Here is a 461373-nt window from a genome sequence, read left to right on the forward strand (position 1 = left end):
CTGTTCAGTTTTCAAGGTTCATTTATTGTCGTTGTGTTGTTCAGCGACCTACTTAATATAACATGCTGCCCAACTTTCGTCAACAACTTTTTTGTCTTAATCCGTTCGCCGCGTTACTTGGAAACGCAACGTTGATAACTATACACCGCATTCCAAAACCGCGCAACCCCTTATTTTATAGTCGGAATGTTTCATTAGCACGACCGGGAGTTCTGAACCGGGTATATAATGAAGAACTCCGTTATGTTATAATTCAGACAACAAATCGAGGGGGAGCGATGTCATGAACCGTCGGTTAATCCAGATCTGCAGAGTGCTGCTGGGGGTCATCTTCCTTGGTGCAGGGATTAACGGGTATGTAGTCTTTTTTGGCTTTGAGCCGTTTATCGCGACAAGTCCTGAAGCCATGGCTCTGTTTATGTTTGACTACTTGCTGTTTGTTGAGAAAACCCTTGAAATCATCTGCGGGATTCTTCTTCTCACCAATCAGTTCGTGCCGATGGCGCTGGCTGCTTTAAGTCCGATTGTGGCGAACATCTTCCTGCTTCACCTGTTCGTGGACCCGTCTATGCTGGCGCTTGCCGCAGTGATTGTTCTATTGCATGGTTTGCTCCTCTACCATTATAAGAGCCATTTTGCCGGGCTGTTTGTCCGGAAGCCTCATGCTCCGGATCCGGCTGTCCCGCCTTCGGCAGCTCCGCTCGGGGATTAACCTCAATTAAAAAAAGCAAGCGGGACCTTTCCCGCTTGCCTTCGGACGATCCGATTTGGAGCGTCTTTTTTTAGGCTCTGCTCTCCAGTTGCAGATCGGGCACCTCATCCTCTTCACTTCCGAACCCGGAACGGATCACTTCAAAATTGCGGTTCTGTGTCGCCATGACAACCGGATGTTCTTTGAAGTAACCCGCTATCAGTTCCGTCATCGGTACACGGACTTCCCGGGTGATTTTAGAAGGGCCGAACATGTGATACCCGCCTCCGCCGACCGCACGGTATTGGTTGAGGACGATCTCCAGTGTTTCATCAGGTTTAATGAGATGACCATCATGGATTAGAACCGTAATGCGGTCACCGGGTGGCCGTGTCAGATCGATCGTGTACTCGATTCCTGCGTACATGTCATAGTTATAATGCTGCGCTTTCGGCTGAATGTAAGCAGGGTTGATGCCGATCTCGCCAGCTGGGTCAAGCTCAAAATAGGCAGCGGACAGTTCAAGTGCTTCCTTGAGGTCGCTGCCGGTTACCCGGCAGACGGCAAGCGTGTTCGGATACAGGTAGTTGATGACAATATCCCGTAATGTGACGCTTGGCGGAAAACCTGTCGCTTCCCTGCTAAACAGGGATGTCGCTGAAATGGCGCATCCGCTGTGATGCATCTGGACCCGATTGATGAAATCTACATAGGCGTGTCCGCTGATCCTTGCGTCAAGTGCGTCGGTGATGGACATCTCACCGACAATTCCGCCGATCGGCGTGTCGAGCCACGCTTCCATTTCACCCTTCAGGCCACTAAACTGCTCCGCCAGTACCAGGTCCGCTTCTTTTCCTTTCACCTCTTCCAGTCTGGCATTGCAGCCGGTAATACGCCAGCTGCCCTCCTGCTTTTCCAGCTCAAGCGTCACTTTACCGACAGCCTCTCCCCTGTAGCCCGGCTGGATCACCGGAATTCCATTTTTGACGGTCGCAATTCTTTTGTGCTGGTGGCCGGTCAATAGTGCGTCAATCCCCTGCACTTCTGTGAGAAGCGCGTATCCTTCATTCTCCCCTGTCAGCATCTCTGTCGGCTCGCCGGTCTCCAGGTCACATTCAAGGCCCCCGTGGTAGCTGACAACGACAACGTCTGCGATTTCCCGGAGCATCGGAACATACTCTTTCGCACTGGCGACCGCTGAACGGAATGTGAGGCCTGCGCAGTGGTCAGGATGTTCCCAGTGCGGTATGTAGCAGGTCACCAGGCCGAGCACGGCAATGCGGACACCATCCTTCTCGAAGATCTCATAAGCCTTACCGGTAACCGGCTCCCCGGTCTCATCCAAAATATTGGCAGCGAGCACCGGAAATTTGGCGGCCCTGACTGATTCCATCATATAGAACAGGCCATGGTTGAACTCATGGTTGCCGGGTACACCGGCATCAAACTCCATCATGTTCAGCGCATCCATAATCGGCGCCGCCGTTCCACGCTCCCTTTTCATATAGGAGGTCAGCGGCGAGCCCTGAATGAAATCACCGTTGTCGATGACGAGGACCGGCCCATCCGCTTTCCGCTTTTCCTCCCGGATAACCGTTGCTGCTTTGAACAGGCCCAACTCCATGTTCTGATCTCTTTCTCTTCCGTCTCCCGGAAATAGATATCCGTGCACATCACTTGTTTCCAGTATGGTCAGTGTCAGCTTGTCCATCGCGTCCGCCTCCGTTCACTTCTGATGTCTGAGGTTACCTGGTATGTACCGGATGCAACGGGAGCTCCGCTTCACCTTCAGCTGTTCCATTGCCGTACCAGACCTGCGCCACCGGAAGAAATGGCCTTACACCGGCCAACTGAAGCTCTTTATGAAAAACGTCAGGCCGGAGTGTATGCCAAGGTACGGTCACGCCCGCCTCAATTACTTCAGCAATGGCAAGCAGGTCCATCTGGCCGGCATACCCGCTCGTTCCCAGCTCCCTGAAGCTGAACTGGTGTTTCTCCAATTGGGCCAGCATGTCCGCATATCGGGGGTCATAACTCCCTAGCGGTTCCCCGTTGCTGTGACAATAGATTCCCCCGCCAAATCCTTCAGCGAACCGGATGTTCGGATAGCTGTTCTGGAGAACAAAGCGGCCGGGATGTTCGGAAAGTTCCTGAAGAGAGATCGTTTTTTCGAACGTTTCTTCTCCGATCAACGTTTCTCTCAAAACTGCCGGCTGAAGCTCCGGATGGAATGTTTTCAGGACCCTGGCATAGGCCTCTTCGAATACTATCTCCCTGCCGCTCCGTTCAACTGTTTCTGCTACATCTTTCATTCGCTCGATGTTGCGGATATACGGATTGATGAAGACAATGTTCTCCGTATCATCACAAAGAATGGTTTCCAGCGATTCGATCAGCTCTTCTTCAGTGGCAGGTATTGCAGAAAGATTTTCTTTCCGATCGGAGCTGAAGCTGGTCCCCTCAAGCAGCAGAACATCCGGCTGCCATTGTTCTGCTTCTTTTACCCAGCTGATCACCTTATCGGGATGGTTACCCGTCAGGCGGAGATCACCCGAATGGATCAGCTTCAGGTCGTCCGTCTCGATGAAGAGTACGGAAGAGCCTGGTGTATCATGATCGGATGGCTTAAAGGTTACACGGATGTCCCCGACCGTGACAGTCTCATTGTCACCGACCGGGTTGAGCGAAACCCTTGCAGGCTGCTCTCCCCCGGTCTCAATAAGGATGTTGTAGAGGCGGTAAGCCTCCCGGGACAGATATACTTTCGTCCCTTCCGGCAGGTGCGGCAGTCCGCCCATGTGATCCAAATGAAGATGAGAGATGAAAATCGCAGTCTGTGGTATTTTTTCATGGACCGGACCGGCCGCATCGGAGAGCAATCCTCCCTTATCGTACAGGTCCGGGATGGCAGGAAGACTTCCATCAATGATCAACTGTTTTGTCAGCGTTATTCCTCCCGGCTGTTTTACCGGATCCCCGCTATAGGACAAGCCAAAGTCACAAATGACTCTGGCCTCTCCGGTGAGGATCTCCACGATATTGCCGCCGATGGTGTCCAGACCACCCCAGAAGCGGTAGCGTGTCATCGAGTATCCCCCCTTATCAGTTTCCGATGATGCTTTCTGTCTGCTGATCCAGTCCGGTCAGTGCTTCCTGCACATCTGTGCCGTTGACAAGGACGTCGTCCAGCGTCTCGATGAATGCGTTCCGGTATTCGCCGTGGCCTTTGAACATGGCAGAGTTTGCTGCGTACTCAAGCTCTTTGTTCGCCGCTTCGGCCGTTGGGTTTTCCTTAAGGAAATCCTGGTATTCCGGTACATCCTGCGCAGCACGGGTGATCGGCACATATCCGGTTTCCATCGCCCAGAAAGCTGTGTTTTCAGGCTGGAGGAGGAAATGGATGAACGTCACGGCCGCTTCCTTTTCCTCTTCTGAAGCGGGGGCATAGACGCCAAGGTCGTTGCCCGCAAGGAGTGTCAGCTGTTCACCATTGAATGTCGGGATTTCTGCAGTTCCCCAGTCAAGTCCGTTTTCATCTGCGGATGGCTGTACGTGTGCCACACCGGCGCTGGAACCGATATACAGTGCGGACTCACCGCGGCTGAACGGGCCGGAGAAGTAGCCGTCTTCACCTGCTGTACGAGCATGTCTATTACCGATCGCATCCATAAGGAACTGCAGTGCCTCGACACTTTCAGGAGAATCGATTTCGACTTCATGTGTGTCCTGGTCAATGAAAGCCGAGCCGTTCTGGCGGGCCATCGTTTCGAATTCCATTTCAAAGCTGTTCTCCAGCCCCATGGCGACACGATCGTCACCGGCTTCAGTCATTTTCTCGCCAAGCTCGATGACTTCATCCCAGCTTGTCGGAAGATCCATTTCATATTCATCGAGGATTTCCTGGTTGTAGAACATGATCCGGGTCGACTTGGAGAATGGCATGGAATATATCTTGTCGTCGTATTTCACACCGTCCAGGAAACCTTCATAGATGTCATCAAGCTCGTCCTGGGAAAACGCGGTGTCACTGACGATCAGATCATCGAGCGGCTGAAGCAAATTGTTTTCGGCAAGATCCGGCACCTGGCCCGGTGTCAGCTGGGACATTGTCGGAAGGTCTTTGGATACGCCCGCAGCCATAATGGACTGCTGGAGCGAGCTATAGTCGCCCTGATTCATTTCCTTTACGACTATCTCATCCTGGGATTCATTGAACTTCTCCGTCAGTTCGGTGATCGCTTCCTGATGCGGGCCGTTCATTGCGTGCCAAAATGTCACTTCGACGGTTTCTCCATTTTCTTTAGTAGCCGCATCGGCCTCCTCGCTGCTGCTGGCTTCACCGCCGCACGCCGCCAATAGCAAACTGGCAGTAAGGAAAAGCCCTGCCCCAAGTGTGAATTTATGATTCTTCAACATCCTTCTCTCCCCCTAATAATTTCTTATACGGACATTAGCTGATAGATGGCTGCCCAACGCTTTGCTTTTGGGCGCAGACGTCAACCTTTGTATTGGCGTCGGCTCTTAGCCTTCCCCGCTGAAAGCGTCCGCCCGGAACGGAAATCAAACACTCTACTTCATTCATCCCTTCAACCCGCTCCGCGAGATGCCCATGATGATGTTTTTTTGCAGGAACAGATACAGGATGATCATCGGCAGGACGACAAGTGTAGAGGCGGCCATTAACAGTTCATACTTCGTCCCCGCCTCAGTCGTGAATGCCTGCAGTCCGACCGGCAACGTGCGGAGCATCCGGTCATTCGTGACGATCAGCGGCCACATGAACGAGTTCCAACTGCCGATCACCTTCAGGATTGTGATCGCCACGATGGCAGACTTGGACAGCGGCACCATGACCGACCAGAGAAAGCGGAAATCGCTGCAACCGTCCACCTTGGCGGCATAGTACAGCTCATCCGGCACTGACACGAAATTCTGATGCAGGATAAAGACAGAAAACACACTTGCAAGATACGGAATGATCAGCGCCGCATACGTATTGATCAAGCCAAAGTTTGAGAGCGTCACGAAGTTCGGAATGATCAGAAGCTCCCCGGGCACCATCATCGTCGCGATCAGGACGGTGAACAGCAGGCTTCGCCCGTAAAACTTCATTTTTGCGAATGCGAATGCCGCCAGGATCGTCGTAAACAGTTCACCGATCGTTGAAACCACGGTCACGAGCACACTGTTCAGGAAGTACCGCCCGAAGGGAGCGGCCTCGAGAGCAGTTCCGTAGTTGACAAACTGAGGGACCTCCGGCATCCAGACCGGCGGCATGGCGACTGCCTCAGCGGGAGTTTTCAGCGATGTGACAACCATCCAATAAAACGGAATCAGCATCGTGATGGCACCGATCGACAGGGCAGTGTAGATGAGTCCCTTTTTCAGAACATCCGCCATTCCCGCATCTGCCAGAAGCCAGCTTGCGCGCTTGGCCGGCGGCAGTCCGGCGGGGGTCTCCAGCACTTGTTTCAAGCCATTTCGCCTCCTTTCTCAGTAATGGACAAACTTCCTGTTGTAAGCGAACTGGATCAGCGTGACGGCAAAGATGATGACGAACAGAACGACGCCTGCCGCGGCAGCGATGCCGTACTGGTATTCCGTATAGAACTTTTCGTACAGGTAATACACGATCGTCAGTGTCGACTTTGCCGGTCCCGGCTTTGCCTGGAACAAGGCATACACTTCATCAAACACCTTGAAGCTATTGATGACGCCGAGTACGGAAACAAGGAATACAGTGGGTCCGAGGAGCGGCAGGGTAATGTTCCAGAATCGCCGGATGCCGGATGCCCCGTCGACCTTGGCCGCCTTGTAGTACGTCTCATTGATATTATTCAGACCGACAAGGAACAGAATGATGTTGAAGCCGAGCCCCTTCCAGACCGCCATGATGACCAGCGCCAGCATCGAGTAGTCCGGGTCGGTAATCCAGAGGACCGGCTCGATTCCGAACAGGCCGAGAAAGTAGTTCATCAGTCCGTAATTCCGGTGGTACAGCCAATTCCAGACAAGCGAGATCGCGACCGTACTCGTGACAAACGGCAGGAAGTAAACGGTCCGGAAAAAGCCGGAGAGAAACTTAATCTGATTCAGCAGCAGGGCGATACCCAGTGAAAGGGCAATCGAGATGGGGACGACTCCAAGAACAAAAACGAAGGTGTTCTTGATCGCAAGATAGAAATCAGAATCCTGCAGGATCGTCGCGAAGTTGCCGAGCCCATAAGCATGGACAACATCATCGTAGAAGTTGTAATCCGTATAAAAGCTCATCGCAAACGACTTGACGATTGGATAAAGGTTGAACGTGAAGATGATGAGCATCATCGGCAGGATGTAGAGCCAGGCCTTCATCGTGCTTTTCAGAGTCGGGTTCTGTATCATGCACCCGCACTCCCGACTGAACTTCCCGATTCACTCCATCGGACGGATCGGCCAAATTGATCAAAGTAAAGAAGATCCCCGTCATCGGCCGTCAGATTGATCGTCTGTCCCTCTTCCACAGCTGCCGGCAAGCCGGTCACCAACATTTCCGCGCCGTCAAGACGGACCTTGGCAGACACGCCCCTTCCGATCCGCTCAATATGGGTGACTTCACCCCGGAACAGGGCGTCTTGCGTATGATCGGTGGCAATGATGCATTCGGGACGGATGCCGACCGTTTCGATCTGGCCCGCATACGGCTGTGGGATATTCATCATCCTCCTGATCCTTCCGTTCGGATCGAATGCCAGTGTATTGATCGCCGGCTTGCCGAGGAAGCTGGCGACAAACAGATTGTCGGGGCGCTCATACAGATCACGCGGCGTACTCATCTGCTGAATTGCGCCATCCTCCAGCACCATCACCTGGTCCGAGAGGCTGAGCGCCTCTTCCTGGTCGTGAGTGACGAACACCGTCGTAATGTTCGTCTCCTGCTGGATACGGCGAATCTCCTCGCGCATCTCCAGCCGCAGCCTCGCATCCAGATTCGAGAGCGGTTCGTCCATGAGCAGGATGGACGGTTCCTTCGCAAGCGCGCGGGCGATGGCGACTCGCTGTTGCTGGCCGCCTGACAACTGTTTCGGCTTTTTGTCGATGTGGTCCTCAATCTGGACAAGATTGGCGAGCTCGAGTGCCCGTTCCCGACGCTTGTTTTTCGGAACCTTTGCCATCTTGAGCGGGAACATGATGTTGTCCAGAACCGACAGATGCGGGTAAAGGGCATAATTCTGGAAGACCATCCCGACCTTCCGCTTGACCGCATCCAATTTGGTGACTTCGCGGTCACCGAAGAAAATCCGCCCTTCTGTCGGGAACATCAGCCCTGAGATGAGCATCAGCGTTGTAGATTTCCCGCATCCGCTCGGTCCCAGCACCGAAACGAGGGAATGCGCCGGAAAAGTGAAATCAATCTGCTCTAGCACTTTTTTGTCTCCATACGTCATGGTGACGTCTTCAAACCTGACCTGCAACGTGTTCACCTCTATGTATCTTCTGTCCGGAACAAAAGCCACTCCGGCATTTTCTTTCTGGTGCCCGTCCATTATAGGGGTCCGTCTTTTGCTTCCATATGAAGGAGTTGTAAAAGAATTGCTAAAGGTGATTTTTTGGCTTTACGAAAGATTTACAGGGATCATACGGACAAATGAAAAACGACTGCAGACATCGTTGTCTGCAGTCGTGATCGCTTATAGATTTAGGCTTTGGATGCCGGCGTGCCCGCGGCCTGCCGAATGACTTCTTCTACCCTGTCCGGATTCTCGGCAGTCAGCATATGGGTACAGTTTTCAAACGCGATCACCTTAGAATCTGGAATCTGTCCATTCAGATAGGCGGCGGTTTCTTTTGAATACAGCGTGCTCTTGTCGCCGTAGACAATCTGTGCCGGCACTGTGATGCCGGCAAGCATGTCCCGATAGTCGGCCGTCACCATGGCGTGCCACATGGCAGCCAGCACATGAGGAGAATTGGAGGCGGACAGCTTCAGCATTTCTTCAAGCTCTGTTTCGCTCAGGTACGGTACTGTCCGCTTCATGAAGGTTCTCGAGAAGCCTTCGAATTCTTCATACATCTGCGTCAGGTCACGATCGGCATCCGGACGAGTATATTCTCCGTGCCACAGGCCGAGATTCCATCCTTCTTCATTGACGAGTTTCGGGGTCATATCGAAGATCGTGAAGGAGCGGAGCCGATCAGTGCCATGGTTGCGGATGTACTCAAAACCGGTAGATGCACCCATCGAGTGGCCGGCCAGCGTCACCCCGCTCAGACCGAGGTGTTGCATTAATTCTTCAAGATCCTGGGCAAAGCGGCGGAGCGTCAGCCCCTGATCGGTACGGTCAGATTGTCCATGCCCCCTTAGGTCATAAGCCACCACCCTGAAATCGTTGCTCAAGGATTCGATCGGCTCAGCGAAGGTCGTGTGGTCGCCCGACCATCCGTGAACGAGCACAATGGGCTGTCCCTTGCCCTTGTCCACATAAAACAGATTCATTCCGTCAATTGTTTCAAAAAACGCCATTTCCCTTCCCCCTTCTTGCCGGAGTTCCGACTGATTGTTCTGAATCCAGTATACCAATAGGGAACAGGTTTCATATAAATAGGCACCCCGCGGGGTGCCGTTCATTATCGTGCAGAATCCGTTCCCAGATTCATCTTTTTGAAGAATTCCTTGCGGTAAACAGGATAAAACGATGTCCAGTAAACCTGTGTCAGCTTAAGAGTCAGCATGCCGACAAACGGCAACAAAAGCATCAGGAACAGATAGGGATTCTCTGTAATTCCGAGGAATAGACCCATAAATGCACCCACAAAGATAAATAACAGACTTACGTACCAGCTGGCCAGGAAACCCAAGAGGAATACAGCCGGGAAGTACACCATGGGAAAGGCCTTAATCTTATCACGTAGGGCTTTCTGTTCGTTAAGTATGCGCCAATTGCGCTTTGCTTCACCGGCGATCTCCTTGAGAATCGTCCAGTTTTTCTTGAAAAGGAAGTTCACTTCCGGTGCCACCGCTTTCTAGTGATCAGATTCAAGCTGATCGCCAGGAGGGTTTTATTTCTCGGCGAATCAGTATTTGTATAGTACTTTATCATATGGGAAGGAACATTTTTCATACCGAGGACGATTCATACCCGGCACCGCGTTCCTATAGATTCATATTCTCATGAATTCTTTCTGAAGAAGCGGAGTACACTTTCATGAATCCTATCTTGATCGTTGTCCAATGTGGCTACGTGATAGCTTTCTTTCAGCTGGAGAATCTCCTTCTCACTTGATGAAACGCCGTCATGGATGATGCCGGAATTGCCCGGAGGGACTACATGGTCTTCATCAGAGACCAGGGTCAGTGCCGGGCACTTCACTTTTTCAAGATCTGCCCGCACTTCATCCATCAGAGCGAGAATCTCCTTCACCGACCTGACCGGTGTTTTCTCGTAGGCCAGTTCGATGACGCCCGCCTTCTTGATGTCCGAGCCGATTGCGTCAAGGAAACGGACGTCTTCCGGCTCGCCGACTTCTTTAAGTGCCGGCATGTCAATGGCGGCGTTGATGAGCGCGATCGCTCTGATGTCCGGGTGATGCTGCGCCATATAAAGCGTCAGCGTGCCGCCCATGGACAACCCTGCCATGTAAATGGTGTCGCACCGCTCTTTCAGCCAACGATAGCCTTCTTCTACCGACTCAATCCAGTCGTGGCGGCTCGTGCGTTCCATGTCCTCATAGTGGGTACCGTGCCCTTTCAGGCGCGGCAGGCACACCGTGTAGCCCGCTTCCGCCAATGCTTCGGCAAGCGGACGCATACTTTGTGTGGAACCTGTGAAGCCGTGCGAAATCAGGACCCCTTCCTCCCCGCCTTCCGCAAAATAAGGTTCAGCGCCTTTCAATACCGGATACTGATCTGCCATCCCGATCCCTCCAAGTCTGAGTATGATTATTTCCCACTTCGACATGGACTGCAGTGATTCCTTTTCAGAGTTCGGATTGTGGAAGATGGGCAGCTTTTGTTATATTGGGATGGCTTGACAGAATGGAGGTGACTACAATGAACCATGAAGCAACAGACGGCGATTCCGAGTTCCACACAGACTCCCGATACGCGATTGTTGCAGGATGGCTGATCCTGCCGGCATTGTACCTCTTGTTTAACCTTTTTACCGTCTCATCCGTTATCCTGTCTTTTAATCCTCTTGATATGCGGGGACAGGATTTGATTGTCTACATAATATATTTATTACTTACTGTCTATTATTTCTACATCGCCTATAATTGGATCAAGAGAAAAAAACGACTGCCGCTGCTAATAATCATCGCCTATATCATCAATATCCTGATCAATATAAGTGCCTGGCTCGCTGGTATGGGCGGTCTATTGGGAATTGGCATTAGCGTGCTCTGGATTGTCTACTTCGTAAGGAGCAGGCGGGTCAAAGCGACGTTTATCAGGTAACGCAAAACCAAACGGCCACTATATAGTGGCCGTTTCAGACTGTAGATAAAGTAAGTGGATTACTCATTTGTCTGCAGTTTTTTCTTCTTCCCGAAAGTCCTTCGGATTTCCGTTGCGGCCCTTGCTTACCAAAACTGCGTTTTTGTCACAGACCCGTGCTTCGTGACGGCGCCACATTACGTAGGGTGGCGGCTGTGCGCATCGCGTAGCGGAAGATCTCCTGCGAGCAAAAGCGCCAGAGTTGCGGACCATTGCGCGACATCCACGGGGCTTCGACTAACGCTTTTCCCGCAGGTGTCTCAGGCCCTTCGCCCGAATCGATTTGCCATTTTAAACACGATGGAAGATACGGTCAAATCACCATAGTATACATAAGATTATTATTCAACACTATCCAGCTACTCAACGGTACTGTAATGAACCAAATCATGTGGGTAATATCGCCGCCCTGCCAGTTCACGGTCATCCAGCTCCAGAATCTTCACAATTGCCGCGCTCTCAAAGCACCAATAACCATTATAAATTTCATCTTTATGAAGGTGTCGATCATGCCACGCAGCTTCATCGTGGCCCTCATACCAGTATTTCCGAAGATAAACCTTCAGGCCCCAGATGCTCTGTTGCTTATTCTCCGCAAACAATACGCGTTTAAGATGCCGATACGGTTCTTTGAATAGAAAACTCCGGTTCACGGGCTTCTGCTCAGTGCCAGTACGGCCATTAATGAGAAATTCCATTAGTGCATCTTCCTGTTGATAGACCGAGGCCAATTTGGAGATCCTGCCAACCAACCCTTCATCCGATTCCAGCAGGATGGCAAGGCACAGCAGCAGGACACAATTCTGATAATGATCGTAGCTAAAGCGTTCATCTCCCGCTTTTTCAATCCAGTCCATGACTTCGGGCAGAAATGCTTTGATTTCATCCAGCGGATAACCCGCTGAATAGAGAGCGACCAGCTTTGTCCGATAAAGACGGGCGACCACACCATAGCCGTATTGGACACCTTCATCATCTTCCCCTCGTTCCCCGATCACCTGATCAATTGCACCTTTAAACTTCTCTATACTCTCCTCTTCTCGGGAGATAAATCGCTGATAGTACGCCCTGTCCCTTAGAAAATCCCGGACAATTCCATCTTTTGAAAGACTGGCGGCACCCTCTGCAAGGGCCTTCTCTTCTTTCAAGAGCTGTTCATCAAAAAAGTCCGTATAGGTTTGCCAACTCTCTTGTGCTATAAATTGCTGATTTCTTAATTTCCGGATGTTGTCTTTCTCGATACAGAAAACCGAAGGGACGTTTTCTGTGTCCATCAAAATCAGTCTGTCTTCGATTTCGCTCAGAACAATGCATGAAACAGGTAAAGAACGGTATTTTCTGAATCTGACCGTGTCGTTGCCGATGTCGGGTTTGTACATCTCGTCTATGTCGAACCGGAAATGATCGATGCCGCCGAGCGGTCCCCCACCAAAGAAGGAAGCAATTTCCCGAAAGTCTTGGGGAAGAATCACTTCAAGGAATTTCTCTGCTTTCCTGAGCTTTCGCTTGCTGACCCCTTCATCAGGATATAATCGTTTATATCGTTCTTTTAGAACTCTGAGTCGCTTCTCCATGAAAATCGCTCCTTCAGCTTCACTGGCTTCATACTGTCAATAGTTTACCATCCCAATCTATTTTCACCGGAGAAGACTACTATATTTTTGATTGTTTATATAGAATAAAGCGCCCGCCGGTCGGCGGGCGCTTCATCATTATACGGTCACGATTTCTTTCTGGGTGTTTTTCAGGTCATCAAACAGTTTCTCGATCGTCCCCGCTCCGACATTTTTATACTTTGCTAGAATAACCAGTTCCTGTGGCAGCTGGCCTGCCCGGCGGATGCCCGATTCCTCAAGCTGGCGGATGAATCCCGGCGTAAGTGAAGGGAAATTTTCCTTGTTCAGTTCGGCTTCGGCAAGAGCCTCTGTCACGATGATGGAGTCGCCTTTATAAAACAGGAACAGCTCGCCCGGCCGCTCGATGCGGATTCTGCGGCGGGCTTTTTCCTCTTTGATGAATTCCGAGAGCTCCTCGAAGAACTGCTCGTCATTTTTCTGTGTATACCGGGTAACCGATAGATGAAGGCCGGCGAGATCAGCCGGCAGTTCACTCATAATCCGTGCTTCTTCCGCGCCGTGGAGCTTGACGAGGAAGCGCACGGATTTTTCGAATCGCTGCGGCAGGAGGAAGGCATCGCGCAAGAAGTAAGGAATGTCGAGTGTCCTCTCACCGCATCGAATCTGACGAACGGTTGTGTAACCCGGAGATTCATCCAATGGCTTAATCGGGGATAAAACAGCAGTTGGTGTTTTGTCTGGCGTGACTTCCTCTGCGTCATCATTCAACGTTTTTCTTAGCAACTCTTCCAGACGGCCCAGGCGGGATTCCAGCTCCGGCAGTTCGAAGGTCTGTTCCTTCGGTGGAGCGGGGTCCCGGTATTCGGGAAATGTAAAATCCGGATTCCCGTAAACTTCCACGTACCATTTCATGACGATATACAGCTGTTCCCAGGCAGCGAGTGACTCGGTCACCCGGAATGCCCTTGGCTGATGGGCCGCACGGTTGCCCGCCTTCCGGATTTCGTGTAGTGCATCCCGGACCTCATCAGTCAGCAGTTCCTGACGGCTGACTTCATCGAGACGTTCTTTCAGGGATATGTGCTGCGCATCCGCAATCCCCTCTTCCTTCAGGACCAGCTGTAAAACCGAGTCAATCAGTACACGTGCATGCGTCAGCATCGTACGCGGACTTGTATAGACGGATTGTTCCAGCTCACCCGCAACCATTGCGAGATGCCGGTGTTCGAGAAATGCATAATAATTTTCACCGTTTTCGTTCACATTTCTGACTCCTTCTCTATGTACATCAACTTAGTTTATCATTTATTAATCTTAGTCTACAAAGCGTGTCTAATTGTGTCATAATAATACCAAAGAGTGGTCGTTCAGGACGGTGATTGATATGAAAGAAAAGAAGTGGAACCGGCTCGATGAGATGGAGAAACGGCTTGGGGCGATCGGCGACCGAAAGCCGGCAGATGTGGTCCATGCCATCGTCCGGGATCTGTTCGGATTTGATTATGATTATGTACCCGTTTTGCGTGGCAAAAAGAACGGGCTCACCAATCGGGAAATGCTGTCGGCAGAGCTGGAGAAACTGCCTTCGCTCACTGTTGAACATCTATGCCCGCTTCTCCTCCACATGTTCGGCACCAACCTGGAAGGCATCGTTTCCATTGAACAATCCCCCATTTCCATCCGTTCCAAGGAGAATTGGGTCAAGCGCCACCAGGGGGACCTCGTCATGATCACTGGCGGGTACGAAGACCTGGATGTTTTGGTGACACCGACAGAGGAGTTCATGACTGTAAATGGCAATGAATATCTTCCCGATGAACTTTTGGAGCGCCTCATCAAAATCGGCTATGAGAACCGGAATGGCCATGCTTTCTTTGCAGACCCGGAAGGCCAACCCGTGCCGGACGACTTTAAAACACGGACAATCCGGACCATTACCAAATACTTTGACGAGCACCCCTACAAGTAAACTGTCATCAAAAAAGCCCGGATCCGATAATGGATCCGGGCTTTTTCCTATCAATCTGAGTCATTCCGCAAAACCCGCAAGGAACTTCACGCGGTCGCCCATTGGCGGCGGGTTGTCGTCGGTCAGAACAATTTCGAGGAGGGCCGGTCCGTCTCCGGTCATCAGTTCCCCGATTGTATTCCTGTCCAGGTCCTCCATTGACTCCACGCGTGCGGACGGAATGCCAAGCCCTTCAGCCATCTTCGCGAAATCCATCGGCTGCGTGGAGAAGGTTTCGTGGACCCGCTTGAACTGCAGGCTATGACCGTGATAAACCAGTCCAAGACGGGCATTGTTCATGACGATGAACAGAACTGGGACACCATATTCCTTCGCAGTCAGAATCTCCATACCGTGCATGTGGAAGCACCCATCACCGGTGACAATCACCGTCGGACGTTCGGGTTCCGCCATTTTAGCAGCGATTCCGACGGATAAACCGCTCCCCATCGCGCCAAAGTGGACGTTGATATCAAACGCATCCGGCTCAAGAACACTCAAGTCATGAATGATATAAGCTTCCGTCTCTGTGATATCCACAGCGTACCTAGTCTGTTCAGGAAGCAGCTGCTGGAGTTTCAGCATGACATTCTTGGTGGTGAATTCCTCACCCGGCAACAGCCGCTCCGGATTGTAGGGCACGTTGACCGACTTCTCTCCGGCACCGAGAATCTTGAGTTCCTTCAGGACAGCCGGCAGCGTATCGGACAGATCCCCGAGAACGGGAAGATCCACCGGATACTTTCTTCCGAACACAGTCTCGTCACGGTCAAACTGAATCACAAAGCGGTCTCGTGCAAGCCCGGCATTATAGTTGCTCGTAGCCGTTTCACCGAGGCTTGATCCGATCACCAGAAGTGTGTCGAAGTCACCTTCCTGGACAAGACGGCCCGTAGACTCGTGGCCCGCAAACCCGTAAACTCCTGCAAAGTTGGGATGTGTGTCTTTAAACAGCCCCTTTGCCACAGGTGTCGAGACGACCGGCCAGCCCAGCCTTTCCGAGAGGCGCATCACTTCCGGCACCAGTCCCCTGACACCCTGCCCGCAAAAAATCAGACCGGAGTTTCTGCTCTTGATTTCCCTTGCGGCTTGTCCGGCCGCAGAAAAATCCGCATTTACACTTACAGGACGGATTGCAGCCGGGATTCCGGCCGGATCAATTTCCGCCTGTTGCACGTCAAGCGGCATCGCAATATGTACAGGACCCGGTACACCGCTCAAGGCAATTTCCAGAGCCTTCGCCACTTCCGTCACCAGGTCTTCACCCCGCTCCACCAGCTTGGAATACTTTGTAACCGGGGCAAACACCGGGGCAGCATCCAGCTCCTGTGAAGAGTTCATCCCGACCGTGCCAGACGGAACCGCACCGGTCAGGAACAGGACCGGGAGCTGTTCCCTCATGGCGTTTGCGGCGGGGGTGATCAGGTTCATCGCACCCGGTCCGCTTGAGCCGATGGCGACTGCCGGGCCTCCGGTATATTTCGCGAACCCGGCTGCCATATACCCCGCTGCACCTTCATGTTTGGTAATGATTGGCCGAATGTCCGTGTAATCGTTTATCCCATCAAACAGCACATTTACACTTCCTGCCGGTATGCCGAAGATACGGTCGATTCCTACGTTTTTTAGAAGTTCGAGAACTGCAATGCCCGCTTTCATTGGACCTTCCCCCTCAATGATTGGTCATAAAATCCTTTTCAAACTTCTTTGCCGGTATTGGCGGACTGAAATAATACCCCTGCATGAGCATGCATTCACGTGAAGAAAGATAATCAGCCTGTTCCTCCGTCTCGACGCCTTCCGCGATGACTTCAAGGCCCATGTTTTTCGCCATTGTGATAATTGTATCGGTCAGCGCGCGGTCATCCTCATCCAGCAGAATATCCCGAATGAACGTCCGGTCAATCTTAAGCGTTGACAGCGGGAATCTTTGAAGATAGCTGAGTGACGAATAGCCCGTTCCGAAATCATCGATGTCCAGGTGAACACCAAGTTCTTTCAGTTTGTTCATCGTGGAGATGGCCAGGTCCGTATTTCGCATAATCTGGTTCTCTGTCAGTTCAAGATGAAGCAGTTCCGGACGGATCCCTGTTTCGGCCAGCACCTGCTTGACGATACGGTGAAGATTGCCCTGTTCAAATTGGGCGGCTGACAAATTGACGGCCATATTCAGATCGGTAAATCCTTGATCATGCCACTTTTTCAGTTGGGAAACTGCCTCCCGAAGCACCCATTCCCCGATTGGTACGATCAGGCCGGTCTGTTCGGCCAGTGGGATGAAAACATCGGGTGGGACCAGGCCTTCATCGGGGTGATTCCAGCGAATCAGTGCCTCTGCGCCGAAAAGGCGATTGTTACAGAAATCCATCTGCGGCTGATAATATAGCGTGAATTCATCCCGCTCGAGTGCCCGGTATAATGCGTTTTCGTACTTGACGCTCTCGATCGTCCGCTTGCCGAACTTCTCGTCATAGAAATGATAGCTGCCGCCTGCCACTTCCTTGGAGTGGTACATCGCCGTGTCGGCGTTCTTGATGAGTTGCTCGGCATTATCGCCGTCTTCCGGAAACATGCTGATGCCGATCGAGTTTTTGATGAACAATTCGTTGTCGTCAATGATGATCGGCTTTGCGAATGCCTTATTGATTTTACCGACGGCACGGATCACTTCACTCCGGCTTTTTATATCGAGCAAGATGATCATGAACTCGTCGCCGCCCTGCCTTGAAACGATTCCATTCACGGGGATCGCTGCACTCAACCGCTTCGCCACTTCCTTCAGCAACAGATCGCCGAAGCTGTGCCCGAGTGTATCATTGACCAGCTTGAAGCGGTCAAGGTCAAGAAACAGCACGGCCACCTTTTCATTGTCCCTTGAGGCATTCATCAGAGCCTCGTCCAGCCTCTCTTTCATCTGAAGCCGGTTCGGCAGATCGGTCAGGCTGTCATAATAAGCGTAATACTTGATTTCTTCCTCCAGATACCGCCGTTCGGTGATGTCCTTGAAGATCACCACCTGGCCGAAGACCTGGTCGTCTTCCTGGATAAACGAAATGTCATATTCGACAGGAAATACGGTGCCGTCCTTCCTGTGGAAAACATCGACTTCGTCATTCTGATGCGGAAGTTCACCGTCACGCCTGCCCTTTCCATGGAAAATTTTATCATAAGTTTCACCTTCTAGCTCTTCCGGACGGGAATAGCCGAGCATTTTCAGTGCCGCCGGATTGCTAAAAGTGATTTTGCCGTCCAGGCCAATACCGAAAATCCCTTCGCCTGCTGATTTCAGGATCAGTTCCTTTTCCCTGGAGAGCGACTCCAGTTCGGTGATGACGCGTTGCAGTTCCTCATTTTTAACTGTGACTTCTCTTGTCCGCCGGTTGATGATCATCTCCTGCTTTTCAATAAAGAGGAGATTCGATAGGGTGGAAGCCGTCATGTCCACGACCGACTGGGCGAGGTCGATGGTCGCCTGCGAATACTCGATGACTTTTGATGATCGGTTTGGCACGGCGATGAATCCAAGGATTTCATTCATTGCGATCATCGGCAAAACTACCATCCCCGTGATCCCGAAGGTGCGGCAGATTTCCTGATTGGGACGCTCGTCCTTCGTGACATCGGGTATGTAGACCGGAATTCTCGTCCGGATTGCATCCTGATACATTTTGTCTTCAAGCAGGTCATCCAGCTGTGCCTGGTGCATTTCCAGCCACTGTTCCTCACTCATGTCACTGTTTTTTGACAGATGGGCCGGTTTTATTTTCTTTCCTGCAACCGGGTCCAACAAATGCACTGCAGGATCGTCGTTCTTGAGCAGTTCGCCGACATACTGGAAACAGGTCTGGATGGCCTGATCCATCGTTTCCGCACGTGACAGTTCGCTGTTCGCATCGAGCAGCATTTGCTTGTCGCGGATCAGATTCTCTTTGCGGATCAGGTCATTGGCATTGCGGATGGCCACAGCTGCCATATTGACAAATGCCTCCACGGTTTCCCGCTGCTCGTCCGTAATGTTCATCGGCTGTCCGTAGTTGAACAGAAAGACGAGCCCGTACTGATCATCCCCATAGGAGATCGGCATTGCAAGAAGGGAGCGGATCAGAAACGAGTCGACCGCCCAGTTGCTCGGCCGGTCATCCGAGCGGGTATCGGGAATGTAAACTGCCCGATTTGTTCTCGTGACTTCCCGGACGAGCGCGTCATCCTCCGGGCTGATGATATGCATATCAAGTGTCATGCCGTTCAGGACATCGGGTTTGCCGGTGAATCCCCTGAACGTGCCATCGTCCTGCGGCAGATAGATGCCTACAGAGTCACATTGAAAGACTTCCTGGGAAATCGCGTCTGTTACTGCCTGCAGCATCTCTTTCAGGTCCAGTTTGGTGTTGATCATTCTTGTCAGATTGGCCAGCTGCCGGTATCGGGATTGAGCGTTCACTGCCCCACCTCCTCAAGGAATCATTTTCCTATCAATATACTACCCTATTCACATCCAGGTTCCCAACATCAGAAAGCGGCTTTCTCCCGCACCCGTGAAAGATGCAGGCTCAAAGCCGCCGGACGGGCACTTGGCCCGGATCATTATTCTTCTTCCTCGTCATGGAATGCTTCTTCGAGGCGGTGCCGAAATTCTTCTGCTGCACTGTAGCCCTGCATACGGAGGTACCAGTTATTCGCAGCTGCTTCGATCAGGCCGGCAACATCGCGTCCCGGCTGTAGCTGGATCTGAATGTGGGGGATTTTGACGCCCATGTACTCTTTATACTTCACATCAACTTCAAGCTCGTTGTTCAACGCATCTTTCTGCCATTCGATCAGTTCGATATCGAGCGCAATCCGCGTCTCTTCCTGGAAGGACGTCCTGCCGTACATCCGGACGACATTCAGCAGGCCGACACTCCGCAGAGCGAGAAACTCCTTGTTGCTGCCATCATGCGTCCCGAGTAGCGTTTGCGGACTGAGCTTCCTCAGAACGACAATGTCATCGCTCACGAGCCGGTGTCCCCGTCCGATCAGTGTATGGGCCGTTTCGCTTTTTCCCACGCCGGACTTTCCGCGAAGGAGCACGCCGATACCCGATACATTCACACAGACTCCATGTATGGCTATTTCTTCTGCCAGCTGATTCAGCAGGAAACGGTTTAGTTTCTGTACAAAATCAGTCATCGAGTCGGACGTCCTCAGCACCGGAATATGCGCCTCTCCGCAGTGCAGCAATAGCCCCTCCGGCTCCTCTTGATTGGATGTGATGACGATGCATGGCGGATCATAAGTCACCATATTTCCGATCCGGTGCCGGGCCTCATCCGCATCCAATGTTCTCAAGTAACTGATTTCATTGCGGCCTAATATCTGAACATGCCCTTTTGCTATAAAACTGAAATGATTCAAAAACTCAAGGCCCGGGCGCCGTACCTGCGGCTTGGCAATAACTCTGCCGAGCTCTTCCTTACCGCCCAGTACCTCTAGCGAAAAAGCTTCCGCTGCCTGTTTGACTGTTACATGCTTGTTTTCCATCATACTCTCTGAATCCCGACTTCCTGTAATATGATTCGTTCGTCTGTTTGCTGCCTTATTCATTATACAATGTTAAAAACCGATTGTAAGCGTAAACTATCCTTCCAGGAGCGATCCGGTATCGACCGTCCACTTTTCGAACGTATGGGCATCAATCGCATGGACATGGCCTCCAGGATCCGGAAAGACAGGGATGTATACAAGCTCGTATACCGGCACGCCCCCGGCCGCCTCGTTTCTAGTCCGTACCGGACGCATGCTGATATCGGAAACGAACAGTGCCTTCGCCGCCCTCATGCTGAACGGGCGCTCTCTTAAAAGAGAACCAAAGTCTCTTCCGGCGGCCTCGCTTCTGTCAAACCGGACCACTTTTCCGTTTTTCCGGTCTACCTCGATCTCCACACCTTCATCCTCGACCTGAATACCGTACTGGTGCCGGTCAAAAATAAATGTAAATGTCGGTTTTTCATCCTCACAGGAATTGCCGGCTTCCTTTCTCAGGAAGAACCGCTGTTCGGCACCAGGAAATTGTTTGAACAGTGCCTTGATCGCCACATCGAGCGCAAACCTGTATGCAACATCCGACCGGCTTTCCGCCTCAAGGGTTCCCATGCCCAGCGGCTCATGGTCGGGAGGGCGGATGCCCAGGTCCTCCGCAAGCGAGATGACCGTACCGTCCATCTTGACCTCATCCGGTGAACCGGTCAGGAAATCATAAATAAGATGAAATTGGTCATCGCCATCCACGTAGATCTCCGAGTCGTATTTGCTGATCTTCAGCTCGGCTGTGAGGTTGGCCATGTACAGGTCGAGCGCAGCCTCCGAACTGATCGTTTTTTGCTCATCGATCAGCACAAGCGGCCCGAGGTAGCTGACCAGTTCGTACAAAACTCCGTCTTTCTGAAAAGCAAGGCTCACTCCCGAGTTCGGGAGCTCCAGTCCGTCTTCATCCACCCTGACAAAATCTATCGTATACACATTTTCCAGGTCGACAACCGAGGAGAACTGAAGAGCTTCAGCCTCCATGCCGAATACATCGGCAATAAACTGCCCGGCACGGTCACGGATTGCAGGAGGAGAGAGGACAACTACCGGTGTTCTGTCCTCTGCATGGATATTCTGGAAATAACGGATTCCTCCCCTGCTGTCCAGGTGAACTTCGCCTACCGGTTCCCCTCCGCTTCTCTTGCAAAGCATCCAGTTACCGGGCGAGCAATCCGTCTCCCTGGGTTCAATATCATTTATACTCAGCCCGTCCAGGTACGGGAGGAACTTTGCAAACCAATTCATGACACTGTCCATCGACCGACCCTCCAAATTAAACAGTACTTCTATATGGTATTACCCAAATTCGGCGGCCAATGAGCAATCTTAATAAAGAAACGCCCCGGACATGCGCAAAGTTGCATGCCGGGGCGGTGTTCCGCTTTAAATTTTTTGGTCAGTGCCATCAGCTCATTCTATCGCGAATAAGCTGCTGCCTCCGTTCATCTGCAATGTCGGAAAAATAGCGGGTATACGCAGATTCCCCCGAATAGGTGAGACACAGATACTCCTGTGCCCGGGTCATCGCAATATAAAGGAGTGATGCTTCCCGCTCCTCATCTTTTTCCAGCGGGAACGGCAACATATCCAGATGCACGATAAAAACGGCACGAAAATCCAGACCCTTGCTGCTGTCAATTGTACTGATCGTGACAGTTTCGGCATTGCGGTCATAATTCCGTTTGGACTCCGGCGTTTCAGTTAGCCAGTAATAAGGGAGCCCTTCCTTTTTAAGCGCTTTTTTCAGTGCATCCACGTAATCATAGGCTCCCCATTTCCGGACCCGGTAGAGGATCAGCATACCGGAAAGAGGGACACTGCGCTGTTCATGAAGTAGCCGGATCTGCTTGGCCACATAGGCGGCCTCTTCGAAGAAATCCTTTCTTCGCACGATGCCCGGTTCATACCCTTTCCGCTTTGTGCTCTGCGGAGCGATGATCTCCCCTTCGAAATCCTTCGTGACCACCTTTTGCTTTAGTGTGGAGTGGACGCGGTAAAAGTCCCACGCAAACGAGACAATCTGCGCGGTGTTTCTGTAGTTGATATTGAGAACTTTTGAACGACCACGGAAATCAAGCCCCGTATCTTGTACATACGAGCGCTTGCGCTTGTAGATCGACTGCGCCCGATCTTCCACAAGCAGCAGTGACTTTGTCTCAGGATTCAGCAGGCTGCTGACCAACTGGAACCACTCCGGTTCAAAGTCCTGGCCCTCATCAATGAGGATGGCGTCATAGCCTGGAAGGACTGCCTCGCCTGCCTTCAGCTTAGTGATATAAAACGGAATCTGCTTTTCACTTATTTTCAGGTCATTGCGGAGCCAAGCATGGAAGTTACGGACAATGATATTGCCGGTGCCGGTTGGATTTTTGCGATCCTGTCCGAAAGCATGGTCAAAATCAAACAGGGTGTCCGGCTCATTCATCATCCTCCGGACCAGCGACTCGATGGAACGGGAAAGAGAGATATTGTAGCAGAGGATGAGAATCTTCCAGTCCGGATGCTCTTTTGCCAGAAGTTTGGCGCGGCTTGCCAGAATAAGTGTCTTGCCGCTGCCTGCCACACCCCGTATAAGACGGTTTTTATCACCCAATTGTTTGGCGAGATTTTCCTGATGGAGGTCCATCGCTTTCAGATCCCGAAGTGAAAGCAGCAGCTGATCTTTATAAGGGACCTGCTCGCGGAATTCCGCACTGATACGCACTTCCGGGAACAGGTGATAGCGGATCGCGTCAATTTCCTTCCGATTGAGCGGCTCACGCAAAGGAAAAGTCATCGATGACAATGAATAGATCCTTTCGGTGAACTGCTCCTCGGAGAACCCTTCATGATCCGGGTCGATCGTATCTCTCGTGAACGTACGTTTCGGGTCCAGAATGGTATAGAGATGATCCTGCACCATGTCTTTTTCGTGCAGCCTCGTAAAAACTGTACCGTAACCGCAGGGGAACTTTAGTTTAAATTGGTACTTTCCCTCAAGATGGACGAGGGACTGATCCTTTTCCAGAACGTTTTTTATATGGAACATGTATTCTTTTGCCTGCAACGCCGGGTTTTTAACGGTCGCATGCGTTCCTGCGGAAGTCAGCAACGTCCACTCGTCCTTATTTAATTGATAGAGCGTGTTGCGTGTATAATCTTTGACTTCCAGAACGACCATTCCAAAATCCGGCCCAATCAGTACAAAGTCCGGACGGCGGCCGTGGATTTCCGGTTCATAGTAAACAATCACGTCATCCGGAAGAACTTGTTTCATCGTGCGGAAAAGCAAACGCTCGCCGGCTGTTGCCGATGACCGTATCGTTTCCGGGATCATATAGGCCAAATGGATCTCCCCAATTTCTAATAATTTGAATTAATTGTACGGGGTCCGACAGGTTTTGGCAATATCCGGTACCAATATGAAAAGCACCATCCCAGATTTCAGGATGGTGCTTCTCCATTCTATATAGAAACTAGTTATCATTCGCCGACGTCTTCCCCGGCTGCCGCACGGAACACCCTGACTTTTCTGGCCAGACGGCGTTCATAGGATGAAAGTGACTGTCGTTTGATTGCCGCAAAATCCAGTTCGCTGATCACGCGGTATTTTCGGTTCAGCTCTTCGGCATTTCCCCAGGCAGTCTTTTCGGCAACCAGACTCCGCTCTTCTTCAAGAATGACTTTTGCCATATATTCAGGATTGCGCTCCAGAATCTTGGGAGGCGCTGTCTTCTTCATCTGATAAACTTCCCGTGAAAGCGATAGCCCGGCAAGCAGCGCCCTGCGGTCCAGTGCATGTCCCAGCTCGTGCATCGTGATGGCGGCCACATATGTTTCCATCGAAACCGGGCGGATCTGCTCTGCGACCGCCTCAGGAATCCGGTCAGGGTCAAACGTGATGTAATCATGGATAAAGTGATAGGTCATGTTGATGCCGTTTCTCTCTAAACGGACTTCACGTTTCACCCCGACACGGATCATCGTCTCACGGATGATCTTCTCTATTTGGTGTCGTTTCACTTTCTCATTTCCCCATTTTTTATTCTTTATGTTTAGTCTAACGTTATTTTACTATAAATCCCTGCATCTCGCATCTACATGTTATTGGCAATTGAATTAATAGTGTCCTTTAACTTATGACTTGTGAAAAATAGTGTTGTTTCAAGATGTCCGAAGTCATTTAAAACGATTAAACCCCCAGCATATGCACGCTTATAGTATATGACGGATAGATTAAAAATATTACAAACGTTACGGTTCTTCTTCTTCAGTTTAGAAGTTCCAGAAGTGGAAATACAGAGGGTGAGGCTGCGATAGCTTCTTTCCAATAATAAAATTTGAGGAGGAATGCAACATGGCAGACAACAACAAGAACAACAAGATGTCGAGAGAGGAAGCAGGCCGCATGGGCGGGGAAGCCACTTCCCGCAATCACGACCAAGACTTCTATGAAGAAATCGGTCGCAAGGGCGGGGAAGCCACTGCTGACAATCACGACAGTGAGTTCTACTCTGAAATCGGTCAAAGTGGCGGAGAAACGACTGCGGAAAACCATGACAGTGAGTTTTACTCCGAAATCGGCAAAAAAGGCGGAGAAGCCACTTCCGAAAACCATGACCGCAGCTTCTATGAAGAGATTGGCGAAAAAGGCGGCAATGCCCGCAACAACAATAACAACAATAATAACAATTAATGAACGTTCCTGCAAAAGCACGGTGAGGACTCCCCTCCCCGTGCTTTTTTGTTGCATCCGAAATAAATAAAAACCGGAGAACAGCATAACTCTGCTCTCCGGTTTGGCGGCCGATGGAATAAATGATACAAATGGATAATGACGGCATTAATACTTGCGTTTGTCGACCACCTCGTGTGCTTCATCACAGATCTCGATCTTGCTTGGGCTGTTTGCCTTGGCCAGCAAGATTGCTTCGGCAATCGCCTCATCCTTATAAATAAAAAGCTCTTCCAAATCCTGATTTCCTATGGTAATCATCCAGCGAGAAGCTTCCTTGTCCGGTGCAACACGATAGCACTGCATGAACGGTTTCCACTCCTTGTATAATGGTCCCGGCTAAGCCGGATTTAAAGCTTGTTATTATTTTGTATCCTATTCACCAATTTGTCAAACTTTTTTTAGGGCTTTTGGGCTTGGCAAAATTGTATGTAAATCCGGATTGCCATGTGAAATTATTCCCAAAGCTTCATTGCAGTGACTCATCCCCCGAAAGGTGTTGAACAGGTCGATTTTCCGTGTTTTATCCGATGGTGCAGAGTTAGGCAAAGGTTCAGGAAGCTTTCTGCCATCACCCTATCAGTTTTCCCACTCCCTGTCTGGTCATTCACCCGGGGATGTCGCCATTCGCAAAATCCGTCACTCTCACGCGCGTCACATAAATAGAAAAGCGCCCGGGACCTTTTCGCCCCGAACGCTCTCTCTTCAATCGATATTGATATAGATCTTGCCGTCCGCTGTTTTGCGGGCTTCGTTTCCGAAGTCGTCCTTGACTTTCACTTCCAGCTGCGCGCCGTTCGCTTTCGTGTCAGCAGGTGCGGTCCAGTAGCCGATATAGTGGCCCGGTGAAACTTCCGTCATCGGAAGCTCTGTCGCATTGGCAGAAGGAAGATTCGTCAATGGCATATGGATGACGAAGCTTGCCTTCAGTCCCGGCTCACTGTCAAACTCGAACTTGAAAGATTGCCCTGTTTTGAGGTTGACGTCTCCGGCAGGAACCAGGTTCTCAATGACCGGTGCGCCATATTTCGCCTGGATCGTGACGCGCTTTGTCACTTTGTTGCCTGCCGCGTCCTGTGCAACCACGCGGATTACATTCTCACCATTATCGAGAAGTATGCGCTTGGAGTACTTTCCATCGCGGACATCCGCTTTCTGGCCGTTGACTTTCACCCAATCAAGATTGGCGTCGGATACAGAACCTTGGACTGTGACAGTCTCGCGGTTCGTCTTTTCACCATCTGCCGGGCTATCGATCGTGAGCTCAGGCTTTGCCGTATCAAGCGTCACGTTGACCGGAGCGGAGACGCCTGTATTCTTACCGTTCAGAACAGACGTAGCCGTGAAGGTGTTATCGCCTTCAGCAAGTGTCACATCGAAGGAGAACTTGCCGTCGTCACCGACTGTTGCTGTGCCGACTTCCTCACCATTATTGTCGAGGCGGATATCGGTGGAAGCCGAAGCCGTTCCCTCGATTGTGATGTCCGCTTTGTTCGTCAGCAGGCCATCCGACGGACTCGTGATCACAGGAGTTGCGACTTCATAATCCACTTTTGCACGGATCATGTAGTTGCCCTCTGCAGCCGGAGCCGGAGACCAGGCGCCGCCGACAAACTGGTAGCTGCGTTTTGCATTCTGGCCGTTTTCATCCGTTGCAAGCCCTGGTGTGTTCGGGTTCGGATTGGTCTGGATGTAGACCATGTAGAAGTCTTTTCCGACATTGATGCCATGCTCTTTCAGGTCCACAACCGTCCAATCGCCGTTGCGGAGAGCTGTGGCATCGAATGGTCCGGCAAGTTTCTTGCCGGGCTTTCCGTCAGCCCCGGAAGCATCCCAGACTTCAACTGCAAAGGCTGTTCCGCCCGGTACCGGCCAGGAAGTATCCCAGAACCGGAATACACCAGCGGAGACGATGCCCTGCTCTTTGCCCTCAGGAAGGGACATTTTCACTGCCCAGCCGTTGCCCGCATCATAGAATGCGCGAGCATTCTCGGCTGTGCCGTCGTCGTAGCCGATTTCACCGCCCGGTACCGTGTAGAACGGCTCGAGTGTGATGTCTTGGACGGCCGGGTCACTGCCGATCGTGACATTCACTTCTGTGCCGTGGTATCCGGATGCAACAATCTTAAGCGTATAGTCGCCCTCGTAGGCCTCGATTTCGTAGCGTCCTTCTGCATCGGTTGTGACCGGTGCGATATTCGCATCTTCAACGAGGATAACGGTCGCGCCTTCGACAGGCGAACCATCCGAAGAATCCGTGATGGTACCGCTGACCGTGTTCATCGGAACTTCTTCAAGGACGAAGTTGGCTGTTGCTGTTTCATCTGCACCGACAGATACGCTCTGGTTTTCGGAACGATATCCGTATGCTTCAGCAACCAGCGTATAGTCGCCTGCTGCGGTACGCATCGAATACCTTCCGTCTGCAGGATTCGTATAAACCGAAGATCCGGTTTCAAGCACACTCACCTGTGCATTAAGAGGGAGAAGCGTCGGTGCCGGCTTCTGGCCGTCTTCTACAGGTTTCACTTCATTTTTCGGCATGACCGGCTTGATTGTCGTCGGATCGATTGGATCGCCTTTCTTCAGCGCTTCGTTTTCCTTCTTGATCAGGCCGAGCTGATTGCCGTTATTCTTCCCTTTGACTTTACCTTTATTGCCTTTTGCCGCAGATCCCGAAGTGGATTCGGAAGTGTCCGAAAGGGCGACATCGTCGAGGTACCATCCGTCACGTGTCACACTGCCGTCCGAATAGGCGTTGAAGCCCACATAGACTCGCTGTCCGGCATACTCGGAAAGGTCCACTTCAACATCCGTCCAGCCGTCGGACTGGCCCTGGACCATGTGGAGCTGTGTCCAGTTTTCATAGTCCGTGGAGATAACCACGTGGCCATAATCCCATGCACGTCCTGTGGATGTGGACTGTTCAAAGTTATGCCAGTGCTTGAACTGCAGGTAGCTGTTGCCTTCAGGAAGATCGACAGGAGGCATGACAAGTGTCGCGTTCATGCGGTTGGCATATTGGCCAGCAAGGTTGGTTGCGTAGACGTTCTCTCCGGAAGCCGCATTTCCCGGTCCGGAAGTCGGAACGCCCTGCTCCCAGCTGTTTTCTTCACCGAACGATACCCAGCCGGTCGCGTCCGTTTCGAAATCTGTAGAGTAGCCGGTCGTGATGCCCGGCTTGACTTCCACAGTATACTCGTCGGACGTCACTTCGTTGTTACCGAAGTCATTAATGGTGAACGAGTAGACGAACTGCTCGCCGCCGATATGTTCACCCGGTACTGTGATGGCATAGGTGCCATCTGTGAAACTGCCCGCTGTGCGGACAAGTTCCTCGGAATGGGCATTGCCTTCTGCATCCGTGTAATTGATGACTGCCGAGCTGACCGAAATGTTATCGGTGATGTCGACAGAGAGCGTCAGATCCATTCCGGCATAGGTTTCTGCAGGTGCCGTGTGGCTGAATTCCGGCGCTTCTTCATCATCGCCTTCCTTCATGACCTGTCCTTCGATTGTGCCGATGCCGGACATGAGCGACGATACGGCTGCCATCGCGTCCACGAGGCCATAGCCGTAGCCGTGGTTCGGAACGGTAGGATATTGGCTGTCAGTCAGAGGAACCGCCGTATCGGTGAGGATCTGCTCCATTTCATCGACCGTGATATCCGCATCCACCTGGCGGAGCATCGCGGCAACTGCGGAAACTGCAGGTCCGGCCATTGAAGTGCCGTTCCAGCCGCCTTCATAGCCGCTTCCCGGGACCGCCGAGCGGATGTTCACGCCAGGAGCAGAAATGTCCGGCTTGATCTCGCCATATGGGGACGGACCGCGCAACGAGAAGCCCGCGACTTTGTTGTTGATGTCGGTCGCGCCTGTTGCGAACGATTCACGATAGTTGGCAGGGGCTGCAACCGATCCCGGCCCGCCGGGGTTGAAGAGTGTCGTATTCCCCGCGGAGAACTCAGGGAAGATCTGAGCCGCGCGCCAGTTCTGGACGACTTCCAGGTACCACTCATCAAGGCCCGGTCCTCCGCCCCATGAGTTGTTGACGACATCCGGTGCCATGTCAACGCGGGCATTGCCTTCGGAGTCGGTTGGCGCAAGAATCCACTGTGCCGCATCAAGAAGATCACTGTCCGTACCGCCTGCCGATGTGAACGCCTTAACGGCGATCCACTTCGCGCCTGGCGCGACTCCGACCTGGTTGTTGCCGTTTGGCTCAGCACCGACCATCGTGCCTGTCACGTGCGTGCCGTGGCCCTGGTCATCATAAGGAGTCGTATTGCCGACAGTCGCATCGAACCAGTTATAGTCGTGGTTCGTTTCGCCGGTCGCCGCATTGTAACCGCGGTATTGTTGTTTCAGTGCCGGGTGGTCCCACTGGACGCCGGTGTCGATGCTGGCGACTACCGTACCGGTGCCGTCAATACCGAGGTTCCATGCTTCAGGTGCCTTGACCCTCTCGACATTCCACTCGACGTTTGCAATTTTAGACTTCGGAGTTTCCGCTTCCGGCGTCTTTGTCACAAACAGCTGGCGATTTTCATCCGGAAGAATCTTCTCCACTTCAGAGAAACCGGCCAGTTTTTCCGCCACTTCTTTGGTGGCTGTTACCGCCATCCCGTTGACGATGTGGTATGGGCGGATATTTTTTGCTTCACCGCTCTTCTCTAGCGCAGTCAAGTACTTTTTGACGTCCGCTTGAGATGACTGCGCAGTCGCTTTCAGTTCGGACACGACGGCTGAACGTGTCGCCAACTTGGTCTGATGCGAAGACAGATCGGCTTTCTCGGCTGCTTTCCTGGCAGCGGACGCCGCCTTCACCGTATCGGCTTTGTCCTTGAACTTGATGAGGAACGTGACTTTCTCATCGTCTTTGAATTCTGTGAGCAGCCGGTCGCTGAGTTTAGCCTGCGCTTCCTTGGCCGTATCGACCGCCGACACACTCGTCCGCTTTTCTGCGGAGACGAGGCCCGGAGTGATGAGTGACGATACCATCAGCACCGTGGCGGCCATGCTCAATAGCTTTGTGGTTTTCTTCTTCGATCCCGGCATTGCGTTTCCTCCCCTTCGAATGGTGTAGCCCGGTCCTGTTCAGGCCGCCCATTCCCCGGGAAGAAAAAAGACGGCCCATACCCCACTCCTCCTTTCCGTTCGCGAGTGTCCGATCCTGTTGCCGTCTTGCTTCTTTGTTGTTAGCACTACTATACAACGAAAAATCTGATATTTTTGAATAGTCGGTAGTATAAAAATGGAAATGCTTCTATGGAACCGTTAGGGCCTGGGAGGAAAGTCTTGTTGGCACGAAAGAGTTCTAAGCAGGGAATGTAAGACTTTTCATAAGGGATGCGGGAATGTGAGTGGGACTTTTGGATATGCACGGATGCATATTCTTCATTATTTTGGAAAATGAACCTTTTGAAGGGTTGATGCGATTTGGACGAAAACTAGAGCATTCATCAAATGAGGGATGGAGGTACAAAGTTGTATTGAGCTCTTCATTTTTGGAACTTATTTCATATGCAAGAAAATTAAAGAATCATCATTCTGTTTTCTTATGTACAATTAAACGACTTTTGTCACGCAATCCATGCATGTGGCTTTTCGCGGATTGCTGTCATCTTTCTGTAATATTTATCAGGCGGCCGGTTTGCGTATGGAAAAGAGAGGCCCGCTTGTTTGCAGGAGAATACAGGAAATTCGCGCATAAAAATAGAGGGCCGCCACAGCTTTCGTTCGAATTCAACCAGTTCGGTCACGAAAAGTGGAGACCCTCCAAATTTGCTTATCAGCACTCGAATATGAAATTACATCGGATCACGTTTTTATCTCAGCTGTTGCAACAGATTGGCCATCTCGATCGCAGCTGTTGCGGATTCGGCTCCTTTGTTCCCTGCTTTTGTGCCGGCACGTTCAATGGCCTGCTCGATCGTGTCGGTTGTAATCACGCCGAACATGACCGGAACACCTGTATCGGCGGCAGCTTTTGCGACGCCTTTGGCAGCTTCGGCACAAACATAGTCAAAGTGTGCGGTAGCGCCACGGATGACCGCGCCCAGCGTGATGACGGCATCATACTTGCCGGAAGCCGCCAGTTTTTGTGCGGCAATCGGGATTTCAAAGGCTCCCGGCACTTTTGCCACGTCAATGTCTTCCTCGGCCACACCATGCCGGCGGAGGGTATCCAGAGCGCCTTCAACCAGCCGATCCGTGATAAATTCATTGAACCGCCCTGCGACAATTGCGATTTTCAGTTCAGAGCCTACAAGATTGCCTTCTAATACGTTGACCATTTCCTTTTCCTCCTCAGACATGGAGCAGATGCCCCAGCTTTTCCATTTTTGTATTCAGGTAGCGTTGGTTTTCCTTCACGGGCTCCATCTCAATCGGCAGCCGCTCCGTGATGCGGATTCCGTATTTGGCGAGCCCGTCTACTTTTCTTGGGTTGTTCGTCATCAGGCGGACTTCTCCGATACCCAGGTCTTTGAGCATCTGAGCGGCTATTGCATAATCCCTCAGGTCATCCGGGAAACCGAGCCGCTCGTTGGCTTCAACGGTGTCCAGCCCTTCTTCCTGCAGGCGGTATGCCTTCAGCTTATTGATAAGGCCGATTCCCCGGCCTTCCTGTCTCATATAGAGCAGGACCCCTTCCCCCTCTTCTTCAATCTGACGGAGGGCGGCATGGAGCTGGGGACCGCAGTCACATCTCCGGGAACCGAACACATCTCCTGTCATGCATTCCGAGTGAATGCGGACGGGTACAGCGCTGCCGGCCCGGATTTCACCTTTGATCAAAGCCAGGTGTTCCTGTCCCGTTAGCCGCTCGGTATAGCCGATCATCCGGAATTCCCCGAAATCTGTCGGCATCCGGATTTCCGCTTCTCGGGAAACCAGGCGGTCATGTTTTTTTCGGTACTCGATCAGCTGCTCGATCGTAATCAGTTTGAGTCCAAATTCCTCTGCCATTACCGTAAGCTCGGGAAGCCTCGCCATGGTGCCGTCGTCGTTCATAATTTCACAGATGACGCCGGCCGGCTCATGTCCGGCGAGCCTGGCCAGGTCAACGGCCGCTTCCGTATGTCCGGGCCGCTGAATGACCCCGCCTGCTTTGGCGATGAGCGGGAACACATGACCGGGGCGCCGGAAATCTCCGGGTACGGCATCCTGATCCATTGCGCGACGGATCGTCTCTGACCGCTCCCCGGCGCTGATGCCTGTGGTCGTCGTGCTATGATCGATGCTGACTGTGAAAGCTGTGCCATATGAATCGGTGTTTTCTGCAACCATCAGGGGAAGCTGCAGGGCTGCCGCCTTTTCTTCCGTAATCGGCATGCAGATAAGACCGCGGCCGTGCTTCGCCATGAAGTTCACCGTTTCCGCATCTGCCAGTTCCGCAATGGCGAGAAGGTCCCCTTCGTTTTCCCGGTCCTCATCATCCGTTACGATCACGGGCCGGCCTGCTTTCAGATCTTCCAATGCCTCTTCAATCGATGAAAACATCTCTTCCTCCCCTTTCATCAGGCAAAGCCGTTTTCCTTGAGCGTGTTGAGTGACAGGCTATCTGCACGTCCCGCAGACGGCTGCAGCATCCGCTCCGCATACTTTGCGAGGATGTCGCATTCCAGGTTCACCAGGTCCCCGGGCATTTTCGTTCCAAGAATCGTCGAGGCCCGTGTATGCGGAACAAGTGAAACCGTAATCGAATCTTTTCCAGCGTCAAATACAGTCAGAGAGGTCCCGTCCAGCGCTACGGATCCTTTCCGGACGAGGTAGACCGAGTATTCGCTCGGGACAGATAGTTCGATGTAAATGGCGTTTCCTACCGACCGCTTTGACCGGATCTTCGCCGTGCAGTCGATATGGCCTGATACAATATGTCCGCCAAGACGCCCGTCGGCACGTAGTGCGCGTTCCAGGTTCACGGGGGTACCGTTCTTTACGGACGCAAGTGACGTCGCCTTCAGTGTTTCCGGCATCAGGTCTACCTTGAAGGCATCCGGGGTGAACTCGGTTACGGTCACACATACGCCGTTGACTGCGATGCTGTCGCCGAGCCGGACATCTTCCAGAACGACAGACGCACTAATCTCAAGTGTTGCGGCATCCCGCCCGGGTGTTACCGACCGGACCGTCCCGATTTCTTCAATGATTCCGGTGAACATGGGATCATCCTTTCCTTGGTGATGCGGCAACCAATAGTCTGAACGAACTGCAGAACTGTCCTGTCAAAGTGATAAGTGGAACGGGCAGGAGTTGCAGCTTGCCGATCAGATCATCCGTCGCATCAGCACAGCTATATTTAAGATGGATTTGGACCGGTATCAGCGTGTCCGTAATGACTCGAATGGGGTGTTTTCCTCCGCGGGGCAAACGGGAGGGCAGGAGAGGGAATTTGTGAAGAATGGTTCCAATTCCGGCCGGAATAGCCTTGTGGCGATTCTTGGGCAGGAATGAAGCATTACTGGCTTGATTGCTTGTGATGCAGCGGCTGTGCCCGGGATGGGCTGTCATCCTGCCATCGGCTGTAACGGCAGAATGAAACAATGTAAAAGGCAGTTCAAAGTCGCGGAAGCTGATGATTGGACGGGTAATCGATCTGGTCCGTCTGCATTCAACTTTTATGTCTGCAATACGATTAATCCGTCTGCTATCGAGGGTCCCTCCGTCTGATGCGTCGTCGGTCCCTGACGGCGGCGGAGTCTGCAGTGTCTGGCCGGATGCCAGTTCCTCGTCAGTCAAGAGCAGTGCTCCTTTCTCTTTTCGAATCTGTCAGCCATTGTGCCGCATGCACATAAAAGCCCCGCATCATTCGATACGGGGCATGAAAACATAGATAAATAAACGTTGAACACAGGTGTGTTCAAACGCGGCTCCTTCTCCCATCCAGACTTTAACTGTCGGTCCCGGAGTTTCACCAGGTCCACCGTACGAATACGGGTCACGGACTGAGGGCATGTGCCCATCACCGCCGGCCGGGAATTTCACCCTGCCCCGAAGGATTGCCTATTCAAGTATGAAATGATTGTTTCACAATTTCATCATAAGCACAAGAGGAAAAACATGTTTCGGTATGAATGAACTATATGGGAAGTCACCAATTATAAAAGTCCGGAAGGCAAATGGCCTTCCGGACTGATGTGCATTCATCCCATAATATGATAGCCGCCATCGACATAGATGACTTCGCCTGTCACACCTGTTCCCATATTGGACAGCAGGGCAACGGTCATATCTCCGACTTCCCGCTGATCGACATTGCGCTTGAGCGGTGCGGTCTCCTCGATCTGATGCATAATCGTGTTAAACGACGGTACCCCTTTTGCAGCGAGCGTACGGATGGCACCTGCTGAAATTGCGTTGACGCGGATACCGTCTTTTCCGAGATCATTGGAAAGGTACCGGACCGACGCTTCAAGTGCGGCCTTCGCGACGCCCATGACGTTGTAGCCGTTCAGTACGCGCTCTGCACCGAGGTAGGTCATCGTCACGATCGCCCCGCCTTCGGACATGTACGCTTTCGCTTCCCGGGCAACTGCTACCAGGGAATATGCGCTCGTGTCCTGTGCGAATGCATAGCCGTCACGGGACGTCTCGACGAAGTCCCCTTTCAGGTCTTCCGCTTTTGCAAAGGCCACCGAGTGGACGATGCCATGGATCGTACCCACTTCTTCGCCGATTGCAGCAAAAGCTTCCTTGATGCTTTCGTCATCATTCACGTCACACTGGACGATCATGCGTGCGCTATGGCCTTCCTTTTCGAGTGCCCGCTCGAGCTTTGTACGGGACCGCTCCTGGCGGTTTGTAAAGATCAGGTTCGCCCCTGTCTCATACAGTTGCTTGGCGACACCCCAGGCTAGGCTCCGCTCATTCGCCACACCCATGATTACGATATTTTTACCCTCAAGTTTCAGCAGATCTCCCATTCTGAATACCTCCCGGACCTTAATACCAGTCATTAGCATCTGGTGCTAAAGAGAGTATAGCACAGGTAATGCTATTGAGGTGCGGAAGAATTAAAAAAAGCACCGGAGGCCCGGTGCTTTGATCATCATGATTTGCTTTTCTTATATTCTGCTGCTGCCTCGATAAAGCCTGAAATGATTTTCTTGGAAGGTTCGTGGCCACTCAGCGCGAAGTTTTCCGGGTGCCACTGTGTGGCAAGGACAAAGCGCTTGTCAGTCATTTCGATTGCTTCCACCAGTCCGTCGGGTGATTGAGCCGCTATCTCAACGCCTTCCCCGACTGTTTTGATGCCCTGGTTGTGGGAAGAGTTCACCCGTGTGCGTCCCCCCGGGAATAACGGCGGCAGGATTTCACCGCCTGTGATTTCCACATGGTGGACCGGGTGTTCCCGGCCATGCTCCTGCTTGTGTTTGAGCGGTTCATCGAGCTGCTTCTCAATGCATTGGTAAAGCGTACCGCCTGTCATGACATTGAGCATCTGGGCGCCGCGGCAAGTGCCGAAAAACGGCATATCCCTGGCCAGAACATTTTTGATGACACACGAATCAAATTCGTCCATCTCGAAATTCAGCTGGCCTGTTTCCGGCATCGTCTCCTCCCCGTAAAGATTGGGGTCGATATCCCACCCGCCTGTCATGATCACGCCATCTACCATATCCAGCACGTCGTCCAGATTATCTGAAGGGACGATTGGAAGCATGATCGGGATGCCGCCTTCCTGAATAACTACCTCAGGATATACAGGCTGCAGTTTATAGTCATACAGATTCTCCTGCTGCTGTGCGGTAATACCGATAATCGGTTTCATATCAGTCAACTCAACTTTCTATTTGATATTTATATCTTCGTCATTCCCTTAATGCGATATCTTTGAAACTAGAAAAATTACCCTGATTCCTCGGAATATTCTCACGTCCGTTGACGCTCATTGTCGCTTCATGTATATTGAGGGGTAGTTCCGGCCATGCTGGACAAAGACATTTGCGCTTTGGAGGGATTGGCATGTACCAGGGCAAGGTGAAATGGTTCAGCAATGAAAAAGGCTACGGCTTTATCGAACTTGATAATGGCGAGGATGTCTTCGTTCACCATACCGGGATTACCGGAGAGGGGTTCAGGACACTCGACGAAGGAGAAACCGTTTCGTTTGAAGTGGTGGAAGGCAACCGTGGTCCCCAGGCGGCAAATGTCGTAAGATTAGACGGACAATGATAAGAACAAATCCCGCTTTGCATAGACGCAGAGCGGGATTTTCATTGGCTGAGCTTATTCAGTTCTGAACCGAGGAACCGGAGCTGCTCACCAACCGTGCATTGCTTGATGCAGAATCGGTGTGCGGTCGCCTTTCCCTTTTCCGTCCTGAGCTGTTTTTTTAAAAAGCAGCCCTCGCAGTAACGGTCCAGCAGTTCATCGATGTCCTGGATCAGGTCCATTTTATTCAACAGCGCTCACTCCAGTTTACTGATTCCCACATTGTACCGGCTTCCCGCTCCCTTTTCAAGCGGGCGGTCCGACCTAGAAAGAGAAGGTGATTGAATGCTTGAAGTCTATATTGACGGTGCGGCTGCGGGCAACCCGGGCCCGGCAGGCATCGGCGTGTTCATCCGCGGTGAAGGTCATGAGGTCAGAGTGTCAGAGCCGGTGGGTGAACTCGACAATCATACAGCTGAATTCCGCGCGCTTGTCAGAGGGGTTGAAGAGGCTTCAAAACTGACAACCGGTATGGTATCGATCCGTTCGGACTCCAAAGCGGTCGTCAGTGCTGTCGAAAAACGTTATGCGAAAAACCCTTTACATATGGATATGCTTGATAAAGCCCTGCGTATTGCAGATGGATTCGATTTTTTCTTTATTAAGTGGATTCCGGACAGCCAGAACCGGGCCGCGGATGTGCTTGCACGAGCTGCCCTTCGGAGTGACAAGCGGGATTAGTATGGCCTGACATTCCCGGTCGGATGCGTCCGGCCAAGAATAAAAAACGGAAGCGAAATGATCGCTTCCGTTTTTTCTGTCAATCCATGACTTTCATAAATGTAACGGTCCCTGCAGGATCATAGAGCACCCAGGCGCGGTCACCGACGACGGCACCGACATTTACGAAAGTCCGTCCTTTCGTGACACTATAGGGAACCCCGAAGCCGATTTCTTCTACCTGATTTTCGATGGATAGACCCGAATCATGACTGTGACCATAGAAAATCAAATCGGGACCGGTTTCCGGCAACACCGGCATCCATGGATCTCCGCCCCACTCCCACTGGTGACCATGAATCACCTGAGCCGATTTACCGATAGCGATCCTCTCTTCCATCATGCGGATCCTCTGCAGGAGCGGCTCGTCGGAATCGGTAATCTGGGCGATCCGCTCCTCCTGATTGCCCCGTACGGTTGGAAAGGACAACATGTCAAGCAGCTCATCCGAATACAGCATGACGTCGTCCAGCTTCGTGAATCGCTCGAAAGGCGCCCGTTTCTTGCTGATGATGCATTCAAACAGATCACCGGTGCCGATCAGCTCGGCATCCGGTGCATGTTTTTGGATATCATTCAACACATCTTTAAGATCTTCCACAGATGAATGGATGTCTCCCAATAGCGCGTATCTCATTCTCTCCCCCCAGCAGCAGTGGTATCGGCATAGGTCCGGATATAAAATCCTTCGGTCTCGGACCATTCACAATATAAAATCTGTTTTGCATCGTGATAGCCCTGTTCTGCAAGTTGGTCATAAAGCCATTGTTTACTTTTGCCGACCAGCTCCAGCATGTCTTCTTTAACGAATCCATTATCGATCAGCAGGACGGTCGGGTCTTCTTCCGGCTTTTCAATATTGAGGTCCTCCGCAGTAACTGGTTTGTACTTGGAATACGTATTGATGGAGACGGAACCACCCGGCTCGATCACCAGATCTTTAACCTCTTTCAATGAAAAAATACCGTTTTGCCGCAGCATAATGCGCAGCTGCTCCATCTCCATCATATTGCGTTTCATCCTCTTGGCGTTCAGCTTTCCGTCTTTGATGATATAGTCCGGCGTACCCATGAGGACAACCCGTGCCCTGTCGGACTTCTCAGCGATCTTCTCAATGGCAAAAACGATCAGTCCAAATAAAATTAAAGCGAAGATAAGCATCCAAATAGAAACTTTATCGTCATAGATGGATTCTTCCAGAATCCCACCGAAGATGAGGAGATAAACGATATCAAACGGTGTCATCTCTGCTAGTTCCTTTCGCCCAAGAAGGCGGACGATAACGAGCAGGAACACAATTCCGATGACCAGTTTCCCGGCGATCAGCAAATAATCCAAGGCAATCCCTCCGTGACAATGATTCTTTCTTTATCACGGTAGATACCCTGTCACTGCCTTTTTAAATCTGGTACTGTCTGGCAGAGTGCCTGATCAGTCGCTTTCTTTCTCTACCGGATTGTCCGGATCGCTCACCCAGTCGCTGTAGCTTCCGACATAGAGTCGGAGGTCCTCCTGACCGATGTGGTCCAGCATGGCAAAGAGCGGAGCCGCTGTCACACCGCTTCCGCAGTAAACCGTTACCTTTTCATCCTTGTCTGCGGTTTTCCTGAGTAACTGCTCCACTGCTTCTCCAGTGTCGAAATAGCCTTCCTTTTTCAGGCGCGTCCAATCAAAATTACGGGCACCTGGGATATGTCCGGCGACCGGGTCCAGCGGTTCATGTTTTCCAAGAAAACGCTCGGCGGCACGGGCATCGATCAGGACACCCTCTTCACGGCCTTCCGAAACACCCTTCACGTCTTCCCGCGACGCCAGCAGATGTGCCTGCCAGTCGGGTTCAACATCCGATACTTGTGGCCGGCACGGTTCCGCATCGACCGGGTAGCCGGCTGTCCGCAAGCCGTCAAACCCTTCTTTCAGAATGAAAGTATGCCTGAATCCGCCGTACCGGAGAAGAAAATAGGCACGTGCGGCAAACGGCTCGCCTCCCCCATCATAAATCAGGATTCTGTCATCGAGGGAAAGGCCGCTCCGCCGGAACAGTTCCGTGAGCTGCGCGCGTGAAGGCATCGGGTGACGTCCGCGGTCAGAATCCATATCCGACATGTCTTTCTCAAGGTCCCAGTAAACCGCACCTGCAATATGACCTTCTTCAAACGCTTTCCTGCCCGCTTCAGGGTCACCGAGCGAAAACCTGGCATCAATCAGCTTGTAGTAGCCTTCCGACAAATCGTCTGCCGATTTGAATACGTCCGTCACCTGGATCCCTCCAATTCACAGATGGCTTCATAAACCTCTTTCCATTCCTGCAGATTCACTGTCTTTTCAAGCACTTCCCTCTCGGAAGCGATGCGGGCAAGCGCGCCATGCAACAGATGCTGGCGAAGACCTTCCGCCTCCAGTTCGGTCCATTGCGTAAAGTCTTCAATCATCCGCTTCTTTTCATTCTCCACATAGACCTCTGCATCCTTCCTTGCAGCCGCTTCAAGTGCATCCCTGAGCTTGTCGCGTCCGCCCCCCTCAAAGAAGTCTTTATCGTTTTTGTACAGACGGTTGACCGATGCATGCTTTTCGGGGTCCGGATAAACCGCCGGGAATGCGAGGCTTGCCTTGTCCTCGGGCTCATATGGCGTCAGTGAGAACATGGCATCCATGTCGCGGAGTTTCCTCTGTTCCTCGGTGAAACGCATGCCGAGTCTTCTGATCGTAAAGTTCATGAGCCGGAAGTCTGTGACCTTCATCTCTTGGACAATATCGAACCCTACCGCATCAAGCGCTTCATGCAGTGCGATGGCAAGGGCTTCCCTGGACGGCTTCGCCGAGAAGGTCGCCGGATTATAGGCTTCTCCGAAGAATTCATTGAACCGGAAGAATACACGCTGGAGCACGTAGTACAATAGCTCATCCAGTTCGGCCTTGGAGTCGTTCAGGATGACCTGTGCAGCTGACTGCGCATAACGCTTCCGCAGCTCCTGCTCGAAACGGCGAAGTTCTTCCATCCGTTCCGCTTTTCTGGACCGGTTCCGCTCGGTCCGCTCAATCAGTTCGCCCAGCCGCTCTGCGGTTTTGCGGCTTTCCTCATTAAGCGCCTGGACCGCCAGCCCGCTCAGTTCATCGCCGAGGAAATGGTGGAACGCTTCCTCAAATTCTGGCATGCCGGAGCCCAAGTCTGCCTGATCCTGCTTTTCTTTCAATGCAAGGAGGCTCGAAATACCGTAAAGCCGCGGGTTGCGGATACCGAATCGCTGCAGTTCACCGCCGACATACTGCTTCACCATGTCAGCTTCCTCTTCGTTTGCCGCAAGGTCGATCGCATTGACGAGGAAGAACATCTTGTCCATCTCAAATGCATCCTTTACCCGGCCCAGCTGGATGAGGAATTCCCTGTCCGCTGCCGCGAATGCATGGTTATAGTAGGTGACGAACAAAATCGCGTCCGCATTGCGGATATATTCAAATGCGACATCTGTATGCCGTGCGTTGATCGAGTCTGCGCCGGGCGTGTCAACGAGTGTGATGCCGCGCCGGGTCAGTTCACAGTCATAATAGAAATCAATTGATTCGACAAAGCAGCTCCGGCTTTCATCTGCAACATACTTGCGGAACTCGTCTTCTTCCACGTTGACCGTCTGTCCGAGCAGCATGCCGCGCTCCGGATAGCCGTCGCGGAATGCCCGGAGAAATGAACGATGCAACTGCTTTCCATCTTCAATGTCTTCCTTGCCGATTGCTTCGTCGGCCTGACGGAACGCTTCGTCAAGCGAGCGGACGGTCATGCCAAGCTGGGCAAACGCCCGGGTGACGTCTTCGGTCATGGCTTCCGCGGACTTCAGATGAATGTCGGCGGTACCACTTTCATGTCTGGCATCCGCAGGCCGGATCCGGTTGATCGCTGCAGTAGTCGGATTCGGGGATACCGGAAGCACGGATTCACCGATCAGGGCGTTCGAGAATGATGACTTCCCGGCACTGAATGCACCGAACAAGGCAATCGTGAAGTCCTGCTTGCCGAGCCGGTCCGCTTTTCGAATCAGGTAATCCGCAGTTTCCTGGAAGCCCGGAATCGGACGGACCTTTTCAGCGATCATGGAGGCCTGTCGGATGGCCTCTTCGGTGTTCACATGACCAACCTCTTCACGCACCGCTTCTTCTTCTGTCCCTGCCTGTTCCTCTTCCTTATCAGGCGCCATTGAGGGATCGAATTCAATTACAGACTCCATCATCGTCCGCTCATTGGCCTCCCAGTTTGCGGCGAGCTCGCCGGCTTCCTTGATCAGTACAGAGGCCGGTGCCTCAAGCGATTTGCGGAAGTCTGCAATTTCGTTGTCGGCCTCTTCGATCGCACGGATCGCATCCGCTTTCCTGCTGAGCACGGACGACTGTTGAAGCTCGGAATCGGTCCGTTCGTTGGCTGCATCGGCGATCCGGGCCGACTGTTCACTTTTCCAATTGTCCGTTTCACGGATAAACCAGCGGATGGTGGACTGGCGCACCGCCTCCGTAAAGTTAAGTACCGTATCTCCCGTGACGAGCGCACCTTGTGGCACCTGGCTTTCAATGACCGAAAGCGGCAGATCGAAATCCATGCCGTCGATCCGGAGCGCTTCTTCGTCCGTCAGGAGACCCGCTTCCCTTAGTGCAGTCTTCATCAGGCCGCGGAGGTGCACGGACACCTGCGTATCCACTGTTTTCCGGTACGTCGCAAGAACGGCTTCCGCCCGCCGCTGCCGTTCCTCCTCCGTCTTTTTCCCGCTGAACAGGAAGCCGACCTTGAACGATTTGGACTGCGCTTCCAGGTAGTCCTTCATGAGATCGCGGACTTCAAACGGCATGAGACCCGCATTTTCAAGGAGGTCCTTCCGCTTTGACTCGAAGTCATCCTGCCAGCGCTCGGGCGACAGCAGTTCGATCCGTCTCGAAGCATCGGCCGCTTCTTCCTTGATCTCCTCACGGCGCGCCCATTCTTCATCGGACAGGACTTCCGCATAGGTGGACTTCCGCTCTTCCCGCTCATCCTCGAGGAACCGGACATGTTCATCTGCGAGCTTCCGGAGAGTTCCTTCAGCCGCTGCCTGCAGCGACTCCTCACGGTTATGGATGGACGTCGCGACCAAAGATTTCACCTTTTCAAAGTCATTATTCGGAAGGTCCGGCTCGCGGAGGGAGGTGAAGAAAATGCCTTTCGGGTGGACACCCCAGGAAGCGAACGATTCCCGAACGGAATTTCTGAAGTCTTCGAAGCTCAGCTCAGCCTCCCGGTGCTTGTCGATCTGGTTGACGATCAGGTAAACATTTTCGTTATAGGTCATGAGGTTCTTCGTGAACGTGAAGTTGAGCCCCGACTGGACATGGTTATAGTCCATGACGTAGAACACGAGGTCCGCCACGTGCAGGGACGACTCCGTCGACAGACGGTGGGCATCGTCGGTCGAATCGACGCCCGGGGTGTCCATGACCGTCACGCCTTCCGGAAGTGCGGAATCTTTGTGACCGACCTCAATCTCGGAGACGGCCTGGCCGTCTTTCGAGAACTCCTTCACATATTGGACGTCCACATCGTCCGAGAACCGGATCGGCGCACCGTCCGTCCGGTGGATGATGGCAAAATCATTGTCTGCTTTATGTACGTTTACGATATTGGCACTTGTCGGAATCGGCCCGGTCGCGAGGATGTCAACACCGGTCAGTGCGTTGATCATGCTCGATTTCCCCGCGGAGAAATGGCCCGCGAACCCGACAATATAATCATTTCTCATCAGTTTCCTTGCAAAACGCTCCGCCTTTTCGGCGCGCTCCCGGTCCCCGTTCTTGCGGAACAGAACCGCCAGCTGTGCAGCCTGCCGGATCAGTTGTTCATGATGCTGTTCAAATTGCGCCATTGGCTACAAATCTCCTCTATGTCTGTTTTCTTGTGCTATCATATCATTTTTTCGCAGGAGCGTGGCAGGGCGGTTTGAATTGGGATAGAGGGGGCGCGGAATACGGAGTTGCGGGCGCGAATTTACGGTTTGCCGGCGCAAAACAGGAAGTTGTGGGCGCGAATCACGGTGCCGGCGCGAAAACGGATGCTGCGGACGCGAATTCCGGAGGTACCGGCGCAAAACAGGGAGTTGTGGGCGCGAATCATGGTGCCGGCGCGAAAACGTGTGCTGCGGCCGCCAATTCTGGAGTTGCCGGCGCGAAACAGGGAGTTGTGGGCGCAAATCACGGTGCCGACGCGAAATGCAGCATTGCAGGTGCGAACTGACCACACAACGCACTCCATCCACTCCAACAACACAAAAAAGCCTTCCGCATCATGCGGAAGGCAGGCTGTCTGGCTGGACGGGAAGCACTTTCAGGATCTCCTCTTCAGCCTTCAGTTCATGTTCATCAAGCAGCAATTGGATGTCACCTTGGTCCTCGGATGTCCGGATCAGTCGGCCGATGCCCTGGCGAAGACGCAGAAGCATATATGGCATGTCGATGTCACGGTGCGCATCTTCCGCGAAGCGTCGCTTTGCTTCGAAGAGCGGGTCGTCAGGCGGGTATGGAAGGTCATGGATGATGACACGTGTGAGCGCCTCACCCGGAATATCGAGCCCTTCCCAAAGATGCCAGGAACAGAGCATCTGTGCCTTGCCCTGCTGGAAGTCCCTGACCATCGCGGACAGCGCACGATCTCCTTCAAACAGGAAGCGCGGATCTTGGCCCGCTGCTTTCCGGAAAGCATCCATGGAAGCCTTCGACCGGAAGAGGATGAGCGACTGCTGTCCGTCTTCAGTGAGCCGGAGTACTTCGGCCGCTTTGTCTGCAGCACGCTTCACCCTGATCTTCATCACTTCTTCGTAGTCAAACGGCGACTCGACGGAGAAGGACTTGAAATCACGAATTCCGAGGGAACCGGCGAGGAACGAGAAGTCTCCGTCCACAGACATTGTGGCGGATGAGAAGATGACCGGCATCTTCTTCGAGAAAAGCAGTTCCTCCAGCATATCGGTCACAAGACGCGGCATGATGACAAGCGTCTCATCGCCGTTCTCATCTTCCAGCCAGTCCACCGCTTCACCGTTTTCGGCAAAGAGTTTCATTGAGTGGATATATTGCTCAAGGTATTCCTCAGCAATCTTCAAGTCGTATTCCGGAATCACATAAAGGTCAGCATCGAAAACAAGTTCTTCAAGAATATCGACGGCGAGCTTCACAACAGCGGATGAATGGTCACCGATTGCCTTTGAGCGGACGATGGCACGGCGATCGCCCTCCCCTTCGGCGGACTCATGAAGCAGGCGGAACAGTTCCGCGTGATGGTCGATCAGCGCCTCCATGAGTACAAGCGTCTTTTCGCGGACTCCGTCGACCATGATGCGGGACAGCACCGTGTCGATCGTGCGCTCCTGTACGCGGTACGTAAATGCCTTCTGCGCAGCATACTCCAGCAGGTGGCCTTCGTCGAATACCACGACCGAGGATTCCGGCAGGAGCGGAAGCTGTCCCTGCCGGCTGCGCGATTCTTTTGTCCAGAGATGTTCCATATAAAAGTCCTGCGAGCAGATGATCAGATCGGTCGACGACCTGTAGTGGTTCCGGTGCAGCGTCTGGCCGCAGCGGTTCCGCAGTTCACATGATCCGCACTGATAAATCGGATGGTAGTTGACCGAATTCCAATCCTCGTCGGACAGATCCGGATAATCGGATCGGGCACCGTAAGGGTCCAGTCGCATCATTGAACCGTGGCCGCGTACAAAGTCCGGCAGGCCGGCGTCGATCACGTCAGCGACATCAGTCACGCCTTTTGATTCATCAAGCCGCTTCAGGCACAGATACTGTTCGCGCGACTTGGCAAGCCGGACGTCAACAGTCAGGCCGAGCGCCCGCTCGAGCTTGCCGATATCCCCGGTTTCCTTGACCAGCTGGTCGATGAGTGTCTCGTCGGCACATGCGATGATCGCGGGCTTCCCGGTATACCGTGCATATGCGACCGCCGGCAGAAGGTAAGCGATCGTCTTGCCGGTGCCGACCCCCGCTTCCGCGAACAAAACCGATTTGTCTTTGAGTGCCTGGCCGATCTGAAACGCCATGAACACCTGCTCATCGCGGAGGTCAAACCCCTTCTCGGTCAGCTCATCGTACAGCACATCGCCGATCCAGTCGTCGAGTGACTCAAAAAACGACCGCTCCCGGTCCAATGCAAACGGAATCGCCTGTTTCAATCGAAAGCCCCCTGTAAACGTAATGAAAGCATTTTTCCAATCTGGCGGAAAAATGCACGATTTTATTAGTATAGCACGCCATGAAAAAAGTGGGAAGCATTTAAGTCTATGCTTCCCACCAGTTGTCCGTTTCATTCAAGACGGATGGTCACATCACCTTCGATGTAATTCGGATAGGCGAAGAACTCGACGGTGATCGGATTCACGTAATCTCCGTTTGTGAATCTCAGGTCATTATAACTGTAATGATCAATTTGCCAGTAACCGCCCGAAGAAAGGTCGATTCTTTTTCCGTTCGCATCAGTCGCATTGCCGAGATACCCATAGCCGAAATCAGGCCCTGTTTTCAGCTTTGTTTCAATTACAGTCGCAGACAGCTCTGTCACTTCAAGTTTTCCATCAGACGGTGTCTCCAGAACTTCACCGGTGAGTGTATCCACGACGAGCCGTTCTGTTTTGTCGATGGCCTGCATGCGGTTCATCCGTAAACTCATCAGGTCCGGCTGTTCGAAATAGTTGCTCTGAAGGAAATAGACATCCGTTCCGTCCTCATCCTGAGTCGCAGTCATCCCGTTGATAATCCGGCTCCACACTTCCCCGTTGCCGTCTTCGATCCGGAGATCCTCGTATTGCAGGATGTCCATCTGATTGTCCGGATCTTCCTTGATTCTGATGGCAACTTTCAGCGGATGGACTGTGATGGATTCGATGGTGAGTTTTTGACCGTCAACGGACACGGTCCGGTTCAGCTCATATACCTTTCCTTCGGCAATCGGATTTTGAACGGTGAATGGGAGACTGAATAGATGCTCCTCTGCATCACGGATGGTGAGCTTCAATTCGAAATCACGAATATCCGTCTGCAATGGTTCAGCAAAGTTGTAATGAATCAACTGCTCATTGCTCATGCTTCCGTCTTCGGACGGGTAATTAAAACTGATGCCTTGAGGTTCGAGCAGCTCGCTTCCCGAAAAAAGATCAATCTTCTCAATGTCCGGATCTCTCATCCCAGTCGTGGAATCCACTGTGTAAGAAATGACCATCCCAGACTGATCGACGATGACGCCATTCAGTGTGACCGTGACCGTTCCGTCCGAGTCGGTCGAATGGACTTCTTCATAATACTCGTTGTCCATAATGGCCTTCAGGCCTTTGTCGTCTTGAATCAAATCCACGATCAGTGACATCCCCGGGAGACTGGAGACCGCATGTGCAAATGCAGGCGAAACCCGTATGGTCATGACGAACGCCAGCAACAGGACTGCAACCGCCGCTGCCGGCCAGATCAATCGGCGGGCCGGTCTCTTCCGGTTGCGTTCCTGCTCCGCTTGCCGCACACCGGCCCGGATTGCCGTCGACAGTGCTTCTTCGGGAATTGGAATGTTATCTAGCCGTTCCTTCATGCTCTCCAGCCGTTGCTCTTCACGCTCAGTCATTTGCACGCCCTCCTTTCCCGTTCATAAAATCCCGCAGAGCCCGCAAGGACTTATGAAGCCGTGACTTAACGGTACCCTCCGGAACCTGTTCGATCTCCGCAATTTCTTTGATTTTCATATCTTCGAAATATTTCAGATGGATCAGGCGGCGTGACGGGCCCGGCAGCGCAAGAAGTGCTTCCTCAAGCACGAGTAAATCATCGCCCGCTTTCGAGATGCTTTCCGGCATCCGGTCGGTCACCGGCTCTCGCCTCGCCTTTTTCAACTCATCCTGACAGTAATTGATCATGATCCGCGTCAGCCATGTTCTTGCATAAGCCGGTTCCTTTAGCCTGCGGATGTTTTTGAACGCCCTTGCCGTCACTTCCTGCACTGCCTCAACCGCGGCATGCTCACTCTTTAGGAAGGCATACGCCGTGCGGTAAAGCGGCGCCTTATGCAGCTCCATCAGCCTGACGAACGCCTCGGCATCTCCCCTTATTGCACGCTCGGCCAGCTCTCGTTCTTCCATGCCCTTCCCCCGCTTCCGGTGTCTCTGTACTTATTAGACAGCCGGAACGGAGAAAAGTTCAAGGGGATTTGATGAAATTTGATTTTATTTTTGAGGAAAGTGTGGTGCGGCGAGATTTGCTTCTAGTGGGCTAGTTGCAAAATCTGATTTTGATAAGCATTTGGATGGCGAATTTGAAAAATGGGGATTTGCGCGGCACAGAATCTTTCGGGTGTAATGGATTGACTGGAGGTGCTGCGATGAGGAGATTTCCGTTGGAACTTTACGGAATCAGGAGGATGTTAAGAAGGATGGACGAGCGTTCGGCAGATTACCTTGAGATAGGAGAGCAAGAACGTGCAATGACGTTCGGATGGCTGGGAGAACGCAGGGTTGATCAGTTTGTGGCACGGTCGGGTATTCATCCGGAGCGGATCATCACCAATTTGACATTACACCAGCCGACTGTGGGTGCTGTACAGCTGGACACAATTATCGTGACCAACTCTAGAGTATTGCTTTTGGAAGTGAAAAACATCCACGGAACGCTGGAGCTGGAAAGTGCTCCTGCACGGTTAAAAAGGACGGCTGCGGACGGCGTGATTCAGTATTTTGGATGCCCATATACTCAACTCACTAACGCGACTGCTGTATTATCCCGGCGTCTCGATTCTCACCGTATTTCATTACCGGTGGAAGGGGCACTGATCCTTGCCGCAAAAAACTCTGAACCCAAATTCCCAAAAGGCCACCAAGCTTATTTCCCTAGTGAACTGCCAGGTCTGATTCACCGGGCGAACAATGAATCCAAGCTCGTTAACAACGAGGATGCCATTGCGATTGCTGCGTATCTTCGCCGTCTGCACTCTCCTTTTAATCCATTTCCGCTGGCGTCATCACGGGAATTGACTGGGTTGTACCATGGCTCGCTCTGCAGCCTCTGCGACGGACACTTGCGCATCGGTTCAACCAGAAAAACAGATTGCCGGAAATGTGGCGCTTCCCAATGGATGCCGTACACTGAAAATCTGATTGACTACTTCCTGATTTGGGGCGACACACTCACCAGCCGACAATGTGAGGCTTATCTAGGTGTAAAGGGCACGAAAGCAAAATCACTTCTCCGTTCCGGCCCCTTTATTCGGCACTTGTCTTCTCATAGAACGTATTACACTCTTGATTATTCTGCTGTCCGATTAAATTCGAATGGAAAGTTAATGTTGTGATCAATTGGAAATGCCTGTCCGCGTCTGCAACTTGTGATTTCGCGACCACAACTCGCGTTTTTGCGTCGGCACCGTGGTTTGCGACGGCAACTCCTGTTTTCGCGACGACAATTTGTGATTTCGCGTCCGCAACTCGCGTTTTCGCGTCGGCACCGTGATTCGCGACGGCAACTCCTGTTTTCGCGACAGCAACCTCTGATTTTGCGTCCGCAACTCGCGTTTTTGCGTCGGCACCGTGGTTTGCGACGGCAACTCCTGTTTTCGCGACGACAACTTGTGATTTCGCGTCCGCAACTTGCGTTTTTGCGCCGGCACCATGATTCGCGACCGTATTTCCTGTTTTCGCGTCGACAACTTGTGATTTCGCGTCCGCACCGTAGTTCGTGACGGCAACTCTTGTTTTCGCGACGGCAACTCCTGTTTTCACGACGACAACCTCTGAATTCGCGACCGCACCACTCATTTTCGCCCCGGCACCAAAACAAAAAAACCGGGCATCAGCCCGGTTTCCCCACTCCGATCAGTCTCTTTTCTTTTGTCCCCAGAATTGGTAATAGTCAGTGCGGATGAATCCGTTGAAGAGCTTGCGTTTCTTCGTCGCCTGGCGTCCGAAGAGTTCTTCGAAGTTTTCCATCGACGAAAGCATGTAGACGGACCAGGTCGGATACTGTTTCATCACCTTGCCGAGTCCGCGGATGACTTGTTCGACTTCCTCGACTTCGCCGATCCGCTCGCCGTATGGCGGGTTGGAGGCCATGACTCCGTTTTCTTTGTCGGTGGTGAAGTCGGCGGCCTGCATCTGCTTGAAGCGAATCATGTCCGCAAAGCCGGCTTCCGCGGAGTTGGCTTCAGCGATTTTAATCATCCGGTGATCGATGTCGGTGCCGGAGATGTCCAGTTCGATGTCGTAGTCGGCTACCGTGTCCGCATGGGCGCGGACGTCTTCCCAAACGGAAGTGTTCATCCATGGCCATTGTTCGCTAACGAACTCACGGTTATAGCCGGGAGCAAGGTTCTGGCCGATCATGGCCGCTTCAATCGCAAGTGTGCCGGATCCGCAGAACGGATCGTGGAACGGGCGGTCCGGGCTCCAGCGGGTCAGCTGGACAAGTGCCGCGGCGAGTGTTTCCTTCAGCGGCGCATCACCTTGTCCCACACGGTAGCCCCGTTTGTGGAGTCCCGCTCCGCTCGTGTCGATCGTGAGCGTCGCTACGTCTTTCAGCACGGACACTTCGATTTTGAACAGCGCGCCGGTTTCCGGCAAAATGCCCCGCCGGCCATATGCCCCGTTCAGCCGTTCGACAATGGCTTTCTTGGTGATGGCCTGGCAGTCGCGGACGCTGCCGAGCTGGGATTTGACGGATTTTCCGCTAACCGGGAACTCCGCGTCTGCAGGAAGGTAGTCTTCCCACGGGATCGACTTGACGCCTTCGAACAGGTCGTCGAATGTGATCGCCTTGAACTCGCCTGCGACAATCTTGACCCGGTCTGCGACGCGGAGCCACAGGTTTGCACGCGCAATGGCGGTCTCGTCCCCTTCAAAGTAGATCTTCCCGTTTTCGACGGTCGGCTCGTAGCCGAGTGCACGCACTTCATCGGCAACAGGCTTTTCAAGACCCATCGCGGCGGTTGCCACCAATTTGAATGTCGTCATCGTACCACTCCTCACCGCCGGGACGGTACCCGGCGAGTCTGCTGTATGTATCGTACAAAAGAAACGCTCTCCTGTCATGGGAGAGCGTTTCGTTAAATGCAAATATACCGTCGCCATTCGATAAGCCATGTTTTGTTCCTTCGTACTCAGACGGCTTGCGCCTCGTACTCCGGCGGTAATCATCTATCTACAGTCAGCTGCCTGTCCCTTCCTCCGTTCATTTCCTTCGGAAGGACGCCCCTACCAAAATTTGGGTTTCTCGCTCGAGGGGTTTACCCGTTCCACCCGCACCGTTTCCGATGCGGCTACGTCACTGTGGCACTTTTCAGGAGATCTCTGCCATATCCCGAAGGACTTAGGCATTATCCCCGCCGTCAGACCCGGATGGATCTGCCCCGGCTTATGACTTCGCCGGGCACGAACACTACGGTCATCTCAGAACCGTGCGAGCATGGACTTTCCTCTACAACCCGAAGTTGCAGCGATCACCTGAATGGCGACTTTGGCAACGATCATCATAACATATACGCGCCCCGGAATCAACCCGGGGAAGACTACCATCTTCCCCCATTCCGGAGCGCGCTTAAAAAATCAGTCGTTCAGTTTATTTCCGAATACATGGCGTTCGAGGTTCGACAAACGCTTCAGGATGTCGAAGTTCGTCGTACCCGTCTGCTGAGGAGCCGGTGCGGATGAACGGCTTTTCAGTTCTTCGATTTCCTCGGCCAGCCGCCTGTTATCTTCGGTCAGTGCGGCAATCTTCTTGTTGAATGCTTCATAGTCTTGGATGATTTCATCGAGAAAGTGATCGACTTCGTCCGGTTTGTATCCCCGGACTCCAGTTTTGAACTCATGTTCGAGGATTTCCTTGGCAGTCAGTTTAGTCTCCATGACTCTCGTCCTTCCGTCTTTGCTAGCTTCCTTAAATTATAGCATATTTTGCCCGCGGTTGTTTAACCTTGTCGGAAAGAATAAGCCTGTCTGTCGTAACCTGCGCTTGCCCGGGAAATAGTCCGGGTACTTCGGAAATTTATTTCCCCGTTATTTCCCCTGTTTTCTGCGGACCCGGGCGAGGCGGGCTGCAAAGCGCTCCTGCCACCGCTCTTTGCGGGTGGGTTTCATCGTTTTCATGTTTTTCAGGAGCCCTGCGGCCCGGAGGCAGTTCATCTCCGCTTCGGGCAATTTTCCTAGGCGGTGTTCTTGGAGCTTTGCCAGCTCCTCGAGTGCCTGGAGGGTCTTCTGCTCATCCAGGCCGCCTTTGTATGCCTGAAGAAAAGCGGACTCCGCATCTTCGTAGCGGCGCTCTTTTTTTAGGAGGAACCCGAGATAGTAATACGCTTCATCGGTTTCGTCGAAAAAGACGCTGGTCACTTCTTCGAGCACCTCGCGGCTTTTCTCGTATGCTTTCAGATCACCGAACCATTTGCCGATGTTCGTGTGCGGAAGCGGGGTATCTTCTTCGTTCTCTTTCATGAGCAGGCCCGTCAGCCTTGTAAACAGCGTGACAAGCGACAGCAAATCCCACTCATTATGACGAAGGACGCGGAGGAGCAGGTCCGGGTTCCCGCTCCGTACCGAGTCAGTATAGATGATCGGCGCAAGGAACCCCGGGATATCGTCTTCCCTGTGGAAGCCGAGCACTTCCTCCTCGACTGACTTCAGAGAGAAACTGTCCAGGCCGCCCTTCCAGATTCGGCGGGTGCCCTGGAGCAGATCAATATGGACGGGATCGGGAAGTTTCGGCAGGTGTTCGCGGTTCATTGTCCACCGTGTTTGGAGTTGCGGCCAGTCAAAGCTCTTGCCGTTGTAGGTGACGAGTGTCCGGCCCGGCTTCCAGAGTCCCGTTTCAAAGAGAAACGCCATCTCGTGTGCGGGGTCGGCCATCACATATTGGTCCAGGGTAAAGTCCTCCCCGTCCGTCGACAGCAGGCCCGCCATGAAAATGAGGGAACCGGTGCCCTTCAGGCCGGTCGTCTCCGTATCGAAAAACAGCAGTTTCTTCTCGTCCCCTTCGGCAAACGGATGGATTCCGTCCGAGCCGGACCATACCGACGCTGCTTCCCCAAGCATGCCGAGCGCAAGGCCGCCGTGCACAGTGTCCGGCGGGTAGTCCGTCCGCTTCAGGAATACCGTGCCGAACTGATTGTCAATGCGCGTAAGCCCGGCCGCTTCCCAGCGCTCTGTATATTCAGGAGCGGGCGGCTTCTTGTAGGCTGTTTCTTTCTTTTTTTCGGCAGGGGCCTTCTTCAGCATCTTCTTCATCTGCATCAGACGATTTTCATAGGACATGGCGGCTCACCCCGCAAGCTTTCTGAGAAGCTCGGCGACACGGCGCTTGATGTTGCCTCCTGATTCCTGTGCTCCGATGCACACCGGGCAGCCGGACTCGCACGGGCACGATTCCACATGGCCGGCTGTCTGATCGAGCAGGTCCGGCCACATGCCGTGAACCCGCTTGCTGAGCCCGATGCCTCCCGGGTAGCTGTCATAGATAAAGAACGTCGGCCGCTTGGTGTGGACCGCCTTTACCTGCGGGACGACATGGATATCGGAGCGGTCACAGCTGACAAACAGCGGGATAAACGAATGCATCGCATACGCCGCTCCGGTCATCGTGTCGGTCAGGTCGGATTCCGACCAGTCCGCAGGCCGCTCAAACGACAGCCAGGCCGAAGATGTGTGCATTTCCTCTGCGGGAAGCGTGATCGGGCCGGAACCGATATTGTCATGGGTATCGAAACGGATCTTCTTGAAGATGGTCGGCATGGCAAGTACGGCAATGTCTCCGAATGACTCGGCATGGTCTCCCTGCTCCTCGAATTCATCTTCCGCGATCACTTTAAGCTCGACGGCCAGGTTTGCATCCGTGAAGTAGTCCACATCGACTTCACGGACATACGCCTTCTTTTCCTCCCAATCGAGTTCCTCGACCTGATACTGGGTCCCCTGATGGATGTAGATCGCTTCCTCATGGAGGAGCGTCATCGCGCTGTAGCGGTCCATCTCTCCAATGACGGTCGTGTCGCGCGGGACTGACTTGTCGATGATGATGACGTTCTCCTGGGAAGCGGACCGCAGGCTGATCTCGCTCGCCGGGAAGCGCTCGCTCATCCAGTGCCACTTGTCGCCGGCCTGAACAAGGATGCCTTCATCCGCCAGGAAGGCGAGCAGTTCCTGCACATCGAACTCGCCGTACTGCTCGTCAAGCGTGAACGGCAGCTCGAACGACGCACACTTCAGGTGGTCCATGAGGATCAGAATGTTGTCGGGGTGGATGCGCGCCTCTTCCGGCGACTGACCGAACAGGTACTCCGGATGGTCAATCACGTATTGGTCGAGAGGGAGCGACTGGGCGACGTAAACGATCAGCGCCTCATCCTGACGCCGCCCGGCACGGCCAGCCTGCTGCCAGGCACTTGCGATGTTCCCGGGATAGCCGGTCATGATGCACGCCTGCAGCTGCCCGATATCCACGCCGAGCTCAAGCGCATTCGTCGAGACGACGGTCTTGATGTCCCCGTTCCGGAGGCCTTTCTCGATCTCTCGCCGCTCCGACGGCAGGTATCCGCCCCGGTAACCCCGGATTGTCGTGTCGGACAGCTTCTTTTTTGTCATCTCCTTCATGTACGTGACGAGCATCTCGACACGCACCCGGCTCTTGGCGAATACAATGGTCTGGATGTTCTCCCGGTAAAGACGTCGGGCAAGGTCGCGAACCTCAAGCACCGCGGATCTCCGTATACCGAATGTCGGGTGCACCACAGGGGGGTTATAAAAGATGAAATGCTTTTTGCCTGCCGGCGCACCATTGTCCGCAATCAGCGCCATCTCCCGGTTTGCGAGCGACTCTGCGAGTTCTTTCGGATTGGCGATCGTGGCGGATGTGCAGATGATGACCGGGTCGCTGCCGTAATAACGTGCAATCCTGATCAGCCTGCGTAGCACATGGGCGACATGGCTGCCGAATACCCCTTTATACGTATGAAGTTCGTCAATAACGATATACTTCAGATTTTCAAATAGCGAGACCCACTTTGTATGGTGCGGCAAAATGCCGGAGTGTAGCATATCCGGGTTCGTCATGATGATATGGCCGGATTTCCTGACTTTCTGCCGGATTCCCGGGCTCGTATCCCCGTCATACGTATGGCTCAGGATTTCTTCGCCGCTCTCTTCGATCAGCCGGTGAAGATCCGCCATCTGGTCCTGTGCGAGGGCTTTGGTCGGGAACAGATAAAGCGCACGTGACGACCGGTCTTCCAGCACAGACTGCAGAACTGGCAGATGATAGCAGAGAGACTTCCCCGAGGCGGTCGGAGTCACAGCAGTGAACGACCTGCCCGAAAAGGCCAGATCGAACGCTTCCCGCTGATGGGTATAGAGCCGGCTGATCCCGCGTGACTCGAGCGCTTTCCGGATTGACGGGTGGAGCCGCTCCGGAAATGTTGCGTAGCGCGCCTCCTTCCCGTCAATGACGCGATGGTGCCGGATCGACTCGCGCATTTCCGGGTCGGACAGCCATTCACTGACCAGTTCACCGATGGTCTTCTGTTTATTCAGCACCATCCGCATCCTCCTCCATTGCGGCCAGCATTGTCTTCAGAAGATACTCTGCCGACTGGACCGAATCATAAAACCGCTTCTTGCCGGTTTTCGGATAAAACGACTGGACCACAAACTGCGTCATCATGTCAGCTGCGTTCTCGATCTGGGGCTCGCGCACATGCTTGGGCCGCTCCTTCCGAACCCAGTCAGAAGACAATCTCTTCCATTCAGAAATCAACTGATGGACACGGTCCGCATATGGCTTAACTTCCCCGAAAAAGTCAGGCTCCCGCTCCTCTTCTCTCATGCGGGTATGGCGGGGACGGCATTTTCCGCATTCGTCCAGCAACTCTAATGTCATTTCATAAAGTTTCATATATAGAGTCTTCCTTTTTAGTTGGTTTTCTTCATCCTACCAAATATGATGATAAGTGACCACCTGAAGGGGAACAGACATTCCTTGGATGCCATCTGTAAAAAACATCCACTTGCAAATCCGAAACCCCGTGATGCCATAAGACGTCCTATGGGTGTGGTATGATAGGTTGAATGCGAGGTGAACAAGATGGCAATTCGCTATCCCGGCGGAAGAAAGTATACTCCGGCCGAAAAGCCCGCGGTCAAGTCTGCGAAAAAGGACTACTCGTTCAGCAATAGGGGTAAGACATTGGAGGACGAATTGGACGAGTCCAATGCCTATTATCTCGCAAACGGCATCGCGGTCATCCACAAGAAACCCGTACCCGTGCAGATCGTGAAGGTCGACTATCCGTCCAGAAGTGCCGCGGTTATCCGCGAAGCCTACTTCAAGACGCCATCGACAACCGACTACAACGGGATCTACCACGGCCATCATATTGATTTTGACGCGAAGGAGACCGGGGTCAGCTCCTCCTTTCCGCTGAAAAACATTCACGAGCACCAGATCGAGCATATGCGCAGCGTGACGGATCAGGGAGGCATTGCGTTCCTGATCGTCAAGTTCACTAAAACTGAACGTTATTTTATCGTGCCATTCGATCTGGTCGACCGTGCATGGAAGCGGATGATGGACGGAGGCCGGAAATCGATTCCGGTCGCCGAACTGGAGGAAGAGGCCGTCGAGTTCAACGCCGGATTCCGGCCAAGGCTCGACTATCTGGGCGCCATCGCGAAATTAGGCATTTCTTGATGCAATAGTAGAAAGAGAGGAAAACCTATGAGTGACCAGATTCAATCGCGCTCCGAAAGGCGTAAACAGCAGGAACAGGCCCGCAAGTCGGACCGGAATAACTCCAAAAAGCCGGGAGGCAAAAAGAAACAGCCGCTCTGGAAAAAGATTCTGAAAGTCGCCGTCATCCTCGCGATTGTCGGCTTTGTTTTCGGCGTCGGACTGTTCACCTTTTATGCGGCGACTGCGCCGGAACTGGACGAGGAATCGCTGAAGGACCCGCTTTCCTCAGAACTGTACGTGGCCGGCTCGGAGGAACCGCTGCTCACACTGGGTCCCGAAAACCGGGAATATGTAGAATATGAACAGATTCCGCAGATCATGGAAGACGCCATCCTCGCAACCGAGGACGTACGCTTCTACAAGCACCACGGGATGGACCTGTGGCGGCTCGGGGGCGCGGTGCTTGCCAACTTCCGCCAAGGCTTTGGCGCACAGGGCGCCAGCACAATCTCCCAGCAGGTCGTGAAAAACTCGTTCCTCCAGAACGAGAAAACGCTGAAGCGGAAAGCCCAGGAAGCATGGCTAGCGTTTCAGCTTGAACGGAAATACGAAAAAGAAGAAATCTTCGAGATGTACTTCAATAAAGTCCTCATGACCGATAACATCTATGGATTCGGTACCGCAGCCGATCAATTCTACGGCAAGGAGCCGGAAGAACTCGAGCTGCACGAGGCAGCCCTCCTTGCAGGGATGCCGCAAAGCCCGAACCGCTATAACCCGTACCGCCACCCTGAGCGAGCCGAAAAGCGCCGTAACATCGTCCTCGGACTGATGGTTCAGCACGGCAAGATCAACCAGGAACAGGCCGATGCGGCAAAAGAAGTGCCGGTTACCGAAGGTCTTATTCCTCCCGAGGATCAGAAACAACATGGCAGCAACAAATATGCGGCATTTGTCGATATGGTCAGGGAAGAACTCGAAGAGCATGACCTTTCCATCGCAGACGGGCTGAAGATTTATACCACATTGGATCCGGCTGCACAGGAAACAGTCGAATCCACCATCACCCATGACAAAATCCCGGGTGAAGCATCCTCCAGCGCTGCTGTCATTGATACAAAATCCGGCGCAGTTAAGGCCGTTGCCGGGCGCCCCGATTACAAAACCGGTGACAAAAACCTGGCGTTGGTCACCAACCGTTCCGTCGGATCGACCATCAAGCCGATCATGGACTATGGCCCTGCCGTCGAATACCTCGACTGGTCAACCGGCCATACAGTCAACGATGAGCGCAGGACCTATAAGGGAAGCGACCAGATCATCAGAAACGCCGACGGTCAATACCGCGGTAAAATGACGATGAGAAAAGCACTTTATATGTCCCAGAACGTACCGGCTGTTTCGACGTTCGAGGAAGTGGGTGCAGGAAAAGCAGCCGAGTTTGCAAACAAAGTCGGGATCAATGTGGAAAATCCTAATTCATCCTCTGCTTTGGGCGGCGGGATCGGTGCTTCCCCGATGCAGATGGCCAGCGCCTATGCCGCATTCGGCAATGGCGGGATGTATACGGAGCCATACACCATCAATAAGGTTGTCCTCAGGGACGGAAAAACGGAACGGGACCTCCGTCCGAAACCGGTAAGTGCCATGAAGGATTCCACCGCATACATGATTACGGATGTTCTCAGAGATGTGGTGAAGAACCCTCAGGGAACAGCCTATCAAAATGTGAGTTCCCATGGCCTGGACGTTGCCGGCAAGACCGGAACGACCAACTATGACACAAAAACATTTGAGGAACGATTCAGCGGTGAAAGCATGGCAGTTCCGGACAGCTGGTTTGTCGGATATACGCCTGAATACTCCATTGCGGTCTGGACCGGACACGAGGATTACTACACGCCCCTTAAAACTTGGGATGAGCGAAGGTTCCCTCAAAGAGCCTTCTCAGAAATCCTCGGCAGTCTGGCGCAGCGCGGCGAACACACGACGTTCAAGAAGCCGAATTCCGTCGTGGAAGCGACAATAGAGGTCGGTACGGATCCGCTCCGGCTCGCCAGTGACTGGACCCCTTCCGACCGGAAGAGTACCGAACTGTTTGTCCGGGGAACTGTGCCTGAACGCGTGTCCCAGACATACGAACCCGAGGAAGAGGAAACAGAAACGCTTCCGGCACCGACCGGCTTGAGCGCAGACTATGACGAATCGCAAAATCTCGTCCGTCTCAGCTGGAACCATGAAGGCGGAGAAGACGTCGAGTTCGCCGTCACATACAGTATCGACGGCGGCGGTGCACAGAACCTGACGACCACGACCGAAATGACTGCCGCGGCAACCGGCGTCGAACCGGGCAGGACGTATACGTTCTCTGTTGTGGCGAGATCCGGCGACGCTTCCAGTGCTCCTGCCTCGGTCTCCGTCCAAATCGGAGGCGCTCCTGAGGAAGAGCAGCCGGAAGAACCTGAAGAAAACGAACAGGAACCGGACGAAAATGAGCAGCAACCGGACGAAAACGAGCAAGAACCGGATGAAAATGAACAGGGTGACGGCGGCAATGCAGGAAACCCTGGCAACCAGAACCCAGGCCAAGGCCAGGGCGGCGGATCCGGCAACCAAGACAATCCGGACGACGGTCAGGGCGGTCAGGGCAACCAGGGCGGGGGCCAGCAACAGACCCCTGGCGGCCAGGACGGCCAGACTAATCCCGGCAACGGATCCGGCGATCAAGACGGTGACGGAACCGGAGAAGAAGACCAGAATCCTTGATGAACAGACGGCCATGCGAGAAATCGCATGGCCGTTTTTTTTGTGCATTGTCCTGGACGCGCTTGCTTTTCGTAATCAAACTTCTTGGGTTCGTACGTGAACCTGAGGCGCCCCATTTTTCGTACGACTTCTTGGATTCGTACGCAAACCCGGGATGCACCCCACTTTTCGTACGCACCTTCTTTATTTCATACACAAACTCTCACAGCTCTCATGTAATCTAAAAAACCGGAATTGCCTTTTTAGCGGCAATTCCGGTTTTTGGTGCTTATTCCTCTTCTTCATCTTTGTTGTTCAGTTTCATGCGCTTGCGCCCTTCCCGGCACATGTTGAGGATCGGGCAGATGCCGCATTCGGGTGCCTTCGCTTTGCAGAAGTAGCGTCCGAAGAAGATCAGCTGGTGGTGGGTCTGTGACCACTCGTCCTCCGGTGTCCAGCGCATCAGTTTCTGTTCCACCTCAAGCGGGCTGTCTTTCCAGCGGTTGAGGCCCAGACGCTTGGATACCCGTTCCACATGCGTGTCAACGGCAAATGCAGGAACGCCATAAGCAACGGAAACGACGACGTTTGCAGTCTTTCGGCCGACGCCGGGCAATGTCGTTAGCGTATCCCGGTCATCCGGGACGATTCCGCCATGCTTCTCGAGCAGGATTTCGCTCAGCGCCCGGATGTTCTTTGCTTTGTTTCTGAACAGGCCGATCGAACGGATATCGTTTTGGAGTTCCTCAAGCGGTACGCCCAGGTAATCTTCCGGGCGCTTATATTTTTGGAAGAGATCTTTTGTCACCCGGTTGACCAGTGCGTCAGTACACTGGGCCGACAGCAGCGTCGCAACCAGCAGCTCAAACGGATTGTCGTGGACGAGCTCACAGTGTGCGTCCGGGTACATGTCGGCAATTTCTTCTCGGCATACATTCCATTGGGCTTTCGTCAGCATGTCCTGGTCCTTTCTGAAACGGCCGGCTCCCGATTATTTCTGCGGAAGCCGGCCGTCGGGTATTGGTCTGCCGGTCAGTCCCGCTCTTCCAGCCAGTTGTAGAACGGGACTTTCCGATTGGATTCGTTGCCTGATGCGTGCCTCTGCGGCTGGGAATGGCCGCGGAAATTCCGGGCCTCCCCTTCCGCCTGATCGACGGTCCGGATATTTTTCTTTTTCCACTCGAACAGGATCCGGTCGATATAGCGGAGGCTCACCTTCCGTGCAATCACCGCTTCGCGAAGCGCCGCTTTGATCAGATCAGAGGAATGGCCGTCCTGGTCGAACCACATCGAGATCGTCTCGCATTCCATCGGGGAAAGAAGCCGTCCGAACTCCTGCTCGAACAGGGCGAAAATCTCCCCTTCTTCCGCCTGACGGTTTTCTTCCTCCTTGCCGGAGCAACCGAGCACCTGCGCATCGACCAGACGTGTCCAAAGCGGCTGAAGGCTATAGTTTTCATTCAGCACGCCCTTTTCGTCCATCGTCCGCTCGATTGTCAGGAAACCTGACTGCATCAGGCGCTGGAGGCCGTGGCCGATCTCCTCATCGGACAGGGACATTCTTGATGAAAGATCTGACGGTCCGGGAAGACCCTGTCCGTTTTCAGCAAACGACATCAGTTGCAGGACAAGCAGGGCATCGAGGTCACGGATGCCAAGCTGCTTATAAGAGCTAAAAAAGAGCTGGGAAATGGAGACATTCCCCTGCTCAATCCAGATGCGGAGCCGATCCTGACTGCTCACCGAATCAACCTCCTTCATCTTTATCATGGGTAGAGCCTGTTCAGCAGACGCGGGAACGGAATGGCTTCGCGCACATGTTCCGCTCCGGAGATCCAAGCGACAGTGCGCTCAAGGCCGAGACCGAAACCGGAGTGCGGCACGGAGCCCTGCTTGCGGAGTTCCAGGTACCATGCATAGGCTTCAGGATCGAGCTGATGCTCTTCGATCCGCTGCTTCAGAAGACCATAGTCATGGATCCGTTCGGAACCGCCGATGATCTCACCGTACCCTTCAGGCGCAATCAGGTCCGCACAGAGTACGACGTTGTCGCGGTCAGGATGCGGCTGCATGTAGAACGGCTTGATCGCCGTCGGGTAGTTGACGATGAATACCGGCTTGTCATAGTGTTCGGCGATGGCCGTCTCGTGCGGTGCGCCGAAGTCATCTCCCCATTGGATATCATCGAAGCCTTTTTCATGGAGGAATTCAATCGCTTCATCGTATGTGATGCGCGGGAATGGCGCCTGAACCTTCTCGAGTTTCGACGTGTCGCGGCCGAGGACACCAAGTTCCAGCTTGCAGTTTTTCAGTACGGACTGGACGAGGTGGGAAACATACTGCTCCTGGACCTCAAGGCTTTCGTCGTGTTCCGTAAATGCCATTTCCGGTTCCATCATCCAGAACTCGATCAGGTGGCGGCGGGTCTTGGACTTTTCCGCACGGAAAGTCGGACCGAACGAGAATACCTTGCCCAGTGCCATCGCTGCGGCTTCAAGATGAAGCTGGCCGGACTGGGACAGAAAGGCATCCTCCTCAAAGTATTTCGTGTGGAACAGTTCAGATGTGCCTTCCGGTGCGGAACCGGTCAGAATCGGCGGATCGATCTTAACGAAACCGCGGTCGTTGAAGAATTCATACGTTGCGCGGATGATTTCGTTACGGACCTTCATGATGGCATGCTGCTTCTTGGAACGGAGCCAGAAGTGACGGTTGTCCATCAGGAATTCGGTGCCGTGCTCTTTCGGCGTAATCGGGTAGTCTTCCGCCTCGCCGATCACTTCGATGCCGGAAACCTGGAGCTCGTAGCCGAATGCGGACCGCTCGTCCTCGACAACGGTGCCGGTCACGTACATCGACGTTTCCTGGTTCATCGATTTCGCCGCTGTAAACACTTCTTCAGGGACATCCGCCTTGACGACGACGCCCTGCACGAAGCCGGAACCGTCTCGCAGCTGAAGGAAGGCAATCTTCCCGCTTGAGCGTTTGTTCGCGAGCCAGCAGCCGATGCGGACTGTTTCTCCGGCATGCTGCGGCATTTCTTTGATCATGATTTTATCCATAAAGTAAACCTCCGTATGTTCGTTCAGTCTTGCCAGCGCGCCTCCACAAATTCACGGATCCTCCGGACGGCTTCCTTGAACTGAGATAGTTCGGTTGCGTAGCTGAGGCGGATTGTGTCCGGTGCCCCGAAGCCGCTGCCCGGAATCACTGCGACCTTGGCTTCTTCGAGGAGAGCACGGGCAAAGGCATCCGTGTCTTCGAAGCCGGTCTTGCGGACCGCCTCTGACACGTCAGGAAGCAGGTAAAATGCACCCTGCGGCTTCAATACCTTGAAGCCCGGGATATCGGAAAGGAGCGGATAAACGGCATCCAGACGGTTCCCGAAATCCTTGCGCATTGTCTCGACCGCATCCCATGGCCCTTCGTATGCCTCAATTGCGGCATATTGCGATGTCGTGACCGGGTTTGAAGTGGAATGGCTTGCGAGGTCCGTCATCGCCTTGATGACCGCCTCTTCGCCGCACGCGTAGCCGATCCTCCATCCCGTCATCGAGTGGGACTTCGAAACCCCATTGATGACGATCGTGCGGTCTTTCGCATCATCCGAAAACGTAGCAATGGATACATGCTTGGCATCACCGTAGACCAGTTTTTCATAAATCTCATCGGAGATGATCCAGATGTCCGCTTCCCTGCAGACTTCAAGGATGTCCCGCAGCTCGTCCTCCGTGTAAATCATCCCCGACGGGTTGCTCGGTGAGTTCAGGATAAACGCTTTCGTCTTGTCCGATACCGCTTCTTTCAATTGCTGTGCCGTAATCTTGAATCCGGAATCGACAGATCCTTCCACGTGTACGGGCACCCCTCCGGCAAGTTTCACCTGTTCGGGATAGCTGACCCAGTAAGGAATCGGGATGATGACTTCGTCGCCCGGGTCCAGGATGACCTGGAACAGCGTATAGAGAACGTGCTTCGCCCCGATTCCGACGAGCACCTCAGATGGCTTGTATGTAAGTCCGTGGTCCCTCGACATTTTCCGGATGATGGCATCCTTTAGCTCCGGAAGGCCGCCTGCCGGCGTATATTTCGTCTTGCCTTCCTTCATCGAGGCGTAGGCGGCTTCGATGATGTGGTCCGGAGTATTGTAATCCGGCTCTCCGGCACCGAGTCCGATGACATCGATGCCCTCTTTTTTCATCTGCTTCGCCTTTGCCGTGATCGCGAGCGTCGAAGATGGTGTAAGCGTTTCTGTCCGTTTTGCGAGTCTGCGGTCCATGCCGGGAACCCCTTCCTATAAGTTCAATATTTTCTTGCGCATGCTGCCATCCACAAAATTCATCTGAACATAGTTCAGCTTATCATCCGGCCCGGTAAAAGCCACTTCCCAGAACGGGCCGGATCCGTCTGTCCCGAGGTGGACGTGGAGAACATCCGAAACATTCATTTCCTCACGTACCGCCGTGAGGGCCTCCTTCGGACTGATGCCGTCCGAGAGAAACACGCCACGGATCTCACCTTTTTTCCCATCAGGAACAAATACTGCCTTGGCGCGACCCTCCTCGTCCTTGCCGAGCACCGTTATGGACGGTTCCGCCCCGTTCACCGGGTAGGCCCTGGTGATCTCGGCAAGATGGCCTTCTTCGGCCGCACGCGCCTCGGCCCTCTCTTCCGCTTTGCCGATGGGCTTCTGGGCCTGATAAAAGACGATGACCCCGATGAGCGTGAAGAGAGACAGCGTGAAGATGACGGTAAACCTGATCCAGTTTTTCATGACGCGGTCACGTCCTGTAGATCGTGAAAACAGCCGTCTCCTGATCATCCGGGTCGAGTGCAAGGCCGAACATCAGGTCGTCTTCCTTCAATGTCCGGTTGAGCGCATCGACGATTTTATAGAGGTCCGGCTGATACTTGACCTTGACCGTGTTCACAATTTCAATTCTGCTTTCCATATTAGACCTGCCTTCTGTCTTCATACTTCGTCATTATACCAACTTTCCAATTCAATCACCATATCACCGAGTCCGACTTTCTTGACCGGAACCGGGGGCAATGCCCGGATAAACTCGCCGCCGTATGATTTCTTTTCGATCCTGCGGTCCAGCACAATGTAGGCGCCCCGGTCGGATGTTGAGCGGATCAGCCGGCCGAACCCCTGACGGAACTTGATGATGGCCTCCGGAAGGGAAAGTTCCTGGAACGGGTTTTTTCCCGAGGCGGCGACTTTTGCAGCTCGGGCCTTGAACAGCGGGTTCTCCGGAGAACTGAACGGCAGCCGGACCACAATGACCGCTGCGAGTGCATCACCCGGCGCATCCACGCCTTCCCAGAAGCTGTCCGTGCCGAACAGGACAGAATGGCTGAACCGCTGGAAGGACTTTAGAAGGCGCATCCGGCTTCCCGGCGTGATTCCCTGTGCGATCAGCATGTATTCCGCGAGCAGCTCGCTGTCCACGATCAGCTCATATGTCTTCCTCAGCATGTCATGGGAGGTAAAGAGCACAAAGCATCTTCCTCCCGTCGCGATCACTGCCTGGACGACGGCATCCGCAACGGATTCGATATACTCCTGCTGCGGCACGTTCAGGATATCCGGCATATCACTCACGATGAACATTTTTGCCCCCCGGTAAAATTCCGGCGGAGCCGTAAACTTTCGGATTTCAACCGCCCCGGGAAGGCCGATCTGATCAGCGATAAACCGCTCCCGTCCCGGAAGAGAAAGGGTCCCCGATGTCCAGATCACGCCGAACTGCCCGTCCGGGTTCACCGCTTTTCGGATCATGCCGGAAACGTCGGCCGGCTGCCGGACGATTTTCAGACTGCCCGGGATGCTCCTCATATCCGCCTCGATCCAGGCAGCCGCGTCATCCAGTCCGGACGGGCCGAACAGTTCCATCCATCCGGCCGCCTGCAGTCGGATTTCGCGGATCCAGTGCTGCCACTCCGACAGGAATCTGGCTTCTTCAGGCTCGATGCGCCCGGCTGAAACAAGCGGTGAAGTAAGTTCCGTCACCTTGTCCAGATACGCATACAACTGCTCGCCTGCCTCCCTGCAGAGCGGGATGAGCTGTTCAAGATCAGCAAGTGCGTAGGTCCGTTTTTGTTCATGCGGGCGGTCTTCGCCCAAAGTCTGAATCAGCATCTGAATACCCTCAAATGCGTGATCGAATGCGTCCATTGCCCGATCATACATCTCCCCCGCCCGGACGGCTTCCCGTTCGCCGGGAATGCCTGTTTTGCGGGCCAGCGAAACAAACCGGTCCTGAAGGAGCCCTTCACCGGACCTGCCCATCTGGCCGAGTGTGTACTTGAAGTCCGTGTAGGAAAAGAGAGTTTCTGCATGAGACCGCGCCGCCGTGATGAACTGATGGGCTTCATCAATGACCATTCCCGACAGATGCGGAAACGGCGAATGGTTGCGGTCCTGAGCCGACAGGAGCATGGCATGATTGGTGATGATCAGATCCGCGTTTCGCGCGCAATTCAGGGAACGGAGATAAAAGTCAAGCTTCTCCAGTTCCCCGTCACGGACGGCCGCCCGGTACTTACGGATCTTGTCAAGGAACAGCCCGCCCCCTCCTGATACGTTGAGTTCCTCCAAGTCTCCGGTCTCGGTTCCTGACAGCCAGACCACCACCTGCAAAATGGCAAGAGTCTCGTCATAGGATTCATCTGTCGCCGCCAGGATGCCAGCAAACCGCTCGAGATCAATATAGTGTCCTACCCCTTTCAGAAGCGCTGAAAGCAGCGGCACACCAAGTGCCCGTTCCACTTTCTCCATGTCCCGGCCGATAATCTGTTCGGTCAGATGGTTGGTATAGGTGCTGATGACAGCCGGTTTTCCTTCCCGGAGGGCGTGCACCGCTGCCGGAAGGAGATAGGCGAATGTCTTGCCGATACCGGTCGCAGCTTCTGCCGCGAACTCGGACTTTGACTCGAGGGTACGGTACACCGCATCCATCATCGCGGATTGGGCCGGACGCTCCTCGTACGGCTCAAAAGCATTCCGGAACAGCGATTCCTTTTCATGCGGGTCTTCGGGATACACAATATCGGCGTTAATACGGTTTTTTTGTGGAACCGGCTCTTTCATCGCGATGCCTTTCCAGATCCTGTAACCGCCTTCCCCTGTGGCCTGACTGCGCTTTTTCTTGAGTGCGCCGTAGAACAGTGAACTCAGGTCTGACTTGAGCCGGAATGACCGTTTATGAAGGATGGAAAGCGTCGGCTCCGGCAGCCGGATGGTCTCTTTCTGGAGACGGATCAGGAGCTCCGCAGTCGCCTTGGCATCCTCAATCGCGCGATGGGCATTTTCCAGGCTGATGCCGAATTCCGCGGAAATATCCTGCAGCTTGAAACTTGCCGCAGAAGGACGGATGATTTTTGCAAGTTCAACGGTATCAACTGTTTCCCCGCTCCATTTCGGCAGCCCCGCCCGCCGGAATTCATGTTGCAGAAATGGCAGGTCGAACGAAACATTGTGCGCGACAAACACACATCCCTCCAGCCATTCCCTGATTTCGGCCGCCCGGTCCTCGAACAGCGGGGCACCTGCCACGTCTTGGTCACGGATTCCGGTCAGGCTGCTGATGAAGGCAGGAATCTTCCGTCCGGGATTCAGGAAGGTGGAGTACGTTTTTGTCACAGCCCCGTTTTCCACGAGGGCCATCCCGATTTCGATCATCCTGTCTCCGCTTTTCGGTGAATGACCGGTCGTTTCGAGATCCACGACCGCATATCGTTTTCCATCCATCATTATCATCTCGCTGTCCGTCGGTGTCTTACGGAAATTGTACCACATCCGGGGCTTTGAATCGTCTGACCGGCTGCCTAAAGTGTGAACTGCCCCAAGCCAAACAAAAGAACTCCCGAAGCACAGGAATCGGGAGTCCCATTTCAATAGACTGTCGCTTCCGGCTCATGGCCGACGATGGCGTCAATCCTGTTGTTTTCGCCCATCAGGACGATGTTCGGTGTATGCTGTTCGGCTTCTTTCCCATCGACATGGACGTAGCTCAGAATGATGACAATGTCTCCGGGCTGGACCAGGCGTGCGGCTGCCCCGTTGACGCAGATGACCCCGCTGCCGCGGCTGCCCTCGATGATATAGGTTTCAAAACGTGCCCCGTTGTTGTTGTTTACGACCTGGACTTTCTCGTTCGGAAGCATGCGGGCCGCATCCAGAATGTCACGGTCGATCGTGATGCTGCCCACATAGTTCAGGTTGGCCTCCGTGACAGAGGCACGGTGGATTTTTCCGTTCAGCATCATTCTCATCATGATGTCTTCCCCTCCATTGTGACCAGGACATTGTCGATCAGGCGCGCTCCGGAAAAGCGGACCGCTGCGGCGATAATCGCTTCCCGCGATTCCGGATTCAGCGGGCGGAGCGACGGATATTCGAGGATTTCCGCATAATCGGTCTCCGCTGCCGGGATGCGCCCGAGAGTGTTGCGGACCATGCCGAGCACGAGTTCCGGATCGCCGGACTCCCGCAGCACCCTTGCGCCATCTTTCAGTGCTGCATAAATGGCAGGGGCCTCCTGCCGTTCTTCATGCGAGAGCCGGACATTGCGCGAGCTTTTCGCGAGGCCATCCTCTTCCCGGACAGTAGGCACACGGCGGATCTCAAGCTGGAAGTTGTAATTCCTGACAAACGTTTCGATAATGGCCAGCTGCTGTGCGTCCTTCTGGCCAAAGTAGGCCCGTTCAGGCCGGGTTATGTGGAACAGCTTCGTGAGGACTTTCAGGACGCCGTCAAAGTGGCCCGGACGGCTCGCGCCGCACAGTACGTCCGCCTGCCTGCCGGGCAGAATCCGGATGTCGCTGTCTTCCGGATACATCTCCTCCGGCGACGGATGGAACAGGATGTCGACACCCGCCTTTTCCGCAAGTGCCGCATCCCGCTCCAGATCCCTCGGATAGCTGTCGAAATCTTCCCCGGGACCGAATTGTGCTGGATTCACAAAGATGCTCATGACCACGACGTCATTTTCTTTTCTGGCTTCACCCGCAAGCGCCAGATGCCCGTCATGAAGATAGCCCATTGTCGGGACGAAACCGACGCTTTTCCCTTCCGAAGCCAGGCGGCGTGCCGCTGCGGCCATGTCCGCCACTTTCTCAATGTGTCTCAACGGGATCGCCTCCATACAGTTTGCCTGCCTCTTCCTCTTTCATCGTAAAGCGGTGGGCATCGGAAGGGAAGGAGCCTTTCCTTACTGCTTCCGCGTAGGCTGCGATGCCGTCCCGTATCGGCGTACCGGCGTCGGCGAACTGTCGGACGAACTTCGGCACATGGTGGCTGCCGTATCCGATCAGGTCATGAAAGACGAGCACTTGGCCGTCTGTTTCCGCGCCGGCTCCGATTCCGATTACCGGAATGGACAGTTCTTTGGTAATCCGGCCGGCAAGCTGGTGAGGAATGCATTCGAGGACGAGCATGCAGGCACCGGCGTCCTGCACTTCCTTCGCCTCCCGGATCAGCCGGAGCGCATCTTCAGCGGTCTTTCCCTGCACCTTGTAGCCGCCTGTCACGCCTGCCGACTGCGGCAGGAGACCGAGATGCGCAACGACCGGAATTCCGGCTGTCACCAGTCTCCGGATGGCATCCGTCACAATGCCCGCCCCTTCCAGCTTCAAAGCGTCCGCTCCGGTTTCCCGGAACACGCGGACCCCGGCTTCAACTGTCCGGTCGAGGCTCCCGTGATAAGTGCCGAATGGCATGTCTACTACTGTGAACGCCTGCCCTGCCCCGCGCCTGACCGCCTTGCCGTGATGGATCATGTCCTCCAGTGTCACCGGCACGGTCGACTCATAGCCGAGCACGACCATCCCGAGTGAATCTCCGACCAGTAATACATCGATTCCGCTTTCGGCAGCCATTTTCGCGGTCGGATAGTCGTACGCGGTCATCATGGCGATCTTCTCGCCATGCTGTTTTTTCTTCATCAGGTCTGCAGTAGTTGTCATTGTTCTTCTCCTTTCCTGGAGAAAACCAAAAGCCCTTCCACCAAAAAAATGGCAGAAGGGCTGAATAAGCATTCCGGTCTTCTCCGTCCCTGTCTTTTCGGATCAAGGCGGACCAAGTCTATTTGCGGCCGGTCCCGTTTCGGGATGGCTTCGCTTTTCCGGTCAATCAGCTCGTTTCAGGTGCAGTTCAGTTATGATACCGCCCTTCTCCGCCTCCAATATAGCAGAAAGCGGTTTTAGGGCGCAAGAGGCTATTCTGCCGGCTCGATGTCTGCAGAATAAATGCCGCGGATGCGGCCGTCTTCCGTACGGATCTCCAGCACACCGTCTTCTGTGATGCCGATGGCCGTTCCGGTCACGGTCTCCCGCATCATGACCGCGTTCACTTTCCTGCCGATCGTATCGGAGTTTTCCTCCCACAGTCCCTTGATGGGTGCGAATCCCTCTTCAAGATACAGCCTGGAGTAGAAGCCGATGTTCCGCAGTACCGCGGCTGCCAATGCAGCACGGTCAACCGGCTGTCCTGATTCGATCCGGATCGAGGTCGCGATATCCGCCAGCTCTTCCGGGAAGTCTTCCGGCTCCTGGTTTACATTGATGCCGGTACCGATGATGATCGCCTGGACACGGTCGGGTTCGGCCTGAAGTTCGGTCAGGATTCCCGTCACCTTTCTTCCGCCGATCAGCAAATCATTCGGCCACTTGATGCGCACTTCCACATCCGCCGTCTCGCGGATGGCCCGGCAGATGGAAACAGCGGCAATCAGGGTGAACTGCGGTGCCCGGTGCGGCGGAATGTCAGGCTTGAGGATGACACTCATCCAGATTCCCTTGCCGGCAGTGGATGACCACGGCCTGGCAAGCCGTCCGCGTCCCTCCGTCTGCTCCTCCGCGACGATCACCGTACCGTCAGGAGCGCCGTTTTGCGCTTCCCTGTGGGCGATCGGCATCGTGGAGCCGACTGTTTCAAAGTAGATGATTTCGCTGACGAACGAATCATCCTTCAGGTGCTTGCGCAGCAGCGCGGGTGTCAGCCGGTCCGGTGAAGCCTCGAGCACATACCCCTTTTTCCGGATGGATCGGACAGTGTAGCCCTCCTCCTCCAGTTCGCGCACCCACTTCCAGACCGCCGTACGGGAAACACCCGCCTCATCGGCCAGCATTTGTCCGGAGACCGGCTCTCCGCCTGCCTCCATGAGCCGCCTGAGCAGGCTTTCTTTATCCTTCACTTTCAATTCCATCTAAAAACCATCCTTTGATGTCTTCCCGGGTGTTCTTCAAATACCCGGTGACGACCTCTTCCTCGATGTTTGACAGCCACTTTTTCACCCATGGTCCGCCCTTCTTCCCTGACCACGCGATCAGGTCATTCCCGGTGATGGCGAGTTCCCTCAGGGAAGTGATCGGAAGCTCTCTTATTAGAGAACTGATCATCTGGGGTTCGTCCGGCATTCCGGACTTCCCTGTCAGGTGGGCGATCCGAGACCCTGCGATAAGCGCCGGCTCCGGCAGCCGGTATGCATCCATCGGACTGTATGAGCGTTCCGAGCGGATTTCGCAGGACGTGAGGATGTCTCTTACAGAACGCTTCTCTGCGTTCGACAGTTTAAATGGATTCCCGTCCTGCAATCCGGCCATATGATAGAGAAGCGCCCAGCCCTCTACCGGTTGGGAGGGCTTGCCGAATTTCTCCCAGATGCCGAGGTTCGTTCCGGAAAATGCCCGGTCCATTAGCGGAAGGTGCCCGGCGAGTCCTGTCTCCGCCATCACTTGTGCTGCCAGGCCCGCCCTTCCGCTTGTCCAGATCTTGTCCATTTCCATCTTGATTCGCTCCACTGACACATGACGGATGCTTACGGCATGCCTGCTGATTGCCATCTTTGTCTCCGGTTCGATTTGAAAGCCCGTTTTTGCTGCAAAACGTACAGCCCGGAGCATCCTGAGTGCATCTTCCCCGAATCGTTCGTCCGGATTGCCCACCGCACGGATGATTCCCAGCCGGATGTCCTCCTCGCCGCCGAACGGGTCATAGAGGGAGCCGTCACCCCGGATCGCGATCGCATTCATCGTAAAATCGCGGCGGCGTAGGTCCTCTCTAAGAGAAGTCACATATTCAACATGGTCAGGACGACGGTGGTCGGTATAAGTGCCTTCTGTCCGGTAGGTCGTCACCTCGACCGTCGGTGCCGGGTCAAGGACCATCACCGTGCCGTGGGCGATGCCGACATCAGCCGTTTTCGGGAAGATCGCCTTGACCTCTTCCGGCAATGCCGCCGTCGCGACATCCACGTCATGTGCCGGCAGCCCCATCAGCCGATCGCGGACGGCGCCGCCGACAATCACCGCCTCATGGCCGGCATCCCTGAGCCGGTCAACGACTTCAAAGGCTGCCTCCCAGTGCTTGTCCGTCAAGATTCCATCCTGTCCAGCAGCTCGTAGTAGGCCGACTCGTATTCATGGACGATCCGCTCCGAGCTGAATCGTTCCCGAACCGAACGGATGGCGTCACGGGAAAACTCGGAAGCGAGATCTGGATCCTTCAGGATGCGGATTGCAGCCTCGGCGTACCCCTCGATATCGCCGAGCGGGCGGATAAAGCCGTTTTTCCCGTCTTCGATCACTTCGGGAATACCGCCGATGTCCGAGCCGACGCATGGTACGCCGCAGGCCATCGCCTCGATCAGGACAAGGCCGAATGCCTCTTTCTCGGAAACCAGCATGTTCAGGTCGCTGATCGAGAACAGGTCAGGCAGATCGTCGCGCTTCCCGAGGAAAAGCACTTCCGTCCCGAGCCCTTCTTCCGAGACAAGTGCATGGATCGGATCGACCTCCGGGCCGTCTCCGACCAGGAGCAGCTTTGACGGCACTTCCCTGTTGATGATGGCAAAACTCCTCACGACATCTTCGATGCGCTTGACCTTCCTGAAGTTCGATACATGGATGACAATCTTGTCCGACTCGGCAATGCCGAGTCCCGTCTTCATATGCTGTGAATTGACGGGGCGATAGCTGCGGTCGTCGATGAAGTTGTAGATGGTCCGGATCTCATTCGCCGGCCGGATCAGTTCATACGTCTCTTCTTTGAGAGAATGGGAGACGGCGGTCGTCATATCGGATTTGTTGATTCCATATTTGACTGTCCCGGAAAGTGTCCGGTCATGGCCGAGGATCGTCACATCCGTCCCGTGCAGTGTCGTGATGATCGGGATGGGCACGCCGGCCATGTCACGACCGAGCGCCGAACAGATGGCATGCGGGACGGCATAGTGGGCATGCAGGATGTCCAGTTCCTCCTCGACGATAACTTCCGATATTTTATTGGCCAGGGCGATATCATACGGCGTGAACTTGAAGACGGCATATTGTCCGACTTCCACTTCATGTACCGTGATGTTCGGCTGGTCCATGTAAAGGCGGAACGGACGGCCCGACGTGATGAAATGAACGTCGTGGCCCCGCTCCGCCAGCAGGATACCGAGCTCGGTTGCTACGACCCCTGAACCGCCCAGGGACGGATAGCAGGTAATGCCGATCTTTAGTTTTCTCATGACTTGCCACCGCCTTCCGGATTCTTGTTGAGCCGCCAGTCAAGATGATCCTCCGACAGGCCGCGGAGAAGCACTTCCGCCGTGCCCATGTTCGTCGCAAGCGGCACCTTGTACACATCCGACAGTCGGAGGAGTGCCGAAACATCCGGCTCATGGGGCTGTGCGGTGAGCGGATCGCGGAAGAAGATGATGAGATCGAGGCGGTTCTCCGCCACCATCGCCCCGATCTGCTGGTCACCCCCAAGCGGGCCGGACTTGAACCTGTGAACATTCAGCCCTGTCGCCTCAGCGACGAGTTTGCCCGTCGTGCCGGTCGCAAACAAAGCGTGTTCCTTGAATATGGGCAGGTAGGCGATGACGAACTGGATCAGGTCATCTTTCTTCCTGTCGTGTGCGATCAGTGCGATATTCATTCGAACCCCTCCTGTTACCCGATGATCTTATCCAGACCGTCTATGAGACAATCCCTGTTCATAACATCCTTCACGGCAAGGACCATGCCCGACCTGTAGGATTGCCTGCTGAATGAATCATGCCGGAGCGTGAGCAGCTGCCCTTCGCCGCCGAACAGGACTTCCTGATGGGAAAGCAGGCCCGGCAGCCGGACGCTGTGAACGGGGATTCCGGAGACATCCGTGCCCCGGCCGTCCTCTTCCCCTGCGCTGCCGTCAAACCCGGCTGCTTCCGCCATCATCCTGGCGGTCAATGCTGAAGTTCCGGAAGGATAATCTTTCTTGCCGTCATGGTGAAGCTCGATGATTTCCGCATCCGGCATGTACTTCACAGCCATCGCGGCGAACTTCATGAGGAGTGCGGCTCCTACCGAGAAGTTGGGAGCCAGGATGCATCCGATTCCTTTTTCGCCGGATAGCTCCGCAAGCTTCCCGATCTGCTCCTCTGTCAGTCCGCTCGTCCCGACCACCGGGCGGATCCCGTTCAGGATGGCATCCCTTGTATTCGGATACACCGACTCATGGTTGGTCAGTTCGACCAGAACATCCGGCTTCGCCTCTTCGGCGAGTGTCAGCATGTCCGTATAGATCGGGACGGACCCGGCCAGCGTGTCAGCCCTTTCCGCCATCTTCCTGTCGAGAACACCGACCAGCAAAAAATCCCGGCCGGTGATCATCGTCTCGACCGCGAGTGCGCCCATGCGCCCGCGGGGACCTGCAACTGCCACACGGATCATTATGATTCCTCCCCGATTTTGGTCCACCGTCCGCTGTCACGGCGGTTGAACTTCTCCATCACCCCGGCAAGTGCCCGGTCAAGATCGATCCCATTCGCATTTGCGAAGCAGAGAAGGACGAAAAACAGGTCGCCCGTCTCTTCCTCGAGGGATTTCTCCGCCTCCCCGGGTTTTTTCTTTTTCGTGCCATATACATGCTGAACTTCCCTCGAGAGCTCCCCAAGCTCTTCCGTCAGCCTGGCGAGCATTTCCATCGGCGGGAAATACCCCTCCTTAAACTGGGATATGTAACGGTCCACTTCTTGTTGCATGTCCTTCATCGTACGAGATTCATTCATTCAGCGATCACTCCTTCGTCAATCGTATATAATCCCCTGCTCTATTGTCAAAACTAATTGAATAAAGGATACTTGACTTGGGGTGGAGACTTGTTTGGAGGGGTGATGCACTTGTTCCGCGGGATTAAAATTAAAAACCTGATCATGATTCTTTTTGGCTCGGCCATCTTCAGCTTCGGCCTTGTCCATTTTAATATCCAGCATGAACTGGCGGAAGGCGGCTTTACCGGCCTGACGCTGATCCTGCTGTTCGTCTTTAACTTGGACCCCGCAGTCATGAACCTGGTGCTGAATGTGCCGATGTTCTTTATCGGGTGGAAGCTGCTCGGCCGGAAAACGTTTATCTATACGGTCGTCGGGACAGTTGCGGTGTCGGTCTTCCTCCGCCTCTTTACAACATACCAGTATAACATCAACATGGAGGATGACCTTCTGCTCGTCTCCCTGTTTGCCGGGGTCTTCATCGGCATCGGACTCGGAATCATCTTCCGTTTTGGGGGAACCACCGGCGGGGTCGACATTATCGCCCGGCTCGCGAACAAATACTACGGGTGGAGCATGGGCAGAACGATGTTCATCTTCGACGCCGGAGTCATCCTTCTGTCCTGGGCAACCTATCTGACGATGCCGAAAATGATGTATACGCTAGTCGCGGTCTATGTAGGTGCCAGGGTCATCGATTTTGTGCAGGAAGGCGCATACTCCGGACGCGGTGCCTGGATCATCTCCGAATGGCAGGACGAAATCGCGGACAAGATCACGGTGGAGATGGACCGGGGTGTGACCGTCATGAAGGGACGGGGCCACTACACGAAGCAGGAGCGAGAAGTGCTGTACTGCGTGGTCGGCAAAAACGAAATCGTCAGACTCAAGAACATCATCAATAGCGTGGATCCTTCCGCATTTGTGTCCGTCACCGACGTGCATGACGTCATGGGCGAAGGCTTTACACTGGATGAAGAAAAAAAGCCACTGGACTGATGTCCGCCAGGCCCATTGCATCCGATAGCAATCAGACAAACAACACCCCGGCATTCCATGATGGAATGCCGGGGTGCTTTGCATGCAGTTATTCGCGGTTTTGGAAAATCAGCACGAGTCGCAGAAGTTCGAGTACGGCAACGGCAGCGGCTGCCACATAGGTGAGTGCAGCTGCAGTGAGCACCTTTTTGGCATGGGGCTCTTCTTCATTCCGTATGATCCCCAGTTCCACGACCTGATTCATCGCACGGCTCGAGGCGTTGAACTCAACAGGCAGCGTCACGAGCTGGAACAGGACGCCGACCGCCATGAGTACAATCCCGATGCCTAGCAGATTGTTCATGCTGGAGAAGAACAGTCCTGCCATGATGAAGATCCAAGACGCGTTCGATGTGATATTCGCGACTGGAGCAAGCCGGTGACGGAAGCGGAGGAATGCATAATCCTGCGCATCCTGGATGGCATGGCCGACTTCGTGAGCAGCGACAGCAGTACCCGCGACGGACGCGTTGTGGTAGTTGTCCGAAGAAAGCGCGACTGTCTTGGTCAGCGGGTTGTAGTGATCGGACAGGACGCCCTGCGTTTCAACGACTTTGACATTGTCGAGTCCGTTGCGGTCAAGGATCATCCGTGCCACTTCCGCACCGGTCATCCCGGAGGTGGAACGGACGCGTGCATACTTGTTATACGTGCTTTTGACTTTGAACTGCGAATAGAGGGGCAGTGCAATGATGATGATCAGATAGATCAGGAACATTCGTCTTCCTCCCTTTTGTCTCTCTCTTTATTTTACTTGCTGGGGTGCCTTTGCCGCAACAGATACGTTCCGGCGGTACCATGCATAAACGGCAAGAGCAATGCAGGCGATCGACAGCCAGAACGTGAAGTAGCCGATGATGCGGATATGCTCCATGATCCTGCCGTAGATCGGCATCTGTCCGAACACATAATCGATGACATCATTGTGCAGTGTCCAGATCGCAGCAACGGCAATATGCCAGATTCCGAACGCATACTTTGGCAGGTAAAGGACCGCCTGGACCGCCATCAGGAAATGTGAAGCGACGAGCATCCAGCCTGCTGCGCCGATCGTTCCGACTTCCACCAGTGTCCAAATGTTCATGACAACTGCCCAAAGGCCGTATTTGACAAGCGTGATGAGGGCGAGCGCCTCTATCAGCTTCCAGTGCCTGCCCCAGATCCAGCCGGCGACCGCCAGCGTGAAAAACAGGCTCGCCGTCGGGCTGTCCGGCACGAACAGGAGGAAGATCGGTTCGGTGATTCTGAGCTGGGACTCGTACCAGATATATCCGTAGATCGTACCTCCGAGATTGATGAAAAACAGAAGAGTAAGGAAGCGACGGTCTTCAAGGGCCGCGCGGATGTATGGAATCACCGATTGCATGGGAAACCTCCGGGTAAGAAAAAAGAGCCAGTCCCCTGGCTCTTTCTTTCGGAATTATTGTTGGGTAACGGTCGAGAGGAACTCAGCAAGCTGCTGAAGCTCTTCATCGCTGCCTTCGAATGCGTCAGCCGGCATAACTTGCTGGCCGTCTTTGACAACACCGTTGACGGCGATGTCCGCAATTTCTTCAGGCGTATGGCCTGTACCCGTGAGCGGAACCCCTGCTGGAGTCCCTTCGAAGTTCTCGCCGTGGCAGGTGACACACGATTGGCCCATATAAATCTCGTAGCCGGGATCGGAGGTGTCAAACTCTGCTTCTTCAACGATTTCACCTTGTGCTTCTGCTGCTTCCCAGTCGTGGTTGACGACCGATTCCCATGTGAGGTAAATCATTGCAAACAGTGTGAGAAGCATGAAAGCTGTAGGCAGCGGGCGCTTGAACGGACGGCGCTCTTTGGACGTATCCATGAATGGTACGAGCAGGAGCGCGCCAATTGCGAGGCCCGGGATTACGATGGCACCGATAATGTTATACGGGCCGGAAGCAAACTCATATTTCAGGAGCTGGTACATCTGAAGGAAGTACCAGTCAGGCAGCGGGATATACCCGGTGTCTGTCGGGTCGGCCTGCCGCTCGAGCGGCGACGGGTGCGCGACCGTAAGAATGAGGAATCCGACAAGGAAGACGGCGCCGATGATCCATTCTTTCAGAAGGAAGTTCGGCCAGAAGGCCTCCGTCTTGCCTGGATACTCTGAATAGTCTTTAGGGATCCGGTTCTTCTCGTAAGAACGGATACGGGAATCCCCGACAAATTTCATCCCTTTACCGCGATGCATAGTGTCCCCTCCTCTATAAGGATCTTAGTATCCGCCAATCTTACAACGGACCGGAAATACCTTGTCTCCGGATCATGATGAAGTGCGCTGCGAGCAGTCCGAGCAGGGCAGCCGGCAGGAAGAAGACATGAATCGCGAAGAAGCGTGTCAGTGTCTGCGCACCAAGGATCGTAGCGTCTCCGGCAAGGAGGATCTTGATCCATTCCCCGATGAACGGTACGGAAGCGGCAATCTCGATGCCGACCTTTGTAGCGAACAGGGCCTTCATATCCCAAGGGAGCAGGTAGCCTGTAAAGCCGAGGCCGAGCATGACGATGAAGATCATGACACCGACCATCCAGTTCAGCTCACGCGGCTTCTTGTAGGAGCCTGTGAAGAATACCCGCAGAGTGTGGAGGAACATCATGACGATGACAATAGAGGCTCCCCAGTGGTGCATACCGCGCACAATTTCCCCGAATGCCACTTCGTTCTGAAGATAGTAAACGGATCTCCATGCATTTTCAATGTCCGGTGTGTAGTACATGGTGAGGAACATCCCGGACAGGATCTGGATGACCGTGACGAAGAATGTCAGGCCTCCGAAACAATAAATGAATGCAGAAAAGTGATGCGCAGGGTTTACGTGCTCAGGTACTTCATGGTCGGCGATATCGCGCCAGATCGGCGTGATGTCCAACCGCTCGTCCACCCAATCGTAGATCTTGTTCAGCACGGTTGTCTTACCCCCTAACTAGATTAAATCAACTCATTCGGTTTTGTGGCCCCAAGATAGAGCAGGTCATCTTCGACTTTTACCTCAAATTGGTCAAGCGGCCCGGTTGGTGGTGTACCCGGAACGTTCTGGCCGTTCTTTTCGTAGCGGCCAGCGTGGCATGGGCAGAAGAACTGATTCGGGTGTGCCGAATCCCCAGCCCAGTTGACGGTGCAGCCAAGGTGCTTACATACAGGCGAAAGGGCTACGACTTTGTCGCCTTCCTTGTACACCCATGCGGTACCTGTCACTTCGGACTCATACCAGCCGTCAACCTGATCGTACGTGAAGTCTACACGGACAGGCTCTTCTGTCAGCTCGCTCACCTTTTGGCTTGTTGGGATGTAATCTCCCGCAAGGCCGGCTTCGAGGACAGGGTCCACTGCGAAACGGATCATTGGCATGAGCATTCCGGAAGCCATGAATCCGCCGACGCCCATCAATGTGTAGTTCAGGAATTGGCGCCGTGAAACTCGAGTATTGCTCATCATGTTCCCCCCTCTTACTAAAGGTTCAGTCCATCGGACAAACTTTTACTGAATAGCTTAGCTAGGACATATCTATGATATCCCAATCAAAATCGAAATTCAACAAAGCATTTGGCGGTACATGGAGATTGTGAACTTTTTTTGTCGACTTTATTCGGTTGTCCACCTTGCGGTAAGAACAGGGATGATCTGGCGCACCTGATCTTCGAGGACCGACTGTTTCAATTTCTTGTCCATGCTCTCCAGCGGAATCGACGGAATCCAGATTGCATCCCCGATGATGCCATCCCTGGACCAGGCCGGATCGGTCGTCAGGTAGAATACATGCTTAAACGGCATGTCCGAGATCGAGGCGGCCCATTCGGAAGCGAGCCGGCTCCTGTCATTGCCGTCTGTATAGCTGAATGGCGGAAACAGGACGATGCGCCCCTTGAACTGCCGCTCGATGAATGCGGACAGATTCATGAGAAACTCAGCGGAAGAGGCACTTTGCTTCATCCCGCCGCCACTGCCGATATGGACGAGGGGTATCAGGGCGGTATCGATATACTCCTGCTGCTGCATATAAAGATCCAGGTCATTCGCTGTCCAGTTCATAGAAAAAACCTCCTAAAAGCTTCCATTCAAACAATCCTGCCTTCTCACTTTACCACAAGCAAAAGAAAAAGACTTCATCCCGGAAGATGAAGTCACTTGGAGCCGATCTCCTTGATCGATTGGAGCGTCTTGGAGAGGGCGAAGAATTTTTCTTTGTCATTCTGGTCGAGGGCTTCGTCAATCTGGCGGAGAAGCTGCTCCTCGCGGAAGGCGAGGACGCTTTCCTCGAGAAGCTGTTCTGCTTCACGGCGGTCCTTGTCACTGATCTTGATGTATTCCGGTACGTACGGATTGTCCTCCAGCACGGCCGCATACTCAGGGCATGCATGCCGGTTAGGGAAGTTAAGCTGAAGGTACATATTCTCTTCCGGGTGGAGCCTCAAGTCATGGAACGACTTCTCGGCATCCGCAGTCATCAGATTCCCTTTGTAAAAGCGGAATGGGATGCCGTCCGAGTCGGTTGTGGACATGACCATCGCCCTCGGGCAGTAGTGCGCCTCATCGACAAAACGCACATGATTCAGCAGCTGATCGTGGCTCAGGAGATAATTCAGGATCCAAACGCACTCCCGCCGTTTCAAATGGTAGGTTTTCAGAAACCACCTGACAAACTCCTTTTTCTCGGCTACCGGGACTGACGCAGTCACACCATCCCCTCCTTTCCCTTTACATTTCCGTCTCCAGGAACGAAGACCATCTCGGATCGTCCGGCATGAGGACGACGAGTTGCTTTATCAATTCGATGGCCTCTTCCCGTTTTCCTTCATCCAGCAGGAAAAGGGAGAATTTCTCAAGGAACTTCGGGTCTTCCCTGAAATCATTATATGCAAGACGGTAAAATTCATATGCCTCTTTGTATTGTTCTTCACGCTCATGGGCGGCTGCCGCAAACGGATAAAGTGCCGGCCAGTCGCGCCCCTCCTCCCGGAGCTCTCCCATCATCGAGATGATGTCTCCATTCCTCTCCTGATGATCGTACAGCGACATGAGCGCATGGAGGGCATCCATATATTCCGGGTCGAGCGCGATCGCCTCATTGAAATGGGTCTCGGCTTCATCCGGACGGCCCGTTTTGAGTGCAAGCTTCCCTGCAGACAAATAAAGTTCCTTGTCGTACTTGTCCCGCGAAAGCCCTTCCTGGAGCGTTGCATAGGCAGCCTCGTCTTCACCTTCCATCGTCTGTGCCTGGGCAAGAAGGGCATACGCGGAAAAGTAATCGGGGTCCATCGCTTTAAGCTCCACGAGCGTCTTGATGGCCTCTCCGTAATGCTTGCTCTGGTAAGCAGCATATGCGTAGCCAAACAGCATATCCGGCGTTCTAGCCTCTTCGAGCGACTCCGCATAGTATGGCAGGGCTTCTTCAAATGCCGCCCCGGCTGCATAGGCTTCCGCAATCCGGTCGGAAAGCCGCACACCGGCTATTTCCCCGGCTGCCTGGACCTCCTTGTAGAGCCTGGCCGCCTCCGCGTAGCGTCCGCCGTCAAGCAGAAGCTCTGCCTTCGCGAATTTCACCGCGGGCTCATCGGGAAGGATGTTTTCTGCTTCCTCGACCTTCCTCAGTGCGGCTTCTGCCATGCCCGCCATCTGGTAGTAGTCTGCGAGAACGAGAAGCGCCTGCGGATACTCTTCGTCCTGCGGCCCGACAGATGTCAGCAATAGGAGGGCATCATCTTCCTCCCCGAGTTCGATGAGCACTTGTGCCCGGTCGATCTTCAGCTGTGCCTCTTCCGGCATCAGCGTAATCATGCCTTCATAGAGCGTATCCGCCTCCTGAAGAAACCCGTACTCGGCCAGAAATCCGGCAGCCATATAGCGCGTCTCCATGTCGGGAGAAGCCCCGATCTCAAGAATGAGCAATTCCGCTTTCTTGAATTCACCATCCAGAATATATTGTTGCAGCTGTTCAATTGTCTCCATCAGTATTCACCCGTCCCCGCATTTTTCATACTTCAATGCTACTGGATGCAGGGCTTCCTTCACAAGAAAAAAGCCCCTCCGCGGGAGCTTATTCTCCACGGAGGGAATCCAGGTGCACGAAGAATTCCGGGTAGGAAATCGCGATGCATCCGGGGCCCTGAAGTTCCACCGGGCCGTCTGCGACAAGCGCAGCGACCGCAGCCATCATGCCGATGCGGTGGTCCCCTCTTGAGTCGAGGACTGCACCGGTCAGTTTCGTCGGGCCATTGATGATCAGGCCGTCGTCCGTCGGGGTAATGTCCGCCCCGAGCTTGCCCAGTTCTTCCGCAACGGCTGCGATGCGGTCCGTCTCCTTGACCCTGAGCTCGGCTGCATCACGGATCACAGTCGTCCCTTCCGCCTGTGTTGCCAGAAGGGCAATGACCGGAATCTCGTCAATCAGGCGCGGAATCAGGTCACCGCCGATCTCTGTGCCTTTCAGCGAAGTAGAACGGACGGTGACGGTCCCCCGCAGTTCGGAATCCTCCGAGTCGGATACATCCACTGCGAAGTCAGCCCCCATCGCCTCCAGGACGTCGATCATTCCGGTGCGCGTCGGATTCAGGCCGACGTTTTTGAGCACCACTTCGCTGTCCGGAACCATTGCCGATGCCGCGAGGAAGAAGGCGGCAGACGAGATGTCTCCGGGAACGTCCACATGGACCGGGACGAGTTCCTGGCCGCCCTGCAGCGTGATGACGCCATCCTCTGTCCGGACCTGCATCCCGAAGTTGCGCATCATCCGCTCCGTATGGTCCCTCGATACTTCTTTCTCACGGATGACCGAGGTGCCATCCGCCCGCATCGCGCCAAACAGGATGGCCGATTTAACCTGCGCGCTGGCGACAGGCATCTCATAGTCGATTGGACTGAGCGGGCCGCCCAGGATAGAGATCGGTGTGTACTGTGCCCCGTCGCGGCCACGGATATCGGCCCCCATCCGGCGGAGCGGGTCTGTCACCCGCTTCATCGGCCGGCGGGCGATGGATTCATCCCCCGCAAGGACCGAGTGAACGCGCGAGCCCGCAAGGATGCCGAGCATCAGTCGTGTGGTTGTGCCGGAGTTCCCGGTGTAGAGAATGTCAGCCGGCTCCTGCCATCCGTCAATTCCGGGACTGTCGATTACCAGATCCGTCCCGTCGCGGCTGATTTCTGCCCCGAGCAGACGGAAGCATTCGATCGTGCGCAGACAATCCTCGCCCGGCAGGAAACCGGAGACTGTCGTGCGCCCCTTTGCCATTCCTCCGAACATGACCGCCCGGTGAGAAATAGACTTGTCCCCCGGCACGGAAATTGTTCCGCGAAGCGGTGCCTGCGGGTAATTCAGTGTCATCTTATCCATCTGTTCCGGCCCCCTGCCCTGTTAAGTAATGTAGATATCGTAATTTGTCCGGTCGCTCAGCAGTATGCGGCCCTTTTCTCTGTCTTCCGTCGTCTGGAAGCTGACGACCATGATCCCGAACACGTCTGTGCGCGATTCGACGATTCGCACGTTCGTGATCGAGATGCCGGCTTCTGCCAGATAGCCGGCGATTTCGGAAATCGCACCCGGACTGTCCGGGATGTTGACATTGAGGTCGAACGTTGTATACAGCGCACCCTGTGACTTGGCCGGGAGAGTATCCCGGTACTTCTTCGCCCCGCCATAAAAGTCATGGATCGATTCTGCATCACCCGATTCAATCATTTCTCTGACCATGTTCATCTCCTCGATCCACTGATCGATCTGCGTAATCAGTTCGTCACGATTCTGAAGCGTGATGTCACGCCACATGATCGGATCGGACGACGCGATCCGAGTGATGTCACGGAAGCCGCCCGCGGCCAGTTCCCGGGTGAACGGCATGTCTTCCGTCTCCTGCTCAAGCCGTCGCACGAGGGAGGCAGCGACTACATGCGGAAAATGGCTGACGACGGCTGTCATGGCGTCATGCTCTTCGGCGGAGACGACCGCCGTTTTCGCCTTTGTCACCGCCAGGAAAGTTTCCAGCTTCCTGACTGCCGGAGCGTCCGCCCGGTCGGCAGGTGTCAGCAGATAATAAGCATTCTCGAAAAGGTGCTCACGGGCCGCGCGGACACCGCTCTTGTGCGAGCCGGCCATCGGGTGTCCGCCGATAAAGACCGCCCCGCCCCCCGAGAGCTGCCGGGCCTCTTCCATGATCCAGGTTTTCGTGCTTCCCGTATCGGACAGGATGGCGCCTTTCTTCAGATTCCAGCCGGCAGCGGCCTCATTCAGCATCCGCACCGTCTCATTGACGGGCGTGGCAAAAAATATGTAATCACAGTCTTCAGCGGCTTCCGCCGCCGATCCGGCCGAATGGTGGATCACGCCGAGCGTCTGTGCTTCACGGAGCGTCATCGGATCGGCATCAAAACCTGTGACCGTGACGTTACCGTGGCGCTGGATCGCCAGTGCGAGTGATCCGCCAATCAGGCCGAGACCGATGATTGCAGCTTTTAACTCAGACAAAACCCAACACTCCCATCAAACACTGCTTACGCTTCGGGCACTCCCTGTGCAAGCACTTCTTCAAGTGCGGCAAGCAGGCCCTCATTATCTTCACGGGTCCCCACGGTAATCCGCAGATAGCCCGGTGTACCGAGCTTGTCGCCGCTCCGAACGATATATCCGCGCTTCAGCAGCTCATCCGCTGCAGCATCCGCGCTGCCCTTCACTTCCATCAGCACGAAGTTCGCTTCCGAGCGCGGGCACGTCAGCCCGTGAACCTCGGCAAAACGGGCGTACTGCTCCTTGCCCGCCTCGTTCTGCCGGCGGGTGCTTGCGATAAACGCCTGGTCATCGAGTGCCAGAGCAGCCGCCTGCTGGCCCATGACGTTCGTGTTGAACGGCGGACGTACAGGATCGAGCTTTGCGACCACCTCTTCACGTCCGATTGCGTAGCCGACACGGAATGCCGCAAGTCCGTATGCCTTCGAGAAAGTACGCAGCACGAGCACGTTCGGGAATTCTTCGATGAGGTTAAGCGGATCACCGTATGCCGGGTCCGTCACGAATTCATGGTAAGCATTGTCCACGATGACGAGCACATGTTCAGGAACGTTCCGGATGAAGGCCTGAAGCTGTTCATACGGAATGATGCCTCCGGTCGGGTTGTTCGGCGTGCACAGCCACACAATCGAAGTATTCTCGTCGATGGCCTCCAGCATACCGTCCAGGTCATGGCTGAAATCTTCCCGCAAGGGGACTTCCCTGATCTCCGCACCCTGAATACGGGCGTTGTGCCGATACTGCGGGAATGACGGCCACGGCATGACCGTATTGTCATTTTCGGACAGCAGCGCGCGGGAGAGGATGACGATCAGTTCGTCCGATCCTCCGCCAAACAGAAGCTGCCGCGGACTGACACCAAGCCGGGAGGATAACGCCTCCCGCAATTCTGTTGCATAGCCGTCCGGATACAATGCTGTATCCATTCCAGCTTCTGCGATGAATTTCTTTACTTCACCCGAACAGCCGAATGGGTTTTCGTTTGAAGCAAGCTTGACGATGCGGTCAAGGCCGAACTCTCTCTTGACCTCCCCGATCGTCTTTCCGGGCTCATATGCCCGCATGCCTTCCAGCCGGGGATTCCATCTCATCTTGCTTCCTCCTTCCCGGCAGCCGCCTGCGCCAGATCCGGCCGCAGTCGGACAGCTTCGTTCCTGTAGATATGCTTGATGTCCTTTTGAGTCTTCATCGTATTCGCATGCATGAGCAGACGGATGCAGAGCGGCAACGCTCCGGGAACATCCATCTCGTGCGTGCACATGACCGGCACATACTCCCAGCCATCCATCGTCCTTACCGCCTTTGCGGGAAATCCTGAAGAAATATCCGTCGTCGTCGAGATGATCACCGAGACGATGTCTTCCGGTTCCAGCCCGTTCTGTTCCGCCATTTCCCGTGCCAGGGCGGCCGTCTCCTGCTTGATCTGCTGATCGTCATCTGCCGTGATGCATGTTGCACCGCGGATGCCCCTCACCATCATTCCGGTTCCACCCCCGTGCGTATTCTGAGCTCCCTGTCGGCCTTCCTGCAGTCCTCTTCCGTGACAAGCCGGACGTCCGGCGCTCCGGCTTCAGGAAGAAGGACGAAATGAAGGTCACCGAAGGAAGCTTTTTTATCTTTTTTCATATAGCCAAGCAATCCATCAAAAGGATGATTCGCAATCTCCTTCAGCGGATAACCGTTCCTTTCGGCGAATGCCTGGAGGGCATCGGTCAGTTCCCTGCCGGCTCCGGCTTTCTGCTCACTCAGAATGAGTGCATAAACCATTCCGATCATGACGGCCTCACCATGCGTGAGTCCTCCGTAGCCGGCGGCCGCCTCGACCGCGTGGCCATAGGTGTGGCCAAAGTTGAGGTACTTGCGGACGGATCCTTCCCGCTCGTCCCGGCCGACGATTTCCGCCTTGACACGGATGCCGCGGACAATGTGACCGATCAGTTCCTCTTCACTCATCCTGCCGAGCTCAAGTGTACGGAGCATGTCCGGAGCGTCTTCCCTGGATGAAATCAGTACATGCTTGACGGCTTCCGCCATGCCTGAGCGGACCTCCACTTCGGGCAGCGTCCGGAGAAACTCCGTATCGTACAGGACCGCGATCGGCTGATGAAATGCACCCGTCATGTTTTTGCCGCCGGGAAGATTGATCGCGGTCTTGCCTCCGACAGAGCTGTCATGTGCAAGAATCGTCGTCGGGCACTGGATAAAGCGGATTCCGCGCATATAAGCGGCCGCTGCATAACCCGCAAGATCGCCGCATGCACCGCCGCCGAAGGCGATCAGCACTGATTTTCTCGTGCACCCTGCTTCCAGAAGAAATTGCTGCGAGCGCCCGAACCATTCAAGCGTCTTGCAGGACTCTCCCGAAGGCACATCCAGCCAGGCAGCATCCCTGCCTGTCTCTCCGAGCGCTGCCCGGAGACGCTCCCCATGAAGAGCGGCGACCTTTTCATCCGCAATGACAGCAACCCGGTCGGCATCTGCCAGCAGGCTTTCAAGCCCCTGTAGGGCGCCAGGCCCCACGACCACGTCGTAGCTGCGTTCCTGCGTCTCTACCCGTACCGTCTCCATGATCAGAACTCCCGTGAATAAGCGAGGAATTCCCCGATGTTCTTTTTGAGTCCTTCAATCGTGTCGCTATGGAACGTTTCGGAAATGGCTTTTGCCACTTCCCATGCGACAACATGCTCGGCAACAACAGACGCCGCCGGTACCGCGCAGCTGTCTGAGCGCTCGATGCTTGCCTTGAACGGTTCTTTCGTATCGATGTCCACGCTCTCGAGCGGCTTGTAGAGGGTCGGGATTGGTTTCATGACACCGCGTACCACAATCGGCATTCCCGTTGTCATTCCGCCTTCGAAACCGCCGAGGTTGTTGGTGCGGCGGCGATAGCCGGATTCTTCCGTCCATTCGATCTCGTCGTGCACCTCACTGCCCGGCAGCCGCGCCATTTCAAATCCAAGACCGAACTCGACGCCTTTGAACGCATTGATCGAGACCATGGCGCCTGCAATCTTCGAATCCAGCTTGCGGTCGTATTGCACATAACTTCCGACCCCCGGAGGACAGCCGTCTACAATGACTTCCACGACGCCGCCGATCGAGTTGCCGGCTGCCTTCGCGTCATCAATCGCCTGTTTCATCTTTTCCGATGCTTCCGGATCGATGCAATAGACATCATCGGCCGAGGCAATCTCACGGATCTCGTTGACCGTCTTCCCGTTGCGGAGGGTCATGTCGGCCTTCACTCCGCCAATCTCAGCCACATGAGCCGTTACTTCAATACCCAGTGCTTTCAGGAAGCTCTTGGCAACTGACCCGACCGCGACACGCATAGTCGTCTCCCTCGCGGAAGAGCGTTCAAGGACGTTACGGAGATCACGGTGGCCATACTTCATGCCGCCGACAAGGTCAGCGTGTCCGGGACGCGGGCGCGTCACACGGCGCTTGATCTCATCCGGATCGGCACCATCCGGCAGGGGCTCGATGCCCATGATCTTCGTCCAGTGTTTCCAGTCATCATTCGTCACGGTCAGCGCGACCGGTGCACCAATCGTCTTTCCATGGCGGACACCTGCTGTGATCTCCACTGTGTCTTTTTCGATCTGCATCCGCCGGCCCCGGCCGTATCCGCCCTGCCTTCTGGAAAGGTCCCTGTTTACGGAATCCGCCGTCAGTTCAAGGTTGGACGGCAGTCCTTCTATAATTGCGGTCAGCTGCGGACCATGGGATTCACCCGCTGTCAAGTATCTCATTCTGCTACCCCCAGGCTCAAAATACATTTAATTTTCTTACCACTATAACACAACCCATCCGACGAATCATTCCGATTTTTGCAGAAAACATAAGGGTTCAGACCCTTTCCGCAAATGAAAACGCTGTCTTTTATAAAAGCGGCAAAGGAAGCTTTCAAGCCTGCATTCTATTGCCAAAAAGAGGTGGCAATGACGAGAGATGGCCTGATTGACTTCCGCTCTGATTTGATCCCCATGCGGCAGCGGTAAGATTGTTCCGGAAAATAAAAAAACCCGGCAAGCGCCGGGCATTTGGGTCAGTTCACCCAATTATTGATTTGCTTTTCGTAGGAAACGAGTTCTTCCTGTTTGAAGAACAGGTTGATTTCGCGCTCTGCGCTTTCAGGAGAGTCGGAACCGTGGATGATGTTTTTGCCGACAGTGACTGCATAGTCGCCGCGGACCGTACCCGGTGCAGATTCTTTCGGGTTGGTAGCACCCATCATGAGGCGTGCCGTCGAAATGACGTTTTCGCCTTCCCAGACCATTGCGAAAACAGGGCCGGATGTGATGAATTCAACAAGCTCGCCGAAGAACGGGCGTTCTTTGTGCTCGCCGTAATGCTGCTCTGCGAGTTCCTGAGGAATCTGCATCAGCTTTGCGCCTGCTAGCTGGAAGCCTTTCTTTTCAAAGCGGCTGACGATTTCGCCGATCAGGTTGCGCTGGACGCCATCAGGCTTGACCATGAGAAATGTTTTTTCCATTTGCTTGTACACTCCTTGTGAGTTGAGGGTGTGCGGCGATGCCGCCTTCAAAATGGTACCACTGCAACGGGCGCTCTTTCAACAAAAGATGCGCCCGTGCGGTCAGAATTTCCGTTTTCCTATAAACTTTGCGATCCGGATCAGCGATTCCCGGTCCGGGACATCCGGCAGGGACTCCGCTTCCCGGAGCGCTTTCTCCAGGTACCGGTCGCTGATGCGCACCGATTCCCGGATGGCTTCAGAATCCCTCATGCTGTCAAGCAGCCTGCCCACGCCTTCCGGACCGAGCCGGCCTTCCAGTGCATCGAGCAGCTTAGGCCGGAGAATCGGATCGCGGAGCCCGATAATTGCCGGGAGGGTGATATTGCCGGAAAGAAGATCGCCTCCGGCCGGTTTGCCGAGCTGCTTTTCCGTTCCTGTAAAGTCGAGCAGGTCGTCTGTGATCTGGAAAGACATGCCGACATAATAGCCGAAGCGTTTCAGCTTCCTCACTGTTTGCGGGTCCGCACCCGACACGAGGCCGCCCAGCTCACAGCTGGATGCAATCAGCAGGGCGGTCTTCCGCTTGATCCTGCGGAGGTAATCCCTCAGATTCTGCTCCGTTGCGAACTTGTCCTCGATCTGGATGATCTCGCCGACGCAGATATCAATCATTGTCCGCGAGAGGACCCGGTGGATTTCCGGATTTTCCAGCTCTCCAATGATTTCGAGCGATCGTCCGAGAAGGAAATCACCGACATACATTGCTGCATGGTTTCCGTATATCGACTTAACCGTCCGCTCGCCGCGCCGCAGGTCGGCGTCATCGATGACATCATCATGGACAAGGGAAGCCATATGAATCAGCTCAAGCGGCACGGCAGCCTTTGCCGTGACAGCCGGGTTGTAATCGCCGAACTTGGATGCGAGCAGCGTGAAGACCGGACGGATCCGCTTGCCTCCCGAAGCAATCAGCGCCAGGCAGGCTCCTTCCAGCATCGGAGATCCCGAGTGGACCGACCGGTTCAGCTCCCGCTCTATATATTCGAGGTCCGGGCGGAACTCTGAGTAGATGGACTTGAGTTTCAACTTCTCCAAGAGAAAAACCTTCCCCGCTTTTTGTTCTCGTTATCTCCGTTTGTATCCGATGTGCCCCGCAGCCGCCCCGCCGCTGAACGGCTTGTAGCGGATGTTTTCAAATCCGGTATCCGCAAAGATTCCGGCAAGCATGCGCGCGTCCGGGAAAGTGTCTGCAGATTCCTGAAGCCACTGGTACTCTTTATAGCTCTTGGCAAACAGCCGGCCGAAAAGCGGCATGATGTGGTTAAAGTAGAGTTTAAAAGCCTGACGGTATCCGGGCAATGTCGGCTGGGAAGTTTCCAGACAGGCGATCATACCGCCCGGCTTAAGGACCCGGTGCATCTCGGAAAGCGCCTTTCCCAGATCAGGAACATTGCGCAGGCCGAATCCGACCGTGACATAGTCAAAACTGTTGTCCGGGAATGGCAGATCCATTGCATTCCCCTCGACAAGCCGGATGTTCGGCCGGTCTGCGGTCTTCTCTTTTGCGACGCTCAGCATATTGGCGGAAAAGTCGAGGCCTGTCACCTTGCCCGAAGGTCCCGCTGCATCGGCAAGCGCGATTGTCCAGTCCCCTGTGCCACAGCATACATCAAGAGCGGATGCTCCTTGTTCGACATTCATCTTTTTCATCATATCTTTACGCCAGGCCTTATGCATCTGGAAACTGATGACCGAGTTCATCGTATCGTAGTTATCCGATATCTTTTCAAACACGTCATGGACCCGTCGCTCTTTTGGTGTCTCCAAACTGCTCAATCCTTTTTTCCCGTCTGAATGGAAGCCGGTTCGGTGATCCCGTAGATTCCGGCAATTGCCGAAACCAAATCTCCTTTACGGTTTCCAAACGTTGCGGTTTCTTCAATCAGCCGGCCGGCGTGAAACCGGCGGCAGCGGTCCAGAATCCGTGCCGCAGCCGCCGGTTTGCCGTTGACGCCTCCCGAACGCAGGAAGGCATCCAGAAACGGCGTGCGCCCGCCTTCATGGAGAATTCCGGCCTCAGCATTGAGCCGCAAGGCGGTCAGCCCGTGGCGGGCTGCCGCCTCATAGGACCCGTACCCCCGTTCCATGAGGAATGCGGAAACCGTCCCGGCTTCAATTGTTTCGACGTACGACAAAAGGTGTTCCGGCGAATCTCCTTCACGGTGTTCATAAAGCCGGATTTTCCTTTCACTCATCTCGGTGACCGACGTGGAGAGGCTGCGTATCAGCCGGATATCTTCCATTTCCGCAAGGATGCGGTAGTGGACGCCACTGTAGTAGTCCCCGGCCAGGACGGTCAGCTGGCCCTGCCGGCTTTCCGATGCTTCACGGCCGATCGAATCGTGGGCAGAGAAGGCGGCATATAGCGCTCCTGCCGCGACAGCCGACAGCCGGTCCTCCTCCACCCACCGTTCGCCAAACAGTTTCGGCATCAGAAGGGAAGCCAGGACCGGTACCGGGACAACAGGCCGGCCCGTATGCTTAAGAAGCGTACGGTTCGCCAGCACGCGGCTGATTTCATCGTTCAATTGTTCAACTTCTGTATGTAAACTTGTTGGATTCATCTTCCGCCGCTCCATTCCACACGGATCTGACGGTTTACCGGCCGCCGTCCGGACAGCCGGAGCAGCCCGTCATTTCCGTGATTCGCCCTTCACCACGCCATGCGCGGTATGCACTTCCGCATCGCCCCGCACTTTAATGGCAGATACATGCTCGGTGAACTGAGCGACCAGTATTTCGCCGCTGTCCAGTTTCTCCGAATGACCGAATTTAGTGTCCGCCCCGCGGGTAAGGCCGATGACCTGGACACCGTCTTCCTGGGCTTTGATGACGACATAATCGTTTTGTGCCATGTTCAGTCTCCCATCTATAATCTTTCATATCATATCACAGTAAGGAACTGGCCCGCAAAATGCCGGCGGTCAGGACATCTTGATGAGCGAAATGACCTCCGCCCTCTTGCTGTCATCCTGGTCAAAAACCCCGCGTGCAGCTGCGGTGACCGTCTTGGAACCCGGTTTCCGGATGCCCCGCATCGTCATGCACATATGCTCTGCTTCGACAACAATGTAGACCCCAAGCGGATCGAGCATCTCGGTCAGTGCATCTGCCACTTCCGCAGTAATCCGCTCCTGAAGCTGCGGCCTGCGGGAGACGGCCTCGACTGCCCGGGCCAGCTTGCTCAGGCCTGCCACTTCACCATTGCGCGGGATATAAGCCACGTGGGCCTTTCCGTAGAACGGAAGCAGGTGATGCTCACACATTGATTGGAAATGAATATCTTTAACGAGGACCAGCTCATCGTGGTCTTCATGAAATACGGTCTTAAAATACTCCCGGGGATCTTGGCCGATGCCCCAGAACACTTCTTCATACATTTTGGCTACCCGTTTCGGCGTATCCAGCAGACCTTCACGATCCGGGTCATCCCCGACCGCCTCAAGAATCAGCCGGACCGCTTCTTCAATTTTCCCATGGTCCACTTTTCCCATTATCGTCCCTCCATATACGGAAAACACTTGCCGTAAAAGGCGCTGCAGCACGCCCGGCTTCTTTTCCGAATCACTCCTAAATGTTAGCACAACCGGGGGCCGGGTACAATTCACCGGTTCCTCCCGAAATCTGGGGCTTCATTCCCTCTTTTTGGACACTATTCAGGATATATAAAAGGACGGTCCCTCTTCCGGAACCGGAAGTGTGGGACCGTCCTATGTAGTCAGGATATCACTTTACCGCATCTTTGAGAGCCTTTCCTGGTTTGAACGCAGGAACCTTGCTCGCAGCGATTTCGATTTCCTCACCCGATTGCGGGTTGCGGCCTTTGCGGGCTGCGCGCTCGCGTACTTCAAAGTTGCCGAAACCGATCAGCTGGACCTTCTCGCCCTTGGCAAGTGCGTCGGAAATTGTGCTGAATACGGATTCAACAGCGTTAACCGCGTCTTTGCGGGAGAGACCAGTCGCTTCCGCTACGGAGTTCACCAAATCTGTCTTGTTCATACCATTCACCTCCTCTCAAAGAGAAAGTTTGCTTAAGCATGTTCAAACTGTATCATAACCAAACCCGCACCGCAACAGGTTTCACGGGCTTTCCGGGCGTTTTGGGGCCCTGATTTCCATGCTTCCCCCGATTGAAGGATGCTAAACTGCCGGATTGTCATTTTTCGTTCAAAAAGTGCGAAAATGCAGTCTGGTTTTCAGCAAAAAACATAGGCCTGCCGGCAGTTTGCTCAAAGGTTCGGTTCTCTGCAGCTGATCATCTTCTATTATCTCAGGGCGCTGGTACACGATGAACCGGCTGAAGCCCGTTTTCCGGTTACGGTTTCCAATACAAAAAAGGCACCTCCACAGGTGCCGGGGATGAGTTCATAGGATGAACGTAACCATGCCTTTGTTTCCGTCGTTGACCATCTGCTCCATGGTTTCGCGGATCCGGTTTCTGGCGCGTTCCGGTACCGCCGTTGTCTTGAAGCGGATGCTTTCTTTCATCACTTCATGCAGCGGTGTGCCGAACAGCTGGGTGGACCATAGGGCCTCCCGGTCGTTCAGATAAGCCTCTTTCAGATCCTTGAGCAGCTGGAGACTGTGGAATTCTGATCCGATGAGCGGCGAGAACTCGGCTTCCATGTCGATCCTCATAATATGGAGTGACGGAGCCTTGGCCTTCATCCGGACGCCGAAAAAGTTGTTTTGCTTGATGAGTTCCGGAGGCGTCGGTTCAAAGTCGTGTATTACCGGGAGGGTGACCCCGTATCCCGTTTTCTTGGCGGATTCGATTGCTTCTTCATACTGGCCGAACGCTTCTTTCGACTTGACCGCGTCGCGGATGAACAGCAGCCAGTCCTTCTTCGTCCGGATCGGTTCTCCCATCATCTCGTCGCATACTTCGTGGAAAACGCCATCTTCAGTTTCGACGAGGATGTTCGCCTTGCCCTGTCCGGCATCGACACTGACCACTTCCGCACGGCGGACAAAATCCTCTTCCTGAATGGAAGCGGCAAGCCGCTGGACATCACGGATCTTGGAAACCGCGGACAGCCCATCGTCGAGCCTGCTTCTGATGGATGTGTTCAGATAATGATCGTCTGCCAAGACATCCATCCACTCGGGTTTCTGCAGCTCGATCTCGGAAATCGGGAACTCGAATAGCGCTTCCTGCAAGATCAGCTGGATCTCGTTGGCATTCAGCTGATCCGCGCTGATGGCGATGACCGGCACTCCGTACTTATCCGTCAGTTCGTCGCGGAGTGCGACGGTTTCTGAGTGGGCAGGCATGCGGCTATTCAGGACGATGACAAACGGCTTTCCGATTTCTTTCAGCTTGCCCACGATCTCTTCCTCAGCCTTTAGTGCGGCAGCCCTCGGAATGTTATTCACCGTGCCGTCCGTCGTCATGACGATACCGATTGTCGAGTGATCCCGGATGACTTTGTCGGTGCCGATGCGCGCGGCTTCCTCGAACGGCACAGGTTCATTGTGCCAAGGCGTATGGACGTATTTCGGACCGTCATCATCCATATGGCCCTTCACGCCGTCAATCACATACCCGACACAGTCCGCAAGGCGGATCTGGAATGTCAGGTCACCATCGCCGACCGAGATGCCTGTCCCCCGTGCCGGGACAAACTTCGGCTCTGCCGTCATGATGACCGGGCCAGGCGAACTTTGCGGCAGCTCATCCTGCGCCCGGTTCCTGTCCGCTTCCTCGACCATGTTTGGAATGACGACTTCTTCCATGACCCGTTTTACGAACGTCGACTTCCCGACCCGTACCGGGCCGACAACGCCGATATAGATATCCCCGTCGGTGCGTTTTGCCAATTCTTCATACAATGCTTCGCTCAAACCTTTCGCCCTCCTTTTCTGCGCAATTCATTGTATGCACGCAAAAAGCGCTTCATGCAAAAGCACGAAGCGCATTATTTTTCTGTCATGAAGATCACTTGGCCTTCTTCATCGACCGTGTAAGGCAAGCTGTATGCAGGGAGGACCGGGTTCTCATCGTAAAGGATATGCCGGATATCCTCTCCAGGTTCAACATCGGCTTTTCCCGCATTAACTGCATCGTGAAGGTCTGCTGTGTAGTCAATATAGAAATCACCGTCCGAAGACAGGATAATCGGAAGCTCCCGTTCGCTGTACGGACTTTTCACTGTCGGCGCTTCCCGCAGGCCCATCGCGGAGAAGTTCGGCATGAATACGTCGGCTGTCAGCATCTCTTCGATCGGTACATGGCCGTTGATGCCCTTGCGGAGATTCAGCTCCCGGATTCTCTCGGGTCCGTGCAGATCGACGAGCTTTACTGTCGGGTTTTCTTCTGCGTTCATGATGACATACTGATAGATTCCTCCGGTTTCATAGGCATTGGATGGAATCTTCTCAAGATGGGCCGGTACGATTTTGGAGAAATCGATCGGATACTTGATGAACGCGTCCACTTCCTGATCCCGTGTCTTGATCGGCAACAGGCCTCCGCTGTTTTCGCGGTACTGCTCGACCGCAGACTGGACGGCCCTCAGCTGCTCCTCATACGGTATCGTGGTTTCGGCGCGTTCGTTGTCGGGATACATGCATCCCGACAACAGGAAAATGGCGGCGAAAAGCATGATGATCCAACGTTTTTTCATGCCGGTCATCCTCCCGTCGGTCCGCTGAAGACGATATAGACCATCGAGAAGAAACCAAAGAGGAGCAGCAGCCATGCTGTGAGGCTGAACAGGAATTTCAATAGTTTATTCTTAAGCTTATTGCGGCTGATCGTGATGAGGAGCATGCAGACGAACATTGCCCCCATTGCATAGAATGACAGCCACATTTTATCCAGGGATGACAAAACGGGTCCACCTTTCAGGCCCGGTCAGATTCAGGACCAACCGGCCAGATCTTCTGTTTCATGTTTTTTCATGCGGCCCATGAGAAGGTCCACCATATCACGCGGCTTTTCCCCTTCGAACAGGACGGCATAGAGCGCTTCGGTTATGGGCATCGGTACGCCGCATTCCACGGATAGCTGATGGGCAGCTTGTGTCGTCCTGACACCTTCGACGACCATCCCCATGCTGTCGAGCACCTCTTCCAGACTCTTGCCCTGGCCCAGCATATTGCCTGCGCGCCAATTGCGGGAATGCACGCTCGTGCACGTCACAATCAGGTCACCGAGGCCGGAAAGGCCGGAAAAAGTGAGGGGGTTGGCCCCCATCGCGACACCGAGGCGGGTGATTTCTGCCAAGCCCCGGGTGATCAGGGCAGCCTTGGCGTTGTCACCGAAACCCAGCCCGTCCGTAACGCCCGCAGCAAGCGCAATGACATTTTTTAGAGCACCGCCAATTTCGACACCAACCACGTCATCATTTGTATAAACGCGGAAGTCCTGATTCATGAACAGGTCCTGAATCTGCCTTGCGTGCTCCATGTCCTTTGCGGCGGCCGTCACGGTGGTCGGCTGGTTACGGATCACCTCTTCGGCATGGCTCGGCCCGGACAAAACGACAATGCCTTTGCAGACCGCCGGGTCCAGTTCCTCTTCCATCACTTCGCTGATGCGCATGTGCGTATCGGGTTCAATTCCCTTCGAAACATGGGCGAACAGGACAGGCCTGTCCAGAACCCCGTTCAGTGTCCTGCAAACTTCCCGGATCCCCTTGGTCGGGACGGCCATGACAATGACGGATGCCCCGTTTGCCGCTTTGGCGAGGTCGTGGTCAGCCTTGAGTGATTCCGGCAGAACGGCCCCCGGGAGGTATTGTTCATTTGTATGCTGTTCCGTTATTTCTGACGCCTGCTCTTCCCGGCGGGACCAGAGCGTGCAGTCGTGCCCGTTGGATGCAAGGACGGCGGCCAGGGCGGTGCCCCAGCTGCCGGCACCCAACACGGATACTTGATTCATTGCTTTCAAATCCTTTCCGTCATCAGCTGCGTTTTCTTGTGATGAGGCGGATCGGCGTTCCTTCGAACCCGAAGGCCTCTCTGAGCTTGTTCTGAAGGAACCGCTCGTAGGAGAAATGCATGATTTCCGGATCATTGACAAAAACGACGAATGTCGGCGGCTTCACCTGAACCTGTGTCATATAGTAGATCCGGAGCTTGCGTCCCTTATCGGACGGGGCAGGATTCCTTGTCACGGCATCTTCGATCACTTCGTTCAGGATGCTGGACTGGATGCGCAGCGCGTGGTTTTCACTAACCATGTTGACGGTTTCAAGGATGGCCAGAACGCGCTGTTTTGTCTTTGCGGATACGAAGACAATGGGTGCATAGTCCAGGAACTGGAAATTCTTCCGGATCTCTTCGGTCATCCGGTTCATCGTCTTCTCGTCCTTTTCGACCGCATCCCACTTGTTTACAACAATAATGACACCGCGGCCGGCATCATGTGCATAGCCGGCGATGCGCTTGTCCTGTTCACGGATGCCCTCTTCGCCGTTCAGTACGACGAGGACGACATCGGATCGCTCGATGGCACGGAGTGCACGGAGGACGCTATACTTCTCGGTCGATTCGTATACTTTTCCCTTTTTGCGCATGCCTGCCGTATCGATGACTTTGTACTTCTGGTCATCGTGGACAAAATCGGAGTCGATTGCGTCCCTCGTCGTACCGGCGATATCGCTGACAATGACCCGCTCTTCTCCGAGGAAAACGTTTGTCAGGGAGGATTTGCCGACGTTCGGACGTCCGATCAATGAGAATCGGATGACGTCATCTTCAATCCTCTCCTCCTCGGTTTCAGGGAAGCTGCGGACCACTTCATCCAGCAGGTCGCCCAGGCCAAGCCCATGAGAACCGGAGATCGGGAATGGTTCGCCGAAACCGAGTGAATAAAAGTCATAGATCATGTTCTGCATGTCGGGATTATCAATTTTGTTGACGCCGAGAACGACCGGTTTCTTTGTGCGGTAAAGGATTTTCGCTACCTGCTCGTCCGCTGCTGTCACCCCTTCACGGCCGTTCACCAGAAAGATGATCACGTCGGCTTCGTCCATCGCGATTTCAGCCTGTTGCCGGATCTGCTCCAGGAACGGCTCGTCCCCGATGTCGATGCCTCCTGTGTCAATCAAGTTAAATTCATGGTTCAGCCACTCTGCGGGGCTGTATATCCGGTCTCGCGTCACGCCCGGGACGTCTTCGACAATCGAGATCCGTTCGCCGACAATGCGGTTAAAGATCGTTGACTTGCCGACGTTCGGCCGCCCCACGATCGCTACAATCGGTTTGGTCATCTGTTCCACCCTTCCGGTTTCTTCTTGTGTCATTATACAACAAAACATTTCAGTAAACAGATGTTAGCATTTAGTTTCACAAAACGTTGATATTACGGCATTTCTGAACATTTGAATATCCGGTCTGTTTTTTAAATAAACTTATTTATCTCCTATTATTATGGGGCTTCCGGGGGGCATTTACATAAGCTGCGAATGGTTTCAGCTGTCCTATGTTGCATTTAAAACAGAGTATACCCAAAAGTGCTCTTTAAGCAGGTGTCACTCATCACTTTTGCCTTCATACAACCTAAAAAGGAGTTGGTCCTCATCGTCAAGTGGATTGATGTTTCTGTTTTAAAACATCAATTGAAGCTTTTTGACGGGAACAGGCTGATCAAGATCTACCCTATAGGGGTCGGAAGAATACTGACACCCACACCGGACGGGACCTATACGATCATTAACAAACAGCGTAATCCCGGAGGGCCGTTTGGTGTGTTTTGGATGGGATTATCAAAGCGTCATTATGGTATACACGGCACAAATAACCCATCCTCCATCGGTAAGCATGCCTCACATGGATGTATTCGGATGCATAACCGTGATGTACTGGAATTGTCGGCCCAAGTTCCAATTGGAACCAAGGTCACCATTCATAGATAACGAGTTCATGTATAGGCAGTCTGGACCCGGATCTGCAAAAAAAACGGTAATGGCATGTAAATCGCCATCACCGTGTGTATTAGCTAATTAGATTTAAGTCAGTCCTGGAAGCCTTTCAGCTTGTCGCCGATCACATCGCTGATCGAGAAGCCTTTGGATTCTTCCGGCATCTCGTATTCGTCAGGCTGGGCTTCGCGGCGGTCTTCGCGAGGGAGCGTCTCCTTGATGCTGAGGGAGAGGCGCTTGTCCTGCTTGTTGACGTCGAGCACCTTCACCTGGACGGTCTGGCCTTCTTCAATCACTTCATGAGGCGTGCCGATGTGGTGGCGGGCCATCTGTGAAATGTGGACAAGTCCTTCCACACCCGGGAATACTTCGACAAATGCACCGTAGGAAACGATGCGTTTGACAACACCGTCAAGAATAGAGCCCTTAGGCGCTTTTTCCTCGATGTCTTCCCATGGTCCCGGGAGCGTTTCCTTGATGGATAGAGAAATGCGTTCGTTGTCGCGGTCCACAGAAAGGACTTTGACATTCACTTTGTCGCCTTCGGACAGGACATCACTCACCTGCTCGACGTGACCATGCGCAACCTGGGAGATATGAACAAGTCCGTCCACGCCGCCGATGTCGACGAATGCGCCGAACGAAGCAATGCGCTGGACAGTACCTTCGATGACATTGCCTTCCTGGATGTTGTTCAGGACTTCACCTTTCTGGGCGTCCTTCTCCTCTTCGATCACGGCACGGTGGGAAAGGATCAGGCGGTTTTTCTCCTTGTCCATCTCCACGATCTTGAACGTCATTTCACGGCCCTTGTAGTCGTCGAACGACTCGACATAGTGGTCTTCCACAAGGGAAGCCGGGACGAAGCCGCGGACGCCGAGGTCCACAACGAGGCCGCCTTTGACGACGTCCTTCACTTCGGCAGTGATCGTTTCATTGCTGTCAAACTTCTCCTTCAGGCTATCCCAAGCAGCTTCTGCATCGACTTTACGCTTCGACAGAACGAAATTCTCATTATCGTTTTCTACTTTGAGGATGATGAGTTCCAGGGTATCGCCAACCTGGACTGCATCGGACGCCTTTTCTATATGGAGGCTCGACAGTTCGCTGATCGGGATGACACCGTCAAACGGTGCTCCGGGGATGGTAACCGTCACCGATTTATCTTCGATCTTTTCAACTTTCCCCGTTACGCGATCTCCTGTTTTGAAGTCGCGGATTTCTTGCTCTTCCATGTGTTGTTCCATGTTTTTCATCTCTTCACTCATGCCTAAGTCCTCCTCCATAAAGGTTCCTTACCCCATTTTATTAGAAAACGCCTGTAAAAACAAAATATTATGCTTATTTGCCCGATTTTTCTTTTTCTATCAGCAGGCGTATTTCTTCCATAATTGCTTCCGTCACTTCTTCGGCTCCCGCTTTCCGCTCCCTGAACGGCGCCATATCAAGCGGGCTGCCGTAGCGGACCTTCACTTTCCGGAATGGACGATAGGGCCCGATGATTGCGCACGGAACGACGACTGCGTCGCCGCCCTTCAATGCGAAAAAGCCGGCTCCGGACATGCCCTTGCCGAGGGTCCCATCTTTGCTCCGCGTTCCTTCCGGAAACATCCCCACGACCTGCCCGTCTTTCAGCAGGCTGAGCGCCGTGCGGATGGCGTTCCGGTCACTGAGCCCGCGTTTGACCGGGAAGACGTGAAGGTTCGGAAGCAGGTTTTTCAGGATCGGAGCTTCAAACAGCTCCGCCTTTGCCATGAAATTAATCGGGCGGGGTGCAGTGATGCCGACAACCGGGGGATCCAGATCTGCAATATGGTTCGCACAGACGAGGACGCCTCCGGACTCGGGAAAATGTTCGGTCCCCTTCACGTCCAGCCGGTACAACGGCTTGAGCACACCGTATACGACCGACTTTGCGAAATGATAGAAGTCCATCAGTCCACCTTCTCCCTGACAAGCTCCATGATCGCCTCCGCCGCCTCACTGATTGACATCGAAGTCGTATCAAGCAGGACTGCGTCTTCAGCCTGCGTGAGAGGGGAAACTTCGCGCTCACTGTCTTTCTTGTCCCGGAGCGCAATTTCATGTGCCAACTGCTCAAGAGAGGACTCAAATCCGCGGCTCAGGTTTTCTGCATGACGCCGGTGTGCGCGCTCCTCGACGCTGGCCGTCATGAAGATCTTCAGTTCTGCATCCGGCAGCACAGCCGTTCCGATGTCACGCCCGTCCATCACGACACCGCCCTCTTCAGCCATCTTACGCTGTGCATCTACCATATAGGTGCGCACGCCGGGATGTGCAGAAACGGCTGAAACGCCATTTGTCACGGCAGCTGTGCGGATTTCGTCCGTCACGTCACGGCCATCGAGCCAGACGGTCTGGCCATTCTCGCCGGCCCTGAGGACAATCTCGGTACCCGGCAGGAGCGCTTCCACATCGGCGGCCTTGTCCAAATCTATGCCCGCTCCAATCGCTTTATACGTCAGCGCCCGGTACATTGCGCCCGTATCAATATATGTATAACCTAATTTCCCGGCCACTAACTTCGCAATCGTACTTTTTCCCGCGGCGGCGGGTCCGTCGATCGCAATGCGGATTTCGTTCGTCATCTCGTTCAACTCTCCTCAAGTCAATTCGACCCCATTGTACCATACAAAAAAATGAAAAGCCCCCGATGGCGGGGACTTTTCACCGGTTCAGTCCAGGATTTCGCTCTTTAGCACTTCTCCCGTCTCAGTGTCGACCATGAGCCTGTAAGTGTCCGTTCTGCCGCCTGTCTTCTTGGTGACAATCAGAAGGTGACAGAGCCGCTGGACAAGTTCACGGTTGGCGGTATATCCGAGCTCCTCTGACTGGACCTTAGTCCCGTCCGCGAAGAATTCTTCCGGATCAAATGGATTGATCGGCTGGGCCTTCAGATTCTCTTTCTGGATGTACTCCATTGCATTGACACCGAGCACTTCACCGTCATCCTTCGCGAGCTTCACCTGGACGCCGTCGGCAAACACCTTACCGCCGGTATCGGGATCCACCCGTACAAAGCTCAGGTGCCAGAAGTGACTGTTTTCCCTGGCTTCTTCGTAGACAAGGTCCTCATATCCGGCCTGCCGGAGGAAATCTTCCGCGCGCTTGCGGATGTCTGCCTCAGGCAGAACGTCTTCGCCCACCGGCCGCTCAATCAGAAGAGACAGCAGGTGACCGCCGCGTTCGGTAAAGTCAGCATAGCCGATCCGCGCGCCGTCCTGGAAGCGGATATGATAGAACGGGTACGGCGCATCCGGTTCGCTCTGGCTTACATGAATGGTTGCGCCGTCATAATCCGGGAAGAGCTCCTTGAACCGGCCGAGCGCACCGTCACGACCGATCGGCTTATCCTCCAGATGCTTAAGATCTTTTTTCTTCTGCTCATCATGCTCACTTGTGGTCAGCGGGAAGTCACTCTCGGAGTAGGTCTTGACTGCCTGTCCGAGATTGGCCCAGCGCTTGTCCGGCTCTTCGCTTTCAAGCTGTGCAAACCAAGTGTCCGGACCGGTACCGCCGGCGAACATCCCCTGCGTTGCGGATGACCATTCGTTGGAGAATTCATTAAGGTTCGCCGCAGCATTGCCTAGCGCCTTTTCCCACTTGTCCTGTGGAATTGCGCCGGTTTTGGCCAGTTCTGCATAATCTCCGAGCCTTGTGAGGTAATTCATCCATTCCGTAGTAAACTCACGGTCGAGCGGCAGACCGGAAATGTTATTCCGGATCTCCGAGGACAATCTCCAGATGTTGTCAAACGGCTCTACTGCCGCAGTTTGGTCTTGGTAAAGCAGAACTTTCCTGACTTCCTGCTCCAATTGGTTCATCTGCTCGGTCGCCTCAGTCAGTTGGTCAGTGTACTGACCATTCAGCACCAAAGTGAGCCTTTCATTTTTGGCGGAGGCTGACCAGGAGAAGATGGCCAGCGCGGCAACAGTATACGCGAGTACAAATATCAGTTTTTTCATGGAATCCCTCACATGCAGAAGATATGCTGCCCGATTTTTTTGATATGTGGCCTTGACCAGATCCATTTGCTTGTTGCCGTGACCGGGTTAAAATAGTAGATGGCATTTTCTGAGGGGTCCCAGCCGTTAATGGCATCGATGACGGCCTCTTTGGCCCGCTCGTTAGGGGTAAGCCAGATTTGTCCGTCTGCAACCGCCGTAAAGGCAAGGGGCTGGAAGATGACACCGCTCACAGTGTTCGGGAAGTCGGCATGCTCCACACGGTTCAGAATAACCGCCGCAACGGCGACCTGCCCTTCATACGGCTCGCCGCGTGCTTCCCCATACACCGCATTGGCCATCAGCTGGATATCCTCATCGCTGTAGCCGGCAGGGAGGTTGGCGGTCTGGTTGGCGGTCTGGTTGGCGGTCTGGCCGCCAGCTGCACCGTTGCCCCCGCCTTTTACCTGGGCTTCAAGCGGTGTGCCACCATAATGGGTGAATGTCTTGCCTGCTGCGATATTGTCCATGACAAAGTCTTTGTGATACTTTGATACGGATACCAGCTTTTCTTTTGTCGCTGCTCCTGCCACTCCGTCAATCGGAAGGCCGTAATCCTGCTGGAAGTTCCGGAGTGCCCAGTAGGTCCCGTAACCGAACTTTCCGTCAATCTTCCCGTCATAGAATCCCGTCCATTGAAGGCGTGCCTGCAGTTCGATGACATCATCGCCGAATGCGCCGCGTCCAATGTTCTGCGCGGTGAACGCGTCCTTGCCGGCCGGTACGGATAAGGCCAGGACCAGAACCAGCACAGCCAGGACGGGCCTGCGATTTCGGCGCGCCGATTTCATTTGCACATGAATCCCTCCTGTAGTTTCCATCGCCCGACCCGGTAAATTCCGGGAGGGTCTTTTGCATAGCGTGTACAAAAACAGGGGGATTATAAACAGGGAAAGCGTCAAATGAGAAAAGTTTGCTGTTGGAAGATGACTTTCTGCTTTATCTGAAGCTTTGACCATTTTATTATTCCCGGAGAACAAACAAAAAACCCGGCTCGGGCCGGGTCATCGCGCTGTGCGCTGCTTTCTGATATATTGGTCGATACTCAGTGTGTGCGCCCGCTTGACACGCTTAAGGGCGAACCACCACAGAAAGAGCATGAACGGGATCAACAGGTACATTCTGATGCTTCCTGACATGACAAGCGCATTATAGACAAAATGGAGCCCGAATGCGGTGAATAAAGCCAGGAACAGCATCGGCTTTGTCCCGGACTCTTCGACGAACCTTGCACGGCCCAGATAATAGCCCATGACAACACCGAACAGCGCATGGCTGGAGACGGGCAGCAACGCACGGATCAGCGCCTCGTCCATCCCGAAAGTCAGAAGGAAGAGAATGTTTTCGACGGTGGCGAATCCGAGTGAAACGGAAGCGCCAAACAATATGCCGTCATAAGGATCCTCGAAGTCCACATGTCCGTAGACGACGACAAGCAGGACGAGCCACTTGAAAAACTCCTCCAACCCGCTTGTGAAGAGCACATCACTGACAAACACGGAGCCGAATACCCCTTCCTCCTCAAATACATATTGGATGAAGAGGATTGGAAATGTCAGCATCATTCCATAAACATAGGTCTGAAGAAGGCTCCGAGAAGGTTCTTTATGAATCTGCTTGCGCAGGTAAAAGTAACTGAAAAGTGCGAGGCCCGGGGCGATCGCCACCGTAAGCAACATAAACATGGGCGTCTCCCCCTCCTTGCGAACTACATCCATCATCCTATTTTAACATGTCAGAATCTACCGGGAGGTACCAAAATGACAAAAACCTTGCTTCTTCTCCATACGGGCGGCACCATATCGATGACCACAGACGAACGGGGAGCCGTCAGACCCGGCATGAGCAACCCGCTCCTCGGTGAAATCAGCAAGCTTGGAATGGCAGACGGGATCATCGAGGCCGAGGCCTTTAACCTTCCCTCCCCGCACATCACCCCCGCTCATATGCTTGAGCTGAAGAAGCTGATCGTCCGTTCTCTCAGTGAACAGCACGCGGACGGGGTCGTCATCACCCACGGTACGGACACTCTGGAAGAGACGGCCTATTTCCTGGACCTGACACTTGATCTGGAGATTCCCGTCGTTCTGACCGGAGCGATGAGAAGCGCCGATGAGATCGGATCCGATGGTGTCCACAACGTTCTGTCTGCCATCCGGGTCGCCTCTGATGAGGGATCGCGGGGCAAGGGGGTCCTCGTCGTTTTGAATGACGAAATCCATACGGCTCAGAATGTGACGAAGACCCATACCTCAAACGTCTCAACTTTCCAGAGCCCCCAGTACGGACCGATCGGCCTGGTGACGAATGGCCATGTCCACTATCATCATGCTCCACTCCTCCGCACCCGATTTGATGTGGATGAGCTTGGCGGACGGGTGGCACTCCTGAAAGTGTATGCCGGAATGGATTCGGAATTCCTCTTTCATGCGGCAGACGCCGGCTACGAAGGGATTGTCCTCGAAGGACTCGGTCAGGGAAATGTTCCTCCCTCCCTCATGCCGGGGCTGCGGAGGCTGCTCGAAGATGAGATTCCCGTGGTGCTCGTTTCCCGCTGCTTCAACGGCATCGCCCAGCCAGTGTATGGATACGAAGGAGGCGGAAGGATGCTTCAAGAGGAAGGTGTCATTTTCGCCCATGGACTCAGCGGCCAAAAAGCCAGGATCCAGTTGCTCCTCGCCTTATCAGCCGGTATCGGGCCGAAACAGATTTCAGGATCTTTCAAGGGACATTGATTCATCTGCCGACAGGCAGATGGGTATATAGTTTACATAATATTTTTATTAACTTCTAAAATGGCATAAGAAAAGCCGGACCCGTCCGGGGAAATCTCCCCTGCAGTTCCGGCTTTTCTTATTTAACATATTCTATGGCTTTTTTTGCGATGAGGCCGCCGTGAAAGCGTCCGTTTTCTATAAAGATCTCATTGGCATTGTTGCCTGCCGCAATGACACCGGCAATGAACAGACCGGGTACCGACGTTTCCATCGTTTCCGGATCATACTTAGGACGACCGGTTTCCTCGTCGATTCCGATTCCCATCTTCCGCAGGAATGTATGGTCCGGGTGATAGCCTGTCATGGCGAACACGAAATCGTTGGGTATAGAACAGATCTGTGACTCCCTGTCCTCAAGCTCCACAGTTTCTTCCGTAATGCGGACAGGCACAGTACCGAACCGCATATCGACCGAACCGTCCCGTACAAGCGCATCAAATTCAGGCAGCACCCACGGCTTGACGCTCGGTGAATATTCCGTCCCGCGATAAGAAACCGTGACCCGGGCGCCTGCTTTGTTCAGTTCGATGGCGGCATCTACCGCGGAGTTTTTCCCGCCGATCACCAGCACATCCGTGTCGAAAAATGGATGTGCTTCCTTAAAATAATGAAAGACCTTCGGCAGGTTTTCCCCGGGAATTCCCAGATGATTCGGATTGTCATAGTATCCGGTCGCAACGACTGCGACGGGTGCCCGGTAATGCCCCTTGTCTGTTTTGATGTTAAATCCGCCATCCGCTTTTTCGACACTCTCGACCCGTTCAAACCGGTTGACCCGAAGCTGCTTTCTCCGCACGACCTCCCGGTAATAGACTAGCGCTTCGTTCCGTTTCGGTTTCAGACGCTCCGTGATAAACGGAATTTCGCCGACAGACAGTTTCTCGCTTGAACTGAAAAACGTCTGGTGGGTCGGATAATTGTAGATGGCATTAACGATGTTGCCCTTTTCGATGATAAGAGGACTGATGCCTTTATCCTGCAATGCGATGGCTGCAGCAATACCGCATGGTCCTCCCCCGATAATGATTGCTTCTTCCTGATTCATGATTTACAACTCTCCATTACTGTGCTTCTTGATCGCCCGCAGCCTGATTATATGGCTTTCAGCCGGGGCGCCGAGCCTGAGCGGCACGAGAGAGGTCCCGTAGCCGTTGCTCACGAGTTCCACCTTTCCATTATCCGACCGGAAGCGTCCCTTTTCAAGCATACCGAACCGGCCCAGCCGGATCTGGCCCCCGTGGGTATGCCCGGCCATCCGAAGTTCAGGATCTCTGGAGCCGAGCATGTCAAAGACATTCGGCGAGTGAGAGACGAAGATGACTGCATCCCCCCGCCTTACATTCCGGAAAGCCTTTTCAACATCGACGTTGAAAGAAGACAAATCATCCGTACCGACCAGCATCCAGCGGACGGGACCTGACAGGAGTTCAGCCGACTCATTGTCAAGGACAGAACCGCCCACATCGGCAATGGCTGAACGGATCAGCCCCTCTCCGACTTCACGGTCATTGTTCCCCCATACGTAGTAAAGCGGGCCGAGCCCGGAAAGACGCCTGATGTTCCTGCGGATCCTGTCTTCTGGGACACCTCCTTCCGCCAGGTCCCCGCCGATAATGACAGCATCAAACGGACCGCCTGCCTTCCGGATGAGTTTCCTGGATATACGACGGCGGTGTATATCCGAAATAAAGAAAATATCGGGGCCTTCCCCGTCATGCTCGGTATAAATGACGGCCTCATGCTTCCTGAGCAGGGCCAGTTTGGCGCTTGCATACATTGCGGCAAGAACAGTGCCTGCCGTGGCCGCCAATACGGTGGCTGCAGTTTTCATTCCCATTGCATCAACTCCCGTTTCTGGAGGCTTTCGGACCCTTTATTCATAAGACGCCTGCCCTGGACTAAAGTATGCACCAAAGCGGAATGCGCATCACGAAAAACAGGGATCCGGTAAGAATCCCCATGAGAAATAAAAAAGCAAACGGCAGCAGCTCGGTCGCTCACCGCAGGCCACTGCCGAATGCTATGAAATTCGTCTCTTCAGTCTTCCTCATGGATATGCAGAACACGGAATCCGATTTTCTCGAGTTGCTTCAGGAACAGTCCCATGTTATCGCTTTGCTCGATTTTGAGGACAATCCGCCTGATTAGCTTATCAGTCTCATCAAACGTGATCATGGAAATGACCGACTCGTGGTACTTGTGCAGCAGTTCACCGAGACGGGCGATTTGTCCTTCAGTCTCCACCGAGGTGAATGTGATGCGAACCCCTTTCCGGCTCATGCCGAATGCGCTTTTCACCTGGTTGACGATGTCCGGGCGCGTAACGATTCCGAGGAACTTCGGACCTTCGGTGACAGCGATAATCGGAAAATCGCTGATCTCGACAAAAGATTTCTCGAAGACGTCATCGAGCGTGAGCGTGATGTCCTTGCGGATGATGATGTCATTAAGCGACGTTTCAGAAAGGTAGGACTGCCGGTCCTTGCCGGAGTGGAAATAGGCTTCATAGGTCAGGTATTGGTTGATAATGCCTTTATACTCATCGCCGTCCAATACCGGCAGCGCATCAATATCTTCTCGCCGGAGCAGCTCAAGCACATTCTCGAGCGACTCGCCGATCTGAACCGTCACACATTTCTCTTTTGGAATCATGACGCTTCGTACAAACATCGTCCCACCCCATCCTATCGGTATCTGTTTTCTTGATATCTTTATTCGGCAGGGGGAGCTGTAATTCCTTTAATGCATCCCGGTTGTTAAGGGATGATGAGTGTCTGACCTACGGATATTTCATTGGAGGAAAGGCCGTTGGCACGCTTGATTTTCTCCACCCCGTCACCGGAACCGTAAAAATTCACTGAAATGCGGTAAAGTGTTTCTCCCGGCTGGACGGTGTGTGAACCGCGCTTGGCGTTCTCCTTCTCCTTCTCCTGGCGCTGTTGCTCTTCGCGCTTTTTTTGCTCGGCGATCCGGGCCTGTTCTTCTTTGCGCTTCTGCTCCTCGATCCGCTGCTGCTCTTTCAGGCGCTTTTGTTCTTCCAGTTTTTTCTGTTCCTCGAGTTTCTTCTGTTCTTCGAGCTTTTTCTGCTCCTCGAGTTTTTTCTGTTCTTCGAGGCGCTTTTGCTCCTCCTGCTGCTTTTTAGCCTGCTCTTCCGCTTCCTGCTCCTCTGCATCGGAAACGGCACCGCCCTCTGCCGGCGGCTCGGCATCTTCGCCGGCGATGGATGTGTCAATCTCAAGGTTCTGCTCGAGTTCAGCAGCATTGCTGCTTTCCATCGGATCATAGAATTTATAGACATAGATAAATAGCGAAATCGGAATCAGCATGAACAGAATGAGCAACGTGTTGATCAGTGTGCTTCCTTTAGGTCTGTTCTTTTTCCCGACTGCCTTACCGGCCTTCTTCTTTTTCTTGGCTGACGGTTCCTTGCGGCCGAACAGTTCAGCTCTTGTCATCGGCTTGTCCGCAGCATCCGTATCGTCAGTCACCGCGATTTCCTTGCGGTGCTGCTCGAACTTCTGTCGGAAGTCATCATTCGTCATAGCCGTCACCCTCCAATAAAAGGTACGTAAATATATTATGACGAATGCTGTCGCAAAAGTAAACGTTATTCACCACATTAAAATCCGAACAAACGATCGATTCGTTCCCTCCAATCGAGGAGGCCGGGGGTATTTCCGGCAGTTGTCCTGCCGGTTAAAATCCGTTCGGGAACCAGACCGCATTCCGAACAGCATTGATCGGGGCGGGACGCCGGTGAATAGCCGAAAAGGCCAAGTGCTTTTGAACGAATGCACCCGCCGCCTTCTGCAAAACGGACCATAGAGAAAATTTCTTTGCGTTTTGCTTCCGCCAGCCGCTCCATCTGAGTCGCGGCGCTTTCTGTTCCGAGTCTTCCGAGCCAATAGCGCACGACCCGGAGCGCGGTCTCTGAAAGTCCCGCACGCTCCCCCGCTTCCTCGATGGTCAGGCCTTCCTCCACACAAGCGCCGATAAAACGCACCGTTTCCGGTTCCGGCAGATCGTCCACGGCGATAAATGCCGCTGTGTCGGCATCGCTTTCCGCATAAAGGAGGGTGGCCAATGACTGCCCCCCGTCTCTTCCGGCTCTGCCGATTTCCTGTATATACTGGGCTGCGGAGGCAGGGAGATGGTCATGGATAATCCATCGGATGTCGGGTTTGTTGATGCCCATGCCGAATGCATTGGTCGCGCAGATCCATTCCAGTTCCCCGTTCAAGAACTGTTGCTGGACTAGGATCCGGTCCTCATTCTCCATGCCGGCATGGAAGGCGGCCGCACGAATCCGACGGCTGCTCAAAAGATCCGCAAGTTCTTCTGCCCGCTTCCTCGACTGTACATAAATGATGCCCGGGCCCTTCCAGCGGGAGAGGTTGTCGAGAATCCATTCCGTTTTTTCCTCCCGGCCGTGAAGGCGCAAAAGTTCCATTGCAATATTAGGCCGGTCCGGCGGATGGATAAACAGCTCAGGCTGCTCCATGAGCAGATAGTCCGCGATATCACGGATGGCCTTTTCCGAGGCGGTCGCCGTCAGGGCGAGGACAGGCGGCCTTTCCGCCAGGGTTCCGAGCCATTCCCTCATCCTGAGATAGTCCGGTCGGAAGTCAAATCCCCATTGAGAAATGCAGTGTGCTTCGTCTGCCACGATATATGCAAGGCGAAGCCGTTTAATCCGGTCGGATATATGGGGCTGGACCAGCATCTCCGGGGAGGTGAACAGATATCGGTACCTTCCAAGATTGGCCAGCACGTCAGCCCTCTCTTTTGGGGCCAGGTACGAGTTCAATGCCGCGACCCGCTTTTCACCCTTCATCTTCAGCTGGGCGACCTGGTCCTCCATAAGTGAGAGAAGCGGTGACACGATCAGCACGGTCCCTCCGAGTGCGTAGACGGGAAGCTGGTAACACAGTGATTTGCCTGCCCCGGTCGGCAACACGGCAATCGTGTCGCGTCCCCGGATCACCGAGCGGATGACCTCTTCCTGGCCTTCGCGGAATTCATCAAATCCTGTGACCCGTTTCAGCAGGCTGTCCAGGTTTTCCCGGATTGTCATGTCCATCTGACCCATCCTCCTTTCCGAGCCGCGCCAGGATCAGACGCAACTGAAAATAGCTGAGTCCGGGAAACGACTTTTTCAACACACTCAACTTACGCGTACCCAACCGTGCCGCCTCACTTCTGACGTCTTCAATATCCTCCTGCGCTGCAAACTTCCTGAGAGGGAACGCGGGATCATTAATCGCAATCTCGACAAAATGATCTTCGATTGTGCTCATTTTCAGGTTTCTCCGCTCCGCGATCTCTTCCATGCCCATCCCGGCCCGGTACAGCTCGTCCGTTTTCTTGGCAGAACCGGTGAGCGGGCTTTCCGCCCGCACTCCCTGAGACAGGGCGACGAGCAGCGGAGTCTGCTGTTCTGAAATCACGTCAAGCCAAATATGCAGTGTTTCCACATATTCCACTTTCAGGTCCATCTCAGACAGGCCGGACAGTTCGGAAAGCTGATGCCAGGTCATGCCGGACATGCCCTTTCCCGAAAGACGGGCCAAGAAACGGGAAAGCCGGGCATCCTCCATGCCGGTAGATTCCAATCCGTTTCGGATCTCCACGGCGATCTCTTTGGGGTTCATTCCTCTTACAACAGTCGCAAACAGATTTCTCACAACCCGCTGAACGGACGGATCGGCGGACACTGGCATAAACGTACGGTCTCCGGCAGACAGATGGGACACTGTCTGGACGGTGAGGGCAAGCCTCGCAAAAAACAGTTGCTCCATGCCCCGGTATACCCATCCATTCAGACGAACCGGCTCAAGCGCAGCAGCCCTCATTTTTCCTGCCTCGCTCAGAAAAACGGTCCCATCCTCTTTTTCAGTGATGAGACCGGATGCCAGGAGCCGCCGATAGGCCAAATCAAAATCTTTGGCATGCAAAGAAGGCAGCATCCCGAAAAACGGATGCAGCCCGTAATATTCCGTATCCTGCAGCGTCTGGCCCGACCGCTTCCCCTTCATCAGATGGAAGGCGGCGTGCTTATAACGCTCGCCGTCCAGACGGCTGATGATGTTCAATAAAATGTCATCAAAGCTCATGGCACGCCTCCGCGGGATAAAGTGTTATCATTAGTATTGATGCAACACCGGTCCTGTGAAATACAGGACACGGGATTCACTAGTTTAAAGGAGAGACCCACTATGCCGAAGTACACGATCGTCGACCAGGATACGTGCATCGCATGCGGGGCCTGCGGCGCAGCCGCCCCTGATATATATGACTATGATGATATGGGCCTGTCATTTGTTATCCTAGATGATAACACGGGCACTGCCGAAGTTCCAGAACTGCTCATCGAGGATATGGAAGATGCTCTCGACGGCTGCCCGACAGACTCCATCAAAATTGCGGATGCACCGTTTGACGGAGATCCCCTGAAGTACGAAGACTGAACGCAAAAAGCCCTGCGCCTTACTGGCGCCGGGCTTTTTGTATCCGGTAAGATCGCCCCGGATCATCAAAAAGAACCGCTCCGGTGTTACCCGGAACGGTCCTGAATAAGTAAAGGCAGATGTTGGGCGCTTCCGGTAATTATCCCTGGAAGACGGCCCGCTGTTTTTCGATCCAGCGATGCATGCTGCGGAACAGGAGCAGGATAATGGCTGCGAGGATAATCCCCTTCAGCAGGTTAAACGGCAGGATCCCCATCACGATCATCTGGTACAGTTCTTCACCCGACATGACCGGGAAGTTCATGAACTTCACATAGAGCGGGAGGAACAGCACATAGTTCAGCAGACTCATGCCGACCGCCATCGAAATGGTACCGAGGATGAGGCCGGTCGTCATTCCCTTGGCATTGGACAGGCGGTGATACACCCACCATACCGGCAGAATGAACAGGACACCTGTAGCGAAATTGGCCATGTGGCCGACCGGTACACCGGTCGGGCTGCCCGAGAACAGCCAGTCCAGAACGTTTTTCAGCAGTTCAACGAGGATACCGGCAACCGGTCCCATTGTGATCGCCGCGATGATGGCCGGCACTTCACTGAAGTCGACTTGCAGGAATGCAGGGAACGGCGGCAGCGGGAAATTGAACAGCATGAGCACAAACGAGATACTGCTCAGCATGGCGATTGCGATCATCGACCGCAGGCGCAGATTTTTCTTCATGACACTTTCTCTCCTTCTGTTGATCCTCTTCAACGAAGGAAGGACGACGGCCCCGATCACCTGCCCCAAATCAAAACCCCTGAACGGAAATCCGTCCAGGGGAGAAAGGCAAGTTTAATACAGGCGTCACCTGTCCGCAAATATACAGACAGAAACGGCCGTGCCTTCACCTTCTCCCATCCAGACTTTACTGTCGGCTTTGGAATCTCACCAAATCCTGCCTTGCGGCTCGCGGGCTTAGGGGCATAACACCCCATCACCGCCGGTCGGGAATTTCACCCAGCCCCGAAGATGAATCAATATGTGGTTATTTTTTATTACAACCCTATCATACAAAAAAATAAATGATTTGTAAACTGGTCTGGCCGAAAATATTTCAGAAAATTAGCTGCCGGTGTCCAAACTCATTCCGTTTGGTCCTGCAGGAAGCGGAATCGCCTCATCAAGATCATACCCTCCAGGCGGATTATCAGCATTCTCAAAGCGGACACGGAGATTATACTCAGCCGCAGTCAGGGCCATCCCATCAATCATCCTGGCAGCATCCTGTTGTTCCATTTCACCGAAATCAAATGTTTCTCCAAACCGGACCGTCAAGACATCGCCATCGCCCGGCAGCTCCACCGTAAAGTCGGCATCCTCCGGAACGACCGGTTCATACAGATCGTTCGTCCGGTCCTTCATCAGCCGGATTGCCTCAGCTGCATCGGCAGGCTCCAGATGCCGGTCCGGTGCAAGGATCGTAGAGCCGTCACTTTTCTCATAGGAGAAGTACACAGCCCCCTCCCTTTCAAGCGGCATTTCCTGGAGCGGACCGACCTGGTCGAACTCTGCAGGAGCACCGCTCTCATCCAATACCTGCAAAGACGGACTATCCCGGAATGTTTCCTGCAATGAGTCCGTGAACGCTCCGATTGCCGCACTTGCAATATCGTAGGAATGGTTGCCGTTCAGAATAAGAATTACCTCTCCTTCTTCCTCGCCGACAGTTCCGTCATATGGATGATAATCGTCAAAACCGAGGGCTTCCTCATCAATCTGTGGAGCATAGCGGTTATACAGATCGACCTGACCCGGTGTTTCCCCTGCAAAATCCGCCTCGATCCTATCACCAGGAATCAGGAACGTGACGGGTATCACATTTGCAGCCTCTACAAGGCCGATCCGGAACGGAACGAGGCCCTCCAGTTTCCCGGGGTAAACCGCACCGATAGCAGGTCCGCTCATGGAAACTTCCATGCTATGGAGATCTGCCCCTTCGCTGGTGCTCCCCTTATCCGACAGCGCACTGCTTTCTTCAACTGAACCAGTTTCCGCCTGTCGGTCCGCTTCCGTTGCCTTCTGTACCGCATCGTCTGCATGCTCGCTGGCCGTGTCATTGGCACCGCTCATTTCACTGCCTCCATCCATCATGGAAGGAATGAGGATACCGGCCGCCAGAAGCGCTGCTGCGGCTACTCCAGCCGGAATCCACTTCCGAATCCGGGAAGGCCTCTTATCCCGCAGGCGCGGATCGTCCTTCAGCCTGGACAGGATCTCATCGCGGCTTCTCCTATCTTCGGGTTTCGGCACGGACTTCAGCCAGCGGCCGATTTCTTCATCATTCCATTTGTCTCTGCTCATCGTCCGCCACCTCCCAGTCCGTCCGACTTCTCCAAAAGTTCTCTTGCTTTTTTAACTGCGCGGTGCTGGGTCGTCTTGACTTTCGCTTCTGTCCAACCGAGAACTTCAGCTGTTTCTGCGATGGACAGTTCCTGCAGGTACCTCATGATCAGCACGATCCGCTGGTCTTCCGTGCAGGCGTCCAACACTCCGAAAAGCCGGCCCATCTCGTCTCCGTGGACAGCCGCTTCCTCGGGTGTCGGACCCCGGTCGGCGGGCTGCTCAGTCTCCCAGTCAAACGACTCGTCCGTCCGCTTTCTGCGGACGGCTGCCCGCCGGAAATGGTCAAAAGCCACATTCCTGGCTATGGAAAACAGCCAGGTCCTCTCGCTGCTTTTCCCCTGAAAGTTGCCAAATGATTTCAGAACACGCACATACACTTCATGCAGCAAATCCTCGGAGAGCGTCCGGTCCTTCGTCAAATAGATCAGGAACCGGTAGACATCCTGGTGGTATTCCTCATAGATCCGATGAAACACGGATTCATCCATCAGCTGCCCTCCGTTCACTGGTATTGGTCGCCCGAATGGCGAAAAAGTTTCAATGCTCTTCAAAAGGGATGCTGAATGTCATCGTTGTCCCCTCACCAAGGCTGCTCTCTGCACGAATCCATCCGCCGTGGGACTCGACGATATTTTTCGCAATGGCCAGACCGAGGCCTGTGCCGCCCTTCCCTCTTGTTCTCGCCTTGTCGGCCTTGTAAAAGCGTTCAAATACGAATGTCAGGTCTTCATCTGCAATGCCCGAACCGGTATCGGCAACAGCCACTTCAAGAAGTCCGTCCGAAGCGGAGGACCTGACCTCGACACTTCCGCCGGAAGGGGTATGCCGGATGGCGTTGTCGATCAGGTTGGTCATGACCTGTTCAATCCTGTCCTCATCCAGTTCGACAATTGCCTCTCCCGCACCTTCCGTGTCCACACCGAGGGTGATGTCGGCATCCTTCGCCTTCTGGACGAACTTGGAAGCGATCCGTTCCACCATCGGCCGCACGGCGACAGGGTTTTTGTAAAGCCTCATATAACCGGACTCAAGCCGGGTCAGATCAAGTGTATCATTGACAAGGCGGCCCATCCGCATCGCTTCATCCCGGATGATTTTCATCATTTCTTCGCGATCTTCTTCTTTCTCGACAATTCCGTCGCTCAATGCTTCCGAGTAGCCGATCAGCATGGAGATCGGGGTCCTCAGCTCGTGGGAGATGTTGGCGAGGAAGTCGGTCCTGACCTTGTCAAGCCTGTGCTGTTCCGTCATATCCCGGAAAACCGCAACCGCTCCGCGGATGTTGCTGCCGCTGTAGAGCGGACTGATTGTGATATCAAAATATTGACCATCAAGAGACAGTTCATCCTCAACTTCCTCCGAGTACATGGCGGCATGATCAAGCATCCCCGTAATTTCATCCGGGAGATCCCCTTCCTGATCTTTCCTCACATCCCGCCATTTCTTCAGCAAACGGTCTGCCGGCGGATTGGTCAGCAGGATTGACTGGTCACGGTTAAACGAGATCACCGCATCCGTCATGGAAGTAAGAATGTTCTGGAGCTGTTCCTTTTCCTGGCCGATCACTTCCAGATTGTGCTTGACCTGGCGCCCCATTTTGTTGAAGGCTACTGCAAGGTCACCGATTTCATCGTGCTGGGGTGTGGGAACTTCCGTGTCGTACCGGCCTTCTGCAAGGCTGTTCGCCGCTTCCTTCAGCTTCCGCAGAGGAGACGTGATTCTGGAAGACAGGAAAAATGCAAAAAAGGTTGTCAGCACAAATGCGATGAATGCGGACAACAGGACAATATAGGTTGTCTGCCGGATGGTATCGTGGACGGCCTGCATGCTCTGGTAGACGAATACCGCTCCATTGAGCTCATTCCCTTCGTGAAGCGGGGCGGCCAGGATGGAATATGTCTCCATGCGGTCCTCATCTTCGGCAGATGGCAGGTTCATCTCTTTGACTACCGGGGAGTCCTCACGAAACACACGTGAAAGCTCTTTGTCCTTAAGAAGGATTTCACGGATTTCTCCGCCGTTGTCTTCCTCATGAAAGGCACCGATCACCTTTCCGGAAGAGTTTGCGATGACTGCACTTGTATCTCTGCCCAGAAGATCATCGATCACATAGATTGAGGCTGTCGGATCCTCGTGCTGATCAACGATCTTGGAGATCGTGACAGCCTGTTGCCGAAGCGTATTCTCCGCCTGGTTTCCATAAAAGTTCCCGAGGAATTCAAGGAGCAGGACACTCACGATGAACAGGACAAATGAAACGAGAAGCAATATGGTTGCCCATAGCTTCCCGACGACGCTGTTCCATATCCTATTCATTGCCTGCCTCAAACTTGTAGCCGACGCCCCAAACCGTGACGATCATTTTGGCGGCACGCGGGGAGACTTTCGTCAGCTTTTCGCGCAGCCGCTTTACATGAGTATCAACCGTCCGAAGGTCACCAAAGAATTCATAGTGCCAGACTTCCTTCAGCAGCTGTTCCCGGTCGAATACCTTGTCCGGAGTCTTCGCAAGGAAGTAAAGCAATTCATATTCCTTCGGCGTAAGGTTCACTTCCTTGCCTTCCGCCGTTACACGGTGGGCATCGTTGTCGATCATAAGATGAGGGAAGACGACCAGATCCTTCGGTGCCTGAGGATCGACAGAAGCGTAATTCGCCGATCGCCTCAGAACAGCCTTGACGCGTAGTACAACCTCACGCGGGCTGAACGGCTTGACGATATAGTCATCTGCACCGGCCTCGAATCCCTGGACACGGTTCGCTTCCTCACCTTTCGCCGTCAGCATGATGACCGGCGTCATTTTCTCTTCCCGGAGCGCGGTGCACACTTCCACGCCGTCTTTCCCCGGCATCATGATGTCGAGCAGGATGCAGTCATAGTCACGGCCAAGCGCCATCTCCAGCGCTTCGTCGCCGTCGACCGCCTCTTCAACTTCATAGCCCTCGCGTTCAAGGTACATTTTCAGCAGTCGCCGGATGCGTTCTTCATCATCGACGACAAGGATGGAAACCTGTTCAGTCACAAACCATTTCCCCTTTCACCAACACTGCTCTTCACTTCCTATTGTACCGTCCGGAGCAGGAAAATGAAAACGAATCGTCTGTTTACGGACGGTTTGGCTGATGACGGCGCAGACCTTTCCGGGTCACCGATCAGAGAGCGCAGAAAAAGGACCCTCCGGGGAAATCCGGAGGGTCCTTTCTGTCTTAGGCATAGGAGTGAAGACCGGCGATGACGAGGTTGACGGCCACCAGGTTGAACATGATGATGGCAAATCCGACAACGGCAAGCCAGGCCGATTTGCGCCCTTCCCAGCCGCGCGAGAGGCGGAGGTGGAGGTACGCGGCATAGAACAGCCAGGTGATGAGTGCCCAAACTTCTTTCGGGTCCCATCCCCAGAAACGCGACCAGGCTTCATGTGCCCAGATCATTGCGAAAATGAGTGCTCCCAGAGTGAAGACCGGGAAGCCGATCAGAACGGACCGGTATCCGATTTCATCCATGAGCTGAGAATTCGCCTTGACCGCAAGCGGCTTTACAAGTTCCGCTATGCGCCGTCGGGTGATCAGCCGGATCAGGAAGTATAGAATCGTTCCGGCAATGACCGACCATGTGAATGTCGTCAGCGTCTTCGCATTGATAATAGGCGGCATTTCCGCCAGCGGCTCCATCGCGCCTTCTGTCTTGGCACTGTATTCGTTCATACCGAATAGTGGAGGCATATGGTAAACCACTTCAGCCTGCATATCGTTCTTATCCACATAGTCGAATGCAGCTTCATACCCTGCTGCCCGGAAACCGACTGTGATGACGATAAAACCAAGAACGACTACAAGCGTATACATGATGAATTCCAGCCATTTGCGTTCTTTGGAGTTTTTCGTCAGGTCGATATTTTTCAGCAGGTAGATCAGGCCGACAACGGCCGAGATCGCAAGAATGGCTTCGCCAAGTGCCGCCGTGATGACGTGGATCGTCAGCCAGTGACTCTGAAGCGCAGGGATCAGCGGCTGGATGTCCCGCGGGAACATCGCCGCATACCCGAGGATGACAATGGCGATCGGAAGTGCAAAGAGGCCGACAAGCGGCGACTTATAAAGAAAGTAGAACAGGATCGCCGCTCCTACGAGCAACATCCCGAAAGCCGTGGTGAATTCGAACATGTTGCTGACCGGCGCGTGGCCCGAAGCCATCCACCGGGTGATGAAGTAGCCGAGGTGTGCAAGGAAACCGATGATGGTCACCGTGATGCCGAGCTTGCCCCAGCGTTTATTGGAGGCGGAAGCCTCGTTCTTCGACCCTTTCACCGCGCCGCCGAACAGAATGGTCCCGGCGAGATAGGCGATGAATGCGGTGAAGAGGAGATTTCCACTAAGGTCTACTAGGTTCATGATTTGGAATCTCCTTCCGGTATATCCGATTGTTCTTCTTTATCGCGCTGGTCGGTATATGCAGGCAGTCCGGCATATTCGGTTACCGCATCCAGTTCGCGTTGCAGGGCCACCCAGTTCTTGCTTGTGTGGCCGGCAACCAGGATCTGCCCGTTTTCCGACTTCCTGATCCAGAACCGGCGGTGATTAAAGTAGGATCCCTGCACGACTCCGATCATGAAGATCACACCACCGAGCACGATGACCGGAATTGTCTTGTCCTTTCGGATCGTCAAGCCGGACACATCACGTGTCTCGGCCGCCTGGAAGGCAAGCTTGTGGGTATTTTCCCCGAGGGGCTCGAGCGTCTGGCGGATCGCCACGAAGCTTGTCTCGCCCTCCGGTGTTTCAGGTGTCGTCATTTTGAAAAGGAAGGCCGGGTTGTTTGGAATAGGAGTCGCCGTCTGGGGCTCTCCGTTCTCAAATCCGTCAAAATCCGGGTAGTAATCGAGCAGTTCCACCTTGGCGCCGTTCCCGAGATCGTATTCCTTCTCTGGATTGGCCAGGTTGACGGTCATCTCCCCAAGAGATTCACCTGTTTCCTTGTTTTCAAGAGCAAACGTCATTGCACTGAGTTCGTCCAGCTTAAAGTCCATCTGGAAGATGTGGAAGCCCTCATGCTTGAGCGGTTTGTTGACGACGATGGAATACTCCTTGACGAGCTCTGCGTTTGTCGAACCGGGCAGTGCCCCTTCCGGTGTCTCATAAAGCGCAACATCCGTCTGGTAGTTTGAGGCTACCGAACCGACACGTTCGATGGCCTCGCTGAACACTTCGTCCGTATTTTCCTGGGTATAAACGTCAAATGTAAATCCTTTGTTTTCCAGGTAGAGGCCGGGTGCCCCTTTGACCGCAAGGGTCTCCCCTTCACGCAGCCACATCGATTCGTCGACATAGAAGCCGGGAAGTGCACGAAGCATGACTCCGAACAGGAAGATGATGAGGCCCAGGTGGTTCACATAAGGGCCCCAGCGCGCCCAGCGCCCCTTTTCGGCCAGCAGGGCACCGTTCTTTTCCCGGATGTTGTACCGCTGTTCTTTAAGCTTTTCAGCGGCTTTTTTCATGACGGCATCCGGATCATCCACTTGCCCTTCGCCGTATAGGCGCTGTCGCTTCAAAAAACTCGGGTGGCGGTCGATGCGCTGGTTTTTGAGGGACTTGTAGAGCGGGATACCGCGGTCAAGGCTCACGACGACGAGAGAGATGCCAAGCATACCGACCAGCGTCATGAACCACCAGGATCCATACAGGTCACTCAGGCCGAGTGCGTTGTAGATCTGGCCAAAAATACCGTAATTGTCTTCGTAATACCGGGCGGTCTGCGCCTCGTTGGCACCGCCTCCCGGAATATAAAACACCTGAGGCAGAATGGTCCCGATCGCGGAAGCGACCAGGATGGCGATGATGATGCCGACTCCGACCCGAACACTTGAAAAGAAGTTCCAGATCTTGTCGACCACCGTCCGCTTGTGCGTCTTTGAGCGGATGGCGGCGCCGTCATAGCGCATGTCCGCCAGTTTCTTTGATTTTTCTTCGGTTGAAAGCGGCCGTCCGCAGTTCTGGCAAATATCCGTCCCTTCCGGGTTGAGATGGCCGCATTCACATTTGATCGAACTCATGGTTGTCAGGACTCCTTAACTGGGCATGATGCTTTCCATGTAGGTTTTGATCTCTTGCTCGCTCATCTCCGTCTCGATGATTTTCTTCACTTTTCCGTCGGGTCCGACTAGGAATGTTGTCGGCAGGGGCCTTACATTGTAGGCATCCCGCACGCTGTTCGTCTTGTCGATGACGATCGGGAACGTCAGGCCATAGGTATTGGCAAAGGACTGCACTTTCAGGTCCGATTCGGAGATGTTCACCGCGAGGATGTTGACGCCCTGGTCTTCAAACTCGTTAAAGTACTTCTCCATATGCGGCATTTCTTTCTTGCACGGGCCGCACCAGGTGCCCCAGAAGTTCAGGAACACCCCTTCTCCCCGGTAATCTGACAGCCGGTGAGTATTCCCCTCAAGGTCGACCAGCTCAAAGTCAGGAGCGGTGTCGCCAACCTTGACGATATCTTCATCTTTCGTGACGTTGACCACGATCGTATACACAATGGCGATTGCCAGAACGGCCAGAATGGCGGTCCGGATGATTTGTTGCCGCTTTCTCTTTTGTTCCCGTTCCTGCTGCTTGTTCATCCGAATGTCACCTCGTTTTCAATCACTACAAACTACAGGATTGGTAAGATCCTTTTCCATTATAACAAAGGCGGAACATGTCGAAATCCATACATATGAAGGGTTTGTGAACGTTCCTGATCAGCGGATCTTCCCGGTTTCTGCGAGAACGCGAAGCTGCTTCACTTCATGCGCAGTCAGTTCTCTGCGGTCGCCGGCGTTCAGGCCGTGCAGGTCAAGAAAGCCGAATGACTCACGTTTCAGCTTCTGTACAGGGCATCCGATCGCCTCGAACATGCGCTTCACTTGCCGGTTCTTCCCTTCATGGATGGTCAGCTGGACAATTCCTTTGTCTGTTTTTTTGTCCATACTGAGAATCTTTGCTTTCGCCGGTGCGGTCTTGCCGTCTTCGAGAACGATGCCGCGCTCAAGCTTTTTCAGCTGTTCCTTTGTCGGAATGCCTTTGGTCCGTGCGACATACGTTTTCTCGATTTCGAATTTCGGGTGTGTCATCAGATAGGCGAAATCTCCATCGTTGGTGAGGAGCAGAATCCCTGTCGTGTCATAGTCCAGCCGTCCGACCGGATACAGCCGCTCCTCCACTTCCGGAAACAGGTCGACGACCGTTTTCCGGCCCTTGTCATCGGATGCCGCCGACAAAACGCCCCGGGGCTTATAAAGCAGATAATACACCTTTTCCTCCCGCTCGAGGCGGACACCGTTCACTTCTATTTTGTCTGATGCGCCCACTTTTGTTCCAAGCTCTGTTACGGTTTTTCCGTTCACCGTCACCCGGCCATCAGCGATCAGCTGCTCAGCCTTGCGACGGGATGCAATTCCCGCCGCCGCTATTACTTTCTGAAGTCTTTCCATCAGGTCACCCCATCACATTTACTGCACAAAATTATGTCACAACCATAATGAAATGAAAAGAAGACCGCATCGGCAGCGATGCGGTCACCTCTTTGTAATCTTCAGTTTTGCGGTGGCGATCGGGACACCGTCCAGCCGAACCTGCCAGATGCCGTTTCCTGCGCCGCGCGGTATGATGGCGGCATGGGAAACGTCCTTCATCTCTTTTTCCGATAATAGCACGGCAAGCGGCTCCTCAAGTTCTCCCCGGATTCCTGGGAGGATCTGATACGTCCCTTCTTCCGCGACAATCACTTTTTTATAAGTCCTGAATGCTTCTCCGGAAAGATTGAGGTGGGTGTTCCAGTCGTCCCCGTCATTCAGGGTGACCACGATCACTCGCTTGCCGTCTTTCTCGAACAGCGTGGCGAGCGTCCGGCCTGCGGTTTTGGTGAAGCCGGTCTTTCCGGCCACCGCATCCCCTTCCGCCCTGACCAGCCGATGTTTGTTTTGCCAGCCGCCATCCTCGTATTTGTAGAGGACCGTGGACGAAATCTCTTTTAGACTGTCATTGTCCATTGCATGTTTAAGCATAAGTGCAGTCTCATAGGCAGTCGACAGATGGCGGTCATCATGAAGCCCTGACGGATTTGTGAACACTGTGTTTTCAAGACCTGCCAGCCTGGCCTTTTCGTTCATCATGTCGACAAATCCATCAACAGACCCTCCTGCGTCTTCGGCCAGTGCCGTCGCCGCATCGTTGCCCGAGCGGAGCATCAGCCCGTACAGCAGCTTCTCTGCCGGAACCTGTTCCCCGGCACGGAGGTAGATGGATGAACCTTCCTGGTTCGAAGCGTTTTTGGAAATCGTGACAGTGCCGTCCGTTCCGGCGGCATCGATGTAGGTGAGCGCCGTCCAGATTTTTGTCAGGCTGGCAATCGGCAGCCGGGCATCTTCATTGGCTCCTTCCAGGAGCCTGCCCGTTTCCGCATCAATGACCGCATAGGCCTGTGCTGCAGATGCGGCAGCCGGATAAGAACAGACAATCAGGATGATGCCTGCCAGCAGCGCGGATATCCTCTTTCTCAAGATCCACCGCCTTCCGTCAGATTATTCTTCAGTTCCTTCTTCATCGAACGCTTCTGTGAAATTGGACATGAACAGGTCCAATTCTTCATCTTCTGCTTCACTACCCGAATCATTGAGCGGAGGAAGATCCTTCAGGCTTGCCAGTCCGAAATGGTCGAGAAACGTGTCAGTCGTTCCATACAGGATTGCGCGCCCTGTTCCTTCGGCTCGTCCTGCCTCCTTCACCAGTCCGCGTGACACGAGCGTCTGGATGGGCCTCTCCGACTTTACGCCCCTGATCTCCTCCACTTCGACGCGGGTGATCGGCTGGCGGTATGCGATAATCGCAAGCACCTCAAGCGACGCCTGCGTCAGCGCCTGTGTTGTCGGGTTTTCAAGAAGGCGCCGGATCGCATCCGCATGCTGCTGCTTTGTCGCCAGCCGGAACGTTCCGGCCAGTTCCACAACCTGGAGGCCTCTGCCTTCCGGCCTGCAGGCTTCGGCAACCTGTGCAAGCGCGCGCTCGACGGCCTCTTTATCAGTGCCCGTCAGCTCGGCCAGCTGTTTTGCCGTCAGCCCATCATCGCCCGCTACGAACAGCAGGCTCTCGACCTGTCCGGCAAGCTGATTTCCATTCTCCAAAACTACATAACTTCCTTCCTGAGGACGACTGTCAGGTCGTCAAAATTCCTTTCCTGCTCGACGGTGATCCGCTGCTGTTTCATCAGCTCCAGCAGCGACAGGAAAGTCACCACCAGCTCCGTCCGTTCTCCTGTTTCAAACAGATCGGAGAACATGGCCCGGCCGCCTGCCTTCCCGAGGCGGCCAACCACTTTCTCCATGGTTTCCGCAATGGATATTTCCTGGCGGGTTACTCTTGTCCTGAGGGGTGCCCTGAGTTTTTTCCGCTCCATCATTCTGCGGAAAGCCGCAATCATGTCATGGACATTCAGGCCCTCGTCCGGGAGGACTGCCGCAGTGCCGGAAACTGCGGGCTCCGCCGGCGATCTCGTAAAGCTACGTCCCCGTTCTTCCCCGAATTCCTTCAGAGTGGCTGCGGCTTCCTTATATCTCCGATATTCAATAAGCCGCTCCACGAGCTCGTCCCGCGGGTCGGGGCCGTCTTCCGGAAAGTCGTCAATGTCCGGGACCTCCTCCTCATGGACCGGCAGGAGCATTTTGCTTTTGATTGCCAGAAGTGTTGCTGCCATGACTAGGTACTCGCTCATTTCGTTCAGTTCCAGTACCTTCATCGTGTGGATGTGATCGATGTACTGGCGGGTGAGCTCAGCCATGGGGATGTCGTAGATATCGATTTCCATCCGGTTGATTAAGTGCAATAATAGGTCGAGGGGGCCTTCAAACGCCTCCAACTTCACCAAATAGGACATGAATTCACCTGCAGTCGATTCTTTGCGGAAGGGAGGACGATTGATGATTCCGCTCCGTCATCCGCTTTTCATCAAGTTTATTGCGTACTTTAATGAGAATCAAGATTATTTTGAGTGCCACGAAGTTCTTGAGGATTACTGGAACCTGGTTGCGCCGAGGGACCGCACGCATCCGCTTGTCGGGTATATCCAGGCGGCTGTCGCACTATATCATTGGAGGCGGGGAAATTTCCGTGGTGCCGCCAAGCTCCTCGCAAAAGGAGAAGTGCTGCTCCGCAAGGCCCATGAAGAAGACTCTCCGTTCTCGGAGGGTGTGGACCTGCCTGCTTTTCTCCGCGATCTCCGGAAAGCCGTGAATGCCGTGGACGGGGGCCGGCCTTTCGCGCCGTTCCCGATCAGGGTGGCCGACCCCGTAATCAGGAATGCCGTCTATGACCTGGTGGAGAGCGGAGCTGTCCCCAACCTTACCGGGGCCCGTCTCATTCATAAACATATGCTCCGGGACCGGAGCCATATTCTGTTGGAACACGAAAAAAGGAGGAGCAGTCGTCATTGACGGTCTGCTCCTCCTTCGATGATTTCCTGACACTTTTCCAGAAACGGGCGTGTGGCTTCTGTCGGGACAATGGTCTTCCCCGGCATGATCGCAGTCAGCTTCGAGACCATCTCTTTTCCGACACCCTCTCCCCGGTGGGATGGGTTGACGGACAGATGGCAGACGGTGACGCGGTCCCCTTCAAGTTCCACGCCGACCAGGCCAATGTAATCCTCTCCTATTTTCCAGAGATAGAGCTGGCTCTGGTCATCAGTCTCGTATCGGGAGATCGTTTCCTTCAGTTTCTTGACATCTTTTTCGCCGGGCATGAAGGATAGGAGGCCCATCGCGATCTTTTCGAGTGATTTTTTATAGCGCAGTAACATGGTCGGCTCCCTCTCTTCCGTATTCTCCGTCCGCCGTCAGCTTGTCGGAGGCCCGAAATTCGGGGCTATGAAAATCCAGTACACGGCCCCCCAGGCCAGCGCCATGAGGAGGATGACGATAAAAAGGAGGATGTTCCTCTTCCTCAACGAACCTCTTCCTTTCCGATACCGGCGGCCTCCAGCTCAAGACGGATCAGGTCATCATACGTCTCGCGCCGGATGGCTGCCCGGTGATCCCCATCCTCAACGAACACAACGGCCGGTCTTGGCATCCGGTTGTAGTTGCTTGCCATGGCATAGCCGTAGGCGCCCGTGCAGAAAACTGCGATCAGGTCTCCCGGCTCCACGTCCGGAAGATAGGCCTGCTCAATCAGCTTGTCGCCGGATTCGCAGCATTTGCCGGCAATCGTGTAGGCCGAAGTGTGCGGCTCGTCCATACGGAGAGCCGCGGCGGACGTATAGGCCGCACCGTAGAGTGCGGGACGGATATTGTCGCTCATTCCGCCATCGACGGACAGGTAGGTACGGGTTTCGGGAACTTCCTTTTCGGAACCTGCAGTGTAAAGGGTCGTGCCTGCTTCCCCGACGAGGGAGCGACCCGGTTCGATCCAGAGCTCCGGCACCGGATAGTCAGCCTCTGAAGCGGCTTCCTTGACCGTCCGGATCATGGCCCGGACGTACTCTTCCGGTTCGAGAGGATGGTCCTCCTCCGTATAGCGGATGCCGAAGCCGCCGCCCAGGTTCAGAACGGGGCATGTGTACCCGTGCTCGTCCCGCCATTCGGAAACTTTCCGCATCAGCGAGCCGGCTGCCAGATTGAATGCCGCCGTATCGAAGATCTGGGAGCCGATGTGGCAGTGCAGCCCGAGAATCCGGATGCGGCTTATGCCGGACAGCTGGCGGAACGCATCGTCAGCCTGTCCGTTGTTCAGGTCAAAGCCAAACTTGGAATCTTCCTGGCCGGTGGTGATGAAGTCATGTGTGTGTGCTTCAATCCCCGGTGTGACGCGGATCAGGACATCCACCGGCAACGAAAGCTCTTCGGAAATCCGTTCGATCATGCCGATTTCATGGAAGTTGTCCACCACGATGCAGCCGACGCCTTCCCGGAATGCCATCCGGATTTCCTCTTCGCTCTTGTTGTTCCCGTGAAAATGGATCCGCTCCGCAGGGTATCCGGAGCGGATCGCAGTATATAGTTCCCCTCCCGAGACAACGTCGAGCGAGAGGCCTTCATCACGGACAATGCGAAACATCGCGATGCTCGAAAACGCCTTGCTTGCATAGGCGACCTGGCCGCTGACTTCTTCTTCTTCAAATGCTTTCAGAAACGAACGGGCACGGTCCCGGACTAGCGCAATATCATAGACAATCAGCGGGGTACCGTAGATACGGGCAAGCTCTTCCGCATCCACCCCGCCGATTTCCAGATGTCCGTTGCTGTTGATCTTCTGTGTTCCGTATAGATGCATCATGCCTCATCCTTCCGGCTTAGTCTATTAAAACTTTACCATGAAGGGGGCGAACGTGCAATCGGCCGTCAGCTGCGTTGCCTGCGAGGAGAATCCGTGATATAAGGTCTCAGCGAACTCCCGATCATCGGATACCGGACAATCACCCGGGCCAATGCCTTCGGGAAAAACGGCGCAACCGGCCAGAGATACGGAACGCCCATCGGCTTGATGGAGCAGAGATACCAGAACAGGATGACTCCGCCGGCAAAGAAGCCGGGAGGTCCTGCCAGAGCCGTCAGGATGAGCAGCACCGTCCTGAAAATCTTCGCGGAGATGCTTAGCTCATAGGAAGGGATTGCAAATGTCACCACAGCCGTCAGTGCAACATACAGGATGACTTCAGCGGTGAACAGTCCGACGTCGACCGCCATCTGCCCGAGTATGACAGCCGCAATCAGGCCGAGTGCCGTGGACAGAGGCGTCGGGGTATGGATTGCGGCGAGACGCATGAATTCAACTCCGATGTCTGCCGCGATAATCTGGAACAGCAGCGGAATTTCTCCGCTCTCCTTCGGCCCGACAAATTCCAGGGCTTTCGGCACAAACTCCGGATGCTTGACGAGCAGATACCAGAACGGAAGAAGAAACACGGCCATCAGAATCCCGGAAAAACGGATGGCACGGACACCGGTTCCGATAAGCGGTGCCTGGCGGAACTCCTCTGCGTGCTGAAGGTGATGGAAAATCGTCACCGGGATGAGAAGGACCGACGGAGACGTATCAACGACGATCGCGATATGGCCCTCCAGCAGATGGGCTGCCGCGATATCCGGCCTTTCGGTGAATCTCACAAACGGTACCGGGTGGAATTTCTGCTTGAACAGCAGCTCTTCCAGCTGCTTGTCCGACATCGTCAGACCGTCATGATCGATTTCCGACAGCCGCTTCTTCAGCATATCGAGGTGTTGCTCGCTCGCGACGCCTTTAAGATAACCGATCGCAATATCCGTCCTGCCGCGCTCCGTCACCCGCTGAATTTCAAAACGCAGCTGCGGGTCCCGGAGACGCCTTCTGATCAGCGCGGTATTCAGGACAATATTTTCCGTAAAACCGTCCCTGGAGCCCCGGATGACTTTTTCATTGTCCGGTTCTTCCGGCTGCCTGCCCGGGTATTCCCTGACGTCGGCCTGGAAAACGGATCCGTCCTCCATCACGAAAATCAGCTGACCGCTAAGGATAGAATCAATCATGGCATTTTTATCCTTGCACGGTTCCACTGAATGGAACGGGAAATAGGTCAGGAAATTCTCCCGGGTGATTTTCTCCTCAAGCTCATCCCAGATATCTGTCATCTGCAACGAAGTCAAGAGCTTCACCGTGACGTCTGAGCTGATCAACCCGTTCATGTAGACGATCGTGGCCGGCTCCTGGCGGATATGAATGTCCAACATGACGAAATCATAGGACTCTCCCTTGCCAAATAACCCGCCGAGCTCTTCTTTTGCCTGCTCTCTGCTGTCATATAGCCGTTCGATCGTCAACCTTCTCCCTTCGTCTCCACCGGCTCCTTCACAAGGTCAGGCCTCATGTATGCCTTCATCTTGGCAAGGATCTTTTTCTCAAGACGCGACACCTGGACCTGGGAGATGCCCAGCCGCTCAGCGATGTCGCTCTGAGTACAGTCCATGTAAAACCTCATCACGATGATGGTCCTGTCCCGCGGATCGAGCCTCGAAATAATGTCCTTCAGAGGAATATGCTCGAATCCTTTTTCGGAGCGTTCGTCCCGGACCTGGTCCATCAGCGTGACCGAGTCACCTTCTCCCTCATACAGCTGCTCCTGGAGGGATGCCGGGTCCTTCATCGCATCCATTGCGACAATGACGTCGGAAACCGGAACATCCAGGATTGCCGCAATCTCGGAAATGGTCGGTGAACGCTCGTGATCCTTCAGGAAGTCATCGGTCGCATGGCGGATCTTGAAGTTGAGCTCCCTGATCGAGCGGCTCACTTTCACCATTCCGTCGTCCCGGAGAAAACGCTGAATCTCCCCGATAATCATCGGAACTGCATAGGTTGAAAACTTCACCTCAAAACTCAGATCGAACTTGTCGACTGCCTTGAGCAGGCCGATGCAGCCGATCTGGTACAGGTCATCCAGTTCCACGCCCCTTGAGGAAAAGCGCTGTACGATGGACCAGACGAGCCTGGTATTCCCCTCGACCATGATCCGGCGGGCTTCGGCGTTTCCCTCCTGGGCATCCCGGATCAATTCCCTCATCTTCTCCTGTGTCAAAAGCGGCGGTTTACGCTGTTCTACATATTCCTGCATCCGTCATCCCACCGATGAGCAGGTTTCCTGCACAGGAGAGAATTTCTTCTTAAAGGTGACGGTCGTCCCGCCGCCCTCGCGGGAATCTACCGATAGGCTGTCCGTGAAGCTCTCCATGATTGTGAACCCCATTCCGGAACGCTCCCGTTCGGGCTTTGACGTGTACATCGGCTGCATCGCCTCTTCCACGTTATCAATACCACCGCCCTTGTCACTGATCGTGACCGTGACCTCCCGGCCGTCCAGCGCGGCATGGACACTGACAACACCCGAGCGATCCTCTTCATATCCATGGATGATTGCATTCGTGACCGCTTCGGAGATGACCGTCTTGTATTCCGATATTTCCTCCAATGTCGGGTCAAGTGCCGCCACGAAGAATGTGAGCGTCATACGGGCAAGTGCTTCATTTTCACTGATTGCGGCAAACGATAGCGTCATTTCATTTTCCATGCAGAATCCCTCCCAGCCGTTTTATCGCGTCCTCTTCCGTGCCTTCCATCAAATGGCTGCCCAGGCCGGACAGCTCGAACATTTTCTTCATTGTCGAGGACGGATTCAGAATGACCGTCCCGCCTTCAACTGCACCGAGATCCCTCATTCTTCCCAAAATCAGCCCGATGCCCGCACTGTCCATGAACTGCAGACTTCCGAGATCCCAGATGACCGCATTTGCCTTGCCTCCAAAAATAAGCCGGCTTACTTCCCGTTTGATGCTGTCTGCCGTATGGTGATCCAATTCTCCTGCTGGGCGGACAATCGCGATTCCGCCGGGTGTCAATTTAATATGATTCATATGGATGCCCCCTTTCGGCTCGTAATTCAACGGCCGCTTTCCGGATTCCTTTTACTCGACGAAAGTAGTGGAAATCCGGCAATTTTCGGCCATGACGGCCTTCGCCGTCCAAGCCTGCCCGCAAACAGGCCTGAATATACGTGGAAAATTACAGTTATCGTGAAGAAAAGGCGGGTGGTCATGCAGATCCTTGGATATCTGCTGCGGGCCCTTGTCTTTAATCCGTTTTGGGGCTAGTTGGAGCGAATGTTATCTGGAGTAAGGGGGGGATTTGGAGTAACGGGTTGCCACTTGGAGTATGGTGGTCCAATTTGGAGTAACGGACTGCTGCTTGGAGTATGGCGGTCCGATTTGGAGTAACGGACTGCTACTTGGGGTATGGCGGAAGCTGGTGCGAGGTGAAATCCGGAAAACCGGTGGGGGAAATTCAACTGAGTGTCTTAAATTCACACGCGAACTTCTTCCATTCATTCGCAAAGCTCAAAGAAGCTCCATTTCCCAAAAACAATCTGCGAAATAACAAATCGGACCCAGAATCATTTTCTCTGGGTCCGATCATCTTGCCTATATTTACTGGATGTCGCCGTGGATGAGTACCGGTGCGCCCGCTTTTTCGGGACCGATGATGATATGTTCCCGCAGCATGCCGATTGCCGTTTCGGTGCCTTTGCCGTTTGTATGGATCTCGGCAAGCGGTTCACCTTTCCTCACTTGGTCGCCGACTTTCTTTTTCAGGACGATGCCGACTCCAAGGTCGATCTGTTCATCTTTTGTCGCGCGTCCCGCTCCGAGATGCATGGCTGCAAGCCCGATGTCATCCGCACCGATGGACTGGACATAGCCATCAGACTGTGCCCTGAACTCAATGATATCCGAGGCTGACGGAAGCCTGGCCGGTTCGTCGACGATTTCCGGATTTCCGCCCTGGGCCTCAACAAACTTGCGGAACAGGGCAAGTGCCGAGCCGTCATCAATTACTTTTTTGATCATGCCTTCCGCTTCTTCTATGCTTCCGGCTTTTCCTCCAGCGACGACCATGCGGCTGCCCAGCTCGATGCAGAGCCGGGTGAGGTCTTCGGGACCTTCGCCTCTCAGTGTTTCGATGGCCTCTTTCACCTCGAGCGCGTTGCCGATTGCAAAGCCCAGCGGCTGGCTCATGTCAGATATCACCGCCATCGTCTTGCGGCCGACGGCATTTCCGATTCCGACCATCGCTTCTGCGAGCCGGCGGGCATCTTCTTCGGTCTTCATGAAGGCGCCCTCGCCGGTCTTGACATCGAGAACGATGGCATCCGCCCCTGCTGCGATCTTTTTGCTCATGATCGAACTCGCGATCAGCGGGATGCTGTCGACGGTAGCCGTTACATCACGCAGCGCGTAAAGTTTCTTGTCCGCAGGTGTAAGGTTTCCGCTCTGTCCGATGACTGCGAGCTTCAGGCTGTTCACCTGATCGGCGAACTGCTTTTCCGTGAGTTCGATATGGAACCCGTCGATGGATTCCAATTTGTCCAGCGTCCCGCCCGTGTGGCCAAGGCCGCGTCCGCTCATCTTGGCGACCGGCACACCGCACGCCGCAACGATGGGTCCGAGGATGAGCGTGGTCGTATCCCCGACTCCTCCCGTTGAATGCTTGTCCACGAGTGTACCCTCGATGCCGGACAAGTCGATCCGGTCACCCGAGTCCACCATGGCTTCTGTCAGCAGCGCCTGCTCTTCTTCGTCCATTCCTTCGAAGTAGATGGCCATCAGGAGCGCGCTTGCCTGGTAGTCCGGCACTGAGTCGTCCGTGATTCCGTTGATAAAGAACCGGATCTCCTCTTCCGTCAGCCTGCCGCCATCCCGTTTTTTCGTGATGATGTCAACCATTCTCATGTCTGTCAACCCGCTTTCATTTTAAAAATGGAAGATAGCTTTCGCCGAATTCCGGCATGCTGACGCCGAAATTATCCGCGACGGTCGCGCCGACTGAAGCGAAGGTCTTCCGGAGCGGCAGTTCGCCGCTTTCTGCAAACCTCGGGGATGCCATGATGATCGGGACATACTCACGGGTGTGGTCGGTGCCCGGAGCCGTCGGGTCGTTCCCGTGGTCAGCCGTGATGATCAGCAGATCGTCTTCCCGGAGGGCATTCAAGATCTCCGGCAGACGTGCGTCAAACTCCTCGAGGGCGTTTCCGTAGCCTTGCGGGTCGCGGCGGTGACCGAAGAGTGCATCAAAATCGACAAGGTTTGTGAATGAAAGGCCTTTGAAATTGCGGCTCATCACTTCAAGCAACTTATCGACGCCATCCATATTGGAGGAGGTGCGGACTGCGTCCGTCACCCCTTCTCCATTATAGATATCGGAAATCTTCCCGACTGCGATCACGTCATAACCGCCGTCTTTCAGCTCATTCATGACCGTGCGTCCAAACGGCTTGAGTGCATAGTCATGCCGGTTTTTCGTCCGGGTGAAGTTGCCCGGTTCACCAATGAACGGGCGGGCAATGACCCGGCCGACCAAGTATTCCGGTTCAAGCGTGATCTCTCTTGCAATCTCGCAGATCTCATACTGTTCTTCGATCGGAATGACCCCTTCGTGTGCTGCGATCTGCAATACCGGATCGGCCGATGTATAGACGATCAGGTCGCCGGACTCCATGTGGAGAGGTCCGAGCTCATCGATGATGACGGTTCCGCTGGCAGGCTTATTGCCGATTACCCTGCGTCCCGTCCGCTCCTCGAGTTCGCGGATCAATTCTTCGGGAAAGCCCTCCGGGTACACTTTGAACGGTTTGTCGATGTTCAGGCCCATGATCTCCCAGTGACCCGTCATCGTATCCTTGCCGACCGATGCCTCCTGCATACGTCCGTAATATCCGGCCGGCTTGTCCGCTGTCTCAAGTCCTTTTAGCGGACGGATATTGGCCAGGCCGAGGCTCGCCATGTTCGGCATGTTGAGCCCGCCTGTTGCCTCGGCGATATGGCCGAGCGTATCTGCCCCTTCATCGCCGAAATCCGCGGCATCCGGTGCTTCGCCGATGCCGACCGAATCGAGGACGATTAGATGAATTCGATTAAATGGTTGCGCTGTCATTGTCGCATAACCTCCTTGGCACTACGTATACCCCAAACAAGAATACTGTATCACAAATCAGAGGTCTGACGTCACATTTTACCCATGTCATGCACGGGGATGGAACTTGCTGTAGACATCCTTCAGACGTGTCTTGCTGACATGGGTATATATCTGTGTCGTCGAGATGTCGGCATGACCAAGCATTTCCTGGATCGCGCGTAGATCTGCACCATTTTCGACCAGATGCGTTGCAAATGAATGCCGCAGTATATGCGGAGTGAGTTCCTTTGTGATTCCGGCCTTTTTCGCATGCTGGTTCAACAGCTTCCAGACTCCCTGGCGCGTCAGCCGGCCGCCCCTCGCATTGACGAACAGGGCATCCTGCGCCCGGTCCCCCTTCAGCATCGACGGCCTCGCCTGTTCGATATATGCCGTGACTGCATCGATCGCGTTCCTGCCAAGCGGGACGATCCGTTCCTTGCCGCCCTTGCCGAACACCCGGGCAAACCCCATGGACAGATGAACGTCACCTATGTTCATTCCGATGCACTCACTGACCCGCATGCCGGTGCCATAGAGCATCTCCAGCATGGCTCTGTCCCTTACGCCCGCGGGTTTTGAACGGTCCGGAGCCCCGATGAGCGAATCCACTTCGCCGACGGACAGCACCCTCGGCAGTTTCATTTCGAGCTTAGGAAGGTCCAGCTGGATGGTAGGATCGGTCGTGGTGACCCGTTCCCTCACCAGAAACTGATGGAAAGAACGGATGGAGGAGATATGCCGGGAAATGGTCCTTGGCGATTTTCCGCCTTCTTCCAGTACCTGCAGATAACTCAGAATATGGGGGCGGGTGACGCTGTCCAGGCTGCCCGGCTGCACCTCCTTTTCCAGATGCCGGATATACCCCAGCAGGTCCCTCTTGTAGGACCCGATGGTGTTTTCCGCCAGCTGACGCTCGACTCTCAGAAAATGAAGGTAGTCGTTCAGTGCATCTTCTGCCTCTTTCATGCTCTCTCCCCTTCCAGACTTATCCATATGAAAAAAGGACAGCTTTCGCCATCCTGTCCGTTTCTATTATTCCGATTCTTTTTCTTCATTACCCTCACTGCAGCGGCTGCAGATTCCGTGGAACGTGAGCCTGTGATCCTTGATGCGGAAGTTCCAGCGGTCCTCGACGATCTGTTCGACGTCACCGAGCAGGTCTTCCTGGATCTCATCCACCGCACCGCATTCGATGCACACAAGATGATGGTGGAAATGGGCGGCACCTTCCTGCCGCAAGTCAAAACGGGATACGCCGTCTCCAAAGTTGATTTTGTCGACGACTTTCAGTTCAGTCAGCAGCTCCAGTGTCCGGTAGACTGTTGCAAGCCCGATTTCGGGCGATTTATCCTTGACGAGCAGATAGACATCCTCTGCGCTGAGGTGGTCTTCCTCATGCTCCAGCAGTACAGAGACCGTGGCTTCGCGCTGGGGCGTCAGTTTGTATTTCGCATTGTGGAGCTGCTTTTTTATGCGTTCAATCCTGCTTTCCATGAGACGCCCCCCTCAAACTGTACTTATTATAGCAACCAGGCCGGATGGTTACAAGAGTTCCAACATATTAACGACAATCATTACAATATGATAATCATTTTCAATTATCAAGGAAAATGAACAGGCCGATCTCCACAGCAAGTATAGCGGCCGACAAAGCGGCGACCCTGATTGCCGCCTCTTTCCGGTGCCTGCTAAAATATTTCTCAAGCATGAATGGAGGCGAGAGGTTCATGCTGAACAAAATGAACAGCAGTGTAAGTAGGAGCTGTGCCGGAAACCACCAGGCGGCATAAAAAGTGAGTGCACCTTCCTGGCTGATCAGATAGGTCGAGGCAAAACCGAAGAAGACCGCCCTCAGGCCTGCGACGAACATGACCGCATGCCGAAGTGCAGTGTGTGATGCCAGAAACAGGGCGATCACATGAAATGCCATAAAAGTGAGTATGGCCCGGTATGGTTTTGCCGGAACCGCCAGATCGAGGCGCGGGTCAAGGAAGACGGTGACCGTCTCGGCCATACCCGCTTCCGCAAAGCGGAACAGGACGGCCCCGCCCGTAAACCCGATGATGAGTAATGTGAGCAGGTAAAGAAAAGGGAGCGATCGCTGCATGGGCTGCACCTCCGGAGGATTTGTACAACCTATGCCTGTCCGCTCCCCGTCATGTCATTTCCTTCTTGCCGATCGCTCCGCCCATAGAATGGAGAAAGCAGTTTTGGCGTCACGGATTTTCCCTTCATCCAGCAGCGCGACTGCTTCGTCCAGAGGGATTTCCAGCAGCTCGACAAATTCGTCATCATCGCCCGCTGCCGGATTATCGACCTTCCTGAGCCCGGTTGCGGCAAACAGATGAATCGTTTCATCTGCAAATCCCGGTGATGTCGCAAATGTTGTCACCGGCTCCAATCGGTCGCAAGAGTAGCCTGTTTCCTCTTCCAGTTCCCTGCGGGCCGTCACTTCAGGGATTTCCCCGGGCTCGAGCTTCCCGGCCGGTACTTCCAGAAGTGTCATGCCGAGCGCCTTCCGGTATTGCTCAACCATGACCAGCTTGCCGTCATCGGTAATCGGGATCAGTGCCACCGCGCCCGGGTGCCGGACAAGCTCCCTTTTCGCCGGCTTTCCGTCGGGCAGGATTACATCGTCGATTTCAAGGCGGATGATTTTGCCGTCATAGATTGTTTCCGTATGTACTGTCCGTTCCTCAAACTTATCCATTGGACCATCCCTTTCTGTTGGTCGTCCTTGCACATTCATTATACTATGGATTCGGGAGGGGATACGATGAAGACAAGGAAACTCGGAAATGCCGGTCCCGACATTTCTGAAATCGGGCTCGGCTGCATGTCGCTTCCGGATGATGCCCGCCAGGCGGAGCGCATCGTGGACGCGGCAATGGATGCCGGGATCAACTACTTCGACACCGCCGATCTGTATGGGAAAGGCAGAAACGAGGAACTGCTCGGCAAGGCGCTCAGAGGCCGGAGGGCGGACATGATCCTGGCCACCAAGGTCGGCAACCGATGGACAGAAGGCAAAGACGGATGGGAATGGGACCCGTCCCCCGGGCATATCCGCAAATCAGTCCATGACAGCCTGAAGCGACTCGGCACCGATTATATTGATGTCTACCAGCTCCACGGCGGGACGGCCGATGATGACCTGGAGGCCGTGATCGGTGTATTCGAGGATCTGAAACGGGAAGGGCTGATCCGGCAGTACGGCATTTCATCCATCCGTCCGAATGTGTTCCTGCCATTTCTCAAAAACAGCTCAGCGGTTTCGAATATGATGCAGTATAGCCTTCTTGACCGCCGGCCGGAAGAGTGGCTCGGGGATATTCGAAGTACAGGTGCATCTGTCGTCGCACGCGGGCCGATTGCAAAAGGGCTCCTGACAGCAGAAGCGGAAAAGCGTGCGGAAGCAATGGACGGATATCTCTCGTACTCTTCCATAGAGCTCCGAAAACTGATCAACGAGTTCGGCAGGCGTCCGGGTCCACTCTACTCGGCGGCCCTCGCCTTCGTCCTGGAAAACAGGACGGTCGCATCCGCCATCACAGGGGCAAGCAGCGAAGAGCAGCTGAAAGAGACGCTCAGCGCATATGAACACATGCCCGACAGCGAAACCATCCGGGCCTATGCCGCCCTGACAGCAGAAGAGCACTATGAAAAGCACCGGGACTAATATTCCAGTGCTTTTGACTGTTGAGCTGCCCCAAAGTTAGTCTAAAGTGAAAACAGCAAACGGCACGGACTCTGGTCGCTTACCGCAGGCCGGCGCCTAGCCCCGCGTGAAGCGGGTCTCGACAGCCCGGCTTTTCCTGCAGGTGTCACCCGACGTCCGTGCCGTTTGCCATACAGTGTGGAGAAGTCGAGTTCTCGGACGGCTCCGTTTTGTTCGTTTAGCGGATAAAGCACGCGTATTGGTCCTTAAAACTTCACTAGACAGTGGGCCGTCGGGCGGCTCCGATGACTGCCATAAAGCCATTCCCTCAGATTCAGGAACAAACGTGCATCGTAACTGGGACAGCCACTGACTGAGTAGCGTATTCATCACGTTTTGTGTCTGTTGACTCGATTTTTTGCGCTGCACACAGACGCCAGTCTTAAATTACCTGCCGCGCAACGCTGCGCTTTTGCACGCAGATGCCAATCTGCGTGTTGGCATCGGCTAAGGCAACGCCCGCGAACTAGCGGACGCCGTCACGAAGAACGGCGTCTGTGCCCAAAAGCGTAAGCGTTGAGCGACAAAGCTCTTTCTGCGACCAAAACGCAGTTTTGGTAAGCAAGGGCCCGTAGCAGAAATCCGGAGGGTTTTCGGGAAAACAAAAAACTGCAGACAAAGGAGCTATACACTCACTTTGTCTACAGTTTGATGCACCGGGATTAATATCCCGGTGCTTTCCTGTTGGCCAATCGGCCTTTAATACTTGGAACCCTTCTCGCCGTATTTCTCGAGAAGTTCTCCAAATGACATGTTCTTTTCCCTCTCACGGCGTTCCTTTGCTTTCTGTGCGAGGCGTTTTTCCTCTTCTTCCTTTTCGGTTTGGAGAAGTGCCTGCCTGGCTTGTTTCAGCTTATCCAGTGTATCTCCGCCGAGTCCATCGGCGAGTGTCGGGCGGCTGTCCTGTTTGGGGACGGCCGGTTTCCGTTGCTGCGGTTTCTTTTTGGCCACAGACCCTCACCTTCCTTCAATCATTCAGGGACGGCGCACGACTGTCGCGACACCCTGGCCGCCGCCGATGCAGAGTGTGGCAAGACCCGTCTTGGCGTCACGCCGCTTCATCTCGTGCAGCAATGTCACAAGGATCCTTGCACCGCTTGCGCCGATCGGGTGGCCGAGCGCAATCGCGCCGCCGTTCACATTCAGTTTGTCATGGTCAAATTTGAGCTCACGGTCAACGGCGATCGACTGGGCTGCAAATGCTTCGTTCGCTTCGACAAGGTCCATATCATCGAGTTCAAGCCCTGCTTTGTCCAGTGCATTTTTTACTGCCTGGACCGGTCCGATGCCCATCACGGCCGGATCCACGCCGGCATTGCCGTTGGCGGCAATGACCGCAAGCGGTTCGACGCCGAGTTCGTCGGCCTTTTCCCTGGACATCACGACGAACGCCGCTGCCCCGTCATTGATGCCGGAAGCATTCCCCGCAGTCACACTTCCCTCTTTTTTGAATGCCGGGCGGAGTTTCGCCAATTTCTCCGCCGTGGAGCCCGCTTTCACGTGTTCATCCGTATCAAAGACAATCGGATCACCCTTGCGCTGCGGGATTTCGACCGGCACGATTTCGTCCTTGAAGCGGCCTGCCTCGATGGCAGCGGTTGCCCGCTCCTGCGAACGTGCCGCGAACTCATCCTGTTCCTCACGGCTGATGCCGTAGCGGTCACAGAGGTTTTCCGCTGTGATCCCCATGTGATAATCGTTGAATGCACACCAGAGACCGTCCGAAATCATACTGTCGACCATTTTCTGATCGCCCATCTTGAATCCATTGCGAGCACCTTTTAGGAGATACGGCGCCTGGCTCATATTTTCCATGCCGCCCGCCACGATGATATCGGCATCTCCTGCTTTGATCGCCTGCGCGGCCAGATGGACAGCTTTCAGACCGGAACCGCACACTTTATTGATCGTCAATGAAGGTATTGTCTCAGGAAGTCCTGCTTTGATGGATGCCTGGCGTGCCGGGTTTTGGCCGAGCCCCGCCTGTAGGACATTCCCCATGATCACTTCGTCGACGTGCTTCCCGTCTACGTTTGCCCGGGAAAGCGCCTCCCGGATTGCAATGCCTCCAAGCTCAGTTGCCGGAATATCTTTCAGTGACCCCAGGAATGTGCCGATCGCGGTACGCACAGCACTTACAATTACCACTTCTTTTGTCATTTCCCCATGTCCCCTTTCCATTCATCTGGCTTTGCCTTGCCCCGCCCCGTCCGCATCCTTACAATGAAAACAAGGAGGGGGTTTGTCATGTTAAGTCTACCAAAGAAAGTCGCAATTATCGAGGTAGGGCCGAGGGATGGCCTGCAGAATGAAAAGAACCATGTTCCGACAGAAGTGAAGCTCCGGTTCATCCGCGCCCTGCAGGACGCGGGGGTCAGTGAAATGGAACTCACTTCTTTCGTATCGCCGAAATGGGTGCCGCAGATGGGGGATGCGGCGGACATCATGGCCGGTTCAAAGCGGACAGGCAGAGCATTCGTACTCGCGCCAAATGAGCGGGGAATCGCTGATGCGAGGGCCGCGGGTGCAGATCACATCGCCGTGTTTGTCGGCGTGACAGATGCATTCAATAAGAAAAACATCAACAAATCGACCGAGGAAAGCATGGAACAGCTGGCTCCGCAGATCAGGAAAATGAAAGAGGACGGACTCTTCGTACGTGCCTGCATCTCGACCGCATTCCACTGCCCGTTTGAAGGTCCCGTAGACCCGGAACGCACGGTCAGCCTATGCAGACGGTTCGCCGAACTGGGTGCGGATGAACTGAGTGTGGCTGATACGATCGGGATGGCCACACCCGAAGAGAGTTACCGCCTGTTCAGCAGACTTAAAGAAGAACTGCCGGACATCTTGCTGACTGCACACTTCCATGATACGCGCAAAATGGCAATCGCCAATATCTTTGCAGCACTTCAGGCAGGTGTTGAACGTTTCGACACTTCTGCAGGCGGACTCGGCGGCTGCCCGTTCGCACCGGGCGCCACCGGAAACGTTGCCACCGAAGACGTGGTCAATATGCTCGAACGAATGGACATCGAAACCGGCATCTCGGTTGAAGGCATCTGCCGCGCGGTCGACGAAGTGGCGCCCCACGTTTCTCGCCCGATTACCACGGGGATGTATACACTATATAAGAACGGACAACGTATAGGTAATAGCTGATCACACTGGAAGGAGGCCATGGATTGGGCAATCGCACGAAGCGCTGGCTGACGGCCACCGGCATCGTGACGGGAATTTCGGCGGCTGTCGGATCGGCCATCGGCCTCCTTGCCACGAACCGGCTGATGTACATGAAAAAGAAAGAGGACGATGTGATTCTGCAGCGGGAGATTTCCGCGAAGCGCTTTGATGAAGGCTGGTACAACGCCGTCAGCAAAAATGAGCGCTGGGTTGACTCGCCTAACGGGTACCGGCTCAAGGCCGTGCTGCTGGAGCCGCTGGAAACCAGTCATTATGTCGTCATTTCCCATGGCGTCACGGAAAACAAAATCAATTCGGTCAAATACGCACGGATGTTTGAGCGTCTCGGCTTCAACTCCGTCATCTATGACCATCGACGCCACGGGGATTCGGAGGGCCGGACGACCAGTTTCGGACATTATGAAAAGACCGATCTGGGTGCGGTAATCGATGAGCTCAGGGATTATGCCGGGGAAAATGCCATCATCGGCGTGCACGGAGAATCCATGGGGGCCGCGACATCACTCCTGTATGCCGGCAGTGTCGGGGACGAAGCCGACTTCTACATAGCCGACTGCCCGTTCTCGGACTTCACCGAACAGGTCCTCCATATTCTGAGACGATCCACACCGCTCCGGACAGGCTTCGCCATCCGGCTCGCCAACGTGTTTCTGAAGGTGAGGGACGGCTATACCCTCGATCTTGTTTCCCCGAGACAGTCAGTCGTCCATATCAAAAGGCCGGTGCTCTTCATCCACAGCCTGGAAGATGACTTTATCCTGCCGAAGATGACGAAGGAACTTTATGAGCTGAAACCGGAGCCGAAATCCATCCGGCTGTTTGATAAGGGGAGCCATGCCCAGTCCTATAATGAAAACGCCGAGGAATACGAACAGACGGTCAGGACGTTCCTCGAAGAACACGGATTGCTTCCCGGTGGTGCCGACAGCCGGCCGGGAATTGCATGATCAGGTCCGCCCTGCATTCTTTTGCAGGGCTTTTGCCATTCAAGCGAAAACAAAAATAAAACGCCCTTCCGCGGGGAAGGACGCTGTCTTATTTGTCGTTCATTTTGTTCATCTGTGCCAGCATCTGATTGATTTTCTTCTGGGAAGGTTTCATCCCCATCTGCATCATCAGCATACGCAGCATCTGTTCGTTGATCGGCGGGTTCTCTTTCAGGTAATTCATCATATATCTGCGTGCGATGAAAAAGCCGAGAGCCACCCCGGCGAGCAACGCGACGATGAGCAGAATGATCCACCAAACGGTCGCCATTGTGGTTCCTCCTTCGTGCATCAGTTTCACGGAATGTGCACCAAGGAGAAGTATACAACATTCCGGAGTCAGATACTACTATTTCCGCATAATTGGCGGCTGGTGCCGACCCCGTTCTCCCAGAATCTCACCGGCTTCAGCCAGCCGCATTCTCCACTTCCCCCGCGGACCGCAAAGTACCCCCCGCTGATGCCGGACAGACCGGCAAACAGGTCAAGATCAAGCATCCTCGTGCCTTCGCACCGGGCAGTGAGGCTGTATTCGCCGAACCCGATCCGGATCGTGCCCTTTACAGGATGGTGGAGGCGGAGCAGGCCCCCCTCCCGGCCCACCTCCGGAAAACGCCTGTCCATCCTGTGCTTCAGCTGGAACATGACCCGATCGGGATCGATTTCATGACACAGAAACCGCACTTCCGGGCTTTTTTCCCCCTCTATTGCAAGCAGTTCCTCCAGCATCCGCTCACGTCCCAGAATAAACGGCTGGTGGTCGTTTTTCACTTCGTAAATGATGTATTCGCGCATGACTGCCACCCCTTTTTCAACATCATATCCCGCAATGCGAAAAAAAGATGTCAGAGTGCGGAGAAGAACCCCTCTAGTTTTGTCGAATTATCCGGAGCCGGAAGTGTCACCGCATGGTTGCTTATAAAAAAGGAAGGCCTCCCAACGGGGGCCTTCCTTTGTGATCAGAGTTGTTTAAATCGTGTTGCCACATTTTCCGGAGTGAAGCCGTATTCTTTTACGACCGTCCCGCCCGGCGCACTTGCACCGAATGTATCAATGGCCAGCACATCACCTTCGAAGCCGGTGTACCTGTGCCATCCGAGTGAAGCACCCATCTCGATTGCGAGGCGCTTTGTTACGGACTTGGGAAGGATCTCTTCCTTGTACGCGGCATCCTGTTCCTCGAAGCGGTCCCATGACGGCATGGATACGACACGGACACGAATGCCTTCCTCAAGAAGCTGCTTTTGTGCTTCGACCGCAAGACTGACCTCCGAACCGGTTGCCAGAAGAATTCCGTCCGGGCTTTCTCCATCCGCCTCGGAGACGATGTAGGCTCCCTTTTCAACGCCTTCCATCGCCCGTTCTGCGGAATGTTCGAGAATCGGAAGGTTTTGCCTGGAGAGTACGAGAACCGTCGGCTTGTTTTCGGAGGAAACTGCCAGCTTCCAGGCAGCGGCCGTCTCGTTACTGTCCGCGGGGCGGATGACCGAGAGACCCGGCATCGCGCGGAGGGAAGCCAGATGTTCGACCGGCTCATGGGTCGGACCGTCTTCACCTACAGCGATGCTGTCGTGTGTGAACACATAAGTGACCGGTACACCCATCAGTGCCGACAGCCGGACTGCGGGACGCACATAATCACTGAAGACGAAGAACGTGCCGCCGAATACCCGGAGCCCTCCATGGAGCGCCATGCCGTTAAGCGCGGCACCCATCGCGAATTCACGGACACCGAACCAGATGTTGCGGCCGCCGTAGTTGTCCGGAAGGAAGTCGCCCGAACCCTTGATCGTCGTCTTGTTCGAACCTGCAAGGTCGGCACTTCCGCCGAACAGGGATGGAACGGCTTCCGCCAGTGCATTAATCATGTCGCCGGACGCGCTGCGTGTCGCAACGGACTTTCCGGTTTCATAGGACGGAAGGCTTTCTGCAAAGCCTTCCGGAAGTTTGCCTTCAAGCACAGCCTTCAGCTGAGCCGCCTCTTCCGGATAAGCTTTCTCATAAGCTGCAAACCGGTCGTTCCATTGGTTTTCGGCCTGCTCGCCGTTTTCTTCCGCAGCCTTGCGGAAAGTTTCATACACTTCTTCCGGCACGTGGAAGTCTTCCTCGAAGGTCCAGTTGTAATACTCTTTGACGAGTTTCATCTCATCTTCGCCCAGCGGAGCACCGTGAACGTCAGATTTGCCGGATTTGTTCGGCGAACCGTAGCCGATGATCGTCTTCACTTCGATGATCGTCGGTCCTCCCGTGTTCCCTTTCGCCTCTTCGATGGCACGGGATACGGTGTCGATATCGTTACCGTCATCAACACGGAGATAGTTCCATCCGTAGGATTCGAAGCGTTTCCGGACGTCTTCCGAGAAGCTCATGTCGAGTTCGCCGTCCAGCGAGATGTCATTGCTGTCATAAAGGACAATCAGCTTATCCAGCTTCAGATGGCCGGCAAGGGAGATGGCCTCTGAGGCGACCCCTTCCATGAGGTCCCCGTCGCCGCACAGCGCATACGTGTAATGGTCGACAACCTCATGGCCGTCCTTGTTGTAGGTTGCAGCAAGATGGCGTTCTGCCATCGCCATGCCCACTGCCATGCCGATCCCTTGGCCGAGCGGTCCCGTGGTCGCTTCCACGCCATCCGTATGGCCGTATTCCGGGTGGCCCGGTGTCTTGGAACCCCATTGGCGGAAGTTCTTGATCTCGTCCATAGGCAGATCGTAGCCGCCGAGGTGGAGAAGGGAATAAAGGAGCATCGACCCGTGCCCTGCGGAGAGGACAAAGCGGTCCCTGTTGAACCACTGGGGATTCGACGGATTGTGCTTCATGTGTTTTGTCCAGAGGGTGTAAGCCATTGGAGCGGCGCCCATCGGCAGACCGGGGTGACCGGAGTTGGCTTTCTCGATCGCATCGATGGACAGAGTACGGATCGTGGTGACTGCTAGTGCATCGGCATGATTCGCCATCTTTCGACATCCTTTCACGAACAAATAGTTGAACCCTTTTAAGTTTAGACGAGCCCGTCATTCTTTACAACCGGATTCAGGTCCCTGCAGGACTCAGTTCGGGAATTTGTTTGATTTGATCCGTTTCACCTTGTCCGGAGTGATGTCCTTGCCCTCCGGGTCGATGACCGTGACATTTTCGATCGTCTTCTTCATATTGGAACGGAAAACTTCCAAGTATTCTTTGCGGAGCGAGGTTTGTTCTTTCGCTTCTTCCATTGTCAGTCCTATGGTTTTCTTCTTTTTCGCCAATTCATTGATGCGGGCGAGCTTATCGGGTGAAAGCATGAAATCTCCCCTTTCCATTTCTCCTAAAGATAAGAAAAAAAAGAGACGGGCGCAACTCATTCGCTCGTCTCCGGTGATTCTGCATATTCCCTGTAACGGCGGTGCACCGTCGCTTTGCTGACATCATGGCCGAGTCCTCTCAAAGTCGAGGCGATCTCCTCGAAAGTCAGCCCTTTCTGCCTGAGGCTGACAATTTCGGTGATCGGGACGTCGATCCGCTCCCGTCCTTCGGGATTGCCCCGTTTTTTGAGATTCCGTTCCGGCCGATAACCCTGTTCAACTGCACGGCGCATGCCCCGGCGGATTTTAGCGTTGTGCATCTTTCTCTGATATTCCTCGACAATCGCAAGAATGTCCAGAAGCATCGTGTCCATCTCGTTCAGGGCTGCGGGCCCCTTGTCCGTATATGTATAGGTGGATGCACCCGCCTTCTGCAGGAGATGGAGGACAGCCACACGGGCATTGCCCCTCCCGAGACGGGTCTCGTCCTGGACGAGGACAATGTCTGCTGCGCCTTCACGTACATGATCGATCAGGTCCAGCAATCCGTCCCGGTCCATGTCGTAGCCGCTGTGCCGGTCCGAGAAGACACCAGACACCGAAAGGCCCAATTCACGGGCTAATGCGCGCAATTCTTCCTCCTGCCGTTCAAGCGACATGACCTGGGTCTCTTTTTCCGTGCTTACCCGGCAGTAGACGGCACATGTCCGGCCCGGCTTCACTCTTCCTCACCGGCCAGCTGGATATCATCCGAGTAGCTCACTTTTGCGGGGATGAGCAGCGTCTCCCCGGCCAGGATTGTCGCGTCCTGCTTGCCGTTCAGCTTAATGACTTCCTCTATCCATATCTCCGCGGGCAATGCAGTGCCGGCTTCCTGATGGAGTGCGAACAGCGTATCGCCATGGTTCACGCGGATTTCGGCCGTCTGCACCGGCTCATTTTCCTCCTGGCCGGGCAGCATTGCCACTGAAACTACTGCTATCAGGAATAGAAATACTATGTAAGAATAATTTCGGATCATGTTCATGACCGGTCCCTCCTCAAACAAATTCGAATGTCTGTTCGTATATTACTTCAATCGTAATGCGAACAAACGTTTTTGTCAAGGCGTTTTCTCGAACCTATGTTTGCATTTCATTGAGACGGCTGATATACTTGTATCAATCAGAAACGTGAAAAGAAGAGGTGAATCCGTTTGAAGAAAATGTCGAAGAGGCAGGAAGCGATCCTGACCTTCATCAAGGAAGAGGTCAGGTCGAAAGGCTACCCGCCATCCGTCCGTGAGATCGGTGAGGCAGTGGGGCTCGCTTCCAGCTCGACGGTCCACGGCCACCTGGCACGGCTGGAGAACAAAGGCCTCATCCGCCGCGACCCTACCAAGCCCCGCGCCATCGAGATCCTGGAAGCCGGCGACACCATCCCTAAAGCAAGTGTCGTCCAGGTGCCGGTTGTGGGCAAGGTTACGGCCGGACAGCCGATCACTGCCGTCGAGAATATCGAAGAGTATTTCCCTCTTCCGGATCAGTACGGCAGTTCGGATGATCAGCTCTTCATGCTGGAAATCATGGGTGAATCCATGATTGAAGCCGGTATCCTGAACGGTGACTATGTCGTCGTCCGACAGCAGAGCACCGCCAACAACGGTGAAATCGTTGTCGCGATGACCGAGGAGGACGAGGCGACCGTCAAGCGCTTCTTCAGAGAGGACGGGCACTTCCGCCTCCAGCCCGAAAACGCTTCGATGGACCCAATTATTGTCGACCAGGTGTCCATCCTTGGAAAAGTCGTCGGTGTCTACCGCCACATCCAGTGATTAACGGCCCAATAGACAGCCGGCAGCGAATATTTGCTGCCGGCTGTTTTTCGAACCGGAAATAGGCATTTCTTTTTAAACCCGCGGATTGTTCAGATATAGTGGGGTTATGAGCGGGAAAGGAGAGATGGCTACTATGGACGTACTTGTAATCGGAGCAAACGGCAAGATCGGCAAGCAGCTGGTGAAACTTCTGAGCGAAAGCGGGAAGCATGCACCGACCGCCATGATCCGTGATGACAAGCAGAAGCCTGACTTCGAAGAAATGGGAGCCAAAACAGCAGTAGTCGACCTGGAAGACCGGACTGAAGCACTGGCTTCGGCAATGGACGGAATGGATGCAGTCGTGTTCACGGCAGGCAGCGGGGGCCATACAGGTCCGGACAAAACTCTTCTCATCGACCTCGATGGTGCCGCGAAGGCGGTCGAGGCCGCACGGCAAACGGGCGTCCGGCGATTCCTGATGGTTAGCGCGATCGGAGCGGATGACCGGGAACGCTGGTCGGATCAGATTAGACCTTATTATGCAGCAAAGCACCATGCCGACAACATTCTGCGTGGAAGCGGGCTGAATTATACAATTGTCCGGCCTGGCCTGCTTCTGGATGAACCGGGAACAGGGCACATCTCAGCCGCCGAACACCTGGAGCCGGGCGGCGTGCCGCGGGAAGATGTGGCACGTGTGCTGTTCGAGGCACTGGAGACTGAAACTACCCGCAACCGATCCTTTGATGTCGTATCCGGAGATACCGCTGTCAGTGAAGCACTTCAACAGCTGTAAATTTAAAAAAGGGAGCGCAGCATCGTTTGCTGCGCTCCCTTTGCTATTCATCAGTACATTTTCATGTACTGCTCCCTTTCCCATGGGTGGACAGTCGTACGGAACATATTCCATTCCGCTTCCTTCGTGTCCACGAAGTTCTTATAGATGTGTCCTCCGAGTGCATGCTGGATCACCTTGTCTCCGGCCAGGGCATCGAGCGCTTCCTTCAGGCTTGCCGGCAGATCCTCGATGCCCATGCTCCGGCGTTCACGGAGATTCATCTCATAAATGTTCTGATCGACGGATTCCGGCGGTTCCATGCCGTTGCGGATGCCTTCAAGGCCCGCACCGAGCAGGACGGCCATCGCCATGTACGGGTTGGCAGCCGGATCGACAGAACGCACCTCGATGCGCGTGCTCAGTCCCCGGGATGTCGGGATACGGATCAGCGGGCTGCGGTTCGTCCCGGACCAGGCAACATAGACCGGTGCCTCATAGCCCGGCACCAGGCGCTTATACGAGTTGACTGTCGGGTTGGCGATGGCTGTGAAGCCGTGTGCGTGCTGAAGCAGGCCGGCCATAAAGTGGTAGGCGATACGGCTAAGGCCCTCTTCCCCGTCCGGATCCTCGAATACGTTTTCGCTTCCCTTGAAGAGCGACATATTGACGTGCATGCCCGATCCGGCCACTCCGAACAACGGCTTCGGCATAAAGGTGGCGTGGAGGCCATGTTTACGGGCGATCGTCTTGACGACAAGCTTGAATGTCTGGATATTGTCACACGCCCGGATGGCATCGGCATATTTGAAATCAATCTCATGCTGGCCCGGCGCGTTCTCATGGTGGGAAGCCTCAATCTCGAAGCCGAGTGCTTCAAGTTCAAGTACGATATCCCTTCGGCAGTTTTCACCGAGGTCGGTCGGAGCGAGGTCAAAATAGCCGCCGTAGTCGTTCAGCTCGAGACTCGGCTCACCGTCCATATCTAGCTTGAAAAGGAAGAATTCCGGCTCCGGCCCGATATTGAACTTCGTAAATCCGAGCTCTTCCATTTCTTTGAGAACACGCTTCAGATTGCTCCGGGGATCGCCCTCGAAAGGTGTCCCGTCCGCACGGTGGACGTCGCAGATCAGGCGGGCAACCTTGCCGGAGCCCGTATCCCACTGGAACACCGTCCAGGTGTCTAGGTCCGGCACCAGGAACATATCTGACTCCTCGATCCGGACAAAGCCTTCAATCGATGAACCGTCAAACATCATTTTGTTGTCCAGCGCCTTGTCTATCTGGGATACCGGGATTTCAACGTTCTTCACAGTCCCGAGAATATCCGTAAACTGCAGGCGGATAAAATTCACATTCTGCTTTTGTATGTCGTTCTTAATGTCTTCCTTCGTAATTTTGGCCACGTTACCATCCTTTCAGTTTTTAAGAAGGCCTTCCTCCATCAGCGCGCCAAGGGCGCCAAGAATCGCGATCTGTACATGTTCGTATGTAAGACCGCCCTGGATATAAGCGGTATAGGGCGGACGGATCGGTCCGTCTGCCGTGAGTTCAATGCTTGAACCCTGCACGAATGTGCCTGCCGCCATGATGACATCATCCTCATATCCCGGCATATAGGACGGCTCAGGTGCAAAGTGTGCATTGACCGGCGAATTCGCCTGGATTTCCCTGCAGAACCGGATCATCTGTGCTGCATCATTGAACGAAACCGACTGGATCAGATCCGTGCGTTCTGCGGAATAGTGCGGTGATGTCCTCATACCGGCCGCCTCGAGCATCGCCGAGGTGAAAATGGCTCCCTTGACGGCCTGGGCCGTCACATGGGGCGCCAGGAAGAAACCTTGATACATATCGGGCAGCGTTCCAAGAGAAGCACCCGCCTCTGCTCCTATACCCGGAGATGTCATCCGGTAAGCACATTTTTCGATTAGTTCTGCTCGTCCGGCCAGATATCCGCCGGTTTTGGCCAGCCCCCCTCCAGGGTTTTTGATTAGGGACCCGGCCATCAGGTCGACTCCCACCTCGGTCGGTTCGATGGTCTCGACGAATTCACCATAGCAGTTATCCGTGAAGATCACGACATGAGGCGCGAATTCCCTGACCCTTTGAACCATTTCGGCAATCTGTCCGACGGTAAAGCTCGGTCGGAGCGAGTACCCCTTCGAGCGCTGAATTGCAATCATCTTCGTTTTTTCTGTCACCGCTCTGCGCACAGCTTCGAAATCGACCGTGCCGTCTTCTTTTAAATCGATATGGCGGTAGGAGATCCCGAAATCACTCAGTGCTCCTGTATCTTTGCCCTCAAGACCCGAAACGATTGAGGCGAGTGTATCGTACGGTTCACCAGTGATGTAAAGCAGTTCGTCACCAGGGCGAAGCACGCCGAAAAGCGCGATGGAAATGGCATGGGTGCCGGAAATGATTTGATTGCGGACCAATGCTGATTCCGAGCCGAATGCCGTAGCATACACCCGCTCAAGGACATCCCTGCCTTCATCGTCGTATCCATATCCTGTCGACGGATTCATATGATGGTCGGACACCCGGTTTTCCCTGAAGGCGGTGAGCACTTTTGCCTGATTGGCGAGCGCCACCTCATCCATGTGTTTCAGAAAAGGGGCAACCTTCTCTTCCGCCTCTTTTTTCCAATTCCCGATCTCTTCTGTGAAATTCATGATGTCAGCCATCAAACTCTTTCCTCTCTGTTGCATAGTCACCATACCAGTATACAGGATTGAATGCATCCCGCACCCGCTACGAGGGAACCCGGAAGTGACCGGTTAATGACGGACGGGCTGCCCGGAAGCATGGCACATCTGCTTCCCGGCAGCCCGTCTGTTTTCATACCGTTTCTTCTGCCTTTTCTTCCTTTGGGGCGAGGCTGACCGGCCTTGCAGGGACAAACGTGGAAATCGCATGCTTGTAAATCAGCTGCTGCTTTCCTTCGGTTTCGAGCAGCACAGTGAAGTTATCGTACGACTTCACCTGTCCCTTAAGCTGAAAACCATTGGTCAGGAACACGGTTACGTAAACCCCATTTTTACGGATCTGGTTCAGGAATGTATCCTGAATGTTTGCCGACTTCATTGCACCTATTCCTCCGCTCTCTCTTTATATTGCCCAACGCTTGCGCTTTTGGGCACAGTCGCCGTTCGTCACGGCGCCGCTGACCGCGGTAGTTGGCATGGGCCCTGTTTTATGTATTCCGTCCCGATGGCCCAAAATCCTTCATCAATTCAAGTATTTTTTGTGTATTCTGACGGGTTCCTTCCAGAGCATCCAGCCAGTGCACGTCCAGCTTGTTACGGAAATAGGTGAATTGCCGCTTGGCATAGCGCCTCGTGTTCCGTTTTGTCAGCTCCAGCGCCTGCTCCAAATCCGTCTCGCCTTTCAGATAGTCCCCAATCTCCCGATAGCCGATCGCCTTCATGGACTGGCTCTCCCCGAAACCGGCTTCCGCCAGGCGGCGGACTTCCCCGATCCATCCGGCTTCCACCATCAGGTCCACCCTGCGGTTGATCCGTTCGTACAGAATATTCCGGTCCAGCGCAAGGCCGATCAGCAAATGGTCGTAGAGAGGTGCGTCAGCTTCCGTCCCCTCGGCTTCCTTTTTCGTCTTGCCGGTCAGGGATGCGATTTCAAGTGCACGCATCACCCTTCTTGTATTGTTCGGGTGGATCTCCCGGGCAGACACAGGATCCCGTTCCATAAGAAGCTGATGGAGACGCTCCGGCCCCTCTTTGCTGAGAACCAGCTCGAGATTTCGCCTGAGCCCGGGATCGTGCTTTTGTTCAGTGAAGCGGAAATCGTATAGAACCGACTGCACATAGAGGCCTGTGCCTCCGGTGATGATCGGCAGGCGCCCCCTGGAACGGATCTCCGAGATTTTCTCCCTGACAAGCCGCTGATAGTCGGCCACTGAAAATTCATCACCGGGGCCAAGGATATCAAACAAATGGTGCGGAATGCCCTTCATTTCCTCCGGCGTGATTTTTGCGGTTCCTATATCCAGCCCCCGGTATACCTGGAACGCATCACCATTGATGACTTCCCCGCCTGTTGCTTCGGCAAGACTGACACTCAGGTCAGTCTTGCCTGATGCTGTCGGACCTACGATCGCTGCCACTTCAGGAAATTTTTCGCCGGTCATGCTTCAAGCCACCCCGTGATGTACTCGGTGATCCGGTTTTTTTTCGGGGAATGGAGAATTTCGTGCCGGCCTTCCTCCACCAGATAGACGGTGACATTGCGGACACCGTTTTCAGCATACTGCCGGGCGACGTTCCAGATGCCGGCGCCGTTTTTGCCAACCGGATCCGAACCTCCCGAAATCAGGAGAATCGGCAGATCGTCAGGCGTCCTGCGTATTTCACGGTCGTTGTGGATCAGATCGAGACCTTCAAAGAGATCGGAGAAAAATCCGGTTGTCGAGACGAATCCCGATTCCTCATCATCCAAGTACGCCCTGACCGCTTCCTGATCTTCATTCAGCCAGTCAAACGGCGTCTCCGCATCCGGGAAATGAAGATTGTAACGGCCGAAAGTCAGGGAGTTCAGCAACTGATTCGGCTCCTTTTTCAAACCTGCTGCAATATATCCTTCAGCAATCATCCGTCCCGCCCTGATGGCAGGACCCGGGTGGTCCCCGGATCCCATGAAGATTGCCCGGTCCAGCAGATGTCCATAGCGCTGGGTGTAGCGTCTCGCCACAAATGAGCCCATGCTGTGCCCAAATATCGTGAATGCAGAGGAGGGATGGCTGTCACGAAGGAGCGAAGTCACTTCGTGGACGTCCTGAACCACCCTTTCGAACCCGTCCTCTTCCGCAAAATAGCCCCTGATTCCGTTTAGCCTGACTGTACTCCCATGGCCTCTGTGATCATGTCCGCTTACGATATAACCGGCTTTCCTGAGTGCACCGGCAAACTGTGCGTAGCGTCCGATGTGCTCCGCCATCCCGTGGAGCAAGTGAATATGACCTTTCGGCGTCCCCTCCGGCTCTGCCAGAAAGGCACTAACCATGTGGCCGTCGGTCATGTGGATGGTCATTCTGTCCAATCGGTCATCCTCCTTGCAGACCTGCCGTCTGACTGATGGCTTGGTCGAGATCTTGAAGCATCCGCGCCTTCTCCCCCTGATTCAGGAAAAGCAGCTCTGCCATGTATTCAGTCACTTTCTTTCCTTCTGCCCTCACCCTGTCTGCATCGAAAAACATCCAGCCGGTTCTCCGGACCAGAAAATCGGCCGGGGTGGCTGCCATTTCTCCGTGGATGGCATAAAGAATCCTGCCTCTGACAGCGGCACTAAGTCCGGCGCCACCCCCCGCAGCGTGAGCAAAACGGAACACGACATCGGCATTCGTTCCATAAAAAGCAGCAATTTCGCGTCCTTCTTCCCGGGTCAGGCCGTAAAGTTCGGCTTCATTTGCCTTACCTTCGATATACAGCTCCAGTTCAGCGGGATCACCGAAGTCTCCGCCCGACAGACGGAGCGCTTTAGTGATGCAGGGACCAAAAGTGCGGTCCTTTGAACGGCGGACGATCCGGTCGACGGCTTCTTGGGCCATTTTCCTGTATCCCGTGAGCTTTCCGCCGGCCATCGTGAGAAGACCCGATTCCGACTCCCAGATTTCATCTCTCCGTGAAATCTCCGAAGGGTCTTTTCCTTCTTCATGGATCAGCGGCCGGACGCCTGCCCATGTGGACTCGACATCCCGCCTGGTCAGGCCGATCTCCGGGAACATGCCATTGGCCGCCTCCAGGAGGTAATCCACATCGTCTTCCGTTGCCGCAACACCTTCGGGGTCCCCATCGTAGAATGTATCGGTCGTCCCGACATAAGCCTTCCCGTCCCTTGGTATTGCGAAGATCATCCGGCCGTCAGGACTGTCAAAATAGACAGCCTGCCTTAGAGGGAAACGAGACTGGCTGATCACAATATGGACTCCTTTAGAGAGCTTGAGATGCTTATCGTTATCGATGGCATCCAGGCCCCTGACCTCATCCACCCATGGCCCGGCTGCATTGATGACGTGGTCCGCATCTGCACGGAATCGGCTGCCGTCCAGCCGGTCCCGGATTTGGGCACCGGCGACTCTGCCTTCCGCATCATAGATCAATTCCTCCGCCCTGCAGTGATTCAGGCAAAGCGCGCCTTTTTCCGCCGCCTTTTTGAGAACCTCGAGGGTCAGTCGGGCATCATCTGTGCGGTATTCCACATAATGGCCGCCTCCGAGAAGGCCGTCCTGCTTCAGCAGCGGTTCCAGCCGGAGGGTTTCCTCCGGTGACAGCATCGCCCGGCGCTCGGCTTTACCGACGCCGGCCAGCCTGTCATACACCGCGAGCCCGGCGGAGGTCATGAACGGTCCAAACGTGCCGCCCTTGTGGAACGGCAGCAGCATCCGCTCCGGCTCTGTTACGTGGGGTGCGTTCTCGTAAACGACTTTCCGTTCGCGCCCGGTTTCCGAGACAATCTTCAGCTCCATCTGCTTCAGATACCGGAGCCCGCCGTGGATGAGTTTTGTCGACCGGCTGGAAGTGCCTTCCGCGAAATCCTGCATGTCAACAAGCAGGACGGACATTCCCCTGGTGACGGCATCAAGTGCGATGCCCGCCCCGGTGATCCCCCCTCCGATGACGAGAAGATCGAAACGGAACGTTGAGGCATGCTGCTTCATCTTCGGCCTGAGCAATGTCGAAAACATGGTCGCCACTCCCTTCACATTCTAAACGAACGCGTTGCTTCCACCGCTTTTTGCCACCCGGCGTACAGGCGGTCCCGACCTGCAGGGTCCATCTTCGGAGAGTACATTTTCCTGGATCTCCACATCGAGGCGATCTCGTCACAGTCCTTGTAAAATCCGGTCGACAGCCCCGCCAGATAGGCGGCGCCCAGTGCGGTCGTCTCACTCAGCTCCGACAGTTCCACATCCGACTGGAGAATATCGCTCTGGAACTGCATGAGGAACCCGTTTTCCACTGCACCGCCGTCAGCCCGCAGATGCTTGACCGGAATACCGGCATCTTTCTCCATGGCGTCCAGCACGTCCTTTGTCTGATATGCAAGAGACTCGAGTGTGGCACGGATAAAATGCTCTTTTTCCGTCCCTCTGGTCAGGCCGAAGATGGCGCCGCGCGCATCCGAATCCCAATAAGGCGTTCCGAGTCCGACAAACGCAGGGACGACATAGACGCCGTCCGCAGAATCGACACGGGCGGCATACTGTTCGCTGTCCCGGGCTTTCCGGAGCATGCGAAGGCCGTCACGCAGCCACTGGATGGCGGAACCCGCGACGAACACACTGCCTTCAAGTGCATAGACCGGCCCCTCGCCGATGTCCCAGGCAACGGTTGTCAAAAGGCCGTGCCGGGATTCGGTCGGCTGTTTGCCGGTATTGATGAGCATAAAACACCCGGTGCCGTAAGTATTTTTCGCCATCCCTTTTTCAAAGCACGCCTGCCCGAACAGGGCGGCCTGCTGGTCCCCCGCCGCCCCGCCGAGCGGTACCTTACCTCCAAAAAAGACCGCAGGGTCCGTGTGGGCATATACTTCGGACGAGGGCCTCACTTCAGGCAGCATCTTCATCGGAATGCCGAGGATGCCGCACAGTTCCTCATCCCACTCCATGTCATGGATATTGAACAGAAGGGTTCTGGAGGCATTCGTCACATCGGTCACATGGACGGCACCGCCGGAAAGTTTGTAGATCAGAAAGCTGTCGATTGTGCCGAACAGCAGGTCCCCTGACTCCGCCTTGTCCCTGGCTCCCTCAACTTTGTCCAGGATCCACTTCACCTTTGTGCCGGAAAAGTAAGGGTCGAGCACCAATCCTGTCTTTTTCCTAAACAGATCCTCGTGCCCGGATGCCTTCAGTTCATTGATGATCGGCTGGGTCTGGCGTGACTGCCAGACGATCGCATGGTGGACCGGACGCCCTGTTTTCCGGTCCCAGACGACGGTTGTTTCACGCTGGTTTGTGATGCCGATCGCACCGATCTGTTCATGGCCGATTCCGCTTTCGGTCATCACTGCGGCGATGCAGGAAAGGACCGATCCCCAGATTTCATTGGCGTCATGCTCCACCCATCCGGGTTGCGGAAAATACTGCCTGAACTCCTGTTGCGCGGAATGGACCACACGTCCTTCCCGGTCAAACAAAATGGCACGTGAACTGGTTGTCCCCTGGTCGATCGACAGGATATAGGTTTCCAACTGGCTCTCCCCTTTCGTGTTACATCACACGCTTGAACATCTTCTCGATTTCATATGTGGAAAAGTGGATGATGACCGGCCGGCCGTGCGGGCAGGTGTACGGGCTCTCGGCCTGCCCAAGATCATGAAGCAGCCGCTCCATGTCTGCCCGCGTCAGGTAATGGTTCGCCTTGATTGACCGCTTGCAGCTCATGAGAATGGCCGTCTCCTCAAGCAGCTTGCCGATATCTGTCCTTCTTTCGGTCAGCGCCTGCTCGACGATCGCATCGATGATTTCTTCTTCCGAACCTGCCGGGAACCATGCGGGATGCTCGCGCACGATAAAGGTCCGGCTGCCGAATTCCTCCATTTCCACGCCGACGGATGCCAGAGTTCCGCGCAGTTCCCGGATCCTTTCCATATCGTCGGCAGGATAGTGGAAAGTCAATGGAATCATGAGTGCCTGCCGTTCGTTGCCGTCCGCACGCTTAACCTTCTCACGGAAATATTCGTACTTGATCCGTTCCTGGGCAGCATGCTGGTCAACCAGATAAAAACCATCGGTGCTCTGGGCGACGATGTAGGTCCCGTGGATCTGTCCGACAACTTCCAGTTCCCCGAACGGCACTTTTCTGGTGTGCCCTTCCTCCAACTGTTGCTCCTGCACTTCAGGACCGTCAACGAGTTCCGGAGTGTCCGTTTCTTCCTTCCCGACAGGAGGATCTGAAATGATCTGGGCAGTCGGCTGACGGCGGGTTTCTGAATGCTGAACTTGGCCCTCCGTTGCGGGAAATGGCAAGCTGTTCCCGTTGGCCGCTCCCGAATCCGATGTTTCATGATTCTCCACGCGGACTTCCGGACTGTGAGAAGCCGGCTGATAGACGGTTTTCCCGTTTTCCGGCATGACACGGTTTTCCCTTTCCCGCTGATGCCATAGTGAGGTCTGCTCCGTTTTTGGCCGTGCTTCCTTCGGGGGTTTTGCGGCCGGCGCACCGATCGCACCGGACACCGCCCTGCGGACCGCGTCCCGGATCAGCGCGCAGAGCTCCGGTTCCTTGCTCAGACGGATCTGCTGCTTTGCAGGATGCACGTTCACATCCGTCAGATAAGGATCACCCTTGATGTCGATGACGGCTATCGGAAAGCGCCCGATCGGCAGATAGGTGTGATAGGCGTCAATCACGGCCCTGGTAATGGCGTAACTTTTGACCCAGCGGCCGTTCACAAGGACCGTCATGTAGTTTTTCGATGCACGGGTGACCTCCGGCAGTGCACAATAGCCGGACACCTCATAATCTGCCGACTCTCCTTCGAATGCGAGCATCTTCCGGCCGGTCCCCGGTCCGTAGATGTCTGATATGACCTTGAGGAGATTTCCGCTTCCGGATGTACGGAGATGCTCCTGGCCATTGTGGACCAGCCGGAATGCGATATCCGGATGGCTGAGTGCGGCCCTGTTCATGTAATCAATGGAATGGCCAAGCTCGGTCTGGATCGTCTTCATGTACTTTAGCCGGGCCGGTGTGTTGAAGAACAATTGTGAAACCGTGATGTCGGTTCCCCTCCGGTAGGCGGCCGGCTCCTGTTCGACAAGGCGTGTGCCCTCGATGCGGATTCTGCACCCGCCGGATTCACCGTCAGACGTCTGCATATCCACCTTAGAAACGGCGGCGATACTGGCCAGCGCCTCCCCCCGGAAGCCGAGCGTCCGTATCCTGAACAGATCATGCTCGTTGCCGATCTTGCTAGTGGCATGCCTTGAAAAACAAAGAAGGGCATCTTCAGTATCCATGCCTTTGCCGTTGTCTGTCACCCGAATCGAAGACAGCCCCGCTTCCTCCAGCCTTACCTCGATGGAAGTCCCTCCGGCATCTATGGCATTCTCCACCAGCTCCTTGACGACGGACGCAGGACGCTCCACCACCTCGCCTGCTGCGATTTTATTGGACAGCGGTTCATCCATCAGAACGATTTGTCCCATCCGATCACCTTCCGTTCCGTTTCAGTCGTTCCTGGAAGCCGTGCAGCCACTGGAAAGCATCCATCGGTGTCATCCGGAGAAGATCCAGCTGTTCGATTTCTCCGGCCAGGCCGGCTTGCGCGTCCTCCTGCTTGACGGAGGTCGTCTCTTCCCCGGCTTCATCAAACAGAGACAGCTGGCCCTCCGCTTCCGTGCGGGACTCTGCGGCAGGCCTGTCAGCCTCGAATTCACCCAGCAGTTCGTCTGCCCGGCGGATGACGCTTTCCGGAAGTCCGGCAAGCTCAGCCACCTGGATGCCGTAGCTCTTATCCGCCGCCCCGTCCTTCACTTTGTGAAGGAAAATGACGCGGCCGTTCTGTTCGGCTGCGGCCACATGGACGTTTTTCAGCCTGCCCAGCGTATCGGATAGCCCGGTCAGTTCATGATAGTGCGTGGAGAACAGCGTATTGGCCCCAATATGATCATGGATGTGCTCCATCATCGCCTGTGCAAGCGCCATTCCATCATAAGTAGACGTTCCTCTCCCGATTTCATCAAAGAGCAGGAGGCTGTCCGGGGTCGCGTTTGCGAGCGCCAGCCGGGATTCCATCATCTCGACCATGAATGTGCTTTGTCCGCCGGCCAGATCGTCTGCCGCGCCGATGCGCGTGAAAATCTGATCGGTCACCGGAAGTTCAGCCCGATCGGCAGGTACAAAGCAGCCGATCTGCGCCATGATGACGGTCAATGCGACTTGCCGCATGTATGTACTCTTCCCTGACATGTTCGGGCCCGTAATAAGCAACATGTTCGAGCCTTCATCCAGGATGCAATCGTTCGGGACATAAGTGCCATCATCCAGCATTTTCTCGACTACCGGGTGCCGGCCTCCAATAATTTTCATCTCGCGTCCTTCGCTGAAGTCGGGCTTCACGAACCGGTATCTCTCCGATACTTCAGCAAACGCGGTCAGGACATCGAGCGTGCTGAGCCGGTCGGCCAGGGCCTGGATGCCAGGGATATGGCGTTTGACCTCATCCCGTACCGCCTGGAACAGTTCCGCCTCGAGAACGAGGGCTTCCTCATCTGCATTCAGGATGATCGCTTCCTTCTCCTTCAGTTCCGGTGTAATGTAGCGCTCAGCATTGGCCAGGGTCTGCTTCCGTTCGTAGCGATCCTGATCCACGAGGTGGACGTTGGACTTGGTTACCTCGATATAGTAACCGAATACCCTGTTGTAACCGATTTTAAGCGATTTGATGCCGGTCCTGCTCCGTTCTTCCGCTTCCAGGGCAGCGATCCAATCTTTGCCGTTCTTGGAGGCATCCCGCAATTCGTCCAGGCGGGCATGATACCCTTCCCGGATCACACCGCCCTCTTTATTGCTGATCGGCGGGTCATCGGTGATCGAACGCTCAAGGATTGCAAGGACTTCCGTGGACGGATCAATTGTGCCGGCCATCCGCTTTAGCTTTTCTCCCCCGGAAGCCTCGAGTGATCCGCGGATCGGGCCTGCCTGTGATAGTGAACGTCTAAGCTGTGCCAGTTCGCGGCCGGTTGCATTGCCGAGCGCGATCTTACCTGCAAGACGTTCGATGTCATAGACGCCTTTCAGAAGTTCCCGGACCTCGCCACGGACAAAAAAGTCTGCAATCAGTTCTTCCACTACATCGGTACGCTCCAGGATGGCGTCTTTTCCGGCGAGCGGCTCATGGATCCACTGTTTGAGTTTCCTGCCGCCCATGGCCGTGACCGTTTCATCCAGCAGCCAGAACAGCGAGCCTTTCTCGCCGCCGCCGCGGATCGACTGGACCAACTCCAGGTTTCTTCTTGAGTTTGGATCGATCGAAAGGACGGATTTCTGCTCCCTGTAGACAATCGGCTGGAGGTGGGATAGGGAGCGCTTCTGCGTGCGCTCCAGATAACGGAGCAGGCGGGCGGCGGAAGGACGGATCTGAGCGGGGCAGGCACCGGTCAGTGCCCCCTCCCAGTCCCGGTCGGCTTCCCCGTTCTCGATGGACAGAAGGATTGAACGGGCCTGTGCCTGCTCGTGAAGATCCAGATACAGCTCGTCCGGTACGACGATTTCCCGGATCTGGAGTGCTTCCGCTTCTGATATGAGCGATTTCGGATCCCGCCCCGCGAAGGTCGCCGTTCCCTCGCCGGTGGACAGGTCGATGCGCACAAGCGCATATTCCCCTTCCCCTGTCCTGCCTGCAGAACCGATATAGACGTTTGACTTTTCTCCGATTGTCCGGCCCTCCGTCAATGTCCCCGGTGTGATCAGCTGGATGACTTCACGCCTGACGATGCCCTTTGCAAGTGCCGGGTCCTCCGTCTGCTCGCAGATCGCCACCTTGTATCCCTTCCGGACGAGCGTCTCGATATATCCGGCGGATGAATGGTACGGCACACCGCACATCGGAATCTTTCCGGTCTGGCCGCCATCCCTGGATGTCAGGGTGATTTCAAGAATCTGCGATGCATTCAGCGCATCCTCGAAAAACATTTCATAAAAATCACCAAGCCTGAAAAACAGGAAGGCGTCCTTATAATCCTCTTTAATCTCAAGGTACTGTCTCATCATTGGTGTCAAAGTTTTCACTGCCATCGTTGTACAACTCCCGTAAACCTCAGTATTCTTCAATTATATCAGAGACCCGGCACAACAGAAAAAGCCGGGGAAGCTCCCCGGCCTCTCAATAAGAACTGGAATCCTTGTCTGAATCGTCCTTCTCGTGGTCAAAGTCTTTTTTAAAGTCTTTGCCTTCCCGATGCCCCCCCGATGAAGAAGAAGAAGAGCTCTCATCTTCAAAACGCCATTCTTCCTCAAAATCGTGCGGATGGACCTGAACGCACACCTTCGTCTCCCCGACTACCTCTGCAAGGAGTTCGCGCTCGACCGAAACATGGAATTTTTCTCCGCATTTGCTGATGATCGCTTCGGTGCAGTTCGGCTGCTGGATGACCTTGATGTACACGTCTTCCTGGCCGCCGGTCGCACCATCACGATAGTGGAGGCGCACACGGTCCTTATAGCTGATTGTTTCCGTGTAAACCGACGTCTTCGAATGGTCATGATGTGAATACCAGACGTTGATGTCGAACTTGCCGGACACCTCACAATACTTACCATACTTCTTGGACTGATGGGTGTGGTTGATGATCCAGCAGCCCAGGATGCCCGACGGCTTATTTGGCGGCCGGAGCACCTCCGTCGACTCCGATTTCTTCCTTCCTTTGGCGACTACCGCTTTCGTGACGATCTGCCGTAAGTTTTTCAGGGTCAACCCTCCTTCTTCGGTTCACTTCCATCCTATGCATCATTCGCCCAGGAAGTGAAAAAAGCCCAAAGGAATTTCTTCCTTCGGACTTTCTTTTATTTCTTGCCGCCGGGAGCATTGCGGACCATGGAGCCGGTTTCACCGCGCAGCACGTCGCCTCCGGTTGATTCAATGATTTGGTTGGTCACATTGTTTGCAATCGTGTTGGACACGAGCTGGAGCAGCTGATTCACTTCGATCTGGGATTGCTTGAACTCTTGCACGATCGGCACTTCGTCGATTTCTTTCTCGATCTGTTCGATCTTGTTTTCAACAAGTCCGAGTGCCCGTTCCTTTCCATACTGCTGGAAGTTGACCGCCTGTTTCTGGAGGCTCTTCAGGCTGGCGATCTTTTCCCGGATCTTCTGGTTGTCGTTGATCTGCGCTTCGGCACGCTTGAAGAAATCCACTTCCTCCGTTTGTGCGATCATTTCGGCAAGCTCTTTCGCCTTGTCGATGATCTCGTGTTTCGTGTATGTCTTTTCCATCATATCCACCTTTTCTGCCGTCCGCTGTTTGCCGGGGCGGCAATCGGACAAATTTAACCGGCCGGAACCGGATGTTTTCCCCATTATACGAGACGGGGGTACGGCCAGACAAGCCGGGGGTCCGAATGTCGGCACATTGACACATCTTGAGCGCCGGTCCGGCACCCCAGTGCCTATCCAAAAACCGAACGGCCTCCCGCTACGGGAGGCCGACAGTTCATCGTTTTCTTTTTTCCACGAGCAGTTTCATCGCCGTCCGTTCCTCTCCGGCAATCAGGATGTCGGTGAAGGCCGGCGAGCAGGTCAGGTCATTGCCGCTCGGTGCGACAAATCCCCTTGCAATGGCGACGGCCTTGACGGCCTGGTTGAGCGCTCCGGCCCCGACAGCCTGCATTTCCGCATAACCTTTCTCCCGAATCACCGCGACGAGTGCTCCTGCAACAGAATTCGGATTGGAGCGTGAGGATACTTTCAATGAGTCCATGCCTATCCCTCCTGTTTTTCCGCTTTCATGGAACCGGACTCTTCCATGCCATATTGTATGCGTAGCGCGTATAGCGCATGAACAGTCAAGCGGGACGGTCATTTTATCCCTTTAACGGGTGGTCATCATTGATGAGTATGCGTTCGCAGCGGGTCGCCTTTCCGGAGGCCGGATCGGCCTCGACGAAAAAGCCGCCCAGCTGCGTGCGCCCTTTTTTCGGAACTTCGAATCGTGCCGGCAGGTTTGTGCGGAAACGGTATAGCACTTCTTCTTTCCTCATGCCGAGGATCCCGTCGTATGGCCCGGTCATTCCCGCATCCGTCAGATAGGCCGTCCCGCCCGGCAGAATCCGCTCATCCGCCGTCTGGACATGGGTATGGGTTCCGACCATGGCCGTCACACGGCCGTCCAGATGCCAGCCCATCGCGATTTTTTCGCTTGTCGCTTCGGCATGGAAGTCAACGAACACAAGCGGAGACTCGGCCTTGGCCTGTGCGATCAGCTGATCCGCCGCTTCAAAAGGATCGTCATGGGGAGGCATGAATGCGCGCCCGTGGAGGTTGATGACCGTCAGAAGGCCCGCTTCCTTTGATAGGGTCGTCATGCCGCGGCCGGGCGCTTCCGGCGAAAAGTTCGCCGGCCGGATCAGCGCATCCGCCCCGTCGATAAAATCGAAAATCTCTTTTTTGTCCCATGTGTGGTTCCCCATCGTGATGACGTCAACGCCCCCGAAGATCAGATCGTCATAATCCTGGCGCCTCAGCCCCTTGCCTGATGCCGCGTTTTCCCCATTGGCGATCACTACATCGGGTGCATACTTTCTCCGCAGTCCCGGCAGCGTGCGCCGTACCATTTCCATGCCGGGCTCCCCGACAATATCTCCGATGAACAGAATTTTCAATTGGTCCTCTCCTCGTCCTGTTTCAGCAATGAAAAAGGCTTCCCGGACTTTCCCGGGAAGCCTGTGCATGCTGTTATTTTGCGTATTCGACCGCCCGGGTTTCCCGGATGACGGTTACTTTGATATGGCCCGGATAATCGAGCTCACTTTCAATCCGTTTCCGGATATCCCTGGCGAGCCGGTGTGCCGTGATGTCGTCCACCTGATCCGGACGTACGATGATGCGGACTTCCCGTCCTGCCTGGATGGCATAGGATTTCTCGACACCATCGTAGTCTTCCGCGATTTCCTCGAGCTTTTCAAGACGGCGGATGTAGTTCTCCAGCGTCTCGCTCCGCGCACCCGGGCGGGCTGCCGACAGGGCGTCAGCCGCCGCCACAAGAATGGCGATGACCGATGTCGGCTCCGTGTCTCCGTGGTGGGACGCGATGCTGTTGATGACAACCGGATGCTCCTTGTACTTGGTGGCGAGCTCGACGCCGATCTCGACGTGGCTTCCTTCCACCTCGTGGTCAATCGCCTTCCCGATGTCATGCAGCAATCCCGCGCGCCGTGCAATCGCGATGTCGGAGTCCTTGAACCCGAGCTCGGCTGCGAGAAGCCCGGACAGGTAGGCCACTTCCTTCGAGTGCTTCAGGACGTTTTGGCCATAGCTTGTCCGATACTTGAGGCGGCCGATGATCTTGATGAGATCCGGGTGGAGATTGTGGATCCCGAGATCGAAAGTCGTCTGCTCGCCCGCCTCGCGGATCTGCTCGTCGACTTCCTTGCGGGATTTCTCCACCATCTCTTCGATCCGGGCCGGGTGGATCCGGCCGTCCTGCACAAGCTTTTCGAGGGCCAGCCGCGCAATTTCACGGCGGATCGGATCGAAGCCGGACAGAATCACCGCTTCCGGTGTATCGTCGATGATGAGATCAATTCCGGTCAGAGTCTCCAGGGTGCGGATGTTCCTTCCCTCTCGACCGATGATCCGGCCCTTCATCTCATCGTTCGGCAGATTGACCACCGATACGGTCGTTTCCGCCACATGGTCGGCAGCAAACCGCTGCAGGGCCAATGACAGGATTTCGCGGGCTTTCTTGTCTGAATCTTCCTTCGCCCGCAGTTCGGCCTCCCTGGTCATGACGGCGATATCCGTCGAAAGCTCTGTTTCGACTTCCGACAGAATCAGCTGCCGCGCCTCTTCCCGGGTAAGGGCCGATATGCGTTCTAGCTCAGTCTGCTGATCGCTCATGAGCTGTTCCGCCTTGCTCTCCATCTGTGCGATATGCTGTTGTCTTTCGGCCAAAGCGTCTTCCTTGCGCTCCAGACCCGCTTCACGTTTGTTCAGCGCATCCTCCTTGCGGTCAAGATTCTCTTCCTTCTGCAACAGCCGGTTTTCCTGCCGCTGGAGTTCCGCGCGGCGTTCCCGGATGTCCGATTCGGCTTCTGTCCGTAGTTTGTGAGTTTCATCTTTCGCTTCAAGTAGCGCTTCTTTTTTCAGTGCCTCCGCTTCGCGCCTGCCATCTTCCACGATGGATTCGGCAGACTGCTTCGCACCGGTCACTTTGGAATCGTTCACTTGTTTTAAGGCAAAATAGCCAACAACTGCACCGACGATGAGTCCGAGCAAAGCGGAGATGATCACTTCAACCATTGAGGTCACCTCCCCCTGCTTTCATTCGTCTGTTAAACCATTCCGGCTCAATGCCGGTCATTCATGCTGTTCATGCCGGTCTTGCACAAAATCTGTCATGATGGTCATTGGATAAATCTATCCATCTTCAATTGTACCGGCGGCAAAAAGCGCTGTCAAGGTGGGAAGAAAGCCGATTTCCTGCATTTTCCGCCCTGTCCCATTTCGGAAGAGCGCAATAAAAAAAGCCGGCAACCGCACCGCAAATCTTGGGGAAGATGAGGGCTCTGTTGCCGGCCGGGGCCGGTCCGAAAACCGGGCATATTTTTACTTATCTTCGTCGACGAGAAGGTCGAAGATTTCATCCTCGGACTCTTCTTCCTCCTCGACGGCAACCTGAGGACCGTTCAGGCCATAGGCATCACGGATCTTCCCGGCGATTTCCTGGCGGATATCCGGGTTTTCCTTCAGGAACTGTTTCGAATTCTCGCGGCCCTGCCCAAGGCGTTCTCCGTTGTACGAGTACCAGGAACCGCTTTTCTGGACGACATCCGTTTCTGCACCGAGGTCAATGATCTCGCCTTCTTTGGAGATCCCTTCACCGTACATGATATCGACTTCCGCCGTGCGGAACGGAGGCGCCACCTTGTTCTTGACGACCTTGATCCTTGTGCGGTTACCTACGAAGTCATTGCCCTGCTTGATGGATTCCGCGCGGCGTACTTCAAGACGCACCGAGCTGTAGAACTTCAGTGCACGGCCGCCCGGCGTGGTTTCGGGGTTACCGAACATCACGCCGACTTTCTCGCGGATCTGGTTGATGAAGATCGCGATGGTCTTCGATTTATTGATGGCGCCGGAAAGCTTCCGGAGCGCCTGCGACATGAGGCGGGCCTGGAGGCCGACATGGGAATCGCCCATTTCGCCTTCAATCTCCGCTTTCGGCACGAGTGCCGCGACGGAGTCAATGACGATGATGTCGATCGCGCCGCTGCGTACAAGCGCTTCAGCGATTTCGAGAGCCTGCTCTCCCGTGTCCGGCTGGGATAGGAGCAGCTCATCGATATTGACGCCCAGCTTCTGTGCATAGACCGGGTCCAGAGCGTGCTCAGCATCGATGAAGGCTGCCGAACCGCCTGCCGCCTGCGCTTCCGCGATGGCGTGTAGCGCAACCGTCGTCTTGCCTGAGCTCTCAGGGCCGTAGATTTCAATCACCCGGCCGCGCGGGTATCCGCCTACGCCGAGCGCAGTGTCAAGGGTGAGTGAACCGCTTGAAGACGTCGAGATCACACGGTCCGTCTGTTCGCCCAATTTCATGACGGAACCCTTCCCGAATTGTTTTTCAATCTGTTTCAGTGCCATATCCAATGCAGCTTTGCGATCGCTCAAACTTGTTCCTCCTCATGGGTGTATACTGGTTTTCTTTCTGTCTCTACTATACTCGGTCATTGAGAAAAACACAAGAAAAAAGCGAACATCCATTCGATTTTTATGCAGGCAATATTTGAAACTTGAACAGCCTGGCGCCGCGTTTTTGGATATCGGCATAGGAAAAGGCGCCGAAATTGAAATTTGCGGCGCCCTGAATGTTCATTTTTTCACGTCGGCCGTCTCACCGATCATCCCGACCAGCATATGCATGGCTGATTTCACCGCGCGGATCCGGTTTGTGTTCCGCATGCCCGAGAGCAGGAGTTCACGGGTCCTGACTTCCTTGCCGGATGCAATGGCGACCCATACGGTGCCGCCTGGCTGGCCGTCATGAGGATCCGGTCCTGCCGCCCCGGTCAGCCCGACTCCGTAATCGGTGCCGAACTTTTCCCGGACAGCCCTTGCCATCGCGGAAGCCGCCTCTTCGCTGACGACACCCTTTTCTTCCAGAAGAGAAGCCGGGATTCCGAGCTGCTCCTTTTTTGCCTCTGCGGTATAGGTCACGACACCCCCGGCCAGCGCGGCGCTGATACCGGGCTGTTCTGCGAGCTCCGCCATAAACAGTCCGGCCGTCAGGCTTTCCGCGGCGGAAATCGTCAGGCCGTTTCCGATCAGGAGAGCGGCGGCCTTCGAAACCAGTGTCTCGTCATCATAACCGTACAGGTACTTGCCGGCAATCTTTCGGATCTGGGCTTCCGCACCGTCCAACAGCCCTGCCGCCTCCTCCACCGTGTCCGCCTTCGCGGTTGCGCGGATCGTCACTTCACCATCGGAAGCGAGAGGGGCGAGAGTCGGATTCGTCTGATTATCCAGCAGATCTGACATCCGGTGCTCCAGCTCGGCTTCCCCGATTCCATAGAAGCGGAAAACCCGCGAGGCAATCGGCCCTGTGAAGCCTGCAAGCCTCGCAAGAAGCGGTTTCGCCTGCTCGGTGAACATCGGTTCCATTTCCTTCGGCGGCCCCGGCATCAGGAGATAGTGGCGGCTGCCCGCGGAAAACAGCATGCCCGGCGCCATGCCATGATGATTCTGCAGGACTGTTGCCCCTTCAAGGATCAGGGCCTGCTTTTTATTGTTGTCGGTCATCTCGCGCCCCATGCGGTCGAACCAGGCACGGATCGAGATGAGCGCATCATCATCATAGACAAGCCGGGTGCCGGCATGGCGGGCGATTGTTTCCTTCGTCAGGTCATCCTTTGTCGGGCCCAGCCCGCCTGTGAAGATGAGCAGGTCAGACCGCGACTCGGCGATCCGGATCGCCTCCTCGAGCCTTCCGGCATTGTCCCCGACCACGGTATGGAAGTGGACGCTGATGCCCAGTTCGGCAAGCCCTGCCGAAATGTAACGGGCATTCGTGTTATTGATCTGCCCAAGAAGCAATTCGGATCCCACAGCAATGATTTCGGCTTTCACGGTGACTCCCCCTTACATAGAATCCAGCAGTACACGGCGGTTTTTATAGAAGTAATCCACGCCTGACCAGACTGTGAAGATGAGCGCAATGTACAGCATGATCGTTCCGAACGGGATGCCCGCCGCTTCAAAGAAGATATTGTGGAGCAGCAGGAAGATGGTCGCGAGAAGCTGTGTCGTCGTCTTGATCTTTCCCAGCATATTCGCCGCCACGACTTCCCCGCCGCCTGCCAGGATCAGACGCAGGCCGGTCACTGCAAATTCGCGGCTGATGATGATGATCACGACCCAGGAAGGCGCAAAGCCCATCTCCACGAGAATGATCAGAGCCGAGGATACAAGCAGCTTATCCGCCAGAGGGTCAAGGAACTTGCCCATGTTCGTAACAAGATTATATTTGCGGGCCAGGTGGCCGTCGAACCAGTCGGTCAGCGCCGCGATGATAAAGATGATGCCGCCGATCAGATGCTCAACCGGCAGTTCCACGCCTCCTGCATGGATGGTGCCCATGCCGAAGTCAACCAGCATGAACAGGATGAACACCGGGATCAGCAGGACTCGTGCCACGGTGATTTTATTAGGTAAATTCATGAATGACGCACCTTTCAAAAAAAATAAGTCATCCCTGGAGATGACTATTGTTCAGTGCCGAGCTGGATGATGATGTTCTGGGTCACCCGTTCCGTCCCGGGGATTTCGTAAGTGAGCGGATTGCCGTTCACGCTGATCTCCACGCCCGGTACATAACCGATGCGGAAACGGAGCCACTGTACATCCTCTGCCTCGATGGTCTCTGTCTGTCCGTTCTCGAGGCTCTTGCTCAAGTACTCTTTCCCGGTGTTGTCGGTCACGGAGATCCAGGAACGTCCCTTTCCGGTCAGTGTGACGGTCACCTTGTCGGTGCCCGACAGGTTGTAGAAGGTGTTCTCGCCTTCTGACCTGTCGACTGCAAGTTCCGTTTCCGGCTCTTCGGGCTCTTCCGCCTCTTCAGTGGACTCTTCTTGAGCGGCTTCGTCCTCATCAGAATCCGCATCTTCAGCAGGAGCCGCATCTTCGGCGTCTTCAGGGCCGACCTGTTCCACCTGCACGGTGCTCTCTGTTTCGTTGATTTCCTCGGCCGGTTCCGTATCCGCGGCCTGGTTGGCCTTCAGGAACCAGACGATGCCGATGGCCACCACGATGAACAGCGCAAGGATGATCTTTGGCATTGCTTCTGCCGCCTTGCCCGCGCGCCTCATGGACGTCCGTCTCATCGTCGGGGCTGACATCCCCGTCGTTTCTCCCGTGATGAGAGGTTCAGGAGCTTCCGCCTTGTACATGGCCAGCATCTCATCGGCATCCAGACCGACCGCTTCAGCGTATTGCTTGATAAACGCCCGGACATAGAATGTGCCGGGCATGATGCTGAACTTGCCTTCTTCAATGGCAGCAAGATAACGTTTCTGTATTTTAGTGATTTCCTGCAAATCTTCAAGCGAGTAACCTTTCTCCATCCTCGCCTGTTTTAGCCGAGCGCCCAATTCGGACAACCAAAACACCTGCCTATCAAATATTGAATCCGAAATCCATCCCGCTCCGGCTCGACATTCTGTCGTTTTCTTCCAGTTTCTCGTAAGTGATTTCTTCATCTTCATCACGTCGGATTTCGATGATGTAATCGAAATCGTCCATCGTGTACTCAGAAAGACGCACGAACATGTCAGGATGTTCCACGACTTTGATTGCAGGAAGGCGCATGATTTCACGGACAAGCTGCATATGCCGCTCGTCGCTCGCCTTCCTCGTCACGATCCCGTCCAGGATAAAGACATTATCCGGCGAAAACTCGTCACCCGCAAGCTGGCTCCGGACCGTCTGGCGGAGCATCGTAGAAGAGAGGAAAATCCACTTCTTGTTCGCGCTCACACTTGCCGCCACGACAGATTCTGTCTTGCCCACCCGCGGCATGCCGCGGATTCCGATCAGCTTGTGGCCTTCCTGCTTGAAAATCTCGGCCATGAAATCGACGAGTATTCCGAGCTCGTCCCGGATAAAGCGGAATGTCTTTTTGTCATCGGCATCACGCTGGATGTACCGGCCGTGCCGGACCGCCAGGACGTCACGGAGTTTGGGATGCCTCAGTTTCCTGACATTGATCATATCCATCGTCGAGGCGATCAGTTCAAACCGCTCGATGGCATCATCGTTCTCAGTCCGGAGCAGCATGCCCCTCCTGCCCTGATCCACACCGTTGATTGTCACGATGTTGACACGCAACAGTCCGAGAAGGGAGGAGATTTCTCCCAAAAGCCCCGGCCGGTTCACTTCAATCTCATATTCCATGTACCACTCACTCAATTTGGGTCGCCTCCATCGGCGCCGGATGCGCAATGTATTTCTATCATATCGGATTTGTCATTTGAAGAAAAGGGATAGACGAGGGGATTTCTGACATATAAAAGTCTTTGATCTGTCTGCAGCCTGCAGGCATAGCAATGAAATCCTGACTTATGAAAAATCATGACTTAATCCCCCTGTCTCCCTCTCACTTAATAGCGGGCTGCTGATTGGACCCATTAAAAACGGACCGGGGCTTGCGAGCACCGGTCCGCTGTCTGTTCAAATATACCATCCGCCGTTGACCCTGATGATTTCTCCGGTGATGTAGCGGGACTGTTCGCCCAGCAGGAAATCCACCGTCCCGGCCACGTCTTCAGGAGTACCCGGGCGCATGAGCGGAATCTCGCCGAATGCCATCCGGCGCTCTTCCTCATCCAGGTGGCTGTTCATGGAGGTCTCGATCCAGCCGGGCGAGACGGCATTCACCAGGACATTCGAGGCGGCCGCTTCCTTGGCGTAGGCTTTGACGAACGCATGGACCGCTCCCTTGACTGCGGAATAAGCCACTTCCCCGGCTGCTCCGGTGTCGCCCCAAATCGAGCCGATCATCACCACATGGGAAACGGGATGGCGCCGAAGTTTTTCGGAAACCAGGCCGATATACCGCATTGGGTTGGCAGCATGGACACGCCAGAGTGCGTCCATGTCATCCATATCTGTGTCCGAGAGCAGTTTGGTCACTCCCTGACCGGTGCAGGAGACGACCGCCTGAAGGTCCCCGGTTGCGGCAGCAAGGCGCTCCCCTCCGTCAGGAGAGGAAAAATCCGCCTGAACCGCCACATACCTCTGGTCGGGATACATTTCCGCTAAGCGTCTTTCAAGCACTAAAGCTGACTCCCGGGAGGTATTGTAGTGAAGGTACAGTGACCAGCCCGAAGCGGCAAGGCGCTCAGCGACCGCGGTGCCGATTTCACCGGAGGCGCCGAGCACCGCTGCCGTCCTGAGCGGGATCACTCTCCCTTCGCCGGAGGCTTTACCGTGAATACGGTGCGCGCCTGCTCGTCTGTGAGCGGCACGAGGACTTCCTGGAGATCCTTCACTTCCAGCGCCTCCAGTGCGGTGACGGTGTCAAACAGATTCATCCCATTGAATGCATAGCGGGTAAACTGGTTCGCAATGTATTCGACCGAGTTGAGTGCGCGCATGAAGAAGCCGATCCGTCTTCTGCGCTGACGGTCCAGGTCTTCCTGGCCAAACGGGAATTTCTCGGAAGCCCACTGCAGGGTGTCCTGGATCTTCCTTGTAAGCTCCTCCGGTTTGGCGCTGTCAGACCCGATGACAGAGAACGCAAAGCCTTCTTCAGCCGTAAAGTCAGTTGAGAACGATTCGTCGATCAGTCCTTCTTCATACGCTTCCGTATAGAACTTGGAGGTCTTTCCGAACAGGAGGTCGATCATGATCTGATAAGCCAGCTCATGCTTCAGGCCTTCCACTCCTTCTTCCGCCAGAGCCGGAAGTTTGATGCCGACATGGACTTTCGGCTTGGAGACATCCATCTCCAGGCTGCCTTCCTTCACTGCCGATTCCATCTTTTCCTGAGGGAATTGCCGGACAATCCTCTCAGGCTTGTCGAATGTTTTGGCTTCCTGGTTTTTCCGGATGAATGCCATCATCTCTTCAGGATCGACCGCTCCAACAGCAAATACGAGCATGTTGGACGGGTGATAAAATGTGTGATAGCACTCATACAGGTGATCTGCAGTGATTTTCGAAATCGACTCGACCGTTCCGGCGATGTCGATCTTGACCGGATGTTCCTTATACAGATTCTCGATCGTTCCGAAGTAAGAGCGCCAGTCCGGAAGGTCATCGTACATCGTGATCTCCTGGCCGATAATCCCCTTTTCCTTTTCGACCGTCTCCTCCGTGAAATAGGGCGCCTGGACAAAATCGAGGAGCAGTTCAGTATTCGGATAAAGTTTGTCTGTTGCGGAAAAAAGATAAGCGGTGCGTGTAAAGGACGTAAAGGCGTTTGCAGAAGCCCCGTTCATCCCGAACTTCTGGAATACATCCCCGTCTTCCTTTTCGAACATCTTGTGCTCCAGAAAGTGTGCGATGCCGTCAGGGACCCGGACGATTTCGTCCTTGCCCAGCGGAACGAAGGTATTGTCAATGGAACCATACCTGGTCGTGAACGAGACATAGGTCTTAGAAAAGCCGGATTTCGGCAGGATAAACACCTGCAGCCCATTCGGCAGGGTCTCATGGTAAAGCGTTTCGTTGACGCGGCTGTACTCAAGCTTTTGCATCAGCCGATTCCTCCTTTCCGGAAAGCAGGTAGACAAGCTGACGATCGATCTTTCCGGCCATGTCCCGAATATCATCGGCTGTCACAGGCTCCCACTTCGCGATCCATCCTTCAGGCGTAAAACCGCCGGGCAGATCTTTGTACTGGTCGAAAATCTCGATCTGTCCCCTTGAGGAATCAAGCGCTTCGCGAAGCTGGTTGGCGAGCATGGCCTTTGTCTGGCTCAGCTCGTTGTCGGTGATTTCGCCCGCCCTCATCACTTCAAGCTGTTCGTCGATCAGTTTCGTCGCCTTTTCTGCTAGTTCCGCATCGATTCCGGCTGAAACGGTGATCAGTCCGTAACGGGACAGATAGGAGCTTGCGGCATAGTAAGCCATGCTTTCCTTTTCCCTGACGTTCATGAACAGCTTGGAATGCGGGAAGCCTCCGAAAATACCGTTTGCCAGCTGCATCTTCGGAAAGTCTTCCGTGCCGAACTTTACAGGTGTGCTGAACCCGATGTGAAGCTTGCCCTGCTTCATGTTCTGCTTTTCCGATACACGGCCTTCCTTGCCGGTTCCGCGGGCAGCTTTCTCGGGAAGCACGGCCGGTACACGCCCCTCGAAATGGAAAGCTTCTTTGAGGGATGCGGTGATGGCCTTCTCGTCAACCGCTCCGACGACATAGATCTCAATCTCGTCTTCACCGATCATCCGGCGATACGCCTCCATGACTTTTTCTGGAGTCAGCGCTTCCAGATGAGATTCTTCGCCGGTGGCCCTGATGGACTCCGGTCCTTCCGGCCGCATCAGGGTCAGCAGCCGTTGCTGTGCATATCGCGTTTTATCATCATACAGGGAGCGGACGCGTTCAAGAACCGTCTGCTTTTCCCGCTCGAACACCTGAGGCTTGAAGACGCCATCCTGAAGGTTCGGCCGGAGCACGGCATCGGCCAGAAGGCGGATCGTCCAGTCTGTGATGTCTTCGTCACGGATCAGCCGGTCATCCACGCATTCGGCGTTCACCGACAGATAGTGATAGCCGCCGCGTTTGCCGACATCTGTATAGTAAAGTGTTCCGTACATAGTCTCGAGCGCCTGCCGGAGTGCCGCCCGGCTCGGATAGGTCTCTGTGCTGTCTTCCAGGATATTGGCCAGGACTGCCCGCTCAGAGGCCCCTTCCGGTGTGAGGGGCTGTTTGAAACGGATGGAGAACGTCAAAGTCTTGAACTGTTCGGTCCTGCGTACATACAGGCGGACGCCTTGTGTCAATCGAGTTTCCGTAAACATGGGACACCTCGTTTTCATTCAAATTTGTATCAAGTATTCACCAATTCCACTATACCCAACCCGGCGGAGGCATGGCAAACTTTGGAGAGTTTTTAGACCGGACAAGTTGAAAAAAGCGGGCCCTTTTAAAGGACCCGCTGCTGCCGGAGTTACCGGCTGCCTTTGATATATGGTTTTCCGTTCGCCTTCGGCCCGGTTGCCTTGCCGATGAAGCCGGCAAGAGCGAGAATCGTGACAACGTACGGGAGCGCGTGAAGATAGCCTGTCGGAATTTCTTTAATGAGCGGAATGCTAGGTCCGACAACTGCCAGCGCCTGGGCAAATCCGAAGAAGATGGCTGCCCCCATGGCCCCGATCGGATGCCATTTCCCGAAAATCATCGCGGCTAGGGCCATGAAGCCCTGGCCGTTGATGGTCGCGTGTCCGAAGTCACGGGTCATGGTCTGGGAATAGATCGCCCCGCCGATTCCGGCAAGTGCGCCCGAGATGATGACGGCGATGTAGCGGATCTTGTTGACGTTGACGCCCATCGTGTCCGCCGCCATCGGATGTTCGCCGACCGCACGCAGACGAAGGCCAAACGGCGTCTTGTAAATCACATACCAGGTAATGATTGCCGCAACGATCGCGAGGATGCTCGAACCGTAGATGCCTTTAAATAACAGGGGCCCGATCACCGGGATGTCCGACAGCAACGGCACGTCAAAGTTAGGGATCGCTTTCTTGATGAAATCGGTTTGCCCTTTGTCAAAAATCATCTTCGTCAAAAACAGGGCGATGGCAAGTCCGAGCATGTTGATGGCGACACCCGAGACAACCTGGTCGGCCCGGAAAGAAATCGACGCAACCGCGTGCAGGATGGCAAACACGCCGGAGACGATCATTGCGGCGAGCAGGGCGATCCATGGCGTCCATGCACCGAACGTATCAAAAAAGAACAGATTGAACAGGATCCCGATGAATGCGCCCATGACCATAAGCCCTTCCAGCGCGATATTGACGACACCCGACCGCTCGGAGAAGACTCCGCCGAGCGCAGTGAAGATCAGCGGCGCAGCGTAGGCGATGGACACCGGCACCATAAAGTAAAGGATATCGAGGAAGCCCATGTCACTTCGCCTCCTTTTTCTTGGAGATCTTGGTCAGGAAGAGGCGGATGGCATAACCGCACGCCACGAAGAAAATGACGAGCGCGATGACGATCTGGACAACCTCTTCCGGAATTTGGGCAGCGTTCGGCATGTTGAGTGCGCCGTATTTCAGCGAGCCGAACAGGACAGCACCGAAGATGACGCCGAGCGGAGTGTTCGCTCCGAGGAGCGCAACCGCGATTCCGTCAAAACCGATGCCGGTGAAGCCGCCGCGCGTATACATGTTGCCAAAAGTACCGAGGCCTTCCATCGCGCCTGCAAGCCCGGCGAATGCCCCGGAGATGACCATCGACAAAATGATGTTCTTGCCGATTTTCATGCCCGCATACTCGGAAGCGTTCTCGTTGAAGCCGACCGCCTTCAGTTCGAAACCGGTTGTCGTCTTTTCCAGGATGAACCACATGACAACCACCATGAGGAGCGCCACGAGAATTCCATAGTGCAACCTTGAATAATCCGTCAGGGAAGAAAGAAACTCAGAACGAAGGGAAGCTGATTCCAGGATCCTGTCAGTCTTGTCCCCGCCTCCCGACCATGTTTTGATCAGGGCATTGACAACGTGGAGCGCGATATAGTTCATCATGATCGTCACAATGACTTCATGGATTTTCATCTTCGCCTTCAAGAGTCCCGGCAGGAAGGCCCAAAGCGCCCCTGCTGCTGCCCCCGCCAGAATGGCGAGCGGAAGATGGATCACTTTCGGGAGGTCGAAGGCCGCTCCGACATAGACAGAAGCAAACCAGCCGACGATCAGCTGCCCCTCAACCCCGATGTTGAACAGGCCGGTACGGAAAGCGAAGGCTACCGCAAGCCCTGCCAGGATATATGGCGTAATCTGGCGGATGGTTTCCCCGATGGCATAAGTATCACCGAAAATCCCCTGCCAGAGTGCGATATACCCCGCGACCGGATCATAGCCGCTCGCCAGCATGACGATCGCTCCGACCAGCAGGCCGAGGAAGACCGCAATGGCCGGCACGAGAAGATTGATCATTCTATTCGACATGTTTGTTGTCACCTTCTTCCGCCTGCGGGACAGCCGCTTCTCTCGAATGGCCGGCCATAAGCAGGCCGAGTTCCTGTTCGTCCGTCTCCGACGGCAGCACCGTGTCGATGATCGAACCGTCATAGATGACGGCGATGCGGTCGGAGACGTTCATGACTTCATCCAGTTCAAACGAGACGAGGAGGACCGCCTTGCCGCTGTCCCTCTGCTCGATCAGCCGGCGATGGATGAATTCGATGGCCCCGACATCGAGGCCGCGGGTCGGCAGTGCCGCGATCAACAGGTCCGGATCCCGCTCGACTTCCCGACCGATGATTGCTTTTTGCTGGTTACCGCCGGAAAGCGCGCGTGCGGGTTCGTGGGGACCCTGCGTACGGACATCATACTGGGCGATGATTTCTTCCGCCTTTTTGTCGATCGCCGTGTAATTGATGATCCCTCCCTTTGAATAGGGAGGCCGGTAGTAGGTCTGTAAGCCGATGTTGTGCCCGATCGGGAAGTCCAGTACCAGGCCGTGCTTATGCCGGTCCTGGGGAATATGGCCGATGCCGCTGTTCGTGATTTCCCGCGGCCTGCGGTTCGTAATGTCCTTTCCGTTGATCAGAATTTTTCCTGATTTCGACTTGCGCAGGCCGGTGATTGCCTCGATGAGTTCCGACTGCCCGTTGCCGTCGATCCCAGCGATGCCCACGATCTCGCCTTTTCTGATGTTCAAGTTCAGATTTTTGACCTTCGGAACCCCCCGGGAATCTTCGACGGTGAGCCCCTCGATCCGGAGCACTTCTTCTTTCGGATCTGCCGGTCCCTTTTCGGTTTTAAATGTGACCTGACGTCCGACCATCATCGACGCCAGCTGCTCGGGGTCCGTCTCTGAAGTCTCGACCGTACCGATCCCCTTGCCTTTGCGGATGACCGTGACCCGGTCGGAGACATCCATGATTTCCTGGAGTTTATGGGTGATCAGGATAATGGACTTACCCTCGGCGATGAGCTTTTTCATGATGCCGATGAGTTCGCTGATCTCCTGGGGGGTCAGTGAAGCCGTCGGCTCATCAAAGATCAGAATTTCCGCACCCCGGTAGAGGGTCTTCAGGATTTCGGCGCGTTGCTGCATCCCGACAGAGATATCCTCGATTTTGGCATTCGGGTCGACATTAAGACCATATTGTTTGGACAGCTCGGCCACTTTCTTGGCTGCGCTGGAAATATTCACACTGCCGTTTTTTGTCGGCTCATTGCCGAGGATGATATTTTCAGTGACTGTGAAATTCTCGACCAGCATGAAGTGCTGGTGCACCATGCCGATTCCGAGTTCGTTCGCGACGTTCGGATCGGTGATGTCCACTTTCTTGCCGCGAACCCGAATCTCTCCCCCCTCCGGCTGATAAAGGCCGAACAGGACGTTCATGAGGGTGGATTTCCCGGCACCATTCTCACCGAGCAGGGCATGAATTTCCCCTTTCCGGAGTTGCAGGGTGATGTTATCGTTAGCCACGAAATTGCCGAACTCCTTGCGGATGTTAAGCATTTCGATCACGTATTCCAATGGATTCACTCCTTTGTCCTTAAAACCTGCCGAGCACCTGTAACTGATACAGGAAAGACTTCCTGTCAGGAAATCTTTCATCTACCATTTACAAAAATGGCCCATACATAAGTAAACATGAAGACCGGAAAGCCCGGCCCCCATGCTTAACAAATTCATCCTTACTTCGGTTCTTTGCCTTCCGGGTATTCCTTGACTTCGATTTCGCCGGAAGCAATTTTTTCCTGATACTCTTCGATTTGTGCCATGACATCTTCAGGGATATTGCCGCGGGAATCCGCGAGTGCAACGCCGTCATCGGAGATGCCGTATGTGATCACTTCGCCGCCAGGGAATTCGCCGTTTTTCGCTTTTTCGGAGATGTCCTTGACCGCTACGTCAACACGCTTCAGCATCGAAGTGAGCGTGACGTTCGTGTCGCCTACCGCACCTTCGTCGTACTGGTCGGAGTCAACGCCGATGACCCATACGTTTGCATCCGGGTCATTTGACTTGCGCTCTTTTGCTTCAGAGAAGACACCGTTGCCCGTGCCGCCCGCAGCGTGGAAGATCACGTCAACGCCGCTGGAGTACATGCGGTTGGCCGTCGTCTTGCCGAGCTCGGCTTTGTCGAATGCGCCTGTGTACTGAATGTCGATTTCGATCGATGGATCAACTGCTTCTACGCCCTGTACGAAACCGGACTCGAAGCGATGGATGACTTCGTTTTCCATGCCGCCGACAAAGCCGACTTTCTTGCTTTCTGTCGAGAGTGCCGCTGCGACACCCGCGAGGAAGGAACCTTCATGCTCTTTAAAAAGGAGGCTGACCGTGTTTGGCTGCTCGACAACCGCGTCGATGATCGCGAACTCAGTGTCTGTCTGCTGGGAAGCGATCTCATCAAGCGCATCCTGCATCATGAAGCCGACACCGAAAACAAGATTGAAATCGCGGCGGGCCAGTGCGTTCAGGTTCGGAATATAATCCTCTTCACCGGCAGACTGGAGATAGTCGAAGCCGCCGTCGCCTTTTTCAAGGCCATTGTCTTCACCGAATTCCTGAATTCCCGTCCAGGCAGCCTGGTTGAACGACTTGTCGTCAACGCCGCCGACATCAGTGACCATCGCTACGGAAAACTCGGAAGCGGACTCGCCGCCGCCGGAGTTGTTGCCTTCGTTCTGTGCTTCTTCACCGTTGTCGGAGCCGCATGCGCCGAGAAGCGTGCCTGCAGCCAAGAGAACCGACAGCGCAAGACCAAACTTGCGTTTTGCCATTTGTGGTACCCCCTAAATGTTGTTGTAAATGTACTTTTTGATAGCAGGAAGGCTGTCTGTTTTACATCCGTTTCCGCAAAACGTGGAAGTTGAATTTATCGCCCTTGAAATAATTGCGGGAGTAGAGAATGACCTCTTCCCCCTCCGCGTAATGCGACTGCCGCAGCATAAGCAGCGCGGTCTCCGGTTCGCATTCGAGGATCGGAGATGCCTCCTCGTCGTACCCGACCGGTTCAATCTGGGCCACCGCCTGTGTAATCCTCAGGTTCCCTGTACGCTCGATCGCCTCGAAGATGGACTCGTCTTCCTGTTTCAGGAATTCCTTGCCGACGTAGCGGGACGGGAAGACATCGATGCAGTAAACAACCGGCTCGCCATCCGCCGTCCGGACACGCTTGATCGACATGATCCGTTCATCCGGTCCGCACCCGAAACGCTCCATGTCTTCTTCCGACGCAAGTTCCTCGGAAGAGCTGATGAAGTTCGTCCCCGGGGTCATACCCACCTGCCGGATCATGTCCGATACGCTGGCCAGCTCTTCGATGCCAGCCGTAAACAGCGGCCTCGGATTGACGAAAGTCCCGACACCGTGCCTTCGGACAATGTAGTGCTCTTCCTCCAGCAGGCGGAGCGCCTCGCGAAGAGTCGCCCTGGACACGCCCATGATCTTGGCGAGCTCAAACTCGGAAGGGAGTTTTTCTTTTTCTTTGAAAACACCCGATGCGATGTCGCGCTTGAGCTGTTCGATAACCTGAAGATACAAGTGCCGGTGGTCCGCCTTTACCGTCATGACATCACCACCAAATTAAAGAGATCAGACATCTGATGTAAAACCTTCCTCCTAATCAGACATACTATATCATTTTTGCTACCCTAGTGGAATACCTTTCTTTCTAAATATGAAGACAAATTCATACTAATTCCCCATGCCTGTATACATCACTTCGTAATTAAGCGTTTACTTTTACAATAAATAGATATAACATTTCACAACCATTTCAATTGAGGTCCTCCTAATAAAAATAAGGTCCCTCTTTTTATATGGAAGACCATGATGTCCGCTCTTCCTGAACGTTTGCTTTGTCCATGCAGCAATAAAAAAACTGCAGACAATTGAGCATGGTTGCTCGCTTTGTCTGCAGTCTGAACCCGTCACTTTTGTGTGGCGGCCTTGTCCATAGTACAAAAACTCCGGATCACATTTCATCAGGGTGGTCCTGGATGAGGACCTGACGGGGTTTGCTGCCTTCGTGCGGTCCGACGACCCCGCGCATTTCCATCTGGTCGACGATGCGCGCGGCCCGGGAGTACCCGATTCGGAACCTGCGCTGGAGCATTGAAACCGATGCCTGCTGCATGCTTCTGACGAGATCGACCGCTTCATCATACAGCTCATCCGTCTCCTCTTCAGGTGCAGTTTCCTCCACCTCTGTCGGGATCATCGACTCTTCATACTGTGCCTTCTGCTGGCTGATGACGAAATCCACGACTTCCTCGACTTCCTGATCGGACAGGAATGCGCCCTGGATCCGTGTCGGCTTGGAAGCCCCCGCCGGGAGATAAAGCATATCCCCGCGGCCGAGCAGCTTTTCCGCTCCGCCGGAATCCAGGATCGTCCGTGAATCCACAGCCGACGAAACGGCGAACGCAATCCGGGACGGGATGTTCGCTTTGATAATGCCCGTGATGACATCAACGCTTGGGCGCTGTGTCGCGATGATCAAATGAATGCCGGCTGCACGGGCCATCTGGGCGATCCGGGTGATCGAGTCCTCGACATCGCTTGAAGCGACCATCATGAGGTCGGCAAGCTCATCGACAATGACAACAATGTACGGAAGACGCGGATGCTTTTCTTCGTTTTCATCGTTCCACTCATCGATATGGTTGTTGTATCCTTCGATATTCCTCGTACCGGTGTGCGAGAAGAGGTCATACCGCCTCTCCATCTCGGCCACCACTTTTTTGAGTGCCTGCGATGCCTTACGGGGGTCCGTGACGACTGGCGCAAGCAAATGAGGTACACCGTTGTAAACATTAAGCTCAACCATCTTCGGGTCAATCATCATCATCTTGACTTCATGCGGCTTGGCCCTCATGAGGATGCTGATGATGATTCCGTTGATGCACACACTCTTCCCGCTGCCGGTGGCACCGGCAACAAGCATATGGGGCATTTTGTTGAGCTCGGACATGACCGCCTCGCCGGAAATGTCTCTTCCCAGTGCGACCATGAGTTTGGAGTCCGGCCGGTTGTTGTTCCGTGATTCCAGCACCTCGCGAAGCGAAACCATCGCCACTTCGGTGTTCGGGACCTCAATGCCGACTGCCGATTTTCCCGGAATTGGCGCTTCGATTCGGATATCGCGCGCGGCAAGCGCAAGTGCGATATCGTCCGCAAGGCTGACAATCCGGCTGACCTTCACGCCCGTGGCCGGCATCACTTCATACTTGGTTACGGCCGGGCCGAGATGGACTTCCGTGACGCTCGCCTTCACGCCAAAACTGTGGAATGTCTTTTCCAGTTTCTCGGCATTGTGCTGGATCATATTGTACTCGCCGCTCTGGTCATTTTTAGGCGGCGGATTCAAAAGGGAAACAGGCGGCAGGACGAAATCCTCGTTTACCGGCTGGGCATCGCCGATGTCCCGGATCTCTGCATCCGTGTCCTGTTCTTTAACCTCTTTGTCGGATGCGGGCTTTTCTGCGCCGGGCTCTTCCTTGACCCGTTCGGTAAAGGAAGAAATGATCGGCTGCACGCGGACCGGTTCCGGCTCTGCCGCACTGCCGGACGCGTCAGCCGGGGAAGCCGGTTCCTGTGCCGCAACACCGGCGGAAGCCGCTTCTTCGTCCGCGGCCGCCCGGCGGGATTTTCGCGGCTCTCTCGGTTGCTTCACTTTCTCGGCCTTTTCCTGCTTCGGCCTGGCAGGCTTGCGTTCCCTTGCAAACCATTCCTGTACCGACTCCGCCGCTTCCGGAATTTTCTCCGCCAGATACGGGACGAGCGCCTTGCCCGTCAGCAAAATCAGGCCCATTGAAAGCATGATGATTCCCGCAATGGTGGCTCCGGCGGAATCAAAGAGCACATGGAACATCGAAAACAGGAATCCACCGACAATCCCGCCTCCGAGCGAGACGGACGGATCGGTTATGCCGCCGTCAGTGACCAGGATGAGCCATGTTTCCTTCAGGGCTGAAGTAGTCTGCAGACGGCCGCTCTCATACCGCTCCGTGAAGAGCAGGACATGACTGAAAAGTGTCAGGCTTCCGAGTATAAGAAGCAGTCCCCCGACGATGCGGTTCCGCAGATTCGGAATCTCCCGCTTTACCATCAGGAGAAGCGCGAATATCAGGAAAAGGAACGGCAATGCTGCATGCCAGTTCCCGAACAGGAACCGGGCAGCGCTGCCCAGCGCCCTCCCGACAAATCCGAGATCAAAAAATGTGATGATGGCAAGCCCTGTCATGACAAGGCCAGACAGTTCGTACCCGAGCGGATAGAGTCCGGATTTCTTCTTTTTTGCGGATGTCCTGCGCTTTTTCTTCTTGTTGCGTTTGGTTGCCATCTGGTTCACCCCCATCGATAAAACGGGATTTCCCGCCAGTGACGGCGAAGAAATCCCGTTTTGTTCTATCTCTGTTGCCCCGCCTCAGTATTCCATGATGATCGGAATGATCATCGGACGGCGCTTCGTCTTCTGGTAGAGGTATGAATTGAGTGTATCGCGGATTTCCTGCTTGATGCTCGTCCATTCGAACGATTCTTTGTTGGAATACTTGCCGATGATTTTTTTCACGAGTTCACTTGCCTCGCCGATCAGTTCGCGCGAATCCCGGACATAGACAAAGCCGCGGGAAAGGATTTCAGGGCCTGCAGCAATCGTCTTTTTCTTGCGGTTGAGCGTAATGACGACGATAAAGATGCCGTCCTCTGAAAGAAGTTTACGGTCGCGCAGGACAATATTGCCGATATCCCCGACGCCGCTTCCGTCAATCAGCACATTGCCTGCGGTAACCCGCCCGGTCATGCGCATTTTGCCGTTCTTATACTCGACGATATCCCCTTTGTCTGCAATGAAAATGCGGGACTTCGGCAGGCCGGTCTGCTGGGCCAGCTTGGAATGGGCGATCAGCATCCGGTACTCGCCCTGGATCGGGATGAAGAATTTCGGCTTCATCAGATTCAGCATCAGCTTCAGGTCTTCCTGGCTGCCGTGCCCTGATACATGAACCTTGCGGCTTGCTGTCAGAACATCGGCGCCCGCCTTGGCCAGCTCGTTCATCGTGTTGTACATTCCGACTTCCATGCCAGGAGACGGGGTGAACGTGATGAGGACCGTATCGGTCTCTTTAATCCGGATGTCCTTATGCTGCCGCTTTACGATCCGCTCAAGCGCATGGAGCGGCTCGCCCTGATTGCCTGTTACGATGATCGCCACTTCGGAGTCATCGTACTTGCCGATTTCCTTGACCGGGATGACGAGGCCGTCCGCGACGTCAAGGTAGCCGAGCTTCATACCGACTTCGAAGTAAGTCTCGAGCGACTTGCCGATGACTGCGACTTTGCGGCCCGATTCGGCAGCCCGGTCGAAGACTTGCTGCATGCGGATGAAATTGGAGGCATACAGGGCGATGAGAATGCGGCCCTGCGCCTTGTGGAATGTCTTGGACAGCTGGTCTGCGACGACGGACTCCGGCGTCGTATGCCCTGGCCGTTCCGCTTCTGATGAATCGGACATCAGGATGAAGACGCCTTCGTCCCCGATTGACGCCATCTTTGAAATATCCGGCCTGTACTTGCCCTTTGCCGACTGGTCGAACTTGAACTCTCCCGTGTGCACAATGGCGCCTTCGCTCGTGTGGAACACGATCCCAAGGGAATCCGGAATGCTGTGCGTTGTATGGAAGAAGGTCACGTATGTCCGGCCGAAATTCATCCGGCTCCTGCTCGACACCTCGAAGAACTTGATGTTCTTGGGTGCCTGCTTGTCCTTCAGATGTTCTTTTGCCAGGGCGATGGTGAGTTTCGAGCCGTAGACAGGCGCCTGGACTTTGCTGAGCAGGTAGGCGATCGATCCGATCGCATCTTCATGGCCATGGGTCAGGAAGATCCCTTTCAGCCGGTCTTTGTTTTCTTCAATGTAGGTCATATCCGGAATGACAATATCGATGCCGAGCATTTCCCCTTCAGGGAACATGAGCCCGCTGTCAACGATGAACAACTCATCATCGATCTCGACCACATACATCGCCTTGCCGATCTCCCCCACTCCTCCAAGGGGGATGACCCTGATGTTTTCATTTTTTGTCTTGGTCAATGGTTCTCCTCCTAAATCATACCCGTTCCATATCCGCTAACCTCCATTATACGGTAGCCGTACAATCTAGACAAATTAAAAAAGGGCTGAAATTGCATTCGCGTTTCTTTAATAAAGAGATCCGGGCCATTGCAGGAAATTAAAAAGGCGGACGCAGGGACCGCAGTCCCCGGCGTCCGCCGGCTCTTTGTTTTATGAAGCGATCAGGTGCGACGTTCCCGGCATTCATGCCTGGAGGAGCAGAATTCCTCAATTATGCTCCGGTTGCCGCCCGAAAGTCACCCATCGCCTTCCCGATGATTTCAGCACCTTCTTCATCAATGGACGTGATCGGCAGCCTCACAGATCCCGTATCCATGCCGGCCAGTTTCAGTGCATACTTAACCGGAGACGGGCTCGGCCGGCTGAAAAGTGCTTCTGTCAGCAGGCTGACGGCTGCATGCAGACGGGCCGCTTCTTCGGCATTGCCGGTTCTGAATGCCCGGATCATCCGCTGCATCTCGGGACCAGCCACATGCGAGGCGACCGACACCACACCGCACCCGCCGATCGCAAGCACCGGAAGGGTCAGACCGTCATCACCGCTGTACAGGCGGAACCCGCGTTCTGTCCCGGCAATGATGCGGGTCATGGCACCGAGGTCGCCGCCTGCTTCCTTCACCGCCCTGATGTTCGGAACTCGGGACAGCGCGATGACCGTTTCCGGCTCCAGCCGGGAAGCGGTCCTGCCCGGCACGTTATAAAGCATGACAGGAAGCTTTGTGCTGGCCGCCGCTTCCTTAAAATGCGCAAGCATCCCCCGCTGGTCGGGACGGTTATAATACGGGGCCACCAGCATGATACCGTCCGCACCGGCTGCCTCCGCCCGTTTCGTCATGCCGACTGTTGCGGCGGTGCTGTTGCTGCCTGTTCCTGCAATAACAGGAATCCTTTTTCCTGCTGCCATGACGGCCAGCCGGATGACTCTTTCTTTTTCATCATCGGTCAGTGTCGGGGCTTCCCCTGTCGTCCCGCAGACGACAATGGAATCCGAACCGTTCTGTATCAAATAATTGACGAGGGCAATCAGGCGGCCCTCGTCAACTTTTCCGTCTTTATCGAACGGCGTGACCATCGCCGTCGCTATGCTGCCGAGTTCCATCGGCTTCTTCCCCTTTCAGCAACCCGTCCGCAATGAGCGCTTCCGCGATCTGGATCGAGTTGAGGGCAGCTCCCTTCAGGAGATTATCCGCGACAACCCAGAAATGGAATGCGCCTGCGGTGTCGAGGTCCCTCCGGAGACGTCCGACGAATACGTCGTCCTGTCCTTCCGCGAAGAGCGGCATCGGATAGCTCTGGCTTTCCGGATCATCCATTACAGTGATGCCTTCTGCATTCTGAAGGGAATTCCGGATACCTGCCGTATCGGCGGACGGATCGTCCGTTTCGAAGTAGACCGATTCGGAGTGGCCGGTCACGACCGGAAGACGGACACATGTTGCAGCGACGGAAAGCTCCGGCATGCCCATGATTTTCTTCGTCTCATTGATCATTTTCCACTCTTCAAAGGTATAGCCGTCCTCACTGAAGACATCGATCTGCGGCACCGCATTAAAAGCGATCGGGTAATGTTTCTTGTCACCCTTGACCGGCAGAAGCTCCGCCTCCGCTCCGGCCCTGTTCTCCATGTCCGTACTCTGCTTTTCAAGCTCGCTGATCGCTGCGGCACCCGCCCCGGAAACCGCCTGATAAGTCGATACGATCACTTTCTTCAGACCGTACTTCCGGCGGACGGGTTCCAGAGCCGCCACCATCTGGATCGTCGAGCAGTTCGGGTTGGCAATGAGGCCCCGGTGCTCCTTCAGTGCCTCGCGGTTGACTTCAGGAACAACAAGCGGAGTATCCGGATCCATACGGAACGCGCTCGTATTGTCGATGACGACCGCTCCCCGGCGGACCGCTTCGGGCGCCAGTTGTTTGGATACGCCCCCTCCGGCGCTGAAGAAGGCGATGTCCACACCGTCAAAGCGCTCAGGCACCGCTTCTTCCACAGTAAATTCTTTTCCGCCAAACTCCACTTTGCTTCCTGCAGAACGTGCAGAGGCGAGGAAAAGAATTTCATCGGCAGGGAATTTCCTCTCTTCCAGCTTTTTCGCAATCCCTTGACCGACCGCGCCTGTAGCTCCGACAATTGCAACACGATATCCCATGGTTAAACACTCCTCAGTTTCATGATCGAATGTTCAGTATTATAGCATGTTTTCATGTGTTTTGGAGGAATATTCGTATTTAAGTATTTTCATGCCTGATGAGGAGCGGCTGAAGCTGCTCTCCTTTTAGCGCAGCCTCGACCGTATCGACCATCTTTGTAAAATCACTGATCAGGGAATTCGGTTTATTGACGGGATCATCCTGCCCGAATGGGATAAAGTAAATGTTTTTCGTGTTGAGCAGTTTCATGATATTGGTTCCGTTCAGTCCCAGTGCATCATTGGTCGATATGCCGATGACAACCGGCGTGCCGTTCCTGAGCGTCGCCTTGGCAGCCATCAGCACGGGTGAATCCGTGATGGCATTGGCGAACCGGGAGATGGAGTTCCCGGTCATCGGAGCAATCACCATACAGTCAACCGGTGTTTTCGGTCCGAACGGCTCTGCCCCTGCGATGGTCGAGATGATGTCGGCTCCGGCTGCTTCCCGGATTTTGGCCATCCATTCCTCGCCTGTCCCGAAACGGGTCGCGGCGGTCAGCACAGAGTTGGTGATGACCGGCACAACCGTCGCCCCCCTGTCGGTGAACGCCTTGATTTTCGGAACCACATCCGCATAAGTGCAGTGTGATGCGGTGATGCCGAAACCGATTCTTTTGCCGTCGAGCATCCTGACTCTCCTTCCGCTAGCTGTCCATTCTGCACAACGCCTCCGAGAGGACCCGGGCGGCCTCGTCCGGAAAAAGCCTTCCCGGCAGCGCAGGCAGTAACCTATAGTATTCATGGGCGGCTCCGGGCTTTAGGCACCCGGGCACGGAAGCCAGGTCATAAATGCGTGACGGGTTGAATGGTCCCGAAGGGTCAAGCCACTGCGATGGAATGGTGTTAACCAAAATCCTGCCGTTTTCACCGGAGCCGGTCCCTTCAATGTCCAGGATGCCGAAACCCTCAGTAAGAGCTTCTGCCGTTTGTGACGGTGATCGGGCAAGTACGGTAACATCCGCACCCATAGCACGCAGAAGCCGGGCCGTTGTTTTCCCGACCCGTCCGTATCCGGCGACTATCCATTGCCTGCCGGCAACCGTCCCTCCTCCCGAACGGTAGAATGTTGCGAGAAACCCCTCTGCCGTCAGGCTCGCATTTTGCCAGATGAACCGTTCTTCCTGCAAGTACAGCCGGGGCGCTCTTCCTGCAAGTTCTGAAGCCTTTTCCCAGGCCTCATCGAGTTTGCCGGCAAACAGCCGGTCAGTCTTATCGAGAACGCCGATAGCCGGGCTGCCTTCCGGCGGATGGATCGGCAGCACCACCCGCACGGGCTTTTCGTTAAGCATGAGTGCGTCCGTTTTGTTATCCCACCGGTCCCGTGCATCATGGAGAACCGTGTATCCCTTTTTCCGGAGATGGTCTGCGGCTTTTGAAAACCGGGCATCGGAACCGATAATCAGCCAGTCAGGACGGGTCATTCAAAAAGCCCTTCATGGATCGGGCGGGTCCGCCTGAACAAAATGCGGTCATCCCCGATCAGGACGATTTCCTCCCAAGGGATGTATTCCGCTTCTCCGGCCGATTTCCGGCCGCCCTGCAGCCAGCCGGCCCGGCGTTTCAGTTCGAAACCGAATATCCGTCCGCTTTTCGGATCGAACAGCATCTCCGTGTCGGCAAGGAGCCCGTAGCGGACGCCATCCTCCATCTGGATCAGTTCTTTTTCTGCCATTGTCGACAGCAGCATCTTCCACTCCCCCTTCTTCTAAACTATATGCGCCGCCCGGGCGGAAGTTCCGTACAGGAAATGCACGGAACGTGCAAAAAAACCGGAAGGCAAAAGCCTTCCGGTTTTAGTTCGGGATGATGATCGACTCTGCCGGCCGGCCGCTAAAGATCCTTTCCGCAATGCGGCGGATCTGCCGGCCGTCCACACGGCGGAATTCATCCATCACTTTGTCGATATCTTTATGTTCTCCGGTAAAAAGTTCGTTTTTGGCATTCCTGCTCATTCTCGATTCAGGTGACTCAAGTCCGAGGAGGAGGCTCCCCTTCATCTGGCTGACTGCTCCCTCGATCTCGCTGTCGGATACACCATCCCGGAGAAGGCCGGATACTTCATTACGGATGACTGCCCGTGTCTCCTCCAGACGGGACGGCGAGGTGCCGGCATAGATGGTGACCGATCCCGTATCTGTATGGGACGAATGATACGAGTAGACCGAATAGGCGAGTCCCTTTTCTTCGCGGATCCGCTGGAAGAGTCTTGAGCTCATGCTCCCTCCGAAGAGGGCATTCAGGATGATCATTCCGTAGATGTCGGAATCATTCACATCCAGCCCCGGATAGCCGAAGCACAAATGAGCCTGTTCCGTGTCTTTCCGCTTTCGGATTGCTCCCGGAGTAAATTCCGGCCGCTTCATGGAAAGGGGTGATTCAGCTCCTCCACTGAACGTCCCGAAGCATTGTTCCAGCCGCCCGATCAGCGCATCATCCACACAGCCCGCCACTGAGATGACAACCCGTTCCGGCCGGTACTCCCGCTTCATGAATTCGAGCGTTTCTTCCCTTGTAAAAGCGCTCACCGTTTCAGGAGTGCCGAGGATCGGACGCCCCATCGCATGACCCGGATACATGGCCGCCTGCAGCTGTTCATGAACGTCATCATCCGGGGTGTCGGCGACCATGGCGATTTCTTCAAGAATGACGGACTTTTCCTTGCGCATCTCCTGCTCGTCAAAGACCGAGTTGAAGAACATGTCCGCCAGTATATCGATTGCCACAGGTGCGTCTTCGGCAAGCACATTAACGTAGAAGCAGGTCTCTTCCATTGCGGTGTACGCATTGATCTCCCCGCCTGTCCGGTCAATTGCTTCCGCTATGTCTTTTGCTGTCCGCCTGTCTGTCCCCTTGAAGAGCATGTGCTCAATAAAGTGGGCCATGCCGGCTTCCCCTGCCGATTCATTTCTTGCACCTGCCTTAACCCAAATGCCGATCGCCACCGAACGGACATGCTGCATCGGTTCTGTGACAATCCGCACGCCGTTCGGACATCGTCTGGTCTGGATCATCTTCTCCCCCCTTTAGTTATGTTTATGTTTCCGGCACTGCCATAAGAGCCGGCCGGTAAAAAGAGGGCCGGCCGAACCGGCCGCCCTCTGGTGATGGTTATTCCGTTTTTTCGGTTTCTTCCGAAGCGTCTTTCTCTTCTTTCAGGACCGCCTTGCGGGACAGGTTCACCCGATTATGGTTGTCGATCTCGACGACCTTGACCCGTACCACGTCACCGATTGACAGGACATCTTCGACTTTGTTTGTCCGTTGCTCCTGGATTTCAGAGATGTGAAGCAGACCGTCCTTGCCCGGGAAGATTTCGAGGAATGCCCCGAATTTCTCGATCCGCTTGACCTTGCCGTCATAGTATTCACCGACCTGTGCCTCGCGGACGATGTTTTCAATCATCGATTTGGCCTTCTCGTTCATTTCCTGATCGATTGAGGAAATGTAGATGGTGCCGTCCTGTTCGGTGTCGATCTTGACACCGGTCTCATCGATGATCTTGTTGATCTGCTTGCCGCCAGGCCCGATTACGTCACGGATCTTCTCAGGCTTGATCTGAATCACGATAATCTTCGGAGCGTGGTCGGACAGCTGCTTGCGCGGCTCGGAAATTGCGGACATCATGTTTTCCATAATGTGCATCCGGCCCGCCTTCGCCTGTTCCAGCGCTTCCTCGAGGATTTCGCGGGACAGTCCTTCGACCTTGATGTCCATCTGCAGGGCGGTGATGCCTTTTTCGGTTCCCGCCACCTTGAAGTCCATGTCTCCGAGGGCGTCTTCCATCCCCTGGATGTCCGACAGAACGGTATAGTTATCACCTTTTTTGACGAGGCCCATGGCAATACCGGCAACCGGTGCCTTGATCGGGACGCCGGCATCCATCATCGCCATCGTGGATGCGCAGATCGATGCCTGGGAAGAGGAACCGTTGGATTCCAGCACTTCAGAAACGACCCGGATCGTGTACGGGAATTCATCCTCGGAAGGAACGATCGGTGCGAGGGCACGCTCACCGAGTGCGCCATGCCCGATTTCCCTGCGGCCCGGGGAGCGGATCGGGCCAGTCTCCCCTACGCTGAACTGAGGGAAGTTGTAGTGGTGCATGAATCGCTTGGATTCTTCCAGGCCGAGTCCATCGATAATCTGGACGTCCCCAAGTGCACCGAGTGTACAGATGCTGAGCACCTGCGTCTGTCCCCGGGTGAACAGCGCCGAACCGTGAGTCCGGCTGAGGATGCCGGCCTCGGAGGACAGCGGGCGGATTTCATCCGGCTTCCTTCCGTCAGGGCGGATCTTTTCATCGGTGATCAGGCGGCGGACTTCGTCTTTGACGAGTTTATCGAGAATGGCACGGACCTGCCCGAGGTCCGTTTCTTCTTCTCCTTCCGCATACGCTTCGATCACGGAAGCCTTCACTGCAGCGATGGCTTCTTCCCTGGCGTGCTTCTCTTTTGTCTGGATAGCTTCAAGCAGAGAGGCTTCCGCTTTTTCGCGTACTTCCTCTGTAAGCTCCCGGTCCAGTTCGAAGAGGGTGATCTCCCTGTTCTCCTTGCCGGCTTCTCGGGCAATCTCTTCCTGGAAGGCCACAAGGCGCTTGATTTCTTCATGGCCGAACATAATCGCTTCCAGCATGACGGACTCCTCAACCTCGTCTGCGCCGGCCTCCACCATGTTGATGGCGTCTTTTGTTCCGGCTACAATCAGGTCGATGTCGCTTTTCGCTTCCTGATCGACGGTAGGGTTGATGATGAATTTGCCGTCAATGCGGCCGACCTTTACACCCGCAATCGGGCCGCCGAACGGTATGTCCGAAACCATCAGGGCGAGCGAAGAACCGAACATCGCGGCCATCTCGGACGAGCAGTCCTGATCGACCGACATGACCATAGAGATGACCTGCACTTCGTTCCGGAAACCGTCCGGGAACAGCGGTCGGATCGGACGGTCGATGAGTCGGCTGGTCAGGACCGCCTTTTCGGAAGGACGGCCTTCCCGTTTGATAAAGCCGCCGGGAATTTTGCCGACAGCATAGAGGCGTTCCTCATAGTTGACGGTGAGCGGGAAGAAGTCCAGTGGCTTCGGCTCCTTGGATGCCGTTGCGGTGGACAGTACCGCCGTATCTCCATAGCGGATCAGCACGCCTCCGTTCGCCTGCTTCGCAAATTTACCCGTCTCGACGATGAGCGTCCGGCCGGCCCAATCAAATTCGTACGTTTTGTGATTCTCGTTCATCATGGGGCTCCTCTCTTCTGTGCATAACGCTATACCGGGTGCCTGTCCGTCTGCATGCGCAGCCTATGGGAGCGGTGGCAGGCCGTGACAGCCGTCAAACGTATGTACTCACTCCCCATAGTGTACCAAAATTCGCATAGTGATGCGAAAGGATTTGCGGGGGAACGGGTTTATTGTGAATGGATTTCATGGCATTAAAAAAAACGGGCCGCAGCCCGCTTTTGTATGTGCGATCTTATCGGCGAAGGCCAAGCTTCGCGATGAGGTCACGATAACGCTGAACATCGTTTTCACGAAGGTACTTGAGCAGATTCCGGCGACGGCCGACCATTTTGTAAAGGCCGCGGCGGGAGTGGTGGTCTTTCTTGTGTGTGCGCAAGTGTTCGTTCAGGTTGTTGATCTCTTCCGTGAGGATAGCGATCTGGATATCAGGAGATCCCGTATCCGATTCGTGTGTTTGGAACTCTTGGATGAGTTCGTTTTTACGCTCTTTTGTAAGTGCCATCCTGTTCACCTCCAAATCTATTAGTTGAAAATCCCCGATTCCCGAGCAAACGTTGGTGAGTCGATTGCCAAGCAATGGTTAGTGCAACTGCACATGAGTATCATAACACAGCCCGCGGGCCGATTCAACTGTCAGGATGCGCAGAAAGTATCCGAAACGCTTCTTCCTTGTCGCGTGTGATCTGGGCTTTGAGCTCATCAATCCCCGCGAACTTCCGCTCTTCCCGGATCCGCCTGATCCAGCGCACCCGCACATCTTTTCCGTACAGGTTCCCATCAAAGTCAAGCAGGTGCACCTCGACCGAAAGGAAGGTATCGGACGGGTCTTTGAATGTCGGACGGTAGCCGGCATTGAGAACACCGTCATGAAGCGTTCCGTCAGCTTCAAATGTGGCGGCATACACGCCCGGTGCGGGAAGGCAGGAGCCCGGCACCGGATCTACATTTGCAGTAGGAAATCCGATCAGCCGTCCCCTCTTGTCGCCTTCGATCACCGTACCGTCGGTCATGAGCGGGCGGCCGAGGAGGTGCGCGGCGCCGGATACGTCCCCCTCGCTGAGCATCGACCGGATGCGGGTCGAACTGATCTTGTCGTCCTCTTCTGTTACCTTTCCGATTACGGATACACCGTAGCCCCCTCCCGAAAGTCTTTCGAGATCATCGGGCTTCCCTTTGCCGAACCGTCCGAAGGAAAAATCGTAACCGCAGGTGATGTGGCGGACGCCCAGCTTCCGGATATAGCACTCGATGAACTGTTCGGGAGTCACCGATGCGAATTCCTTGGTGAAATGGATGACGAACACCGTGTCCGCCCCCATCTCTTCAAGCAACTGCATCTTCTGTTTGTAAGGCGTGATGTAAGTGACTTCTTTCCGGCTGCCGAGCACGGCAGAAGGGTGCGGGTCAAACGTCATGACAGCGGGAAGAAGCCCCTTCTCACGGGCCACATCCATGGCATGGCCGATCACTTCCTGATGCCCCCGGTGGATGCCGTCAAAAAATCCGGCTGCCATCGAGTATTCCCAGCCGCCCGTTTCCGGAATTTCGGGATATTCAATGTGTTGGATCTTCAATATGTTCACCTCTTGTCTTCAACCATGCCAAACATTTTCTCCGGCTTCATCAGCCCGGTTTTTTCAGGATGGCGGCGGTATACGGCCACCGCCCGGATGCTATCCATAAAGACGATCCGCTGATGCTCGGCAAGCAGCGGGTGTGCCGGCAGTACTTGGCCGTTCAAGATTTTCTGCAGATGAGCTTCATCTGCATTTACGCAAGGGAATTCGGAGAGCGCCCGTTCAACAGGAAGCAGGGATGCTTCCAGGATACCGCGTTCCCGCTGTTGTTCCACTTCCGCCAGCGTCAGGCAGTCTTTTGCCGTGAAGGGACCGGATGCTGTACGGACAAGGGAGGCCATATGGGCCGGAAAGCCCAGTTTCTCGCCAATCTGTACCGCAAGTGTGCGGATATAGGTTCCCTTGCCGCAGTCAACCCGAATGCGGAAGTCGACCTCGGTTCCTTCAAACAGTTTCCCGCTGGATAGAAGCTCGATCTCCCGGATCATGACTTTTCGGAACGGCCGCTCCACAGACTGTCCCTGTCGCGCATACTCATAAAGCCGCTTGCCGTTCACCTTTACAGCCGAATACATCGGGGGAACCTGGGTGATTTCCCCGGTGAGTGATTGGAGAACGTCCCGAATCTCCGTATCGGAAAAACACTTTTGGGCCAGGTCCTGCTCCACGGTTGCGCCCGAGGCATCCTCTGTCTCGGTCGAGCGGCCGATGCTGACAACGGCTTCGTATGTCTTGCCCATATCCGTAATGTATTCGGCCGCCTTCGTCGCACGGCCGAGGCAGATCGGAAGTACGCCCTCGACATCGGGGTCGAGCGTGCCCGTATGGCCGATGCGCTTCATCCCGAGAATCTTCCTGAGCCGGAAAACACAGTCGTGTGATGTCATGCCCTTTTCTTTCCAGAGCGGCAGGATTCCCTCAAGCATGGCGTTCTCCTCCTTTCCTATGTACGGAAAACAAGCCTGCTGCCGGAACGGCTGCAGGCTTATTCTCAGTCTTCCGGATTCGACTCGTTCACCTCGCGGAGAAGCGACTCGATCCGGTTGCCGTAGTCGACGGATTCATCGAATTCGAAAAGCAGCTCCGGCGTCTTTCGCAGGCGGATCCGATTTCCGATTTCAGAACGGATGAATCCTTTGGCCTTTGTCAGGCCTTTTAGCGTATCTTCCTTCTGGCGGTCATCGCCAAGTACGGAGATAAACACTGTCGCCTGCTGAAGGTCGCCGGTCACCTCGACATCGGTAACGGTGACGAACCCGATTCTCGGGTCCTTCAGCTTCCGGCCGATGATGTCGCCCATTTCTTTTTTCATCTGTTCCGCCACGCGGTTTGCCCTCATTGTCATATAGAACACCTCGGCTTCCGCTATAAATGATACTTCTTGCTGCTTGTCATCTCCCAGCCGGAATGGGACATCAGAAAGTTCAGCACCCGGTCAACTTCACGCTCGGCCACCATACCGGAAGATGCGGCGGCAGCCAGGGTGAAGCCGGCCCTCTGCCAAAGGTCCTGATGGTCCGTTTCGGCGATGGAGACATTGTACTTCTGGCGGGCCCTCGTGAGCATGCGCTGCAGAATCGCCCTTTTTTCTTTCAGCGAATGTGTATCGTACAGGAAGAATTCACATTCGGCGGCAACAATCACTTCCGCTCGACTTCTTCCATTACATACGCTTCAATGACATCGCCTTCTTTGATGTCGTTATAGTTTTTGATTGTCAGGCCGCATTCATACCCGCGGGCGACTTCTTTGACGTCATCTTTGAATCGCTTGAGTGTATCGAGCTCGCCTTCGAAGATGACAACGCCGTCCCGGATCACACGGACACCCGAATCGCGGGTGACTTTGCCGTCGGTTACATAGCCGCCGGCAATCGTACCCACTTTGGAAACCTTGAACGTTTCGCGCACTTCGACCTGGCCGATAATCTTCTCCTCGAACTCCGGATCCAGCATTCCCTTCATCGCGGATTCGATCTCCTCGATCACCTTGTAGATGATCCGGTGGAGACGGACATCGACGCCTTCTTCCTCGGCAGCGCGTTTCGCGTTTACATCCGGACGGACGTTGTATCCGATGACAATGGCATTGGATGCAGCTGCCAGCGTGATATCCGATTCGGTGATGGCACCTACGCCGGTGTGGATGATCTTGACGTTGACACCTTCGACCTCGATCTTCATGAGAGATGATGCAAGCGCCTCGACCGTACCCTGGACGTCCGCCTTGACGATCAGGTTGATGTCTTTCATCTCGCCCTGTTTCATGTGCTCGAACAGATTGTCAAGAGTGACGCGGTTCTTTTCGCCGCGCTGCTCCTGAAGGTCGTCCATCGCACGTGATTCACCGACCTGGCGTGCCGACTTCTCGTCATCAAATACGACGAAGCGGTCACCTGCAAACGGCACATCACTCAGACCCGTGATTTCGACAGGAGCCGACGGAAGGGCTTCCTTGACACGGCGGCCGATGTCATTGACCATCGCCCGGACACGTCCGAATGTGGAGCCGACAACGATCGGATCTCCGACTTTGAGTGTCCCTTCCTGTACAAGGAGGGTAGCCACGGCGCCGCGGCCCTTGTCAAGCTGTGCCTCAATGACGGTTCCGCGGGCATTCTGGTCAGGATTGGCCTTGAGCTCTTCCACTTCGGAAACGAGCACGATCATCTCAAGCAAAGTGTCGATGCCTTCCCCTTTTAGTGCGGACACCGGTACAAAGATCGTGTCTCCGCCCCAGTCTTCAGGCACGAGGCCGTGCTCGGTCAGTTCCTGCATGACACGGTCGGGGTTGGCTGTCGGCTTGTCGACCTTATTGACTGCCACGATAATCGGCACTTCTGCCGCCTTTGCATGGTTGATCGCTTCGACAGTCTGCGGCATGACGCCGTCATCCGCCGCGACGACGAGTATCGTAAGGTCCGTGATTTTCGCACCGCGTGCACGCATGGTTGTAAATGCCGCGTGACCAGGTGTATCCAGGAAAGTGATTTTCTTGCCGTTTGCTTCGACCTGATAGGCACCGATGTGCTGGGTGATGCCCCCAGCCTCTCCTTCGGTGACTTTCGTGTTCCGGATGGAGTCAAGAAGGGTGGTCTTCCCGTGGTCAACGTGACCCATGATGGTAACGACCGGCGGGCGCTCTTCCTTGAGCTCTTCCGCACCTTCCTCTTCCTCGAAGTAGGTTTCAAGGTCGGTCCGGTCGATGCGGATTTCTTCTTCGACTTCCACACCGTAATCTGCACAGATCAGTTCAATCGCGTCTTTATCAAGCTCCTGATTGATCGTCGCCATGACGCCGAGCATGAAGAGTTTCTTGATGATCTCGGATGGTTCCCGGCCGAGTTTTTTAGCGAGTTCCGCTACGCTCAGCGACTCGTAGAAGGTAATTTTCTCCGGCAGCGGCTTTGGTGTGCGCGGTGCCTGCTGCTGGCTGTAATTTTTCTTCTTCCCCTGGTGGGTGCCGCGGATCTTGCGGCCGCCGCCCCGGCGGTTTCCTCCGCCCTGGCCTCCAGGACGGTTATTGCCGCCCTGGCCGCCCTGACGATTGCCGCCGCCTTGGCCTGCCGGACGATTGCTGCCGCCCTGGCCGCCCTGGCGATTGCCGCCGCCCTGGCCTGCCGGACGATTGCCGCCGCCCTGGCCGCCCTGGCGATTGCCTCCGCCTTGGCCTGCCGGACGATTGCTGCCGCCCTGGCCGCCCTGGCGATTGCCGCCGCCTTGGCCCGCCGGACGATTGCTGCCGCCCTGGCCGCCCTGGCGGTTGCCGCCGCCTTGGCCGCCCTGGCGATTGCCGCCCTGACCTGCCGGACGGTTGCCGCCGCCTTGGCCGCCCTGGCGGTTGCCGTTTTGGCCGGACGGACGATTGCCGCCCTGGTTGTTCGGGCGGCTGCCGCCCTGGCCGAACTTGCTGTCAAGTTTTGCCGTTACGTCACTTTCAAGCACCGACATATGGTTTTTGACTTCTACCTTCATTTTGTCCAGCTCGTCAATGACCTCACGGCTCGACTTATTTACCTTTTTCGCATATTCATGAACTCTCATTTTCGTCATTCAGTCAGTCCTCCTCTGGTTCCTCAAGCAGGCCGGACAGCTTTTTTGCAAAGCCGCTGTCCATGATCGCCAGTGTGACGCGCGCCTCCTTTCCGATTGCATGGCCCAGTTCATATCTCGTCCCGAACTCATGCACTGGAATTCCGTAATGGGCACCCTTGTCAGTGATTTTGCCGCGGGTGTTGTCCGAAGCATCTGAAGACAGAATGACCAGCTTCGCCTTTCCCGAACGGATCGCTTCGATGGCGAGGTCTTCGCCGGTTGCGATTTTGCGCGCGCGCGCCGCCAGCCCCAAAAGGCTGTATATCTTCTGTTCGTTCATAGCAGTTTTTCTCTCAGGATGAGGCGCAGTACCTCATCATAGATTTCTTCAGGAACTTTGACGCCCAGCTGGCTGTCCAGCGATTTCCGCTTTTTAGCCTGTTCAACGGCCTTTTCCGATTTGGAGATGTATGTCCCGCGACCTGACTTCTTGCCTGTCGGATCGACGGAAACCTCGCCTTCCTTTGTCCGGACGACGCGGATCATCTCTTTCTTCGGGAACATTTCGCCGGTTGCCGAGCATCTCCGGAGAGGGATTTTCTTGCCGTTCCCCATTGCTCCCATCCTTTCAAGAGTCAGTCTTCTTTCGATTCACCTTCGTCATCGGCCTGCACGTCATCGTAAAGGTCGATGTTTTCAGGATCAGTCTCATCGCCGGTGCCCTGTACATCATAAAGGTCATCGGCGTCTTCGGCCCATTCGCCGTCTTCCCACTCCGGCTCATCAGTCACCGTGCGGGGATAGATGCCGAGTTCCGTAGCATCCGCTTCGCTCTTGATGTCGATCTTCCAGCCGGTCAGCTTTGCCGCAAGACGTGCGTTCTGTCCGCGCTTGCCGATGGCTAGGGAAAGCTGATAATCCGGGACGACGACCGTAGTCGACTTGTCCTCTTCATTGACCAGCACATCAAGCACTTTGGCCGGGCTAAGTGCATTCGCCACAAAGATTTCCGGATTCTCGGACCATTCCACGATATCGATCTTTTCTCCGGACAACTCATCCACGATGGTCTGGACGCGGTTGCCGCGCGCTCCGACGCAGGAGCCGACCGGATCGACATCGTCATCATGGGCATACACCGAGATTTTGGAGCGGTCGCCGGCTTCACGTGCAATCGACTTGATCTCAACGATCCCGTCATAGATTTCCGGCACTTCCATCTCGAACAGGCGGCGAAGCAGGCCGGGATGTGTCCGCGAAACGAACACCTGCGGGCCGCGGGCAGCACGTTCCACTTTTGTGATGTATACCTTGATGCGGTCATGCGGACGATACGTTTCGGAAGGAATCTGCTCGTTCTGCGGAAGGACCGCTTCGACCTTGCCCAGACTCACATAGATGTTCCGCGGATCAAGCCGTTCAACGACGCCGTTTACGATGTCGTCCTGGCGGTCCACATACTCATCGTAGATCATGCCGCGCTCTGCCTCGCGAACACGCTGAGTAACAACCTGTTTCGCCGTCTGCGCTGCGATGCGTCCAAAGTTGCGCGGGGTCACTTCCTCTTCGAGCACATCGCCGATCTCGTACAGCGGATTGACCTTGCGCGCCTCCTCAAGCGAGACTTGCAGGCGGTCATCCTCAACCTCCTCGACGACATCCTTGCGGGAAAAGACTTTCATCGTGCCCGCATCCATGTTCAGGTCTACGCGGACGTTCTGCGCCTGGTTGAAATTGCGGCGGTATGCGGTAACGAGGGCGGTTTCAATCGCCTCGACAAGCACATCCCTCGAAATGCCCTTCTGTTTCTCAAGGGCGTTGAGCGCTTCCAGAAGATCGCTGCTCATCTGTATTTCACTCCTATCCGGACATTATGCCGAAAAATCGATGGCCAAACGTGCAAACGCAATTTTGTCCTTCGGTATCAGCACTTTCACTTTGCGTGTTTTCACTTTCATTTCAATTTCCGCACCCTCTTCACCGTAGGAGAGGAGGTAGCCTTCAAACTCTTTTCTCCCGTCGATCTGCTCATACGTCCGGATGTGGACATATTGGCCGACCGCCCGTTCCATGTCCTGCTCTTTTTTGAGCGGACGCTCGGCTCCCGGCGAGGAAACTTCGAGGAAGTAGTTTTGCGGAATCGGGTCCGCCTCATCAAGCCTGATGCTCAGCTGTTCACTGACAGCCGCACACTGCTCGATATCAATGCCTCCTCCGGGTGTGTCGATGAACACCCTCAGGAACCAGTCGCGTCCCTCTTTAACAAATTCGATGTCGACGAGTTCCAGATCCTGCTCTTCGAGGATCGGCGCGACCAACGTTTCAACTTCTTGTGTGATTTTGCTCATAAGGACCTCCTTGTTTACAGGGAATTTCCCCCGACAAACAGAAAAGAGCGGGGGACCCCACTCTTCTGTGCGCGACTATCCGAACTTGTTGAATCCATTTTACCATAGCCGCACGGCTGTTGCAACAAATCAGAAAAGCGAGAGCTGGTTCGCTTCAGGCATGCCCTCAAGGCAGCCGAGCTCATCCAGGTAGTCGATAATGCCCCTCGAGACACGTCCGCGCTGCTGGAGATCTTCCTTGGAGAGAAACTCTCCATTTTCTCTTGCCTCCGCAATTGCGCGGGCCACGTTGTTCCCGAGTCCGGGGACTGCGTTAAATGGGGGGATAAGCGAATCTCCATCAATGACGAACTCAGTCGCCTTCGATTTGTAGAGATCCACCTTTCCAAACTTATACCCGCGCTCGCACATTTCAAGCGCGAGTTCAAGCACGGTCAGGAGACTCTTTTCTTTCGGCGACGCATCCAGGCCCTTGGTCTCAATTTCGTCGATGCGGGCCCTGATCGTCGCAGGTCCCTTATTCATCGCGATCAGATCGAAGTCGGACGCACGCACTGTGAAGTATGCGGCATAGTAGAGCAGCGGTTTGTGGACCTTGAACCATGCGATCCGAACGGCCATGAGGACATAGGCTGCAGCGTGTGCCTTCGGGAACATGTACTTGATCTTTTTGCAGGAATCAATGTACCAGTCCGGCACGCCATTTTTCTTCATCTCCGCTTCAAATTCTGGAGTGAGTCCCCGGCCTTTCCGGACCGACTCCATGATCTTGAATGCGAGCGACGGCTCAAGCCCCTTGTGCATCAGATAGACCATGATATCGTCCCGGCAGCCGATGACTTCGGACAGAACGCAGATTTTGTTGTGGATCAGTTCCTGCGCATTGCCGAGCCAGACGTCTGTGCCGTGGGAAAGGCCGGAAATCTGCACGAGTTCCGAGAACGTGGACGGCCTTGTGTCCTCCAGCATTTGCCGGACGAAGCGGGTGCCGAATTCCGGAATGCCGAGTGTGCCCGTTTTGCAGCGGATCTGCTCCTCGGTAACACCCAGTGATTCGGGCGAGCTGAAGATCTTCATGACCTCCGGATCATCGACCGGAATCTCTTTCGGGTCCAGGCCGGACAGATCCTGAAGCATCCGGATGACGGTCGGATCATCGTGGCCGAGGATATCCAGCTTCAGCAGGTTGTCATGGATGGAATGGAAGTCAAAATGGGTCGTTTTCCATGAAGCATCCTGGTCGTCCGCCGGGAATTGGACCGGGCTGAAGTCATAGATATCCATCGTGTCCGGCACGACAATGATCCCTCCGGGGTGCTGTCCGGTATTCCGCTTGACGCCGCTGCAGCCCTGGACGAGCCGGTCAATTTCCGCATTCCTCATTGTCAGTTCGTTGTCGTTCATGTATCCGCGCACATAACCGTAGGCCGTTTTTTCGGCGACCGTGCCGATGGTTCCCGCGCGGTACACATAGTCTTCACCAAACAGCTCTTTTGTATAATTGTGTGCCCGGGGCTGGTATTCGCCGCTGAAGTTAAGGTCGATATCCGGGACCTTGTCCCCTTTGAAGCCAAGGAACGTTTCGAACGGAATATCGTGCCCGTCTTTGGTCAGTGCGACACCGCAGCTTTCGCAGTCCTTTCTCGGCAGGTCGAACCCGGAGCCGATTGAGCCGTCTGTGATGAATTCCGATTTTTTGCAGGACGGACATACGTAATGCGGCGGCAGCGGGTTAACTTCTGTGATTTCCATCATGGTCGCGACAAGCGACGAGCCGACCGATCCCCGGGACCCAACCAGGTAGCCGTCATCAAGCGACTTTTTCACGAGCTTGTGCGAGATCAGGTAGATGACCCCAAAGCCGTGTCCGATGATGGATGTCAGCTCCTTCTCGATCCTCTCGGTGACAATTTCCGGCAGCTCCTCGCCATAGATCGAACGGGCCATTGTGTATGTCAGGTTCCGGACTTCATCATCCGCACCTTCGATTTCCGGCGTATACAGTTCGTCCCTGATGACTTGCACATCGCCGATCTGGTCTGCGATCTTCTGCGGATTGTCGATCACGATCTGTTCTGCCTTTTCCTCGCCGAGAAATTCAAATTCCTTCAGCATTTCATCCGTCGTGCGGAAATGGACATCCGGAAGATTGTGACGGTTAAGCGGGTTGGCGCCGCCCTGCGAACCGACGAGGATTTTCCGGTAAGCCGCCTGATGCTCGTCGATATAGTGAACATTGCCCGTTGCGACCACCGGTATACCGGTCTTCTTGCCGAGCTTCATCATTTTTCTGATGATGTCCTCAAGATTCCATTCATCCCTGACCAGCTCCAGTTCGATCAGATGCTGATAGACAGGTTTCGGGTGAACTTCCAGATAATCATAAAACTTGGCAATCTGCTCGACTTCATCGAGCGGCTTCTGCATGAGACCTTCAAACACTTCCCCCTTGTCGCAGCCGGAACCGATCAGCAACCCTTCCCGGTGCCGCTGGAGTACCGATCTCGGGATACGCGGCACCCGGTAGAACGTCTCGGTGTGGGAATGGGAAACGAGCTTGAACAGGTTCTTCAGACCGACCGCATCTTTGACGAGGATCGTGCAGTGGGACGGCCGGGCACGCTTGTACGAATCTCCGCCACCAATATGGAGGTTGAATTCATCATGGCGCTTGATGCTGTAATCCTGGTCGGCTTCCTTCAGGAGGTGGATCAGCAGATGTCCGGTTGCTTCACAGTCATAGATCGCCCGGTGGTGCTGGGTGAGTTCGATTCCGAACTTTTTGCAGAGCGTGTTCAGCCTGTGGTTTTTCAGCTCGGGATGAAGGAGCCTGGCGAGTTCCAGTGTATCGATGACCGGGTGCTCGCGCTCTTCCACACCTGCAAGCTTGTAGGCCTCATAGAGGAAACCCATGTCGAATGTGGCGTTATGGGCGACAAGAATGCCGTCTCCCGCAAAGTCACGGAATCGGCGGGCCACCTCTTCAATGGCCGGCGCACCGCTTACCATGTCATCGGTGATGCCGGTAAGCTCAATTGTCGTAGCGGACAGCGGATGGCCGGGGTCGGAAAAGCTTTCGAAGGTATCGATGATTTCTCCGCCCTTCACCTTTACCGCTGCAAGCTCGATAATCTTATCGTAGACCGCGGACAGGCCGGTCGTTTCCACGTCGAAGACGATGAATTCAGCCTGTTCCAAATCCCTGCCGACCTCGTCGTAGGCTATCGGGATGCCATCATCGACGAGGTTGGCCTCGAGCCCGAAGATCACCTTGATGCCATGCTTTTTCCCTGCCGTGTAGGCATCCGGGAAAGCCTGCACATTGGAATGGTCGGTGATTGCAATCGCGGGGTGCCCCCATTTTGCGGCCTGGGCGACAAGCTCTCCTGCAGGCACCATTGCATCCATCTGGCTCATATTGGAATGGGCATGCAGCTCGATCCGCTTTCGCCCTTCCGGAGCTTCGTCTTTCCTGACCCTGGGGGCGATTTCCATAATGTCATTCGCCATCATGACGAGATCGCGTATAAAGGTATCATTCTGGATCGACCCTCTGGCGCGGACCCAGGCCCCTTTCTTCAGGGCGGTCATCATTTCAGCGTCTTCCTTATCACGGGAGAACATCTTCACGAGTATGGAGTCCGTATAATCGGTCACTTTAACTGTCAAGAGAGAACGCCCGCTGCGAAGCTCGCGGACTTCCACATCGAAGACGACACCTTCGATCGTGATTTTCCGTTCTTCATCCTGAATCAGGCGTATGCCCGTAATCGGCTCATCCGGCTTGATCGGAAGGCCAATCGAAAACGGTCCCTCCGGCCCCGTGGATTCCTTTTTCTCCTTCTCCCGCTTTTTCATGTCTTCCAGCGCGCGGTTGGCGAGCGCCTCCTCTTCCAGCCGGCGTTGCTCGAAAAAGGCACGGCGCGCTTCTTCTTCGCCGTTGTCTTCTTCTCCGAGAACAAAATCCACCGACAGCCCGCTAAATCCGAACGAAGCATAGGATTCTGAGATCAGTGTGCCGTACTTGCCTTTCATTGTTTGAAGCTCGAGCTCATTGCCGCATTTCAGGATGAGCGTCTGGCCATTCCATGCCGGGAGCTGGGACGCAAGCCGCTCCCGTACGGGCGGGGACATGTCCGCAATTTCGCCGACCGCAAGCTCGTAGTAATCGCAGACACTCTGCTCATCAAATGCCGGATTCTCTGTCCGAATATCCAGCAAAATACGTGCGATCGGGGAAAATGTGGCATCAATCCGCTTTCTGAACTCCCTGAAGATCGCAGCCGGAAGAATCGATGACACCGTCACCCGGAAACGCCAGACGCGTGATTTCGTATGCACGTCCAGCCGCTCGAGGGTTGCCCCTTCAAAGTGCCGGGCCACCGCATCCTCGGTCATGCCGATATGCTGGAGCAAAATATTGAAGCGCATTCTCGGGTCTTGTTCCACAGGATGTTCCTCCTTCCCTCCCAGAACCGAAAAAAGAAGGGAAAAGCCCGAGGGCTATTTCCCGTTCTTCCGGTTCCGTCTTGTTTATCAGCCGAAGAACGAACGGAGTTTGTCCGTGAGCTCTTCCTTTTTCCATTCAGCTGTTTCACCGGTCGCGCGGAATTTCACTTCCACGATCCCCTCGTCGGCCTTCTTGCCGACCGTCAGGCGGACTGGAAGCCCGATCAGATCCGCATCCGCAAATTTGACACCCGGGCGCTCCGCACGGTCATCAAACAGCACATTGTAACGGTACGAGGACAGAAGGCCGTACATCTCCTCAGCGAGTTCACGCTGGGAATCGTCCTTCATATTCACCGGAATCAGATGGATATCCGCCGGTGCAAGATCCTTCGGCCACTTGAGGCCGTCATCGTCGTTGAACTGCTCCGCCATTGCGGACAGAAGGCGTGATACGCCGATTCCGTAGCAGCCCATGACGTACGGCTGCTGGCGGCCATTGTTGTCAAGGAAGGTCCCTTCCATCGGTTCTGAATAGGTCGTCCCCAGCTTGAAGATGTGACCGACCTCAATCCCCCTTGCAAAGCGGATGGTGCCGGTTCCGTCCGGAGACGGGTCACCTTCCATGATAAATCTCAGGTCTTCGTAGGAATCCACCGAGAAATCACGCTCCGGATTTACGTTCCGGTAGTGGCGGCCGTCATCATTTGCACCCGTCACGGCATTGCGCATATAGCGGACGGCGTGGTCTGCGATGACTTTCAGGCCTGTCGGCAGCTTGACCGGACCAAGGGAACCGATCTCTGTCCCGGTCGCTTCCTTGACCTGTTCCGGCGTGGCCATCTCGACAATCGACGCGTCAAGTGCATGCTTCACCTTGATGTCATTGATTTCGTGATCGCCTCGGGAAAGGACAACGACCGGTTCATCGTCGACGATGAACACGAGTGTCTTGATGCAGTCTTCCGGGCGGACTTCCAGGAAAGCCGCCACATCATCGATTGTCTTCACGTCAGGCGTGTCGACCTTCTCGATCTCGAGTTCTTCGCCTTCGGGTTGCGGATAGTCGACATTCACTTCCGCCATTTCGATGTTCGCTGCAAAGTCGGAAGAATCACTGTAGGCGATCGTATCTTCTCCGACCTCGGACAGCACCATGAACTCATGGGTATCCTTTCCGCCGATTGCGCCGGAATCGGCGATGACCGCGCGGAAATTCAGGCCGAGCCGCGTGAAGATGTTCGTATAGGCCTGTTTCATGTCCTCGTAGGTTTCATCGAGGCTTTCCTTGGAGTCATGGAAGGAATAGGCATCCTTCATAATGAACTCCCGTCCTCGGAGAAGCCCGAAGCGCGGGCGCTTTTCGTCACGGAACTTTGTCTGGATCTGATAGAGGGTGAGCGGCAGTTTCTTGTAGGATTTGATCTCATCGCGAAGGAGCGATGTAATCACTTCTTCATGCGTCGGGCCAAGTGCGAACTCACGGCCATGGCGGTCATTGAGCCTCATCAGCTCGGGGCCGTAGGTGTACCAGCGGCCCGTTTCCTGCCATAGTTCCGCCTGCTGGAGAGAAGGCATCAGCACTTCGGAGCCGCCGATGGCATCCATCTCCTCGCGGACGATCGATTCGATCTTCGTGAGCATTTTCTTGGCCAGCGGCAGGTAGGAGTAGACCCCACTCGTGTTCTGCCTGATATATCCTGCGCGGAGCAGGAGCTGATGGGACTTGAGATCCGCATCAGACGGCGTTTCGCGCAATGTAGGAATGAACGTTTTGCTTTGTCTCATCGGTATAGCACCCCGGATATTCAATATTATGGATCAGAAGAAAAATCTCTGGATATCGTTCCAGGTGACGACGATCATCAGAACCATGAGCAGCATGATGCCCACAAAATGGACCATGCCTTCTTTCTGCTTGTCGATCGGCCGGCCCCTGAGCGCCTCGAAACCGAAGAACAGGAGCCTCCCCCCGTCCAGTGCCGGAAGCGGCAGCAGGTTCATGATGCCGAGGTTGATTGACAGCACGGCAGCCCAGTTCATCAGATTGAAGATTCCCGCCTGTGCAACTGCACCCGTCGCCTGATAAATGCCGACAGGACCCGAAAGCGCCTCGATCGTGAACTGGCCGGTCACCAGCATGCCGAGCAGCTGGAAGATCCGCTTAAACCAGAACCAGGTCTGTTCAGCCCCGTATGCGACCGTTCCGAGTACATTCTTTTCGTACTGCGGTTCATACAGGACACCAATCTGGCCGATCGTCTGGCCTTCGACATCGATGGAGGCAGGCGTGACATTGACCTCTGTCACAGAACCGTCCCGCTCCACTCCGATTGTCAGCTGTTCGCCCGGGCTATCCTGGATGATGGCCGAGAAGGCATTCCAGGTGCTGACTTCACGCCCATTGACGGAGACGATCCTGTCCCCTTTCTCGATTCCGGCGGAGATGGCCGGGCCATCATCTGTCACATCAGCAATGACCGGGTCATCCTTTGGAATCCCCTGGACCAGTCCGAGTATGACAAAGATGAAAAACGCAAGGATGAAGTTAAAGAGCGGACCTGCGATGATGGTTGCCGAACGGGCTCCGAGCGACTTCGACTCAAATTGCCGGTCATAAGGCGCAATCAGTGTTTCGGTGCCTTTTTCGGAGATGATCGCCTTGCGGGATACCGGGTACCGGACTCTCCGCTCTTCTTCATCGTAACCGTCTATATAGAGTTCCTTCTCGAGATCTGCTTTTTCGACTTCCAGATAGAGCATGTCCGGCGTCCTGTCATTCTGATTCAGGATGATGCGCTCGGCACGCCCATCCTGATCCAGGAGGAGTCCGATCCGGTGGCCGGGCTGAAGCTCGACCTTGTCGAAATCTTCTCCTGCCATCCGGACATAGCCTCCGAGCGGCAGGAGCCGGATTGTGTAGAGCGTCTCTCCTTTGCTGATGCCGAGAAGTTTCGGCCCGAACCCGATGGCAAACTCCCTGACCATGATGCCGGACCGTTTGGCAAGAAGGAAGTGGCCCAGCTCATGAAAGAAGACGAGCGAACCGAAAACGACAATAAATGCAAGGATTGTCTGCATGTGCACCCACCTTCACCCGGCTTTTCGCCGGAATTCATATCGACCTATTTTACCATATCGAGGACGGCTTTTCTCGTCTCCGCATCCACGGCAAGCACGGTCTCAAGGTCCGGCTCCGCGATGAGGTCATGCCGTCCGAGTGCCCTTTCGACCAGCGGCTCAATCTCGGTGAAGGTGATGCGGCCTTCCATGAATAGGGCAACCGCCACTTCGTTTGCCGCATTCATGACAGTCGTCGCCGTTCCGCCGGCCTTGCCGCATTCAAAAGCGATGCGGAGCGCCGGAAAGCGGTCAAGGTCGACTTCCTCAAAATGCAGCAGGCCGATTTTCGCCAGATCGAGCCTCTCGGTCCCCTTTCTGGGGAGCCTGTCCGGGTAAGTGAGCGCGTACTGGATCGGCACCCGCATATCCGGAGAGCCAAGCTGCGCAATCACGCTCGTATCCTCAAACTCGACCATGGAGTGGATGATGCTCTCCCTGTGGAGAAGGACATCGATCTTGTCGTAGGGCATGCCGAATAGATGATGCGCTTCGATGACTTCGAGTCCTTTGTTCATCATCGTGGCGGAATCGATTGTCAGCTTGCTGCCCATCGACCAATTGGGATGGGCGAGTGCTTCCTCTACGGTCACACCTTCCAGCTCATCGCGGGACTTGTCCCGGAAGCTGCCGCCGGAGGCTGTCAGAATCAGGCGGTCCACCCGTTTCGGGTCCTCGCCGTTCAGCGCCTGGAACAGGGCGGAGTGTTCGCTGTCAACCGGGAGAAGGCGGACGCCGTGCTTGTCCGCTTCCGCCGTCACAATCGAACCGGCAGCCACCAGTGTCTCCTTGTTCGCAATGGCAATGTCCCGGCCGCTCCGGATTGCTTCAAGCGTCGGCTCAAGCCCGACACTGCCGATCACCGCACCGACCACGATGTCCGCGTCGGTGCCGGCAGCCGCTTCAAGCAGGCCTTCCCTTCCGTAGCCGAACCGGATACCGGGATATTCCGCCCTCAGTGCCGCGGCATCCTTTTCATCCGAAACCGAGACAAACAGCGGTTTTACCCGGCTCAGGATCTCCCGGAGCTTAGAAAGGTTTTTCCCGGCTGCGAGTGCCGTGATTTCAAAGCGCCCCGAATCCGACAGGACAATGTCGACAGTCTGTGTCCCGATGGAACCGGTGGCGCCCAATAAACTGATTTTCTTAACCATGATATGCTACTTCCTTTCCGTTCATCCAACAAAGTGAAGGAGGCTCAGCACCGGGAGGACAAAGAGCAGGCTGTCGAACCGGTCGAGAATCCCGCCGTGGCCCGGCAGAAGATTCCCCGAATCCTTCACACCGTAGTGCCGTTTGAGCGCCGATTCCACGAGGTCGCCGATCTGCCCCGTCACCGAGGCGACAATTGTCACCACAATAAGGAACAGATAGGAATCGGTGACCGGCATGAACATCTGGAAAAGACACGCTGCGATCACCGCAGCCGCGATGCCGCCGAGAAAGCCCTCGACTGTTTTGTTAGGCGAGATTTCAGGCCAAAGTTTCCGTTTGCCGAAGCTGCGGCCTGTGAAATAAGCACCCGTGTCTGTCAGCCAGACGACGATGAGTGCATAGATGATGTATTCAATCCCCGCGTCACGCGTGACGATCAGGTAGTAGAAGCCGATTCCCAGATAAAGCATTGCAAGAACTGTAAAAGCCGCATGCTCGAATGTGAACCGGTTTTTCACGACAACGGTATACACAAGCAGAAGAAGAACGGTCATATAGACGACTTCGATCTTCGTATAACCGGTATATTCCGTAATCGTCGCTGCCCATTCAGGCTTCAGCAAAAAGCTGAACAGGGCAAGAACAGCCAGCAATCCGGGTATGGAGAAGATGGATATCTTCTTCATCCGGAGCAATTCATACATCCCGATTGCCGCCAGCAGGAAGACCGCCAGCGTGAACGGCAGCCCCCCGATAATGACGAGCGGGATGAAGAGTAGGGCGGCCACCACGCCCGTGATGATTCGGGTCTTCAATCCGTGTCCTCCTTGTCAACTCCGCCGTAACGGCGGTTCCTTGCCTGGTAGACTGCAATTGCTTCCTGCAGCCGGTTTTCGTCGAAATCCGGCCAGAGCGTATCGGTAAACCAGAACTCTGTATAGGCGAGTTGCCAGAGCATAAAGTTGCTGAGCCGGACTTCCCCGCTTGTGCGGATCAGAAGGTCCGGTTCAGGCAGTTCGGCCGTCATCAGCGCGCCGGTGATCATCGATTCATCGATTTCATCTGCACCTATACGGTTTTCGGCCACCGCCTTTGCAATCGAGCGGACAGCTTCAGTGATTTCGGCACGGCTTCCGTAATTCATCGCGAAATTCAGTATCAGGCCGTCGTTGTCTGCCGTCGCTTCCATAGCGCGTGTGATAGCACGTCCGGTATGCGGAGGAAGATGCTCATGATCGCCGATCATCCGCACACGGACATTGCGCTCCACGAGTTCCGGCAGGTAGGTCCCGAGAAATTCTTCCGGAAGCCTCATCAAAAATTCCACTTCAGGTTTCGGGCGTTTCCAGTTTTCCGTGGAGAAGGCATAGAGGGTGAGCACTTTTATGCCCAGACGATCCGCTTCCCTGGTGATCTTGCGGACGGTCTTCATCCCTTCGTGATGTCCCGCAATTCTCGGAAGCGACCTCTTTTTTGCCCACCGGCCGTTTCCGTCCATAATGATGGCGACATGACGCGGAATCACGGTCTCGTCCAGAACCGGACGGTCCTCATTTTCCGCCTTTGCTTCGCCGCCCTTTTTGCGGATCAATTTATCCAACATAATCAGATTTCCTCCACTCAACAGCAATTCGGAATCCATGCTTTTACTATCATAGCAGTTTTTCCACAAGTAAAAAAGGCGTCCTTTTAGTTTAGGACGCCCTGCAAAGCTTTTGGTTCTTCGTTATACTTCCATGATTTCGTCTTCTTTTTCTTTGGCAATGACATCGATCTGGCGGATATGGTCATCCGTCATCTTCTGGATGTCATCGCTGTAGCCGCGCTGATCGTCTTCAGTAATCTCGCCGTTTTTCTCCAGCTTTTTAAGGGAATCATTGGCATCGCGGCGGATGTTGCGGATGGAGATCTTGCCCTCTTCCGCTTCTTTTTTGACGACCTTGACCAGCTCTTTGCGCCGCTCCTCGGTCAGTGCCGGGACGGCGATCCGGATTACGTTGCCATCGTTTGCCGGCGTGATTCCAAGGTCCGACTTAAGAATCGCCTTTTCAATATCGCCGATGACCGATTTGTCGTACGGCTGGATGACGAGAAGACGTGCTTCCGGAACGGAAATTCCGGCCAATTGGTTCACCGGTGTCGGCGCACCGTAGTAGTCGACCGAGATCCGGTCGAGAAGCGATGCGTTCGCGCGGCCCGCACGGATCGAAGCCAGCTCGCGGCGGAGCGACTGGAGTGACTTGGCCATGCGGTCTTTTGTTTCTTCAATCAGATTGTTCACCATTATGCATTCCTCCTGACAATCGTACCGATTTCTTCACCGAGGACGGCTTTTTTGATGTTCCCCTGTTCCATGATCGAGAATACAATGAGCGGAATGTCGTTGTCCATGCAGAGCGAGGATGCCGTCGAGTCCATGACCTGAAGACCTTCCTTGATGACATCCAGATAAGTAAGCGTCTCATACTTCACCGCTTCGGCATTGGTCTTCGGATCATCGTTGTAGACACCATCCACATTGTTCTTCGCCATGAGGATGACGTCCGCCTCAATTTCCGCTGCACGGAGAGCGGCAGTCGTGTCGGTCGAGAAGTACGGGTTGCCCGTGCCGGCAGCGAAGATGACGACCCGTTTTTTCTCGAGATGGCGGATCGCCCGTCTTCTTATGTACGGTTCAGCAACCTGCCGCATTTCGATGGATGTGGCCACACGCGTCTCGATGCCCAGTTTTTCGAGGGCATCCTGCATGGCAAGAGAATTCATGACAGTGGCGAGCATCCCCATGTAGTCGGCTGTAGCCCGGTCCATACCCATTTCGCTTCCGACTTTGCCTCGCCAGATGTTCCCCCCGCCGACGACTACGGCGACTTCCACGCCAAGATCGACAACATCCTTCACCTGTTCGGCGACAGATTTGATGATTGCCGGCGAGAGCCCGAAGCCCTGCTCCCCGGCCAGTGCCTCCCCGCTTAACTTCAGGACGACTCTTTTATATTTCGGTACGCTCATGAGGTCTCCTCCATCATCTCTGTTTTTTATCGAAAAAGAGGGAACACCTGGTTCGTGTTCCCCTCCCAAATATGGTATTGGATCAGTTGCCTTTGACCTGGTTCATGACTTCATCGGCAAAGTTGTCTTCACGCTTTTCGATACCTTCGCCAACAGCGTAGCGGACGAACGACTTCAGCTCGCCGCCGGTAGACTTCACGAAGTCACGGACTTTCTGGTCGGAGTCCTTGACGAACGCCTGGTCGAGGACGACGACGTCTTCGAAGAACTTGCCGAGGCGGCCTTCAACCATCTTCGCAACGATGTTTTCCGGCTTGCCTTCGTTGAGTGCCTGTTCCGTGAGGACTTTGCGCTCGCGCTCGACTTCTTCTTCAGGAACTTCGTCGCGGGAGACGTATTTCGGGTTGATTGCTGCGATGTGCATCGCTACGTCTTTTGCAGCTTCTTCGTTTGTTGTGCCTTCGATGAGAAGGAGAACGCCGATGCGGCCGCCCATGTGGAGGTACGCGCCGAATGCATCGTTATCCGTCTTCTCAAGGATTTCGAAACGGCGGAGTGTGATTTTCTCACCGATCTTCGCCACAGCGTTGGAGATGTGGTCCTGTACCTGCAGGCCGTTTTCCATTTCGGAAGCAAGTGCTTCTTCAAGGGATGCCGGCTCTGTTTTAAGAAGATGTGTGCCGATTTCAGAAACCAGCTGCTTGAAAGCGTCGTTTTTGGCAACGAAGTCCGTTTCAGCATTGATTTCAAAGATCACAGCTTTGTTGCCTTCTGTCTCAATGGAAACCGTACCTTCAGCTGCGATGCGGTCTGCTTTCTTCGCTGCGCTCGCGAGGCCTTTCTCGCGAAGGAAGTCTACTGCTGCATCCATGTCGCCGTCAGTTTGAGTGAGGGCCTTTTTGCAGTCCATCATGCCTGCGCCTGTTTTTTCGCGGAGTTCTTTTACCATTTGTGCTGTTACTGCTGCCATTTGTCATTCCTCCCGGTCGATTCAAATTGTTAGAAAAAGCGATAAGGACTGGGGAGCCGCTTATCGCCTGAACATACGGTCTTACTCTGCTGCGACTTCTTCGCCCTGAGCTTCGACTTCCGTTTCTTCTTCGCCTTGTTTCGATTCGACGAGAGCATCCGCCATCTTGCTTGTCAGAAGGCGTACCGCGCGGATCGCGTCATCGTTTGCAGGGATGACGTAGTCGATTTCGTCCGGATCGCAGTTTGTGTCCACGATGCCGACGATCGGGATGTTCAGCTTTTGTGCTTCCGCAACGGCAATGCGCTCTTTGCGCGGGTCGACAACATACATGACATCCGGCAGACCGTTCATGTCACGGATACCGCCGAGGAACTTGACGAGGCGTTCGTGTTCTTTCTTGAGCTGGATAACTTCTTTCTTAGGAAGGACATCGAAAGTGCCTTCTTCTTCCATGCGCTCGATTGCTTTCATGCGGTCAACGCGCTTCTGGATCGTACCGAAGTTCGTCAGAAGGCCGCCGAGCCAGCGTTGGTTGATGTAGTATTGGCCTGCACGTTCCGCTTCTTCACGGATTGCGTCCTGAGCCTGTTTTTTCGTTCCGACGAAGAGCACTTTGCCGCCTTCGGCACCGGTCTGGCGCATGAAGTCGTATGCTTCCTCGAGTTTCTTGACCGTCTTTTGAAGGTCGATGATGTAGATGCCGTTACGCTCCACGAAGATGTATTTCTTCATCTTCGGGTTCCAGCGGCGTGTTTGGTGACCGAAGTGGACACCTGCTTCAAGAAGCTGTTTCATTGTGATTACTGCCATTTTTGTTACCTCCGATTGGTTTTTTGGTCCTCCGCATCCATCAACCGGCGGGCAGCCTTATCGGCACCGGCCCTTCCGTCAGGATACGTGTGTAATCGCACCATTGGTCACTATACCACGTGTTTACCCGTATTGCAACACAAAACTCCCTGATGGCTACGACTGCGGGAAGAGGACCGGAATTGACTTTTCCTTCCTATTAAACAGCCCTGATATCTCTGCTATTGCCCCCGGTGCTTTGTCATAAGGAACCGTTCCAACTTATTAATAATAAAAAGCCGGGAGTCATGCTCCCGGCTCTTCAGGTCCGCCATTTCAAAATTGCCAGGCAGGATTATTTGGATTTGAGTTCGTTGAGCTGTACGAGGAATTTGTCGTTCAGGACTTTGATGTATGTGCCCTTCATGCCAAGGGAACGGGATTCGATGACACCTGCACTCTCCAGTTTGCGGAGTGCATTGACGATCACCGAACGGGTGATGCCCACGCGGTCTGCAATCTTGGAAGCCACGAGGAGGCCTTCTGTGCCATCTAGTTCGTCGAAGATATGCTCGATCGCTTCGAGTTCGCTGTAGGAAAGGGAATTGATCGCCATCTGGACGACCGCTTTTGAGCGGGCCTCTGTTTCGATCTCTTCAGCCTTTTCGCGGAGGATCTCCATACCGACAACCGTCGCGCCATACTCGGCAAGGACGAGATCTTCATCGGTGAATTCATCTTTCACACGTCCGAGGATCAGAGTGCCGAGTCGCTCTCCGCCTCCGATGATCGGAACGATCGTCGTGAGTCCTTCTTCAAAGAGGTCCTTGTTCTCGACAGGGAACACCGTGTGCTCATCATTGATGCCGAGGTTCGGGGAAGTTTCTGTCACGTTGAAGAGGTTCTTTGTATAATCTTCAGGGAAACGCCGCTCCTCCAGCATGTTCTGAATCCGCTCGTTCTGGATTTCCTGGTGAACAGCAGTACCGAGCAGCTTGCCTTTCCGGCTGACGATAAAGACGTTGGCGCCGATCACCTTGGAAAGGGTTTCGGACATTTCCTTGAAGTTTACCGGCTTTCCGGCAGACGCCTGGAGCATGGAGTTGATCTCCCGCGTATTTTGCAATAGTGACATAACACAATTCCTCCTACTGGGTATATGGATTCAAGAATATTCTAAAGGTTCGTACTCGTTTTTGGAAACGATAAGGTGGACCTACAGAATAAATTGTGACAAATCTTTGTTCGTTGCGATCTTCTTGAGCTTTTCGTCGACATATTCCGGTGTGATCTTGATTGAGGCAGGAGAAATATCGGATGCTTCAAAGCTCAGGTCCTCGAGCAGCTTTTCAAGAACCGTGTGCAGCCTGCGGGCACCGATATTTTCCGTTTCCGCGTTGACTTCCGCGGCAATTTCCGCGATGCGCCCGATGGCTTCGTCCGTAAAGTCGATTTCGACGCCTTCCGTCGAAAGCAGCAGCCGGTACTGGTGGATCAGGGAGTTGTCGGGTTCTTTGAGGATTCGGACAAAGTCTTCCTTCGTCAGCTTATCCAGTTCCACCCGGATCGGAAAACGGCCCTGCAGTTCAGGTATGATGTCAGACGGCTTGGAAACGTGAAAGGCCCCCGCCGCGATGAATAGCATGAAGTCTGTCCGGACAGGGCCGTATTTCGTGGTGACGGTCGTCCCCTCGACAATCGGCAGGATATCCCGCTGGACACCTTCCCGTGAGACATCTGCGGAGGATGCATTCCCCTGCTTTGATGCGATTTTATCAATCTCATCAATGAAGATGATCCCTTGCTGCTCTGCCCGTTCAATCGCCACTTGTGCGATTTCCTCTCGGTCGACGAGTTTTTCGGCTTCCTCCATGGCAAGCACCCTGCGCGCATCCTTGACATGCATCTCCCGCTTCTTCTTCTTTTTCGGCATCAGGTTAGAAAGTGCGTCTTGCATATTCATGCCCATCTGCTCCATACCCGAACCCTGCATTCCGTCAAACAATGACGGTAAATTCTCGGTCACTTCGACCATGACCTTCCTGTCTTCAAGACGCCCCGCCTTCAGCTCGGCCCGGATTTCGGAACGCTTCATTCGAACCGAAGCATCCTCTTCCTCTTCGTCAGAGCGGTCCTGCATCTGGCCGAGAAGCATCTCCCACGGGTTTTGCCCGGATTTCTCCTTTTTCATGGAAGGGACAAGCAGCTTTACAAGACGTTCTTCAGCCAATTCACTGGCGCGGTCCGCCACCTCTTCCATCCGTTCGCTGCGGACAAGGCGGAACGATGCTTCCACCAGATCCCGGACCATCGACTCCACGTCCCGGCCTACATAGCCGACTTCAGTGAATTTGGTCGCCTCCACTTTAAGGAACGGGGCTCCGGCGAGCTTGGCGATCCTGCGGGCGATCTCCGTCTTCCCGACTCCGGTCGGCCCGATCATGAGGATGTTTTTCGGAATGATCTCGTTGCGCTCCTCTTCCGGAAGGCGGCTGCGCCGATAACGGTTTCGCATTGCCACCGCAACGGCCCGTTTCGCTTCTTTCTGGCCGACGATGTAGCGGTCCAGCTGCTCGGTCAGAAGGCGCGGTGTCATCTGCTCCATCTTCATTCCCCGATCACCTCCAGGATGATTTGGTGGTTTGTGAACACGCAGATGTCGGCGGCGGTCTCCAGTGCCGCCCGAGCGATCTGCTCGGCATCCATGCCTTCGCCCGCATGCATTTTAAGGGCACGCCCCGCAGCCAGCGCGTAGTTGCCTCCGGATCCGATCGCGAGGATGCCGTCATCCGGTTCGATCACTTCTCCCGAACCGGAAACGAGCAGCATCGTATCTTTGTCCATCACGATCAGCATCGCCTCCAGCTTCTGGAGCATCTTGTCTCCCCGCCATTCCTTTGCAAGTTCCACGGCCGCCCGTGTAAGGTTTCCGTCATATTCGGCAAGCTTGCCTTCAAACAACTCGAACAGTGTGAAGGCATCCGCGACAGAGCCCGCAAAACCTGCGACGACTTTTCCGCCGAACAGCCGGCGGACCTTTTTCGCAGTATACTTCATGACGACCTGGTTCCCGAGAGTCACCTGTCCGTCTCCTGCCATTGCGGCCTTCCCGTTGTGCCGGACCGCGAATATCGTGGTTGCATGAATGTCCATTGCCTCTCCCCCTTAAGCTCTAGGATGTGCGTTCATGTACGTCTTTCTCAGATGTTCTTTCGTCACATGTGTATAAACCTGCGTCGATGACAGGCTGGCATGGCCGAGAAGCTCCTGGACGGAACGCATATCCGCACCGTTATTGAGCAGGTGCGTGGCGAACGTATGGCGGAGCATATGCGGATGGATCGAAATGTGGAGGGCAGCCTTCTTGACCATTTCCTCCAAAATATGCCGGACTCCCCGGTCGGTCAGCGGAGTCCCCCTCATATTGACGAAGAGCCGGTCATGTTTGTTCCCTTTCATGATGGCCGGACGGGCCCCGTTAAGATACCTGCCGATCGCATCAGCTGCAAAATGTCCGAACGGGATGTAGCGCTCACGGCGGCCCTTCCCCATGACCCGGACGATGTCGAGGTCCAGATCGGCATCCTGTACAGTAAGTCCCGTGAGTTCAGACACCCGCATGCCGGTTGCATAGAGCAGCTCCAGCAGAGCGGTGTCCCGGATCTCCTTCGGGGAGCTGCCCGCATTCGCTTCGAAAAGCTGCTCCATCTCTTCTTCATAGAAGAACTGGGGCAGCTTTTCTTCTTTCTTCGGATGATACAGTGAGCGGAATGCCTGGTCATCGATGCCGAACCGGGTGTTGGCGAATTTGAAGAAGGAACGGAGAGAAGAAATTTTTCTGGAGATCGTCGCCCGCTCAAGCTCCCGCTCGTACAGCCGGGTTACATAGAGACGTGCCTCCGGATACCGGATGTCTTCTTCCTCGCCGATCCCTTCGGACCCCAGGAACGCAAAAAACTCTTGAAGGTCTTTACGGTACCCTTCAACGGTCAAAGGAGAGAAGTTTCGCTCCAGGCGGATGTAGGACTGGAACTCCTCTGCCGCCTGTTTCAGCCTGGCATTCATCCCGTCACCTCCGGAAATATACAAAAGCCTCTAAAGTATAAGGCATTTAGAGGCTTTTGTTCAATCATTGTGCAATTGTATTCTTGAAATTTCGAATTGTATCCAGCGCACGCCCGGCTTGCTTCTCCACGCGCTCCGCTTTTTTCCTGACTTTCTCCCCAAGCGAAGGGAAAAGCCCGAAGTTGACATTCATCGGCTGGAAGTTGCCCGGGTCGGCTTCGCTGATATAGCGCGCCATACTCCCGAGTGCCGTTTCCGCCGGGAAGGTGACAGGTTCTTCGCCCAGTGCGAGGCGTGCTGCATTGACACCTGCAATAAGCCCGCTCCCTGCCGATTCCACGTAGCCCTCGACTCCGGTCATCTGTCCTGCGAAGAACAGGTCTTTGCGCGCCTTCAACTGATAAGTGCGTTCAAGCACACGCGGGGAGTTGATGAACATGTTCCGGTGGATGACGCCGTAGCGCACGATCTCCGCATTCTCGAGCCCGGGAATCAGGCGGAGCACTTCCTTCTGAGGTCCCCATTTCATGTGATTCTGGAAACCGACGATGTTGTATAGGGTCGCAGCTGCGTTATCCTGGCGGAGCTGGACGACAGCATAAGGGGTCTTGCCGGTTCTCGGATCCTCAAGACCGACTGGCTTCATCGGACCGAACCGCAAGGTGTCACGGCCGCGCCGGGCCATTTCCTCGACCGGCATGCAGCCTTCAAAATACTTTTCTTCTTCGAAATCCCTGAGGGCGACCGTCTCGGCCGAGATGAGCGCCTCGTAGAAGCGGTTGTACTCTTCTTCGTTCATCGGACAGTTCAGATAAGCGGCCTCCCCTTTGTCATAGCGGGACTTGAGGTAGGCCTTATCCATGTCGATGGAATCCTTTTCGATGATCGGCGCCGCCGCATCGTAGAAATACAGGTCGTATTCGCCCGTCAGGCTGCTGATCTGTTCAGCAAGGGAGGAAGAAGTGAGCGGACCGGTCGCGATGACCGTGATGCCCTCCGGAATCTCTGTCACTTCACCGTTTACCACTTCCACAAGGGGGTGGTTTTTGACCGTTTCCGTGACGCGCCCGGCAAAGTCGTGGCGGTCGACTGCCAGTGCACCGCCTGCCGGCACCGCGCTGGAGTCGGCGGCCTGCATGATGACGGAATCAAGAATCCGCATCTCCTCCTTGAGTACGCCTACCGCATTGGTGAGATTGTTGGCACGGAGGGAGTTGGTGCAGACAAGCTCGGCAAACTGGCCGGTGTGGTGCGCCGGCGTCTGCCGTACCGGGCGCATTTCGTGCAGGCGGACCCTTACGCCGCGGCTGGCGATCTGCCAGGCGGCCTCGCTGCCCGCAAGGCCCGCTCCGATAACGTTGACGACTGGTGTCATGTTGGATCGTGTCTCCTTTTACTGTTGCGGTTGTTCTTTATAATCGCATTCCGAGCATTGGATCTGCTTGCCCTTTTTAAGCTTTTTCTCTACCAGGAGGCTGCTGCATTTTGGGCATGGCCGGGAAACCGGCTTGTCCCAAGAAATGAAATCACACTCCGGATACTGGTCGCAGCTGTAGAAGATCCGCTTTGTCTTGCTCTTGCGTTCGACGACCTCGCCCTTCTTGCATTTCGGGCAGGTCACGCCGATTTTCTTAAGGATCGGCTTGGTATTCCGGCAGTCAGGGAAGTTCGAGCAGGCCATGAACTTGCCGTAGCGGCCCATCTTGATGACCATCGGTGAGCCGCACTTTTCGCAGTCCTCTCCTGCAGGTTCATCCTTGATGACCACCTTCTCCATTTCCTCTTCCGCGACCTTCAGCCGTTTCTCGAAATCTTTGTAGAATGAGTCGATGACATTGACCCATTCGTTTTTCCCGTCCTCGATGCTGTCGAGGTCTTTCTCCATCTCCGCCGTGAACTCGACATCGATGATTTCCGGGAAAAACTCGCTGACAAGGGAGTGGACAATCTCGCCGAGCTCCGTCGGGACGAAACGCTTGGCGTCAAGAGATACATAGCCCCGCTTCTGGATCGTATCGAGCGTCGGGGCATAGGTCGATGGCCGGCCGATGCCCAGCTCTTCCATCGTCTTGACGAGCCGCGCTTCGGAGTAGCGCGGAGGCGGCTGGGTGAAGTGCTGCTTCGGATCAATCTTGAGACTCTTGACAATATCGCCTTTCTCAAGCGGAGGAAGCATCTTCTGCTTGACATCTTCCTTGTCATCCTCGCCTTCGACATAGACTTTCATGAAGCCCTGGAACTTGACCTGGGAACCGGTCGCCCGGAACACGACATCTCCCTGGCGAAGGTCGGCCGTCACAGTATCCAGTACGGCCGGTGCCATCCGGCTCGCAATGAACCGCTCCCAGATGAGCCGGTAAAGCTTCAGCTGGTCATTCGAAAGAACGGACTTCATGGAGGCAGGTGTTCTGAGGACAGAAGTCGGGCGGATCGCTTCGTGCGCATCCTGGGAATTTTTTTGCTTGGAAGCCCGTTCGCCCGGGGCCAGGTACTCCTGACCGTAGTCGGCCAGGATGAAATCGCCAGCTTCTTTCTTCGCGGTGTCGGAGATCCGCGTCGAGTCGGTACGCATGTAAGTGATGAGACCGACGCTGCCTTCCTTGCCGACGTTGATTCCTTCATAAAGCTGCTGGGCGAGCATCATCGTCTTGCGCGCCCGGAAGTTCAGCTTACGCGCAGCCTCCTGCTGAAGGGAGGACGTCGTGAACGGGGGTGCCGGATTGCGCTTCCGCTCTTTCTTTTCCAGTTCGGCGACTTCAAAGTCACTGCCGTCCAGCTTGGCGAGAATCGCATCGACGGACTGCCGGTCGGGCAGTTTGATTTTCTTTTTGCCGTCACCGTGAAAAGCAGCCGTGAACTCCTTCTTCCCTTTGCCGAACAGCCCGGTGATCGACCAGTACTCTTCCGGCTTGAAGTTCCGGATCTCGTTTTCCCGGTCGATGATCAGACGGAGGGCAACGGATTGAACCCGTCCGGCCGAAAGCCCCTTCTTGACTTTCTTCCAGAGGATCGGGCTGATGTTATAGCCGACCAGCCGGTCGAGGATGCGGCGTGCCTGCTGGGCATCCACACGGTCACGGTTGATCGCCCGGGGATGCTTGAACGCTTCCTTGACGGCATCCTTCGTGATTTCGTTGAACACGACGCGGCATTCGGAATCCTCGTCGATTCCGAGGGAGTGCGCAAGGTGCCAGGCGATCGCTTCCCCCTCGCGGTCGGGGTCAGACGCCAGAAAGATTTTCTTTGCTTTCTTGGCCGCACTCTTCAGTTCCTGCAGTACAGGTCCTTTTCCGCGGATTGTGATGTACTTTGGTTCATAGTTGTTTTCGACATCGATGCCGGTCTGGCTTCTCGGGAGGTCCCGGACATGGCCGACTGATGCTTTTACTTTGTATTTCTTCCCTAAATATTTCTCAATCGTCTTTGCCTTCGCAGGCGACTCGACGATGACCAAATAATCTGGTGCCATTGATGTGCCTCCATTCGAGGTGAACGTTACCTAAAGAAAGTCCTGATGGAAAATGTAAACTATCTTCTATATAATTGCAACCATTTTCGGCTCCGTCCATTTCTCCGGCCGGTAAGCCATCCGCGTATTTATACCGGTTCGCGGGGCAGGCCTCCAAGGATGGTATAGCCGTCCAGTGCTGGAGCTGCGCCTTCCAGGATCAGTCGGTTGGGACCGGCGGAAAGCGGTGAATCGATCGGCCCCGGAACAGCATGAACATCCTTTCCGTGCTCCAGCGCATGGTCGATCGTGCTCATCGTTCCGCTGGGCCGGGCCGCTTCCGTGACGATCACGATGCCGGAAAGTCCGCTTATAATCCGGTTGCGCATCGGGAACTGCCATTTCCGCGGGCCGGCATAAGGCGGGTATTCGGTGATGAGCAGATGACCGGCCTGCATCACTTCATAGAGTCCTATGTTTTGCTTCGGGTATCGGTGGGAAAGCCCGGTTCCGAGAACCCCGATCGTTTTCCCGCCGTGGCGGATGGCCGTCTCATGCGCCATCGCGTCGGCACCCATCGCGAGACCGCTCACGATGGCATAGCCGCTCGCAACAAGCGGCGGAATGATTTTCTCCATGGCAAGACGTGAATAGGCGGTCGCTTTCCTCGATCCGATGATGGCCGCCTTTCTCCGAATGGTGAGCAGGGATGTGTCACCCGCTGCATACAGAACAGCGGGCGGGTCAATGAGCTGGTTGAGTGATTGGGGGTAGAGTTCGTGGTTATACAGGATGGGGGTGATGGAGCTGGCGGCATACACTTGCGTGTATGGGGGGTCCGCGCTGCGGCTGAGCTTCTTCCTGAGAAGCGCCGCCTTGTCCTTGTCAAGATCCAGCAGAAATGAAAGCTCGGCGGTTCCCATACCCGAGAGTGCCTCGAGCCGGGGGTCTGCCGCAAGCAGCCTTTCAAAACGGTTCAGCGGAGCGGGAAAGACATAATGCAGAGCCAGCAGACGGTCTTCGAACCGATCGATGTTCACTACCTCCTGTCCCGGGATTTTCCGGAAATAGTAAAAGTGCGGCGCTTATCGCGCCGCACTTTCATTTTAGTGGGTTTTGCACTGTTCGTACAGACCTTTTTCCTTCAGGACACTGATCATTGTTTCGCCGATGACGGATGGCGTCTCGGCAACTTTGATGCCTGCCGCTTCCATCGCCTTGATCTTTTCGGCTGCAGTTCCTTTGCCGCCGGAAATGATGGCGCCTGCGTGGCCCATGCGCTTTCCTGGAGGTGCAGTCTGGCCGCCGATAAATCCTGTGACCGGCTTCGTCATGTTTGCCTTGACCCATTCGGCCGCTTCTTCTTCAGCTGTTCCGCCGATTTCGCCGATCATGACGACAGCGAGTGTTTCAGGGTCTTCATTGAATTCCTTGAGGACATCGATGAAGTTCGTGCCATTGACCGGGTCTCCGCCGATTCCCACCGCAGTTGTCTGGCCGACACCTGCTTCGGAAAGCTGATGAACCGCTTCGTATGTCAGAGTTCCCGAACGGGAAACAACGCCTACGTGGCCCTTTTTGTGGATATAACCCGGCATGATGCCGATCTTGCATTCGTCCGCCGTGATAACGCCCGGGCAGTTAGGGCCGACGAGACGGGTCTTTTTGCCTTCCATGTAGCGGACGACTTTGACCATATCCAACACCGGAATGTGTTCTGTGATGCAGATTGCCATATCCAGTTCCGCGTCTGTAGCTTCAAGGATTGCATCCGCTGCAAATGGAGCCGGAACGTAGATGACGGAAACATTCGCACCCGTCTCCTTGACAGCCTCTTCGACCGTGTTGAAGACCGGAACGCCTTCAACTTCGGTGCCGCCTTTGCCCGGCGTTACACCTGCAACAATCTTCGTGCCGTATTCGATCATTTGTTTCGTATGGAAAAGGGCAGTGGAGCCCGTGATTCCCTGTACAACTACTTTTGTATCCTTATTGACATAAATGCCCATCGTTTTCCCGCCTTTCTTAGCCTACGAGTTCGACAATTTTTTGTGCACCGTCAGCCATGGAGTCAGCCGAAGTGATGTTCAGACCGGATTCGTTCAGAAGCTTCTTGCCAGCGTCAACGTTCGTTCCTTCGAGGCGGACGACGAGCGGCACTTCAAGGCCGAGCTGCTTCGTTGCCTGGATGACGCCTTCCGCGATGATGTCGCACTTCATGATGCCGCCGAAGATGTTGACGAAGATCCCTTTGACGTTCGAGTCGGAAAGGATGATCTTGAACGCTTCAGTTACTTTTTCCGCAGTCGCGCCGCCCCCAACGTCCAGGAAGTTCGCCGGTTTGCCGCCGTAGAAGTTGATCGTGTCCATCGTGGACATCGCAAGGCCCGCACCGTTTACCATGCAGCCGATGTTGCCGTCGAGGGAAACGTAGCTGAGGTCGAACTTGGATGCTTCGATCTCTTTCGGATCTTCTTCGTCAAAGTCACGGAGCTCAACGATATCCGCGTGACGGTAGAGCGCGTTCGAGTCGAAGTTGAACTTCGCATCAAGTGCCACGACCTGGTCGTCGCCTGTTACGACGAGCGGGTTGATTTCAAGGATGGAAGCATCTTTGCTGATGAATGCTTCGTAGATTCCGAGGAAGAGCTTCGCAGCCTTGTTGACGAGCTTCGCCGGAATGTTCATGTTGAACGCCATGCGGCGCGCCTGGAATCCTGTCAGGCCGACGACCGGGTCGATGACTTCCTTGAAGATCTTTTCAGGTGTTTCTTCCGCCACTTCTTCGATGTCCATGCCGCCTTCTTCGGAGCCCATGAGGACAACGCGGTCAGTCGCACGGTCAACGACGAGGCTGATGTAGTATTCTTTGAGGATGTCGGAGCCTTCTTCGATGTAAAGGCGCTTGACTTCTTTCCCTTCAGGGCCTGTCTGGTGGGTTACCAGGACCTTGCCGAGGAGTTCTTTCGCATATTCGCGTACTTCATCGACCGTCTTTGCAATCTTGACGCCGCCGGCCTTGCCGCGTCCACCCGCGTGGATCTGCGCTTTTACGACATATACGTTGGTGTCGAGTTCCTTGGCCGCCTTGACAGCCTCTTCAGGGGAAAACGCAACGATTCCGTTTGGTACCGCGACTCCGTAGTCGCGAAGAATCTGCTTCCCTTGGTACTCATGGATATTCATCTTACATCCTCCAATCGAACTGCTTGAATAGTTTCTTGCCATCCCCCATTGTAATCAACCCGTCACAGGTTGTCCATAATTGTCTTTTCCTGAGCCGGCTTTTCGCTGGTTCCGACAAGAAAACCGGCCACCGGTGCGAAGGTCTTCCGGTGTTCAGGGCAGGGGCCGTGGGCTTTTAGCGCTTCCAGGTGTGCAGGAGTGCCGTACCCGGCATGGCGGTCGAATCCGAAGGCGGGATATTGTTTGTGCAGATTGTCCATATAGGCATCCCGCTCCGTCTTGGCCAGCACCGATGCCGCCGCCACACACAGACTGAGCGCATCCGCCTTCACGACCGGATGGCACGGGACTTCTGCCTGCAGCGCCATGGCATCGGCAATGACTGCCTCAGGCCTTACGGTAAGCCCCTCCACCGCTCTCTCCATCGACTCGCGGGTAGCCCTGTATATGTTCAGCCGGTCGATTTCCGCCGCCGGCTGAATATGGACCGACCAGGCGACGGCATACCTCCTGATTGCGGCTGCCAGGCGTTCCCGCGCTTCCCGGGTCATCGCCTTCGAATCGTCGAGCCCTGCCAGTTCCGGGCAGGACGGCGGAAGGATGACAGCCGCCGTCACCACCGGGCCGGCAAGCGGCCCCCTCCCCGCTTCGTCGACACCCGCTACGGGCGAATCCTTGGCGCTCCGGAATGTATCATCAAACCGCTCTTTTTCCAGATGCCGCTCGATTTCGAGCCGTTTTTTCTCCTGTCTTCGGTCATGGACAGCAAGCAGTTTGCGGACGCCGGCACGGCTGTCGTTCCTAAGCTCACGGAAAAAAGGATCTCCCGCTTCTGCTGTTTCAAGCCACGCCCTCACTTCACTGATTGTCATTTTTGCCAATGATCATCAGGCCTTTCCCGTCATATGTAATTTCCCGGACCATCCGGAGCCGGGAATGAAAAGAGGCACGCCCGCTGCGGGGGCGTGCCTGTTCACCGGTCTTCAGAAAAATCGAATGTGAGCTTGCCGAGCTGCTGATCGCGAACGTCGCGGACAATCAGTTCGGAAACGCTGTCATAGTCGATGGTACCGCCTTTTTCGTATACCTTGCGGAGCTCGCCGATACGCTCGTAAACCCCCGGTATATCGTCGTCGAGCGACCGGAAGCCATAGCGTTCCTCCAGGCGGTCCGGATAGTGGGCCTCAAGGAATTTGAGCGCATAGACGGCCAACTCCTGCTGGTCCGTGATGGCATCCTTGATCGCCCCGGTCAGCGCCAGTTTGTAACCTGCTTCCGGGTCCTCGAACTTCGGCCATAGAATGCCCGGCGTATCGAGGAGCTCCAGCTCCTTGCCGACCTTGATCCACTGCTGGGCCTTTGTGACACCCGGCGTGTTCCCCGTCTTGGCGATATTCTTTTTGGCAAGCCGGTTGATAAGGGTCGACTTCCCGACGTTCGGGATGCCGACGATCATCGCACGGATGGCCCTCGGACGGATGCCCTTCGCCTTCATGCGATCCCATTTCTCCTTGAGGATCTGCTGGGCCGCCTTCGTCACCTGCTGCAGGCCTTTTCCGTCGAGCGAGTTGATCGCCACCGCTTCGGAGCCGCTTTCCCTGAATCTTTCCAGCCAGCGGGCGGTTTCGGCCTCATCGGCCATGTCTTTCTTATTGAGGATGACAAGCCGGGGCTTCCGGCTGATGATGTCATCGATCATCGGGTTTCTGGAAGACTGCGGAAGCCTGGCATCGACCAGCTCGAAGACGATGTCGACCATCTTCAGCTGTTCGGTGACTTCCCGCCTGGCCTTTGCCATATGTCCCGGGAACCATTGGATTGTCATGAATCACACCTCCGTCACTTGACGAATCCCATATCTTCCATCGGCCAGAAGATCAGGCTCGTGCTGCCGATGATTTCATCGAACGGGATGACGCCGATGTGGCGGGAATCCTTGCTGAACCGCCGGTTATCCCCCATGACGAAAACATGGCCTTCCGGAACGGTTTCCCGCTGGATTTTGTCTTCGAGCGTAAAGTCCTCGGTCAGGGTTCCGTCCGTGACCGCCTCCTTGTACTCATCCAGGTACGGTTCATCATAAGCTTCCCCGTTGATGAACAGCTGATCATCCCGGTACTCGATATGATCGCCCGGAAGCCCGATGACCCGCTTGATGTAGTCTTTCTGTTCCGGTGCATGGAAGACGACGATATCGAACCGTTCCGGCTCGCCGATCGTGTAGCCGATTTTGTTGACGATCATCTTGTCGCCATCCTCGAGCGTCGGCATCATGGACTCCCCGTCTACGACAATGGGCGTAAAGAGGAAATACCGGATGATGGCAGCCAGCCCGAACGCGATGAGAAGGACTTTCGTCCATTCCCACAGCTCATTTTTCTTTGTCTCTTCTGTCATCCCGTTGGCCTCCCTGTTCAATCTGATTCCATTATAGAGTTTATGGAAGACTGAGGCAAAAAGAAAAGGAGCCGGACAGGCCGGCCCCTTTCGATGTCGATTATCGGATTTCTTTGATGCGGGCAGCTTTTCCGCGAAGGTTGCGGAGGTAGTACAGTTTCGCACGGCGTACTTTACCGCGGCGAATCACTTCAAGTTTCGCGATTTTTGGCGTGTGCACAGGGAATGTACGCTCAACTCCTACACCGTAGGAAATCTTGCGGACTGTAAATGTCTCGCTGATGCCGCCGCCGCGACGCTTGATGACAACCCCTTCGTAAACCTGGATCCGCTCACGCGTACCCTCGACGACTTTCACGTGTACACGTACCGTGTCGCCCGGGCGGAATGCCGGAAGGTCTGTACGAAGTTGTTCCTTCGTGATTTCTGCAATGATGTTTTGCATGTTTTCCTCTCCTTACTACAGATGCTCATGCACGGATTGCCTTTGCAGCGGAACACCGTAATCGAGTGCTTCACGCAGAAGCACGGGACTTATCATACCACAGGAGCGGTCTCCGGGCAAGCCCGGGACTTACTCTTTTTCTTGCCAGCCGAGCCTGCGGAGCACTTCCTTCTGACGGCCGGTAAGTTCAGTTTCCCCGAGGAGGTCGGGCCTCCGTTCAAATGTGCGCTTGAGCGACTGCTCCTCGCGCCAGCGCTCGATTTCCGCATGGTTTCCGGACATTAGGACATCGGGCACTTTCATCCCCCTGAAGTCCGCCGGGCGGGTGTAATGGGGATGTTCCAGGAACCCCGTAGAGAACGAATCGAGTGCAGGGGATTCCTCATTTCCGAGCACGCCCGGCAGGAGCCGGACGACACTGTCGATGACCGTCATCGCCGCAAGTTCCCCTCCGGTGAGGACAAAGTCGCCGATGGAGATCTCGTCGGTGATGAGGTGTTCGCGGATGCGTTCGTCATAGCCCTCATAGTGCCCGCACAGGAAGATGAGATCGTCTTCCTTCGCCAGCTCCTCGGCCTTTTTCTGGGTGAACCGTTCTCCCTGCGGGCACATAAGGATGATTCTTGGTGAGCGGCCGTCCGAGAGGTTTTCCACGGCGCGGAAAAGCGGCTCCGGCTTCAGGACCATGCCCGCACCGCCGCCGTATGGATAATCGTCGACCTTATGGTGCTTGTCCGTGGCGAATTCGCGGAAATCCCGAACCGCGAGGCTTACGGCACCACTTTCCTGCGCCCGTTTCAGGATGGATGCATTGAAAACACCGCCGAACATTTCGGGGAAGATGGACAGGACCGAGATCTTCATCAGGACAACAGCCCTTCAATCGGATCAATGACAATCCGTCCGTTTTCGGGATCGATTTCCAGGACGACATCCTCGATGTACGGAATGTAGTGCATTTTGCCTTCCGGCGGCTTGACCGCCCAGACGTCATTCGCGCCCGTCTCCAGAACCTCGGTCACCTTGCCGATTTCACGGCCTTCCTGGTCGACAACCGTGCAGCCGATGATTTCATGGTAGTAGAATTCGCCTTCTTCCAGTTCCCCGAGGTCTTCATCCGACACTTTCAGGATGCCGTCACGATACTTCTCCACATCATTGATGTTCGGATGGCCCTCGAATGTAAGGAGATCGAAGTTCTTATGGACCCGGTGGGAGGCCACGGTCAGCATGACCGGCTCCTTCGCACCCGGCATGAAGAGTGCAAGGCGCGCCCCTTTCGCATAGCGCTCCTCAGGGAAATCCGTACGCGACATCACACGCACTTCCCCGCGGATGCCGTGCGTGTTGACGATTTTTCCGACGTTATACCAGTTCATCCGTCGTCCTCCTTCATCGGTTTTTCGGGGTATGAAAAAGGAAGGAACCTGAATCGTCCCTTCCTTAATCCATGATGTCGACGCGCACCCGTTTCCGGCCTGCGCCTTCAGCTGAATTTACGACAGTCCGGATCGCGGATGCCACCCGGCCCTGTTTGCCGATCACTTTCCCCATGTCTTCCGGGTGGACGGACAGCGAGCAGACGAGCCTGCCCTGCCGTTCTTCCACGCCGATCCGGACCTCATCCGGATGATCAACGAGCGGTTTGACGATCGTTTCAATCAGCTTTTTCATCATGTCGCCTCCGTCAAATTATTTTGCGGTCTTGGCGTTATGGAATTTCTCCATGATGCCCTGCGTAGCGAGCAGGTTGCGTACCGTATCAGAAGGCTTCGCGCCGTTCTGAAGCCATTTGATTGCAAGCTCTTCGTCGATCTTGAGCTCAGCCGGCGTCGTGAGCGGGTTGTATGTGCCGATCGTTTCGATCTGGCGGCCGTCACGAGGGGAACGGGAATCTGCTACTACGATACGATAGAAAGGCGTCTTTTTTGCGCCCATACGCTTAAGTCGAATTTTAACTGCCATGGTTAGCACCTCCGAATAGTTTCACACAAGATAGTATATTACCAAGTCATTATTGCTTTGTAAAGTGTTTTTTCTTAACACCTTAAATCCAGCTGATTTCCGCTACAGGCCCTCCCTTACCGCGGGCGTCGCCTTAGCCGGCGCCAGTACGGAGACTGGCGTCTGTGCGCAGCGCGAAGCGTTGCGCGACATCCTCGGGGACTTCGGCTAACGCTTTTCCCGCAGGTGTCTCGGGCCTTTCGCTTCAATCAGACAGACGGGCATTTTCACATCAAAATTAAGCAACTTACTTAAACAGCGAGTCGAGGCCCGGCATTTTCATTTTGCGTTTGCCTTTGCCCTGCTGCATGTTCGACATCTGTTTCATCATCTTTTTCATCTCGTCGAATTGCTTGAGCAGGCGGTTCACTTCCTGGATGCTCGTGCCGGAGCCGCGCGCAATGCGCTTTTTGCGGCTGGAGTTGATGATTTCGGGTTTGGACTTTTCCTCGGTCGTCATGGATTTGATGACGGCCTCTACCCGCCCCATCTGTTTTTCGTCCACCTTCACGTTGTCGATGCCCTTGATCTTGCCTGCGCCCGGAAGCATTTTGAGGATCTCATCAAGAGGCCCCATCTGCTTCACCTGCTCCAGCTGCTCAAGGAAGTCGTCGAACGTGAACGACTGGTCCCGGAACTTCTGTTCCAGTTCCTTCGCTTTTTGCTCGTCGACATTGGACTGCGCCTTTTCAATCAGCGACATGACATCGCCCATCCCGAGGATCCGGGAAGCCATGCGCTCCGGATGGAACGGCTCGAGTGCGTCGAGTTTTTCTCCCATCCCGGCAAACTTGATCGGCTTTCCGGTGACGGAACGGATCGAAAGCGCCGCGCCGCCCCGGGTGTCGCCGTCCAGCTTTGTCAGGACGACGCCGGTGACCCCGACCTGCTGATCGAAGGTCTCCGCCACATTCGCGGCAACCTGGCCGGTCATCGCATCGACGACGAGGTAGACCTCATCCGGTTTCACCTCATCGTGGATATCCCGGAGTTCCTGCATGAGGTCCTCGTCGATCTGGAGCCGGCCGGCCGTGTCGATGAAGACGACATCGTGGTGGTCTTCCTTCGCCTTGGCGATGGCCTGTTTGGCGATATCAACCGGGTTTGCCTCCGTTCCGAGCTGGAAGACCGGCATGCCGAGCTGCTTGCCGATCGTCTCCAGCTGCTGGATCGCGGCTGGCCGGTAAACGTCGGCAGCGGCCAGGAGCGGTTTCCGGTTGTATTTCTTCCGGATGAGGTTTGCGAGCTTGCCGGTTGTCGTGGTTTTCCCGGCACCCTGCAGTCCGACCATCATAATGACGGTCGGCGGTTTTTTCGCAAATGTGATCGTCTCGGCTTCGCCGCCCATGAGGGCCGCCAGTTCGTCACGGACGATCTTGACGACCTGCTGTCCCGGCGTCAGGCTTTCCATGACGTCCGATCCGACGGCGCGTTCGCTCACTTTCTTGACGAATTCCTTGACGACCTTCAGGTTGACGTCGGCCTCGATCAGCGCGAATCGGACTTCGCGCATCATCTCTTTGACGTCGGCCTCGGTCACTTTCCCCTTGCCCTTGATTTTCTGAAGCGTTTGCTGCAGGCGCTCGCCCAATCCTTCAAATGCCATCGATTGCCCGCCTCCTATCAGTCGAATTCTTTCAGTTCATGCAGACGCCGGATCAGGTCCCCGGCATCCGTCCCGCCGCGTTCCACATCGGCCACAAGTGCATCAACGGCTTCGCGCCGTTGGAGGAACTTGCCGAAAAGCTGGAGCTTCTGCTCGTACTCTTCGAGCATGGCTTCTGTGCGGCGGATATTGTCATAGACCGCCTGGCGGGAGACGTCATACTGTTCCGCAATCTCCCCCAGGGACAGGTCGTTCAGGTAATACAGGTCCATATAGCTCCGTTGCTTCTCGGTCAGGAGTGCCTGATAGAAGTCAAACAGGAAGTTCATCCGGGTCGTTTTTTCAAGCAGCATCAAAGCCCCTCCTTCCCGTCTCCGTCAAGAGCATTCTATACAGGGCTGATCGTCCTGTCAAGTAAATCCCCTTGTCTTTCACTCTTCCCCCGGAGTCTCCCCTCCGAGTGTCTCGGCTTCCTGCTCGAGGCCCTCGGCGAAGAGACCGTAAACATACCGTTCTGCGTCAAACGGCTGGAGATCTTCCACGCCTTCCCCGAGACCGACAAACTTGACCGGAATGCCAAGCTTGTTGCGAATGGCGAGGACTATTCCGCCTTTCGCGGTGCCGTCCAGCTTAGTCAGGACGATGCCAGTGACTTTCGTGGCTTCCTTAAATGTCTCGGCCTGGATGAGGGCGTTCTGTCCGGTCGTCGCATCGAGCGCCAGCAAGGTTTCATGCGGTGCGCCCGGCAGCTCCCGGCCGATTACCCTGTGCACCTTCTCGAGCTCGTTCATCAGGTTGACTTTATTTTGGAGGCGCCCGGCCGTATCGCAGATCAGCACATCCACTTTCCGGTTCTTCGCTGCCCTCACCGCATCATACATGACTGCCGCAGGATCCGAATTCTCCGCCTGGCGGATTACTTCAGCCCCGACCCGGTCTCCCCATACCTGGAGCTGGTCAATCGCTCCGGCACGGAACGTATCCCCGGCAGCGAGCATGACCGTCTTGCCTTCCCCGATGAACCGGTTGGCCAGTTTGCCGATCGTCGTCGTCTTGCCGACGCCATTCACGCCCACGAGAAGGATGACAGTCGGTCCCTCTTCCTGCATATTGAGGCCGCCTTCGCCCTCTTCTCCTTTGCGGTAGATATCGACCAGCTTCTCGGAAATGGCGGTCTGGATTCCTTCCGTATCCTTGACGTTCCGTCGCTGCACTTCGAAACGGAGGTCATCCATCAGCTGCATGACCGTCTCGAATCCGACATCCGCCTGAAGCAGGAGATCCTCCAGCTCCTCGAAAAAGTCCTCATCCACCTTCCGGTAACGGGCGATGAGGTCATTCACCTTAGAAGTAAACGATGTTCTCGTCTTTTCCAGCCCGTCCTTATATTTTTCCGTCGTTTCATCCGGCTTGCCGGTCATTTTCTCTTTCAGCTTCTTGAAAAAACTCATAATCCCGCTCCTTCCGTGCCGGCCCCGACAGACGGGACAGGCTCCTCGTATTCCACTTCGCTGCCTTCCGTCAGCCTCACGGAGACCGGTTTCGAGATGCCGGACTCCTGCATGGTGATGCCGTAAAGCACGTCGGCGCCTTCCATCGTCCCCTTCCGGTGGGTGATGACGATGAACTGCGTCTCGCTGCTGAATTTCTTCAGGTAATCGCTGTAGCGGAGCACATTGGCCTCGTCAAGCGCTGCTTCGACTTCATCAAGCACACAGAACGGCACCGGCCGGACTTTCAGGATGGCAAAAAGCAGTGCGATCGCGGTCAATGCCCGCTCACCGCCCGAAAGCAGGCTCAGGTTCTGCAGTTTCTTGCCCGGCGGACATGCCACGATATCAATGCCGGTCCGGAGCATGTCGTCCGGATCGGTGAGGACCAGCTCTGTCCTGCCCCCGCCAAACAGCTCCTTGAAGACGATGCCGAACTGACGGCTGACCGCATGGAACGTGCTGCTGAACCGTTCGGTTACTTCGGTGTCCATCTCGTCGATGGCGCTCTCAAGCGTCTCTTTGGCCTCGAGCAGATCATTGCGCTGATCCGTAAGGAACGCATGGCGCTCCGATACAGTTTCAAATTCTTCAATTGATGCGGTGTTGACCGGTCCCAGCTCCTCGATAGACTGCTTCAGGAGCCGCACTTTCCTACGGGCTTCCTCCGGGCCGAGATTTTCAGGGAACCGGATCCCTTCAACCGGGAGTTCATCGATCCCGTAGTCATCCTCAAGGGAGCTGCGGAGTGATTCAAGCTCATAGGTGATCCGGCCGGCGATGAGCTCGGATTCCCGGACGGATGCGGAATGTGTTGCTCTCGTTTCGGCTGCACGCCGGAATCTGCCTTCCGCGGACGCGATGGATTGCTGAAGCGATTCCCGCTGATCAAGAGCGGCTGACAGGTCTTTTTCAAGGGCGGCCTTTTTCTCTTTCCATTCACGCAGTTCATTCTCGGCTTCTTCGGGGCTTGAGCCGGCATCCCCTCCGGCTGTCCACTCCATCTCTTCCCGGAGACGCTCTGCCCTGGCAAGGCGCCCGGAAAGCTCTTCCTCGACGGAAGCGGCGGCCGATTCTGCCTGCGCCAGCTGCTCGGCAAGAACTGCGGCTTCCTGCCTCAGCTCACCGAGCCGGTTGTTCATCCGGTCGCGCTCGGTTCGCCCCTCTTCATAAAGGCCCGTCATCTCTTCGATCTCCTTGGATGCCCGGCCAAGTTCTTCCTTGAGGGAAGTCTGCCGTGATTCGGCTTCCAGGATGCGATCCCGGATTCCCGAGGCAAGGACCGTCGTGCCGGATTCCTCGTCGCCGAACAGGGAAAGACGGTCGGCCAGGCGCCTCTCGGCCGCCTTCAGCTCCGCGACCCGGCCGACTGATGCGACTTCCTTCTCCGTCAGTGCTTCACGTTCTTCCCTCACCCGTTCATGGTTCCCCGATTCTTCCGCGAGCTGCTGTTTCAGCAGGGCAATGGCCTTTTCAGCATTGCCGATCGACTTTTCGAGCCGGCCGGCATCTTCGGTGACCTGTTCGAGCTCCGCTTTTCTCATGAAAATCGGATTGCCCCGATCTGTTCCGCCGCCGGTCATGGAACCTCCGGCATTGACAACGTCGCCGTCAAGCGTCACGACACGGTAGCGGTGACCGGTCATTCCTGCAATTTCATTGGCACCTTTCAGGGTTCGGGAGATGAGTACGTTTCCTAGCAGGTTCTGCACGATCGGCATGTACTTTTGCTCCGCCGTCACGACCGTATCCCCCGTTCCTACAAAATCCCCATGCGAAGAAGCGCGGGAAAGGGAGGAAGCATCCACCCGACGCGGCTTCATGACAGAAAGCGGAAGGAATGTCGCCCGGCCCTTCCGGCTGTTTTTCAGGTAGCCGATCGCCCGGCGGGCATCGGCTTCCGTGACGGTGACAATATTCTGTGCAGCTGCGCCGAGGGCCGTTTCTGCGGCACCAGCAAATTCTTTTTTTACGTCGACAAGCGAGGCGACTGCCCCTTCAATGCCGTCCAGGCGATTGCTTTCGGCCGCGCGGAGCACTTCCCGGACACCGGTATGGAATCCGGCGAATTCCGCTTCCATCGAAAGAAGGGCCTCCCGCCGCCCCTTCAGCTTTTCAAGGAGGCTGTATGCCTTGTACAGCTGCTCCTGTTTCCCGTTTAGCTCGGCGGCAGTCTGCTCCCTGGACGATGCCAGATCCGTTTCATCGGACCTTACGGCTGACAGCCGCTCTTTCAGGGCGGTGAGTTCCCGTTCCGCCTCGGCAAGCGCTGCGGAGGCCTCCTCCCATTCTGCACGGGCCTCTCCCGCACGCGTCCGGTTCCGCTCGGCGGATACGGCCTGATACTCGAGCTGCTGCCCGAGATGCTTGAGTTCATTTTTCACGGCTGCTTCTTCGTTGAGCAGCTCGATATAGGCGGATTTCAGCTCGTCGATCTTGCGGGCCGTCTCATCCAGCGGGCGGTCCATGACTTCCTGCAGTCGCCGGATTTCGGATCGGATCTCCCGGAGGGCCTTTTTCCGGATGTTTGCTTCCTGCCCGGCTTGCTCTTTCCGCTGTCTGAGTCTTTCTGCCGCTTCTACTGTTTCTGCCAGGTCTTCCCGCAGTCTTTCCAGCTGCCGCTCTGCATGGGTCTTCCTCTCGGCAAGCACCTGTTTTCGGCCTTCCCATTTCTCAACGTTCGCCGCCGCTTCTGCGAGCGCGGTGTGCAGGCCGTCAATCCTTGCAGCAAGCGTTTCCGCTTCACTGCGGTGACGGCCGAGTTCTGATTCGTGGCGTGCGGCTTCTTCGGCAGTGGCCTGCTCGAGCCCTGTTGCCTCTTCCAGGCGCTTTCGGATTTCCGCCAGCTGCTTTTCATTTTCCCGGATGTCATGTGAAAGCAGAGCAGTGCCGATTTCACTCAGCTCTCCGGACATCGCGAGGTAATCCTTCGCGGCGGATGCCTGTATCCGGAGCGGTTCGAGGCGCCCGTCCAGTTCATGGAGAATGTCGAGGACCCGGTTCAGGTTATCTTCCGTTTCGAAGAGCTTATGTTCAGCCTTGCGGCGGCGCTGCTTATACTTGAGCACGCCCGCCGCTTCCTCGAAGATCGCACGGCGGTCTTCCGGCTTGCTGTTCAGAATTTCATCGACCCGGCCCTGCGAAATAACGGAAAACGCTTCTTTGCCGAGTCCCGAATCCATGAACAGATCGACGATATCCCGGAGCCGGCAGTCCTGCCGGTTGATCTGGTATTCGCTGTCCCCCGAGCGGAACACGCGGCGCGTGACGCTGATTTCACTAAAGTCGAGCGGCACGCGGCCATCCGAGTTGTCAAGAATCAGCGTGACCTCGGCAAAATTCAGCGCCTTCCTCGAGTCACTCCCGGAGAAGATGACGTCTTCCATCTTGCCTCCCCGGAGGGTTTTTGCCGACTGTTCGCCGAGGACCCAGCGGATAGCATCGGTGATGTTGCTTTTTCCGCTTCCATTCGGGCCGACAACCGCGGTCACCCCCGGCACAAAGTCCAGGCCGATTCGTTCACCGAACGACTTGAACCCGATAATTTCGAGTCGCTTCAGATACAAATCATTCCGCCTGCCCTTCAGTTTTGCGCAGTTCGCTGATGGCGTGGCGGGCCGCCAGCTGCTCCGCCTCTTTCTTCGACTTGCCCTCTCCGCGGCCCAGTTCATCGCCGCCGATCGTAACGGCCGATACGAACACGCGATCATGCGCAGGTCCCTTTTCGTCCACAATCCGGTAGTTGAGCTGGCCGCTGGATGACTGCTGCACCATTTCCTGAAGCTGGCTCTTGTAATCCATCACATGGGAAAAAGCACCGACCTTCACTTTCGGGAAGACGATCCGTTCAAGGAACCCGACGACTTTGTCGAATCCGTTGTCCAGATAAAGGGCGCCGATGAATGCTTCAAACACATCGGCCAGAAGGGAGGGACGTGTGCGGCCGCCGGTCTGCTCTTCGCCTTTTCCGAGCAGCACGTAGCGGCCGAAATCCAGCTCGTCCGCAAACTGTACGAGGGACGGTTCGCAGACGATCGCGGCACGCAGCTTGGTCAGTTCGCCTTCGCTCATGGATGGATAAGTTTCAAACAAAAAACGGGAGACGGCAAGTTCCAGGACGGCATCACCCAGAAATTCAAGGCGCTCGTTGTCGTCATGGATCCTCCTCCTGTGCTCGTTCACATACGAGGAGTGTGTGAATGCACGGTACAGGAGGGTCGGGTCACTGAATGTGAAGCCGATGTTCTCCTCAAAATCGGCAAATCGCTTATGGACAGATTCCGGATAGGAACCTTTTTTGATGTGGCGCTCTTTTTTGTTCATAGTCATCAGATCTGCCTTTCCGTTGTGGATATATGCTAAGTTTACCCCTTTCGGCAGGGTAACGCAAAACGGCAAAAGAGGCTGGCGCCCGTCCGTCTCCGGACTGCTCGCCTGCCTCTTCAAAACCGATTACGCGGTCTTTTCTTCAATATAAGAAACTGCGTCTCCGACAGTTCCGATCTTCTCCGCATCTTCGTCGGAGATTTCAAGGTCGAATTCGTCCTCAAGCTCCATGACGAGCTCCACGACGTCAAGAGAGTCCGCACCAAGATCCTCACGGAAGGATGCCTCAGTTTTTACTTCGCTCTCATCAACGCCGAGACGGTCGACGATCACCTTTGTCACACGTTCCAGAACAGTTGCCAATACGTTCACCTCCTCTCACGGGAGAGTCTGTTTATCGGCCCGCTTCGGGCGGATGCCTTCCACTTTTCCGGCCACCCAACCAGTATGACAGGCTGACCGTTCAGGGACAAGGGGTTACATGACCATTCCGCCGTCAACATGAAGTGTCTGGCCGGTGATGTATGCAGAATCCTCCGAAGCAAGGAAGACGACGGCACGGGCCACGTGTTCCGGATCTCCGAGCCTGCCGAGCGGAATCTGGCCCAGCATGGCTGCCTTCACGTCTTCGGGAAGCTTGTCCGTCATATCCGTCGTGATGAATCCGGGTGCTACCGAGTTGACCCGGATTCCGCGTGCAGCCAGTTCCTTGGCCGCCGTCTTCGTCAGTCCGATGACGCCCGCCTTTGCAGCAACGTAGTTGGCCTGGCCGGGATTTCCCGCGACGCCGACGACGGATGCCAGATTGATAATCGTGCCTGACCGTTTCTTCATCATCGGCCGCGCGACGGCCTTTGTGCAGAGAAAGACCCCTTTCAGGTTGGTCGACAGCACGTCGTCCCATTCTTCCTCTTTCATGCGCATGAGGAGGTTATCCTTCGTGATGCCCGCATTGTTGACAAGAATGTCGACGGCGCCGAAGCGCTCCATAGTCCCGTCCACAAGCTGCTTGACGTCTTCCTGGTTGCTGACCGATGCGCGGATGGCAAATGCCTCTCCGCCGGCTTCCTCGATCATCCTGACCGTCTCCGCAGCCTTTTCTTCGCTGCCTGCGAAGTTTACGGCTACCTTTGCGCCTTCTTGTGCAAGGGCGATGGCAATGGCTCGGCCGATGCCGCGGGAAGCCCCCGTCACAATAGCGGATTTACCGGTAAGTTTGCCCATTTCACGACCACCCTTTCGCCGTCTCGACGGCCTTGTTCAATGTTTCTGTATCTTCAACCCTGAGAACAGTGGCGGAACGGTCGATTTTCCGGATGAGTCCGGACAGTACGCCTCCCGGTCCGCACTCGATAAAGAGTGTCACACCGAGATCCATCATGTTCCGGACGGATTCTTCCCAGCGCACAGGTGAATACAGCTGTTCCACAAGAAGCTGCTTTGTCTGTTCGGGATCCTGCACGGGTTCCGCGGTGACATTTGCAATAACAGGAATTTCCGCCTCGGCAAACCCGACGGAATCGAGCTGCTGCTGGAGTTTCTGTGCCGCCGGCTTCATGAGCGAAGAGTGGAACGGCCCGCTCACGTCAAGCGGGATTGCCCGTTTGGCGCCTGCCGCCTTTGCCGCCTCGCAGGCAAGCTCGACACCGCGGCTGCTGCCCGAGATGACAATCTGGCCCGGACAATTCAGATTGGCCGGCTGTACAGGGTGCCCCTCTTTGGTCACGTCGTCGGTGACGCGTTTCAGTTCTTCTGCACCGAGTCCAAGGATGGCTGCCATCGAGCCTTCTCCTGCCGGGACGGCATCGTTCATGTACAGGCCTCTGCGGTGAACCGTTTCCGCAGCATCACCAAATGTCAGGACACCGGCCGAAACAAGCGCTGTGTATTCACCGAGGCTGTGCCCGGCAGCATAGTCCGGACGGATGCCCGCTTCCTTCAGCGCCGCGTCGATCGCCGCGCCTGCCGTCAGCAGCGCAGGCTGCGCATGATAGGTGAGTGTCAGTTCTTCCTGAGGACCTTCCTGCATCAGTCCGCTCAGACCGATGCCCAGGCGGCTGTCCGCTTCATCAGCGAAACTTCTGTAACCGGCGCCGCTGCCGATAAATTCCGAGGCCATGCCGACTTTCTGCGAGCCCTGGCCAGGGAAGACAAATGCGATCTTACTCATGTTTCCCCATCCTTCCGATCGTCTCTCCGATGTGTTCCGTCACGCCTTGGCCGGCCATGGTCCTGGCCTGGCGGATGGCGTTCATGACGGCGTTGGCATTTGAGGAGCCGTGTGCCTTGATCAGCGGTGCATTCAGGCCGAACAGGCCGGCACCGCCGTACTCTGTATAATCCATTTTCGTTTTCAGGTCCTTCAGCCCGTCCTTGGCGAGGAGACCGGCAATCTTCCCTTTTGCATTCGACATGAAGGCGTCTTTGATCATGGACATGAGACCCTGAGCGGTTCCTTCGATCGTCTTCAGCACCATGTTGCCGGTGAAGCCGTCGGTCACGACAACGTCGGCGACTCCTGTCAGCAGATCCCTCGCCTCCACATTTCCGATGAAGTTGACCGGAGATGCGGCAATGAGGGCGTGGGCCTCCTTGGTCAGTTCATTTCCCTTATTTTCTTCGGTGCCGATATTGAGAAGACCGACCCGGGGATTTTGGATCCCGCGTACCTGCTCGGCATAGATACTGCCCATAATCGCGTACTGCACAAGGTGCTGCGGCTTGGCGTCCGCATTTGCCCCCATGTCAAGCATGACAAAACCGTTTCCGTCAAGGGTCGGAAGGGTCGGTGCAAGTGCCGGCCGGTCGACCCCGGCCAGACGGCCGACAACGAAGAGACCGGCAGCCATGAGTGCGCCTGTATTTCCGGCGCTGACGCCCGCATCGGCCTCCCCGTCGCGCACTGCCTGTGCCATGCGAACCATGGATGAGTCCTTTTTCCGCCGGACGGCACGGACCGGTTCGTCTTCCCCTTCGATTTTCTCGGTGCAATGGATGACCTCGAGGCGCTCATGCGCCCCGATCATCTGACCGATTTTGCCGGAATCCCCGTAAAGCCTGATCCGGATGTCCGGGAAAACCTCAAGTGCCTGTCGCACTCCTTCAACCGCCGCACCGGGGGCGTGGTCGCCCCCCATTCCGTCTACTGCTATGATCATGATTGTCCCTCTTTTCCGCTCTCGTGGGTCCGGTACATTTCAAATGTTCCGGTGAAAACAGGCTCGTCGCCCACCGTCGAGATGACTTCCACGATCGACCTGCGGGGCCGTCCGTCCGGCCGGACCGCCGCTTTGGCGACGACACGCTCTCCCGCCCTCACCGGTTTGATGAAGCTCAGCGATGATGCCGCGGTAAGCGCAAGCTCGTCGTCGATGACCGCCACCGCAAGGGAGTTGGCCTGCGCGAACAGATGGTGCCCCCTCGCAATGCCGTTTCGCTGGAAGACGTGGTCCTTCGTGACGTCGAACACGGACACCGCCCGCTTGTCCAGCTCAATATCGATGATGTCGCCGATCACTTCGTCGATCGGCAGCGACTTTACGTCATCAAGCGAGCGGACGGCCACATCTTTCAGGCGTTCCCGCAGTTCAGGTATCCCCTTCTCCATCCGGTCAAGCCGGATGGTCTGGACACTGACTCCGAAGTATTCGGCAAGATCGCCGTCAGTAAGCAGCGGATTCTCCTCCAGCAGTGAAGAGAGGCGTGCCTGACGCTCTCGTTTCTGCAGTTTCATGTTTTCACCACCGGATTTAGCACTTGGTACTAATATGAGTATATAAAACAGGCGGGGCAGATTGCAACCATGCTTGAAAACTTTGCTTTTTGCAGTGTGGCTAATGCTCTTAAATCCTGTAGTCATAGTAGTGTATAACCCCATTGAACTACAGTTCACTCTAAAAAACACACCGGATTTCCACTCCAGTCCCTCGCTTACCGCGGTCGTTGCCTTAGCCGATGCCAATACGCAGATTGGCATCTGCGTGCAAAAGCGCAGCGTTGAGGAGCAGGCAATAAGAGACTGGCGTCAGTGCGCAGCGCGAAGTGTTGCGCGACATCCTCGGGATCTTCGGCTAACGCTTTCCCCACAGGTGTCTCGGACCTTCCGCTCCAATCCTCCATGGGGCTTATTGCATTAAACGGTTTAGGGCTAAACAAATTAAGAGACTAAACAATACCAGTTGAAACCGAATAGAACCATCTCCCTATTCATCCCCTTGGCGCCGTTCATCGTTGCGAACAAAGGCGGATATGTCAATGTCTCAATGAACTATGGCAACGTCTTATTGCATTATGTTAACGTCTCATAGACCTATAGCAACGTTTGCAGTGCAACTAGATCGTCTCGCATTCTATCCTCCGTCAATTGTATTTTTGAAACAAAAAATCCGGCAAACGGATTCGAGTCAATCGATCCGTTCGTCGGACAGGACCCCGGACTGTTCAATCATTGTCCGGAGAGGTTCATATTCAGGATCATTCCAGAAGGACTCGGACGCGATGAGCTGTTCGGCATCCAGTCTGGCTGTATTAAGCGCACGATAGTCATGGACGGGGTCTGCCACTTTGAAGTCCGGCATGCCGCTCTGCTTTTTCCCGAAAAAGTCTCCCGGGCCGCGAAGCTCGAGATCCTTTTCAGCAAGGCGGAAGCCGTCGTTCGTCTCGGTCATCGACTGCATCCGTTCCTTGCCGATTTCCGTTTTCGGGTCTGCAAGGAGCACGCAATAAGACTTGTGCGCGCCGCGTCCGACACGTCCGCGCAGCTGGTGCAGCTGTGCAAGACCGAAACGCTCGGCATCCGAGATGACCATGAACGATGCATTCGGAACGTTCACGCCGACTTCGACGACCGTCGTCGATACGAGCACGTGAAGCCCGCATTCTGAGAATTCCCGCATGACCGCTTCCTTATCGTCGGGATGCAGGCGTCCGTGCATGAGCCCGACGTTGAACCTGCCGCCGAAATACTGCCGGATCTGTTCGTACATGTCAACCGCATTCTGGACGTCGAGCTTGTCGGACTCTTCGATGAGCGGGCAGATGACGTATGCCTGGCGGCCCTGCCCGAGTTCCCTTCCCATCCGCTTGAGGACGGCCGGGAGCGCATCACGCTTTGTCCAGTAGGTTTCGATCGGCTGGCGTCCCGCCGGCATCTCGTCAAGGATGGAAACATCCATCTCACCAAATGCCGTGATGGCGAGCGTCCGGGGAATCGGCGTCGCCGTCATGAACAGCACATCCGGGTCCTCCCCTTTCTCCTTCAGGATCCGGCGCTGCTCCACTCCGAAACGGTGCTGCTCGTCCGTGATGACCAGCCCGAGTTTCCTGAATACCACGTCAGGCTGGATCAGGGCATGCGTACCGATGACCAGATCGATCTCGCCCTCCGCAAGTTTTTCCAGGATGATCCGGCGTGCCTTCGCCTTCGTGGAACCCGAGAGCAGGGCGATGCGGACACCGAAGGGCTCCAGCCAATCCGCCAATGTCTGGGCATGCTGCTCGGCGAGGATTTCCGTCGGAGCCATGAGCGCCCCCTGCGCGCCGGCTGTGATGGCCGCATAAAGGCCGATCGCCGCCACGGCGGTCTTCCCTGATCCCACGTCACCCTGAAGGAGCCGGTTCATGCGCACCGGCTCCTTCAGCTCTGCACAAAGCTCATTGACAACCCTTTTTTGAGCGCCCGTGAGCTCGAATGGCAGTGAGGCGATGAAAACTCTCAGCTTCTCCAGATCATAATGGAGTTCCGTCCCCTTGCCCGTTTCTTTTCTGACCTTTTTGATCGCCTGCATCTTCAGCTGATAGCCGAGGAACTCCTCGTAGACAAACCGGCGGCGGGCATGCTTTACATGTTCCGCATCACGCGGAAAATGCATGCCTTCAAGCGCTTCCGCGATTCCTGGCAGCTTGTATTTCTCCAGGAGTTCGGCAGGCATCGGATCCGGCAGGTCGCCCGCAACCGCATCAAGGGCCGCACGGATGTACCGGCGGATGGTCTTCTGATGCATGCCGCCCTTCAAGCTGTAGACCGGCTCAAAATCCTCCCCGGCCTGCTTCGGGCCTTCCTTGAATGAGCTGACATTAATGACCTGTCGTCCGCGGTCCCACTTTCCGGTGACCGTGATCGTCATCCCCGGTGTCAGCCGATGCTTAAGATAATGCTGGTTAAAGAATACGACCTTTACGAGATGGCGTCCCGCAAGCATACGGATCTGCAGCCTTGACCTGTTTTTTCCCGAAAAGAAAACGGAAGGCTCGCTTTCGACCCTTCCTTCAATGGTGACCCGTTCTTCGTGGGGCGTTTCCGCCAGATCCTTCAGACGGTTGTCCTCGTGGCGGTAAGGAAACATCATGACAAGGTCACCGACTGTCCGGACACCCAGATTCTCAAGGGATGCGGCCGCTTCTTTTCCGACGCCTTTAAGAGCGGTGACCGGTTCAGTCAGCCACACTTTCTGCCGCCTTCTTTCCGAAGATCTCCGCCTCGAGCCGCTTGCCCGTCGGTGTCGCAGCCAAGCCGCCTTTTGCTGTCTCGCGCAAAGCTGACGGCATTGACCGTCCGATCCGGTGCATGGCTTCGATTACTTCGTCGGTCGGGATCACACTTGTAACGCCGGCAAGCGCCATATCCGCTCCGACCAGCGCCTTGGCGGCCCCCATAGCATTACGCTTGACGCACGGCACTTCAACCAGTCCCGCCACCGGGTCGCAGACCAGTCCGAGCATATTCTTCATGACGATGGAAAACGCCTCGGCACTTTGCTGCGGCGTTCCGCCGGCCATTTCTACAATCGCCGCGGCAGCCATCGATGCGGCCGACCCGGTTTCCGCCTGACAGCCGCCCGCGGCCCCGGAAATGGATGCGTTGTTCGCCACGACAAATCCGAATGCACCCGATGTGAACAGGAAGTTGATCATCTGCTCGCGCGTCGGGTTCAGCTTGTCCTTTACGGCAAACAGTGTGCCCGGCACGATACCCGCAGCCCCGGCTGTTGGTGTCGCGCAGATCATGCCCATTGCTGCGTTGACTTCATTGGTCGCGACTGCTTTGCTGACGGCATCCAGAAGAAGATCTCCGGAAAGCGATTTGCCGCTCTTGATGTAGTTCTGGATCAGGACTGCGTCGCCCCCGGTCAGCCCGGACGTCGAACTGACGCCTTTTAGCCCTTTTTCGACCGCCTCTTCCATCACTTCAAGGTTGCGCTCCATCTGTTTGATCACATCTTCGCGCGAACGCTTGGTGATTTGCATCTCCTGCTCGATCATAATTTCAGAAATCGGCCGCCCGGATTCCTCCGCCAGCCCGATCAGTTCTTTAACTGTTGAAAATAGAATATCCAATGGGAATGCCCCCTTATCAGTCTGCAAGTATGGAAACTTGAGTCACATTGTCCAGGTCAGTGATGAGACGGATCATGGAGTCGGTGATAATCTGGTCGACTTCGATGACCATCAGTGCCATCTCGCCTTTTTCTTTCCGCCCGCACTCCATATGTGCGATGTTGATGCCGTCAGCCGCAAGTGCATTTGCAACACTGGCGATGACGCCGGGACGGTCGTGATGGACGATCAGCAGCGCCGGATAGTGGCCGGTCAGCCTCAGCGTGAAACCGTTCAGTTCCGTCACTTCCATCTTTCCGCCGCCGATCGAAATACCCGTCAATTCCATTTCTCCGTCAGCGTCACCGATCCGGATTTTTGCCGTATTCGGATGCTCCGGCTCTTCGGACTCCGTAATGAATTCGAATTTCAGCCCGACCTGTTCCGCTTCATCGAAGGCTGTGCGGATCCGTTCGTCATCCGTATCATAGTCCAGCAGCCCGCCGACGATCGCGACATCGGTGCCGTGGCCCTTGTAAGTTTCCGCAAATGATCCGTACAGGCGGATTTCCGCCCAGTCAGGCTGGCGCCCGAACAGTGTCCTGGCCACACGGCCGATCCGTGCCGCTCCCGCTGTATGCGAAGATGAGGGCCCGACCATGACCGGACCGATAATATCAAAAACCGATCTGAATTTCATAAGCTGCAGTCCTCCTTAGGGCCGTTTTCCCTATTTTACATGATTTCACGACTTTTCTCAAAAACACACGTTCGTGCAAGCGCTTACCACTGCCTCTATAAAACAGCGCACCGGTTTGTCCGGTGCGCCAGTGATTATTCCGAAGAAATAATATACGGGTAGAGCGGCTGCTTTCCTTCGTGGATTTCCACTTCCACATCCGGATACTGTTCCTCAATGTATGCGCCGAGTTCATCCGCTCCCTGACGCGTCGCACCCTCACCGTAGAGGATGGTTACGATTTCTGATTCCTCGTCGACAATCTCCGGGATCAGGGATTCGGTGACGCTTTTGAGCGAAGGGTCGGAGTTGACGATTTTGCCGTCCGCCATTCCCATAAAGGAGCCTTTGCTGATTTTGACGCCGTCGATGGTTGTATCACGTACGGCTGTCGTCACCTGTCCGGTTCGGACATGCGAGAACGCTTCCGTCATGGAAGCCGCGTTGTCGGAAACCGGTGCCTCCGGATTAAAGGCAAGGATGGCCGCCAGCCCCTGGGGTACATTTTTAGTCGGGACAACCGCAGCCTCAATGCCGGATACTTCCGCGGCCTGTTCGGCAGCCATGACGATATTTTTGTTGTTCGGAAGGATCAGTGCACGTTCCGCGCCGACTTCCCTGATCGCCTTGACAATGTCTTCCGTCGAAGGGTTCATCGTCTGGCCGCCCTCAATCACATACGAGGCACCGATGCTGCGGAAAAGCTCGGCGATTCCCGGGCCCATCGAAACCGTGATGATGGCATACGGATGTTTGGCAGTCGACTTTGCCGTGCGTGCAGGCTCGTCCTTCTCCAGGATGGCCGTGTGCTGCTCGCGCATGTTTTCGATTTTGATCTTGATCAGGCTGCCGTACTTCTTGCCGTAGGAAAGTACTTCCCCCGGCTCTTCCGAGTGGATATGTACTTTTGCGATCTCGTCGTCGGAAATGACCAGAAGCGAATCTCCGTAGGCGCTGAGATCATCCCGGAACTTCGATTCATCAAACGGATTACCGGCAGTTTTGTCTTCTTCGAAGCGCACCATGAATTCCGTGCAGTAGCCGAATTCGATTTCGGATGTATCCATGAAGCCCTGGATACTTTTGTGGTGCTCTGCGCTGACGAGATCATCCATGGACGCCTGCACCGTCATTTCGGGCAGTGCCTCTCCCCTGAGCGCGGAAAGGAACCCTTCATAGACGAAAACAAGCCCTTGGCCGCCGCTGTCAACGACACCGACTTCCTTGAGGACCGGCAACAGGTCGGGCGTTCTTTTAAGCGAAGCTTTCGCCTCGTCAGTGAGCGCCTCCATCACCTTGATGATGTCCGATTCAGTTTCAGCGGCCTCAACCGCTTTTTTTGCGGCATCTTTCGCGACAGTGAGGATCGTGCCCTCGACCGGCTTCATGACTGCCTTGTAGGCGGTGTCCACGCCCGCCTGGAATGCGCCTGCGAACTCCTTCGCATCCAGCGCCTCTTTATCCTCGATCGCCTTGCCGAAACCGCGGAAAAGCTGGGAAAGGATCACACCTGAATTCCCGCGCGCGCCCATGAGCAGACCCTTGGAAAGAGCCTGCGCAGTCCTGCCGATATGGTCGTTTGCTGCCTGTTCCGTCTCTTTCGCGCCGGATGTCATGGACAGATTCATGTTCGTCCCCGTATCGCCGTCCGGCACGGGAAAAACGTTGAGCGAATCGACGTAGTCCGCATTATTGGAAAGGTGATGGGAGCCCATCATCACCATTTCCGCAAATCGATGTCCATCTAATTCTTTCATAAACGTTCGCTTCCTCCTTTTACAGGTTCGTCACTCGGACTCCCTGGACAAAAATATTGACGGAGCTGACCGTCATTCCCAATAGTTTGCTCAATGTATATTTCACTTTGGATTGGACCTGGTATGCGACCTCGGAAATCTTCACGCCATAGCCGACGATGACATACATGTCGATATGGAGATCTTCTCCGATAGAACGGACGATCACACCTCTGGTGAAGTTTTCCTTTCGGAGGATGTCGGTCAGGCCGTCCCGGATCTGATGGCGGGATGCCATCCCGACGATTCCGTAGCACTCGACCGCTGCGCCGCCGGCCACCTGTGCGATCACATCATTCGAGATTTCAATTGTACCGAATTCATTTTTGAGTCCGATCGACATGGTAACGCCCCCTGTGAAGTGCATTTTGGCTAACGTCATTGTACACTACTGACCTGGAATAGAAAAGACACACCGAAGGCTCCTGCGATGCCTGTAAAGTGTTTTTTCTTGATGGATGCCGTAAACCTATTGCATCGCCGGCTCATTTATGCTAAATTATTTTAGTATGTGAGATGGCGAACAGACGGGATTCCGTCTTCATCTTCACCGAAGAGGAGGGAAAAACATGCCTAAGAAATGTGTAATCACAGGCCGCAAAGCAAGCGCCGGCAACAACCGCTCCCACGCGATGAACGCAAACCGCCGCACTTGGGGTGCCAACCTTCAAAAAGTGCGCATCATGGTGGACGGCAAGCCGAAGCGCGTATGGGTTTCCGCACGCGCCCTGAAATCCGGTAAAGTCCAGCGCGTCTGACCTGTTAAATATCGCAAAAAGAAATGCCGAGCTGACCTGAGTCAGCTCGGCATTTTGCTTTTTCTCCGTTTCTTCTTCTTTACGTTCGCAACCGGCTTCTGTTCCTCACGCTGGAAAAGCTGCAGGCACTTGCGCGCAAAGCTGCTCACCATTTTGGGCAGCTGGAATGTGTACACTCTCATCTCGTCCGCTCCTTTCAGGCATCGGTGCTTCTTACAACCAAACATATGCCTGTCTCGAATGAGATAGTACATTCCGCGCCGGCGGTTTCATTGCTCGTGAAGAGAGTCGTCCCCGGCCGGATCTCCGCATTTTCCGCTTCATACCTGAATCCCTTGAGCGTCATCCCGGTCACCGGTCCGCCAAATGAAAAGAAAGAAATATACCGGTATGCCCCGTCATCCTGCAGCACATGGCTGCCCGGACGGAGAAAGCAAAGTTCATTATTCGGATCGAGGATCCTGAATCTGATCTCCGGATGATTTTCCTGCAGCCGGTAAACGGCGTGCATGGCCGACTGCGCATGGTCGAGCCGTCCGCCCGTCACCCCTGTGAGCGTGACGGTCCCGGGTTCCAGACGGACCGCACCGGCCAGCGCCAGTTCCGTATCTGTCTCATCCTTCTCCTCGCCGACGCAGATGACCCGATCCGAAGATGAGGAAATTTCCCGGAACTCTTCTTCCATGACGGAGTCGAAGTCGCCGATGGACAGGGCGGGCCGTATGCCGAGTCGCACAAGGCGGAGCGCACCGCGGTCAGCCCCTATAAAAATGGTGCCCGCTCCCGCATCCGTTCTGATCCCTGCAACACCCGGACCTCCCGCCACGACCACAACCTCACGGATCATTGGAGTGCCGATACCCCCGCTTCGCGGATCGCGGCAATTGCTGCCGCCCGGTCGTCCTTATTATATATCGCAGAACCGGCCACGAATACATTTGCTCCCGCCTTGGCGCATTCCGCGATCGTGTCAGCGGTGATGCCGCCGTCCACTTCAATCTCGGTGGAAAGGCCCCGTTCACGGATCATTGCGCATACTTTGGAAATCTTCGGTACCACTTCCCGGATAAACGACTGGCCGCCGAACCCGGGGTTGACTGTCATGAGCAGCACCATATCCAGGTCATCGATTACATACTCGAGAACCTCATGGGGAGTATGGGGGTTCAGGACAACCCCCGCCTTTACTCCGTGCGAACGGATCAGCTGGACGGTCCGGTGGAGGTGGGTGCATGCCTCCGCATGCACGGTGATAATGTCCGCCCCCGCCTCCGCAAAATCGGCGATATAGCGGTCCGGATCCGAAATCATCAGGTGTACGTCAAGCGGAAGGTCCGTTACGGGACGCAGCGCCCTGACAATATTCGGTCCCAGGGTGATGTTCGGCACAAAGTGCCCGTCCATCACATCTACGTGAATGTAGTCGGCTCCCGCCTGTTCGACTTCCCTGACTTCCTCACCGAGTTTCGAAAAATCGGCGGAAAGGATGGATGGTGCAATTTTGATCATGATGGATACCTCGGCTTTCGGTCTATGATTTCCTGCAGGAACTGTACGTAATGGTCATACCTGAATTGTTCGGCTTCCCCGGACTCGACCGCGGCCTTCACCGCGCACTTCGGCTCCTTCAGGTGCAGACAGCCCCTGAACTTGCAGTTCTCGGAAAGCTCCGCGAATTCGGCGAAGCAGCCGGAAAGTTCCTCTTTCTCAACGTGGTCAAAGTCGAGCGAGCTGAAGCCTGGAGTATCGGCGACCAGGCCCCCGGCGAACTCGATGAGTTCCACGTGCCGGGTCGTATGCCTGCCGCGTCCGAGCGAGTCGGATATTTCGTCTGTTTTCAGTTCGAGTTCCGGCATGAGCGTATTAAGCAGGGTCGACTTTCCGACACCCGACTGTCCGGTCAGCACAGTCGTCTTCCCCCTGATGACCGGACCGAGTATTTCGGCGATCGATCCGTCTCCCATACCGGTTTTCATCACTGTATAGCCGATTTCCCGGTAGTATTCCGTGTACCGCCGGATTTCGGCTACACTGCTCTCGTCCAGCAAATCGGTCTTGGTCAGGATAATGATTGGCTCGACTCCATAAGATTCGATGACGGCGAGAAACCGGTCCAGCAGCTTCGGCGAAAAGTTCGGCTCCCTGACCGAGAAAACGAGGAGCGCCTGGTCGACGTTGGCGATCGGCGGCCGGACCAGTTCGTTCTTGCGCTCATGGACGTTCACAATGACCGCGTCATTTTCACCGTCTTTTTCGTAGTCGACAAAGTCTCCGACGAGCGGGGTGACTCCGCGTACCCTGAATACCCCCCGGCCTTTGCTGCGCACCGTCTCGCCATCGTCATACAAATAGTAGAACCCGCTCAGTGCCTTGCGGATGTGGCCCTGTTTCAAACTTTCACCTTCCCTTTTCCGGAATGTCCCTGCTGTTGAGGACAGCGGTGTCTATTCATATTGAATGGTATCTTCATCGATTGTCTCGCCGTCGCGGACGATCTTGTAGGCTCCGGTCTGTCCCTCGCTGATTTCCAGACGGATGCGCCTTGTCTCGTCAGCGGATATTGCAAAAGATTCTGCCGGCTGATCCATTGTCCTGGTGTTGTCCCGGATATAGATTTCCACTGCCTGTTCAACGCCCTCTTCAGCCGGCTCGTACGGAATGGTGATCGCCTGAATGTATGTTTTCACCGGCTTCGCCTCAGGACCTTTTGACAGGACAACTTCTATCGTGCTGCCTTTTTCAAGCTCCGTTCCGGCCTCAGGATCCTGGGAGATCACCCTGCCGGCCTCGACGCTGCCGGATGGCTGTTCCGCTACGATCCTGATATTGAATCCGGAGCGCTTGGCATAATCGTTCAGCTGCTGCTCATCAAATCCGGACAGGTTTTCGGTCCCGATCATCTCGACGCCCTTGCTGACCGTGAGCACCAGGTCAGTCTGTGATGGGGCGATCTCCTCGCCTGCTTCCGGATCCTGGCTGATGATCGTGCCCGGTGCCTCTTCCGAGAACACTTCATTTACTTCTACATTCCTGAAACCGTAATCTTCGATGACATCTGAGACGGACTCATGGTCCCGGCCCGTGAAATCGGTCAGCTCAACTTTCTCCGGACCCATGCTCACCACCAGATCGACGGTTTCCCCTTCGTCACGGACACGCCCGGCCTGAGGACTCGTGCGGATGACCGCCCCTTCCTCGATGTCCGGTGAATGTTCTTCCTTCGATTCACCGGCAAGGAAGCCGGCCTGTTCAAGCTCTTCTGATGCTTCCTCGACACTCATGCCGGAAACATCCGGCACCTCGGCCTGCCGGGTTCCGATCACGCCGGTCATGTATAGGACAACGCCGGTGATCAGGGCGAGCAAAACGATTCCGCCCAATACGAAAGGCCACTTTTGCCGTTTCTTCTTTGGCTTCGGTACATTCGAAGTCTCCGGTGAAGGCGGCGTGACCGGCTTGGGACCGATTGTACTTTCTGATGCGGGTTCATCCGTGATGATCGGGATGGCCTTGGTCGCTTCCTCGTCAATCGGCGGCGGCTCAAAAGGCGCCTCGCCGGACCGTTCGGGCGACAACACGGTATGAAGGTCCCGATGCATTGCATCAGCGGAAGAATACCGGACCGCCGGATCTTTGGCAGTCGCTTTCAGAATGACATTTTCAAGACTCTGCGGAATATCAGGCCTGAGGGCGCGGACCGAAGGGGTCTGTTCCTGCAGATGCTTCAGAGCAATGGATACAGCCGATTCTCCCGAAAACGGCAGTTTTCCGGTCAGCATCTCAAACAGTACGATCCCCAGTGAGTAGATATCGGTCCGCTTCGTCGCGATCCCGCCGCGCGCCTGCTCGGGTGACAGATAGTGGACCGTCCCCATCACCGAATTGGTGCGTGTGAGTGCGGTTGCCGATAAGGCCATCGCAATTCCGAAATCGGTCAGTTTCACCTGTCCGTCGAGGTCCATCAGAATGTTCTGCGGCTTGACGTCCCTGTGGATGATTCCATGTATGTGGGCCGCGGTAATGCCCGAGCATAATTGCTTCATAATTTCCACGGCTTCCGCCGGGTCTAGCGGCGCATGGTCCTTGATGTATTCCTTGAGTGTCTGCCCCTCCACGTACTCCATGACCAGGTACTGAAGATCTCCATCTTCGCCGACGTCATAGATGTTGACGATGTTCGGGTGGACGAGCGAAGTGGCCGACAGCGCTTCCCGCTGGAATCTTTTCCTCAGCTCGTCTTCATCCGAGAAATCTTGTCTGAGGACCTTGATTGCGACCGGCCGGTCCAGAATGATGTCCTGTGCGAGGTAGACGGTGGACATTCCGCCTCCGCCCAGCAGGCCCAGAATTTCATAGCGTCCGCTGATCCGTTGTCCGATCATTCGGCATCAGCCTCCCGGACACCGTTATCTATCAAAATGACGGAGATGTTGTCTTCGCCGCCCCGTTCGTTGGCCAGATCGACAAGGGCATCCGCACGCTCTGTTGCGGTACCTGCCCCGGCGACCGCCTCTGCGATCTCATTTTCCCCAAGCTTGTTGCTCAGGCCGTCGGAACAGAGCAGGAGCGCGCTCCCTTCCGGCAGCCGGATAGGAATAATGTCGGGTTCCACCCTGTCATCCGTGCCCAGTGCCCTCATGATGAAGTTCCGTTTCGGGTGGATGCGGGCTTCCTCTTCGGTGATTTCTCCGGAATCGACAAGCAGGGTTACGAGGGAATGATCCTTCGTCACCTGCTCGAAGCCTTCAGGTCCCAGCCTGTACGTCCTGCTGTCCCCGATATGGCATAAGGTCGCTTCTTTCTCTGCAATCACTGCCGCTTCGAGCGTCGTGCCCATCCCCCGGCATTCTTCATTGGAACGCGCATGTTCGAAAAGGTCCCGGTTCAGCCTCTCTATTACTCCGGCAAGCCATTCCGCCCGGCCATCATCCGAATTAAGAGAGGATATGTCGGCTTTGCCGAACTCTTCGCCGAAACCCTCGACGGCCATCCGGCTCGCCGTATCTCCGCTTTTATGGCCGCCCATTCCGTCTGCGACCACAGCCAGCAGGAACCGGCCGCCTTCTCTTGTGAAGAGGCCGGTCCGGTCTTCATTGATGCGCCTTTTCATCCCGACATGTGTCCGGACTGCAACTTCCACTTTGACTCCCCCGTTTCCATTTGCGGACGGCGTGAAACCGTCCGCCGGCTTATTCCGGTTTCCTGAAGGCAGCGACAAAAAATCCGTCACCGCCGAAATCCTGCGGCAGAACCTGAAGCATGCCATCCTCGTAACGGAGATCTTTCGGCATGGAATCCCGGAGGTCCACACGCTCAAGATCCGGATGGGCTTTCAGGAATGCCTCAGCCGTCGTGCGGTTTTCTTCTCTGTCGACCGTACACGTGCTATAGACAAGCAGGCCGCCGGGCTTCAGGAGATGATAGGCCTCTTCCAGCAGGCTTTTCTGGATGTCCGGCAATTTGCCGATCTCATCTTCCGACTTGGAATACTTGATGTCCGGCTTCCTGCGGATGACGCCGAGCCCGCTGCACGGTGCATCGACGAGGATCCGGTCGAAGGATGCCGGTTCCAGGCTTCCCGCAAGTTCACGGCTGTCCGCAGAACCTGTGCGTATATTTTCCAGTCCCAGACGTGACGCGTTCTCGTCAATGAGCTTCACTTTGTGCGGATGAAGGTCGAATGCCCGCACCTCGCCGGTGTTTTCCATCCGTTCTGCCATATGGGTCGTTTTGCCGCCGGGCGCTGCACACATGTCGAGTACCGACATGCCCGGTCCCGGATCCAGTGCCAAGACGGGAAGCATCGAGCTTTCATCCTGGATGGTGACAAAGCCTTCCCGGAAAGCACGGCTCCTTGCTGCATTGCCTCCGCGGATACGGACCGCATCCTGCACGACCGGACTCGGTTCGGCCATGAAGTTTTCTTCTTGAAGCATGTTCAGTACATCCTCACGAGTGGCCTTCGTCCTATTCACCCGCACTGTCTGGATAGGAGGTTCGTTGTTCGCAAGCGCCATATCGCGGGCCGTCTCTTTACCGTATTGCTCTGCCCAGCGGCGGATCATCCATTCGGGATGGCTCGTTTCGACTGCTGTCTTCTCTTCCCACGTCATGCCGCTCCCGATTTCCCTGGGTCCTTTCCTGAGGAAAGTGCGGAGAATGCCATTTACCAGCGAGGCAATTCCTTTGTGGCCCCTCCGCTTGGCAATCTCCACCGCTTCATTCACCGCAGCATGCGGCGGAATTTTCGTGAGATACACGATTTGGTAAACCGACAGCCTCAGCAGTTCCCTGACCCAGTCCTCCAGTTTCCCGCGGATCAGCGGCTCCAGATGGTAATCGAGCGTCATCCGGTGCTGCAGCGTGCCGTAGGTCAGTTCGGTAAGAAGTGACCGGTCCTTGTCATCGAGGCCATACGTTTCAATGGTGCGATTCAGCAGCAGATTGCTGTACGCCTGGTCACGTTCAACCGAAAGCAGGATGCTCAGTGCGGCATCCCTGACATTGCCGTCCCATCTCTTCAGTTGTTTGCGGCTCATTCGAAACGGTCTCCCGCCTTGATGTGTGATCCGGCCCCGTTCAGGTAGCCCTGGACCTCCATCCGTTTTTTGCCGGAAGGCTGGAGTTCGAGGATCCGGACGGCCGTTCCGTCACCGGCCTGCACGGTAATGGCACCATCATCCGTCGAAATGATTTCGCCGGGAGATGCACCGGTTTTTCCCGGCGCCTTTTCTGAACGCCAGATTTTCACGGTCTTCCCGTCGAGTTCGGTGTAGGCGACCGGCCACGGACTGAGGCCGCGGATCTGGTTATGGACCCCACTGCCAGGCATTGTCCAGTCGATTCGCTCCTGCTCCCGTTTGATGTTTCCTGCAAACGTGGCTTTTTCATGGTCCTGCGGGGTGCGTTCATTCGTTCCGCTGATGACGGAAGGCAGTGTTTCTTTCAGCAGATGCGTGCCTGCTTCCGAAAGACGGTCGAACAGCTCACCGGTATTGTCGTTTTCGCCAATCGGCACACGCACCTGGGAGATGATGTCGCCCGCGTCCAGCTTTTCAGCCATGTACATGATGGTGACACCCGTCTCTTCCCTGCCATCGATCACCGCCTGGTGGATCGGTGCACCGCCCCTGTACTCGGGCAGAAGGGAGGCATGGACATTCAGGCAGCCCAGCGGAGGCGCATCAAGGAGTTCCTTCGGCAGAATCTGGCCAAAAGCGGCCGTAATGATGAGGTCCGGCTCCAACGAAAGGATCTCATCCAGTTCTGCCGACCCTTTCAGTTTGCCCGGCTGGATGACCGGAAGCCCCAGGCGGAGCGCTTCCTCCTTGACCGGAGGCGGCGTAAGGACGCGCTTGCGTCCGACCGGACGGTCCGGCTGGGTAACGGCAGCCAGGAGATCGTAGCCCTCCTCATGAAGCATGCGGAGGACCGGCACTGAAAAGTCAGGAGTCCCCATGAACACGATTCGCGTCATTCCTCTTCCTCCTCTGCCGTTGCTTCCAGTTCTTCCTCCGGAACGACCCGGATGATTTTCGAGTCGAACAGGATTCCATCCAGATGGTCGATCTCATGGAGAATCGCCCTCGCCTCGTAATCTTCCGCCTCCAGCTCATACCATGAGCCGTCGCGGTCCTGGGCATGCACCTTTACATGATAGGGCCGCTCCACTTCGCCGTAGAGGCCCGGAAAGCTCAGGCAGCCTTCCACTTCGGTTTCTTTTCCGCCGGTTGCCACCACTTCCGGATTAATAAGCCAGATCGGATCCTGGCCCTCGCCTAGATCAACGATGGCCGCGCGGATGGATTCTCCGACCTGCGGTGCAGCAATTCCGATGCCGTCCGCATCGATCATCGTCTCGTACATATCGTCCAAAAGTGCCTGCAGCCCGTCACCGAAATCGGTGACCGGCTTGCAGGATTCCGTCAGTATCGGGGACGGATGTTGCACAATTTCAAGGATTGCCATTGATGATTCCCCATTTCCGTTGCCGCGGTCAGCTGATGGTGGAAGGGTTCATATCGATCGACATGAGGGTGCCTTCCTTCATCCAACTGCTTCTGTAGATCTTCACGAGATCCGTCAAAACCGCGGCCAGTTTCGGTTCTTTTTTGTATTTTATCAGACATTGATAGCGATATCTATTGTTCACACGGGCCACCTCAGCGGCAGTCGGGCCGATAATGACGGTGTCCGGTCCAAGCTTGCCGGACAGGTAGCGCACCGCCTTGCCGGAGGTTTCCGACACCTTCATCAGGTCCTCGTGGGAAAACTGGATCAGTGTAACAAAGTAGAAGGGCGGGTAGGAATACCGCTTGCGGTTGCCCATTTCGATCGCATAGAACGGCTCGTATGCCTGGTCCTTTGCAAGCTCGACTGCATAATGTTCCGGAGCGTATGTCTGGACGATGACCTCCCCTTCCTTCTCATGGCGACCAGCGCGGCCGCTTACCTGGGTAAGGAGCTGGAACGTCTTCTCGGCCGCCCTGAAGTCGGACAGGCGAAGCGTCGTGTCTGCAGACAGTACACCGACAAGCGTGATGTTCGGAAAGTCTAGGCCTTTCGCAATCATCTGGGTTCCGAGAAGGATATCCGCTCCGCCGTCGCCAAATTGCCGGAGAAGCCGCTCGTGGGCACCTTTCTGGCGCGTCGTGTCCACATCCATCCGCAGCACGCGCGCTTCCGGAAACAGCCGGTGGAGTTCCTCCTGCACTTTCTGTGTGCCTGTCCCAAAAAAACGGATATGTTCACTTCCGCATTCGGGACAGGTAAGCGGAACCGGTTCCTCATGCCCGCAATAATGACATTGCAGCCGCTCGGTGGCTCTATGGTAGGTCAGCGAAATATCGCAGTTCGGACACTGGACGGACGTTCCGCAGTCGCGGCAAAGCACAAATGAGGAATAGCCCCTACGGTTCAGGAACAGCACAATCTGCTCGCCCTTTTCAAGCCTGTCCCGGATCGCTTCCGCCAGTGCGACCGAGAACATCGAGCGGTTTCCGTTTTTCAGTTCCTCGCGCATGTCGACGACATGAACTTCCGGAAGCGGCTGTTTTTTCGCCCTCTCGGCAAGGGTCAAAAGCGTGTAGACGCCTTTGTGTGCCCGTGCATAGGATTCGAGGGATGGTGTTGCGCTGCCCAGGATGACCGGGCATCCATGCTCCAGAGAGCGCCGGATCGCCACATCCCTTGCATGGTAGCGGGGACTGTCTTCCTGTTTGTAACTGGATTCATGCTCCTCGTCCAGGATGATGACACCCAGATTCCTGAACGGCGCGAAAACGGCGGAACGCGCACCGACGACGACCTTCACTTCACCGCGCTGCACCTTCCGCCATTCATCATATTTTTCACCTGCAGAAAGCCCGCTGTGCATGACGGCGACCAGCGGGCCGAAGCGCCTTTTGAAACGGGAAGTAATCTGCGGTGTGAGCGAAATCTCCGGTACAAGGACGATTGCTTCTTTGCCGAGATCGAGTACATGACGGATGACCTGCATATACACTTCTGTTTTTCCGCTTCCCGTCACACCGTGCAGAAGAAACGTTTCGTCGCGCCCTGCATCGACCGCCTCGCCGATTTTCCCGACGGCTTCTGCCTGCTCTTCCGTAAGCGGTCCTGGCGGCCCTCCGCTTTCCGGCATCAGTCCGGACTCCGGCTTCCGGTATACTTCTTCCTCCGTTTCGCGGGCAGCCCCCTTTTCTACAAGTGCCTTGACAGTCGCCCGTGTCGTGCCGGCGGCCTCCATCACATCTCTTGTGGGTACGGACATGCCAATATGTGTTTCCATCCATTCAATCAGTTCTGCTTGCCGGCTCGCCGACTTCGGAAGCGATTCCCTGATTTCCTTCAGCCGGTCTGCTTCCCCGATATGAAGGACCTTCTCTTTTTTGATGTTCGTGCGTTGCCTGACTTCAGTTTCAATCGATATCGCCCCGTCCGCAGCAAGACGCTTAAGCACGGGCAGAAGCCGTTCGCCGAATTCCTTGACTGCCACGACCCGGCGGTTCCGTGCAATTTCAGCCACTTGTCCGTCCAGCTTTTCCGGCTCCAGGACATGGACGATTTTTTCGTACTTAGCCCGGAGCGCGGATGGGAGCATCGCCTGAAGTGCATCTATTTCAAAGCAGAGTGTAGTCTGCTTCATCCAGTCCGCAAGTTCAAGCATCTCCGCGGCAAGTACCGGCTCGGGATCCAGCAGCTCGTCGACCGGCTTCAGCCGGGAATCCGGCACATCACTTTCTTCTTTCAGCCCGATGACGAAGCCAAGCACTTTGCGGTTGCCGAACGGGACTCTCACACGCGCGCCGGGTTCGATGACTGTTGCCATCCCTTTCGGTACGGCGTAGTCGAATGGCCGGTCAACGGGATGCGCCGAGACATCCGTGATGACTTCAGCGATCATCCCGCTCACCCCCGAAGATCCGGAGAAGGAGCTTCAGCGCGAGTGCCTTTTTCTCCGTAGCGGGGAACGAGACTTCCGAGCCGTCCCGGCCGAACAGCGTGACGACATTCGTGTCGCTTCCGAACACTCCCGTCGGGGCGGTCACATCGTTTGCGATGATGTAATCGAGGTTTTTGCGCTCGAGCTTGCCCCGTGCATACTCCGCAACACGGTCCGTCTCGGCCGCAAAGCCGATCAGGCACTGGCCGTCTTTTCGTTCGCCGAGTGTTTTCAGAATGTCCGTTGTCCTCTCGAGTTCGATGGCGGAGTCACCCTCCTGCTTTTTCATTTTTCCGCTATGGACAGATTTCGGACGGTAATCAGCAACGGCTGCCGCCTTGATGACGACATCGGCCGTCGCATACTCCGCAAGAACCGCTTCAAGCATATCTGCAGCACTTTCCACCCGGACTGCCCGGACGCCATCCGGAACCTTCAGCTCTACCGGGCCCGAGACGAGCACCGTCTCCGCCCCTAACCTGGAAGCGGCTTCGGCCATCGCATATCCCATCTTTCCGCTTGAGAAATTCGACAGATATCGGACAGGGTCGATCCGTTCTCTTGTCGGACCGGCGGTGACCACCACTTTCTTGCCCGCCAGGAGCCCTTGTCCGGAATCACTCTCTTTCGCGAAATGCTGTTCCACCAGCTCAGTGATCCGCTCCGGCTCCTCCAGTCTTCCTTTCCCGACATATCCGCAGGCGAGGAATCCTTCCGACGGTTCGATAAACCGGTAACCGTCCGAATGGAGGCGTTCGATGTTCCGCATGACCGCGGGATGGGCGTACATATGAACATTCATCGCGGGTGCGATCCACACATCGGCTGTTGCCGCAAGCAGTGTCGTCGTCACCATGTCATCCGAAATGCCGTTTGCAAGCTTGCCGATCACGTTTGCAGTTGCCGGGGCGACGATGATGAGATCTGCCCAGTCAGCAAGATCGATATGGGCGATCCCCGAGGAATCCTTCTCGTCGAATGTATCGGTGTACACATCATTGCGGGACATGACCTGGAAGGTGAGCGGCGAAACGAATTCCGTGGCGGATTCCGTCATGATCACTTTGACCTCGGCCCCTGCCTGTGACAGTTTGCTGACAAGTGCCACGGCTTTGTATACAGCGATTCCCCCTGTGACACAGAGAAGGATATGTTTGTTTTTCAGCATCCTTTTTTCTCCCTTTCGAATGAAAACTCCCAGGGAAAAAGATTCTCCGGGAGTTTTCATTGTGCATATCTTACATTTCGTCTTCGTACTGGATGTTGGCGTCTGAAGCCTGCTTCTCAAGTACGCCTTCCGCAACTTCCTCAAGAGCCATGCCGACGAATTTCTCGGCATCATACTTTCCGAGGAGCATATTGTCCTTGGCCTGAATTTCGCGTGCCCGCTTGGCTGCGAGGCTCACCAGGGTGTATTTGGAGTCGATCTGCTTCTTAAGCGAGTCGATGGATGGATAAAGCATCATTGCGGATCATTCCCTTCCAGCATGAGTTTGTATCGTTCTTCAACACGGGTGCGGCGGCAGTGCTCCGCCGTGATGATGGCATTGATGCGGTCGCATGCCCTGCCTACCTCATCGTTCTCGACGACATAGTCATAGAGATGCATCATTTCCAGCTCTTCCTTCGCCTTGCTGATACGGTTGCGGATGACTTCATCCGTTTCCGTTCCGCGGCCGATCAGGCGCTGTTCCAGCTCTGACAGATTGGGTGGCGCCAGGAAAATGAATACACCATCCGGCATCTTTTCCCTGACCTTCGCCGCGCCGACGACCTCGATTTCGAGGAATACATCGCGTCCTGCGTCCAGCGTTTCATTCACGTAATCCAGCGGAGTGCCGTAATAGTTCCCGACATACTCCGCATACTCAAGCAGCCGTCCTTCCCGGATCAGCTGTTCAAATTCCTCGCGTTTCTTGAAAAAGTAGTCTTTCCCGTCCACTTCCCCTTCCCGCGGGCTGCGGGTGGTCATGGAGATGGAATATTCGTAGTTCGTGTCCGGCTGTGAAAACAGCTCTTTGCGCACCGTGCCTTTTCCGACGCCGGATGGCCCCGAAAGGACGATGAGCAGGCCGCGTCCTTTTTTCATAAACGTTGATCCCTCTGCAGTCAGTTTTTCCGCCTACCGGCTTACCCGTAAAGGACGGAACCGTTTTTGGATGATGACGCAATTATACCATATCACTCCGCATGAATGCTAAAATGGAAACAAACGCAATGAAAGAGGCATTCAAATGGCTTTTGACGGATTATTCATGATGGCAATGACACAGGAACTCCGGCAGCTCACCGGCGGAAGGATCTCCAAGATCCAGCAGCCGAACGCACAGGAGCTGCTTTTTACGATACGTGCCGGCAGAACCAACCACCGGCTTCTCATTTCAATCCACCCGTCCTACTCGCGCATCCAACTCACTGATGAGCCGGTGGACACACCGGCACAGCCGCCGACGTTCTGCATGTTTCTCCGCAAGCATCTGGAGGGCGGCATCGTCACCGGCATCCGCCAGGCGGGTGCCGACCGGATTATCACACTGACCGTCAGGGGCAGGGACGAGATTGGTGATGACACCGTGAGGGAACTCCATGTTGAAGTGATGGGCAGGCACTCCAACCTGATCCTGACCGATCCGGAACGGAATCTCATCCTCGACAGCCTGAAGCACCTGCCGCCTTCGGTGAACAGCTACCGGACAGTCCTCCCGGGACAGCCCTACATTCCCGCTCCGCCCCAAGACAAACTTAATCCGGTTGAAGCAATTGAAAGTGAGGTCTTGGAAATTCTTCGTGAGGCGGACACTGCGGGAGCGATTTTCCGGCGGATTGGCGGATTCTCTCCGCTTCATGCCGAAGAGCTGCTGTTCCGGATCAACGGAATGGAACCTGAAGACATGCTCGCTGCCTACCGCTCTTATATAGAAGATTTCAGGTCAGGAGGCGCGCAGCCGACACTGTGCGAGGCGGGCGGCAAGGTCTACTTCTCCGCCAACCCCCTCCTCCATCTCGGCGGTGAAACCAGGGATTTCCCTTCCCTCTCCGCACTGCTCGACAAAGTGTTCCATACAAAAGCGGAGCGGGACCGGGTCAAGCAGCAGGCCGGGGACCTTGAGCGCTGGCTGACGAACGAGGTCCAGAAGCTGAAAAATAAGATGATAAAGCTCCGTGATGAACAGGAACAGGCAGGCAAGCTCGACCGCCACCAGCTGTTCGGGGAACTGGTCACCGCCAACCTGTATCAGATCAAAAAAGGCGACAGCTCCCTTGAAGCAATCAACTACTATGACGAAGACGGCGGGACTGTCACCATTCCGCTTGATCCTAGACTGACGCCGTCAGAAAACGCGCAGCGGTATTACTCCAAGTACAACAAGGCGAAGCACGCGCTCGTAAAAACCGCCGAACAGTTGGATAAGGCCGAAGAAGATATCGGGTACTTTGAATCCCTGCTCCAGCAGGTGACCCAGGGCTCCGCTGCGGACATCGAGGAAATCCGGGATGAGCTTGCCGAACAGGGATTCATGAAGGCACGGCGCCTCAAGAAAAAGAAAAAGGACACCCGTCCCGCCCCCGATGCATTCGTTTCGAGTGCCGGCGTGCCGATTTCGGTCGGCAAGAATAACAAGCAGAACGACTACCTCACCTTCAAGCTTGCCAAGCGCAGCGAGGTCTGGCTCCACACCAAGGATATCCCGGGTTCCCATGTAGTCATTCATTCAGATTCGCCGGATGACGAAACAATCAGGGAGGCGGCCTCCCTTGCAGCCTATTTCAGCAAGGCCCGTGAGTCGGCATCTGTTCCGGTCGACTATACGGAAGTGCGCCATGTAAAGAAGCCGAACGGCTCCAAACCCGGATTTGTCATTTACTTCGAACAGAAGACCATCTTCGCCGATCCGGACGAAGATTTGGTCAAGAAGCTCCGGAAATGATCTGACCCGGCCTCAAGATCACCCACAAAATTACAACCGATATAGGACAAGGGCTCTGCCGCCGGATGCGGGAGCCCTTGTTTTTATTATTCTCCCTTCCCCGGATGATTGTCCATGATTGGGACTTTCTGCATACATACGATGAGATAGCATGCCGGATTCTGCCGGTCCATGCAAATAATAAAAGCAGAAAGGAAGTTCACAATACGATGGGCAAATGCGTCAATCCTTCAGATCCGAACAGCATTCCAAAGTTCATGGATCCATTGCCGAAACCCTCTGTCGCGATGCCGGTTCATCACGACGATTATCCCGACGGCTCCTATCACGAGCTGGAAATGAAAGAGGGGCTGCACCGCTATCACCAGAATTTCCCCGAGACAAAAATCTGGGGATATGACGGGCTCATTCCGGGCCCGACGATCGAGGCAAGAAAAGACAAAACCACCTATGTAAAATACTTGAATAACCTTCCGGAAGAACATTTCCTTCCGCTCGACCGTACCCTTCACTCCAGCATCGACACGGCCGATGTCCGGACAGTCGTTCACCTGCACGGAGCGAAAGTGGACTGGGAAAGTGACGGCCACCCCGAAGCATGGTACACGAAAAATTATGAAATGACCGGTCCGACGTTCAAGCGGCAGGTGCATGCCTATACCAACCATCAGCCCGGTGCCACGCTCTGGTATCATGACCACGCGATGTCTCTCACGCGCCTGAACGTCTACTCCGGTCTTGCGGGTTTCTATCTGCTCCGTGATGCGCTGGAAGAGCGACTGAGGCTTCCTTCAGGCAAGTATGAAATCCCGATGATGATCCAGGACCGTTCGTTCAATGAGGACGGATCGCTCTTCTATCCGGACACACCGCCGTTCCCTGTAACGGTCCACCCTTCAATCACACCGGGTGTGCTTGGAGATACCATTGCGGTCAACGGAAAGCTCTGGCCTTACCTGAACGTTGAGCCGAGAAAATACAGGTTCCGGATTCTGAATGCTTCCAACCGCCGCGGCTACTCCCTGAGTTTATCGAACGGGGGCACCTTCCATCAGATCGGAACCGACGGGGGCCTTCTAGAGGCGCCAGCAGAACTGACGTCCTTTGATCTGCTGCCTGCAGAGAGGACAGATATCATCATCGACTTCTCGACGATGCAGGGACAGACCATCACTCTTCTGAATAATGATCCGGAGTTTCCGCTCAATGAGCATACGAGCGTCGTCATGCAGTTCTCCGTCTGCCTGCCGCTTGACGGTGAAGACGACAGCCAGATTCCGGAAACCCTCTATCCGGATATGGGACTGCACACCGAACATGCGCATATCGTCCGAAACCTGCCGCTTACAGCGACGACAGACGAATACGGCCGCCCGATGCTCATGCTGAATGGTCATATGTATCATGATCCGGCCTCGGAAAAGCCGTCGATTGACAGCATCGAAATCTGGAACTTCATCAATACGACACCGATCCAGCACCCGATCCACCTCCACCTGATCCAGTTTAAAATCCTTGAGCGGCGCCCGTTCGACGTGGATGTCTTCACAGAGACGGGAGAAATCGTATTCACCGGTCCTGCGGAGCCCCCTCGGGAATATGAGCGCGGCTGGAAAGATGTTGTAAAGGCTGATGTTGGTAAGGTTACATCGATTGCCATGCACTGGAAGGACTTCACGGGCAACTATATCTGGCACTGCCACTTCCTGGAGCATGAAGACCATGACATGATGCGTCCGATTACAATCATCGAAGACGCCCATCCGGTCCAGCTGCCGCACGCCGATGACGCCCATACGGATGACCCTGCTCCGGCTGATCCGCCAACTGACACTGTCACTCCCGAGGGACCCCCGGTCACGGATGAGACAGCCGAGGAGACAGTAGACGAAGTGACTGAGGGCACCGATGACACCACCGCCAATACGGATGCCGAAGGCAACGAGGATTCGAATGCCGGTACGGCTGCTGGAGGCAACGATGACTCTGCTGAAGGTACCGCTGCCGAAGGCGCAGATGACTCCGGTGTCAACACCACTGTTGAAGGTGACGATGTTTCCGATGCCGGTACGGCTGTTGGAGGCACCGACTGGAAATCCACTATGGCAATTCAGGGTGACGAAGCAATAGAAACTCAAAATTCCCCTGACCGTGCAAAGAACGGAACGGGCACAACTTACAAACTCAAGCCATGTAACTGCCCGAAGTGCCGTTACGCCAGGAAGAGAAAGAAAAGCAACTAACAGAATGATCTTATTTTGAAGCCGAAGCGGAGTGCAGCGATGCCTTCCTTCGGCTCCTTTTTACGCAAAAAAAGACCGGTCCTTGTGCAGGACCGGTCAGCTGTTTTTATAGTTCACCTTTTCTTAATTTCCCGTGCCATTCGATCAGGCCCGGCAGCGATGATTCCGCAATGGCACCCGAGTCTGCAGCCGCCTTTGCGAGCGTATCAAAGTCGGTGAGGCTGCGGTTTGGAAGCCCGGCCTCTCCGAAATTCTTTTCCGCCTTTTCGAGGCCATATGTAAAGATCGAAACTACCCCCAGGACATCTGCGCCCGCTTCCTTTGCTGCTTCGGCTGCGGTCAGGCTGCTGCCGCCCGTGGAGATCAGGTCCTCAATGATCACAGTACGGCTCCCTTCCTTCAGATCCCCTTCGATCTGATTGCCGCGGCCATGTCCTTTAGGCTTGGACCGGATATAGATCATCGGCTTGTCCATCAGGTCGCTCACCCAGGCGGCATGAGGGATGCCAGCGGTGGCTGTACCTGCGATCACTTCCGCTTCCGGATACTCTGCCCGGATCAGGTCTGCCAGTCCCTGTGCGATTCGTTTCCGAACGTCTGGATGAGACATGGTCAGGCGGTTATCGCAATAGATCGGCGACTTGATGCCGGATGCCCATGTAAACGGCTCTTCCGGGCTGAAGCGAACGGCTCCGATTGAAAGGAGCGCTTCCGCAATTTCTCGTTTCAGTGACATGTCAATCTTCCTCCCATTGCCGTTTCACGGTTTCATATGCAGCGGCCGGGTCGGCTGCCTGGGTAATGGCACGCCCGACAACGATATGCGTCGAGCCCGCCCGCGCAGCATCAGCCGGTGTGGCGATCCGTTTCTGGTCGTGCGTGTCGCCTTCCGCCAGGCGAATGCCCGGGGTCACTTTCAGAAACTCTTCTCCGCAGGCATCCCGGATGGCCGAGGCTTCATGTACCGAACAGACGACACCGTCCAGTCCGGCCTCATCGGCAAGCCGGGCATAGCGGACCACGGAATCCATCAGCGAACCGGTAATTCCCTGTTCAAGATTCATCTGTTCTTCCCCCGTGGAAGTCAGTTGGGTCACCGCAATCAGTACCGGGCGTTTCCGGCCGGAAGGCGTTCCGGCTTCCAGGCCGTCAAGTGCCCGCTCCATCATCTCTCTTCCTCCGGCTGCGTGGACATTCACCATGTCTGCGCCGACACGGGCGAGCCCTTCCATCGCCCGTCCGACGGTGTTCGGGATATCATGCAGCTTGAGATCGAGGAATACCTGATGCCCCCTGTCCTTCACCCTGCCCACGATATCCGGGCCGTTCTGGAGATACAGTTCCATGCCGACTTTCACCCACAGGCCGGACGGCATCTTGTCCAAGAATCCCAGTGCGTCATCCGGTGCCGGAAAGTCCAGCGCAATGATCGGCGAACGGTTCATAATCTGTGGCTCCTTCCGATGAGTTCCGTGATGTTTCCGATACCCAATTCGTCGAGGCGGCCCGGTAGTGCGTCGATCAGGTTCGGGCAGGCAAAATGGTCGACGAAATTCGCTGTCCCGACTGCGACCGCACTGGCACCGGCCGACATGAAGTTGATCACATCATCCACATCGGACACGCCGCCCATCCCGATTACCGGAATCGAGACACTCCGGGTGACTTCGTAGACCATGCGCAGCGCGACCGGTTTCACGGCCGGGCCTGAAAGGCCTCCCGTCCCATTCGCGATAACCGGCCGGCCTGTCCGCGGATCGAACCTCATGCCGACAAGCGTGTTGATGAGTGTCAGCCCGTCCGCGCCCCCCGCTTCAACTGCACGGGCAATCTCGGTGACATCGGTTACGTTCGGGGAGAGCTTGACATAAACGGGTACTGACGAGACCGCCTTTACAGCCCTGGTGAGTTCCCCGGCAATCTCGGGATCCGTGCCGAATGTGATGCCGCCGCATTTGACGTTCGGACATGAGATGTTCAGTTCAAGCGCATGGACATTGGGAGCTTTGGAGATTCGCTCGGCAACCGCGACATAATCTTCCGTCTCCGAGCCGGCGACGTTCGCGATGATCGGGACATCGTACTGCTCCAGCCAAGGAAGTTCCTCCGAGACCACTTTTTCGAGCCCCGGATTCTGGAGGCCGATTGCATTCAGCATTCCCGCGGGCGTTTCCGCGACGCGGGGTGTCGGGTTTCCGAACCTCGGTTCAAGGGTGGTCGCTTTCACCATGATGGCTCCAAGCTTTGACAAGTCATACAGCTGTGCATATTCCTTGCCGAATCCGAAACAGCCGCTTGCCGGCATGATCGGGTTTTTCAGTGTAAGTCCGGGCAGTTCCACCTGTAGCCGGTTCATATCGTCACCACCCCCGCCTTAAATACCGGACCGTCCGAACAGACCTTCACATAACCGCGGTCGTTTGAATCCGTGCGGCAGACACATGCAAAGCATGCGCCGATCCCGCAGCCCATCCGTTCCTCAAAACTCAGATAGCCTTCCGTCCCCGACATCCCGTCTGCAACAGCTTTCAGCATTGGGAGCGGTCCGCAGCTGTAATACACGCTGAATTCATGGCTGAGCGAGGCCATGACATCGGTGACGAATCCCTTCGTCCCATGCGAGCCGTCAACCGTCGCGATATGGGTTTCGCCGAGACGGCTGAATTCCTCTTCGTAAAACACCACATCTTCCGACTGGAAGCCGAGTACGTGGACCGGCTCGACCCCTGCTTCCTTCAGTCGCTTTGACAGACCGTACAGAGGCGGCACACCGATCCCCCCGCCGACAAGCAGCGCCTTCGTCCCGGGAACAGCCGCCTCGACGGGAAACCCGTTCCCGAGCGGACCGAGAACATCGGCCGTCCCGTGGCGCTCCTTTTCCGAAATCAGTCGGGTTCCATGGCCCTCAGCACGGTAAATGAGCGTTATCCTGCCATCGCCGCAGTCGGCAATGCTGATGGGCCGCCGGAGAAGCGGGTCCACCGTTTCCCCGGCCCTCAGATGGACAAACCTGCCGGGTTCCCTGACCTCATCGGCCAGTTCCCCTTCCAGGACGAGTTCATAAATGTTCCGGGCAATCTCTCTCTGTCCCGTCACCTTCATTCGTTCATTTCGGATCATGCATGGACCTCCCGTGCTTTCACCGCTTCACGCGGGAGCATCGCCTCCGCAGAGAAGGTCATCGATTCAATGACTCGGAGCACAGCCTTCGCCGTATCCATCGATGTCATGCACGGAATGCCGTTTTCGACGGATTCGCGTCGGATGCGGAATCCGTCACGTTCAGGCTGCTTACCTTTGGTGAGCGTGTTGATGATGAATTGGGCTTCGCCGGTCTGGATGACGTCGATCAGCGTCTTGCCTTCCCCGCCGATCTTACCGACCGTCCTGACAGGCAGACCCGCTTCGCGGAATGTATCTGCTGTGCCTTCCGTCGCGAGCAACTGATAGCCGATATCCGCGAACCGGGCAGCGATGCCTACAGCTTCTTCCTTGTCCTTGTCGGAGACCGTGAAGAGGACCGTTCCATGGTCGCGGATTTCCATTCCGGAAGCGATAAATCCTTTATAGAGCGCTTTTTCGAATGTATCGTCCTTGCCCATGACCTCTCCCGTCGATTTCATCTCAGGTCCGAGTGTGATATCCACGCGTGCCAGCTTGGCGAAGCTGAACACCGGTACTTTCACGTAAACGCCGCTGACTTGCTCCAGCAGTCCTGTCTGGTAGCCCTGGGCGGTGATCGATTCCCCGAGAATCGCCTTCGTCGCGATATTCGCCATCGGGATACCGGTAATTTTGCTGAGGAACGGTACCGTCCGGCTGGAGCGCGGGTTAACCTCGATCACATACACCTCTCCGTCAGCGATGACGTACTGGATGTTCATGAGGCCGACGATGTTGAGGCCGCGGGCAAGCCGCTCCGTGTAATCCGCCAGTGTGGCGACCTGCTTTTCAGTGAGGCTCTGAGGTGGATAGACCGCAATCGAGTCTCCGGAGTGGACGCCCGCACGCTCGACGTGCTCCATGATGCCCGGGATCAGGACATTTTTGCCGTCACAGATGGCATCGACTTCGATCTCCTTGCCCGTCAGATATCGGTCGATCAAGACCGGATGCTCCGGGCTCGCCTCGACGGCATGCTCCATGTAGTGCGTCAGTTCCTGCTCGTTGTAGACGATTTCCATCGCGCGTCCCCCGAGGACATACGACGGGCGGACAAGTACGGGGTAGCCGATGCCGCGGGCGATTTCCACCGCTTCAGGCGTAGAAACCGCCGTCTTGCCGAGCGGCTGCGGGATGCCGAGTCCGCGTAGTGTCTCTTCGAACTTGTCGCGGCTTTCCGCGCGGTCGAGGTCTTCCAGAGTCGTGCCGAGAATCTTCACTCCGCGGGCCTCGAGGGCATCCGCCAGGTTGATCGCCGTCTGGCCGCCGAACTGGACGATGACGCCTTTAGGCTGCTCGAGGTCGATGATCGCCATGACGTCCTCGATCGTGAGCGGCTCGAAGTAGAGCTTGTCGGAAATGGAGAAATCGGTCGATACCGTCTCCGGGTTGTTGTTGACAATGATAGCCTCATAGCCTGCTTCCTGGATGGCCCAGACCGAGTGTACCGTCGCATAGTCAAACTCGACGCCCTGGCCGATCCGGATCGGACCTGAACCGAGCACGAGTACGCTTTCCTTGCCTGATTTGAGCGACTCATTTTCCTCTTCATAGGTGCCGTAGAAATAAGGCGTCTCGGATTCGAACTCTCCGGCACATGTATCGACCATCTTGTAGACCGGCACGAGTCCCTGTTCAGTACGCCACTCGTACACGTCCCGCTCCTTCGTCCCCCAGAGTTCGGCGATGGTGCGGTCGGCGAAGCCCATGCGTTTCGCTTTGCGGGCGACTGTGCGGTCAAACGGGTTTTCCCTGAGGATGTTTTCGTAGGCAACGATCTTCTCCAGCTTATTCAGGAAGAAGAAGTCGATCTTGCTCCATTCGTGGATCTCTTCTACCGTAACACCGCGGCGCAGCGCCTCGCCGATGAAGAACAGGCGCTCATCGCCCGCACGGCGGATGCGCTTTTCGATCCATTCCATCGATAGGTCCTCACCATGTTTCAGGTTCAGGTGGTAAAGGCCCGTCTCAAGGGAACGGACGGCTTTCAGGATCGCTTCCTCGAACGTGCGGCCGATAGACATGACTTCCCCTGTCGCCTTCATCTGCGTTCCGAGGTTGCGCTTTGCACTTTCAAACTTATCGAACGGCCAGCGCGGGATTTTCGCGACGATGTAGTCGATCGTCGGTTCGAAGCAGGCATAGGTCTGGCCGGTCACCGGGTTCATCATCTCATCGAGTGTCAGGCCGACCGCGATTTTCGATGCGAGCTTTGCAATCGGATAGCCCGTAGCCTTCGAGGCAAGGGCGGACGAACGGCTGACACGCGGGTTGACTTCGATTGCATAGAAGTTGAAGCTGTCCGGATCAAGCGCCAGCTGGACGTTGCAGCCCCCCTCAATCCCAAGCGCTCGGATGATGTTGAGAGACACGTTCCGGAGCATCTGTACTTCGCGGTCGGAAAGCGTCTGGACCGGTGCCACGACGATCGAATCGCCAGTATGGATGCCGACCGGGTCGAAGTTTTCCATGCTGCAGACGACGATCGCATTGTCCGCCGAGTCACGCATGACCTCGAATTCGATTTCTTTAAAGCCGGCGATTGACTTTTCAAGAAGGCACTGTGTCACCGGGCTGTACTTCAGACCGCTCGCGACAATCTCCTCGAGTTCCTTGTCGTCATGGCAGATGCCGCCGCCAGTACCGCCAAGCGTAAATGCCGGGCGCACGATGACCGGATAGCCGACCACCGAGACGAACGCCTTTGCTTCCTCCAGGTTATGGATGATCTCGCTTTCCGGCACCGGCACATCCAGTTCGTTCATGAGGGACCTGAACAGCTCGCGGTCCTCGGCCTTGTTGATGGCGTCCAGCTTCGTGCCGAGCACTTCGATGCCGAGCTCATCAAGAATTCCCGACTTATCGAGATCAATCGCCATATTAAGTCCTGTCTGGCCGCCGAGAGTCGGAAGAATGGCATCCGGACGCTCCTTGCGGATGATCCGGGAGACAAACTCAAGGGAAATCGGTTCGATATATACCTTGTCCGCGATCTCCGTGTCGGTCATGATCGTTGCAGGGTTGGAGTTGATGAGGATGACGCGGTACCCTTCCTCTTTCAGCGAGAGGCAGGCCTGTGTTCCTGCATAATCAAACTCTGCGGCCTGGCCGATGACAATCGGGCCGGAACCGATGACGAGGATCGTTTCGATATCTGTGCGTTTAGGCATTGGCGATGATCTCCTTTCCGTTGTGGCGCTCCATGGTGTCGATAAACCGGTCAAACAGGTGATTCGAATCCTCCGGTCCCGGAGAAGCTTCAGGATCGAACTGGACGGAGAATGCCGCATGTGTCTCATGCGCCAGCCCCTCGACCGTGCCATCATTTAGGGCGACATGGGTGACGGTCAGCCCCGTACCTTCGAGCGAATCCAGGTCCACTGCATACTGGTGGTTCTGGGAAGTGATTTCCGTGCGGCCCGTTTGCAGGTCCTTCACGGGATGGTTGCCGCCATGGTGGCCGAAGCCCATCTTGAATGTTTTTGCCCCGCAGCTGATGGCCAGCAGCTCGTGGCCGAGATTGATGCCGAAGATCGGAACTTTTCCGAGCACTTCCCTGATAAAGGCAGGCGCTTCTGCGACATCCTCGGGGTTGCCCGGCCCGTTCGAGAGCAGGATGCCGTCCGGATGCCAGGCGAGCACATCTTCGGCGGAAGTGTCATATGGAACGACGAGGACATCGCAGCCGCGGTTATTCAGCTCGCGCAGGATGCCGTGCTTCATGCCGTAGTCCACGACAGCCACCCGCTTGCCGCGGCCCGGACTCGGGTAGGGACGCTTGGTTGATACAGCTTCGACGAGGCCCGGTGCCATTTCTGATGCCGCAAGCACCTGAAGCGCCGTGTCCAGGTTGACGTCCTTTCCGGCTTCGGTGAGCATTCCTTTCATCGTGCCTTTGCTCCGGATGATTCGGGTAAGTTTACGGGTGTCGATTTCAGAGATGCCGGGAATGCTGCGTTTTTCCATGAAGGAGGAAAGCGTTTCGTCACAGCGGAAATTCGACGGCTGATCCTCAATTGCCCGGACTGCGAGAGCACCGAGATTAAGATCTACCGACTCTGAATCATCCCGGTTCACCCCGTAGTTGCCGATGAGCGGATAGGTCATGACGAGAATCACACCTGTGTTGGACGGGTTCGTCAGTGCTTCCTGGTAACCGCTCATGCTGGTCGTGAAGACGACCTCGCCGACCATGCCGCGGTCTGCACCGAACGCCTCTCCCTCAAATACCGTACCGTCTTCAAGAATCAGATATCGCTTTTTTGTCATTGTTGTCCCTCCTGCCAAACGATGTCGCCGCCGAAGATCGTCATGACCGGCCAGCCTTTGCATGAGCGGCCTCCGAACGGGGTGTTCTTTCCTTTTGATGCGAATGTTTCAGGTTCAATTGTTTTTTCCGTTTCCAAGTCGATCAGGACCAAATCTGCAGGCAGCCCTTCCCCGATGCGGCCGTATCCGAGGCCGAACACATCCGCCGGCTTCTCGGTCAGCCAGTCCGTCAGCTGCTTGAGCGTCCACCTGCCCGTCTCGACGAAGTTCGTGTAGAGCAGCGGGAAAGCCGTCTCAAGTCCCGTGATGCCGAATGGAGCCTTTTCCATTCCGCCCGCTTTTTCTTCCGCGGTATGCGGGGCGTGGTCCGTGGCGATCACATCGATCGTGCCGTCGAGCAGTCCCTCATGGAGCGCCTCCAGATCTTCCTGTGCACGAAGCGGCGGGTTCATCTTCCAGTTCGCGTCATTTCCCGGAATGTCTTCTTCCGTCAGGAGCAGGTGGTGGGGCGTGACTTCCGCCGTCACCCGGATGCCTGCCGCCTTCGCATCCCGGATCGTCCTCACTGATTCCTTTGTGCTCACGTGGCAGACATGGTAGTGCGCACCGGCAGCCTCCGCCAGAAGTACATCCCTTGAGATATGGACGGATTCGGCTATCGACGGGATACCCGGGATGCCTAGCTCCCTGCTTCGCTTGCCGTCATGCATGGCACCGCCGTAGATGAGCGTGTTGTCCTCGCAGTGTGCCACGACCGGCATGCCGATTTCAGCCGCATCCCGCATCGCCTCGTACATCATGCCCGCCGACTGGACGCCGACACCGTCATCTGTGAAGGCGAATGCGCCGTTCCTCTTCAGCTCCGCCATGTCCGTCCGTTCCTTGCCCGCTTCGCGGATGGTGATCGACGCATAAGGCAGCACCCGGACCCGTGCGTTTTCTTCGATAAGCGCGTTGACTTTTCCAATGTTTTCTGCCGAGTCCGGGACTGGCCTTGTGTTCGGCATGGCACAGATTGTCGTGAAGCCGCCGCGGGCTGCCGCTTCAGTGCCCGTGCGGATCGTCTCTTTGTGCTCGCCCCCCGGTTCACGCAGATGGACATGCACATCGATCAGCCCCGGTGCAGCAAATCGGCCGCCTCCGTCCACGATTTCATGGCCCTCCTGAGGCAGGTTCTGCCCAACCTTTTTGAACAGGCCGTCCTCCATCAGGATTTCCGCGTTCACGAGTGTCCCGTTATCATCCAGCATCCGGATGTTTCTGATCAATGTGCCCATCTCAATCTCTCCCCTTCAATATCGTTTCAAGTACTGCCATCCTCACATAGACCCCGTTCTCCACCTGCCGGAAAATTCTTGCCCGGCTGTGTTCGACGAGTTCGCCTGCAATCTCCACGCCCCTGTTGACGGGTGCCGGGTGCAGGATAATGGCGCCCTTTTTCATCCGTGCCGCCCGCTCAGCAGTCAGTCCGTACCGTTCGTGGTAGCTTCCTGCCGAAAAAGATCCTTCGCCGCTGTGCCGCTCGTGCTGGACACGGAGCAGCATCACCGCGTCGCTGTCGGGCAGAACTTCTTCCCAGTCTTCCGCCGAGTCAAAATCGCCCTGCCATTCGGGCGGACAGAGGATCCGGACGTCCGCTCCGAACATTTCAAGCGCATCCCGGCCGGATTTGGCCACCCTGCTGTGCGAAACATCTCCGGCGATGGTTACTTTCAGGTTCTCCAGTGTGCCGAATTCCTCACGGAGTGTGAACAAGTCGAGCAGCGTCTGTGTCGGGTGCTGGCCCGATCCGTCTCCCGCATTGATCATGGCCATGGATGTCCGGCCTTCCAGTTCCTTGTAGAAGCGGTCCTCAGGATGCCGGATGACAAGCGCATCCAGGCCGATCGCTTCTAGTGTCCGGACCGTGTCGTAGAGGGTCTCTCCCTTCAGCGTGCTCGAGAACCCGGCTTCAAACGGAATCACTTCCAGTCCGAGCCTGCGCTCTGCCATTTCGAAGCTTGTCTTGGTGCGTGTGCTCGGTTCGAAGAACAGATTGCTGATATAGTGCGTCCGGCCGAGTTGCGGCACGGCCCCTTCCCTCAGTTCAGAAGCCCTGTCGAGAATGCGGATGATTCCATCCGGCCCGAGGCGTTTCATCGATAACAGGTGGTCCATGATGACAGTCCTCCTTATGTAAAAAGAGCCTTTCCGGTTTTCGGAAAGGCTCTTTGCGCTTTTGCGGGTACACGTATCCCGTCTGCAGCAAAAGGTCCTTTCCGTATCTCCCGGATACAGTTAAAAGGCGGTTATTCGATTTCGCCCGCTTCGTTGCCCTCCGGCTTGCCCGGCAGGAGCAGGTTGAGCAGGACCCCGAGGATGGCGGCGAGTGCCATGCCCTCAATTTTGAACGTTTCGCTGATTTCGATCGCTGCTCCGCCGATCCCCGTCACGAGGATGACCGAAGCGATGACCAGGTTGCGCTGCTTGTCGAAGTCAATGCCGTGCTCAACCAGCATGCGGAGCCCGGAGGAGGCAATGATACCGAACAGCAGAATCGAGATGCCGCCAAGCACCGCCTGCGGGATGGTGGCGATGAGTGCCATCAGCTTCCCGAGGAACGAGAACAGGATGGCCAGTACCGCTGCGCCGAAAATGACATGGATGCTGAACACCTTTGTCAGTGCGAGGACGCCGATGTTTTCTCCGTAGGTCGTCTTTGGCGGACCGCCGACCAGACCGCTGAATAACGTTCCGAGTCCATCACCGAGAAGCGAGCGGTGAAGGCCCGGGTCCCTGATAAAGTTTCTGTCTGTGATCCGTCCCAGCACCAGCTGATGTCCGATATGCTCGGAAATCGTCACGATCGCGATCGGTACCATGACGGCAAGCAGTGTGCCCGTCACCTGAAATTCATAATGCACACCCGGCACGATAAAGTCCGGAAGCGCAAACCAGTCTGCCTTTCTGACAGGTGAAAAATCGATGATCCCGATGACGGCTGAGTACAGGTAGCCGGTGACGATCCCGATCAGGACCGGCATGAGGCTCACGAGGCCTTTAAAGAAGATGATACAGATCACGGCAGCTGCCAGCGTCACAATCGCCGCCGAGAAATGGAGGAAGCTGTATGTACTTTCCCCGTCTACCTGGATCGTGCTTGCCATGCCGACTGCGGTCGGCGCGAGCGCCAGGCCGATGACCATGATGACCGGTCCGACGACGACCGGCGGCAGGATTCGCATGATCCAGCGGTGCCCGGTCTTCCAGATCAGGAGCGAGACAAGGGCATAGACCAGCGAGACAAACAAGCTGCCGATCATGGCGCTGCCGATGCCTCCCGCCTGGGTCGCCACCTGAATCGGGATGATGAATGCGAATGAAGAGCCAAGATACGCCGGAACCTTGAATCCGGTCACCAGGATAAAGACGATTGTTGCAATTCCGCTTGTCAGGAGCGCGATTGCCGGGCTTAGCCCGACCAGCTGAGGGACAAGAATTGTCGCTCCGAACATCGCAAACATATGCTGCAGGCTGAGTGTCAGCAGCTTGCCGTTAGATGGCCTATCCTGGATGTCGAGTACTGCGTTTGCCATGCTTCATGTCCCCATTCTCCAATGTATTGCCGTTAGCGTTTTTCGAGTGTCACGCTGTCTGTCCCGTCCGTCTCCTTCAGTAGGACGGTGACCCGCTCATCTTTGGAAGTCGGAATGTTTTTCCCAACATAGTCCGGCCGGATCGGCAGTTCCCTGTGGCCCCGATCGACCAGTACTGCAAGCTGGATACTTGCAGGACGGCCAGTGTCCATCAGGGCATCCATTGCAGCGCGCACCGTCCTCCCCGTGTACAGCACATCGTCAATCAGGATCACTTTTCTGCCTGTCAGGTCCTGTTCGATGTCGATCTGCTGTACAAGCGGTGCATCCATCTGTTCTTTCTTGCCGATGTCATCCCGGTAAAGCGTAATATCGAGTTCCCCCATGTCAATCGCCGCTCCCTCGATCGCCTCGATCTTGTCTGCAAGCCTTTTGGCAAGGTCGACTCCCCGGGTTTTGATGCCGACCAGGATGCAATTGTCGATTCCCTTGTTCCGCTCGATAATTTCGTGGGCGATCCTGGTGACGGCCCGTCCGATCGCCTTGTCATCCAGAAGATTCACCGTTTCTCCCATCAGGCTTCCTCCTTTTTTTCTCCAAATTAAATACCCTCCAGCCGGCAGGCAGGAGGGCAGATGTGCAGAATTTACCCGTGGAGCCATGCACTCGGCATGGGTCCACGGATTCCCGTACAACCTTCCCGGCCTCTCTGGACCGACTTAAAGGTTCGCTATTTGATTCGTCTGACTCACTATACACCTGCGATTGGAGGGTGTCAATCCCGTCCGCGCAATTTTCCGAGAAGTTCGCTGAAGTCAGCCGGAAGCGGTGCCTCGAATTCCATATACTCCCCCGTCGACGGATGGGTGAACCCAAGTACGCCGGCATGCAGGACCTGTCCGCCGAAGGGCAGCGTTTTTTTTGGACCATATTTCGGATCGCCGGCGAGCGGATGGCCGATGTAGCGCATATGGACCCGGATCTGGTGGGTCCGTCCGGTTTCGAGCCGGCACTCCACAAGCGTAAAGTCCCCAAATCGATCCGTGACAGTGAAATGGGTCACCGCATCCCGTCCGCCGTCGATGACGGTCATCCGCTGGCGGTCTTTCGGATCCCGCCCGATCGGTGCATCAACGGTGCCTTCGTCATGCTCGATGTTGCCGTGCACGAGTGCGGTATATTTCCGCGTGACGGTTTTTTTGGAAAGCTGTTCGGCAAGCGAAGCATGGGCCAGGTCGTTTTTGGCGACTGCGAGCAGGCCGGTTGTGTCTTTATCGATCCGGTGCACGATTCCCGGCCGCATGACGCCATTGATGCCCGACAGGTCAGTGCAGTGGTGCATCAGCCCGTTTACGAGCGTTCCGGTCGCGTGTCCGGCCGCAGGATGGACGACCATTCCGCGCGGTTTGTTGACGACGAGCACATCGGCATCTTCATAAACGATATCAAGTCCGAGATCCTCAGGAACGATTTCAAGCGGCTCCGGTTCCGGCTCTGACACCTCGACCCGGTCGCCCTCCTTCAGCTGATAGTTCGGCTTCACGGTTTTGCCGTTCACAAGGATGAGGCCGTCTTTGACCCACGATTGGACTTTGGAGCGCGTCCATTCGGGGTCGAATGCGGACAGAGCCTTATCGATCCGGCTGCCGCTGTGTTCCGATGTAATTTCTAGAATCTGCTTTTCCATTAGGACTCCTTTTTCTTTCGCTTTTCTCTCAGTTCCTCAAGAAACATGTGCACAATGAGCAGGATGACCCCGATGGTCAGTGCGGCATCGGCCACGTTGAAGATCGGGAAGTCGTAGTCGATGACGGGAATCAGGATATCGACAAAGTCGACGACTTCGCCCATCCGCAATCGGTCGATGAAGTTCCCGAGCGCGCCGCCGAGAAGCATCATGAGGCTCACCCGGAATCCTGCTCCGCCTTCTTTTCCGTGCTTGTGGAAATAATACAGGATTCCCGCGACGACCACCACGGTCACGATGTAGAACAGCCACATCTGGCCCTGCAGCATGCCCCATGCCGCGCCCCGGTTGCGGTGCGACAAAATGGCAAGATATGGATCCAGGACTGAGATGCGCTCCCCGACTTCCATATGTTTCACGACGAGCCACTTGGTCCACTGGTCGATGACGACAAGGGCCGCCGCGATGGCGTAGTAAAATAACACGTCTTTTCCTCCATCCGATTAAATCCTGTTTATTTTACCATACGTTGCCGGAACCGTGCGCCCGGGATGCGGGGTACCGCAAAAATCTCCGACCCGGCGGAATTGCGAAGCATGAATAAAAAACTGCAGACAAGAAAGACGGATCTGTCTTGTCTGCAGTCTTATTCTCTATGATCAGCAGGGCTTGCTTATGCTTCGTAATGGTTGGTAACGACATCGGCGCAGCGTGCGCAGAGTTCCGGATGTTCCGGATTTTCTCCGACGGTGCCCGGAACCGACCAGCAGCGTGCACATTTCTCACCTTCTGCCTTCTCCACAACGACACGGACACGGGAGCCCGTTGCGTCAGCAGGGGAATGTTCCAGATTGCCGCCGATGCGGAAGCCGGAAACGATGAAGAACTGAGCGAAGTCGATGTCTTCCGAAGACAGAAGTACTTTCAGATCCTCCGGTACATAGACAGTCACTGCAGCTTCGAGCGATTTGCCGATGACTTTCCCGTTGCGGGCTTCTTCCAGTGCCTTCAGAACGTCGTCACGGACTTCCATCAGCTCGGAGAAGCGGGCCATGAGTGCGAAGTCTTCATCTGTTTCTTCACGGGCTTCCGGCATATCGGTGAGCTGGACGCTTTCCGCTTCCTCATGTACGAGATAACCCCACATTTCGTCAGCCGTATGCGGGATGATCGGCGACATGAGCTTGAGGAGTGCAGTGAGCGTGTCATACATGACCGTCTGCATCGCACAGCGGTGCGGATGATCGGCGGCCTCGATGTAGACCACATCTTTCGCAATATCCAGATAGAACGAGCTGAGGTCAATGGTGACAAAGTTGTTGACGGACGTGTAGACCGTCATGAAATCGTATCGGTCGTACGCTTCGCGTACCGTACGGATCAGGCGCTGGAGCTTGAGGTCCATGTACTTGTCGACCGGACGCAGGTTTTCCGGAGCAACACGGTCTTTTGCCGGATCAAAGTCCGACAGGTTACCGTGTAGGAAGCGGAGTGTATTCCGGATCTTCCGGTACACTTCGGACACCTGCTTGAAGATGGCATCGGACACGTGGACATCCGCCGTATAGTCTGCGGACGATACCCAAAGCCGGAGAATGTCAGCGCCCATCTGGTCCATGACTTTCGCCGGGACAATGACGTTGCCGAGTGACTTGCTCATCTTGCGTCCCTCGCCGTCAAGCGTGAAGCCATGGCTGAGGATACCCTTATATGGCGCGTGGCCGTTGATTGCTACGGATGTCGTCAGCGACGAGTTGAACCAGCCGCGGTATTGGTCCGACCCTTCAAGGTACAGGTCGGCCGGATAGACGAGGTCGTCGCGTTCAACGAGAACACCCTGGTGAGTCGAGCCCGAGTCGAACCAGACATCCATGATGTCCGTCTCTTTCGTAAACTTGCCATTCGGGCTGCCCGGATGTGTGAAGCCTTCAGGCAGCAGATCTTCTGCTTCGCGTTCGAACCAGACATTCGAGCCGTGCTCCCTGAACAGTTTTTGTACGTGTTCAATCGTCTCGTCGGTGATGACGGGTTCCCCGTTTTCCGCATAGAAGACAGGAATCGGCACGCCCCATGCACGCTGGCGGGAGATGCACCAGTCGCCGCGGTCACGGACCATGTTATAAAGGCGGGTTTCCCCCCATGCCGGCGTGAACGATGTGTCACGGATTGCCTGCAGCAGTTCATCCCTGAATTTATCGATCGATGCGAACCACTGGGAAGTGGCACGGAAGATGACCGGCTTTTTCGAACGCCAGTCGTGCGGGTAGGAGTGCGTGATGAATTCAAGGTGCACGAGAGCGCCCTTTTCATTCAGTGCTTCCGTGATTGGTTTGTTGGCCTGGTCATAGAAGAGGCCTTCAAAGCCCGGTGCTTCGTCGGTCATGTAGCCGCGGTCATCCACCGGGCACAATACGTCAAGGCCGTTCGCCTTTCCGACGCGGAAGTCGTCTTCCCCGTGGCCCGGTGCAGTGTGGACACACCCGGTACCGGCGTCGATCGTGACGTGGTCTCCGAGAAGGATCAGGGAATCCCTTCCGTATAGCGGATGTCCGGCAGTGAGATGCTCAAGTTCGCGGCCCTTCAGTTCGCGCAGTGTCTCGACCTGTTCCCAGCCGACCTTGGAGGAGACGTCCTCCAGGAGATCTTTTGCCAGGATATACTTTTTGCCGTCCGCTTCGACGACGGCATAGTCGAAGTCAGGATGGACGGAGATTCCAAGGTTGGCAGGGATCGTCCAAGGAGTTGTTGTCCAGATCAGGAAATTCACATCTGTATCAAGAACTCCCTTGCCGTCCTTGACCGGGAATGCCACATAGATTGATGGGGACTTTTTGTCCTTGTACTCGATCTCTGCTTCGGCAAGTGCGGACTCGCTTGATGGCGACCAGTAAACCGGTTTCTTGCCCTTATAGATATAGCCCTTCTTCGCCATGTCTCCGAACACACCGATCTGGCGCGCCTCGAACTCAGGCTTCAGGGTGATATACGGATTATTCCAATTCCCGCGGACACCGATCCGCTTGAACTGTGTGCGCTGGCGGTCGATCTGCTCAAGCGCGTATTCCTTGCAGAGCTCACGGAACTCGGCCACCGTCATTTCTTTGCGGTTGACGCCCTTGTTGACGAGTGCCTGCTCGATTGGCAGGCCGTGGGTATCCCAGCCCGGCACGTATGGCGCGTGATAGCCGGTCATCGAACGGTGTCGGACGATGATGTCTTTCAGCACCTTATTGAGTGCGTGGCCCATATGAAGGTCTCCGTTTGCGTACGGCGGTCCGTCATGAAGGACGAAAAACGGACGGCCCTCTGTCCGTTCCTGAACTTTTTCATAGATGTCCATTTCTTCCCATCGTTCCTGCATCTTCGGTTCGTTTTTCGGCAGGTTCCCGCGCATCGGGAAATCTGTTTTCGGCATGAGCAGCGTGCTCTTGTAATCCATCCTGATTCCTCCTCGTATTAAAACCTGCGCAAGCAGGCATCCATCCAAATAAAAAAGCCCCGTCCCCCAAAAGGGACGGAGCTTCTGCCCGCGATACCACCCTAATTGCGGCACGCAAGTGCACCGCCTCTCGGACACCGTAACGGGGTGTGACGGGACCGCGTACTGCATTTCCGCGGTCCGGCTCCGGAGTGATGTTCGCTGGCGGCTTCCGCACCGGGCTCCCACCATCCCCGGCTCGCTTTGGCATCCGCTGCCCCTACTGTCTCCGTCTTCGCCATTTTTTTGGATCGTTCTTTTTACTTGTCGTCATTATAATGAATCAGACCGCTGCGGTCAAGGCAGCTTACTCTTCCTCGGCCTCGATCTTTTCAAGCCCGGCCGTGTCGACTTCGTAGTCCATCAGCAGGTCCCAGTCATCGGTGTTGATCATCTCCAGCTGTGCCTCCGCAAGCATCCGGAACCGGTTCCGGAATACCTTGGACTGCTTTTTCAGCTCTTCGATCTCTCCTGCGATCCTGCGTGCCTTGGTCAGGGCATCGTTGACAATCCGGTCGGCGTTCTTTTCGGCTTCTTTGACGATGAGCTTGGCTTCCTTCTGGGAATTCCGGCGCACTTCTTCTGCCGCCTCCTGGGCGATCAGGATCGAGGACTGCAGCGTGTTTTCAATCGTCGTGAAGTGCGTGACCCGTTCGTTCGTCATTTCCAGCTGTTCTTCCAGCTGTTTGTTTTTCTGGAGAACGGCTTCGTAGTCTTTCATGATCTGTTCGAGGAATTCGTTGACCTCGTCTTCATCGTAGCCCCTGAATGAGCGTCCGAATTCCTTGTTATGTATATCAAGCGGTGTCAATGCCATCGTGTTGCATCTCCCCTTTTTCAAACTCCGTTGTGACCTATTATACATGGACCCGGCATCCGTGGCACGGCAAATCCGAAATTTCCGGCGGGAATTCGGGCGTTCTGCCGATATCTGCGAAGGATTATTTCAGGATGCCGATAATCAGGCGGATCCGTTCTTTTTTTGTCCGGCCTCCGATCTCTTCAATCCGGATACGGCCGTGGCCTCGGACTGAAAGAAGATCCGAGTCGGACAGTTCAAATGAAACTGACTCGCGGACGGCATGGTTGACTTTCACCCGGCCGGATTGGATAAGTGAAGCCGCTTTCTGCCTGGACAGATTCAGCGTCCCTGCAATGACGGTGTCCAGCCTCAAAGAAGAGACGGTGATCGACTCTTCCTCATATCGCTCGGTCAGCGGCAGAAATGATTCTGCCGTGTCCACTTCCGATACGCGCACCTTCGCCTTGCCGACCGCCTGGAGATTGGCGGAGAGGTAATCTGCGAGAGAGCTGTCTGCCGCAAACTGTATGACACCGTCACCGGTCCGGATATCTCCGAACCGTGCCCGGTCGATGCCGAGCCCGGTGAGGGAGCCAAGTACATCCCGGTGACCGATTTCAATGAACTTGGACGGATAGCGGATCTCCATCACTGATACCTCATAATCCTCCGGATGTGCCTCAAAATAGGATGGGGCAATCATCATCCGCTGCCTCTCCGCCTCCGGAAGCCCGCCGGATTCCGTGATCACCAGGTCATCCGACCCGGCCACAGCCCGGACAATATGCCTCTGCCTCGGATCGAGAAAACCGGTCAGCTTCGGCGCATACCGGTCTTCAACCTCTGTCCCCCAGCCGCTTGCCTGCTCGATAAACGGCTGTTCATCCTTCCTGAAGTGCTGAAAGATCTCATTCACTGTCCTGCACCAACTTTCCTATAAATAGCCATGTCCCGGCCACATGGTCAGCATGCCCAATGATTCCCTGCCGTCAGCCATTTAAAAAAGCCTCCTTGAATCCCTCCGCATGGCGGGCGGGGATCCGGGGAGGCTCCCGGGTATCACTGTATCTGAGGAACGGGACAGAAACCGGGAAGCCGGTCACGCAATCCACTGGAAAACAGTGAATAGCCCCCGAACAATCAGGTTTAATGCAATCAGAGCAACAATCGGCGAAATGTCGATCATGCCGATCGGCGGAATGATCTTCCGGAAAATATCCAGATAAGGTTCGCAGATTTTGGCGAGGAGCCGGCCGATGGATGTTTCCCTCGTGCTCGGCACCCATGACATGAGTACGTAAATGACCAGCAGGATTGAATAGATCTGCGCTGCGTTGGCCAGTAAATTAAACAGTGCCCACATAAGACTTTATCTCATCCCATCATTCAAATTCGTCGTACAGATAATCGGAAATTTCTCCGGACAGCTCCACATTTTCCGGAATGCACAGGAAAATGTCATGTCCGATGCGGGTGATGTCTCCTCCGAGCGCATAGACGGTTCCGCTCAGGAAATCAATGATCCTTGTGCCCGAGCCATGATCAATGCGCTGCAGATTGACGACAACTGTACGCTTGTTTTTCAGGTGCTCTGCGATGTCCTGTGCCTCCGCATATACACGGGGCTCTGAAAGAATCATTTTCGAAGATTTCTTGATGCTCTGCAGGCTCACCACATTCGGGCCTTCCTGCGGGCGTGCCGGTGCCGGCTTGCGGCGCTCTTTCTGCCGCCAATCCTGATCTGCCTGGCCAGGCTGTTCCGGTCGCGGCGGCTGTGCGGGAGCCGGTTGTCTTTTTTCCTGCATTTCCTCTTCCTCCTCAAGATAGAAGAAGTTCTTGAACTTGTCCTTGAAGCTCATGAGCGTTCCCCGCTTTCATAGCCGACAATTGCGGTGCCGATCCGGACGAATGTCGCCCCTTCCTCGACCGCTATGCCGAAATCGTTTGACATACCCATCGACAGTTCGGTGCAGGGTGCATGCGGAAGGCCGAGCGATGAGATTTCATCGCGCACTTTCCGGAGTCCGCGGAACGTGCTGCGGATGATTTCATCGTCTTCCGTATTCGGTGCCATCGTCATCAGTCCGACTACCCGGATTTTATCATAGGCACCAAGCATACGGATGAATTCCTCCACTTCACCCGGGCTGATTCCGGATTTGGAAACTTCACCCGACACATTCACCTGGACAAAGCAGTCAACCGGGCGCTCTGCCCGTTTCTGAATTTCCTTTGCCAGGCTTTTGCGGTCCAGCGAATGGAGAAAGTCGATCCGGCCGATGACGTCCCTGACCTTCCGGCTCTGAAGTGAACCGATGAAATGCCAGTTGGCGTCGTCACCGATAGCGGACTGCTTCAAATCGAGTCCCTCATTCCGGTTCTCGCCCAAATGACGGATTCCCGAATCGATCACTTCCCGGGCACGATCCGGCCCGACCGACTTCGTCACAGCAACAATGGTGACTTCTTCCGGGTTTCTCGCTGAACGCCTGCACGCATCCCTGATTTGTTGTTGTATATTGTTCAAACGTTCTGCTACAGTCGACAATTCAATTCCCACTTTTCTATACGTTGCTTTATTCATTGTAACAAGGCGGGGGTGCTTTTTCAATGACTTCCCAATTCCTATTCTTTGGCCGCATCATCGACCAGGACAACGTCCTTGCCGATGACCATCACCCGACGGAGCGGAATTTTCACAGGTGCTTCCGCGTTCCCGAAAAAGCGCATCTTCTCCATTCCGCCCACATGAAAATACTCGATTGTCCCATCTTCCGTGGCGACGGTCGCATCGACGGCATAGCCGAGCTGACGGCCTCTTCCGGCCTCAATGAACTCTTTTTTCTGCAGATCTGAAAATTTCAAGACGGACCCCTCCCGTACATCTTATGCGCATCGCCCCGGGAAAAGAGCCCTCTTTCGCTCCTCTCCGGGGTCCGCTGCCCATTTCCCGGGAAAAGGTGCGTCCCGCAGGTCCAAAAAAATCGTCAATTCAAATTAAATGATAAGTAAAAACGAAAAAAAGACCCGGTTCCGTCCATACTGAACAAAACCGGGATTTTTTTAACTACCGTTTTTTCTTCTCCTTGTCCTTTTCCTGGTCGAGTGTTTCCCGAATGATCCCGATGGCATGCTTCTCAAGCCGTGAAATCTGCGCCTGGGAGATACCGAGTTCCCGTGCGATCTCTGTCTGAGTCTCGCCATAGTAGAAGCGCTTGGACAATATTTTCTGCTGGCGGGCGTCCATCTTCTGGACCGTCTCCTTGACCGAGACATAGGTCAGCCAGCGCTCTTCATTTACAAGTGTATCCTGCAGCTGGTCCATCATCGTCACCGGATCCCCGCCGTCGTGGTGGATCGGCTCATGTAGAGACAGCGGATCCTGAATGGCATCCAGCGCGAAAAGTATATCCTCAGACGGAATGTCTGTCATCTTCGCGAGGTCATCAAGAGTCGGCTCCCTCAGCTGTTCGTGTACAAATTGCTCCTTCGCCTTCATCGCTTTGTAGGCGATGTCTCGGAGGGAACGCGACACCCGTACCGGATGATGGTCCCGGAGATGTCTTCGGATCTCCCCGATGATCATCGGCACCGCATAAGTGGAAAAACGGACATTATGCTTAAGGTCAAAGTTATCAATGGATTTCAGCAGGCCGATGCAGCCTACCTGGAACAGATCATCTGCCTGCTCCCCCCTGTAGGCGAACCGCTGAACGATGCTCAGAACGAGCCGGAGATTACAGATGACCAGTTCATCTTTTGCTGACTCGTCACCCGCCTGCATCCGTTTGAATGTTTCACGCATGTCTTCATGGGACAGGAGAGGGAGCTTCGATGTGTCGATTCCGCAAATCTCCACTTTCATGTTGGACATCTCATCATCCTCCGGACATTTGACTTTTCTCTGTTTCCTACAGTCTGTCCGGAGGCCGGTGTCCTATTCCCGCAGAACCCGCGCCAATTTCATCCATCAGCTTACCGGATGGTTCAGCAGCCCCCTCAAATCGCTGATGATTTTCTTTTCAAGCCTTGAAATATAGGATTGGGAAATCCCCAGGTGGTCCGCCACTTCCTTCTGGGTCATCTCTTCTTTGCCCCCAAGCGCGAATCGGCATTCCATGATATAGCGCTCCCGGTCGTTTAGCCGGGAAATCGCGTCAACGACATGCTGCCGCTCGATTTTCCGCTCGACGTCATCTGTGATGATGTCCTCATCAGTACCTAGAATATCGGACAGGAGCAGCTCATTGCCGTCCGCATCAGAATTCAGCGGCTCGTCAAACGATACTTCCGACTTCATGCGGCTCGTTTTCCTGAGATGCATGAGGATTTCATTCTCGATGCAGCGGGATGCATAAGTTGCGAGCTTGATCTTTTTCTCCGTGTCGAAGGTTTCGATCGCCTTGATCAGACCGATGGCGCCAATGCTGATCAGGTCCTCGATATGTGTGTTCGTATTCTCAAAACGGCGGGCAATGTATACGACGAGCCTCAGGTTCTTTTCAATCAGCCGGTCCCGTGCCTCCCGATCGCCTTCCATGAATCTCCGGAGTGTCTCTTCTTCCTCTTCTTTAGTGAGCGGGACCGGAAGTGATTCGTGGCCCCCGATATAGTATGTCCCGTCTTTCTTGATGGTCTGAAGAAGCACCGCAATCCATTTTTTAAGACCTGTCAGCATCTGTCGATCCCCTTTCCTTGAGATGAATGAGGGAGGAGCGGTGGAGGATGGCGTCTGCGCCGAGCGGATATTCAGCATCGTTCTCGGTAAGGACAACGTATCCGCCGATCCGTGCATCTTCCTTGCCATCTACGGTCCAGTTGCCGGCCCTGAACCCGACAGCCCAGGCGCTCCCGCCGACCGTCCTGAGCCGGATCGGTCGGATCTGGCCCCTGACCTCCGCCGGAAAAGCGGTCAGATCCGGTATGCCATCCTTCGGCAGGTTTTCAAGGGCGTTGCGGATTTCTTTTGGCAGCTGTTCTTTTACTGACCTGTAGGCAATAAAATGAACCGGAGCACCGGACAGGGGTTCCGAGCAGGCATTGCCGGAATCCGCGAATGCCGAAATCGGAATTCTGCTGCCGAACCATTCAAGTTCGGTTTCCACCCGGTAGTCTGCCGCTGCCGAATCTTCTTCCGCTCCCCGCCATCTGACGGCAAGCATATGGAGACCGCCGGAGGCAAACAGACAGGATGTGAAGATGGCCGCAGTGCCGCCCATGCCGAACTCCGACGGATTCACTACAGTCAGAAGGCCCCCGGCGAACAGGGCTGCCGTCAGCGTCGCACCTGCTCCTTTCAGAGCCGCATTTCGGTGCAGTCCGAAGGCAATCACGATCATGGCCAGAAAAGCTGCAGCCGACGGGACGGCAGCACCTCCGAACAACACCACCGGAAGCGCCCCCGCAACTGCGGCAGCCATAAGCCTCCACTTGCCGGCTGGCCGCCGGCAAACCTTGTCCGCGAAAGAAAGAATGAGATAATTGAATGCCGAATTCACCGCAATCGCCACTTCTCCGTACATGGCTCCCCCTCCCTTGTCCATACCGTATCACGGCCTGTCTGCAGGCTCTGTCGGAATTCGGTGCCGGAAGCCCTGAAAATTTGGACAGGACCCGACAGAATAAGGGGGCGGCCTCAGCGGCGGAGTGCAAGGGTCCGGGAATCATGAAAAAGCCCTTTCCGCATTTCTGCGGAAAGGGCTTTTGAAATCTGTCGGATTCCGTATTATCTTCTCCTGCGGTTGCGCAGGAATGTCGGAACATCCAGTGCATCATCCTGATGCTGGTTCTGGCGCTGCGGCGCTTCCTGCTGGAAGTGACCGCCCTGGTCGTCACGGTCACGATCACGATAGTCATTACGGGACGGAGCCGGCTGCTGAGGACGTTCAGGCCGTGCCTGCTGCTGGACGCGTCCGGCACTGAAGCCGCCTGGACGTGTGTTGCGCTGATTCAGCTGCTCCTCCGTAAAGCCGGTAGCGATGACCGTCACGACGATTTCGTCTTTCAGGTTATCATTGATGACGGAACCAAAGATCATATTGACTTCTTCGTCGGAAGCACTGGCCACGATGTCGGCCGCTTCCTGGACTTCAAACAGGCTGAGATTCGATCCGCCTGTGATATTCATCAGGACGCCCTTGGCACCGTCGATCGACGTTTCGAGAAGCGGACTGGAGATTGCCTTTTTGGCAGCCTCCGATGCCCGGTTCTCGCCTGAAGATACACCGATACCCATCAGTGCGGAACCTTTGTTCTGCATGATCGTCTTCACGTCCGCGAAGTCGAGGTTGATGAGTCCCGGAACCGCAATCAGGTCAGAAATGCCCGAGACACCTTGGCGGAGAACATTGTCCGCCTCGCGGAATGCTTCAAGCATCGGCGTGTTTTTATCAACGATTTCGAGAAGGCGGTCGTTCGGAATGACGATCAGGGTATCGACCGATTCCTTCATGGCCGCAATGCCGCCAATCGCCTGGGTCGCACGTTTGCGGCCCTCGAAAGTGAACGGGCGAGTCACGACACCGACCGTCAGGGCGCCGAGGTCTTTGGCGATCTGAGCGATGACAGGCGCCGCACCCGTACCGGTGCCGCCCCCCATCCCTGCTGTGACAAACACCATGTCTGCGCCGCGGAGCGCTTCCTCGATCTGTTCCTTGCTTTCTTCTGCAGCTTTTTTCCCGACTTCAGGGTTTGCACCTGCGCCAAGTCCCCGTGTCAGCTTTTCGCCGATCTGGAGCGTCACTTCGGCCTGTGAAAGCTTAAGTGCCTGGGCATCCGTGTTGACAGCGATGAATTCTACGCCCTGTACGCCGTGTTCAATCATCCGGTTTACTGCATTATTGCCGCCGCCGCCTACGCCGATGACTTTGATGACGGCAAGCGCATCAATATTAGTATCAAATTCCAGCATGGTTTCTCCTCCTATGGATGTACGGGTGACTTCCGGTCAATCAAAGAATTTATCAAATATTTTTTTCATCCGGTTGACGACTTTCTCCTGGCCGTCCTTGCCGCGCGCTTCTTTCTTCTTCGCCGGAGCCGGTGCTGCCGCCTCCATCGCTTCGCCAAACGGGGACTCCCCGCGCTGGCCGAAGAATTCGTCTTCCATGCGGGCATAACGGATGAGGCCGACCGCTGATGAGTACTTCGGTTCACGGACACCGATAAACTCCGGCACATAGGTCCGGACACGGGTCTGGAGAACTTCCCTTGCAAGCTGAGGAAGTCCCTCTAGCTTGGCCGTGCCGCCGGTCAGGACGATCCCGCCCGGCAGGTCCCGGACATCCATCCGGTACAGCTCGTCCAGGACCATCTCGAACAATTCCTCGAGACGGACGCCGATGATTTCGGAAATATATTTCTGGCTGTATTGGTCTTTTGTTTCCATGCCTGCAACCGGCACTTCGAACAGTTCATCCTCGGAAGCATCATCGTAGTAGGCGTGCCCGTACTGGTGCTTGATCTGCTCCGCCTGTTCGGTCGTCGTTTTCAGGACGATTGACAGGTCTTTTGTCACGTGGTCGCCGCCCACAGGAATGACGCCCGCCGAAATGAGGCGGCCGTCACCGAATACGGCAACCGTCGTTGAACCGCCGCCAATATCGATGTAGGCGGTCCCGTGGTTTTTCTCGTCCTCAGACAGGGCGAAGTACCCGGCAGCCAGCGGCTGCAGATAGATCTCCCGGATCTGGAGGCCGGCCCGCTCGACACAGCGTAGGATGTTGTGCAGAAGTGTGCGCGACGTTGTCACGAGCGTCGCGTCCATCTCCAGTCGCACGCCGATCATTCCGCGCGGGTCCTTGATTTCATCGAGGTCATCGACGATGAACTGCTGCGGGATGATGTTGATGAGCTCCCGCTCCGCCGGAATCATCACTTCCGCGGATCTCATGACCCGGTCAAGGTCATCGTCCGTAATTTCGCGGTTTTCGCTGTTCACCGCCACGACGCCCTTCACCTGCTGAAGCATGACCTGATTGGCGGGGATTCCCAGCACAACCTCCCGAATCGACATTCCGATCATCCGTTCGGCCTGTTCAACTGCCTTCCGGATGGACTGGACAGTCGCATCTATATCTACAATGGCACCCTTCCGGATGCCTTCCGATTTTACATTTCCGACTCCGATTACGTGCAGCGAACGATCCGTCATTTCCCCGATCAGCACTTTAACGGAGGAGGAACCGATGTCGAGTGAAACATACATATCGGCCTGACTCACGGATGGCACCTCCTTCTGATCCTCTTAACAATCATTCTATTTCATTCTCAAGACAATGTTAAGTATATTCGTGAATTATGTTGAAAATCCTTTAATTCCCGCTACTACTATACTTTAAACGCAAATGATAGGTTCAAGCAACTTATTGGCAGCGGTGAGGGGGGCCTGTCCGCCTTAGCGGATTCCGGCAGTTTATGGAATCACGATTTCCTGTTCTTCCGGCTCCCCTTCCGCCTCTTCTTCTTCGCCTGCATGACTGCTTTCCCCGTTACCGTATATTTTTTCGTAGCTGGTGAAGTACACCCCTGCTTCCAGATCGATGACGCCTTTCCCCTCTTCCCTCAGTTGCGCGACGATAGACGGATAATACTCCATCTTTTCGGCAAATCCGGAAATGATCCCTCGGACTTCGTACCCATCTGTCATGAACGCCGTAATGGAACCATCACCGGTATGCTTCAGTTCAGAGATAAGAGAAGTGATGGAAGACGGGAGCTTCCCGAGTTCTGCGACCATCTTCTTCATCTGTTCATCTTCATCGAAACCCGCAAGAATCGGGGCGGGCGGAGGCATATCGGATACTTCGCCGAAAACAGATCCGTCAGCCAGTACGGGATGAAAACCCGATTTCCCCTGGATAAGTGCTGCGGTTTCGAACTCGTCCACCCGGATGACGACGTCACGGAAGTCTGTTCTGATCACTTCTGCGCCTTCGACTCCTCCCAGGCCTGTTATCAACTGCTCTGCTTTATCTGCATTAAATCCCCAAAGCGCGTCGCCCGTCTGGATGCCGGATGCCCGTATATATTCCTCTTCGCTTTGAAGGGCTGCGCCTTCTACACGAATTTCCCTCACTTTGCTGAGCGGCGACTGGAAATAGAGCAGGACTGCCAGCAGCAGGAGAAAAAGGACGAGGAGGAAGAGGAAGTTCCGGTTTGTCCTTCGCCTCCTCTTCTCCTTGAGAGATGGGATGCGGTCTTCAATATCGATCACTTTATCCAAACGGAAGGCCTCCTTTCAGCCCTTTCCCCCACCGGATCCGAATCTCAGGATGAGGGCTGCCGCAATCCAGGCGGCAAGCAAAGATGATCCGCCGTAACTGATGAACGGCAGGGTGACGCCCGTTACAGGCAAGAGGCCCGTCACGACCCCGATATTGAGGAAAGACTGGAAACCGAGCATGGCTGCCATCCCCGACACCATCTGAAGCGAGAACGGATCCCGCTGGCGTGCAGCCAGTCCGAATGCCGAAGCAGTCAGCAAAAAGAAGAGAAGGATCACGGCAGCAGAACCAATGTACCCGATTTCCTCGGCAATGATGGCAAAGATGAAATCATTCTGCGGTTCAGGCAGATAGAGATACTTTTGTCTGCTTTGCCCATAACCGTAGCCGAGAAGACCGGCGGGCCCCACCGCAAGAAGGGACTGAATCCCCTGGAAACCGCTGCCCAGAGGATCGCTCCAAGGATCAAGGAAAGCTTTGATCCGGTCCAGCCGGTAAGGGGCTGCAGCAATCAGCGCCGTAATGCCGGCCGCCCCTGCCGCTCCAAGCCCGAAAAAGAACTTGAGCGGATATCCTGCGATAAGAAGGACGCAGAACGCCGAGACGGTCATGATCATCATCGAACCGAAGTCGGGCTGAAGCATGATCAGCCCTGCCGGCAGCAGGATCACTGCCAGATGCGAAAGCCTGAACACCTTGCGGCCCCGCTGTTCTCCCAGCATGGAAGCAAGCTTGCCGATTACGGCGATTTTCGTAAATTCTGCCGGCTGTAGGCTGATCGGCCCCAGGGCAATCCAGCTCTGGGAACCGTTGCGCACCGCTCCGATCCCCGGAATCAGCACGCCTACCAGGAGAATAATAGACAAGATGTAGACGGCACTCCAGAATCTTTTGTTCCCTACCTCTTTAAAACGGAGGATAAATGCAGCCGCTGCCAGTGCAACGGCAAGATAGACCGACTGCTTCAGGGCAAACGGGAGGGAACCTCCATAATGAATCTCCCCCCAGTAGGATCCCGCAGAATGGACAAACATGATTCCCAGAAGACTGAGCGCTGCAGCAGCGGAGGAAAACAGGATCAGGAGCTTCTTTTCCAGTGCATGCATCCTTCCTTGTTATGAATCGGCCGGCCTGCCCGGCTTAAAGCTTCCGGACAGCCTCGATGAAGCGGTCGCCCCGGACCTCAAAGCTTTCGTACTGGTCCCAGCTTGCGCAGGCGGGCGACAGCAAGATGGTATCCCCTTCCTCAGAGACGCGGGCTGCGATTTCAGTTGCCTGTTCGATGTCAGACGCATCATGGATGCCTTCAACCCCGCAAGATTCGGCAAAATCACGGAACCGGCTTGCCGTTTCCCCGAAGACGACAATCTCCCGGACACGGTCCATGAAGGGGCGCAGCTCCTCAAATGAATGCCCGCGGTCCAATCCTCCTGCAAGAAGGACTACAGGGCCGGCAAATGCTTCTAGCGCACTTTTTGTGGCGAGGGTATTGGTGGCTTTCGAGTCATTGTAGAATCTCCGTTTTTTCCATTCCCGGATAAACTGTGTCCTGTGCCGGACCCCAGAGAAGGAGGAGAGGACGTCCTTTACCGCTTCCAGCGGGCAGCCGTATGTAAGGGCTGCAGCGGTCGCCGATAGGATGTTTTCCAGATTGTGGCGCCCCGGCAGCAGAATGGCGGTACGATCCAGCAATTTCTCGCCGTACCAGTACACAGATTCCCCGTCTGCACTGATGCCGTCATCCGAACGGCCGGCCAGCGTGAACGGAATTTTCCTTGCACATGATCTCGAGGCATAATCCGCCACCACTTTCTGGTCGGCATTGTAGATTAGTACATCTTCCGGAAGCTGGTTGCGGGTGATATTGAATTTCGCTTCGCCGTATTCGCCGAACGTCCCATGGTAGTCGATGTGCGCCTCATAGAGATTCGTCCAGATTGCGATTTTCGGACGAAACTGCTCTGTGCCCATCAGCTGAAACGAAGACAGCTCGATGACAACGGCCTGATCGGCCTTCGCTTCTGCCGCAACCAGGCATGAAGGCGTGCCGATATTTCCGGCGATGAGCGGATTCTTGCCGCCGATATTCAGCATGTGGTAAAGGAGTGTTGTGGTTGTCGTCTTTCCGTTGGATCCCGTGACACCGAGCATTGGGGCTTCGCTGATCAGATACGCCAGCTCCACTTCGGTCCAGACCGGAATACCTGCCTCCACTGCCCGTGAGACGACCGGATGGTCATATCGGATGCCCGGATTTTTGACCACATAGTGGAATCCCCTGTCCAGCAGATCCTCCGGATGGCCGCCTAGAATCACCTCGACGCCCAATTCACGCAGGGATGCCGCTTCCGGGTCCTCTTTACGGGCATCATTTACCGTCACGTCCGCACCGAGCCGGCTCATGAGCCGTGCAGCAGCCGAACCGCTTTTGGCAAGCCCAAGTACAAGCACCCTGCTGCCCTCAAATTGGTGTATCGGTTTCATTTCAGATCACCTCCGGCAAAACCGCGATTAGTGCAGCGGCAAGCGCTGCCGTCCAGAAAACGATGACGACTTTCCATTCGGACCATCCCGACAGTTCGAAATGGTGATGGATCGGGCTCATCTTAAAAATTCGTTTACCCGTCGTCTTGAATGAAATCACTTGCAGGATGACGGATAACGTCTCGATGACAAAGACGATTCCCACCAGAAGCAGAAGCAGTTCCTGCTTCATCAGGACAGACAGCATCGCCAATATACCGCCAAGTGCCAGTGAGCCGGTATCCCCCATGAAAATTTTTGCCGGATTCGCATTAAAGAGCAGGAACCCGAGAAGTGCCCCAGTCACGGAGAATGCAACAAGCGACAGATCTTCCTGACCGTAAACGAGCCCCAGGACTCCAAACGCCGCAAAAGCGATCGAAGAAGTTCCTGCTACAAGTCCATCCAGCCCATCGGTCAGGTTGACTGCATTCGAAAACCCGACCAGCCAGAATATGAGGAACAGGACATAAAACGGTCCAAGGTCAATCTCCAGGGAAGTGAAGGGCAGTCCCACTGTCGTCTCAAACGGCCCCAATCGGAGCAGCAAGTAAGAAACGACGGCGATGACGATCTGGCCGATCAGCTTCTGCAGGGATGTCAGCCCGAGATTGCGCTTCAGGACGACCTTGATGAAATCATCCAGGAATCCGATCAGCCCGAACCCCGCAAGAACGAGCAGCAGGACAACCGTCTGTGTGGTCAGCAGCCCGTTCATCCAACCGAGCGCAAGTGCTGTCACGATGATGGAGAGTATAAAGATAATGCCCCCCATCGTCGGTGTTCCTGCTTTTTTCTGGTGTGCCTGCGGGCCTTCCTCGCGGATGCTCTGGCCGAACTTGAGCCGCCTGAGCATCGGGATAAGCGGAAGCGCGAGAAGCGCAGATATGATAAAGGCGATCGCGATGATCGTGATGGTCGTGGCGAGTGTCATGTATTCTCGTTCTCCTTTAAAAACGGCGGTGCCTGTTCCGGCACCTTTCATCGTTAATCTTTTTGGTCAGACCCGGCGTAAAGGTGGAGCGTCCCCGATTCCTCCATGAGTGTTCCCGGCTTCGGCAGCTGCCGGACAACGGTTCCCCCTTCTGATCCGTGCCATTCCAGTTTCACAGTGTACAGCATCTGCCTGATTTCGTCATATGTTTTTCCGGTCAGGTCAGGTACCCGGATCTGTATGGGATCGCCCCAGCGGTATTCCCGCTCCAGCTGGCCTTTTCTCGGTGCGATGCCGCGTACTGCCGCGACATCACCGATGATTCTGCCGACAATCGGCGCCGAGATCGTACCGCCGAACTGTACTTCGTTTTTCGGGCTGTCCACCGCAACATAGACGAGGACATCCGGATCGTCCGCCGGAGCGAAGCCGATAAAGGATACGATGTAGTCACCTTCCTTGTATCGGCCGTCCTCCACCTTTTGGGCGGTACCTGTTTTCCCTGCCACACGCAGGCCGTCGACGAATGCGTTCCGTCCGGACCCCTGGGCAACGACCGACTCCAGCGATTCCCGCACTGTCTTGGACGTTTCTTCGCTGATTACCCGGCGTTTTTCCTCCGGCCCGTATTCTTTGATCGGCTCGCCCGTTTCAGGGTCCAGCACACGGCTGACAACGTACGGCTTCATAATCCGTCCGCCGTTTACGGCAGCCGCAACCGCCTGCACTTGCTGGATCGGCGTAACGGAAATCCCCTGTCCGAAAGAGGTTGTCGCATGTTCCACAGGTCCGAACGCTTCTTTTGAAAACAGGATTCCGGACGCCTCCCCGGCAATTCCGGAACCGGTTGTAGCACCGAAGCCGAAATCCCGGATGTACTGCATGAGCTTATCCTTCCCGACCCGCTGGCCCAGTTCAATGAATCCCGGGTTGCACGAGTTCTCTACGACTTCAAGGAAGGACTGGGAGCCGTGCCCCTCGCGCTTCCAGCATCGGAGGCGGGCCCCTTCCACCATGGAGTACCCCGGGTCATGAAAGTGATCTTTCTCAAGATTCACTTTCCCCTCTTCAAGCGCTGCAGCCAGGGTGATGATCTTGAATGTCGACCCCGGCTCGAACGTCATCCACACAGGCAAATTCCTGTTAAAGACGGACGGTTCGACCGATGCATAGTCAGACGGATCAAAGTTCGGTGAAGAAGCGAGCGCGAGAATCTCCCCGGTGTCCGGATCCATGACGATCGATAAGGCCTGTGCTGCATCGTACTTAAGCATGGCCTGCTCAAGCTCCCGCTCCACGATTTCCTGGATGCGGACATCGATCGTCAGTTCCAGGTCAGCACCTCCGTCACCTTCCACCCAGCCGTCTCCGACATGAGGAAGCGGATTGCCTTTTGCATCGGTAAACAGCCTGACCTTTTCTCCCTTACCCGAAAGCATCTTGTCATACGCAAATTCAATGCCGGCCAGCCCCTGGTTGTCATAGCCGGTGAAACCGACAAGGCGGGACAGCATGTCGCCGTATGGATAGTCCCGTACATAATCGACGCCGGTGTATAGGCCGGGGATCCCCATCTTCCCGATCCGGACCGCTGTCTCATACGGGATGTTCTTGCCTTCCGGCGCGAGTTTAATAATAGACGCTCTTTTCGACATTTGCTCTTCCAATTTTTTCGTGTCCGCATCGATCAGCGGGGCAAGCTCCCGGGCCGCGCCGGCGATATCCTGATTCTGGGAGGGCATGAAATAAAGAGTGGGAGCAATCCGGTTTCCGATGATGCGGTTGCCGTTCCGATCAAGGATTTCTCCCCTCTTCCCGGCGAAAGGAAGCTCCCGGTCCCAGTTTTCCATCGCCTTCTCGGTCAATTCGGCATTGCGGACAATCTGTACATGAAACAGTTTTGCGAGCAGAGCAGCAAACAGTATGGCGAGGACGAGAAAGGCCAGACGGAGCCGTTTTCTCATCCGGGCTTCGATGAAGCGTCGCACATTTTCCCCACCTTACGTTTTTCTTACAACGTATGACAGGCCTGCGGGTGCTATTCAGCCGCTTAGTCCAGCGGTAGCTGTTCTTCCTCCGGCACTTCTTCCTGCCCGTTTGTAAAGACACCCTCTTCCGGTGTCTCCAGCTGGATGACCACCGGAGCCGAAGGATCTCCCGGTGATCCCGCTGAGACACTCTGCGACACGGCATACCCTTCACCGCTCAGCTCAATCGTCATTCCGGTCATGGATGCATATGCCAGTATGGTGCGCTTTGGCCACCCGGTAAAGTCAGGAATGACCGGCTCGCCTTCTGTCCGGAGCAGAACGACGCTATCCGGAAGTACCGGAGTTTCCTTTTCAGGGAACTGCCCGGTGACTTCCCCGCCGGTGCCTGTGGCAACGGCTCGGATATCGTTTTTCCCGAGCTCGGCGGATGCCGCCTCTGCAGTTTGCCCGGCAAATTCAGGGAGCCGGTAAGCCGCGTCTGCCGCCTCCTCCACATCCGGACGGATATTCAGGTGTTTAAGGCTATTTTCCATGACCGGCTTAAAAATCTTCGATACCGGGATGGCACCGTATTCTCCCGCAGGGATTTTCGGCCGGTGCACGTTCACATAGACGATCAGCTGAGGGTCATCTGCCGGTGCCATGCCGAGGAATCCATAGAGGAGGTTGTTTGGCCCCCTGAGGTATCCTCCCTTGCCGTCCGGGATTTGGGCAGTGGCTGTTTTGCCTGCGACCGAATAGTCGTTAAGCTTAAAAATCTTTGCTGTTCCTTTCTCGGAAGTAACGGTCGACTCCATCAGCTCCAGCACCGTTTCCGCAGTTTCTTCTGAAATCGGGCTCGATTTTTCTTCCGGCTGGCCTTCACTCAGAATCTTGCCCGTGTTCGGGTCTTTGATCTCCCGGATCATATATGGCTTCATCATTTTTCCGCCATTCGCGATTGCTGTTGCGGCCTGCACCATCTGGATTGGCGTGACGGTCGACCCTTGCCCATATGACGTCGTCAGCCGCTCGACAGGCCCGACGTCGTTCAGGCTGCCGGCAGCTTCTCCCGGAAGGTCGATGCCGGTTTTCTGCCCGAAGCCGAAATTCCGGAAATGGCTCATCATCGCTTCTCCGCCCATCCGCTCCAGGAGATTGGCCATCGAGACGTTGGAGGATCGCTGGAAGCCTTCCCTGAAGGAGATCCAGCCCCATCCCTCTCTTTTGTGGTCATATATCGTCGTGTCGTAGATCGAGTAGCTGCCTGACTTGAAATAGTCGTCCGGCTTCCACACGCCTTCTTCGATTGCGGCTGCAAGAGTAAAGACTTTCATCGTAGACCCAGGCTCGATTGTGTACTGGACAGCCTCGTTCAGCCAGTTGGACGACAGCCCTTCCCTCGTCTCCGGGTCAAATGTCGGCCGCTGGCTCATTGCCAGAATCTCTCCCGATTTCGGATCGGCGACAATTACCGACATCCGCTCCGGTGAATACTCTTGCTCCACCTGTTTCATGGAATCCTCGACAAAGTTCTGGATCGTCTTGTCAAGCGTCAGCTTGATGTCTGCACCGTGCTCCGGAGGGGTCACCTGCTTTTCGGCACCGGGCAGCAGATAGCCCCACGTGTCACTCTCATAGGCCATTTTCCCGTTCTTGCCTGAAAGCAGTTTATCATAGGTTTTTTCAAGCCCCATCTGTCCGACCGTTTCCACAGCCCCGTCTTTCTGCTCCGTTTTCTGTGCAAAGCCGATCAGGTGGGAGGCGAACGGTCCGTTCGGATAAAAGCGTTTCTTGTCCTTCACGAACCGGATGCCCGGCAACTCAAGCGCTTCAATCTTCTTCATCTTGTCATGGCTGAGATCGCGGCCCGCCGGACCGAATTCCACCTGGTAGACATCCGGATTATCCTGGCGGTTCAGCCGGTCCAGAATCTCTTCCTCGCTCATGTCGATATGTTCGGCAAGCGCCCGGGCCGTCTTTTCCCGGTCCACAACATGGAGCCACTCATCATCTTTGACGTCCTTGCTCGCCTCTTCGGAAAGAACAGCGATCAGCTTATAGCTCACGGTATCCTCTGCGATCGGATTTCCCGACCGGTCTACGATTTTGCCCCGGTCGGCGCTCAGCACCTGCTCCCTTTCGTATTTCGACTGGGCCATAGCCCGGAGCGGCTGACCTTCGGCCTCCCCGGTCACCTGAATATACAAGAATCTTGAGAATAAAAGGAAAAAGAGCCCTCCGTAGACGCAAAACATCAGGAAGGCTCCCCATTGGAAACGAAACTTCTTTTTCATTGCCCAGGCACGACCTTCACGTTTTTCTCATTGAGCGACAGGCCGAGCTCGCGGGCTTTGCCCCAGATGCGCTCGTAGGTCGATTTTTCGCTCACTTGTATGGACAAATCATGATTTTGCTTGGCCGTTTCCGTAATATCGGATTGGATCAGCTGGATCTCCTTGTTCACCGCGTTGAGGGACGACTGCGCCTGGAGAAGGATAACCGCGAACATGGCCACAGCGGCAATAAATGCCACGAACAGCGTTTTTTCGCCTTTTGTGAACCACTTATTTCTGCGTTTCGGTTGTTTCTCCGGCTCCTGTGCAGGTGCCGGTACACGGGTGATCTCGGGTTCCTGTATGTACGCGTGGTCAAACTTGCGTGCTTCAAGTGCCATCGAAACTAGTCCCCCTTGAATTGTTTTTTTCTCGTCTTGTTTGTGTTGACGAGTTTTTATATTTGTTTTTCTGCGATTCTGAGTTTGGCCGAGTGGGAACGATTGTTGTTCTCCAGCTCCTCTTCTGAAGGCAGGATCGGTTTGCGTGTGATCAGCTTCAGCTCGGGTTCCATGCCTTCGGGAATCACTGGCAGGTTCGGCGGCAGATCCGGAAGTGAAGAGGCCTCTTTGAACATCGTCTTGACAAGCCGGTCCTCCAGTGAGTGGAATGTGATGACACTGATCCGGCCGCCTTTGTTCAGAAGGCCGATCGCATCCTGCAGCGAATCTTCCGCCGCCCCCAGTTCGTCGTTTACCGCGATCCGGATGGCCTGGAAAATCCGCTTGGCGGGATGTCCGCCCTTCCTTCTTGCTGCTGCCGGGATACCCGCTTTGATCAGTTCTACAAGTTCGAAGGTTGTCCGGATCGGATGTTCCTTCCTCGCTTCTTCGATCTTCCTGGCGACCTGCTTGGAGAATTTCTCCTCGCCATAACGGTAGAAGATGCGGACCAGGTCTCCATATGCCCATTCATTGACAACTTCATAGGCGCTCAGCGGAGCGCTCTGGTCCATTCTCATGTCCAGAGGGGCATCGTAGCGGTAGCTGAATCCCCGCTCCGGAGTATCGAATTGGGGCGAAGAAACGCCCAGGTCATAAAGCACACCGTCCACGCCTGTGATGCTCAATTTTCCGAGCTCTTCCTTCAGATAGCGGAAGTTCGATCTGACGAATGTAATCTTGTCCAGGTGATCGGCAAGGCGCTCACTGGCATGGCGGATGGCGGTTTCATCCTGATCGAAACAGATGAGCCGTCCTCCTTCGCCAAGTTGCTGCACAAGATATTCACTATGGCCGCCGCCGCCGAGTGTGCAGTCGACATAGAGGCCATCCGGCCGGATATTCAGTCCGTCGACTGTCTCTTTCAGCAGCACGGTCACATGATCGAACAAGTCCGTCCCCTTCTTTCCATCGGTAGGTAGGTTTAAATGTCAAAGTCAATGAGGTTTTCGGCAATTTCGTTGAAGGAGTCTTCCGATTCCTCGAAATAGCCTTCCCAGGCTTCCTTTGCCCAGATTTCGATCCGGCTGGAAACCCCGAGTACGACACAATCCTTCTCGACGCCGGCATAACTCAAAAGGTTCGCAGGTAAATTGACGCGTCCCTGCTTATCGAGTTCCACCTCGGTTGCCCCCGAGAAGAAAAAGCGGGTGAAGGCGCGGGCATCTTTCTTGGTGACCGGCAAGGCTTTCAGCTTTTCTTCAAGCCGTTTCCACTCGTCCATGGTATAGGCGAAAAGGCATTTATCCAATCCGCGTGTGACGACGAAACCGCCGTCCAGATCATCGCGGAACTTCGCCGGAATGATCAGCCGGCCTTTTGCATCAACCGTATGCTGATATTCGCCCATGAACATGTGACTTCACCCCACATCGTAAACTTAATGTACCACATCCCCCCACTTTCCTCCACCCGTTTTTGCAAATCTCTTATATTACAATTTGGTAACGGAAAATGTGGATTCCCTGCCCCTTATTTTTGTACCTCTTCCGCCGCCGGCTCCTACAGAGACACGGAACCGGCCCAACATTTGCCGGCATCCCCGGTTCTTCAATTTATAACGTTACGACTCCTGATTACGCCCCCCATTACCGGCAGTCTTTCCGATTAACCCGCGCCCATATACCGGACAAATAAAAACACCGCCTTCATGGGAAGGCGGTGCAAGCTGGTATTTATGATAGTCAGAGGCGGACGAGGTGATGGTCTCCCGGCTGTCCGCCCATATGTGCCGCAAGGTCGGAGATGAAGGACGGGCCATATTCGTTCATAAACTGGAATGGAGAGAACTTCCGCTCCTGGAATCCTCCCTCCGGCAGCAGTTCGGCCTCAAGGCGGCTGTACCGGCGGATGGCCGTCTCATGTTCAAGAAGGACTGATTCACGGATCTTCTCCTTCAGGTAATTGAACTGGCGCTCATGGAAACCGATGTTCTTTTCAATCAGTTCCTGGACATTCCGGCCCCTGGATTTCAGAGTTGAGGAAAGTTCCCGGTAGCCGGCATTCAACTGTTCTTCCATTCGCATGATCTGGTCTGACGCATTGCGGTCGCTCACCCGGTCGATGAACGCCTGTTTTTCTGCTTCCGCTCTGCCTGTCAGCACGTCCGCGGCACTCAGACCGGTCTCTTCAAGGAGTCTCGCAGTCAGGCGGCTGATGAATGTCAGGGACTGCCGGGGAACGACGACCGGCATCCGGATTCCCATTTCACTGAATGCAGGCCGCAACAGCGACCAGTAAGCAATTTCCCCGGGGCCTCCGACAAAAGTCAGAACAGGAATGACCAAGTCCTGCATGACAGGCCTCGTCACGACATTGTTACTGAGACGTTCAGGACTCGTACGGGCAATCTCTGCCAGCTGATCCTCCGAAAATGAGAAACCTCCCTGGCTGTTTACGTATTGCCCGCCCTCCCTGCTAAGCAGGAACCGCTCTCCGGAATCCACATAAAACAGATGGGCATCCTGGTCTTCCGCACCAAGCGGGCGGTCAAAACCGTCACGCTCGAAGCGTCTTTCCGTTTCCGCCACTCCCGAAGCAATGCCGGATGAACGGCGGACCATATTCTCGAAATGCGGCGATTCAAGCTGCCTGAGCGCAGGATCTGCCGCGTCCAGCAGCAGAAGTCCCTCTTCGCTGAACAGATGGGACATAAGCGAAGCAAAGAAAGAGGTAAAGTCCGGGTTGCCTTCCAGACAGCCGATCACCTTTCCCAGCAGGGTTTCGGTGTGTACGGTCTCTCCGTAATCACGGAAAACACCGCGGATATAAGCTTCCATTTGGGCGGGGTCGAATGCAGTCTCGGATGCCATCGTCTTGACTCCGAACGGCACCTGAAACTGCCTTTTCACCGGGCGGTCGTCCGAAATCGCATAGACATGATTGATTTCCAGGAGATCATGGTCCTCTCCCGCAATCCAGAAAACAGGGACTACAGGCGTTCCCAGGCGTTCACGGAGCCGGCGTGCTTCCGCGACAACGGACAGGGCCTTGTTTACTGAGTAAAGCGGACCGGTCAGAAGCCCGGCCTGCTGTCCCCCGACGACTGCAGGAGCCCCTTCCTCAAGTTCGCGCAAATGGGCTTCTGCTTTCTCGGATAACGCGGCCTTCCCCATGAAGCTCCGGATCACCCGGCTGAGCCCTGTACGGTCAAAGGAACGGTTTTCCAGTTCCTTCAGCCTGGCCGAATAGCCGGCAGCATCAGGAGCATAGTCAAAATATGTATGGATAAAATCCGGATCGTTCTGATAAGCGTTCATGACTTTCCCCGCCGGCCGGATGTCCAGTTGTTCAAATTCCATGTCGAAAACCCCATTTGTATTCATTAATCGAATCCGATTATAGCATTCCCTTCCTGCCTAATGAAAAATTCCGCTCAGCCTCCCGTATAATCGGCAATCATGACTCCGGCACCGATGACGAATGCGGCCAGGTAGGCTGCAGTGAGGATCAGAAACAGCAGACGCCAAATCTTCCGAAGCAGCGGTGCGATTTCAAAATCGCGCTCGCTCCTGCGTTCCCGGTAAGTCATATAAAGCGCAAACACAATCACTGCGATGGCCAGGTAGAAACCCATGCTCAAATCGGTGAATGCCGCCAGGACGGCCGGCACGGCCGGCAGAAGCAGAACGGTCGTGAAATCCGCCGCCCTGGTGAATCCCTTTGAAGGATCCTTATATAAGCGGGTGAATACGGTGAACAGAACGATAAAAGCGACAGCAGGGAAGGCGATCAGAAAACCAGCCGCCGCAAAGAAGAAGTCAGCCATGCCGGTTTCCCCTCCTTTCCATTGAACAGATGAGGTCATACAGTGACGCCAATGCCGGAAGGGAGGCGCTGCGTTCCCCGGCAAGCGCGATGACACCGCCCATGATTTCTTCAGCTTCGGTTTTTCTGCCTGCAAGGAGGTCGGCCAGCATCGATGATGTGTTATCCGCTGTATTCCGGCAGAGCGACAATACCTCATCCAGCGTCACCTCATCCGCCGTCTCGGGAAATGCAGCAGCAATTTCAGCGTGCAGTCGCCCGAGAAGCATCCGGAGGTCAGGATCTTCCGCAAGGACCCCGTTCCTTACACCGGCAACTGCCGTCACCGGGTTAATCAGGCAGTTCTTCAATGCCTTATTGAGGAGAAGGCACTCCGGCCCCTTTTCCGCACGGACAACGGGGAAAGAAGGGGAATCGGCTTTCAGCAGGGGAAGGAAGGGGCGGAAATCACCCGAAGCAGGCGAAATCAGGAGTGGCCCGGTTCCTGTGTGTTCGACCGACCGGGGACCAGTTTTTCTGGCTCCGTGCTCGACCGTCCCGTACGCAACCGGCCGGTCCCTGAATCGGGATGCCAGAGACAGATGCGCGACACCATTCTGGATAAACAAAAGCGGTGCGGCCTCCGGTTTCCCGCCAAGCGCCGCGAGAAAGTTCTCCAGGTCATAGGACTTCATGGCAAGAATGGACAGGCTTCCTTCTTCGGCCGCCTCGGCCCTGGGCGTAGCCCCGACCCTGAAGATTTTCTCCTCCCGACCCGCCGAAAGAAGAATCCCTTCGTTAAGGATCGCAGACGCCTGCTCTGCAGTCCTCGTGATCATACAGACATCAAATCCGGCCTCGGCCAGGCGGGCACCAACCAGCATCCCGACCGAACCGGCCCCGGCAACATTGATCCTCATTGCCAATCTCCTTCCCCCAATCAAAAGGCCCGCCGGTAGGGCAGGCCTTGTTGCAGTACTATTATACCGGATTGACCGGGTGCTTGCGAAGAGGGGGTGCGACTTCTTTCGTGGCATAGATGCCGAATCTGGCTGCCAGTTCCGAGCGGAGATGATCCGGAGAAACGATATCATCAATAATCATCTCGGATGCCAGCTTATAGATATCAATCTGTTCCCTGTACTCCTCACGCTTTTCCTGGATGAATTCGATGCGCTCTTTCGGATCCTCGATCGCCTGGATCTTGTTCGAATACACGGCGTTGACCGCTGCCTCCGGACCCATGACCGCAATCTGTGCCGACGGAAGCGCGATACAGGCATCCGGCTCAAAAGCAGGTCCGGCCATCGCGTACAGCCCGGCGCCATACGCCTTACGGACAATGACGGAAATCTTGGGAACCGTCGCAGAACTCATCGCGGAGATGAGCTTGGCACCGTGCCGGATGATGCCCGCCCGCTCAACTTTCGTTCCGATCATGAAGCCCGGTACGTCAGCCAGGAACAGAAGCGGAATCGAGAATGCGTCACACAGCGAAATGAACTTCGCGCCTTTGTCGGCCGAGTCGACAAAGAGCACACCGCCCTTTACTTTCGGCTGGTTGGCAATGATGCCGACCGGCCGGCCTTCGATGCGCGCGAGCCCGGTGATCAGCTCGGGGGCGAACAATTTCTTGATCTCGAAGAAGCTGTCTTCATCGATCAGTCTGTCGATCGCTTCATACATATCGAACGGAGCGTTCTGATTTTTGGGGATGATCTCCCCAAGCGGCCGGCCATCGGATGCCGGAACAGGTGATTTGATTTCCGGTTTTTCCGAGAAGTTGGACGGGAAAAAGTCCAGATAATCTTTCGCGGCCCGGATCGCTTCCTGCTCATCTGCGGCAAGCCAGTCTCCGCATCCGCTTACTGTGCAGTGCATGCGCGCTCCGCCCATTTCCTCGAGCGACACCTTCTCTCCGATCACTTCCGCAGCCATCCTCGGGGATCCGAGATACATCGAAGCATTCCCATCCACCATGATAACGATATCACAGAAAGCAGGTATATAAGCACCGCCCGCCGCAGACGGCCCGAACAGAATGCAGACCTGCGGAATGACACCGGAAAGACGCACCTGGTTGTGGAAGATCCGCCCCGCCCCCCTGCGGTTCGGGAACATGTCCAGCTGGTCGGTGATCCGCGCGCCTGCCGAGTCGACAAGATAAAGCAGCGGGACTTTCAGCTGTTCCGCCGTTTCCTGGATGCGGATGATTTTTTCAACCGTACGCGCTCCCCACGAACCGGCCTTCACCGTAGAGTCGTTGGCCATAACACAGACGGTCTTCCCCCCGACCTTTCCTGTGGCAGTCACGACTCCGTCCGCCGGCAGGTCGCCGGCCTCAATGTTTGCAAACCGGGCATCTTCCGTGTATTCACCGTCGTCAAACAGCAGCTTGAGACGGTCCCTCACAAAGAGTTTTCCCTGCTCCTTCAGCTTCTCATGATACTTCTGGTGCCCCCCTGCGAAAATCTGCTCCAGTGACTTTTCAAGACGTTGATCATCGTTTGTTTTCACTGTCATTCCACTTCCCCCTCCCTTGGCTGCAAGACAGCCGATTATTCAAATGTGAGGATGGTGTCCCCTTCATTGATGAAATCACCGATGTTGACGCGAATTTCCTTGACCTTGCCGCCCTTTTCGGCTTCGACAGGGATTTCCATCTTCATCGATTCGAGCACGACGACGGTCTGTCCCGCCGTCACCTCATCCCCCGCATTCACATCAACGGTAAAAACAGTGCCTGCCATTGTCGATTTCAGTTCATTCATCTTAAACTTCCTCCTTTTTCTTGGCCTGCCATCCGGCAAGCACCTGGGTTGTATAGTTGCCTCCCGCAAATTCACCCGAACCGGCAAAGGCTGCGAAAAGCGGGAGATTCGTCCGTACACCGGCAGCATGTGCCTCGCCGAAAAACTGTTCAGAGCGTCGGATCGCTTCTTCACGTGTGTCACCGCTGATGATCACTTTTGCGATCATCGGATCATAGAACGGCGTGACCGTGTCGCCTTCCCGGTATCCCCGGTCAATCCGGACTCCCTCCTGCTCCGGCAGGACAAGCTGGGTGATTTTTCCGGGAGACGGCAGAAACTTTTCCGGATCTTCCGCATAGACCCGATATTCGATCGCATGGCCGGCCGAAGCAATCCTGTCCTGGTCCTTCACAGGAAGTTCCCTGCCGGCAGCGACCCCGATCTGCCACTCGACCAGGTCGAACCCGGTTACCGCTTCCGTCACCGGATGCTCCACCTGGAGCCGTGTATTCATCTCGAGGAAGTAAAACTCGTGGTCCGGTCCGACGATGAACTCGACCGTTCCGGCATTTGTATAGCCCACTGCTTTCCCCGCTTCCACAGCAGCCCGGAGCATCCGTTCTTTCGCTTCCTCCGGGAATCCGGGTGATGGAGATTCTTCGATCACTTTCTGGTTGCGGCGCTGAACAGAGCAATTGCGTTCAAACAGATGAACGACATTGCCATGGCTGTCCCCAAAAATCTGAACTTCGATATGGCGGGCCTCATCGATAAATTTCTCGATAAACACCCGGTCATCCCCGAAGTAGGACATGGCACGTTTTTTTACCCCTTCAAAATTTCGACTGAGCGCTTGCTCACTTTCACAGCGGACCATGCCGATTCCTCCGCCGCCCGCACTCGCTTTCATCATGACCGGATAGCCAATATCATCGGCTGCACGCAGCGCCTCTTCCAGCGTCGCCACACCTTCCTCCGTACCCGGCACAACCGGGACTCCCGCTTCAATCATGACGCGCCTGGCTTCGATCTTGTCCCCCATCTTTTCGATCACATCAGCCACGGGACCGATAAAGGTCATACCCGCCTCCGTCACTTTGCGTGCAAATGAAGCATTTTCCGAAAGCAGCCCGTATCCCGGATGGATGGCATCCGCGCCTTCCCTCTTGGCGAGTTCGATGATTTCATCACCCTTCAGGTAAGACTGAGGAACGGGACCCGGCCCGATTTCAAACGATTCATCCGCTTCCTGTACGAACGGCAGCCCTGCGTCGGCCTCCGAATGGACAGCAATGGTACGGATGCCGAGCTTCCGGCAGGTCCTGATGATGCGGGATGCAATTTCCCCCCGGTTAGCGATGAGAATCTTTTCCATGCGGATCCCCCCTATTGAATTGACAAACTATTTAAAACCCCTTCATTATCAGTCTATATGAAATCTGAAACCGTTTTCAAGTCTAATCGGAAAAACTGGCAAAAGAAAAGCAGAACCGTCTCGCGGTCCTGCCGTCAGCTGTCCTGTTTTTCTATGAATGACACTCCCTTGGACAGCCAGGCCAGAAGCCTGTGGTGCTCCCGGGCAAGTGCTTCATGCTCCTTTTTCAGTCGCATATAGGACTCGGATAATTCATCGAACCCGCTCATCGCCTGTTTCAGGTGGGACTTCAGATGATGCTCGGGCTTTTTCTGGGCGGCCTCCAGCTCGGCTGAATGGATTTTTCGGAGTGTCTTGTTCCATCTGAATCCGCATGCCTGCTTGGTCCGGCCAAGCTTCTCGGCTGCATCGGCAAATGCGCCAAGCTGGGTTCCGCCATTTTTCACTGATTCGATCACCGTATCGGCGAGGATGCGGTCATCTTCCGGCGTCCAGCGGTCTTTTCTTGTATTTTCCTTCACCTCTACCACCCCCGTTTGGGAAACTATATGCGGCGGAGAGAAAAAATAGACTTCATTTTTTCTTGTTGAGAAAACGGTCGACTGCCTCATGGTGAACATCTGCTTCCCACAGCTTGGCGCATAGGGCGACTTCTTCCCTGACTTGCTCTTGCAGGCCGGCAGCAAGGAAGCGCCGGACGGCTGCCTGCTTATAGGCGCGGTGGACCGACGGATGGACTCGCTCCATCGGTTCCGCAAAACGGTCGAGAGCCTTAAATTTATCCCCCGTGAACAGCTCGGTCGCCCAACCCGACTCGAGAAGTTCCGGGGCTTCCTTCGGCCTGGCTTCCGTCAGCATCCTGAGTGCCGTGTCGTGCCTCCCCGATTTGAGAAGGAGATGGGAGGCACCGCCCCAACCGGTGGTGATGGCCAGTGTTCCCTGGATAAATCCGCACTTCACTCCCTCCCGTACGAGCCTGAAATCACAGGCGGTCGCAATCTCGCAGCCGCCGCCGACGGCATGGCCGTCGATGAGTGCGATGACCGGGACAGGGAGTATAGACATCCGGAGCAGAATATCCGCCATCTTGCCAAGCATCGGCGCCGCATCCTCCTCCGTCCGGAGTTTGTGGAATTCCGACAGGTCCCCGCCCGAGCAGAAGGCGGATTCCCCCTCGCCCGTGATGACGAAATAACGGAGAGATTCATCTTCCCCGGCAGCCTCAACCGCAGCCGAAAGACCGTCCATCACCTCGTCGTTGATCGCATTGCGCTTTTCCGGACGATCAATCGTGAAGACCGCTCCGCTTCCCCTTTTTTCAAACCGGTATACCATTCCCGCATCCTCCTTCAGTTGCTCGCTTTCTCTACCATACCATCCAGTGAATCCATCCGGCATATCTTCTTGCCGATCAAGCAGATTTCCCCTTCAGGCTGCCTTTTCCGCACAAAAAAAGACCGGAATCGGGTTCCGGCCGTCGCGTTCGTCTCTGATTACTCGGAAACGACTTTTTTACCTTTGTATTCACCGCAATTTTTGCAAACACGGTGAGCGAGTTTCATCTCGCCGCAGTTATCGCAAGCGACCATGCCTGGCACTTGGAGCTTGAAGTGTGTGCGGCGTTGGCGCTTTGCAGTTTTGGAAGTTCTTCTCTTAGGTACTGCCATGCGGGGCACCTCCTTACGGTTCTATTCGTCCTTTGAATCCTCGCCCTGCTGGTCGAAAAACTTGGCCAGCCCGGCAAGTCTTGGATCCACTTTCGGCTTTTCTTCTTCACGCTTTGAGGCGAATTCCTCTTCGGATGAGTAGGCCCACCCTTTACCTTCCCGTGAAGGTGCCGCTTCTTCCCCGATCACCTGGATCGGAACTTCGAGCAGGACCAGCTCTTCGAAGACCGGCGTCGGATCCACCACTTCCCCCGTCACCTCGTGAACGGCGTCATCGTCCGGGGCGGCATAGCCTTCCCAGACAAACTGTTCATCCGTTTCGATTGTGAACGGGAACTCGACATCTTCCCATGTCCTTGCTTCGGGGAGCGTCATCGTCCCCTCCAGCCTGAAGCGGCAGGTCATCTGGCCGGTTCCGACGGAGCAGGTGCCCGTCACACGGACCGGTTCGATTCCCCTGATTTCAGGGTTGCGCTTCATGACACCGGACAGGTCCGAAGTGCCGTCGACCGGCATGGAATCCTGCCGGAATTGATTTAATTGCCGGATGGTCCATTTCATCAGGAATCACCTCAAGACAACAGAATTGATTATAGTATGTCCAAATCGTGATGTCAAGATTATTTCTTGTCACCCGTGGATGCGCCCGTCTCCTATATTTTTCATCCCGGCCACGCTATAATGTCGTTAAATTGATTGTATCAGAGGAGTGATCGTGATGAAAGCCGCAGGCGTCGTCGTCGAGTACAACCCGCTGCATAATGGGCATATCCACCACCTGAAGGAGACCCGAAGGATTACGGGGGCCGATGCCGTCATTGCCGTCATGAGCGGCAACTTCCTGCAGAGGGGGGAGCCTGCTTTCATCGACAAGTGGTCCCGGGCGGAACTGGCCCTCCTCTCAGGAGCCGATATCGTGCTGGAGCTTCCATACCGGTTCGCCGTGGCACAGGCTTCCGAGTTTGCGGAAGGCGCAATCAGCATTTTGGCAGCAGCCCGCTGCAGTATGTTCTGTTTCGGATCGGAAGACGGACGGATCGAACCATTCCGAAATGCACTCGCTCTGCTGGAGGCCGAGGAGACAGGCTACGAGGCAGAAGTACGCCGGCTCGTGAAGACGGGCATCAGTTACCCTTCGGCATTAAGCCGGGCCTACCGATCGATTGCAGATACTGCGGCAGACGGGAGCCCGCTTGCCGATCTCACGAAGCCGAACAACATCCTCGGCTTCCACTATATGAAGGCCGCACGATCGATTGACCCTGGAATGACCGCTTTCACCATCGGACGAACCGGAACCGGCTATCATGACCTCGGGGCAGATCCCGACAGCGGCATCATGAGCGCGACGGCGGTCAGGCAGGCCGTCAGGACGGCGGGAATCACCGGTGAGGTCTTGCGCGCAGTTCCTGTCTGCACTGCCCGCGCCATGGACCGGTTCAGGGAAGAGCATGGCGGATTCGGCGGCTGGGATCGCTTCTGGCCGATTCTCCGTCCGCTCATCATCCGTGACGGTGCCATGCGGCTGAGGGACGTTGCAGAGATGACCGAAGGGCTTGAGCACCGGATCCTCAGGGCCGCACTGGATGCTGCTTCATTCACGGAATTCATGGAGGCGGTCAAAACGAAACGGTACACCTGGACCCGCATCCAGCGGATTCTCACCCATGTGCTCTGCGGGATGGACAAAGACGAATTCAGCCGGCTGCGCCATCCCCGTTATCTCAGACTCCTTGGGATGACGCCGACCGGCCGAACATATCTGAACCAGTATAAAGAAGACTTCTGGCTCCCGCTGGTATCCCGGGCCGCCTCATCCGATGACCTGATGCTGCAAGCGGATATCCGGGCTTCCGACCTTTATGCAGTCGGCACCGGGGGCAGGCCCGGGAAGGATTTCCGCACGCCGCCCGTTATGACCGATTAAAAATCATTTCCGCTTCGTGTTCAGCGCCTCCAGATAATCCAATGCATCATCAATGGTCTTGACCGGCACGATTTTCATATCCGTGCCGATTTTTTCTGCCGTTTCTGCGGCGGTTTCGTAGTTGGAGCGGATCCCGGGAATCCGTTCTCGCATCTCGTCGGTGATTTCATCATCCGGCGCAAAAAAGATTTCGATGTCTTCGCGGTCGGCGGCCATCACCTTGAAGTCGATGCCGCCAATCCGGCCCACCGTACCGTCTTCATTCATCTCCCCGGTCCCAGCGACCCGGTATCCCTTCGTGAGGTCCTCATCCATCAGCTGGTTCATAATTTCAAGCGTAAACATCAGCCCGGCAGAAGGACCGCCAATATCCTCTGTCTCAATCTCAACCTCCGGATCGGTTTCAATCATGCGCTTGGCCGCATAGCTTACGCCGAGCCCTTTCCTTCCCCCTGTACCCGGAATAGTGCCGGGGGAAATTTCTTCTTCCATTTCTTCATCGTCCCGGAGTATGGATAGGCGGATCGAATCCCCTGTGGGAACCGAGGCGACCATTTCGGCAAAGCCGTCCGATGAGACCACCGGTTCTCCCTCCACCCCGGTGATCAGATCACCTGCTTTCAGGTTGCCGTCTGCAGCACTGCCTTCCACCACGTCCAGCACGATCACGCCTTCGGTCTCGAGGGTAACAGGCTTCCCGGCGCGGTTATAGGCGACGTAAATTGCATTGATCTGGGAGTCCTCCATCAGCTGCAGCTGCCGGAGGTTATATTCCTCCTCGGACTCCCCGTCCCTGCGGACCTGTCCGGCTTTCATGATCTTCCTGCTGTCCATCAGTCCGGAAACGGCGTAGGTGAGCGGGGTCGCCTTTGAAAGGGCGATTGTCATCAGGCTAAGGGAGCCTTCGTCATCCGAGTCGCCGCCCTTAACCTCCACGAGCGGCGACAGTTCATATGCGCCGCCCGGCTTCTGGATGTACATGTCCAGCGGCAGGAGTGCTGCTGCAGCGAATAACAGCAGTACTGCCGTAAGCGCAATCCTCTTTACATTGTTCAAAACCGATCCCTCCAAAATAGCCCCGTACATCCCGGCATATACATAGTGTAGCACCGGCGATGGGCGCATTCAAAAACGAGGGAGTCGATCATTTTCGTGTATACCGTCATTATCTGGTGCCTCATCGCACTGTTTCTCCTCCAGCCGGGCCTTGCCCGCGAAGGGGCTGTGTTCGGCATTGAGCTGTTTACGGAAGCCTTGCTCCCCTACCTGCTTCCATATCTGATCTTGACCCAGTGGCTGCTCCGCCTGCCCGGCAAAGAGCCGAAGAAACGGACAGGCACCTACTGGAAAACGTATCTGTTGGGAGCGTTTGGCGGATTCCCGGTAGGGGCCGTCTCCGTATCGCACCAGGTCAGGGACGGACGGCTGTCAAAACGGGAAGGCGCACTGCTGACCGCCATCTGCCACGCACCAAGTTCAATGCTGCTGATCGGTTATGTCGGCAATGAGCTGTTCGGACGCGCCTCTGTCGGCTGGCTTCTCATGGCCGTCATCCACGGGCTCAATCTCATCTTTCTCCTTATTCTGTCCATCCGTACGACCCTTCATCCTGAACACCGGCAGGCTTCCGCAGATATTCCGAAAAGAAAAACAGGATCCCCGCTGACCGAAAGCCTGAGGGAAAGTTCTCAGACCATTGTGCTCGTCGCAACGACCGTCGTCTTTTTTTCCGCCGTCGGAACTGTGGCGGCAGACCTGCTGGCCAGACTGAGCCCATTGGATATACAGACGGCAGGCATGGCGGTGTTCCCACTGTTTGAAATGACCGCGGGCCTTCAGACAGCCCATGACTTGTTCTCGGGGATGGACCTGCATGCTGCGCTGACTGCACTCATCTTATCCATGAACGGCCTCAGCATTCATCTCCAGGTTGCGGTCATCGCCCGGGGCGCCGGTATCCGGATGCGGTGGTATGCCGTGGCCCGCCTTGCGCACATGGTGATCGTTCCGCCCGTGTTCATGTTGCTGCTATCCATCTGGAACTGACGGGAAAAGCGCCCAAGTCAGCCTGCTGGCTTTCCGGGCGCTTTTTCGGCATTTATCGTTAGTGCCTAATTTCCTTGATATTGTACTTTTCCCTGAGCGCGTGTTCGACAACAGGAGGAACCAGGTCCGAAGTATCCGCCCCATACTTTGCCACTTCCTTGACGATACTGGAACTGAGAAACGAATACTGGTTGTTCGTCATCATGAAGAAGGTCTCAATCTCTTCCTCGAGCACCCTGTTCATCGAAGTGATCTGCATCTCGTATTCAAAATCCGACACCGCACGGAGGCCGCGGATAATCGCGGTTGCGCCGACTCCTTTTGCATAGTCCACCAGCAGTCCGGAATACGACTCGACCTTTACGTTGGCAATGCCTGCTGTTGCCTCGCGGATGAGCCCGATCCGCTCCTCCACCGTGAACAGCGGATTTTTGGATGAGTTGTTCAGCACACATACGCGGATTTCCCCAAAGACGCGTGAAGCTCGCCTGATGATGTCCAGATGGCCATTGGTCACCGGGTCGAAACTTCCCGGCACTACCCCCATTTTACCCATTTTCCTCCCCCTCGCCGACAGCATGCCGGTAGATCGAAATCACCGTGCTGCCATATACAGATTCTTTGTCTTTACAAAATTCCCCGAAGCTGTCCGGCAGGGTCACCGACCGGTCATGCTCGCAGACGACTGTACCACTGCCGGCAATAAGCCCCGCTCCAGCCAGTTCCCCGGCCAGCTTGTAATATGTATCCCGCGCATATGGCGGATCCAGGAAAACCAGATCAAACGGTTCTCCCTTGGCGATCATCCGGCGGACCGCCTGCCGTGCATCCGCGCGGATCAATTCCACCCGGTCATCATATCGGCATTTCTTCACATTTTCAAGGATAGCCGCCTGGGCCCGCCGGTCTTTCTCGATCAGGACCGCATGATCCATCCCCCTGCTGAGCGCCTCAACCGCCAGTCCCCCGCTTCCCGCGAACAGGTCCAATACGCGGCCGCCTTCAAAATAGGGACCGATCATATTGAACAACGATTCCTTAACCTTATCCGAGGTCGGTCTCGTGCCGGTTCCGGACGCCGATTTCAGCTGCAGGCCCCTGCGTTCTCCGGAAATGATTCTCATTTTCTCACCTTCCTGTTTTGCGCTAAGCCCTGCCCTGCCGGTATGATAGGATGAGCAGAGAAAGGAGGATCCGCATGATCACACAACGATTTATCGAACTGGGTGAAGGGCTGGGCGACGTCTTTGAGCTGTGCGAGCTGATCCGCACAAATTCCGGCCGACTTCACCGCGCCTTCATCTTCACGACAGGCAAAAGCGGCATTCTGTCTCCGGCCGTGGCCTTTAATCCTGCCGGAGAGGGCAGTTTCATGCCGATCTACATCTGCCGGGAAGGCATCCGGGGCGGCAGCAAAGAAAGTGCCCGCATCACCCGCTTCCGGGAAGCCGCTGAAGAAGCCGGCGCCATTCCCGTCACAGTGGAAGTCCGACCATCAACAGACTTTTCCGACCGCGATCAGCACTACAGGCACATCACCGGCATTCTTCGGCTCAATCACCTGATTCCGCCGCTCCGGTGAATCAGATTCCGCCCTTGTAGTCATACTCTTTCGCCTTGTCGGGCTTCGCATTCTCGAATTCCGTTTTGATAAACGGCTTCATCGAGAGCTGGACCGATCGGACATACTGGAGTTTCTCAAGTTTTCTGGCCGTCTCATCCGCATCTTCAAGATTGCAGTACAGTACGGCATACTTCATCCGCTTGGAAATATATTGGACATGCCCATATTTCCTGAGCGCCTTCACCTGTTTCAGATGGTGAAGGTGGACGACGATTCCGCGCCGCTCAATCATGATCATCCCTACTTTCTTACCATACAGAATACCATAAGCCGGAAAAACACGGCAACCGGACAGAGAATGACACGGAAACCGGTTTCTTTTATACTTAAACTAGTTTTCTCGGATACAGGGAGGGGTCTGCATGACAAAGAAGAAAAAAGTCGCCCTGACGGTTGCAGCGGCCGGAGCCGCCGCCTGGGCCGGTTCGAAAATCTTATCGAAGCCCGAGGGCCGGACATCCGTCCCTGCCCTGGATTACGATGTCCCGATCATCCTGGCCCACAGAGGCGGAGCAGGACTTGCACCGGAAAATACGATGGCCGCTTTTGAGCGGGCCGCCGGACTTGGCGTTCACGGATTTGAAATCGATGTTCACCTTACCAAGGACGAGGAAGTGATTGTCTTCCATGATGAGACGCTCGGGCGGACAACCGACCTGGACGGCCGTCCGGGCGACTATACGCTGGCCGAGCTTGAGGAAGCGGATTTCGGATACCATCATGCAGGCGCAGACGGTTCCTACCCGTTCAGGGGAAAAGCCGGCGGAGCCGTTCCGCTCCGGAGACTTCTCGAAGACTTCCCCCATATGCTGGTCAATATTGACATGAAAGATGCGCCGGATACATACGAAGGCGGCCTGCTGCCTTCAAAGCTCTGGCGGGTTATTGAGGAAGCGGATGCACGGCATAGGGTGGTCGTCACCAGCTTTCATGACAGCCAGATTGACAGGTTCAACCTGTATGCCAGAAATCAGATTGCCCTCGGTGCCGGAGAACAGGAAGTCAGGAGGGCATATCTCGCCTTTGCCAGCGGTTTTGGCCACCTATACCAGCCGAACGCCGATGTGTTCCAGATTCCGGTCCGGTCCGGCATGTTCCCGCTCGATCTTCCGCCGTTCATCCGTTTTCTCGGGCGGCTCAATATTCCGGTCCATTACTGGACGATCAATGACCGTCCCACCATGGAGCGGCTGATTGCGGCCGGCGCAAAGGGAATCATTACGGACAGGCCGGATCTTGCCGCAGGACTGGCAGGCGGACCGGAGGAAGAACCCGAAGACTCACAGGACGGCTTGGAGTAAACCCTGGATCATCATATTCCTGAAAAAAAGGAGATGCCGAGGGCTCTCCTTTTTTTTTATTTGCTAGTAAAAAATTAGTTCCAAACAGTTGCTTTAGAATAAAGTGCTGTTGATTACCGTTAGCGGAGGCTTTCCCGCGGGAAAGCGAGGAGTCCCCGCTCTTCACTCCAATCAACCATTCAAGAGACATTGTATGGATTGAAGCGAGGGCCCGCAGGAAATCCGGAGGATTTTCAAGAAAAGAAAAAACTGCAGACAAAGGAGCCACACACTCACTTTGTCTGCAGTATGAAAGGAGACGCCGCCGGCATCTCCTTTTTCTGTATTCAAGCACTGCAGGAACAGCCGCCGCCCGTGCCGCAGCTTCCGCCGCATGCTGAGCCGGTCTCGAAGAACGGGTTGCTTACCGGGACCTTGACGGATTCTGAAACAGTCTTTCCGATCAGCAGGCTCACTTCGTCCAGAAGGTCCTGGAGATCGTTCTCAGCCATTTTGAGGGCGGCCACTTTGTCATTCAGGTCAAGTTCCCGCTTTTTCGTACGGACTTCCCTCATGACGGTACTGTAGTCGGGATGATAGCGGCCGAACCGCTGAACCTCCTCGTACTGTTCCTTCAGTCTTGCAAAATCAGCGATCTCCCGCACAAGGCCGGGATCGGAATAAACTCTATGATGGGCAAGCCGGTAAGCCTCCGCCGTTTCGGAGGAGACGATCATCCGGCTGAGCAGTTCGGATTCCTCGATGACTCGCAGCCATTCGTCGGTCATCATCATGGGCATCACTCCATTCCACTCCCATCATACCAGAATCTGTCGGTTGTTTGTACTCTGTCATCTCCGCCTGATGCGCCATCTTCTGCCTCCCGTTCGCCAAGAAAACGGAGAGCTGTCCGGAAATCCGAGAATGGCCGGGAGGAGGACCCGGAAATTTGGATCTCTTCATGGCCCTTTCCGGCGATGAGCACGATATCCCCGGGTTCCGCCTCATAGATGGCTCCGCGGATCGCATGCTCCCTGTCTGTCTCGGCGCGGACGATGGCTGCCGTATTCTTAAGTCCTTCCATGATATCAGAGATGATCCTTGCCGGTTCCTCGCTTCTCGGGTTATCTGAGGTCACCCAGACGGAACCGGAATACTCTCCGGCGACCCTTCCCATCTGAGGCCGCTTTTCCCCATCCCGGTCTCCGCCGCATCCAAACACCAGTATTAGCCTGCCCTTGCATACAGAGGACAGTGCACCGAGAACTGCCTCGAGGGCATCAGGGGTGTGTGCGTAATCGACAAACACTCTGATGCCCGCCCCTTCGGCTTCCTGCATCCTGCCCTCCGGCAGGGAGAGGCAGGATGCATGTTTGCATAAATCGGCCAGTCCGAACCCGGCGGCCATCAGAGACGCAAAGGCGGCAGCTGCATTTAGCCGGTTATGGCGGCCCTCCACCGGAGCACGGATGACCGAGTGCGACTCACCGGCTGAAATCACCCAACCCCCATTCCGGTCATCAACTATTCTGAGGTGTGAATCCCCTCCTGACCGCTCGCCGAAGGTCATCACCGGCAGCCGGTCTGCGGTAATGCTGCGGACCGCAGGATCTTCAGCATTCAAAACGATCTGACCGGCAAGCCCTGCCAGCCTGCCCTTTGCCCGGAGGTAGGATTCTTCGCCGCCGTGTTCGGCATGATGATCAGTTCCGATATTAAGGAAGACTCCGTAATCGATGCTGCAGTGGTCCAGACGTCTGCCCGATAACCCCAGGGAAGACGCTTCCATCGCGACATGTGTGACCCCTTCGTCCGCACAATACCTGAGAACCCGGTGGAGATGGGCAGGCGGCAGGGTCGTCATCGGCGGGATCTGAAGCGGAGTTTTTCTTCCATCAATCCACACGCCAAGGGTCCCGATGACGGCAGCCCGTATTCCCCCTGCCTTCAGCAGCTGGCCGATAAACCGCGTGGTGGTGGTCTTTCCGTTCGTCCCTGTAACTGCAAACACAGTCAGTTCCCTGGACGGATGGCGGTAGAATGCCGAGCATGCATACGCCAAAAAATCAGCGGCATCCGGCACTGAAATCACCGACACGCCCTGAGGAAGCGCTGGAGGATTGGAGATGTCGGAGACCACCGCAACGGCGCCATTCCGGAGAGCTTCATGGATGTGATCCAGTCCGCTGACTGAACGCCCTTTTCTTGCAACGAACACCGAACCGGGAATGACCTCGGCCGAATGATCCGTTACGCCGCTGACAAGTGCCCGGATGTTCCCGCCCTTCGCCGTGCACGGCCAGTTTTTCAGCAGCTCGCATAATTCGATCATGCCTGACCCCTTCCCGAACATTTTTGTTCAGAGCGAATACATTATGTTGGAGTACCCTCCATCGTATGTAGGACGGTGGTTGAATGACACGAAGAAAGATGGTGGCGTAGTTCGATGATCATCCAGAAATTCGGAGGGGTCGCCATGAGGGACAGCAGCTCGAGAAAAGCATGCATCCGTCATATCAGAAGGGCGATCAGTGAACACGGCAAGGTCGTAATCGTCGTATCTGCCATGGGAAGGGCAGGAGACCCCTACTCGACGGACAGCCTGCTGTCCATCAGCGATTCGCTCGGCATCTCGCCGCATGCCCAGGATGTCGCGGCCGGTTGCGGGGAGCTGCTGGCCTCTGCGATCATGTCTGCAGAGCTTGAAATGGAAGGAATCGAAAATGAGCTGATCTACGGGAGCCGTTCGGGAATCCTGACCGAAGGTCCGTTTGGCAGCGCAGATCTCAAAATGGAACTGGAGCCATTCTTCCGCATCTGGGGAGACCGTAATGTCGCCGTCGTACCCGGTTTCCAGGGGACAGGACGCGACGGGCGGATCCGGACGACAGGCCGCGGCGGCAGCGACCTGACGGCAGTGGTCATGGGCGATATGCTTGGTGCCGAAATCGTTGAATTCTTCAAAGACGTTCCCGGGGTGATGGAAGCGGACCCTTCCCTTAAGCCGGATGCGAAACTGTTTGAATCACTCACTTATGCGGAACTGCTTCCCCTTCTCGAGACCGAGCGTCCCGTTATACAAAAAAAAGCGGCACTGTATGCCGCGATGACATCTGTGCCGCTTCATATCCGCAGTTTCTCCGAAGAATGTCCCGGAACCTTCGTTACCGGATGACCGGCCGCCTCACTCGGATGAGCCGGCTGGTTCTTTCCGGCTTAGAAACAGATGCGAATACACTTTATTGGATACACCGGTTGCCTGCCGGTTGTATTTTCGATCAAAAATCAGCTCACGGTGTTCCGGAGAATTGATCCAGCCGTGGACAGTCGCCGCGGGATCCACGTAATCCGCCGCGATATTCTCTCCTGCCTCGCTGTAGGTAATGCCTGCCAGTTTCAGCTGATCTGACAGCGGACCGATGCCTTCCTTGGAACGGCTTCCCCTGGCAGCATCGGCTGCCCGGTCGCGGGCAATTCCGGCCACGCTTTCATCCGGTTCCAACGGCATCAGTTCATGCCGTTGCCGGAAAACATTTGTCAGCTCCATCACCTGCTGCTCGGCTGCCCGGTCCGCTGCGATCTGTACTGCCGATGACAGTGGCTCCGTTGCGATCAGATGCCCCTCGTACGTCATTTCATATGGCTGGTGCAGGACAAGCACCCGAGGAGAAAGAAACCGTACCGCCATGACCTCTCCCTCTTCCCGGTCGGCGTAGACCTGAGCATATACACCGTCATAAGCCACAAGAAGCCGCTCTTCCAGATCATCGCCGTTCAGGGAGAACAGGTAGCGATTGGTCCCGATTTCGACACTGACCTCGGGCTCGACGATGGTATACCGATAAATTTCCTCCATCGGCTCACCGATGCTGAACGGGCTTACATCAAGATCCAAGCCGGCAGCATAAATCTGATTGACCGTCCCGTTCTGTACACCGGCCATCATATATGTATCCGCGGTTTGGCTATACACCCACCATTCGTAGCCGTAGATGGAAGGTTCGATCCGCTCCGGCCTGCCGAATTCATCGGTAAGCTTTTCTGTCGTTTCACCGACAAAAACGGAAAGGCCGCTTTCCGGCCGGCTGACCGTTTCCCTCCCCGGCAGGGGCGCCCCCTCCCCCGGCATGGCCGTATTCGGCACCGGCGAAATGAGCGGATCATTCTCTTTTGTGCCCTGCGTCGTGAAGAGGATCACCGCCGTGATGGCGACAAGGACCGCAATTAGCCTGAGTGCAAATTTCAATCAAAAAACTCCTCGATCTCTGTTTATTGGGACCATTATAACAGTGCGGAGACTTTGGACACAATCTTGTCATTGCAACTGTTTTCCCGTTGTTCTATCATAGATGGGGTATGATATGCAGACAGACCGCACCAAAGGAGGCGTACTGAATATGTACTTTGAAAACACCGGCATCGAAGGCGTTGCCGCCGATCTTCAATTACTCGATGACATTATGAACAAGCATGGCCTCATTCGCGCCGAGCAGTGGGACTACGAACGGGTAAGCTATGACAAAAAGATTGTCATCAAGGAAGGTACTTACTATCTCCGCGTTTTCGGATATACGACAGACGGCGACGTCGGAGCACGGGATGCGGTTATCCATCTGAAAAAGCCTGTAATCGGCAAGCACTACTATCCGCATGGAGTCGAATACGGCGAAGATGAACACTTCCCTGACTACCTTCTCGAAAACTGCACTCAGACTCTTCTTGCAGTGAAAGAAGATCTGAAACCGTACGAACTGCAGGCCTGATGGCATGCCCCGCTTTTTTGAGCGGGGCTTTTTTGATTGTATGCTGTAAAAACCTGAACTTTCGCTTCTATTCAAATATCTTTTTGTTGGCTATAATAAACGTAACAACAATCTGGGAGAGACTCCACTCATGGGAAAATGGCTAAACCGCCGCAACTTCACAATATTCTTCCTCGTCATCATCACCATTCTGATCGCTTTCTTTATCCTGCCGATCTCACTGCCTCTCATCTTCGCCCTATTAACGGCCATTCTTCTCGAGCCGCTTGTCAGGATGACGATGACCCGGTTCAAATGGAAAAGAAAAATGACCGTCATCTCGGTGTACATCTTCTTCCTGCTTCTGCTGGCGCTCCTGATTTACTTTACAGTGACCCAGCTTGTCGGCCGTCTGATCAATTTCACGAAGTCTGCACCGGATACATTCAATGCCATTGCCGGTGCATGGATCGATATGCAAGACAAACTGTTCAACTATACGGAAGGCATGCCGCTTGAGGTCGTGGAATCCATCCAGAATGGCATGAACCAGGTGATCGAATCGGCAAGGGATTTCCTCCTGGCCTTTGTCAACTATGATGTGATCACCGGGCTTCTGACCGGAATTCCGAACTTCCTGGTCAGCCTGCTGTTCTATGCCATTGCGCTGTTCCTCTTCATGCTCGACCTGCCGGGCCTAAAGAAGAAAGTTTTCAACCACCTGACCGACGGTACCAAGAAAAAAGTGATCCTGATGACGGACCGCCTCAACCGGACAGTATTCGGCTTCATTAAGGCGCAGTTTCTTGTCAGTCTGATTATCCTTGCCGCCGCTTTCGTCGGCTTGCTGCTCATCAAGCCCGAATATGCCATATTGATGTCAATCATCATCTGGATCATCGACCTGATTCCGATTCTAGGGTCCATCATTATCCTTGCCCCATGGTCGATTTACCAGTTTGCAGTCGGTGATGTGGCAGAAGCGACAAAGCTTGCTATCCTCGCCGCCATCCTACTCGTCATCCGCCGTACAGTGGAGCCGAAAGTAATGGGTGAGCAGATTGGTCTCTCCCCTCTTGCCACACTGATCTCCATGTTCATTGGCCTGAAGCTTTTCGGTGTCCTCGGCCTGTTTATCGGCCCGCTGATCGTCATCCTGTTCACGACAGCAAGGGAAGCGGGCATCATCAAGCTTGATTTCAAAATATGAGTTTTTGTTTGTCATAGAAATTCCGGACTGCAGGCAGTATGGGATCCTTCCCGGCCTGCAGTCTTTTCATATGGAATTAGATTTTCATAGTGATGCCTGTAAAAAACAGCAGACCATGCAAAATTCCGCATGATCTGCTGTCAGAGACCGCCTCTAAGCGGTCTTTTTTAATGGCCGAAGATGGCCTTGAGCATCGAAGTCGTCTCTCCGCCTTCGTAGAAGACGTACAGAAGAAGGTAAACGGCGACACCTGTGATGGCGGTAAAGAACCAGATGATGCTTGTGACGGGGCCGATCTTGCGGTGCCGCGGAAGAACCTCCTTAAGCCCGGTGTAGATCGACACAAGTCCGAACACGGCACCTGTAGTCGCCAGAATGATATGGAACACGAGGAAGACCGTGTAGAAGATCTTCAGTTCATCCGGACCGCCGAATGACGTATTCCCGACAAACACTGTCCTGGATACATAAATAATGAAGAACAGAAGTGCCGAAACACCTGCGGCCAGCATGGTTTTCTTATGTGCTTCCACTTTCCGCTTTCTGATGAGTGACCACCCGATGGCGACTAAAATCGCACTCAGGACGATGAAGAATGTGCTGATGGTCGGTAAGATCGGCAGTGACATCTGAATGTAATCCCCCTATTGTCGGCGGCTCAGTTATACATGGAGAGCCGCTTGCGTTCAAGCAGTTGTTTTTGTGTAAGTTCATCCGCATTGTCACGTTCATGACGGAACCAGCTCAGGAAGATCTTGCCGAGTACAACTCCGTAAATAATCTCCTGGAGAATCTTCATCATAACCCCGCCCATCTGCTGATCGTAGAGGATCGGCATCGACGTGAACACTTCCGGTCCTGAAAGGCCGGTGCCGGACAGTGCGCTGAGAGTCGAAGCAGGAACACAGAGCGCCATCGACATCAGCCACGCTTCCCCGCTCTGGTAGGTCTCGTACACAGGCGTATCGACAAAGATGATCAGCGCGCACGCAGGAGTGATCAGTATCGCGCTGGAGATGATATAGGCGATCTTGTGCAGGCCCTGCTTCAGTCTTGGTGCAAAGTCATTTTCATTGAGGAGCGGCCACCAGAGACATAGCGCGGAGATAAAGAGCGTAATCGTGAAGACCGCATGCAGCGGGATGCTGAGCTTGATCGTATCCAGAATCACGGGAAGGTGATAAACCGAGAACATTGCGCTGAATAAGATGACGCTGACAAGCGGTTTGGTAAGCACACGGAGAATCGTTCCGAGAACAGGTACAGCGAAGACTTTTCTCCAGATCCACACCGGAATCCCCTTGATGAGGAACGGTGCTGCGACCAGAAGAAGGATCGCCATCTGGACCATGTGCATGCTGAACAGGATATGGCCAAGAAGGTCAACCGGTGATCCCTTGGTGATGTAAACGAGCAGCATTCCTGCAGAAAAATAAATCAGATTGCTGCGCGAGAGCGGTTCGCTGCCTTCAAAGCGGTCACGCCATTTTACAGTGATGGCCAGGTAGAGCAGGAACAGGACGACGAGCGTCAGGAAAAAGTATGGGCTCCAAAGCGCCCTGAAACCGAATATGCTAATTGGCACCATTGCCATCGCTCCTTTTAAAGGTCTCTTCCCATTATAAGCCCGGGAGATAGGCGAATCAATGAACGAACTATGACACCTGCCGTTCCGGACTGCAACAGATGGATATCGCCTTACCCAAGCATGGCCATCAGAAAATGAAAAAAACATCCCGGAAGCAAATTTGCTTCCGGGATGTTACTGCATTACCACCAGATGATGGTGACAAATGTCAGGACGGTCAGGAACGCGACGAGCACCCCGCCGTACATGAAGAAGGCAACCAAGCCATGGCCTTTTTCGCTCATGTGCATGAAGTAATAAAGCTGGAGTCCGACCTGCACTGCTGCAAGAAGGAGTACGACCGGCACGACAAAGTAGGCGGAGAAGCCTGCCTGGACAGCAGCGAAGGAGATCAGCGTCATGAAGATCATGAGCGCGAACATCATCAGCTGGCTGCGCATCAGCCGGTCAGAACGGCGCTTCTTGTAATCGTACTCGGCCGGTGTCTTTTCAACGATCTCGATATCGTGTGCCATCTTAACCGACCACTCCCATCAAGTAGACTACCGTGAAGATGAATACCCAGACGACGTCGATAAAGTGCCAGTACAGTGAGAACGTGTAGTACTTCGTGGCATTGTACAGATTCAGTCCGCGTTTCGCATTTCGCAGGATCAGGAGCGTCAGCCAGACAAGGCCAAGCGCAACGTGGAGACCGTGCGTACCGACAAGCGTGTAGAACGCTGAGCTGAATGCACTGTTGCTGAACGTGAAGCCGAGGTGGATGTAGTGATTGAACTCATATACTTCAAGGGCAAGGAAGCCGAGGCCGAGGAAGCCTGTGATGGCCAGCCAGAGCTGCATCTGCTTGAAGTTGTAGTTCTTCATATGATACATCGCGTATACGCTCGTCAGGGACGATGTCAGAAGAAGCATCGTCATGACAAAGACAAGCGGAAGTTCAAAGAGTGTTTCGGTGCGGAACTCGTTCCCATCCGGAACCGAGTTCTTAAGCGCGAGATAGGTTGCAAAGAGCGTGGCGAACAGGACGGTCTCTCCACCAAGGAAGAGCCAGAAGCCGACGAATTTATTCTTGGCTTCCATCGTGGCCGTCTCGGGATGATCCGGCCAGGACTGAGGTGTGAATTTTGTATTCAGATCCATCAGTCACGCCCCCTTTCCATGCGGCGGATTTGGTCTTTCGTTACGTAGAATCCAAGGTCATCCTTGACCGAGCGGATCGCCATCGTAAGGAATGTGAATGCAAGACCGAAGACCAGGACCGGAAGTCCCCAGCTATGATCGACACGGTACATCGCGCCAAAGCCGGCGATGAAGATTCCGAGTGTCATGAAGAACGGAATGATCGAACCGTTCGGCATATGGATATCCGTTACCGGCTCGGCTGCAGTATAACCGTTATGGCCTTCCTGCTTCTCGATCCAGTATGTGTCCAGACCGCGGACAAGCGGTGTCTGGGCGAAGTTGTAGAACGGCGGCGGCGAAGGAATCGCCCACTCGAGTGTGCGACCGTCTTCCCATGGGTCATTGCCGACACGCACGTTCTTGGCAGTGGTCACGATGATGTTAATAAGCAGCACGATTGTGCCGATTGCCATCAGGACCGCACCGATTGTACTGATCAGGTTGAACAGGTTCCATCCCTGGCCGTCCATGTAAGTCCATACCCGGCGCGGCATCCCCATCAGTCCGAGGAAGTGCTGCAGGAAGAACGTCATATGGAAACCGATGAAGAAGAACCAGAAAGTGATCTTGCCAAGCTTTTCGCTGAGCATCGTACCGAACATCTTCGGCCACCAGTAGTGTGTCGCCGCAAGAATCGCGAGAACGACACCGCCGACGATGACATAGTGGAAGTGCGCAACGATGAAGTACGAGTCATGGAGCTGGTAGTCAAGCGGGGCAGCACCCTGTTGGACACCGGTGACGCCGCCCATGACGAACGACGGGATAAATCCGAGTGCATAAAGCATCGGAGTCGTCATCGTGATGTTTCCGCCCCAAATTGTCAGGAGCCAGTTGAAGATCTTGACCCCTGTCGGAACGGCAATTGCCATTGTTGCTACTGCGAAGATCGCGTTGGCCGTCGGACCGAGACCGACCGTAAACATGTGGTGGGCCCAGACCATGAAGCCGAGGAACCCGATGAGGACGGTCGCGAAGACCATCGCAGAATAACCGAACAGACGCTTCCGGGCAAATACCGAGAAGATCTCCGAGAAGATCCCGAATGCCGGAAGGATCAGGATGTAAACCTCAGGGTGACCGAAAATCCAGAAGATATGCTCCCAGATGATCGTGTTGCCGCCCATTGTGTGGTCAAAGAAGTTACCGCCGAACATCCGGTCGAATGTCAGGAAGAAAATCCCGATTGTGAGCGGCGGGAAAGCGAACAGGATCAGTGCGGATGCCACAAATGTTGTCCATGTGAACAGCGGCATACGCATGTACGTCATACCCGGTGCACGCATGTTGATGATCGTGACGAGGAAGTTGATCCCCGCCATGAGCGTACCCGCACCGGCAATCTGGAGACCGATCGCATAGAAGTCGATCCCGTGGCCCGTCGATGCAATCGACAGGGACGCATAGGATGTCCAGCCAGCATCAGGTGCAGCGTCCAGGAACCAGCTGAGGTTCAGGAATAGGCCCCCGAAGAAGAACATCCAGAAACCAAGGGAGTTGATGAATGGAAACGCAACGTCACGCGCCCCGATCTGTAACGGGACGATGGCGTTCATAAATCCGAACAAAAGCGGCATCGCTGCCAAGAAGATCATCGTCGTACCGTGCATGGTAATCAATTCGTTATAAAAGCCAGCACTTACGAAGTCGTTATTCGGTACTAGAAGCTGCAGACGGATCAGCATGGCTTCAATACCGCCGAGGACGAAGAAGAACCCGCCGCCGATGAGGTAAAGGATACCGATCTTCTTGTGGTCAACTGTGGTCAACCAATCCCACAGTGTCGCGCCGAACCCTTTCTTTTGTCCGACTGAATTCGCAACAGTTGTCACTGTTAGTTACCCTCCTTTACCGGTACCTTATTCTTCTACTTTCAGATCGAGCAGATAATCTGCAATGGCATCAAGGTCTTCTTCCGACAGATCGCCGAAGGCCGGCATCAGGTTGCCTGGCTTGTACTTCTGGGGATCCTTGATCCAGTCGATCGTGTTTTGCTTGTCGTGCTCCAGGAAACCTGCAACACGGTTGCGGTCGCCGAAAGTGGTAAGGTTCGGAGCCGAAGCACCGCTTGTGCCGACACCGGAAACTGCGTGGCAGTAGAGACAGCTATTTGCAAACGCAGCCTCACCCGCATCCGCGGAATCAGGGTTTGCCGTTGCGCCTTCTGTGTCCTTCATGGCTGCAACCCAGCCATCAAACTCATCAGGGCTCAGGGTTTTTACCTTGAAGTCCATGAGAGCGTGGGAAGGACCGCAGAGTTCGGCACATTTCCCGTAGAAGACGCCGTCTTCAAGGTCTTTCGATTCTTTATCGAATGTCAGATAGAACTTGTTGACGTTCTCGACGTTCGTGTCAAGCTTACCGCCGACTGCCGGAATCCAGAAGGAGTGCTTGACGTCGGAAGCGATCAGGTTAAAGTAAACTTTCTCTCCTGTCGGAACGACGAGCTCCTGGGCAGTGACGATTCCGTGTTCGGGATATTCGAACTCCCACCAGTAAAGCTTCGCCGTCACGTTGACAACGAGGTTTTCCGCATTGCCTTCATCGTCTGTGGCTTCCATTGCCGATACGTCACCCAGTTTATAGGTGTAGTAGACAGTCGGAACCGCCATGATAATGACGAGAAGAATCGGGATCGCCGTCCAGATGAATTCGAGCTTGTGGCTTCCCTCCACGTCTTTCGGCATGTGGTCGTCACCCAGCTTCTTGCGGCGGAACTTTGCAAGTGCGATGAAGTAGATGGTGAACACAACTGCCATGACGAGGATCATGATGCCGGTCGTCAGGAGCAGGAGATTAAACTGATCCTGCCCGACTTCCCCTGCCGGAAGAAGCGTCGAGAGGTATTCTTCGCCGCAACCCGACAGGATGATGGTGAGGGCTGCCAGCAGCGTTACAAGGCGCCATTTCTTGAGTCCTTTCATCATCGATTAACCAAACCTCTCTTTCACAGATGTTTTCAGATATGAGGACGGAGTGCCCAATTTATGATGAATTCTTATCAAAGAAAGAATTCCGCAATCAGATGATGACCGCGAAGATGATCATCGAGACGAATAGGATCGTCATGTAGTTCAGCGAGTACACGAACATGCGTGTTGCCCATTTGAGGTCGTCTTCCGCCCTGAAGCCTTTCAGGGCGATAAAGAGCCAGCCTGCGTTAAGCGCCGTTGCCAGAACAATGAATGGCCAGCCAAGCTGAGGCAGCAGGAATGGGAGCGGGAATAAAACGAGGACCCAGGCGAGCATGGATTTTTTCGTCCGGGCAAATCCTTTTACGACCGGGAGCATCGGAATGCCCGCTGCCCGGTATTCTTCCGTCCTTCTCATGGCGATGGCATAGAAGTGAGGCGGCTGCCAGGCAAACATGATCAGGAAGAGCGCCCATGCACCAGGACCGAGCGAGGGCTCTACGGCGGCCCATCCGATCAGCGGAGGTATGGCCCCGGAAATACTGCCGACAATCGTGTTGCTGACATGCTTTCTCTTGGACCACATTGAGTAGAGTACGACATAGCTGAAGACTCCCGCAATTCCCCAAAGTCCCGCCGTCGTGCTTGCGGAGAACAGTAGTATCTCTCCGATCAGCATGAAGGTGACCGACATGGCAAAAACCGCCGGTGCTCTGAAGCGACCCGTGACGGTCGGACGCGATTTGGTCCGCGACATGACAGGGTCGATGTCCCTGTCGATCAGGTTGTTCATCGCAGCCGCTCCGGCGACGATGAGCGCAGACCCGATTACGACATAAAACAGCAAGTCCAACGCGTCCAGAAAGTGCCGGCCGGCGAACTGGATTGCAAGGAAGAAACCGGTAAACGCCGTAATGACATTTGAGTTCACGATGCCGATCTTGATGAGTGCCAAAAAGTCCTTCATGAAGGAAGCGGATTCAGCTTCCGCCGCTGTTGCATGTGCGGTGCGACTGTTTGTCATGAAACCCCTCCTTTCGAACTGCCGGCAAGTTCCGCTACACTTTACTATAGCTGAATTTCGGGCCGAATTCTATACATAACCCGAATTTGTCGAATCATAGCGGACCCCCGTATATTAGAGCGCAGCATCTCTATAGTAATGCATTTAAGAATTTCATTTGTGAAGCCTTTGAGCCTTTTTTATGAACAAATTGTGAAATGGAGTGCGGCCGGGTGTTCCGTCCGCGTGTCGCCGTTGTTTTTGCACTGCTTTTCCGATATCATCAGTTAAGCGACACCGTCACCAAACGGTTTAGAACTTATAAAGAGGTGTCATTCATGCAGCACAATCGAACACTGAAATGGCTCGCCGTTGCTTCGACGATCGGCATGCTCGCCATCCTTTTGGGCGGGGCGCTCGTCACAAAAACGGAAAGCGGGATGGGCTGCGGCAGGCACTGGCCCGGCTGCAACGGAGAACTGATCCCTACCGAGATAAACGCAGAAGTGCTGATCGAATTCTCGCACCGCCTGGTTACCGGTGTGGTCGGAATCCTGATCGTCCTTCTTTCCGTCTGGGCATGGCGAGCCCTAGGACATATACGCGAAACAAAGTTTCTGTCGTTCATGGCCATTTTCTTCCTCGTCCTGCAGGCATTGATCGGTGCGGCGCAGGTGCTCTGGGGACAGGGTGACTTCATCCTCGCCCTCCACTTCGGCATCTCCCTGATCTCCTTTACTGCGGTCTTCCTGCTCACACTCCTCATTTTTGAGGTTGACCGGAAATTCGATGCAGAGAATGTGAGAATCGGCAATAAACTGAAGTGGCATACGATCGGCGTTACACTCTATTCGTATATCGTCGTCTATACGGGTGCACTGGTACGCCACACTGATTCAGGTTTGGTCTGCCGCGACTGGCCGTTCTGCCGGAATGACGACATCGGCCTTCCCACAAACATGCATGAGTGGGTGCAGATGGGCCACAGATTTGCCGCACTGCTCATCATGATCTGGATCGCCTATATCTTCTTTCATGCTTGGAAGCATTACCATAACCAGAAGGCTGTCAGCCGGGGCTGGCTGATCGCGCTGATCCTTGTTCTGGCACAGGCCTCGACAGGCATGCTCGTGGTTCTTACCCGCGCCAACCTGGCTGCGGCACTGATCCACTCACTGATCATTTCTCTATTGTTCGGCCTCCTCTGTTACATGATCCTGCTCGTTTCAAGGAGCCGCAATTTCGGGAAAAAGGCATAAACCGGCGCCAAGCCGCAGACAATTTCCGTTGTCTGCGGCATTTTACTGTTTTCACAAGAAAACAAAAAACTGCAGCGAATGCCGCATACGGCATTCGCTGCAGTTTTTTTATCAGTCTTCGTCCATTTCAATAAGAAGATCTCCGGTGGAGATGGAATCTCCCGCAGAAACATGGATTTCTTTGACCGTTCCGTCGAATGGTGCCTGGACGGTCGTTTCCATCTTCATCGCTTCGGTGATGAGGAGGTGTTCGCCACGCTTGACCCTGCTGCCCCGGTCAATGGCAACTTTCAGAACCGTACCCGGCATGGTTGCGCCGATATGTTTGCTATTGCCCTTCTCCGCCTTTTTCCGCTGGATATGATCGGTCTCCGCGGATGCATCGTCGATGGAGATTTCACGCGGCTGGCCATTGAGTTCAAAGTAAAGGGTACGGGTGCCGTCCGGCTGTACTTCACCGATCGAGACGAGTTTGACAATGAGGGTCTTCCCTTTCTCGATCTCCACTTCCACTTCTTCGCCGAGCTTCAGTCCGTAGAAGAAAGTAGGCGTATCGAGCACCGAGACATCGCCGAACTTTTCCGACTGTGCCGCAAAGTCATCGAACACTTTCGGGTAGAGTGCATGCGCCAGGATATCGTGGGCGGAAACCGGGCGGCTCAGCTTCTCAAACAGCTGATCGCGGGCTCCCTGGAAGTCGAACGGTTCAAGCAGTTCGCCCGGGCGCACGGTAAGCGGCTCCCTCCCCTTCAGGATGACTTTCTGAAGCTCTTCCGGGAAACCGCCATACGGCTGGCCGATCTCACCGCGGAAAAATTCGATGACCGAATCCGGGAAGTCTATTGATCTGCCGCGTTCAATAACAGATTCTTCATCCAGATTGTTCTGGACCATGAAGAGGGCCATATCTCCGACCACTTTCGAAGAAGGCGTCACTTTGACGACGTCGCCGAACAGCATGTTGACGCGGCCATACATCTCCTTCACTTCATCCCAACGCTCACCGAGGCCAACGCCTTTCGCCTGCTGCTGCAGGTTGCTGTACTGGCCACCGGGCATTTCATGGGCATAGATCTCCGAGTGCGGGCTCTTCATGCCGCTCTCGAACCTTCCGTACATTTTCCGTACGTCTTCCCAATAATGGGAAAGCTCTTCAAGCGAACCGATATCTGCCCGGACATTGCGCTCCCTGCCCGAAAGCGCATAGGCCAGAGACGAAGCGCTTGGCTGGGAAGTCAGTCCGGCCATCGAGCCGAGTGCCGTGTCAACGATGTCCACTCCGGCATCGATGGCACGGGCATACATGAAGATCCCGTTTCCGCTCGTGTCATGCGTATGCAGATGAATCGGAAGGGAAACCGTATCCTTCAGTTCGGATACCAGACGGTAAGCCGCCTCGGGCTTCAGGAGCCCCGCCATATCCTTGATGGCAAGAATGTGCGCACCTGCATCTTCCAGTGCCTTCGCCATCTCCTTGTAATAGGAGACCGTATATTTCGCACGGCTGTCGTCCAGAATGTCTCCGGCATAACAGATGGCTGCTTCCGCAACCTTTCCTGACAGCCGGGTCTCATCAATGGCGACTTCCATCTGTTTGATCCAGTTCAGGCTGTCGAAAATACGGAATACATCAATGCCCGCATCCGCGGATTTTCTGACGAATTCGCGGATTACGTTGTCCGGATAGTTTTTGTAGCCAACTGCATTAGACCCCCGGAACAGCATCTGGAACAGTACATTCGGGATTTTCTCACGAAGCTTGATCAGCCTGTCCCACGGGCTCTCGCCGAGGAACCTGTAGCTGACGTCGAACGTCGCGCCGCCCCACATCTCAAGTGAGAACGCATCCTGCATGAGGCGTGCAGTTTCATCCCCGATTTCCAGCAGGTCATGCGTCCGGACCCTTGTGGCAAGCAGCGACTGATGTGCATCCCGGAATGTGGTGTCTGTCAGGAGTACATCATCCTGTTCACTGATCCAACGGGCAAGCCCTTCGGCACCTCGTTCTTCAAGTATCTGCTTTGTCCCTTGCTTCGGAGGAGCCGAAAGGTCGACAGATGGTTTCCGTGCAGGATGGAACACCGGCTTCTGTTCTTTTCCGATTCCCGGGAAGCCGTTGACCGTCACATTGCCGATATAAGTGAGAAGTTTTGTCCCGCGGTCCTTCCTTGTCGGGAAGATGAACAGGTCGGGCGTCTCATCGATGAATGCAGTATTGTACCTGCCGCTGAGAAAATCGGGATGTTTGACTACGTTTTCAAGAAACGGAATATTCGTTTTAATGCCGCGGATCCGGAATTCCTGGAGGTTCCGCTCCATCTTCGCCGCCGCTTCTTTGAACGTCATCCCCCATGTGGATACCTTGACCAGAAGGGAATCATAGTGCGGCGTGATCACTGCGCCCTGGAAGCCGTTGCCCGCATCCAGACGGACGCCGAAACCGCCGCCGGAACGGTAGACCATCAGTTTGCCGGTATCCGGCATGAAGTTGTTGAGCGGGTCTTCTGTCGTCACCCTGGACTGGATTGCAAAACCGAACAGTGGAATGCTTTCCTGTGCAGGGATGCCTGTCTCCGGATCGGAAAGGTTCTTGCCCTCGGCAATGTAGATTTGTGAGTGGACGATATCGATCCCTGTCACCATTTCCGTGATGGTGTGTTCCACCTGGATCCGGGGATTGACTTCGATAAAGTAGAAGTTGTCCCCGTCGACGAGAAATTCAACCGTTCCGGCGTTGATGTATCCAGCATTTTTCATGAGGCGGACTGCCGCTCCGCAAATTTCCTCCCGGAGCTCATCCGAAATTGTGATCGACGGCGCAATTTCCACTACTTTCTGGTGGCGCCGCTGGACTGAGCAGTCGCGCTCATACAGATGGACGACATTGCCGTATGTATCCGCCAGGATCTGGACTTCGATATGCTTCGGTTTATCAAGGAACTTCTCGACATAAACGTCGGATGATCCGAAAGCAGCCTTTGCTTCCGATTTCGCACGCTCGAAAGCTTCCGCTGTCTCATCAGCAGAGCGGACAACCCGCATTCCGCGGCCCCCGCCGCCGAGAGCCGCCTTGATAATAATCGGATAGCCGTTTTGTTCCCCGAATGTTTGGACTTCTTCAAGCGAAGAAACAGGGCCGCCGCTTCCCGGAATTACCGGCAGATCAGCCTTGACCGCCTGTTCGCGTGCCTTGACCTTGTCGCCGAACATATCCAGATGGGAAGAGCGGGGCCCTATGAAGATGATGCCTTCTTCTTCGCAGCGCCTTGCGAATTCAACGTTTTCCGACAGGAAGCCGTATCCCGGATGGATGGCGTCCGCGCCGGAATCTTTCGCTATGGCGATGATCCCCTCAATATCAAGATAGGCATCGATCGGCTTTTTCCCCTTGCCGACCAGATATGCCTCATCCGCTTTGTAGCGGTGGAACGATCCGCTGTCCTCCGCCGAGTAGATGGCGACCGTACGGATCTTCAATTCTGTGCAAGCCCGGAAAATCCGGATTGCAATCTCTCCCCGGTTCGCCACCAGGATCTTCTGGATTTTCCCCATTTCCCCATCTCCTCATCATGATCTTGTTTCGTTCTTGACGAACATGGATACATTCAACAGTATCCCTAAACAAAATGATAACAGGATTAATGACGTTCCGCCATAACTTATAAACGGGAGCGGCACGCCGGTAAGAGGCATGAGACCCGTCATGCCGCCGAGGTTGACGAATGTCTGGAAGCCGATGAGGCTCCCGATGCCGGCTGCAATCATGCGGGCCTGCGGGTTTTTCGTTTTGAGTGCAATACCGATTGCCCGCATCACGATGAATCCCAGACCGCCTACGACAATCAGCACTCCGAGGATCCCCAGTTCTTCGGAAATGATCGCCATGATGAAGTCAGTCTGCGGCTCCGGCAGATAGCCCATCTTCTGAACTGATTGGCCGAGGCCGAGCCCTTTGAGCCCCCCCGCACCGATGGCCAGGTAGCCATTGATGATCTGGAACCCGGAGCCGAGCGGATCCTCAAAAGGATCTATGAACGTGGTCAACCTGGCGAGCCGGCCTTCGGTCAGAAGTTGCTTGCCGCTCAGGACAGCGACAAGGACAAAGAGGAACGCTGCTGCGACTGCAAGTCCCGAGAATTTAAAGAATGTTTTGGGCCTCATTCCGCTTGCCGCCATGACTGAGACCGAGGTGACCAAAAGAATCATAGTCGCCCCGATATCGGTTTCCATCATGATCGACAGGACGGCAAATGCGAGCAGGATGACCGGCGGAAACACCGAGTTGTTCAGATCATTGATGGTGTTCTGCTGCAATTTTTTTGCAAAGAAACCGGAGAAGTAAAGGATAAAGGCAATCTTCGCCACTTCGGAAGGCTGGAGATTGATCGGCCCCAGATCGATCCAGCTTCTTGCCCCCGCTTCATCACCGAAGCCGATAAAGTGGACGGCAATAAGCAAACCGAAAGTGACAAACAGCATAAGCGCCATGAAACCTTTGCGCTTATAATGCTTGAACGGGATAAATGCACCAACAGCCAGCGCAGGCAGGGCAACGGCGAAGTTGACCAGCTGCCTTTTGTAGAAATGGTCGGCTTCGAATCCGTAGCGGTTCACCGCCCAGACCATGCTTGCACTGTAAATCATCACAAGCCCGAACAGGCATAGGGCAAGATAGACGAAAAAAAGCGGAAAATCAAAGTTCCGTATATATCGCTTCAAGTATGTTTTCATCGCATTCCCTCAATCTTTCTTCTAAACAAAAAACTCAAACCGGCAAACGAGTTTGAGTTTTTTGCGTTATTTCTTCGTATATGCATCATGCAAAATCGACAGCTCGCGCTCCAGGGAAGCCAGAATCTCTTTTCCCTGTTCACGGTCAATCAGTCCCAATTTTGCGGCGAACTCGATTTCGCGGGAAAGCCCGAACATCTGTGTATCGAGCACTTCTTCATACAGAGGGCACTGCGGCATCGTCAAATGATCCATCTGAACTTTGATCAGCTGGGCGATTTTTTCCGCATCCGCCTGAAGAAGTTCCAATGCCTTTTCATGATACGCCGGTTGAACATTTGTATCCATGAAGCCGCCCCCATCAGCAGGTTTTCTGCTACAGTATATCTATTAGAGTTTATCTTTTGGGAGCAGAAATTGCAAGCACCCTTCATAGTGACGCCTCTCACCGGCAGAGGTTCCCCCTTTTGCCTGAGCTGGCTTTGCTGTAAACTGGACATGCGACAAACTGGAGGAGATACATGATGCTGATCATTCCGATACAAGGAAAATGCAGGTACCGCATCTCGCTGGATCCGACCACCTGGATCTTCGATGACCGGAAACTTGACCTGAACACTTATTTCACGGAAGAAAAAGTGGCCGATGACGCGATGAGCGACTATATCAAGTCGACATCCAAACACTGGTCCCGAGAACTGATGGAAGGCGCGAAAACCCAGGAAGAGCTGGAGAAGCCGGCAAGAAAGTTCAAGAAGCAGGAGCTGCTCAGCGGCACATTCGGCATTGCGCTCGAACCGTTCCTGAAGAATGCGGAAGCGGACGAAGACGCGGAAGCCGTCGTCTTCGCCGACAAAGACGGAGGCGAGCACCGCTTCCCGATTAATGAAGCATACGGGCTGCTGTTCCAATTCAGCCGGGAGGGCAAGCCGCTCGGTGAGGAAGGACCTGCATTCCTTCTCCTTCCGGACGGCTCGAATATGGAGGCCCCGATTAAAGGGATCCGCTCCATCACATTCGTCTGAGGAGGTGGAGTCATGCATGTGCGCTGCGTAATGTGCGAACGTGAAGAAGAAATTCCGGAAGACTCCCCGGAGGCCAAACGCATCCGGAACCGGCCGATCCATACGTACATGTGCAGGGAGTGCCACGACCGCATAGCAGAAAAAACCGCGGAGCGGCTCGCCACCGGAAAATTTATTTTCCGCCGTACGTCCGAATCATCGGAAGAAGAATTTTAGGCTGTGACCAACAGACCTTAAAGCTGCAGACAAAGAGGGATGAATCCTCTTTGTCTGCAGCTTTTTTGAATAAGTCAATTTAAAGTAAATTAAGCAAACGGCACGGACTCTGCAGACCAACGCTTCGCTTTTGGTCGCAAAAGTGGTCGCCTTACCGCAGGCTGGCGCCGAGCTGACGCCAATACGAAGATGGCGTCTGCGTGCAGCGCGAAGCGTTGCGCAGCAGCGCAGAGATCTCGCCAGCCAGGCTTTTCCTGCAGGTGTCTCCCGGCGTCCGTGCCGTTTGCCATATGATGTGCAGAACCGGGTTTGCACCCTTGGGGAAGCAGTGATTATCGGGAGAAGACGGATACCCTGAATTCCACCATTTACAACCAATCCCCTGTGAATCACAACATTCGCCGTCAAGTAGCAACTAAAAGTGTTTCATCTTATATCACATTCAACTAGTTAAAAAGAATTAGTTTAGTTGGAACATCATTCTGTTTAAAATAGAACCGTTTGCCCGGCTAGCTCTATGACGGATTGAAGCGGAGGGTCCGAGACACCTGCGGGAAAAGCGTTAGCCGAAGACCCCGTGGATGTCGCGCAACGCTTCGCGGTGCGCACAGACGCCAGCCTCCGTACTGGCGTCGGCTAAGGCAACACCCGCGGTAAGCGAGGGCCGGGAGCGTAAATCCGAAGGATTTTTTCAGTATAATTCCATCATCCCCGTTCCCCCGTTTCCGTGACCAATAGCAAAAAAAGATTCCACGCTCAAACGGGCGTGGAATCTTTTTGTTCGTCTTTTTTGTCGTTGACCCGGCGGAGCCTGTAGATGATCAGGATCAGTGCCGCGACAATGAGCCCTTCGACAATCGGAAGGAAAAATGCAAGGAATGTGAGGACCAGGCACCCGAGGAACAGGAACAGATAGATGACCACGTTCTGCCAGGGCTTCAGTTTCTTTGCAAATCCAAGATAGTACACGAAGGCCGATAAGGCGAAAATGATGAAGAACAGGACATATCCCGCAGATGTGAAGGATGGCATCGCTTCATAGACATAGCGGGAGATGGCCGACATTCTTCCGAAAACTTGCTCCTCTTGCAAAATGGACATTCCTTTCGGATGGGGTTACGCGTCCTGCTCTGCCAGCTTTTTCTTTTTCGCTGCACGCTCCCGCTCGTTTTTGTCCAGGAGCTTTTTGCGGAGACGGATGGACTTCGGCGTGACCTCGCAATATTCATCGTCACTGAGGTATTCGAGTGCTTCCTCAAGCGACATGATTCGGGGCTTTTTCAGAGTGGTTGTCTGATCTTTCGTCGCAGAGCGCACGTTTGTCGCATGCTTCACTTTTGTGACGTTTACAGTCAGGTCATTATCCCGGCTATGTTCGCCTACGATCATGCCTGCATATACTTCCGTGCCCGGCTCGACGAAGATGGTTCCCCTGTCTTCCACCTGAAGTATACCATATGGCGACGCCGTACCGTTATCCATCGAGACGAGGACACCCTGGTGGCGTCCGCCGATGCGGCCCTTCTGCATCGGCTGATAGCTGTCAAATGTATGGTTCAGGATGCCGTAGCCGTGGGTCATGGTCATGAACTCGGTCGTATAGCCGATCAGGCCGCGGGCCGGCACGTTGAACACGAGGCGGACCTGGCCGTTTCCGTTGTTGACCATGTCGAGCATTTCGCCTTTTCGTTCTCCGAGCGATTCGATGACCGAACCGGTATATTCTTCCGGAGTGTCGATCTGGACACGCTCCACCGGTTCGCACCGGACTCCGTCGATTTCACGGACGATGACCTCAGGCTTGGATACTTGTAGCTCATACCCTTCCCGGCGCATGTTCTCGATCAGGATCGAAAGGTGAAGTTCACCGCGGCCCGAGACAATCCAGGCATCCGGAGAATCTGTCGGATCGACACGGAGCGAAACGTCCGTCTGAAGTTGCTGCTCAAGTCGTTCTTCGATCTTGCGCGCAGTGACCCATTTGCCTTCGCGTCCCGCAAACGGGCTGTTGTTGACGAGGAACGTCATCTGAAGCGTCGGCTCGTCAACATGGAGGGCAGGCAGTGCCTCAGGGTGGTCGACCGGACACACTGTCTCGCCGACATCGATATCTTCAAAACCGGAAATGGCGACGAGGTCCCCCGCGTAGGCTTCCTCGATTTCAATCCGCTTGAGACCCATGAACCCGGACATTTTGGTGATCCGGAAGTTCTTCAGCGTTCCGTCGTTTTTCATGAGGACGACCTGCTGGCCCACATGCATCGTTCCGCGGAACACACGGCCGATTCCGATTCGGCCGACGTAGTCGTTGTAATCCAGCAGCGACACCTGGAACTGAAGGGGCTCCTCCCGGTTGTCGGCAGGGGCAGGAATGTGCTCAAGAATCGATTCGAACAGCACCTGCATATTTTCTCCCTGATCTGCAGGATCCGGCGAGAGGCTTGCAGTTCCGTTGATGCCGGATGCATAGATGACCGGGAACTCCAGCTGTTCGTCGTTTGCATCCAGTTCGATGAAGAGTTCAAGCACTTCATCGACCACTTCTTCGGGGCGGGCAGCGTCTTTGTCGATTTTGTTGACGACGACGATGGGCTTCAGGTTCTGTTCCAGGGCTTTTTTCAGGACAAAACGGGTTTGGGGCATGGTGCCCTCATAGGAGTCAACGACAAGCAGTACGCCGTCGACCATTTTCAGGATCCGCTCGACCTCGCCCCCGAAATCGGCGTGGCCGGGCGTATCCAGAATATTGATCTTGATGTCGTGGTATTGGACAGCGGTGTTTTTAGCGAGAATCGTAATTCCCCGCTCCCGCTCGATGTCATTCGAATCCATCGCGCGCTCATCGACGTGCTCATTCGAACGGAAAATGCCTGACTGCTTAAGCAACTGGTCGACGAGAGTCGTTTTTCCGTGGTCAACGTGGGCAATGATGGCGATATTGCGTAGATCTTGACGAAGGTTTGTCATAGTTTCACTCACTTTTCTGTTGCCGGATTCATAACTGTGCTATTATATCACAGGAAAGCCATTTGTCATCTAATAACTACCAAGAGGCGAAAATAGCTGTTTCGGAGGAATCATTTATGAAAAATGTCCAATGGGTATTCATCTTATATGCCCTCGCCGCGCTGTTCTCGATGATCGCGATCGGCTTTGCCATCGGGGTGAAAAGTGTCCTCGGCATCATCGGCGGCATCATTCTGCTGTTCGTTGTCATGGGGATGGGCTTCAAAACCAAAAAAGCCATGCGGGACAAAGGACTGCTTTAATGCCTGTTTCCCGAATTGATATAAAAGCGGAACCCGATCTCGGGCTCCGCTTTTATTATGTCTGTTTAAGCCGGATATATTGGTCCAATATGCCCTGATGCAATCCCTGCCGGGCGGCTATGAACGTATCATTTGAAATCATATCCAGTTCTTCGCCCCGGAGGTTCGTCGAAACGGCACCGACTTCCCGGATAATGACAGATCCGCCGGCAATGTCCCATGGTGCAAGGCGCATGGACAGATAGGCGTCCAGCCGTCCGGCCGCAACATGTGCGAGCTCGATCGCTGCCGAGCCATAGGAGCGTGTTCCCCGGCAGTCTGAAACGAGCCTTCCGACAGCTGCGTGGTCAATATACCGGTTGGGTGCCACCCAGCTGGCATTGATGCCGATAATGGCCTTTTCGACCGACACGGGTTCCAGGACGGGCAGTCGCTCGTCGTTGCGGTAGGCTCCTTCTCCCCGAAAAGCATGATAAAAATCGTCCGCCATCACATCATAGATATATCCGAGCATACCGACACCGTCGGCGAAGATGCCCAGTGAAATGGCAAAGTTGCGCCTCTGGTGGATAAAGTTCATCGTCCCGTCGATCGGGTCAAGGATCCAGACCACACCCTCGCCCGACCGGACGTCATCGCCGAATCCTTCCTCGCCGAGTATCCGGTGCCCCGGAAAATCACGGCGGATCCTCGAGATGAAGAACTGCTCGATTTCCCGGTCGATGTCTGTCACGAGATCATTGGCATCCGCCTTTGTCTCAATCTGTATCTTACCCGCAAAGCTCACCCTGATCCGGTGCCCTGCTTCTTTGATCAACGATTTGGCATATCGGTCGATTGCTCCCCAGTCCATCGGGCTCCCCCTTCCCGCCTGCGCTGCAGGCCGTTGTTCTATTATAAACCGAAAGGGGATCCGCATCATTCAATGAAGCTTGAATGAATCCGGATCCCCTCGGTCCTGTAGGTCAGGCAGTCAATTTGCCTTAAACGCCTCATATTTCTCCAGTTCTGCGTGAATTTCCTTTAGGCGCTGCTTGCTTTTCTTTTTCTGGTCGGAATCCGATTGGGACATGGCATCATAAAGAGTGGCGAGTTCATAGTCCAGTTCCAGGTTGAGCATGCTGATGTACTGTTTTTCAACTTCGGCTTTCCGGATCACATGGATGACTTGTTTCACGCTTATGCACCCTTTCACGGATATTTTTGGTCATCTCGATCATCATTTCAGGAGTAGTCCGCGCGTTTTGTTGAGATGTCCTGTTGCAAAGATTGTTCCCCGTTTTTTGTTACAATAAACGTGCGGACGAAAAAGGAATCAACCGACCATCCAACCGAAGGAAGTGAGCAAAAATGGAGTTCAGCGGTTTCAAGCAGCAAGACTTCGACACATTCAAAATTGAGGGGCTCGCCGAGCGGATGGAAGCCATTGAAGAACGCATCCGGCCAAAGTTCCGTGAGCTCGGACGCGAGCTCACGGACGACCTTTCAGCAGTACTCGGCCAGGAGATGCATCTTCATATTGCCAAGCATGCACGCCGAACGGTGAACCCGCCGAAGGACACCTGGCTCGCGATTGCCGGCGACAAACGGGGCTATAAAAAACACCCGCATTTTCAGGTCGGACTTTTCGACGACCGGGCGTTCATCTGGCTCGCATTCATCTATGAGCTTCCTGATAAAGCAAACATCGCCCAGCGCTTCCTGGACAGGATCGATACGTTGGAAGCGACCATTCCGGACGGGTACGTCATTTCGCAGGACCATATGAAGAAAGGGGCGGATCCGGTTTCTGACATTGATCTGGCAGGTGTGCTTGAACGATTCCGCACCGTCAAGAAAGCCGAGTTGCTGATCGGCCGCAACATCCCTGCGGGCGACCCTCTCCTGGAAGACGGAGAAGCATTTTACCGGCTCGCCAAAGAGACGTTCGACACGCTCGTCCCACTCTATAAGATGGCTTACAGTTGAAAAAGCAGACAAAAGGAGCGGCGGCTTATCGCCCCGCTCCTTTAATGATGGCTTCATCCGGCAGGTCTTTCAGCTTCTTGATAACGGGATAGGCTGCATAGCCGCTTGCTTCTTCGAACTCGGCAAACAATTTCTTTTCCCCGGACTTTGAAGGCTCAATCTCCTTGAATTTCCGGTATGCATTCATCAGTTCCCCGCGCCGGATTCCGCTTTCGTACGCTTTTTCAACCGCTTCGAAAAACTTGACCGCATCAATGATTTCATCTGTTGTCCAATCCGTCCGGAGCGGATAGGAATATCCTTCACTTGCCATCATTCATTCCTCCCCGTTTTTGCCGGTGCCCCATCTTGCACGGATCTGTCCGGCTTCTTTCGCCATTCGGCCGAACAGCTCCCGCACGGTCGGCACATCTTCGATGAGGCCGGTTACCTGTCCTGCCCAGCCGAACCCTTCATCCTCATGCCCCTCATGGATAAAGCGCCGGTTCGCCTCGCCGCTGATATAGCTTTTCAGCGCTTCGTACGTCGGAGTCTTCTGCTCGATTTCTAGAATCTTCTCGGTCCAGCTGCCCTTCAGAACACGGGCAGGGGCACCGATCGACCGCTTGATGATGCTTGTCCCCGTCTCGGAAGCGGCCAGGAGCGCTTTTCTGTAGGCATCGGAAGCATCCACGCATTCCTTGGTTGCGATGAAGCGGGTTCCCATCTCAATGCCTTCCGCACCCAGTGCATGCGCAGCCATCCAGCCCCTTCCGTCCCCGATTCCTCCGGAAGCGACCACCGGAATCGAGACGCTGTCGACAACACGGGGCACAAGGACCATCGTTCCGATGTCATCCCTGCCAAGATGCCCGCCGCCCTCCTGGCCGACTACCATGACGGCATCCGCTCCCAGGCTCTCCGCCTTCTGTGCCTGGCGTACCGCGGCAACAAGCACCAGTTTCCGGATACCGGTCCCTTCCAGCCGATCAAGCAGGGGCGCCGGATTGCCTCCTGTCATCGTGACCGCAGGGACTCCCTCTTCAATGGCGACATCCAGCATATGTTCGTATGGCCGCCCGTGCTGGCCGATTGCATAGTTGACCCCGAAAGGCTTGTCCGTCATTTCTTTTACCCTCCGGATTTCCCAGCGGAGCTCATCAGGTCCGGGCAGGCTCATGGCGGTAATCTGCCCGAGTCCCCCTGCGTTCGAGACAGCAGCGGCCAGATCAGCATAAGCGAGATAGGCCAGCCCCCCCTGAATGATCGGATACTTGATGCCGAGCAGTTCAGTGATCCTTGTGTTCCATTCCATGTCGATCCCCCCTTGTCTCCATCTTATCTCATGGGGAGGTGAAGTTGAACTGTACCGTGAATTTCGGTGACATTTGATGGCAGTCGGTGCTATAATAGCCCATTGATATCCTGCATCATGAGAACGAGGGGGCTCCAGATTGTCACAGCTCGAAACACCATTATTCGACGCGCTCCTGAAACACCGGAACCGTCATCCGATACAATTCCACATCCCGGGCCACAAAAAGGGGCGCGGGATGGATCCCGCATTCCGGGAATTTGCAGGAGATAACATCCTGTCTGTCGACCTGATCAACATCGCTCCGCTGGATGACCTCCATTCGCCAAAAGGGGCCATCCACAAAGCACAGGAACTGGCCGCCAGAGCATTCGGGGCCGATTACACCTTTTTCTCCGTACAGGGGACGAGCGGTGCGATCATGACGATGATCCTCAGCGTCTGTGAACCCGGGGACAAAATCATCGTCCCGCGAAATGTCCATAAGTCTGTCATGTCCGCAATCGTCTTTGCCGGAGCCGTGCCGGTGTTCATCCATCCGGAAGTTGACCCGGAGCTCGGCATTTCGCACGGAATTTCTGCGGAAGCCGCGGAAACAGCACTTGCGGCCCATCCGGATGCAAAGGGCCTGCTCGTCATCAATCCTACCTACTACGGGGTATGTGCAGACCTGGAGCGGATCGTTGACATCAGCCATGGCTACGGCATACCGGTGCTGGTCGACGAGGCACACGGGGTCCATATCCACTTTAATGACAGCCTGCCCGTATCCGCTATGCAGGCAGGGGCCGACATGGCCGCCACTTCCGTACACAAGCTGGGCGGCGCGATGACGCAAGGCTCTGTCCTGAATGTTCGGGAGGGACTTGTGTCGACCAAGCGTGTCCAGTCCATCCTGTCGATGCTGACGACCACGTCCACCTCCTATCCGATTCTGGCGTCAATCGACTGCGCCCGCAGGCAGCTCGCCATGCACGGAAGCGATCTTCTGGATGAAACGATCCGCCTGGCAAAGGATGCAAGAAAACGGATCAATAAAATCCCGGGCCTATGGTGCCCGGGCCGTGAACTGATCCGGAGTTCCGCCACCTACGATACCGACCCGACAAAGCTCCTGATCAGCGTAAAAGATCTGTCGATCACCGGCAGCCAGGCTGAAGTGTGGCTGCGGGAAAACGCCAATATCGAGGTTGAGCTTTCCGACCTGTACAATATCCTGTGCATACTGACGATCGGGGATACCGGAAAAGAAGTCAGCCTTCTGGTCAATGCGCTCAAGCGGATGGCAGATACGTTCGCGCCGGACGGTTCCGAACAGCCCCCGTTTGTCGCCCTTCCGGAGATTCCGGCACTTGCACTGACCCCGCGGGATGCTTTTTACTCGCAGACGGAGGCCATCCCGCTCGATGAAGCGGAGGGACGCATTTCCGCTGAATTTATCATGGTGTATCCTCCGGGAATCCCGATTGTCATCCCCGGTGAAATCGTGACACGTGATAACATCGACTACATCCGCATGAACATGGAAGCCGGTCTGCCTGTCCAGGGACCCGAAGACGACACGCTGCGGAACCTCCTCGTCATCAAAGAGAGAATGCCGATCATATCGTGAGTGAATATGAAAAAATGGAGAGCCCGGAAAGTTTCCGGTGCTCTCCATTTTTATTGGGCCTTTTCCGGCATTTTGATGGTCGCGGGATCGATCAGCGTGTATCCTTTGTCACGCAGTCCCTGAACAATCTTTGGAAGGGCAGCTGCCGTCCATTCACGGTCATGCATGAGCAGGTTTGCCCCGTTGTTCAGATACTCCGTGTTGACCATGATATCAGCGAGGGCTTCAGCATTCTGGTATGCCGGTTCCCAGTCGAAACCATAGGTCCAGTTCATGAGGAGCATCCCCTCGTCCGCTGCAAGTTGCCGGGTGAAATCCGTATTTACCCCGAACGGGGCGCGGAAGAACTTCGGCTTCTCTCCCGTCACCTGCTCCACAATTTCATTGACACCCAGAATTTCTTCGCGCTGGGCATCTTCTGGAATCTGCTGAAGATTCGGATGTGACATCGTATGATTGCCGATCGGGAATCCCATTTCATGAATCTCCTTCAGCACTGCCTTTTCCTCATCGGTATCGATAAAGTGGCCGTTGACAAAAAAGATGGCCGGCGCATCCAGTTCCTTCAGGGTTTTCGCCATCTCAAGCGCATGCTTGTCCGGTGCATCATCGAATGTCAGCAGGGCTGCCTTCGGTTCAGCGTCACCGATCGGCTGAAACGACCAATTGGCTTCATTCAGCTCATAGAGCGGTTCGGCAGGTTCCGCAGCAGCCGGAACCTGTCCGTCTTCGCTGTCCGCCTCTTTTTCCTCAGCGGCTTCTTCCGCGGAATTTCCCTTTGTGCCTCCGCTGTCCGCCCCTTCTCCGGTTTGTTCATCCGGACGGTCCTGCGATTCTTCCGTACCGCTGTCTGCGGTATCCTCCTGGCCTGCGCAGCCTGCGAGCAGGATGGCAGCGAGCACTGCAGCCGTCAACCATTTGAGTTTAAGCATCATTTTCTGAGTCACGCCCCTTCCCATCTATCAGTCTATCACCGCCGCAGGGCTCGGCACAATCCGACGAAGGGAGTTCATGGAAATAAAAAAAGAGAGCGGAAAGTCCGCTCTCTTACAGTGTGATTATTTCAGGATGTGGATCGGGTTGCCGAGAACCACTTCTGCCGCTTCCATCGAGATCTCTCCGAGTGTCGGGTGAGCATGGATGGTCATGGCAATATCTTCGACTGTCATGCCCGCTTCGATGGCAAGGCCGAGTTCCGCAATCATATCGGACGCACCTGCACCGACAATTTGCGCGCCAAGAAGAAGACCGTCTTCCTTGCGGGAGACCAGCTTGACGAAGCCGTCAGAAGCATCCAGTGCGAGCGCACGGCCGTTTGCACCGAACGGGAATTTGCCCGCTGTCACTTCATAGCCTTCCTCTTTCGCCTGCTCTTCGTTCAGGCCGACTGTTGCCAGTTCCGGATCGGTGAAGCACACAGCCGGGATGGCCATGTAGTCCACTTCCGATTTTTCTCCGGCAATGGCTTCCGCTGCGATTTTCCCTTCATACGACGCCTTGTGGGCGAGTTGAGGGCCCGGCACGATATCACCGATTGCATAAATGTTGGACGCGCTTGTGCGGCCTTGGCGGTCGACTTCGATCAGTCCGCGCTCGCCGAATTTCACGCCGGCTTCTTCAAGACCCATCTCGTCCGTGTTCGGACGGCGGCCGACCGTAACGAGGACATAGTCCGCTTCGATCGACTTTTCCTCGCCTTTGACTTCGTAAGTGACTTTGACGCCATTGTCTGTTTCTTCAGCGCCCTTCGCCATTGCTTGCGTGACGATTTCGACACCTTTTTTCTTGAGTCCTTTTTTGACGATCTGCGTCATCTGCTTTTCGAAGCCGGCGAGGATGTCCTTCGCGCCTTCGAGGATCGTCACTTCAGAACCGAGGTTGGCATAGGCCGATCCGAGCTCAGTGCCGATATAGCCGCCGCCGATGACGACCAGCTTGCCTGGCACTTCTTCAAGGTTAAGTGCGCCTGTCGAATCGATGATGCGCTTCGAGAACTTGAACGAAGGAATCTCTACAGGACGGGATCCTGTTGCGAGAATCGCATTCTTGAATTTATAAGTCTGTGCGGATTTATCATCCATGACACGGACTGTGTTGGCGTCGACAAAGTAAGCTTCGCCCTGTACGATTTCAACTTTGTTGCCTTTCAGGAGGCCTTCGACTCCGCCTGTCAATTTCTTGACGACGCTGTTTTTGAATTCCTGCGCCTTGGAGAAGTCTAGTTTTACATCGGAGGTGCTGATGCCCATGTTGTCTGCCCCTTGTGCTTCGACAAAGCGGTGGCCGACACTGATGAGCGCTTTGGACGGGATGCAGCCTACGTTCAGGCAAACGCCGCCAAGATTTTCACGTTCTACAATCGTCACTTTCTGGCCGGTCTGTGCTGCGCGGATCGCTGCAACATATCCTCCCGGGCCGGACCCGATGACGAGTGTATCTGTTTCAATTGGAAAATCACCTACTACCATTTTTTACGCCTCCATTAGTAAAAGTTCCGGATTCGACAACAGCCGCTTGATATGGTTCAGCGCCTGCTGGGCCGTGACGCCATCGATCATCCGGTGATCATAGCTCAATGACAATGCTAACATAGGAGCCGCCACGATTTCACCATTTTTGACAACAGGTTTTTCTGCAATGCGACCGATTCCGAGGATTGCGACTTCCGGATGGTTGATGACCGGTGTGAACCACTGTCCGCTTGCAGAGCCGAGGTTCGAGATGGACATCGAGCCGCCCTTCATCTCATTTGGAGCCAGCTTTCCGTCACGGGCTTTCGCTGCAAGCTGGTTGATTTCATCAGAGATGGAGAAAACAGACTTGCGGTCTGCATTCTTGATAACCGGAACGAGAAGTCCGCGATCTGTATCTGCTGCAATCCCTACGTTGAAGTAGTGTTTCTGAATCACTTCTTCCGTCGAATCGTCGTAGGACACGTTCAGCTGAGGATACTCACGGAGCGTGCTGACAAGTGCCTTGACGACATATGGCAGATACGTCAGCTTGATGTCCTTTTCAGCAGCAATTTCTTTGAACTTCCTGCGGTGTTCGACAAGAGCCGTCACATCGACTTCATCAAGGTGCGTGACATGCGGAGCGGTGTGCTTCGAGTTGACCATCGCTTTGGCGATCGCCTTGCGGATCGGGGAGATCTTCTCCCGGGTCTCCGGGAATTCCCCTTCCGGCAGCTGTGCAGCTGCAGCCGGACGTGCCTTTTCTTCTCCTGCAGGCGCGGTTTCCTGGGCTGCCGCAGATTCCTGTCCTTCAGCCGGCTGCTGGCCGCCGCTCATGAACGCATCCACATCTTCCTTAAGGATGCGGCCGTTTTTGCCGCTTCCTTCGACCTCGTGGATATCGACGTCATTGTCGCGTGCATACTTCCGGACCGACGGCATGGCGATCACACGGCCGCCCTTTGCCTTGTCCGACTTTTGTGCAGCTGCAGGCGCTGTCCCCTGGTCTTTCTCCGTTTTCGGCGATTCTTCTTTTTGAAGATCCTGTCCGGATTCAAGGGAAGCCTGAACCTGATCATCGGTTTTGTCCGTGCCGGAGTCTTCAGCTTCCTCTTCACCGCCCGGATGGTCAGGAGAATCAATCTTGATGAGGAGATCCCCGACCACTGCAACTTCTCCTTCACCGACCAGGATGTCTTCTACTGTCCCGTCCACCGGGGAAGGAATTTCGACAACCGCTTTGTCGTTCTGCACTTCGCACAGGACGTCATCTTCCTGGATGGTATCGCCTTTATTGACGAACCACTTTACGATTTCTCCCTCATGGATGCCTTCACCGATATCCGGCATACGAAATTCAAATGCCACGCCTCTCACCCTTTCTTTTATAAAAATCGGCTATCAGAATTCGAGAACTTTCTTAGCGGCTTCTACGATATCCTTTGCTGCAGGCAGCCAAGTGTTCTCGCCCTGCGCATATGGATAAATGGTATCCGGAGCCGTCACACGGAGTACAGGTGCCTCCAGGCTCAGGATCGCACGTTCCGTGATTTCTGCAACCACGTTAGCGGCGATGCCCGCCTGGCGCTGTGCTTCCTGGACTACGATCGCCCGGTTGGTTTTCTCGACCGAAGAAATGATGGTTTCTACATCAATCGGCTGGACCGTGCGAAGGTCAATCACTTCAACGGAATGGCCTTCCTTCTCGAGTTCCTCTGCTGCTTTCAGGCTTTCGCGGACCATTGCGCCATATGTGATGATTGACAGATCCGATCCTTCTTTCTTTACTTCCGCCTTGCCAAGAGGAATGGTGTACTCTTCCTCCGGGACTTCTTCGCGGAATGAGCGGTACAGCTTCATATGTTCAAGGAAAATGACAGGATCTTCGTCGCGGATTGAAGAAATCAGCAAACCTTTCGCATCGTAAGGCCCTGATGGGATGACCACTTTTAGGCCCGGCTGTTGTGCCATAAGCCCTTCCAGGCTGTCTGCGTGCATTTCAGGTGTGGCGACCCCGCCGCCAAACGGCGAGCGGATGGTGACCGGTGCGTGGAAATGGCCGGCACTGCGGAAGCTCATCCGTGCCAGCTGGCCGCTGATGGAGTCCATCACTTCATAGACAAACCCGAAAAACTGAATTTCCGGTACAGGACGGAAACCTTGCAGCGATAGACCTACCGCCAGGCCGCCGATGCCGGATTCGGCCAGCGGCGTGTCGAATACGCGGTCTTCTCCAAATTCTTTCTGGAGTCCTTCCGTAGCACGGAAGACGCCTCCGTTAACGCCGACGTCCTCCCCGAAGACGAGGACATTTTCATCGTTTTTCAGCTCAGTACGGAGAGCATCCGTAATCGCCTGGATCATCGTCATTTGTGCCATCGGTTACTTCGACTCCTTCTCTGTATAGATGTCAAGCTGTTCTTTCACGTTCTGAGGCATCTCACCGCGGTACATGATATTGAGGAAGTCGCTCACTTTCTGTTTCGGAGCGGCATCCGCCTTCTTGATGGCGGCTTTGATCTCTTCCTTGGCGCGGTCGATCACTTCGTTTTCCTTTTCCTCGTTCCAGAGGTCTTTGCCTTCCAGATACTTACGGAAGCGGATGAGCGGATCGCGCTTTTCCCATTCCGAATCAGTTTCGGATGTACGGTAGCGGGTCGGATCGTCACCGGCCATCGTATGCGGCCCGTAACGGTAGCACATCGTCTCGATGAGTGTCGGGCCGCCGCCGTTCAGAGCACGCTCCCTGGCCTGCTTTGTGACCGCATAGACGGCCAGCGGGTCCATTCCGTCAACGAGTACGCTAGGAATTCCAGCCGCAATCCCCTTCTGGGCAAGTGTTTTCCCTTTTGTCTGAAGGGAACGCGGCGTCGAGATGGCATACTGGTTGTTCTGGATGATAAAGATCGCCGGCGAGTTGTATGCCCCCGCAAAGTTGATCCCTTCATAGAAGTCACCCTGGGAAGTCCCGCCGTCGCCGGTATAGGTGATGACAACCGACTTTTCTCCGCGCTTCTGCTTGCCGAGCGCAACGCCGGCAGCCTGGATGTACTGGGCACCGATGATGATCTGAGGCAGGAAGATATTGACGCCGTCCGGAACATCGCTTCCATGGAAGTGTCCGCGTGACCACAGGAAGGCCTGCTCAAGCGGAAGACCATGGAAAATGATCTGCGGCACGTCACGATAGCCCGGAAGGATAAAGTCTTCGCTTTCCAATGCGTATTGGGAGGCAAGCTGGGAAGCTTCCTGGCCTGCAGTCGGCGCATAGAAGCCGAGCCGTCCCTGGCGGTTCAGGGAAATGGAGCGCTGATCCAGGATCCTTGTCCAGACCATACGGGTCATCAGTTCGGTCAGTTGCTCATCGCTCAGTCCCGGATCCATCTCTTTATTGATGATTTCCCCTTCTTCATTGAGAACCTGGAGCATTTCGAATTTGTCTTCGATTTCACGGAGGGTTTGTTCCGGATCGAATGCGTTCGCCTTCTTGGCAGCCATTGCGGCAACTCTCCTTTAACTGTATTATCGTTTTACTTTCTAGAATTGGTACACTTCATTCGGATTGAATTATACAAGACAGGAAAATGCTAGTCAATACAAGGGTTTGAAAGCGCTTTTAGTATTAGTACACACTGAAATTAGAAGTCATCTGTATTAACACATAAACTTCTTTTGTTTTAGCGCGCATCCGCCAACATTTCCAGTATTCCCTTTATGAAAACGAAAAAACGCCCGAAAGACGATGCTTCCGGGCTTCAGGACATTCAATTTTCTTCAGTGTCGCCAATTGCGGAATAGGCGGCTTTTTTCTGCTCGTTGACGGCTTCCGTGGCTTCGTTGAACGCATCAGCCGCGGCCGTCACTTCTGCATTTCCATCATTGACGGCTTCAACTTTCTGCTGGATCGCCTGGAAGTCGGCCGCTTCATCCGTCGCCAGGTTATACAGCTCTTTTTGCAAGCCGGTTGTCTTTTCATAAACCTCGGAGAATTCCTCATGCGCGGCATACCGGTCGGACATCGACTGCTTCAGCTTCCCGACAGCCTCCTTCACAGAGGCTTCTTCGTCCTTGCCGATTTCATCGAGCCCGGACAGTTCCTTCTCCGCTTTGTCCAGTGCCTCTTTACCCTCTTCCAGAAGGCTGAGGCGTTCGTCTGCAGATTCGCCCGCCTCTCCTGCCAGTGCAGACAGTTCCTCACGGTCTTCCTGGGTTAGCTCCATCATTTCGTTAAACTTTCCAAACTCTTCTTTTTCCAGCGATGCCATTTTCTCCTGTGCCTCCAGGAACGGCTGCTCCTTTTCCTGGATCGTTCCGATCGCATCAGAAAGCCGGTCTTCGGCTGATGCACCGAAAGAGCAGGCGGAAAGGAGCATCGCCGCAGCAAGCGCTGTGCCCGCGAATCTCTTTTTCATTTCGGTCTCCCCTTCCCTTTCCTGTTTCTACTATATTCGTTGAGCGCGACGTTTTCAATCAGACGGGACATTTTGTTTCATCAACCAGCCGGAGCGTATATAATGAAAAATAAGGTATACCGTACGAAAGGAAGTCAGCTGCCATGATTACGATGGATCAGATTATCCGCGAAGGTCATCCGACCCTCCGGAAAAAAGCGGAGGAAATGAATTTTCCGCTCACACAGGAAGAAAAGACGATTGCTGCCGAGATGCTCGAGTTCCTGAAAAACAGCCAGGATCCGGAGAAGGCTGAAAAATACGGATTGCGCGCGGGAATCGGCATCGCAGCCAACCAGATTGACGTGCCAAAGCGGATGTTCGCCCTGCATATGGTCGATGAGGGGACGGAGCCGCTCAGCATGACCATCATCAACCCGAAAATCGTGAGCCACTCTGCCAAGAGGTCCTATCTTCCGGGAGGAGAGGGCTGCCTGTCGGTAGACAGAGATGTGCCCGGCTTTGTGCCGCGCTACTCCAAGATCACGGTCAAGGGCTTCACTCCGGAGGGAGAACCGATCAAAAAGCGCCTGAAAGGCCTGCAGGCAATCGCCTTCCAGCACGAGCTTGACCATCTGAACGGCGTGATGTTCTACGACCATATCGATCCTGACAAGCCGTTCCGGGAATACCCTGATGCGGAACCGCTGAATGCGGATGAAGAAAAATAAAACCCGGACCGCAACGCGGCTCGGGTCCATTGCAGACAGGCCGGGCCTGTCTGCTTTTTTTGTTCAGATGAGTTTAAGCCGGTCCAGGATCCTCGCGATGCCGTCTTCGGCAACGTCACCTGTGATGTAGTCGGCCCGTTTTTTGGCTTCTTCGTGAGCATTTCCCATAGCCACGCCGACACCCGCAGCCTTGAGCATTTCGATGTCATTCAGACCGTCTCCGAATGCGACGGCATCGTCCATCGTCAGCCCTTCACGTTCAAGAATCCGCTGCATCCCCTCGGCCTTGGAGGTGCCGGCCGGCAGGATATCAGTTGACGTGCGGTGCCAGCGGACAAACTTCATTTCCGGGAAAGCCTCAACATAGGCCAGCTCCTCCTGCTCAGTGCAGAACAGAAGCGCCTGATGGATCGGCCTCTCCCTGTAGAACGTTTCCGATGCCCTCGGATAAGGCATTTTGAGTGAACTCAGGCTGTCTCCGACATGCGGGTGTCCGGTCTCAGTCGCGACCATTTCCCGATCATCCATGAAAATAAGCGGGAAACCGTCCCTGTCCGCTTTCGTCTTGATTCGGGCCAGGATATCCGGTTCGATGACGCCGCCATGAATCAGCTCGCCCCTGTGAACGACATATTGTCCGTTAAAGCAAATGTATGTATCAATGTCCAGGTCTTCAAGCACCGGGCCGATCATGAATGGCGCCCGCCCCGTTGCAATGGCAATGAGATGGCCCTTTTCACGGGCGGCCAGAACCGCTTTTTTGGCTGAATCGGGTAATTTTTTATCATGGTCGTACAGGGTGCCGTCAATGTCGAAAAAGAGGATATTCTTCATCATTTCAATCTCCGCCTTCCTATACAATTCCCTAAAAAAAGCCTTGACAGAACATTCAAAAAGGCCTATAATAGGACACAAGGAGTGATAGCCATGCTGAAACGCCTGAAACGCAAATGGTTGAAGCGGCTCAATGGCATCCTCGGCAAGAAGTCCATTGCATAGCGATCTCATGCCCCCGCGTTTACGGGGGCTTTTCTTTATTTCACCGGGCCCGCATGCTATTATAAACGATATGGCAAGTATTTGAACGTGAAAAAGGAGAGCAGACCATGATCTACAAAGTGTACTATCAAGAAAACATGCATGAAGTACCAGTCCGCGAAAACACAAAAACCTTGTATGTCGAAGCAGAATCTGTCCGTGCCGTGCGCGCTGCGCTGAAAGAGCGCGAACTCTACATCGAACACATCCAAGCATTGGAAGACGGCCATCTGGAATACGAGCAAAAATCGCCTGACTTCCACGTCGAACAGGTGTGACCCGGATGAAATCGGTCAAGAATGATCAGACAGCCGTATTTGCGCTCGGCGGACTGGGCGAAATCGGCAAGAACACGTATGGTGTCCAATTCCAGGATGAAATCATCCTGATCGATGCCGGGATCATGTTCCCGGAAGATGATCTGCTGGGCATCGACTATGTGATTCCCGACTACACGTACATCGAGCGGAATGTCGACAAAGTAAAAGGTCTTTTCATCACACACGGACATGAAGACCATATCGGCGGTATTCCGTACCTGCTCAAGAAAGTCAACATCCCGGTCTACGGCGGCAAGCTGGCGCTGGGCCTCCTGCGAAACAAGCTTGAGGAGCATGGGCTCCTCCGCCGCACGAAGCTGATCGAGGTGGAAGAAGATGACGTGTTCAAGTTCAGAAAGACATCCGTCAGCTTTTTCAGGACGACACACAGTATTCCGGATGCATTCGGGATTGTCGTGAAAACGCCTCCCGGAAATGTCGTCCACACAGGTGACTTCAAGTTTGACTTCACCCCGGTCGGCGAGCCTGCAAACCTGGCGAAAATGGCCCAGATCGGAGAAGAGGGCGTCCTTTGCCTGCTCTCCGACAGTACAAATGCGGAAGTGCCCGACTTCACGATGTCAGAGAAAACCGTCGGTGAAAGCATTGACGAAATTTTTCGGAAGGTGAACGGACGCATCATTTTTGCGACCTTCGCCTCCAACATCTACCGGCTCCAGCAGGCTGTCGAAGCCGCCATCCGTCATGGCAGGAAAATCGCCGTGTTCGGGCGGAGCATGGACAACGCCATCACCATCGGCACGGAACTCGGGTACATCGATGCACCGAAAGAAATGTTTGTGGATACCCAGACACTCAACCGTCTTCCTGCGAACGAGGTCATGATCCTCTGTACGGGAAGCCAGGGTGAACCGATGGCGGCCCTTTCGAGGATTGCAAACGGCACTCACCGCCAGATCCAGATTCAGCCCGGGGATACGGTCATCTTCTCCTCATCCCCGATTCCGGGCAATATCGCCAGCGTCAACCGGACGATCAACCTGCTGTTCCGTGCAGGCGCTGAAGTCATTCACGGGTCACTCAACAATATCCACACATCCGGGCACGGTTCCCAGCAGGAGCAGAAGCTCATGCTCCGCCTGATCAAGCCGAAGTTCTTCATGCCGATCCACGGGGAATACCGGATGCTGAAGACCCACGCCGGTCTTGCCGTCCAGTGCGATGTGCCGGAGGACAATATCTTCATCATGGAGAATGGCGATGTTCTCGCGCTGAGTCCGGATGAGGCTCATCTGGCGGGCCGGATTCCGTCGGGTGACGTCTACATCGACGGCAGCGGAATCGGCGACATCGGCAATGTCGTCCTGCGTGACCGCCGCGTTCTGTCCGAAGACGGCTTGGTCATCGTAGTTGTCACGCTGAACAAGGCCAAAGGCAAAATTGTCGCCGGCCCTGATCTGATCTCCCGCGGATTCGTCTACATGCGTGAATCCGGGCAAATGATCAACGAGGCGCAGTCGATGCTGAACCGCCGGCTCCGCCAGTCGGTCGCCAACTCTGACACGCCGGATACCGAGGCGCTGAAAAGCCAGATCACGGATATCCTCGGCCCGTACCTGTACGAACAGACCAAGCGAAAACCGATGATTCTTCCGGTCGTCATGGAAGTCTGATTGAAAAAAGCTGCACGGATACCCAATCCGTGCAGCTTTTTTATTCTTATCGACCGCAAGAAAGCCCCGGCAAAATACCGCCGGGGCTTTCAGTGCTGCTCAATGCAGCGCTTTCTTCTCAAAACGCAGGATATCCGCATCGGAGCCGATGATAATCAGAATATCCCCTTCATGGATCGGTTCCTCCGCCATCGGGGAGACCACTACGTCTTCCCCCCTCTTGATTGCCACGATGTTGATGCCATACCTGGCCCGGATATCGAGATCCAGGATGGAATGGCCCGCAAGCATTTCATTCGCCTTGATCTCCATGATGGAATGCTCTTCGGATAACTCGAGATAATCGAGGATGTTATTTGAAATCATATTGTTCGCGATCCGGATCCCCATGTCCCGCTCGGGATGGACGACCTGGTCTGCCCCAATTTTCTGGAGCACCTTCGCGTGATAGTCGTTTTGGGCCTTCACTGTGATTTTTTCGACGCCCAGTTCCTTCAGGATCAGGGTGGTCAGGATGCTGGACTGGATATCCTCCCCGATTGCGACAATCACGTGTTCGAAATTCCGGATGCCGAGCGACACAAGCGCCTGCTCGTCGGTCGTATCCGCCACAACAGCCTGTGTGGCAATAGCAGCGAACTCGTCCACCCGCTCAGAATCCTGGTCAATTGCGAGGACGTCCGCCCCCTGCTCGACCAATTCCCGGCAGATGCTTCCGCCGAATCGCCCCAGTCCGACTACGACAAATTCTTTCTTCATCATCCATGCCTCCAGCCGCCGGCCCGCCCGGTGCGGACCGCACGAAAATTACAGCTACAAATCCCGTTTACGCCTACCCCGAAAAAGGAAAGGATGATAGGGAGGCTGTTCAGCCACGATCAAACGGACGCTTTGGCCGGTCCGTGCAGAATTGACATTTCGGATCAGTGCAGGTTTCTTCGCGCCACTCATTGCAACCGGCGCAATACGCGGAATCATAGGTGGCATCGTAGGACAGTGGTTCCAGACAGAATTCACAATAATCATCCAGCTCTTCATATGGAATGATGCGGTCTTTTGTCATCAGAAAAACCCCTTCGATGACGGGCGTTACGCCATTGCGGCTGCGCCCCCGGCCATGGTCCGGACCCGGGAAGAAATTGTTCTTGCCCATTGCCACCCCTCCTTTTTCCAATAGTGTACCACATCATCCCAAAACTACAATGAATCGCGGTGAAAACATGGCTGAGGTTCCTGATACGAAAGACTTCGTCGTAAATGACGGATATCTCTCCTTTATCCTTCCGTTTGCCTATAGGAAAAAACAGATCCGAAAAGCGGCGGATGCCCTAGGTAAAGATGGCTTTCACTTTTTCACACTGGAAGATCCCGGGGGGCGGATCAATGATCTCTATGAAGGATCTGTCGAGATTTCCCAGGAAGAACTGGATCAGTACTTTCTCCCCTACGTGGAACGTAAAATCTTCCCCCCGACTGTTGAAGAATACGGCTTCCATCGTTTCTACAAGGTGGTCGGCGAAGATTTCTCATTGACTGCAGACGGAGAACGGTATCCATTCCGCTTCATGAGCCTGGATGTGACTCTTGGGCCTTTCGGCATCGCATTTCTGACGTCCAGAGTACGTCTGCAGGACAAAGATCTGCCACTGTCCTCCGTCCTCAACTTTATGCAGCATTTCAGGGCGACGGAAAACAGGCTGAAGGAAGAAAAGGGTTCCGTCATCTATTGTGAAGACGGCAAAGAATTCTCAAGTGTCCACGAGTTTCTTCTTGAACGGCTCGCCTCGGCAATCAGGCCGTATATCATCCATGATGAGCGGCTCACAGGGTATTTCGGCAGCCTGCCGTATTTCGAGGATGAGCGGATGTTCGTCACTTCCTTCCTGTTCGCCGAGCCGGGAACGGAAATTACGGATGAGCAGTTGTTCCGGATCGGCAGGGTCGACGGAATCAGCCCTGACGGTAAACCGTTCATCTCATCATCCAACATGACCTACATAAAGGACTATTTGGACGAATATCTGCACGACCGCTGGGCACCGAACCTGTATACGCTGGCCACAGACTTCTCCTATACCAATGTGACCACGAAAAGCCCCGAGGAGATGCAGCGCCCGCTGGCCCACTTTATGGGAACACACTACTACAATTTTCTGTTGCACTACTTTTACAGGATCATGCTCCTCCGTGTATCGTTCGAGTACAGCCGGCTCCAATGGGACAAGGATGAAGAATATCTGAAACGTCTGATTGAGCTGATCACGATTTTCTCGTCCTGGTATTACTTTAAGCATGTCAGTGTCCGCCAGGAAGGGCGGGAACTCGGTCTGCTCTTCAGGCATGCATTCAGCCTTGACGACCTTTTCCAGGAAGTTCGCACCACGCTGGATGAGCTGTACCGGACACAGGAAAACGCGGCCGCAAACAGGATGAATCTTCTCCTCTTCTTCCTTACGGTTTTTACGGTCATCTCAGGCATCTACGGGATGAACCTTGTAATCGAAGATTGGAAAAACGATACAAGCTGGCGTGAGATTACTTCATACGGATTGTTCGGCTGGATCGCGCTGATTACCGCTCTTCTCGGCATCGGCATGTCCATCTACCTGTTCTTCACTTATCTCGGCCGCATTACTTGGCGTAAACTCAAAAGAAAATTCGATGATCTGGACTTCTGATCTTTTGTCCGGCACGCTTCAGCAGCGCGCCGGGCTTTTTGATTTTCCTTTTGTAAATTAGCCATTTTCTCTTGCAATCACAAATGGATTTTGTATAATAAAATCCGCTATTGCTAAACTTAAAGTTTATTATAAGTAAACTCCACAGGAGGCTGCCCATGCAAATCGGGAAAAAAATCAAGCAGCTACGGCTGAAAAAAGGGCTCACACAGGAAGAACTGGGCGAGCGGACGGATTTGAGCAAGGGCTACATCTCCCAGCTTGAACGCGATCATACTTCGCCGTCCATCGAAACCCTGTTTTCTCTTTTGGAAGTACTTGGTTCATCCCCCAAGGAGTTTTTCGACGATGGCCCTGCGGCCAAAGTCGTCTTCAGCAAGGACGAACATATCCTGAACACCGACGAGGACCGGGGTTATTCCGTCCGCTGGCTCGTATCCGGGTCAAATGAGAAGGAAATGGAGCCTGTCCTGCTGGTTCTTGGACCCGGAGGGGTATTTAAGGAGTTTGAACCTTCCCTCTCCCAGACATTCATTTTCGTGCTGAAAGGGCAAATCCTGCTCCGATTGGGTACAGAGAGTTATATGGCCGGTGCGGGCGATGCGCTTTACTACGAGGCATCGCATGAGCATCAGCTGTCAAATGCCGGCCCCGGGGAGGCCAGATGCCTGCTCGTCGCCACTGATTCGTATTTGTGATTATTGATATTGGAGGTAAGACATGACCCAACAGCCTATTATCCGCTTCGACAATGTCTCCAAGCGGTACAACGACGATACGACCGTTCTGAACAACATCAGCTTTGAAATGGAACGCGGCAAGTTTTATACCCTGCTTGGCCCTTCCGGATGCGGGAAGACGACCATTCTCCGCCTGATTGCAGGATTCATCGAGCCCAGCAGCGGCGAAATCCAGTTTAACGGACAGAAAATCAACGACACCCCGCCAAACGAGCGACAGGTCAATACCGTTTTCCAGGACTACGCCCTCTTCCCGCACCTGAATGTGTTCGAGAATGTCGCCTTCGGGCTGCGCATTAAGAAGATTAAACAGGCGGAAGTCAAACGCCGTGTCGAGGAAGCACTTCAGTTTGTCAACCTTCAGGGATACGGAGACCGTGAAATTTCCGAGATGTCCGGCGGCCAGCGCCAGCGGGTCGCCATCGCCCGTGCCATCGTGAACGACCCGGAAATCATCCTCCTTGATGAGCCGCTGTCCGCGCTTGACCTGAAGCTCAGGACCGAAATGCAATACGAGCTCCGCGAATTGCAGCAGCGCCTCGGCAAAACGTTCATCTTCGTCACTCATGACCAGGAAGAAGCACTCGCGATGTCGGATGAGATTTTCGTCATGAATGCGGGAGCAATCGTCCAATCCGGAACGCCGATCGATATTTACGACGAGCCGATCAACCGATTTGTCGCTGACTTTATCGGCGAATCCAATATTGTGGACGGTGTCATGATCCGTGACCATCTCGTCCGGTTCGCAGGCAGAGAATTTGAGTGCGTCGATGCAGGCCTGGACCCTAATGAAAAAATCGAAGTCGTCATCCGTCCGGAAGACCTGGAGATCACTTCCCCGGACCGCGGGAAGCTCGTTGTGAAGGTGGACACCCAGCTGTTCCGGGGCGTTCACTATGAACTGTCGACGTATGACCGGGACGGCAATGAGTGGCTCGTGCATTCCACGAAAAAAGCACAGGTCGGCGACGAGATCGGCCTGGACTTTGACCCTGAGGCAATCCACGTCATGAGGCTGAACGAATCGGAAGAAGATTTCGACCGGAGGCTAGAGTCCTACGAGGTGTCCGACCATGCAGAATAAATCGACACGTGCGCTTTACCTCATTCCTTATGGAGCCTGGATCGCACTGTTTGTCGTCGCGCCGATTGCACTTGTCGTCTACTATTCACTGTTCGATATCCACGGTGACTTTACATTTGCCAACTACAAGGCGTTCTTTTCTTCGATCTATCTGGAGCTGACGCTCAGCTCGTTCTGGTACGCCTTCCTGATCACGCTTTTCTCGCTGCTGATCGCGTATCCGACCGCCTATTTCCTGACGAAAACCAGGCACAAGCAGCTCTGGCTGTTGCTGATCATCATTCCGTCCTGGATCAACCTGCTTCTGAAGACTTATGCCTTCATCGGTATTTTCGGTCAGTACGGTCCGATCAACGCCTTTTTCGCAGCAATAGGAATCGGTTCCACACAGCTGCTGTTCACTGATTTCAGCTTTATTTTCGTGTCGGTCTATATTTTTATTCCGTTCATGATCCTTCCAATATTCAACGCGATTGACCGTCTCAATCCTGCTCTGATTGATGCATCGCGCGATCTTGGGGCAAGTCCATGGACGACATTCCGCAGGGTCATCCTTCCGCTCACGATGAACGGCGTGAAATCCGGCATTCAGGTGACTTTCATCCCGGCGCTTTCACTGTTCATGATCACCCGGCTCATTGCAGGAAACAAGGTCATTACGCTCGGCACGGCCATTGAACAGCAGTTCCTCGTCACCCAGAACTGGGGAATGGGCTCGACGATTGCCGTCTTCCTGATCCTGTTCATGTTCATCATCATGCTGTTCACCGGCCAGAAGGAGAAAGGAGGCGCATCCATTGGGAAAACAAAGTAATGTGCAGAAGCTATTTCTTGCGCTTGTATTCATCATCCTGTATGCGCCGATCTTTTTCCTGATCTTCTACTCGTTCAACTCGAACGGGACGATGTCGTCGTTCGAATCTTTCACATGGGAACATTACGCAGCCGTATTCGAAGACACCCGGCTGATCATGATCGTGTTCAACACGGTCATTGTCGCCCTATTGTCGGCACTGGTATCAACCGCAGTCGGTGTTCTTGGTGCCCTTGCAATTGTCTATCTGAAAAACCGGAAGCTCCGCAGCACACTGCTGTCCCTGAACAACGTGCTGATCGTCAGTCCGGACGTCATCATCGGGGCGTCGTTCCTGATTCTCTTCACCGCAGTTGGTGTGCGCCTCGGATTTGCATCGGTGCTGATTTCGCACATCGCCTTCAGCATACCGATCGTCGTCCTCATGGTGCTCCCGAAACTGCTGGAGATGAGCGATTCGCTGATCGATGCCGCCCGCGACCTTGGCGCATCGGGCAGGGACGTGCTGACGCGCGTCATCATCCCGTACATCAAGCCGGGCATCTTCGCAGGCTTTTTCCTGGCACTCACCTACTCGCTTGATGACTTTGCCGTGACGTTCTTCGTCACCGGCAACGGCTTCAGTACCCTGTCAGTCGAAATCTACTCAATGGCCCGCGCAGGAATTACGCTGACGATCAATGCACTGTCCGGCCTGATCTTTGTCGTCACCGTCGGACTGGTCCTCGTCTACTATGCGCTGAACCGGCGGAACCGCACACCTTTCACGGGGGTGAAAAAATGAAGGAAATTATCCGTGCCGCAGTTGCCGTCATCGTCGTATCTGCACTGCTCCTCTACATCAACAGCCAGCTCGGCAAAACATCGGGCAGCTCGGGCAACGACACCATCACCGTCTACAACTGGGGTGAATACCTGGATCCGGAACTCCTGGATCAGTTCACGGAGGAAACCGGAATCCGCGTCGTCTATGAGACATTCGATTCGAACGAGGCGATGATGACGAAGGTTGAGCAGGGAGGGACGTCCTATGATGTCGCCATGCCGTCCGAGTACATGATCGAGAAGATGAAGGAGGAAGACCTCCTCATCCCGCTTGATCACTCCAAGATACCGAATTTGGACAATATCGACCCTTACTTCCTGGACCTGCCATTCGATCCGGGCAATGAATACTCCGTCCCCTATTTCTGGGGAACGGTCGGCATCGCCTTTAACCCCGATCTGCTCGAGGAGGACTTTGACTTCACGAGCTGGGAGGACCTGTGGAGCCCCGAGCTCCGCCAGCAGGTCATTCTCGTCGACAGTGCGCGTGAGGTGATGGGGATGGGACTGAACAGCCTCGGCTACTCCCTCAACTCGACCGATGAGTCCGAACTGAATGCCGCTTCTGCCAAACTGGATGAGCTCACGCCGAATGTCAAAGCGATCATCGGCGATGAGATTGTTGAAATGATGCGGCGGAGCGAGGCGGCCATCGCCCTTACCTGGTCCGGCCAGGCCCTCGACATGATGTACGTCAACGAATCGATCGACTTCGCCGTCCCGGAGGAAGGTTCCAACCTCTGGTTCGACAACATGATCATTCCGAAAACGGCAGACAACGTCGATGGGGCGCATCAGTTCATCAACTTCATGCTGGATGCGGAAGTTGCGGCCCAAAACGCCGACTGGGTCGGCTACTCCACGCCGAACGCAGCCGGACTTGAACTGATGGACCCGGAAGTGACCGGGGATGAGCGATTCTATCCGGATGAGGAAATCCGCGGACGCCTTGAAGTGTACCGGAACCTCGGACCGGAAATGACCGGTGAATACAACGAACGCTTCCTGCGCTTCAAGATGGGCATGAACTAAATCCGGCAGCCCGGAATCTGCAGATTCCGGGCTGTTTTTTCAATTCTCCGATATTTTTCTCCGAAGACATCACAGGGAAGTGTAACGGGTATTATGGGTATGGTAGAATTGTTTGAGACACGAAATTTCAAAAGGGGGTCCGGGCATGGCGGAGGCAACCAATCGGTCTGCATTGTATATCCTCATGTTCAACATGTTTATCGCGATGTCCGGCATCGGGCTGATCATCCCGATCATGCCTGCTTACCTGGAGACATTCGGTGCGGCGGGCCAGGTGCTGGGCTTCCTCATTTCCGCCTTTGCGCTCGCGCAATTCCTGTTCTCCCCGATTTCCGGCAACCTGTCCGACAGGTATGGCAGGAAAAAACTGATCATCTTCGGGCTGGTCGTCTTCGGACTGTCGCAGCTTGCATTCGGGCTTGCGACAGAGTTGTGGATGCTGTTTGTCGCCCGGTTCATCACGGGCTTCGGTGCGGCTTTCCTGATTCCTCCGATGATGGCCTTCGTGGCGGACATCACGACTTTTGATGACCGGGGAAAAGGGATGGGGTGGCTCGGTGCCTCCATGTCACTCGGCTTCATGATCGGCCCGTCGATCGGGGGATTCCTTTCGAATGTGAGCCTTCAGTTCCCGTTTTATATCGCCTGCAGCGTCGCCCTGATTGCCGCATTGTCATCTGTACTGATTCTTCCTGACCCCCGCCCGGAAAAAGGGCCGGATACACGGGAGGCGCAAAAGCAGGAGAACATCGTGGGTCAACTGAGGCGCTCCATTGCGATGAACTACTTTATCCTGCTGATCATCACGCTCGTCTTCTCGTTCGGCCTCGCAAACTTCCAGGCGACGATTTCCATGTATATGGACAAGAAATATGCGTACTCGCCGTCCGAGATTGCCGTACTCATGACGATCGGCGGATTTATCGGGGTGGTTGTCCAGACATTCGTCGTCGATCCGCTGTTCCGGAAGTACGGGGAGATGCGCGTTATTCTGGTGAACCTGCTGATAGCGGCCCTTGCAATGACCGGCATCCTTCTTGTGGACCGGTTCTGGTCGCTCATGCTCATCTCCACGTTCTTCTTCACGGCGACCGCCCTGCTCCGCCCGGCACTCAATACGCTCATTTCGAAAATGGCCGGAAATGAACAGGGATTTGCAGCAGGACTGATCAACGCCTACATGAGCCTGGGCAATATGTTCGGACCCGCGCTTGCGGGCACGCTGTTCGATATGAACATGGCCCTTCCGTATATTTTCGGAACCGCCGTACTGCTCGTCTGCTTCGGCATCACCGCCTCCTGGGCGAGACTCCACCGGGAGCAGCTCCGGACGCTCCGTTCCAGAAAGGTTCCGGCAACCCGATAAACAGAACAAACCCGCCATGCGTCTGCATGGCGGGTTTTCCCGTGTTCGGCTTTATCTTTCCTTCTTTTTTTCTTTCAGCAGCTTCTCCACGCTCGTTTCTTCGCTGTTCCCGTTTGCTTCTCCCTGCCTTCTTGCAGCCCGGTCCGGTTTCCGGATGTGCGGCATCCCGAATCTCCGCAGCGTGATATCCGCAAAAAAGACCAGCATCGACGCAATGGCGAACCAGTTCCAGGCGGGGAGAATGTCTTTTTTGGACGCTTCCGGAGGCCGAAGAACCTCTTTGGAGGATTCCAGAACTTGGCCTCCGGACGCTTCTGCGATGGCGGAAAGTCTTTCCTGGTCGGGAGGCCCGGGCCGATATTCATCACCATAAGGAATCGTGATGCCGGCCGTAGAGACGGTTTCCCCGTCCCCTGAAATTCTGAAAAAGACGAGACCCGGACCGGATTTCACGCGTACACGTGCGGTGCCCGGCCGAAGCGGTTCAACTGCCGTCCCGAGCTCGCGGCCCTTTTCATCGGCGACGGCGATGTCGAGGAACGGCATGGACTCCGAACCGGTTACCGTATACGAGCCGTCCATGTTCCTGCGGATATCGAACGGCTCGCTGCGGTATTCAGGAAGGATTCTTGAAACGGCGGTTGTCCACAGTTCCCCCCAGCGGTCCCAGGATGCGAAGCCGCCGCTCCAGGCTCCCGAACCGGACGTGTAGGCAAGTGTCCTGCCAAGACCGTAACGCCCTTCCGCGATAATGGGGTCTTCCTCCGGGCTTTCGAGGATCACATCGGAGCCGGGCTTTGCCGTCGTCGCAATATAAGCGTTCATCTGAGGAAGCCCGTTGCTGAACAGCGCATCCCAGCCTGTCCCCGTGCGCACAGAAGGCGTGAAGCTCTCGTCGACAATATAAGTTCTCGACAGCATCGCCGTCTCCCTCGATAGGATGGACGGCACCGAGTCGGCATCGGTGACTTCGTAATATCGGCCCGAAGCCTGATCCGAGAGCATCCGGAGCAGCTGCCGGTCCGCATCGGCGCCGATCGCCACCGTCGACATTGTCACCCCGTCCGCTTCGCCGGCCTTCGCAAGAGAGGCGTAATCCCCTCCTGGAGCGGATACTCCGTCCGTCAGCAGGATGATATGCTTGCGTTCCAGATCCAAACCCCGGAGACGCTCATAGGCAAGGGCGACCGCCGGGTAGATATCGGTGCCGCCTCCCGGCGTGACCGACATGATTTTCCCCGTGGCTTCCTCAGGATCTCCGAGCGGGGACGTTTCGATTACTTCCCAAGGGCTTTCGTCAAATGTGATGAATCCGAGCGTGTCGTCTTCCCTGAGGAGTGCGGCAGACCGTGCAGCCGCTTCCTTCGCCAGATCCAGCTTGCGCCCGGTCATGCTTCCGGAGCGGTCCAGTACGATGACGAGACCCAGTGTGGGGATGACCTGTTTGCCGGTCACGTCCATATCGACGGGAAGCATCTCTTCAATCGGTGTACGGAAATAACCTCCAAGACCGAAACTATTCTCTCCGCCGACCATCAAGAAACCGAGACCGAATGTCTTGACGGCCTGCTCAATGACTTTCATCCGTTGCTCCCCGACCCGATGCCCGGGGACATTGTCGAAGATGACGGCATCATACTGAAGATAGGACGACAGGTCTTGGGGAAGTTTGTCCGCATGAACCGTTTGGGCAAAGACCCCGCTTTTTCCGATCAGCTCTCCAAGCGGGCTGGGTGCATCGGAAGTGTCTGCTATCAGGACACGGGGCGGGCCTTCAATCTCAGTGACTGCAGTCATCCGGTTGTTTTCCTGGATGTTGTCACCTTCCATGATGACCTGTGCCTCGTATTTCACCAGGCCCTCTTCGGCCTGCACTTCGCTGAAAGTAAAGCGGTTTTCCCCTTCGGCCAGATCAATGTCCCGCTCGGCAATCGGCTCATCATTGCGGAACAGGACCAGGCGGGCGGCTGCGGCGGCGGTCGCCCCGACAGTCACCTCCAGCTGCTGTGATTCACCCTTCCTGCCGCTGGACGGGACGGTGAACGAAGAGACGGATGCATCTTCGGAGTCCGGAGCGGCCATTACGGCTGCATCGACAGTGACCCCGGCCGGCAGCTGACTCCGGATATACCCCAGTGCATCACCTCTCGTTTCCCTTCCGTCCGACAAAACCACGATCCTCGCCGGACTTCCTCCTGCGGCGGCTGCAGCATACCGCAGTGCGCCTTCCAGATCCGTTTCGCCGGCATTAAGGCCGATATCCGCCCCGGCCCCTTCCGGCAGATCATTGGATACTTCCCCTGCAAACGAAAGGACTGTGACATCGCGGTCCGGACGGTGGCTGATGGCCCCGGACAGGAAATCCGAGATCTCATCTTCTGTCCCTTCCATGGAGGCGGAGCGGTCCACGAGAAAGATCAGCCGTTCCTCCTCCGCACGCATCAGCAGATAGGGAGAAGCTGCCGCAAAGATGAGCAAAGCAGAGGCCAGAATCCTCAAGCTCAGAAGCACACCGGCCTTGTGTCCGCTTTTTCCCCGCTCCCGTTTCCATGACCAAAACAGATAGCCGATGACAGGGATCAGGAGAAGGAGATAGTCCGGATGTTCAATACGAAAGTCCATGACGGCGCTGCACCTCCCATTCTGCAAGAATCAGAATCAGGATCAGAACGGTCAGCGGAAGGGCGAGCGGACGGTTGACGGGGGATGCGGCATTGCCGCCGTCCTCCTGCCCACCGGCAGTAAACGATGGTCCGGCCTGCATGGTACGCTCCTCCTCCGGCAGGTCGACGGCCAGATAGCGCTCTTCGTTCCCGGACCGGAGAACGTACAGCCCAGGCTCATCCGGCGCTGTCACCGCCTCTGCTGCGCCAAATTCGGTCATGTATTCCCCTCCTGCGGTAAACAGTTGCCAGCCCCCTTCGCGGGAAGGCGTGACCGAACGTCTTTCCCCAGGGAGAAAAATGCCGGCTCCTGCCTGCTCACGGGAATAACCGTCAATGACGCTCCAGAGAAAGAGCGGGAAGGACGGACGGAGAGGCCAGTCGGTCATGGATGGGTCAGCCAGCACTGCAATTCTTCCGTCGGCTGCCCTCTGGATCAGCGGGCTGTTTTCCGGGCCCGCGACCGCCTCCATTTCCGGGAAAGGCGGATAAAGCGCGGATGCATAGATTTCCTCGCCCGGAGCAAAAGCGAACAGCGTATCCCCGGCCGGTGTGATGAACACCGGATTCTCTTCAGGTTTTCCCTCACGGCCGAACAGCACTGTACGTCCCCGGCGTTCCAGGAACGTCTTTTCCGAACCGGTCACGACAATCGCCTCTTCCGGCAGTTGCCCCTCCTCGTCCCTTGCATATGCGGTCACGTCTGCAGCGGCAGCCAGTAGGGCTTTATGTACCAGCTCATGCAGTCCGGCTTCCACATAAACAGGCAGTTCTTCTCCACCGGAAACGGCATGGGCGATATTGTCCGCCGGATAGCCGTCATCGGTCTCTGCTGTGAGCTGAAGGCCCCGAATGTATGGCAGACCGTCGAACAAGACCCGTTCGGCCTCTCCAGCCCCGATGGTGAGTTCACGGGATTCCCCGACCGGTTTGCCCTGCTCATCTTTCACGGATAGCGCTACTTTCTTGCCGGACGGAGAATCATTTGTCACGACTGCAATCGCAGACTGGCCTTTCGGCCCCCATGTGATGCCGAACTGTCCGACCGAGACATTTTCAGGAAGGGATGTTGCAGCATGAATGCTGTAAACCACACCCGGAATGACAGCCGGAAGATCTTCCGGATCCATCGCGTCGGTGAAAACATGGACATCCGCCTGTTGCCCGCCTGCAGCGGTTCCCGCAAGGGACAGTGCCGCCGGCAGATCCTGATGGGCGTAAGTGAGGCCGAGACGCCGGACAGTCCGGAGTGCTTCCTCCGCCTTCTCGGAAGCCTGCAGCAAAACCTCGGGGTTGCCGCCGGCACGGATTACGGTGAACCGTGCGTCTTCATTGTCCCGGATCAATGATTCCATCCGGCTTTTGTGCCGTTCGATCAGCGGATCGCCGTTTTCTTCGGCCAGCATCGTGGCGGATGTGTCCGCTACGATGATCAAGTGTCCCGAAGCGTCCCCGGAACCTCTGATGCCCGGCTTCATAAGCAGGAGCACGAACAGCAGCAGTGCTCCCATCTGCAGGTAGAACAGGGCATTCCGGTTCAGATGGCTGATAAAAGGAGAGCTTTCTGTGTGCTTCCGTGACTCTTCCCAGAAAAGAACTGACGGTACCGTGCGCTCCACATATTTCTTTCGGAAAAAATAATAAAAGAGGACGATGGCAGGGATGACCAGCGTCCAGATCATGCCGATTGACCCGAATCCCATCCGATCTCCTCCCTGCTCAGCGGGCCCAGCCCGCTCTTCTCATCTTTCCTGACACAAACTCCGCTGCACTTTCCTGCTTCCCCGCCTTCAGACTGGAAACACCGTACTCCCGGCAGAGGGCTGCAAGCTCCGAAAAATGCCGCTCTCTCTGCGCCTGTTGCCTGCTTATCGCGCTTTCCGTCAGTGTTACATCCACCGCCTTGCCGGTCTCTGAATCGACAAAGCGGACATCACCGACCCGAACGGGAACATCCGGGCGGTCATCTGTAAGCAGGATCAGCCGTACCTCACCCGCGCTTTTCCTGAGCTTGCGGAACAGCGGACGGAACGCTGCCGGCGGCTCCAGTCCGTCCGTCACGATATATCGGACTGATGCGGCCGGCATGCTTTCTGAAGCCGCCGCACCTGCAAAGCCGGGCCCTTCAGGGGACGGCAGCTGTTCCAGGTGACTCAGGAAACGGTTCCTGTTCCGGACGCCCTTCGCCGAAAACGGCATTGTTTCACCTGCAGCCGAAAAATGCATGTGATCATCCCCGGCCAGTGCCATCGTACCGAGCACCGCGCAGAGCCTCCGTGCAGCTAGCCAACGGTCACCGCCCATTGACCGGCTGGCATCCAAAATCACCGACACGCGGAGCTCGCGCTCATCCATAAAACGTTTGATGAACAGCTGTTCCGTCCTGGCATAGATGTTCCAGTCAACATTCCGGATGTCATCACCGGGGGCATAGGGCTGGAAATCCGAGAAATCCGGAGAAGTCCCGCTTCTGCCCGATGCATTCCTTCCCTGATGCATCCCTTTCGGAGCGGAACGGGCGAGGTGCCGGAGCCTGCCGGCGGCAACGGCATCAGATGACGGGAAAAACGATTCCGTCATGACAGGTTACCCCCGGCCGACAGATCGGCAAGCCGGGATATCAGTTCATCCGCTGGCATGCCTGCCGCTTCGCCCTCATAGTTGAACAGCAGACGGTGCCTCAATGCAGGAACCGCGGCCCTTTTCAGATCACCAATCGACACATGGAAGCGTCCATCGGCCAGTGCCCGCGCTTTCGCTGCGAGCACAAGGCTTTGCAGCCCGCGCGGACCGCTGCCGAAACGGACCCACCGGCGCACCTCGTCCAATGGAGAATCGGAAGGATGAGTGCCGGTGACAATACGGGCGGCCACGTCCAGCATCTCCTCCGGAAGGATGACCTCACGGACCATTTCGCGCGCACGCCGGACTTCTTCCGGTCCCATCAATTTCTGAAGGGAGGCGGTCCTGTTGCCGGTCGTGCGGCGGATGATTTCCTTGAGCTCCTCCCCGTCCGGATGCGGGACGATCACTTTGCAGAGAAAACGGTCCAGCTGTGCTTCAGGGAGCGGATAGGTTCCCTCGAGTTCAATCGGGTTTTGAGTGGCCAGCACGAAAAAAGGATCCTTCATCGGCCGTGTGCTCCCGAGCACAGTAACTGTCCTTTCCCCCATTGCCTCGAGCAGTGCGCTCTGTGTTTTCGGCGTGGCACGGTTGATCTCATCGGCAAGCACCATTTCGCTGAAGAGCGGACCTTCGCGGAAAACAAAGTCCTTGCGTCCGTCAGGCGACTCTTCGATCACTGTTGTGCCGGTGATGTCAGAAGGCATCAGGTCCGGCGTGAACTGGATGCGGGAAAAGCCCAGGTCCAGCACTTCGGAAAACGTCCGGATCAGCATCGTTTTCCCAAGCCCCGGCAGCCCCTCAAGAAGGGTGTGGCCACCTGCAAGAATGGAATAGAGGATAAAGTCCACCGCCTCTTCCTGACCGACGATGAACTTCCCCACCTCTTCCTTCACCCTGCTGATTTTCACGCTCATCTCCTTGTAATCCTCTTTTGTAAAAGCCACATTCCTCACTCCCTCGTATCGATCGACGAAAAATAATCGGACAAGACTTGTTGAAGGTCTTCCGGCAGTCCAAGGCGGCCGGCATGTTCTACAAATGCATCCCGGTATTCGCCTTTTACCTCCTCATAGGGACGGACTTCCCCTCTTTCTGCAGGAACGAGGCTGTCTGCAGCCGATAAACCTTCTTTCTGCGGACCCGGATCCATAACCTGATCTCCAGGTTCGGGCGGGGACTGCGGCGTGCTGACAAGGTTCCGGTCACCGTCACCCGAACCCTGGCCGGAGCCCCCGCTTCCGGAACCACCGTCATTGTTTCCGGGCCCGGTCCCGGTTCCGCTGATTCCGTCGCCTCCATTGCCGCTTTCCGTTCCGTTCCCGTCACCGTCCTGCGCTTCGCCTCCATTGCTCTCTGATCCACCGCCGCTTTCACTGGAGGAATTCTCTTCACCCTCCGCTCCCGGTTCTCCATCACCGCCGGGGGACGTCCCCTCCTGTCCCTGCGCTGCTCCACGTGAGCCCGCTCCCTCTTCTCCTGAAGAGGCATGGTTTCCGGTCCCTGATGTGCGCCCCATGCGTGCCAGCTGTTCTTCGGCGTCTCCGGACAAAGCGGCCAGCGCCGCTGCCGCCTCGCCGGGTGTCAGGATGCGTTCTCCTGATGTCTGGCCTGGGCCGCTTTCTGGGCGTTCCGAGAAACGTTCTTCAAGGGACAGTTCACGCTGGAGCTTTACCGCCTCACGGACCGCTTCTTCCGGAGAATCGGCGGATCTGATTTCTTCGGCCAGTTCAGCGAGCCGCTTTTCAGTTCCCGGATCATCTGTCCGCTCCTCAAGAGCGCTTACATTGTCGGCAAGTTCATCGATAATCTCCCGCTCTTCATCGGCTTCTTGCGCCTCCAACTGTGCGGAGGATGGAAACAGGGAAAGCACCGCCACGACTGCTGCTGCGCCGCCCGCAATCAGGAGCGGCCGGCGCTCCGTCCACTGTCCCTTCCTTTTCCGGAACCGTGTCAGCGCTGCGGAAGACGCTTCCGCAGCCGCATCCGACAGGGCCTCGGAGAGAGGGCCTTCACGGCTTCCGTCTGTTTCTGCGGCCAGGATGACATTATCCCGGCAAAACGCATCGAGCGTTCTGACCGACTGCAGCCGCGTCGGGGCCCTCCGCCACTCCTGAATGAACACCACAGCCGCAGCTAATATTGCCGTCAATCCGGCAATACCTGCGTAACCCGGCCAGATAAACAGACGGGAGGCAGCAAGCAGCAAAACGGCCGAAACTGCACCTGCAGCCAATCCACGCACAGCCGTTCTCATCAACCATTCCATCATCAGTCTCCGCCGGACGTGTGCAACGGCTCCGTCCAGTTTCCGCCTGCTGCCCATGCCGCACCTCCTTTATTTGCCCCGTGCCATATTGACACGGAGTGATTTTACTGACACGAACACAGCCGCCGCCGTAACAGCCAGATAAAACAATAGATAAATGATCCAGATCGGCCAGCCCAGACCGGTCATTTCGCGCAGGAGATTTCCGGAATCCGCAGCGAGGAGAGAAGCAGTCAGCACCGCCGGGTTGATGGCCGCGAATAAATGGGCGGCCGGAGATGCGCTTCCCTGACTGAGCGAAGCGAAGAAAATACTCAGGAAACCGGTGACTGAAAGCAGTGCGAGAACCGAACCGTAAGTCGCTATCATCGAGATGATCGTCTTCCGGATCAATGTGGAAAACATTACACCGAGACTACCAATCGCAACTGTCGTCAGCAGGAAGTAAAACATGAGAAGAAGAAGCTGTTTCGGCGACACACCGCCATACAGGAAGACAATGCTGTACAGGGGAAGGCTTGAGACCAGCATCAGGACCAGAAAGGCAATCGACGACAGCAGCTTGCCGACAATGATCTGAAAAGAGGTCTGGGATGTCGTAAGCAACATGTTGAGCGTCTGCTTTTCCCGTTCGGAACTGATGGACCCTGCCGTCAGCCCGGGCGTGATGAAGAGGACAAGCACGAGCTGGATATAAGTCAGCATCGTGAACAGCATGTAACTTTGACCGGGATCCAGATACCCCCCGGATGAACCGTCCTGCGTCATGAGGTAGAAGAAGCCGATGACAAACAGGCTCATCGAAGCCAGGTAAAACAGAATACCCACAAAGCTTTTCGGCGAGCGGAACCGGAGCTTGATTTCTTTCATCAGAACCGGATTGGACAGGTCCGCTTTCATCATGCACCGCCTCCTTTCGTCAGTGACAGGAACACGTCTTCAAGGTCGGTTTCCTCTTCGGAAAAAGAGCGGATTCCGAGCGGGCTTGCAGCGGCTGCTGCAAGCAGTTCCTCCTGGTCCTGCTGTGAGCCGCTGAACGAGAATGCTACCTCGCCTGCCTCGTCGTCCCTTATGAGTGCCGAAACAAACGGCCTTTCCTCGAAGAATCCGGCCGCCGCAGCAGCAGGACCGTTCAGCTTCACAACGATCACCCGGTCCCCTTTCATCATAGAGTGGATTTCACGTACGGATTGCCTGGCAAGCAGGCGGCCCCGGTCGATCACGCCGATCTCGTCGCACATCTCCGCCAGTTCCGGGAGGATATGGGAAGAGATGAGGATGGTTTTGTCCATGTCCTTCAGCCGCTTCATAATCTCCCTCATTTCGACCCTCGCCCTCGGATCGAGCCCGGATGCCGGTTCATCGAGAATCAGCACTTTTGGGTCATGGATCAGGCTGCGGGCCAGACAAAGCCGCTGCTTCATCCCGCGTGACAGGGAATCGACATAGGCATCCCGCTTTTCCGAAAGATTCACCAATTCCAGCAGCTGGCCGATCAGCGTCTTGCGGCTTCCGGCCGAAATCCCGTAGCTGGCTGCGTAAAAGTCCAGGTACTCCTCGGTTTTCAGCTGGTCATAAACTCCGAAAAAGTCCGGCATGTAGCCGATGAGCCTGCGCACTTCTGCAGGGGAAGTGCGCACACTGTATCCCCCCACGAAGGCATCGCCCGAAGTCGGCGGGAGCAGGGTCGCCAGTATCGAGAACGTCGTCGACTTCCCGGCGCCGTTTGCACCGACAAAACCGAATACGCTTCCTTCCCCGACTTCCAGATTCAGATCATGCAGGGCACGGAATGACCCGTAAGACTTGGTCAGGTTCCTTGTCTCGATCATGGCGATGCCACTCCTTCCAATTCAATTTCAGGCAGCCTGGCGGCTCTGCCGTCGGGCGGGCTCTCGATGCGGAACCGGAAAGCACCATCATCCTGCCCGAAATAGTCCGGCGCCGGATCCAGTGCATTCATGCCGGCTGTTAGCTCTTCAAATTCGCCGGAAGACCGGTTAAGAATGGAAACTCCGGCCCCTGCGGAGACACGGACACTGAGTGAGGTCCATGCGATTTCCGGTTGTGAATAGGTTTCCGGAACGGATGGCTCATAAAGGAACGTCCCCGGTGACAGGAACAGCTTACCGTCCGGATACTTCTCCGCATACCCGTCCGGATGCTCCGGAGAAATGGGCCCGCTGATGACGGAGGACGGGATGCTGAACGGCCCGGACATCCGGATTTCCGGATCAAACGGCTGCACGATGACCGAAACCGAGCTGTATTCCGGATTCCCTTCCAGACTGACTTGGGCAAGCGGAGAGGAGGTATGTCCGATCAGCACCGGACGCCTTCCATCCAGATAGGATCCGGCCGCCTGCACCATATTTCCGGCCCTCCCATCATCCGGATTTCCATAGCGGGTTCCGGCGGGACCGGATCCCGCTGTTGAAACTGCAGGGTACAGCCCGCTTCCAGGCACTTCCACATCAATCTCCATGGCCTCTCCGGCCTCCAGATCACCGAGTGCGATCAAACCTGTGCCGCTCCAGACAGAGACATCCCGCAGTCGGAACGGAAATCCATTGGTGATTGTACCGGTAAGCCTGCCGCCTGAAACGGTGAGCTCACCAGCCAGACTGCCTGCATCCTCAATCCGGGTTTCGCCATGGACCGTGCGGACCGACCAGAACGGCATGGACCTGAGTGTCAGTAATGTTCCCTGCGTTGTTTGTTCCGCAACTGCATGCCCGAAGCTGCCGGAGCCGCCGGAAAAGGGAGTACTCCTCCCTGCGGCGGAAAGGGTCATCGGAGATGATGCGGCAACCTCCAGATCACCTCCCCGATTTGTCAAAACGGAACCCGTATACACGCCCGACAGTGTTCCGCTGCCGTCGGAAAAGAACAGGGCCGCCTGCCTGAATTGGGGATGGAACAACCGGTCTTTTGCACCGTAGGAGAAAATCCCCGCAGAGATCAGGACAGCAGCTGCCGGGATGATCCACCACGCCTGCTCTCTCCGGTCTCTTCTTCTTAGGACATAGTAAAGGACAGGCCCGATCAGGATAATATAGAGCATCACAATGAGGATGATGGCGGCCGCAGGAATCCTGAAGGTCTCGAAACGCTCCGTTGCGCTTTTGCCCAGCTGGACAAAATCACTTTCGGGGTCTCCGTACATGCCGGAATAAGCGGCAGCGGTTCCCGGCATGCCCGAAAGGATCCCGCCAATGAAGCTGGCGGTGTCCGGGGCGGAAGCCAACGGTTCATCCCCGAATGAAAATGCCGTCTGGACGATTTTTCCCGCCCCATATTCAGAGAACGCAGCAAGTACCCGGCCTTCCCATTCTCCAAGTGATTGTGCCCCGTCTTTTAATGTCACCTTGAATGCCGGTACAGCTGTTTCTGTGCCTGATTCCCGCAGTGCCTCAGGCGGCAATTCTGACCTGCCCTGCTGTTCAAGCGGCAATGCTCCGCTGAACATTCCGGCATCTGCCGGGTCATCGGTCATTCCGATAAGGAGCGTTGCCCCTTCACGGATGCGGCCGGCAATGGCCTCCTGATCGTTTTTTGAGAGCCCCGCCAACATCCCGTCATCTGCGATGATCAGGTCCGCCGCCTCCCAGCCGCCCGCATCAGCCGGAAGGATCGCACTCCTGCCAAGCGGCCCGATGACCTCGGACTCCGGCGTACCGCCGAAGTTCAGGTCCCTGATTCCCAAAAGCCGATCAGCGCTTTCGGCAAGAGCAACCACAAACGAGGTTTCCGTATAGTAAAAGTTCACATTCGGACGTCGGTCGCCTTTATAGGCGACTTTCCGGCCGCTCCTCCAGTCCCCTTCAAAAAAGCGGAATTGCTGTTCCGTAAAGGAGTAGGAATTTACCGAATCCACCGTCACCCGCACCGTTTCTGTTTCACCCGTTCCGATATTCAGAGCGACTGCCCGGGCGGTGCCAGATTCATAGACATCACTGAAATCGACGATCAGGTCCCCTTCGAACGGATCTCCCTCATTCCGGATCTCAACCACGACCGGCATGCCTCTTCCTTCCTTTGCCTTCCCGTCAATGCCGCCTGTGGCCTTGACGGTCAGTTCAGGCGCCGCCGCAGCCGGCCCTGCCCCCAACATCACGGCCACCGCAAACATCAATAAAGCCGTCCCCCATTTTACTGCTCTCAACTGCCCCATCCCCTTTAGCTCAGCTGTTCTTTGTGACGTTTCTTCGCTTGTCCTGGTTCCGGTTTACTTGACCCGCTCCGCGTGCCGGAGCGCTATTTTTTTGAAAGCCTCGACCTGCGGGAGGGCGAGGGCCTGCTCATAGCCGATCAGCCAGGTGTCCCGAGTCAGCTCGAACCGGTCATCTCCGTCAGTTAGCGGGATCTTGTTGACCGGGTCATCTTCACGGAGTGTGATGGAGGGAAGCACGGCATAGCCGATCCCATTCACGGCTAGCTGCCGGCACGTTTCAATCTGATCCACGATGATCTGACGGCCGGGACTGGACTGGAAATGCCGCCGCCACCATTCCCTGATCTCCTCGTAGTAGTCCGAGTCGCTCTTGAACTGCACAAACGGCCTTTCCGTTTCGGGAATTTCATCGACGGAGCGGATCACCTTGTCCACGAGATAAAGATGATCCCTGAACAGATGTACCTTGGCCCCCTTCCAGTCGGAATGTCCGCGGACAATGCCGACATGGGCTTCTCCCTCATGAAGGGCCCTCACGATTTCCGAGCTCCATCCGGTCATCAGGGAAATCTTCGCATCCGGATATTCGGTGACAAACTCCTTCAGCACTGCCGGCAGCCAGGTCTGCCCGACAATTGAGGCGCAGGCAATCTTGAGTGTCCCGTGCACCTTATGCACCATAGCCTGAAGGGTCTCTGTTACTTCCTCATACCGGGCAAGTGTCTCCTTCGCAAACTGGATGACATGCTCACCGGCAGGCGTCGGGATCAGCCCTTTCGATGACCGGATAAACAGCGGTGCGCCCCATTCTTTTTCGATGGACCGGAGCCGCTGGGAAAGTGCAGGCTGCGATATAAATAGCCGATCCGATGCTTTGCGCATATTCCCTTCCTCGGCCAGCGTCTTGATGATATTGAATTCATTCACGTTCATCGCGTTCAACCCTTCCTGTAAACCGGACAAAAACCGGTCTATCCCTTTATTCCCCTTTTTCGGCGGAGCACCTCCGCCTTCCAGGCGGAAAAGGGAATTTCTATTGATTCTGCTCCGGAAAATCCCGGAATATAAAAATCGGTTCCGGACAGATCCGGAACCGACTGATCAACGCGGCATCGTATAGACCGCTTTTTTCAGTTTCTTCATCAGAACCCGGCGTGTCATGATTCCGGCGAACATGCCTTCCTCATCTTCGACGCACAGGAACGGATGGTTGATAAGCAGATCGAACACCCTTCTGAATTCGGTATCGATCCCCACAATCGGAAGATCTGTCTGCATCAATTCATCGACTTTCATATCGGACAGCCGCTCGTATTCAATCCTCTCCAGACCGAGAATCGACTCGGTAATCATCCCCATGCTGAGCAGACCTCTCAGCCGGTATTCATGATCCAGTACCGGGATTGCCGAATAACCAGTCTTCGTCAGTACAAGAAGCGCATGTTCGGCATTGTTCCCGACCTGGACATGGGCGACTTTTTCTGATGAGATGACATGGTCACGGATGGGCTCGTGAAGAAATTCTGTGTTGTTAACGGAAATCATTTAGGATCCGACCCCTTTGTCAACCTTCAATTTTTGGTTTCCCCATCTCCATCATATCATACCCGGCATCCGGCTGACGAGCTTACAAAAAACAGGATGCCCGGGTATCTGCCGCTTCCCGGGCATCCTGTATGAGGTTAATATGTCACGGCATAATAAAAGATGACAAACCCGATAAACACCGCCGAAACCGCGATGACGATCAGAATCGGGTTCAGCGCGTACGGATGGTCCCTGACCTCATCCGCAATTTGGTCTTCGCCATTTTCCGTCTCTGCCACGGTCCGGTCCATTCTCCTGAACGAAGCGAGCCCAATGGCGAGAATCAACAGCGACACCGCTATCGTCGGCCACAACCAGATATCCATTCCATTGCCTCCTTCCCGTTTTCCGTTAACCTGTCCGAATTTCTGCTGATTCATTCTGCTTCTGTGAAATCGTGTCCGGACATGATAGGATGGATGCAAATCATGCAATGAGAACGGAGGAAAACGGGATGGCCAACAGTCTGTATAACCAGGAACAGCTGGCCGGGGCAATCTATATCATCAACAAGCATGCCAAGACCGCACCGGACAATGAATTTCTGTACAAGCTGAAAAGAGCGGCTCTTATGAAGATGATGGCAGACGGTTTTGCAGAAAAGGTCGGGCTCCAATCTGTCCCAAATCCGAAGTTCAGCCGAAGACAGTCGGCGGTCCTCATTACATGCGGTGAATTTCATTTTCACCTGCCGCCGACCCGTGATGAAATAAAAACACTCCCCCATCTCGGTGAGCCGGATCCGGACTACCGGAATCCGAAGGTACGCCTCGGGCTAAAGGCAGCCAAGCACCTTCTTCAGGAATATACCGGACTCACACCCGGGGATTCCGGGCGGACATCGCCCGATAGCCAGTCAGGGAATTCGCCGGCACGGGACCTTTCATCAAGGAATGAATCGAAAAATTTTCCTGTTGCGGGCCGGCGAAACCAGAAACCGGCGCCTCCCCGGCACCGCTCCTGGTTTGACCAATGACATTCTTGTGTTATTGATACACCTTGTAGAGAGCCTGTGTCCCCTCATTTTCCGAGCCGGTCTCGGCAAGTGCCGTGTACATCCGCTCTGCAAGCGCAACACCCGGAAGCTCGAGCCCCATCGCTTTTGATTCATCAAGTGCGATGCGGAGATCCTTCAGGAAATGCTTGATATAGAACCCCGGTTCAAAGTCTCCCTTCAGCATGCGTGGTGCCAGATTGCTGAGCGTCCAGGAGCCCGCCGCACCGGCTGATATTGACTTAAGTACACGCTCCGTGTCAAGCCCTGCCTTTCCTGCATAAGCAAGGGACTCACAGACACCGATCATGCTCGTTGCGATGACAATCTGATTTGACATTTTTACATGCTGTCCGGAACCGGCCGGCCCGTGGTGAACGATGTTTTGTCCGACCGCTTCCAGCAGCGGCAGAATCTCACGGAACGTGTCCTCAGGCCCTCCGCACATGATGGAAAGCGTCGCGTTTCGTGCACCGACATCTCCGCCCGAGACAGGTGCATCGATGGCCGCGCATCCTTTTGCTGCGGCTTCCTCTGCAATCCGTACTGCGAGCTTCGGTGACGAAGTCGTAAAATCGATGAGAATCGCCCCGCTCCGTACCGTACGGAAAATCCCCTGCTCCCCGAAGTAGACTTCCTGCACGTCATGCGGATAGCCGACCATTGTCATGACGACATCTGCCCCGTCAGCCGCTTCTGAAGGACTGGCGACCCATGATGCACCTTTCCCCACGAGACTCTCTGCCTTCTCCCGTGTTCTTGTATAGACTGTCAGGCTGTGGCCGGCTTCCATCAGATGGCCGGCCATCGGGCCGCCCATCACACCTGCACCGATAAAAGCGATTTTTTTCATTTCCACCTTCTATCCCCCCATTCGTTTCCTCCATTGTAGCAAATGGGGATCGGAGAGAGCGCACAAAAAAGGGACGGTCCGCATGGCGGTCCGTCCAAGTAAAGGGGGAAATGAGAATGTTGCTGTGTTCAAAAGTAATATATCCTGAATTTGGTCAGTCTAAACATCAGAAAATCATTTTTTTCATTTTCGCCGAAAGATTCCTTTATTCCGGGTTCTGCAGCATGGTCTGATCCAGGGCATACCGATTCATCAGTTCATCCAGCTGCCGGCTCAGCCCTATTGTTTCCGGATGCCCCCGCCCTTTTTCCCTTGCGCTGACGGCCATCCTCTCCCTCAAATTCTCAATCTGCTCTTCTTTGGACTGCTTCATAGAACCCTCCCTCACCGGGTCAGTATCATCACAAAAACTGCTAAAAATTCTTTACTCATAAGAGAATATAAGGCAAACTGTTAGTTAATCAACAGGAAGGGGCGATATGGATGAAAATTGCCGAAGTGGGAAACATCATCGAGTTTAAAGACGGACTCCAGGGTATAGTTGAGAAGGTCAATGAGAACTCGGTCATCGTCGACCTGACGTTCATGGAAAATTTCAAGCAGCTGGATATGGAAGAAAAAACAGTCGTCAATCATAAACGTTATAAAATATTGTACGGCAGCAACGACTGATCCAATACATACCCGCCAATCATCCGTATAAATTTTCCGGACAGCCGGTTTTCCACAATACAGACAAGGAGGATCTGCAATCATGCAACTCAAATGGAAACACTTATCCCTCTCGGCGGCCGCCGTCCTCATGCTGGCCGCTTGCGGCACAGCCGAGGAAGAAGCAGACAACAATCAGGATACACAGATGGAACAGGAAGAAACAGCGGATCAGAACCAGGGATCTGAGACTGATGAAGGAACCGAAAAAGAAGCCTCGGACGAAAATGCTCCAGATGAAGAGGACACGGAAGTCTCCGAACAGGAGGAAGCACGCGGCCCTGAACGGGAGCTGACCTATCAGTCCGGCACCAGCCAGCAGACAAGTCAGGCGAAGCTGACGAAAAGTGATGAGATGGACTACTCGATCTACGTCCTTGACGGCTATCAGCTTACGTCGGAAGAACCGAACAAAGATGTGCTCTACTGGAACGAGGACGAGCAGGTCTTCATGAGAATCGAAACGTTCGGTTCCGATGCCGACTATACCATGCTCACCGAGCAAATGGTCGGCTCCCTGGAATTTGACGGTGGAGAAGCGGCGGACGTTTCCGGGGAGTACAGCCTTGCAGAATCGGACGGCATAGAAGAACTTGTCATCAGACAGCTTGAAACCGAAGAGGGCGTCACGACGGGTGCCGTCTTCATGAAGGACGGCATGACCGTGCGCCTGACCGTTTTCGACAAGCCCGAAGCCGGCCAGACCGATGCCCTTCTTTCCATGGGTGCAACCATCGGCCAGAAATAAATAGCTAATGAAAAAAGACCGGAAAAAAAACCGGTCTTTTTATATGCGCTTCTGTTCACTTGGAAAGATCCTTAATCGACAGACCGAGCTTTTTCAGCAGCTCAATGGCAGTCGACTTTTCTTCAGTACTCAGTGCCCCCATCAACCCGTGGAGGCTCTCCTCATGGACAGGGAAAATCTTGTCCAAAAGTTCCCTGCCCTCTGCTGTGATGTCAACGAACGTGACACGCCGATCGGTTTCGCAGATTGTCCGCTCAAGGTAGCCCCTTTTCTGGAGCTTGTCGATGACATAGGTCATCGAGCCGCTCGCAAGCAGAATCTTGCTGCCGATCTTCTGAATTGGCTGGCTGCCCCTGTGATAGAGAAGCTCCAGCACTGCAAATTCTGTCGGGTTCAAACCGTATTCCGCGAAAAGCCGGTTGGCCTTTTCAGAGATCACTTTGTGTGCCCTCGAAAGAACCACGAATAGTTTTAATGATTGTTCACTGCCGTTTTCCTGCATGCTTTCATCCCCTGCCGATGTTACTGATCCATTTATTATAGGATGCCTCTCCGGGAAGTGTCAAAACTGATCAGCCGACGCCTATGGAATGAGGACAGCCCCATCGGCATCAGTCTGAACCGAAGTATTTTCATAGACAGGAACAAGCAGTTCGATCCGTGTCCCCTTGCCAAGCTCAGATTTGACGAAGAGATGGCCGCCCATCGACTCCGCCGTCTCAAGGACAAACGGAAGTCCCAGGCCTGTCCCTTCCCGCTTGGTTGTGAAGAAGGGGAGGAAGACCTGCTTGATCTGAAGATCAGTCATCCCGCTGCCTTCATCGCTGAAAGCGACAACGATATGCCCGTCGTCGTAATTCTCGAGGGAGACGATCAGCGTCGTCTCTTCTCCCGAGGCCTCAATCGCATTCTTGATCAGGTTGATGAAGGCCTGTTTCATTCGGTGTTTTTTTCCTTTTACCGGGACAGCTCCCCCTACCTGGTTGTCCATGAAGATGGCAATCCTTCTCATGGTTGCCTGCGGCTCCATGACAGTCACCACGTCACACAGGCATTTATACAGGTCGAATACCTCTTCCTCCTGATCCGTCGGTTTAGACAAAGTCAGGAACTCTGCCATGAGCGATTCCATTCTGTCCATCTCACTGTCAATGACATTTACATACCGGACCGAGTCCCCTTCAGCGGACAGCTTCAGCAGCTCGGTAAATCCCCTGACGGAGGTCATCGCATTTTTCAGCTCGTGCGCGATGCTTGCAGCCAGCTGCCCGATCGCGGACAGGGATCCGCTATGCTCCATCTGGCGCTTCATGAGGACTTTTTCAGTATCGTCACGGACAGAAGCCACGATGAACTCCTCTTGCTGTTCATAGTAGACAAATACGTGATAGAACCGCTCTTCCCCGTCCGAGGTGACAAAACGGTGTTTGAATTCTGCTTGTCCGTTTTTCTCCAGACCATGCCTGACAAGCTGAAACTCTTCTTCGGTTAAGCCAATTTTAAGAAGTTCCGTATGACGGCGGCCTATCAGATCATTCGGGTTCAGACCGTAAAAATGCATAATCCGGTCATTGACATCCCGGATTGTTCCGTCCTTTCCGAATACCAGGTAACAGTTCACTTCATGGCGGAAAATGCTGTGATAAGCTTGCGCTCCGCCGCGTTGGCCGCCTGCCTGTTCCCCAATTTTAATCCGGAGAATGACATCATTGGAATGCCTGAAGACCGTCCCGATCACTTCGATGTCCGAATAGGCCATTCCTGAGGGGTTTGCCAGGCCGAAGCGCGAGGACACCCTCCGGCCGGGATTCACCTGGCTGATGAAAGTCGACCAGCCCGTCTCCTGCCCGGTAAGGAGCACCTTGTCCATCATGCTTCCCGGGAAGAGACCAAGGGTTTTAACAGCCGTTGGATTAGAACGCAGACATTCGTTATTCCGGTTGACCATGACAATTGCGTCATCTGTTTCATCAAACAGGAAGTCGAGTGTTTCCATTATCGAATTGGTTGGCACGCTCCACACCGGCCTTTCTCCGTTTTGGACTAGCATATGAAGGAAAATTAAGGATCATGACTTCAGCAAGCACGATCTCAGTGATTTAATTCTGATTATTCCATATTTTTAAAGCTCCTAATATAAGACTATTTACTCATATTAGGAGGCTGAGGTCAAGTTCATCATCTTAATATTCACTAAAATGAATAAACATCCGTCAAGACGATATGTCCTGACGGATGCATTCACCCGATGATCACACGCTCTTTCGGGTATCGGTAATTTAATTTTTGTGGTTTTCCACCCAATGTGAACAGGAAAGAAATCAGCCCGACCCTTCCCACAAACATGAGAAACATGAGGATCACCTTGCCGAATCCGCTTAGATCTCCCGTGATTCCGAGCGACATGCCGCAGGTTCCGAATGCCGATGTGATTTCAAAAACCAGGGCGGTCAGCGGAACACCACTTTCTGTGATTGACATAATCATCACTGACACGAGCACAAGGAATCCTGCGATGAGGATGACTGCGTAGGACCGGTATACATCTACGAGTTTGATTTCCCTTCCGAAAATCTGAATAATGTCCTTGCCCCTTGCGAAGTTGATGAGAAACAGAACGGCAATCGCAAAAGTGGTCGTCCGGATCCCGCCGCCGACCGAACTCGGGGAAGCCCCGATGAACATCAGAAAACTGATGAACACATCCGTCGCCTCTGAGAACCGGGTGATGTCCATCGTGGTCAGTCCGCCGGACCGGGCAGAAACCGAATGGAACATCGCAGCAAACAGGGCTTCATGCCACTGCATGCCTTTGAACGAGTGAAAAGATTCAATAAGAAGGATGACAAGGGTTCCCGCTGCCAGGAGAATACCGAACGTAGCTGTCGTGATTTTGGCGAACAGAGAAAACCGGAACGAAGCTTCCTTATTCGACAGGAAGCGCTTGACTTCAATCAGGACCGGAAAACCGATTGCGCCCAGTACAATCAGTGCCATCGTCACCAGCTGGACAAAATAATCATTAAAATAAGGGGTCATGGATTCGCTGTTGATCGTGAAGCCCGCGTTGGTCGTCGCAGTGACCGAATGGAACATCCCGTTAAGAAGGGCATCCCGGAAGGACTCGTAGTATTTGGTGAAATAAAGCGTCAGCACACTTCCGCCGACCAGTTCAATGAGAATCATGATTTTCATGATTTCCCGGATCAGCTTGACCGCACCGGCCATGCTGTACTGGTTATGGTCGACCATGATCAGCTGCCTTTCCCGAAGCCCGATCCTTCTTCTGATCAGCAGCCAGAAAAAAGTTCCGATAGACATGACACCGATCCCACCGAAGTGCAGGACAACCATGAACATGATAATGCCGAAGGTTGTGTATGTGGCGCTCAGATCGATTACGGACAGGCCGGTCACACTCACTGCGCTTACAGCCGTGAACAGACCGTCAATGAAGCTGATGTCCACTCCGGGCCGGTGGACGCCCGGCAGGTTGAGAAGTATCGCCGAGATGGAGATTGCAAAAAAGTAATAGATGACAAGAACACGGGCAGGTGTCAGCTTCTGGTTCCTGATTCTGGAAAGCAGCTTCTGCCTCCGTGTCATCTCTTTTAATGGCATAGGGATCCCGTGTCCTTTCCGTCGAGCCTCACATGATGTCTCATTTTATAGAAATCCGCCAAAAAAAGAAAGGTGGATGGCAAACAGCACCGGCTCAATTGCCGCGGCCGTTTCCATTTCCACCATTCCCGTTTCCGCTGTTCTTATTCTGCTGACCATTATTTGACGATTTTGCCTGTCCGGGAGAAACCCGGTCGCCATCCGAATTTTCGCCGGGCCTCACTTTATTCTGCGGGTTTGCATGCGGTGGCGGGCCGGATGGTTTTTTCTGTCCTGCATGGCCTGGAGGCGTGGTCTTCTTGTCCTGTCCGGCGTGTCCAGGGGGCGGGGTTTTCTTGTCTTGCCCTGAATGTGCAGGAGGGTTCCCTTGGTTGTCCCGCTTTTCCGAAGGTTCCTTTTTCGGACTGGCTTGCGCCGGCTTCGCAGATTCCTCCGGTTTCCCTCCATGCCCTCCGTTTTCCTGAAGATCACCGGCAGGTTTACTTTGTTCATCACCTTTAGGCAAAACAGACGGATCAGGATTGACTTCCGCTTTCTCCCGCGGCGCCGGAACAGTCTCTTTCGCTGCGGCGTCCGGACGGTCCGGCTTTACATCCGCTTCCTCATGACCGATGTTCTCTGCAGGCGCAGTTTTTTGCGTCTCCTCGTTTTTCTTTTGAAGGCTGCTGATCGGTACGCCTTCGTTCCAAGCCCGGTCCCGCAAGTCCCCGTCAGCTTCCGAAACACTCAGCAGCATTCCTTCTTCTCCCGCCGCATTCTCGATGAAGTGAACAGTCCGGTCAATGACGTCGGCCAACTTTTCATCTGATGCTTCCACCGATGTGACTGTCAGTTCCCTGTCATCTTCCCCATACTCTGTGAAAATCCGGCCAAGCAGCACAGTCACATCCTTGCCGTCCCAGTCTCCGAACTTTCGGATAAGTACGGACCCATCATCATTGAGCGGTGTCAGTTCCCGGACTTTCCCATCACTGTCAATCCCGATTTCGACGGCTGGGTTCACTTCCAGCTGGATAAAGGCAAGAGCAGGCTCCCTGAATGGCAGGAAGAGTGCGGACAGAAAGATCAGCATAACCGCGGCCAGCAGCACAGCTAACGCAGCCGGTTTCCGTGCTGCCGAAAGCTTTAGGCGACTATTGGTCCCCACAGGTGAAACATGGGTTTCCGATCCGATCTCCCTTCCCTGCGCCTCACCCTTGATAAACCGGCCGTCAGGTGTGAGGATGACCACATCTTCTTTATCTTGATCAACTATGATCCCCTTGATCTTGTTCATTCGGGCATCCATCCTTTTAAATACTCCCGGAGCATCGGCAGGTTGCTGTTATTGAGAACCACCATTGCCAGGATATACTTGCGGTGACGCTCAATCGTTTTTCTCGAGACACCCACCAGCTGTTCGATCTTCCTGATCGGGAGGCGTTTCCTGCGCAGAGTCTCGCTTTTCATATCTTCGGAACTGCAGACGATCACGGCAATGTCCATCGCTGTCTTCCTTGCATCCGCATGCTTCGGAGAGACGTCGGCCAGTTCCCTGAACGACAATCCGAAGCCGGAAAGCAGTTCAGAATAGATCCGGATCTCTTCGCGCCGGGCCTCTGCCTCCTGCTCCTCGGAAAAACGGGTGTAGGAGGCCGCATCTGCCGAAGTTGCGGCTTCCTCTTCCCCTTTGGCAAGGTATCCGGCCAGACCGCTCCTCGATTCCTTCCGCAGATGGTCAATCAGTTTGCGTCGGATGACGAGATGAGCAAATGTCATAAAAGACGCATCCCGGGAGCGGTCGTATTTCATGACTGCTTCATGGAAACCGCCGAGGGCAATACTATATTCATCATCATGTTCGTCAATATACCGGTTGCATGCCAAATAAGCCGCCTTCTTCAGGAATGGCGAGTAGGCCCGGAGCAGCCCGTCCAATTCTTCATCCGAACCATTTTGGGCAAGAAGCACACACTCTTCCACATCCGGGGCTCCGCGGTTTTTCCGGTTCATGAACCCGTTGAACGTCGTTATCAGCACGATTTGACCTCACCTGCCATGAATTCAATAAATTGATTGTATCGGCAATCCCGAGATTAGGAAAGCGGTCAATTCGCGTCTGTTCATATCATACGCCCATTCCTGCCGGTTTGAGGGGGTAGACCCCAAAAGGAAAAGAGACTGCCTGGCGGCAGCCTCTTTTGGTCATGCTTCTTTTTTTCGGTCGTTTTTCAGTCCGATGAGAACACCGACTACAGCGATCAGCAACAGCACCGACCAGAAGATGGTTTTCCAGATTGTCGAGTGCGGGAAGTGCGGATCGATGATCTGGAGTTCCGGATGGCCGAGAGTCAGAACCAGAAGCTTGACCCCGACCCAGCCAACAATGGCGAAGGCCGCTCCCTCGAGCGCCGGATAGCGGTCCAACAGCTTGACAAACCATGTTGCGGCAAACCGCATGATGATCAGACCGACCACGCCCCCGAAGAACATGACTGCGAATTGGCCGCCGTTGATGCCGCCGATGTCGAAATCACCGAGCTCGGGCAATGTAATTGCGATGGCTACGGCAGCCAGCATCGAGTCGATGGCAAACGCAATATCCGCAAGTTCGACTTTCAGGACAGTCATCCAGAAGCCGGATTGTTTTTTTGGCTCTTTCAGTTCGTCCTCTTCTTCTCCGTGTTTTTTCCTCATGTCATAGAGGTTCTTGGCCGAGATGAAGAGCAGGTAGGCAGCACCGAGAGCCTGGATCTGCCACACGTCGACGAGGATGGTGATCATGAAAAGCGCGGCGAACCGGAAAACAAACGCGCCGAGAAGCCCATAGAACAGGGCTTTCTTCCGCTGTTTCTCCGGCAAGTGCTTGACCATGACCGCCATGACGACTGCGTTGTCAGCAGCCAGCAGGCCCTCGAGGGCGATGAGGACGACAAGCACCCATGCGTATTCCAGTAAAATGGCTTCCAAATTCAGTTACCTCCCTTTTTATGGAAAACAAAAAGACCTTTACCCCTAAAAAAGGGCAAAGGTCTTGCTAAGCCCTCATCCAGTAATCCCCGGATGCGGGCTATCATAACCGATGGCATTGCCATGTAATGACGATTATGAAATAGGTTTCCCTATAGCTACTCCCCTTTGACACAAAGTCAAAGATCATTCAGTTTTCCTATAAGTCATTGTATCACATTGTTCGCGCAGATGTCTCCGATTTTCTCATCTTCCTCGTCTCACGGTCAAAGAGGCTGTAAACGACCGGCACAATGTAAAGGGTGAGTGCGGTGGATGTGATCAGCCCGCCGATCACCGCTATGCCCATCGGCTGGTTGATCTCCGTCCCCTCCCCGATTCCAAGTGCAAGTGGCACGAGTCCCAATATTGTGGTGAGTGCTGTCATCAGAATCGGCCTCACCCGGTCTTTAACAGAAACGATAATTGCATCAAAGGACGGCATGCCTTCGCTTTTCCGCTGGTTGATATAGTCGACGAGAACAATTCCGTTATTCACGACGATCCCGACCAGTATCAGAATTCCGATCACGGACGAAACGCTGATCGGCATATTTGTCAGGAACAGGCCGAGTGACACCCCGATAATCATGAGCGGTACAGTGAACATGATGACCAGCGGATACTTGAACGATTCAAACTGGGCGGCCATGACGATATAAACGAGGACCACCGCAAGAATGACAGCCATGATCATGTCGTCAATCGCATCTTCGAACAGTTCGCGGTCTCCGCTGTAGGAGATTTCGGTTTCCTCAGGCAGGTCCGCATTTTTCAAAGAGTCCTCAACATCCGCGGTCACTTCACCGAGTGTTTGGGAAGATGCATAGTGGACGGTGAAGCGCACCGCGTTTGCCTGATCAACCCGCCGGATCGCTGCCGGTCCTTCTGCAATCTCAATATCCGCAAGGCTCTCAAGCGTGACAAAGGTGCCGGACGGAGCACGAAGCTTCAGCTGACCCAGCGCATCAACACTGTCCAGATTTCCGCCTGTCCTGATCTGAACGGCATGTACTTCTCCTTCCTCACCGACGAACTGTGTCGCCGTAACGCCACGGGTCATGTCATTCACGGTTGAAGCGATCTGTGCCGGGGCAAAACCGTTTGCAGATGCCGCCTCGCGGTCAATCCCGACCAGAATCTCTTCCACACCCTCGGTCAGGTCATTGGTCACGTCCGTCACACCTTCAATCTTTGACAGGCGGTCCACTGCCCGTGCCGCGGCTGACTCCAAACGAGATTTATCCGTGTCTGTCATCGTGAAGGTCAGCGTGTTCGGTGAGGATCCGGCTGCCGTCTGCAGGTTGAAGGTGATTTCCGTTTCCTCATCCGCGAACTCCTGGATGTCCGGCTGTATGTCGTCGACAAACTCGAATACGGAACGGTCGCGGTCCGCCAACGGTTTCAGCTTGACGTAAATTTCGCCTCTGTCCGCCTCACCGGTCCCTTGCGCGAGTCCCTGCTGGGTTCCGCCGGTGAGACTGACATAGACTTCCACGTCCTCTTCCTGCTTCAGCCGCTGTTCAATCTTCCGGACGACTTCTCCGGTTGCTGCCGCGGACGCACCGTCCGGCAGATTCACCGCAATACTGACGAATCCTTCATCAGTCGCCGGCAAAAATTCGGTCCCTACTTTGTACAGCCCCAGAGCACTGACCGCCAGAAGAACCGTCGTCAGTCCCAAGACCGTTTTCCGGTGCCGCAGTGACCAGATCACCGAGCGTTCAAAATTCCTATAGGATTTCGAACGTCTGCGCCTCGTCTCCAGATCCCGTTTTGGCTTCTTCAGCATTCGGGAAGCCATCATCGGAATGACGGTCAGCGCCACAAACAGGGAAGCCAGCAGGCTGAATGAAATCGTCATTGCAAATTCCGTAAATATCCGGCCGATCAGACCGGAGATGAAAATGACCGGCAGGAAAACAGCAATTGTTGTAAGTGTAGACGCCGTGATGGCGCCGCCCACTTCTTTTGTGCCGTCAAGCGCTGCCTGTCCCCGTTTTTTGCCCATCGCCAGATGCCGCTCGATGTTCTCGATTACGACAATCGAGTTATCCACAAGCATCCCGATCCCCAGTGCCAAAGCACCGAGCGTCAGGATATTCAGTGCGAAATCCGAAAAATACATCAATACAAACGTAACGATGACGGAATATGGAATGGCCACGCCAATGATAATCGGGCTTCGCACTGACTTCAGAAACAGGAACAGGACAAGCATGGCGAAGATCCCGCCGAGAATCAGGGATTGCCCGATATTGCCGATGGCCAGCTGGATATAATCCCCCTGATCAAAGAGAATATCGGCGGTGACTCCTTCGAATTCCGGCTGTCCGAGGAGATGTTCCAGGGACTCTTTGAAAGACGTGGAGACATCAGCGGTATTTGCGCCGGATTCCTGGAGGACCGACATGATGACAGACGGCTCATCATTGGTTCTCGTCTCCATCCCCCCGTCATCGGCGGACAGGCTGACTTCGCCAATATCGGAAACTTTGACCTCCGTGCCGTCCATCGGATTGACCGTCAGGACAAGGTCCCCGATCTCCCCGGCAGAGGTAAGCGTACTGATGATGCGTGTCGTCAGCCGTTTGCCGTCATCCGTCTCCACCGCCTCGCCCGGCATGGAAATATTGTTGGCCCGGATGGCCTGTACGACATCCTGCTGGGCAAGTCCTTGTTCTTCCAGTTTTTCCGGATCCAGGCCGATCTGAACGTCCTCCACAAGCGAAGAAGAGACGGTAACACTGGCAACCCCTTCTGTCCTTCTCAATTCCGTCTCGAGCCTTTCCGCGATCTCCCGAATATCTCCAGATTCATTCCCCGAGCGAAGCGACAGCTGAATCACAGGGAACTGTGAAGGATCAAACTTCATGAACTGCGGTTTTCCCGAATCGTCCGGAACAGGGGTCTGGTCGATCCGCTGCAAAACATCCATCTGGACATCATCGATCTCCGTCGACCAGTCAAACTGGAGGAAGATCAGATTTGCACCCTCCTGTGACATGGACTGGATCGACTTCAGTCCCGGCAACGTGGACAGGCTGTTCTCGAGCGGTCTGGTGACTTTCTCGCTCACTTCTTCCGGGCCCGCCCCCGGGTAGCTCGTCACGACAACCGCAACGGGCGGATTCAGTTCGGGTATGAGCGTCAGCGGAATCTTTATAAACGAAACAATCCCCAAAATGAGCACGAGGAACATCGTCACGATTGTAAAGACCGGGCGCCTGATCGAAAAACCGCTAATCTTCATCCTTTTTTCCCCTTTTCAAAAAGCTATGTCCATCATACCGGAACAGGGTGCTTGCCTCAATGTTCGGCAATACCGTCCTGTGCCCAAACATCCAAAACAGACGGCAGCTGTACCGGCCCCCTTTTCGGGGATGCCGGTCAGCTGCCGTCCAAATGGGCTCCGGATCGGTCAGAGCAGGCTGTATAGTCTGATATCCGGATGCTTATCCTGGAACCAGCGCAGGGCAAAGTCATTTTCGAAAAGGAAAACAAGGTTGTCGTAGCGGTCCTTGACCAGCATGGCGCGCGGGCCTGTCATGGACTCCTTCACATCTCCCTCATTTTCAATCCATCGGGCGACTTTCTGGCCGATGTGCTGGATGATCACTTCGGAATTATACTCGTTCTTCATACGGTGTTCGAACACTTCGAACTGGAGCTGGCCGACCGCTCCGAGGATGACTTCCTCGGTATGAAGGGTCTTGTAGTATTGGATGGCTCCCTCCTGGACCAGCTGCAGGATTCCTTTATGGAAGTGCTTTGACTTCATGACGTTCTTTGGGGACACTTTGACAAACAGTTCCGGAGTAAATTGAGGGAGCGCTTCGAATGAGAAGTTCCCCTTGCCGCCCGTGATCGTGTCGCCGATCTGATAGTTGCCGGTGTCATAAATACCGATGATGTCACCGGCAACCGCCATGTTTACCGTTTCCCGGTCATCCGCCAGAAATTGTGTGGATTGGCTGACCTTGAAAGTCTTTGGAATCCTCGGGACGGTCACCTGCATTCCACGGTCAAATTCTCCGGAAACGATCCGGACAAATGCGATCCGGTCCCTGTGGGCAGGGTTCATATTCGCCTGGATCTTGAAGATGAAACCGGTGAACTCATCGTCATACGGGCTTACATTGCTGCCGTCGGCTGTATTCCGCGGTTGCGGTGCCGGCGCGAACTGAATGTAGGTCTCCAGGAATGTCTGGACCCCGAAGTTGGTCAGTGCGGATCCGAAGAAGACGGGCGTAAGTTCGCCCCTGCGGACGCGTTCCTCATCAAAGTCGTTTCCTGCCTCATCCAAAAGCAAGACATCTTCTAGTGCCTGCTGGAAGTAGGAAGAATCCTGGATCGGATGCGTTTCCGCCAGGTCGCCGTCCTCTCCGACTTCGAGGAACCGGCCCTCTCCCTCGGCCCTTGCCAGCTCCACACGGCGGTTGTGGCGGTCGTAGATCCCCATGAACTCCTTGCCCATACCGATCGGCCAGTTCATAGCATAAGACTCGATACCCAGCACTTCTTCAAGCTCTTCCATGAGTTCAAGGGGCTCCCTGCCCTGCCTGTCAAGCTTGTTGATGAAGGTGAAGATCGGAATCCCCCGCATCCGGCAGACCTTGAACAGCTTGATGGTCTGAGGTTCGATGCCCTTTGCCGAGTCGATCATCATGACGGCAGAGTCGACCGCCATGAGTGTACGGTAGGTATCTTCACTGAAGTCTTCGTGGCCAGGTGTATCAAGAATGTTGACCCGCTTGCCGTCGAAGTCGAACTGAAGCACAGAGGAAGTGACGGAAATGCCCCGCTGCTTCTCGATTTCCATCCAGTCGGATGTGGCGAACTTGCCTGACTTTTTCCCCTTCACCGTACCCGCATCCCTGATCGCGCCTCCAAAGAACAGCAGCTTCTCGGTCATCGTCGTCTTCCCGGCATCCGGGTGGGAGATGATGGCGAACGTTCTCCGCGATGCGATTTCTTGTTTTAATTGGTCTTCCATTTTTCATTTCTCCTCATCTGTTTCAGCTTTCCCCATCATAGGGACCGGAAAAGAGAATTTCAAGCGATATTGACGAAAGCCGGAAAGGCGAACCTTTCCGGCCGGAGTCTCCACGTTCGATAACCTGCTTCCGGGTCAGTCCCGGGCGCCTGCCTTGCGCCCGAATTTCTTTTCCGCTTCGTCCAATGCGATTTGTGCATCGCTGTGCGGGTATTTGGTGTTCCCGATAATCTGGAAGTCTTCATGGCCCTTTCCTGCGAACAGGATGATGTCGCCTTCGCCGGCGATCTCAACCGCGTGCCGGACTGCCTTTTCCCGGTCACCGATGCATGCATAATTCTCATGCGTCATGCCTGCGGCAAGCTCGGACGTGATGGACTCATAATCCTCATGGCGCGGGTCATCTGTCGTCAGAATGACGTAATCCGCAACGGATGCCTTTTCTGCCATGATTGGCCGCTTTGAACGGTCCCGGTTGCCGCCGGTACCGACAAGGAAAATGAGTTTATTCTTCTTATATGGCAAAACTGAAGCGATTGCTTTTTCGATGGCATCAGGTGTATGCGCATAGTCGATGTAAATGGTGAGCGGCAGGTCCGTCTCCACCCGTTCCATGCGTCCCTTCACGGGAGGCAGTCCGCCGAGTCCGGCAATGATTTCATCGAGTCCGAGCCCGTATGCGTACAGCGCAGCTGCGGATGCCAACGCGTTGTAGACATTAAACCCGCCGATGAGATTCATCGTAACCTGCCGCTCCCCTTCCGGCGTATCCATCAGAAAGACGGTGCGGCCGGCCTCCAGCCGGATATCTCGTGCCCGGAACATCGCCTCTGATTCCACGGCGTACGTGATGACAGGGTGCGGCGTCATCTGCCGGTACCGTACCGACCACTGATCATCGGCATTCAGGACAGCAAACTTCGGCTTGGCTGTATCCTGGCCGAGCTGCGCGAACAGCAGTCCTTTCGCGTATCCGTAATGCTCCATCGTCCCGTGGTAGTCCAGGTGGTCATGGGTCAGGTTTGTGAAAACCGCTATATCGAATTCCGTGCCGGACAGGCGCCCTTCAACAAGGCCATGGGAGGAGACTTCCATCGTCATCGCCTCACAGCCTTCCGCCGACGCCTGCCGGATCATGCGCTGAGTAGTGAGGGCATCTGTCGTCGTGTTGGCCGACTCGTAGAGCACACCGTTCAGGTTAAAGCCGATCGTGCCGGAGGATGCAGACTTCCGGCCGCTGTTTCGGAGAATCCCGTCAATAATGTTGGCAACGCTGGTCTTGCCATTGGTGCCGGTGACGCCGATCATGCGGACCGACTTGGACGGGTGCCCGAAAAAGGCGGATGCGAGCAGGCCTTCCGCGCGTGCCGTGTCGTCCGTGATGACGACAGCCGCCTTGTCCGGGTCGGTCTCAACAGGCCGTTCCGCAATGATGAGCCTGGCACCGGCAGCAAGTGCCTGTGGCACATAGTCATGGCCGTCCACGGTGTATCCGTTAATGCAAATAAAAGCGCCGCCCGGCTGGACTGCCCTGGAGTCAGTTGTGATGTCTGTAATTTCGGCGGGAAGTGTGCCGATCACTGTCCTGAACGGCAGATGTGCCAGCAGTTCTGTTGTTTCCATGTTGTTTCCTCCTCAATCTTCCGCAAGAGGCGAAAGAATGTAAGCCCTCAGCAGGCGGGCCGCCGCCTCAAGGGAATCCGTATGGGTCCTTTCAAGTGCATGGGACGATTCGATCCCGGGACCAAAAAGTGCATGCCGGACATCAAATCCCGCACGGATTGCCGCGGAGGCATCCGAGCCATAATAAGGATAGATATCAAGCTTGTGCGGAATACCTTGCTTTTTGCACAGATCTGCCAGGTGCCGGGTCAGGCCGTAATGGTACGGTCCGCTCGAATCCTTTGCACAGATTGACACGGTATACTCATCTGAAGACTGCCCGTCACCGATTGCGCCCATGTCAAATGCGATGTACTCAACCGTAGTTGCCGGCACCGAGGCGTTGCCTCCGAATCCGATCTCTTCATTGTTGGAGATGTAGAGGTGAAGAGTATGAGGAAGCTTCATGCCGCTCTCCTTCAGCCTGGCCGCAAGCTCAAGTAGAAGTGCGGTGCTTGCCTTGTCGTCGAGATGACGTGACTTGACATAGCCTCCGCTTCTCTCAAAACGCGGATCGAACGATACAAAATCACCCACCTCAATCCCGAGCGCCCTGGTGTCTTCTGCACTACGGGTCCGCTCATCCAGCCGGACCTCAATGTTATCGCTGCTCCGTTCCGCTTTGCCGGAATCCCGATAGACATGAACGGTCGTCTGGTGCATCAGGATCGTCCCACGGATCTTTTTGCCGTCCGCCGTATGGACAGTGCAGTATTCCCCTTCTGCGGCATTCCAATTAAATCCGCCAATCTTATCCAGCTTCAGCCGCCCGGAAGATTTGACCTCCTTGACGATTGCGCCGAGCGTATCGACATGTGCAGTAATCAGACGGCTTCTGCTATCATCTTCACCGCGGAATGTTGCGATGACGGCACCCTTGTTCGTGCGGGTGAGCTCCGCGTCGCTCCCGGCCAGATAGGTTTCGGCCAGCATCATGGCGTCCCTCGTATAGCCGGATGGGCTCGGAGTGTTCACGAGTTCTTCAAGAATCTTGAGTGAGTGTTCAAGGTCAAAAGTTAAGTCCATGTGAATGTGTCCCCCCGACTGAAAAAGTCCAGCTTTCATTATACGCCTACATGGAGTGTCCGTCACGAATCGCCGGCATCATTTCAGAAATCGCCGGATCAGCTTCAGACGGTTGCCGTAAGGCGGAAAGGCGATCCTGACCGGAAGTGCCGTTCCCCGCTTCAGGATTCCCTTTTCATGTGTGAATGCATCAAACCCGTACTTGCCATGGTAGCTGCCGATCCCGGAGGGGCCAGCACCGCCGAATGGCAGTGCCGTATTGCCGACATGCGACAGCGCGTCGTTGATGCATCCGCCGCCGAATGGCAGCTCAGACAGAAAATAATCGATCGCACCCTGGTTTTCCGAAAACAGATAAGCGGCTAGCGGCTTCGGACGCTCACGGATTGAGCGGATGACCGCCGTCAGGCTCGAATAGCCGTAGACCGGGAGAATCGGGCCGAAGATCTCTTCTTCCATCACCCGGCTTCCTTCAGGCGGACTGTCGACCACGGTCGGTTCCATGTATCGGGTATCCCGGTTCATCCGACCGCCTGAGAGGATCCGGGGGCGTTCTTCATCCATCATTTCCCGGAGCCTGTCGAACTGCGGCTCATCCACGATTCTGGCATAATCAGGAGATTTCGCAGGGTCCGTGCCATAGAAGCCCCTGATTGCCTCTTTCATTTCTTCGAGAAATGCATCCTTTATGGTGTGGTGCACGAGACAATAATCCGGCGCAACACAGGTTTGCCCGGCATTCGTGAACTTTGCCCAGGCAATCCGCTCCGCTGCTGCCCGGAGGTCCGCAGTCTGGTCGACAATGGCAGGACTTTTCCCGCCAAGCTCAAGGACCACCGGCACAAGCCGCTCGGCAGCGGCCTTCATGACGATTGACCCGACCTTTGCACTGCCCGTGAAGAACATGAAATCGAACGGCGCATGGATCAGCGCAGACGTCTCTTCCCTGCCCCCTTCCACGACAGTCACATATTCCGGCGGGAATGTGTCCGCAATCATCTCCCGGATCACTGCAGATACGTTCGGGGTCGTCTCGGAAGGTTTCAGTACCGCCGTGTTTCCCCCTGCAATTGCTGCGGCCAGAGGTTCGATGACAAGCTGGAATGGATAGTTGAACGGGCCGATGATGAGCACCGTCCCCCATGGATCCCGGATGACGAAGCTTTTTCCGGGCTGGAAATGAATAGGCGTCTTTTTCGGCTCCGGCTTCATCCATTCTTCAATGCTGGATGCCATTTCCCGGATGCTGGATAAGACAAAACCGATTTCGGTCATGTAAGATTCAAATTCACTTTTGCCCAAGTCCTTTGCCAGCGCATCCGAAATGTCTTTTTCCCTTTTGCGGATGGCTCCGTGCAAATCCATCAGCCGGTCTTTCCTGAATCGGGCAGTTTTTGTAGAGCCAGTCCAATAAAATCTGCGCTGACTGGCAACGATACCGCCGGCCTTTGCCTCCGTAAATCCCATGTTCAACCACTCCTTTCATTCTTTGTTCATCTTATCTCCGGCGGGTACGGATATCAAAACATAAATCGGGGTATGCTATTCCCTTCCGGATGACCTGCCGCATTGTAAATTTTTTTTGAAGCTCATAAACGGCTGACGACTCGGGCAACCTTTGGTTACGGGCAGGTAATTCGTTGCCGGCCCGCCATGCATCCCGGCCCCAGGCGGTGAATATCGCACTTTTTCAGTTTCATACGCTCCTTTTCCCGGCTAGATAGAAAAATAGGTCTTCCGGCTTGTTTTGTTCCTCACTCTGTTTCGGATTCCGATTACGCGGGGTATAGAAGATCAAACAACGAAAAGATCAAGGAGGAAATGACATGATGAAACAAGAACAATGGTGGGATCATATGTTTACGGGAAATCTTGAGATGGGACTTAATCGCGAGCGGGTTACCGAACTGGAAGAAGAAAACTTCCTTTACTTCTCACAAGAAGAAGAAACCGTCCCTCAGGAGCAATAACTTAAGTGACGATGCGATATTTGCCGTCAGCCGGTATAAATGCAGAGCATACATAAGGACTGTCCCAGCGTGCCATCCAGACACGAGGACGGTCCTTATCTTTTTTAGGTTTCCGAGTTGCTGTGAATTCTGAAAAGTTTTATTTCAGTGATTGCGTTGACTTTCCCCCTATCCCCTTGTATTATTGTAAATGTGCTTGAGAGAACAACAAGCAAACATCCCAGATTTGATTCCGTAGCTCAGCTGGGAGAGCGCTACCTTGACAGGGTAGAGGTCGCTGGTTCGAGCCCAGTCGGAATCATCATGAAAACGCCTGATCCTACCAAGGATCAGGCGTTTTTTGTGATATCGCGGCTATCCCCTGCCTGCAGGGTTCCTATCTCTTCAGGATTGATATATCCGATTCGGATTATCTGCCGTTTCTTTCGACATGACCTCCCGTGCCCCAGCCTTATGCAATCTTAGCCGCAGCGGCTATTGATGGCGAACCTGTGATAATTCCGTATAATAGTCATAGATCAATCAACCCCAAAATATATAAACCAGTGAGGAATCCATCATGAATGATCACCTGACCCGGGAAGAAATGCAGCAGACGATCGACCAGCTCAGGCAGCAGGTCGGAGAACTGGAGAGTCTGATCAGCCAGATGATGGTGCCGATCATCCCTTCCATCATGCCGGATACGATCCTGGTTCCGTTTGCCGGCGAACTTACCCCTGAATTTTCACAGAACGTTGTTTCAAAAGTGCTGAACCATGTTGCCGTGACCGGCACGCAAATTGCGATTCTTGATTTTACGGCTCTTTCCATCGAAAACCCGGACAGTCTGTCGGTTTTCGGGAGGGCCGTCGAAGAGCTTTCGGCTTCGCTCAGCCTGATGGGCATCGAAGTGATCACCGTAGGATTCACCCCCCACTTCGCCAGGGAAGTGGCGCTTTCCGGACTGCCATTCGTGAACAAGCTAAAGTCCTTTTCGACGTTCCGCTCCGCACTGCAGCATCTGATGAAGGAACGGGGCATGGAACTGACCGGTGCGAACAAATGAAAAGAATCCCTGCAGACTTTATCTGCAGGGATTCTTTTTATTTCAGGATGTAGCGGAAACGGGTTCCTTGTTGTCTTTATTGCGGGTCATAAATTGGATGGCCAACATGACGACAAACAGGACAAATCCGAATACATCTGTCATGCCCTCAGGAATGATGAGCAGGGCACCGGCCACGAGGGTGATGATCCGCTCAATCCAGCTCAATTTCTTGTACCAGTAGCCGACAAGGCCGGCACTCAATGCATACATTCCCGTCAATGCAGTAAGAGTGACCCAGGCAATTTCAAGCACGGTCGCATCGACCATGAGCATTGCCGGATTGTAGACGAACATGTAAGGGATGATAAACGCCGCGATGGCCAGCTTGGATGCGTTGATTCCGGTCCTGATCGGATCGCCGCCGGAGATTCCGGATGCCGCAAAGGCCGCAAGGGCAACCGGCGGAGTGATATCCGCAATGATCCCGAAGTAGAACACGAACAGATGTGCAGACAGCGCCACGACAACCGGTACTGCGGCGCCGGTCGGTTCATCAATCATCAGCAGGGCGATGACGGCGGGAGCTGCAATCGTCGAAGTAATGACATAGTTGGCAGTGGTCGGAGACCCCATCCCCAGAACAATTGCCGCAAGCATTGTAAAGAAGAGAGTCAGGAACAGGTGGCCGCCTGAAGCGGAGATCAGGCCGTTTGCCAGGCTAAGTCCGAGGCCTGTCTTCACGACGACACCAACAATAATGCCCGCGCAGGCTGTGGCGGCTGCAACGGCTAGTGCAGACCTCGCTCCATCAACTAGTGCATTGATCATATCTTTGAAGTTGATTCTGGTCTTCTTGTCGAACGCACTGACAACAATCGTGAGAACGATTCCCCAGAGTGCAGCCTGCATGGTCGGAATGCCGACAAGCAGGAAGACGATGATCCCAAGGATCGGAAGCAGCAGGTAAATCTTTTTGAAGACTTCTTTCCGATTTGGCATCTGATCGTCCGGCAATCCTTCAAGACCGACGCGCTTCGCTTCGAAATGCGTCATGATCCAGATGCCGGCAAAGTAAAGTAATGCGGGAATTGCAGCAGCCTTGGCGATTTCCCAATAAGTGATTCCGCCGATGAATTCGACCATCAGGAACGCTGCCGCTCCCATGATCGGAGGCATCAGCTGACCGCCGGTCGAAGCTGCAGCTTCAACGCCGCCGGCAAACTCCTTGCGATAGCCCAATTTTTTCATCATCGGAATCGTGTAGGAGCCCGAGGTGACGACGTTCGCGACAGAACTTCCTGAAATGGTTCCCTGCAGGGCACTGGAGAATACAGCGACCTTTGCAGGACCGCCGGTCAGTTTCCCGGCAATTGCCACGGCCAGGTCATTGAAATACTGACCGACTCCTGTTTTGACGAGGAACGCCCCGAACAGGAGGAAGACGAAGATGAATGTGGCCGAAACCCCGAGCGGTGTACCAAGCACTCCATCTGTTGTGTAAAACATCAGCTGTGACAGAGCGGTCAGGTCCTGGCCGCGGTGAGCGAGGAAACCAGGCCAGTAAGGTCCGGTGAATGCATAAATGAGAAAAGCTGAAGCGATGATCGTGATCGGCAGGCCGACAGCACGGCGTGCAGCCTCAAGGGTCAGCAGGACGGCTATGATGGCAACTGCCATATCAAGATCGGTCATTCGGCCGATCCGCAGGACAAGATCCTTGTACATCAATGGCCAATACAGTCCCACGCCGATTGAAAGCAGGGCAAGAATGATGTCATAGAAAGGCACTTTATCTTTCTTCGCCATTTTCCGCCGGAACGGGAACAGCAGGAAAATCAGCGACAGCGCGAATCCAAGGTGGATCGAGCGTTGGATATAAGCCGTGTACTGTCCGAATACCGCTGTGTACAGCTGAAACAGCGAGAATGCCAGCAGCCCGAAAAAGACGATCTTTTTCATGATGCCCTTCACGTCACGCGTGTTCGATTCGGGATCATATTTTTTCAGAAGTTCAAGCTGCTCTTCTTCTGATAATTGGTCATGAAGGTTATCCTTCTTGATTTGATTGTCCGCCATTCATTTTCACTCCCTTCACTAAATCCAATAGCGACAATTGTCTTAACTCGAATCGATAGGATGATCCCCGATCGAGATGTTTCTTCAGGTCATAGCCGCGGTCGCCGTACCGAAATTCGAGATCCGTGTCGATATCCGCAACAAAGAGGACAAACGAGTCAAGCACACGGTTTTCATATTCGAGTGTATAATGGCCGTCCTCGGCGGTGAAGGTCTCTCCTTCCTCCGCGTGGCCGGGCAATCCGATTGCCAGATCTTCATACTCCATCCGGACAAGGCGGATCCGTCGGTCTCCGGTGACCTCGTATGTTTCAACCACGTCAGACAGATGGATTGAATGGGTATACCGGATCACGAACCGGTCGCCTTCCGTCTGCCGTATGTAGTGGATGGCAGGATTTTCTGAACGGGTCTCGGTGAACACGAAGGCATCCGATATCGGTACATTCATCATGCCGGCCACTGCCGTAATGAGTATGGCAGCGATGAATACTTTTCGCATCGCGCGCCTCCTTCCTGCCGGCGACGGCAAAAAGAACAAAGTGAAGCGATGAAGCACGGCTTCATCGCTTCACTGCATGTAGACGGCGAAATCAGTTGCCGTTAACTTCGTCAAAGTATTTTTGTGCACCGGCGTGCACAGGAATACCGATGCCTTCAAGGCCCTTTTCGGCTTTGATCAGCTGGCCCTTGGCATGCGTGATCTTGTCCGTGTTTTCATAGATGGCCTTAGTGATGTCATAGACGACATCATCAGGAATATCGTTCTGGATGACGAGCATCGCACCTACGGATACCGTCGGAACGTCTTCCGTCAGGCCATATGTTCCGGATGGAATTGTATCTTTTGCATAGTAAGGATACTTCTCGATCAGCTCATCCGCTTTGGCATCTTCAACCGGTACAATGTAGACTTGCGTCGTTGCGTTCAAGCCTTCAACAGCGCCTGTCGGCGTACCGGAAGTGATGAATGCTGCATCAACCTGGCCGGACTGGAGGCTTTCTGTGGATTCGCCGAAGTCAAGGTTCTGCGCATCGATGTCATCCATTGTGAGCCCGTGAATTTCAAGCAGCTGCTCCGCGTTCGCATACGTACCGGAACCCGGTGCACCGACAGAGATTTTCTTGCCTTTCAGATCATCATAAGACTTGATGCCGGATTTCTCTGTTGTGACAAGCTGAACGGTCTCCGGATAAAGCGAACCCAGCGCCGAGACGTTGTCGATCGCCTGACCGTCAAACATCAGTTCACCTTTGTTTGCGTAATAGGCGATGTCCGTCTGGACAAAGGCGATTTCTGCCGTATCATCCGCAAGTGCGGTCATATTGGCCGCGGAAGCCTGGGAGCTTTCAGCTGTTGTCTTAATGCCGGTCTCTTCGGAAATGAATTCTGCAAATGATCCGCCGAGCGGGTAATACGTGCCTTGCGTTCCGCCGGTCAGAATACTAAGGAATTTAACGTCGCTGGAACCTTCGTCTCCTCCGTCTTCACTGCTGCCGCTGTCGGCACTGTCGCCGCCCCCACAAGCCGCCAGCATGAATAGAGAAACGATTCCGATAAAAGCCAAGAATCGGAATTTCTTTTTCATAGTTGCTCCTCCCCTTCTCTATTTAATTAGTCATACTATTGCTATTCTACTGAGCCATTATTCACATGTCAACGCTTTCTTGGAAACGCTTTATCGTTTACTTCGCCCCATCCACATCGCTTTCGGGCGCCGTCTCCTCCGGAGGCAATGCCTTGAACGTTTCCCCTTTCTCTTCAAGATCCCGCGTGCGGTGTGCGATTCTGGACGAGGCGCATGCCGCCACGCTTGCGACAAGATCATCCAGGAACGTATGGACACCGATCCCTTTTTTAGTATCCAGGTGGTTGATGACACCGATTTTGTTCTTGTCCAGGTGACCGAATGTCGTTACCGCGATGCTCCCGTACGTATAGACGGCACCAAGTGCAATTGTCTCATCCACTCCGAATAGGCCTTCATCCGAATCGACGATCGACTGGAGGGGCTCGGACAACTGCTTTTTCTCAGCCAGTACATCGAGCTCGATGCCGACCAGAAGCGCATGCTGAACTTCCCTCTTCTCGAGAACGCTTTCGACGGATTCGATGCAGTGTGCAAGCTTCAGGCCATCGTTGTATGGCGCCTGCATCTCATAGACGATTTTGGCAATGGCTTCAATACTGACCCCCCGGCGTGTAAGGGCCTCTTTTGCAGCTTTCGTAACCGTAGCCGACGGGACTTTCCTGTTGTGGTCAAACATGTCAATTTCCCCTTTCTTTGTTGGACGCATGCACATATTATACCTGCAATATTCAGTATGCTACAATTTTATCTATACGTTTCATGAGGAGGACACGGTTTGAAAAAAGGACGCATTAACGAACTGACATTACAGAGCGAGGCGCTCGGTGAGGAGATGGAACTGCTTGTCTATCTTCCCGAGAACTATTCCGACCTTTATAAACACTCGGTGCTGATTGCATCAGACGGGAAGGACTACTTCCAGTACGGCCGGATGACGAGGCTTCTGGAAAAATTATATGAAGAAAATGCAATCGAGCGGCTCATCGTCGTCGGTGTTCCCTACAAAAGCGTAAGTGAACGGAGAAGGATGTATCACCCCGACGGCGACAGGAATAGCGACTACATCAGATTTATTGCCCATGAACTCGTTCCGTTCATCGATTCCGAGTTCCCTACTTACCAGATGGGTGCCGGCCGGGGACTGATCGGGGATTCCCTTGCGGCCACGGTATCGCTGATGACCGCCTGCAAATACCCGAACAGTTTCGGCAAGGTCGTCTGCCACTCCCCTTATGTGGATGAACAGGTCATGACAGCTGTCGAATCAGTATCTGATCCCGCAGCTTTCGACATCTATCAGGTCATCGGAACCGGCGAGACGGAAGTCCCGACAACGACTGGTGAAATCGATGATTTTCTGAATCCGAACCGAAAATTAAGGAAGTTAATCGAGAAAAAAGGGTTTTCGTCATTCTATGAAGAATTTGATGGCAAGCACACCTGGAAGTTCTGGCAGCGCGATCTTGAACGCGCCATCCGGTTTGCTTTCGGAAAGTGAAGATTAACCAATCGGCGAACTTTCTGATATCCTTATGGGAGAACATATAAAGGAGGTCTTCGCATGAAATACGGAATTGTTGCATTCCCTTCCAAAAAATTGCAGGACAGGGCCAACACATACCGCAAACGCTATGATGCACACTACGCCCTGATCCCGCCCCATATGACTATCCTGGGGCCTTTCACGCTGGATGGGAAGGAGATGAAGGAGGCGGCTGACGAATTGCTGCAGGTTGCAGCCAAACAAAAGCCGTTCGAACTGAAAGTAATGAGAGCCAGCACGTTCGCTCCAATTACAAACGCAATCTACCTCAAAATCGAGCCGAATGATGAGATCCTCGGACTCCGCGAGGCCCTCAGTCTCGACTTCATCAAGAATATTGAAAACCATCAATACGTGCCCCACATCACGATTGCCCAAAAGATGTCCGACGGTGAGCACGACGACATCATCGGACAGGTTAAGATGGATAACTTCGAGCATACAGAGACGATCGATCGGGTCCATCTCCTCTATCAGCTTGAGGACGGTCCTTGGACAGTCTACGAAACCTTTACACTGTCGGGAGATGAGTGATCGATGGTAAGCCTGAAGCTCGCTTCGACTGAAACAGAACGTGAGGATGCCTTCACCGTCCGCAAAGCGGTCTTTGTTGAGGAGCAGGGCGTGCCGATCCATATCGAGCTGGATGAACTGGATCAGGAAGCTGTCCATTTTATCGCCTATGACGGAGAGCGTCCGATAGCTGCAGGCAGGATCCGGGACATCGGCGACGGTGTCGGCAAAGTCGAGCGGGTCTGCGTCCTCCCTGAATACCGGGGCCGTCGTCTCGGACAGCAGATGATGGTCATGCTGGAGGAACATGCACGAAAAGCCGGTCTCGGCAAAATCCGGCTCAATGCACAAAACCATGCTGTCCCATTCTACGAGAAGATCGGCTACACCGTGACCTCACCGGAATTTATGGATGCAGGTATTCCTCACCGCGTGATGGAAAAACCGATTTAACGCAAAAATCCGCGCAGACCCTGAGTGGTCTGACGCGGATTTTATATTGGAGCTTAGTTGTTTTTTTCAATCATCCGTTGGATATCCCCGACATTCAGGGAATTGCCGTTTTTCAGGATGGATTCTGCTATCTGGTCCTCCAACTGCTTGGATACATCCTTTTTAGCAAGCTTCCCGACCTTCCGGATGATCTTCCTGACTTGTCGCTCATCCTGAAAATTGGCGTGCTGGACTGCATTGGCCAGTGCAAACAATTCATCCATCGAGACGCCCGTCTTGTTCTCGATTTTTCGGAAAAACGACTCGTTCATCCATTCTCCTCCTTAGTAGTTGTAGCTCTTGCCTACAATAATCAGCAGGATGAACAGGATGACGATCAGCACGAACATCTTACCGCCGTAGGACTTACCGCCGTAGCCGCCACCGCCATAGCCGCCGCAGCCCCAGCCACCACCGTAGCCGCCACCGCCGCCGTAACCGTAACCGAACATTGCACTCCCCCCTTTCCTGTTCCTTGTAAGGTATGGCGGTATATCGATTGGTGAGAGGGCGATTGCCCGCTTTTTTTTGAATACAAAAAAGTCCCGCTGCTTTTTCTGGCTCGCATCGGGACTTAATTTGTTATGGGCGGCCTTTGGAACGGAACAGGAGCGAGGCGATGAAGCCGAAAAGTATTGCGGCACTGATGCCGGAACTTGTCACTTCGAACATTCCGGTGATGACCCCGACCAGTCCATGCTTTTCCGCTTCCTGGAGGGCACCATGTGTCAGTGAATTCCCGAAAGACGTGATCGGGATGGTCGCACCCGCCCCCGCAAAGTCAATCAGCGGTTCATATAGCCCGAACCCGTCGAGAACCGCACCTGAGACGACCAGCAGGCAGAGGGTATGGCCGGGGGTAAGCTTGGCGACATCGAACAGCAGTTGCCCGATCACACAGAAAAGCCCGCCAACGACAAATGCAATCAAAAAGGATGCCGTCATCTTCCTTCCCCCTCTCCCATCACCAGCTCGACAGCATGGCAAGTGCAAGGGATGCTTTCTCCCTGCTGGAAGGATAGCGGTGAAAGCAGGGCACCGGTCGCCATCAGGAGTGCACGCCTGTATTCCCCTTCCATCATGCGGCTGTACACGTCTGAAAAATAAACGGCAGCGGAACAGCCAGCTCCGCTTGCACCGGCAAAGAAAGCGGGATCCCCTCCATAAAACTCTTTTCCCGCATCCCTCCAGCGCTCCCCTTCAACTGCATACCCGGCTTCGGATGCCATTTTCCTGAACAGCTGCGTCCCGATGGCTCCGAGGTCGCCGGTGATGATGACATCGTAATCTTCAGGTTCCGTACCGGCCGCTTCCAGATGCCTCCTGAACGTATCAAAGGCTGCCGGCGCCATGGCGGCGCCCATGTTCAGCGGGTCGGTCAGGCCATAGTCGACGACCCGCCCGACAGTGGCCTGACAGATCGACGGATAGCCCGGCTCGTGAGGGGTGACGGCGGCGAATCCTGCAGCTGTCACTGTCCATTGTGCGTTTTGAGGCTTCTGGAATCCGTACTCGACCGGATACCTGAACTGCCGCTCAATGGCACTGTGATGGCTTGCCGCTCCAGCAAGCACGAGTGATGCGGCGCCCACTTCCGTAAGCAAAGCGGCATAGGCAAGAGCGGAAGTCGACGTCGCACATGCCGAAAACAGCCCCACATAGGGCAGGCCTGTTGAAGCGGCCGCGAAATTGGATGGTGTCATCTCATTGACCAGATCCCCGCACACCAGATAATCCGCATCACTGATCGTCTTGCCTGCCTTGTTGAGTGCAAGGTCGCATGCATCTTCGATCAGCTGCCGGTGGGCCTGCTCATTTGTTTTCTGGCCGATCAGATCCGAGTCGTACAGGCGATCGAACTGATGGCTGAATGGGCTGTTCTTCTTTTCCGTCGGACCTGCGGCCACAGCAGCCGCACGGATTGTCGGTCTGTTGCCAAAACGGATCACACCCCTTGCTACCATCCGACCACCCCTAATTTTACTAGGATCGTCTTGATGAGAGCCACTACAAACGCAGAAAAGACGCCAAACACGATGACTGAACCGGCCAGCTTGAACATATTGCCGCCCACCCCAAGCACGTAGCCCTCCGTCCGGTGCTCGATTGCGGCAGAAATCATCGCATTCCCGAAACCTGTCACCGGTACGGCTGACCCCGCTCCGCCGAATTGTGCGATGCGCTTATATTTCCCGAATCCAGTCAGCAGCATGGCGATGAAGATCATCGTGGCGACGGTCGGATTCCCTGCAGTACGCTCCGTGAAATCAAAGAAATACATATAGAAATACATGATTCCCTGCCCGATTGTGCAGATGATTCCGCCTGTCACGAACGCTTTCACTAAGTTCAGGGCTATTGGCGTCTTCGGCGTGATTTGCTGCTCCAGCTGTGAATATGCCTGGCGGTCCATCAGGTTTCTTCCTTCGAGAGAGATTTGATTGTTTCCACTTTTTTATGCAACTTGTCTTCCTCCTCGAGCTCGTCCAGTTTATCTGTTTCCCAAAAGATTTTCAGATCAGTCGACAAGGTGACAGTCTCTTCCGGGAACGCCTTTTCCAATTCTTTAGTGAGCTCTTCTTCAATCTTGGTCTTGGAGAACCGGCTAAACGGTTTGACCTGGACACCGACCAGAAGATCCTCATGTACGAAGACCGCCACCGCAGAGACAATCCTTCCGTCCTTTTCTTTGAGCACTTCCTCCACCTTCTGGTTTTCTTCGGGTTCCCCGCCGGATACACGGATCTCTCCGGCGCCGGCACCGCAGCCCGCAAGCAGCAGGCAGGTTCCTGCAATTGCAATCACCCGTTTCAAGGCGCCACCTCCCATTTATTGCTCAGTATGCCCGCCACTGCGATTGCCTATGCAATCTGTGCGTTCGCCCGGTCACCTGCCCGGGTGGCGCATATTGTAGACAGAGACCAACAGGGAGGAGGTGTTCAGAAATGAGCTGTTGCGGAAAGAAAGATTTTGATTCCTCTTCCTTCGATCACTGCCTCTGCGACGTGGTCAAAGCCGTAAAGCACATCCAGGACGCCGGCACTGATGATTTTTGCGACGACTGCCCGACCAGCTGTTTCACAAAGCCGCTCGGTGGTCTCGGCAGCCCAACTGCTTTCAATACCCGGGTCATCAACCTGCTGACGAAAACTGGCGATCCATTTAAGGTCCATAAACCAAATTGTGAAAAAGACGCTACTACTTATCCTACCTTCACATGCTTCCGGGTTGAGAAAATCATTGGTGACTGCTGTGTAATGCTTCGAGCGGTCTTCAAAGAGGGTTATACCTGGAAAGCAACTGGACTTTGCGTTACTGTCGATATCCGCTGCTTCTGCGGTATCATCTGTGTCGCTGATGCATTTGTTGATTTGTGCCCGTACGACTGATCACCGCCGCATGGAGTGTCCCGCCGCCCGGAACTGTCCGGGCGGTGTTTTTAATTTTATAAAAAGTAATGAGCCGAAAATGAAAAAACTGACGGAAATATTCCGTCAGCTTTCAGGTTGTTCGTTTTTTTAAGATCCATACGGAAACGGTTTGCCTTTCCACCAGATGGCCTCAAGCTCATCGACGTCAAGTTCCCGCTGCTGTTCATCCTCGATCTGTTCTTTAATGAAAAGTCTGCCGTCATCCAGCTGCTCGATTTCTCCAATGATCTCGCTGCCATCCTTTAGCCGGAACTGGATCGGGCGGTACACTTCCCGCTGGAAGGGGCGCGACAGGAAGCGCAATTGTGTAAGCAATCTGGTGGTCTCTTCAGGCCGCTTCGGCAGTTCATAGACCGATGTGCTTTCTTCTTCATCGTCAACCGCTTCCTGGACTTCTTCGTCTGCCGCTTCCCGGCTGTAGACCGGCTCGGAAACAAAATAAGCAGGCGGTGCATCCACGTACAGCAATGGCCCTCCGTCTCGTTCTGCCATGGGCTCACATCCTTTTTCCCCCATCGTATGCCTGCCGGTGCCCATCGGTCACAGTTGGGAGAGAAACACCGTGGCAAGACCCAGATAAATCAGGATACTGATGATATCGTTCAACGTCGTAATAAACGGACCCGATGCGACGGCAGGGTCGATTTTCAGCCGGTGCATCAAAAGAGGGATAAACGAACCTGCGAGGGTCGCCACGAAGATGGAACCGACGATCGCCACGCCTACCAGAAGCCCAAGAACGAGCTCGTGCTTCCAAAAATAGATCAGCCCGACGACGAAGATACCGCAGACCGTTCCGGTGATAAGCCCGGTTCCCGCTTCCCTCATAAGCAGTTTCATTCTGCTTTCTTCCTCGATGTCGCCCGTCGCGATCCCTCTGACAGCAACAGCAAGGGCCTGTGTCCCGCTGTTTCCGGCCATTCCCGCAATAAGCGGGATGAAAACCGCGAGAAGAGCAACCTGATCGAGGGTCTGCTCAAACCGGCCCATCAGATTGGCTGTCACCATCCCGAGGAATGTCAGCAGGATCAGCCAAGGCAGGCGCTTTTTGGCCGCCGCAATCGGATTCCGGTCAACCGTATCCATATCCGATACACCCGCAAGTTTGGAATAGTCATCAGAGGCTTCTTCTTCGAGGACATCGATAATATCATCGACCGTGATGATCCCGAGAAGATGCTGCTGGAAGTCGACGACCGGCATTGCGAGGAAATCATAGTCCTTCATCGTCCGTGCGACTTCCTCTTGGTCGTCGCTGACCAAAACGCTCACAACGCGTTCATTCATAATATCCGACACAATCGCATTTTCATCCGCGATGATCATATCCCTCAGCGACACGACACCCGCCAGGCGGTTTTCGTCATCGGTAACGAAAATATAATAGATCGTCTCCGCTTCCGGGGCTGCATTCCGGAGAATGGTCATTGCAGATCGGACCGTCGAATTTTCGGGAATTGTGACATATTCAGTCGTCATAATTGCGCCGGCCGTATACTCCTCATAATGCAGGAGGTCTTTGATTTCGCCGGCGTCCTCGTCGTCCATCAGGGTCAGGTAGGTCAGGACCTTTGACTTATCGAGCTCATTCAGCACGTCGACCGCATTGTCCGCGTACATTCCCGCGAACATGTCCGCGGCGTACCGGGTATCCATTTCGTTCAGGTAGACATCAAACTCGTCATCCGCAATCTCGGATACTTCGAAAATCTCCGCGAGTTCCTTCGGGGACAGAAATTCATACATTTTCCGGCGAAGCTCGGGCCCGGCTTTCTCATAGTATTTCGCCTGGTCATACGGGTGGCCTGCAAGGAATTCTTCCCTGAATGCCTCGGGGTCACCCTCCTCCAATAATCGGGTGACCAGATCCTCATCTATATAAGTCTCTTCCTGCTCATTCATTGTTTCCGGCATGCCGGGCCCTCCTTTCGGTCAATCCATCCGCAAAACTCCCGCAAACGTGTTGGAGAACGGCCGTAAGGGGTAGAATCAGGTTAAGTCATTTTCTGATCATCAGTGCGGAATGGGGTGTTTTCTTGTTGAAATTGGATATATTCGGCGACCTTCACGGTTGCTATGATGAATTTCTGGAGCTGTTCGGTAAACTGGGATACCGTATGGAAAACGGACGATGTGTCCATCCGGAAGGCCGTCTGCCGGCCTTCGTCGGAGATGCGACGGACCGCGGTCCGAAGTCGGTCGAAATGCTGAAGTTCCTATTTATGCTGCAGGACGCCGGACAGCTAATTTATTCCCCGGGAAATCATTGCAACAAACTATACCGATATATGCTTGGGAACAATGTCCAGCAAAAGCATGGATTGGAGACGACCGTCGCAGAACTCGGAGCCCTCTCAGGCAAGGAGCGGGAGCATATCCGCAAGCGCTACATCCGCTTTTACGAAACGCTCCCGCTCTATCAGATGCTGGATGATGGAAAACTGATCATCGCCCATGCCGGAATTCGCGAGGACCTGATCGGCAGAAAGAACGGCAGCCGCCTGCGCACATTTGTCCTGTACGGGGACATCACCGGTGAAACCCTTCCTGATGGCCGCCCCGTCAGACGGGACTGGGCAAAAAAGTATAAGGGAGAACCGTTTATTGTCTACGGCCACACGCCTGTCCCGGAAAGCCGGTTCATCAGCAACACGGTCAACGTCGATACCGGCTGTGTGTTCGGCGGCAAACTGAGCGCCCTCCGTTATCCCGAAAAAACGGTGGTGAGCGTCCCATCCCTTCAGCCGTTCCAGCCGGAAAAGTTCAGCGACTTCAGCTGACCTTCCCATTCACCTGCGGTATCCGGCAGCTGCAAGCATATCCCCGGGAACCGGGCTATTGATGTCAATAGGCGCACCTGTAAGCGGATGATTGAATGAAAGCCCGGCACAATGGAGCGCCTGGCGCCCAATCCGCTCCGCGCTTCCGCCGTACAGCGTATCCCCTTCAAGCGGGTGGCCGATATGGGCAAGGTGCACACGGATCTGATGGGTCCTTCCCGTATGGAGGATTACCGAGAGTCTGGAAATCTCCTCCCCCGGGAGTCCGGGCGTATCCATCACACGGATTTCCGTGACAGCCTGCTGGCCATCTGCACGCACCATCCGCTCAATGATGCTGCCTTCCTTTCTTCCGATCGGTTCATCAATGAAAAAATGCCGGACGCTGAAACTGCCGCGTGCAATCGCCTCATATCGTTTGAGAACGCCGCCCTCTTTCATCTTCTCTGACATGAGATGATGGATGTGGCGGTTTTTTGCGATACAGACGATGCCGGACGTTTCGCGGTCGAGCCGGGTGACAATATGTACTGTCGCCGGCGTCCCTTCTTTCCGGAACTTTCCTGCGACAGAATTGGCAAGTGTGCCTGACGGGGCACCCTTTGAAGGGATGGTCGGCTGTCCGGCCGGCTTGTCCAGGATGAGCAGCGCCTCGTCCTCATAGAGCACCGAGAGCTCGCCCTCTTCCGGGAACAGTCCCTCAGCAGGTTTTTCCGGAGGGAAAATGACAGTGACCACATCTCCGGCCCGGAGTTCATGCTTCACCGTCTTTTCCTCGCCGTTCACCAAGATCTCGCCGCCCTGGTATTTGACGGCGGTCAGGGTCCTGCGCGAAATGCCGCTCTCCGCCAGAAAGTCCCTTAATCCGACACCATCCGCCTCCGCGGTGAACGAAAGCCGGAATCTGTTGTCAGCGGACATCGCTATCAATGAAGGAGTCATGGACCCGCTTCCAGAACGGGAACGGGCGGAAGCGCGCGAAGCGTACCCGTTCGTCTGCAACCCGGTAGCTGATCGTTTTGACGTCCTTGTGTAGAAGGTGCAGGTGGTCGACTGTCACCATAAAGTCTGGCCCCTTCACCGGCTTCAGCACACAGGTATGGTGGGCCGGCAGGACGAGCGGCGAGCCGACTGTCCGGAACACCCGGTTATTGATCGATGCCATTTCCGTCAGCTGCATGGCCGGCAGCGCAGGGTGGATGATCGCACCGCCCAGCGATTTGTTGTAGGCTGTGCTGCCGGAAGGCGTCGAGACGCAAAGCCCATCCCCCCGGAAACGTTCGAACGGCATGCCATTCAGCTCAACATCCATGACAAGCGTCACGTCCGGAGATTTGACGGTTGACTCGTTCATCGCCAAATAAACGGCATCGTTCATGTCATTCCGGTATTGGATGGACACTTCCAGCAGCGGGTACTCAATCACATCATAATCGTGCTTGGCAATCGAGATGACCAGTTTTTCAATTTCAGGCGGCTGCCAGTCGGCGTAAAAACCGAGATGTCCGGTATGCACCCCTACAAATGCCGTGTCTGCAAGCCGGTCGCGATACCGGTGGAAAGCATGGAGATGCGTTCCGTCTCCCCCGATCGTCAGGACGATGTCCGGCTCTTTTTCGTCGTACACGAGTCCGAAGTCGTTCAGGTATTGTTTTGCCCGTGCCGCAAGATCATTGGACAGATCATCGCCTCTCGACTGGATCGAATACCTCATCACTCGCTGCCTCCTTTGCCGGACTTCCCGAGATTATCCCTCGAGTCACCCTTGTACGTACTGAAGTAACGCTGGGCCTCCTGGATTTCATCGCGGATCTTCGACATCTCTTCATCAAGTGAAAAGGCCGCCTCTGCCGCACTTTGCAGTCGCACTTTGATCTCCTCGGGGAAATCCCCCTTGTATTTATAATTCAGCGAATGCTCGATTGTTGCCCAGAAGTTCATCGCGAGCGTCCGGATCTGAATTTCTACGGGAATCACAATCTCGCCGTGGATTGTCTGGACAGGGTATTCGACAATCATATGGTAGGACCTGTAGCCGCTCGGCTTATTCTTCGAAATGTAGTCACGCTCTTCGGTCACGGTCATGTCCTTGCGCCTGCGGATGCATTCGACGACCGCTCCGATATCATCCACAAACTGGCACATGATCCGCATGCCCGCAATGTCCGGAATCTCTGTTGCCAGCCGCTCCGAAGGTTCAAATGGAATGCCCTTCTCAAGCGCTTTGTCATAGATGCTTGCGAGAGGCTTGACCCGTCCCGTAACAAACTCTATCGGAGCATGCTCGATCTCGGTTGCGAACTGTGCACGCATGCCCTTCAACTTAATCTTCAGTTCATCGACCGCCTGCTTGTACGGCTCCAGAAACCGTTCCCATTGTCCCATTGGTCACTCCCCCGTTCGGTGAGGCGCAGCTCAGGCGCCCAGGATCTGACTGAATGCCTTCTCGACCGCTGTCGAGAAAGCTTCACCATAGTTGTCATTGCCTTCGATATTAAAGACCAGCATCTCCAACTCGTCCGCGAAATTCATTAGCTCAAGCCTGTGTTCCCCGGCGGAGAGAACAGGAGTTTGTCCGCTCTGCATGGCTGTCGCCATCTGCGGCCAGATTTCTTCCGGAAAATGAACATGGACAAACCGTTCCCCGTCGTCCAGCAAATAGACAAACGTTCCGGAATCGGTGTCCGTGATCATTCTTCCGGCGGGCTGCATCCCGGAAATCCCGGCCCCTTCCTGCAGGTGAAATTCGGTTACATTGCCGGATGTTCCGGCGCTCTGAACGATTGGCTGATTCATCACGATGTCTTCTTCCTTTCTCTACATACCATTCATCTCACTTTAGTCTATCACAGCCGGCATCCGCACGCAGTTCCAAATGGGTACAAAAGTCCCCGCTGCTCTCACTGAATCGATTTATTTGTAGAACCGGAATCCGGTTGATAGAATGAGTCTACAATAACAGGCAATGGATTTAGCAAAGGAGCATGCACCATGACCCGGAAACCCATCATTCCTTATGAAGAGATCGGCCCGGAGCTGCTGTCCGATCTCGTCGACACGTTCTACGGGAAAGTCGCCCGGCATCCGATGCTCTATCCCATATTCCCAGATGACCTGACTGAAACCACCAGAAAGCAGAAACAGTTTCTCACCCAGTTCCTGGGGGGTCCCAATCTGTATTCCGAGGAACATGGACACCCGATGCTGCGGGCACGGCACATGCCGTTCCCGATTACCTACGACCGCGCTCAAGCCTGGCTCGAATGCATGGCCGAGGCGATGGACGAGGTGGGATTGGAAGGGAAAATCCGTGAAGACTTCTATAACCGGCTGATCCTTACCGCAAACCACATGGTCAACAGGACCGGGCCGGATGAGGAGGGGTCCGCTTGAGCTTCCTGCCGAATACTTCGAATATGCTGGAAACGGAGAACTCGGTCAAACCGCTTGAACTGTATGTCTTCATCGACCCGACTGATGCGGACTGCTATGGACTGGTCCCGGTACTCCGGCGTCTGCAGGTGGAGTATGAAAAATATTTCACCTACCGAATCATCATGAAGACCTGTCATTCGCAACAGAAAAGCCTCTGCCAGGATCCGCAAGACACACGTGTGCCGCACCCTGCCCTGCCGGCAGTGGCCGTCAAGGCGGCGGAATTCCAGGGGAAGCGGGCGGGTTTCAAATACCTCTCCAGGCTTCTCGACTATCGGTTCCTGAAAGGGCGCGATGTCACGACACCGGAAGTCCTTCTCGAGATTGCCGAACTGATCGGAATCGACACAGCAGAATTCACCCAGGATTTCCGCTCGGTCAATGCCGCCAAATCGTTTCAGTGTGATTTGTACATCTCCCGGGAGATGGAAGTCCACCAGGCACCGAGCTTCGTCTTCTTCAACAACAATTTTGAAGATGAGGGTCTGATGGTGGAAGGCATCCATGATTATGAGATCTACGTAAAAGTCCTGGAGGAGCTGCTCGGGGAACAGATGGAGAAGTCGGTTCCCCCTTCTCTCGATGAGCTCTTCAGAAGATATGACTCGCTGACAACCGGCGAAATCGCCGCGATCTACAAGGTGAATATCCGGACGGCGGAACGTGAACTGAAAAAACGCCTGCTGCAGCGCCGTGTCGAATGCATGCCTGTCCGGGGAGCCACCCTTTGGAGAAGAAAAATGGATTTATAACGAAATCAGCCGGGATCCTGTTCAGGATCCCGGCTTTATTTTGCATATATGTATAATTGGGCCAGGGGCTCTTCCGCCCAGTCCCCTTTATATTCAAACTTATCACCTGTACATCATATTCATTTAGACAAAAAGAGCACCCGCTCCGGGGGAGGAGCGGGTGCCTTTTTCGTATTACACGAAGGGGATGGGGGAAATGTTCACGTTCAAACAAAAGGGGTGTTTGTTTTCGTGAAATATTTCACGCTCTTAATTTATCACGAAATAATTGTTTGCGCAAGATTTCACATGAGAATTCACAGGGTTGTCATATTGTGAACGTTTTCACAGTAAATATTACTATTACAGCAAAAGGTTTCTGAAAGATGAGAATTGGAACTCCCTTGTCACCTTCAATTTCTCATAAGGTCAGACTGTAGACAAAGTAAGGTATAGAAATCCTCCGGATTTCCGCTGCGGACCCTCGCTTACCGCGGGCGTTGCCTTAGCCTCCTCGAGCTGCACTCTGCGGGGTCTTCGGCTAACGCTTTTCCCGCAGGTGTCTCGGGCCCTCCGCTTCAATCCGCCATACGGCTTATTGAGGCTATCGGTATCTGTTTATATAATCGAGTTAACAGACTCCAAAACGGGTGATGAATATGCGCTCGAAATCCAATGGAACCAATTGCTATCAGTTGGAAACGGTTTTCGCTTGATGAGATTGTCCCGGAGGACCATCTGGTCAGAAAACTTGAGAAGGCCATTGACTTTTCATTCATTTACGATCTTGTAGAGGATCTGTATTCGGACCGCGGCCGCCAGTATCGATCCGGTTGTCCTCATCAAGCTACCATTTCTGTAATACACCTTTAGCATCCATCGGTCGTACTTTCCTTAATCTCCTTCTCCTATTCACGGTCTACTTTTCCGCAGGGAACGGCTTCTTTCCATTCTCCTCCCGGTCGGCGTTGATCTTCATCTTTGTGATCTTCTACCGTACCCTAAAAGGTAGCGGATCGTGGGCTGCTCCGGGCGGAGCATGTGTTTATCGACTCCACCCATTTTAAGGTCAGCGCAAATCGAAATATGCACGAAGAGAAGACAAAACGGACCCAGAAAGATTTCTTCTGGGTCCGTTTTGTCTACAGTCTGACACCAGAACTGATCCGGTGCCTTTATCTATGCCTGATCAGCCAAGCAGTTTTTCCAGTTCGTCGAGTTTTTCGCCGAATGCGCGGCAGGCTTCCTCGATCGGTTGGCTGGACGTCATGTCCACCCCGGCCTGTTTCAGGACTTCAATCGGGTAATCAGAAGAGCCCGCTTTCAGGAAGGAGTTGATGTAGCGTTCGACCGCCGGCTCTCCCTCCTCCAGGATCTTGTTGCTGAGTGCGACAGCGGCACTGTAGCCGGTCGCGTACTGATAAACATAGTAGTTATAGTAGAAATGCGGAATGCGTGCCCACTCGAGGCCGATTTCCTCGTCTACGATGATGTCATCGCCGAAGTATTTCTTATTGAGTTCATAGTATACTTCCGTCAGCTTATCAGCGGTCAGTGCGACTCCCTGCTGATCCAACTGATGAATCGCATGCTCGAACTCGGCAAACATCGTCTGACGGAACACCGTGCCCCTGAAGCCTTCCAGCCAGTGGTTCAGGAGATAGATTTTCTTCTGCTCATCGTCCAGCGTTTTCAGCAGATGGTCATTCAGAAGGGCTTCATTGCAGGTCGATGCAACCTCCGCAACAAAGATCGTGTAGTCCCCGTATACAAACGGCTGATTCTTGCGCGTGTAGTAGCTGTGGACACTATGGCCGAACTCATGGGCCAGTGTGAACAGGTTGTTCACATTGTCCTGCCAGTTCATCAGGATGTACGGATTTGTTCCATAGGATCCGGAGGAATAGGCACCCGAGCGCTTGCCCTTGTTTTCGCGGACGTCCACCCAGCGGTTCTCCAGTCCTTCCTTCAGAATCTCCGCATAATCATCTCCGAGCGGAGCCAGGCCTTCGAGCATCATCTTTTTGGCTTTTTCATACGGCACTTTCATGTCGACATCCTTGACGAGCGGCGTGTACAAATCCCATATATGCAGTTCACTGAGGCCGAGGACCTTCTTTCTCAGCGATACATATTTGTGCAGCAAATGAAGGTTGTCATTGATGGTCGAAACGAGATTGTCGTAAACGGCTTCCGGGATATGGTTGTTTGAAAGCGCCGCTTCCCGGGCCGAATTATAATTCCGGATTCGCGCATTGACATTGTTGGACTTGATTTCGCCGGACAATGTAGAAGAGAAGGTGTTGCGGAACTTGCCATAGGTTCCATGCATTGCGAGGAAAGCCGCTTCTCTGACAGATGGGTCGCTGCTCTCCAGGAATGTGGTGTAGCGGCCATGGGTAAGCTTGACCTCATTGCCTTTATCATCTTTGATCATCGGGAACTCGAGGTCGGCATTATTGAGCATGCCGAACGTCTCTGAGGATGCGTTTGTCACTTCTGAAAACTGTGCGAGCAGCGCCTCCTGCTCTGCAGGCAGGACATGGGGGCGCTGGCGGTTCACTTCCTCAAGGGCATGCCGGTAAACCTTCAGCCCTTCCTCTTTTTCGATAAAGCGTTTTATTTCCTGTTCATCAATGGAAAGCAGTTCAGGGACAAGATAGGACAGGCTCGTCGACACTTTCACGTAAAGCGACTTTGCACGGCTGTCCATCGCCTGGTACGTGCTGTTCGCGGTGTCCTGGTCATACCGCATATGGGAATAGGTGTAGAGACGCTGAAGCCTCTCGGAAATCTCGTCACGGTATTGCAGTGCCGATAGCAGCTCTTCGGGGCCGTTCCCGAGTGTCCCGCGAAATGTATCCGCTTTCTCTGCAAGCACTTGAATCGCTTTATATTCCTGATCCCACAGTTCATCAGACGCAAAGATGTCTTCAAGGCGCCATGTTTCTTCAACCGGGACCTGGTCTCTTGTCAGCACATCGGTTTTCGGGTCGGTCGTCATTGGGATTGCTCCTTCCTTCGATAGCCAAAGTAAACTCATGAACATTTTCTCAATATTCACTATGGCTTGCAAGGAACTCTTTCCAAAGAAGTCGGACGGAGTTTTCGGGCAGTTTGTCGCAATCAAGGATGTCCTTAAGCTCCCTGACACCTGACTCCTCAAGAAAATGCAGATAGGCGGATACGGCAGCGAATCCGTCCCCTCTTTCGGCCGGTACGCGCCTCATGAATTCACCGATTACGTCAGAACTTGCCAGGCCCCTCATCTCCGCACCAAAAGCAAAAAAGACGAACCGCGCCTGCCATTCTGCGGCGTGCTGCTTGAAGGCGGACGCGCCTGAAGTCGGAACGCCGATCAGGGGCGGCAACCGGTCGGCATGGATACGGTTTTCGTAGCAGGCCCTCAGAAACGGGTCGTGGATTCCGTTCCGGTTGGACAGGACCCGCCGCTTCAGATAGGATTTGCGCCTTGATGAGTATATCCTCATATATCCGTTGAAAGTGTCTTCATCAATGGGAGATGGGACGGCAAACGGAAATCCCTGCATGGTATAGGGGATGGCGACCATCTTGCCCAGGAATGTGTTGCCGTTGATGTGCATGGGCTGGATAAAGTAATAGAAATGCCTTGTCACCGGGTCATAGGTCATCAGGTAATCCCCGTTTTTCGCATCCCGGCGGATGAACAACTGTAAAAACTCCGGGATCGACAGCGTCCTGACCGGTTGTCCCGTCGAATTCCAGCTTTCAGGCGCAGACGGAATCCAATGAGGAATGATCCCTGCCCCCTCGTACCCCTTCGTCCGTTTGCGGATAACCGCCGGAGGAATCCGGCTGCATTGAAATTCGATGGCATGCGCCCTGCCTCCATATTCGACGAGCAGGTCGGGCCGCTGACCGATCTGTGTCAGCGCCGTCTCCATACCGGTCCTGAGTCCGAGGCCGGTGAACATCTCGTAAAGCTGCTGTTTACCCGCCAGATGGGCAGGCGTCTCCCCTTCCGAAAACATGCGCCTGCAATCGCTTCTCGCCGCATGGGCAAAATGAGGAACCCTGACATCCCCGATTTTCAGCCACATCTTTCCGCGGCATTGCGGACAGCGGAAATGATGTGTGTGTTTCAGCCTTTGGAGCGAATCCCTGGTCATATCCTGGGTGATGATGATCTGAACCTCGTTTTCCATAATGGCCGCCAACATACTGTGCCCGATCCCCCTTTCTTCCTGTCATTGTAAGCGCACCCATGTTGTCGAGCAACCCAGTCACAATTCTCACAGAATGGCATTTTCAAAACTTGGCACAGGAAATGGCTTCAAGTTGGAATTTTGCCGACAAATAAAGTCCCAAAATAAAAAGATGCGAATTTGATCAATCCGCATCTTTTTGCCGTTTGTTTGCTGATTTTGACCAAAACAAAAAGCTGCACGGTGGGTTCCGTACAGCTAATGAATCAGAAGTGTTCTGCGATTGTGCCGAATACATCTTCGGCGATAATCGTTTTTCCGTACTCCTCAATCCGATGAATGGTGACATGGGTTCGCTGCAGATACTCGGTCAGCACGCTGACCACGTCGTCGAGGTCCTCTTCATCGCCAAGCAGGTCGTCAAAGCCCACGTGGAGATAGTAGCTGTCCTCAAACACGTGCAGCGAGGTCCGGAGTGCTTCTTCCTTCAGAATCTGCGATAAAGGAATCAGGTCATCAAATTCACCGACGAGGAAAGTCGCGTCCTCCCAGTCGTCCTCTTCCTGGCGGAAACCCGGGACATACTGGTCCAGGTTCTGGAGGTCGGCGTAAGAGGATTCATCCTCCTGGAACATCCGCTTTCCCTCCTGGCCAAATGGCGGCTCCAGCTGTTTCCCGTCTCGGGTCACCTGGGCACGGGTCACGGTCACTTCGAGCCCCTTATCCATTGCATGGACTTGGATCCAAAGCGGCCCCTCGATGGTGAAGTCGGCTTCCTCATCGACTTCCTCCATCATCTCCCAGAACAACTCTTCGCTGCGGTCGCGATTGTACCAGATTTCGTCGCGGGTAAACCCGCGCTCTTCGATATCAATATACGAAATGAAAAACTTTACAGTATTTTCATTGATGCGTTCGATTTCCATGTTTACACCTCTCCCTTCCGACGGTATTCTCCGTAAACAGGGTGTGACAATGCAATCCGCCGATGGCAAGTGTCCTGATGTCAGTATATGCCGTCACCGTCAAATCTGGAAAGGCGCGTCCAGGCGGAGCGGCTACTTGTAGTATTAGCATTGTATGGGACAGGATGCAGGAAAGCAAGCGAAAAAAACGAAAAAGACTGACAGGTCATTCGGAACATCCCCGTCAGTCAAATTTTTCCTCAGTTGACCATCCGCTGCGCTTCGAGGAGCTGATATGCCCTCACCTTACGCGGAAGGAATCGCCTGATTTCATCCTCGTTATAACCGACCTGCAGTCGCTTGTCGTCCAGGATAATCGGTCTTCTGAGAAGGCCAGGGTGTTCCTGGATCAGTTCGTAAAGCTCATGGAGAGGAAGGCTTTCCAGATCGACATCAAGCTTCTGGAAGATTTTCGAACGGGTCGAGATGATTTCATCCGTCCCGTCCTCCGTCATGCGGAGGATTTGTTTGATTTCATCGATAGTCAGGGACTCGGAAAAAATATTCCGTTCCGTATATGGAATCTCATGTTCTTCCAGCCAGGCTTTCGCTTTCCGGCAAGAAGTACAGCTAGGGGATGTAAAGAGGGTCACGCTCATCCACAACACGTCCTTTCAATGGTAGGAAGTTGGAATCTGTTTAGTTTATCTGATTAAAATCATTCTAATTATGAATTTGATAACTTTATTATACACCATTTTTGACCATAGCGATACACCGTTTTGAAAAAAGTTTTCAATTAGCCGCCAACCTTCACATCTTCGCTACATTTAACGGATGAATCGAGCAGACGTTTGCTTCAGAGCTGTTATACCCATTCCGGATTAAGTACAAACACAGCTGAACAGTCCATTCTCAATTATTCCTTTTTGATTGAAAATAAGCTTCTTAGCGGGACCTGCCCGCTCTTCCCACCTATTAGTACGTCCCGGGCGGGAATAAGTTCCGCTTTATTTGTACTATTTCCCATATTAATTGAGAATAAACGAAAAAAGGCACACACCTGAAAATAAATCGGTGTGTGCCCCTAAAGGTCATGGCGTGTAGTCAACGCCTTCCGTATAGTTGTTTCCTGCGTTCCAAAGAAGGAACTCATCAATCCCAGCATCATTGAGCGCCTTGATCTGCGCCTCCACTTCTTCCTTTCCGTATCGCTTATAATTCCCGCTGCCCAGATAGCTGGCAGTGAAGTCCTGCAGCCAAGGGCGTGATACCGGCGGATTTTCGAGGGCTGCCAGCTTTTCGTTTTCGACCTTTGCGTATTCGGAAACCAGACGGTATGGCTCGAGGTCAGGCTTTGCAATCCCAAAATAAGAGGTCCAGTGGCTCGGATAGATCATCGAGGAGATGACATCCACGTTCTCCGAAATCTTGGAGAAGTTCTGGCCGATCCCCGGAGCTTCGGGCAAAGTGGCCGAGTAACCGAAGATATCGACTGAAACGTCCACATCATATGGCTGAAGCTGCTCCCTCGCGTAGGCGACAAAATCCGTGACCGCCTGGACCCTGCGCTGGACCGGATCCAGCTCCGAGTTCTCATACTCCCCGAAGCTGTATTGGAGAGTGTCCGCCCTTGTCTCAAAGCCTTCCGGGAAGCGGACATAGTCGAACTGGATTTCCTTGAATCCCAGCTTGGCCGCTTCGATGGCTATTTCGACATTGTAATCCCAGACTTCCTTCATGAACGGGCTCACAAACGCCTCTTTCCGGCCGTTTTTCCACACTTGCCCCCCGTTTGTATAGGAGAGGTCCGGCCGGTTCTCGGCAAGTACGGTGTCCTTGAAGACAACTACCCTGGCAATCGGATAAATCTGTTTTTCCTCAAGTTGCTCCAGCATGGCCCTCGGATCTTTTATGTATGGCTGGCCGATTTCAAGTTCACGGAGCGGCGAGTCTTCTGACGGTTCGTAGGTCAGGTATCCAAAGTCATCTTTAATGTCGATTACCATGGCGTTCAGGTCTGTGTTCTCAATCAGGTTGACGAGCCTGCCGAACTTTTCCCCTCCGGCGGAGTGCCCGGTTACATAAACGCCTCTCACCGCATCGGGATATTCAAAGTCAAGACCCGAATCAAACCCGAACAGCTTGGATGAAGCCACGACGTCGGAACTGATCTCCCCGTATTCATAAGAAAGACCTTTGAAATCTTCGGCAGGACCTTCCGCAGCCGCTGCCGGGGCTGCTGCCACTGAGAATGCCATAGCCAGTGCCCCTACCCATTTTAGTTTCATGAAAAAAACTCCCTTTTTTCTTATGTATCTCTTATTCTATCAGCTCTGTCACAAGGAAGGAAGGAATTACAAGAACATTCATGACAGGCAGTTGCATCTTAACCGGACCGGCTATATAATAGTGGGAAATCGATGATCAGCTTTGATGGAGAAGAGTACGCGGGGGATCCGCCGCACAGAGAGCCTGTGCCCGGTGAGAACAGGACGGCGCCCCCCGCTGAATGGACTCCTGAGCCGGACCGGCGAACTGATGTAGCCGGTCCCGTGTGCCCGCGTTATGGGCTAGAGCGGCCTTCGGGCAATGCGGGTGGTACCGCGGCTGATTAAACATCATCCGTCCCTATTTATCGGGATGGCATGGTGATTTTTTTATTTTTGGGAGGTTTTACGAATGAAACGGATTTTCTCAGGGGTGCAGCCGACGGGTACCGTCACACTCGGGAATTACATCGGCGCATTCCGCCAGTTCACAGAACTTCAGTATGAGTATGACTGCATCTTCAGCATCGTCGATCAGCATGCAATCACGATGCCCCAGGAACCGGATGAACTCAGCGAGGCAATCCGCCGGCTGGCGGCAACCTATATCGCTGCCGGCATCGACCCTGAAAAGGCGACGCTGTTCATCCAGTCGGAAGTGCCGGCACACGCACAGGCAGGCTGGATCATGCAGTGCATCTCCTATATCGGGGAACTGGAGCGCATGACTCAGTTCAAAGACAAATCCGAAGGGCGGGAAGCGGTCTCATCCGGCCTCCTCACTTACCCTCCGCTGATGGCAGCCGACATCCTGCTCTACGATTCGGATATCGTCCCTGTCGGTGATGACCAGAAGCAGCACGTGGAACTGACACGCGACCTTGCGGAGCGCTTCAACAAGCGTTTTGGTGATTCGCTGACCGTGCCGGACATCCGGCTTCCAGAACACGGGGCGCGAATCAAGTCCCTCCAGGATCCTCTCAAGAAGATGAGCAAGTCCGACACGAACAAAAAAGCGGTCATCTCCCTTCTCGACGAGCCGAAACAGATCGAGAAGAAGATCAAGAGTGCCGTGACCGATTCCGACGGATTTGTCGCCTATGACGTCGAGAATAAGCCTGGCGTGAGCAACCTGCTGAATATCGAAGCTTCGCTGACAGGCCATTCTGTAGAAGAGCTTGTCCGGAAATATGAAGGCAGCGGCTATGGCGCATTCAAGGCCGGTGTAGCTGAGGCCGTCATCGGTCACCTTGCGCCGATCCAGGAGCGCTACAATGAGCTGATCGGTTCAAATGAACTCGACCGGATCCTTGATGAAGGCGCCGAAAAAGCCAATGCGATTGCCTCGGCTACTCTTTCCCGGATGGAATCCGCGATGGGGCTCGGCCGGAAACGGAGAAAATAAGCACAATCAGTGACAGCACCATGAGCTTGAAATCGGGTGTCGATAAAATATAGCGGAACACGGTTTCCCATGAATGGCCCAATGCCCGGTAATTCAGAAACAGCACAAGATGTGTCATCGTGATGACGCAGAGTCCGTACGATACGAGAAACAGGAAGATACGGTTCATCGGATGCGTCCTTTCCGTTTAGGGTTTGTACACCATATGAAAAAGCGGATCCCTTCTTTCGGAGGGATCCGCTTTTTGTATGCGATCAGATCAAATATCAGCGTTGCGATTTCGGGTTGAGGGCGTCTTTCAGGCCTTCCCCGATAAAGTTGATGGACAGGATGGTCGCGGTGATGATGAGTGCCGGCGGCATCCAGATCCAAGGCTTGCCCTGGAGGACATCCGGTTCGTTCGCGAAGGCGAGCATGTTCCCCCAGCTTGGTGTTTCCTGAGGGACACCGAACCCAAGATAACTCAGGCCGGTTTCTGCCACAATCAGGCTGGCAAACAGAAGTGTCGACTGGACGATGATCGTGGAAAGAACGTTCGGCAGCAGGTGCTTGATGATGACCTTTGCCGGCGGCGTGCCAATCGAGATGGCTGCAAGGACGTATTCGTTCTCTTTCTCCGCAAGCACCTTAGAACGGACGATCCGCGCGACACCGCCCCAGCTCAGGAGCCCGATGACGAGGATCAGAACCCAGAGACCGTCCACGATGCCGAAGAGAATCGTGTTCAGAACGATGACGAATACGAGGAACGGGAAGTTCAGGACAAAGTCAGTGAAGCGCATGAGCAGGCTGTCGACCGCGCCGCCGAAGAAACCGGCAACGGAACCGACAATCGTTCCGAGGACGACGACAATTGCCGTCGCGCTTGCGCCTACCAGCAGTGAGATCCGGCCGCCGTACAGCAGTCTTGTCATGACATCACGGCCGCTCTTGTCTGTCCCGAGCAAGTGATCACCATTTGGCGGAATGCTCATCTTACTGATATTGACTTTCGTAATGTCCGGTATCGGCGACAGATGCGGCGCCAGGAACGGTGCCATCAAAGTGAGGATGATCACCAGGATCAGGAACACCGTGCTGGCCATCGCCAGTTTGTTTCTAAGGAATTTTCTCCTGGCAATCGCCCAGGGAGATGCGCTCTTTTCGGTGCGTTTGACCGCCCCCGTTGCTGCATTGGTTGTCATGATGTAGCTTCCTCCTTAACCTAAGCGAATCCGCGGATCGACGATTCCGTAGAGAATATCGGCGATCAGGTTGCCGATCAGGACCATCGCGGAAAGCATCATCGTGATGGCCATAACAGTCGGATAATCACGGTTGTTTACGGAATCCAGGAACAGAAGTCCGATTCCCGGATAAGTGAAGATCTTCTCCGTGATGATTGCACCGCCGACAAGTGCGGCGATATCGAATCCGAGGAACGTGACGAGCGGGATGATCGAGTTCCGCAGGATGTGTACATTATAGATCTTGCCCATCGGCGTTCCTTTGGCAAGTGCCGTGCGGACAAAGTCCTTTCTTGAGTTCTCGATCAGGTCGTTCCGCAGGAACTGGGTGTAGGAAGCCGTACTGAACATCCCAAGGACAAATGCCGGGAGCATGACGTGGTGAATGCGGCTGATCCAGTAGTCGATTGTTCCCTTGTCGATTTCGATATCAACCGACCCGGCAAACGGGAACCAGTTCAGCTTGAATGCGAAGAAATAAACGGCGAATACACCGGCGACAAAAGAAGGGATCGCGATGCCCGCATAGTTAAACCCGGCAATGAGATTATCTCCCAGCGTATACGGTTTCCTTCCTGAATACATCCCCATCGCAAATGCCAACACATATGTAATCAGCAGTGATGTCAATGCCAGGAAGATGGTGTTCGGCAACTTCTCTCCGATCAGGTCGGCAACCGGCATTTTATACCGGGTAGATTTGCCGAAATCTCCTGACATGAAATCCGTCACCCAGCGGTAGTACTGCATGTATACCGGGTCGTTGTAGCCCAGTTTTTCACGCATCTCCTCTTGGTACTCCGGGTTGGTGTTGGTCGGGTCGATTTCGCCGCTCAGTGAATCCCCGGGCATGGCCTTCGCAAGGAAGAACACCACGACGGATACGAGAAATAACATCGGAATCATGCCGAGAACGCGGCGCAGCGTATATTTAAGCATACGGTACTCTCCTTCTTGTCTGTCTCTCTTCGTTGTGACTCTCAAACACGGTAAGAGATATTTCCAAACAAATATGTCTTACCGTGTTTAAGAGCAAAAAAAGAACAGTGGCGGACGGGCATGCCGCCCGCCACTGACAGGTCAAATCAGTGTCATTATTTTATTTTTCCAGATACCATTCAGCAGGGTTGTTGTAACCCGAAACGTCCATCGAGAAGCCGCCGACATTCTCGCCGACTCCCATGATTTCATCAAGTTCAGCGATGAAGATCATCGGAACGTCTTCAGTTACAGTCTTCTGCCATTCAGCATAAACTTGTGCACGCTTCTCCTGATCGTCGCCGACTTCTTCGACACTCAGAGCCTGCTCGAGGAGGGCATCTGCATCAGGATTGTTGTAGCGCGGGTAGTTCCAAAGCTGATCGGCTTTCCAAAGAGCGGACGGGTCAGGGTCAGTGCCTGTGCCCCAGCCGCCGAAGAAAGTCTCGATCGACGGATCGTCTTTTTCAACCATGTCGTAGTAGAGGTTGACTTCAACCATTTCGACTTCCGATTTCAGGCCGACTTCTTCCCAATACTGGGCAATCGCCTGGGAACGGGATTCGAACGTAGGGTTGCCTGTTGCATAGTGGGAGAACTTCACGACGAATTCATCGCCGTTCGGATCTTCACGGAAGCCGTCATCGTTTGTATCAACGAAGCCTGCTTCGTCAAGGAGTTGTTTCGCTTTTTCAGGGTCGTATTCATAAACGTTGACTTCGCTGTCATCGGCTGCGATCCAGTGAGCAGTCGGAACCGGCTTGTTGACCGGCTTGCCGTAGCCGAAGAAGAATGCGTCGATCCACTCTTCGCGGTTGATGGCATGAGCCATTGCCTTGCGGAGATTCAGATCCTGGTACTTAGGAAGTTCTTCTACAATTTCTTTTTTGTCGTTGTCGAATTTGCCGAGCTTGAAGCCGACATAGTAATACGACAGGCCAGGAGCCGTGACAACTTCAACGTTGTCAAGCTTCTCGACGTCAGGTGCGGATACCGGCTGGAGCGAGATCATGTCGATGTCGCCGTTTTGGAGAGCGCCGACAGTCGCCGTGTTGTCGATGACGCGGATGATGATCTTGTCGAGGTTAACTTCGCCATTCCAGTAATCTTCGTTTTTCACGAGTTCAAGCGACTCGCCAGGGACGACGTTTTCAACTTTGAACGGACCGAGGCCGACCGGCTTGGTGCGGACCTGCTCGGAACCGGACATGTCAGCAACTTCGATACCTTCAAATTCTTTCTGGGACATCGGGTACGACCAGATGTTTGTCAGGTTGTTCAGGCGCGGCTCATCGAAAGTAACTTCGATTGTGTAGTCATCAACGACCTTCAGGCCAGAGATGCTGTCAGCTTCGCCTGCGCGGAATGCAGGAGCCCCTTCGATTGTTTCAACGTTTGCATAACGGGGACCGTCGTAGTCCGGGTGCGCGATGGTTTCAAGGGCGAATACCCAGTCATTTACAGTGAGTTCTTCACCGTTGTGCCATTTGACGCCTTCCTTGAACTTGAATGTGAAGTGCTGGTTGTCTTCAGTTTCCCATTCAGCAAGGTTCGGGATCGGCTGGAGGTTCTCATCGTACTCGATCAGACCTTCATCGAAGAACTCGATGATTTCGGCGTCAGTAGCGATACCGTAGAATGCCCAGTTGTAAAGGCCTTCCGGTGTAGCATCGAGACCGTATGTGAGCGTTCCGCCCTGTTGGGGCTCGCCGGATTGTTCTTCGGTTGCTTTTTCTCCGTCTTTGCTGTCGCCCGAATCAGAATCGGACGCGTCGTCGCTGCCGCCGCCGCCACAAGCCGCTAAGAATGCGGAAAGGACGAGGATCATGGCGAACAGCCAGAGCATGGATTTGCGTTTCATGCTTCATTCCCCCCCATTTTCATGGATATTTTGTGATCAATACAGTACGCACGCAACGTGATGCCCCGGTCTCACCTCCTTCAATGGAGGCTTTTCCTGCGAACAGATTTCCTGTGCCATCGGGCAGCGCGTATGGAACGGGCAGCCTGTCGGCGGGTTCGCAGGACTCGGCACATCCCCCTGCAGCACAATCCGCTCTTTCCGCAGTTTCGGATCGGGTTCCGGAATTGCGGAGATGAGCGCCTGCGTGTAAGGGTGCAGCGGCTCACTGTAAAGATCTTTATTTGAAGCAACCTCGACGAGATTGCCCAAATACATAACACCGATCGTATCGCTCATGTGCTTGACGACACTGAGGTCGTGGGCGATGAACAGATACGTAAGATCGAACTCTTCCTGAAGATCTTTCAGGAGGTTCAGGACTTGGGACTGGACGGAAACGTCCAGCGCGGAAACCGGCTCATCGGCAATGATGAGTTTCGGGTTTAGTGCCAGTGCCCGGGCGATGCCGATCCTCTGGCGCTGGCCGCCGGAGAATTCATGTGCATATTTGTAGTAGGCGGTCTCCGGCAGGCCGACCCGCACGAGAAGGGACTTGACGAATTCTTCAAGCTCTTTTTTGTCGCGGCGCTCAAAATTTTTGATCGGTTCAGAAATGATGTCCCCGACCATCTGCATCGGGTTGAGCGATGCGTATGGATCCTGGAACACCATCTGAAAATCCTGTCGGGCCTTGCGGAGCCTGGTTCCGCTGATCTTGGTAATGTCTTCGCCGTCGAAGATGATCTGTCCTCCGGTCGGCTTGATCAGGCGGAGAATTGTCCGCCCCGTCGTGGATTTGCCGCAGCCGGACTCTCCGACAAGGCCCATTGTTTCGCCTTTTTTGATGGTGAAAGAAATATCATCCACGGCTTTGACGTTGCCGACGACTCTTTTGAAAAAGCCGCCGTGGATCGGATAATAGGTTTTAAGGTTTTTGACCTCAAGGAGGTTTTCGCGCTCTTGCCCCGGTTTCCCTTTTTCTGCAAGTTCTTTTGTTGTCATCGTGCACCTACTCTTTCTTCTCTCGGCCAGCTTTCTTCATACAGCAGGCAGGCCACTTCATGTCCGCCCTTTGTATCTTCAAGTTGAGGAGTGATCTGCATGCATTCCGGCATCGCTTTCGGGCAGCGGTTCGCAAACCGACATCCCACTTCAGGCATGTCCTTGACAGACGGGACGAGACCCTCGATCGTTGCCAGACGCTCCTTTTCTTCCTCCATCTTCGGGATGGCCTCCATAAGAAGTTGCGTATACGGATGCTGAGGATATTCGAACAGATCCTCGACAGTCGCCCGTTCCACGATCTTGCCCGCATACATGACGAGTACGACATCACAGATTTCTGCGACGACACCTAAATCGTGGGTGATGAGCATGATGGACATGTCATTCACTTCCTGGATATTTTTAAGCAAGTCCAGGATTTGCGCCTGTACCGTCACATCCAGTGCCGTCGTCGGTTCATCTGCGATCAGCAGCTTTGGCTGGCAGGCAATCGCCATGGCGATCATGACACGCTGCCGCATTCCGCCGGACAGCTGGTGCGGGTATTCGTTAACAATCTGGTCAGCTCGAGGAATGCCCACATTCTTCAGTAATGTAACCGCTTTCGCCCGTGCTTCGCTCTTGGTGATGTCCTGGTGATTCAGCAGCACCTCGGCAATCTGGAAGCCGATTGTGAAAACCGGGTTCAGGGAAGTCATCGGCTCCTGGAAGATCATCGAAATGTCTTTCCCGCGGATGTTGTTCATCTTTTTTTCGTTATATCCGACGATATCCGTACCCTCGAACAGAATCTCCCCGCCACGGACCTTGCCGATCCCTTTCGGAAGCAGGTGCATGATGGACAGGGACATGACGCTCTTGCCGCAGCCGGATTCCCCGACGATGCCGACAATCTGTTTGCGGTCAATAGTGAAGGAGACGCCTTCGACAGCGTTATAGTATTGTTTGTCAATCTTGAAGCCGGTCTGGAGGTTGCGTACCTCTAGGAGAGGTGTCTGCGCAGGTGTTTTTGATTTGGATGTCATGGGTACACCTCAAGTTTTCAATTTTTCTGTTATTTTTGCTCTTGCTAAATTTTATTACAAATAGATTACATCCGCAAGATGTTTTTTGAATTTCCTGTCACCACTATACAATTCATACAGTTTGTCTTGCCTGAAAACTCAGTGATATCAACGGTTCAGATGAATCTATCAGAATAATTATATTTAGATAATTTAGTGACTCACTACTATTAGCCTATTATATTCATATTCTATTTATCGCCAAAAAGCCCCAATTTCCATTTTCGGAAATCAGGGCTTTTCATCTATTTCGTCATTCAGATTTTTTGAAAAGGAGCGAAACGTTGTGTCCTCCGAAGCCGAGAGAGTTGCTCATGGCATATCGGATGTCCTGTTTTCTTGCACCGTCCGTGACGTAGTCCAGGTCGCATTCCGGGTCTGCCGTTTTATAGTTGGTTGTCGGCGGGAGGATCCCTTCATGAAGAGCGAGGGTGGTGAACACCGCTTCCACCCCTCCGGCTGCGCCGAGCAGGTGGCCCGTCATGGATTTTGTGGAGCTCATCGCCAGATTGTAGGCATGTTCCCCGAATACCGCCTTGACGGCCTGGGTCTCAAACTGGTCATTGTAAGGCGTACTTGTGCCGTGGGCATTGATGTAGCCGACTTCCTCGGGATTGACACCGGCTTTTGAGATGGCCTGGTTCATCGCACGGGCCGCGCCTTCTCCTTCCGGAGCAGGAGCTGTGATATGGTGGGCATCTCCCGTCGATCCATACCCCACAATCTCGGCATAAATCTTTGCTCCGCGCGCCTTCGCACGTTCATATTCCTCGAGTATGAGGATGCCGGCGCCCTCACCGATGACAAAACCATCACGGTCCGCGTCAAACGGACGGGAAGCCGTCTCTGGATCCGGATTTGTCGAGAGTGCGGTGTTTGCACAGAATCCCGCCACAGCCATTGTCGTAATCGGCGCCTCTGCTCCTCCGGTGATCATCATGTCCGCATCACCGCGGAGAATAGCCTCAAAAGCGTCACCGATCGAGTTGGCTCCCGATGCGCAGGCCGTAACCGTGCAGGAGTTGATGCCCTTCGCATTCGTATAGATGGAAACCTGGCCGGCAGCCATGTCCGGGATCATCATCGGGACGAAGAACGGACTTACCCGGCGGTAGCCCCGCTCCTGGAACGTTTTAAACTGCTGTTCATGGGTCTCCATGCCGCCAATTCCCGAACCGATCCATACACCGGTCCGGAGCGCATCTTCATCTTCGAGCCTGCGCGGAAGGCCCGCGTCCTCCAGGGCCTCAAATGCCGCTGCAAGGGCGTAGTGAGTGAATCGGTCCATTTTCCGGGCTTCTTTTTTGGCAACGTACTGTTCAATGTCGAAATCCTTCACTTCCGCTGCTACCTTGGCAGGGAACTGCTCCCGGTCCAGGCGGGTCATCATGCCGATGCCTGACTTTCCTTCCTTGATCCCCTGCCAGGTCGTCTTCGCGTCATTGCCGAGCGGGCTGACTGCTCCGACTCCTGTTACTACGACTCGTCGCTCGTTCATCTCTGTTTCCCTTCCTTCTGTATAGTGAATTCGGTATAAGTGAAGTCCTGTCTGTCAGGACTGAAGCGTTTCTTCTCAGCGCCCCCAGCGGATAGCCAGCGCGCCCCACGTGAGGCCGCCGCCAAATCCGACAAGGACGATCACATCATCGTCTTTGACGTTCCCTGCACCAATCTCATCACTGAGGGCAATCGGGATGGATGCAGAGGAAGTGTTGCCGTAATTATGGATCCGCTTCGACATTTTCTCCGGCGGGAGGCCGAGGCGTTCCCTTGCCGCTTCCATGATCCGGATGTTGGCCTGGTGCGGAATCAGGTAATCGGCATCTTCCTTCGACAGGCCCGCCTTCTCCAAAACAGAGACAGCGGAATCCCCCATCTGCCGGACGGCGAACTTAAATACTTCCCTGCCGTTCATCTTGATATACTCGTCCTGATAGAGGTGCTTGCCGCCTGAGCCGTCTGCGCCAAGTTCAAATGACAGGATCCCGCGGCCTTCGCCGACCTTTCCGATGACTGCAGCACCTGCGCCATCACCGAACAGAACTGCGGTGTTCCGGTCTTCCCAATCAGTGATTTTCGAAAGCTTCTCCACACCGACGACCAAAACATAATCATAGCAGCCGTTCTCGACAAACTGCTGTGCGGTCACGACACTGTACATAAAGCCCGCACATGCGGCAGACTGATCCATTGCACCTGCGTTTTTTGCACCGAGACGATCCTGGATCTGTGTCGCAACGCTCGGGAACGGGCGGTCCGGCGTGACAGTCGCCACGATGATGAGTCCCAGCTGCTCAGCCGTGATGCCGGCATCCTTCATTGCCGCTTCCGCTGCACGGAAGGCAAGCTCCGAGGTATCCTCCCCTGCAGGAGCGATTCTCCGTTCCTCGATGCCTGTCCTTGTGCGGATCCATTCATCGGACGTATCCAGGCGTTTCTCCAGATCTCCATTTGTGACCACCTGTTCCGGGACATATTTCCCGATTCCGATCATCCCAACGCCCATATTGAAACCCCTTTTCTTATCATCTTCTATTAGTACCTGGTATTAATTTAACATACTTGAACGTTCTTTGACAACTTGCCTATTGCGTCTCCTTTTGGCGAAAAATGTGGCAACGTCCGCTTTTATAATGTGGGTACGCTATGGTATGATGGATTCGGATATTTCCGCTTAGAGGTGAAACCTTATGCAATTTATCATCACATTTTTCTGGTCGTTCCTGCTTATTTCGCTCCTGAATTATGTTGTCAGTTCCGTCAATGCGGTTCCATTCGATTTTGGGCTTGGAGCCATCGTTTCGGTCATCGTCGCGATCATGCTCTTCATCATGTCAGCGATTCTTCCGGAAGAGCAGCTGCCGGACTACGAGTAATCAAAAAACCGTTCCCTGTATTGGGGAACGGTTTTTTTCGTGGACCGGGTTCATTACGCTTTTTCAATACGGACCTTGCCATCATCCAGCACAGCACGGATCGTGTCGCCTTCCCGGAAACCACCCTGGATCAGACCGTGTGCGACTGCCGTCTCGACATGGCGCTGGATAAAACGCTTGAGCGGACGTGCGCCGAATTCGGGGTCTGTTCCTTCTTCCACGATCCATTCGGCAATCCCATTGCCGAATTCGAGCCGGATTCCCTGTGTGGCAACCCGCCCGGCCAGATCTGTCATCATCTTCCTGGCGATTTCCAGAAAATCATCACTCTTCAGGGAGTTGAAGATCACAATGTCATCCATCCGGTTGATCAGTTCAGGCTTAAAGTGTTTTTTCAGCTCCGCCATCACGACGTCTTCGATTGCATGGTCCTCAATTCCCTCCATCTGGAGAAGCAGTGAAGAGCCGATATTCGATGTCATGATGATGATCGTGTTCGTGAAGTCGACGTTCCTTCCCTGGCTGTCCGTAATGCGCCCGTCATCAAGCGCCTGGAGCAGGATGTTCGAGACATCCGGGTGTGCTTTTTCGATTTCATCAAGCAGCACGACGGAATACGGATTGCGCCTGACGGCTTCCGTCAGCTGCCCGCCTTCCTCGAAGCCGACATATCCGGGAGGCGCGCCGACAAGCCTGGAAACGGAGTGCTTCTCCATGTACTCCGACATATCGATTCGGATAAAGTGTTCTTCCGAATCAAACAATGTCGCCGCAATCGTCTTGGCAAGCTCTGTTTTCCCGACGCCGGTCGGACCGAGGAATAGGAAGGAGCCGATCGGCCGGTGCGGATCCTTAATGCCCGCCCTGGCACGCCAGATGGCTTCTGTGACAAGCCGGACCGCGTCATCCTGCCCGATCACACGCTTTTCAAGTGTTTCGTGCAGTCTGAGCAGTTTCTCCCGCTCCCCTTCCACAAGTTTCGAGACCGGGATGCCCGTCCACCGCGCTACGATGTCGGCAATTTCCTCCTCGGTCACTTCTTCTCTGAGGAGGCGGTTCTCGGAAGCGGTCAGCGGAGCCTCCAGCTCTTGCAGTTCCTTTTCGGCCTGTGGGATGCGGCCATGGCGCAACTCGGCAGCCCGGTTCAGATCATAGCGGTTTTCCGCGTCTTCCAGCTCGCGCCGGTAGCGGTCCAGCTCTTCCCGTTTTGCCTGGACGGTACGGATGGCCTCTTTTTCGTTTTCCCACTGCTCCCGCATGTCTTCAGTCGAAGTCCTCAGTTCGTGCAATTCCGTACGGATATCCTCGAGGCGTGCCTTGCTCCGGTCATCTTTCTCCATCATAAGCGCCTGCTCTTCGATCTCCAGCTGCATGATGCGCCGGGTCACTTCGTCCAGTTCCTGCGGCATGGAATCAATCTCGGTACGGATCAGTGCACTCGCCTCATCGACCAGGTCGATCGCCTTGTCGGGCAGAAACCGCTCCGTGATATACCGGTCGGACAATGAAGCGGCGGCGACCAGTGCACGGTCATGGATCCGCACGCCATGATGAAGTTCAAAGCGCTCCTTCAGACCCCGAAGGATCGAGATGGTATCTTCGACATCCGGCTCCTGGACGAGCACCTGCTGGAACCGCCGCTCCAATGCTGCATCCTTCTCGATATAAAGGCGGTATTCATCCAGCGTCGTCGCACCGATCAGGTGAAGTTCTCCCCGTGCAAGCATCGGCTTCAGCATATTGCCTGCATCCATCGAGCCTTCCGTCCGGCCTGCGCCCACAATCGTATGAAGCTCGTCAATGAAAAGGATGATCTGCCCCTCACTGTCCTTGACCTGTTTCAGGACGGCCTTCATCCGCTCCTCAAATTCACCGCGGTACTTGGCGCCTGCGATCAGTGAACTCATGTCCAGCTCATAAAGTTCGCGGTCCTTGAGTCCTTCCGGTACGTCCTTCTTCACGATGCGCTGGGCAAGTCCTTCGACGATCGCCGTCTTCCCGACACCCGGCTCTCCGATGAGGACCGGGTTATTTTTGGTTTTCCTGGACAGGATCCTGACCACATCCCGGATTTCCTGGTCCCGGCCGATGATCGGATCCATTTTCCCTGCTTTTACATCATCGATCAGATTCCGTCCATACTTTTCAAGAGGACTGCGCTGATCTTCCTCCTGCATGTTCATCTGCATATTTGATTCACCCCATGTATATTTGACCTTGTTTCACTTTGACCTTTTTTGACTATATCCATTATAATGTTTTCCCTTCATGCGGTAAAGTGAAACGGCCGGGCTGGAACAGAAAAAGCCGCACGGCCATTGCTGGCCCGTGCGGCGGGTTGCTGCATCTATTGGATTATCGTACACCGAGCGCGATTTTCGCGTAGCGTGACATCATATCCTTCGACCATGGCGGGCTCCAGATGATGTTGACTTCCGTTTCCTTGACCTCAGGCAGTTCGGCCAATTCGCGTTTGACGTTATCCACGATCATCGGGCCCATTGGGCAACCCAGCGACGTCAGCGTCATCGTCACATCCACTTTGCCGGCTTCGTCCATGTCCACGTCATAGACGAGGCCCAGGTTCACGATATCAATGCCGAGCTCAGGGTCGATGACGTTCTCGAGCGCACCCATGATGCTGTCTTTCATCTCCTGATCCATCATGATTCCCCTTCCGTTCTTTGCTGCCTCCATCATATCAGACCGCAGCGTCATCATTCAAATAGGTTGCAAGCCAGTCGGTACACTCCAGCATTCCTGTCCGGGACACAGCATGTCCGGCCTGGCGTTCGAAGCGGTATTTCAGTTTTTCAGGCTCTTCCTGATAGTCTTCCCGGATCGCCTCGACAAAATTCCTTGTCGGCTTGAACGGAACCGTTTCATCCTGCTCACCGTGCCAGAAGTATACCGGCCTTCCGGCTAGTGCTTTCCGATCCTTTGTCAGGTCAAATCTGGCGAGCGTATCAAGAAGTTTGCGCCGTTCTGCCGCAGTCAGCGGAATTTCAAATCCTTTCGACTCGTATTGAGCCATCTGGGCTTTGGCCAGATTTTCATAACCCGGCGTGCCCATCATGACTGCCGCGCAGTCAATCCAGCTATAGGCCATCAGGCAGCCAAGCGTCTCGATTCCGCCCATCGAAGTTCCTGCAAGTCCGATTTTCCCGGCATCCGGGAAGCGGCGTCCGATCTCTTCCTTAAGAGTGCCGACTTCTTCGATGCTTGTCAGCACAATCTCCCAAAACCGGAGGCTCAGCTGCACCTCATCGAGCCCTTCCTCTCTCTCTCCGTGCAGATGGGCTTCAGGAAGGATCACACGGAGTCCGCGCTTGGCCATATTGTATGCATAATGCAGATTGTGTTCCTTGGCACTAGTGAAACCGTGGAGGAATATGGCAATCGGGGAGGATTCCCCGCCTGTTTCGGGGTATATATGCAGGAGCGGGATGCCCGCCCATTGTTCTTCTCTGATCTCCATGTAGAGCACTTCCTATTTTTTCTTTTCATCGTATCAGACAGATCGGGAAAACAAAAACAGAACGGCTACATGCCCGATTCATGGGCTATTTTTGACTTAACCTCCATGTGGAGTCTAAACTCAGTCTTAAGGGGGAGATAACATGAAACAGCACCTGATCGTACTGGACCTTGACGGTACCCTGCTGACCGATGAAAAAGTCATTTCCAAAAAGACCGAACAGACATTGAAGGCCGCCAGAGAAGCCGGCCACCAGGTCATGATTGCAACGGGACGCCCGTATCGTGCCAGCGAGCCCTACTACCGTCAGCTGAACCTGGATGTTCCCATCGTCAACTTCAACGGGGCATTTGTCCATCACCCGGATGACCGGAGCTGGAAAACATTCCATGAGCCGATCAGCCTTCCGGTCGTCGGCGAGGTGGTCGAAGCGCTTCAGGACTTTAATGTCCATAATGTTGTGGCGGAAGTGATGGATGACGTCTACGTCCACCGGCATGACGAGAAACTGCTGAACATATTCACGATGGGCGACCCATCAGTGACTGTCGGTGACCTCCGCTCCTATCTGACTGACAACCCGACAAGTCTCCTGATTCATCCTGAACTTGAAGACCAGGAAAAGATCCGACGCCATCTCGCTGAAGTCCATGCGGAAGTCATCGACCACCGCCGGTGGGGGGCACCCTGGCATGTCATAGAGGTGATCCGTCATGGCCTCAACAAAGCGGTCGGCATCTCGAAAGTTTCCGAGTGGCTGAACATCCCGCAGGATCGGATCATCGCTTTCGGGGATGAGGACAATGACTATGAAATGATTGAGTATGCCGGTACGGGTGTTGCAATGGGCAATGCCATCAGCGGGCTGAAGTCCATCGCCGATGAAGTGGCCGGCACGAACAACGAGGATGGCATCGCCACTGTCCTCGAAGAACGCCTGGGTCTTAAAGTGGAAAGCAAGATTTGAGGAGGAAGAATGTTGAAACTGTTCACAGACAGCGGATCCGATCTGCCGCTTTCATTCTTTGAGGAACATGATGTGACCCTCCTTCCCCTCCGTGTGGAGATTGGCGGAGACGTATTTGATGACATATCGGAAATTGATTCTTCCACGATTTTCAGAAGGATCCGGAACGGGGAACGTCCAAAAACTTCCCAGGTGTCGCCGGAGCTGTTCACAAGAAGATGGGAAGAACTGGCGGAATCCGGTGAAGAAGGCCTCTATATCGCCTTCTCCTCCGAGCTTTCCGGTACATATAGCACAAGTGTCGTCATCCGGGACCAAGTAATGGAAGAGAACCCGGGACTTGACCTTGTCATCATCGATACGAAAGGTGCATCGCTCGGACAGGGGCTGCTTGTCCGGGAAGCGGTGCGGATGAGGGATGCCGGCAAATCCCGAGATGAAATTACGGAAGCGATCCGCACCTTGGCAAACCGTGTCGTCCACCTGTTCACTGTGGAAGACCTCGACTATCTGGCAAAGGGCGGCAGACTGTCCAAGGCAAGTGCCTTTATCGGCGGGTTGCTGAACATCAAACCGCTCCTCCATGTCGAGGAAGGAAAGCTTGTTCCGATTGAAAAATACCGCGGGCGCAAAAAAGTGTTCCAGCGGATGATCAGCCTCATGGAAGAAAGGGGCGGCAACTTTTCCGGCCAGCATGTCGCCATCAGCCACGGGGATGACGAGGAAGCTGCGCTCACCCTGAAGGGGATGATCGAGGATGCCCACCGTCCAGAATCGGTCGGCATTTATCAGATCGGCTCCGCGATCGGTGCCCATGCCGGCCCGGGTACCATCGCCCTTTTCTTCCTTGGTCCCGATACGGTATAAAAGCCAGAAAGGATGATTGTATGAAGATTGTCGTCATCGGAGCGGTCGCCGGAGGGGCGACCGTTTCTTCTCAGATCCGGCGGTTTCTGCCGAATGCCCAAATCACGCTGATCGGAAAGGATTCTGAGCTCGGGTTTGGCACCTGCGGCATGCCGTACGTGCTGGGCGGAGTGATTGAAAGCGCAGATGACCTTGTCCATGCTACACCGGAGGGCTTCGGAAAAGAGAAATCCATTGACGTGCGCCTTCTCCACGAAGCCACAAAAATCGACAGGGCCGCAAAGGAAGTTCACATCTGCAATATACAAACGGGCAAAACGGAATTTCTTTCATACGACAAGCTTGTTCTTTCTCCCGGCGGCCGCGCCCGCAAACCGGCCGTGCCCGGAAAACCCGGCATTCCCCTGTTCACACTTCGCCACTTCGGTGATCTGGAGCAGTTCGGGTCCTTCCTTGACGAACAGCAGCCTGCTTCCTGTGTGGTTGTCGGCGGCGGGTTCATTGGAGTGGAACTTGCGGAGAATTTCCGGCACCGGGGAATCGAGACAGCCCTGGTCGAACACAATGACCATGTCATGCCGATCGGGGATGAGGATATGTCGGAGCTGCTCGCTAAAGAGATGGAGCAAAACGGCGTCACCCTCCACCTCGGCCGGGAACTCAAGATGATCGAGGGCAGGACCGTCACACTCGATGACGGAACAGAAATAGAGACTGACTTTATCGCCACCGCCGTCGGCCTCGAGCCGAATACCCTGCTGGCCAAAGAAGCCGGTCTCGAGATCGGGCCGACCGGAGGAATCGCGACCGACCCGTTCATGAGGACGAATGACCCGGACATCTATGCAATCGGTGACGCGGCGGAAGGCCGGGACTGGTTTACCGGCAAGCCAAAACGTGTTCCGCTTTCCTGGCCTGCACACAGGGCTTCTTTCGTCGTCGCGAACCACCTGGCAGGCGGGGATACGGAAATGGACGGGCTTCTCGGCACATCCATCACGAAATTGTTTTCCCTCACCGCGGGAATGACCGGCATGACCGAAAAGATGCTCAAAGAAGAAGGCTTTAACTATGAGACCGTCATCCACAAAAGCCGTTCGAATGCGGGCTACTATCCGGACAGCGGCAAGCTGGTCCTGAAAGTCCACTATGATCCGGACACCAGAGCCATCTACGGTGCTCAGGCAGTCGGCGAAAAAGGCGCCGACAAGCGCATCGATGTGATCGCAACCGCTATTCGGGGCGGTCTCACCGTAGACGAACTGTCCGCCATCGAAACGGCATATGCCCCGCCGTACGGGTCACCAAAAGATCCCATTAATATGCTCGGTTACAGGGCGATGAAATCCGCCCGGTCGGATTGAAATACAAGACCGCCGTCCCATCCGGACGGCGGTCTTGTTTTAGTATTATGCCTTTGCTTTTTCGTCCTTGGCTCGCTGCTTTCCTTTTTTCCACACCATGTAGATGAATCCGATAAATGTGGTATAGACGATAATGGCGGCAATGATATACGGGATGTTGAGGCCGGTGTCTTCCTCGACGATGAACAGGTCGGCAGCCTCCCTGTCAAGGACGATGCGGTATTCACCGCTGTCGGCCTGGCTGACCAGGTTATTGTCAATCAGGGCACGCAGCCTTTTCCCTTCCCCGATCTGCTCTGCGGTCAAATCGACGCGCTGTGTTTCACTTGTGTTGTTCAGAACAATGATCCAAGACTCTTTGTCACTGGATCGCTCGTATACAATCAGACCGTCCTCATTGTGAAGGAGTTCGAAATCTCCTGTCCGAAGCGTCTCCGACTGGTTCCGGACACCGTTCACATCGGTTATATGGTCCTTCAATTCTTCATCCGTCTTGAAATTGTGCAGCGGATGCGTACCAGGGGCTTCCGTTCCCGTAACCGCTATTTCAGATCCGTACGTCATCACCGGCACACCGGGCAGCGTAAAGAGCGCAGTGGCGGCCACGTTCCAGCGGGTCGGCGGGAACATCTTCCGGTCCACCATCTCTGTGGTGAACCGTATCGTGTTCAGGTCATCAAAGAACATCAGCGACGGCGGGTCCGTCATTCCGATCTCGCTCATGCCTGAAGAGTCCGGATCCATCTCGACGAACGCGGACCGGAGAGCTTCCATAACCGCCGGATCGTACTTCAGATCGAAATCTGCTTCGGAAGGCGCATCGGAAAAAACAGTCAGCGAAGGTGTTGCTTCCTTCAGCGCACCGATCATCCTGTCAAGAAACGCAGGATCGGCATCACCGAAGCTCGTCAGCCGGACACCGTCAATCCCTGTCTCAGCCACAAACGTAACGGCTGCATCGATCAGCGCGTCCTGTACCTCCTGATTTCCGAGATCCCAGTCGACAGTCTCGCCATCTTCAGAAGGGACTGCCCAGTTCTCCCGGCCGGATGCCCACTCATGATCCGGACTGACACCGCCCAGCGGGAAGTCCGCATAGACTTTCATGTCTGCTTCGTGATAAGCAGAAAGCATATCCTTCAGCTCATTTTCCGTGCCGAAACGATCTTCAATTTCCCCGTAGGAAAGGACAGCACGGCCGTCATAGGTCGCCGTCTCGAAAATCGGTCCGATCGACACGACAGTGAATCCCATGTCCTGGATATACTCCAATTTTTCCTGAAGTCCGGCAAAGTCACCGCCGTTGAAACCGTAGTTGTCGGTCGGATCGGCCCCCTGATCATTTTCCGTCGTACCATTGAAGAACCGGTCTACGAGGGTATCATAAATGCTCTCATCCAGGACTGTCCGCTCTTCCGCAGAAACAGCCGGCAGCGCGGCAGTACCAATAAGCAAAGCCGCACCGATTGCGGCAAATGTTTTCTTGAACACGTCTATCGTCACTCCTTGCTCCATCACCCGTTATTTTATCACTCCATACCGGACCGGGCGACCCGTTTGGAAAGCCGGCAGATGAAAACTCGATGAAATGGGGCGAAAATGTGAAATTGCCCGGCCGGGATGATTCGTCAGCCCGAATCGTCAACGTTTCACCGCACATAATCAAAGTTTAAAAAGTTCATCAACGTCTCAGCTCATCTTCAGTGTTGCCCGAACAAATAGAAAAAGCCGGAAACCGGTCCGAAGACCCGTTTCCGGCTTAATCCGCTCAGAAGAAATCCATGCCGACCGGCAGGCTGAAGCCGATAAACATCGTCGCAAGGAGGCTGATAAAGAACAGCGCCCAGAAGACGGTGGTCGGCTTGTCTTTGTTCTGGCGGACAAGCACCATCTCCATGAATCCGATCGTCACGACACCAAGAAGGAACTTGACCCCGTACATGGCCGCATCGGCGCTGGACCAGGCAAAGAACAGGAAAGCCCCGCTCAAAATGACAAGGATGTAAAAGAGACGGAGGATCATATGAACAATCTTGCGTCCCTTGCTCCCTTTTGCCATGACCGCCGCAACCAGGAAAAGAATGACTGCAACGACCCAGGTGAAGATGTGCAGATGTGTTGTATCCGTAAAGACGCCCAACTATTCCACCTCATTTTCTATGATTGCCCTCTTATCCTACCACAAGCCGGCACCGGCAATCACGCGGGATGGTCAGGCGAATGTGTTCGAAAGCGTACCGATTCCCTCGATCGAAACTTTCACCGTGTCACCGGTCCTGATGAAGGACGGCGGGTTCATCCCTTTCCCCACACCCGACGGCGTTCCTGTGAGAATAACATCGCCAGGCTCAAGCGTGACATAAAGGGAGACCTGTGAGATCAGTTCGTCGATCGGGAAGATCATGTCTTTTGTATTGCCGTTCTGGCGCACATCCCCGTTGACTTTGGTCACGAGAGACAGGTTCTGCGGATCCGGAATCTCATCTTTAGTTACGAGGTAAGGTCCCATCGGGCACGACTTGTCCAGGCTTTTTCCGAGGAAGAATTGCACGTGGGAAGCCTGAACGTCACGAGCGGTGATGTCATTGGCGATCGTGTACCCGAAAATGTGGTCGTAGGCAAGCGCCTTCCGGATATTCCGGCCGCCTTTCCCGATGACGATTGCCAGTTCACCTTCATAATCCAGGCTTTCCGTAACGCCGGCATGAGCCGGCAATTCCTCTTCGTCTGCCGCGATGGAAGTCGGCGCCTTCGTGAAGACGACCAGCTTTTCAGGCGGGCGGTCTCCCCCCATCTCGGTTACATGGTCAGCATAGTTTTTCCCGATGCAGATGACGTTTTTCGGTGTTCTCGGAATCGGCGCGGTCCACTCGATTTCATCAAACCCGTGTTTATAGGACTCCGGTTCGCCGGAAGTTTCCGCACGCTCGACCAGCCGGCGGATTCCCTCCACAAATTCATGGCCTTCCGCGATGCCGTCGATGATATGCGCCGGGAACGGTTCCCCTTCCCCGAGTGCTTCATGGATGGCCGCAAGATCCCATACGGCCTCCTCCTTTTTCACCTTGGGGCCGAAACGCTGTTTCCCTTTATACCGGAACGATAACAATTTCATCTTGACGCCATCCTTTCCATTCTGGTTGGTTGTGCTTGTTTAGAAGATACGACAGATAGTCGGAGATTCCTCTAAATTTCGTCATTTCCCGTAAGTGAGCCTGCGCCAGATGCGCTCGAACGGCCCCTGCCTGAACTTCTGGAAATACAGGTCGGCGAGGATGCACTGGATGGCAAAGATGGCCACCGCAAGCCAGGTTCCGAGCGATACCGACACCTTGCCGTAATAGCCAAGGCCATACGAGTAGAAGATGAGGGTCGCAATGATCGACTGGGTCAGATATACAGTCAGTGACATCCGTCCCGCGGATGCGATCGGATGGAACACTTTCCGGCCGAGACCCGATTGCAGGAGCAGGAGGACGAGTCCGACATAGCCGACGGTCAAAAGCGGCCCGCCGAGTAAATCCTGCACCATTTGTGAAGTGTAGCGCAGTTCGGTGAAATACGGCAGCGCTTTTAGAGACAGTCCGGCAGCCGTGAACAGCACGGCGGGGAGGATCCACTTTTTCCAGCTGTCTGAGGCCTTTTCAATCAGACGGAGCTTCCCTGCCGCGGCTCCGAACATGAAGAGCGGCAGGATCATGAAGATCGCCATCGGAATCGATGCCGTATTCATGAACAGCCAGTCTGCGGCACGCTGTGCGGTCACTTCACCGAACGACCCGCCGGCATAGGCCTCGATTGAGCGGTTGATGTTGGTGATGTCGACATACGCACCCAACATGCCATCGGGATCCAGCTTTTCCGCGAAGAAGGTCAGAATTGTCAGCAGCGCCATCGGCACGATATAGACAACCGCCCCGATAGCCGTCAGTACAGTTGCCGGAAGCCGGAGCATCCACATGAAGATCAGGCCCATCAGCGCATAGGTGATCAGGATATCTCCCGGCCAGATAAGGAAGGCATGGATGATTCCGAAAAGCAGGAGGACACCCATCCTTTTTGCGGCCGTCGGAACAAACGGCCGCCCCAGACGGACGGACTTCTCATACTGCATATTCATTCCGTAACCGAATAGCATGGCAAACAGCGGATAGAAGCTGCTCTGGAACAGGATGTCCACCCACATATGGGAGACCTCATCGCTGAGCGACCGGAACCATGTGAACGGATCGATATAGACGTATGGTGTATGGAAGAACAGCATGTTCGCGACGAAGATGCCGAGCAGGGCAACCCCCCTCAGATAATCCAGCGCCGCGATCCGTTCATTTGATGCGGTCGGTTTCAGTGTCGGCAAAATGATCCCCCCGGATGGTCAATACTCGCTCCCCGTCAAACAGGTACAGGAGCTTCTCTTTGATGTTGATGTCAAGAATGTCACCGATCGCCCGGGCGTAGAGTGACAGCTGGACGCCATAGCGCTCGGCCATCGCGGCCTCGAGCGATGCCTCCGATCGGAACATGCCCGTCCGGTCGGTTTTATAATCAAGCAGAACCCAGCCGTCCTTTTCGCGGAAGAGGCAGTCGGCGATTCCCTGCAGGATCTGACGGTCTCCGTCTCCCGCATCAAGTCCGTAGGTGAACGGCAGTTCCCGGCGGACATCAGAGGATTTCCGGATGCGTTCGTAGAGCGGCGTCCCGAAGAAACGGGCGATTGCCGCCGCATCCACTTCCCTTGCCTCCTCATTCGTGATCAGTTCCCGGCGGGTGAGTTCTGTGATCAGGTTCTGTACATCACGCACGGTCTGCTGGCGCGAAAGGTCGATATGCTGCATGATCGTGTGCATCGCCGTCCCGATTTCCGCCGCGGTAAGCGTCCGCTCCTGCATGAATTCAGGCCGGTCGTGCATATACATCGGCCGGACCTCATCCGAATGGGTCATGAACGGATCCGGCTCTTCCGCGTTTTCCAGCAGCCACATCCTCTTTACATCGCTTACGGATTGCTTCGAGCGTTTCCGGACCGACGCACTGTGGGGATAGGAGGCAGTGAAGCGTCTGAGCACCTCTTCTGCCGCACGGCTGTCCGGCATTTGCTCGGGCCGGTCCTCTTCCGCAGCAATTTCAGCAGCCGGCCCGATTTCGGCCGAAAGTTCGGACGGTGACAGAAACTCAATGTTCCAGGCGGAACGGTCATCAATCAGTTGGCCGCCCGGGACCACACCGTAAGGAGCAAATGCCCGGTGTCGCGCCACTGCGGGCCCGATCCAGTCCAGATAACCTGCGGCGCGCGATCGGATGTACTCCGGCAGCCGCTCGCCCGGGGAAAGCTGGCCTTCCTGCCACTTCATGACCGCCGCCTCCGGGTCCTTCACCGAACCGATCAGGTGAAGGGCCTCTTTGGCACGCGTCATGGCGACATAAAGGACCCGCATCTCCTCTGCCCGCATCTCGAGCTCCTTCTTTTCCCGGATTGCAAGGAACGGCAGCGACGTGTACTGGATACGGTTGTCCGGGTCCACCGCCTTGACCGCAAGGCCGAAGTGCTGGTCAAAGAGATAGGGCTGGTTAAAGTCCATCTTGTTGAATTGCCGCCCTGCCCCCGCGACGAACACATGCGGAAACTCCAGTCCCTTGGATGAGTGGATCGTCATGATCCGGACGACATCGTCCTGCTCCCCGACAGCTTTTGCGGTTCCCATATCATCACCGCGGCGTCTCATCCTGTCGATGAACCGCAGGAAACGGAACAGCCCCCTGAAGGACGTCCTCTCGTACTGAATCGCCCGGTCGTGCAGGGCGCGGAGGTTCGCCTGGCGCTGCTTGCCATTCGGCATGGCGCCTGCCATCTCATAGTAATGGGTATCCAGGTACACCTGCCAGATCAGGTCTGCAAGCGATCCGCGGCGCGCAAGGTCCCTCCACTCTTCGAAGTGGACATAAAACCGGCGGATCTTCTCTTCCGTCTCCGCCGGAATGCCGGCGGAGATCCCGTTCCGGACGTATTGCCTGAGCGCCTCATAGTACGGTTCATCCGGCGCTGCCAGGCGGATCTTAGCCAGCTCGTTTTCACCGAGCCCAATGAACGGTGCCCGGAGCACGGAGGCGAACGGGATGTCCTGGTACGGATTGTCGATGACACGGAGCGTATTCAGCATGATCATCACTTCGATGGCGTCAAAATAGCCCCCGGACGTTTCGGCATAAACCGGTATACCCGCAAGCTTCAGCTCTTCCGCAATTTCGCCCGACCATGTCATCGAACGCATAAGGATGACAATATCCCGGTAACGGAGCGGGCGGGTGCCGCCCGTCCAAGGATCGGTCACCTCTGCGCCGGACTCCATGAGCCGCCGGATCTCCCGGATGATTGCCCTCGCTTCCATCTGCGGCTTCTTAAGTTCCTCGTCTGTTTCTGAGGCCTCTTCTCCGTCATCTTCCTGTTCCTCATGGATGATGGTCAGCGTGGCCGGCCTCCCCGTTCCCGGGTATGGAGCACCGGGCTTGAGGGCCGCGGCTTCGTCATAGTCGATTTCACCGACCCGTGCGCCCATTATCTGGCGGAACACATAGTTCGTCGCATCGAGCACTTCCCTCCGGCTCCGGAAGTTCGCATTCAAGTCGATTTTCATGCCAGTGCCGCCCGCGTCCCCGTTGAAATTGAGATACTTCCCGAGGAACAGCATCGGCTCGGCCAGGCGGAAACGGTAGATCGACTGTTTCACATCACCGACCATGAACAGATTGCCGTCCGCGTTTTCCCCGCTTTTGACGAGCGAGACGATTGTCTCCTGCAGGCGGTTCGTATCCTGGTATTCGTCGACCAGCACTTCTCTGAAGCGGTCCCGGAAGTCGTGGGCAATCTCCGACGGCACAAGCGTGCCGTCCCGCTCATCGGACAGGATGGCGAGCGCAAGGTGCTCAAGGTCGGAAAAGTCGACGATGCCCCGGTTCTTTTTCACTTCGGCATACCGCTCGCCGAACCGGATCGTCAGGCTGACAAGTGTATCCATCATCGGTGCCATGAGCCTCATTTCTTCCAGGAGACGGGCAGGCGTCCGGACAAAGTAGGATTCCTTCAGTCCGTTAACGAGCTTTTTGATGTCATTCCGCTTTTTCTTGGCCCGCTCCGCAAGCTCTTCATCACAGCTGTCCTTACGGATCGTGGCGGCCTTGGCCCACTTGATGGCGGAAAAGGCATGGTATGCCTCTTCCCACGTGCCGCCTTCCATGATCCTGAGAAGGGAGCCGACCAGGGTGCCGTCTTCTTCAGCGGTCGCAGCAAGAGGCGCCGGGCCGTCCGGCAGGCGGGCGATGCGGCCCACTTCAGCTGCCATCGATACAGCCTCTTCCAGCTGGTGGCGGATTGCCTCCTTGAGCGGCCCGATAAACGGCAGGCTGTCGATGTCCGCATCAGGCGGGAGGTGATACTGCCTCGGGATGCTCCGCAGCCATTCCTCCGGTTTCGGATGAACGCGGGAGTAGTCGTAAAGCTTATCGATCAGCACTTCGATCGCCTGGTCGTCACGGTCGGATGTGAAGCTGTCCGCGAGCCTGTATACCGGTTCCGGATTTTCCGAGCCGTATGCTTCTTCAAGAACACGGCTGACTACGTCATCCCGGAGCAGCGCCGCCTCCGCGGTGTCCGCAATCCGGAATCCCGGGTCGAGGTCCAGCACATAGGCATACTGCCGTACGATGTTCATGCAGAACGAGTGGAGCGTCGAAATCTGCGCTTTGTTAAGGAGGCTGAGCTGGCGCCGGAGACGCGTGGAAGACGGGTTCATTTCAATCGCCTCTTCAAGTGCCGTCGCCATCCGGTGACGCATTTCAGCCGCAGCCGCATTCGTGAATGTCACGACTAGCAGTTCATCGACGTCAATCGGATCCTCCGGGTCGGTCACCTTGCCGATCAGGCGGTTGATCAGGACAGCCGTCTTTCCTGAACCGGCTGCGGCCGAGACGAGCAGGTCGCTGCCTGATGCATGGATCGCCCTCCATTGGGCATCCGTCCACGTTGCATCAGCGGGTTTCGCCGGTATCTTCATCTCCAAGCACCTCCTTCTTCATCATTTTTATCGACTCTTCGGGAGTCAGCTGGCGCAGGGCCTGATAGCGCTGTGCCGGGTCAGCCGGGTCAAACTGGCAGACGGACCGGTACGCACACGTCTGGCAGGGCATCCGATCTTTCATCCTGTAAGGCAGCACCCGGGTGTCGCCTTCAATCATGGAATCGCCGGCCTGCCTGTGCTTGCGGCGCACATACTCTCTCATGAGCGAGAGGCTTTCCGGACCGAGCACCTTGGACGTTTTCGAGAATGTGCCGTTTTTGTTCATCCGGACAGGAATCGTATCGGAAGAGCCATCGAGGCTTTTGTCCATTTCAAGGACGACGTCTGGGTTGTCGAGGACATAACCATTCATCCGGTAGGACTTCATTGCCTCCGCCTCGATTTCTGCCTCGTCCATCACGCCTGACTCGGCACGGAGCATCGGGTTATGCACGTGCATATACAGAACCCCTGCAGGGAGCGCTTCACTGCCAAACCACTCATCGGAATTGAGGAGTGCGACATCCAGATAAGTCAGCATTTGGAGCGACAGGCCGTAGTACACCTCCGCAAGGTCCAGTGCCCTGGCCGAAGACTTATAGTCGACGACACGGATAAACGGCTTCCCGTCAACCTCCGCAGCATCCACCCGGTCAATCCGCCCCCTCAGCTGCATCGTCCCGCCCCTCTTCAGAGGTACACGTAAAGGAGGGAATTTCTCTCCGGGGCCGAATGCCGCCTCAATGGCCACGGGGCTGAACCCGGAGTGCTTGGCCTGTTTCGAGAGGCCCAGAAGCGTCCGCTGGATAATTCTTGTGATTTTTCTCTTAATATAAGTGTATCTGCTGGAACTCAGCAGGATCTGATTAAAGAAATAAGGACTGATCGCTTCCACGGCATCCCTGGCGAGCGTCAGGCATTCTGTTTGGCTAAGGGAGCCCCATGGCAGATTCCGCCGTCCGGTCTCATCGGAGATCCATTTCAGCGCGGCATGGAACAGATCACCAAGTGCCGGCGGATCAAGCGTGAACTCGCCGCGCTCGCGCAGTTTCAGCCCAAAGCTTGCATAATGCTGGAATGGGCAGCTGAAATACGATTCGACCCGTGAAACGCTAGAGCCGATCTCTTTGCCGTATAGTGCGGACGTGACACCCGGCTCGAGCCGCTCCGTCCCGCGCCTGCGTGACGGACGGAACACCTTGCCGAAGATCATCGACCAGTACGGATCGTTCCGGTAAAAGTCGATGGCCGAACGCCAGGGTACAGATAGTTCCCCTTCGCTTTCCTCGTGCCGCAGCCGGGCGGATGCGTACCGGAGCGTCGCTCTCGGATGGCTGATATATTCCTTCCAGCTTTCCTCCTCCGGGAGGTCCGCCGGATCATTGAGCACATCTGATTCGGCCGCATCCGGCAGGATCTGTCTGATGCGCTTCAGATATAGGGATGGAATCAGCGCCTTTCCTTCGGCGTCAGAAGCCGGATAGGAGATGAACAGTTTCGAGGAAGCCGTCGTGAATGCGCGGTATGCCATGTACATTTCGTCCATGAGCCGCATTTTCGTCGTCGGCGCCAGTTCGAATCCGATTTCCATGAACCATTCCCGCTCCCGGTCGGACAGGAGTCCTTCCTGGTCGATGCGCTTCGGAAACACGCCGTCATTGACGCCGATGATAAAGACAGCCTCCATATCCATCAGCCTCGAGATGTCGGCGGTCGTCACCGTAACCTGGTCAATCGACGGGGGAATGCGGGCAAACTCGAGCGTATCGAACCCTTCATCAAGAATTTGGATGAATTCACCGAGTGGACGCTCCCGGTCGCCAAACATGAGAACGAACTGGTCCAGCACTCCGATCCAGGAATTCCAGGCCTGGTCGTGTTCCGCCGCTTCGAATAACCGTCCTGCCTCTTCTTCGTGCTTTCTCAGGTCGACGATCTTGTCAAACACCTGAAGCTCCTCCATGAACGTAAAGAGGGTCGTGGCGATGTCACGTCCCGTCCTTCCCCTGCGAAGGCGGGCCTCGAGGTTGGCGAGCGGTTCACGGACGGCATCCCGGATCAGATGAATGTCTTCCTGCATCGCCAGCTCCTCATCGGTCTGCACGTTGCGGTGGAACTCCAGGCCGCGGTAGCGTTTTACCTGCCAGCGCTTTTCGTCGAACCAGCGCTCCCCCCGGATACCGTTTGCCAGCACGAAATTTTCGAGACGGTCCGCGCGGTCGCGCCACTCCGACGGATCTGCCCCGTGCGGGAAAAACAAGTCGGTCTTGACTGCGCGGAAGATGTCTTCATACTCCCACCCTTCCGCCACCGCCTCGAGCACCGAACGGCTGAACTCGATCAGGGGGTGATGGAGCATCGGCTTTTTCCGGCTGATGAAGACAGGGACGTCATAAAGCGGAAACACCGTCTCGATCAGCTCGTCATAGACTTCGGGCTGACGGTAAAGGATGGCCATGTCCCGGTAGCGCATTCCGGACATCATGAGATTCCGGATCCTCCTTGCCACGGCATGGACTTCGGCCCTCGCATCCGCCGCGCGGATCAGCTCCACATCCCCTTCCGCTGATGCAGTCGGCGCCGGGTATTGATCAAACACCGATTCCAGATGGGCGAGTGCCCTGCTCTTGAAACGGCGGGGAATTCCCAGGTGGATACTGTCTTCGGTATCCACCCCGTTCCGCTTGGCGGAATCCATCAGCCGGGCCGCACTTCCCTGAGCATTAAAAAATAATTGGGACCCTGTCGGTGCCCCGTATGGATCTTCCATCGGCAGGACGACCGTCACGCGCCTGGCGTGCTTCATAAGCTCCTCGACAATTTCCAGCTCCCGTGTCGTGAAGGTAACAAAGCCGTCCACATATACTTCCGCATCCTTTACCAGATCGGAATTCCGGATCTGGGAGGCGAGGAGCGCCAGATATCCTTCGCTGTCCACATAGGCGGTGCCGAGCCGTTCCTCGATCTTGCTCATGAGCAGCTCCAGATCGTCAGCCTTGTCCAGCAGCGCCCGCGGAGCACCGGCCTGCTCAAGCTCGCCGTGCATATCGGTCATCGTCGCGCAATCGAGGCAGTAGCGGCTGAACTCCTTCAGCAGATCTTCCAGCTGTTCGGTAAACCCCCGCTTATCGGCCGCCTGACGGAACAGCTTGAACTCTTCCCGATTTTCCGCAAGCAGGCTCCGGATCAGCATCCGATAGCCGAAGCCGTTCACTTCCGTCCGGGTAATCCCGCCCGTCTCCTGGAGAATGCGCCAGGCCAGACGCTTGAACGTCGCCACCTGCGCGCGGATCGTTCCGCCAAGCCCGAACTCTGTCGACAGGCTCTTCTCCATGGAAAACGACATCTGGTCCGGAACAACGACAAAAATCGGCGAACCGAGGGGGGCTTCCTTCAGCTTGCCGGCAATTTCTTTGCGGATCATCGTGGTCTTGCCAGAACCGGCCCGGCCGGTAATCAGCCTGAATGACATCGGCAGCCACTCCTTTCTGTTGGTGTTACCATTATAATAGAAGAAACAAAGTCGAACAAACGTTCTGCATTATGTAATCGGATAGTTACTTCGGTTAAGGTGACGTCCGATCAGTTCTCCTTTTCCCGTCGCTCTTCTTCCGCTGCGGTCTGCTCTTCCCGGATCGAACTGATGTCATTTTCCACTCTCTTGTCGAGCCATTTCTCCAATTGTTTTCCGCCGAGCCAAAGAAGGAAAATCACGATTGCCACCACTGCTGTACGTCCCGGCTGCGTAATCAGCGAACGGAGATCATGGCCAATAAAGCTTGCAATGCCGATCATCACAAACTTGCCGGCCATGAGTGTGAACAGATACACTTTTTTCTTCAGATTGGATAGGCCCGCCACGAGATTCACCAGTGCGGATGGCGTGAACGGGAAGCAGAGCAGCACGAATAGCGGCCCGAAACTGTTCCGTTCCACCCATTGGATCAGTTTCCTGACGCGCTCACTTTTCGTGAGGAACCGGAACACCTTTGCATCCCCGTATTTCCTGATGAGGAGAAACACCGTATAGGACCCCGCGACTGTTCCGCCCCAACTGATCAGGAAACCGAACAGGAAGCCATACGCATTGGCATTTGCAATGACGAACACAAACAGAGGCAGAAACGGAAGAAACGCCTCGATAAACGGCAGCAGAAAGCCCAAGAGAGGTCCAAGCGCCCGGTATTGTGATGTCAGTTCATACAAGGTGTCAAGATCCAGCCAGTTCTCCATGTCCTACCTCCGACCCGGTTTCAAGTGTCATTTCCCTTATTTTACGCTATTCATGCAACTCTACAAAATCAGGCGTCCGCAAGGAATTGTTTGTAGTATAATTCTAATTATAATCATGCAAGAAAGATGGGATATTATGCAAAGAGAAGGCCTTGCAGCCGGCCTGAAGGCGGGGCTTACCATTGCGATCGGCTACTTCCCGGTGGCGCTTACGTTCGGTCTGCTCGCCAAGACAACCGGGCTTTCCCTGACCGAGACGGTTGCCATGAGCATGTTTGTCTTTGCCGGCGCCGCACAGTACATATCCCTCAGCCTGATTGCGGCCAAAGTGGACCCCGTTCTGATTGTGCTGAATACATTCATTGTGAACATCCGCCACTTTCTTATGACGGCTTCGCTCAATGAAAAGATGCAGCCCGACGCCAGATGGAAAAAAGCGGTCTACGCATTCGGCATCACGGACGAGACATTTTCTGTGATCTCCACTACCGGCGAGGGACGTGTCCGGACATCTTATGCAGCCGGTGTCATCATCCTGTCCTATGCAAGCTGGGTCATCTTCAGCGGTGTCGGGCATATCATCGGGGCCAACCTGCCGCTTTTCCTGCAGGCTGCGATGTCGATCGCGCTTTACGCCATGTTTGTCGCGCTCCTCGTCCCTTCCCTGAAAGGCAACCGGAAGATTGTCCTGCTCGCCCTGACCGCTGCCGCCATGAACGGATTTTTCTTCTGGACGGGGCTGCTGTCCACCGGCTGGGCGATCATGGTGTCAACACTCGCCTCTGCCGTGATTGTCGAAGTGCTCTACGCCCGCCGCGGAAAAGTGCTCCGACGCGCGGTTGAACGAAAGGAGGGTGCCTGATGGGTAGCTGGTACTGGTGGATGCTGCTCGGCATGGCGGTCGTGACCTACCTGCCTCGTGCCATCCCGCTGACCTTTCTGGAAGGGAAAGAACTGCCGCCCGCAGTGTCCGGTGTACTGCGGAATATTCCGTTTGCCGTCCTCGGTGCGCTGATCTTTCCTGCAATCCTGTACGCCCAGCCGGATGACCTGCTGTTTGGAGTGATCGGTTTTGCATCGGCCGCGCTAATCGCCTGGATGGGCGGCGGTGTCATGGGGACCGTCCTCGGAACAATTGCCATCCTTGCAGTGTACAGCCTGCTGGCCGGCTGAAATTGCCTCAACAGATAAAACGACCTGGCGCATTTGCGCCAGGTCTTATTTGTTATTCCGGATTCTGCTTTTGTTCCTGCTTTGTCCGTTCCCTCATCCTGCCTGCAAGGTAAAACCCTGCGGTAAGTGACAACGCATCGATTGTATACAGCAGCCAAGTGTGCGTGTATCCGGCATAGACGGACGCCGCGATCAATGCAACAGTCAGGACAAGCCCGACAACATGATGGTAGGTCACCCGGGTGAACAGGACGACCAGTGCCGCCGGCAGGAAAAGTGCCAGGATGATTTTGAGTGCGTATGATTCCACAGGCCGATCCCCCTCCCCTGCGAATACCGGTCAACGTACGACGAGAAGACCCATCCGGTGGTGATCGTGACGGAAGATGACATGCTGGCAGAGCCGCAGCTCCCCTTCCCTATTGAGCACCTCGACGCGGCAGTGGGCCGCGTTGACCTGGATGGCCTCGTACAGTTCCCGTTCGTCCGTCACAGTGATACCGTTAACCTTCCGGATAGTCTCGCCCGGAAGGATCCCCATCTTGTCGGCAGGAGATTCAGGAAGGACTGCGGCCACGACCACGCCGTCACTTCTCGGGGAGACCGCAAAATTCCCTTTATTTTCCTGCACGACTGCCTTAATGGCGATGACCATCCGTACGATCAGTCCGATGGCAAGGACGGCCCAACCGGCCAGCGGCTCCCAGAGTCCGAGCAGAGCGCCTGCCGCGACACCAAGGCCGGTTGCGAAGACCGCCCGGCCATACCCGCCATAAACCTGTTCCGGCAGAATATGCTTTGCCGTATGCTCAAAGCCGATCACCGCCGGGATGAAGATCAGGTAATAGGACGTTCCGCCAAGCGTGAACTGCGGCCAATACGGAAGCATTTCTCCAATCGGGCCGCCCGGAATCGCAAAAAGAAGCGGCAGCATCCACAGGCGCTTGGTCCGGTATGCGGCTCCCTGCAGTCCCCTGGCAGTCTCCAGCAGGAACGGAGAAGCATCCCGGGCACCATACTTGCGGATCAGAAGTCCTTCGGCCGCCGTGAGCAGGCCGGCAATCACCGTGATGGTGACTGCCTCCTCGCCAGTGATCCCGGCATAGGTCCACCCGATCACCGGCCAGTCGGTCGCGACATCATACCGGCCGAGCAGCCAGTAGGCAAGTGCGGCAAGTCCGGCAGTATAGATCGGGGCTCCCGCCTGGTATCGGAAGAGGAGTACGGCTGCCAGCATAAAGCCGCAGAACAACACGAGCCATCCCTTCGGCACGACAAGCCCTGCCCCTGCAATAATCAGCGACAGGACGAGTGCAGCCAGCCACGACTGTTTTAGCAGACCGCGGAACTCGGCAAGACCTTCATCCACCCTTACCCGGAAATGCCTCCGCTCCCGCTTGACCCTCGTATAGCCCAGAAGAACAGAGAATAACAAAATGATATAAAGCAGCGGGTTCATAAAAAACTTTCCCGCGCCATGCAGCAATTCAATCATAATTTCCTGGAACATCCGACTGTCACCATCCCCGGTTCTAAACAACAAATCTACTTCATTACTTCATTCTATCAAACCCGGGGTAGGATGAGAATGGTTTTAGTTGCCGGACTTCAATACATGTTTCATATATCCGACGGCGAGTTGCAGCTGATCATCATTTTTCTCGTCCGCCTTATACTCGATCACTTTGGCTCGGAGGGCCCGGAAGAAGGCATCGTCCATGGCTCCGCCGGGATCGAGCTTCTCATTATCCCTGAACCGCTCGACTGCCTTCAGTGTCGTTTCGTCATAGTAGCCGTCCTCGCGCGTCACGTCATAGCCCAGTGCCGCCATCACCCGCTGTGCATAACCCACGTCTTCCCCGTAGTCACCGGGCTGGAAACTGCCCTCGACCGGCATGACGGGCAAACCGTAAAGCGCCTGCTGCTTGGATTCAAGGTCCGGCTTGATGCCCTTGCCGTGGATCCATTCTCCGGAAGGGGTCAGCCACTTATGAGTTGAAAGCTTCATCTCACCGCCATTTGAGAGCGGCCACGTTTCCTGAACTGTCCCTTTGCCGAAGCTGACGGTGCCGATGATAAACGCCCGTCCGTTGTCCCTGAGCGCGCCGCTCAGCACTTCGCTTGCAGAAGCGCTGCCCTTGTCCTGGAGGAGCACTGTTTTCATCCGGCGCATCGCCTTTCCGTATTCCTCATCTTCCGGCTGTTCGGAGCGGACCGGCTCTTTAACCCCTTCGGCGTTCTGCATGAAGGCGAAGACCGTACCTTCCCGGAGCAGGCTGCCCGCAATCTTGGACACGCTGAAAAGGTAACCGCCGGGATTCCCGCGTACGTCGATGATGAACCCGTCCGCACCCTGACTGATCAGTTTCTTCGTATGGGTTTCCCATTCACCGGCCGTTTCCTCGCCGAACATCGAAATGGTCACAACTCCAACCTGATAGCCCTCTTTTTCGATCATCCGGCTGTTCACCGTTTTAACCGGGATCGCGCTTCTCTTCATCGCCACTTCCAGATGCCTGTCCTCATCCGGCCGGAATATGGTAAGCGTCACATCCGTCCCTTCCGCGCCTTTGATCAGGGAAAGCAGTTCTTTCATCGTCTTCCCGTCCACACGTTCTCCATCAACACGGACAATTTCATCGTACGGGAGTATACCCGCTTTTTCTGCGGGCGAGTTGCGGACAGGAGCCACGATGATGAAGCGCCCCCTCGATTCCGTAATTTCCGCACCAATCCCGACACGCTCGTCCGACAGTGATTCCTCATGGGCAGCCGCTTCCTCTTCCGTCATGTATGTACTGTACGGATCGTTCAGCACATCGGCCATCCCCCTGACGGCTCCTTCTACCAGCTCGTCCCCTCCTACACGGTGGACAGCCTTTTCCAAGATCAGGTCATACGCCTCATCGATCGGCTTCTTGCCGCTGACGGGCTCCGCCGATTCACCTTTCCCGTTCTGGACAAAGTAGAAAATTCCGCCCGCAGCCGCGCAGACCGCCACAAACATCAAAAATCGGCTCATGCGCATCTGACATCCCTCCTCCGTCCAAGTGTATGAACAGAGCAGGAAGCGTACGACACGCATGGCCGATTTTTATATTCCGGAGGGCCGGAACTGATGATCTTTACTTAACAGTCGAGGGTTCTTTCTTAACACTCACGGCTGTAATCTTAACACTCTGGGCATTAATCATAACACTCGCCGATATTTTGCCAGCTATCCCTCGCCATTCAGTCGATATTTGCAGTCAGGCTCCTCATCATCTCAGCATCCATCGGTCCCCGGACCACATGGCGGATGACGCCGGATGTATCGATGATGTAGGTGGTCGGGATAGTGATGACCCGATAGACATCCATCTGCTCCCCTTCCACATCAAGCGGAATGGGGAATGTCAGGCCGAATTCATCTACAAACGACTGAATGTTTTCCATCACCTTTTCCTTATCGCCGCGCTCGGATGTCGAGAGGTTAACGGCGATCACCCGGACACCGGCCTCCTCGGCTTCCTCCTCGTGGAACTCCTGCATATGCGGCATCTCCGCACGGCACGGTCCGCACCAGGATGCCCAGAAATTCAAAATCACTTTCTCGCCGCGGAGATCCGAGAGTGTCAGCTCTCCCCCGTCAAGCGTTTCCAGTGTGAAATCGGGTGCCGCCTCCCCTTTGGCAATCCCCTCACCGGGTTCCTCGGCAGTTTCGGTGTCTGCTTCTTTCTGCATTTCAGACTGGGTCAATTCCCGTTCCAGTTGCTTTTTCTGCCCGCTGAGGCCATCATTCGCAGTATCTTTCAGCATAATGCCGATCATTACTGCGATCATGGCCAGTGCGATGATCGATCCGAACCACTTTTTATTCATTTGTTATGCCTCCTGCCTGCCGATAAAAAACTGAGTTGATAAAGACCAATAATAACGGTCGAGACAAACGGCAACCCGCCGAAACCGTCAGGCTGAAAAGCTGCCGCAATCAAGTGGACCGCCAGAAACAACACGGTCAGCTGCCGTTGCCAGAGGTTCGAGACATCCGCCCGTAAAACGGTCAGAATGAACAGCATGCTGAACATAACCACGGTCACGGTCTCCGGCAGCGGACCGTTCTCGTTCAGAATCGCCATCATGATCTGATAGACACTTTGGACAGCCACAGCCGACATCAGGACGGCCGGTGATCCGGCCGCACCCTTTCTCCAAAGAAAGAAGAGGGCCGCCAGAATGCCGGCCAATGCTCCTGTCAGGCCGCCGTTGTAGTAAAGGAGGGACATGGGTGCTTTCAGGAAATTGCCGAAGTCGGTCAGCACGTAGCTGCCTTTCCAGATGACAACAAAATAAAACGCTGCATCCCCATACAGCCCGGCCTGCCGGCTGCCGAACCTGAACCGGAGGAGAATATAGGCTGCAATCAGTGCAGCCAGTGCTGACAGATGGGAAGTCGGCACAGATAATTTAAAGATGGTGATGGCTTCCGTCACTTGCATGGCTGTGCCTCCGGCAGGATGTTTTCATCTTCAAGAGTAGAGGATGGAGCTCCTGTCCGTCCACCTTCGGGCACGGGCCCAAAGAAAATCTTGTCCATTCTATGACACGGCGCTGAACAAATAGAAGGAGCCGGCGAGTTTACAGTTCCGATGCAGATTTCTGCTGCAGGCCTTCGAAGAGAAGCCTTTTTAGCACAACGGTAATCATTCCCTGCTCTGACTTTCAGACAAAGAAAAATCCCGCCTTTTAAAGGCGGGATGGATCATCCTGTTTATAGCGGTACGTAGGAATTTGGGTTGACCGGATTGCCGTACGAACCGATATGGAGTTCAAAATGGAGGTGAGGTCCGCTTGAACGTCCTGTTGATCCCATCTTTCCGATCAGCTGACCTTTCCCTACCTTTTGGCCTTTGCTCGTGTTAATGGAGGAAAGGTGTGCATAAAGGGTCGTATAAGTTTTGCCGTCAAAGTAGTGGGTCACCATGATGACATTTCCATATGTTCCGAATTGGCCCGTAAATGAGACAACGCCGTTGCCCGCCGAGACCACAGGTGTTCCTGTTGAATTCGCGATATCTACACCTGCGTGATTAGACGATGCCCAGCTCAGATTCCGGTAGCCGTAATTCGATGATAACCTTCCTGATGCAGGCCGCGTCCAATTGCCTCCGGATACTGATGGAGCCGGTGCACTGGTCTGGCTAACTGAGCCGGATGAAGAAGAAGTGCCGGACGAGGAAGAAGTAGCGGATGGGGTAGAAGTGCCCTTCCGGTTATTTTCTACCTGCTGTGCCGCTGCGGCCTCTGCAGCCTTTTGGCGTGCTTCGGCTTCCTTGCGTTTTCGCTCTTCTTCGGCTTTTCGGGCAATCTCAGCCAGACGTTCCTGTTCAGCGACAATCTGCTGGGTAAGCTCTTGGCTGACTTCATGGGCTTCCTCATACTCGGCTTCCAGGTTGGACTGCTCTTTTTGCAGACGCGCCTGTTCCTTTTCAAGTTGAGTCACAAGCCCATCGAGCTCGGCTTTCTGGTCATCAAGCTCTGCTTTTGCAGCCTCGAGTTTTTTCTTGTTTTCTTCCTGGGCGGCGAGCTTGTCCTCGACCTGCTTTTTCTGGTCTTCGAGGGTTGCCTTGTCCGCTTTTTGTTCTGCGATGATCTGACGGTCGGCTTCTCTCAGCGTATTGACAGCTGAAACCCGATCAATGAAATCGGAGAAGCTGCTGGCACCAAGCAGCACATCGATATAGCCCGTAGACCCGCCGGTGACCTGCATGGCACGGACACGGTCACGAAGCAATGCATCCCGATCAGCAATTTTCTGTTCAAGATCTTTGATGGAGGCACGGAGCGCTTCGATTTCAGCTTTTGTCTCCTGTATCTCTTGCTCGATCTCGGAAATTTCATTTTGCTTCTTCTCGATCTTTCCGTGGAGATCTTTGATCTGCGCAGAAAGCTTGTCCATCTTCTCGGAGTTAGCTTTTATGTTGGTGGCCTTTTCCTGGATTCCCTCGTTCAGCTCATTTTTCTTTTTTTCCATCTGATGCTGTTCGTTCTGGAGATCACTGAGCTTGCTTGCCGACACGCCGGTCGTGCCAAGCCCAAAGCTCAGAGCCATCGTGGCGGCCACGGCGGCGATCAGTGGCTTCGACTGCTTCAACTTGTCATTTCCCCTTTCAGGACATTGCGTTTCTATCTGTTTCATCTGCGATGTTTGTGCATTTGTGCGTGTATTATACTTTCAGGAACTTGCGGACCGACATGAAGCTGCCCCATATACCGATGAAGACCCCCATCGCAAACAGGATGCCTGTTACGATATAGAGGAACGGGACAGGCGCAAGGATCTGGATCATCTCTCCCCGGAGCCGCGGTTCCGCATAGTCATAGAATTCTAGATAGCCGAATATAACGGCCAGAATCGGGACGATGGATCCGAGAATCCCCATCCAGATCCCTTCAAGAACAAATGGGATTCTGACAAAGCTATTCGTAGCCCCGACAAGCTTCATGATTCCGATTTCAGTCTTTCTCGCCACGATAGTGATGCGGATCGTATTGGAAATGAGGAACATGGCAGTGAAGAGAAGCGCGAGGATCAGGATCAGGCCCGCATTTCTTCCGAAGTTCAGGAAGTCAAATAGTTTTTCAATCTTCCCTTCCCCGTAGACCACCTCATAGGTGTTCGGATACTCATCAATCGTCTGTGCGACTTTCACCGTCTGCTGCGGGTCTGTCGCCTTCACGTAAAAGGCTTCACGGAGCGGATTGCTCTGTTCATAGAGCTTCAGGTCCTCACCAAAGTCCTGGACCATCCTTTCCAGTTCCTGATCACGTGTCGAATAGATGACTTCTTCTACGCCCGGGGTCTCTCTGATCTGTTCCTCAAGAGCGGTTGTCGATGCTTCATCTGCCGCGAGCTCAACATAGACTTTCATTTCAACGTCATGTTCGAGGTCGTCTGCAATTTTGTTCAGGTTCAGCATAATAGCCAGGAACACGCCTACAAGAAGCAGCGTGACCGTAACTGCACTGACAGATGCAAAGGTCATCCATCCGTTCCGGCCGAGTGTTTTGAAGCTTTCACGGAAGTGGCGGCGGAGTGTCCTAAATTTCATAGCCGTAGACTCCTTCCGCTTCATCCCGAACAATCAGCCCGCCCTCGATGGCGATGACTCTGTGTCTGATGCGGTTGACGATGTTTTTGTTATGGGTTGCCATGACGATTGTCGTTCCGAGCTGTTCATTGATGTCTCCGAACACATTCATGATGCCCCATGAACTCTCCGGGTCCAGGTTGCCTGTCGGCTCATCCGCGATGACTACCTTTGGGCGGTTGACGATCGAGCGTGCAATGGATACCCGTTGTTGCTCGCCCCCTGACAGTTCTGTCGGGAGCATCCGGGCTTTTGACTTCAGCCCTACCAGATCGAGCACTTCCGTAACGCGGTCGCGTATTGAATCGGATGGTGCCTCGATGACTTCCATCGCGAATGCGACATTTTCATACACTGTCAGTTTGGGGAGTAATTTAAAGTCCTGGAAAACAACACCGATTTTTCTCCGGACGAACGGGACCTCCCTGTTTTTAAGTGTGGCCAGGTTGGTCCCGTCGACTACTATTTCTCCTGAAGTCGGTTTTTCCTCACGATACATCATTTTGATGAATGTCGATTTTCCTGCACCGCTAGGCCCGACGACATAAACAAACTCACCAGGCGCGATTTTGACATTTAGTCCGTTTGCAGCTACGACACCATTCGCATATTTCTTATAAACGTCTTTCATTTTAATCATAAAAAAATATCACCTAACACCCTATTACATGGGCAAAAATTTTCCGGCACGCTCATTATAACACTATAAATCTCGTGTTTTATTACAAGTATATTTCATTTTGACTACAGAAATCGTTGATATTGCTGGATTCTTGTAGATTGGCAAGGAAAGAGAGGGGCATTTGGAGGATTGTGTCAAAGTCGGAGTTTTTATAAAAGAATACACAATAGGCAATAATAAAATTTATGACCATTAAAAAGACCGTTCCCCCGGGTTTGGCCGGGAAAACGGCAGCATGATTATTTCTTTTCGGAAAGCCATTGCACGACCGCATCCAGCTCTTCGCCCTCAACGAGTCCGCCAGGCATGGCGCCTTTACCATTTGCGACGATATCATGAATCTCATCTTTCGACAGGCGGGAGCCGACATCATTCAGTGCAGGGAAATTGCCCTGGCCTTCAAGGTTTTCCCCATGGCAGGAAATGCACTTCTGCTGGACGACCTTTTCAGGATCCACACCGGCTGCGTTCTCACCTGCAGACTCTTCTGTGGCTGTGTTGTCATTGCCTTTCTCGGCCTCATCCTCGGCTGTATCATTTCCACCGCCGCAGGCACCCAGAATGAGTGCGGAGCCGAACAGCATTGCCAAGAGTTTCTTTTTCATTCTCTGATCCCTCCAGTTTCGACATGTGTTCCCCATTAGTATACCAAACCGTCCTGATTTCAAACATGAAACGCTGGGTCAGCTGGGGCTTTCGTGACAAAGGGATGAATTCAGAGGAAATAATTGTATTTTTATAAATCAGACCGGCTGACAGCAATACAAAGATTTGTGCGGAAATCAGCCCATAAGCACACGATAGACCTATGCAAAACAGACGGGAGCGGCATCCATGAGGTGCCGTTCCCGTCTGTCTGTTTACTTATTGCCTGCCATCTCAGGAAATCCTGGATCGCAGGTAGGCGTTGATAAACAGGTCAATGTCGCCGTCCATGACGTTCTGGACGCTGCCTGTTTCCGTATCTGTCCTATGATCTTTCACCATCGAGTACGGGTGGAATACATAGGAGCGGATTTGGCTTCCCCATCCGATTTCTTTTTGTTCACCGCGGATTTCGAGGAGTTCTTTTTCCTGTTCCTCGATTTTCAGCTGATAAAGTTTAGCCTTCAGGAGTTTCATCGCCTGTTCGCGGTTTTTAATCTGGGAGCGCTCGGACTGGCAGGTGACAACCGTATTGGTCGGTAGGTGTGTAATCCGGACCGCGGAATCGGTTGTGTTGACGTGCTGCCCGCCTGCGCCGCTCGAACGGTATGTGTCAATCTTGAGATCTTCCGATCGGATGTCGAGCTCGATTTCGTTGTCAAACTCCGGCATCACTTCACACGAAACAAATGAAGTATGACGGCGGCCCGACGAGTCGAACGGCGAGATCCGGACAAGCCGGTGCACGCCTTTCTCGGCTTTCAGATAGCCGTAGGCGTTATGGCCCTTGATGCTGATTGTGACCGATTTGACGCCCGCTTCATCCCCGCCGAGGTAGTCAAGCGTCTCCACCTTATAGCCGCGCTTCTCACCCCAGCGGGTGTACATGCGGAGGAGCATCGAGGCCCAATCCTGGGACTCCGTGCCGCCCGCACCTGCATGAAGCTCGAGAATGGCATTGTTTTTGTCGTACTCCTCGCTCAATAGCATCCCAAGTTCGAATGACTCCAGATCTTCACTGAAGGATTGGAGTTCATCCGAAAGTTCCGCGTGGAGATCCGGGTCGTCTTCCTCCCGGAGCAGTTCCAGAGTCATCTCAAGGTTTTCCTGGGTGTCTTCTAGACGGCGATACTCGTTCACGACGTCCTTCAGGCCATTCGCCTCGGAGATGACTTTCTGGGCTTCATCCTGATTGTCCCAGAAACCCGGTTCGAGCATGCGCTCGTCAAGTTCCTGAATCCTTGCCTCTTTGTTTTCTAAGTCAAAGAGACCCCCTGAAGCCCGCCAGTTTCCCGGCTGTAGTATCGAGCTGATTTCTTGCGTCTGCAAGTTCCATCATCATGAATTCCTCCTAAATATGTCGCACTGTACACAGATCATGCGTAACGGCGGTCAGCCGTCCGGGCCATCATGCCGTGGTGCCGTGACAATTCTTGAACTTCTTGCCGCTGCCGCAAGGGCATGGATCGTTTCTTCCAACGATCACTTTTTTGCGGATCGGCTTTTTCTTCACTTCGCCGCCACCCTCTTTGGGATTGACAGCTTCTCCCTTGGCGACTTCCTCGCGCTGCAGGTTCTGGCGGATTTCCGCCTTCATCGCATACTTGGCAACATCGTCACGGATTGCATCGACCATCTCTTCGAACATCCGGAACCCTTCGTTCTGGTATTCGCGAAGCGGATCGTTCTGGCCGTAAGCCCGGAGATGGATCCCCTGGCGAAGCTGATCCATCGCGTCGATGTGGTCGATCCACTTGCTGTCGATGGACCGGAGCAGGACGACTTTCTCAAATTCCCGCATCCGATCCGGAGTCATTTCCGCTTCCTTTTCGTCATAGCGCTTCCCGACCTCTTCCTTCACCAACTCAATGATGTCGGTCTGCGTTTTGCCTTCCAGTTCGGAAACGGTCAGTACGCCTTCCGGAAGCAGGTTGGCTGCAAGATAATCTTCCAGGCCTTTCAGGTTCCAGTTTCCGCTGTTCTCTTCCGCTGTATACACGGGGATCATGCGCTGGATCACATCATCAATCATCGACTCTACGAGTTCTCGCATATTGTCGGTCTCGAGCACGTCATTACGCTCTTTGTAGATGATCTCGCGCTGCTGGCGCAAAACATCGTCATACTGAAGCAGGCGCTTCCGCGCGTCGAAGTTATTGCCCTCTACCCGTTTCTGGGCAGATTCAACCGCTCGTGAAACCATCTTCGACTGGATCGGCTGGTTATCATCCATGCCGAGCCGGGACATCATGTTCTTCATGTTGTCGGAACCGAAGCGGCGCATCAGGTCATCTTCCAGGGACAGATAGAACTGCGTGATACCCGGATCTCCCTGACGGCCGGAACGCCCGCGGAGCTGATTGTCGATCCGTCTGGATTCATGCCGTTCCGTACCGATGACGGCAAGGCCACCTGCATCGCGGACGCCTTCACCGAGCTTGATGTCGGTCCCGCGGCCCGCCATGTTCGTGGCAATCGTGACTGCGCCCCGCTTACCGGCTTCCGTGATGATTTCGGCTTCCCGCTCGTGGTTTTTCGCGTTCAGCACATTATGCGGAATACCGTATTTGCGGAGATAGGCGGAGATAATCTCCGATGTCTCGATCGCAACGGTGCCGACCAGGACCGGCTGGCCCTTTTCGTGTCGCTGCTTGATCTCTTCCGCGACCGCTTTATATTTCCCCTCGGTCGTAGCGTAGATCAGATCAGGCCGGTCGTCACGGACAATCGGCTTGTTTGTCGGGATGACAATGACGTTCATGTTGTAGATATTCCGAAGTTCCTCTTCTTCGGTTTTGGCCGTACCGGTCATCCCGGACAGTTTGTCATACATCCGGAACAAGTTCTGGAACGTGATTGTCGCCATTGTCATGGACTCATTTTGGATTTCGAGTGCTTCCTTTGCCTCGATTGCCTGGTGCAGCCCGTCGCTGTAGCGGCGGCCCTTCATCAGACGTCCGGTGAACGAGTCGACGATAACGACCTTGCCATCTTCAACAACATAGTCGACATCTTTGTGCATGCTCGCATGCGCCTTGAGCGACTGGTTGATTGCATGGTTCAGCCGTACGTGGCTCAAGTCGAACAGGTTATCGATCTGGAACGCCTTCTCGGCCTTCTCGATCCCCGTCTCGGTGAGCGTGACACCCTTCGTCTGCTCATCATAGGAGTAGTCCTCATCTTTCTTGAGTGTCCGGACGAACGCATTCGTCTGGATATAGAGCCTCGCGTTTTTCTCGGCCTGGCCGGAGATGATCAGCGGGGTTCTCGCCTCATCGATCAGGATGGAGTCGACTTCGTCAATGACCGCGTAATGGAGCGGCCGCTGGACGCGCTCTTCTTTATAGAGCACCATGTTATCGCGCAGGTAGTCGAAGCCCAGTTCGTTATTCGTGCTGTACGTGACATCTGCCTGGTAGGCCTCCCGCTTCTCATCCTTATCCATGCTGTTCAGGTTCAGGCCGACTGTAAGGCCGAGGAATTCATAGATCTGACCCATCTCGGATGCGTCACGGCTTGCGAGGTATTCGTTTACCGTCACGACGTGGACACCCTTGCCTTCCAATGCGTTCAGGTAGACGGCCATTGTCGAAGTGAGGGTCTTCCCTTCACCGGTCTTCATTTCTGCGATATTCCCGTCATGCAGTGCAGCGGCTCCCATGATCTGGACGCGGAACGGGAACATGCCGGCTACCCGCCGTGCAGCCTCTCGGACAACGGCGAACGCTTCCGGCTGGATCTTATCAAGCGACTCGCCTGCAGCGATCCTGCTTCTGAATTCTAATGTCTTTGACTGAAGTTCGGCATCTGACAGCAGTTCCATTTCTGTAGCATGGGATTCAACAGCATCAGCAATCTTTTCAAGTTTCTTGACATCCCGTTTATTCGGGTCGAACATTTTATTTAAAACGCCTAGCATGTCGTCACTTCCTAACTAGTCTCAAAGTCCATTTTAACACCCGCCATGCACCCGTTGCAAACTTCCTAAAGCGGTATGGCCGCTTGGCAGGAGTCGAAATTTGAAAGATTCCGAAGTCTGTTGTGATGTTATGCCCTATGCGGCAATGTTTTTGGTCCGCTCCGAAATCCATCATCCGGCAGCAGGACGAAAAAAAGCCCGCCGGAAAGGGGCGGGCCTTGGAATGGAGGGCAGGTTATTCAACCTCGGTTTCAATGAGGCCGTATTTCCCGTCCTTTCGTTTATACACGATGTTCGTTCCATTCGATTCGGCATCGGTGAAAATGTAGAAAGAGTGTCCCAGCATGTTCATCTGGAGGATGGCCTCTTCCTGGTCCATCGGCTTCAGACTGAACTGTTTGGTGCGCACGACATTAAATTCGTTATCGCTTTCCTCCTGGGCAGCCGCCGTCTCGTTCTCTTCAGTCACGGCTGCGAAATAGGACGCCACACCTTCCCGCTCACGGAATTTGCGGTTCACCCTTGTCTTGTACTTCCGGATCTGGCGTTCGAGCTTTTCATTAATCAGATCGATTGCCGCATACATATCGGAGTTCCGTTCTTCCGCCCGGAGGGTCAGGTTCTTCATCGGGATCGTTACTTCGACCTTTGTCTGTCGGTCGTTGTACACCTTCAGGTTGACATGTGCCGTTGCGTTCACCTCATCCGTGAAGTAACGCTCGAGTTTTTGGATTTTTTTCTCCGTATACTCGCGGATGGCAGGCGTGACCTCGATGTTTTCCCCGCGGATATTGAAATTCAGCATATGAACTCCTCCTTTGTCAGGCTATATATGTTCTATTCTTCATCTTCCCTCGATATCCCTCTAAAAAACAAAGCCGGACTTGTCGAATTCGTGATATTCATGCGCGAATCAGCGTCAGAGCGGCGACCGAGCGGGCCCCGGAATTTTTCAGCACATGGGCTGCATGATGCAATGTCGTCCCGGTCGTGTACAAGTCATCGACAAGTACATAGTCGGCCTGCCGGACTTCTGCATTTTCTGCCAGGCAAAATAGCGGTTCTGACGCCCTCCTTTCCTCACGGCCCATTTTGCCCAGGTTACGGGCCGTCGTCTTTTCGAGAAGCGGGACAAACGGGATGCCGGCGAATGCAAGCATTTCCTCGACCTGTGGAAATGTACGCTCAGAAAGACGCTCCGGATGCATCGGCACCGGTACCGCCTTGCGCCTCTTCAGGATAGGGGCCTGCCGGATTGCATCCGAAAAAACGCCGGCCAGTGCCGCATCTTTCAAGAATTTATACTGACGGAGGTAGTTTTTCATCGCATCGTTATAAACATAAAGCGAAACAGCGGCATCCAGCGCTCCCTCATACGGCGTCCCGTCCCAGTCTCCAAGAAGGGGCGATCCCTCAGCAGGAACAAAACCTTCTTCACACCGCGGACAAAGGCGGCTCTTCCCCCGATCGGTGAACAGCCCCTTCCATGTCGGCGGCCGGGAAACCGGGCTGTCACAAAGCAGGCATTCCAAATGTCTTCCTCCCTTCCAAGTTCAGCCGGCGAATTTCGCGGACTGCCGCATCCATCTCGGGTGTGATGCCGTGATGGAACAGGATAACCTCCCCGTCCGGATGTTCCGGTGACCTGCCTGCCCGCCCGCTGATCTGGATGATGGCCGAGCGGTCAAATACTGTTTTTTCCGAGCCGACCACGGCAATCTGGAGCCGTGGAATCGTAATTCCCCTTTCCAGGATGGTCGTCGTCAGAAGCCCGGGAACCCGGCCCTCTCGAAGGGCCATGACGAGACTCCGTCTTTCAGGATGAGATGCATGCACCGCGCCGATCCCGGCATCAAGACTTGAGAAAAGCGGCAGACATTGCTCCATGAGCGGAATGGAAGGAAAGAAAATGAGGAAAGGCTCTTCCTTTCTCAGCCGCTCCAAAGTCCAGGTTTTCAGCCGCTCCGGTATTTTCCCCTCAGATATCTTCTTCCGGTAACCGAAAAGCGGGGCCGCGCGGGGCACCGGAAGCGGATGGCCGTGGAACCGCACCGGGATCACCGATCTGCGGCCCTCCCTGCCAATCTCCGACAGGATTGAAGGCGAAGGGGTTGCTGTGACGACAGCCAGCACCCCGTCGGATTTCAATGCCTTTCTGACCGCCAGCCGCAGAGTCCTGTCGAACGAATA

The 461373-nt window shown here is 54.7% G+C and carries 441 protein-coding genes, 1 tRNA gene, 1 other RNA gene, 2 pseudogenes, 2 riboswitches and 2 other annotated features (1 of these 449 only partly in view); of the genes and pseudogenes, 66 read left to right on the plus strand and 379 right to left on the minus strand.

Features of this window, described 5'->3' with window-relative positions; genetic code table 11:
* The first annotated feature begins 283 nt into the window (after positions 1-283).
* Complete coding sequence (locus tag AV656_RS03715; protein ID WP_063179051.1) at positions 284-712, plus strand: hypothetical protein; 429 nt, start codon at positions 284-286, stop codon at positions 710-712.
* Between the two features lie 70 nt (positions 713-782).
* On the opposite strand, the gene AV656_RS03720 is transcribed toward AV656_RS03715, so the two are convergent.
* The 9 genes from AV656_RS03720 to AV656_RS03760 form a co-directional block, all read right to left on the minus strand.
* Positions 783-2402: a bifunctional metallophosphatase/5'-nucleotidase gene (locus tag AV656_RS03720; protein WP_063179053.1), complete on the minus strand. Its 1620-nt coding sequence runs from the start codon at positions 2400-2402 to the stop codon at positions 783-785.
* 34 nt (positions 2403-2436) lie between these two features.
* Positions 2437-3777, minus strand: coding sequence for an MBL fold metallo-hydrolase (locus AV656_RS03725; protein ID WP_063179055.1), 1341 nt, complete (start codon positions 3775-3777; stop codon positions 2437-2439).
* Positions 3778-3793: 16 nt separating this feature from the next.
* The gene (locus tag AV656_RS03730) at positions 3794-5107 is read right to left on the minus strand and encodes an ABC transporter substrate-binding protein (protein ID WP_063179057.1); all 1314 of its coding nucleotides are present in this window, start codon (positions 5105-5107) and stop codon (positions 3794-3796) included.
* A gap of 162 nt (positions 5108-5269) precedes the next feature.
* The gene (locus AV656_RS03735) at positions 5270-6157 is read right to left on the minus strand and encodes a carbohydrate ABC transporter permease (protein WP_231877259.1); all 888 of its coding nucleotides are present in this window, start codon (positions 6155-6157) and stop codon (positions 5270-5272) included.
* A 27-nt stretch (positions 6158-6184) separates the two neighbouring features.
* Positions 6185-7075, minus strand: coding sequence for a carbohydrate ABC transporter permease (locus AV656_RS03740; protein WP_063179059.1), 891 nt, complete (start codon positions 7073-7075; stop codon positions 6185-6187).
* Entirely contained in the window at positions 7072-8154 is a 1083-nt protein-coding gene (locus AV656_RS03745) for an ABC transporter ATP-binding protein (protein ID WP_231877233.1), read from the minus strand. Before AV656_RS03745 ends, AV656_RS03740 begins: the two co-directional genes overlap by 4 nt.
* A gap of 215 nt (positions 8155-8369) precedes the next feature.
* Entirely contained in the window at positions 8370-9194 is an 825-nt protein-coding gene (locus tag AV656_RS03750; RefSeq protein WP_063179061.1) for an alpha/beta fold hydrolase, read from the minus strand.
* 104 nt (positions 9195-9298) lie between these two features.
* Positions 9299-9676: a hypothetical protein gene (locus tag AV656_RS03755; RefSeq protein WP_063179063.1), complete on the minus strand. Its 378-nt coding sequence runs from the start codon at positions 9674-9676 to the stop codon at positions 9299-9301.
* A 164-nt stretch (positions 9677-9840) separates the two neighbouring features.
* Positions 9841-10584 (minus strand): alpha/beta hydrolase, encoded by a 744-nt coding sequence (locus tag AV656_RS03760; RefSeq protein ID WP_063179065.1) that lies wholly within the window; start codon positions 10582-10584, stop codon positions 9841-9843.
* A gap of 137 nt (positions 10585-10721) precedes the next feature.
* Here AV656_RS03760 and AV656_RS03765 point away from each other — a divergent pair, with 137 nt between their 5' ends.
* The gene (locus tag AV656_RS03765; protein WP_063179067.1) at positions 10722-11126 is read left to right on the plus strand and encodes a DUF2569 family protein; all 405 of its coding nucleotides are present in this window, start codon (positions 10722-10724) and stop codon (positions 11124-11126) included.
* Positions 11127-11524: 398 nt separating this feature from the next.
* On the opposite strand, the gene AV656_RS03770 is transcribed toward AV656_RS03765, so the two are convergent.
* A complete protein-coding gene (locus tag AV656_RS03770; RefSeq protein ID WP_063179069.1) occupies positions 11525-12739 on the minus strand; it encodes a PoNe immunity protein domain-containing protein in 1215 nt (404 codons plus the stop codon).
* A 138-nt stretch (positions 12740-12877) separates the two neighbouring features.
* Complete coding sequence (locus AV656_RS03775; RefSeq protein ID WP_063179071.1) at positions 12878-14005, minus strand: DUF4145 domain-containing protein; 1128 nt, start codon at positions 14003-14005, stop codon at positions 12878-12880.
* Between the two features lie 121 nt (positions 14006-14126).
* Here AV656_RS03775 and AV656_RS03780 point away from each other — a divergent pair, with 121 nt between their 5' ends.
* Positions 14127-14711: a hypothetical protein gene (locus tag AV656_RS03780; RefSeq protein WP_063179073.1), complete on the plus strand. Its 585-nt coding sequence runs from the start codon at positions 14127-14129 to the stop codon at positions 14709-14711.
* A gap of 60 nt (positions 14712-14771) precedes the next feature.
* On the opposite strand, the gene AV656_RS03785 is transcribed toward AV656_RS03780, so the two are convergent.
* The 6 genes from AV656_RS03785 to AV656_RS03810 form a co-directional block, all read right to left on the minus strand.
* Positions 14772-16409 carry a thiamine pyrophosphate-binding protein gene (locus tag AV656_RS03785; protein ID WP_063179075.1) on the minus strand — a complete coding sequence of 546 codons (1638 nt, stop codon included), beginning with the start codon at positions 16407-16409 and terminating at the stop codon, positions 14772-14774.
* A gap of 13 nt (positions 16410-16422) precedes the next feature.
* Positions 16423-19146: an EAL domain-containing protein gene (locus AV656_RS03790; RefSeq protein ID WP_063181194.1), complete on the minus strand. Its 2724-nt coding sequence runs from the start codon at positions 19144-19146 to the stop codon at positions 16423-16425.
* A 188-nt stretch (positions 19147-19334) separates the two neighbouring features.
* On the minus strand, positions 19335-20273 hold the full coding sequence (hprK, locus tag AV656_RS03795) for an HPr(Ser) kinase/phosphatase (RefSeq protein ID WP_063179077.1): 939 nt from the start codon (positions 20271-20273) through the stop codon (positions 19335-19337).
* A gap of 93 nt (positions 20274-20366) precedes the next feature.
* Positions 20367-21572: a hypothetical protein gene (locus AV656_RS03800; protein WP_063179079.1), complete on the minus strand. Its 1206-nt coding sequence runs from the start codon at positions 21570-21572 to the stop codon at positions 20367-20369.
* Between the two features lie 148 nt (positions 21573-21720).
* Positions 21721-23640: a 3'-5' exonuclease gene (locus AV656_RS03805; protein WP_063179081.1), complete on the minus strand. Its 1920-nt coding sequence runs from the start codon at positions 23638-23640 to the stop codon at positions 21721-21723.
* 137 nt (positions 23641-23777) lie between these two features.
* Positions 23778-24317 carry a hypothetical protein gene (locus AV656_RS03810; RefSeq protein ID WP_063179083.1) on the minus strand — a complete coding sequence of 180 codons (540 nt, stop codon included), beginning with the start codon at positions 24315-24317 and terminating at the stop codon, positions 23778-23780.
* A gap of 334 nt (positions 24318-24651) precedes the next feature.
* Between AV656_RS03810 and AV656_RS03815 the strand changes: the two genes are divergently transcribed.
* Positions 24652-24990 (plus strand): KGG domain-containing protein, encoded by a 339-nt coding sequence (locus tag AV656_RS03815; RefSeq protein WP_063179085.1) that lies wholly within the window; start codon positions 24652-24654, stop codon positions 24988-24990.
* A gap of 147 nt (positions 24991-25137) precedes the next feature.
* On the opposite strand, the gene AV656_RS16275 is transcribed toward AV656_RS03815, so the two are convergent.
* The 8 genes from AV656_RS16275 to AV656_RS03850 form a co-directional block, all read right to left on the minus strand.
* Positions 25138-25335, minus strand: coding sequence for a DUF2188 domain-containing protein (locus AV656_RS16275; protein ID WP_156484793.1), 198 nt, complete (start codon positions 25333-25335; stop codon positions 25138-25140).
* A gap of 399 nt (positions 25336-25734) precedes the next feature.
* The gene (locus tag AV656_RS03820; protein ID WP_063179087.1) at positions 25735-30087 is read right to left on the minus strand and encodes a S8 family peptidase; all 4353 of its coding nucleotides are present in this window, start codon (positions 30085-30087) and stop codon (positions 25735-25737) included.
* Between the two features lie 770 nt (positions 30088-30857).
* Positions 30858-31325, minus strand: a complete 468-nt coding sequence (gene ribE, locus AV656_RS03825) for a 6,7-dimethyl-8-ribityllumazine synthase (RefSeq protein WP_063179090.1) — start codon at positions 31323-31325, stop codon at positions 30858-30860.
* Between the two features lie 13 nt (positions 31326-31338).
* Complete coding sequence (locus AV656_RS03830; protein WP_063181196.1) at positions 31339-32532, minus strand: bifunctional 3,4-dihydroxy-2-butanone-4-phosphate synthase/GTP cyclohydrolase II; 1194 nt, start codon at positions 32530-32532, stop codon at positions 31339-31341.
* Between the two features lie 17 nt (positions 32533-32549).
* Positions 32550-33194, minus strand: a complete 645-nt coding sequence (ribE, locus tag AV656_RS03835) for a riboflavin synthase (protein ID WP_063179092.1) — start codon at positions 33192-33194, stop codon at positions 32550-32552.
* Positions 33195-33198: 4 nt separating this feature from the next.
* On the minus strand, positions 33199-33771 hold the full coding sequence (locus tag AV656_RS16280) for a dihydrofolate reductase family protein (RefSeq protein ID WP_156484794.1): 573 nt from the start codon (positions 33769-33771) through the stop codon (positions 33199-33201).
* Positions 33772-33899: 128 nt separating this feature from the next.
* Positions 33900-34035, minus strand: a riboswitch (FMN riboswitch).
* Between the two features lie 140 nt (positions 34036-34175).
* On the minus strand, positions 34176-34955 hold the full coding sequence (fabI, locus tag AV656_RS03845) for an enoyl-ACP reductase FabI (RefSeq protein ID WP_063179096.1): 780 nt from the start codon (positions 34953-34955) through the stop codon (positions 34176-34178).
* Between the two features lie 125 nt (positions 34956-35080).
* A complete protein-coding gene (locus tag AV656_RS03850) occupies positions 35081-35803 on the minus strand; it encodes a gamma-glutamyl-gamma-aminobutyrate hydrolase family protein (protein WP_063179098.1) in 723 nt (240 codons plus the stop codon).
* 194 nt (positions 35804-35997) lie between these two features.
* Here AV656_RS03850 and AV656_RS03855 point away from each other — a divergent pair, with 194 nt between their 5' ends.
* On the plus strand, positions 35998-36207 hold the full coding sequence (locus AV656_RS03855) for a cold-shock protein (RefSeq protein WP_063179100.1): 210 nt from the start codon (positions 35998-36000) through the stop codon (positions 36205-36207).
* A 41-nt stretch (positions 36208-36248) separates the two neighbouring features.
* On the opposite strand, the gene AV656_RS03860 is transcribed toward AV656_RS03855, so the two are convergent.
* Positions 36249-36428: a zinc-finger domain-containing protein gene (locus AV656_RS03860; RefSeq protein ID WP_419865551.1), complete on the minus strand. Its 180-nt coding sequence runs from the start codon at positions 36426-36428 to the stop codon at positions 36249-36251.
* A 103-nt stretch (positions 36429-36531) separates the two neighbouring features.
* Here AV656_RS03860 and AV656_RS03865 point away from each other — a divergent pair, with 103 nt between their 5' ends.
* On the plus strand, positions 36532-36927 hold the full coding sequence (locus AV656_RS03865) for a reverse transcriptase-like protein (RefSeq protein WP_063179103.1): 396 nt from the start codon (positions 36532-36534) through the stop codon (positions 36925-36927).
* A 79-nt stretch (positions 36928-37006) separates the two neighbouring features.
* Here AV656_RS03865 and AV656_RS03870 read toward each other — a convergent pair whose 3' ends face one another.
* The 8 genes from AV656_RS03870 to AV656_RS03905 form a co-directional block, all read right to left on the minus strand.
* Positions 37007-37603 (minus strand): metallophosphoesterase family protein, encoded by a 597-nt coding sequence (locus AV656_RS03870; RefSeq protein ID WP_063179105.1) that lies wholly within the window; start codon positions 37601-37603, stop codon positions 37007-37009.
* Entirely contained in the window at positions 37600-38304 is a 705-nt protein-coding gene (locus tag AV656_RS03875; RefSeq protein ID WP_063179107.1) for a DUF421 domain-containing protein, read from the minus strand. The genes AV656_RS03870 and AV656_RS03875 overlap by 4 nt, the downstream gene beginning before the upstream one ends.
* 93 nt (positions 38305-38397) lie before the next feature.
* Entirely contained in the window at positions 38398-39225 is an 828-nt protein-coding gene (locus tag AV656_RS03880) for a sulfurtransferase (RefSeq protein ID WP_063179109.1), read from the minus strand.
* Positions 39222-42845 (minus strand): dynamin family protein, encoded by a 3624-nt coding sequence (locus AV656_RS03885; protein ID WP_063179111.1) that lies wholly within the window; start codon positions 42843-42845, stop codon positions 39222-39224. Before AV656_RS03885 ends, AV656_RS03880 begins: the two co-directional genes overlap by 4 nt.
* Before the next feature lie 122 nt (positions 42846-42967).
* The gene (locus tag AV656_RS16285; RefSeq protein ID WP_156484795.1) at positions 42968-43243 is read right to left on the minus strand and encodes a hypothetical protein; all 276 of its coding nucleotides are present in this window, start codon (positions 43241-43243) and stop codon (positions 42968-42970) included.
* Positions 43244-43262: 19 nt separating this feature from the next.
* Positions 43263-45158 (minus strand): ATP-dependent DNA helicase, encoded by a 1896-nt coding sequence (locus tag AV656_RS03895; RefSeq protein ID WP_063179115.1) that lies wholly within the window; start codon positions 45156-45158, stop codon positions 43263-43265.
* Positions 45159-45289: 131 nt separating this feature from the next.
* On the minus strand, positions 45290-46594 hold the full coding sequence (locus tag AV656_RS03900; protein ID WP_063179117.1) for a DUF4179 domain-containing protein: 1305 nt from the start codon (positions 46592-46594) through the stop codon (positions 45290-45292).
* Positions 46587-47105, minus strand: a complete 519-nt coding sequence (locus AV656_RS03905; RefSeq protein ID WP_063179119.1) for a sigma-70 family RNA polymerase sigma factor — start codon at positions 47103-47105, stop codon at positions 46587-46589. The genes AV656_RS03900 and AV656_RS03905 overlap by 8 nt, the downstream gene beginning before the upstream one ends.
* 290 nt (positions 47106-47395) lie before the next feature.
* Between AV656_RS03905 and AV656_RS16055 the strand changes: the two genes are divergently transcribed.
* Positions 47396-48310, plus strand: a complete 915-nt coding sequence (locus AV656_RS16055; protein ID WP_197462201.1) for a nuclease-related domain-containing protein — start codon at positions 47396-47398, stop codon at positions 48308-48310.
* Here the strand turns inward: AV656_RS16055 and AV656_RS16290 are convergent.
* The 7 genes from AV656_RS16290 to AV656_RS03940 form a co-directional block, all read right to left on the minus strand.
* A complete protein-coding gene (locus AV656_RS16290; RefSeq protein WP_156484797.1) occupies positions 48222-48773 on the minus strand; it encodes a hypothetical protein in 552 nt (183 codons plus the stop codon). The two genes, AV656_RS16055 and AV656_RS16290, sit on opposite strands and share 89 nt — an antisense overlap.
* A 57-nt stretch (positions 48774-48830) precedes the next feature.
* On the minus strand, positions 48831-49964 hold the full coding sequence (locus AV656_RS03915; RefSeq protein ID WP_063179123.1) for a THUMP domain-containing class I SAM-dependent RNA methyltransferase: 1134 nt from the start codon (positions 49962-49964) through the stop codon (positions 48831-48833).
* Between the two features lie 116 nt (positions 49965-50080).
* An RNA gene (gene rnpB, locus AV656_RS03920) (RNase P RNA component class B) lies at positions 50081-50461 on the minus strand.
* A 94-nt stretch (positions 50462-50555) separates the two neighbouring features.
* Positions 50556-50855: a cell division regulator GpsB gene (gene gpsB, locus AV656_RS03925; RefSeq protein ID WP_063179125.1), complete on the minus strand. Its 300-nt coding sequence runs from the start codon at positions 50853-50855 to the stop codon at positions 50556-50558.
* Between the two features lie 150 nt (positions 50856-51005).
* The gene (locus AV656_RS03930) at positions 51006-52253 is read right to left on the minus strand and encodes a ribonuclease H-like domain-containing protein (protein WP_063179127.1); all 1248 of its coding nucleotides are present in this window, start codon (positions 52251-52253) and stop codon (positions 51006-51008) included.
* A gap of 6 nt (positions 52254-52259) precedes the next feature.
* On the minus strand, positions 52260-54527 hold the full coding sequence (locus tag AV656_RS03935) for a DEAD/DEAH box helicase (RefSeq protein ID WP_063181198.1): 2268 nt from the start codon (positions 54525-54527) through the stop codon (positions 52260-52262).
* Positions 54517-54885 carry a YppE family protein gene (locus AV656_RS03940; RefSeq protein ID WP_063179129.1) on the minus strand — a complete coding sequence of 123 codons (369 nt, stop codon included), beginning with the start codon at positions 54883-54885 and terminating at the stop codon, positions 54517-54519. Before AV656_RS03940 ends, AV656_RS03935 begins: the two co-directional genes overlap by 11 nt.
* A gap of 189 nt (positions 54886-55074) precedes the next feature.
* Between AV656_RS03940 and recU the strand changes: the two genes are divergently transcribed.
* On the plus strand, positions 55075-55680 hold the full coding sequence (recU, locus tag AV656_RS03945; RefSeq protein WP_063179131.1) for a Holliday junction resolvase RecU: 606 nt from the start codon (positions 55075-55077) through the stop codon (positions 55678-55680).
* A gap of 27 nt (positions 55681-55707) precedes the next feature.
* On the plus strand, positions 55708-58428 hold the full coding sequence (locus AV656_RS03950; RefSeq protein WP_063179133.1) for a PBP1A family penicillin-binding protein: 2721 nt from the start codon (positions 55708-55710) through the stop codon (positions 58426-58428).
* Between the two features lie 268 nt (positions 58429-58696).
* Here AV656_RS03950 and nth read toward each other — a convergent pair whose 3' ends face one another.
* From nth to AV656_RS04025, 16 genes are all read right to left on the minus strand, one after another.
* The gene (gene nth, locus AV656_RS03955; protein WP_063179135.1) at positions 58697-59365 is read right to left on the minus strand and encodes an endonuclease III; all 669 of its coding nucleotides are present in this window, start codon (positions 59363-59365) and stop codon (positions 58697-58699) included.
* Between the two features lie 74 nt (positions 59366-59439).
* A complete protein-coding gene (locus AV656_RS03960) occupies positions 59440-60150 on the minus strand; it encodes a DnaD domain-containing protein (protein ID WP_082818601.1) in 711 nt (236 codons plus the stop codon).
* 23 nt (positions 60151-60173) lie between these two features.
* Positions 60174-61469 carry an asparagine--tRNA ligase gene (gene asnS / locus AV656_RS03965; RefSeq protein ID WP_063179137.1) on the minus strand — a complete coding sequence of 432 codons (1296 nt, stop codon included), beginning with the start codon at positions 61467-61469 and terminating at the stop codon, positions 60174-60176.
* A gap of 23 nt (positions 61470-61492) precedes the next feature.
* Positions 61493-62686 carry a pyridoxal phosphate-dependent aminotransferase gene (locus AV656_RS03970; protein WP_063179139.1) on the minus strand — a complete coding sequence of 398 codons (1194 nt, stop codon included), beginning with the start codon at positions 62684-62686 and terminating at the stop codon, positions 61493-61495.
* Between the two features lie 15 nt (positions 62687-62701).
* The gene (locus AV656_RS03975; protein WP_063179141.1) at positions 62702-63181 is read right to left on the minus strand and encodes a DUF5590 domain-containing protein; all 480 of its coding nucleotides are present in this window, start codon (positions 63179-63181) and stop codon (positions 62702-62704) included.
* A gap of 7 nt (positions 63182-63188) precedes the next feature.
* Positions 63189-63359 (minus strand): YpmA family protein, encoded by a 171-nt coding sequence (locus AV656_RS16060; protein ID WP_082818602.1) that lies wholly within the window; start codon positions 63357-63359, stop codon positions 63189-63191.
* Between the two features lie 20 nt (positions 63360-63379).
* Complete coding sequence (dinG, locus tag AV656_RS03980; protein ID WP_231877234.1) at positions 63380-66163, minus strand: ATP-dependent DNA helicase DinG; 2784 nt, start codon at positions 66161-66163, stop codon at positions 63380-63382.
* A 143-nt stretch (positions 66164-66306) separates the two neighbouring features.
* A complete protein-coding gene (gene panD / locus AV656_RS03985) occupies positions 66307-66690 on the minus strand; it encodes an aspartate 1-decarboxylase (protein ID WP_063179143.1) in 384 nt (127 codons plus the stop codon).
* The gene (gene panC, locus AV656_RS03990) at positions 66687-67544 is read right to left on the minus strand and encodes a pantoate--beta-alanine ligase (RefSeq protein WP_419865547.1); all 858 of its coding nucleotides are present in this window, start codon (positions 67542-67544) and stop codon (positions 66687-66689) included. Before panC ends, panD begins: the two co-directional genes overlap by 4 nt.
* Positions 67531-68379 carry a 3-methyl-2-oxobutanoate hydroxymethyltransferase gene (gene panB / locus AV656_RS03995; RefSeq protein WP_063179147.1) on the minus strand — a complete coding sequence of 283 codons (849 nt, stop codon included), beginning with the start codon at positions 68377-68379 and terminating at the stop codon, positions 67531-67533. Before panB ends, panC begins: the two co-directional genes overlap by 14 nt.
* Before the next feature lie 251 nt (positions 68380-68630).
* Positions 68631-69620: a biotin--[acetyl-CoA-carboxylase] ligase gene (locus AV656_RS04000; RefSeq protein WP_063179149.1), complete on the minus strand. Its 990-nt coding sequence runs from the start codon at positions 69618-69620 to the stop codon at positions 68631-68633.
* A complete protein-coding gene (locus AV656_RS04005; RefSeq protein ID WP_063179151.1) occupies positions 69598-70791 on the minus strand; it encodes a CCA tRNA nucleotidyltransferase in 1194 nt (397 codons plus the stop codon). Before AV656_RS04005 ends, AV656_RS04000 begins: the two co-directional genes overlap by 23 nt.
* A complete protein-coding gene (bshA, locus tag AV656_RS04010) occupies positions 70788-71927 on the minus strand; it encodes an N-acetyl-alpha-D-glucosaminyl L-malate synthase BshA (protein ID WP_063179153.1) in 1140 nt (379 codons plus the stop codon). The genes AV656_RS04005 and bshA overlap by 4 nt, the downstream gene beginning before the upstream one ends.
* A complete protein-coding gene (gene mgsA / locus AV656_RS04015) occupies positions 71924-72340 on the minus strand; it encodes a methylglyoxal synthase (RefSeq protein ID WP_063179155.1) in 417 nt (138 codons plus the stop codon). Before mgsA ends, bshA begins: the two co-directional genes overlap by 4 nt.
* A gap of 14 nt (positions 72341-72354) precedes the next feature.
* Positions 72355-73116, minus strand: coding sequence for a 4-hydroxy-tetrahydrodipicolinate reductase (dapB, locus tag AV656_RS04020; RefSeq protein ID WP_419865548.1), 762 nt, complete (start codon positions 73114-73116; stop codon positions 72355-72357).
* A complete protein-coding gene (locus AV656_RS04025) occupies positions 73116-73454 on the minus strand; it encodes a nucleotide pyrophosphohydrolase (RefSeq protein WP_063179157.1) in 339 nt (112 codons plus the stop codon). Before AV656_RS04025 ends, dapB begins: the two co-directional genes overlap by 1 nt.
* 105 nt (positions 73455-73559) lie before the next feature.
* Here AV656_RS04025 and AV656_RS04030 point away from each other — a divergent pair, with 105 nt between their 5' ends.
* A complete protein-coding gene (locus tag AV656_RS04030) occupies positions 73560-74435 on the plus strand; it encodes a YitT family protein (protein ID WP_419865549.1) in 876 nt (291 codons plus the stop codon).
* Positions 74436-74523: 88 nt separating this feature from the next.
* On the opposite strand, the gene AV656_RS04035 is transcribed toward AV656_RS04030, so the two are convergent.
* The 26 genes from AV656_RS04035 to der all read right to left on the minus strand — a co-directional run bounded on the left by AV656_RS04035 (position 74524) and on the right by der (position 96736).
* On the minus strand, positions 74524-75192 hold the full coding sequence (locus tag AV656_RS04035) for a zinc metallopeptidase (protein WP_063179161.1): 669 nt from the start codon (positions 75190-75192) through the stop codon (positions 74524-74526).
* A gap of 27 nt (positions 75193-75219) precedes the next feature.
* The gene (locus AV656_RS04040) at positions 75220-75840 is read right to left on the minus strand and encodes a DUF1405 domain-containing protein (protein WP_063179164.1); all 621 of its coding nucleotides are present in this window, start codon (positions 75838-75840) and stop codon (positions 75220-75222) included.
* Between the two features lie 54 nt (positions 75841-75894).
* Positions 75895-76677, minus strand: coding sequence for a menaquinol-cytochrome c reductase cytochrome b/c subunit (locus tag AV656_RS04045; protein ID WP_063179166.1), 783 nt, complete (start codon positions 76675-76677; stop codon positions 75895-75897).
* Between the two features lie 40 nt (positions 76678-76717).
* Positions 76718-77392, minus strand: a complete 675-nt coding sequence (gene qcrB / locus AV656_RS04050) for a menaquinol-cytochrome c reductase cytochrome b subunit (protein ID WP_063179168.1) — start codon at positions 77390-77392, stop codon at positions 76718-76720.
* 23 nt (positions 77393-77415) lie between these two features.
* Positions 77416-77919 carry a ubiquinol-cytochrome c reductase iron-sulfur subunit gene (locus AV656_RS04055; protein ID WP_063179170.1) on the minus strand — a complete coding sequence of 168 codons (504 nt, stop codon included), beginning with the start codon at positions 77917-77919 and terminating at the stop codon, positions 77416-77418.
* A 150-nt stretch (positions 77920-78069) separates the two neighbouring features.
* Positions 78070-78516, minus strand: coding sequence for a YpiF family protein (locus tag AV656_RS04060; RefSeq protein ID WP_063179171.1), 447 nt, complete (start codon positions 78514-78516; stop codon positions 78070-78072).
* A 92-nt stretch (positions 78517-78608) separates the two neighbouring features.
* The gene (locus AV656_RS04065) at positions 78609-79163 is read right to left on the minus strand and encodes a ReoY family proteolytic degradation factor (protein ID WP_063179173.1); all 555 of its coding nucleotides are present in this window, start codon (positions 79161-79163) and stop codon (positions 78609-78611) included.
* 19 nt (positions 79164-79182) lie between these two features.
* Positions 79183-80433, minus strand: coding sequence for a tetratricopeptide repeat protein (locus AV656_RS04070; RefSeq protein WP_063179175.1), 1251 nt, complete (start codon positions 80431-80433; stop codon positions 79183-79185).
* 88 nt (positions 80434-80521) lie between these two features.
* Positions 80522-81814, minus strand: coding sequence for a 3-phosphoshikimate 1-carboxyvinyltransferase (gene aroA, locus AV656_RS04075; protein WP_063179177.1), 1293 nt, complete (start codon positions 81812-81814; stop codon positions 80522-80524).
* Between the two features lie 21 nt (positions 81815-81835).
* Entirely contained in the window at positions 81836-82942 is a 1107-nt protein-coding gene (locus AV656_RS04080; RefSeq protein WP_063179179.1) for a prephenate dehydrogenase, read from the minus strand.
* Between the two features lie 26 nt (positions 82943-82968).
* On the minus strand, positions 82969-84072 hold the full coding sequence (gene hisC / locus AV656_RS04085) for a histidinol-phosphate transaminase (protein ID WP_063179181.1): 1104 nt from the start codon (positions 84070-84072) through the stop codon (positions 82969-82971).
* On the minus strand, positions 84069-84458 hold the full coding sequence (gene aroH / locus AV656_RS04090) for a chorismate mutase (protein WP_063181206.1): 390 nt from the start codon (positions 84456-84458) through the stop codon (positions 84069-84071). The genes hisC and aroH overlap by 4 nt, the downstream gene beginning before the upstream one ends.
* Positions 84458-85549, minus strand: a complete 1092-nt coding sequence (aroB, locus tag AV656_RS04095) for a 3-dehydroquinate synthase (RefSeq protein WP_063179183.1) — start codon at positions 85547-85549, stop codon at positions 84458-84460. Before aroB ends, aroH begins: the two co-directional genes overlap by 1 nt.
* A 2-nt stretch (positions 85550-85551) precedes the next feature.
* Positions 85552-86733, minus strand: a complete 1182-nt coding sequence (gene aroC, locus AV656_RS04100) for a chorismate synthase (protein WP_063179190.1) — start codon at positions 86731-86733, stop codon at positions 85552-85554.
* Positions 86734-87029: 296 nt separating this feature from the next.
* Complete coding sequence (gene ndk / locus AV656_RS04105; protein WP_035001220.1) at positions 87030-87476, minus strand: nucleoside-diphosphate kinase; 447 nt, start codon at positions 87474-87476, stop codon at positions 87030-87032.
* 102 nt (positions 87477-87578) lie between these two features.
* On the minus strand, positions 87579-88553 hold the full coding sequence (locus AV656_RS04110; RefSeq protein ID WP_063179192.1) for a polyprenyl synthetase family protein: 975 nt from the start codon (positions 88551-88553) through the stop codon (positions 87579-87581).
* Between the two features lie 30 nt (positions 88554-88583).
* Entirely contained in the window at positions 88584-89285 is a 702-nt protein-coding gene (locus AV656_RS04115; protein ID WP_063179194.1) for a demethylmenaquinone methyltransferase, read from the minus strand.
* Positions 89286-89290: 5 nt separating this feature from the next.
* The gene (locus tag AV656_RS04120; RefSeq protein WP_197462203.1) at positions 89291-90082 is read right to left on the minus strand and encodes a heptaprenyl diphosphate synthase component 1; all 792 of its coding nucleotides are present in this window, start codon (positions 90080-90082) and stop codon (positions 89291-89293) included.
* Positions 90083-90151: 69 nt separating this feature from the next.
* Positions 90152-90373: a trp RNA-binding attenuation protein MtrB gene (gene mtrB, locus AV656_RS04125; protein ID WP_063179198.1), complete on the minus strand. Its 222-nt coding sequence runs from the start codon at positions 90371-90373 to the stop codon at positions 90152-90154.
* A gap of 69 nt (positions 90374-90442) precedes the next feature.
* The gene (gene folE, locus AV656_RS04130; protein WP_063179200.1) at positions 90443-91012 is read right to left on the minus strand and encodes a GTP cyclohydrolase I FolE; all 570 of its coding nucleotides are present in this window, start codon (positions 91010-91012) and stop codon (positions 90443-90445) included.
* Between the two features lie 232 nt (positions 91013-91244).
* Entirely contained in the window at positions 91245-91517 is a 273-nt protein-coding gene (locus tag AV656_RS04135; protein ID WP_008297005.1) for an HU family DNA-binding protein, read from the minus strand.
* Positions 91518-91883: 366 nt separating this feature from the next.
* The gene (gene spoIVA / locus AV656_RS04140; RefSeq protein ID WP_063179202.1) at positions 91884-93362 is read right to left on the minus strand and encodes a stage IV sporulation protein A; all 1479 of its coding nucleotides are present in this window, start codon (positions 93360-93362) and stop codon (positions 91884-91886) included.
* 74 nt (positions 93363-93436) lie between these two features.
* Positions 93437-94144 carry a hypothetical protein gene (locus AV656_RS04145; RefSeq protein WP_063179204.1) on the minus strand — a complete coding sequence of 236 codons (708 nt, stop codon included), beginning with the start codon at positions 94142-94144 and terminating at the stop codon, positions 93437-93439.
* 5 nt (positions 94145-94149) lie between these two features.
* Positions 94150-94350: a DUF2768 domain-containing protein gene (locus AV656_RS04150; RefSeq protein WP_063179205.1), complete on the minus strand. Its 201-nt coding sequence runs from the start codon at positions 94348-94350 to the stop codon at positions 94150-94152.
* 30 nt (positions 94351-94380) lie between these two features.
* The gene (locus AV656_RS04155) at positions 94381-95403 is read right to left on the minus strand and encodes an NAD(P)H-dependent glycerol-3-phosphate dehydrogenase (protein WP_063179207.1); all 1023 of its coding nucleotides are present in this window, start codon (positions 95401-95403) and stop codon (positions 94381-94383) included.
* Positions 95404-95425: 22 nt separating this feature from the next.
* On the minus strand, positions 95426-96736 hold the full coding sequence (gene der / locus AV656_RS04160; RefSeq protein ID WP_063179209.1) for a ribosome biogenesis GTPase Der: 1311 nt from the start codon (positions 96734-96736) through the stop codon (positions 95426-95428).
* Positions 96737-97045: 309 nt separating this feature from the next.
* Here der and AV656_RS04165 point away from each other — a divergent pair, with 309 nt between their 5' ends.
* Complete coding sequence (locus AV656_RS04165; RefSeq protein ID WP_063181208.1) at positions 97046-97381, plus strand: L,D-transpeptidase; 336 nt, start codon at positions 97046-97048, stop codon at positions 97379-97381.
* 98 nt (positions 97382-97479) lie between these two features.
* Here the strand turns inward: AV656_RS04165 and rpsA are convergent, their stop codons facing one another.
* The 6 genes from rpsA to prsW all read right to left on the minus strand — a co-directional run bounded on the left by rpsA (position 97480) and on the right by prsW (position 103097).
* A complete protein-coding gene (gene rpsA, locus AV656_RS04170) occupies positions 97480-98634 on the minus strand; it encodes a 30S ribosomal protein S1 (RefSeq protein ID WP_156484832.1) in 1155 nt (384 codons plus the stop codon).
* Positions 98635-98728: 94 nt separating this feature from the next.
* Positions 98729-99322, minus strand: a complete 594-nt coding sequence (locus AV656_RS04175) for a lysophospholipid acyltransferase family protein (RefSeq protein ID WP_063179213.1) — start codon at positions 99320-99322, stop codon at positions 98729-98731.
* On the minus strand, positions 99322-99996 hold the full coding sequence (cmk, locus tag AV656_RS04180; protein WP_063179215.1) for a (d)CMP kinase: 675 nt from the start codon (positions 99994-99996) through the stop codon (positions 99322-99324). Before cmk ends, AV656_RS04175 begins: the two co-directional genes overlap by 1 nt.
* An 87-nt stretch (positions 99997-100083) precedes the next feature.
* Positions 100084-101373 (minus strand): PepSY1/2 domain-containing protein, encoded by a 1290-nt coding sequence (locus AV656_RS04185; RefSeq protein WP_063179217.1) that lies wholly within the window; start codon positions 101371-101373, stop codon positions 100084-100086.
* 8 nt (positions 101374-101381) lie between these two features.
* A complete protein-coding gene (sleB, locus tag AV656_RS04190; protein WP_063179219.1) occupies positions 101382-102203 on the minus strand; it encodes a spore cortex-lytic enzyme in 822 nt (273 codons plus the stop codon).
* 213 nt (positions 102204-102416) lie between these two features.
* On the minus strand, positions 102417-103097 hold the full coding sequence (gene prsW / locus AV656_RS04195; protein ID WP_063179224.1) for a glutamic-type intramembrane protease PrsW: 681 nt from the start codon (positions 103095-103097) through the stop codon (positions 102417-102419).
* A gap of 75 nt (positions 103098-103172) precedes the next feature.
* Between prsW and AV656_RS04200 the strand changes: the two genes are divergently transcribed.
* Positions 103173-104147 (plus strand): asparaginase, encoded by a 975-nt coding sequence (locus tag AV656_RS04200; protein ID WP_063179226.1) that lies wholly within the window; start codon positions 103173-103175, stop codon positions 104145-104147.
* Positions 104148-104265: 118 nt separating this feature from the next.
* On the opposite strand, the gene AV656_RS04205 is transcribed toward AV656_RS04200, so the two are convergent.
* The 6 genes from AV656_RS04205 to AV656_RS04230 form a co-directional block, all read right to left on the minus strand.
* Positions 104266-105234 carry a YpdA family putative bacillithiol disulfide reductase gene (locus AV656_RS04205; RefSeq protein ID WP_063179228.1) on the minus strand — a complete coding sequence of 323 codons (969 nt, stop codon included), beginning with the start codon at positions 105232-105234 and terminating at the stop codon, positions 104266-104268.
* 3 nt (positions 105235-105237) lie between these two features.
* Positions 105238-106026: a metallophosphoesterase gene (locus tag AV656_RS04210; RefSeq protein ID WP_063179230.1), complete on the minus strand. Its 789-nt coding sequence runs from the start codon at positions 106024-106026 to the stop codon at positions 105238-105240.
* A 200-nt stretch (positions 106027-106226) separates the two neighbouring features.
* Entirely contained in the window at positions 106227-106859 is a 633-nt protein-coding gene (locus AV656_RS04215; protein WP_063179232.1) for an HPP family protein, read from the minus strand.
* A gap of 86 nt (positions 106860-106945) precedes the next feature.
* Entirely contained in the window at positions 106946-107731 is a 786-nt protein-coding gene (locus AV656_RS04220) for a LysM peptidoglycan-binding domain-containing protein (RefSeq protein WP_063179234.1), read from the minus strand.
* 77 nt (positions 107732-107808) lie between these two features.
* Positions 107809-109269, minus strand: coding sequence for a RecQ family ATP-dependent DNA helicase (locus AV656_RS04225; RefSeq protein WP_063179236.1), 1461 nt, complete (start codon positions 109267-109269; stop codon positions 107809-107811).
* Positions 109211-110302, minus strand: coding sequence for a helix-turn-helix domain-containing protein (locus AV656_RS04230; RefSeq protein ID WP_063179238.1), 1092 nt, complete (start codon positions 110300-110302; stop codon positions 109211-109213). Before AV656_RS04230 ends, AV656_RS04225 begins: the two co-directional genes overlap by 59 nt.
* A gap of 102 nt (positions 110303-110404) precedes the next feature.
* On the opposite strand from AV656_RS04230, the gene AV656_RS04235 reads away from it, so the two are divergent.
* Complete coding sequence (locus AV656_RS04235; RefSeq protein ID WP_063179240.1) at positions 110405-110656, plus strand: ferredoxin; 252 nt, start codon at positions 110405-110407, stop codon at positions 110654-110656.
* A 139-nt stretch (positions 110657-110795) separates the two neighbouring features.
* Here AV656_RS04235 and AV656_RS04240 read toward each other — a convergent pair whose 3' ends face one another.
* From AV656_RS04240 to AV656_RS04295, 12 genes are all read right to left on the minus strand, one after another.
* Positions 110796-111380, minus strand: a complete 585-nt coding sequence (locus AV656_RS04240) for an ECF transporter S component (RefSeq protein WP_063181210.1) — start codon at positions 111378-111380, stop codon at positions 110796-110798.
* Positions 111381-111544: 164 nt separating this feature from the next.
* A riboswitch (FMN riboswitch) is annotated at positions 111545-111677 on the minus strand.
* A gap of 87 nt (positions 111678-111764) precedes the next feature.
* On the minus strand, positions 111765-113003 hold the full coding sequence (locus AV656_RS04245; RefSeq protein WP_063179242.1) for an Ish1 domain-containing protein: 1239 nt from the start codon (positions 113001-113003) through the stop codon (positions 111765-111767).
* A complete protein-coding gene (locus tag AV656_RS04250; RefSeq protein ID WP_063179244.1) occupies positions 113000-113533 on the minus strand; it encodes an RNA polymerase sigma factor SigX in 534 nt (177 codons plus the stop codon). Before AV656_RS04250 ends, AV656_RS04245 begins: the two co-directional genes overlap by 4 nt.
* A gap of 49 nt (positions 113534-113582) precedes the next feature.
* On the minus strand, positions 113583-115361 hold the full coding sequence (locus AV656_RS04255) for an ATP-binding protein (protein ID WP_063179246.1): 1779 nt from the start codon (positions 115359-115361) through the stop codon (positions 113583-113585).
* Complete coding sequence (locus AV656_RS04260) at positions 115354-116067, minus strand: response regulator transcription factor (RefSeq protein WP_063179248.1); 714 nt, start codon at positions 116065-116067, stop codon at positions 115354-115356. The genes AV656_RS04255 and AV656_RS04260 overlap by 8 nt, the downstream gene beginning before the upstream one ends.
* A 184-nt stretch (positions 116068-116251) precedes the next feature.
* Positions 116252-117436, minus strand: coding sequence for a c-type cytochrome biogenesis protein CcsB (gene ccsB, locus AV656_RS04265; RefSeq protein ID WP_063179250.1), 1185 nt, complete (start codon positions 117434-117436; stop codon positions 116252-116254).
* Positions 117433-119094: a cytochrome c biogenesis protein ResB gene (gene resB, locus AV656_RS04270; RefSeq protein WP_063179252.1), complete on the minus strand. Its 1662-nt coding sequence runs from the start codon at positions 119092-119094 to the stop codon at positions 117433-117435. The genes ccsB and resB overlap by 4 nt, the downstream gene beginning before the upstream one ends.
* A gap of 15 nt (positions 119095-119109) precedes the next feature.
* The gene (gene resA, locus AV656_RS04275) at positions 119110-119661 is read right to left on the minus strand and encodes a thiol-disulfide oxidoreductase ResA (protein WP_063179254.1); all 552 of its coding nucleotides are present in this window, start codon (positions 119659-119661) and stop codon (positions 119110-119112) included.
* Between the two features lie 120 nt (positions 119662-119781).
* Positions 119782-120513 (minus strand): pseudouridine synthase, encoded by a 732-nt coding sequence (locus tag AV656_RS04280; RefSeq protein WP_063179256.1) that lies wholly within the window; start codon positions 120511-120513, stop codon positions 119782-119784.
* An 84-nt stretch (positions 120514-120597) separates the two neighbouring features.
* Positions 120598-121581: a D-alanyl-D-alanine carboxypeptidase family protein gene (locus tag AV656_RS04285; RefSeq protein WP_063179258.1), complete on the minus strand. Its 984-nt coding sequence runs from the start codon at positions 121579-121581 to the stop codon at positions 120598-120600.
* A 21-nt stretch (positions 121582-121602) separates the two neighbouring features.
* A complete protein-coding gene (scpB, locus tag AV656_RS04290; protein ID WP_063179260.1) occupies positions 121603-122202 on the minus strand; it encodes an SMC-Scp complex subunit ScpB in 600 nt (199 codons plus the stop codon).
* Positions 122203-122204: 2 nt separating this feature from the next.
* Positions 122205-122951, minus strand: a complete 747-nt coding sequence (locus AV656_RS04295) for a segregation/condensation protein A (RefSeq protein WP_063179262.1) — start codon at positions 122949-122951, stop codon at positions 122205-122207.
* Between the two features lie 43 nt (positions 122952-122994).
* Here AV656_RS04295 and AV656_RS04300 point away from each other — a divergent pair, with 43 nt between their 5' ends.
* Positions 122995-123507, plus strand: a complete 513-nt coding sequence (locus AV656_RS04300; RefSeq protein ID WP_063179264.1) for a DUF309 domain-containing protein — start codon at positions 122995-122997, stop codon at positions 123505-123507.
* On the opposite strand, the gene AV656_RS04305 is transcribed toward AV656_RS04300, so the two are convergent.
* The 12 genes from AV656_RS04305 to AV656_RS04365 form a co-directional block, all read right to left on the minus strand.
* Positions 123501-123872, minus strand: a complete 372-nt coding sequence (locus AV656_RS04305) for a GNAT family N-acetyltransferase (RefSeq protein WP_063179266.1) — start codon at positions 123870-123872, stop codon at positions 123501-123503. The genes AV656_RS04300 and AV656_RS04305 overlap by 7 nt on opposite strands.
* 143 nt (positions 123873-124015) lie before the next feature.
* Positions 124016-125344: a diaminopimelate decarboxylase gene (gene lysA / locus AV656_RS04310; protein ID WP_063181211.1), complete on the minus strand. Its 1329-nt coding sequence runs from the start codon at positions 125342-125344 to the stop codon at positions 124016-124018.
* A 68-nt stretch (positions 125345-125412) separates the two neighbouring features.
* Positions 125413-126867 carry a spore germination protein gene (locus tag AV656_RS04315; protein WP_082818607.1) on the minus strand — a complete coding sequence of 485 codons (1455 nt, stop codon included), beginning with the start codon at positions 126865-126867 and terminating at the stop codon, positions 125413-125415.
* Positions 126864-127658 (minus strand): SigF/SigG family RNA polymerase sporulation sigma factor, encoded by a 795-nt coding sequence (locus AV656_RS04320; protein ID WP_063179267.1) that lies wholly within the window; start codon positions 127656-127658, stop codon positions 126864-126866. Before AV656_RS04320 ends, AV656_RS04315 begins: the two co-directional genes overlap by 4 nt.
* 3 nt (positions 127659-127661) lie before the next feature.
* Positions 127662-128111 (minus strand): anti-sigma F factor, encoded by a 450-nt coding sequence (gene spoIIAB, locus AV656_RS04325; protein WP_063179269.1) that lies wholly within the window; start codon positions 128109-128111, stop codon positions 127662-127664.
* Positions 128101-128454: an STAS domain-containing protein gene (locus AV656_RS04330; RefSeq protein ID WP_063179271.1), complete on the minus strand. Its 354-nt coding sequence runs from the start codon at positions 128452-128454 to the stop codon at positions 128101-128103. Before AV656_RS04330 ends, spoIIAB begins: the two co-directional genes overlap by 11 nt.
* A 570-nt stretch (positions 128455-129024) precedes the next feature.
* Complete coding sequence (locus AV656_RS04340) at positions 129025-130326, minus strand: pyrimidine-nucleoside phosphorylase (protein ID WP_063179275.1); 1302 nt, start codon at positions 130324-130326, stop codon at positions 129025-129027.
* Between the two features lie 16 nt (positions 130327-130342).
* On the minus strand, positions 130343-131527 hold the full coding sequence (deoB, locus tag AV656_RS04345; RefSeq protein WP_063179277.1) for a phosphopentomutase: 1185 nt from the start codon (positions 131525-131527) through the stop codon (positions 130343-130345).
* An 87-nt stretch (positions 131528-131614) separates the two neighbouring features.
* Positions 131615-132517, minus strand: a complete 903-nt coding sequence (gene xerD / locus AV656_RS04350; protein WP_063179279.1) for a site-specific tyrosine recombinase XerD — start codon at positions 132515-132517, stop codon at positions 131615-131617.
* A 66-nt stretch (positions 132518-132583) separates the two neighbouring features.
* Positions 132584-133045 (minus strand): Fur family transcriptional regulator, encoded by a 462-nt coding sequence (locus tag AV656_RS04355; RefSeq protein WP_063179281.1) that lies wholly within the window; start codon positions 133043-133045, stop codon positions 132584-132586.
* A gap of 100 nt (positions 133046-133145) precedes the next feature.
* The gene (locus AV656_RS04360; RefSeq protein ID WP_063179283.1) at positions 133146-133658 is read right to left on the minus strand and encodes a hypothetical protein; all 513 of its coding nucleotides are present in this window, start codon (positions 133656-133658) and stop codon (positions 133146-133148) included.
* A gap of 54 nt (positions 133659-133712) precedes the next feature.
* The gene (locus AV656_RS04365; protein ID WP_063179285.1) at positions 133713-134261 is read right to left on the minus strand and encodes an NUDIX hydrolase; all 549 of its coding nucleotides are present in this window, start codon (positions 134259-134261) and stop codon (positions 133713-133715) included.
* Positions 134262-134327: 66 nt separating this feature from the next.
* On the opposite strand from AV656_RS04365, the gene AV656_RS04370 reads away from it, so the two are divergent.
* Positions 134328-135230: an aldo/keto reductase gene (locus AV656_RS04370; protein ID WP_063179287.1), complete on the plus strand. Its 903-nt coding sequence runs from the start codon at positions 134328-134330 to the stop codon at positions 135228-135230.
* A gap of 738 nt (positions 135231-135968) precedes the next feature.
* Here the strand turns inward: AV656_RS04370 and AV656_RS04375 are convergent.
* Both AV656_RS04375 and AV656_RS04380 read right to left on the minus strand, forming a co-directional pair.
* A complete protein-coding gene (locus AV656_RS04375; RefSeq protein WP_063179289.1) occupies positions 135969-136220 on the minus strand; it encodes a YqkE family protein in 252 nt (83 codons plus the stop codon).
* A gap of 24 nt (positions 136221-136244) precedes the next feature.
* Complete coding sequence (locus AV656_RS04380; protein WP_063179291.1) at positions 136245-137429, minus strand: acetyl-CoA C-acetyltransferase; 1185 nt, start codon at positions 137427-137429, stop codon at positions 136245-136247.
* Between the two features lie 87 nt (positions 137430-137516).
* On the opposite strand from AV656_RS04380, the gene AV656_RS04385 reads away from it, so the two are divergent.
* Together AV656_RS04385 and AV656_RS04390 are read left to right on the plus strand one after the other, a co-directional pair.
* Positions 137517-138431, plus strand: a complete 915-nt coding sequence (locus AV656_RS04385) for a hydroxymethylglutaryl-CoA lyase (RefSeq protein WP_082818608.1) — start codon at positions 137517-137519, stop codon at positions 138429-138431.
* Between the two features lie 23 nt (positions 138432-138454).
* Positions 138455-139420: an alpha/beta hydrolase gene (locus AV656_RS04390; protein ID WP_063179296.1), complete on the plus strand. Its 966-nt coding sequence runs from the start codon at positions 138455-138457 to the stop codon at positions 139418-139420.
* A gap of 88 nt (positions 139421-139508) precedes the next feature.
* Here AV656_RS04390 and AV656_RS04395 read toward each other — a convergent pair whose 3' ends face one another.
* The 6 genes from AV656_RS04395 to AV656_RS04420 form a co-directional block, all read right to left on the minus strand.
* On the minus strand, positions 139509-139730 hold the full coding sequence (locus AV656_RS04395; RefSeq protein WP_008297072.1) for a YneF family protein: 222 nt from the start codon (positions 139728-139730) through the stop codon (positions 139509-139511).
* 68 nt (positions 139731-139798) lie between these two features.
* Positions 139799-140254 carry a hypothetical protein gene (locus tag AV656_RS04400; protein WP_063179298.1) on the minus strand — a complete coding sequence of 152 codons (456 nt, stop codon included), beginning with the start codon at positions 140252-140254 and terminating at the stop codon, positions 139799-139801.
* A gap of 164 nt (positions 140255-140418) precedes the next feature.
* Positions 140419-142416 (minus strand): transketolase, encoded by a 1998-nt coding sequence (gene tkt / locus AV656_RS04405; RefSeq protein ID WP_063179300.1) that lies wholly within the window; start codon positions 142414-142416, stop codon positions 140419-140421.
* A gap of 93 nt (positions 142417-142509) precedes the next feature.
* The gene (locus tag AV656_RS04410; protein ID WP_063179302.1) at positions 142510-142743 is read right to left on the minus strand and encodes a DUF896 domain-containing protein; all 234 of its coding nucleotides are present in this window, start codon (positions 142741-142743) and stop codon (positions 142510-142512) included.
* Positions 142744-142799: 56 nt separating this feature from the next.
* Positions 142800-143465 (minus strand): YneB family resolvase-like protein, encoded by a 666-nt coding sequence (locus AV656_RS04415; RefSeq protein ID WP_082818609.1) that lies wholly within the window; start codon positions 143463-143465, stop codon positions 142800-142802.
* Entirely contained in the window at positions 143462-143770 is a 309-nt protein-coding gene (locus AV656_RS04420) for a hypothetical protein (protein ID WP_063179303.1), read from the minus strand. The genes AV656_RS04415 and AV656_RS04420 overlap by 4 nt, the downstream gene beginning before the upstream one ends.
* A 168-nt stretch (positions 143771-143938) precedes the next feature.
* Here AV656_RS04420 and lexA point away from each other — a divergent pair, with 168 nt between their 5' ends.
* Positions 143939-144556 carry a transcriptional repressor LexA gene (gene lexA, locus AV656_RS04425; protein WP_063179305.1) on the plus strand — a complete coding sequence of 206 codons (618 nt, stop codon included), beginning with the start codon at positions 143939-143941 and terminating at the stop codon, positions 144554-144556.
* Between the two features lie 136 nt (positions 144557-144692).
* Complete coding sequence (locus AV656_RS04430; RefSeq protein WP_063179307.1) at positions 144693-145337, plus strand: SDR family oxidoreductase; 645 nt, start codon at positions 144693-144695, stop codon at positions 145335-145337.
* Between the two features lie 50 nt (positions 145338-145387).
* Here AV656_RS04430 and glnA read toward each other — a convergent pair whose 3' ends face one another.
* The 88 genes from glnA to AV656_RS04870 all read right to left on the minus strand — a co-directional run bounded on the left by glnA (position 145388) and on the right by AV656_RS04870 (position 243375).
* Complete coding sequence (glnA, locus tag AV656_RS04435) at positions 145388-146722, minus strand: type I glutamate--ammonia ligase (RefSeq protein ID WP_063179309.1); 1335 nt, start codon at positions 146720-146722, stop codon at positions 145388-145390.
* Between the two features lie 12 nt (positions 146723-146734).
* Complete coding sequence (locus AV656_RS04440; RefSeq protein ID WP_063179311.1) at positions 146735-148006, minus strand: aminotransferase class I/II-fold pyridoxal phosphate-dependent enzyme; 1272 nt, start codon at positions 148004-148006, stop codon at positions 146735-146737.
* A gap of 154 nt (positions 148007-148160) precedes the next feature.
* Entirely contained in the window at positions 148161-148406 is a 246-nt protein-coding gene (gene hfq / locus AV656_RS04445) for an RNA chaperone Hfq (protein WP_063179313.1), read from the minus strand.
* Positions 148407-148515: 109 nt separating this feature from the next.
* Entirely contained in the window at positions 148516-149469 is a 954-nt protein-coding gene (miaA, locus tag AV656_RS04450; RefSeq protein ID WP_063179315.1) for a tRNA (adenosine(37)-N6)-dimethylallyltransferase MiaA, read from the minus strand.
* Positions 149466-150368 carry an alpha/beta fold hydrolase gene (locus tag AV656_RS04455; protein WP_231877262.1) on the minus strand — a complete coding sequence of 301 codons (903 nt, stop codon included), beginning with the start codon at positions 150366-150368 and terminating at the stop codon, positions 149466-149468. Before AV656_RS04455 ends, miaA begins: the two co-directional genes overlap by 4 nt.
* Positions 150369-150381: 13 nt before the next feature.
* Positions 150382-152022, minus strand: coding sequence for a glycerol-3-phosphate dehydrogenase/oxidase (locus tag AV656_RS04460; protein WP_063179319.1), 1641 nt, complete (start codon positions 152020-152022; stop codon positions 150382-150384).
* A 14-nt stretch (positions 152023-152036) separates the two neighbouring features.
* Positions 152037-153530 carry a glycerol kinase GlpK gene (glpK, locus tag AV656_RS04465; protein WP_063179321.1) on the minus strand — a complete coding sequence of 498 codons (1494 nt, stop codon included), beginning with the start codon at positions 153528-153530 and terminating at the stop codon, positions 152037-152039.
* 19 nt (positions 153531-153549) lie between these two features.
* A complete protein-coding gene (mutL, locus tag AV656_RS04470; protein ID WP_063179323.1) occupies positions 153550-155490 on the minus strand; it encodes a DNA mismatch repair endonuclease MutL in 1941 nt (646 codons plus the stop codon).
* Between the two features lie 4 nt (positions 155491-155494).
* Entirely contained in the window at positions 155495-158080 is a 2586-nt protein-coding gene (mutS, locus tag AV656_RS04475) for a DNA mismatch repair protein MutS (protein ID WP_231877235.1), read from the minus strand.
* Between the two features lie 88 nt (positions 158081-158168).
* Positions 158169-158753 (minus strand): outer spore coat protein CotE, encoded by a 585-nt coding sequence (gene cotE, locus AV656_RS04480; protein ID WP_063181219.1) that lies wholly within the window; start codon positions 158751-158753, stop codon positions 158169-158171.
* Positions 158754-158848: 95 nt separating this feature from the next.
* On the minus strand, positions 158849-159280 hold the full coding sequence (locus AV656_RS04485) for a RicAFT regulatory complex protein RicA family protein (protein WP_197462204.1): 432 nt from the start codon (positions 159278-159280) through the stop codon (positions 158849-158851).
* Positions 159281-159497: 217 nt separating this feature from the next.
* A complete protein-coding gene (locus AV656_RS04490; RefSeq protein ID WP_008297102.1) occupies positions 159498-159764 on the minus strand; it encodes a stage V sporulation protein S in 267 nt (88 codons plus the stop codon).
* A 103-nt stretch (positions 159765-159867) separates the two neighbouring features.
* Complete coding sequence (locus AV656_RS04495) at positions 159868-160665, minus strand: TIGR00282 family metallophosphoesterase (protein ID WP_063179325.1); 798 nt, start codon at positions 160663-160665, stop codon at positions 159868-159870.
* A gap of 73 nt (positions 160666-160738) precedes the next feature.
* Positions 160739-162304: a ribonuclease Y gene (rny, locus tag AV656_RS04500; protein WP_063179327.1), complete on the minus strand. Its 1566-nt coding sequence runs from the start codon at positions 162302-162304 to the stop codon at positions 160739-160741.
* Positions 162305-162610: 306 nt separating this feature from the next.
* Positions 162611-163672: a recombinase RecA gene (recA, locus tag AV656_RS04505; protein ID WP_063179329.1), complete on the minus strand. Its 1062-nt coding sequence runs from the start codon at positions 163670-163672 to the stop codon at positions 162611-162613.
* A 201-nt stretch (positions 163673-163873) separates the two neighbouring features.
* On the minus strand, positions 163874-165127 hold the full coding sequence (locus AV656_RS04510) for a competence/damage-inducible protein A (RefSeq protein WP_063179331.1): 1254 nt from the start codon (positions 165125-165127) through the stop codon (positions 163874-163876).
* A 12-nt stretch (positions 165128-165139) separates the two neighbouring features.
* Positions 165140-165718, minus strand: a complete 579-nt coding sequence (gene pgsA, locus AV656_RS04515) for a CDP-diacylglycerol--glycerol-3-phosphate 3-phosphatidyltransferase (RefSeq protein ID WP_063179333.1) — start codon at positions 165716-165718, stop codon at positions 165140-165142.
* Positions 165719-165762: 44 nt separating this feature from the next.
* A complete protein-coding gene (locus AV656_RS04520; RefSeq protein ID WP_156484798.1) occupies positions 165763-166656 on the minus strand; it encodes a helix-turn-helix domain-containing protein in 894 nt (297 codons plus the stop codon).
* 16 nt (positions 166657-166672) lie between these two features.
* On the minus strand, positions 166673-167464 hold the full coding sequence (locus AV656_RS04525) for a DUF3388 domain-containing protein (protein WP_063179336.1): 792 nt from the start codon (positions 167462-167464) through the stop codon (positions 166673-166675).
* A gap of 261 nt (positions 167465-167725) precedes the next feature.
* Positions 167726-168460 (minus strand): elongation factor P 5-aminopentanone reductase, encoded by a 735-nt coding sequence (ymfI, locus tag AV656_RS04530; RefSeq protein WP_063179338.1) that lies wholly within the window; start codon positions 168458-168460, stop codon positions 167726-167728.
* Positions 168457-169755 (minus strand): EF-P 5-aminopentanol modification-associated protein YfmH, encoded by a 1299-nt coding sequence (gene yfmH / locus AV656_RS04535; RefSeq protein WP_063179340.1) that lies wholly within the window; start codon positions 169753-169755, stop codon positions 168457-168459. Before yfmH ends, ymfI begins: the two co-directional genes overlap by 4 nt.
* Positions 169742-171022 carry an EF-P 5-aminopentanol modification-associated protein YfmF gene (gene yfmF, locus AV656_RS04540; protein ID WP_063179342.1) on the minus strand — a complete coding sequence of 427 codons (1281 nt, stop codon included), beginning with the start codon at positions 171020-171022 and terminating at the stop codon, positions 169742-169744. The genes yfmH and yfmF overlap by 14 nt, the downstream gene beginning before the upstream one ends.
* 149 nt (positions 171023-171171) lie before the next feature.
* Positions 171172-172131 (minus strand): ABC transporter permease, encoded by a 960-nt coding sequence (locus AV656_RS04545; protein ID WP_063179344.1) that lies wholly within the window; start codon positions 172129-172131, stop codon positions 171172-171174.
* Position 172132: 1 nt separating this feature from the next.
* Positions 172133-173179: an ABC transporter permease gene (locus AV656_RS04550; RefSeq protein WP_063179345.1), complete on the minus strand. Its 1047-nt coding sequence runs from the start codon at positions 173177-173179 to the stop codon at positions 172133-172135.
* A complete protein-coding gene (locus AV656_RS04555) occupies positions 173169-174725 on the minus strand; it encodes an ABC transporter ATP-binding protein (protein ID WP_063179346.1) in 1557 nt (518 codons plus the stop codon). Before AV656_RS04555 ends, AV656_RS04550 begins: the two co-directional genes overlap by 11 nt.
* A gap of 161 nt (positions 174726-174886) precedes the next feature.
* Entirely contained in the window at positions 174887-175978 is a 1092-nt protein-coding gene (locus AV656_RS04560; protein WP_063179347.1) for a BMP family lipoprotein, read from the minus strand.
* A 61-nt stretch (positions 175979-176039) separates the two neighbouring features.
* Complete coding sequence (locus AV656_RS04565; protein ID WP_063179348.1) at positions 176040-176768, minus strand: GntR family transcriptional regulator; 729 nt, start codon at positions 176766-176768, stop codon at positions 176040-176042.
* Between the two features lie 406 nt (positions 176769-177174).
* Complete coding sequence (locus AV656_RS04570) at positions 177175-179544, minus strand: DNA translocase FtsK (protein ID WP_063179349.1); 2370 nt, start codon at positions 179542-179544, stop codon at positions 177175-177177.
* A gap of 84 nt (positions 179545-179628) precedes the next feature.
* Positions 179629-181296 carry a ribonuclease J gene (locus tag AV656_RS04575; protein WP_063179351.1) on the minus strand — a complete coding sequence of 556 codons (1668 nt, stop codon included), beginning with the start codon at positions 181294-181296 and terminating at the stop codon, positions 179629-179631.
* A gap of 253 nt (positions 181297-181549) precedes the next feature.
* Positions 181550-182437: a 4-hydroxy-tetrahydrodipicolinate synthase gene (gene dapA / locus AV656_RS04580; protein WP_063179353.1), complete on the minus strand. Its 888-nt coding sequence runs from the start codon at positions 182435-182437 to the stop codon at positions 181550-181552.
* Positions 182391-183485, minus strand: a complete 1095-nt coding sequence (asd, locus tag AV656_RS04585; RefSeq protein WP_063179355.1) for an aspartate-semialdehyde dehydrogenase — start codon at positions 183483-183485, stop codon at positions 182391-182393. The genes dapA and asd overlap by 47 nt, the downstream gene beginning before the upstream one ends.
* Positions 183486-183564: 79 nt before the next feature.
* The gene (locus AV656_RS04590; RefSeq protein ID WP_063179357.1) at positions 183565-184155 is read right to left on the minus strand and encodes a dipicolinate synthase subunit B; all 591 of its coding nucleotides are present in this window, start codon (positions 184153-184155) and stop codon (positions 183565-183567) included.
* Between the two features lie 16 nt (positions 184156-184171).
* A complete protein-coding gene (locus tag AV656_RS04595; RefSeq protein WP_063179359.1) occupies positions 184172-184948 on the minus strand; it encodes an NAD(P)-dependent oxidoreductase in 777 nt (258 codons plus the stop codon).
* The gene (locus AV656_RS04600; RefSeq protein ID WP_063179361.1) at positions 184945-185214 is read right to left on the minus strand and encodes a YlmC/YmxH family sporulation protein; all 270 of its coding nucleotides are present in this window, start codon (positions 185212-185214) and stop codon (positions 184945-184947) included. The genes AV656_RS04595 and AV656_RS04600 overlap by 4 nt, the downstream gene beginning before the upstream one ends.
* Positions 185215-185320: 106 nt before the next feature.
* Positions 185321-186538: a M16 family metallopeptidase gene (locus AV656_RS04605; protein ID WP_063179363.1), complete on the minus strand. Its 1218-nt coding sequence runs from the start codon at positions 186536-186538 to the stop codon at positions 185321-185323.
* 97 nt (positions 186539-186635) lie between these two features.
* Complete coding sequence (gene pnp, locus AV656_RS04610; RefSeq protein ID WP_063181223.1) at positions 186636-188759, minus strand: polyribonucleotide nucleotidyltransferase; 2124 nt, start codon at positions 188757-188759, stop codon at positions 186636-186638.
* 235 nt (positions 188760-188994) lie between these two features.
* Entirely contained in the window at positions 188995-189264 is a 270-nt protein-coding gene (gene rpsO / locus AV656_RS04615) for a 30S ribosomal protein S15 (protein WP_063179365.1), read from the minus strand.
* A gap of 124 nt (positions 189265-189388) precedes the next feature.
* Positions 189389-190336: a bifunctional riboflavin kinase/FAD synthetase gene (locus AV656_RS04620; RefSeq protein ID WP_063179367.1), complete on the minus strand. Its 948-nt coding sequence runs from the start codon at positions 190334-190336 to the stop codon at positions 189389-189391.
* A gap of 5 nt (positions 190337-190341) precedes the next feature.
* Entirely contained in the window at positions 190342-191265 is a 924-nt protein-coding gene (truB, locus tag AV656_RS04625) for a tRNA pseudouridine(55) synthase TruB (protein ID WP_063179369.1), read from the minus strand.
* A 65-nt stretch (positions 191266-191330) separates the two neighbouring features.
* Positions 191331-191684, minus strand: coding sequence for a 30S ribosome-binding factor RbfA (rbfA, locus tag AV656_RS04630; RefSeq protein WP_063181225.1), 354 nt, complete (start codon positions 191682-191684; stop codon positions 191331-191333).
* A gap of 20 nt (positions 191685-191704) precedes the next feature.
* Positions 191705-191983, minus strand: coding sequence for a DUF503 domain-containing protein (locus AV656_RS04635; RefSeq protein ID WP_063179371.1), 279 nt, complete (start codon positions 191981-191983; stop codon positions 191705-191707).
* Entirely contained in the window at positions 191980-194391 is a 2412-nt protein-coding gene (gene infB, locus AV656_RS04640; protein WP_063179373.1) for a translation initiation factor IF-2, read from the minus strand. Before infB ends, AV656_RS04635 begins: the two co-directional genes overlap by 4 nt.
* A 4-nt stretch (positions 194392-194395) precedes the next feature.
* Positions 194396-194713, minus strand: a complete 318-nt coding sequence (locus AV656_RS04645) for a YlxQ family RNA-binding protein (protein WP_063179375.1) — start codon at positions 194711-194713, stop codon at positions 194396-194398.
* Positions 194710-194988, minus strand: coding sequence for an RNase P modulator RnpM (gene rnpM, locus AV656_RS04650; protein WP_008297171.1), 279 nt, complete (start codon positions 194986-194988; stop codon positions 194710-194712). The genes AV656_RS04645 and rnpM overlap by 4 nt, the downstream gene beginning before the upstream one ends.
* A gap of 20 nt (positions 194989-195008) precedes the next feature.
* The gene (gene nusA, locus AV656_RS04655) at positions 195009-196220 is read right to left on the minus strand and encodes a transcription termination factor NusA (protein WP_063179377.1); all 1212 of its coding nucleotides are present in this window, start codon (positions 196218-196220) and stop codon (positions 195009-195011) included.
* A 24-nt stretch (positions 196221-196244) separates the two neighbouring features.
* Entirely contained in the window at positions 196245-196721 is a 477-nt protein-coding gene (gene rimP, locus AV656_RS04660; RefSeq protein ID WP_063179379.1) for a ribosome maturation factor RimP, read from the minus strand.
* A gap of 129 nt (positions 196722-196850) precedes the next feature.
* Positions 196851-201152, minus strand: a complete 4302-nt coding sequence (locus tag AV656_RS04665) for a PolC-type DNA polymerase III (RefSeq protein ID WP_063181228.1) — start codon at positions 201150-201152, stop codon at positions 196851-196853.
* Between the two features lie 105 nt (positions 201153-201257).
* The gene (locus AV656_RS04670) at positions 201258-202958 is read right to left on the minus strand and encodes a proline--tRNA ligase (RefSeq protein WP_063179381.1); all 1701 of its coding nucleotides are present in this window, start codon (positions 202956-202958) and stop codon (positions 201258-201260) included.
* 33 nt (positions 202959-202991) lie between these two features.
* Positions 202992-204251, minus strand: a complete 1260-nt coding sequence (gene rseP / locus AV656_RS04675) for an RIP metalloprotease RseP (RefSeq protein WP_063179383.1) — start codon at positions 204249-204251, stop codon at positions 202992-202994.
* 44 nt (positions 204252-204295) lie between these two features.
* Positions 204296-205444 (minus strand): 1-deoxy-D-xylulose-5-phosphate reductoisomerase, encoded by a 1149-nt coding sequence (locus AV656_RS04680; protein ID WP_063179385.1) that lies wholly within the window; start codon positions 205442-205444, stop codon positions 204296-204298.
* 21 nt (positions 205445-205465) lie between these two features.
* Positions 205466-206260, minus strand: a complete 795-nt coding sequence (locus AV656_RS04685; RefSeq protein WP_063179387.1) for a phosphatidate cytidylyltransferase — start codon at positions 206258-206260, stop codon at positions 205466-205468.
* On the minus strand, positions 206257-207048 hold the full coding sequence (locus AV656_RS04690; protein WP_063179389.1) for an isoprenyl transferase: 792 nt from the start codon (positions 207046-207048) through the stop codon (positions 206257-206259). The genes AV656_RS04685 and AV656_RS04690 overlap by 4 nt, the downstream gene beginning before the upstream one ends.
* A 123-nt stretch (positions 207049-207171) precedes the next feature.
* Positions 207172-207729 carry a ribosome recycling factor gene (gene frr, locus AV656_RS04695; protein WP_063179391.1) on the minus strand — a complete coding sequence of 186 codons (558 nt, stop codon included), beginning with the start codon at positions 207727-207729 and terminating at the stop codon, positions 207172-207174.
* On the minus strand, positions 207729-208454 hold the full coding sequence (gene pyrH, locus AV656_RS04700) for a UMP kinase (RefSeq protein ID WP_063179393.1): 726 nt from the start codon (positions 208452-208454) through the stop codon (positions 207729-207731). Before pyrH ends, frr begins: the two co-directional genes overlap by 1 nt.
* A gap of 82 nt (positions 208455-208536) precedes the next feature.
* Complete coding sequence (tsf, locus tag AV656_RS04705; RefSeq protein WP_063179395.1) at positions 208537-209424, minus strand: translation elongation factor Ts; 888 nt, start codon at positions 209422-209424, stop codon at positions 208537-208539.
* A gap of 81 nt (positions 209425-209505) precedes the next feature.
* Entirely contained in the window at positions 209506-210237 is a 732-nt protein-coding gene (rpsB, locus tag AV656_RS04710; protein ID WP_063179397.1) for a 30S ribosomal protein S2, read from the minus strand.
* A gap of 334 nt (positions 210238-210571) precedes the next feature.
* A complete protein-coding gene (codY, locus tag AV656_RS04715; RefSeq protein WP_063179399.1) occupies positions 210572-211351 on the minus strand; it encodes a GTP-sensing pleiotropic transcriptional regulator CodY in 780 nt (259 codons plus the stop codon).
* A gap of 81 nt (positions 211352-211432) precedes the next feature.
* The gene (gene hslU, locus AV656_RS04720; RefSeq protein ID WP_063179401.1) at positions 211433-212827 is read right to left on the minus strand and encodes an ATP-dependent protease ATPase subunit HslU; all 1395 of its coding nucleotides are present in this window, start codon (positions 212825-212827) and stop codon (positions 211433-211435) included.
* On the minus strand, positions 212824-213369 hold the full coding sequence (hslV, locus tag AV656_RS04725; RefSeq protein ID WP_063179403.1) for an ATP-dependent protease subunit HslV: 546 nt from the start codon (positions 213367-213369) through the stop codon (positions 212824-212826). The genes hslU and hslV overlap by 4 nt, the downstream gene beginning before the upstream one ends.
* A 12-nt stretch (positions 213370-213381) precedes the next feature.
* Positions 213382-214281, minus strand: coding sequence for a tyrosine recombinase XerC (xerC, locus tag AV656_RS04730; protein ID WP_063179405.1), 900 nt, complete (start codon positions 214279-214281; stop codon positions 213382-213384).
* 64 nt (positions 214282-214345) lie between these two features.
* Positions 214346-215656 carry an FADH(2)-oxidizing methylenetetrahydrofolate--tRNA-(uracil(54)-C(5))-methyltransferase TrmFO gene (gene trmFO, locus AV656_RS04735; RefSeq protein WP_063179407.1) on the minus strand — a complete coding sequence of 437 codons (1311 nt, stop codon included), beginning with the start codon at positions 215654-215656 and terminating at the stop codon, positions 214346-214348.
* A gap of 18 nt (positions 215657-215674) precedes the next feature.
* Positions 215675-217750: a type I DNA topoisomerase gene (gene topA, locus AV656_RS04740; RefSeq protein WP_063179409.1), complete on the minus strand. Its 2076-nt coding sequence runs from the start codon at positions 217748-217750 to the stop codon at positions 215675-215677.
* A 128-nt stretch (positions 217751-217878) separates the two neighbouring features.
* Positions 217879-218769, minus strand: a complete 891-nt coding sequence (dprA, locus tag AV656_RS04745; protein WP_063179411.1) for a DNA-processing protein DprA — start codon at positions 218767-218769, stop codon at positions 217879-217881.
* A gap of 66 nt (positions 218770-218835) precedes the next feature.
* Positions 218836-219738: a succinate--CoA ligase subunit alpha gene (gene sucD / locus AV656_RS04750; RefSeq protein WP_063179412.1), complete on the minus strand. Its 903-nt coding sequence runs from the start codon at positions 219736-219738 to the stop codon at positions 218836-218838.
* Positions 219739-219754: 16 nt separating this feature from the next.
* Positions 219755-220915, minus strand: a complete 1161-nt coding sequence (sucC, locus tag AV656_RS04755; RefSeq protein WP_063179413.1) for an ADP-forming succinate--CoA ligase subunit beta — start codon at positions 220913-220915, stop codon at positions 219755-219757.
* A 62-nt stretch (positions 220916-220977) separates the two neighbouring features.
* Complete coding sequence (locus AV656_RS04760) at positions 220978-221787, minus strand: ribonuclease HII (protein ID WP_231877264.1); 810 nt, start codon at positions 221785-221787, stop codon at positions 220978-220980.
* Positions 221788-221888: 101 nt separating this feature from the next.
* Entirely contained in the window at positions 221889-222740 is an 852-nt protein-coding gene (ylqF, locus tag AV656_RS04765; protein ID WP_063179416.1) for a ribosome biogenesis GTPase YlqF, read from the minus strand.
* A gap of 14 nt (positions 222741-222754) precedes the next feature.
* Complete coding sequence (gene lepB, locus AV656_RS04770) at positions 222755-223312, minus strand: signal peptidase I (protein ID WP_063179418.1); 558 nt, start codon at positions 223310-223312, stop codon at positions 222755-222757.
* A gap of 100 nt (positions 223313-223412) precedes the next feature.
* A complete protein-coding gene (gene rplS / locus AV656_RS04775) occupies positions 223413-223757 on the minus strand; it encodes a 50S ribosomal protein L19 (protein ID WP_063179420.1) in 345 nt (114 codons plus the stop codon).
* A 129-nt stretch (positions 223758-223886) separates the two neighbouring features.
* Positions 223887-224621, minus strand: a complete 735-nt coding sequence (trmD, locus tag AV656_RS04780; protein ID WP_063179422.1) for a tRNA (guanosine(37)-N1)-methyltransferase TrmD — start codon at positions 224619-224621, stop codon at positions 223887-223889.
* A complete protein-coding gene (gene rimM, locus AV656_RS04785; RefSeq protein ID WP_063179424.1) occupies positions 224621-225136 on the minus strand; it encodes a ribosome maturation factor RimM in 516 nt (171 codons plus the stop codon). The genes trmD and rimM overlap by 1 nt, the downstream gene beginning before the upstream one ends.
* 64 nt (positions 225137-225200) lie before the next feature.
* Positions 225201-225431 (minus strand): KH domain-containing protein, encoded by a 231-nt coding sequence (locus AV656_RS04790; RefSeq protein WP_063179426.1) that lies wholly within the window; start codon positions 225429-225431, stop codon positions 225201-225203.
* An 18-nt stretch (positions 225432-225449) separates the two neighbouring features.
* Complete coding sequence (rpsP, locus tag AV656_RS04795) at positions 225450-225722, minus strand: 30S ribosomal protein S16 (RefSeq protein ID WP_063179428.1); 273 nt, start codon at positions 225720-225722, stop codon at positions 225450-225452.
* A gap of 286 nt (positions 225723-226008) precedes the next feature.
* Complete coding sequence (ffh, locus tag AV656_RS04800) at positions 226009-227367, minus strand: signal recognition particle protein (protein ID WP_063179430.1); 1359 nt, start codon at positions 227365-227367, stop codon at positions 226009-226011.
* Positions 227368-227384: 17 nt separating this feature from the next.
* The gene (locus AV656_RS04805) at positions 227385-227720 is read right to left on the minus strand and encodes a putative DNA-binding protein (RefSeq protein ID WP_063179432.1); all 336 of its coding nucleotides are present in this window, start codon (positions 227718-227720) and stop codon (positions 227385-227387) included.
* A 78-nt stretch (positions 227721-227798) separates the two neighbouring features.
* Entirely contained in the window at positions 227799-228818 is a 1020-nt protein-coding gene (gene ftsY / locus AV656_RS04810) for a signal recognition particle-docking protein FtsY (protein WP_063179434.1), read from the minus strand.
* Positions 228815-232423 carry a chromosome segregation protein SMC gene (gene smc, locus AV656_RS04815; RefSeq protein ID WP_063179436.1) on the minus strand — a complete coding sequence of 1203 codons (3609 nt, stop codon included), beginning with the start codon at positions 232421-232423 and terminating at the stop codon, positions 228815-228817. Before smc ends, ftsY begins: the two co-directional genes overlap by 4 nt.
* A gap of 1 nt (position 232424) precedes the next feature.
* Entirely contained in the window at positions 232425-233186 is a 762-nt protein-coding gene (gene rnc, locus AV656_RS04820) for a ribonuclease III (RefSeq protein ID WP_063179438.1), read from the minus strand.
* A 123-nt stretch (positions 233187-233309) separates the two neighbouring features.
* Entirely contained in the window at positions 233310-233546 is a 237-nt protein-coding gene (gene acpP, locus AV656_RS04825) for an acyl carrier protein (protein ID WP_063179440.1), read from the minus strand.
* Positions 233547-233660: 114 nt separating this feature from the next.
* Complete coding sequence (gene fabG / locus AV656_RS04830; protein WP_063179442.1) at positions 233661-234407, minus strand: 3-oxoacyl-[acyl-carrier-protein] reductase; 747 nt, start codon at positions 234405-234407, stop codon at positions 233661-233663.
* Between the two features lies 1 nt (position 234408).
* Positions 234409-235353: an ACP S-malonyltransferase gene (gene fabD, locus AV656_RS04835; protein ID WP_063179444.1), complete on the minus strand. Its 945-nt coding sequence runs from the start codon at positions 235351-235353 to the stop codon at positions 234409-234411.
* On the minus strand, positions 235346-236341 hold the full coding sequence (gene plsX / locus AV656_RS04840; RefSeq protein ID WP_063179446.1) for a phosphate acyltransferase PlsX: 996 nt from the start codon (positions 236339-236341) through the stop codon (positions 235346-235348). Before plsX ends, fabD begins: the two co-directional genes overlap by 8 nt.
* Positions 236338-236916 (minus strand): transcription factor FapR, encoded by a 579-nt coding sequence (gene fapR, locus AV656_RS04845; RefSeq protein WP_063179448.1) that lies wholly within the window; start codon positions 236914-236916, stop codon positions 236338-236340. The genes plsX and fapR overlap by 4 nt, the downstream gene beginning before the upstream one ends.
* 670 nt (positions 236917-237586) lie before the next feature.
* On the minus strand, positions 237587-239623 hold the full coding sequence (gene recG, locus AV656_RS04850) for an ATP-dependent DNA helicase RecG (RefSeq protein ID WP_063181230.1): 2037 nt from the start codon (positions 239621-239623) through the stop codon (positions 237587-237589).
* Complete coding sequence (gene sdaAA, locus AV656_RS04855) at positions 239616-240518, minus strand: L-serine ammonia-lyase, iron-sulfur-dependent, subunit alpha (protein WP_063179450.1); 903 nt, start codon at positions 240516-240518, stop codon at positions 239616-239618. The genes recG and sdaAA overlap by 8 nt, the downstream gene beginning before the upstream one ends.
* Before the next feature lie 16 nt (positions 240519-240534).
* On the minus strand, positions 240535-241197 hold the full coding sequence (sdaAB, locus tag AV656_RS04860) for an L-serine ammonia-lyase, iron-sulfur-dependent subunit beta (RefSeq protein WP_063179452.1): 663 nt from the start codon (positions 241195-241197) through the stop codon (positions 240535-240537).
* A gap of 134 nt (positions 241198-241331) precedes the next feature.
* On the minus strand, positions 241332-242993 hold the full coding sequence (locus tag AV656_RS04865) for a DAK2 domain-containing protein (RefSeq protein ID WP_063179454.1): 1662 nt from the start codon (positions 242991-242993) through the stop codon (positions 241332-241334).
* Between the two features lie 19 nt (positions 242994-243012).
* Positions 243013-243375 (minus strand): Asp23/Gls24 family envelope stress response protein, encoded by a 363-nt coding sequence (locus AV656_RS04870; RefSeq protein ID WP_008297254.1) that lies wholly within the window; start codon positions 243373-243375, stop codon positions 243013-243015.
* Between the two features lie 226 nt (positions 243376-243601).
* Between AV656_RS04870 and rpmB the strand changes: the two genes are divergently transcribed.
* On the plus strand, positions 243602-243790 hold the full coding sequence (gene rpmB / locus AV656_RS04875; RefSeq protein WP_008297256.1) for a 50S ribosomal protein L28: 189 nt from the start codon (positions 243602-243604) through the stop codon (positions 243788-243790).
* Between the two features lie 41 nt (positions 243791-243831).
* Here rpmB and spoVM read toward each other — a convergent pair whose 3' ends face one another.
* The 13 genes from spoVM to gmk all read right to left on the minus strand — a co-directional run bounded on the left by spoVM (position 243832) and on the right by gmk (position 256323).
* On the minus strand, positions 243832-243972 hold the full coding sequence (gene spoVM, locus AV656_RS16070) for a stage V sporulation protein SpoVM (RefSeq protein ID WP_082818613.1): 141 nt from the start codon (positions 243970-243972) through the stop codon (positions 243832-243834).
* Positions 243973-243986: 14 nt separating this feature from the next.
* The gene (locus tag AV656_RS04880) at positions 243987-244637 is read right to left on the minus strand and encodes a thiamine diphosphokinase (RefSeq protein WP_063179456.1); all 651 of its coding nucleotides are present in this window, start codon (positions 244635-244637) and stop codon (positions 243987-243989) included.
* Entirely contained in the window at positions 244634-245299 is a 666-nt protein-coding gene (gene rpe, locus AV656_RS04885) for a ribulose-phosphate 3-epimerase (RefSeq protein ID WP_063179458.1), read from the minus strand. Before rpe ends, AV656_RS04880 begins: the two co-directional genes overlap by 4 nt.
* Positions 245296-246183, minus strand: a complete 888-nt coding sequence (gene rsgA / locus AV656_RS04890) for a ribosome small subunit-dependent GTPase A (protein WP_063179459.1) — start codon at positions 246181-246183, stop codon at positions 245296-245298. The genes rpe and rsgA overlap by 4 nt, the downstream gene beginning before the upstream one ends.
* A gap of 51 nt (positions 246184-246234) precedes the next feature.
* Positions 246235-248172 carry a Stk1 family PASTA domain-containing Ser/Thr kinase gene (gene pknB, locus AV656_RS04895; protein ID WP_063179460.1) on the minus strand — a complete coding sequence of 646 codons (1938 nt, stop codon included), beginning with the start codon at positions 248170-248172 and terminating at the stop codon, positions 246235-246237.
* Positions 248169-248930 (minus strand): Stp1/IreP family PP2C-type Ser/Thr phosphatase, encoded by a 762-nt coding sequence (locus AV656_RS04900; protein WP_231877236.1) that lies wholly within the window; start codon positions 248928-248930, stop codon positions 248169-248171. Before AV656_RS04900 ends, pknB begins: the two co-directional genes overlap by 4 nt.
* A 49-nt stretch (positions 248931-248979) precedes the next feature.
* Positions 248980-250329 (minus strand): 16S rRNA (cytosine(967)-C(5))-methyltransferase RsmB, encoded by a 1350-nt coding sequence (gene rsmB / locus AV656_RS04905; protein WP_063179461.1) that lies wholly within the window; start codon positions 250327-250329, stop codon positions 248980-248982.
* Positions 250326-251267 (minus strand): methionyl-tRNA formyltransferase, encoded by a 942-nt coding sequence (gene fmt, locus AV656_RS04910; protein WP_063179462.1) that lies wholly within the window; start codon positions 251265-251267, stop codon positions 250326-250328. Before fmt ends, rsmB begins: the two co-directional genes overlap by 4 nt.
* Entirely contained in the window at positions 251264-251758 is a 495-nt protein-coding gene (gene def, locus AV656_RS04915; protein ID WP_063179464.1) for a peptide deformylase, read from the minus strand. Before def (AV656_RS04915) ends, fmt begins: the two co-directional genes overlap by 4 nt.
* A 28-nt stretch (positions 251759-251786) precedes the next feature.
* A complete protein-coding gene (gene priA / locus AV656_RS04920) occupies positions 251787-254195 on the minus strand; it encodes a primosomal protein N' (protein ID WP_063179466.1) in 2409 nt (802 codons plus the stop codon).
* On the minus strand, positions 254185-255402 hold the full coding sequence (gene coaBC / locus AV656_RS04925; RefSeq protein ID WP_063179468.1) for a bifunctional phosphopantothenoylcysteine decarboxylase/phosphopantothenate--cysteine ligase CoaBC: 1218 nt from the start codon (positions 255400-255402) through the stop codon (positions 254185-254187). The genes priA and coaBC overlap by 11 nt, the downstream gene beginning before the upstream one ends.
* A gap of 70 nt (positions 255403-255472) precedes the next feature.
* Positions 255473-255697: a DNA-directed RNA polymerase subunit omega gene (gene rpoZ / locus AV656_RS04930; RefSeq protein WP_063181236.1), complete on the minus strand. Its 225-nt coding sequence runs from the start codon at positions 255695-255697 to the stop codon at positions 255473-255475.
* Entirely contained in the window at positions 255697-256323 is a 627-nt protein-coding gene (gmk, locus tag AV656_RS04935) for a guanylate kinase (RefSeq protein ID WP_063179470.1), read from the minus strand. Before gmk ends, rpoZ begins: the two co-directional genes overlap by 1 nt.
* A 145-nt stretch (positions 256324-256468) precedes the next feature.
* Here gmk and AV656_RS04940 point away from each other — a divergent pair, with 145 nt between their 5' ends.
* Complete coding sequence (locus AV656_RS04940; RefSeq protein ID WP_063179472.1) at positions 256469-258163, plus strand: Rqc2 family fibronectin-binding protein; 1695 nt, start codon at positions 256469-256471, stop codon at positions 258161-258163.
* A 209-nt stretch (positions 258164-258372) separates the two neighbouring features.
* Positions 258373-260406 (plus strand): multicopper oxidase family protein, encoded by a 2034-nt coding sequence (locus AV656_RS04945; RefSeq protein WP_082818681.1) that lies wholly within the window; start codon positions 258373-258375, stop codon positions 260404-260406.
* Positions 260407-260512: 106 nt separating this feature from the next.
* Here the strand turns inward: AV656_RS04945 and pyrE are convergent, their stop codons facing one another.
* The 43 genes from pyrE to AV656_RS05160 form a co-directional block, all read right to left on the minus strand.
* Positions 260513-261142, minus strand: a complete 630-nt coding sequence (gene pyrE, locus AV656_RS04950; protein WP_063179474.1) for an orotate phosphoribosyltransferase — start codon at positions 261140-261142, stop codon at positions 260513-260515.
* Between the two features lies 1 nt (position 261143).
* Complete coding sequence (gene pyrF / locus AV656_RS04955; protein ID WP_063179476.1) at positions 261144-261851, minus strand: orotidine-5'-phosphate decarboxylase; 708 nt, start codon at positions 261849-261851, stop codon at positions 261144-261146.
* On the minus strand, positions 261848-262762 hold the full coding sequence (locus AV656_RS04960; protein ID WP_063179478.1) for a dihydroorotate dehydrogenase: 915 nt from the start codon (positions 262760-262762) through the stop codon (positions 261848-261850). The genes pyrF and AV656_RS04960 overlap by 4 nt, the downstream gene beginning before the upstream one ends.
* Positions 262759-263526, minus strand: a complete 768-nt coding sequence (locus AV656_RS04965) for a dihydroorotate dehydrogenase electron transfer subunit (RefSeq protein WP_063179480.1) — start codon at positions 263524-263526, stop codon at positions 262759-262761. Before AV656_RS04965 ends, AV656_RS04960 begins: the two co-directional genes overlap by 4 nt.
* Complete coding sequence (carB, locus tag AV656_RS04970) at positions 263523-266738, minus strand: carbamoyl-phosphate synthase large subunit (protein ID WP_063179482.1); 3216 nt, start codon at positions 266736-266738, stop codon at positions 263523-263525. The genes AV656_RS04965 and carB overlap by 4 nt, the downstream gene beginning before the upstream one ends.
* Positions 266731-267837: a carbamoyl phosphate synthase small subunit gene (locus tag AV656_RS04975; RefSeq protein ID WP_063179484.1), complete on the minus strand. Its 1107-nt coding sequence runs from the start codon at positions 267835-267837 to the stop codon at positions 266731-266733. The genes carB and AV656_RS04975 overlap by 8 nt, the downstream gene beginning before the upstream one ends.
* Entirely contained in the window at positions 267834-269114 is a 1281-nt protein-coding gene (locus tag AV656_RS04980) for a dihydroorotase (RefSeq protein ID WP_063179485.1), read from the minus strand. Before AV656_RS04980 ends, AV656_RS04975 begins: the two co-directional genes overlap by 4 nt.
* Position 269115: 1 nt before the next feature.
* Positions 269116-269994, minus strand: coding sequence for an aspartate carbamoyltransferase catalytic subunit (locus AV656_RS04985; RefSeq protein ID WP_063179487.1), 879 nt, complete (start codon positions 269992-269994; stop codon positions 269116-269118).
* A 131-nt stretch (positions 269995-270125) separates the two neighbouring features.
* A complete protein-coding gene (locus AV656_RS04990) occupies positions 270126-271412 on the minus strand; it encodes a uracil-xanthine permease family protein (protein ID WP_063179489.1) in 1287 nt (428 codons plus the stop codon).
* Between the two features lie 32 nt (positions 271413-271444).
* Positions 271445-271987, minus strand: a complete 543-nt coding sequence (gene pyrR, locus AV656_RS04995) for a bifunctional pyr operon transcriptional regulator/uracil phosphoribosyltransferase PyrR (RefSeq protein WP_063179491.1) — start codon at positions 271985-271987, stop codon at positions 271445-271447.
* Between the two features lie 200 nt (positions 271988-272187).
* Positions 272188-273099, minus strand: coding sequence for an RluA family pseudouridine synthase (locus tag AV656_RS05000; RefSeq protein ID WP_063179493.1), 912 nt, complete (start codon positions 273097-273099; stop codon positions 272188-272190).
* Positions 273099-273584, minus strand: coding sequence for a signal peptidase II (lspA, locus tag AV656_RS05005; protein WP_063179495.1), 486 nt, complete (start codon positions 273582-273584; stop codon positions 273099-273101). Before lspA ends, AV656_RS05000 begins: the two co-directional genes overlap by 1 nt.
* Positions 273585-273772: 188 nt before the next feature.
* A complete protein-coding gene (ileS, locus tag AV656_RS05010; protein ID WP_063179497.1) occupies positions 273773-276538 on the minus strand; it encodes an isoleucine--tRNA ligase in 2766 nt (921 codons plus the stop codon).
* Positions 276539-276606: 68 nt separating this feature from the next.
* Positions 276607-276822, minus strand: a binding site (T-box leader).
* A 62-nt stretch (positions 276823-276884) separates the two neighbouring features.
* Positions 276885-277394, minus strand: a complete 510-nt coding sequence (locus tag AV656_RS05015; protein WP_063179499.1) for a DivIVA domain-containing protein — start codon at positions 277392-277394, stop codon at positions 276885-276887.
* Positions 277395-277518: 124 nt separating this feature from the next.
* A complete protein-coding gene (locus tag AV656_RS05020) occupies positions 277519-278295 on the minus strand; it encodes an RNA-binding protein (RefSeq protein WP_063179501.1) in 777 nt (258 codons plus the stop codon).
* Positions 278296-278478: 183 nt separating this feature from the next.
* Entirely contained in the window at positions 278479-278742 is a 264-nt protein-coding gene (locus tag AV656_RS05025) for a YggT family protein (protein WP_008297306.1), read from the minus strand.
* Between the two features lie 19 nt (positions 278743-278761).
* Positions 278762-279238, minus strand: coding sequence for a cell division protein SepF (locus AV656_RS05030; RefSeq protein WP_063179502.1), 477 nt, complete (start codon positions 279236-279238; stop codon positions 278762-278764).
* A complete protein-coding gene (locus tag AV656_RS05035) occupies positions 279235-279963 on the minus strand; it encodes a YggS family pyridoxal phosphate-dependent enzyme (RefSeq protein ID WP_063181238.1) in 729 nt (242 codons plus the stop codon). Before AV656_RS05035 ends, AV656_RS05030 begins: the two co-directional genes overlap by 4 nt.
* Positions 279964-280004: 41 nt before the next feature.
* Positions 280005-280244: a PRC-barrel domain-containing protein gene (locus tag AV656_RS05040; RefSeq protein ID WP_063179503.1), complete on the minus strand. Its 240-nt coding sequence runs from the start codon at positions 280242-280244 to the stop codon at positions 280005-280007.
* Positions 280245-280446: 202 nt separating this feature from the next.
* Complete coding sequence (gene sigG, locus AV656_RS05045) at positions 280447-281253, minus strand: RNA polymerase sporulation sigma factor SigG (protein ID WP_063179504.1); 807 nt, start codon at positions 281251-281253, stop codon at positions 280447-280449.
* Between the two features lie 96 nt (positions 281254-281349).
* Positions 281350-282057, minus strand: a complete 708-nt coding sequence (sigE, locus tag AV656_RS05050; protein ID WP_063179505.1) for an RNA polymerase sporulation sigma factor SigE — start codon at positions 282055-282057, stop codon at positions 281350-281352.
* Positions 282041-282901 (minus strand): sigma-E processing peptidase SpoIIGA, encoded by an 861-nt coding sequence (locus AV656_RS05055; protein WP_063179507.1) that lies wholly within the window; start codon positions 282899-282901, stop codon positions 282041-282043. Before AV656_RS05055 ends, sigE begins: the two co-directional genes overlap by 17 nt.
* 203 nt (positions 282902-283104) lie before the next feature.
* Positions 283105-284289 carry a cell division protein FtsZ gene (gene ftsZ, locus AV656_RS05060; protein ID WP_063179509.1) on the minus strand — a complete coding sequence of 395 codons (1185 nt, stop codon included), beginning with the start codon at positions 284287-284289 and terminating at the stop codon, positions 283105-283107.
* A gap of 36 nt (positions 284290-284325) precedes the next feature.
* Complete coding sequence (gene ftsA / locus AV656_RS05065) at positions 284326-285600, minus strand: cell division protein FtsA (RefSeq protein WP_063179511.1); 1275 nt, start codon at positions 285598-285600, stop codon at positions 284326-284328.
* 192 nt (positions 285601-285792) lie between these two features.
* On the minus strand, positions 285793-286593 hold the full coding sequence (locus AV656_RS05070) for a cell division protein FtsQ/DivIB (protein ID WP_231877265.1): 801 nt from the start codon (positions 286591-286593) through the stop codon (positions 285793-285795).
* 24 nt (positions 286594-286617) lie between these two features.
* A complete protein-coding gene (locus AV656_RS05075) occupies positions 286618-287709 on the minus strand; it encodes an FtsW/RodA/SpoVE family cell cycle protein (RefSeq protein ID WP_063179515.1) in 1092 nt (363 codons plus the stop codon).
* Positions 287710-287743: 34 nt separating this feature from the next.
* Positions 287744-289087 carry a UDP-N-acetylmuramoyl-L-alanine--D-glutamate ligase gene (murD, locus tag AV656_RS05080; protein ID WP_063179517.1) on the minus strand — a complete coding sequence of 448 codons (1344 nt, stop codon included), beginning with the start codon at positions 289085-289087 and terminating at the stop codon, positions 287744-287746.
* 1 nt (position 289088) lies between these two features.
* Complete coding sequence (mraY, locus tag AV656_RS05085) at positions 289089-290060, minus strand: phospho-N-acetylmuramoyl-pentapeptide-transferase (protein WP_063181240.1); 972 nt, start codon at positions 290058-290060, stop codon at positions 289089-289091.
* A 53-nt stretch (positions 290061-290113) separates the two neighbouring features.
* Positions 290114-292024, minus strand: coding sequence for a penicillin-binding transpeptidase domain-containing protein (locus AV656_RS05090; protein WP_063181242.1), 1911 nt, complete (start codon positions 292022-292024; stop codon positions 290114-290116).
* Positions 292025-292110: 86 nt separating this feature from the next.
* The gene (locus tag AV656_RS05095; RefSeq protein ID WP_231877237.1) at positions 292111-294288 is read right to left on the minus strand and encodes a penicillin-binding transpeptidase domain-containing protein; all 2178 of its coding nucleotides are present in this window, start codon (positions 294286-294288) and stop codon (positions 292111-292113) included.
* Between the two features lie 35 nt (positions 294289-294323).
* On the minus strand, positions 294324-294707 hold the full coding sequence (ftsL, locus tag AV656_RS05100) for a cell division protein FtsL (protein ID WP_063179520.1): 384 nt from the start codon (positions 294705-294707) through the stop codon (positions 294324-294326).
* A 56-nt stretch (positions 294708-294763) separates the two neighbouring features.
* Positions 294764-295699 (minus strand): 16S rRNA (cytosine(1402)-N(4))-methyltransferase RsmH, encoded by a 936-nt coding sequence (gene rsmH, locus AV656_RS05105; protein WP_063179522.1) that lies wholly within the window; start codon positions 295697-295699, stop codon positions 294764-294766.
* Positions 295700-295731: 32 nt separating this feature from the next.
* Positions 295732-296163, minus strand: coding sequence for a division/cell wall cluster transcriptional repressor MraZ (mraZ, locus tag AV656_RS05110; protein ID WP_063179524.1), 432 nt, complete (start codon positions 296161-296163; stop codon positions 295732-295734).
* A gap of 328 nt (positions 296164-296491) precedes the next feature.
* Positions 296492-298108, minus strand: coding sequence for a bacillithiol biosynthesis cysteine-adding enzyme BshC (bshC, locus tag AV656_RS05115; protein WP_197462205.1), 1617 nt, complete (start codon positions 298106-298108; stop codon positions 296492-296494).
* Positions 298109-298182: 74 nt separating this feature from the next.
* Positions 298183-298575, minus strand: coding sequence for a DUF3397 domain-containing protein (locus AV656_RS05120; protein WP_063179528.1), 393 nt, complete (start codon positions 298573-298575; stop codon positions 298183-298185).
* Entirely contained in the window at positions 298568-299473 is a 906-nt protein-coding gene (locus AV656_RS05125; RefSeq protein ID WP_063179530.1) for a ketopantoate reductase family protein, read from the minus strand. Before AV656_RS05125 ends, AV656_RS05120 begins: the two co-directional genes overlap by 8 nt.
* A gap of 61 nt (positions 299474-299534) precedes the next feature.
* Positions 299535-301076, minus strand: coding sequence for an acyl-CoA carboxylase subunit beta (locus AV656_RS05130; RefSeq protein WP_063179532.1), 1542 nt, complete (start codon positions 301074-301076; stop codon positions 299535-299537).
* Between the two features lie 35 nt (positions 301077-301111).
* Positions 301112-301324, minus strand: coding sequence for an acetyl-CoA carboxylase biotin carboxyl carrier protein subunit (locus AV656_RS05135; RefSeq protein WP_063179534.1), 213 nt, complete (start codon positions 301322-301324; stop codon positions 301112-301114).
* A 1-nt stretch (position 301325) separates the two neighbouring features.
* Positions 301326-302681, minus strand: coding sequence for an acetyl-CoA carboxylase biotin carboxylase subunit (locus AV656_RS05140; RefSeq protein ID WP_063179536.1), 1356 nt, complete (start codon positions 302679-302681; stop codon positions 301326-301328).
* A gap of 134 nt (positions 302682-302815) precedes the next feature.
* Positions 302816-303202 (minus strand): transcriptional regulator, encoded by a 387-nt coding sequence (locus AV656_RS05145; RefSeq protein ID WP_082818617.1) that lies wholly within the window; start codon positions 303200-303202, stop codon positions 302816-302818.
* Between the two features lie 52 nt (positions 303203-303254).
* Positions 303255-304016 (minus strand): enoyl-CoA hydratase/isomerase family protein, encoded by a 762-nt coding sequence (locus AV656_RS05150; protein WP_063179538.1) that lies wholly within the window; start codon positions 304014-304016, stop codon positions 303255-303257.
* A 158-nt stretch (positions 304017-304174) separates the two neighbouring features.
* The gene (rpmF, locus tag AV656_RS05155; protein WP_063179540.1) at positions 304175-304348 is read right to left on the minus strand and encodes a 50S ribosomal protein L32; all 174 of its coding nucleotides are present in this window, start codon (positions 304346-304348) and stop codon (positions 304175-304177) included.
* Between the two features lie 21 nt (positions 304349-304369).
* On the minus strand, positions 304370-304909 hold the full coding sequence (locus AV656_RS05160; protein ID WP_063179542.1) for a YceD family protein: 540 nt from the start codon (positions 304907-304909) through the stop codon (positions 304370-304372).
* A 157-nt stretch (positions 304910-305066) separates the two neighbouring features.
* Between AV656_RS05160 and AV656_RS05165 the strand changes: the two genes are divergently transcribed.
* Positions 305067-306275, plus strand: a complete 1209-nt coding sequence (locus AV656_RS05165) for a nucleotidyltransferase (protein WP_063179543.1) — start codon at positions 305067-305069, stop codon at positions 306273-306275.
* 3 nt (positions 306276-306278) lie between these two features.
* Here AV656_RS05165 and AV656_RS05170 read toward each other — a convergent pair whose 3' ends face one another.
* The gene (locus tag AV656_RS05170; protein ID WP_082818618.1) at positions 306279-307331 is read right to left on the minus strand and encodes a SepM family pheromone-processing serine protease; all 1053 of its coding nucleotides are present in this window, start codon (positions 307329-307331) and stop codon (positions 306279-306281) included.
* Positions 307332-307427: 96 nt separating this feature from the next.
* Between AV656_RS05170 and AV656_RS05175 the strand changes: the two genes are divergently transcribed.
* Positions 307428-308321 carry a hypothetical protein gene (locus AV656_RS05175; RefSeq protein ID WP_063179544.1) on the plus strand — a complete coding sequence of 298 codons (894 nt, stop codon included), beginning with the start codon at positions 307428-307430 and terminating at the stop codon, positions 308319-308321.
* Positions 308322-308379: 58 nt separating this feature from the next.
* On the opposite strand, the gene coaD is transcribed toward AV656_RS05175, so the two are convergent.
* The gene (coaD, locus tag AV656_RS05180) at positions 308380-308877 is read right to left on the minus strand and encodes a pantetheine-phosphate adenylyltransferase (RefSeq protein WP_063179545.1); all 498 of its coding nucleotides are present in this window, start codon (positions 308875-308877) and stop codon (positions 308380-308382) included.
* Positions 308870-309448: pseudogene (rsmD, locus tag AV656_RS05185) on the minus strand (16S rRNA (guanine(966)-N(2))-methyltransferase RsmD); the annotation flags it as partial. The pseudogene rsmD and the gene coaD, both read right to left, overlap by 8 nt.
* 71 nt (positions 309449-309519) lie before the next feature.
* Here rsmD and AV656_RS05190 point away from each other — a divergent pair.
* A complete protein-coding gene (locus AV656_RS05190; RefSeq protein WP_063179548.1) occupies positions 309520-309903 on the plus strand; it encodes a DUF7147 family protein in 384 nt (127 codons plus the stop codon).
* A 1-nt stretch (position 309904) separates the two neighbouring features.
* Here the strand turns inward: AV656_RS05190 and AV656_RS05195 are convergent, their stop codons facing one another.
* Positions 309905-310177 carry a YlbG family protein gene (locus AV656_RS05195; protein WP_063181248.1) on the minus strand — a complete coding sequence of 91 codons (273 nt, stop codon included), beginning with the start codon at positions 310175-310177 and terminating at the stop codon, positions 309905-309907.
* Between the two features lie 130 nt (positions 310178-310307).
* Here AV656_RS05195 and AV656_RS05200 point away from each other — a divergent pair, with 130 nt between their 5' ends.
* Positions 310308-311246 carry a glycerophosphodiester phosphodiesterase gene (locus AV656_RS05200; RefSeq protein WP_063179550.1) on the plus strand — a complete coding sequence of 313 codons (939 nt, stop codon included), beginning with the start codon at positions 310308-310310 and terminating at the stop codon, positions 311244-311246.
* A 326-nt stretch (positions 311247-311572) separates the two neighbouring features.
* Here the strand turns inward: AV656_RS05200 and AV656_RS05205 are convergent, their stop codons facing one another.
* Positions 311573-312019: a YlbF family regulator gene (locus AV656_RS05205; protein ID WP_063179553.1), complete on the minus strand. Its 447-nt coding sequence runs from the start codon at positions 312017-312019 to the stop codon at positions 311573-311575.
* 5 nt (positions 312020-312024) lie between these two features.
* Complete coding sequence (locus AV656_RS05210) at positions 312025-313557, minus strand: UDP-N-acetylmuramoyl-L-alanyl-D-glutamate--2,6-diaminopimelate ligase (protein WP_197462207.1); 1533 nt, start codon at positions 313555-313557, stop codon at positions 312025-312027.
* A 114-nt stretch (positions 313558-313671) separates the two neighbouring features.
* Between AV656_RS05210 and AV656_RS05215 the strand changes: the two genes are divergently transcribed.
* Positions 313672-314400 carry an aspartate kinase gene (locus tag AV656_RS05215; protein ID WP_063179557.1) on the plus strand — a complete coding sequence of 243 codons (729 nt, stop codon included), beginning with the start codon at positions 313672-313674 and terminating at the stop codon, positions 314398-314400.
* A gap of 9 nt (positions 314401-314409) precedes the next feature.
* On the opposite strand, the gene AV656_RS05220 is transcribed toward AV656_RS05215, so the two are convergent.
* Positions 314410-315471, minus strand: a complete 1062-nt coding sequence (locus AV656_RS05220; RefSeq protein ID WP_063179559.1) for a CAP domain-containing protein — start codon at positions 315469-315471, stop codon at positions 314410-314412.
* A 151-nt stretch (positions 315472-315622) separates the two neighbouring features.
* Here AV656_RS05220 and AV656_RS05225 point away from each other — a divergent pair, with 151 nt between their 5' ends.
* The gene (locus AV656_RS05225) at positions 315623-315988 is read left to right on the plus strand and encodes a YugN family protein (RefSeq protein WP_063179561.1); all 366 of its coding nucleotides are present in this window, start codon (positions 315623-315625) and stop codon (positions 315986-315988) included.
* Positions 315989-316118: 130 nt separating this feature from the next.
* Positions 316119-317177, plus strand: coding sequence for a sporulation integral membrane protein YtvI (ytvI, locus tag AV656_RS05230; RefSeq protein WP_063179563.1), 1059 nt, complete (start codon positions 316119-316121; stop codon positions 317175-317177).
* A gap of 167 nt (positions 317178-317344) precedes the next feature.
* Here the strand turns inward: ytvI and AV656_RS05235 are convergent, their stop codons facing one another.
* The 7 genes from AV656_RS05235 to cyoE all read right to left on the minus strand — a co-directional run bounded on the left by AV656_RS05235 (position 317345) and on the right by cyoE (position 323886).
* Positions 317345-317806: a DUF420 domain-containing protein gene (locus AV656_RS05235; protein ID WP_063179565.1), complete on the minus strand. Its 462-nt coding sequence runs from the start codon at positions 317804-317806 to the stop codon at positions 317345-317347.
* A gap of 29 nt (positions 317807-317835) precedes the next feature.
* Positions 317836-318762: a cytochrome c oxidase assembly factor CtaG gene (ctaG, locus tag AV656_RS05240; protein ID WP_063181249.1), complete on the minus strand. Its 927-nt coding sequence runs from the start codon at positions 318760-318762 to the stop codon at positions 317836-317838.
* A 185-nt stretch (positions 318763-318947) separates the two neighbouring features.
* Positions 318948-319280, minus strand: coding sequence for a cytochrome c oxidase subunit IVB (gene ctaF, locus AV656_RS05245; RefSeq protein WP_063179567.1), 333 nt, complete (start codon positions 319278-319280; stop codon positions 318948-318950).
* 1 nt (position 319281) lies between these two features.
* Positions 319282-319908, minus strand: a complete 627-nt coding sequence (locus AV656_RS05250; RefSeq protein ID WP_063179569.1) for a cytochrome (ubi)quinol oxidase subunit III — start codon at positions 319906-319908, stop codon at positions 319282-319284.
* Positions 319908-321782 (minus strand): cytochrome c oxidase subunit I, encoded by a 1875-nt coding sequence (gene ctaD / locus AV656_RS05255; RefSeq protein ID WP_063179571.1) that lies wholly within the window; start codon positions 321780-321782, stop codon positions 319908-319910. The genes AV656_RS05250 and ctaD overlap by 1 nt, the downstream gene beginning before the upstream one ends.
* A 27-nt stretch (positions 321783-321809) precedes the next feature.
* On the minus strand, positions 321810-322877 hold the full coding sequence (gene coxB / locus AV656_RS05260) for a cytochrome c oxidase subunit II (protein WP_063179573.1): 1068 nt from the start codon (positions 322875-322877) through the stop codon (positions 321810-321812).
* 94 nt (positions 322878-322971) lie between these two features.
* Positions 322972-323886 (minus strand): heme o synthase, encoded by a 915-nt coding sequence (gene cyoE / locus AV656_RS05265; RefSeq protein WP_063179575.1) that lies wholly within the window; start codon positions 323884-323886, stop codon positions 322972-322974.
* Between the two features lie 317 nt (positions 323887-324203).
* Between cyoE and AV656_RS05270 the strand changes: the two genes are divergently transcribed.
* Entirely contained in the window at positions 324204-325124 is a 921-nt protein-coding gene (locus AV656_RS05270) for a COX15/CtaA family protein (protein ID WP_063179577.1), read from the plus strand.
* Positions 325125-325235: 111 nt separating this feature from the next.
* Here AV656_RS05270 and pyc read toward each other — a convergent pair whose 3' ends face one another.
* The 3 genes from pyc to AV656_RS05285 form a co-directional block, all read right to left on the minus strand.
* The gene (pyc, locus tag AV656_RS05275; RefSeq protein WP_063179579.1) at positions 325236-328676 is read right to left on the minus strand and encodes a pyruvate carboxylase; all 3441 of its coding nucleotides are present in this window, start codon (positions 328674-328676) and stop codon (positions 325236-325238) included.
* Positions 328677-328691: 15 nt separating this feature from the next.
* Positions 328692-329855, minus strand: coding sequence for an FtsW/RodA/SpoVE family cell cycle protein (locus AV656_RS05280; RefSeq protein ID WP_063179581.1), 1164 nt, complete (start codon positions 329853-329855; stop codon positions 328692-328694).
* A gap of 66 nt (positions 329856-329921) precedes the next feature.
* A complete protein-coding gene (locus tag AV656_RS05285; RefSeq protein ID WP_063179583.1) occupies positions 329922-330203 on the minus strand; it encodes a YlaN family protein in 282 nt (93 codons plus the stop codon).
* Positions 330204-330376: 173 nt separating this feature from the next.
* Between AV656_RS05285 and AV656_RS05290 the strand changes: the two genes are divergently transcribed.
* Positions 330377-330880, plus strand: a complete 504-nt coding sequence (locus tag AV656_RS05290) for a hypothetical protein (RefSeq protein ID WP_063179585.1) — start codon at positions 330377-330379, stop codon at positions 330878-330880.
* A gap of 12 nt (positions 330881-330892) precedes the next feature.
* Positions 330893-331096 (plus strand): YlaI family protein, encoded by a 204-nt coding sequence (locus tag AV656_RS05295; RefSeq protein ID WP_063179587.1) that lies wholly within the window; start codon positions 330893-330895, stop codon positions 331094-331096.
* 756 nt (positions 331097-331852) lie between these two features.
* On the opposite strand, the gene AV656_RS05300 is transcribed toward AV656_RS05295, so the two are convergent.
* Both AV656_RS05300 and typA read right to left on the minus strand, forming a co-directional pair.
* A complete protein-coding gene (locus AV656_RS05300) occupies positions 331853-332188 on the minus strand; it encodes a YlaH-like family protein (RefSeq protein ID WP_231877238.1) in 336 nt (111 codons plus the stop codon).
* Between the two features lie 24 nt (positions 332189-332212).
* On the minus strand, positions 332213-334063 hold the full coding sequence (gene typA / locus AV656_RS05305) for a translational GTPase TypA (RefSeq protein ID WP_063179589.1): 1851 nt from the start codon (positions 334061-334063) through the stop codon (positions 332213-332215).
* Between the two features lie 116 nt (positions 334064-334179).
* Here typA and AV656_RS05310 point away from each other — a divergent pair, with 116 nt between their 5' ends.
* The gene (locus AV656_RS05310) at positions 334180-334365 is read left to right on the plus strand and encodes a YlaF family protein (protein ID WP_063179591.1); all 186 of its coding nucleotides are present in this window, start codon (positions 334180-334182) and stop codon (positions 334363-334365) included.
* A gap of 55 nt (positions 334366-334420) precedes the next feature.
* On the opposite strand, the gene AV656_RS05315 is transcribed toward AV656_RS05310, so the two are convergent.
* Positions 334421-335218, minus strand: coding sequence for an inositol monophosphatase family protein (locus tag AV656_RS05315; RefSeq protein ID WP_063179593.1), 798 nt, complete (start codon positions 335216-335218; stop codon positions 334421-334423).
* A 120-nt stretch (positions 335219-335338) separates the two neighbouring features.
* Positions 335339-335542, minus strand: coding sequence for a hypothetical protein (locus AV656_RS05320; RefSeq protein WP_063179595.1), 204 nt, complete (start codon positions 335540-335542; stop codon positions 335339-335341).
* A 173-nt stretch (positions 335543-335715) separates the two neighbouring features.
* Between AV656_RS05320 and AV656_RS05325 the strand changes: the two genes are divergently transcribed.
* Positions 335716-336333, plus strand: a complete 618-nt coding sequence (locus AV656_RS05325) for a DUF1054 domain-containing protein (RefSeq protein WP_063179597.1) — start codon at positions 335716-335718, stop codon at positions 336331-336333.
* A 25-nt stretch (positions 336334-336358) separates the two neighbouring features.
* Here the strand turns inward: AV656_RS05325 and AV656_RS05330 are convergent, their stop codons facing one another.
* Complete coding sequence (locus AV656_RS05330) at positions 336359-336649, minus strand: UPF0223 family protein (RefSeq protein ID WP_063179599.1); 291 nt, start codon at positions 336647-336649, stop codon at positions 336359-336361.
* The gene (locus AV656_RS05335; protein WP_063179601.1) at positions 336650-337627 is read right to left on the minus strand and encodes an NAD(P)H-dependent flavin oxidoreductase; all 978 of its coding nucleotides are present in this window, start codon (positions 337625-337627) and stop codon (positions 336650-336652) included.
* 139 nt (positions 337628-337766) lie between these two features.
* On the opposite strand from AV656_RS05335, the gene AV656_RS05340 reads away from it, so the two are divergent.
* Entirely contained in the window at positions 337767-339239 is a 1473-nt protein-coding gene (locus AV656_RS05340; protein ID WP_063179603.1) for an aminotransferase class I/II-fold pyridoxal phosphate-dependent enzyme, read from the plus strand.
* A 50-nt stretch (positions 339240-339289) separates the two neighbouring features.
* On the opposite strand, the gene AV656_RS05345 is transcribed toward AV656_RS05340, so the two are convergent.
* The 6 genes from AV656_RS05345 to AV656_RS05370 all read right to left on the minus strand — a co-directional run bounded on the left by AV656_RS05345 (position 339290) and on the right by AV656_RS05370 (position 346104).
* Positions 339290-340171, minus strand: a complete 882-nt coding sequence (locus AV656_RS05345; protein ID WP_063181251.1) for a polysaccharide deacetylase family protein — start codon at positions 340169-340171, stop codon at positions 339290-339292.
* Positions 340172-340297: 126 nt separating this feature from the next.
* Entirely contained in the window at positions 340298-341707 is a 1410-nt protein-coding gene (gene lpdA, locus AV656_RS05350) for a dihydrolipoyl dehydrogenase (RefSeq protein WP_063179605.1), read from the minus strand.
* Between the two features lie 3 nt (positions 341708-341710).
* A complete protein-coding gene (locus tag AV656_RS05355; RefSeq protein WP_063179607.1) occupies positions 341711-343060 on the minus strand; it encodes a dihydrolipoamide acetyltransferase family protein in 1350 nt (449 codons plus the stop codon).
* A 33-nt stretch (positions 343061-343093) separates the two neighbouring features.
* A complete protein-coding gene (locus tag AV656_RS05360) occupies positions 343094-344071 on the minus strand; it encodes an alpha-ketoacid dehydrogenase subunit beta (protein ID WP_063179609.1) in 978 nt (325 codons plus the stop codon).
* Positions 344072-344074: 3 nt separating this feature from the next.
* Positions 344075-345190, minus strand: a complete 1116-nt coding sequence (gene pdhA / locus AV656_RS05365) for a pyruvate dehydrogenase (acetyl-transferring) E1 component subunit alpha (RefSeq protein ID WP_063179611.1) — start codon at positions 345188-345190, stop codon at positions 344075-344077.
* A 266-nt stretch (positions 345191-345456) separates the two neighbouring features.
* The gene (locus AV656_RS05370; RefSeq protein WP_063179613.1) at positions 345457-346104 is read right to left on the minus strand and encodes a YkyA family protein; all 648 of its coding nucleotides are present in this window, start codon (positions 346102-346104) and stop codon (positions 345457-345459) included.
* 143 nt (positions 346105-346247) lie between these two features.
* On the opposite strand from AV656_RS05370, the gene def (AV656_RS05375) reads away from it, so the two are divergent.
* Positions 346248-346814, plus strand: a complete 567-nt coding sequence (gene def / locus AV656_RS05375; protein ID WP_063179615.1) for a peptide deformylase — start codon at positions 346248-346250, stop codon at positions 346812-346814.
* A 63-nt stretch (positions 346815-346877) separates the two neighbouring features.
* Here def (AV656_RS05375) and AV656_RS05380 read toward each other — a convergent pair whose 3' ends face one another.
* Positions 346878-347651 carry a Cof-type HAD-IIB family hydrolase gene (locus tag AV656_RS05380; RefSeq protein WP_197462208.1) on the minus strand — a complete coding sequence of 258 codons (774 nt, stop codon included), beginning with the start codon at positions 347649-347651 and terminating at the stop codon, positions 346878-346880.
* A gap of 269 nt (positions 347652-347920) precedes the next feature.
* Here AV656_RS05380 and AV656_RS05385 point away from each other — a divergent pair, with 269 nt between their 5' ends.
* Together AV656_RS05385 and rnjA are read left to right on the plus strand one after the other, a co-directional pair.
* A complete protein-coding gene (locus AV656_RS05385; protein ID WP_063179618.1) occupies positions 347921-348130 on the plus strand; it encodes a DNA-dependent RNA polymerase subunit epsilon in 210 nt (69 codons plus the stop codon).
* A gap of 5 nt (positions 348131-348135) precedes the next feature.
* Positions 348136-349806 carry a ribonuclease J1 gene (gene rnjA / locus AV656_RS05390; RefSeq protein WP_063179620.1) on the plus strand — a complete coding sequence of 557 codons (1671 nt, stop codon included), beginning with the start codon at positions 348136-348138 and terminating at the stop codon, positions 349804-349806.
* Between the two features lie 99 nt (positions 349807-349905).
* Here the strand turns inward: rnjA and AV656_RS05395 are convergent, their stop codons facing one another.
* Positions 349906-350565, minus strand: a complete 660-nt coding sequence (locus tag AV656_RS05395) for a potassium channel family protein (RefSeq protein ID WP_063179622.1) — start codon at positions 350563-350565, stop codon at positions 349906-349908.
* Between the two features lie 109 nt (positions 350566-350674).
* The gene (locus AV656_RS05400) at positions 350675-350959 is read right to left on the minus strand and encodes a hypothetical protein (RefSeq protein WP_063179624.1); all 285 of its coding nucleotides are present in this window, start codon (positions 350957-350959) and stop codon (positions 350675-350677) included.
* 67 nt (positions 350960-351026) lie between these two features.
* Here AV656_RS05400 and AV656_RS05405 point away from each other — a divergent pair, with 67 nt between their 5' ends.
* The 7 genes from AV656_RS05405 to AV656_RS05435 all read left to right on the plus strand — a co-directional run bounded on the left by AV656_RS05405 (position 351027) and on the right by AV656_RS05435 (position 358348).
* Positions 351027-352484: a hypothetical protein gene (locus AV656_RS05405; RefSeq protein ID WP_063179626.1), complete on the plus strand. Its 1458-nt coding sequence runs from the start codon at positions 351027-351029 to the stop codon at positions 352482-352484.
* 158 nt (positions 352485-352642) lie between these two features.
* Positions 352643-353182: a helix-turn-helix domain-containing protein gene (locus AV656_RS05410; RefSeq protein ID WP_063179628.1), complete on the plus strand. Its 540-nt coding sequence runs from the start codon at positions 352643-352645 to the stop codon at positions 353180-353182.
* Between the two features lie 22 nt (positions 353183-353204).
* On the plus strand, positions 353205-354311 hold the full coding sequence (locus AV656_RS05415) for an ABC transporter ATP-binding protein (RefSeq protein WP_063179630.1): 1107 nt from the start codon (positions 353205-353207) through the stop codon (positions 354309-354311).
* Positions 354301-355125: an ABC transporter permease gene (locus AV656_RS05420; protein WP_063179633.1), complete on the plus strand. Its 825-nt coding sequence runs from the start codon at positions 354301-354303 to the stop codon at positions 355123-355125. The genes AV656_RS05415 and AV656_RS05420 overlap by 11 nt, the downstream gene beginning before the upstream one ends.
* Positions 355109-355909, plus strand: a complete 801-nt coding sequence (locus AV656_RS05425) for an ABC transporter permease (protein ID WP_063179635.1) — start codon at positions 355109-355111, stop codon at positions 355907-355909. Before AV656_RS05420 ends, AV656_RS05425 begins: the two co-directional genes overlap by 17 nt.
* Entirely contained in the window at positions 355906-356982 is a 1077-nt protein-coding gene (locus AV656_RS05430; protein WP_063179637.1) for an ABC transporter substrate-binding protein, read from the plus strand. Before AV656_RS05425 ends, AV656_RS05430 begins: the two co-directional genes overlap by 4 nt.
* Before the next feature lie 145 nt (positions 356983-357127).
* Entirely contained in the window at positions 357128-358348 is a 1221-nt protein-coding gene (locus AV656_RS05435; protein WP_063179639.1) for an MFS transporter, read from the plus strand.
* 51 nt (positions 358349-358399) lie between these two features.
* Here the strand turns inward: AV656_RS05435 and AV656_RS05440 are convergent, their stop codons facing one another.
* The 11 genes from AV656_RS05440 to AV656_RS05490 all read right to left on the minus strand — a co-directional run bounded on the left by AV656_RS05440 (position 358400) and on the right by AV656_RS05490 (position 371989).
* On the minus strand, positions 358400-360970 hold the full coding sequence (locus AV656_RS05440) for a VWA domain-containing protein (protein WP_063179641.1): 2571 nt from the start codon (positions 360968-360970) through the stop codon (positions 358400-358402).
* Positions 360954-362714 carry a vWA domain-containing protein gene (locus AV656_RS05445; protein WP_063179643.1) on the minus strand — a complete coding sequence of 587 codons (1761 nt, stop codon included), beginning with the start codon at positions 362712-362714 and terminating at the stop codon, positions 360954-360956. Before AV656_RS05445 ends, AV656_RS05440 begins: the two co-directional genes overlap by 17 nt.
* 16 nt (positions 362715-362730) lie before the next feature.
* Entirely contained in the window at positions 362731-363591 is an 861-nt protein-coding gene (locus AV656_RS05450; protein ID WP_063179645.1) for a DUF58 domain-containing protein, read from the minus strand.
* A complete protein-coding gene (locus tag AV656_RS05455; RefSeq protein ID WP_063179647.1) occupies positions 363588-364580 on the minus strand; it encodes an AAA family ATPase in 993 nt (330 codons plus the stop codon). The genes AV656_RS05450 and AV656_RS05455 overlap by 4 nt, the downstream gene beginning before the upstream one ends.
* Before the next feature lie 5 nt (positions 364581-364585).
* Positions 364586-365959, minus strand: a complete 1374-nt coding sequence (locus AV656_RS16665) for a hypothetical protein (protein ID WP_063179649.1) — start codon at positions 365957-365959, stop codon at positions 364586-364588.
* A 12-nt stretch (positions 365960-365971) separates the two neighbouring features.
* Positions 365972-366802, minus strand: coding sequence for an ABC transporter permease (locus tag AV656_RS05465; RefSeq protein WP_063181255.1), 831 nt, complete (start codon positions 366800-366802; stop codon positions 365972-365974).
* On the minus strand, positions 366802-367734 hold the full coding sequence (locus AV656_RS05470) for an ABC transporter ATP-binding protein (RefSeq protein WP_063179651.1): 933 nt from the start codon (positions 367732-367734) through the stop codon (positions 366802-366804). The genes AV656_RS05465 and AV656_RS05470 overlap by 1 nt, the downstream gene beginning before the upstream one ends.
* Positions 367731-370067: a hypothetical protein gene (locus tag AV656_RS05475; protein WP_156484800.1), complete on the minus strand. Its 2337-nt coding sequence runs from the start codon at positions 370065-370067 to the stop codon at positions 367731-367733. Before AV656_RS05475 ends, AV656_RS05470 begins: the two co-directional genes overlap by 4 nt.
* Positions 370068-370130: 63 nt before the next feature.
* Entirely contained in the window at positions 370131-371009 is an 879-nt protein-coding gene (locus tag AV656_RS05480; protein WP_063179655.1) for a LysR family transcriptional regulator, read from the minus strand.
* 168 nt (positions 371010-371177) lie between these two features.
* A complete protein-coding gene (gene cbpB / locus AV656_RS05485) occupies positions 371178-371621 on the minus strand; it encodes a cyclic-di-AMP-binding protein CbpB (RefSeq protein ID WP_008300985.1) in 444 nt (147 codons plus the stop codon).
* Between the two features lie 137 nt (positions 371622-371758).
* A complete protein-coding gene (locus AV656_RS05490) occupies positions 371759-371989 on the minus strand; it encodes a hypothetical protein (RefSeq protein WP_063179657.1) in 231 nt (76 codons plus the stop codon).
* A 128-nt stretch (positions 371990-372117) separates the two neighbouring features.
* On the opposite strand from AV656_RS05490, the gene AV656_RS05495 reads away from it, so the two are divergent.
* Positions 372118-372639: a YkyB family protein gene (locus AV656_RS05495; RefSeq protein WP_082818620.1), complete on the plus strand. Its 522-nt coding sequence runs from the start codon at positions 372118-372120 to the stop codon at positions 372637-372639.
* A gap of 10 nt (positions 372640-372649) precedes the next feature.
* Here AV656_RS05495 and AV656_RS05500 read toward each other — a convergent pair whose 3' ends face one another.
* Positions 372650-373510, minus strand: a complete 861-nt coding sequence (locus AV656_RS05500) for an NAD(P)-dependent oxidoreductase (protein WP_082818683.1) — start codon at positions 373508-373510, stop codon at positions 372650-372652.
* Between the two features lie 205 nt (positions 373511-373715).
* The gene (locus AV656_RS16075; RefSeq protein ID WP_082818621.1) at positions 373716-373883 is read right to left on the minus strand and encodes an aspartyl-phosphate phosphatase Spo0E family protein; all 168 of its coding nucleotides are present in this window, start codon (positions 373881-373883) and stop codon (positions 373716-373718) included.
* 110 nt (positions 373884-373993) lie between these two features.
* On the opposite strand from AV656_RS16075, the gene AV656_RS05505 reads away from it, so the two are divergent.
* Together AV656_RS05505 and AV656_RS05510 are read left to right on the plus strand one after the other, a co-directional pair.
* Positions 373994-374182, plus strand: coding sequence for a YkvS family protein (locus tag AV656_RS05505; protein ID WP_063179661.1), 189 nt, complete (start codon positions 373994-373996; stop codon positions 374180-374182).
* Positions 374183-374264: 82 nt separating this feature from the next.
* On the plus strand, positions 374265-374969 hold the full coding sequence (locus AV656_RS05510) for a hypothetical protein (protein ID WP_063179663.1): 705 nt from the start codon (positions 374265-374267) through the stop codon (positions 374967-374969).
* A 55-nt stretch (positions 374970-375024) separates the two neighbouring features.
* On the opposite strand, the gene AV656_RS05515 is transcribed toward AV656_RS05510, so the two are convergent.
* From AV656_RS05515 to AV656_RS05565, 11 genes are all read right to left on the minus strand, one after another.
* Positions 375025-375471: a MarR family winged helix-turn-helix transcriptional regulator gene (locus AV656_RS05515; RefSeq protein ID WP_063179665.1), complete on the minus strand. Its 447-nt coding sequence runs from the start codon at positions 375469-375471 to the stop codon at positions 375025-375027.
* Positions 375472-375552: 81 nt separating this feature from the next.
* Positions 375553-376992: a PAS domain-containing sensor histidine kinase gene (locus tag AV656_RS05520; protein ID WP_197462209.1), complete on the minus strand. Its 1440-nt coding sequence runs from the start codon at positions 376990-376992 to the stop codon at positions 375553-375555.
* Between the two features lie 218 nt (positions 376993-377210).
* Positions 377211-378590, minus strand: coding sequence for a TrkH family potassium uptake protein (locus AV656_RS05525; protein ID WP_082818623.1), 1380 nt, complete (start codon positions 378588-378590; stop codon positions 377211-377213).
* Between the two features lie 94 nt (positions 378591-378684).
* Positions 378685-379866, minus strand: coding sequence for an anti-sigma factor domain-containing protein (locus tag AV656_RS05530; RefSeq protein ID WP_063179669.1), 1182 nt, complete (start codon positions 379864-379866; stop codon positions 378685-378687).
* Positions 379863-380609: an RNA polymerase sigma-I factor gene (sigI, locus tag AV656_RS05535; RefSeq protein ID WP_063179671.1), complete on the minus strand. Its 747-nt coding sequence runs from the start codon at positions 380607-380609 to the stop codon at positions 379863-379865. Before sigI ends, AV656_RS05530 begins: the two co-directional genes overlap by 4 nt.
* 165 nt (positions 380610-380774) lie before the next feature.
* Positions 380775-381539, minus strand: a complete 765-nt coding sequence (locus AV656_RS05540) for a TerC family protein (RefSeq protein WP_063179673.1) — start codon at positions 381537-381539, stop codon at positions 380775-380777.
* A 214-nt stretch (positions 381540-381753) separates the two neighbouring features.
* The gene (locus AV656_RS05545) at positions 381754-384831 is read right to left on the minus strand and encodes an efflux RND transporter permease subunit (RefSeq protein ID WP_063179675.1); all 3078 of its coding nucleotides are present in this window, start codon (positions 384829-384831) and stop codon (positions 381754-381756) included.
* A gap of 168 nt (positions 384832-384999) precedes the next feature.
* Complete coding sequence (locus AV656_RS05550) at positions 385000-386574, minus strand: peptide chain release factor 3 (RefSeq protein WP_063179677.1); 1575 nt, start codon at positions 386572-386574, stop codon at positions 385000-385002.
* A gap of 135 nt (positions 386575-386709) precedes the next feature.
* Positions 386710-388197 (minus strand): UDP-N-acetylmuramoyl-L-alanyl-D-glutamate--2,6-diaminopimelate ligase, encoded by a 1488-nt coding sequence (locus AV656_RS05555; RefSeq protein ID WP_063179679.1) that lies wholly within the window; start codon positions 388195-388197, stop codon positions 386710-386712.
* 12 nt (positions 388198-388209) lie between these two features.
* Complete coding sequence (locus tag AV656_RS05560; protein ID WP_063179681.1) at positions 388210-389262, minus strand: M42 family metallopeptidase; 1053 nt, start codon at positions 389260-389262, stop codon at positions 388210-388212.
* A 78-nt stretch (positions 389263-389340) separates the two neighbouring features.
* Entirely contained in the window at positions 389341-390729 is a 1389-nt protein-coding gene (locus AV656_RS05565; RefSeq protein WP_063179683.1) for an aldehyde dehydrogenase, read from the minus strand.
* 359 nt (positions 390730-391088) lie between these two features.
* Here AV656_RS05565 and AV656_RS16480 point away from each other — a divergent pair, with 359 nt between their 5' ends.
* From AV656_RS16480 to AV656_RS05575, 3 genes are all read left to right on the plus strand, one after another.
* Positions 391089-391232 (plus strand): hypothetical protein, encoded by a 144-nt coding sequence (locus AV656_RS16480; protein ID WP_197462210.1) that lies wholly within the window; start codon positions 391089-391091, stop codon positions 391230-391232.
* 228 nt (positions 391233-391460) lie between these two features.
* Positions 391461-391533, plus strand: a tRNA-Val gene (locus AV656_RS05570).
* Between the two features lie 258 nt (positions 391534-391791).
* On the plus strand, positions 391792-392280 hold the full coding sequence (locus tag AV656_RS05575) for a hypothetical protein (protein WP_063179685.1): 489 nt from the start codon (positions 391792-391794) through the stop codon (positions 392278-392280).
* 42 nt (positions 392281-392322) lie between these two features.
* Here AV656_RS05575 and AV656_RS05580 read toward each other — a convergent pair whose 3' ends face one another.
* The 4 genes from AV656_RS05580 to AV656_RS05595 form a co-directional block, all read right to left on the minus strand.
* Complete coding sequence (locus AV656_RS05580) at positions 392323-394338, minus strand: TRAP transporter permease (RefSeq protein WP_063179687.1); 2016 nt, start codon at positions 394336-394338, stop codon at positions 392323-392325.
* Positions 394310-394840: a DUF1850 domain-containing protein gene (locus tag AV656_RS05585; RefSeq protein ID WP_063179689.1), complete on the minus strand. Its 531-nt coding sequence runs from the start codon at positions 394838-394840 to the stop codon at positions 394310-394312. The genes AV656_RS05580 and AV656_RS05585 overlap by 29 nt, the downstream gene beginning before the upstream one ends.
* A 91-nt stretch (positions 394841-394931) precedes the next feature.
* Positions 394932-395927, minus strand: coding sequence for a TAXI family TRAP transporter solute-binding subunit (locus AV656_RS05590; protein ID WP_063179691.1), 996 nt, complete (start codon positions 395925-395927; stop codon positions 394932-394934).
* A 97-nt stretch (positions 395928-396024) separates the two neighbouring features.
* Entirely contained in the window at positions 396025-396606 is a 582-nt protein-coding gene (locus AV656_RS05595; protein ID WP_063179694.1) for a phosphatidylglycerophosphatase A, read from the minus strand.
* A 99-nt stretch (positions 396607-396705) separates the two neighbouring features.
* Here AV656_RS05595 and AV656_RS05600 point away from each other — a divergent pair, with 99 nt between their 5' ends.
* The 3 genes from AV656_RS05600 to AV656_RS05610 all read left to right on the plus strand — a co-directional run bounded on the left by AV656_RS05600 (position 396706) and on the right by AV656_RS05610 (position 398439).
* Positions 396706-397428 (plus strand): alpha/beta hydrolase, encoded by a 723-nt coding sequence (locus AV656_RS05600; RefSeq protein WP_063179696.1) that lies wholly within the window; start codon positions 396706-396708, stop codon positions 397426-397428.
* A 63-nt stretch (positions 397429-397491) separates the two neighbouring features.
* Positions 397492-398007, plus strand: a complete 516-nt coding sequence (locus tag AV656_RS05605; protein WP_063179697.1) for a 2'-5' RNA ligase family protein — start codon at positions 397492-397494, stop codon at positions 398005-398007.
* Positions 398008-398010: 3 nt separating this feature from the next.
* A complete protein-coding gene (locus AV656_RS05610; RefSeq protein WP_063179699.1) occupies positions 398011-398439 on the plus strand; it encodes a GNAT family N-acetyltransferase in 429 nt (142 codons plus the stop codon).
* A 53-nt stretch (positions 398440-398492) separates the two neighbouring features.
* Here the strand turns inward: AV656_RS05610 and AV656_RS05615 are convergent, their stop codons facing one another.
* From AV656_RS05615 to AV656_RS05640, 6 genes are all read right to left on the minus strand, one after another.
* Positions 398493-398750, minus strand: coding sequence for a stage VI sporulation protein F (locus tag AV656_RS05615; protein WP_063179701.1), 258 nt, complete (start codon positions 398748-398750; stop codon positions 398493-398495).
* Positions 398751-398762: 12 nt separating this feature from the next.
* A complete protein-coding gene (gene yjcZ / locus AV656_RS05620) occupies positions 398763-398930 on the minus strand; it encodes a sporulation protein YjcZ (protein WP_063179703.1) in 168 nt (55 codons plus the stop codon).
* A 130-nt stretch (positions 398931-399060) separates the two neighbouring features.
* The gene (gene spoVAE, locus AV656_RS05625; protein ID WP_063179705.1) at positions 399061-399423 is read right to left on the minus strand and encodes a stage V sporulation protein AE; all 363 of its coding nucleotides are present in this window, start codon (positions 399421-399423) and stop codon (positions 399061-399063) included.
* A complete protein-coding gene (locus tag AV656_RS05630; protein WP_063179707.1) occupies positions 399420-400442 on the minus strand; it encodes a stage V sporulation protein AD in 1023 nt (340 codons plus the stop codon). Before AV656_RS05630 ends, spoVAE begins: the two co-directional genes overlap by 4 nt.
* Positions 400436-400891: a stage V sporulation protein AC gene (spoVAC, locus tag AV656_RS05635; protein ID WP_063179708.1), complete on the minus strand. Its 456-nt coding sequence runs from the start codon at positions 400889-400891 to the stop codon at positions 400436-400438. The genes AV656_RS05630 and spoVAC overlap by 7 nt, the downstream gene beginning before the upstream one ends.
* Positions 400891-401292 (minus strand): hypothetical protein, encoded by a 402-nt coding sequence (locus tag AV656_RS05640; protein WP_063179711.1) that lies wholly within the window; start codon positions 401290-401292, stop codon positions 400891-400893. The genes spoVAC and AV656_RS05640 overlap by 1 nt, the downstream gene beginning before the upstream one ends.
* Positions 401293-401423: 131 nt before the next feature.
* On the opposite strand from AV656_RS05640, the gene AV656_RS16080 reads away from it, so the two are divergent.
* Entirely contained in the window at positions 401424-401867 is a 444-nt protein-coding gene (locus tag AV656_RS16080) for a CotY/CotZ family spore coat protein (protein ID WP_082818624.1), read from the plus strand.
* A 129-nt stretch (positions 401868-401996) separates the two neighbouring features.
* Here the strand turns inward: AV656_RS16080 and AV656_RS05650 are convergent, their stop codons facing one another.
* Positions 401997-402401, minus strand: a complete 405-nt coding sequence (locus AV656_RS05650; protein ID WP_063179716.1) for a hypothetical protein — start codon at positions 402399-402401, stop codon at positions 401997-401999.
* Between the two features lie 48 nt (positions 402402-402449).
* On the minus strand, positions 402450-403823 hold the full coding sequence (mgtE, locus tag AV656_RS05655; protein WP_063179718.1) for a magnesium transporter: 1374 nt from the start codon (positions 403821-403823) through the stop codon (positions 402450-402452).
* A 125-nt stretch (positions 403824-403948) separates the two neighbouring features.
* Between mgtE and prpE the strand changes: the two genes are divergently transcribed.
* Entirely contained in the window at positions 403949-404689 is a 741-nt protein-coding gene (gene prpE / locus AV656_RS05660; protein WP_063179720.1) for a bis(5'-nucleosyl)-tetraphosphatase PrpE, read from the plus strand.
* Positions 404690-404698: 9 nt separating this feature from the next.
* Here the strand turns inward: prpE and AV656_RS05665 are convergent, their stop codons facing one another.
* The 4 genes from AV656_RS05665 to AV656_RS05680 are packed head-to-tail and all read right to left on the minus strand — an operon-like array spanning position 404699 to position 407485.
* Positions 404699-405631, minus strand: coding sequence for an RluA family pseudouridine synthase (locus AV656_RS05665; protein ID WP_063179722.1), 933 nt, complete (start codon positions 405629-405631; stop codon positions 404699-404701).
* Positions 405600-406403, minus strand: coding sequence for an NAD kinase (locus AV656_RS05670; RefSeq protein ID WP_063179724.1), 804 nt, complete (start codon positions 406401-406403; stop codon positions 405600-405602). Before AV656_RS05670 ends, AV656_RS05665 begins: the two co-directional genes overlap by 32 nt.
* A complete protein-coding gene (locus tag AV656_RS05675) occupies positions 406403-407074 on the minus strand; it encodes a GTP pyrophosphokinase (protein WP_063179726.1) in 672 nt (223 codons plus the stop codon). The genes AV656_RS05670 and AV656_RS05675 overlap by 1 nt, the downstream gene beginning before the upstream one ends.
* 30 nt (positions 407075-407104) lie before the next feature.
* Positions 407105-407485, minus strand: coding sequence for a hypothetical protein (locus AV656_RS05680; RefSeq protein WP_231877266.1), 381 nt, complete (start codon positions 407483-407485; stop codon positions 407105-407107).
* A 195-nt stretch (positions 407486-407680) separates the two neighbouring features.
* On the opposite strand from AV656_RS05680, the gene AV656_RS05685 reads away from it, so the two are divergent.
* From AV656_RS05685 to AV656_RS16085, 3 genes and pseudogenes are all read left to right on the plus strand, one after another.
* Complete coding sequence (locus AV656_RS05685; protein WP_063179730.1) at positions 407681-408082, plus strand: globin; 402 nt, start codon at positions 407681-407683, stop codon at positions 408080-408082.
* Entirely contained in the window at positions 408079-408876 is a 798-nt protein-coding gene (locus AV656_RS05690; protein ID WP_063179732.1) for a DsbA family protein, read from the plus strand. The genes AV656_RS05685 and AV656_RS05690 overlap by 4 nt, the downstream gene beginning before the upstream one ends.
* A gap of 654 nt (positions 408877-409530) precedes the next feature.
* Positions 409531-409714, plus strand: a pseudogene (locus AV656_RS16085) (hypothetical protein); the annotation flags it as partial.
* Positions 409715-410044: 330 nt separating this feature from the next.
* Here AV656_RS16085 and pepF read toward each other — a convergent pair.
* From pepF to AV656_RS05715, 5 genes are all read right to left on the minus strand, one after another.
* Positions 410045-411859: an oligoendopeptidase F gene (gene pepF, locus AV656_RS05695; RefSeq protein ID WP_063179734.1), complete on the minus strand. Its 1815-nt coding sequence runs from the start codon at positions 411857-411859 to the stop codon at positions 410045-410047.
* A gap of 49 nt (positions 411860-411908) precedes the next feature.
* Positions 411909-413057: a competence protein CoiA gene (locus AV656_RS05700; protein WP_063179736.1), complete on the minus strand. Its 1149-nt coding sequence runs from the start codon at positions 413055-413057 to the stop codon at positions 411909-411911.
* Positions 413058-413308: 251 nt separating this feature from the next.
* Positions 413309-413968 (minus strand): adaptor protein MecA, encoded by a 660-nt coding sequence (gene mecA / locus AV656_RS05705; protein ID WP_063179738.1) that lies wholly within the window; start codon positions 413966-413968, stop codon positions 413309-413311.
* 239 nt (positions 413969-414207) lie between these two features.
* The gene (gene spxA, locus AV656_RS05710) at positions 414208-414606 is read right to left on the minus strand and encodes a transcriptional regulator SpxA (RefSeq protein ID WP_008296836.1); all 399 of its coding nucleotides are present in this window, start codon (positions 414604-414606) and stop codon (positions 414208-414210) included.
* A gap of 435 nt (positions 414607-415041) precedes the next feature.
* Positions 415042-416238 (minus strand): putative glycoside hydrolase, encoded by a 1197-nt coding sequence (locus AV656_RS05715; RefSeq protein ID WP_063179740.1) that lies wholly within the window; start codon positions 416236-416238, stop codon positions 415042-415044.
* Between the two features lie 133 nt (positions 416239-416371).
* Positions 416372-416583 (plus strand) — a binding site (T-box leader).
* A 46-nt stretch (positions 416584-416629) separates the two neighbouring features.
* Here AV656_RS05715 and trpS point away from each other — a divergent pair.
* Complete coding sequence (gene trpS, locus AV656_RS05720; RefSeq protein WP_063179742.1) at positions 416630-417622, plus strand: tryptophan--tRNA ligase; 993 nt, start codon at positions 416630-416632, stop codon at positions 417620-417622.
* 266 nt (positions 417623-417888) lie between these two features.
* On the opposite strand, the gene opp4C is transcribed toward trpS, so the two are convergent.
* The 7 genes from opp4C to AV656_RS05755 form a co-directional block, all read right to left on the minus strand.
* The gene (gene opp4C / locus AV656_RS05725; RefSeq protein ID WP_063179744.1) at positions 417889-418806 is read right to left on the minus strand and encodes an oligopeptide ABC transporter permease; all 918 of its coding nucleotides are present in this window, start codon (positions 418804-418806) and stop codon (positions 417889-417891) included.
* A 15-nt stretch (positions 418807-418821) separates the two neighbouring features.
* On the minus strand, positions 418822-419787 hold the full coding sequence (opp4B, locus tag AV656_RS05730; RefSeq protein WP_063179746.1) for an oligopeptide ABC transporter permease: 966 nt from the start codon (positions 419785-419787) through the stop codon (positions 418822-418824).
* A 160-nt stretch (positions 419788-419947) separates the two neighbouring features.
* Entirely contained in the window at positions 419948-421687 is a 1740-nt protein-coding gene (gene opp4A, locus AV656_RS05735; protein WP_063179748.1) for an oligopeptide ABC transporter substrate-binding protein, read from the minus strand.
* A 36-nt stretch (positions 421688-421723) separates the two neighbouring features.
* Positions 421724-422731 (minus strand): ABC transporter ATP-binding protein, encoded by a 1008-nt coding sequence (locus AV656_RS05740; protein WP_063179750.1) that lies wholly within the window; start codon positions 422729-422731, stop codon positions 421724-421726.
* A complete protein-coding gene (locus AV656_RS05745; protein ID WP_063179752.1) occupies positions 422728-423759 on the minus strand; it encodes an ABC transporter ATP-binding protein in 1032 nt (343 codons plus the stop codon). Before AV656_RS05745 ends, AV656_RS05740 begins: the two co-directional genes overlap by 4 nt.
* A gap of 292 nt (positions 423760-424051) precedes the next feature.
* Positions 424052-425296, minus strand: a complete 1245-nt coding sequence (gene fabF, locus AV656_RS05750) for a beta-ketoacyl-ACP synthase II (protein WP_063179754.1) — start codon at positions 425294-425296, stop codon at positions 424052-424054.
* 75 nt (positions 425297-425371) lie between these two features.
* Positions 425372-426304: a beta-ketoacyl-ACP synthase III gene (locus tag AV656_RS05755; protein WP_063179756.1), complete on the minus strand. Its 933-nt coding sequence runs from the start codon at positions 426302-426304 to the stop codon at positions 425372-425374.
* 184 nt (positions 426305-426488) lie between these two features.
* Here AV656_RS05755 and AV656_RS05760 point away from each other — a divergent pair, with 184 nt between their 5' ends.
* Positions 426489-426674 carry a YjzD family protein gene (locus AV656_RS05760; RefSeq protein ID WP_063179758.1) on the plus strand — a complete coding sequence of 62 codons (186 nt, stop codon included), beginning with the start codon at positions 426489-426491 and terminating at the stop codon, positions 426672-426674.
* A 53-nt stretch (positions 426675-426727) separates the two neighbouring features.
* Here AV656_RS05760 and AV656_RS05765 read toward each other — a convergent pair whose 3' ends face one another.
* The 3 genes from AV656_RS05765 to AV656_RS05775 form a co-directional block, all read right to left on the minus strand.
* Positions 426728-428857 carry an ATP-dependent Clp protease ATP-binding subunit gene (locus AV656_RS05765; protein WP_082818684.1) on the minus strand — a complete coding sequence of 710 codons (2130 nt, stop codon included), beginning with the start codon at positions 428855-428857 and terminating at the stop codon, positions 426728-426730.
* 172 nt (positions 428858-429029) lie between these two features.
* Entirely contained in the window at positions 429030-429338 is a 309-nt protein-coding gene (locus AV656_RS05770; protein WP_063181259.1) for a metal-sulfur cluster assembly factor, read from the minus strand.
* Between the two features lie 37 nt (positions 429339-429375).
* Complete coding sequence (locus AV656_RS05775; protein ID WP_063179760.1) at positions 429376-430152, minus strand: prolyl oligopeptidase family serine peptidase; 777 nt, start codon at positions 430150-430152, stop codon at positions 429376-429378.
* A gap of 142 nt (positions 430153-430294) precedes the next feature.
* Here AV656_RS05775 and AV656_RS05780 point away from each other — a divergent pair, with 142 nt between their 5' ends.
* The 3 genes from AV656_RS05780 to AV656_RS05790 are packed head-to-tail and all read left to right on the plus strand — an operon-like array spanning position 430295 to position 433350.
* Positions 430295-431119, plus strand: coding sequence for a Cof-type HAD-IIB family hydrolase (locus AV656_RS05780; protein ID WP_063179762.1), 825 nt, complete (start codon positions 430295-430297; stop codon positions 431117-431119).
* A 12-nt stretch (positions 431120-431131) separates the two neighbouring features.
* Positions 431132-431986, plus strand: coding sequence for a DegV family protein (locus AV656_RS05785; protein ID WP_063179764.1), 855 nt, complete (start codon positions 431132-431134; stop codon positions 431984-431986).
* Between the two features lie 20 nt (positions 431987-432006).
* Positions 432007-433350, plus strand: coding sequence for an FAD-dependent oxidoreductase (locus AV656_RS05790; RefSeq protein ID WP_063179766.1), 1344 nt, complete (start codon positions 432007-432009; stop codon positions 433348-433350).
* Positions 433351-433395: 45 nt separating this feature from the next.
* On the opposite strand, the gene AV656_RS05795 is transcribed toward AV656_RS05790, so the two are convergent.
* From AV656_RS05795 to AV656_RS05825, 7 genes are all read right to left on the minus strand, one after another.
* Positions 433396-434841, minus strand: a complete 1446-nt coding sequence (locus AV656_RS05795) for an alpha-amylase family glycosyl hydrolase (protein WP_231877239.1) — start codon at positions 434839-434841, stop codon at positions 433396-433398.
* Positions 434842-435118: 277 nt separating this feature from the next.
* Positions 435119-435490, minus strand: coding sequence for a YisL family protein (locus AV656_RS05800; protein ID WP_063179768.1), 372 nt, complete (start codon positions 435488-435490; stop codon positions 435119-435121).
* Between the two features lie 72 nt (positions 435491-435562).
* Complete coding sequence (locus AV656_RS05805; protein WP_063179770.1) at positions 435563-436465, minus strand: fumarylacetoacetate hydrolase family protein; 903 nt, start codon at positions 436463-436465, stop codon at positions 435563-435565.
* Between the two features lie 81 nt (positions 436466-436546).
* Positions 436547-437707 (minus strand): DUF418 domain-containing protein, encoded by a 1161-nt coding sequence (locus AV656_RS05810; protein ID WP_063179772.1) that lies wholly within the window; start codon positions 437705-437707, stop codon positions 436547-436549.
* Complete coding sequence (gene addA / locus AV656_RS05815; RefSeq protein ID WP_063179774.1) at positions 437676-441398, minus strand: helicase-exonuclease AddAB subunit AddA; 3723 nt, start codon at positions 441396-441398, stop codon at positions 437676-437678. The genes AV656_RS05810 and addA overlap by 32 nt, the downstream gene beginning before the upstream one ends.
* The gene (gene addB, locus AV656_RS05820; protein WP_063179776.1) at positions 441373-444873 is read right to left on the minus strand and encodes a helicase-exonuclease AddAB subunit AddB; all 3501 of its coding nucleotides are present in this window, start codon (positions 444871-444873) and stop codon (positions 441373-441375) included. The genes addA and addB overlap by 26 nt, the downstream gene beginning before the upstream one ends.
* Before the next feature lie 110 nt (positions 444874-444983).
* Entirely contained in the window at positions 444984-445634 is a 651-nt protein-coding gene (locus tag AV656_RS05825; RefSeq protein ID WP_063179778.1) for a TVP38/TMEM64 family protein, read from the minus strand.
* Between the two features lie 136 nt (positions 445635-445770).
* On the opposite strand from AV656_RS05825, the gene AV656_RS05830 reads away from it, so the two are divergent.
* A complete protein-coding gene (locus AV656_RS05830; RefSeq protein ID WP_082818625.1) occupies positions 445771-446496 on the plus strand; it encodes an AzlC family ABC transporter permease in 726 nt (241 codons plus the stop codon).
* Complete coding sequence (locus AV656_RS05835; protein WP_063179782.1) at positions 446496-446807, plus strand: AzlD domain-containing protein; 312 nt, start codon at positions 446496-446498, stop codon at positions 446805-446807. Before AV656_RS05830 ends, AV656_RS05835 begins: the two co-directional genes overlap by 1 nt.
* A gap of 52 nt (positions 446808-446859) precedes the next feature.
* Here the strand turns inward: AV656_RS05835 and AV656_RS05840 are convergent, their stop codons facing one another.
* From AV656_RS05840 to AV656_RS05905, 14 genes are all read right to left on the minus strand, one after another.
* Entirely contained in the window at positions 446860-447117 is a 258-nt protein-coding gene (locus tag AV656_RS05840) for a CsbA family protein (RefSeq protein WP_063179784.1), read from the minus strand.
* Between the two features lie 30 nt (positions 447118-447147).
* Positions 447148-448317, minus strand: a complete 1170-nt coding sequence (locus AV656_RS05845; RefSeq protein WP_063179786.1) for a PDZ domain-containing protein — start codon at positions 448315-448317, stop codon at positions 447148-447150.
* A gap of 84 nt (positions 448318-448401) precedes the next feature.
* On the minus strand, positions 448402-449829 hold the full coding sequence (locus AV656_RS05850; protein ID WP_231877240.1) for a S41 family peptidase: 1428 nt from the start codon (positions 449827-449829) through the stop codon (positions 448402-448404).
* Positions 449830-450038: 209 nt separating this feature from the next.
* Complete coding sequence (locus AV656_RS05855; protein WP_063179790.1) at positions 450039-450668, minus strand: TlpA disulfide reductase family protein; 630 nt, start codon at positions 450666-450668, stop codon at positions 450039-450041.
* Entirely contained in the window at positions 450665-451285 is a 621-nt protein-coding gene (locus AV656_RS05860) for a hypothetical protein (RefSeq protein WP_063179792.1), read from the minus strand. Before AV656_RS05860 ends, AV656_RS05855 begins: the two co-directional genes overlap by 4 nt.
* Before the next feature lie 272 nt (positions 451286-451557).
* The gene (locus AV656_RS05865; protein ID WP_063179794.1) at positions 451558-452940 is read right to left on the minus strand and encodes a murein hydrolase activator EnvC family protein; all 1383 of its coding nucleotides are present in this window, start codon (positions 452938-452940) and stop codon (positions 451558-451560) included.
* 73 nt (positions 452941-453013) lie between these two features.
* On the minus strand, positions 453014-453898 hold the full coding sequence (ftsX, locus tag AV656_RS05870; RefSeq protein WP_063179796.1) for a permease-like cell division protein FtsX: 885 nt from the start codon (positions 453896-453898) through the stop codon (positions 453014-453016).
* Positions 453888-454577 carry a cell division ATP-binding protein FtsE gene (gene ftsE, locus AV656_RS05875; RefSeq protein ID WP_063179798.1) on the minus strand — a complete coding sequence of 230 codons (690 nt, stop codon included), beginning with the start codon at positions 454575-454577 and terminating at the stop codon, positions 453888-453890. The genes ftsX and ftsE overlap by 11 nt, the downstream gene beginning before the upstream one ends.
* 281 nt (positions 454578-454858) lie before the next feature.
* Positions 454859-455224: a cytochrome c551 gene (gene cccB, locus AV656_RS05880; protein ID WP_063179800.1), complete on the minus strand. Its 366-nt coding sequence runs from the start codon at positions 455222-455224 to the stop codon at positions 454859-454861.
* Positions 455225-455498: 274 nt separating this feature from the next.
* A protein-coding gene (gene prfB / locus AV656_RS05885; protein ID WP_156484836.1) for a peptide chain release factor 2 occupies positions 455499-456600 on the minus strand; the annotation gives its coding sequence in 2 pieces (ribosomal slippage) (positions 455499-456527 and positions 456529-456600; 1101 coding nt in all).
* 72 nt (positions 456601-456672) lie between these two features.
* On the minus strand, positions 456673-459183 hold the full coding sequence (gene secA / locus AV656_RS05890; RefSeq protein WP_063179802.1) for a preprotein translocase subunit SecA: 2511 nt from the start codon (positions 459181-459183) through the stop codon (positions 456673-456675).
* A gap of 235 nt (positions 459184-459418) precedes the next feature.
* Positions 459419-459988 (minus strand): ribosome hibernation-promoting factor, HPF/YfiA family, encoded by a 570-nt coding sequence (gene hpf, locus AV656_RS05895; protein ID WP_063179804.1) that lies wholly within the window; start codon positions 459986-459988, stop codon positions 459419-459421.
* Positions 459989-460085: 97 nt separating this feature from the next.
* A complete protein-coding gene (locus tag AV656_RS05900) occupies positions 460086-460715 on the minus strand; it encodes a ComF family protein (RefSeq protein ID WP_063179806.1) in 630 nt (209 codons plus the stop codon).
* On the minus strand, positions 460696-461373 hold the 3' portion of the coding sequence (locus AV656_RS05905; RefSeq protein WP_231877241.1) for a DEAD/DEAH box helicase. It continues 696 nt past the right edge of the window; the window shows 678 of its 1374 coding nt (coding positions 697-1374); the start codon falls outside the window, past its right edge; the stop codon is at positions 460696-460698. Before AV656_RS05905 ends, AV656_RS05900 begins: the two co-directional genes overlap by 20 nt.

The sequence above is a fragment of the Bhargavaea cecembensis genome, from assembly GCF_001619585.1.
In the GTDB taxonomy this organism is placed as follows: Bacteria; Bacillota; Bacilli; order Bacillales_A; family Planococcaceae; genus Bhargavaea; species Bhargavaea cecembensis_A.

What these genes read in the sequence shown, in the direction of transcription:
- AV656_RS03715 (WP_063179051.1), top strand. Translation starts at nt 284, where the DNA reads ATGAACCGTCGGTTAATCCAGATCTGCAGAGTGCTGCTGGGGGTCATC.
- AV656_RS03720 (WP_063179053.1), bottom strand. Translation starts at nt 2,402, where the DNA reads ATGGACAAGCTGACACTGACCATACTGGAAACAAGTGATGTGCACGGA.
- AV656_RS03725 (WP_063179055.1), bottom strand. Translation starts at nt 3,777, where the DNA reads ATGACACGCTACCGCTTCTGGGGTGGTCTGGACACCATCGGCGGCAAT.
- AV656_RS03730 (WP_063179057.1), bottom strand. Translation starts at nt 5,107, where the DNA reads ATGTTGAAGAATCATAAATTCACACTTGGGGCAGGGCTTTTCCTTACT.
- AV656_RS03740 (WP_063179059.1), bottom strand. Translation starts at nt 7,075, where the DNA reads ATGATACAGAACCCGACTCTGAAAAGCACGATGAAGGCCTGGCTCTAC.
- AV656_RS03750 (WP_063179061.1), bottom strand. Translation starts at nt 9,194, where the DNA reads ATGGCGTTTTTTGAAACAATTGACGGAATGAATCTGTTTTATGTGGAC.
- AV656_RS03760 (WP_063179065.1), bottom strand. Translation starts at nt 10,584, where the DNA reads ATGGCAGATCAGTATCCGGTATTGAAAGGCGCTGAACCTTATTTTGCG.
- AV656_RS03765 (WP_063179067.1), top strand. Translation starts at nt 10,722, where the DNA reads ATGAACCATGAAGCAACAGACGGCGATTCCGAGTTCCACACAGACTCC.
- AV656_RS03770 (WP_063179069.1), bottom strand. Translation starts at nt 12,739, where the DNA reads ATGGAGAAGCGACTCAGAGTTCTAAAAGAACGATATAAACGATTATAT.
- AV656_RS03780 (WP_063179073.1), top strand. Translation starts at nt 14,127, where the DNA reads ATGAAAGAAAAGAAGTGGAACCGGCTCGATGAGATGGAGAAACGGCTT.
- AV656_RS03785 (WP_063179075.1), bottom strand. Translation starts at nt 16,409, where the DNA reads ATGAAAGCGGGCATTGCAGTTCTCGAACTTCTAAAAAACGTAGGAATC.
- AV656_RS03790 (WP_063181194.1), bottom strand. Translation starts at nt 19,146, where the DNA reads ATGATCAACACCAAACTGGACCTGAAAGAGATGCTGCAGGCAGTAACA.
- hprK (WP_063179077.1), bottom strand. Translation starts at nt 20,273, where the DNA reads ATGATGGAAAACAAGCATGTAACAGTCAAACAGGCAGCGGAAGCTTTT.
- AV656_RS03800 (WP_063179079.1), bottom strand. Translation starts at nt 21,572, where the DNA reads ATGGACAGTGTCATGAATTGGTTTGCAAAGTTCCTCCCGTACCTGGAC.
- AV656_RS03815 (WP_063179085.1), top strand. Translation starts at nt 24,652, where the DNA reads ATGGCAGACAACAACAAGAACAACAAGATGTCGAGAGAGGAAGCAGGC.
- AV656_RS16275 (WP_156484793.1), bottom strand. Translation starts at nt 25,335, where the DNA reads ATGCAGTGCTATCGTGTTGCACCGGACAAGGAAGCTTCTCGCTGGATG.
- AV656_RS03820 (WP_063179087.1), bottom strand. Translation starts at nt 30,087, where the DNA reads ATGCCGGGATCGAAGAAGAAAACCACAAAGCTATTGAGCATGGCCGCC.
- ribE (WP_063179090.1), bottom strand. Translation starts at nt 31,325, where the DNA reads ATGGTCAACGTATTAGAAGGCAATCTTGTAGGCTCTGAACTGAAAATC.
- AV656_RS03830 (WP_063181196.1), bottom strand. Translation starts at nt 32,532, where the DNA reads ATGTTTTCATCGATTGAAGAGGCATTGGAAGATCTGAAAGCAGGCCGG.
- ribE (WP_063179092.1), bottom strand. Translation starts at nt 33,194, where the DNA reads ATGTTCACCGGAATCATTGAAGAAATCGGGACGGTCCGGTCGGTAACA.
- fabI (WP_063179096.1), bottom strand. Translation starts at nt 34,955, where the DNA reads ATGGGAGATCTGCTGAAACTTGAGGGTAAAAATATCGTAATCATGGGT.
- AV656_RS03850 (WP_063179098.1), bottom strand. Translation starts at nt 35,803, where the DNA reads ATGAAACCGATTATCGGTATTACCGCACAGCAGCAGGAGAATCTGTAT.
- AV656_RS03855 (WP_063179100.1), top strand. Translation starts at nt 35,998, where the DNA reads ATGTACCAGGGCAAGGTGAAATGGTTCAGCAATGAAAAAGGCTACGGC.
- AV656_RS03860 (WP_419865551.1), bottom strand. Translation starts at nt 36,428, where the DNA reads ATGGACCTGATCCAGGACATCGATGAACTGCTGGACCGTTACTGCGAG.
- AV656_RS03865 (WP_063179103.1), top strand. Translation starts at nt 36,532, where the DNA reads ATGCTTGAAGTCTATATTGACGGTGCGGCTGCGGGCAACCCGGGCCCG.
- AV656_RS03870 (WP_063179105.1), bottom strand. Translation starts at nt 37,603, where the DNA reads ATGAGATACGCGCTATTGGGAGACATCCATTCATCTGTGGAAGATCTT.
- AV656_RS03885 (WP_063179111.1), bottom strand. Translation starts at nt 42,845, where the DNA reads ATGGCGCAATTTGAACAGCATCATGAACAACTGATCCGGCAGGCTGCA.
- AV656_RS03900 (WP_063179117.1), bottom strand. Translation starts at nt 46,594, where the DNA reads ATGACTGAGCGTGAAGAGCAACGGCTGGAGAGCATGAAGGAACGGCTA.
- AV656_RS03905 (WP_063179119.1), bottom strand. Translation starts at nt 47,105, where the DNA reads ATGGAAGAACGAGAGCTGGCCGAGCGTGCAATAAGGGGAGATGCCGAG.
- AV656_RS16055 (WP_197462201.1), top strand. Translation starts at nt 47,396, where the DNA reads ATGGACGAGCGTTCGGCAGATTACCTTGAGATAGGAGAGCAAGAACGT.
- AV656_RS16290 (WP_156484797.1), bottom strand. Translation starts at nt 48,773, where the DNA reads ATGAGTGGTGCGGTCGCGAATTCAGAGGTTGTCGTCGTGAAAACAGGA.
- AV656_RS03915 (WP_063179123.1), bottom strand. Translation starts at nt 49,964, where the DNA reads ATGACGACATTCAAATTGGTGGCAACCGCCGCGATGGGTCTTGAAAAG.
- gpsB (WP_063179125.1), bottom strand. Translation starts at nt 50,855, where the DNA reads ATGGAGACTAAACTGACTGCCAAGGAAATCCTCGAACATGAGTTCAAA.
- AV656_RS03930 (WP_063179127.1), bottom strand. Translation starts at nt 52,253, where the DNA reads ATGTCCTATGAAAATCGTCTGATGCAGATGAAGAAGATGCTGAAGAAG.
- AV656_RS03940 (WP_063179129.1), bottom strand. Translation starts at nt 54,885, where the DNA reads ATGAAACTTTATGAAATGACATTAGAGTTGCTGGACGAATGCGGAAAA.
- recU (WP_063179131.1), top strand. Translation starts at nt 55,075, where the DNA reads ATGGCAATTCGCTATCCCGGCGGAAGAAAGTATACTCCGGCCGAAAAG.
- AV656_RS03950 (WP_063179133.1), top strand. Translation starts at nt 55,708, where the DNA reads ATGAGTGACCAGATTCAATCGCGCTCCGAAAGGCGTAAACAGCAGGAA.
- nth (WP_063179135.1), bottom strand. Translation starts at nt 59,365, where the DNA reads ATGCTGACGAAAGCCCAATGGAATGTATGCCGAGAAGAAATTGCCGAC.
- asnS (WP_063179137.1), bottom strand. Translation starts at nt 61,469, where the DNA reads ATGGATAAAATCATGATCAAAGAAATGCCGCAGCATGCCGGAGAAACA.
- AV656_RS03970 (WP_063179139.1), bottom strand. Translation starts at nt 62,686, where the DNA reads ATGGACCGCAGACTCGCAAAACGGACAGAAACGCTTACACCATCTTCG.
- AV656_RS03975 (WP_063179141.1), bottom strand. Translation starts at nt 63,181, where the DNA reads ATGAAAAACTGGATCAGGTTTACCGTCATCTTCACGCTGTCTCTCTTC.
- AV656_RS16060 (WP_082818602.1), bottom strand. Translation starts at nt 63,359, where the DNA reads ATGGAAAGCAGAATTGAAATTGTGAACACGGTCAAGGTCAAGTATCAG.
- dinG (WP_231877234.1), bottom strand. Translation starts at nt 66,163, where the DNA reads ATGGATGGAAAACGATATGCGGTCGTGGATCTCGAAACGACCGGTCAT.
- panD (WP_063179143.1), bottom strand. Translation starts at nt 66,690, where the DNA reads ATGATGAGAATGATGCTGAACGGAAAAATCCACCGTGCCTCTGTCACG.
- panB (WP_063179147.1), bottom strand. Translation starts at nt 68,379, where the DNA reads ATGACAACTACTGCAGACCTGATGAAGAAAAAACAGCATGGCGAGAAG.
- AV656_RS04000 (WP_063179149.1), bottom strand. Translation starts at nt 69,620, where the DNA reads ATGGAATTGAAAGTGAAGGATAAAGAAAGCCTGCTCAGGCGGCTCATG.
- bshA (WP_063179153.1), bottom strand. Translation starts at nt 71,927, where the DNA reads ATGAGAAAACTAAAGATCGGCATTACCTGCTATCCGTCCCTGGGCGGT.
- mgsA (WP_063179155.1), bottom strand. Translation starts at nt 72,340, where the DNA reads ATGAATATCGCACTGATCGCACACGACAGGAAGAAAGATGACCTGATC.
- dapB (WP_419865548.1), bottom strand. Translation starts at nt 73,116, where the DNA reads ATGATCCGTGTGGCAGTTGCAGGTCCCCGCGGGCGCATGGGCGCACTC.
- AV656_RS04025 (WP_063179157.1), bottom strand. Translation starts at nt 73,454, where the DNA reads ATGAATGAATCTCGTACGATGAAGGACATGCAACAAGAAGTGGACCGT.
- AV656_RS04030 (WP_419865549.1), top strand. Translation starts at nt 73,560, where the DNA reads ATGCACTTGTTCCGCGGGATTAAAATTAAAAACCTGATCATGATTCTT.
- AV656_RS04035 (WP_063179161.1), bottom strand. Translation starts at nt 75,192, where the DNA reads ATGTTCCTGATCTATCTGATCATCATCATTGCACTGCCCCTCTATTCG.
- AV656_RS04040 (WP_063179164.1), bottom strand. Translation starts at nt 75,840, where the DNA reads ATGCAATCGGTGATTCCATACATCCGCGCGGCCCTTGAAGACCGTCGC.
- AV656_RS04045 (WP_063179166.1), bottom strand. Translation starts at nt 76,677, where the DNA reads ATGCATCGCGGTAAAGGGATGAAATTTGTCGGGGATTCCCGTATCCGT.
- AV656_RS04055 (WP_063179170.1), bottom strand. Translation starts at nt 77,919, where the DNA reads ATGAGCAATACTCGAGTTTCACGGCGCCAATTCCTGAACTACACATTG.
- AV656_RS04060 (WP_063179171.1), bottom strand. Translation starts at nt 78,516, where the DNA reads ATGAACTGGACAGCGAATGACCTGGATCTTTATATGCAGCAGCAGGAG.
- AV656_RS04070 (WP_063179175.1), bottom strand. Translation starts at nt 80,433, where the DNA reads ATGGAGACAATTGAACAGCTGCAACAATATATTCTGGATGGTGAATTC.
- aroA (WP_063179177.1), bottom strand. Translation starts at nt 81,814, where the DNA reads ATGGATAAGATGACACTGAATTACCCGCAGGCACCGCTTCGCGGAACA.
- hisC (WP_063179181.1), bottom strand. Translation starts at nt 84,072, where the DNA reads ATGAGATGGAATCCCCGGCTGGAAGGCATGCGGGCATATGAGCCCGGA.
- aroH (WP_063181206.1), bottom strand. Translation starts at nt 84,458, where the DNA reads ATGGTGAGGGGCATCCGCGGTGCAACATGCATCACGGCAGATGACGAT.
- aroB (WP_063179183.1), bottom strand. Translation starts at nt 85,549, where the DNA reads ATGGAGACGGTACGGGTAGAGACGCAGGAACGCAGCTACGACGTGGTC.
- aroC (WP_063179190.1), bottom strand. Translation starts at nt 86,733, where the DNA reads ATGAGATACTTGACAGCGGGTGAATCCCATGGTCCGCAGCTGACCGCA.
- ndk (WP_035001220.1), bottom strand. Translation starts at nt 87,476, where the DNA reads ATGGAAAAAACATTTCTCATGGTCAAGCCTGATGGCGTCCAGCGCAAC.
- AV656_RS04120 (WP_197462203.1), bottom strand. Translation starts at nt 90,082, where the DNA reads ATGAATCCAACAAGTTTACATACAGAAGTTGAACAATTGAACGATGAA.
- mtrB (WP_063179198.1), bottom strand. Translation starts at nt 90,373, where the DNA reads ATGGCACAAAACGATTATGTCGTCATCAAAGCCCAGGAAGACGGTGTC.
- folE (WP_063179200.1), bottom strand. Translation starts at nt 91,012, where the DNA reads ATGGGAAAAGTGGACCATGGGAAAATTGAAGAAGCGGTCCGGCTGATT.
- AV656_RS04135 (WP_008297005.1), bottom strand. Translation starts at nt 91,517, where the DNA reads ATGAACAAGACAGATTTGGTGAACTCCGTAGCGGAAGCGACTGGTCTC.
- AV656_RS04145 (WP_063179204.1), bottom strand. Translation starts at nt 94,144, where the DNA reads ATGAAAAAACGTTGGATCATCATGCTTTTCGCCGCCATTTTCCTGTTG.
- AV656_RS04155 (WP_063179207.1), bottom strand. Translation starts at nt 95,403, where the DNA reads ATGAATCAAGTATCCGTGTTGGGTGCCGGCAGCTGGGGCACCGCCCTG.
- der (WP_063179209.1), bottom strand. Translation starts at nt 96,736, where the DNA reads ATGACCAAACCGATTGTAGCGATCGTGGGGCGGCCGAACGTCGGCAAG.
- rpsA (WP_156484832.1), bottom strand. Translation starts at nt 98,634, where the DNA reads ATGGAACAACACATGGAAGAGCAAGAAATCCGCGACTTCAAAACAGGA.
- AV656_RS04175 (WP_063179213.1), bottom strand. Translation starts at nt 99,322, where the DNA reads ATGGACTTCTATCATTTCGCAAAGTCGGTCGTATACGGTGTGCTCAAG.
- cmk (WP_063179215.1), bottom strand. Translation starts at nt 99,996, where the DNA reads ATGACGAACGAAATCCGCATTGCGATCGACGGACCCGCCGCCGCGGGA.
- AV656_RS04185 (WP_063179217.1), bottom strand. Translation starts at nt 101,373, where the DNA reads ATGAAAAAACTGATATTTGTACTCGCGTATACTGTTGCCGCGCTGGCC.
- sleB (WP_063179219.1), bottom strand. Translation starts at nt 102,203, where the DNA reads ATGAAATCGGCGCGCCGAAATCGCAGGCCCGTCCTGGCTGTGCTGGTT.
- prsW (WP_063179224.1), bottom strand. Translation starts at nt 103,097, where the DNA reads ATGTTTATGTTGCTTACGGTGGCGATCGCCCCGGGCCTCGCACTTTTC.
- AV656_RS04200 (WP_063179226.1), top strand. Translation starts at nt 103,173, where the DNA reads ATGACAAAAACCTTGCTTCTTCTCCATACGGGCGGCACCATATCGATG.
- AV656_RS04205 (WP_063179228.1), bottom strand. Translation starts at nt 105,234, where the DNA reads ATGAATCAGGAAGAAGCAATCATTATCGGGGGAGGACCATGCGGTATT.
- AV656_RS04210 (WP_063179230.1), bottom strand. Translation starts at nt 106,026, where the DNA reads ATGGGAATGAAAACTGCAGCCACCGTATTGGCGGCCACGGCAGGCACT.
- AV656_RS04215 (WP_063179232.1), bottom strand. Translation starts at nt 106,859, where the DNA reads ATGTTTGTACGAAGCGTCATGATTCCAAAAGAGAAATGTGTGACGGTT.
- AV656_RS04220 (WP_063179234.1), bottom strand. Translation starts at nt 107,731, where the DNA reads ATGACGAATGATGACTTCCGACAGAAGTTCGAGCAGCACCGCAAGGAA.
- AV656_RS04225 (WP_063179236.1), bottom strand. Translation starts at nt 109,269, where the DNA reads ATGGACATGACAATCCGGGAAAACCTGGACAGCCTGCTGAAACGGGTC.
- AV656_RS04230 (WP_063179238.1), bottom strand. Translation starts at nt 110,302, where the DNA reads ATGAGCTTTGATGACATTTTATTGAACATCATCAGCCGTCTGGACGGC.
- AV656_RS04235 (WP_063179240.1), top strand. Translation starts at nt 110,405, where the DNA reads ATGCCGAAGTACACGATCGTCGACCAGGATACGTGCATCGCATGCGGG.
- AV656_RS04240 (WP_063181210.1), bottom strand. Translation starts at nt 111,380, where the DNA reads ATGAAGAAAAATCTGCGCCTGCGGTCGATGATCGCAATCGCCATGCTG.
- AV656_RS04245 (WP_063179242.1), bottom strand. Translation starts at nt 113,003, where the DNA reads ATGAGCAGAGACAAATGGAATGATGAAGAAATCGGCCGCTGGCTGAAG.
- AV656_RS04250 (WP_063179244.1), bottom strand. Translation starts at nt 113,533, where the DNA reads ATGGATGAATCCGTGTTTCATCGGATCTATGAGGAATACCACCAGGAT.
- AV656_RS04255 (WP_063179246.1), bottom strand. Translation starts at nt 115,361, where the DNA reads ATGAATAGGATATGGAACAGCGTCGTCGGGAAGCTATGGGCAACCATA.
- ccsB (WP_063179250.1), bottom strand. Translation starts at nt 117,436, where the DNA reads ATGAACCTAGTAGACCTTAGTGGAAATCTCCTCTTCACCGCATTCATC.
- resB (WP_063179252.1), bottom strand. Translation starts at nt 119,094, where the DNA reads ATGAGTTCGATCAAATGTGAATGCGGCCATCTCAACCCGGAAGGGACG.
- resA (WP_063179254.1), bottom strand. Translation starts at nt 119,661, where the DNA reads ATGAACAAGCAGCAGGAACGGGAACAAAAGAGAAAGCGGCAACAAATC.
- AV656_RS04280 (WP_063179256.1), bottom strand. Translation starts at nt 120,513, where the DNA reads ATGGAAAGACTTCAGAAAGTAATAGCGGCGGCGGGAATTGCATCCCGT.
- AV656_RS04295 (WP_063179262.1), bottom strand. Translation starts at nt 122,951, where the DNA reads ATGTCCTATTTGGTGAAGTTGGAGGCGTTTGAAGGCCCCCTCGACCTA.
- AV656_RS04300 (WP_063179264.1), top strand. Translation starts at nt 122,995, where the DNA reads ATGATTCCGCTCCGTCATCCGCTTTTCATCAAGTTTATTGCGTACTTT.
- AV656_RS04305 (WP_063179266.1), bottom strand. Translation starts at nt 123,872, where the DNA reads ATGTTACTGCGCTATAAAAAATCACTCGAAAAGATCGCGATGGGCCTC.
- lysA (WP_063181211.1), bottom strand. Translation starts at nt 125,344, where the DNA reads ATGCATCTATACGGAACACAGAAGATCAACAGCAACGGACATCTGGAA.
- AV656_RS04320 (WP_063179267.1), bottom strand. Translation starts at nt 127,658, where the DNA reads ATGCAGGAATATGTAGAACAGCGTAAACCGCCGCTTTTGACACAGGAG.
- spoIIAB (WP_063179269.1), bottom strand. Translation starts at nt 128,111, where the DNA reads ATGGAAAATGAAATGACGCTATCGTTTGCCGCAATCAGTGAAAATGAA.
- AV656_RS04330 (WP_063179271.1), bottom strand. Translation starts at nt 128,454, where the DNA reads ATGAATCATATTAAATTGACACCCGGCGGAATCGCGATTGTCCGCCCA.
- AV656_RS04340 (WP_063179275.1), bottom strand. Translation starts at nt 130,326, where the DNA reads ATGAGAATGGTTGACATCATCACGAAAAAACGGGATGGCGGCAGGCTG.
- deoB (WP_063179277.1), bottom strand. Translation starts at nt 131,527, where the DNA reads ATGACAGCGCAACCATTTAATCGAATTCATCTAATCGTCCTCGATTCG.
- xerD (WP_063179279.1), bottom strand. Translation starts at nt 132,517, where the DNA reads ATGAAAGAGGCAGAAGATGCACTGAACGACTACCTTCATTTTCTGAGA.
- AV656_RS04355 (WP_063179281.1), bottom strand. Translation starts at nt 133,045, where the DNA reads ATGGAAAGCAGGATTGAACGCATAAAAAAGCAGCTCCACAATGCGAAA.
- AV656_RS04360 (WP_063179283.1), bottom strand. Translation starts at nt 133,658, where the DNA reads ATGCAGCGATCGCTCCCTTTTCTTTACCTGCTCACATTACTCATCATC.
- AV656_RS04365 (WP_063179285.1), bottom strand. Translation starts at nt 134,261, where the DNA reads ATGGATAAGTTTGAGGAACGGACAGTACATACGGAAACAATCTATGAC.
- AV656_RS04370 (WP_063179287.1), top strand. Translation starts at nt 134,328, where the DNA reads ATGAAGACAAGGAAACTCGGAAATGCCGGTCCCGACATTTCTGAAATC.
- AV656_RS04380 (WP_063179291.1), bottom strand. Translation starts at nt 137,429, where the DNA reads ATGACAAAAGAAGTGGTAATTGTAAGTGCTGTGCGTACCGCGATCGGC.
- AV656_RS04385 (WP_082818608.1), top strand. Translation starts at nt 137,517, where the DNA reads ATGTTAAGTCTACCAAAGAAAGTCGCAATTATCGAGGTAGGGCCGAGG.
- AV656_RS04395 (WP_008297072.1), bottom strand. Translation starts at nt 139,730, where the DNA reads ATGGCGACCGTTTGGTGGATCATTCTGCTCATCGTCGCGTTGCTCGCC.
- AV656_RS04400 (WP_063179298.1), bottom strand. Translation starts at nt 140,254, where the DNA reads ATGCGCGAATACATCATTTACGAAGTGAAAAACGACCACCAGCCGTTT.
- tkt (WP_063179300.1), bottom strand. Translation starts at nt 142,416, where the DNA reads ATGGCGAATCATGCCGATGCACTAGCAGTCACCACGATCCGTACTCTG.
- AV656_RS04410 (WP_063179302.1), bottom strand. Translation starts at nt 142,743, where the DNA reads ATGCTTTCACCCGATAAGCTCGCCCGCATCAATGAATTGGCGAAAAAG.
- AV656_RS04420 (WP_063179303.1), bottom strand. Translation starts at nt 143,770, where the DNA reads ATGAACATGATCCGAAATTATTCTTACATAGTATTTCTATTCCTGATA.
- AV656_RS04430 (WP_063179307.1), top strand. Translation starts at nt 144,693, where the DNA reads ATGGACGTACTTGTAATCGGAGCAAACGGCAAGATCGGCAAGCAGCTG.
- AV656_RS04440 (WP_063179311.1), bottom strand. Translation starts at nt 148,006, where the DNA reads ATGGCTGACATCATGAATTTCACAGAAGAGATCGGGAATTGGAAAAAA.
- hfq (WP_063179313.1), bottom strand. Translation starts at nt 148,406, where the DNA reads ATGAAGTCGGCAAACATTCAGGATACATTCCTGAACCAGATCCGTAAA.
- miaA (WP_063179315.1), bottom strand. Translation starts at nt 149,469, where the DNA reads ATGACCGGCGAAAAATTTCCTGAAGTGGCAGCGATCGTAGGTCCGACA.
- AV656_RS04455 (WP_231877262.1), bottom strand. Translation starts at nt 150,368, where the DNA reads ATGACCATCCACATGACCGACGGCCACATGGTTAGTGCCTTTCTGGCA.
- AV656_RS04460 (WP_063179319.1), bottom strand. Translation starts at nt 152,022, where the DNA reads ATGTTTTCGACATTGCTCAGGCCGAAGATGAAGCAGCATGCCTCAACG.
- mutL (WP_063179323.1), bottom strand. Translation starts at nt 155,490, where the DNA reads ATGGGACAAATCGTTCTGATGGATGAACCGCTGTCCAATAAAATCGCA.
- mutS (WP_231877235.1), bottom strand. Translation starts at nt 158,080, where the DNA reads ATGGCAGTGAAAACTTTGACACCAATGATGAGACAGTACCTTGAGATT.
- AV656_RS04485 (WP_197462204.1), bottom strand. Translation starts at nt 159,280, where the DNA reads ATGGAAAAGACATACACGAAACACGAGATCATCGACAAGGCGAAAGAG.
- AV656_RS04490 (WP_008297102.1), bottom strand. Translation starts at nt 159,764, where the DNA reads ATGGACTCATTGAAAGTATCCTCACGCTCCAATCCGAATTCTGTTGCA.
- rny (WP_063179327.1), bottom strand. Translation starts at nt 162,304, where the DNA reads ATGGTTGAAGTGATCATCTCCGCTTTGCTCGGACTCATCGTCGGTGCA.
- pgsA (WP_063179333.1), bottom strand. Translation starts at nt 165,718, where the DNA reads ATGAATTTACCTAATAAAATCACCGTGGCACGAGTCCTGCTGATCCCG.
- yfmH (WP_063179340.1), bottom strand. Translation starts at nt 169,755, where the DNA reads ATGCAAAAGCTTGAGTACAGCCGCGTCAACGAAACGCTTTACCATGAG.
- yfmF (WP_063179342.1), bottom strand. Translation starts at nt 171,022, where the DNA reads ATGTTTACGGAAACTCGATTGACACAAGGCGTCCGCCTGTATGTACGC.
- AV656_RS04545 (WP_063179344.1), bottom strand. Translation starts at nt 172,131, where the DNA reads ATGGGCTTCCTCGATATCCTTTACTTTATGGTGCCGGTGTCCATCGCC.
- AV656_RS04550 (WP_063179345.1), bottom strand. Translation starts at nt 173,179, where the DNA reads ATGTCGAATAGAATGATCAATCTTCTCGTGCCGGCCATTGCGGTCTTC.
- AV656_RS04560 (WP_063179347.1), bottom strand. Translation starts at nt 175,978, where the DNA reads ATGGCAAAACGCAAGTTTGGTCTTGCGCTGTCGGTTCTCTTGGCTGCA.
- AV656_RS04565 (WP_063179348.1), bottom strand. Translation starts at nt 176,768, where the DNA reads ATGACGGTAAAGGCGGACCACCGGCACTTGTATCTTCAGGTTATCGAA.
- AV656_RS04570 (WP_063179349.1), bottom strand. Translation starts at nt 179,544, where the DNA reads ATGGCAACCAAACGCAACAAGAAGAAAAAGCGCAGGACATCCGCAAAA.
- dapA (WP_063179353.1), bottom strand. Translation starts at nt 182,437, where the DNA reads ATGGAACTCGGCAGCATAGCGACGGCGATGGTCACGCCGTTCGATAAA.
- asd (WP_063179355.1), bottom strand. Translation starts at nt 183,485, where the DNA reads ATGGGATATCGTGTTGCAATTGTCGGAGCTACAGGCGCGGTCGGTCAA.
- AV656_RS04590 (WP_063179357.1), bottom strand. Translation starts at nt 184,155, where the DNA reads ATGCTCGACGGCAAAAGAATCGGTTTCGGCATCACCGCATCACACTGC.
- AV656_RS04595 (WP_063179359.1), bottom strand. Translation starts at nt 184,948, where the DNA reads ATGACCCGTCCTGACTGGCTGATTATCGGTTCCGATGCCCGGTTTTCA.
- AV656_RS04600 (WP_063179361.1), bottom strand. Translation starts at nt 185,214, where the DNA reads ATGCTGCTGTCGACAATGGCAGAAAAAGAACTGATCCAGATGGAGGAT.
- AV656_RS04605 (WP_063179363.1), bottom strand. Translation starts at nt 186,538, where the DNA reads ATGATCCAGACCAGACGATGTCCGAACGGCGTGCGGATTGTCACAGAA.
- pnp (WP_063181223.1), bottom strand. Translation starts at nt 188,759, where the DNA reads ATGAACGAGAATCACAAAACGTACGAATTTGATTGGGCCGGCCGGACG.
- rpsO (WP_063179365.1), bottom strand. Translation starts at nt 189,264, where the DNA reads ATGGCACTTACAAAAGAGCGTAAAAACGAACTCATCCAAGAGTTCCAA.
- truB (WP_063179369.1), bottom strand. Translation starts at nt 191,265, where the DNA reads ATGCTTGAGGGAATCCTGCCGCTCTGGAAAGAAAAGGGCATGACATCA.
- rbfA (WP_063181225.1), bottom strand. Translation starts at nt 191,684, where the DNA reads ATGACAATGAGGGCAAACCGCGTGGCGGAACAGATGAAAAAAGAAATG.
- infB (WP_063179373.1), bottom strand. Translation starts at nt 194,391, where the DNA reads ATGACGAAAATGAGAGTTCATGAATATGCGAAAAAGGTAAATAAGTCG.
- AV656_RS04645 (WP_063179375.1), bottom strand. Translation starts at nt 194,713, where the DNA reads ATGAACGAACAGAAGATATACAGCCTTTTGGGGCTGGCGGCGCGCGCG.
- rnpM (WP_008297171.1), bottom strand. Translation starts at nt 194,988, where the DNA reads ATGGGGAACGGCAAGAAAATCCCTCTCCGGAGATGCTCGGCAACCGGC.
- nusA (WP_063179377.1), bottom strand. Translation starts at nt 196,220, where the DNA reads ATGAGCAGCGATCTTCTGGAAGCGCTCAACGCCCTTGAGAAACAGAAG.
- rimP (WP_063179379.1), bottom strand. Translation starts at nt 196,721, where the DNA reads ATGAGCAAAATCACACAAGAAGTTGAAACGTTGGTCGCGCCGATCCTC.
- AV656_RS04665 (WP_063181228.1), bottom strand. Translation starts at nt 201,152, where the DNA reads ATGCGCTTCAATATTTTGCTCCAGCATATCGGCATGACCGAGGATGCG.
- AV656_RS04670 (WP_063179381.1), bottom strand. Translation starts at nt 202,958, where the DNA reads ATGAGACAAAGCAAAACGTTCATTCCTACATTGCGCGAAACGCCGTCT.
- rseP (WP_063179383.1), bottom strand. Translation starts at nt 204,251, where the DNA reads ATGCAGACAATCCTTGCATTTATTGTCGTTTTCGGTTCGCTCGTCTTC.
- AV656_RS04680 (WP_063179385.1), bottom strand. Translation starts at nt 205,444, where the DNA reads ATGGTTAAGAAAATCAGTTTATTGGGCGCCACCGGTTCCATCGGGACA.
- AV656_RS04690 (WP_063179389.1), bottom strand. Translation starts at nt 207,048, where the DNA reads ATGTTGGATAAATTGATCCGCAAAAAGGGCGGCGAAGCAAAGGCGGAA.
- frr (WP_063179391.1), bottom strand. Translation starts at nt 207,729, where the DNA reads ATGGTGAACAATCTGATTGAAGAAACAAAAGACCGCATGGCCAAGTCA.
- pyrH (WP_063179393.1), bottom strand. Translation starts at nt 208,454, where the DNA reads ATGAGCGTACCGAAATATAAAAGAGTCGTCCTGAAGTTAAGCGGGGAG.
- tsf (WP_063179395.1), bottom strand. Translation starts at nt 209,424, where the DNA reads ATGGCAGCAGTAACAGCACAAATGGTAAAAGAACTCCGCGAAAAAACA.
- rpsB (WP_063179397.1), bottom strand. Translation starts at nt 210,237, where the DNA reads ATGGCAGTAATCACAATGAAACAGCTTCTTGAAGCAGGTGTCCACTTC.
- codY (WP_063179399.1), bottom strand. Translation starts at nt 211,351, where the DNA reads ATGTCACTATTGCAAAATACGCGGGAGATCAACTCCATGCTCCAGGCG.
- hslU (WP_063179401.1), bottom strand. Translation starts at nt 212,827, where the DNA reads ATGAAGATGGAGCAGATGACACCGCGCCTTCTGACCGAGCAGCTGGAC.
- hslV (WP_063179403.1), bottom strand. Translation starts at nt 213,369, where the DNA reads ATGGACATTCATGCAACCACGATATTCGCGGTCCGGCACAACGGGAAG.
- xerC (WP_063179405.1), bottom strand. Translation starts at nt 214,281, where the DNA reads ATGAATGCCAGGCTGAAACAGGCGGCAGAGGAGTTCCAGTCCTACATC.
- trmFO (WP_063179407.1), bottom strand. Translation starts at nt 215,656, where the DNA reads ATGACACCAGTCGTCAACGTTATCGGAGCGGGCCTTGCGGGCAGCGAG.
- topA (WP_063179409.1), bottom strand. Translation starts at nt 217,750, where the DNA reads ATGGCACCAGATTATTTGGTCATCGTCGAGTCGCCTGCGAAGGCAAAG.
- sucD (WP_063179412.1), bottom strand. Translation starts at nt 219,738, where the DNA reads ATGGGCATTTATGTCAATAAGGATACAAAAGTAGTTGTACAGGGAATC.
- sucC (WP_063179413.1), bottom strand. Translation starts at nt 220,915, where the DNA reads ATGAATATCCATGAGTACCAAGGGAAGCAGATTCTTCGCGACTACGGA.
- AV656_RS04760 (WP_231877264.1), bottom strand. Translation starts at nt 221,787, where the DNA reads ATGACAATCAGTGAAGTGAGGGCGTGGCTTGAAACAGCAGAAGCGGGA.
- ylqF (WP_063179416.1), bottom strand. Translation starts at nt 222,740, where the DNA reads ATGACAATCCAATGGTTCCCGGGACATATGGCAAAGGCCAGGCGGGAA.
- lepB (WP_063179418.1), bottom strand. Translation starts at nt 223,312, where the DNA reads ATGACAGAAGAGACAAAGAAAAATGAGCTGTGGGAATGGACGAAAGTC.
- rplS (WP_063179420.1), bottom strand. Translation starts at nt 223,757, where the DNA reads ATGCAAAACATCATTGCAGAAATCACGAAGGAACAACTTCGTACAGAC.
- trmD (WP_063179422.1), bottom strand. Translation starts at nt 224,621, where the DNA reads ATGAAGATCTCGGTCCTGTCCATCTTCCCCGAAATGTTCGGCGGTGTT.
- rimM (WP_063179424.1), bottom strand. Translation starts at nt 225,136, where the DNA reads ATGAACTGGTATAACGTCGGAAAAATCGTCAACACGCACGGCATCCGC.
- AV656_RS04790 (WP_063179426.1), bottom strand. Translation starts at nt 225,431, where the DNA reads ATGAAAAAGCTGATTGAAACGATCGTCAAACCGCTCGTTGATCATCCG.
- rpsP (WP_063179428.1), bottom strand. Translation starts at nt 225,722, where the DNA reads ATGGCAGTTAAAATTCGACTTAAGCGTATGGGCGCAAAAAAGACGCCT.
- ffh (WP_063179430.1), bottom strand. Translation starts at nt 227,367, where the DNA reads ATGGCATTTGAAGGATTGGGCGAGCGCCTGCAGCAAACGCTTCAGAAA.
- AV656_RS04805 (WP_063179432.1), bottom strand. Translation starts at nt 227,720, where the DNA reads ATGCTGCTTGAAAAAACGACCCGGATGAACTTCCTGTTTGACTTCTAT.
- ftsY (WP_063179434.1), bottom strand. Translation starts at nt 228,818, where the DNA reads ATGAGTTTTTTCAAGAAGCTGAAAGAGAAAATGACCGGCAAGCCGGAT.
- rnc (WP_063179438.1), bottom strand. Translation starts at nt 233,186, where the DNA reads ATGACTATGAACAAAAAAGAGCGCCACATCAAAAAAGGTTCCTATCCG.
- fabG (WP_063179442.1), bottom strand. Translation starts at nt 234,407, where the DNA reads ATGGGCAAACTTACCGGTAAATCCGCTATTGTGACGGGGGCTTCCCGC.
- fabD (WP_063179444.1), bottom strand. Translation starts at nt 235,353, where the DNA reads ATGAGTAAGATCGCATTTGTCTTCCCTGGCCAGGGCTCGCAGAAAGTC.
- plsX (WP_063179446.1), bottom strand. Translation starts at nt 236,341, where the DNA reads ATGATCATAGCAGTAGACGGAATGGGGGGCGACCACGCCCCCGGTGCG.
- fapR (WP_063179448.1), bottom strand. Translation starts at nt 236,916, where the DNA reads ATGAAACTGCAGAAACGAGAGCGTCAGGCACGCCTCTCTTCACTGCTG.
- sdaAB (WP_063179452.1), bottom strand. Translation starts at nt 241,197, where the DNA reads ATGAAATTCAGATCGGTTTTTGATATTATCGGTCCGGTCATGGTCGGG.
- AV656_RS04865 (WP_063179454.1), bottom strand. Translation starts at nt 242,993, where the DNA reads ATGAAAGAATTAGATGGACATCGATTTGCGGAAATGGTGATGATGGGC.
- AV656_RS04870 (WP_008297254.1), bottom strand. Translation starts at nt 243,375, where the DNA reads ATGTCGATCGGACTCAAAAATGAATTCGGTACAATTGAAATCTCGAAT.
- rpmB (WP_008297256.1), top strand. Translation starts at nt 243,602, where the DNA reads ATGCCTAAGAAATGTGTAATCACAGGCCGCAAAGCAAGCGCCGGCAAC.
- spoVM (WP_082818613.1), bottom strand. Translation starts at nt 243,972, where the DNA reads ATGAGAGTGTACACATTCCAGCTGCCCAAAATGGTGAGCAGCTTTGCG.
- AV656_RS04880 (WP_063179456.1), bottom strand. Translation starts at nt 244,637, where the DNA reads ATGATCCGTGAGGTTGTGGTCGTGGCGGGAGGTCCGGGTGTTGCAGGG.
- rpe (WP_063179458.1), bottom strand. Translation starts at nt 245,299, where the DNA reads ATGATCAAAATTGCACCATCCATCCTTTCCGCCGATTTTTCGAAACTC.
- pknB (WP_063179460.1), bottom strand. Translation starts at nt 248,172, where the DNA reads ATGATCGGACAACGGATCAGCGGACGCTATGAAATTCTGGGCCTGCTG.
- rsmB (WP_063179461.1), bottom strand. Translation starts at nt 250,329, where the DNA reads ATGAGCCGCAAACAACTGAAGAGATGGGACGGCAATGTCAGGGATGCC.
- fmt (WP_063179462.1), bottom strand. Translation starts at nt 251,267, where the DNA reads ATGACGCGAATCGTGTTCATGGGGACTCCTGACTTTTCAGTGCCGGTC.
- def (WP_063179464.1), bottom strand. Translation starts at nt 251,758, where the DNA reads ATGGCAATCCTTGAAATTGTGCAACATCCGTCCCCGATACTGACGGAA.
- priA (WP_063179466.1), bottom strand. Translation starts at nt 254,195, where the DNA reads ATGATCGCTGAAGTCATCACGGATGTCTCGGCGCATCCCGTTGACCGG.
- coaBC (WP_063179468.1), bottom strand. Translation starts at nt 255,402, where the DNA reads ATGCTGAAAAACAAACATATCCTTCTCTGTGTCACAGGGGGAATCGCT.
- rpoZ (WP_063181236.1), bottom strand. Translation starts at nt 255,697, where the DNA reads ATGCTTTATCCATCCATCGACTCGCTTAAGAAGCAGATCGACTCCAAA.
- gmk (WP_063179470.1), bottom strand. Translation starts at nt 256,323, where the DNA reads ATGAAAAAAGGACGCGGCCTGCTCATCGTCCTTTCGGGGCCATCCGGC.
- AV656_RS04940 (WP_063179472.1), top strand. Translation starts at nt 256,469, where the DNA reads ATGGCTTTTGACGGATTATTCATGATGGCAATGACACAGGAACTCCGG.
- AV656_RS04945 (WP_082818681.1), top strand. Translation starts at nt 258,373, where the DNA reads ATGGGCAAATGCGTCAATCCTTCAGATCCGAACAGCATTCCAAAGTTC.
- pyrE (WP_063179474.1), bottom strand. Translation starts at nt 261,142, where the DNA reads ATGTCACTGAAACGAGAAATTGCGGAAGCGCTCCTTTCAATCGGAGCC.
- pyrF (WP_063179476.1), bottom strand. Translation starts at nt 261,851, where the DNA reads ATGAACCGTTCGCCGATCATTGCGCTGGACTTTCCGGCACCGGATGAC.
- AV656_RS04960 (WP_063179478.1), bottom strand. Translation starts at nt 262,762, where the DNA reads ATGAACCGGCTACAGGTGGAACTGCCCGGACTTACACTGAAAAACCCG.
- AV656_RS04965 (WP_063179480.1), bottom strand. Translation starts at nt 263,526, where the DNA reads ATGATCCGAAATGAACGAATGAAGGTGACGGGACAGAGAGAGATTGCC.
- carB (WP_063179482.1), bottom strand. Translation starts at nt 266,738, where the DNA reads ATGCCTAAACGCACAGATATCGAAACGATCCTCGTCATCGGTTCCGGC.
- AV656_RS04975 (WP_063179484.1), bottom strand. Translation starts at nt 267,837, where the DNA reads ATGACAAAAAAGCGATATCTGATTCTTGAAGACGGTACGGTATTTGAG.
- AV656_RS04980 (WP_063179485.1), bottom strand. Translation starts at nt 269,114, where the DNA reads ATGGGCACATTGATCAGAAACATCCGGATGCTGGATGATAACGGGACA.
- AV656_RS04985 (WP_063179487.1), bottom strand. Translation starts at nt 269,994, where the DNA reads ATGGACCACCTGTTATCGATGAAACGCCTCGGGCCGGATGGAATCATC.
- AV656_RS04990 (WP_063179489.1), bottom strand. Translation starts at nt 271,412, where the DNA reads ATGGCAAACGCAGTACTCGACATCCAGGATAGGCCATCTAACGGCAAG.
- pyrR (WP_063179491.1), bottom strand. Translation starts at nt 271,987, where the DNA reads ATGGGAGAAACGGTGAATCTTCTGGATGACAAGGCGATCGGACGGGCC.
- AV656_RS05000 (WP_063179493.1), bottom strand. Translation starts at nt 273,099, where the DNA reads ATGGAAAAGCAGATTCTAGAAATTACATCGGAACACAGCGGCAGCCGG.
- ileS (WP_063179497.1), bottom strand. Translation starts at nt 276,538, where the DNA reads ATGGATTACAAGAGCACGCTGCTCATGCCGAAAACAGATTTCCCGATG.
- AV656_RS05015 (WP_063179499.1), bottom strand. Translation starts at nt 277,394, where the DNA reads ATGGCATTGACACCGCTTGATATACATAACAAGGAATTCGGACGCTCA.
- AV656_RS05025 (WP_008297306.1), bottom strand. Translation starts at nt 278,742, where the DNA reads ATGTGGGCACTGTTTAATTTACTGGCCAACGCAGCGCAGATCTATTCA.
- AV656_RS05030 (WP_063179502.1), bottom strand. Translation starts at nt 279,238, where the DNA reads ATGAGCTTCAAGGACAAGTTCAAGAACTTCTTCTATCTTGAGGAGGAA.
- AV656_RS05035 (WP_063181238.1), bottom strand. Translation starts at nt 279,963, where the DNA reads ATGAATAAAGCAACGTATAGAAAAGTGGGAATTGAATTGTCGACTGTA.
- sigG (WP_063179504.1), bottom strand. Translation starts at nt 281,253, where the DNA reads ATGTCCAACATGAAAGTGGAGATTTGCGGAATCGACACATCGAAGCTC.
- sigE (WP_063179505.1), bottom strand. Translation starts at nt 282,057, where the DNA reads ATGCTGACAGGTCTTAAAAAATGGATTGCGGTGCTTCTTCAGACCATC.
- AV656_RS05055 (WP_063179507.1), bottom strand. Translation starts at nt 282,901, where the DNA reads ATGTACGGAGAAGTGGCGATTGCGGTGAATTCGGCATTCAATTATCTC.
- ftsZ (WP_063179509.1), bottom strand. Translation starts at nt 284,289, where the DNA reads ATGCTGGAATTTGATACTAATATTGATGCGCTTGCCGTCATCAAAGTC.
- AV656_RS05075 (WP_063179515.1), bottom strand. Translation starts at nt 287,709, where the DNA reads ATGCATGCACTGGAAAAGAAGCTCCTGATCCTGTTTTCCTCCGCTGCT.
- murD (WP_063179517.1), bottom strand. Translation starts at nt 289,087, where the DNA reads ATGAAACCGATACACCAATTTGAGGGCAGCAGGGTGCTTGTACTTGGG.
- mraY (WP_063181240.1), bottom strand. Translation starts at nt 290,060, where the DNA reads ATGACACTCGCCACGACCATCACGATCATCGCGATCGCCTTTATCATA.
- AV656_RS05090 (WP_063181242.1), bottom strand. Translation starts at nt 292,024, where the DNA reads ATGAGAAAACGGCTCCGTCTGGCCTTTCTCGTCCTCGCCATACTGTTT.
- AV656_RS05095 (WP_231877237.1), bottom strand. Translation starts at nt 294,288, where the DNA reads ATGTTTTGCGTCTACGGAGGGCTCTTTTTCCTTTTATTCTCAAGATTC.
- ftsL (WP_063179520.1), bottom strand. Translation starts at nt 294,707, where the DNA reads ATGGCACTTGAAGCACGCAAGTTTGACCACGCGTACATACAGGAACCC.
- mraZ (WP_063179524.1), bottom strand. Translation starts at nt 296,163, where the DNA reads ATGTTCATGGGCGAATATCAGCATACGGTTGATGCAAAAGGCCGGCTG.
- bshC (WP_197462205.1), bottom strand. Translation starts at nt 298,108, where the DNA reads ATGGAATTTGAACAACTGGACATCCGGCCGGCGGGGAAAGTCATGAAC.
- AV656_RS05120 (WP_063179528.1), bottom strand. Translation starts at nt 298,575, where the DNA reads ATGGCTGACTTCTTCTTTGCGGCGGCTGGTTTTCTGATCGCCTTCCCT.
- AV656_RS05125 (WP_063179530.1), bottom strand. Translation starts at nt 299,473, where the DNA reads ATGAGGATCAATGTTGCCGGGGCCGGTTCGGTCGGGATGCTGGTTGGT.
- AV656_RS05130 (WP_063179532.1), bottom strand. Translation starts at nt 301,076, where the DNA reads ATGACAGTGAAAACAAACGATGATCAACGTCTTGAAAAGTCACTGGAG.
- AV656_RS05135 (WP_063179534.1), bottom strand. Translation starts at nt 301,324, where the DNA reads ATGAATGAACTGAAATCGACAATGGCAGGCACTGTTTTTACCGTTGAT.
- AV656_RS05140 (WP_063179536.1), bottom strand. Translation starts at nt 302,681, where the DNA reads ATGGAAAAGATTCTCATCGCTAACCGGGGGGAAATTGCATCCCGCATC.
- AV656_RS05150 (WP_063179538.1), bottom strand. Translation starts at nt 304,016, where the DNA reads ATGGTATACCGGTTTGAAAAAAGGGGAAGCGGAGCGGTCTTCACGATT.
- rpmF (WP_063179540.1), bottom strand. Translation starts at nt 304,348, where the DNA reads ATGGCAGTACCTAAGAGAAGAACTTCCAAAACTGCAAAGCGCCAACGC.
- AV656_RS05160 (WP_063179542.1), bottom strand. Translation starts at nt 304,909, where the DNA reads ATGAAATGGACCATCCGGCAATTAAATCAATTCCGGCAGGATTCCATG.
- AV656_RS05165 (WP_063179543.1), top strand. Translation starts at nt 305,067, where the DNA reads ATGAAAGCCGCAGGCGTCGTCGTCGAGTACAACCCGCTGCATAATGGG.
- coaD (WP_063179545.1), bottom strand. Translation starts at nt 308,877, where the DNA reads ATGGGTAAAATGGGGGTAGTGCCGGGAAGTTTCGACCCGGTGACCAAT.
- AV656_RS05190 (WP_063179548.1), top strand. Translation starts at nt 309,520, where the DNA reads ATGATCACACAACGATTTATCGAACTGGGTGAAGGGCTGGGCGACGTC.
- AV656_RS05195 (WP_063181248.1), bottom strand. Translation starts at nt 310,177, where the DNA reads ATGATTGAGCGGCGCGGAATCGTCGTCCACCTTCACCATCTGAAACAG.
- AV656_RS05200 (WP_063179550.1), top strand. Translation starts at nt 310,308, where the DNA reads ATGACAAAGAAGAAAAAAGTCGCCCTGACGGTTGCAGCGGCCGGAGCC.
- AV656_RS05205 (WP_063179553.1), bottom strand. Translation starts at nt 312,019, where the DNA reads ATGATGATGACCGACGAATGGCTGCGAGTCATCGAGGAATCCGAACTG.
- AV656_RS05210 (WP_197462207.1), bottom strand. Translation starts at nt 313,557, where the DNA reads ATGATCGAATTATGCGAGCTGCTGAAAAACTGGCCGTGCACGGCGAAG.
- AV656_RS05215 (WP_063179557.1), top strand. Translation starts at nt 313,672, where the DNA reads ATGATCATCCAGAAATTCGGAGGGGTCGCCATGAGGGACAGCAGCTCG.
- AV656_RS05225 (WP_063179561.1), top strand. Translation starts at nt 315,623, where the DNA reads ATGTACTTTGAAAACACCGGCATCGAAGGCGTTGCCGCCGATCTTCAA.
- ytvI (WP_063179563.1), top strand. Translation starts at nt 316,119, where the DNA reads ATGGGAAAATGGCTAAACCGCCGCAACTTCACAATATTCTTCCTCGTC.
- AV656_RS05235 (WP_063179565.1), bottom strand. Translation starts at nt 317,806, where the DNA reads ATGTCACTGCCGATCTTACCGACCATCAGCACATTCTTCATCGTCCTG.
- ctaF (WP_063179567.1), bottom strand. Translation starts at nt 319,280, where the DNA reads ATGGCACACGATATCGAGATCGTTGAAAAGACACCGGCCGAGTACGAT.
- AV656_RS05250 (WP_063179569.1), bottom strand. Translation starts at nt 319,908, where the DNA reads ATGGATCTGAATACAAAATTCACACCTCAGTCCTGGCCGGATCATCCC.
- coxB (WP_063179573.1), bottom strand. Translation starts at nt 322,877, where the DNA reads ATGATGAAAGGACTCAAGAAATGGCGCCTTGTAACGCTGCTGGCAGCC.
- cyoE (WP_063179575.1), bottom strand. Translation starts at nt 323,886, where the DNA reads ATGACAAACAGTCGCACCGCACATGCAACAGCGGCGGAAGCTGAATCC.
- AV656_RS05270 (WP_063179577.1), top strand. Translation starts at nt 324,204, where the DNA reads ATGCAGCACAATCGAACACTGAAATGGCTCGCCGTTGCTTCGACGATC.
- pyc (WP_063179579.1), bottom strand. Translation starts at nt 328,676, where the DNA reads ATGGGGAAAATCCAGAAGATCCTGGTGGCGAACCGGGGAGAGATTGCA.
- AV656_RS05280 (WP_063179581.1), bottom strand. Translation starts at nt 329,855, where the DNA reads ATGAAAACATACTTGAAGCGATATATACGGAACTTTGATTTTCCGCTT.
- AV656_RS05285 (WP_063179583.1), bottom strand. Translation starts at nt 330,203, where the DNA reads ATGGATACAAATGTTCAACCGGCGTATCATGAAAAGGCATTGGAACTT.
- AV656_RS05290 (WP_063179585.1), top strand. Translation starts at nt 330,377, where the DNA reads ATGATGCTGATCATTCCGATACAAGGAAAATGCAGGTACCGCATCTCG.
- AV656_RS05295 (WP_063179587.1), top strand. Translation starts at nt 330,893, where the DNA reads ATGCATGTGCGCTGCGTAATGTGCGAACGTGAAGAAGAAATTCCGGAA.
- typA (WP_063179589.1), bottom strand. Translation starts at nt 334,063, where the DNA reads ATGACAAACCTTCGTCAAGATCTACGCAATATCGCCATCATTGCCCAC.
- AV656_RS05310 (WP_063179591.1), top strand. Translation starts at nt 334,180, where the DNA reads ATGAAAAATGTCCAATGGGTATTCATCTTATATGCCCTCGCCGCGCTG.
- AV656_RS05315 (WP_063179593.1), bottom strand. Translation starts at nt 335,218, where the DNA reads ATGGACTGGGGAGCAATCGACCGATATGCCAAATCGTTGATCAAAGAA.
- AV656_RS05325 (WP_063179597.1), top strand. Translation starts at nt 335,716, where the DNA reads ATGGAGTTCAGCGGTTTCAAGCAGCAAGACTTCGACACATTCAAAATT.
- AV656_RS05330 (WP_063179599.1), bottom strand. Translation starts at nt 336,649, where the DNA reads ATGATGGCAAGTGAAGGATATTCCTATCCGCTCCGGACGGATTGGACA.
- AV656_RS05335 (WP_063179601.1), bottom strand. Translation starts at nt 337,627, where the DNA reads ATGGAATGGAACACAAGGATCACTGAACTGCTCGGCATCAAGTATCCG.
- AV656_RS05345 (WP_063181251.1), bottom strand. Translation starts at nt 340,171, where the DNA reads ATGCTTAAACTCAAATGGTTGACGGCTGCAGTGCTCGCTGCCATCCTG.
- lpdA (WP_063179605.1), bottom strand. Translation starts at nt 341,707, where the DNA reads ATGGTAGTAGGTGATTTTCCAATTGAAACAGATACACTCGTCATCGGG.
- AV656_RS05360 (WP_063179609.1), bottom strand. Translation starts at nt 344,071, where the DNA reads ATGGCACAAATGACGATGATCCAGGCGATTACGGATGCTCTCCGTACT.
- pdhA (WP_063179611.1), bottom strand. Translation starts at nt 345,190, where the DNA reads ATGGCTGCCAAGAAGGCGAACGCATTCGATCCGGAACAAACCCTCCGT.
- AV656_RS05370 (WP_063179613.1), bottom strand. Translation starts at nt 346,104, where the DNA reads ATGAAAAAGAGATTCGCGGGCACAGCGCTTGCTGCGGCGATGCTCCTT.
- def (WP_063179615.1), top strand. Translation starts at nt 346,248, where the DNA reads ATGATTACGATGGATCAGATTATCCGCGAAGGTCATCCGACCCTCCGG.
- AV656_RS05380 (WP_197462208.1), bottom strand. Translation starts at nt 347,651, where the DNA reads ATGATGAAGAATATCCTCTTTTTCGACATTGACGGCACCCTGTACGAC.
- AV656_RS05385 (WP_063179618.1), top strand. Translation starts at nt 347,921, where the DNA reads ATGATCTACAAAGTGTACTATCAAGAAAACATGCATGAAGTACCAGTC.
- rnjA (WP_063179620.1), top strand. Translation starts at nt 348,136, where the DNA reads ATGAAATCGGTCAAGAATGATCAGACAGCCGTATTTGCGCTCGGCGGA.
- AV656_RS05395 (WP_063179622.1), bottom strand. Translation starts at nt 350,565, where the DNA reads ATGAAGAAAGAATTTGTCGTAGTCGGACTGGGGCGATTCGGCGGAAGC.
- AV656_RS05400 (WP_063179624.1), bottom strand. Translation starts at nt 350,959, where the DNA reads ATGGGCAAGAACAATTTCTTCCCGGGTCCGGACCATGGCCGGGGGCGC.
- AV656_RS05405 (WP_063179626.1), top strand. Translation starts at nt 351,027, where the DNA reads ATGGCTGAGGTTCCTGATACGAAAGACTTCGTCGTAAATGACGGATAT.
- AV656_RS05410 (WP_063179628.1), top strand. Translation starts at nt 352,643, where the DNA reads ATGCAAATCGGGAAAAAAATCAAGCAGCTACGGCTGAAAAAAGGGCTC.
- AV656_RS05415 (WP_063179630.1), top strand. Translation starts at nt 353,205, where the DNA reads ATGACCCAACAGCCTATTATCCGCTTCGACAATGTCTCCAAGCGGTAC.
- AV656_RS05420 (WP_063179633.1), top strand. Translation starts at nt 354,301, where the DNA reads ATGCAGAATAAATCGACACGTGCGCTTTACCTCATTCCTTATGGAGCC.
- AV656_RS05430 (WP_063179637.1), top strand. Translation starts at nt 355,906, where the DNA reads ATGAAGGAAATTATCCGTGCCGCAGTTGCCGTCATCGTCGTATCTGCA.
- AV656_RS05435 (WP_063179639.1), top strand. Translation starts at nt 357,128, where the DNA reads ATGGCGGAGGCAACCAATCGGTCTGCATTGTATATCCTCATGTTCAAC.
- AV656_RS05440 (WP_063179641.1), bottom strand. Translation starts at nt 360,970, where the DNA reads ATGGACTTTCGTATTGAACATCCGGACTATCTCCTTCTCCTGATCCCT.
- AV656_RS05445 (WP_063179643.1), bottom strand. Translation starts at nt 362,714, where the DNA reads ATGGGATTCGGGTCAATCGGCATGATCTGGACGCTGGTCATCCCTGCC.
- AV656_RS05450 (WP_063179645.1), bottom strand. Translation starts at nt 363,591, where the DNA reads ATGACGGAATCGTTTTTCCCGTCATCTGATGCCGTTGCCGCCGGCAGG.
- AV656_RS16665 (WP_063179649.1), bottom strand. Translation starts at nt 365,959, where the DNA reads ATGGGCAGCAGGCGGAAACTGGACGGAGCCGTTGCACACGTCCGGCGG.
- AV656_RS05465 (WP_063181255.1), bottom strand. Translation starts at nt 366,802, where the DNA reads ATGAAAGCGGACCTGTCCAATCCGGTTCTGATGAAAGAAATCAAGCTC.
- AV656_RS05470 (WP_063179651.1), bottom strand. Translation starts at nt 367,734, where the DNA reads ATGATCGAGACAAGGAACCTGACCAAGTCTTACGGGTCATTCCGTGCC.
- AV656_RS05480 (WP_063179655.1), bottom strand. Translation starts at nt 371,009, where the DNA reads ATGAACGTGAATGAATTCAATATCATCAAGACGCTGGCCGAGGAAGGG.
- cbpB (WP_008300985.1), bottom strand. Translation starts at nt 371,621, where the DNA reads ATGATTTCCGTTAACAACACAGAATTTCTTCACGAGCCCATCCGTGAC.
- AV656_RS05490 (WP_063179657.1), bottom strand. Translation starts at nt 371,989, where the DNA reads ATGGATATCTGGTTGTGGCCGACGATAGCGGTGTCGCTGTTGATTCTC.
- AV656_RS05495 (WP_082818620.1), top strand. Translation starts at nt 372,118, where the DNA reads ATGGCCAACAGTCTGTATAACCAGGAACAGCTGGCCGGGGCAATCTAT.
- AV656_RS05500 (WP_082818683.1), bottom strand. Translation starts at nt 373,510, where the DNA reads ATGAAAAAAATCGCTTTTATCGGTGCAGGTGTGATGGGCGGCCCGATG.
- AV656_RS16075 (WP_082818621.1), bottom strand. Translation starts at nt 373,883, where the DNA reads ATGAAGCAGTCCAAAGAAGAGCAGATTGAGAATTTGAGGGAGAGGATG.
- AV656_RS05505 (WP_063179661.1), top strand. Translation starts at nt 373,994, where the DNA reads ATGAAAATTGCCGAAGTGGGAAACATCATCGAGTTTAAAGACGGACTC.
- AV656_RS05510 (WP_063179663.1), top strand. Translation starts at nt 374,265, where the DNA reads ATGCAACTCAAATGGAAACACTTATCCCTCTCGGCGGCCGCCGTCCTC.
- AV656_RS05515 (WP_063179665.1), bottom strand. Translation starts at nt 375,471, where the DNA reads ATGCAGGAAAACGGCAGTGAACAATCATTAAAACTATTCGTGGTTCTT.
- AV656_RS05525 (WP_082818623.1), bottom strand. Translation starts at nt 378,590, where the DNA reads ATGCCATTAAAAGAGATGACACGGAGGCAGAAGCTGCTTTCCAGAATC.
- AV656_RS05530 (WP_063179669.1), bottom strand. Translation starts at nt 379,866, where the DNA reads ATGAACAAGATCAAGGGGATCATAGTTGATCAAGATAAAGAAGATGTG.
- AV656_RS05545 (WP_063179675.1), bottom strand. Translation starts at nt 384,831, where the DNA reads ATGAAGATTAGCGGTTTTTCGATCAGGCGCCCGGTCTTTACAATCGTG.
- AV656_RS05550 (WP_063179677.1), bottom strand. Translation starts at nt 386,574, where the DNA reads ATGGAAGACCAATTAAAACAAGAAATCGCATCGCGGAGAACGTTCGCC.
- AV656_RS05555 (WP_063179679.1), bottom strand. Translation starts at nt 388,197, where the DNA reads ATGGAAACAACAGAACTGCTGGCACATCTGCCGTTCAGGACAGTGATC.
- AV656_RS05560 (WP_063179681.1), bottom strand. Translation starts at nt 389,262, where the DNA reads ATGGACTTAACTTTTGACCTTGAACACTCACTCAAGATTCTTGAAGAA.
- AV656_RS05565 (WP_063179683.1), bottom strand. Translation starts at nt 390,729, where the DNA reads ATGGGATTTACGGAGGCAAAGGCCGGCGGTATCGTTGCCAGTCAGCGC.
- AV656_RS16480 (WP_197462210.1), top strand. Translation starts at nt 391,089, where the DNA reads ATGATGAAACAAGAACAATGGTGGGATCATATGTTTACGGGAAATCTT.
- AV656_RS05575 (WP_063179685.1), top strand. Translation starts at nt 391,792, where the DNA reads ATGAATGATCACCTGACCCGGGAAGAAATGCAGCAGACGATCGACCAG.
- AV656_RS05580 (WP_063179687.1), bottom strand. Translation starts at nt 394,338, where the DNA reads ATGGCGGACAATCAAATCAAGAAGGATAACCTTCATGACCAATTATCA.
- AV656_RS05585 (WP_063179689.1), bottom strand. Translation starts at nt 394,840, where the DNA reads ATGCGAAAAGTATTCATCGCTGCCATACTCATTACGGCAGTGGCCGGC.
- AV656_RS05590 (WP_063179691.1), bottom strand. Translation starts at nt 395,927, where the DNA reads ATGAAAAAGAAATTCCGATTCTTGGCTTTTATCGGAATCGTTTCTCTA.
- AV656_RS05595 (WP_063179694.1), bottom strand. Translation starts at nt 396,606, where the DNA reads ATGTTTGACCACAACAGGAAAGTCCCGTCGGCTACGGTTACGAAAGCT.
- AV656_RS05605 (WP_063179697.1), top strand. Translation starts at nt 397,492, where the DNA reads ATGAAATACGGAATTGTTGCATTCCCTTCCAAAAAATTGCAGGACAGG.
- AV656_RS05610 (WP_063179699.1), top strand. Translation starts at nt 398,011, where the DNA reads ATGGTAAGCCTGAAGCTCGCTTCGACTGAAACAGAACGTGAGGATGCC.
- AV656_RS05615 (WP_063179701.1), bottom strand. Translation starts at nt 398,750, where the DNA reads ATGAACGAGTCGTTTTTCCGAAAAATCGAGAACAAGACGGGCGTCTCG.
- yjcZ (WP_063179703.1), bottom strand. Translation starts at nt 398,930, where the DNA reads ATGTTCGGTTACGGTTACGGCGGCGGTGGCGGCTACGGTGGTGGCTGG.
- spoVAE (WP_063179705.1), bottom strand. Translation starts at nt 399,423, where the DNA reads ATGACGGCATCCTTTTTGATTGCATTTGTCGTTGGCGGGCTTTTCTGT.
- AV656_RS05630 (WP_063179707.1), bottom strand. Translation starts at nt 400,442, where the DNA reads ATGGTAGCAAGGGGTGTGATCCGTTTTGGCAACAGACCGACAATCCGT.
- spoVAC (WP_063179708.1), bottom strand. Translation starts at nt 400,891, where the DNA reads ATGGACCGCCAGGCATATTCACAGCTGGAGCAGCAAATCACGCCGAAG.
- AV656_RS16080 (WP_082818624.1), top strand. Translation starts at nt 401,424, where the DNA reads ATGAGCTGTTGCGGAAAGAAAGATTTTGATTCCTCTTCCTTCGATCAC.
- AV656_RS05650 (WP_063179716.1), bottom strand. Translation starts at nt 402,401, where the DNA reads ATGGCAGAACGAGACGGAGGGCCATTGCTGTACGTGGATGCACCGCCT.
- mgtE (WP_063179718.1), bottom strand. Translation starts at nt 403,823, where the DNA reads ATGCCGGAAACAATGAATGAGCAGGAAGAGACTTATATAGATGAGGAT.
- AV656_RS05665 (WP_063179722.1), bottom strand. Translation starts at nt 405,631, where the DNA reads ATGACTCCTTCATTGATAGCGATGTCCGCTGACAACAGATTCCGGCTT.
- AV656_RS05670 (WP_063179724.1), bottom strand. Translation starts at nt 406,403, where the DNA reads ATGAGGTATTCGATCCAGTCGAGAGGCGATGATCTGTCCAATGATCTT.
- AV656_RS05675 (WP_063179726.1), bottom strand. Translation starts at nt 407,074, where the DNA reads ATGGGACAATGGGAACGGTTTCTGGAGCCGTACAAGCAGGCGGTCGAT.
- AV656_RS05680 (WP_231877266.1), bottom strand. Translation starts at nt 407,485, where the DNA reads ATGAATCAGCCAATCGTTCAGAGCGCCGGAACATCCGGCAATGTAACC.
- AV656_RS05685 (WP_063179730.1), top strand. Translation starts at nt 407,681, where the DNA reads ATGACCCGGAAACCCATCATTCCTTATGAAGAGATCGGCCCGGAGCTG.
- pepF (WP_063179734.1), bottom strand. Translation starts at nt 411,859, where the DNA reads ATGACGACCGACCCGAAAACCGATGTGCTGACAAGAGACCAGGTCCCG.
- AV656_RS05700 (WP_063179736.1), bottom strand. Translation starts at nt 413,057, where the DNA reads ATGTTGGCGGCCATTATGGAAAACGAGGTTCAGATCATCATCACCCAG.
- mecA (WP_063179738.1), bottom strand. Translation starts at nt 413,968, where the DNA reads ATGGAAATCGAACGCATCAATGAAAATACTGTAAAGTTTTTCATTTCG.
- spxA (WP_008296836.1), bottom strand. Translation starts at nt 414,606, where the DNA reads ATGAGCGTGACCCTCTTTACATCCCCTAGCTGTACTTCTTGCCGGAAA.
- AV656_RS05715 (WP_063179740.1), bottom strand. Translation starts at nt 416,238, where the DNA reads ATGAAACTAAAATGGGTAGGGGCACTGGCTATGGCATTCTCAGTGGCA.
- trpS (WP_063179742.1), top strand. Translation starts at nt 416,630, where the DNA reads ATGAAACGGATTTTCTCAGGGGTGCAGCCGACGGGTACCGTCACACTC.
- opp4C (WP_063179744.1), bottom strand. Translation starts at nt 418,806, where the DNA reads ATGACAACCAATGCAGCAACGGGGGCGGTCAAACGCACCGAAAAGAGC.
- opp4B (WP_063179746.1), bottom strand. Translation starts at nt 419,787, where the DNA reads ATGCTTAAATATACGCTGCGCCGCGTTCTCGGCATGATTCCGATGTTA.
- opp4A (WP_063179748.1), bottom strand. Translation starts at nt 421,687, where the DNA reads ATGAAACGCAAATCCATGCTCTGGCTGTTCGCCATGATCCTCGTCCTT.
- AV656_RS05740 (WP_063179750.1), bottom strand. Translation starts at nt 422,731, where the DNA reads ATGACAACAAAAGAACTTGCAGAAAAAGGGAAACCGGGGCAAGAGCGC.
- AV656_RS05745 (WP_063179752.1), bottom strand. Translation starts at nt 423,759, where the DNA reads ATGACATCCAAATCAAAAACACCTGCGCAGACACCTCTCCTAGAGGTA.
- fabF (WP_063179754.1), bottom strand. Translation starts at nt 425,296, where the DNA reads ATGAACGAGCGACGAGTCGTAGTAACAGGAGTCGGAGCAGTCAGCCCG.
- AV656_RS05755 (WP_063179756.1), bottom strand. Translation starts at nt 426,304, where the DNA reads ATGGGCGTTGGGATGATCGGAATCGGGAAATATGTCCCGGAACAGGTG.
- AV656_RS05760 (WP_063179758.1), top strand. Translation starts at nt 426,489, where the DNA reads ATGCAATTTATCATCACATTTTTCTGGTCGTTCCTGCTTATTTCGCTC.
- AV656_RS05765 (WP_082818684.1), bottom strand. Translation starts at nt 428,857, where the DNA reads ATGAACATGCAGGAGGAAGATCAGCGCAGTCCTCTTGAAAAGTATGGA.
- AV656_RS05770 (WP_063181259.1), bottom strand. Translation starts at nt 429,338, where the DNA reads ATGGATCAGGAGATGAAAGACAGCATCATGGGTGCGCTCGAGAACGTC.
- AV656_RS05775 (WP_063179760.1), bottom strand. Translation starts at nt 430,152, where the DNA reads ATGGAGATCAGAGAAGAACAATGGGCGGGCATCCCGCTCCTGCATATA.
- AV656_RS05780 (WP_063179762.1), top strand. Translation starts at nt 430,295, where the DNA reads ATGAAACAGCACCTGATCGTACTGGACCTTGACGGTACCCTGCTGACC.
- AV656_RS05790 (WP_063179766.1), top strand. Translation starts at nt 432,007, where the DNA reads ATGAAGATTGTCGTCATCGGAGCGGTCGCCGGAGGGGCGACCGTTTCT.
- AV656_RS05805 (WP_063179770.1), bottom strand. Translation starts at nt 436,465, where the DNA reads ATGAAATTGTTATCGTTCCGGTATAAAGGGAAACAGCGTTTCGGCCCC.
- addA (WP_063179774.1), bottom strand. Translation starts at nt 441,398, where the DNA reads ATGAAGATACCGGCGAAACCCGCTGATGCAACGTGGACGGATGCCCAA.
- addB (WP_063179776.1), bottom strand. Translation starts at nt 444,873, where the DNA reads ATGTCATTCAGGCTGATTACCGGCCGGGCCGGTTCTGGCAAGACCACG.
- AV656_RS05825 (WP_063179778.1), bottom strand. Translation starts at nt 445,634, where the DNA reads ATGGAGAACTGGCTGGATCTTGACACCTTGTATGAACTGACATCACAA.
- AV656_RS05830 (WP_082818625.1), top strand. Translation starts at nt 445,771, where the DNA reads ATGCAAAGAGAAGGCCTTGCAGCCGGCCTGAAGGCGGGGCTTACCATT.
- AV656_RS05835 (WP_063179782.1), top strand. Translation starts at nt 446,496, where the DNA reads ATGGGTAGCTGGTACTGGTGGATGCTGCTCGGCATGGCGGTCGTGACC.
- AV656_RS05845 (WP_063179786.1), bottom strand. Translation starts at nt 448,317, where the DNA reads ATGTTCCAGGAAATTATGATTGAATTGCTGCATGGCGCGGGAAAGTTT.
- AV656_RS05850 (WP_231877240.1), bottom strand. Translation starts at nt 449,829, where the DNA reads ATGAGCCGATTTTTGATGTTTGTGGCGGTCTGCGCGGCTGCGGGCGGA.
- AV656_RS05855 (WP_063179790.1), bottom strand. Translation starts at nt 450,668, where the DNA reads ATGAATAAAAAGTGGTTCGGATCGATCATCGCACTGGCCATGATCGCA.
- AV656_RS05860 (WP_063179792.1), bottom strand. Translation starts at nt 451,285, where the DNA reads ATGCAAGTGACGGAAGCCATCACCATCTTTAAATTATCTGTGCCGACT.
- ftsX (WP_063179796.1), bottom strand. Translation starts at nt 453,898, where the DNA reads ATGAAATTTAGGACACTCCGCCGCCACTTCCGTGAAAGCTTCAAAACA.
- ftsE (WP_063179798.1), bottom strand. Translation starts at nt 454,577, where the DNA reads ATGATTAAAATGAAAGACGTTTATAAGAAATATGCGAATGGTGTCGTA.
- cccB (WP_063179800.1), bottom strand. Translation starts at nt 455,224, where the DNA reads ATGAAAAAGAAACTCTTGGCAATGCTGTTCGGCTCCGCACTCATTCTG.
- secA (WP_063179802.1), bottom strand. Translation starts at nt 459,183, where the DNA reads ATGCTAGGCGTTTTAAATAAAATGTTCGACCCGAATAAACGGGATGTC.
- hpf (WP_063179804.1), bottom strand. Translation starts at nt 459,988, where the DNA reads ATGCTGAATTTCAATATCCGCGGGGAAAACATCGAGGTCACGCCTGCC.